This is a genomic window from Mucilaginibacter sp. NFX135 (genome assembly GCF_048565145.1).
Taxonomy (GTDB): domain Bacteria; phylum Bacteroidota; class Bacteroidia; order Sphingobacteriales; family Sphingobacteriaceae; genus Mucilaginibacter.
Map to the genome: position 1 here is coordinate 3,227,808 of NZ_CP183412.1, position 461,373 is coordinate 3,689,180.

The window sequence follows — 461,373 nt, forward strand, 5'->3', positions numbered from 1 at the left end:
TGGTACATTGGCACTGATGGATGCAGGTGTAAAAATTAAAGAGCCAGTATCAGGCATCGCGATGGGATTAATTACCAACGAAATGGGTACTAAATATGCTATTCTTTCTGATATTTTGGGTGATGAAGATCACTTAGGTGATATGGATTTTAAAGTAACTGGTACTAAAAACGGTATCGTTGCTGTACAAATGGACTTAAAGATCAACGGCTTGTCATACGAAGTGTTAACCAACGCTTTGAACCAGGCTAAAGATGGTCGTTTACATATCCTTGGCGAAATGGCTAAAACCATTACTCAGCCACGTGAGGATTACAAACCACACGCTCCGCGTATTGTTACCATCAAGATCGACAAAGAATTTATTGGCGCGGTTATCGGGCCCGGTGGTAAAATTATCCAGGAAATGCAGCGCGAAACAGGTGCTACCATTTCTATCGAAGAAAAAGATAACCAAGGTATTGTTCAGGTATTTGCCGATAACAAGGCTTCTATCGATGCAGCTTTAACCCGTATCCGTAACATCGCTTCTAAACCAGAAGTTGGTGAAATATACGAAGGTAAAGTAAAATCAATTATGCCGTTTGGCGCATTTGTTGAAATTATGCCTGGTAAAGATGGTTTATTGCACATTTCTGAAATTGATCACCGTCGTATTGAAACGATGGATGGCATATTCCAGATTGGTGACGAGGTAAGGGTTAAATTGCTTGACGTAGATAAGCAAGGAAAATTAAAACTTTCAAGAAAAGTTTTATTGCCAAAACCAGAAGCCCCAAAGGCTAATTAATTATTGAATTTAGCATGCAAAACCCTCGTAAAGAGGGTTTTGTTATTTAGCCTGTTTTGTTGACGTTTTTTTGAAAAAAAATTAAAACAAAACAGGCTTATTTGAACTTTAGTAAAGTTGAGAGATAGTTGATAAAACCATACAGTCCGATCCTGCTTGATAAAAAACATGACTTCTTCTGCTAATGATCCTTTAGATTTTCTAAATAACAATCCGCATGGGATACAGTCGGGCGCGCAAACCGACCTTGTGCAATTGTTGTTATATGAGATCATTAGAGTAAAAGATCTCATTGTATATTACGACTCCATTCCCAACGGAGGCGGCCAATTGGGCTCATCTATCCTCAACGAACTGGTATCCGAGGCCTACAGCTCCCTGGTAAACTACGATACTGTGCTCATGAAAAAATACTACGACTTATTGCTTAATTGCGATTAAGCCTTCCCAGTCACCTGAAGAGCGAGTTTTTGAATAACCTTTAATTTTCTTGTCCTATATTATTTGTCATTTCTCTCCGCGCGTCATTGCGAGCGAAGCATGGCAATCCCCAATTAGTAGGGGCGCTCTGTAAGTAGGGGGTTGCCATGCTTCGCTGCGCAATGACGAATTAGTATACGATATATCATAAATCGTAAAACTTTACATAAATTTTATAACTCTCCCTTTTGAGCGCCGGGGGGATTATTATATTTGCATATGAACCATCTGATAGCACCATCAATTTTAGCTGCCGATTTTGCCAACTTGCAACGCGATCTGGAAATGATCAATAAAAGCGATGCGGATTGGGTGCATGTTGATATTATGGACGGTATGTTTGTACCTAATATATCATTTGGTTTCCCGGTGGTTAGCGCCACCAAAAAATACGCCACCAAGCCGCTTGATGTTCATCTGATGATCGTGGAGCCCGATCGGTATTTAAAAGCTTTTAAAGATGCCGGTGCCGATGGTATGACCGTACATTACGAGGTTTGTCCGCATTTGCATCGTACCATACAGGCCATTAAAGAGCTGGGATGCAGGGCAGGAGTGGCCCTTAATCCGCATACCCCAGTTACATTGCTACAAGACATTATTGCCGATCTTGACCTGGTGCTGATCATGTCTGTAAACCCCGGTTTTGGCGGGCAAAAGTTTATTGACAATACTTATAAAAAGCTGCATGACCTTAAAGAGCTGAGCCGCGACAAAAATCCGAACCTGTTTATTGAGGTTGATGGCGGCGTTGATCAGCATAATATCCAAAAATTGGTTGATGCCGGCGCCAATGTGTTGGTTGCAGGCAGTTCTGTATTTTCGTCGGCCAGTCCCCTGGCTGCTATATCTCATTTAAAATACCCCGAAAAGTTATTACAATCGTAATAAATTCTACGAACTCCGTAGGATAAATTGCAAATTTGCAATCAAAGGGCCTTTTGTTGATTAATTGTATATTTTTTCAAAAAATGTAAATAATCTCTATATATTTTGTCAAATTAATTAACTTCGGCCCAACTAAATACGAAGTTCCTAATCGTGTATTCAGAACCTACAATTTGTTAACTATATGAAACATAATTTTGGTGCCGGACCAGGCATTTTACCTCAGGAAGTTTTAAAACAAGCTGCCGAGGCGGTAATTGATTTAAATGGTATAGGATTGTCATTATTGGAGATCTCACACCGTTCAAAAGAATTTGAAGCAGTTTTAGATGAAGCTGTAAGTTTGGTGAAAGAATTATTCAGCGTTCCTGAGGGTTATTCGGTTCTGTTTTTACAGGGCGGCGCCAGTACACAGTTTGCTTTGGCTCCTTATAACCTGTTGCCGTCAACCGGTAAAGCTGCATACCTGGAGACTGGTGTGTGGGCAAATAAGGCTATAAAAGAAGCTAAATATTTTGGAGAGGTTGAAATTGTAGCTACTTCAAAAGAGAGCAACTTTACGTATATCCCTAAGGATTATACCATCCCCGCTGATGCTGCTTATTTCCACATCACCTCCAACAATACCATCTACGGTACGCAATTACAGGAGTTCCCTAAATCGCCAATCCCGTTGGTTTGTGATATGTCGTCAGATATTTTCAGCCGCAAAGTTAACATTGCCGATTTTGGCCTAATCTACGCTGGTGCTCAGAAAAACATGGGTCCTGCAGGCGTAACCCTGGTGATCGTAAAAGATGACATTTTAGGCAAAGTTGATCGCAAGATCCCGGCTATGTTTAACTACCAAACGCAAATTGAAGGTGGCTCAATGTACAATACGCCCCCATGTTTTGCTATCTACGTATCTATGTTAACACTTAGATGGTTAAAAGCCAAAGGTGGTGTCGCTGCAATTGAGCAGGAAAACATTACCAAAGCACGTGTATTGTATGATGCAATCGATGCTAACCCATTATTTAAGGCAGTAGCTGCTCCGGAAGATCGTTCAAACATGAACGTATGCTTTGTAATGGAAAACCCTGAGCTGGAAAAACCTTTCCTTAAACTATGCGACGAAAGAGGCATAGTAGGTATAAAAGGTCACCGCAGCGTAGGTGGTTTCCGTGCATCGATCTATAACGCATTACCTTTAAGCAGCATTTTGGTGCTGGTTGATGTAATGAACGAGTTTGCAGAAAGTAATAAATAATTTAGTGAATAGTGAGTTGAGAATGGTGAGTAGTTTACTGCTATTTAACCATTCACCACTCACTACTCACCACTCACACAAAAGACATGATCAAAATATTAGCTAACGATGGTATAGATCCAATTGGAAAGAAACTTTTGGAAGATGCCGGATTTTTTGTTGATACCAACAATATACCTCAGGATGAATTACCCCAAAAATTAAAAGAATATGATGCCATCACCGTGCGCAGCGCAACCAAAGTTCGCAAGGCTTTAATTGACGCTGTACCTAATTTAAAAGTAATAGGTCGCGGTGGTGTTGGTATGGATAATATCGACGTAGAATACGCCCGGGAGAAAGGTTTAAGCGTTTATAACACACCTGCCTCTTCTTCATTATCTGTTGCTGAACTGGTATTTGCCAGTTTATTTGGCGCTGTACGTTTTTTGCATGACAGCAACCGCAAAATGCCGGTTGAAGGTGCTGCAAAATTCAACGATCTGAAAAAAGCTTATGCCAAAGGTATCGAGCTGCGTGGTAAAACATTAGGTATTGTAGGTTTTGGCCGTATCGGCAGAGAGGTAGCAAAAATTGCTATCGGCGTTGGTATGGATGTTTTAGCTTATGATCTTTTTGAATTTAACCCTGAGCTTGACATTGTTTTAGGTGGCGGTACTACTGTGAAAGTAGCCGTTAAAAAAGCAACGCTTGATGAAGTGATTAAAACAGCCGACTTTATTACACTGCATACACCATTCATCGACAAAGCCCTTTTAGGCGCCGAAGAATTGGCTCAAACCAAAAAAGGTGTAGGCCTGGTAAACATTTCACGCGGCGGCTTAATTGACGAACTGGCCCTGATCGACGCTTTAAACAGCGGACAAGTTTCATTTGCGGCTCTTGACGTATTTGATAACGAACCAACTCCTCGCGAAGAAATATTAAAACATCCTAAAATTTCCCTTACCCCGCATATTGGCGCCGCCACTAACGAGGCCCAGGAACGTATAGGTGTTGAACTGGCCAATCTGATCATTGACCATTTCAAAAAATAAAAAGTAGATACGAGGTTTACAATTAACACAAATAGCCGGGATCTGTAAATGATCCTGGCTATTTTGTTTTATAAGGTATGATTTTAGCTTTCTGAAGCAGCATATGTGGATAAGCCACATTTTGTCAAATGAAAGGGCGAATCATTATTAATAATGAAACTTGGCTTATAGTTGATAGGTTACATCCTTCTCTGGAATAGTAACCGTATAGCCACTCTGCTTTAGGTCGTTAGCCAGTAACTGCATGCTCTCGGTTTCGCCATGTACCAGAAAAACGCTTTTGAGTTTTGATTTGTCCTGCTGCTTTACGTTCTCCATCAGGTCGTTATGATCGCCATGGGCACTTAGTACGTCGGTCTGTTTAATGGTGGCATAAACGGCCAGTTCGTGATCTTTAATGTGTACAATGGAGTCGCCTCGTAATAAACGGTGACCTAAAGTACCTTTGGCACAATAGCCTATAAAGAGAATGGTACAGTAGTAATTCTGGATATTATAAAAAAGATGATCCTGGATACGGCCACCCTCCAGCATTCCTGCCGAAGAAATAATGATGCAAGGCTCGTAATAATTGGAGATCTGGCGGCTATCCTTTAAATTCTCTACATACGTAAGGTTTTCGAATTCAAATTCATCGCCTTTGTCCTTGTAAAAATCCTGGGCATCCTGGTTTACCAGGCTATGGTATTTCCTGAAAATGCCGGTGGCTATAGTAGCCATTGGGCTATCTACAAACACTTTAACTGGAGGGAGAAGTCCTTCACTGAAGATTTTATTGAGCGAGTAAACCAGTGATTGCGTGCGACCGATACTAAACGCTGGTATAATTAACCGCCCTTGTTCTTTGACACAAGCCTTATCAATAACCTCTATCAGGGTTTGCTCCACAGACTTACCTTTGGTATGATAGCGACCGCCATAAGTGGATTCAGTAACCAGGTAATCAACAGGAGGTAATTCCTGCGGATCATTTAATACCGGGTAGTTTTTGCGGCCGATGTCACCGGTAAAAGCGATAGATTTTTCTTCACCATTTTCGATGACACGCAACACCGCTGATGCAGCACCCAGTAGGTGCCCAACCGATATAAAAGTAAGCTCAATATTGCCGTTGATGCGGAAAGGCCGGTTAAAACCTATAGTAACAAAGCGGTCGACGGTATCCATTACATGCTTTTGGAGGTAAAGTGGTTGAGGACCTCCACCGCTATTAAACTTACCTTTACCGCGCTTCCTGTTGCCTTTATTGGCCTTATTCATGAAGATACTAACTGAGTCAAGCAGTAAAAGCTCGGTCAGGTCGGCAGTAGGTGGGGTACATAGGATCTGTCCGTTAAAACCCATTCTGATGAGTGTTGGCAAATTGCCGGAGTGATCAATATGCGCGTGCGTTAATATCACTACATCGATCTCCTCCGGGCGAAACGGAAAGTTCTCGTTATCCTGTATGCTGCGGTCTTTCTCGTAATCTAACCCGCAATCCACTAAAATCTTATATCGGTCAACTTCCAGCAAATGCATGCTGCCTGTTACCTGCCGGGCTGCCCCGTGTATGGTTAATTTCATTTTATGTTATACGTTGTACGTATGACGTTGTACATTTTTGTGTGTAATATAATAATTGAAAAGGCTATTTAAAAAGTCTAACGTGTTATGTAAAACGTCTAACCTTTACCATACCAAATAAGTGGTCTGTTAGCCGTTCTGTGCATCAAACTGCAACTGATTTAAATAGCGGTATAGGCCCTGTTCATTGCTAATCAATTCCAGGTGATTACCACATTCAATGATCTCGCCTTTTTCCAGTACAATGATCTTATCGGCTTCGCGAATAGTTGACAGGCGGTGTGCTATAATGATGGATGTTCTGTCTTTCATCAATTCTTCCAAAGCCTCCTGTACCAGCCGTTCCGACTCGGAGTCCAATGATGAAGTAGCTTCATCCAGGATCAATACTGAAGGGTTTTTAAGTAATGCGCGGGCTATAGCTATACGCTGGCGCTGACCACCAGATAGTTTAACACCACGTTCGCCTACAATGGTTTCATAACCATCAGGAAAGGAAGTAATGAACTGGTGCGCGTTGGCGCGTTTGGCAGCTTGTATGATGTCTTCTTTTGATGCGCTGAGTCGACCATAGGCTATGTTCTCGGATATGGTTCCGCCAAAAAGCATCACATCCTGGGGTACAATGGCTACCTGGTTGCGGATATCCGTAATGGAAAAATCAGAGGTGGGTTTACCATCAAACAGAATGTTGCCACTTTGAGGATGATAAAATTGCAGGATGAGTGATGCCATGGTTGATTTACCAGAACCACTTGGCCCAACAATAGCCACTTTTTGGCCAGCTGCCGCATCAAACGAAATACCCTTTAAAACGGTGAGTTCTGAACGGGAAGGGTAGGCGAATACTACATTTTCAAAAGCCAGATTACCTTTGATTTTTTGATCTACCTGGTTGTTGTTTTCAACCATATGGATGTCTTCGCCTTGTTCGGCCAGTATTTCCAAAACACGTTCACTTGCGCCAACGGCTTTTTGAAGATTAGCATACAAATCGGGAAAAGTACCCATGGCGGCGCCAACAAATATGGAATACATGATGAAAGTAGTCAGATCGCCAACCAGTATCTCGTGATTACTCACCAGTACCGAGCCGTACCATATAACACCCACAAAGGTGCCGAACAGACAAAACACAATGAACGATGCGAATATTCCACGAAATTTGGCGCCTTTTACAGCTATATTCACTACCATACGCAAAATTTTGTCATAGCGGGTAGCTTCGTAGGCTTCGTTCACAAAAGCTTTAACATTGGCAATACCCTGCAGGGTTTCTTCAACAATGGTATTTGATTCGGCCAGCCTGTCCTGCGCCTGACGTGATAGTTTGCGGATATATCTCCCGAAAAATACAGCGAAGCCCACCAGGAAGGGGAGGATTGCCAGCAAAGCCAGGGTTAGTTTTATAGATACTACGGCCAGCAAAATAACACTGCCCACCATGATCACCAATTGCCTGATGATCTCGGCAAAGGTGGTGGTCAACGTATCCTGGATCTGTGACAGATCGGCCGATATGCGGCTGTTTAACTCACCAACACGGCGGTTGGCAAAAAAGTTCATAGGTAGAGTGATCAGCTTAAAATAAGTATCGCGACGGATATCGGCCAGTGATTTTTCGGCCACCTGTACAAACCAAACCACCCGGAAAAAGGAAACAAAAGCCTGGCCAAATAATAACATGAAGCCGGCAAGAGCTATAGCATTAAGGCTGTGCGGTAAATAGCTGTTAGGATATTTGCCTTGCGCGGCATCTATCAAAGCACCTAATATTTTAGGAAAAGCAAGTCCTACAAGGCTGGATACAAACAAAAATACCAATCCGGCTATAAATTTACCCCGGTAAGGTTTGATGTAATTAAGCAGCTTACGGATGTTTTGTATACTCTGTCTGTTAATTTTTGCCTTGGGTAATTCTGCTTCTGCTTTAGCGCCACTATTCAGTCGTCCTCTTGCCATGTATATATTTAAATTCTAAACTCTAAATTCTAAATCCAAAGTGAAGCACCTGGATCTAAGTTCGCAAAATTACACCTTAACTTTACTTTTTCTGCTTATCAGAAATAAAATTGACGCAAACATGAAAACAATGATCAAAATATAGATGTATTGCATGGTATGGACCTTTTGAACACTGGTCTTTAACGCGGCATTTTGCTGCCTTAACTTGCTGATCAGATTGACATAGTTTTGATTGATAGCTTCGGCCTCTTTAGAGTGGCTTTGGATCTGCCTTTGCTGAAAGGCGCGGTATTCCAGCAGGATCTTAAGTTCCTTGTAAATGTTATCATCAGTTTTAACAATATCCATCAAAATATCGTTCGACCGGCGGATATCACCTTTGGTTTGAAATCCAAATATCCCTGTATGCTCATTGAGGCTTTGGCTATACTGGCCAAAACGTACTTTGCGCATATCCAGCATACTGTTTATTTTTTTTCGCTGTAGCTGATAAGCGATGGAATCGGCACTTACCTGCGCATTTGTTTGCGCTTGTAGGTTTGCAGCCATGAAAAAGATGAAACAAAATAATATAGTTGTCTTCATAGCATTATTGAAATTCAATAATCACCTTATCATTTAAATTTAAACCCAATAAACCACTGGCGTTGCCTTTATTAATAGCTATCTCCAGATGGTCGCTTATACCAAAAAGACATAGTTTTTCGCCAACGGGCACTTCATTATAATGCCAGCTCAGGTGGTTGATAGTTTCGTTCCGTTTAAAGTTCAACACGAATTTGCGCCCTTGCTGTACGCTATTGAAAAATTCCTTGGTAATGTTGGTTATCACATTTTGAAACGAATCGATATAGATAACCACACCTTTGATCAGGTTTTTTTCGATAACAGGTTGCAGGTTCATTTTATTTTCAATGTCCTGCACCGGAATACCTATCTCATTAAGCTTACCGCCTTTGGCCAGGTGGCACGCCGCTTTTACAAAAATATCCGCCAATGGGAAATGTAAAAATTTAAGATCCTGCATAATGTTTATCTCCACGATCTCCTCTGGTGTTTCTTTAAACATCAGCGAAAAAATACCGTTATCGGCACCAACAAAATAATGATTTTTATATCTTACAGCCAGAAATTTGGTGTGATCGTTATAAACTGTATCAATGCCAATGAGGTGTACGGTACCATCGGGGAAGTAGTAAAAACTGTTTTTTAGGATGAAGGCCGCCTGCTGTACATCAAAGGCGGCAACGTTATTGGTAATATCAACAATATTCACTGTAGGCAACAATTTGTAGATACTGCCTTTCAATGCAGCCTGGTAAATATCTTTATCGCCCAAATCAGTAGTTAATGTTATTATTGCCATTAATTTTATAATATTTATTGCTAATCTTGTAGTAGCATTTGAAGCTACAAATATTCAATTTTTAATTCATAAAAATCCGTAACTAAAAATCAAATTAGTATTGAACGAGCTAAAGCTATCTATTGAAAATGTAAATCCGGCAGTATTGTGGGGGCCAAATAATGATCATTTTGAGATCATTAAGAAACAATATCCTAAGCTTAAAATAGTTGCACGTGGCAGCGAAGTTAAAATTCTGGGTGATGATCACGAACTGAATATCTTTCAGGAAAAATTCGATCATCTGCTACAACATGTAGAGAAGTTCGAAAACCTGAATATTACCGACCTGGAACGTATCCTCGGTTCAAAAAATACAAACGCACCATCTGCTGATCCATCGGCTGATAAATTTGCCAGCGGCGAAGTGATTGTTTTTGGGCCAAACGGTGTAATGGTGAAGGCGCGCACAGCCAATCAGCGTAAAATGGTCGACTGTATTAATAAAAGCGATATACTTTTTGCCATAGGACCTGCAGGTACCGGTAAAACCTATACAGCAGTAGCTTTGGCGGTAAGGGCGCTTAAAAACAAGGAGATCAAAAGGATAATCTTAACCAGACCGGCGGTGGAAGCAGGAGAGAACCTCGGCTTTTTACCCGGCGACCTGAAAGAAAAGATAGATCCATACCTGCGACCTTTGTATGACGCGCTTGATGATATGATCCCTGCAGAGAAACTGAAGTTTTACCTGGAGAACCGTACTATTGAGATAGCACCATTAGCATTTATGCGTGGCCGTACATTGGATAATTGTTTTGTGATATTGGATGAGGCACAAAACGCCACCGACATGCAGCTCAAAATGTTTTTAACCCGCATGGGGCCATCGGCTAAGTTTATTGTAACCGGCGACGTTACCCAGATAGATTTACCAAAAAAACAGCAGTCGGGTTTACATACCGCCCTGCGCATATTAACAGATATAAAAGGAATTGAAATTGTTTACCTGAGCGGTGAAGACGTGGTGAGGCATAAACTGGTACGTAAAATACTGGAAGCTTACGGGGATATACAATAGGGAAAGTTCATGGTTCATGGTTGATGGTTCATAGTATTTTTGCAAATCATCCATGAACTATGAGCCATCAACCATGAACTAAAAAGAATGAACGCAATAAAAGAAACTCATTTTAACTTACCTGGCCAAACAAACTATTATAAAGGCAAGGTACGTGATGTTTATACTATCGATAATAAATACCTGGCCATGGTAGTTACCGACCGCATCTCGGCTTTTGATGTGGTATTACCAGAGCCTATTCCATACAAAGGACAAGTACTTAATCAAATAGCAGCCCGCTTTTTAGAAGCTACCGCTGATATTGTACCAAACTGGGTAATATCTGTGCCTGATCCGAGTGTTACCATTGGTCGTATCTGTGAACCTTTTAAGGTCGAGATGGTGATCCGCGGTTATTTGGCCGGTCATGCCTGGCGGGAATACAGTGCCGGTAAAAGACAAGTTTGCGGTGAAAGCTTACCCGAAGGTTTAAAGGAGAACGACATACTGCCCGAACCCATCATAACACCAACCACAAAAGCATCTGTTGGACATGATGAAGATATATCCAAAACCGAAATATTGAAACAAAATATAGTATCGGCAGATGATTATGCTAAACTGGAAGCCTATACCAAAGCGTTGTATAAACGCGGAACAGAAATAGCAGCCAAACAAGGCTTGATCCTGGTTGATACCAAATATGAATTTGGTAAGGTTGGAGATCAGATTTATCTGATTGACGAAATACATACGCCCGATTCATCGAGATATTTTTATAAAGAAGGTTATGAAGAGCGTCAGCAAAAAGGTGAGCCACAGAAACAGCTTTCGAAAGAGTTTGTTAGAAAATGGCTGATTGAGAACGGTTTCCAGGGGAAAGATGGTCAGGTAGTACCCGTTATGACCCCGGAAATTGTACAATCCATTTCTGAGCGTTATATAGAGTTATACGAGCAGATTATCGGTGAGCCTTTTGTAAAACCAGATAATGAAAGCGTGCTTAACCGGGTTGAAACCGGCATAAAAGCAGCCTTAACAAATTTGTAGTTTTTAATTACCCGTAAAATTATCATATCTTAGCTTTCTAATTATTAATAAGAATGAAATTTACTGTCGATAAGCACGAGAAATATATCTTAGTGAAACTTAATGAGTCAAAATTAAACTCATTGGTTACGCCTCAATTAAAGTCTGAGTTGATATTGATCAATACTGAAGGTCAGCGAAATATAATTCTTGATCTTTCACAGGTAAAATTTGCAGATTCTTCTGGTTTAAGCAGTCTACTGGTAGGTCACCGTTTATGTAAAAATGCTACCGGATTATTTATCCTGGCAGGCTTAAATGATGCGGTAGCCCGTTTGGTAACTATATCACAATTGGATAATGTACTGAACATTGTACCCACAGCCGAAGAAGGTATCGATCTTATTTTTATGGAAGAGATTGAAAAAGAGCTGAAAAAAGAAGCAAGATAAGCCTTATGATTGTTTACCCTATATGAAATTTGAGGTAACAATATTGGGGAGCAGCTCCGCGACACCCATTTTTAACAGAAATCCTACATCACAGGCGCTCAATATCAATGAGCGCCTATATTTAATTGATTGCGGCGAGGGTACCCAGCAGCAAATGCTGCGGTTTGATATTAAAGCCAGCCGTATAGATCATATTTTTATCAGTCATCTTCATGGCGATCATTATCTGGGACTAATAGGCTTATTATCGTCTATGCATCTTAACGGACGCAAAAAAGCGCTTTATCTTTTTGGCCCGGCTCCTTTGAAGGAAATTATTGATCTGCAGTTCAAATATTCGGAAACAACGCTGCAGTTTCCGTTAGAATTTACAGCCATTGACGCTCAAAAACCAGAAGTGATTATTAATAACAGTGATGTCATTGTAGAGACTATTCCGCTTGATCACCGTATTGCCTGTACTGGTTTCTTATTTAAAGAAAAGAAGCGTTTACGCAAGCTGATAAAGGAAAAACTGGAGGATCTGAATGTGCCTGTAGAGTACTATACAGCTTTAAAAAGGGGAAATGATTATATTTCGGCAAGTGGCGAGGTGTATAAGAATGATACTTTAACTATCGATTCTCAAACCCCGAAATCATATGCCTATTGTTCAGATACGTTGTATAACGAGCAGTATTTTGACCAGATCAGTAACGCTACGCTGCTTTATCACGAAGCCACATTTTTAAATGATATGCTTGACAGGGCAAATGACACACATCACACCACTGCATTGCAAGCCGGGAAGATTGCCTTAAAAATCAATGCCAAAAAACTGTTGATCGGTCATTTTTCTGCCCGATATAAAACCTTAAACGAGTTGCTCGATGAAGCCAGAAGTGTTTTTCCAGATACGGAATTAGCTATTGAGGGAAAAACATTCGCTATAGAATAGAATCAAGAGATTAGAGTCAAGAATCGAGACTGGCTATAACAAAAAAAGCAAACCAACATCGTTTGCTTTTTTTGTTGGAATGGTTTACACTGTAAACCCACTTTTCTGTGTTTTTTTATTTAAAATATTGATCGTCAAGTATATGAATAAATGTAAGCCATGAAAAGTGTAAACCATGTAAACCCACTTTTAGGTGAGTATTCGCAGTCTTGATTCTTGACTCTAATCTCTTGATTCTAAAAATCAGTCTTTTTTACCGCCAAAAACCGAGAAGCTTACATAGCGTTTTGGATGTGCTTTCAGATCAATAAACAGGTTATTGAGGTTATTGGATGCATCAGTAAGGTTTTTGTACATCTTATCGTCATTCATCAATAAGCCTAATGATCCCTGACCGTTGTTAATCTTGGCAATGGTTGCCTGCAGATCAGCCATGGCTTTATTGGCATTGTCTAAAGTTTGTTTAATGTTTGAGGCTGCTATATCATTGCTAACTTTTTCAAAGTTGGCAGTCACACCGTTCAAATGAGCGGTACTGGTTTTTAAACTGCCTGATACTACCTCGGCATTGGTCAAAATACCGTTGATATGTCCTGATTGAGAAGCTACCAGGTTATCGATCTTTTTAGTAGTACCCTCCAGGGTTTGCAATGAGTTAGCAATACTTACAAAGCTGCGATCCACATTTTTTTGAAAGTTCGGATTCAATATTTTATTGATAGCCGCCAATGAGGAATCCATTTTTGTTATTAGCATCTCGGCCTTTTTCTGGATCGGTTGCAAGCTTTCGGCCAGGCTTCCCTGTATGTCGGCTTTTAGCGTATCTTTATCTTCAGCAGCAACTTTACTGTTGCCCAACTCAAAAACAATGGCCTTACTGCCTAAAAGATCGGTACTTGATAATTTTGCCAGTGTATTATTAGGGATAACATAATCCGGATCGATCTTAAACTCTACGATGGTGTGGCCATCAGGCTGCAATTTCATGCTTGAAACGCGCCCTATCTGAAACCCGTTAACCAATACCGGTTTTGCTAAGGCAAGACCTTCCACACTTCTGTAAACCGCATAATATTTATTGGAGCCCGAAAAAACATCATTGCCGCGCAAAAAACTATATCCTAATATCAATATAGTAATGGCGATGGCTGTAAGGGCACCTATTTTTGTTTCGTTTGAGATTTTCATTAAGTAGTGGTTTTCAGGTTAAATTTCTTCTGTTTTGAATCGTTGATTATTTTGTTTTAATATAACAGGTAAAGCTAAGCTATATTACTTTGAAACCTGCTCAACCTCGTTTTTAAAATTTGTTAAAGCCCTTACAATAGAATTGACGATCGCGTTTTGCCCATCCTCCGAATTTAAATACGCCTCATCATCAGGGTTATTAATATATCCTGTTTCTACTAAAACAGATGGCATAGAACTATGACATAATACATAAATACTCTGGTCTCTTATGCCTTCACTTGGCCTGCCGTCTGTTTCAACAAACTCTTTATTAAGTAACGTTGCCAGATTTATACTTTGCTGCCTGAATTTTCTTTTATACTCGTTTGTTAAAATAATAGTTATTGGATCGTTAGGGTCTAAGGCTCCTCCATCAAGTTCAGATTCACCTTCAACCTGGTTCCTTTTGATCTCATTTTCTGCCTCTCTTGTGCGCTTTAATGCATAAACCAGTAACAGCACACCTTTACCTGAACGATCTGGGACCAAACTTGTTTTATAAACCGGTTTATGATGTTTGGTGCCTACTCTTCTGCTTACGCGTCTATCCGATAAAGAATTACAGTGTATCGAAATAAAAACATCTCCTTTATTCTCGTTGGCTATTTCAGCACGTCTTTCAAAAGAAACATCATCTTCAGTGCTGCGCGTGAGTACGGCTTTTACGCCTGCCATATCTTTTTCTACAGCTTTTTGCAATTTTAACGCAATTGCAAGCGTTACATTCCTTTCAGTAGAATATTCGCCTGATGCGCCATGTGAAAAGTGACCTACATTACTGGATGGTTTGCCTCCGTGACCGGCATCAACAATAATAGTTTTGATCTTGAAACCTGTGTTATTTATAACCGTATCTTTTTTTATGAAACCATAAGATGTGACCGGAAAATATGAAAGGAGTGCCAGCAATACCGATAAACTATAAATCAATCTTTTCAATGCCCTATTTTTCATTATTTTTGAACGCTGTTAACTTTATCTGCAAAAATACTATTCATAATCAATTTTGAAATCCACAACCTTCTTTTTTCTGCTTGCGATTATTTTAACGGTGAGTGTATTTTCTGCCGAAAGCAAAAATACATATAAAGGCTATAGCAGCAAACCTGTTAGAGATACTATTATTAAATTGGATACTATTAAGGACAAGAAACTGCTTAAAGGCAAAAAAAACACGCGTAACCCACCGCCCAAAAATACCCCTGCTACAAAAACTGATACTACACAAAAGAAGGGTGATATCGAATCCGAAATAAAAGCTGTTGCCGAAGACTCTACCCATGTAGACAATGAACATGATATTTTATATTTATATGGTCGTGCCCGCGTTACTTATGAAGATTTCGAACTTGATGCCGACTATATTCGCGTTGATCGGAAAAATCACGTGATGTTCGCCCGTGGGAGCATTGATCCGCGTACACATCGTTATATAGGCAGGCCAATATCGAAACAAAAGAGTGAGAAACCGGTATCTTCTGATTCGCTGCTGTTTAATTATGAAACCAAGAAGGGAAAACTATATAACCCGGCATCAGAACAGGAGGGGAATTTTATATCTGGTGGGCAGGCAAAAAAACTCAATGAAACCGAAGTTGCCTATCGCAATGTCATATTCAGTACTTGTGATCTCCCATACCCGGAAACCCATTTTGGTGTTGTGATAACCCGTGGTATTGGCGAAAAAAACAGGATCATATCCGGCCCTGCATATCTGGAGATAGAGGGGATACCTTTACCGCTGGCAATACCATTTGGCTTTTTTCCGAAACCCAACCAACGAACATCCGGTGTTATACTACCCACTTTTGGTGAAGATCAACAACTTGGATTTAAACTCTCCAATTTTGGATATTATTTAGGGTTTAACGACTATATAGATCTGACGACCACTGCTACTGTATACTCCAAAGGCTCATATGAATTAAATAGCGTTATGCGTTATTTAAAACGATATAAATATACCGGTAACCTGGCACTAAGCTTTGGATCGCACAATTATGGCCTGCCGGGTGATCCATCTACAAAAGACGTTCACATTGACTGGACACATTCCCAGGATCCGAACGCTAATCCCGGATCTACTTTTAGCGCATCGGTAAATGCCGGTACATCAGGGTTTTTCAGAAATACAAGGGGAACAGTCAACGTAAATACTATAGCTACAAGTAGTTTACGTTCGAGTATATCCTATGGCAAAACATGGGCGGGTACACCATTTAATTTAAGTGTGGGTTTGTCTCATAGCCAGCAGATAGACACAAAAACCATTACTATAGAATTACCAACGGTGGCCTTTGGTATGTCGTCTATAAACCCGTTTGATTCAAAGGATAGAGTTGGCGAGCAAAAATGGTATCAGAAAATTACCGTAAGCTACAACATGACAGCCACCAATAAAGTAAACAATATTCCGGAGGCTGAACTTTTTAAAAGCGAGACCCTTTCAAAGCGGCTGCAAAATGGTTTCCAGCATCAAATACCGGTGAGTTTGGGTCTTAACGTGCTGAAATACTTTCAGTTTAACAGCAGCATTAACTATACCGAGCGTTGGTATTTCCAAAGTATAACCAAAAGATTTGAACGCGGGAGTATCAGTAATTCCGATCAGTTGATCACGGACACTATCCCTGGTTTTAAGCGTGCCGGTGAATACAGTGTAAGTACAGGCCTATCTACCAAATTGTATGGGCAGATCAACTTTAAGCATGGTAATTTAAAGGCTATCCGGCATGTGATGACACCATCCATAAGCTTTGGTTACCGCCCGGATTTTTCTGATCCAAGTTTTGGATATTATAAAACTGCGGTAAGCAATGCTACCATACCGTATCCTTACTCATCACAAAAATATTCTATTTTTGACGGGGCGGTTTACGGGGGGCCTTCACCAGGCAAGCAAGCCGGGCTTAATTTTAGCTTAGATAATACCATTGAAGCCAAGGTAAAAGCGAAGAGTACGGATACATCCGGTACCGATCGAAAGATAACCATTTTGCAGGGTCTTTCGTTTTCAACCTTTTACAACTTTGCTGCCGATACCATGAAGCTTTCGCCGATTACGTTTTCGGGGCATACCGCTATTTTTAATCAAAAATTAAGTATTAGCTTTCAGGGCAGTTTTAATCCGTATGTGACGGTAGTTCGTGACTCTATTCAAAATAATAATATTGTAAGATATAGCCAGCCTATAAACCGCTATACCTGGCAAGATGGTAAGTTTCCGCAATTATCAAATGTAGGCATATCTATGAGTGGCAGTTTAAATTCAACAAAGGCGGCTGCACGCGGTACCCCAGGTGCGGTAAACGGCCTGGCTAACCTTACACCAACCCAATCCCAGCGTTTGGCCCTGGTGAACAGCGATCCAAATGCTTATGTCGATTTTAACGTGCCATGGAACATTAACTTTAATTACAGCTACAGTTATACCAACTCGTTAAACACGGTTAGTACGAGTAATACGGTACAGATAAGCGGGGATGTGAATGTTTCGCCTAAGTGGAAGGTGCAATATTCAACTAACTATGACATTAAAGCGGGGAAACTGGGAAGCGCCACGTCGTTTTCTATTTATCGCGACCTGCACTGCTGGGATCTTTCCATTCAATGGATTCCTTTTGGTTATTTGAAATCATATAATGTTACCCTGAAGGTAAAATCGACTATATTGCAGGATCTGAAACTGAGTAAGCGAAATGATTATACCAATAGTGGAACTTTTTATTAATTGAAATGCTGGCAGAAATTATAACTATAGGCGACGAAATACTTATAGGCCAAATTGTTGATACCAATTCAGCCTGGATGGCTACCGAATTAAATCAAATTGGTGTACGGGTAAAGCAAATATCTTCGGTATCTGATGATCGGGAACATATTTTGAAAGCTTTGACTGAGGCTGCTAACCGTGTGGATATTGTTTTTATCACCGGAGGCCTTGGGCCAACCAAGGATGATATTACCAAAAAAACATTAGCAGAATATTTTAATGTTGAACTGGTTGAAGATACCGATACGCTTGAACATGTAAAGGGGATTTTTGCCCGTTTTAATCGTCCTTTGCTTGAGGTTAATCGTTTACAGGCTTCTGTACCTGCTAATTGTAAAGTGATCTTTAATCAAAACGGTACAGCGCCAGGTATGTGGTTTTATGAAAATAACGTCACCTATATATCTATGCCGGGAGTGCCTTTCGAGATGATGTATATGATGACCGAACAGGTGCTGCCTCAAATTAAAGAGCAATTTAAGCTGCCTGTTATTATTCATAAAACCATTTTGACCGTTGGCGAAGGTGAGTCTTTTTTGGCGGAACGCATAGCTGATATCGAAGACGATCTTCCTGCACATATCAAATTGGCTTATTTGCCCAAATTGGGAATGGTACGTTTACGTTTAAGCGCGTTTGGTGAACATGAAGCGGATTTGCAGGAGCAAGTTGATCAATTTGCCAAAAGAATAATTGAAAGGATAGGAGCAGTTTTTGTAATAGATGAAGATATAGCCCTTGAAAAAGCTATACTGGATAAAATGGAGGCACAGGGTTTTACTTTATCTGTAGCCGAAAGTTGCACTGGCGGTTATCTGTCTCATTTATTTACCCAGCATCCAGGTTCTTCAACAGTGTTTTTAGGTGGCGGAGTAACTTATGCTTATGAATTAAAGGAGAGTGTTTTGGGGGTAAAACACCAAACACTACTGGATTTTGGAGCTGTAAGTGAACAAACTGTAAAAGAAATGGTGGAGGGCGCTTTGAAAAATTTTAAATCGGATTTTGCCATAGCTATAACCGGTATTGCCGGCCCTGATGGAGGTACTGAAACTAAACCTGTTGGTATTGTGTGGATTGCAGTTGCTAACAAGCAAAAAATGTTAATAAAGAAATACACATTCGGTAATAAACGTCGTCAAAACATTGAAAGGAGCGCGGTAGCTGCATTATCAATGTTGAATACTTTACTCACATAAATTGTAAAGTACTGATCGAAATTCCTAATTTTGGGAGAGAAACTATAATTTTAGAATGGCCAAATACCAACTATTATTGCCAAAAATGGGTGAGAGTGTTGCAGAAGCAACTATAATTAAATGGACAAAAAATCCAGGAGATCATATAGACGCAGATGAAGCAGTAATGGAGATAGCAACAGATAAAGTTGATTCTGATGTTCCATCTCCCGTGGCTGGTAAACTTGTAGAACAGCTTTACAAAGAGAACGATGTTGTTCAGGTAGGATCGGTTATCGCTATTATTGAAACCGGTGAACCTGATTCAAACGAAGCCGAAACACCAGCAGCTGTACAACCTGTAGAAGAACAAAAAGCAGCGGAAGAACCGGCTCATATACTAACACCAGATCCTGTTGCAGAAACAGTGCAAAATGAAGAGTCATCTATTTCGCCTGAATCCATAGCAATACCAGGCCTGGATCAACTGGAGAAAAAGAATATTTCTGCTGATGCCCCTGCATTTAAAAGTGAAGGACGTTTTTACTCACCATTAGTACGAAACATAGCCAGTCAGGAGGGAATCAGTACCGACGAACTGGATAAGATACCTGGAAGTGGTTCCGATGGACGCTTGACTAAAGATGATCTTTTAAGCTATCTTCAACATAAACAGAAGCCAGCTGCTGCTCAAAAAACAGAAGAGCCGATACAGCACCAAGCTCCGGTATCATTTAATGCTCCTGTCACTGCTTCTACAGGTACTTATACATCTCCTCCGGTTGTAGCTCCAATTGCTGAACCAGCTAAAGCGGAAGAAGCGCCGCCAAAGCCCGCTGCTTCAGTATCCGGTGCTGATGAAGTTATTGAAATGGACAGAATGCGTCGTTTAATAGCCGATCATATGGTGATGAGCAAGCAAACCTCGCCACACGTTACTTCATTTGTAGAGGCGGATGTGACCAACCTGGTATTATGGCGCGAGAAGGTGAAGAGCAGCTTTGAAAAACGCGAAGGCGAGAAAATAACCTTCACACCGATATTTATCGAGGCCGTTGTAAAAGCTATCAAAGATTTTCCGATGATCAATATTACTGTAAACGGTACCCAGATCATTAAAAAAGCAGCTATTAACATTAGCATGGCTACCGCTTTACCCAGCGGTAACCTGATAGTTCCTGTGATTAAAAAAGCCGATGAATTAAATTTATTGGGAATTACGAAAGCGGTAAACGATCTGGCCAACAGGGCCCGTATTGGCAAGTTGCAACCCGATGATGTAAAGGATGGTACATTTACCATTACTAACGTTGGTTCATTTGGTAATGTAATGGGTACGCCTATTATTAATCAGCCGCAGGTAGCTATCCTCGCTGTCGGTGCTATCCGGAAAAAACCTGCGGTAATTGAAACAAAAGAGGGTGATATGATCGCTATACGTCACATGATGTTCCTGTCATTGTCGTATGATCACCGCGTGGTTGATGGCGCTTTAGGCGGATCATTTGTGCGCCGCGTTGCCGATTACCTGGAACAGTGGGATCCAAACAGAGCAATATAATTTAACTCATACATTATAACAAAGAAGCCGGGCAGTACCCGGCTTCTTTGTTTTGGTTAAGATTCGATTTATTCAGCGTATATATTTACTTTATCAATTCAAAACCCCAGTCTTTTCCTTTGTCAACGGCGGGCACCCCTTTAGCCATCCAAACGGGCATTGGTGCGCCTTTTAAAAAGTGGTCAAAAAACTGTTGCTCACGTATGGTAATATCCTTGCGATTTTGTCTTAGCACCAGGTTATGTGCTTCGCCATTGTATTGCAAAAGCCAAACCGGTTTACCCAGGCGGCGCAAAGCGGTAAACATTTCTATACCCTGGTACCATGGCACAGCGCCATCGGCATCATTGCTCATGATCATTACCGGTGTTTGTACTTTAGGCAGCTGAAATAAAGGTGAGTTTTCTATATACAGCTCTGGTTTTTCCCATAAAGTCGCGCCAATACGGCTTTGTGTTTTTTCATATTGAAACTGCCTGTTTAAACCCGATTCCCAGCGGATACCACCATAAGCCGATGTCATGTTGGCTACTGGTGCACCCGCCCAGGCGGCAGCATACATATTGGTTTGTGTTATCAGATAAGCCACCTGGTAACCTCCCCAGCTTTGTCCCTGAATGCCGATGTGGGCTGCATCAACCCATGAGTTCTTTTTAAGCGATTCTACACCCGAATTGATATATTCAACCGAAGAGGCACCCGGATGCCCGGTTTGATAGCTGATGTCTGGTGCAAAAACCAAATAGCCATTGCTTACAAAAAATGATATAGGCAAACGGGAAGGAGTGGGAGCCGGAGCGATGTAATTAAAAAGCCCTTCGGATAGTTTTTCATAAAAGTACACGATCATCGGATATTTTTTAGCCGGGTCAAAATCTTCTGGTTTATACAAAATACCTTCTGAATGATAGCCTTTAGGGGTTGTCCATTTTACCAGCGAGGCTGTTCCCCAGTTGTATTCGGCTTGCTGAGGATTGATATCGCTTAGTTTAGTCTCTTTCTTCAGATCAGTTGATACATACAGATCGGGAGGCAACTCATAGCTACCTTTAGTATAAATGTAGGTGTTGGCATTTTTAGCTTTTAACAGATCACCATAGCTCATTGGTATCATATTTACTTTTTCCGGAACTGAACTGCTCTCCGGATACTTGGTGTAATACCCCCATTGCTTATTTACCTCATTTTGTACTTGTAACCACATTTGCTGTTTTAGCGGAATAAACTTCTGTTCCGGATCAGTAATATCATAACGGATGATAAATTTGTTCTTGCGGCCTATGTCATTGGTAAAGTTGGTAACAGCACCTGTGGCCGGATCGATCTTCCAGATATCATAGCGGTCGTATATTAAAACTGCCTTGTCGCCTTGTAGCCAGCCTGCAAGTCCATAATCAGGGGCAAAATCCGGAACATCATTCAGCTCGTCGCCCATTTTAGTTCCGATAGTAGCTGTAAGATTGCTTTTTTGACCATTGGCAATAGTATAGCAGAACCAGTTTTGCTGTTCCATATCAAACCAGATCACATATTTACCGTCGGGGGATATGCGGTACCTTGCCCTCGAGCTCGCGTTGATAAGGCGCTTATTACCACTTTTGGTATCGATAAGAATTGCCTGTTGTTTGGTGCCGCCCTGCCATTGTGCTTGTATACGGACTCCTGTATCAGTTACTCCTAAAACGTAACGGGCATCTTTATTTTCAGCAACTAATACTTCCTGTATAGCCTTACTGCCCAATTGTAATGGTTTCGGTTCAATTTCATTCGGTTTTATAACGGCCAGGTAACTACGTTTTAATTCCGTTTGCAGGTTTTTTAGCTGCTGTGGCTGCAGATAATCATCTTTGTAATTCCAGATATCCAGTTTGGCTACCTCAAAATCAACAATGGTGGTATCGGCAGGTTTGGGGATAGGAGCGGTTCCAAAAAATAGGTTGCCGCCACTTTTGCTGAAATAAACTTTACCATCACCGCTTACTGCCCAACGCTCCGGAATACCTTTTGATCCGGCTTCTGCTATAATCACCGCGCTGTCGCGGCTATTGGTATAATAATAAAGTTTAAAAGGCTTAACCAGCGCTTTTTCAGGGTTCTTCTCTGCTGTGAAAGCCAGTTGTTTACCGTCATCGTCGATGGTGATATTGCGGTAATTGCCGCGACCGGTACTGATAGTCTTGACAATGTTTTTATCAATATCATAAACGTACATGCCCGGTTTGACGTCTTTTTGCTTTGTTGGAGCTGTCACGGCAAACGCTAATAACTTTCCGTTTTTACTCAACTGATAATCGGTAGCGTATTTGAATGTGCGGGTTGTGTTTGTACCTAATCTGCTTACAGTTAAGTTGGAACCCTCATGTGTTGTGGGAGCTATGGTTGCGCTTACAGCTTTTTTTGAAGTATCATTAGGTAGTGTTTTTTTTATGGTATCAGCAGCGGCCAGGTAGGCTACAACAGGTGCATTCGCTGAGAGTTTGAACGACCGGATAGCGGGCACTTTTGTAACGGATTGTGAGCCGAGCGTAATGATGCCCAGCGTATCTTTGGGGAAATCGGCCTGTTTTTTCTTTTTAATTTTGGCTTCACGAATGGCTTTATAAAAAGGCCTGATCAGGAACGTAACAAATTTGGAGTCGTTACTGAAACTGGCAGTATCAGCACGGGGGATCCTTACTTTAGTAGTATTAGTGGCATTGGTAATCACCAGCTCAGCATCTCCTTGCTGTGGTTTTACTACATAAAATATCCATTTACCATTATTGCTGATGTGTTGATTGCTGATACTTTGCCATCCGTCAAAAACGGTATTGTCTAAAGGTTTTTTGGCTGTTTTTTGAGCGGATACATTAAGAAAAATGAAAATCGAAAATAGCAGGAGTAGGGTTTTGTGCATAAGTAACTTAAGTAAGAGTTAAATATGCTAAAAACAGGGCATTTATAAAAATTAAGCCACAGGAAAGTTACAATAAAGCTGAAAGCTCAAAGCGTAAAGCGATAGACAATTGTCCCCTCCGGGCCACTTTCAGGAGTTCCGGTGAGTGATAAGGCCAATATCTCAGCGTTCCATGCGAGAGACCTGAGGGAACTGTGAAAAATTAGATCATCGCCTTATTCAAGGCTTTAATGGCTTCCTTAAAATCTTCACGGGCTATCAGAAACTGGATGTTAACCTTGCGTAGGGCGAAACCGCAGCTTTTGATATTGATACCTTTTTGAGCCAGCGCTGTTGCTGATTTAGCCAGCAAACCGGGTTGATCCATATTGGAGCCTATAAGACAAACCATCGCCATTTTTTCTACGGTTACTTTCTCATAATCGTTTTCAAGCTCTTGAATCAGCTTTTTATTAAAATCCTTATCCCATATCACAATCGAGATACTATTGGCGCTGGTGGCCTTAAAAGTATAGCTCACGCCGAATTTATAGAACAACTGCATGATATGGAAATCAGTGCCTACGTTACCTACCATGGATGGATCGTAAATGTCGATCATCATCACACGTTCTGTGCCTGTAATCACCTCAACCCGTTTTTTGTCGCAGATGTATTCGCGGGTTATCAATGTACCCGGGTGCTCCGGCTGAAAGGTGTTTTTGATACGCAGATCGATATCATGTATCTCCAATGGTTTTGATGCCTTGGGATGGATAGCTTCCATGCCTACATCCGCCAGCTGATCGGCCACATCATAATTGGTATTACCTACCGGGAAGCAGTTTTCGACACCAACCAATTCCGGATCGGCTGTGCACAAATGATATTCTTTATGGATGATGGCTTCCTCTGGTTTAACGGCTACCGCTATTTTACTAAAAGTAACCTCTGAGTAACCCCGGTCAAATTCCCGCATGATACCTTCAGTACCTTTGGTATAGCCGGTTACAATAGTTATAGTGTTCTCAAAATCAATATGCTGCAGATCTTTCTTAATGCGTTGATCGATGGTGAAGGAGCGATGGTCATGAAAGCCGCTCAGGTCAACAAACGTAGCATTGATACCCATGTTTTGCAGGATATTGGTAAAGTTAAAAGCTGAATGGCTTTCGCCGATAGATGCCAGGATCTCGCGGGCGGCCAGCAAAACATCGTCTTTATTTACATAACCCGAAGCCAGGATATTAGCTATGTTTTCCAGATAGGTTTGTGCATCCTTAAGGCGTTGCTCAATAAATTTATCGGCCTCGGCGATATTCAGTCCCAGGCTCTCATAGCTTTTATTAATCTGTTTCAGTTTTACGATAAGCGCTTTAAGTGGCTTGTGAAAATCTTTATAAGTAGCCAATTTGTGATAAACACCCGGCGCACCGGTTTTTTTGTTTTCGAGCAGGAGATTGGTTACCCCCGAAAAGGCTGATACAACAAATATGCGGTTATACAATTGCTGTCCGGGACGTTCAAATAGGATGATGTTTTTGATCACATCATTTAAGGCGGTCATAGAAGTGCCGCCGATTTTTTCGACTGTTAACATTTTTAAAAATAAACACTTTTAGCGCACGAGTGCCAAAACTGTACCATCCATAAAATAATGGCTTTTTAGTTTGATATGGCGCGTTTAAGAAATTGGCTTTTAGGTTATTATATTTATGTAAGCTATTTAAGCAGGTATATCAATATGATATACCTGTTATCAAAATAAAATATGTTTTATGAGTGCTATTCATCCTTCTTGTAAAGATCGCCAGCTTTTTCGGCTGAGAGTTTAATACCCTTGATCATGGCCGAACTGAAGCCATTATGCTCCATTTCATTTAAACCAGCAATGGTACATCCGCTTGGAGAGGTTACTTTATCAATTTCCTGCTCGGGGTGGGAAGCCAATTGCAGCAGCAGATCGGCAGCGCCTTTGGCGGTCTGAGCTGCCATTTTTAAGGCGTCATGAGCATGGAAACCTATCTCGGTACCGCCTTGCGAGGCCGCACGGATAGAGCGCAGGAAGAACGCTATACCACAGGCGCAGAGTGCGGTTGCTGATGTCATGAGCTCTTCATTGATCTGGATACTCATGCCCACCGTATCAAAAAGGGATTTTACCAGGTTTATATTTTTATTGGTGCCGTTATCCGTAGCAATGCAGGTCATAGAATGGCCAATAGCGATAGCCGTATTAGGCATTGCCCTGATTACCTGTACATTCAGATCAAGCTGCTGGCGGATATCGTTACAAGTAACTCCGGATATTACAGAGATGATCAACTGCTTTTCGGCTTTTATAACGGGCCTTATTTCATCCAGCAGTTTATTGAGCTGTTGAGGTAATACCGCTAAAACAATAATATCGGCTTTTTTAACGGCCTTGGAATTATTATCGGTAGTGTGGTACCCTAATTGGGTGTACTCTGCCAGGGCCGATACATTCCGGCGTGTGAGGGAAATTTGCTGGGGCTTGCAAATATTTGCTTTTACCAACCCTTTGGCTAATGACAGCCCGATGTTACCAGAGCCTAAAATGGCTAAATGCTGTGATGAATTCATGCGCTTTTACTTAAACGTGTTCCAAATGGTTTATTTTCTTTTAATTGTCCCAGGTCGTCTGATTTGCCTATGATCACTGCCTTTACGCCACATGCAATGGCGGTAAAAGCATTATCAAGCTTAGGCAACATGCCGCTATGTATAATGCGCTGGATCTTTAGTTCTTCATAACGTACCGGGTCGATCTCTCTGATCAGTGAGTCCTCATCGTTAATATCCTGAAGCACACCCTTTTTCTCAAAGCAATAAATAAGCGTGGTTTCATACAATGATGATAATGACACGGCCAATGCCGAGGCAATAGTATCCGCATTAGTATTTAATAATTGTCCCTCACCATCATGCGTCAATGCGCAAAAAACCGGGGTGAAGCCCGCCTGCATCAAACGACTTATATTTTCTGGGTTGATGGAGTTTTCATCAATATCGCCAACAAAGCCATAATCAATAGTTTTTACCGGGCGTTTTTTAGCCCGGATAAAATTGCCATCGGCCCCGGTAAGGCCAATAGCGTTATTACCAAAACGCTGTAATTGCGCCACTATGTTTTTATTGATGAGGCCACCATATACCATGGTTACCACTCTTAGTGTTTCAATATCGGTAATGCGCCTGCCATCAACCATCTTTGCTTCGATGCCTAATTCTTCGGCAATTTGAGTGGCAACCTTACCACCGCCGTGTACTAATATTTTAAAACCATTCAGTCCTTCAAAATCTTTTAGAAAATGATACAGGTTTTCCGAGTTATCAATTACGTTTCCTCCGATTTTTATGATATACAAGCGTTTATTTTCTTGTAACTGTGTAGAATTTGCTGAATCCGTATCAGTTTTACCCATTATTAATAGTAATATAGCCGTCTTGATGTTAATTTCCTATTAAATTAAACAGGAATCTGCTAAAAATATGAATTTATAGTGTATTTTATTCAAAAAATGTTAAAAAATGATTAAAGTATTATCTGCGCAACTTTACAATTTGATTATGAAATAATTAGTAATATTGAAATTTTAAGGCATTAAACTTGTAGCAAAGTTTTCCTATGGATCAAAAAAAAGGTACAAAACCCCGTGTAGTTATAATAGGTGGAGGATTTGGCGGACTGGAATTAGCCAAAAACCTTAAAAAGGCACCCGTAGATGTGCTTTTATTAGACAAACATAATTATCACACTTTTCAGCCTTTGCTGTATCAGGTGGCAGCTGGTGGTATTGCTGCCGACTCGATTGGCTTCCCTATCCGGAGAATATTTACCAAACAGGACAATTTTAGGTTTGCCCTGGCCGAAGTGGAGCGCGTAAATCCGGAAAATAATACACTCACTACTAACATAGGTACTATCTATTTTGATTACCTGATCATAGCAACAGGATCAAACACTAACTTTTTTGGAAATAAGGAAATAGAGCACTTTGCTATGCCTATGAAAAACATCCCAGAGGCATTAAATCTGCGCAGCCTGATCTTACAAAATCTGGAAATGTCGTTAATTGCCAAAGATCCTGAGGAGAAGGCAGCTTTAATGACTTTTGTGGTGGTAGGGGGCGGCCCAACCGGTGTGGAACTTTCAGGCGCTTTGGCCGAAATGCGCCAGTTGATACTCATGAAAGATTATCACGGCCTGCGTAAACACAATATGAAAGTTTACCTGGTGGAGGGTAAACCCGAATTGCTTGCCGCGTTTTCGCCCGGTGCATCTGCAAAAGCCAAAAAGTTTCTGCTGGATATGGATGTAACCATATTTAATAGCGTGCATGTACAAAGTTATAATGGCACAGAACTTAAAATAGATGATGGTACTATCATACTAACCCGTAACGTTTTGTGGGCGGCAGGTGTAAAAGGAGAAGTACCCGGCGGAATGCCAGAGACTTCTATCACCAAAGGCAACCGTATTCAAACGGATGGCATTGGCCGGGTAAATGGCTATGCCAATATTTTTGCGATTGGCGATGTATCAGCAGTAATTACCGCCGATACACCAAATGGACATCCGGGGGTGGCGCAGGTGGCCATACAGCAAGGAAGACATCTGGCAAAAAATCTGGTTCGTATAATTAATGGTGAAGATACAATTCCGTTTAAGTATAACGATAAAGGATCATTGGCTACCATCGGCAGAAACAAGGCCGTTGCGGATATTGGCCGGATTCATCTGCAGGGATTTATTGCCTGGGTTATATGGGGAGCGGTTCACATTATGTCACTGGCAGGTTTTACCAATAAAGGAACTATATTTTTTAGCTGGGCCATATCCTACTTTACTAAAAATAGTGATAACCGCTTGATCATCCGTTATTTTGATATTAAAACCAGGGCGATAGATCCGGAGCCAAAGTAAGATTGGTTATCAGGACAGAGTTACTGTTTGGATTTGATGAGCTTCATGTATTCAGCTATCTCATTCTCAGTGGTATTTGTACTTTTACTTAAAGTATTGATGATGCTTTCCTTTTCTTGTTCGCTACGGTTTTGACTTAACTTCTTTTTAGCTTGCAGACTATCCACTACAATTTCAAATCCCACGATCCCTTTCATCATTTTTTGCTTGTAATCATCGGGTAGATTATTCCATTGCTGCAGGTAATTCGCTTCGTAGTTGTTGATAGTACGAGCAAGCAGATCGGCAGTTTCGTTGAGCAAAGTCACTTTGCCATAGGTATGTACTGCCAGATAGTTCCAGGTGGGTACATTGGTTTCCTTTTCGTAGTTAACGGGAGATATGTAGGCATGAGGTTCTGTAAATATCACCAGTGCGTTTTTGCCTTCTATTTCTGTAGCCTGTGGATTGGCTTTAGCAAAATGCGACGATAAGACCAGCTTATCATCGCGTTGTTCTATTATAAATGGTAAGTGAGTAGCAACCGGTATATCACCAACAGACGTAACTATAGTGGCAAAACTGTAGCGATGCATAAAGCTGATAGCTTCGTGCTCGTTTTCGAATTTGTTGAATGAGGGGATGTACATCTGAATTAACGTATCTTACAAACTTTCCAGCATCTGCTTCAGTACCGCCTGGGCAGCCCAAACCCGGTTGCCTGCCTCATGAACTACTACCGAGTTTGGCCCGTCCAGTATCTCATCTGAGAGCTCCAGATTGCGGCGTACAGGTAAGCAATGCATTACCTTGGCATCGTTAGTAAGTTTTAGCTTTTCATTGGTCAGCATCCATTCCTCATTCTTACCAAGGATATTACCGTAAGGCTCATAGGCCGACCAGTTTTTTACATAGATAAAATCAGCACCGGTTAATGCTTCGTCCTGATCATAAGTAATATTTGCGCCCTGAGTAAAATCGGCACAAAGCTCATAGCCTTTAGGTTGGGCAATGGTAAAATCAACATCGGCCTTACACATCCATTCCGCGAAGGAATTTGGTACAGCCTGCGGCAACGGTTTGATATGCGGAGCCCAGGTTAATACTACCTTTGGCCGAGCTGTTGTTTTTAATTCTTCAATAGTGATCAGGTCGGCCAGGCTCTGTAATGGGTGGCGCGTCGCTGATTCCAGACTTACAACCGGTACTTTACAAAACTGAACGAACTTATTGAAAATCATTTCACTATAATCTTCTTCGCGGTTTCTTAGCCCCGGGAACGAACGTACGCCAATGATGTCTGCATACTGTCCCATAACACCCGCGGCTTCGCGGATATGCTCTACAGTGCTGCCGTCCATGATCACGCCGTCACGAAGCTCTAAAGCCCATCCTTCTTTATCAATATTAAGCACCATCACATTCATTCCCAGGTTAAGGGCTGCTTTTTGGGTGCTCATACGGGTGCGCAGACTTGGGTTTAAAAATATCAATGCCAGGGTTTTATTTTTACCCAAATCCTGGTTAGCATACGGATCTTGTTTAAGCGTCAATGCTTCCTTTACAAGAGCATTGATATCGGCAACATCGTTTACAGAAGAGAATAGTTTCATGGACTTTACTTAATATAATTTAATATAAAGTCTCCCCTTTAGGGGGAGATTATTACATGAGGGCTTCGCCGTTTAGAGGGCGCTCAATTATTGGTTTAAAACATTTACAAAAGCCTCTAAAAATCTGTCGGCATGTGCTTTGGTCAAATTTAAAGCAGGTAGCAACCTTACCACGTTTGGTTTGGCTTCACCAGTAAAAATACGGTGTTTAAATAAAAGATCTTTACGCACGTTTGACAGCTCCTCTGGTAGTTCAATACCAATCATCAGACCCCGACCGCGTACTTCTTTAACCTGTTCAAGCTTATTAAGCTCCTTGATCAGGTATTCGCCAATGGTTGCCGCGTTTTGCATCAGGTTGTCCTGCTCCATCACTTCCAATACAGCTAACCCAGCGGCACAGGCCAAATGGTTGCCACCGAAAGTAGTACCCAGCATGCCATAAGCAGGTTGTATTTTTGGTGAGATAATAATGCCACCAACCGGGAAACCATTACCCATGCCTTTAGCCATGCTATAAATATCAGCATTAACACCGGCAAAATCCTGTGAGAAGAATTTGCCGGTACGTCCATAACCGCATTGAACAGAATCGGCTATAAAAACGGCATTATGCTGGTTGCACAAGGAACGGATCTTTTGCAAAAAGCCCTCAGGAGCCACCTGTATGCCACCAACACCCTGTATGCCTTCAATAATTACAGAGGATATTTCGTTTTCATGATCCGCAAAGGCTTGTTCTAACGCAGTTTCATCCGCCCATGGTAAAAATATTACGTTATCGGTTTCATTGATAGGTGCTACGATCTTAGGATTGTCGGTAACAGCGACGGCTAAAGAGGTACGACCGTGAAATGCTTTTGTAAAAGCGATCACCCTTTTTTTGCCGTTATAGAATGAGGCCAGCTTTAAAGCATTCTCGTTGGCTTCGGCACCTGAATTACACATAAACAGCTGGTAATCATCCTTACCAGATACTTTACCTAATTTGGTTGCCAGTTCTTTTTGAATAGGGATTTCGATAGAGTTAGAATAAAAACCCAGTTGATGAAGTTGATCTTCTAATCGTTTTACATAATGCGGATGGGTGTGACCGATAGATATTACGGCATGACCACCATACATATCCAGGTACTCGTTTTCGTGATTGTCATAAACCAGGCTGCCCTGGCCTCTTACTATATTTATTGGGTTAACAGGATATACGTCGAATAAATTCATATTATTTAAGCTAAAAGCAGAAGGCTGAAAGCAAAAGCTTTTTACTTCCGTAGTGTTTTAATAAGGCCGATCAGCATCGCCTTTACTTCGTTAATTATTGTATTTGTTTGCTGATACAATTGTTCGTCAATATATGATAGATCCCGGCACATTAAGCAGCAATATTCTAATTCATGTGCTGAACCCAATGCCTGGTCTAAGAAGCGTGCAAAATCAGCTTCTGTATTTCTCCCGCATCCTTCCACAATATTAAGTGGAATGGAATATGAGGCCCGCTTAGTTTGACTCATCAAATCATATTGTTCAATTTTGGGGAATTTAGGAAGTAGTGTTAAGTAGATGAACATATTAAGTTCATGTGCCTTTTTCCATACTTCATATTTTTTATAATCCTCATATTTTATTTTAGTGGCAACAGCTTTTAGCTTTAAGCTTTCTGCTTTCAGCTTAAAAGGCCGTCGCCTTAAGTCGTAGCCCTGCGCGCTCATCTAAGCCAAATAACAAATTCATGTTTTGTACTGCCTGGCCAGAGGCGCCTTTAAGTAAATTATCCAGTATGCTAATAATTAATAGTTTACCCTCGTGTTTACTCACTTGAATAAAGCACTTGTTGGTATTTACAATCTGTTTCAGATCGATATTTTTATTGGTTACATGGGTAAAAGGATGACCTTCATAGTAGCTTTTATACAACTCCAACGCTTTTTCCTCGCTCAGATCACTGTCTGTATAAATAGAAGCTATGATACCACGTGTAAAATCGCCGCGATAGGGTATAAAGTTGATGGCTTTATTGAAATCGCCTTGTAATTGTTTTAATGACTGACCTATTTCATTTAAGTGCTGGTGATTAAATGCCTTGTAAACAGATAGGTTATCATTTCGCCAGGTAAAGTGAGAAGTAGGAGCCAAACTCTGTCCCGCACCCGTTGAACCGGTTGTTGCCGCCACATGTACCTCGTTGTTTAATATGCCTTTTGAAGCCAGGGGTAATAAGCCCAATTGCAAACAGGTAGCAAAACAGCCCGGGTTGGCAATATTATCAGCTGTTTTTATGGCTTCGCGATTTAATTCCGGTAATCCGTATACAAAGTTTTTGTTTTTGAATTTTGAACTTTGCGTTAAACGGAAATCCTGGCTCAGGTCAATTATCTTAATATGGTCAGGTATAACTGTCGATTCCAGGAATTTCTTAGCATCGCCATGACCAACACACAAAAAAAGCACATCGATGGCAAATGACAATTCACCAGTAAAACGAAGATTGGTATCACCAAAAAGATCGGTATGAACTTCGTAAACGTAATTACCCGTATTACTATTGCTGTTTACAAAAGCTATCTCCACATTGGGGTGATTGATCAATATACGCAGCATTTCACCGCCAGTATATCCCGCACCACCTATAATTCCCGCGCGTACTTTATTTGATGTTGATCCTGTCATGATTGGTTGATGGATAAGAATATAAAATAAATTCCAGATCGCTCCGGTCGTTATTACTGATAAAGTGCTTTTGACCAGGTAGAATCTCTATTCCTTGTTCTGGCTTTAACTCGCTCACATTGCCGTCGATCGTGAAAGTGGCCCTGCCTTTTAAAATAAAGAACACCTGTGTGGCTTTTTCGTGGTAATGTAACTGCTCGGCGGTATCCGGCGGCATTAACTCCTGCTTAACAGACAATGCCTCGGTATCAATAAAAGTCCAGCCGTGGCAGTCATCGCCCCAATTATAATGCTTTAAACATTCGCCTTTTGAAAAAGCTGTATTAATCATTCTGTGATTGATTATTAACCTTATGATAGATCATGACCTGGTTGCCAAATATTTTAGAGAATCCCTTAACATCCTCACCCGACCATGAATTGTTCATTTCGCCATAGCTGCCAAATTTGTTCGACATCAGATCATGTTCCGACTCGATGCCTATCACCTGGAAACGATATGGGTGCAGTTGCACAAATACCTTGCCGCTTACGTTTTGCTGGGTATCGGTTAGAAAAGCCTCCATGTTACGCATGATAGGGTCGTGAAACTGTCCTTCGTGCAGCCAGTTACCATAGAAGGCCGACAATTGGTCTTTCCAGGTCAGCTGCCATTTGGTCAACACGTGTTTTTCTAAAGTATGGTGAGCCTTGATGATTACCATTGGCGCGGCGGCTTCAAAACCAACACGACCTTTAATGCCGATGATGGTATCGCCTACGTGAATATCCCTGCCAATGCCATAGGGCTGGGCAATAGCCTGTAAAGCCTGTATCGCTTTTGTTGGATGGTCAAATTTTTCGTTATCGATCCCCACCAATTCGCCTTTTTCAAAAACAAGCTCCAGATTTTTTACTTCCGATTCGGTAACTTGGGTAGGCCATGCCTCTTCGGGTAAACCTAAGTTAGAAGTAAGGGTTTCTTTACCACCTACCGATGTTCCCCAGATACCTTTGTTGATGGAATACTTCGCTTTTTCAAAGTTCATATCAACACCATGTTTTTTCAGGTACTCGATCTCTTCCTCACGGCTTAGTTTTAAGTCGCGGATAGGAGTGATGATCTGAACTTCGGGTACCAGGATATTAAAGATCATATCAAAACGTACCTGGTCGTTACCGGCGCCGGTACTACCATGTGCTACAAATTCGGCGCCTATTTCTTTGGCATAGTTAGCAATGGCAGTAGCCTGGCTTACCCGCTCTGCACTTACCGAAAGAGGGTAGGTGTTATTTTTTAAAACATTACCATAAATCAAAAAGCGAACGCAGGTATTGTAAAAGTTTTTGGTTTCGTCAACCACGTGGTGCGAAGTAACGCCCATTTTGTAGGCACGCTCTTCAACCCCTTTTAACTCTTCGTCGCTGAAGCCACCGGTATTTACAATAACCGAGTGAACTTCATAACCAAGATCCTGTGTTAAATAAATACAGCAAAATGAAGTATCTAAACCTCCGCTGTACGCTAATACTACTTTTTTCTTCATATCTTTTTTTGAGCTTAAAGCTAAAAGCGGATGGCTTAAAGCTTTTTCTTTTCAATTTATGTGTACTTGTTTTTTAAACTTATTTTTCGCCTTTTACCTAATCATTATCATGATGGATCCTTTTTTTGATGGCATTTTCTATACGCTCGAGCAGGGTAGCTTTGTGGGTGATCCTCTTCATCTTTTCCTCGTCCTGCTTTTGTTTTTCGGCAGGATCAAACAGCATAGCGGTGCACATGCAGTTTTTGCGCTCCTTACTCATCAAAATATCATAGTTAACGCAGCTTTTGCAGCCTGCCCAAAAGTTCTCGTCCTGGGTAAGCTCAGAGTAGGTAACCGGTTCGTATCCCAACTCAGAATTGATCTTCATTACAGCCAGACCTGTTGTTAAGCCGAATATTTTAGCCTCAGGATATTTAGTTCTGGAAAGCTGGAAAATACGGTGTTTAATAGCTTTTGCCAGGCCCGCTTTACGGAATTGTGGATTAACAATAAGGCCTGAGTTAGCCACAAAATCGCCATGGCTCCAGGTTTCAATATAGCAGAAACCAGCCCAGGTGCCGTCTTTATGCAGCGCTATAACAGCCTTGCCTTCCAGCATTTTATTGGCTACGTATTCTGGTGAGCGTTGTGCTATGCCAGTGCCCCTTGCTTTGGCCGATTCAGCCATTTCAACACATATTTGAGGTGCATAGTCTACGTGTTGAGCGGTAGCAACCTGAATATCAAAATCTTGTATGGTCATTAAAATAGATATTACCGTTAAATTAATTGGCTTTTAAGGCCTTAATAATTAGATGGTTTTAAAAGAATAAGTTTAAAAACTTTCTTCTTTCGAGGGGTTTTGTTACAGGAAATCAATTCAAACCCTTGGCATATAGGGCCTTCGTCGGGGAGGGCAGCATAAAAAAACAGTTGAAACCAAAGCAGCGGCAGCTGGAGCAAATGTTGCTCTTATTGCGGGCTTATTTAAGCTTTGTAGATTCATTTTTTGTGGGTATTACTGTGTTTTTAATTTGGGTGCAAATTATTGCATAAATTTTTACTTATGCAAGAAAAAAATGATTTAATAACGATAAGATTATATTCCGTTTTTTGAAAGATATAAAATACTGATGATCAGATAACATAACTTCGGGCTTTTTAAACCTCAAATTTTAACACTTTTTAACAAAAAACAGGGTAAAAATGAATTGCTTTTGCTCTGTTTAACTAAAGTTTAATGCCATTTTAACACTTTTTAACAAATTTTTGATGGGTTTTGAATGGTTTAAAAAGTATTGACCACCTAACATTTAGATGAACATACTAATCGGTTGGTTTTTGGAGATTGGGTTACTTTAACTAAACAGCCCGATCTCTGTTTTATTGGAGAACCGGGCCGTTATGATATAAGTATATTTGATTTTTTTGAGGTTTCAAAGTTTGGTTTCCCGGTCGTGCAGATGGGAAGGCTTTGATGATCGGCAGTTTATTTTTTCTCTTCAAATTTATCCAGAACAAATCTCAGCTTCCTGTCTGGATCTTGTACGCTTTCGGCAAGCAGGGTAACTTTGCCACCTTTGCCTTCAATAGTGAGCACATAATCTTTCTCACCGCCACCTTCCTCATCACTGATGGTGGTATTAATCACCGATTTTCCTTCCTTAAAGGGCGTTTTCCAATCGCAGGTGTTTGATTTGATGGTTCCTTTCAGGGTTTGTTTGCCGTTCTCGATATTAACCGAAATGTTTTTATCGATGATCTCGATAACCGTTTGCTCATCGACAGCCCGATCCAGGTTGTTACTACCATCCAGATGTTCGGTTTTTGAAGTTACCAGGCTTAATTTTTTGTCGCATTGTGCCAGACAGGCGGCGCTGCCGGCTAATAGCAACAGCAGGGCGATAATGGTTGATTTCATAGTTTTTGCTTTATTTAATTTGAAACTTAAATAAAGATAGGTGTTTTAAATAGTAATATGCAATGCATAGTACTATTTAATAAAATAAAAAACACTAACTATCTGATAATGAATAGATAATTTATTCAGTGCGTGTTTATTTAACTGAGAAGACGCTGATTATCGCTTACTTACAATATCATTAATGATCATGTCGGCGTGGATACGCGAGTTTTCGATAAACCAGAGGTGAGTATCTAATCCGCCGCAAACTACACCGGCAAGGTACAGGCCTGGCAGGTTGGTCTGCATGGTGTCGGGGTTGTATTGGGGAATGAATTTATCTTCCGACAGTATAATGCCCAGTTTCCTAAGGAAATCAAAATTGGGTTTATAGCCCGTCATAGCCATTACGTAATCATTGGGGATGGTTACCACTCCATCTGGTGTAAGGATATCAACCTCATATTGACGGATAGCCTGCAGGTTAGAATTGAAATACGCCTTGATGCTGCCTTCTTTAATACGGTTGATGATATCGGGCCGTACCCAGTATTTTACCCGGTTACTTACTTCGCTGCCGCGGATCACCAGGGTAACTTCGGCACCTTTACGATAGGTTTCCAACGCTACATCGATAGCCGAGTTGCTGGAACCTACCACTACTACCTTTTGCAGGGTATAAAAATGCGGGTCCTGGTAATAGTGTTTTACCTTGGGCAGATCTTCGCCCGGAATATCCAGGTTAACCGCGATATCATAAAAGCCGGTGGAAAGGATCACCCTTTTAGCCTTATAGGTGGCTTTGCTGGTAGTTATAGCATATGCTCCGTTTTGTGGGCTAACGTTAGTAACTTCCTCAAACAGGTTAATAGGTAAGTGATTGGAAAGCGCTACACGGCGGTAATACTCCAAAGCATCGGCACGGGTTGGTTTATTGTGTACGGTTACAAAAGGCACGCCGCCGATCTCCAGCTTTTCTGAAGTAGAAAAGAAGGTCATGGTGGATGGATAATTATACAGCGAATTAACCAGGCAGCCTTTTTCAATAATAACAAAACTTAAACCGGCTTTTTGAGCGGCCAAACCGCAAGCCAAACCAATGGGACCGCCACCTATAATGAGTATATCGAGCATGTTGCGAAGATAGGCAGTTTAGGGTTTTGCAGGAAGTAATATCGAATAATGAATTTTGAATGACGGATGATGAAGTGAATCATTTACGTTAGTTTTATATAACGCTTTATCAAATCCGTTGGAATGGTGCGGTGATAACACTACAAGTGTTCGGGAGATTAAAGGGTAAATAGGCCTATTGCATTTTATTGTCGATATGCTCCGTTAGGAGCTACCTGTTTGTAGAAATACAAGACAAAATATCTTTTTGCTCCGTAGGTGCAACCCTAAATGAGCAGGTAAATTGTATAAGGGTAGCCTCTACGAGGCATAAAAGAGGGCGATGCGGTGCTATAAACAGGTAGCTCCTAACGGAGCAAGCTTGTTTCAGATACTTTATAATATAAAATGTAATGTCGCAATTTACTCTTCCGAACACTTGTAGTGATAACACCGACCATAAGCTAATAAACAAATATAAATGCCAAACCAAGCAAATATTAATTACAGAGGCAAGGGCTTTTGGATATCAGAGTCTTTTATTGAAGTATTAAGCCAATACATCTGTGAAACATTCGAGAATATAGGTGTCAATCGTTTGTCTCAAAATCTACAGAAGTTGTATGGACAATGTGATGCCAATCGATCAGGAGCGTACGCAAACATGGTAGATATATTTTTAGATAGTTTAGTTGACAACGAGGCTGACAAATATATATTTATTGATGTTTTATGGCAAACAAAATCATTGCTTGCATCCAAAGGCTCTGAACTTAGTATTCCAACGCTGAATGAATTTGAAAGGAATAAAATAGATGACTCTTTTATTAATAAGTGGGGTTTCCCCATTAAAATAAGCAGTCTAACTACGACTATCGATATTATTATTCAAATGTTAAATGGTATATGGGATTCTGATAATTATAGCGTTTATTACTCTGGGTTTCCAAATCCAATTGGGAGGCCAGAGATATGAAACTACTTACTGGAGCACACGTGTCGTGTTGTCGTCGGCGTTATAACCGCAGCGCTACTGGCAAAGAATCTTATACAATTGATATATCCCTCGTAAAAGATCTCTCCTCGTACCTCGTTCGAGGTGACAGTTTTGTGGTTAAATATCTTTTGTCATGCTGAACCCTTGAAGCATCTGTTGTACATCAGGCATATTGAAGAAGATCCTTCGCTACGCTCAGGATGACAAAGGTTATCGAGGTTGATTTTATACAGATGTGAATTTCGTTATCCGATATTCAGCCTATGGTCGGTGTTATCACCGAACCATAATTTATGTTAGTTTTATATGACGCTTTTATCAAATTTGGTATGGTACGGTGATAACACCGCCCACAGGCTGAATCTTATACGACTGGTATATTTCTCACAGAAGATCTCTCCTCGTGCCTTGTTCGAGATGACAGTTTTCATTTAGCTAAATGCCTCTTGTCATGCTGAGCGGTTGAAGCATCTGTTCCATGGCTCTGATTCATGTTTAGTGAAAACCTGAGAACATCATTGATATAAAAACTTCTGATATTTGTATTGGCTTTTGCTAAAGTTATCCGCAAGCTCTTTAAAACGATTGTTTTTCTTTTCGCTACCAAACATGCAAAATACACTTTTAACTTCTTTATTTTCCAATACAGGTAATAAATTTTCTGGCTCTTGGTTCTGCGCCATTACATATATAAATTCAGTTAATGATGGGGCAGTCTTCAAAGCATTCAATTTTTTTAACCCTTTCAGATTTTCAAGATAAATCCGTCTTAGTTTATGTGCTTTATCCAAATTGGGAAATTCTTTTACGTTTGGTAGCGACTGCATAAATAGGTTTTGCAAAGATGTAAGATCAGAAATAAATGAAATATCTGATAATTCTCTTACTTGCCATAGTTCCAGATATTTTAAATTGGGAAGCAGCTTTAAGGCATCAAAATCTTTAATTCCTCCTAACTTTACATCTACCGACCATAGCTGTTCTAATGAGCTCAGGTAGTTAATATTGGCTGTTGATATAGACCGCAATGTTATTTTTTGCAATCTACTCAAGCTGCTGATCGATTCTATACCTTTTGATTGTGCTTCGAGGTAAAGCTCCTCAAGTTGAACAAACCGTGCAATTGCATCGATACTGGGTTTCTTAGACCGGGTTTGATGTAGGTAAAGCTGTTTAAGGTTAGGATTAATTTCGTTTAGAAAATCGAAGTTGTTTAATTCAAATATACCTACGCCTAAGGTTTCAAGGTTCTTAAGCTCGGTTACAGCTTCAATACCTTTGGCATTTCCCAGGCAATCTGCCAAAAATTTTCTTAAAGAAGGTAATCTTTTGAGGAAGCTTAAATCGCATTCGCCCGTATAATGAGCATAAACTCTTAAAGCAATATCTGGCCGTTTGGAAAAGACAAACTCTTCTAATGTATCGATCTCTTGTTCAGCAAGGGGTGAAGAGAACTGGATCACGGAAGTATCAGAAGCGCTAATCAATGGTATTAGATCATCTTTTTTAAAGCCTTTTGAAACTTCGTATCGTCCGGCCATCTTATCAACGGTATGTATGGGCATATTTTAAAATAAGTGATTGTTTAGGTTATAGTCATTTGATAAGCAAATATACTATATAACAGTTACGGAGTAAAGCGTTTGTTCTATGACGGATATATTGAAGAAGATCCTTCGTCCCTCAGGATGACAAGTGGTTTAGTTGTGGTTGATGCCGAAGTAAATTTCGTTATTTAGCCTGTGGTTGGTGTTATCACCGTACCATTTATTTAACTAAATCGACATATCCCTCGTAAAAGATCTCTCCTCGTGCCTCGTTCGAGATGACAGGGTTAATATAGTTAGTGAGGATTGATGGCTTAATGCCAGTAATTATTTAGCCTGTGGTCGGTGTTATCACCGTACCACTTATTTAACTAAATCGACATATCCTGCGTAAAAGATCTCTCCTCGTACCTCGTTCGAGATGACAGTTTTGTGTTTGGCTAAATATCTTTTGTCATGCGGAACGGTTGAAGCATCAGTTGTACATCAGGCATATTGAAGAAGATCCTTCGCTGCGCTCAGGATGACAGCCGGTTTAATTTTGGTAGATGTGGATGCCGAAGTAAATTTCGTTATTCGATATTGGTCATCCGGTGTTCTATATTCGTCAATCGACGGTGTGCAGGTGGCTCAACCAAAAATAAAGGCATAAAAAAGGGTAAGCTACTTTTATCGCGCCGCTCAACTCTCTACCCTTGCTGTGTTCCCACCCTGGGGGAGTTCAAGAGGAGCTGGCCGTAAAAGACTTACCCCGGCGCAAATATAGAAAAAGGTTTGTTTATGGTTAATAAATTGTTAAAAAAGATAATTGATTATCGTTTAGGTAATTAGCTATCATTGTGGTATCAATTGGTATAAATGCGGATTAAGCAGCCAGTGGGTTTTTGCTAAAAGGGATCGTTTTATGCACTTTATAGTGGTCGTTTTTGTTATCGACTTCCTTTTCCAGTATGGTTAGGCAATCAGCCAAAAAGGTATCCCGGTATTCCATTTCCTGAAAATAAGGCCATAATTTATTAAACGAGGCTACCGGTATATTCCGGGCAATGGTGAGGTGCGGCGTAATTCTCCGGGTTTTCATTCTTAAGGCGCCTTTAACCTGGTTAAACCAGTCTTCGGTGGTTTTATCCAGATCTACCCGGGCATATATCGTTCTGAAATTGGGGCCGTGCTTAAAAAAATCGAACCCATTGATCCGGAGTTTATGCTGTGGTATGGTTCTGACCTTAAAGCCTACCATTTCATAAAAAGGCGTAAGCAACAGCGGTTTTAGTGTAAGCTGATGCACCTCATCCCTGAATGATTCGATAGTAATATGCGCCTTTGCATACATCCCCGGAAATTTTCCAATGCGTTTTACGCATTCCTGTTTAAACGAGCCAACCTTTTTATCCACGTGCTCCGGCGCGGAAATAACGGTAAGATAATCTTTGTTGTTCATGACGTTGGTTTAAAATATGGCCTTACCCTGCCTCTCAGCCTCATCCGGCTTTCAGCCACCTTCTCCAAAGGAGAAGGAAAGCGATATTGGTTAGTTTGGAGAGGGTTCTAAAAATATGATTTAAAGTCCTCTCTTTTGGAGAGGATTAGGTGAAGCTGTCTGTTTAAAATAGGTTGATCTGGTCCTGAATATAATTATCGGCTGCTGCCTGTTTGTGAAGGATAGCCTCCGCGGTATTGGCCATCGCTTTTTTGTTCTTGAATTCAAAAATCTTAAAATGCTGCCATTGCGGCTCGTACGCAAATGTTTCGCGTTTTAGCATAATGAGTTCATTTACCCAAAATGGTTCCACCAGCTTTTTATGTCGAAAATTTGGCCACAAGCGTTCAAAATCAGGTCCGGCAACATCACGGGTAACGGTTATATGCGGAACGATGGTTTTGCGGATTTTGAGTACTCTTTTGATCTGTGTAAACCATTCGTCTACAGCGGGGGTAATCCTGATATGAGCGTAAATGGTCATCCGGTTATGCAGATGCTGAAAAAATTTAAACCCATCTACATGTAATAAAACTGGCGGCAGTTCATTCAGGCTTTTCTCTATCCGGTTCAAATTGGTTTCGGCCATAAAAGGTTTCTGTCGCTCCAGGTGATGGACAGAAATGTGCGCCGGTGAATTTATACTTTTATAATTGCCAATTAATTTAGCCGAGGCTTTTTTGTACCGGGCAATTTCCTGCTTAATGGCTTCAGGAGGCGAAAGCAGGAATAAATAGTCTTCATACATGTACATGGCTGCTGGTTTTGATGAAACAAAAATGCTAATATTTTTAGTAAAATACTAAATTTATTTTCATATTTGTGCATGGATGTTAAGCGGCATATTGTGCATATCGACCTTGATTCCTTTTTTGTATCGGTTGAGCGCAAGTTTGACCCCAGCCTGATAGGTAAGGCGGTGATCATTGGCGGCTCGGTTGACAGGGGAGTAGTATCATCATGCAGCTATGAGGCGCGTGCCTACGGTGTACACTCGGCTATGCCCACCCGACAGGCAGTTAAGCTTTGTCCGCATGCTATTGTGCTTCATGGCAGCCATGGCCGCTATTCAGAGGCCTCGCGCGAGGTTACCCAGATCATCCACGACTCGGTGCCACTTTATCAAAAAACATCTGTTGATGAGTTTTATATAGATTTAACGGGTATGGAGCGTTTTCATGATTGTTACCAGATAGCCTCCAACCTGCGTCAGAAAGTGATTCGCGAAACCGGACTGCCTATTTCCTTTGGTATGGCATCGGGCAAAACGGTAGCCAAAATGGCTACCAACCAGGCCAAACCAAATGGACAGCTATATATTAAACATGGCGAGGAACTGGCTTTTTTAGCGCCATTGTCTATTAGTAAAATACCAGGTTTGGGAGAGAGTACCTGCCAGAAAATGTATCAATATGGCATTGAAAGGATCGGCGATCTGCAAAAAACCAACGTTCGTTTTCTGGAGGCCATTTTTGGTAAGGCCGGTAAATATTTATGGGAAAAGGCCCATGGTATCGACCCCAGCGAAGTGGTTCCGCATAGTGATCGTAAATCGATATCAACAGAGCATACTTTTTTCAGCAACGTGAATGACCCACGTACATTGGAAAATATATTGGTATCCATGACCGAAGAGTTATCGGGTAAACTACGCCGGGAGAATAAACTTTCGTCCTGCATGGCCATCAAGATCCGGTATGCCAATTTTGAAACCCATACCCAGCAACAGAAAATACCGCTTACCGCGGCCGAGCATATCCTGATCCCCGGGGTTAAAAACCTACTCAAAAAAGCGTGGAACCAGCACCGGCCTATCAGACTGATAGGTGTAAGGCTGAGCGACCTTTGTACCGGCAGTTATCAGATCAATTTATTTGAGGATAATGAAGAACAGATCAGGCTTTACCAGGCCATGGACAAGATCAATTTTAAATTTGGCGATAAAACCGTTTGCCGCGCCGCCGGTATGGAAATAGGCACACGCAATTTTAACCCGTTTATGAGGGGGTGAGGATTTTGGGAGCAAGGAGCAAAGATTTTTGGGAGTAAGGATTTTAAGAGCAAAGATTTGGGAATAAAGAACAAGGATTTTAGGAACCATGACAATGTGTGTAGAAGATGATAATTTTCTTCAAAAAACAATCCTTACTCCTTGCTCCAAAAATCCTTACTCCCAAAAAACTATTCTCCGTTTGTGATCCTTAGTTCTCTTTCGGCCATAAAGGCGAAGGAATCGCGGTAGTCAACGGGTAGTTTGTCGCCTTTGAATTTGAAATGGTATGGTGTTCCGGTGCCAATACCTTTTATGGTTAGTTGATTATTACCCAAGTACTCGAACCAGCGGGTGGGCTGATCTGTAGGTGCTTTTTGAGCATGTACCTCCACAACTGATTGGCTTTTAGCGGCTTTTTCTTCCATAAGCCAGGCCTGTCTTTTTTTTCCGCAGCAATTCATGTTATTCTTCTTTTTTATCAGTTAATTTAAATAGCAGGCAGGCCGCTCCCGAGAGTGCCAGCCAAGTGATAATTCCCTGTAGCCATTGGTTACACAAAAGAGCGGCAAAAGGGATGGCAACCCACATGCTGAGGCAATAAAAGCAATCGAGCAGGTTTCCGAAGAAACCCTGCCCGAAAAGCTTTCTGAATTTGATCACGATATCAAATGGCCCATCTTCCTGTGAAAATAAATGCGAGATGCGCCAAATGGCCAGCGTGCAAATTATAAAACCGGTGATGTTAACACTCATCATGGATTAAGACGCTCCATCATAATTTGTGAATAGGCATTGTACGGGCCCGAATTACCGGTGTTATACCCATTGGTAACGCGCTGACTGGCAGTTAAACCAAAGGAATAAATGGTAAAGTATTCACCCGTTTTAATCCAGCCATCGCCAACAGGTCGTGGTTGTACTTGTGCGCTCACCAGGCCAGGATTGCTGTAATCGTCCTGTGTGCCTTTGTAACCAGGGCAAGCGTCATGAACATTTGACGGATTTGATCCTCCCGGAAACGTGTGCGATCCGGTAATAGTAAAATCGCCCTCAATGTTGGCATTCAGATCAAGCGCTGTTTCAGGGCATCTGGTCATGTTTAAGCTGTAAGTATCCACAAAACCATAAGGATCATTGGCTTCAAATGAAAATACCATAGGCGTTTTCAACTGTGCATCGGTTAAGCGGTACAATCCGCAGCCACCGCTTACAATAGCAGGATCGTTCAATACGGCGCCGGTCATCTGGAACTGAAGTCCACGGTTATGGATATACAGCGCGATGAGGTCGGTGGCGTTGCTTACATGAGTGCCCGCGGCATCATAGCCATCTACCCGTACATAAAATGTACCTGGGGTGGTTATGCCTGCTATCACATCATAAAGCGCGGTGTTCAGCTGCATATATCTGTCGAAGTTGGAAAATTCCCAATCAATGCCATCTACAAATATTTGCCGTTGAATATTCATATAAGCCGGAACCAGACCATTTAAGGTGCCGCCTGCAGCCGGATAAAAAGGCCCCACATCGTCGCCGATATAATTGGGCAGATTGCGTTTAGAGAATTTAGGGTGTTTATAATTCTGACTTACATAAGTCCATCCCGAAGTTCCTGCCCGGTTAACACGGATAGTGTACCACCTGATCTTGTTATCAACAGCGCTTTTGGTAGCATCATACATGCAGCCGCGCATATCGATAGTGCCGTTCCATGCCGCGCATTCTACATGAAAACCGGCAAGCGAACTGTTAACCGATATTACCCCGTTTGATTCCAGGTAATTAGAATCGCCGTAACGACGTAATGAGGCGGCTGACGTTGAAGCTAAGGTGTTCTGGTTGCCGCCAATGAAAACATTGCCCAGGCTGCCGATGAGATTACCATTAAAGCAGGCTGATGAAACGTGTACGGTAGATTCTGGCAAGCACAGGTCAATTCTTCTGAGGTTTTGAATATTATAGTAAGGTGCGCTTTCAAACAGCACCTGGTAAGGCGAATAACCTGTTACTTTTACGATAACATCCGGATACAACACGGTGTTGATATCTTCGCCAGGTGCAACATCCTGAGTATCTTCCAAACCAGGGAAGGTCATATCAAAACTAAAACGGAAAATATAATTCCCGTTCATATCGGTAATGGTATCGCCAAGCAAACGCCTGTCTCCGGTTCCGGTATACGCACCGCCGAGCAATTCGGAACCGGTACGGTCGTACTCCTCAAAGGTGAGGGTTAAATTAGAACCAGGCCCGCTTAAGCAATACCGGTACAAGCCACCGATATTTTTAGCCAGTGAAATGTTTTCTGCCGACTGTGCCAATATTTGTTTCGAAGCTACAGCAGGGGTAGAAGAGACCAATTGGAAATTACTTGCAGCAAATGCAGAAACTGTTTCGTCTGCCGCTTTCAGATTCCTTTTTGTTTCCACAGGTGCACTGCGTGTGTATTGCAATGCTGTGTTGGGCTGTGTGGCCTCGTTGGTGAGGTCAAAAACTATAGGCTTAAAGTATGGCGCCGGATCGGGCGGGTTAACAGGGCCTGGTATGCGCTCAGGATAATACTTATTGATATAATCCTTGAGCAGCGGGTTCTTTAATGCCTGTAATAAACCTGGATAAGTATCGATCACATAAGGGAACCTGCGGCAGGGATTAAAAATGCACGAGCCGCTGTAAAGCGTTACGTTGCCGTAAATAATAAAATCGTTAATATTTACCGGTGATGAACAGGTGAGCACCAGATCGTTAAAATCGGTATCTCCGCCGGCATCGTTTGATTGTATATCAAACACATAATTGCTTCCCACCTGGTGCGGAAAGGTGAGTTTGGTTTCTGATGCCTGAAACCCTGTACCCGGATCATTTTGAATGGCAATTGACCATTGATTCCCGGTTACAAAAACAGATGTTCCGGGTGTGCCCGGATGACTGCCGTTGGCTGATGTAGCTCCCTGTACCACAAAACGCTGCGGAAAAGAAGCATTTTTTGATTTTACGGTAACTGTCCAGTTACCTTGCATTGCAATTATCATAGCTATAGGTTTTAATTGAGCTTACTCTTGGTTCGGATTTTCGGCTTACTCCACTGCTTATTACTAATTGGTACTGAAGCGACAGGGATGCTGTTAGGGCAGGCATTCGCTCACAGGTGTATTATTATAAAATATTAATACCCTTAGGCTGATGTAAAATTAGATACGCGATACATGAATCAGTTTAGTATTTACACGTGATGTGGTGAGTAGTTTTACCCGAATTGGAGTTCGGAATCAACGTTGAATAACGGGATATCCCGGCGTTTTTTACCATTGGTCAAAGGGCAAACACCATTGGTCAAACTGATTTCATTAGGTTAGATAAGGAGTGTTCTTTTGAATAAAAAAGAAAACATGATGGAAACCACACAACGTCAAACTTATCTGGATTGGTTAAGGATATTGTCCATTGCAGGGGTATTATTTTTTCATTCGGCCATGCCTTTTGTTGCCGAGGATGACTGGCATATCAAAAACGCCGAAACCAGCAACCTCCTGATGGAGTCGAATCATTTTTTACACCTCTTCCGGATGCCGCTGCTCTTTTTTATATCCGGTACGGTAAGCTTTTATATGATGCAGCGGCGTTCTACTTTAAGCTTCATCGGTTTACGTTTTCGCCGCTTGTTTATTCCGCTGTTGGTAGGCATGTTCATTATCGTTCCGCCGCAGATCTATATGGAGCGGTTGGCGCATGGTTACAAAGGCAGTTTTTTAGATTGGTATCCGAGTGTATTTAATTTTGTACCATATCCAAAGGGTAGTTTCAGTTGGCACCACTTGTGGTTTATTGCTTACCTGTTTATTTACGATCTGGTGTTTGCTCCTGTATTTGCCTGGATGATATCACCAAAAAATGATTTATTTAAACAAAAGCTTGCTGTTTTAGCTCAGGGGAAATGGATCTATTTGCTGATGCTGCCCGGTATTGTTTGGTATGCACTGCTATCCGTAAAATTCCCTGAAACTAATGACCTGATACACGATGACTGCTATTTTGTTTACTGGCTGTTTTTTGTTTTAGCAGGTTTTATATGTATTGCCCAGCCTCAATTAATGGATAGCCTGGAACGGAACCGGCGTTTTGCACTAACCATTGGTTTTCTGAGTTTGATGATGTGGGAGATAATGAGATGGAATAAAATAGAACCCGATCATGCTGCATGGCCGTTCCACGACAACATATTTAATATCCTATTTGTTGCCCTGCGGCCAACCATCGCCTGGGGATGGGTGTTGGCGCTGGTAGGCTATGGCAAACATTATCTGAACCGGAAACACGTTGCGCTAAACTATCTGAACCAGACAGTGTACCCATTTTATATACTGCATCAAACGGCGATTGTTTTGGTGGTGTATTATATTGTACAGGTGCAAAATGAAAGCATCCTGTCCAAATATATTTATACCGTTGGTATAACTTTTTTTGTAACGGTACTGATTTATCATTTACTGGTGCGTCCTTACGCTTTAACCCGGTTCCTGTTCGGTATGAAACCTAAGGATAAACCCAAACCTGTGATAGAGGCCCCTACAGAAGAAATAAGCCCCGTTGTAACACTTTCTGCCTGAAATTTATAACTTAACCTTATGAAATTTTTCCGGAGATATATTTTCCCCGCATTATATGGTCTGCTGATATATTTTACGATCAGAGTGCTGAATGATATTGTGATTGACATAGAGTTCTGGAAACGTTCCTGGGCTCTGAACACGCTGGAGATAAGCCTGAGTATATTAGTAGGGTATCTGGGCATCGCTCTTTTTAAATGGCTGTTTCGTTATTTTGATAAAAAAGGAACTGTTAAGTTAAGCTATAAAGGCCTGGTGAGGGAACTGTTCATTTTTGTAATAGCCAATCTGGTACTGATAAACCTGATATTTACTCCTATGGCTGCTTTTACTGATGACGGTCTTTCATGGGCAGATGCGGTAGATATTAATCTGATACCTACACTATATGCCATTATTTATTATGGAATAACACGTACTAACACCTGGTTAAAAGCCTATGTAAATAATAAGATGCAACTGGAAAAACTAACCAATGATCACCTGGAAACCGAACTGAAGTTTTTGAAAGCACAATACCATCCGCATTTTTTGTTCAACGCGCTTAATACCATTTATTTTCAGATGGATGAAGACGTGGCTGGTGCTAAAAAAAGTACCGAGCTGCTTTCGAGCTTGTTGCGTTACCAGCTTTATGATCAGCAGCAACAAGTATCCATAAAGCAGGAACTTGAATATCTTCAAGACTATATCCAGCTTCAAAAGATAAGGGCCAGCCAGAAAATGCGTTTAAAGGTGGTTTTTGACGAAAATCTTGCCGATCAGCAGGTATATCCTTTACTTTTGCTTCCGCTGGTTGAAAACGCCTTTAAGTATATTGGCGGTGATTATAGAATTGATATTTCGGCCAATATCAATGAAAAAGGAATGTTATTTAAAGTATATAATGATGTGCCGGCAACCATGAAGATAGCGGATAATTACAGCGGTATAGGACACGAAAACTTAAAAAGACGTTTAGAATTGCTTTATCCGGGTAAACACCGCCTGATAGCTGGTGGCGAAGCCGGTAGCTATGTTGCACAATTAGAATTAGAATTTTAGAACATGAGCCAGATAAGCTGTATTATTACCGATGATGAGCCCTTTGCCCGGAAAGGATTAGAGGGATACGTAAAAAAGGCGGGCTTTTTTGATTTAAAAGCCCAATGCGAGGATGCCATGGAGTTGAGTGCCGTTTTAGCCCGGCAGCCGGTTGATCTTTTGTTTTTGGATATACAAATGCCGCACCTAAGCGGCGTTGACTTTATCAAGTCCTTACCCGATCCCCCGAAGGTGATCTTCACTACGGCTTTTAAAGAGTATGCTACGGATGGATTTGATCTGGATGTGCTGGACTATTTACTCAAACCAATACCATTTGAACGGTTTATGAAAGCGGCTTTCAAGGCCAAAGATTATTTCGAACTGCGTAACAATAATCTCAAAGAAGCGGATTACCTGTTTGTGAAAAGCGAAGGCAAATTAGAGAAAGTGGTATTTAGTGACGTATTGTACATCAAAGGAATGGAAAATTATGTGGAAATACATTTCCCGGGCCGAAGGATCATTACCCATAGTACATTAAAAGCCTTATTGGAGAAACTACCTAAATATGGTTTTTTACAAACCCATAAATCGTTTATTGTGGCTACTCAAAAAATTACGGCTATTGAGGGTAATATGCTCCACATCAATCATCACCAGGTGCCTATAAGCAGGCAGTTAAGGGAGCAGGTGATGTTTTCGCTGGTCAATCAAAGATAAGGCTATAGTTCTTTCTTCATGAGCAGGTCGGTTTGCTTGTCGCTTCCTAACATAAAAGGGTGACTGCCAAATACTTTAAAGCCGTGTTTTTCATAAAAGCTTAAGGCTTTTTGATTATGTTCCCAAACACCCAGCCAAACGTATTGCAGGTCCTTATCCTTTGCCATTTGAAAGGCGAAGTTCAATAATTCATGACCTATCTTTTTGCCATGATATTCGGCCAAAACATAAATGCGCTCTACTTCAAGGGCCTTGCCGTCCTGTAGCTCGGTTTGGGCGGCATCGAGGTTTATTTTCATATATCCGGTAATATGCCCGTTAAGCATCGCAAAATAAAAGTGCGAACCGGGATTGAGCAATTCGGCCTGTATCCGTGGCAGGGTAAAAGCATTTGCAGCATAAGCCTCCATGTTTTCGGGCGTGTTCAGATGGGCAAAGAAATCAAAAAAAGTTTTTCTGCCGAAGGCTAACAGTGTCTCAGCATCAGCTATGGTGGCTTTTTGTATAATAATATTTTGGTCCGTCATCAAATTAATAAGAGCTTAATCAAATTGTTCCTTTAGCCTCACCAGCCGATCGATCATCAGGTTAAGCTTCTCTTCCTCATTTTTAAACATACGCGGTTTTAAATAAAAAGTGGTAAATAAAAACCAGATAATTATGGAACCGTAAGTGATGAGTTTAAAAAGGAGGGAGGAGGTTGATAATACTTCGGCAAAGTAGAGTGCGAGGCCGGCGCTGATGAGTAGTATGTAGATATAGTAGAACCAGCCGATGATTTTTGTTCTTGTTTTTTGGTAGGCCTTCAGGCTGTCAAGGTACTCCGAGGGATTTTGAGTTGCATCGCGCTTACTCAAAATATGGTAGTGTCTTACTACAAGCGACAGGTACATGAGCATAGTGACCAGCACTATCAGAATACCCACGGTAGTAATCCACGATTTAAAGGCCAGGAAAAAGGTGACAATAAATGCAAACGCTGCTATAGCCACCATGGCCACAATGGTCCAGTATAACTTGGTAGTTATGCTTCGGATCCCCTTCTTTACCTGTTTCAGCACATCATCCACTGAAAGTTGATCTGGTTTTGGCTGTCCCTGCCAAACCGACATCAGATGATCAAAGTCTTTCATACTGGTTAAATAATTCTGTTAATTTTTGTTTTATACGATAAATCTTCACTCTCAGGTTTCCTTCTGATATGCCCGAAATATCAGCTATTTCGGGGTACGGTACTTCATCAAGCACCATAGTTATTATAATTCTTTCCGACTCCTCCAGCTTTGAAATACACTTGTACAGCAAAGCTACCTGCTCGTTTTTATCCGATAGTTCTTCTCTTTTAGTTTCGGCTATCTGAGGGGTTAGCTCATCTTTAGCCTGTCTTTTTTCTGATCGTAAATAGGTTAAACAAGTGTTTACAGCAATGCGGTATATCCAGGTTGAAATCATGGCCTGGTTGCGAAACTTCTCTAAATTTTGCCAAACTTTTAAAAAAGTTTCCTGTAGCAGGTCGTTCGCGGCATCATCGTCGCCGGTGTAACCATAACATAAATGGAATATCTTTTTAGAATTAGCTTCATATATTTGCTTGAATGCTGCTTCTTTGTTGGCCACGCGTTAATAGATTTTATTGTTAGATTAATGTAAAGGCTATATGTTACAACTGATAATCATTCTTTTTAAACCAAACCAGCTTTTTTTCGGCATCATCAAGCAGGGTATTATAACTCTCCAGGTAATCAAACTGCAGGTCCTCATGCAGCTTTCCTATCAATCCGCGTATCTTTTCAACCTGCCGGGTTAATATCAGCCTGATGGGTTTGTAAGTGGTACGTCTGTCGGCATATTCCAGGTAGTTAACACAAAAATTCAGCAACAATTCAATCTCCACTTCTTTTGAGCCTGCAAATTTAGTGTATTTGCTCAGCAACCTTAAAATTTTACGCATGCCTTTTGCTGCATGGTAGCTCAGAGCCGATAACTGACTGAACATAAAACCGGCTTCGCCCTTTACTTTTTCAACAAAAGCAGCTTCGTCATAGGCCTCAAATAATAAGTAAGCCAGCAACTCCTTATTCTCCTTTTTATAGCGTGCCAGTCGGAGTAATAACTCCGATAACTGCTCATGCGACAAGTGTTGAGTTTCTTTTTTTATATGCTGTAAACCGTATGTGGTAATACTCATAATCGTTTGGTATCAAGTTAGTTTATTTTAGTATCAAGTAGCTGGTATCAAGTATCAAGACTTTGATTATAAGGACGTAAAACTAAGACGGCGATCAGCCTTTATTAGATCTTGATACTTGATACTGGCTACTTGATACCAACCGAACTGCTTTTAAAATTATTAATTTTTGTAGTTTAGCGCCCTGCAATAAGTTTTATGCCAAAAAATAACCTGACACTTTACATCTTTATCGCCCTTGTATTGGGTGTAATAACCGGCTACATTTACAATGTAAGCGTAATTAATGCCATCAACGTAAAAATTAATACAGCCGATGCTAATATTAAAACCATTAACACCAAATTGGTTTTATTAAACGATACTACTGCTGCCGGGCACATCGCGCTACAGGCACAAAAAGTACAACAATTAAAGATCAGTAAAGATAACAATTCCATCCGCGAGGATAAACTGGAAGGCTTTTCCATTTTAAGCGAAATATTTCTAAGGCTCATCAAGATGATTGTGGCGCCTCTGGTTTTTACCACATTGGTAGTAGGAGTGGCCAAAGTAGGCGATATCAAAGCGGTGGGACGCATTGGAGGCAAAACCATGTTATGGTTTATCAGCGCTACGCTGGTTTCCTTGTTATTAGGTATGTTGTTAGTTAACCTGTTTCAACCAGGTAAAGCCATGCACCTGCCATTGCCGGATAGTCATTTAAGTACGGGTATCAAGAAAACGACCTTGTCGTTTATTGAATTTGTAGGCCACGTTTTCCCCAGAAGTATTTTTGAGGCCATGGCCAATAATGAGATCTTACAGATAGTAGTGTTTGCCATGTTTTTTGGTGTAGCGACAGCTGCCATTGGCGAGCAGGGAAAAATCGTGATCAAAGCCATGGATGCCATAGCTCATGTGATATTAAAAATTACAGGCTATGTAATGAAAGTAGCCCCATTGGCTGTTTTTGGAGCTATCACAGCGGTGATAGCCAAGCAGGGTCTGGGCGTATTATCAACCTATGGGATTTTTATAAGCGAGTTTTATTTTTCGTTGTTCATGCTTTGGCTGATCATTATTATGGTTGGCTTCATCGTATTAAAAAAGCCTGTGTTTAAATTAATAGGCCGCATAAAAGATGCTATGCTGATAGCTTTCAGTACATCAACCAGTGAGGCTGCTTATCCTAAAGTATTGCTGGAACTGGAGAACTTTGGCTGCAGTAATAAAATTGTAAGTTTTGTATTGCCTTTGGGTTACTCGTTCAATCTGGATGGCTCCATGATGTATATGACTTTTGCTTCCCTGTTTCTGGCACAATCATACGATATTCATCTATCTTTTGGTCACCAGTTATCTATGCTGCTCGTGCTCATGTTAACCAGCAAAGGCGTAGCCGGGGTTCCAAGAGCATCATTAGTAGTTATTGCCGCCACACTATCCATGTTCAATATTCCCGAAGCTGGTTTGTTTTTACTGATAGGTATCGACCCATTATTAGACATGGGCCGGTCGGCGACCAACGTTTTGGGCAATGCCATGGCGGCCGCGGTAGTAAGTAAATGGGAAGGGGAATTAGATAATTAATTATTGAATTACTGAATTATCGAATTATTGATTTAAAAAAGGAATTATTGATTTTTAAAAGTATCGCATGGCAAATAACGAAAGGATTGAATTTGCGGAGGCATTTAAAAGTCGCACCAAAAAATTCGTGGTAGACAATATTAATTTTTTTAAAACATTACCTAAAACTGAAGAAGCTAAGATCATTGGACGACAATTATTACGATCTTCGTCCTCTGTTGGCGCTAATTACCGGGCTGCGTGTAGAGCTAGATCACAAGCTGAATTTCATTCAAAGCTTTCCATCGTAGTTGAAGAAGCAGATGAGTCAGTTTTTTGGATGGAAGTATTAATAGAGGCCAAAATAGTTACACAAGCCGACTTGGCGGTTTTAATAGATGAAGCAAATCAAATTCTTAAAATTGCATCTGCATCAAGAAAAACAGTATCAAAGTAAAGATTCCAAACAATTCAATAACTCAATAATTCAGTAATTCAATAATTAAATTCATGTCTGATCGTTCCAAGAAAATATTTTTCGCGCTTACTATTATAGTGCCGTTTTTGGCCTACTGCTTTTATTATTATGGCATGATGATCAAAAACGCGCCGTATCGTTTCTCTGATTTTGAATCGATGTCGATTCAGTTCGGTCCTGTAGATAGCCTGATCAATAAATATGACTCCAAAACAGGCGATTATCAATATGTAAATAAGCAAGACTCTTTAGTGAAAATGCACTTGCGTTTAACCAACGATGACTTGCTTTATTTGCATCATAAGGCTGCCGACCTGGGTTTCTGGGATTTCCCGGTAAAAGAACTGGCTGATAGCACAAAGGGCAAAAACAAGTCGATACGCTATATTATCGAGTTTAAATACAAGAAAAAAAGCAAGCGTGTAGTGTACGATAGCGGCTTCGAAGGCGACATCCGGTTGATTGATGCCAACAAAACACTGATCAAAGAAATTCAGCAAAGTTTATATACCGCTGAGGAAAGATTAAAGAAATGATGATGAAATATCTTTTAGCCTTCTTACTCTCATTTACATACGTGTGTGGCTTTGCTCAGCAAATAAGTTATGAGGAGTGGAAAAAGGAATCAAAGGATAATATAAGGCTACTCCCTGAGTACGGGCATGTGCCTAAAATAGCAGGGCAAATCGAAGCCGATCAGCGGTTAATTGACACCGAACTTAAACAAAATGGCACACATCGGAAAGCTTCTGATCAACTGATTAAACTTGGTTTTTCCTATTTATACCAGGGGGATATCAAAACAGCTATGTATCGTTTTAATCAGGCTTATTTACTTGATCCTAAAAATGAAAATATCTATTGGGGATTTGGCGCTGTTTATAGTTCTTTTAATGACAGCAAGGCCGCTATCGCACAATATGATAAAGGTTTGGCTATGAATCCCAAAAGTTCGGTGATTTTAACAGATAAAGCCACTATCTACTTTGTAGACTCTCAAAAGGATGGGAGTCAGGAAAAGCTGAATACGGCAATTAAACTTTTAACAACATCATACGGTATTGATGCTGCTAATATGAATACGACTTATAAGCTCTCCGTTTGTTACTTTTTGCGAAAGGATTGTACAAATGCCTGGAGGTTTTATAACGAATGTATGAAGCAGGGTGGCCAGCCAATTGTTAAAGAATATACGGAAGCATTAAAAAAACAATGTAATAAGTAAATAAGGTGTTGTTTATTTAATAATCAATCCCTATATTTGCACCTCGAATTTTAAAACAATAATTAACAAACATGTACGCAATAGTAAGTATAGCCGGACAGCAATTCAAAGTTGCAAAAGACCAGCAGATCTTTGTACACAGATTACAAGGCGATGAGGGCGCTAGTATTGAATTTGACAGTGTATTGTTAGCAGAAAACGAAGGTAAATTCAAATTAGGTTCTGATTTGAAAGGCGCTAAAGTATCGGCTAAGATCGTGTCTCATTTAAAAGGTGATAAAGTAATTATCTTCAAAAAGAAAAGAAGAAAAGGTTACAAAAAGAAAAACGGTCACCGTCAGCAATTTACCAAGATCGAGATCACTGGTATTACATTATAATTAAAGTTTAAACCTGGGGTTGTTTATCGATTCCATAAAAATATTAAGAAATGGCACACAAAAAAGGGGCCGGTAGTTCCAGAAACGGCCGTGAGTCGCATAGCAAACGTTTAGGTATCAAAATATTCGGTGGTCAGCCAGCAATTGCAGGTAACATCATCGTACGTCAGCGTGGTACCAAACACAATCCTGGCGTTAACGTAGGTATTGGTAAAGATCATACTTTATTTGCATTAGCTGATGGACACGTAGTGTTCAGAAAAAAAGCCGATAACCGTTCATACGTTTCTGTAGTTCCGGTTGAAGCAGCACCTGTAGCTGAAGTTGCAGCCCCTGCACCAAAAGCAAAAGCGGAAAAGAAAGCAGTTGAAGCACCAGTAGCTGAAGTTGAAGCTACTGAAGCAGCTCCAAAAGCAAAAAAAGCAGCGGCTCCAAAAGCAAAGAAAGCTGATACAGAAGCAACTGAAGAAGCGGCAGCTGAGTAATTAGCTAAGCTAAACAGATACAAAAAAGCCCTGATCAACTTGATCAGGGCTTTTTTTATGCTATCGCGAGATAACCCGCATTGTTTCATTGCCCGTTAGTCTGCTGAGATTATTGACTTCAGGGTTTTTTGATCGGGAACTTACACAGACTTGACACCGGTGCTGGTTAAAACTTTTATTTTTATCACTAAACATCTTTAAATGAAGAATAAAAAGGGATTCGAAATCCCTGCTGTACCGGCTGTATTATTATCTATTATAAGTGTGCAGGGTGGGGCGGCAATTGCCAAGGGTATCTTCCCGGTGTTGGGTGCTGCTTCCACTTCAGCATTAAGGATTGTTTTTTCTGCTATCATCCTGGTTGTTTTTAATCGACCCAATTTAAAAAGCCTGTCCAATGCGCAATGGAAAGCTGTAGCCTGGTATGGTTTAACGTTAGGAGCGATGAATATCATTTTTTACATGGCTATAGCCCGTATACCGCTTGCGTTAGGTGTTGCCCTGGAGTTCATAGGGCCGCTGGCACTCGCCTTGACCGGCTCTAAACGAGGCATAGACTTTTTATGGGTGACCCTGGCAGCGGCAGGGATAGCCCTGATAGCGCCATGGAGTAATAATGGGTTGGATGTTATTGGTGTTCTTCTGGCCTTACTTGCCGGTGCATTGTGGGCAGGCTACATTGTCCTGGGCGGACGCATCTCCAAAATACTGGATGGTGGTAAAGCCGTGAGCATTGGTATGGTCTTCGCTTCTGCGGTAGTATTACCGGTAGCTATAGGGAATGGATTATTAAGCCATTTCAGGCCCGGCATGTTGCTGTCTGGCTTTCTGTTAGCCTTACTTTCGAGTGCAATACCTTTTACGCTGGAGATGAGTGCTTTGCGGAGGATTCCTGCAAAAACATTCAGTATCTTAATGAGCCTTGAACCCGCTGTTGCAGCGTTTTCAGGTCTTATTTTTCTTCACGAATACCTTTCTTTAAATGAATGGATAGCAGTAGCACTGATCATTATAGCAAGTGCGGGCGCAACTATGAATATGAAAAACCCTGTACCGGAATCCTGATATAAAAAGCCCCGATCAATTTGATCCGGGCCTTTTGAGATGAATTTCCTGTGATCCTGAACTTGTTTCAGGATCACATAGAACAAGTTAACCCGATTGCTGTTCACCTTATTGATGGGGTGCCGAAATAAATTCGGTATGACTCAAAGTGGTGATCAAATTAAATTAAAACTCCCTTACCAATAAGCTATCGGCAAACTGGCGCAGGTATTGGCGACGCTCTTCAGGCAGGTTAATGTTATCCAGGGCCTTAAATGCCTTGTCGGCATAAGTGTGCATGGCTTCTTCGGCGTATTTTCTTATCTGTAGCTCATTGTAGATACCAGTAACGGCGGTTACTTTCTCTGGCACATCAAACAGTTGCATGGTGAGCCAGTTGTTCAGCTCCTGAGCCCGGTGATCTTTGGCCAGTTCAAGAGCTTTGATAAGCAGGTACGTTTTTTTATTGGAGATAATATCGCCGCCCACCTGTTTCCCAAATTTATCGGGATCACCATACACATCCAGTATATCATCCTGCAGTTGGAATGCAATACCCAGATTCACTCCAAAATCATATAGTAATTGTGCATCTGCCAGTTTTGCACCCCCTATAATGGCACCTATTTTAAGTGTGCCACCTAATAATACAGCGGTTTTAAGGCGTATCATATTCAGGTATTCATCAATAATCACATTGCCGCGCTGTTCAAAGCTCATATCAATCTGCTGGCCCTCGCATACACCGGTGGCGGTTTCATTAAAAACATCCATTACCTGGCGTAAAATAGCATCAGGAACCCGCATTATCAGCTTGTTCGACTCCACCATCATGGCATCCCCTGAAAGTATGGCTACATTGGCATTCCATTTTTCATGTACTGTTACCTGGCCGCGGCGTAGAGGAGCGTTATCCATGATGTCATCATGCATCAGCGTGAAGTTATGGAAAACCTCTATAGCAAGCGCCGGTTGTACTGCACTCTCCACATCGCCATCAAAAAGATCGCAGGCCATGAGTAAAAGTGCTGGTCTGAGGCGTTTACCGCCAAGAGCCAGTATATAACTTATAGGTTCATATAAGTCGGCAGGTTGCTGGGGGAAGGCGAGTTTATCAATAGCCTCGCTTATCAACACCTGCAGATCTGTAAGTTGCTTCATTCTTTATTTGGTTCACAGGTTCATTAGTTCATTAGCCAACTGTATTTTATAGTGGATAGATATTGAACAAACCACCAATGAACCAGTTAACTAACGAACGGATGAACTAATCTTGTACTAATGAAAAGTCAATTTGTTTTTTGGTAAGGTCAACATTCTTCACCCTGATCTGTACCTCATCTCCCAGTTGGTAGATCTTCTTTTTACGCTGACCGATAATGGCGTAGTTTTTCTCATCCAGCGTATAAAAATCATCAGATATATCGCGTAAGCGGATCATACCCTCGCACTTATTCTCGATGATCTCTACATACATACCCCATTCCGTAACACCCGATATGATACCGGTAAACATATTGCCAACCTGATCTTTCAAATATTCTGCCTGTTTGTATTTTATGGAGGCGCGTTCCGCATCGGCAGCTTTTTTCTCCATTTGCGAACTGTGGGAACATAGCTTTTCATAATGCTCGGCATTGGCCGATTGACCGCCGTGCAAATAATGAAACAAAAGCCGGTGCACCATCACGTCAGGGTAGCGGCGGATAGGCGAGGTGAAATGCGTATAATGATCAAAGGCCAGTCCGTAATGACTGCTGGTTTTGGTGGTATAAATAGCCTTAGCCATTGACCTGATGGCCAATTGGGTAAGCACGTTTTGCTCTTTTTTGCCCTCCACATCTTCCATCAGGAAGTTAAGTGATTTAGCCGTTTCCTTATCTGATTTGGTATTTACCTTGTAACCAAAACGCGCGGCAAACTGCGCAAAATTAGCCAAGGCATCGGGTTTAGGTGAGTCGTGTGCACGGTATACAAAAGTATATTTATGCTTGCCTTTACCCAGTTTGCTTACATATTCGGCTACTTTGCGGTTAGCCAGGAGCATAAAATCTTCGATAAGTTTATGGGCATCTTTACGTTCCTTTACATAAACGCCGGTTGGTTTGCCATGCTCATCCAGCTTAAATTTAATTTCGGTAGCTTCAAAACTGATAGCCCCATTCTTGAATTTGCGCTCACGTAATTTGTAAGCCAATGCGTTGAGTTTTAAAATCTCCTCTACAAAGTCGCCCGCTTTGTTTTCTATTACTTCCTGTACTTCCTCATAGGTGAAACGCCTGTCTGAATAAATGATAGTTTTACCATACCATTCATTAATGATATAGGCATTTTCGTCCAGCTCAAATACAGCCGAAAAGCATAGTTTTTCTTCTTTGGGCCGTAACGAGCATAGCCCGTTTGATAAACGTTCGGGCAGCATGGGTATTACCCGGTCGACCAGGTAAACTGAGGTTGCACGTTCCAGCGCTTCTTTATCTAAGGCAGAATCAGGGGCTATGTAATGGGATACGTCAGCAATGTGAACGCCTACTTCATAATTGCCATTATCCAATTTTTTGAATGACAAAGCATCATCAAAATCCTTGGCATCAAAAGGGTCGATGGTGAATGTAGTGATATTTCTAAAGTCGCGTCGTTTGGATATTTCATGTTCTGAGATAACATCCGAGATCGCTTCTGCTTCATGTTCCACTTCGGCAGGAAAAGAAAGAGGGAAACCATACTCAGCCAATATGGCATTCATTTCCGTATCATTTTCGCCCTGAGCACCCAGCACATGTTTGATGCGGCCTATAGGGTTTTTAGCGTCGGTTGGCCAGTCGGTAATTTCAGCAACCGCTTTTATTCCATTCTTAGCTCCGTTCAGTTCGCTGATGGGGATAAAGATGTCATGCATCATTTTACGATCATCAGGAATAAAAAACGCGAAGCGCTCCGATAGCTTTACGATACCGGTAAACTCCATTTTAGCCCGTTGGATGATCTCAATTACCTCACCCTCTTTACGTTTACCTTTGCTTTTGGCATATACGTATACCTTAACACGGTCGCCATTTAAGGCGTTGCGCAGTTTACGGGGAGCGATGAAAATATCGCTTTCAAATTCATCATCAGTAACAATAAAAGCAGAGCCATCATTGGTAAGATCAACTTTACCTTCAACAAATGTTTTTAACTCCAGCAATTGAAATTTGCCGGGCGAAAGCTCTTTTAATACCGATTTTTTGGCTTCGTCTTTTAATATATCAAATATGATCTCGCGTGCTTCCGGATCACGAACGTTTAGTTTAGCAGAAACTTGTTTATAGTTTAACGGTGTATTACCGTTTTGTTCAAATATGTCAAGCACCATTTGGGTGAGCACCTGAACTATAGAAGAGTTATTTTTCTTTTTAGACATACATAAGTATTTGGTCAAAGATACGGAATTTGGACATTAGGAGATGGGGGGGAAATAAGGATTTAGGGAACAAGGAGCAAGGATCTTTTTCTTTGTTCTTCCTGTCCTTGTTCTTTACTCTAAAAATCTTTACTCAAAAAAATCACCCTTGCGGAATGGATGCTATCAACCGTTTGGTATAATCCTGTTGTGGACGGTAATATATATCGTCTGGGTAACCGGTTTCAACGATCTCGCCTTTGTTCATCACCACCATTCGATCAGATATATGTTTGATAACGGCCAGATCATGCGAAATAAAAATGTAGGTAAGCTTAAATTCTTCCTGAAGCTCACGGATCAGGTTAAGCACCTGTGCCTGTACAGATACATCCAGCGCGGATACCGATTCATCGCAGATAATAAATTTGGGTTGCAGGGCCAGCGCACGGGCTATAACGATACGCTGCCTTTGGCCACCTGAAAACTCATGTGGATAGCGGTTAAAATGTTCGGGCAAGAGATTTACTCGTTGCAGTAACTCCAGCACTCTTTGTTTACGTTTAGTGTCGTTACTATAAAACCGGTGCACTTGTAAAGGTTCCATTAAGGACTGCCCAACGGTTAACCGTGGATTTAAGGAGGAGTAAGGATCCTGAAAAATAATCTGGATATCTCTGCGGATCTCGCGTAAGGCATCTCTTTTTAAACTGCTGAGATCCGTCCCTTCAAAACTTACTGTACCATGAGTAGGCTCAATAAGGCGCAAAATAGTTCGGCCAAGGGTGGTTTTACCACAACCGGATTCACCAACCAGCCCAAGTGTTTCGCCTGGATACACCTCCAGGCTCACATTATTTACCGCCTTTACCACCTGACCAGATGGCCCCAGTAACCCCGGATTGATAGGGAACCAGGTAGAAAGTTTATCAATTTTTAATAAAGGTTGCTGCTGATAGAGTGTTTTTTTACGATCAGCAACCTCTGTTTCGGCATAACTGTATTTTGCGCGGATGCTTTCGATAGTTGTCGATTGGGTATCCGGGGAACCATCAGCATCAAAAAAATCGGCGATGACCGGCAATTTTTTCAAATGCTGATCGGGTGATGGCCTGCAAGCCAGCAAACCCTTGGTATAAGCATGTTGGGGATTGTTAAACAGATCGTTTACGTTAGCTTCTTCCACAATTTGCCCTTTGTACATCACCAAAACCCGATCGGCAATTTCTCTAATCACACCCAGATCATGCGATATAAATATGAGGCTGCGGCAGCGTGTACTTTTAAGATTCAGCAACAGGTCGATAATGGCTTTTTGAACTGTCACATCAAGTGCCGTTGTTGGCTCATCAGCTATCAGTATTTCGGGGTTGCAGGAAAGGGCCATGGCTATCATTACCCTTTGCTTTTGTCCGCCGGATATTTGATGCGGATAGCTGTCAAATATGGCTTCAGGTCGCGGAAGTTGCACTTCATTAAACAGTTCGATGGTTTTCTGTTTAGCTTCTGCATTACTCAACCCCAGGTGTAGTTTTATAGCTTCGGTAAGCTGAAAGCCGCAGGTAAGCACCGGGTTAAGCGAGGTCATGGGTTCCTGGAAGATCATGGCCATACGATTACCCCTGATGTGGCGCATATCAGCTTCTGGTAAGTCAAACAACCGGGTATCGTTTAGTAATACTTCACCGTTAACTACAGTTTGATCGGTATTCAGCAAACGCATCAGTGCCAGCGATGTTACCGATTTTCCCGACCCGGACTCGCCCACAATACCAATAGTTTCACCTTTTTTTAGGCTGAATGAGATGTTTTTTACTGCTTTGAATAAGCCATTGGCTGTTTTAAAACTAACAGAAAGATCGTTTACCTGCAGCATTTATTGACCTATTATGGTAATCAATTCATCTTTTATCAATTCTTCACCACGATAACGCCTCAATAATTGCGCTGTAGCTACTACATCTTTCTGGCAATAAGTACATATGCGGTCAAGCTGGTTCAGGTTCCAATAAACATCGCCAACCATACTGCCATCAATGTCGTCTTTTGGAGTGGGGATATCAAAAATAGCGGTAAGCAGGTTGAGTGAAGTATAGTTTTTATAATCGCCAAATTTCCAAAGCTCCATAGTATCAATATGAACAACTTCCCATGGTTTCTTACCGGCTATTTGTAACTGGGGTGGAAACGGCAGACCATTGATCAGCAATCTGCGGCAGATGTAAGGAAAATCAAATTCTTTACCGTTATGAGCACATAAAACCAGGTTTGGTGATTGACCGAACAATAGCGCTGAAAATTCAGTGAGCAGGTCTTTTTCAGTATGACCGGCAAATGATTTTATTCTTAAGCCGGTATCTTTACCACCGGTAAATATGCCTACTGATATACAAATGATCTTACCAAACTCAGCCCAGATACCCGCACTTTTATAAAAGCTCTCGGCGCTTTCATCTTTGCGTAGGTTTTGACTCTTCAGTTCCCAGAGCTTCTGCAGATGTTCGGGTACCTGATCATGTGAACTGTACTGGGGTACGGTTTCAATATCAATTACCATTAAGTTATGCAGATCGTACAGTTCAAGCATTGCTATTAAAATTGATCTGCCAATATAATAAATGTTTAGGTTTTGATTGGTTTAGCGTTTTAAGTTATAAGATGAGCATTGATTCTTTTGATACTATACGTATTGTATTTAAAGGGGCTAACACACTTATCAGCTTATTTAAGCGGGTATGCTTACTGCTAAAGCACATCATTTACTTAATATCTCAAAACCTATGTTGATGGTATTACCGTTTCCATCAACCAGGGTAAGGATGTGTTTGCCGGGTGGGGGATTCAGTGACATTTGGTGAAAATCCTGTGTTTCGCCAACATACTGGTCATCAAGGTGCCAGAATATTTTCATACCGGGAACGCGATGGGCTGCATTACAGATCATCCGGCCCCTGCTGCCGTCAGCCTCGAGGGGTACATATATTTTAGCGTCATCTTTGGGATAGATAACCTCCATGGCATTACCATTTTCTGCCTGAGCGCACCCAGGTCTGAATGGTGGTAATACATGATATTGATAATCTCTGGCTTTATAGTAGTATTCCATAGAAGGGGGCAGCACAAACCATTTCCTGTTTACTATATTATCCGGCGATTCGCAGTTACCATTCACCTGGTATCGGCCATCAGCAGATAGATGTATGAGTTTGTGATAAGGGCAAACCGGTGCTTTAAGTCCTGCTTTAGGTACCAGCATATCATCGGTATTATCACAATACTGACCAGCCCGGTAACCGCTTTGATGGCATACCTTTATTTTTACCATTTCGCTGGTTGGCATTTCAAACCAATCGCGCGATACGGGTAACAATCTGAAAATCTCGAACAGGGCAGGGGCAGCTGTATTGATACCCGTTAATCCAGGCCGGCCTTCGCCATCTGTATTACCTACCCATACACCAACTACATACCGGGGAGTGATGCCTATTGCCCATCCATCGCGAAAGCCAAAGCTGGTACCGGTTTTCCATGCTACACGCTGGGTAGAGCTGAATTGTTGCCACAGCATTTCTTCGCCAGGCCGCATCACTTCTTCCATTGCCTGAAAAGTATAATATATAGACGCCGCATCCAACAAACCGTTTTTTTCCAAATTGGGTTTTATAACTTTCTCAGGCAGACTATAAACAGGGCTGTGGTAATCAGCTGGATTATATTGACCATGGTATCTGTTGTAATGGTTGAGCACACGGGCCATATCCGCATAAGCCCCGCTCAATTCCCACAGGGTATTTTCACCACCGCCCAGTATCAGCGACAAGCCATAATGATCGGCCGGTTTGGTTAAGGTAGTAATACCTGATTTTTGCAAAAAATCATAAAAACGTTCGTATTTAAATTGCTGCAGCATTTTTACAGCAGGAACATTTAACGACCGGGATAACGCGCGCGATGCCGGTACAGCGCCATCATATCCCAGGTCAAAATTTTCCGGGTGATAACCCGCTATCAGTGTAGGTACATCAGGTAGCAGGCTATTGGGTAATATTAAGCCACTGTGTAGCATCGAGGCATATAACAGGGGTTTCAGTGTGCTGCCGGGGCTGCGCGGGGCGTCAATTACATCTACGTCACTTTCCATCTGTGGATCTTCGCGGTGTGCTATATTACCGGCATAAGCCAGTGTGGCTCCTGTTTCTACATCTAAAACAATTGCTGCTATGTTGTTAATATCATTGGCTTTTAGAAGCTGATGGTGCTGTTCCAGAATATCATTAACCTGCTGTTGCAACGCCGAATTTATACTCGTTTGTAACCGTGTATCACCATCGGGATGATGTTGATGGTCGTTTTTAAAACGTTGAAGCAGGTGCGGAGCTTGTTGCGGTAAGGGCACCGGGCGATCAGGCACGGGTTCAAGTTCTGCCAAAGCTTTGGTAGTGCTATCAATAATGCCTTCCTTATAGAGACGCTGAAGTAGTAAATTTCGCTTCCTGAGCAATATAAGCCTGTTTCTGCCGGGATGCACCAATGATGGGGAGTTTGGCAGAACGGCCATCGCTGCCATTTCTCCCCATGATAATTTATCAGGTCCCCGCCCATAGTATCGCCATGAGGCGGCATCCAAGCCTATTACATTGGTACCAAATGGAGCATTGCTGGTATATAGCGCCAATACTTCATTTTTACTTTGGGTAAGCTCCAATCGCAAGGCCATAAATATTTCTAAAAGTTTATTCCAGATATTACGCTTATGCCGGGTTGCCAGTCTGATAACCTGCATGGTTATGGTGCTGCCGCCACTGGTAACTTTTTTTGATAAGATATTTTGTTTTAAAGCTCGTCCAAAGGCTAAAGGGTCAAATCCAGGGTGATGTTCAAAGCGTTTATCTTCAAAAGCTATAATACATTGCTTAAATTTATAGGGCACGCTGTCGTTATAGGGAAAGCGCCATTGACCATCGCCGGCAATAGACGCAGCTAATAATTGCCCGTTACTATCATCAATAACATACGATGTAGGACTTTTAAATAGTGGATCTGGCAAACAAAACCAAAACAACAGGGTTAAAACAGTCAGAAATATGAGTATTAATATTACTTTTGGTTTTTTTAAGTAAATTTTGACTCGTTTTAGTACGGCTTGCATTAAAAATATTTTCAATAAAGATATAATAAGCTTATACCGAAGTATAAATATATAACAAAGCAAAGTTTGATCACAAAAACAATAATGACCATACAAAAACTATCAATTATCATCCCCGCTTATAACGAAGGTAACACGATACATTTGATTTTGGATAAAATTAAAGAGGTAAACCTTGTAAATGATATTCAGAAAGAGATCATTATTGTGAATGATTGTTCAAAGGATAATACCGAGCTGGCCATAGCTACCTATCAGCAAACAAATCCCGACCTTGATATACAATACTTTAAGCATGAAGTAAACAAAGGTAAAGGAGCCGCATTGCATACAGGGATCTCAAAAGCAACGGGCGATTATCTCATTATTCAGGATGCTGACCTTGAATATGATCCGGCGGAGTATAATGATTTGTTAAAACCTGTAGTTTCTGGTTTTGCTGATGTGGTTTATGGTTCGAGGTTTATGGGCAGTAACCCGCACCGGATATTATTCTTTTGGCATACAATTGGGAACAGATGGCTTACGTTTGCTTCTAACATGTTTTCCAACTTAAACCTTACTGATATGGAAACCTGTTATAAGTTGTTTAACACGCAAATGATACAAGGTATTCCGCTTACCGAAAAACGTTTTGGTTTTGAGCCGGAGGTAACCATCAAAATTTCCCGTATTCCCAAGATCCGGATCTATGAAGTGGGTATATCTTATTATGGTCGTACCTATGAGGAAGGTAAAAAGATAGGCTGGAAAGATGGAGTAAGGGCTATTTTTTGTATATTAAAATACGGATTGTTTAAAGCCCGGTAAATAGTTTTCAAAGTTAACATCCCAATACATCGTATGCCCGGCTGTTATTTCGGTGGCCAGGCTGGCCAGATTATTTTCGTCGGTTTTAAAGCTGTTCATTTTCCAATTGCCGCATGAGGCCAGTATGCCCCCATCCAATTCATGATCACCATTTAAGCTCGGGATGTGTTTCAGGTTGTTGTCTAAACCAATGGCGGTTGCTTTGGTTAAGGCTTCCTTACGTGTCCAGAGTAAAAAAAAGCTGTTAATTGAGCCCTGGTGGGCTATATAATTAATCTCATCTTTACTAAAATAATCAGCAAGGATCTCTTTATAACTAAAAGAAGAATCTATCTCTTCCGTATCAATACCAACCTCTGTGTTTGATATGGCAATTAAAACCCAATCACCGGCATGAGATACATTATACTTTAAATCTTGTTGATGTATATAAGGTTTCTTGTTAGCGCTGACAATGAATTTAATGGTGGTGGCTGGTTGATTGGTATATTTACTTAGCAAGCAGCGCAATGCACCACGACTCACTACAAACCGGAGCTTGTCTTTTTTTTGTACATAACGATTGGCCCTTATTATTTCATCCGGTAACAATACTTTAAAAAAATCATCGATAAATGCCAGGTTTGAACTGATCCTGATGCGCCAGACATCAACCTGGCCATCCCTTAATTTATAATCACAATCCGCTCCGTTTTGCCAATTAATGTCATCGTCGTATTTGATATGAACTTTAATTAAACACATAACTACAGTTGTTTAGGTTCGGCTTTGTTTAGGCAGTTTTGTAATATGCTTGCAAATATTTTATCATTAGGCGCTTTAAAAATGGTATTATGTCCACCTGGTATTTTATGTATGTTAACTCCTTTTAAGGCATACGGCTTCCAACCAAGGTATTCAAAATCATCCAAATAAAAAGTACGATCCTCCGCTCTGAATAATTCAATTGAAATATTCCGGGCCTCTAATTTATAATGTTTTTCGGCAAGTATGTTCATTTCATCTATTTAGAAAAAAAAAAAAAAAAAAAAAAAAAAAAAAAAAAAAAAAAAAAAAAAAAAAAAAAAAAAAAAAAAAAAAAAAAAAAAAAAAAAAAAAAAAAAAAAAAAAAAAAAAAAAAAAAAATTTTTTTTTTTTTTTTTTTTTTTTTTTTTTTTTTTTTTTTTTTTTTTTTTTTTTTTTTTTTTTTTTTTTTTTTTTTTTTTTTTTTTTTTTTTTTTTTTTTTTTTTTTTTTTTTTTTTTTTTTTTTTTTTTTTTTTTTTTTTTTTTAAAAAAAAAAAAAAAAAAAAAAAAAAAAAAAAAAAAAAAAAAAAAAAAAAAAAAAAAAAAAAAAAAAAAAAAAAAAAAAAAAAAAAAAAAAAAAAAAAAAAAAAAAAAAAAAAAAAAAAAAAAAAAAAAAAAAAAAAAAAAAAAAAAAAAAAAAAAAAAAAAAAAAAAAAAAAAAAAAAAAAAAAAATTTTTTTTTTTTTTTTTTTTTTTTTTTTTTTTTTTTTTTTTTTTTTTTTTTTTTTTTTTTTTTTTTTTTTTTTTTTTTTTTTTTTCTTCTTCTTCTTCTTCTTCTTCTTCTTCTTCTTCTTCTTCTTCTTCTTCTTCTTCTTCTTCTTCTTCTTCTTCTTCTTCTTCTTCTTCTTCTTCTTCTTCTTCTTCTTCTTCTTCTTCTTCTTCTTAATTTTTTTTTTTTTTTTTTTTTTTTTTTTTTTTTTTTTTTTTTTTTTTTTTTTTTTTTTTTTTTTTTTTTTTTCAGACCCGGCCTTGTAATTGTCTTCAATAACTACATAAGCCACCAGCTTATCGATCCCATTTTTATCGGGCTGGGCCAAAACTATGGCTTCTTTGATGTTATATTGATTAACCAGGTGATATTCAATCTCACCCGTCTCGATGCGATAACCCCGTATTTTTATCTGCGAATCAATCCGGCCAAGGCATTCTATTTCTCCATTTTCAAGGAATTTACCCAGATCACCGGTTCGGTACATTTTACTGCCAGCGATTTTGGAAAAAGGATCGGCAATGAACTTTTCGGCGGTTAACGCTGGTTGATTTAAATAACCTTTGGCCACACCATCTCCACTAATGTATATTTCGCCGGCCGTTCCGGCGGGTAATGGATTCAGATACTTATCTAAAATATAAATGGCTGTATTATCAATAGGCCGGCCAATGGTGATAATGCCGTCATCAGCCTTAATTTGTTTTACGGTTGACCATATAGTGGTTTCGGTAGGTCCATAAACGTTCCATAAGCTTTCTGCCCTTGCGGTTATTTTTTCAGCCAGTTCTTTCGGCAATGCCTCGCCACCGCAAATAACTTTAAATGGGGTTGAACTATCCCAGCCGCCTTCGAGCATAATACGCCAGGTATATGGCGTAGCTTGCATGATGGTAATACCTTCTTTCCTGATCATATTCAGTAAAGTCCGTCCGTCTTTGGCTTCTGCGCTATCGGCAATGATCACCTGTGCACCGCTGATGAGTGGTAAAAATAACTCCAGACCCGAAATATCAAAGCTTACCGTGGTTACTGCCAGTAGTTTATCTGCAGCAGTAATGCCTGGTGCTTTTTGCATGCTACACAAAAAATTAACCAGGTTATGATGGGCAATCTGTACGCCCTTGGGTAACCCTGTTGAGCCGGAGGTATATAATATATAAACCAGGTCTTCACCATTTACTTCCACATCGACATCGCTTACCGGGTATTGATGAAGCAAAGGCCATATATTATCAACCAGTAGTTCTTTTGCGGATGATTGGTATCGTTCTTTATAATCTTTAGAGGTAATAAGCAACACAGCATCAGAGTCGGTCAGCATGTGGTTAATGCGGTTTAAAGGAAACTGCGGATCTACCGGAACGTATACGGCGCCGATTTTCATGATACCCAGCATAACCACAACCAATTGTGCCGAACGATCAAGCACAAATGCTACTTTATCTCCTTTTTTAACTCCTTCATTGATCAGTAATGCCGCCAGTTGGTTGGCCCTTTCATTCAACTGTTTATAGGTAAGCGACTGCTCTGCGAACTTTATAGCTATTTGATCAACAGATTCTTGTGAACGTTGGCTAATCAAATCGTGAAGGCCTTTATCTTTTGGATAAACAGCAAACGTATTATTCCAGCTATTTAACTGGTTAATGAGTTTCTGCGAATTTTTAAAAGGAATATCGGCAATGAGTATATCGGGATTGTTTACCAGTTGCTCTAGTAAAAATTCAAAATCATCCATCATATTAGCGATGGTTGATGATTTGAATAACTGCGTATTATATGACCACTCTAAGGTAAGCGATTCATCCCGCCCGGAAATATTGACAAATAGCTCGAAGCTTTCGTATTCTCGCGGATTGCTTATCAAATGATGCTGTAAGCCATCAAAGTTTACATCATCATCGAGCCCCATGTCAATGTTAAACATTGCCGGTACCAGGGGTATCCGGGAAGCATCACGCGCAATATTCAAGTTTTTGAGCAGGCTGCCAAATGTATATTGCTGATGCTCATAGGCATCTAAAATAGCTGACGTACGTTGTTTTAAATAACTTTTAAATGAAAGTTCACCTTTCGGGAAGCTTCTTAACGCAAGCAGATTAACACAATGACCAACTAAACCATAATTGCCGGTAGCCGACTGCCCTGCGGCAGGCAAACCTAAAATGATCTCATCCTGTCCGGTTAAACGTTGCAGAAAAATTTCAAATGCTGCCAACAAGGTGGTTACAAAGCTGCTGCCATGATTTTTAGCCAGTTTTTTGAGCGATGAGGCTAATTCACTATTTAGGCTAAAATCATCCCGGTGACTTTTATAGGTACGTAGAGTAGGGCGTGGCAGATCGGTAGGGATATTTAGTATATGACTGCTGTCTTTAAATTGATTCAGCCAATAAGCTTCAGTGCTTCTATATTCAGGAGTTTGCTCAAATGCTAATTGATCTGCCGAGTAGTTACTAAAAAGAGGTGCCGGCGGTAATTGCGGATATTCATTGTTGATAAAGGCATTATAAAGTTTACCAAGATCCTGCATCAGGATACCTATAGACCATCCGTCACAAATGATGTGATGGGCGATGAAGGTTAAAAGATATTTGTCGCTGGTTAACTTGATCAGTGTTGTTTTAAACAGTGGGCCGGTTACCAGATTAAATGGCGTTAATGCGTTTTGCTGATTTTGATCCTCAATAAAAAGCTGTTGTTTTTGGGCTGACCAGTCAGATACATCCTGGTAATCAATCTCAAAGGGTAACTCCTTATAAATGCAGATGTATTTACCATCAGCGCTAAAGCAAGAGCGGAGCGCTTCATGCCGGTTGATGAGTTCCTGAAGCGCCTGGAGCATGGCATCCCGATTAAGTGTACCTGAAAATAATAACGAAAACGATTCATTATAAGCACAGTTAGCCGCATCGCCACCAATAAGGCATGATGTCCAGATCTCCAGCTGTGATTCCGTTGAATGGGCTAAACTCAGTAACTTAGGCCCGGCAAAGGGATCAAATTCAACGGGAATAGTATCGTATGTATAGATATTGTCCAAATCAGTTGTTGCTAACTTTTACCTGTAAATACTTTCCCGGATTTTCTTCGTCATTGATAAACCAGCCCGGATTTCCATCTTTATCCCGACCAAGTTTTGCACCTGGAACAGGAGAGGTTGTTGGCAATCCATTTTGTGCAATACTGGTTTGCTGAAGTTTTTCTGAGGGCATAAACCCTGCTTTTATCAATTCTACAACGCTTTCGCCAAATTTATTGATGATCTGATCTACCTCTTCATCAGTATGGGCCGTAGTTAAAAAACAAGGGAAAAGATCCCAGATATGGATGCCTTTTAATCTCATCAGGGTAAATAACAACTCACCATAAGCCAGTTCATATTTGAATTTTATTTTCCACAACGAACCAAAATAAGGTACATATAATGGAATGGCATACTGCTCGCAAATGGCATTTAAAGCATCGGCCAATCGTTTGGTACGAGTATTAAGACCCTCTTGAAGTGCCGGACCTTGTTCCTTCATGTGCAATAATGAAGCCCTGCCTGCTGCCAATGCCAAAGGGTGGCGAACGAATGTACCAGCAAAGTAAGTAACACCAGCTTCTGGGGTAGAGTCATCCCCATATTGCCAGTTTCCGCCATCTAAAGCATCCATATACTTGCTGATACCCGCTATTGCGCCGATGGGCATGCCGCCACCAATTACTTTTCCGTAAGTACCCAGATCGGCCTTGATTCCAAACAAAGCCTGTGCACCACCCGGATGCATCCGGAAACCGGTTATCGCTTCGTCAAATATTAAAACAGTTTCTGATTGATGCGTTATCTCCCGTACTTTTTTTAAGAAAGCAATGGGCTGAAATTCCGGTCTCCGGCTTTGGACAGGTTCTACCAGTACCGCTGCCAATTCGTGTGCCCGTTCGGCTATTATTTTTAAAGATTCTTCTGTGCCATAATCCAGTATCAGCATATTTTGTACTACTTCGGGCATAATGCCTGGTGCAGCCGGCACTGTTTTTAGTTTTTTGGTTCCACGGACAATCACTTCATCGTTAATACCATGATAAGACCCGCTAAAAGCTACAATTAGCGACCGCCCAGTAACGGTACGGGCTATACGCATAGCACCCAGAACAGCCTCGGAACCCGTATTACAAAGTGCTGCACGGTCAAAATTGGTAAATTCAGTGATCAGTTTGCAAACTTCGCCGGCAAGTTCATGCTGCGGACCTATTTCATAGCCTTTTTCAACCTGTTCCAGAACCGCTTTCTTCAGGTAATCTGTTTGATAACCTAAAAAGTTTGACCCAAAGCCATTCAAAGCGTCGATGTATTCATTACCATCAATGTCCCATACATGGCTGCCTTTGGAGCGATTAACCACCAAAGGGTATACAATTTCTTTAGTTAAAGGCCTGAAACCACTAACAACTCTCGGGTCGGCCATATATGTGCGGTCTTTTTGTGTTTGCGCTTTGCTGGCTTTGGTTTTAGCATTGTACTGTATAGTTAGATCTCTTAAAAATGCCGTTTGTTTATCATCCAATCCCAGCGTTTGCTTTTCAATGCGGGCGGTGGCACCAAAAGGTTTTTTTAGCTCTATCTGTTCTTCCGGTGTAAGCTCGTACGTCACCTGCTGCGGTTTTGCAGGAGTTATGGCAGGTGTATTATGGTTTTGAATAGCCGTCGATGGCTGAATACTACCACCATTTTGTATCAGTGCCAGCTGATTAGTAAGTAACTGTAATTGCTGTGATATTAAACCGATGATCAGATCATTACTTCCTGTGCCGTTATTTACGGGCAAAGGAGTAAATGTTTGTTGTTGCGATGCTGCTACGGGCGCAACAACTTCTGATTGTAATACCTCAGCAGGCAGGTTTGCATCAAGGTAAGATGCCAACAGGTTTAAACTATTATACTCTTCAAATAACTTTCTGAAAGTGATTGGTATATTAAATGTCTTTTTAAGGTTCGTAGCAATCTGCGTCAGCGAAAGAGAATCGAATCCAAGTTCAATAAAACTCAAACCCGTATTGGCCGTATCAATTTCGATGCCTGCCGCATCTTCAAATATTTCTTTTAGTTGATGAATTAAAATATCTTTTCTCATCGGTGTAGTTTGCGTGATAGTGTTTTCTGTTTGTTGTACTAAGACATTGGCTGCTGTTTCAACCTTATTGATAGCGATAGCCGGTTCGAGCCAATATTGTTTATGGTCAAACGCGTACGTTGGCAAGTCGATCTTTTTTCTATTCTGGCCTTGATAAATTGCATCCCAGTTGAGTTCTAATCCGTTTAACCAAAGCTGTCCCTGAGCCTTAAGCAGGGAATACTCTTCACTTAGGGTCTCCGTTTTTTCAAATCCGGCTATGGCAGTGACATTCCTGCCGGCAGTATGCTGGCGCGTTAATGCAGCCAATATATTTCCCGGCCCAACTTCCAGGAAAAGTCTGTTTTCATCCTCCAGCAAGGTATCCAAGCCGTCGGCAAAGCGAACAGTTTTACGTAGATGTTGTGCCCAATAATTGGGGTCGGTGGCTTCTGCAGCGCTCATCCAATAACCGGTTACAGTTGATACTATGGGTTTTACAGGAGCGTTTAATTTTATTGATCTTACTACTGCTTCAAACGGGGCAATAACTTCATCCATCATAGATGAATGGAAGGCATGGCTGGTTACCAGCAAGCGGCTTGGAATACCTTTTACAGATAAATTATCGGCAAATTTATTGATCAGTTTATCCGGGCCTGCTGCCACGCATAATTTACGGCTGTTAATGGCAGCTATGGATAAGCCTTCGGGCAACAGTTCGTTAAGTTGATCAACTGTTAATCTTACAGATAACATGCTGCCTTTCAACACGTCATTTACTAACCTCGCCCTTTCAGATATCATGGTCAAAGCATCCTTAAGGCTAAAGATCCCTGCTAAATGCGCCGCTACAAATTCACCAATACTATGGCCAATTAAAACCTCGGGTTGTATACCCCAGCTCATCCATAATTTGGCCATGGCATATTCCAGGATAAATATGGCTGGCTGGGCGTTTAGTGTTTGTTTTATTTTTTCGAGCGATTGACTACCAGGCGTTTCAGGATACATAACCTGTAACAGGTTTTCATGTATCGTTCCTTGTAGCAAGGTTATGCATTCATTAACCGCGTTAGCAAAAACAGGCTCGTTCTGATAAAGATCCATACCCATTTCAGCATACTGCGAGCCTTGTCCCGGAAACATAAACACAATGCCACTTATCCCTGCTTTTAGGTTTTTGTAAGCCGAAGGATCAACTTGCAGCGTGTCCAGTTTAGCCAGTAATTCATCATTATCAGCCACGACCATAAACCTGCGGAAATTAAACCCGGCTCTTGTGGTTTGCAGTGTATAGGCAACATCGTTCAAATCGATATTTGCCTGCTGTGAAATATACTTGCTTATCCTTTGAGCATAATTATTAAGACTATTCTCCGTTTTTGCCGACCAACAGAATAGTTTCCATGGTTTTTCTTTGCCTTTAGGTGCTGTCCTGGATTCGAATTCTTCTATGACCACATGAACATTGGTTCCGCCTACCCCGAATGAACTTACACCTGCGCGCCTGATGGCGTTACTATTCCAGGGTTTTAGCTTCGCATTTACATAGAAAGGGGTATCTTCAATATCAATATTAGGGTTAATGTGCTGATAAAACAGGGAAGGAGGGATTTGCTTATTACGAAGAGATAATACCGTTTTAATAAGACCGGCTACACCAGAAGCCGCGGTAAGATGCCCCATATTGCTTTTTACGGAACCAATAGCGCAAAATTGCTTTTTATCCTGTTCGCCAAAAGCAAGATTTAAACCTTGCATTTCAATGGGATCACCCAGGGGAGTGGCAGTTCCGTGAGCTTCGATATAACCGATGGAAGAAGCTTCAACTCCAGCATCATCAATAGCTGTGGCAATAGCCCCAGCTTGTCCTTGTGCGCTTGGGCCACTGAAACTACTTTTTACAGCGCCATCATTATTAACGCCAACGCCTTTTATAACACCATAGATAGTATCACCGTCATGCAGCGCATCTTCGAGATTTTTTAAAAGAACAACACCTGCGCCATCACTGAAAACCGTACCAGTTGCTGATGAGTCAAACGGACGGCAATGACCATCGCTGCTCATGATCGATCCTTCTTCATAAAGATGCCCGCTTTTTATAGGCGATGTGATGGATGCCGCACCGGCAATAGCTACATCACATTGTCCGTCACGTATACTGTTTACCGCTTGTACCACTGCTAATAAGGATGTAGAACAAGCTGCGTAGACCGCTACTGCCGGACCTTGTAAGTTTAACTGATATGCGGTACGAGTGGCTATATAATCTTTTTCGTTCAGCAACCTTACCTGGAAACGCCCGGTCTTTTCTACTATGTCGGGATTGGTTAAAACATTATTATCATAATAGGTATTATACCCGCATCCTGCAAAAACGCCAATCGTTCCAATGTATCTTTCCGGTAGATGCCCGGTTTTTTCCAACACTTCCCAGGCTATCTCTAAAAATACGCGATGTTGGGGATCCATCAACTCAGCCGACCGGGGATTGAAACCAAAAAATTCGGCGTCAAATTTGTCAGCTCCATCAATAATGCCACGGGCTTTTACATAGGCAGGGTTGGTTTTTACAGCAGATGGAATATGTTTATCTATTTCATCAACACTAAAAAAACTGGTTGTTTCGCGACCTTCGGCTAATAACTCCCAAAATTCATCAATCGTATTAGCCCCAGGAAACCTGCCAGCCATACCTATGATCGCTACATCCCGGTTGGTATTGTTATCCTTATCTTTCTTACGTATTGAAAGAGGTTTTGTCTTATTTGTACCATTTAGTAAATCCGCTAAACCAGCCACAGTGGGGTATTGGTAAAGCTTGGTTACAGCAATGGCGTAATTATACTGTTGTTTTAATTCTGCAATTGTTTTTAAGGCCAGTAAGGAATTACCGCCAAGCTCAAAAAAATTATCATCTGCACCAATTCTGTCCAGTTGCAATAAGCTTGTCCAAACAGAAGTAATATTTCTCTCGATTGCCGTAGCTGGTGATCTGTACAATGTGGAAAGCTCCGGTCTTTGCAGGTTAGCTTTTGGCAATGCCTTCCGATCTACTTTACCACTGGTGGTTTTGGGTAACTCATTTAGCCAAACATAAGCCGAAGGAAGCATAAAATCCGGTAGATGCTTCTCCAAATGCTGGCGCACTTTATTTGTACTTTGCAACTCATCAGAAGCCACCAGATAAGCCAGAAGGCGTTTTTGCCCTGCGGTATCTTCACCAGCTATAACTACCGCCTGTCTGATGTTTTCAAGCTGGTTTAGCAATACTTCTATCTCGCCTAATTCTACGCGGTTTCCCCTGATCTTTACCTGGGTGTCTTTTCTTCCTAAGTATTCAATAGTGCCATCTGGTAAATAGCGGGCAAGATCCCCGGTACGGTAAATACGGGTTATTTTGTCTGTCGATTTTTGCCAGCTGATGAACTTTTCGGTTGTTAGTTCAGGGTTATTTAAATAGCCTTCCGCCAAACTGATACCGGCAACGCAAAGTTCGCCGGTTTCCCCGTCAGGTAGCCTGGTAAAATTTTCATCAAGTATAAGGATGTCTGTATGGTTGATAGGGGTTCCAATGGTTGGCAAAAATGGCCATAGCGAAGCATCACCATTTAACTTTAGTTGTGTTACCACATGAGTCTCTGTAGGGCCATATTGATTATATAATATACAGCCTGGCAGAGCCTTAAAAAAGTTGATGATCTGAGGGGTTATTTTCAATTGTTCGCCAGCAGTCATGATCTCTTGCAAACAAGCCGGGATAAGATTATTGGCAATAGCGGCTTCTGTTAAATACTGAAGAACTACAAAAGGTAAAAAGATCCGGTTTACAGAATGTGTTTCAATATACTGTAGTAATTGAACCGGATCTATCCTCAGGTCGTCATTTACAAGTACCAGCGTACCGCCGGTGGTTAATGTGGCGAAGATCTCCTGAAAGGATACATCGAAAGTAAGCGGAGCAAATTGCAGGGTACGTGAATCTGACGCGGATGTAGAATTATCTTTTTGCCACAGTAAAAGATTTACCAAAGCTGCGTGTCCCATTAACACGCCTTTTGGTTTGCCTGTCGACCCGGAAGTATACAACACATAAGCTCCGGCAGGATTTGCTATAGGCGGTGATGAATCAACTTCAGGGTAAGTTTTATCGCTTAACAGTATACTAATGGATAGTTCTTCAAAGAAACGTTCCTGGTTTTTGGTAACTATACAGGTATCGATGCCAGAGTCTGCTATGATTTGCTCAAGTCTGTCTTTTGGATAATCGGGATCAAGAGGTAAATATGCTTTACCGGCTTTAAGTATAGCCAATACACTAATTATCGTTTCAATACAACGATGAGTGCTTACACCAATTATTGCAGAAGCTGAGGTTTGAGCTAAAATTACAGACGCAAGATTATTTGATACCTGATTTAAACGGGCATAGGTAATACTTTCGCCATTATAAACAACAGCGGTGGCATCAGGTGTTTTATTTAGCTGACGCTCAAATAACTCGTTAACCAGAAGTGTATGATCTGTATCCTCTGATGCGTTGCCGTTGTAATTATTCATGAGTTGACAAGGATAGCTATCTGCGCTGATCAAACCATTTACATATTGGATTTTAAAGTTAGTTGCAGGAACTTTAAACCAGTTCAGGATAGCGATTTTATGCTTTTATATATTTAATATTTTAATTGTATCTAAACATCAACTATTGTTTACGTTGAGCCTTTTCCCAAACCGCACTTTGTTTGCTGGTAAAATACCTGATAATACCGGCCAAAACCGCATAATTCATCACACAAAAATAATATGGTATAAATAATACTTTTATTCGCAGTTGTTTCTTTTCCATGATAAAGCCTAACAGGGCAAGTACATAAAACAATATTTGAGCCAATAAAAGTATTTGGTACCCGGTTGCCCCTGGTTTAAGGGCCAATAGGGTATTGAGTACAAATGACAATATCAATAAAAAAGGGGTTATAGTCCATCGTAAAACACGGTGACTGATGTATTGAAATGAAAGTATAGGGTAAAGAAAAGGGTTAAACAGGCTTTTTAAACGCAAAATAGATTGTATTCCTCCGGCAGCTATTCTAATCTTTCTTTTTAACTCTTCAGTTACATTTTCTGATGCCGTTTCGGTGGCATAAGCCTCAGGCTCATATATAATCCGGTATCCTTTTTGGGCTATCAGCATAGAAATCATAAAATCATCTAAGACCGTATCAGCCGGAACCGGTTGATACAGTGACCGCCTTACACTAAACAATTCGCCGGCTGCTCCAACAACAGAATAAAGTTCAGAATCCCATTTTTTTAATGCTGATTCATACTTCCAATAAAAGCCTTCGCCTGCAGCGCTGGCGTCAGCATTTTCATCAAAGTGTACACGTTTTTCCCCGGCTACCGCCCCAACTGTGGCATTACTGTAATGCCTGCATATTTTTATTAAGGCATCTTTATTTAAAAAAGTATTAGCATCGGTAAACACAACGGCATCGGTATGTACAAATTCCATTGCGCGATGGATGGCTGCTATTTTACCGGCCCGCTGTGGTTGATGCAATAATTGGATCCGTGGATATTGGGCTATGATGTTTGGCGTATCGTCCGACGAACCATCTGTTATAAAAAGCAGGTTTAGTTTTCCTGCCGGGTAACTTAATAAAAGGGTATTGGCTATTTTATCTTTTATAAACCCCTCCTCATTATAAGCAGCAACTACTAATGTACATGTAGGCAGGTTGTCTAAATCTTCGACTACCGTTTTAATACCCTTAAATATCCGTTTAACACGAATTATAAAATATAAAAGGAACCCATACCCGGCAAAGGTGTAAAATACGATAAGGAGGCTTAGGGATAATATAACTTTCATTTAATGGTATTAATAGGATAACCTAAATCGGTACTGTTTTTTGAATGGGTAAAATTCCACCAAACAGCTTTAAAAAGTACAGGAATAAAGTGACTGTCACCAGCTTTGAGATAAGCTATTAAATTGCGGGGTACTACAAGAAGTGAAAAGTAAATATAAAAGATCAGCGTTTTGAAAAAAGGTGCGTTCCGGCGTATAAAAAGTATGCGGTTACGGTTCATGAAATACTCCTTCAGTTTACTTTTCTTGCCTACAGAAACTGATTCTTTATGGTAGATTACTGCATCGGTACAAACCCAGGCTTTGTATCCAGCCTTGATGATATGCTCACTCCAGTCCACTTCTTCGTAGTATAAAAAATAGTTCTCGCTCATTAGCCCGGCTTTATTCACGGCTTCTTTCCGGATCATCATAGCAGCGCCATGACAATAGGCAGTTGGGCCACTAATGTGATCGTATTGACCCAGATCTTTTTGTTTTAATCCAATGCAACTATTACGACAGGTATAATAATTCATTGGCGTATAACCGGCATATTGTATCAGCTGCTTATCGCTGTAATATTTGATCATGGGCGATATCATACCCACTTCAGTGTTTGCATCCATGGCTTGCACCAATTTTTCTACCAACCCGGAAGTAAATTCAGTATCGTTGTTGACTAAAAAAAGATAATCACCTGTTGCTTCTTTAATGCCCAGATTATTTCCCCCTGCAAAACCCAGGTTAATTTCTGAACGTATAAAAATTACGTGAGGATATTTTAAAGACCACTCTGGTAAGGGATTTGCTATACTTGCATTGTCGACTACAATAATTTCGATGTTTTTGTAGCTGTTCAACTTTTCTATTGATTCAAGCAAATCTTCAGTTACAGTCGGCTGATTAAAATTTACAGTAACAATAGAAATTTTTTTCATGTATAATGATTAATACCGACTGTGATACGTTTACGAATTAATATTATCAAAAGTTAAGCCATAGCTACATGAAGCGTATAACCAGGAACTTGTCGGGAATTAGTGAGTACGTTATAACATAAGGTTGTATTGATACAGAAGTATTTATAGTGTTGTTTCTTAATCAGAAAAGATTATCTAAAAATTAAAATTGTAATATAAAATAGCTATGGATGATGGAACGAAGCAGGTTTCATTGAGTAAAAATCGCCCCAAATTACACTTCCCCAATTTAAACGGGATAAGAGCTTTGGCCGCCCTTATGGTAGTTATAGCGCATATTGAATTACACAAGGCTAATTTCAACATACCTCGTATTCCGCATTTTAACGTGCTTAATTTAGGAAAGATCGGAGTAACCGTTTTCTTTTCATTAAGTGGGTTCTTAATAACCTATTTATTACTGGAAGAAAAGAAAAACTTTAAGGCAGTTAACTTTAAAGCATTCTACATGCGAAGGCTTTTGAGGATATGGCCCTTATATTTCCTGGTAGTTTTGTTTGGCTTTTTCATTTATCCGGGTGGATCAAATAAAGCATTATGGCTCTCTATATTATTTTTACCTAATCTTGCTTTTTGTTTGAACTTGTTGCCTGCTATTATGGATCCTATATGGTCAATAGGTACGGAAGAGCAGTTTTATATTTTTCATCCACACTTTTTCAGGATTAAAAAGCTGAAGCATGTTCTTTATGCCTTGTTATTTTTTATTGTCCTTATTATAACCATTCAATTAGTATTTGGAAAGTTGGCTGGTGAAAATCGGGTTTACCAAATCCTGCATTTGGTTTTGTACTACGCCCGGTATGATAATATGATGATAGGGGCAGTCATCGCGGTTATTTACTACAATAGCAAACACCCCGAATTTGATTTTAAATTTCAGGTCTTATTTGATGTCATCTTTAAAAAATGGTTCCAGGTTTTATTGCTGGTGGCCTACGTTATTTATCTGGGCTTGTATATTAATTATGATATCCCTCATGGTGATGTTTTGATAGCTTTTATGTCATCGTTGCTTATTGTAAACCTTTGCGAAGCCAAAACAAGTATCTATTCCTTAAATCACCGATACCTGGATTACATTGGCCAAATTTCATACGGCATATATCTGCTGCACAAGTTTGTGTTGTTCCTGGTTTTGTATCTGGTTAAAAAGTATTTACCTTCCGGAGGTATGGTTGTCGAAAATATAATGATCTATTTAGCAACTATAGGGGGGACTATTGCTTTGGCCTCAGCCTCTTATTATTGGTACGAAAAGCCATTCTTAAAGATCAAAAAACGATTTCAAAAAATTACCCAGTAATAATTAATATCACCGGGTAACAGATTAGTTAATAGTATAGTTAATTTTTAATTTTTTGATACTTGATCAATGCAATTTTGTAATACTACGGCAAATTCCTTGTCGTTTGGCGGAGCAAATATGGTATTATGTTCACCGGGTATTTCATGTACATGAACGCCTTTTTGTGCAAATGGCCGCCATCCCAGGAAATTAAAATCAGCCATATAAAAAGTTCGTTTTTTGGCTCTGAATAACTCAATGGCTATAGGCAATGGTGTTAAAACATAATTCCGCAAAGCTTTCTCACTGGCTTCGTCTATCTCGTTATCATAAGCGAAAAAGCCTTCCTTTTTTTCGTCTTTAACGGGAGCTATTTTCCAGAAAAGCTTAATGAACTTTCGTTTAATGATCAGGCTTTTATACTCAATGGTACGTTTAGGGTCTTCTGCAAGTAACACCAGGCTATAGCCTATCTGCTTTAACACTAACGTAGCTTTATTAAATACTTTTTTCAATAAAGGGTCATTAACCGTTGACAGATCAGCATAAGTATCAAACATGGCCAGCATTTTTACTTCTTTACCGGTAGCCATGAGTTGTTTTGCCATTTCATAGGCTATAATGCCACCTAAGGAGTAACCCGCAAGTGCATATGGGCCATCAGGGTTTTTGGCCACAATCTCCGCAATGTAATTAGCGGCTATGTCTTCCATCACATCCAATGGCTCATCAATACCGTTAAGTCCTTTGGCTTGAAGGCCATAAACCGGTTGCTCAGCATCCATATTCATGGCGAGCGCATTAAATAACAACACATTTAAACCGGCGCCATGTACAATATACAGCGGCATTTTTGTACCATTGGGCTTTATCGGCACCAATGACTCCCAGGTGATTGATGTAGCATCAAGCTCCAATCTGGCGGCCAGTTTTTCTACTGTGGAATGTTCAAATAACGTGGCAAGCGGCAGACGTTTACCTGTTTCCTGTTCCAGGCGAGCCATGATCTTAACGGCTACCAGCGAACGGCCACCCAGTTCAAAGAAATTATCGAAAATGCTAATGGTTTCCAATCCCATTAGTTCTGTCCAGATATCAGCTACCAGTTTTTCGTTACTGGTGCGTGGCGCAACTATTTCGCCGCTGCGTTGTATATTACTATAATTGGGTTTTGGTAAAGCCTTACGGTCTATCTTCCCATTGGGAGTGATCGGTATGGTTTCCATGATCACAAAATCATCCGGTACCATATATTCGGGTAATACTTCCAGCAAACCCCGTTGCCAGGTGTCAAATTGCGCACGCAGATCATTGTCGCTTTTTTGATCGTTGATGATGACATAACCTACTAACCGGGGATTGCCGGGGGTATCTTCACGGGCGATAACCACGGCCTGTTTTACATTGTCTTGTTTTAAAAGGTTTTGTTCGATCTCTTCCAGTTCAATCCGGTAACCGCGTACTTTTACCTGGTGATCAATGCGACCGAGACAAAAGATCTCTCCATCTTCGCGTATCTTCCCCAAATCGCCGGTACGGTACATTTTGCTGCCTGGAATACCAGAGAAAATATCATCAACAAAACGCTCATCTGTAAGTTCCGGACGATTTAAATAACCCTTTGCAACACCATCGCCACCAATATATATTTCGCCAATGCTGCCGTCTGTAAAGTTATTCAGCTTCTCATCAAGGATATAAACCTGAGTATTGTCGATAGGCCTACCAATCGAAATATCTTCATCATTAATGATGTGCTTTACAGTTGACCATACCGTAGTTTCGGTTGGGCCATACATATTCCAAAGTTCAGAACAGCGGGCAAGGAGTTTGTTGATCAGATCTTTTGGGAGCGCTTCGCCTCCGCAGAGTATCCTGAGCGGGAACTTAGTTTCCCAGCCGGCCTCCAGCATTACCCGCCATGTATAAGGGGTGGCCTGCATTACGGTTATCTGATGATCAGCAACCAGGTCTATCAATGCACGGCCATCTTTTGCGGTAATGGCATCTGTGATAATGAGCCTGGCACCCGTTAATAATGGCAGAAACATTTCGAGCCCAGCGATATCAAATGAGATAGTTGTAACGGCAAGCAAATTATCGCCGGCTTTTAGTCCGGGTTCTTTCTGCATGCTGAGTAGAAAGTTTACCAGGTTATGATGTTTGATCTGTACACCTTTAGGTTTACCGGTTGATCCTGATGTAAACAATACATAAGCGAGGTCATTACCGGTAATTATTGTTTCAGGCTCATCTGCACTGTAGCCATCGAACTTACTGATGGCATCTTCAATCAAAACTTCCTGGGCTCGTGAAACAAAATGTCCTTTAAATTTTTTAGAGGTGAGCAGTATTTTAGCTGATGAATCATCCATCATAAACTCAACCCGGTCTTTTGGATATTCAGGATCAAGCGGTACATAAGCTGCGCCGGTTTTAAGAATAGCCAGCAAGGCGATTATCATTTCGGGCGAGCGATCAATGGATAAACCAATAATATCGCCGGTTTGTATATTGAAGGTAAGTAAATGCGCGGCCAGTTTATTTGCGGCTTCGTTTACCTGTTTAAAAGTAAGCGAACGATTTTCAAACACCACGGCAACATGATCAGGTATTTGCGCCGCCCGATCAGCAATAAGATGGTGCAGCGCTTTATCTTTCGGATAAGGGGCCTGGGTATTGTTTATTGTATTTATAGCGTCTGGGTTTACTGAAGCGGCCATCGTGAGACATTTAATTATTTACCCGGTTAATTCAACTTCAAATATTATATACGTAATTAAGCGGCAGTATGATCGTGAGGTGTATGTATAAATTTTTTATTGGCACCTTTTAATTTAAATAACAACAATAGCATAGTAAAAAATATCATCGGTAGTTTTAAAGCTGCTTTGAATAATTGCTTGTTAAAGTATTCTCCCGGTATAGCAACAACAATACCAATATAGCAGCAGCATGTTGCGATAAGCCATAGGTACCAGTGAGGACCTATGCCCGGAAGCAGAAAAGAAATCAGCAGCATGAAAGGCATCAGTCCCAACATTAGTACCCGTGGCAATATGGACATCTGATATATTTCATTGAAGTAATCAAAATTTCCGTGTAAAAACAGCTCACCAAAGCCGCTGCTGCCATATTTACGCAGCAGATTAAACTGGGCCGATAACCACCTTTTGCGTTGCTTTTTAAATACTTCTGGATTACTCACCTTTTCATCATAAACCAAGGCTTTTTCGGCATAAGCTACGCGTATTTTTTGCCGGGTGAGTATTAATCCCATCTCCTTATCAAAACCGCCCACGGCATCTATTTTACTCATGGTTTCCTTAAATAGCTTGTATTCCAATGCCATTCCGGAACCAATTATAGCTGCTGAGAGTTTAAATACCCATTGTGCCTTTCTGAAAATATGATTGTTAACCTCTTCGCTGATGCCATCAAGCACAGCTACCTGAGTGTTGGTGTTTTTGGCTACGCGGTGTCCTTGTATCACCCGTTCGCCGGTTTGCAGCCAGTTATTCATCTGGTGCAGATAATCAGGTGCAGCTACATTGTCGATATCAAAAACTATAGCAGCGTCAAAACCTTCGGCTGTATTTTCAATGGCCTTGTTAAGAGCCTTAGACTTAGTACTATTCTCAAAAAAAACCTCTAATACCTGTAAAGGCATTTGCTTTAATTTTGTGATGGTTTCGGGTTGTAATGAATCGGCAATGATACAAACATGAAACAGATCTTTAGGATAATCAATAGTTAAGGCGCTTGCGGCAGAGTTTAATAAAATCGCATCTTCTTTATATGCACAGATATAAATTACAAACCTGCTTAACGAAGAAGCAACTGGTGGCTGCTTAATGGGTATTAATTTCCCCGCAACTGAGAAAATAAATAGATAAATGCAGTATACACCCAGGTATATAAAAAGCACATCCATCATTATTGTTGCTATCAGTTTTACAATATCCATGTGTATTGACTCATGAGGAGTTATATATAAGTTTAACTATTTAGATACTCTATCTAAATTTAATGCCAATAGGTTTTTGATCTCAGAAATCCGGTGCTCCCAGGTGTTTTCTGCAGCTACGGCAAGTCTTTTTCGCTGCAGATCAGGTTTATCATTCAGCGCTGCGTTCATAGCGGTAGAAAACTCAGCAGCATTGCTGCAATAGGCCACAGTATCTCCTGTAAATTCACGCAAATCAGTATTAAAGTCAGTTGATACAACCGGTCGCCCGGATCCAAGATACTCGAATAGTTTTAGCGGGAATATAGCATTGCTAACCTCATCTTTTTTAAAGGGAATAATTGCAACATCAAAACCTTTTAAAACTGCTGGCATCTCCTCATAAGGTACAGCTCCTTTTAAGGATATATTAGATGTCTTGAAAGCGGCGTTGTCTAAGTAGTCGGTATCGACAGGGCCCACAAAAACAAAATTCTTATCCGGGTTTTGGTGTAATACTTCAGTGAGCAGATCATAATCAATGCGCCGCTCTATATTTCCAAAATAGCCTATCACCGGTTTTTTGATGTTCGATAGGATATCAGCTACGGGTAGTAGTGGATCAAGCGCTTTTTGGCTGTGTGATATATTTGCAGCGTTGGGAATAAAAAAGGAGTTATCATTTAGCTTCTTTTTGCTATCCCTTAATTGTTTGCTGGTGCAAATTACCAGATCTACACTTTTTACTACCATATCTTCAGATATCAGTCCATGCCTGATCTGATATTCTTCAACCAAAGGATCAACACAGTGATAAACAGTTAACACTGGTTTTATCAATTGATGAAAAGTGGGGTAGGTGTAGTTGTAAGAATTGATGTAGATATAATCCTTAATATTAAGATGTTTGATTACCTTTCTGAGCCTTTTGGCTACAATGCCTTCATTGAATTTGACCGCCGCACGGTAAAACGCTCCTTCTGGCAGCATATTAATTGAGGGTACCGGCGGCGAAATAATGATCTTAAGGTTCGGGATGTCGGTTTGAATATAACTATTGGTCGATGAAAAAAAATGTGGCTTACGTATCTTGTATTCTTGGGTATCTCTAAACTTAATATAATCCTTCCAGGTAAAAGGCCGATCTACATAATACACATAGTTGTCTTTTGCCAGGTGTTTGGCCATGGTATAATTAGTCGACTCCAGGCGTCCGTCAAACCGCATTTGCGAAAATATAATGATATGCCTGTTCTTTAATTCCATATCAATTCTGTTTCGGTTCCTTTTTTAGTAGCCTTTGATATAATAATCCCAATAATTCCATGAGCTCGATATAACCGAGTTTAAATATATCCCCGATCTTAAATTCCAAATGTTTTTTAAGTGCCCAGTAACCAAATATCGCGCCTGAAAAAAACGTGAATATAGAAGCAATAGCAACCCCATAAAGATTATGGAAAATGAATATACCTGCAAAATCCCCAGCTATATTTACGGCAAGCATAATAAACACTTTGATCATGTTTAACTGTGGCTTGCCGATGATATCGAGCGTAATCCCGAAAAATCTGTCGATAGGCAATAGCATCACAAAACACATGAAAATGCGAAAGATATTGCCGGCGTCTGAATGCTGGTATTTACCACCAAACAGCAAGCCTATGATGAGATCGGCAGCTATAAACGAAACTATTGCAATAGGTATCAGCGCTATTGTAAGCATACCTGCATACTTTTTCATGATATAAGATACATATCTTTTATCCTCACGGTGAACTGCTGTTGACATTACAGGTAAAGCCGTAGCAATAAAAGCCCTGAGCGGTATCTCAAATATCTCCATAAGCCGCTGAGGGATGTAATAAACGGCCAGCAGCTCAGATGGAAACATCATTTTAATGATGAAGGTATCCGAACTGCGCAACAGGTATGAACTGATGGATGTGCCAACGCTGAATTTGCCAAAATGGGCCAGTTCCCTGATGGCTGCCCAGCTTTTGCTACTGATGGTTTTTACCTTTGACCAACCTATAATCATGGTGATCACACTGCTCACTATATTGTTGATAAGATAACTATATAGGGCGTTTTGAAAGCTGGCTTTCTGGAAAATGATCAATAATAATATACATATAAAAAATCCACCCTGGTTTAAGAGTTGCAAGATGAACAGTTTGTCAAAACGTTCTTCGGCCTGTAATATCCACATGGCTATAGCAGCCGGTAGCGTACAAAAAAATATGGCACTAAACCATTTGATGATCATAAACATATTCGGGTTATTACCGAAGTAGAAAAAGTACATCAGCAGGTTACCAACACCAAATACCAGCACGATCATAAAACCCAGGTACCATGCCGAGCCTGCAATGTTAGCTGCCCGCGTTTTATCAGTACCCGCGTAAAACTTGATGAGGGATGTTTGCATAAACCCGGTACGAAAGGTATCAGCCAGGGTAAATACGATCAGGAAAAAGATATAATCGCCAAAATCAGGTTTAGAAAGATAACGAGCCATCAGCGAAAGTATGGCCATACCCAATACCGGCATAATAGCATTACTGGCTAAAGAAAGCGTGTGTTTATTGATCACTTTTTTAAGAAGGTCCATGCATCATTTGTTACGCTTTTTCCCAGCTATTGGTTGTGAAATTATATTGCTTGATCACTCTTGCCGGGTTGCCAACTGCTACACTGTATTCGGGTATATTTTTAGTAACCACACTGCCGGCGCCAATTATGGCATGTTTACCAATGGTAACACCAGCTGTTACCACGCAATTGGCGCCTATCCAAACATTGTCGGCAATGGTGATCTGTTTGGTGGTTACTTTTTGCAGGCGTGGGGGAGTGGTTATATCCTCGTAACCATGGTTAAGGCCAGAAAGTACAATGTTTTGAGCGAGCATCACGTAGTTGCCCAGGCTCACCGGGCCTATTAATACATTACTGATGCCAATACCGCAATTATTACCAATAATAACATCCCCAACTCCATTATTAATAGTAGCAAAATCTTCAATAATGCTGTTGTTGCCCAAAGAAAAATTGTTGAAAGGAAATATATCCATTCGGGCTTTAAACCTAACGACCGATCTTTTGCCTCGCTTATGAAAAAACGGATTAACAAACCAGCGAACCCATAACCTGGGTTTAGCTTCGCCACTGCGCACAATCAACCAATGTACAAAGCGTTTTAAACCCGGGTTTGACTTTATTGTTGATACTAACTCCATTTCTGTATTTTATGTTCATTCAGAACCGGTTGGGCGATGGCTGCTGCCTGTTCCTCAGTATCCAAACGCATACATGCTACAATGATGGCTATAGCCAAATAAAACAAGACATTACTTGGATATTGTACCAATGCCTGCTGCGGGAAATTACCTATATTGAAGGCAAAAATGACCAGTATCATGCCCATACAGTAGTTTTTAAGTTCTGGATTTTTGATCCTGTAATAGTAATTAATACCATTATAAAGAGCGATGAATATTAATGTGCAAAAAAGGATCAACCCGATCCAGCCCATCTCAACCGCTACACGCACGTAGCCACTATCCGGAGGGAATTTTGATAATTCAGAATTTGGTGAGAACCGGCGCCCCCAAACACCAACAGAACCAAGTCCACCACCAATAGGGTGTGATAAAATATATGGTTTTATCCGTTTTTGATTTTCTGCCCGAACATTGTATGATGCATCTTCGGTTGGGTTAAATGCTGTCTGGAAGCGTTTGAGCAATGGGTTTGAAGTAGGCATTACTATTAAAAAGCCAAGCATTAAACCTGCTGTAACAGCAAATAACATCACCTTCTTATTGAAATTTAGTACGGCGAGCATCAGGAGTGATGCTGGTACAAGCACATAAGCGGCCCTGGTGCCCGAATAAAGCATCACAAAAAGAAAAAATGCGGCCATAAAGCCCAGTACTATTTTTTTACGTAAACTATGGTTACCCATAATTAAAGCGATGCAAAGCAAAGCGGCAACAACCATGTTATATGAAAAAGTAACTGGATCTGCGAAAATACCGAATTTACGCATATGCCCGTTGATAAAAAGCAGGCTCACCCGTAAAGGATCCGCGTACAAATATTTTTTTTCGAATCCAAAAAAACCAAAGTTTTCCTGTTGAAATGCTGATATCGCAGCAATACAGGAAAAAGCAAGCCATAGTTTCAGCAAAAACTTTATAAAATCAACAGATCTGATGTGATAAACAAATACAAAGTACATCATCATGATGAAACCAACAGTACGTACAGTATATACCCAGGCAAGCCTTGATGTAGCCCAGGGGTTTATTACCTCAATAAAATTATATGCCAGCCAGATGAGAATAATATAACTAATAGGATTCTTAAAGCGCGACCAATCATGCTCTTTCTTTTGTTTGATGAAAAATCCAAGGATCAACAAATACGTTATTGCATCCAGCAGTATGCCTATAGGAGCTGTTTCCGGAACTATCTCTGAAACATAATTTATAAAAAATGAGACGAAAATAAGGATCGCTATTCCGAATTTAGGATAGGCTACAATGCCATATAATATGGGAATGCCAACAAGTAGTATTAAAACTATGCCGCCGCCAATTATCCCGAATTTATAAACTATACCACTAAAAATTAATGAAATCAACAACAAAAATAATATCACCACTTTATTGGATAGCTTTTGCGTTAACACGCTTTTCCAAAGTGATAGCTTTATTTCGTTATTATTAATGTTATTCAGCATGTGCTGTTGTGCCTGTTTTAAAAAAATAAAATTTTAATAACCCAAACAAACGAACCAATAAATGCAACTATGATTGCGGCTTTACGTGATTTCTTTTGAATAGAACTTAAATTTTCAAATGGGTCAAGTTCCTTTTTCCTGGCTTCCAACCTCATGATTAATACAGTTTTAATTAATATAAATCTTTACCGGGACGATCCAACCCTATGATGCCGATTCTTTTTTCTGATTAAAATCGGTTTTGTTAAGTATCCAACCGGCAAATTTGGTATTAAGACCGCGTAAGTAGGCTATATCTGGTTTTTGTGTGTTGGCGATACTTTTACCCGATTCAAAAACGGCAATGATCTTATTGGCAAATAATAACCACTCCTTTGATTTATTTAAAGACGTTAGCGGAGCTGTATCAATAATAACCATATCATACTTTGTTTTGAGATCATCAAAACGGTTTTTTAAGAATGCTTCGTCGCCAATTTCAAATAAGGTTACATCCCCGCCATGATTTCCGAGCACAGTTGCGGTACTGCTGTTTACTACCTGGGTATTAATTGGGCTGTTTTTAAAATAATCTTCCAGATAAACACTGGGCATAGCTGTTTTACTAATAGTAGGATTATCAAAATTGCCATCAATTAATAATACCTTTTTGTTGATCATGGAGTAAGAGTAGGCCAAACTGATGGCCAGTAATGTTTTACCTTCTGAGGCATCTAAACTGGTTATGGCAATAATTTTATCCCCTTGTAGTTCCTGATCTATCTCGAATCGCACAGATCTGATCAACTCCTTGAATTGCTTCATTTTATCCCGGTGCTCTACGTCCCAAAGTTTTTTCAGGTCAAGGTTTTCCCCTTTGATCTGGTTCAGATAGCCCAGTAAGGGTAATTGTGTTTTATTAACCAGATCCGATGGGTCCTGAATGCTTCTATCCAGATAAAACAGTACAAATAACACAAACAGACAGGCAAATACACTTAATATAACACTCAGCGCAATAAGCAGAATTTTTTTTGATGGCTGAGCCACATCAGGCGTAGCAACTTCAACTTGCCTTAAGTTTATGGAGAAATTTGATTTCAGATTGGTTTCGTTATATCGGTTTAAAACATCCAGATACTCTTTACCGGCAATGTCGATATCAAAATCATAGGTTTTTACGGTAGCATCAAACGGTACAAGGCGAGAGAATTTGCCATTCAGGCTGCCAAGCTCCTTGTCAATTGATTTTACGCTGTATTTGGCCAGGTCCCTTGATATTTCGAGTGTTAGTTTTTGATGGATCAGGTCGTCTTTAGCCACTAACGGATTGGTTACGTATTTATCTGATGATTGATTTATTTGCGTCGTAAGAACATTTTGAACGGAATCTATCGTGTTTTTATAACGTGGGTTAAATCCGCTACGAACATATCTATCCTCCAAAATGTGAAGCTGATCTTGGGTTGTAGTAATGGCCTGGTTATATTTACTTACTGAGGCCTCCACATATTTTCTGTCGCCTGGTTCAAATTTACTGTTGATGGCGTTAATGGCTCCATCATAAGAAACGATGTCTTTTTCGGCTTGTAACTTTTTATCGTTATAAACCATGATCTGGCCAAAAATGGCTTTTGATTGTTCATCAAGACTCAATACACCGTTTTGTATTTTGTATTTCTGAAGCTCTTCGGTTTTTTTACTTAAAGCGTTCTTTTTTTCTTCGAGTAACTTGGATAAGAAATTCACTGCATTGGTTTCATTCTGCCTTACATTTTGGGTGTAATAAGCTATGAACTGGTTACATAAAGTATTAACTATAAATGCCGATAATTGCGGATTTTCCGAATCAAAACTTACCGAAATAAAATCGCTATCCTCATCACGTGCTATGGTAAGCTCTTTCATGATGGAACGCTCATCATATTTCATGGATATAAGGATGTCATTCAGCTTATCCTCCTCTTTGTCATAAAGTGATAAAGGTTCCATGCTTTGGAACTTGTTTTTAAATACCAGTAAAGCTCTATCGCGCTCATAAGGATGTAATGCCAATAGTTCCTTACTGTATTTACGAAACGGGGCAGAGTTACTCAGATCGTGGATCATAAGCTGATAGGAAACCTGATTGATCAGTTTCTTGAGCTTCATGATGGCTATCAGGTTACTAAATTCCCTAAAAACCTGCTGCTCCTGGGCATTTACATTATCATCTTTGTCCAACAAGTGCCTGGAAGCATCAACAATACCGGTAGCTATCTGAGCATGGGATATATAATTGTTAGGTAGATTTTTAACAAGAAAAAATGAACCAATTACCGTTACCAGCGGAATGATGATGAGGGTATTTCTATATTTACGTAGAAGTTTTAAAAACTTAGCTATCTCCATTATTATTTAATCTCTTCTAATTTAGTACCCAATAACTCTTCCAGATTGGTTTTTGCTGTAAATGTTGCCAATTCAGCTTGTACTTTAAATGAGTTTTGATTGTAAAGACTGTTTAGCTGTTCGTTATAGATCTGAAAAGTAGTTTCGCCTTTCTGAAAAGCGTATTTTAATTGTTTAACAGCACCTTCGGCATCAAGTACAGCATTTGATCGCAATCTGAGTTCGGCCTGGGCTTCCAGATAGGCGAAATAAAAGCGTTTTACCTGGGCCTCAAGGCTTAGTAAATATTCACTTTGCTGATATTCTGCTACTTTATACGTTTCTCTTGCTGCATTGGTTGTAGCCGGATTTTTTAGCAGTTGACCAATGTTCAGGGATACAGCTAATTGATAGCCCTTAAAAATAGTTGGAGTAGAAAGGTTAATAGAATTTTGAGGACTGTAGATATAAGAAGCAGTTAAACCATCGAGCCAGGCAAATTTGGTTGCATTGTAATTACTTTTGGCCGCGTTGACCTGGCTTTGCCTTAATTTAACTTCCGGATAATTTTTCTTTGCTGTAGCTATCAGTTTTTCGAGATACGGATAGGAGATATCTTTAATAAAAGACTCTTGCGCATAGGTGTTATTTGTAAAAACGATAAAAATTAATAGAAGAGAAAACTTTATAATATTCTTACTCATTAGCTTTATACTTTTTCTTTTTGAAACAGTGCAGGTATAGTTCCTATAATAATTCTTAAATCTAACCAAATAGAATATTTTTGGGCATAAAAATTATCTAATTTTTTTCGTTCACGCTCAGACATGTCTTCTTTTCCTCTTTTGCTGATCTGCCAAAGGCCAGTTAAACCGGCTGGGCCTAAGAAACGCATTGACCATTCGTTTGAAGTTAACATCTCTGCCTCGTAAACCGGTAATGGGCGGTTGCCGACTACAGACATGTCGCCAACAAGGATGTTAAACAACTGCGGTAATTCATCAAGACTTGAATTGCGTAAAAATTGCCCCAGTTTAGTAATGCGCGGATCGTTTTTGATTTTTACAAACGCGACTTTATCGGTTCCTGTTTCAGATGCATATTGGTTGCTTTCTGTTGATAATTTGGCCAGTAATTGGTCGGCATCGGTGCGCATTGATCTGAATTTATAAAAATCGAATACCTTATAACCAGTACCAACACGTTTGCTTTTATAAAATACCGGACCCTTTGAGTCTAATTTAATCAATATAGCGATGAGCAGGAATACCGGAGATAGCACAAATAACATGCTGCAGGATATAGCCAAATCAATTAAGCGTTTACCCAATGGCATTTTATAAGTAGTATCAACCTCTTTAGAAAGCTCAAGCAATCTTGGTTTGATCAATTTAAAAGTAACCAGGAAGTTAAGGCGCTCGCGCAGGTTATCAATAAGGAAGGGTACACTGTAAAAATCATGTACCTTTAACTGCATAGCTTTTTGTTTAAGGCTTTTATCATCAACTGATGATAAAAGAACGATGATCGATCCATGTAATAAAAAGCTTTTTTTGATCTCATCAATCATCTTAAAGCATTCTCCGTTAGCATCAACTTCCATTAAAATAATATCCGGAACAGTTAAAATGGATTGATTGCCCAGATATTCTTCCAATTGGGCAATAGAGTCATTATAAACTATTTTGAAATTATCATTAAGACCCGCATAAACCAACTCTTTTAATGCCAGGCCCGCGTAAGCAATCTTGACATGGGAACCAGAATTTTCGTTCCAATCAGATGTTTGTTGATTCATAAACTTGTAAAAGTTGGTTAATGGCAGTTTTTAATTCGGTGGGCTTAAATGGCTTGTGAATACAAGCATCAACCTTAAAAGGCATTTTGCTTACCTGTTCATCAAGATCGTGAGCTGCTGAAAGCAATATTACAGGCAAATCACGATAAAAACCGCTGATCTTAACATTTTTTACAAATGACTGGCCATCAAAATAGGGCATTTGAAGATCGGAAATAATTAACTCAGGCATGTTGCCATCCTCAAGCCAGCCAAAGGCATCAATCCCGTTATTTTTAACAACTATATCGTAATCCTTCGAAAGGATAAAGTTGAGTAACTTTAAGATACTTAAATCGTCATCAACAATAAGTAGGGTTTTTTTCATTCCTGAAGATTTATAAAACCTGGTTAATTAAGTTGTATTATGTCTTAATTGAAAAATGATCAGTGCAATAAATTTTTACAAACTTCTTTGGAAAAAGATTATTTATTAAGATCAATAGAAACAGGTGAGTCTACATTAAAATGGTATCCAAGGTTTGTTTTTATTGATTTGGTGCAAATTCAAACACTAATTTTCAATTTGGAATACCTATTCAATTACTATACCGAAAGTACACGAAAAAGGCCCGCCACAATTGCAGGGGGCGTTTTATTTAATAACACACTCATATTACACCCTTCGGAGACTATATGCGCATGAATCTATTTTCTTAATACGGCTGTTTGTTTTACCCGAAAGTGGATAATTGAGGAAATTATTCCCTGTTAGGGAATAATTTTACTATGAGTTGATGTGGCATGTAAGCAATAATTACGCTTTTGTATTAAAAGGAAATAAAGCGACGCTGCCTTAAGGCTTTTCGATGATGGATAAAATATTACCGAAAGGATCATTAAACCAGGCTATAGTTGGGCCGCGATCATCACCCCGAAGTATTCCTTTTTCATCGGTTTTAAAATTCTCATCATCGTAAATGATAAATTGCACACCCAATTTTGTTAGCTCAGCAACCGTTTCTTCAACGTTATTAACGGTGAAATTAAGTATAGTGAAGGTAGCAGGCTGATGATTTGGCTTAGGATAGATCATGATGATGTTCTCTTCGTTTAATTGAAGATTCAACAGGTTGGGCATTTCTTTATCATCATAAATATTCAGACCTAATGTTTTGCCATAAAACTCTTTTGCCCTGGGTAAATCGCTTACGGAAAAACTACTAAATGTGGTGTTGTACTTTAACATGATCATTTGCTTTTATTAATTAATAATTAAACTAATTGATTTTTGTTTTCAATTCCTGATATTAACCAGGTAGTACTTCTGCGAAACATCCATTGACCTGTAAAAAACTGATCAGCGTGCCCGATTTTATGATATCTTCATTACACTGGATACGCAATATTTTATCGCAATCATCCAGGTCAAAGTTGGCGTTGTATTGTTTGAATGTTTTGTGTATCTGATTTAGCAGCTTATTGGCATATCTGCGGGTATTTACATCGGTTTTAAAAACTTCAACATTCATACTGCATTTTTTAATAGGTTATTGCCTGTTTAAAAGGAGCCCTGCTTTAATAATACAAGGCTCCGGGAATATCTGTATGGAATACTTATTTTGCATTGAACAACGGTGTATAGCTTTTACGGTTTGCATAGGCCAGGAACAAAACTCCTAAAAGTAATACGATAACGGTTGGCAGTTCAGATGGCCCTAAAAAAGCGTGAAAAAATACAATGTTTATCATTATGGGGAATATAATAACCGTAGCAAGTGCAACAAATCTGCCGGTAATAAAGGCAATAGCACATAGCAGTTCAGTTATTTTTATAAGTGGTAACAAATAATGGGAAGCGGTGACACCATCCATAAATGTTTTAATTCCTCCTTTTAACTCCTGGGGCGGTACAAGGTTAAAAAGCACCACCACTGACGAGAATAAGAACATTAGCCCCACTAATGTCCGTACAATAATTACAGCTATTTTCATGATATCTGATTGATTTAAGAATGTTTATGATATATTATTATTGTTGATCATCGGCAGAGTCAGCCATCCATTGAACACCGAACTGGTCGGTTACCATACCAAAGTAACTACCGCCCCATGGAGCTTTATCAAAGGGATGAACTACTTTGCCGCCATTAGCAGCAAGTGCATAAAATAGTGCCCTCGTTTCTTCGATACCACCTCCGTTAATGGTAAGGTGACAGTTATTACCGCGCTCAAAACCTTCTCCCATTTTGCCTGTGGCGTCTGTGGCCATGAGTACATTCCCTTTTCCAACTTCGCCAATGGGCAAGGATATGTGCATTAGTTTATCTAAATCTTCTTTAGGGGTACGATCGGCTTCCGGGCTATCCTTGAAACGGATCAGCATGAAAAAGTCGCCGCCAAACACTGATCTATAGAAATTAAATGCCTCTTCGGTATTGCCCGCAAAATTCAGATAAGGGTTGATGGTATTCATAGAGTCGGCCATCCACTGAATGCCAAACTGATCTACCAATTGGCCAAAGTAGCCACCCCATGGCGCTTTATCAAAAGGATAAACAACTTTGCCCCCAACTGCCAGTGCATTAAATAATTTTCCAGTTTCCTCGGGAGTTTCGCCATTCATGCAAATATAAAAGCTATTACTTTGAACTAAGTCCTCAGCCATTTGACCTAAAACATCAGTACCCATTAACATATTTCCTTTGCCCATAGGTAGTGCTATATGCATTATTTTGTCCTTGTCAGCATCAGGTGTACGTTCGGCTTCAAAAGTGTCTTTGTAGCGCATTAAAGCCAAAAATTCTCCGCCAAAAACCGACCGGTAAAAGTTGAACGCCTCTTCGGTATTACCGGCAAAATTTAAATAGGGGTTAATTGTTATCATCTTCTGTTTGATTTAAGTGTTTGTTGACCTGATATTTTTTCAGAATTATTTACAGATCAAATTTACCTTCATCAAACAGGATGCGAGAGGGGGGAATACGACAATTAAGGGGTAGATTATGACATAATGTTAATTCCTGGCGATAAAGCGGTACAGATAAGGGGCTTTATGCGCGCCGCCTGTCCATTTTTTGGCTATCCGTTCCAATATTCCCAGGCCAAGCATTTTACGTTGAAAGGCAGCACGGATCAGTTTTTTATTTAAAATAGTTTCATAAAGACGCTGCAAATCGCCCATGGTGAAGTTTTCTGACAAGAGATTGAAGCCAATGAGTTTATGATCAAGGTTAGCTTGCAGCGTTTGTAAAGCTTTGTCGATGATTTGCCGATGATCCTGCATCAGTGAGGGAAGATCGTCTAAACCAAACCAATCACAACTATCGGATATACTATCCGGAGTAGGGATAACCTTTGTAAAATCAACAAGGGCGTAATAACCAATGGACACAAAACGCTTTAATAGCCAGTGATCATCCGGAGGTATAAAGTCCCTTGCTTCCATAATTGTTTTAAGCGATGTAGCATCATACCTGCTTTTATCGCCAAATACATAAAACTGTTCAAGAAAGATATTAGTAAGCCCTGTACGACTAAACAAAACACGCCGGGCTGCTGCATTAACATCTTCGTCAATATGTATAAAACCGCCAGGAAGTGCATATAGCCCTGTATTTTTATAGCTAAGGATCAGGACCTTAAGTTTGTCATCATGGAAGCCAAAAATAACTGTATCAATAGCAAGGCCTGGTAAAAAGCCTTCGCCTGTTACATTCGTTTCCTGTTTTATAAACTCGTTATCCATTTATTATGGTAAAAATTAAGTGGCAATTAACAAAAAAATTGATGGTTAATTAAATTTAATTTATTATTGTAACAAAATGATACAATAATATAAAGCTATTCATTTTAAGCCAATTAGCAATTATAACCGATATGAAGAAAACATTATTAGCAGTATGGCTGCTTACACAAATTGTTACCATAAAAGTGTTTGCCCAAACAAGCAACCAGGTAACCACACAGAATGGGATAGTAGAGGGTACAAAGGAGGCCGGATCCCCGATTTTAATATTTAAGGGTATTCCTTATGCACAGCCACCTGTGGGTGACCTGCGATGGAAAGAACCACAACCAGTTCAAAACTGGCAGGGGGTATTAAAGGCCGACCACTTTGGTCATAACCCCATGCAAAAGCCCATATTTGGTGATATGAATTTCCGTTCGACCGGTATGAGCGAAGATTGTTTGTACTTGAATGTTTGGACACCCGCTAAAACCGGTAAGGAAAAGCTGCCTGTATTGGTCTATTTTTATGGTGGAGGATTAGCGGCTGGTGATGGATCTGAACCACGCTATGATGGGGAAAGTATGGCTAAGAAAGGTATTGTAGCACTCACCGTAAATTACAGGTTGGGCATATTCGGTTTTTTTGCACACTCAGAGCTAACCAAAGAATCACCCAATCATTCATCAGGAAATTATGGGTATCTTGATCAACATGCTGCTTTGCTGTGGGTTCAAAAAAATATCGCAGCATTTGGCGGCGATCCTAAACGGGTTACCATTGCCGGCGAATCAGCAGGTTCAATTTCTGTGTCGGTTCAAATGGCTTCACCCTTATCAAAAGATTTGATAGCAGGAGCTATTGGCGAAAGCGGGGCGGGTATTAAACCAACACTTTATCCGATTCCACTGGCCGAGGGTGAGAAAAAAGGAGCAGATTTAGCAGTACGACTGAAAGCTAATTCTTTAGCTGAACTGAGAGCCTTGCCTGCAAAACAATTACTTGATTCTGTTTTTTCAGCCGGAGCATCGGCAACATCAGCTACTATTGACGGCTACTTGTTGCCAAAATCATTATCCGAAATTTTTGAAGCGGGCGAACAGGCACATGTACCTCTGTTGGTGGGATGGAACTCTGCGGAAGTACCTTATCAATTTCTGCTCAGGGGTGATGCACCTACTCTTGAAAACTATAGCAAAGTATTAAAACAACTTTACGGCGACCGTGCAGAAGAGGCCTTGAAGTTATATCCCGCATCATCAAATGATGAGGTGATCAAATCAGCAACCGCTTTGTCCAGTGATCGTTTTATAGTTTATAGTACCTGGAAATGGGCCGATCTGCAGGTGAAAACAGGCGGTAAACCAGTTTATCGTTATGAATTTTCCCGCATACGGCCGGCCATGACCGCGCAAATGGGCAATGCCACACCCGGCCTTGCCGATGGTGTAGTAAAGGGCGATGCCTCCAAAGCAGCGGCTCCTAAGCCTGTAGCTGTAGGCGCCCCGCATGCTTCTGAAATTGAATACGCGATGGGCAACCTGGCCAGTAATAAGGTTTACGCCTGGACACCAGAGGATTACAAAGTATCCGCCACTATGGAAAACTATTTTGCGAATTTTATAAAAACGGGTAACCCGAATGGGAACGGTCAGCCTAAATGGGAAGCGATTAAGGATAATGATCATGTGAAATTTATGAATATTGACGTTACAAGTCAACTTAAAACGGAAGTGAACCGGGCTCGTTACCTGTTTCTTGATAAAGAATACATGAAATAACTATTGATTAACTAATGCTGATAGATCCCGGTTACCAATTGGTGCCGGGATTTTATTTTTTGTACCCATTCTTTTTGAATAAGTTAGTGCCCGATATGAACACCTTTGCCGATAGGATAATTGCTTTTAACCAGCAGCTTGAGTTTACAGGAGCATTGCCTCCAGGTATCAGCATTATGAACCCCTTTAAAGAAAGCGGACCTGCCATGGAGGTTTCCACCCGGTTTTACCGTAAGTATTATAGTGATGCCCATCCCCGGCATTTAATATTGGGCATTAATCCGGGCAGATTTGGTTCGGGTATGACCGGCGTATCATTCACTGATCCCAAAAGAATGATTGCTCAATGTCAGATCCCTTTTCCCGGGCCAATGACACATGAACCATCATCAGAGTATGTTTATGACATGATCAATGCTTTTGGCGGCATACCGGAGTTTTATCAGCAATTCTATATTCATTCTGTTTGTCCGCTGGGTTTTACCATTACAGGCAGCAATAGGAAGGAAACGAATTACAACTATTATGACACGCCAGTACTACAAAAGGTGGCGTATCCCTTTATTATCGAAAATATACAGAAACAAATAGATATTGGTTTTGAAACAGATGTTTGTTTTTGCTTTGGAGCCGGGAAGAATGAGGCTTTTTTAAGAAAGCTAAATGATGAGAAACAGTTTTTTAAACAGATCATCGCGTTGGAACACCCCAGGTACATTATGCAATACAAGTCAAGATCAAAACAAGATTATATTGATAAATATATCCGGGAGTTTAATAAAGTTCTTTTGTAAACTGGTCGCATATCACTTGGTGGTGATATCCCGAGTATGATCATCAAATTCTTTCCCGGTAGCGTGGTAATTGCGGATGAAATCTGCTAACTGTTTCAATTCAAAGTCAGTAAGCTCGGTACCACCGGAGTACTGGTAGCTGTTATCCGCCCCATCCAGGGTTATGGCGCCGAGATAGCCCTTATCAAAAGTCTTGGCACTATCAGTATCCCGATATAATTTATAAGTACCAGAACTTGTGGTTTCTGATTGAGCCTTCTGTGCATTTACCGGGTCAATGGCAATGTTAACAGGAGTGCCATCTTGCTTGTTTATTCCGATTGTAACGCCGCTGGTAATCATGATATGTTATAGACAAAAGGTATTTGGAATTGTTTTGGAAAATTTCCTTTTAAGATATGAGGTATCTTATACTATTGTTAACCATGTAAACCCATTTTTTATAACAAAATGCTCAGCATGCTGAGGGATTAGATCCGTTGACTTACATTGTAAATGAGGTTTAATATCCTGAACTGTTCAGGATATTAAACCTCATCATATATATTACTTAGCTACAGTAAAATCAAGACTTGCCTTTTCATCAGCAGAGTTACTGCCCAGCACTAATTTGTATTTGCCGGGATATATTTTCCATTGATGAGAGGCCATATCCCATTTTTGCAGATCCTGAACAGGTATTTTTAGTGTAACCGATCCTTCACTATCTTTTGCCAGACTGATCCGTTTAAAGCTTTTTAACTCTTTAATTGGCATCCTGTTTAATTTAGGGTATTCAACATAGGCCTGAACAACCTCATCACCATTCATTTTACCGATATTTTTTACATTAACTGTTATGGATAGCGTATCTGCTTTTTTGTAGGAGTTTTTTAGTTTGCTATCCAAGGTATAAGCAAATGATGTATAGCTTAAGCCAAATCCGAACGGATACTGAACCGGGCCGTCATAATACCTATAGGTACGACCCTTCATATTGTAATCCTGATAAGCAGGCAGATTACTCATGTCTTTATAAAAAGTAAGTGGTAAGTGACCAGAAGGGGACACATCGCCAAATATAATATCGGCAAGCGCATTACCTCCTTGTTCTCCAGGGTACCAGGCAAATATAACCGCATCGACATAAGGCTCAATAGCCGAAACATCAATGTCGCTACCTGCGGTGATCACAGCAATAATTGGCTTGGTTTTAACACCTTTTCTTAACGCTTTTATAAATGCGATCTCGCTGGCAGGCAAGCTCAGGTCTTTTTTGTCGCCGCCGCTGTTTGATAAAAACGCGTCGCCGGCCTCGCCTTCTAATACCGGCGAAAGGCCAATAACCGCAATGGTAACATCGGCATTGCCCGCAGCCCAGGTACCACCGAAATGAGTAGTATCTTTATAATCACACCCCAGATCATACTCAACCCGTGTCGATTTACTAACTGCAGCGGTAATACCTTCTACAAAGTTGATCACTTTGCTGCTCGTTCCGTGATAATTGGCTACCATAGCATCAAGAGATGCAGCGTTAGGACCTACCACCATAATACTGGATACATTGGCTTTGCTCAATGGTAAAATATTCTTATCGTTTTTTAGTAATACCATACTTTGCTGCGCTACTTTACGGGCAAGAGCTATATGCTGCGTATTATGAATACTATCTACACCATAACCATGATAAGGATTGAGCGAAGGATCGTCATAAAAACCCAATTTAAATTCAGTGCGTAAAATAGGGCCCAATGCAACATCCACATCTTTCTCGGTTAACAGTTTTTGTTGGATAGCTTTCAACCCATCGTTCTGCAATATAGAAGAACAATCCAAATTGACACCAGCTTTTAATGCTGCGGCTGCAACTTCAACTGCTGTTGGCAAAGTTTTATGGGTAAGGTAAACATCATCGAGCGCGCCGCAATCGGTAACTACATGCCCTTTAAAGCCCCATTCTTTACGTAAAATGTCAGTAAGCAATACTTTATTGATAGAATTGGGTACACCGTTTACCCGGTTATAAGCACTCATTACCGATTCTACTCCAGCACCTACCAGCTCGTGAAAAGCATATAAATAAGTTTCGCGCAGGTCCTTTTCATCCACTTTTGCGTCAAAACGATCACGGTCGGCCTCAGGGCCGCTATGAACGGCGAAGTGCTTGGCGGTAGCGGAGGTCTTTAGGTAGCGTGGATCATCTCCCTGCAATCCCTTAACAAACGCCGAACCCATACGACCGGTTAAAAATGGATCCTCTCCATAAGTTTCCTGCCCCCGGCCCCAGCGTGGATCACGGAAGATGTTGATATTGGGCGTCCAGAATGTTAGTCCCATGTATTGTAAGTGCCTGTCTTGAGCTATAGCCAGGTTATATTTAGCCCTTGCCTCTGTTGATATAACTGTTGATACCTGCTTTAAAAGATCATCATTAAATGTTGCGGACATACCTATGGCCTGCGGAAATATGGTAGCTTCACCAGCGCGGGCTACACCGTGCAAGGCTTCATTCCACCAGTTATAGGCTGGTATACCCAAACGGGGTACTGCCTGGCTGCGATAGCCCAGAAGTGAGATTTTCTCTTCTAATGTAAGTTTGGATAAAAGATCTTTTACTCTTATTTCAATCGATTGCGAATTGTCCTTATAAAGTAGTTTTTGCTGTGCCTGAGTTGTAATGGTAATAAGCAGCATAGCCATCATAGCGACAGACGGTCTGATAATTTTTTTTATGGTTGTAGCCATTTTTTTGTAATTACTTTTTGAGTTTAATATTAATGTTGATTCCATATGTGTGAGTGGGGGGTAAGCTCGCGCCTTCAATACCCGCATATTTGATATCCGGCGAAAAGCCCGATTCCGGGTCGATATTGTCTGAATGTTTCATAATAGTCCAGAGATTACGACCCACTAAAGATACGGTTATGCCATCAAACGGCGAACTTCTTAATACTCCTTTTGAAAAAGTATATCCAAGAGTAACTTGTCGCAGTTTAATAAAACTACCATCCAGCACATTTAATGCTGATATGTTCTGCGCCAGTGCCTGGTAGTAATTTTCGGCAGGCACCGCTATTGTGTTTTTAGCCCCGGTTAACGTTACGCCATCGCCAACAACACCTCCTTCACGACCAACAAGCGTTAATTTGTTCAGCCCCCGGTAAATACTATTGTAGTTAGTGGCTGATAGGATTTTGTTCCCGTAACGGTAATCAATCAGAAAGGAAAGGTTCAGGTTTTTATAAGTAAAATTATTGTTAAGGCCACCATAAATTTTAGGTACAGCGCTCCCCAAAGGTACCCGGGAGCCAGCCAGAGGCAATCCATTAGCATCAAATATAATCTGTCCGTTTCCGTTACGTAAATAGTCATTGGCCATAATTTGCGGCCCGGGTAAACCTTTAACTAAGGCTGTTGTGGCATTCAATGGCCGGTAAGTTCCAAAACTGATATTTGCTGATTGGGGAGTACCATCGGTTTGAAGGATCTTATTTTGTACATAAGTAAAATTAAAGGAAGGGTTCCAAACAAAATTAATTGTTTTAAAAGGAGTTCCATTTAATTCAATCTCAATACCGTTATTTTGGGTAGATCCTGTACCAATAAACCTTGTGGTAAAGCCCGACGATATATCCAGATCACCCTTAATTATTTCATTTCTTGTTTTTCGATGAAAAAAAGCAGCATCAAAACCTAAGCGGCCATTCAAAAATTTAAGATCGATACCAACTTCAGTTTCGGTTAAGGTATAAGGTTTTAAAAACAAATTAGGAAGCGTATTAGAAAAACCAGCTGCAGGTACACCATTAACAGAATTATTGATGGTATAATATTGGGATGTAATGTAAGTGTCGGAAGGCTCTCCGCTGGTTTGAGCGTAAGAAACACGAAGTTTACCAAAATCAAGTGTTGGTATATGTGTTAATTCGGAAAACATCAGACTGGCTGATACAGATGGCGTAAATATACCGCGATAACCTGCAGGCAGGGTAGAGTAAACGTCATACCTGCCTGTATTATTAATGGTAAGGTATTTTTTGATTGAAAAGTCTGCTGTATAGTATGCAGAATGGGTTTCGCTGCTTTTGTAACTATAGCTGCTGTTTTTAACGCTTAAATTTTCATAACTATAAAAATATGGTATGATGAACGGGCCTCCAAAAAGTTTAGTATACTCATAACTGTTTTTACGTATACTGGCACCTCCGGATATATCAAAATTAAGCAGATTTTTAATAATATCGTGTTTTGCACCAATAAGTATATCTGTGTTTAACTCAGATCGTTGTGTTTGGGATTGTTCATCAAGCGCCCCAGATCCGCCGGATATATAGGCAGTACCGGTAGGAGTAACCGTTAATCTTTTATCATATAAAACATCATCTCCCAATCTTGCCTGGGCATATAACCAATTATTAAAATTGTATTTTACCACAATAGCGGCAATAAGTCGCTGACGGCTCACATTGTTAACGAATCTATTGATAACGAAATATGGATTTGTGATGTATTGATCGTTACCCCAACGTAATTCAGAACCATCTGCATTTGTGCCCGGAGATAGCGCAGCCTGATTTTCATTAGCTGCCAGATATTCTATATTATTTGGATTCATTGGCCCGTCGCTTAAATTTGGTTTAAGGTCAGATGACTCCAAAATATAATTGGCTACTAAATTTAAACTTAGCTTTTGCGATATATTTTGGTTAGCAGTAAGATTTACTGTTTTACGTGATAAATCACTGCTGTGAACAATAGCATTGTTGCTAAGATTTGAAAGGGAAAGCCTGAAGCCACCGGTTTCTCCGCCGCTGCTAAATGCTACCGTATTGGTATTGGAGTAACCGGTACGATAAAATTTATTTATATTATCATTTACAGCCGAGTAGGGGTAATATTTGCCATCGAACTGAATGGTAGGTTTACCGTCCAGCTTTTCGCCCCAGCCCAGGTTGCCTGTTGATATGGCACTGTTAATATTTTGCGGTCTTTGGCCTTGCTCACCCTGGCCGTAAACGGTTTGGAAATTAAGCGTATTAACAGCCTTTTCAATTTGATAATTACTATTAACTTCAACGCCGAAGCCTGCGTTTTTTTTATTGCCTTTGGTAACTATCAAAATAACGCCGTTAGCTGCCCTCGCTCCATATAGCGCTGATGCTGATTGCCCTTTTAACACGGTTAAACTTTCCACATCGTCAGGGTTAATATTACTTATACCGTCGCCAAAATCAGCACCACCCCATTCATTCGCACTACCTCTTTGTGTATTATCAATTGGGATGCCATTGATGATGAAAAGGGGGGATGCGGCGCCAAAACTGGTTACCCCCCTTAATAATATACGTGCTGATGAGCCCGGCCCGCCGTTGATACCACTGATACTTAAACCGGCAATCCGTCCTTCAAGAGAGTAGGCTATGTTGGTTTCTTTAGCTTTATCAAGCAGGTCTCCACTAATGGTGTTTACAGAATATCCCAGTTTTCTTTCATCTTTTTTTATGCCAAGCGCTGTAACAACTACCTCGTTAAGTATATTGCTAACAGATAATTGTACAATACAGGGGGTAGTTCCTGCTACTTTTGTCTCCTTGGTTTGATAGCCTATATAACTCACTCTCAGTATGGAGTTCTCTGGCGCTTCTAATGAAAAAGAACCGTCGGCACCAGTGGGTGTGCCTGCAGTTGAGCCTTTTACCATTACGGTGGCGCCTGCCAGGGGTTCCCCTTTTTCATTAGTAACCAGGCCACTGATCTTTATTACATTGATGATCTCCGTGGTGGGAGCTATAACAACGAGGTGATTGGCAAGCTCGGTATATGCAAAGCCGGAGTTTAGTAATATCTTGTCTAATACTTTTATAACTTCTTCATCATTTACATCAATAGTTACCTTTTTCATTACAGGCACTTTGCGTTCGCTATAAACAAAGTGATAACTGCTCTGATGTTCAATGATTGATAATACCTTCCTGAAATCGGCTGATTGCAGATTAATGGTTACACGTGTTTGGGCATAAGAGCTTAGAAATAGAAAATTAAAGAATATTATTAAAGTACAAGTTAATTTCATTTATCAATAAGGACATTATAGTCAATATTTGCCTTTACACCGTCGTTGTGTTTTAAATTTACATAAATTTTAATAAGGAATAGATAGGTCTGCCAGACCCCTTACAGGTGAGGGTAATTATATAAAAAAAATGTAACAATTGTCCGCTTTTCAGAAATTTGTTACATCATTGGCAAGCTCTTAAATATTAAGTAAACTTTAATATCATAGGCAATCTAATAAATATAAATGGTTGAGTTTTTAATCTTATAATTAAAATTTTCGGTCATGCGTAGCGCGTTGAGGGCCTGGTTTACAGTTTCCTTTTCAAATACTCCACTAAACCGGTATTGCTTTAAAGCATCATTTTTAAATTTAATGTCTACTCCATACCATCTTTCCATGCGATATGCCAGATTAGTGAAATTTTCATCCCTGAAAACGAATTTATTTTGTGTCCATGAAGTTTCAATGATCGTGCTGTCGTCCTGTGGCAATCGGGTAAAGGTAGTAAGTACGTACTGCATACCGGAATTTGTTTCGGCAGATTTAAGTTTAGCCGTATTTCGATGCACAGTTTTGAATAAACCATTTTTTACAATCAGCTTTTCACTTGGTTTCAATATGATACGATCAGAAGGCCTGTCATCAAGTGTAACTTCTATAGTTCCCCTAATGAGTGTAGTCTCACTTTGAGGATCATTGGGATATGATTTTACATTAAAAGCTGTACCCAATACCTTAATATTCATTTTCTCCGTATGAATAATGAATGGATGTTCGTGATCTTTATGCACATCAAAAAAGGCCTCGCCGCTTAAGTAAACTTCACGGGTTTTACCAGTGAATATTGCTGGATATTTAAGTGTGCTTTGCGAGTTTAAGGTAATTCGTGTACCATCTGTAAGTACAATAGTTGATTTTTCACGTTTTACCGTGTTTTTGTTTTGCCATGCATTTGGAGCAGTGGTAAGTGGGTTAATCCTTTTACTAACAAATCTGGAATAAAAAAGCCAGGAACAACCTGCCAGCAAAATAATAGCTGCGGCTGCACGCCAAATATACAGGTAAAAGTTTTTTGAGGCCAAAATAGCAGGTGAATTTGTTTCCTGACTCTTGATCTTTGTTATTATTTTTTGAAATGCCAGAGCATTATCTGCAAATTCGGTATCGTTACTATTCCAATAAATATTAAGGAACTCAAAATCACGGCGATTTATTTCGTCGGAGTTTAAGCAATGTTGAAGCTCTTCGCTTTCTTCAGAGCTGATTTCATTGGTTAATTTTTTACTAACCAGCTCTATAAATCTATCATTGCCCATTTTTGATATTTCGTGCTTTTATAGGTGGACAACTATTTTTGATAAAATACCTACAAGTTTATAAAAAATAGTTGCAAAATACCAATAGTCACACTTAATGCCTTGAATATATTGTTGGTACGCACTTCTGGGTTGTTCAACTTATTGTAATTACTCAGAACGATACTTAATTTTTTAACAGCCCTAAAAAGCTGTGTTTGTACGGTACGTGGGGATATATTTAAAATTTCGGCAACTTCTTTATATTTCATTCCATCCTCTTTGATCAGCCGGAACACGATACGGCATTGCTGAGGGAGTGCGGTAATGGCCTTATCCATTCTGAAGATCAATTCCTTATTCTCAATTTCTCTTTGGGGATTGTATGTGTTTACAAAATTAACAGAATTGGTTTCTTCGATCTGTACCAGGTGGATACTGGAATATTTTTTAATGTGATTTAAGGATTGGTTTTTTACAGCGACAAACAGGTAGGTTTCAGGGTTTAATATTTCGGTTAAGGTTTTTCGGTTTAACCAGCATTTAACAAACACATCGGATACGATCTCTTCTGCTATTTCCCGCTGATTAACATACAGGATACAAAATTTAGTAAGTGAATTATTTAATAAATGAAATAAAAGCTCAAAGGCTTTTTCGTCATCATTGTTACAAATGAGTTTCCACAAGTTCAGTGTATCAACCTTTTTGTCTTTCAAAACCCCGGATTTTAATTAATTACTTAAATTTAAATCTTAATATCAGTCTAACAATAATAAAACATTAATTGCTAAAAAGGAAATTTTATTGGCAAAGTTTCAATATTTATTAAAAAAATTTAAAAAGTGTAAGCAATACACCTATTATTGTTGTCAGTTATATTAAACTCCATTTAACATGAAAAAAATCTTTACGTTTCTTGTTTTAAGCTTTTTTAGCGCATCCCTAATGGCGCAAAAACACAATGTTTCCAAACAGTATGTCGCTCCCGGAGATCCATTGGTTGAACAAAAATTAGCCGAATGGCAGGATCTCAAATTCGGGCTTTTTATGCATTGGGGAACCTACAGTCAGTGGGGCGTGGTTGAAAGTTGGAGCATTTGCCCCGAAGATGAGGGTTGGACGCAGCGTCGCGGCCCGTACGGAGCTACATATAATGGTTATAAAACAGCCTATGAAAACCTGCAAACCACATTTAATCCGGTAAAGTTTAATCCTGAGAAATGGGTGCAGGCGGCAAAAGACGCCGGTATGAAGTATGTGATATTTACAACAAAGCACCATGATGGTTTTTGCATGTTTGATACCAAAGAAACTGATTATAAGATTACCAGTACAAAAACACCGTTTTCAACTAATCAAAGAAGCAACGTAACTAAGGAGATATTCAATGCCTTTCGTAAAGAAAACTTTATGATAGGTGCTTATTTTTCAAAGCCTGATTGGCATACGGAGAACTATTGGTGGCCATACTTTCCGCCAAAGGATCGCAATGTGAACTATGATCCTAAAAAGCATCCGGAGCGCTGGCAGAAATTTAAGGATTTTACTTATAACCAGATCAGTGAATTGATGACAGGCTATGGAAAAGTAGACATTCTGTGGCTCGATGGAGGATGGGTTCGTCCTAAAAGCAGTATTGATACCTCTGTTGAGTGGCAGCGGGGTATTCAATATGACCAAGATATTGATATGCCAAAAATTGCTGCTATGGGTAGACAAAAACAGCCAGGCCTGATCGTTGTTGACCGTACAGTATCCGGTCAATATGAAAACTATACAACCCCAGAGCAGGAGGTACCCGAAGTCCCGCTTGATCATCCCTGGGAAAGCTGCATTACTATGGGTAATTCCTGGAGTTATGTACCAGGCGACCATTATAAATCAGTACAGCAAATTGTACAGCTGCTGGTTAAGATAGTTTCGCGTGGTGGTAACTTACTGATGAACATAGGCCCCGGCCCTGATGGTGATTGGGATCCTGTAGCTTATGAACGTTTAAAAGGTATAAGCGCCTGGATCAAGATTAATGGCGAGGGTATCTATAACTCCAAATCAGTTGCACCATATTCAACGGGTAATATTTTCTATACTAAGGCAAAAAATGATAAAGCAATATACGCTTTTATGTTATCTGATCAGGATAAAGTAACGCTGCCTGCAACTGTTTCGATCAAAGCCGCTAAGCCGAGGAAAGTAACCTTGTTAGGAAGCAAACAGAACTTAAAATGGAAACAACAAAATGACGAAGTAGTGATCAGTATCCCTGCCAGTTTACAACAAAACAGCAGTTTAAATGAGGCGGCCTGTTTTAAATTGGTATATTAAATAAAGGATAAAAAACCACATCAAATTACCAAACAAGTATAATTCTGCGTTAATCGCAGTGCTTAATTTTGAAACCATCACCCCACCTAAATAATGGAAAAAAATTGTCCGGCTATTAAATCTGTATCTTTTAAATTCCCAAGAATAACATTGTTCATATTCTATGTTATTTTTCAAAACATTACAGTAAATGCACAAAGTAAGTATGAACTAAATGAAGATTGGAAATGCGCCCCGATAAGTAATGTAAAGGAAGCAGGAGCAGATATTTCACGTACTACCTTTAATATAAGCACATGGATGCCTGCTGTTGTCCCGGGCACGGTATTAACCAGTTTGATAGCTTCCCATAAAATGCCCGATCCATTTTATGGTATGAACAATGAACAGATCCCTGACATTTACAAAACCGGTCGCGATTACTATACTTATTGGTTTGTGAAGGACTTTAAAGAAACGAAACCCACAGGTAGTAATCAGGCTTATCTAAATTTCAGAGGTGTTAATTACAGTTGTGATGTATTTTTAAATGGTCATAAATTAAATGGCAAACCGCATACAGGTATGTTTTTACGCCAGTCGTATAACATTACCAATTGGATGGCTAAAGATGGTAATAACAGGATCGCTGTTATTGTTTACCCTCCCGATGTAGTGGGTAACCCCAATGGAGGCCAGGGTGGTGACGGAACTATCGCCCGTAATGTTGGAATACAATATACCGCAGGTTGGGATTGGATACAGCCTATTAAGGATCGTAATACCGGCATCTGGGATAAGGTGATAATAGAAAAAACAGGCGCAGTACGCATAAAAGACCCACACATTGTAACCCTGGTGCCGGGTGTAAGGCAAACAGAGGGCCCGCAGCAACCGGCTATTATTCAGGTATCTGCAGATTTGCAAAACGCAAGTAATGTGTCTGTTAGCGGCGAACTAAAATATACTTTGGATGGCAATATTGTGTCGAAAAAAGTTACAATCAAAGCCAATTCGACACAAACGGTACAATTAAATGATTACTCCTTAAAAAATCCAAAACTCTGGTGGCCTAACGGATATGGCGCACAGCATCTTTATCCAATGAAGCTGCAGTTTGTAACCGAAGCCAGCAAAGTATCTGACCAGGATGATATAAAAGTAGGGGTAAGACAGATCACTACAGAGTGGAACGCGCGTACGGAGAGCAGACAAATCAATATCAATGGGCAGAAAATATTTATTAAAGGTGGTAACTGGATAGTATCTGATGAAATGTTACGTTTTTCGGATGCTCGTTATGATGCCGAAGTGCGTTTCCATCGCGATATGAACCTTAACCTCATTAGGGTTTGGGGGGGCGCCTTGATTGAACGTCCTGAATTTTATGAAGCCTGTGACCGGTACGGTATGCTGGTTTTTCAGGATATGTGGGGATCGGGGGATTGTAACGGCCGCTGGACCGATCCAATGAAGCTGGATGATCAATGGACTCGCAGAAAATACCCTGATGATCACGGCTTGTATCTTAAATCAATTGAAGATCAGGTTAAGTTAGTACGTAATTATCCTTCATTAGCCCTTTGGTGCGGCGGTAATGAGATAACTCCACCAGAGGATATGCTGATAGCTTTGCGTGATAGCATTATGCCCAAATTAGATAATACCCGTTGGTTTATTCCTTATTCCAATTCCGAGGAAATGTCACGTAATGCACTGGGTGGCAATGGCGATGGGCCATACGGAATTCAGCCTCTTTCAACTTTTTGGGCGCACAAAACCTATCCATTTAACTCAGAGGTCGGTTCAGTAGGAGTAAGTGATTATGAATCACTCAAAAGATTTATCCCGGCTAAAAACATGGTATTGCCCGAGTATGATGAAGCAACAGGTAAAACCAAAACCGATTCTGTTTGGGATTATCATAAATATATTGGCTATGATGGTTTTATTGATAAATATGGCAAAGCAAAAGATGTAGAAGACTTTGCCACAAAAGCGCAATTGGTTAATTATGATCAGTATCGTGGCCTGATGGAAGGTTTCAGCTCACACATGTGGGAGTGGTACACCGGTACCATAATCTGGAAAACACAAAATCCGTGGACAGCCATGCGCGGCCAGATGTATGATTATTACCTGGACCCTAATGCTTGTCTGTATGGCTTACACAGTGGCAGCGAACCTCTGCATATTATGTATGATCCTACAGATGGCATGGTGATGGTAGCAAACAATACTTTTAAAAGCCATACAAATATGATGCTGGTAGCCAAAGCTTACGATATGGATGGAAAAGAAAAAATGCTTACCCAGGTTTTTTCTGATGTTACACCAACCACGGTTAAGCGTTATTTATCGTTAAAAGGGGAAATGAGTAAGTTAGCCAAAGATAAAGGCGCCTTCCTTTGTCTGCAGTTATTGGACAAAGATAAAAAGACCCTCAGCGAAAATATTTATTGGATACCTGACGGGAATGGAAACTACTCCGGGTTACAGAACATGCCAAAAGGAAACTTAAATACTTCGGCTAAATATCTAAGTACGGATAGGGTAGAAGTAACCTTAACCAATACAGGTAATGGCCCCCTGGCATTTTTTAACAGGCTATCATTAACAGATGCTGATACTAAACAAAGGGTATTGCCCGCTTTTTACAGCGATAATTATATCACCGTTTTACCAGGTCAGGAGAAAAAAGTGATCATTGATTATAAAAACTCCGGTAAAAAGAATCTTACAGTAACAGTGGGTGGGTGGAACGTAACTGAACGAACTATATCTATCGACAAATAACAAACAGAAAAAATGAAAACTATCTCAAAATGTTTGTCGGCAGCGGCGTTAATACTTGCTTGTATTAGTACTGTGAGCGCACAGGAAACAGCATCCCGGTTCCCCTTGATACCCTATCCAACGCAATTGGTAGCTGGAAAGGGCACTTTTAGTATCAACAATAAAACAAGCATCACAACCGCTAAAGAATTTACCGGCGAAGCCAACCAACTCAATCAGTTATTGCTAAAAGGTTTAGGCAAAAAACTAGCGAAGGGCAATAAAGCCAATGTCATTAATTTGGTATACGATGTTTCATTAACAACGCCCGAAGCTTATAAATTGACCATTAGCAAACAGCAGGTTGTTATTGCGGCCAAGGAGCCGGCCGGTATATTTCATGGGATTGAAACTATCCGTCAATTGTTGCCTGTTTCTATCGAAAAAGGTAAAGCAAGTAAGACTTTACTATTACCAGTTGTAACTATTCAGGATCAACCGGCTTATGCCTGGCGTGGCATGCATCTGGATGTTTCCCGGCATTTTTTTTCGGTTACTTATCTGAAAAAGTTTATCGACAGGATGGCGCTTTACAAAATGAACAAGCTTCACCTGCATTTGACTGATGATCAGGGTTGGCGTATCGAGATTAAAAAATATCCGAAGTTAACCGAAGAGGGAGCCTGGCGCACTTTTAACAACCAGGACTCAGCTTGCATGAAAAAGGCTAAGGACAATCCAGATTTTGTGATCGATAAAGAACATATCGTTCAGCGCAATGGCAAAACTATGTACGGTGGTTTTTATACCCAGCAGGAAATGAAGGGAGTGGTAGCTTATGCCGCGGCCCGCCATATCGACATCATACCCGAAATTGACATGCCCGGTCACATGATGGCTGCTATTAACTCTTATCCTTTTTTAACCTGTAACGGTGAAAATTCGTGGGGTAAGCTGTTTACCAAACCTATTTGCCCGGGATTGGAGTCTACCTATGAATTTGCTCAAAATGTGTTCAGCGAGATCATGGATATTTTTCCATCCCAATACATCCATATTGGTGGCGACGAAGTTGATCGCACGGATTGGGGTAAATCGGCAGATTGTAAAGCCTTAATGGAACGTGAGGGGATTAAAGATCTGCCTGCTCTGCAAAGCTATTTTATCAATCGCATGGAGAAATTCTTTAACTCTAAAGGTCGTAAGTTGATCGGTTGGGACGAGATCATCGAGGGTGGTATCAGTCCTACGGCAATTGTGATGTATTGGCGCACATGGGTGCCCGATGCTCCAGTGAAAGCGGTTAAAAATGGCAACACGGTGATCATGACCCCTGGAGAGCCTTTATATTTTGACAATCAGCCTGATCAATATTCCATCGATAAGGTATATCATTTTAATCCTATTCCTAAAGTTCTGAATGCTGAGGAAGCTAAATCTATCATCGGCGCACAAGCCAATATCTGGACAGAAATGATACCTTCCGAAAAAAGGGCTGATTATATGTACATGCCCCGCCTTACCGCTCTTGCAGAAATGCTGTGGACAAATCGGCCTGATAAATATGATTCTTACCTAAAACGTTTGGTAAAACAGTATAGCCGAATGGATGCCATGAACATTAACTATCGCTTACCAGACCTCCCCGGACTATTAAACAATTACGTGTTTACCGATGAGGGGAGTTTAAGCATCAGTAAGCCATTGTCTTCTTTGATTATCCGTTATACAACTGATGGTTCTTTACCCGATACAAAATCAAGGGAATTGCCATCAGCATTAAGTATAACTAATAACGAATTGGTTCGGGTTGCGGCCTTTACTTCAAATGGTACACGTGGCGATGTTTATAATTTAAACTACACCAAACAATATATGCTTGGACCGGTAAAAGTAAGGAGCACAAAACCAGGCTTAGATTGCAAATATTACAAAGCCTACTTCAAACAAACCACCCCGATGAAAAAAGCCAGCGTTGATAGCACTTTTACAACTACGGCCATTGAGGTACCTTCAACTGTAAAAGCCCCATCATTTGGCATCGCCTATAAGGGCTACATAGATGTGCCTGCCGATGGTATTTATAGCTTCTATTTAACTGCCGATGATGGCGCCGTATTAAAAATTGGCCCTGCAACAGTGGTTGATAATGATGGTAACCATTCTGCACAGGAACGGAGCGGGCAGACAGCCTTAAAAATGGGTTTACACCCATTCGCGCTTGATTTTATTGAAGGTGGTGGTGGTTTTACCCTTAAACTCCAATATAGTATAAATGGTTCGGCCCGGCAGGATATTCCTGCCGAATGGTTTAAAAATTAAATATCTGCAATGAAAAAGATTATTCTGTTCGTATTACTATTTGTCGTTAGCGTTCGTAGCTTTAGTCAGGCTCCTCCTAAACCCTTTGGACCTTTGCCAACTCAGGGGCAACTCAACTGGCAGGAAATGGGGATGTATTGTATCATTCACTATGGCCTGGATACTTATACTAACAAAGAGTGGGGCTATGGTGACGAGGATCCTAAATTGCTTAATCCATCACAGTTTAGTGCCATGCAGATAGTTGCCGCAGCCAAAGCCGGCGGATTTAAAGGTGTTGTGGTAGTGGCAAAACACCATGATGGTTTTTGCCTTTGGCCAACCAAAACAACAGAACACAACATATCCAAAAGTCCATACAAGAATGGCAAAGGCGATATACTACAGGAATACCGGGAAGCCTGTGATAAATTGGGTATGAAACTGGGCGTTTACTGCTCTCCCTGGGACAGGAACAACCCCAACTACGGTACACCAGAATATTTAAAAATATACCAGAACCAATTACGGGAACTGTACACGCATTATGGCCCGTTGTTCATCTCCTGGCATGACGGGGCTAACGGCGGCGACGGCTACTATGGCGGCAAACGTGAAATTCGTAAAATTGACCGCTCCACTTACTACGACTGGAAAAATACCTGGGGTATTACCCGCAAGTTACAGCCCAATGCTGTGATATTTGGCGATGTTGGCCCGGATATACGTTGGGTAGGTAATGAAGAAGGCCATGCCGGTGAAACCTGCTGGGCTACTTATACCCCACATGCCCCGGATGAAGGTAAAGAACCAGGCAACGGATATGTTAAAGACTATGAAGGTACAGAAGGCACCCGCGATGGTAAATACTGGATGCCGGCTGAGTGTGATGTATCATTAAGACCAGGATGGTTTTATCACAAAACACAGGATGATGGAGTGAAATCTCCCTATACCTTACTTGATCTGTATTACAAAAGTGTTGGCCGCGGTGCAGCGCTTGACTTGGGCTTATCGCCAGATCAGCGGGGGATTGTTAATGAAATAGATGTAAAATCGCTTACAGAGTTTGGTCAGTTACTAAAGCAAACCTTTGCAACAAATCTGGCAAAAGGAGCAACGCTTACGGCCAGTAATGTACGTGGTAGAAATAAGATTAAATACGGTCCGCAGTTTTTGTTGGATAATGATCGCTATAGCTATTGGGCGACAGATGACAAAGTAACAACACCTCAACTAACTATTGATCTGCATACTCCTAAAATATTTAACGTGATCAGGCTGCGTGAAAACATCAAATTAGGACAGCGCATTGATTCGCTTGCTGTCGACGCCTTTGCCAATGGCAAATGGAAGCAAATAGCTTCGGCAACCAGCATAGGGGGGAACCGGCTTATCCGATTAACGCAAAATATAACAGCAACAAAGTTAAGGTTGCGTATCACGGGTTCACAAGCATCCATAGCTTTAAGTGATTTTGGTATTTATAAAGAACCGGTTCATTTAAGCGCTCCAAAGATCAGCCGTAATAAAAGCGGTGAAATAAGCATTACAACCGAAGCGCCCGTAAACTCTATTCACTATACTTTAAATGGGCAGGAGCCAACTTTAAAGTCTCCATTATATAAGGGACCTTTTAGTATAACTGATGATGCAGTGGTAAAAGCACGCGGTTTTGAAGGAAAAGATCAGCAAAGTGAATCTGCTTTTGTTTCATTAGGCTATGCTAAAACCGACTGGAAAGTCATAGACGCAAGCGCCTCAAGTAATGACAACCAGACAGAAAATGCTATTGACGAAAACAGCCATTCTCTTTACAGTACTTTAAAGCAGGAAAGCGCATCATTCCCTCAGCAGATAAGTGTTGATCTGGGTAGCATTAAAGAAATAAAGGCTTTTGGTTATTTGCCACGCCAGGATAAACAATTTGATGGAATAGTAGACAGCTATGTATTCTATATCAGCAATGATGGCAAGGAATGGCAAAAAGTAGCTTCGGGCGAATTTTCTAACATTAAAGCAAGCCTGATTGAGCAGCCGGTTATTTTAAAACAACCGGTTAAAGCCCGATATTTTAAATTTGAAGCAGCGCACGTAATTGCAGGAAATGGTATTACAGTTGCCGAATTAAGCGTTTATTAATAAACTATTAAGCATTGGGTTTATGTTTGTATCAATTATAAACCTCAATACTATTTCTATATAAAATTATTCGATGAAAAAACAGATCTGTTTGGCCGGGTTGCTGGCATTGTTTAGTTCAAATTCATTTAGTCAGGCGCACAAAACCGCTGTAGTAAATAAACCAGGTAATTTAACCCAATATGTCGATCCTTACATTGGTACGGGATTCCACGGACACGTTTTTGTTGGAGCCAGTGTGCCTTTTGGTGCTGTACAGTTAGGGCCAACCAATATATCCGAGGGCTGGGACTGGTGCTCAGGCTATCATATATCAGATTCAACTATTATCGGTTTTCAGCACACACACTTGAGCGGTACCGGTATAGGCGATTTGGGCGATATTTCCTTTATGCCAACTACAGGCCCCGTCAAAGTAACCAAAGGCAGTGTAAAAGATCTGCAGAGCGGTTACACCTCGTTGTTTAGTCATCAGGATGAGGTGGTAAAACCTGGTTATTATAAAGTTAAGCTAAAACGATATGGCATAGGCGTGGAGCTTACCGCAAGCACACGCGTTGGCATGCATAAATATACTTTTCCCGCTGCAAAAGATGCTCACATAGTGATCGACCTGAAAGAGGGTATTGGCTGGGACAAATCAGTGGAAACCTATATTAAACAAGTTGATAAAAACACCATTGTTGGCTATCGATTTTCAAAAGGCTGGGCTGTTGATCAGCGTATTTATTTTACCGCGGTATTCTCTAAACCCATCAGCAAATTCGAGGTTTATGACAATACAACACTTGCTTCAGGATCCGAGCTGAAAAGCGAGAAGGCTAAAGGTGTAATTAGTTTTGCCACGACCAAAGGAGAGGTTGTTTATGCAAAAGTAGGTGTATCGCCGGTAAGCACAGAAAATGCGATGCTGAACATCAAAGCCGAGATACCAGGTTGGGATTTTAATAAGGTAGTGGTCGATGCAGATAAAGCCTGGAATAACCAACTACAAAAGATTACCATTAAAGCCGATTCATTGTCTCAGCTGAAAAAGTTCTATACTGCTTTTTATCATACCATGATAGCCCCTTCCATATTTAATGATGTGAACGGCGAATACTGGGGAACGGATAAAAAAGTGCATAAAAACCAGGGATTCAATAATGTAACTACATTCTCTTTATGGGATACTTATAGGGCCAATAACCCACTGTCTACCATTATTCATCCTGAGCATACTAATGATATGATCAACTCTATGCTGGCAATTTATCAGCAGCAGGGTAGTTTACCGGTATGGCACTTAATGGCCAATGAAACCAATTGTATGGTGGGATATAGCGCAGTACCGGTTGTGGCAGATGCCCTTTTGAAAGGGTATAAAGGTTTTGATGCTAACCTGGCTTATGAGGCCATGAAAACCACTGCTATGCAGGATGCCCGTGGTATTAAATTTGTAAAGAGCCTGGGTTATATCCCTGCGGACAGTACTGCCGAGTCGGTTTCTATGGGTATGGAATATGCTATTGACGATTGGTGTATTGCGCAGGTTGCCAAAAAGTTGGGGAAACAGGCCGATTACGATTACTTCAGCAAGCGTGGTCAGTATTATAAAAATTATTATGACCCTAAGGCTGGATTTATGCGAGGCCGTTTATCAGAGAATTCATGGCGCACACCGTACAGCCCATTTATATCTATACATGAGCATGGTGATTTTACAGAGGGTAACGGCTGGCAATACACTTTCCTGGTACCACAGGATGTAGAAGGCCTGATCAGTTTGTTAGGTGGCGAGGCTAAGTTCAACACCAAACTCGACTCGCTATTTATCGCAAAGGGCGATATGGGTAAATTTAAATCGCCGGATGTGTCTGGTCTGATCGGTCAGTATGCCCATGGTAATGAACCAAGCCACCCGATGAGTTATTTTTATGATTACTCTGGTCAGCCCTGGAAAACTGCCGAAAAAGTGAGGTACATTCTGGATGATTTTTATACCGATAAACCAGATGGTATTATTGGTAACGAGGATGTGGGCCAGATGTCGGCATGGTATGTATTATCTGCCCTTGGTTTTTATTCAGCCAATCCGGCAAACGGACTGTATGTTTTCGGTAGTCCGGTTATCAATGAGGCCACATTGAAATTACAAGGTAACAAAACGTTCCATATCGTGGTGAAAAACAACGGTCCGCAAAACAAGTATATCAATGCTATGCTGTTAAATGGCAAGGTTTACAACAAAACCTATTTTGCGCACAAGGATATCATGAACGGTGGTGAACTGGTAATTACCATGGGCAACAAACCAGGAACGGTTTGGGGTGTAGGTGATGCAAACAAAGCGGTGTCGGTGCTGAAATAGCAGTCCATTTAGAATTTAAAAAATGTCATTGCGAGAAGGAACGACGAAGCAATCTCGTCGTATGTATAAACGCGAGGAGATTGCCACGCTATCGCTCGCAATGACATATCTTAAATTATACTATTTCTTTGGTTGGTGCAACTGATTATAAAAAATACTCAAACCATACTTAGCCGATTTCCATTTCTGATCAAGATCCGCAGGGGCAGGGCCGGGGCTTTGTGCAAAGTTACCTGTGATGATGTCGAGATCTCCGTCTCCATCAACATCCGCGGTTTCGAGTGTTAACGTTTTTATAGGTACTTCGCGCTTTTGCGTGTATGATTTAAAGCTGAATTTATTCTGATCGATATTCTCCAGGTACACAAATGACTCATCAATCAGTTTGCCAAACTCGGGAAAGAATGCTGTGGCAGCAAAATCAATATCGCCGTCTTTGTCAAAATCCTCAGCCAATACTTTGGTAACGCCATATATCGGATAAAAGAATTTTTCCTGAAATACACCATTTCCCTGATTAATGTTAAGCCGAATGCCGTGGTAAGCTTTAAGAATATTGGAGTAATCGGCATTGTCGCCATGTACGGTTACAATATCAGTGAGACCGTCGTGATTATAATCAACCAAAACCATATCTGTTGTGCCATAGTTTGGTGGAAATCGTAAAATTCGTTTAGCCTTAAATTTTAATTTGTCTTTTTGATAAAAGATCCACACACTTTCATCTCCCTGTGAAAACATAGCTACAATATCCTTTTTGCCATCGCCATCCATGTCCTTGATATAGCATTTAATAGCTCCGGCCAGGGGCATTAATATATCTTCTGTATATTTTCCTGATCTGTTTTTTTTGAACAATGAAAGGGAGCCGGTTTTATTACCAAAATTGCAAACTACGATCTCCGGCACGCCATCATTGTCCAGATCTTCAATTTCGGCATGAACCGGGCGATGTAAAGCTGCTATTAAGGCTGAGCTACTATCCTTCAATTGCGAATAAGATCCTGTACTGAGCTCCGTTGGATATAATTTGCCTATCTCAGTAAAATAAGTATCTCCCTTATAAAAGTTAAAATCAACTACCGGACTGTTGCTATTGGTAGTCCGGGTTACACCTTTGCCATATTGCCAATTATACACCTTTTTATAAAAATCACTTATCCATAAGGTATTGGTTTGAGTATTATATTCCAATCCCGTAATTAATGATGGTACCTTTTCGGATATTGGTATATCCTGACGTTCGAATTGTTTTAAAGGACTGTTGCGTGTTAACCTTTTTTCATCCAATGATACGCTATCAGGAGCGATGCTGAGTATGTAATTTACAATCTTACCATACTCTTCATTGGTCAGGGTGGGTTCATCGGGAATGATATGGTTCTTTTTTACAATCTCTCGTTCTTCATCGCTTAATCCCCGTAAGGGATCGTAATTAGGGTAGATGATACCCATGCGGCTGGCCATAGTAGGCAATACATGGTTTTGCCAGATCTCTTTTGTTAAACTGGCCGGATCGGGCTCCATGTGGCAGGTGGTACAATACCGGGTGAAAAGCAGTTTGCCGTCATCGTTTTTTAGCGGCACCGTTTTGATGGTAAATGAATTAAGGCAAATAAGAGCGGTCAAAACAAAAAAACCGCTTAAAATAAATGTTCTTATATTCATGTGATTAGTTTTGCCTGCTGATCTTAGCTGTCTTTAACTTTTCAATCACTTTGGCCGCTACCAACCTACCCTGTTTGTTACCAAAAACTATGGCGTCTTTAAAATGTATCCCTCCGTAAAAACGGGATATGGAGGCTTCTTCCGCTGCTTCATAAAAAGATTTAAAACTGCGTGGCCCAACACCATACGGAATTTCGGAATCATCAGTATAAGCAAATTTATCACCCAACAGATACGTTAAAACCCCAGCCGATGCGTTGGAAAGCACTGCGTGACCACTTGGATACTCCGGAAATGGAGGGGTTTGCAAATATGGTGTCCAGGTAATATCAATATACTTGTTGATATAGGTTTCCGGGCGGATCCCATTACTTCTGTATTTCTCATCCCAGCAACTGATAAAAGCATCCATTAACGTTATGGCCTCAAGTGTATATACCGTAACCGATCTGTCAAAACTTAAATTTGATTTTTTACACACAATACCTGCTATATTCATCCAGTGCCCTCCAGGACTAATTTTTTTAAATCCGATCATCATATGACCGGATGTAGTTACGGCAAATGGGTTACAATCCCAAAAATTGGCGATAGCAACCTGCTCCATCGGTGGGTTTTTAGAAATCTTGTAAACATCATAAGCCTGTTTGTAAAATTCACTTGTACTATCAGTACTGAAAGGTGTTGGTCGTACCGGTACAAACTCGTTAGAGGAGTCGATAAGCATAGGCCTGATGATCTTCCAGTTGGGCTCAACGGCTTCCATGTAGGTTGGAGGGGTGGGATACCAGTTTTTGCCACCTTTTATCGGGGTATATCTTAGCTTACCGCTTAATTTGTTGTAATTGTCGCCTTTGGCGTATTTGAGCACTTTAGCAGTCATTTCAGTTGCTGCCGCTATCGACTGTTTGATGATATCATCATCTATCTTATTAACTTTTAGTGAGGCAATGTATTTGTCCTCATCATCCTGCAGCATAAAACCCGAGGGGAGCATTTGTTTACCAGTTTCGAGTATACAGTATATAGCTGCTATCTGATAATTGTACTTGCCTTTTTCAATGCTGATCTGATTATCATCCTTATAGCTTTTTACAAGATCAGCAAGCGGAACAATCTCTTTGTTGTTTAATGCGGTTAAATTGTAGGCTCCCAGCATAGCATAAGTATAATAACGGGATGCCGCAGGTGGATTTACTACATCATGTATCATTACTGCCGATAGGGCCTTGATGGTTTTATCCAATTGCAAATAATCGGGTAATGGCTTTTTGTTTTTTTGCGCATAGCCTGGTAGGGTGTTGCACAGGATGAGTAAAACAAGGGATATATTCCTGATCATTAGTTTTCTTTATAAAATTGTAATGGTTGGCCGGATACACCTATCAATATATATTTTGAGCCATTTATTTTTGTTTCTACCGTCGATTTTACATCTCCTGTAACTGATAATCCTGAGGATAACTGGCTTTGGTACTTAAAATCACCTTTACCATCGCCGGTTAGTAGGCATCCATAGTTAGCATCAAAATTGCCCAGTTTTAAACGGTTGTCAGAATGATTACCCAGCAACAGGAGATCAACTTTACCATCGTGGTTAAAGTCCGCAGTAATTATTTGAGTTATCATCGAAAACTGTGTCTCGATTGGTAAAGGGACTTTTACAAATTTGCCATTCGTGCTCAGAAAGCAGCTAGTTTGCATATCGTTAGCAGTAAGTTTTGCAGCCTTTGCAAGTTCATCCTGGCTGAAAATATCCTTCATGGTAGCATCACAATAGGCTTTGTAGGAGCTAAACTTTTTGCGCATGGGATATATCTGCTCGTTCAACTCATCGCGGCTCACAAATGGATAACTTATCCCCTGAATATAAAAGTTAAAGAAAGGGTCGATAGAACCGTTACCATCGAAGTCGGCATAGTACATTTCGGCTGGTTCGGTGGTTGTGGTATGTATTTGTGTATTTGTGCCCAGGTTACCGGCAATAATATCGGGTTTACCGTCACCGTTGATATCTGCTATGGCTATGGTGTTCCAGAAGCCATTTTCCTGCTGATCAAAGTATTTGGCGGTTTCATCTACGAAACCATTGGCGGTATTAGTATAAATTAGGATGGGCATAAACTCGCCGCAAATGATCAGGTCTTTACGGCCGTCGCCATTTAAATCGACCCATTGAGCGTCTTTTACCATGCCGCAGGCTGCAAATGGTACATCGGTAATCGTAAAGTGGCCATCGCCGGCATTGGTTAATAAATAGCTTTTGGGGGTTACCGGGTATTGACCGGGGATGATATTGGCGCCCACAAACAGATCCACCTTACCATCATTGTTATAATCACATGCCCGGACGCACGATTTGCTGCCGGCATTAAGTTGAGGCAAGGAAGTGGTGGAAAGTACAAAATTACCTTTGCCATCATTAAAATACAGTTTATCCTGCAAATCGGGAGTATTAGGCTCTAATAAAGAGTAACCGCCTTTAGCTACATACAGATCAAGAAAACCGTCGCCATTGGCATCAAAAAATACAGCAGCGGAGGTGTTTTCATGGTTTAAATCTGATACTTCGGTAACCATAAAAGTCCCGCCGGGTTTTTGTATATAAATTTTACCTGGTGTATTCTGATCGCCACCGATAAACAGATCTTCCAACCCATCTTTATTTACGTCAGCCTTAGCTATAACCGGGCCTGTTTTAGAGCTCATAAAAAGCATCAATAGCTGACGTTTAAAATCGTTTATGGTGGTTTCGGTATGTTTATAATCAATAATTGGTTTGGTAAGACTTAAAAGGGTTTTGCCTTTTTTATCTGCTGGTTTATAAGCAGCTAAACCAGCTTTATAGGTGATATTTAAACGTTGGTTGACTTTTATATCCGTTAAGAGCTGCGTAGTTTGATCGGGCCATATTACCCGGACAGAATCAACCTTAGTTTGGTCGCCCAGACCGAAGTTTAATACGGTTGACACACATGATAAGTAACCCCTGTTGGGATTAACCTCCTGGTATTGGGTTTGTTTGTTGTTGTAAACATAAACCTTGGCGCCTATAGCATTTACATTAGGCCCGTTTTGTTTCAGCTTAACAGCCACATAATTCTTTTTGGAAGTTTCCATGGTCATGTTCTGATAGATGGAAGCTTCGCTGTTGATGTTGTTGGTGATCAAGTCAAGATCACCGTCATTATCCAGATCGGCATAAACGGAACCGCTTGATATGCCTGATTTGGTAATACCCCAGTCCTGCTTTTTTTCGGTAAAAGTGAGGTCATGATTGTTTTGGAAAATATAGTTTGACAGGGTAGTGGAGGGCATAGCTTTAACCAGGTCCATTAATAAATAAGGTTCCCGGTCCATAGCCTTTTTAAGCTTATAATCGCCCCAATACCGCAAAAAATCCTTGTTGGTATAATCCCTGAAATAGCCGTTAGATATAAAAATATCTTTATACCCATCGTTGTCAAAATCGGCTATGAGTGGGCACCAACTCCAGTCGGTATTGGATATACCGGCCAACTGACCGATCTCGCTGAAAGTGCCGTCGCCATTATTTAACTGCAGCATGTTGCGCATATATTGATTATACAGATCCTGTTGCAACATCAATTCAAACGATTCATAATTTTCCTGCAGCTGCAAAAGCTTTTGGCGCCGGTTATCAGGGGGTAACATATCCAGAGTCATGATGTCGGGGAAACCATCGTTATTTATATCTGCAATATCCACGCCCATGGAAAACTGGGAAAGATGCCTTAACGCTTGTTTGCTTTTATCGGTAAAAGTACCGTCCCCGTTATTGATGTACATATAATCGGGCTCATTGTAGTCGTTGGTTACATAAATATCCTGTAACCCATCCTTATTGATATCGGACACAGCTACACCCAGGCCAAAAGTAAGTGGGTTTTGTATGATACCGGCTTTTTTTGAAACATCGACAAAGTGGCTTCCCTGATTTTCAAAAAGTCTGTTGCTGGCCAATTCGTCGGTTTCTTTTTTATTTTGAGCAAACTCCAGGTTACTTATCTTTTTCACATTGTGGTTAAGCAGGAACATATCAAGCTTTCCATCGTTATTATAATCAAAAAATACCGCCTGGGTACTGTATCCGGGATCGTCCAAGCCATATTCTTTGGCCTGTTCAACAAATTTATTATTGCCTTTATTGATGAATAATTGATTTCGGCGTTTGCTGTTATCACCAAGGCCCGAGTAACATACATAAATATCCAGCAGACCATCACCGTTCACATCGGCCATGGTAACGCCGGTTTTCCAGTCTCCTGCCCGGCCGCCCAATCCGGTGCCGGCATCTTTGGTAATATCTTTAAATTTTAAATTGCCGAGGTTAAGATAAAGCTTATTAGCGCCAAGGTTACTGGTGAAAAAGAGATCTTCAAGACCATCGTTATTGATGTCTCCAACAGCTATACCGCCGCCATTATATAAATACTCGTAGGATAAAACATTTAAATGCTCGTCCTCAACCAGGTCGTTTCTGAAAGTAACACTGGTTTGTTCGGAAGGTAATAACTTAAATAACGTTTGCTGGGCGAACGAGTTACTACCGATAAGGCATAGTGCTGCGCTAATTGTAATTAAAGGCCTGACGCTTTTTTTAAGAGCGGATAAATTAAAGACAGACATCATATTTATTAAAATAAGATCAGTTAGGCAGACTGCATTTCTAAAAATAACATTTATAAAGCGTATTAAACAAACAAGGAGACAATTAATGTCTCCCTGTTTGTTTTGAGAAAAGTGGGTTTATTTATCCCACCATACTTTAGCTGTGAAGGTATCGCCACCAGTAAGCCTGGCAACAGCGGCTGCATAATTAGCAGCGTTTGTTGATGGTAAGCCCAGCGGATAAGGAATTCTTCTTGGAATTGTTGATACGGCAAACTGGTTTGGATAGGTTACCGGAGTTAATACTGGGTATCCGGATCTTCTCCAGTTAGCCCAGGTTTCATTAAAGTTAAATGTTGCTGATGTTTCAACAAAGTACTCCATATTGATCTGCTGCAACGCGGTAGCTGGAACCAACGGATGAGCAGCAACATAGGTGGTTATGCTGGTAGCAGGAACTGATGTTGTACCAAACTGACCCAACGTTTGCATATCTGCGGTAAGCGCGTTTGCATAATGCGTAGCCGCGGTACCGGTATTCCAGCCTCTTGTAGCTGCTTCAGCAAATAAAAGTTCGCTTTCACCGTAAGTCATCAGGAAATTATAACGGTTACGATCGTCATAAACTGCAAACTGAGGGCGGGAGTATTTACCAACTGGAGCGGCGGCGTCATTGGTAACCGAAGGGTCGGCAGGGCTTGTGCCAGGATAACCGGGCGCGTGTGAGATATCAGTAGAACCACCTTTAAGGTCATAACCATTTGGCATGCCTACCTGCAGGCTTGCTGTGTTAATACCGGCTACCTGATTTTCATTGGCTTTTTTTCCGGTACCGGTTGATATTTCGGCTATGGCGCTAATGCGTGGATCATTAGTTAATTTCATGTAATCGATCAAGGTTTTTGACCACCTTACTTCTCTGAAATCATCGGTTACCAATAACGCGGCGGCATCGCTGTTCCCATTATTATTGCTATTGTCAGCTTTTACTTTGGCATTATCATCTATAGAAGCCATTGCACCTCCGGCGTATGCTTTCTCGGCATATTTCTGGGCGGTTACCGCATCAACCTTGGTTAAACGCATGGCGGCCCTCAGCATTAATGAATAACCTAATTTTTTCCATTTGGAAATATCACCTGCATAAAAAAGATCGGCTGGGATTTTATCTTTCGATGCATCCAAGGCAGCAGTTGCTGTCTCCAGCTGACTAAGCATAGAGGTATAAATACTTTGTTGAGTATCAAAAACAGGTGTAAATACACCGGCTTTTGCTTGCCCTTCCTGTGAAAAAGGGATGTCGCCATAAGCATCAGTAATACGCTGCAATATCAACATTCTCAAAATAGTGCCGCAGTTATCCAGGTTAGTGTAACTTGCATTGCCCTTGATCATGATCTTCATTTCATCAACTAAAGTAGAAGCTCCATAGCTGGTGTTCCAGGTCCTTGCATAATAATCGCGTCCACTGCCGGCGTAAATATATTTATCGCCATTGCCATAGTAATCATAAGTAGAAGCCAGTGATTGCGACCACATGCTTTGATACAGTAACTGGTCATACCCGCTATTTGAAAATTTAATTTGCGCTTGTGACATCAAATAAGGGGCAGTAGCTAAAGTAGGTTCCACTTTAGTGGGGTCTGTATTTACCTGATCAAAGTTTTTAGTACAACCCGCTACAAAGGTGGCACCTACGAGCAGGCAACTATATATAAGTCGTTTTTTCATCTTTGTTATTTTTTAAATTTAAAGTTAACATTTAACCCATATGTTCTGACAGCAGGTACACTTGTGCCTTCAATACCCGCGTAATTTATACCGGGAGCAAAGTTTGATTCAGGATCAATGTTGTCTGTATGTTTCATGATTGTCCAAAGGTTTCTGGCTACCAGTGAAACAGTGATAGAGTTGAATGGCGTAGTGCCTAACACATTTTTAGGGATGCTATATCCAAATGTAACCTGACGCAGTTTAATAAAGCTACCATCTAAAACATTGAGCGCAGAAACGTTACGCGCCAAAGTTTGATAGTAAGTTTCGGCAGGTACGCTAACGGTATTTTTTGCACCGCTTTCGGTTACACCCACACCAATTACACCAGTTTCACGACCATCAAGAGTCATTTTGTTTAAACCACGGAAAATACTGTAGTAATTAGTTCCCGATAACACTTTGTTACCAAAGCGGTAATCAACCAGGAAACCCAGGTTAAAGTTCTTGTAGCTAAAATCGTTATTTAAACCACCATAAAATTTAGGTGTTACACTACCCATAGGTATACGATCTGTGATTTCAGCATTACCTGTGGCATCAAATATGATATTACCGCTGGCATCACGTTTATAGTCGTTAGCCATAATTTGCGGTCCTGGCAAACCCTTAACAAAAGCAGTGGTTGCATTTAACGGGCGGTAAGTACCTAAAGTTAATGTTCTGCCTTGGTCATCAGTTTCCAAGATCTTGTTTTTGATATAAGTAAAGTTAAAAGAAGATGTCCAGCTAAAGTTTGTTGTTTTTACAGGTGTACCATGTAACTCAACCTCAATACCTTTATTACCTACAGATCCGGTTGGAACATAGGAGTTGGTATAGCCAGTTGATTGATCAAGAGTGATTTTTATTATCTCATGGTTGGTTTTTCTGTCAAAATAAGCCAGATCCAATCCTAAACGGTCGTTTAGGAACTTTAGCTCAGTACCAATTTCAAACTCATTTAAAGTATATGGTTTCAAGTCGAGGTTGGCAAGCTGGTTTCCAATAGTAACGGCATTAACACCATTAATGGGATTGCCAACGCGATAGTAAACTTTGTTTGCATAGGGTGGTGCACTACCACTTGTTTTTGCATATGAAACACGAAGTTTTCCAAAGTCAAGGCCATTAATGTGGGTAAGATCAGAGAAGATAAAACTTGCTGACACCGATGGGGTGAATATTCCCGGTCCTACAGATTTTGCTATACTGCTATAATAATCGTAACGTCCGGTTGTGCTTAAAACCAAAAAGCTTTTTATGGCAAAATCAGCTGTATAATACGCGGAGTTAACCTGTTGCCTTTTTGGATCGTCGTCTGGGGTATCAGAATCTGATCCAATAGTTCCCGCCGGTTTTACCTGGCCGTTTGACAGATCATAAAAATAAGGGAAAATAAGATTATTGGCATTTATATAAGTACCATCATAATTGTTTTTACGGATATTGCCACCCACAGACATGTCCAGATTCAGCCAATCTTTGATTAGGTCGTGCTTAACGCCCAGCAATACATCCGCATTAAATTCAGTTGTTTGCGTTGCCTGTGTTTTCAGATTACCGTTACTGCTCAGATATGCCGTTCCGGTAGGTTCTATATTCAGGCGTGAGTCGTGAATATTGTCATAACCTACACGACCTTGTACATATGCCCAAGGTGTTAAGCTGTATTTGGCAGATATTGATGATATTAATCGCTCTCTTTTTGTATTTGATGCAAAGTTATAAGCTGCAAAATAAGGATTAGTTACGTACACATCATTGGTAAATGATTGTTCGGCTCCGCCTGGTTTTGTACCTGGTGCTAAAATACTTTGAGCCTCATTCGGCGCTAAAAATTGTACGTTGTTAGGGTTACCCGGACCATCACTTAAACCAGAGCGGTTTTTTTCATTGTCTAAAATGTAATTGGCAACCAAGTTAATATCCAGGTTTTTCATTACAGTTTGGGAACCGTTAAAGTTAAAGGTTTTCCTGTCCAATCCGCTATTTGGGGTAATCGCATGATTATTCATGTCTGACATTGACAAGCGGAAAGCACCGGTTTCATTCCCACCTGTTAAAGAAACAGTATTGGTGAATGTGTTACCCGTTTTGTAAAACTTAGTATAATCGTCACTGGTTTTTGAATAGGCATAGCTTTTACCATCAAACTGAATTACTTGTGAGCCATCCAGTTTTGCACCCCAAGCCAGGTTACCTGAACTTAGCGCATCGGCGGCATTGTTCGGTTTAACACCATTTTCGCCCTGGCCATATACGGTTTGGAAATCGGTATTATCATAAACCCTATCCATTTGGTAATTGGCATTGTATTCTACACCGAAACCCGAATTCTTTTTACCTGATTTGGTCGTGATCAAAATAACACCGCCTGTAGCACGGGTACCGTATAATGCAGATGCTGATTGGCCCTTCAATACCGTCATAGTTTCGATATCATCCGGGTTGATGTTGGCAATACCATCACCATAATCCGCACCGCCCCATTCGCCCGATTGGCCTCTTTGGGTATTGTCCATAGGTACGCCATTGATAACGAATAATGGCCCTTGCGTTGTACTGGTACTGGTTACACCCCGTAATAATATACGTGCCGATGAACCTGCGCCGCCATTAGTACCACTGATACTTAAACCAGCTACACGGCCCTCTAATGAATAGGCTACGTTTGACTCTTTTGCTTTATCAAGCAAATCGCCTTTAACGGTTGTAAGCGCGTATCCAAGTTTTTTCTGCTCCTTTTTTATACCCAAAGCCGTTACTACAACCTCGTTAAGATTGGTATTAGCCGCCAACGTAATAGATAATGAAGTTCTGTTACCTACTGTTATTTCCTGAGTGGTAAAGCCAATGTAGCTAACTACCAATACGGTTTTGCTATCGCCTTCAATACTAAAATTACCATTCACATCGGTTTGCGTACCTGTGGTTGTACCCTTTATCCTGATGCTCACGCCAATAAGGGGGGCGCCTTTGTCGTCAACTACTTTACCGCTGATCTTTGCGATATTGGTTTTGATATTAAAGTTTAAGCTATTGGTTAATTTAGGGCTTGCATGTACTGCTGTTTGCGTGTTTATGAGAACTATACCGGCAAGGGCTAATTTACATAAGGGCAAAGATTTGGATATCCATGGCCTATGTACACCCGTTGGGTGTTTGAAAAATTTCATATTTTACTGAATTTAAAGGGAGTTAATACTAAAGTGCTTTATGGCACCTGCATTTATAATCATTCAAAAATCATTCTGTGGAGCAGCAATTTCCCGCCGGGTAATTGTGCTTTGGGTAGGGTTAGTAAGCATTTTTTACATAGGCCTAATCTTTTCGGGTTTTAATAATCAATGTTGGTGTTAAATTTACACTTAATAGTTCCTGAATAGGGTCAGGTACATCAAGTAGTTTAGAGAGGGACAATTAAATTTTAACTATTGCCTACAAACCCATGAAAAATATTTTGTTTTTTTAATTAGCCAGTATTATAAATCTTAGAAAGATATAATGACAGATTTTATTGTCAAAATGACAAATAAAAGGGAGACCCCCGTTTTAGCTATATCCAGCTATTGTTTTTAATAGCTGCCTTTGCCTGATATGATCATCGATGCCAATGCCTCATCCCGGTTATATATATCCTTACGAAAGTTAAGTTTGTTGTTACGATCGGTAAAAGCTGTGAAATAAGCTATAAACACCGGCGTTTTATGTTTAAGGGTTATTTGCTGTTCCTTACCCAAGTGCATAGCTTTATTGATACGCTGAACAGTCCAGGTGGTGTCGTATTTTAATAAAAAAGAAGCCAGCTTCGCTGGTTCACCAACACGGATGCAGCCATGACTGAACGCTCTTGACGATTCCCCAAATAATGATTTTGATGGTGTGTCATGTAAATAAATGCTGTAGCTGTTGGGAAAAAGGAACTTAACCAACCCAAGAGAGTTTGCAGGTCCGGGCTTTTGTTTGATCACCGGTAAACCATTCTCTTTCCCGGTAATGATCATGTTGTGCTCATTAACATAATTGCGATTCTTTTTCATCTCTGGCAACACCTCGTTACGGATAATGCTTTCGGGTAAATTCCAGTACGGACTAAAAACAACGTACTGCATTTGGCCATAAAATATCACCGTTTGATGTACTTTTTGCCCCACAACTACATTGCAACTCCATAACAAACTATCGGCATGATAAACGTGGAGTTTAAACTCTGGTATGTTTACGGCCAGGTAATCGGTATTAAGGCTTACGGGCAGCCACCGACAACGCTCCATATTAACCATAATCTGCCGCATCCTGGTTTTCAGCGAGACGTTTAGCTCTGCTATCGTACCAGCACCGGCTATACCATCGGCAGTAAGGCCATGCCTCAGTTGAAATTGTTTAAAGGCATCTTTCAATTCATCGTCGTAAACATTGCTTGTGGTGTCTCCTTTAAAATCTTCCAGTTTGTAAAGTCGCTTTTTGATTTGGGATATTACCAGGGTAGAGTCTCCGGGTTTTAACTTTTTACCAGGAATAATAGGCTGCCATTTATCAATTGTATCCAGGTGACGATATTTAGCCAGGTAGTTTTTTAAAAGATCATACTGGCGATAAACAGGTTCAGATAAAATACTTCCAGATTTGCCGGTTTTTTTCAGCAAACTATCCAGGTAATCATTGTATGATACTTTTTTACGTGGCAGGTACCAGTTAACAGCACGGGTTACCGAATCGCTCATGCCTTGAAAAGCCAATTTTGAAAAAACAAAATACTGCGCGGTGAGCATCAGTTCGGTGGTGATATTTGTTTTGGCTTTAGCTTGATTAGTTTTTGGATGTGCATCAAATACCAGCGAATCCAACGACTTTGGATAGGGGATGGCTTTGTATATACCTTCGTTTTGTAAATTGTTTAGCCTGTCGACCAGGTTACCCGCTTGTTCTATTAAGGTATTATTTACGTACCAGGCATAAGCAAACTTACGCTTGCTGTAAAACAGGTTAATATCTTTGGCATACGGATCAAAAGCAGGGTGTTTTTTTAAGAAGATACTTATTTGTGTGCTGTCAAAAACGGCCTTGGTTTGATCGCTGAAACTACCGGGAATGGTTTTATTCCATTCTTTTACGATCTTCTTTTTTACAGAATCTGCCTTTGATACCCGGTTTTTTGGATTTTGCCTGCAACTAAACAGAACAGAAATACCAGTGATTACCAATAGAATATATTGTTTTATATGCCTGTTTAGCATTGTTTTACTTTTTGACTGAAAGATAGAAAACAAAAGAGAAAAAAATAATTTATAAAATATATACTAATTATATAGACATTGTAGTATATTTGAACTTCAGAACATTCAAAATCATGTCGGGCAGTAAATTTACCTTTAATACACACTCCTCTTTGCATCGTATCGATAGCAAAACTGTCATGTGTTGCTGTTGTTGAAGCGCGCATTTTTGCCTGCCTCCACTTATTCTATTCTCCTATTTTACTGATCTCATTATTTAACATACATTTTATGAACGCTTATCTGGTAAATCAATTAAACAAGCCCGCAATCCTCCGGCTATTGGTTGATTACCCCGTAGTTTACGGGTTGTGCAGTTGTTGATGCCGAGCTATCGCCGCGCAATCAAATACAATTCGTTTAATCTTTCATTCTGTTTAAAATGTTAACTACAAATAATAATACCAAATATCCATTTTTTGATCTTTCAGAGATCGTTGCTGATGCCGATCTTCCTTTTAAACCATACAAGCCTCTGAAACCGGTTAAAGCCGGTAACTATGTGCCGGATCTTAAATTATACAGTACCTACAGTAGGTGGCAGCAGTTTTTCAATGGCGCCGAAGTACATGGCCCTGTTTCATTAAGACATCTTTTAAACAAGCCCTTAGTGATCGCTTTTTATTCCCATCACTGGCGCGATCAGGGTTTTACATTGTTAAAGCAACTTAACCATATTCATAACGAAATAAAGGCCAGTGGCGGAAACCTGTTGATCATAAGCGATGAACGTACCGAAGATCTGGAAAAGAAAGCCTGGGAACATAGCTTTACCCTTAATTTTTATTACGATGAGGAAAAAGAACTGGCACAGGCTTTCAGAATATTTTCAGATGAAGACCCGGCTTGGAACAGATTTTCGGGGATAGATGTAAATGCGCCGCTTTTGGCCACTTATATTGTCGACTCCTCAAAACAAGTTATTTATAGTCATATCGATTTTGACTTCCTGGGTACATTCTCGGCAGATGATATTATTGCTTCGGTTTATGAATCAGCATTGATCAATCACAGCAGAAAATCTGCCTGATCATATTAAATAGTAAAAGCTATGTCAAACGTGATTGATCCATTGCAAAAAATCAAGTCAAAAGTTCATCAGCAGGTACTTTCGGCTAACCAGGAATATGTAAAGCACTTTGGCAACAAAGGTGAGTTAACCATACCACCGGCTCGTCAGTTTGCCATTTTAACCTGTATGGACGCCCGGCTTGATCCGGCTCAGTATGCGGTTTTAGCCGAAGGTGACGCGCATGTAATTCGTAATGCAGGTGGCAGGGCCAGTGATGATGCCATTCGTTCATTAGTAATATCGCACAAGCTTTTAGGTACCAAAGAATGGTTTGTCATTCATCATACCGATTGTGGTATGGCTTTGTTTACCGATGATATTATCCGCGATCTGCTGGCCAAAAGCCTGAAAACTGCCACTGTTGATGAACACGGCTGGCGCAATACCGAAGAAAGCGGCGGATCAAATGAAGCGCGGCATATTGCCTTCCTGACCTTTAAAAGCCTGGAGGCAAGTGTTATAGAAGATGTTCAGCGCATCAGATATCATCCCCTGGTGGCAGGGAACATACCTATATATGGCTATATTTATGATGTACGTTCCGGCAAACTGATCGAGGTACCAGAGCCAACCCATGCCGGTGAGGTTTTAAATTGACCACTAAATACGACCAGATTTTTAAATTCATTGGGGTATCAACCTGTTTATTTAAATATCTTAGTATGTTTTTAAACATCTGCCGTATACATGAAGCTTGAAAAACGCGACTATGATGCCGTAATTGTTGGCTCTGGGCCTAATGGTTTGGCAGCTGCTATATTATTACAACAAAACGGCTTGTCGGTATTATTGCTTGAAGGCAAAAAGGAAATAGGGGGAGGTCTTCGTTCTGCCGAACTTACTTTGCCCGGTTACCTGCATGATATCTGCTCGGCTATCCATCCAATGGCAGCAGCTTCACCGTTTTTTGAAACATTGCCACTGGAACAATACGGACTTGAATATATTTATCCCGAAATAGCGGCCGCGCATCCATTTGATGATGGTACGGCCGCTATATTGACCAAATCAATTGAACAAACCGCAAGCTTATTAGGCGATGATGAGCAAGCTTATCTCAAGCTCATCAATCCTGTTGTAAAAAACTGGCCGCTCATCGCTTCGGATGCTTTAGGTCCGCTGCATTTTCCCAAACATCCTTTAGCCATGGCCCAATTTGGTCTCGATGGTTTAACATCTGCAATTTTTCTGGAGAAACGGTTTAAAACACAAGCCGCAAAGGGCCTATTTGCCGGCATGGCTGCGCATGCTATACAACCTTTAAGTAATTTAGCTACTTCGGCCATTGGGTTGGTGCTGATGGCGCAGGGACATTTAAAAGGCTGGCCTGTACCCAAAGGGGGATCAAAGCAAATAGCGAATGCCTTAACTTCGTATTTTATTTCGATAGGAGGTAAAATAGAAACTGACCGCTATATTGAATCATTAAGTCAACTTCCATCTGCTCATGCGGTATTGTTTGATATTACGCCGAGGCAACTCTTGAAAATAGCCGGGAATCAGTTTTCGTCCCTATACAAGTGGCAGTTGGAACGCTACCGCTATGGAATGGGCGTATTTAAGATAGATTGGGCCCTGGATGCTCCGATACCTTTTAAAGCGGAACCGGTTAAACAGGCGGGTACTGTACACATTGGTAATACCTTTGAAGAAATAGCCGATGGCGAACAACGGATCTGGAAAGGTGAGCATCCTGAAAAACCTTTTGTATTACTGGCGCAGCAAAGCCAATTTGATGCTTCGCGTGCGCCTGTGGGTAAACATACTGCCTGGGCTTATTGTCATGTGCCCAACGGTTCTGCAAAAGATATGACTGCTATTATTGAGCAACAGGTTGAGCGTTTCGCCCCAGGTTTTAGGGATACCATATTGGCCAAACATACTTTCAATACTGCAGAGATGGAGGAATATAACCCCAATTATATTGGTGGAGATATCAACGGTGGAGTTATAGATATCGGGCAACTGTTTACAAGGCCCGCGTTGCGTTGGTCGCCTTATAAAACATCAGCTAAAGGGCTTTACATATGCTCATCATCTACACCTCCGGGCGGCGGGGTACATGGCATGTGCGGTTATCATGCCGCTAAAAAAGCGCTGAGTGATATTTGGGGGATAAAATTAAAGGCTGTTTGATAATCATCAAACAGCCTTTAATTTTATGTCATTGCGAGCGATAGCGTGGCAATCGCATGCTATACAGAGTTAACTTGCATAGTTCGCGATTGCTTCGTCGTTCCTTCTCACAATGACATATTTTGTAGGATTTTAATTCAATTCCAAAGTCACTATTGATTTGGCAGGTAGTGTAACCACCAGTTTGTCACCATCTTTTTTAGCACCGGTAAAATTGCTCAGATGTATTTTGTTAGGATCAGCAAAGGTGTTGATATTGGTTACATTGGCCGAAGTTAAGATCTGGCCGCTTACTGCCGACCATTTGATATCCTGAAGACCGGTTGTAATGGTTATAGCGTGATGAATATCCAGGTTAACCAGCGAAATATGTACTTTGCCGGCAGCATCCTGTGATGCTGACGCATTTACAGCCGTTATCTTTTTGCCGTCTACCTCGTAATCAGGCACATCTAATTTTATAGGCAGGTATTTTGCATCCTGGTGAACTTTATACATATCAAATACATGATAGGTAGGGGTAAGCACTATTTTTTCTTTGTCGGTTAAAATAAGCGATTGTAAAACGTTAATGGTTTGTGCCAACGCGGCCATCTTAACACGATCGCTGTGGTTATTGAAAATATTTAGCGTAGTGCCTGCTATCAGCGCATCGCGAAGGCTGTTTTGCTGAAACAGAAAACCAGGATTTGTGCCGGGTTCAGCATCCGTCCAAACACCCCATTCGTCAACTATTAAAGCCACCTTTTTCTCAGGATCGTATTTATCCATAATGGCCGAATGTTTGGTTACCAGCTCTTCCATTTTAATACAATTAACCATCGTGTTGAAGTACTCACTTTCGCTGAATGATGTTGCGGAACCTTTTTTACCCCAGTTGCCTGTTGGAATAGTATAATAATGAAGAGACAGGCCGTACATCATGTGTTGCGGGATGTTTTTCATACATACTTCTGTCCACCTGTAATCATCGGCATTAGGACCGCTGGCAATTTTTTTAAGTCTCGCACCCGGATAATCCTTTGCAAAAGAAGCATAACGCTTAAACTGATCAACATAAAACTCAGGAGTCATGTTTCCGCCGCAACCCCAGCTCTCGTTACCAACGCCCCAAAAAGTAACCTTATAGGGTTCCGGATGGCCATTTTTCGCCCTTTCTTTTACTACAGTGCTGGTACTATTGGAGTTTAAGTATTCTATCCATTTTGACATTTCTTCAACCGTACCGCTGCCCACATTGCCTGCTACATAAGGTTCGCATTTTAATAAACTGCAAAGCTCCAGAAATTCATGCGTGCCAAAGCTGTTGTCTTCGGTTGTGCCACCCCAGTTGGTATTCACCATACGTGGGCGTTGCGCCGTTGGGCCTATACCATCGCGCCAGTGGTATTCGTCGGCAAAGCAACCACCCGGCCAGCGCAGGTTTGGGATCTTTATTTTTTTCAAAGCTTCAACCACATCAAGTCTGATACGATCCTGTTTTTTTACCGGGAGATCTTTATCCACCCAAAAACCGCCGTATATCCCATGACCAAGGTGCTCTGCAAATTGTCCGTAGATGTTTTTATCAATGGTGGTTTTTGAATTGGTACTAATTGTAAGGGTGCCGGTTTGGCCAAAAGAAGTAGCCGAACCAAGGCAAAGTAACCAGGTAAATAAATGGGTAAGTGTTTTCTTTTTCATTGAATGGAGGTTTTGATATTGGAATTGTAAAGAAAAGAAAAAATATTAATAAGTGTTAAAACAACAACAATTAATTTAATAAAAATTATATTCGGTTAATTGGTTTTATTTTGTGTTGACAGGAGACTATATACCTGTTAGACCACGGGGAAAGGGTTAATCAAGATTTATATAATTGTAAAGGACAATAAATCCAATTAAAATCAATAATGACACGATTAATGCCAATTTTGGATGGCCTCTTTTGTTTATCAATTTATAGGATAATCTACAAAAGAATATAGGTGCGCCGATAACCAAGAACCAAAGGACTGTTGTGAAAATTATATACTGCCACATTATTTTTTGGGCTTTTGCTTTACCTCTTTCTTAGGCTTCTTTTCAGTAGCTGCCTTACTAACGCTCGCTTTAATTATTGAGTGAAATATGTTAGATGCTTCTTTGGGTTCTTCTTATCCTCTGCCATAATGCGAATTTACAGAATTAAAATAGTTTCTCGTGGACTAAATAAAATGCGTGGATTTGGTACTGGGGCATAGGCTTATTAGCGTTATAAGCCTTTTTGCTTTCTTCAATCACTGTCTTTTGCACTAGCATGCCTATTCTTTCTGCATCCGCTAACTCTCTAAAGTTAGCGGCATTGGTGTGTTTAAATACCAGTTCGCCTTTTTTGTTAAATATCAACGTAGTGGGAATGGTTCCATCCATGATGTTTTCTGGTATGTTGCCTGCTAACGTGTAAACAGGCAATATATACTGATGCTTTTTCATAAACGCTTTGGCTTTTGTATAGTTATTGTCAACATCTGCCAGTATAAAAACCGCATTGGGATAGTTTTTATATCGCTTATAAAAAGCGTTAAGATTGGGCATTTCCGCTATACAGGGCGGGCACCAGGTAGCCCATAAATTTACAAATATCACTTTACCCTTTAAACTATTTGTATTTAAAACATTTCCGCTGCTATCTATGAAAGCAATATTAACAGGATCAGCCAAAGGCCCTTTTCGATACCTGAACGTGGATCTCGGGTTTAAAAAAGCCAATACCTATCAAACCTCTTATTAGTAAACTTTTAGCTGTTGGATTAACCAGCATAACAACGATAATAGCCGCCGATAGCAGATAGATAATATTGCCAAATGTTATTTTTTTCTTCTTTACCATATCCAATCCAACAGTAAATCAGTGCGGAAGTTTATCCCGGAGCAACCCATAAACCCAGGTACCTGTAATAGCGCTGAGTAAGGTAACTATAATTACCGCGAAACCGCTGCCGATCTGGGCGAACAGCGGGCCCGGGCATGCACCGGTTATGGCCCAGCCCAGGCCAAATATCAAGCCACCATAAACATTACCCCAATGGAATTTCTTAACCGGGATAACAATCGCTTCACCAGATATAGTTTTTACCTGGAAACGCCTGATGAGCAAAACAGAGATAAGGCCTATTACAATGGCGCTGCCGATGATGCCATACATATGGAGTGATTGTAACCGGAACATTTCCTGTATCCTGAACCAGGACACCACTTCTGATTTAACCAGTACAATGCCAAAAAGCATTCCGATGATGAGATATTTAATGTTACGCGTCATTTATAAGCTGATAAGGTAAGGTAAAATAAACCAGGTCATGGCAAAACCACCCGCCATAAAACAGCAAGTAGCTACAACAGATGGCCATTGTAAAGTTGATATGCCCATGATGGCGTGACCAGACGTACAGCCGCCCGCATACCGGGTGCCAAAGCCCACCATAAAACCTCCGATAACTATAAAGATAAATCCTCTTAAAGTTAACAGCTGACTAAGGCTGAATACATCATGTGGCAATAGACCACTAAAGTCGGTAATGCCTTGCTGTTTGAGCAGGGTAGTGGTGTGCGGGTTAATTTGAACCGGGTGATTGCCCGATAAATATTGTGTGGCTATAAAACCACCCAGCATAATGCCGGCAACAAAAAACAGGTTCCAGCTTTCCTTTTTCCAGTCGTATTTAAAAAAGGAAATATTTGCCGGCAAACAAGCCGCGCAGATATGCCTTAATGATGATGATATACCAAATGCTTTATTGCCTGCTAATAAAAGAGCAGGAACCACAAGGCCGATCAAAGGGCCAGCCACATACCAGGGCCAGGGTTGTTTTAAAATATCCATATTGATACCTGATAACTATATTATGGTAAAGATATTTATTGTGTGAGCAATACACTACTGCCTAATGATTTATTCATTTTTTATTTGTTTTTATCAACCGTATCAATATATTTACAATTCATTATATCCTATTAATTGTCTCTTTCTGGTGAAAAGGTTTGTAGCCATATTATTACTGAATGTGCATCTGTTCAATCTGGGCGGATATAATTTGGTATTTAAGTACTTAATTCACCAATCAGAAATTCAAATAGTTAAACAGATCTACGAAAATAAGGTAGATGCCACCAAGCTTGTCGAAATAAAACTTCCTGTTCATTTACCAAATATCCATGACTGGAACGATTATGTAGTTGACCATGGTCAGCTGCAATTAAAGGGGGTTTACTATAATTATTTAAGATACAAGGTAACCCGCGATACCATGTCGTTCATTTGTATAGCCAATAGTGTGAAAACCCGCCTGGTAACCGCCAATTTAATTATAGCTAAAGAATTTTGCGATGTACCTCTGAGTAAAAAGGGGCACGAAGCGCCGATTAAAAAAGTAAGTTTCGGTAACGAGTATAGTTGCCAAATGATGCATTACCGGTTTTTAACGTTTTCAACTACGCTTAAAACCACTATGAACCCTATATTCTACCATTTGAGTTCACCCTTCATTGAATCCCCAGGCAAGCCTCCAAACTTCACTTGCTGATCACAACCCTTAAATGATGCTGTGTAATGACTTTGCATGCTTTATTTTAAAGCTGCAAGCGTATTTAATTACTTCCTAAACTAATGTTTGGGTCGTATTTGGAATATACCTCAGTCACTTGTAAGCACAATTTATGGATTGATTGTCTTTTGTATTGCTGATTGGTTATAAAAACCGGTTATCAATAACCATTCGCCGGGTTATGGCCCGGTGACAGATTGATTTATTAGCCTCACCCTAATTAATTATATATGATAGAAAATTTATCAAAACTTTTCTGCAGATGCTGTTTAATTATAGCCTTTTGCCTTGTTTTATTGCCCTTTGCCAGGGCGCAAACCGATGCTGACGCCTTGATGATCCCCAAGAATTATTTTTGCGCCGCCGGTGTATATACCCATAGCAGTTGGGATCATTACTGGGAAGGCACATTTAAGCGCGACAATCTTAATCTGGGTACAGTAAGTACCAATGTGTACAGCCTGGGTGGCAATTATGGTTTATCAAACCGTATCAATTTATTATTTATGGTTCCCTATGTTACCACCAATGCTACCGCGGGTACATTAAGGGGCGAACATAATTTTCAGGACCTTACAGCATCTATCAAATGGATGGCCATAAAAGAAGAAATTGGCAAGGGTTTATTCAGCCTTCACGGTATTTTATCCGGATCGATACCGTTAAGTAATTATGAAGCTGATTATTTACCCTTATCTATCGGACTTCATAGTAAAAATGTGGCTTTGCGTGCTTTAGTGAACTACCAGACGGGCCGGTTTTTTGTTGCCGGGGCTGGTCAGTATATCCGTCGGAGCAATATTAAGATTGACAGAAACTCTTATTATACTACCGAGCTGCATTATACCAACGAGGTGGAAATGCCTAATATGACCAACTTCCTGGTAAGTTCGGGCTATAGAAGTTTAAAGTTCAATGCCGAAGCCGTATTAACCAAAGTAACTACGCTTGGCGGTTTTGATATCCGTAAAAACGATATGCCTTTCCCAAGTAACAAAATGAACTCAACACTGGCTGGGGTTATATTAAAATACAGCCTTCAATCCATTAGTGGACTGGAATTTACCGCCGGAGGGAATTACGTTTTAAGTGGCCGTAACGTAGGGCAAACCCGTACATTTTACGGCGGAGTATATTACGTTTTCAGTACCATAAAACAGAAATAGGAAGGTAAATATTTAATGACGATCAACATGAAAAAAACATTACGCTATATAGTCCCGATCCTGTTTTCAGGTTTTGCTTTTTTAAGCTCCTGTAAAAAAGATATTACCGATCGTACTTCATTGTACCCTGCATTAGCACCGGCCAATATCGACTTGAATGCTGATACATGGAAACCGGTACTCGTTACTGATTTTAGCGCATTGAGTGTAGCTGCTCCTGATGCATTAACTTCACCGGCATACGTTGCTGATATTAACGAGATCAAAGCGCTGCAACGCAGTTTGACCGATGATCAAAAAGCGAGCATCAAATACTGGAGCGCGGGTTCGGTTTTGAGATGGAACGAAATTTTACGCGAACTGGTAGCAAAACACAACGTGGCTCCCTATCAAAACCCAGATGGTACTTATCCGGCTCCCAATTCAGCTAATCCTTTTAATTATCCGGAATTCCCATTCTCCAACCCGCCATATGCAGCAAGGGCTTATGCTTACGTTAGCGCAAGTCAGTATGATGCGTTAATAGCCGCCTGGCATTTTAAAAATGTGTACAAGCGTACAGCGCCATATAAAAACGATACGGGAATAAAACCACTGGTGCCTACATCCGATCTGCCCTCGTATCCAAGCGAAGATGCTGTTGTAGCAGGTACTACTGTAGAGATGATGAAATTGTTATTCCCCACAGAGATCGCCTATATACAGCAAAAAGCTGACGAAGAAAAACTATACCGTATTATGGCAGGGGCAAACACCCGCGGCGAACTTAATGCCGGCGAGGCATTGGGCAAACAGGTAGCCGCCATATTTGCTAACAGGGCACGTAATGATCGTGCCGGCAAGGCTATCGGTACACCAGCTATCTGGAAAGGTTATGAAACCGCGGCCACCGCCAAAGGCGAACAATTCTGGATAAGCCTGGAAACACCAAAAAGGCCTCCTATGTTGCCGCTGTTTTCAAAGGTACTGCCGTTTTTGTTTGATACGCTTACAGTAGTTGCATTAAGACCGGCGCCTCCTTACTTAACCAACTCGCCGGAGTTTAAGAAAGAGACTGAAGAGGTACTGGCCTTCAGTAAAGACCATTCCCGCGATCATGAAACACAGGTGGCTTTTTGGGCCGATGGTATTGGTACATATACTCCCCCCGGCCATTGGGATGCCATTGCCGCAGATGAGTTTGTAAAGCAAAACTATAGCGAAATACGCTGGGCTCGCAATTTTGCATTACTGAACATGGCCGAAATGGATGCCGCCATTGTTTGCTGGGATACTAAATATTTTTATTTTAACCAGCGCCCGTCGCAGGCTAATCCGGATATTAAAACGCTGACAGGGGTGCCTAATTTCCCCGCGTATACCTCGGGTCACTCCAATTTTAGCGCGGCAGCGGCAGCAGTATTAACCTATTTGCTGCCAGATAGGGGTACCAAATTTACCGATCTGGCACATGATGCCGCCATGTCGCGGTTGTATGGGGCTATACATTACCGCAGCGATTGTGAGATCGGTTTGCAAACCGGTGCCAAAGTTGGTCAGTATGCGGTGCTGAGAGGAAAAACAGATGGAGCAGATAAATAGAGTATTGGGAACAAGGATTTTCAGATCAAAGAGCAAGGATTTTGTTTTTATTAACTGCCTTAAAATCCTTGCTCCTTGCTCCAAAAATCTATAATCATAAAAAAGAATGTTACGTTTAACCACCGATCAAAAAATTTATTTCACGTTAAGACTGGCCTGTGCTATGTGTTTTATAGGGCATGGCGCATTTGGCATTATCACCAAGCAAATATGGTGTAACTATTTCGCGGTGATGGGGATTGGGCATAATGAAGCCTATCGCTTAATGCCGGTTGTGGGTTCCATTGATATTTTGATGGGGATATCCATATTGGTTTACCCCACACGTGCAGTGGCGGGTTGGCTGGTGATATGGGGGATTATTACTGCCTCTTTCCGACCCTTATCAGGCGAACCTTTTGCTGAGTTTATTGAACGTGCAGGTAATTTTGGCGCCCCGCTGGTATTGTTGATGTTGCAAGGTGGTATAAGGATACCCTTAAAGCAATGGTTTGCCCGCATGAATGATCGGGTAGTAATTGAGCCAACCATGTTAAAATCAGTGATAGGCAGCTTAAGGGTAATAGCATTTTTATTACTATTAGGCCACGGCTGGTTAAACCTGATACAAAAAACCGGATTACTGAAACAGTATCAATCCCTGGGTTTTCATGAGCCGGCTAAAACCGCGTTGATCGCGGGGGCTTTTGAAATATTTGCAGCTCTATCTATACTCATTCGTCCGTTTAAAAATTTATTGCTCGTATTTATTATCTGGAAAATAACAAGCGAACTGTTTTATCCTCATTACGAAATTTTTGAATGGATAGAGCGGGGAGGCAGCTATGGTGTGCTGCTGGCTTTATGGTTCGCGCTAAAAAAAGCACCGTCGGGTTTTACTGTGTTCCCCTGGAAAAACACCAAAGATTTGAGATTTAGTTGATTAATAAAAAATCCTGTATGAGAGCAGGTGAAAGCCAGGTATGAGAGCCTGGCTTTCTTAAACAGATTATCATAACCCAATTTAACTTATAAATACATGAAACTAACGTTACGCTTACTTTTCTCTATCGCTTTTTACATGCTTTTTACTAATACACAAGCAAACGCGCAAGGCTGCGTAGCCATCCGCAGCACGGGTGGTTTGTGCACTATGGATGAACATCCCGACAGTACCAACACCAACAGCAGCTGGCTGCTGAACAGCAATAACCGCTATTTCCGTTCATACAAGCACTTTGTTGGCACTCAGGAGCAAAAACAACGTATTGCCCAGCACACCAATGTAATCAACCATTCCTATACCCAGGATATTACCCTTACCCGCATTTTCAATAACCGCTGGTCGTTTGCGGTTGATCTGCCCATATTGGATAACAGCCGGTCGTCATTATATGAGCACGGTGGTAAAGAGCGCTTGAGCACCCATTCATTTGGTTTGGGCGATATCCGCTTAACGGCTTATGCCTGGCTGCTTAATCCGGCCAAAGCCCGTAAAGGAAATATCCAGGTTGGCCTGGGCCTTAAACTACCCACCGGCAACTACAATTACCAGGATTATTTTTACCACACTGCTGCTAATGACGCCAAAACGCTGGGCCCTGTCGATCAATCAATACAACTGGGTGATGGCGGCACAGGCATCACTACGGAGATTAACGCTTATTATAATTTTACCCATCAGTTTGGTTTGTATGGTGGCTTTTATTACCTCATTAGTCCGCGCGAGCAAAATGGAGTCTCATCGGCCCGCGGCGGTACGCCAAGCGCCAAGGCAGTGGCTAACGGAAGCGACATCATGAGCGTACCGGATCAGTTAATGATCAGGGGAGGTGCCAGCTATGGCGTTGGTAAGTTTGATTTTTCGGGCGGTGTGCGTTACGAATGTTTGCCGGTAAAAGACCTGGTAGGCGGCAGCAACGGTTTCAGAAGGCCGGGTTACATCATCTCTGCTGAGCCGGGTGTTACTTATCGCCTCAAAGCATTATCTATATACGCCTTTGTTCCAGTGGCCCTGAAACGTGATCGTACACAAAGTGTGCCGGATAAGATCAGTACGCAGCTAACAGGAACCTATACCCAAGGCGATGCCGCCTTCGCCGATTATGCTATTAACATTGGCGTTACCTTTAAATTTAAATAGAATACCATATAGTTGATTAATTCGGAGCCGGGAGTGAGATCCCCGGCTTTTTTGTTGCTAATTATTGCCTAAACTTTATAATTTTACCGGTATGAACACTCCCGAAGAAAACTTCGCGGCGCTGGGTTTAAACCTGCCGCCCGCACCAAAACCGCTTGGCGTTTATAAGCCTTGTTTAGTTGATGGCAAATATCTCTACCTGTCGGGCCACGGCACTGTGCAGGATGATGGTACCCTGATCATTGGCCGTATAGGTGATACCATTTCGCAGGAAGACGGCAAACTGGCAGCCCGCCAGGTTGGTTTAGCCATGCTGGCTACCATTAAGGCCAATATCGGTAGTCTTGATAAGGTAAAAAGAGTGATCAAGGTATTGGGTATGGTAAATTGTACCTCCGATTTTGAGAAACACCCATTTATCATCAACGGCGCCAGTGAGCTTTTTGCCAAAGTATGGGGCGAAGAAAACGGCATAGGTGTACGCAGCGCCGTAGGTATGGGCTCCTTACCTGATAATATCCCAGTTGAAATAGAGGCATTGTTTGAATTATTTTAGTGAATAGAGAATGGTGAATAGTGAGTTGAAACCACAATAAAAGTCAGGCATGGTAATTAATCAATAATCCTTAAATCCAGGGAATCAAGGTTCAGACAAAAGCTAAAAACTCATCATTCACTATTCACCACTCACAACTAATCATTCACCACTCATGACTCAGAACTGGTACATCATTGACGATATAGAGAAGCTGGATACGCCTGCTTTGGTGGTTTATCCGGATAGGGTAAAGGCTAATATCGAGCTGCTTAAAACCATGATCGATGATGTGGCCCTGTTGCGCCCGCATGTAAAAACGTACAAGAATAAAGAGGTTACCCTATTACTGATGGATGCGGGTATCCGGAAATTCAAGTGCGCTACTATTGCCGAAGCGGAACTGCTGGCCATATGCAAAGCGCCTGATGTACTGCTGGCCTATCAACCGGTTGGCCCGAAGCTTTATCGCTTTATAAAGCTTATACACGCCTACCCGGCAACTAAATTCTCCTGCCTGGTTGATAATACTGCCGCGGCGAATGAAATATCCGAGGTTGCTCAAAAATACAAGCTGTGTGTTGATGTTTATCTCGATATTAATGTAGGCATGAACCGCACCGGTATAAAAGCCGGTTTTGAGGCTCTGCAGTTATATATGGATTGTGCCGTATTACGGGGATTGAACCCGGTAGGTTTGCATGCTTATGACGGTCATATTCATGATGCCGATCTGGCTACGCGTACCGAACGCTGCAATGCCAGTTTTGAGCCGGTTTTAAAGCTACAGCAGGATATAACAAACCGCGGCTATGCTGGGCCTGTAATTGTTGCCGGCGGATCGCCTACTTTTCCCATACATGCTAAAAGAGGGGTGGTGGAATGTAGCCCCGGTACTTTTGTTTATTGGGACAAAGGCTATCAGCTGGGTATGGCCGAACAAGGTTTTTTACCCGCCGCTCTGGTAATATCGAGAGTAATATCCCTGCCCGGCGCTACTAAGTTGTGTCTGGATGTGGGCCATAAATCCGTATCTGCCGAAAATGAACTAAGCAAACGCATCTACTTTTTAAATGCGCCCGAACTGGTTCCTGTAGGCCAGAGCGAAGAGCATTTGGTGGTAGAGGCCGGCGAGGGGCATGCTTACCAGATAGGCGATGTATTATACGGTATCCCACACCATATATGCCCAACCGTAGCTTTATATGAGCGCGCTTATACTATTGAAAATAATGCACTTAAAGACGAATGGCTCAATGCCGCCCGCGACAGAAAAATAACGATCTGATATGTTTATAATTGATGCCCATTTAGACTTGAGCATGAACGCGCTCGAGTGGAACCGAGACCTTACCCGTCCGCTGGCCGAAGTTAACCAACGTGAACAAGGTCTCACCGATAAGCCCGACCGTGCTAAAGCTGTTGTTACTTTACCCGAGCTGCGTAAAGGCAATATCGGCTTAGTGGTTGCTACGCAGATAGGACGTTATGTTGCCCCCGATAACCCCTTACCAGGCTGGCATTCACCCGAGCAGGCCTGGGCACAAACACAAGGGCAGGTAGCCTGGTACAAAGCGATGGAAGATGCCGGCGAGATGGTGCAGGTAAATGATCTGCCATCGCTGGAGAAACACCTGCAGCTTTGGAACGATAGTCAATCCACAGAAAATAAGCCCGTAGGTTACATATTGAGCCTGGAAGGCGCCGATTCCATCGTTACTGTTCAACACCTGGAACGTGCTTATAATTATGGCCTCCGTGCTGTAGGCCCAGCCCATTACGGACCTGGTCGTTATGCGCAGGGCACCGATGCAACGGGCTACATGGGATCTAAAGGGCATGAGTTACTCAAAGAAATGGAGCGCCTTAACATCATCCTGGATGCTACGCATTTGTGCGATGATAGTTTTTGGGAAGCTCTTGACCATTTTAACGGTCATGTTTGGGCAAGCCATAATAACTGTCGTGCATTGGTGAACCATAACCGCCAGTATAGCGACGAAATGATCAAAGCGCTGATCGATCGTGGAGCGGTGATTGGTGCCGCGTTGGATGCCTGGATGATGGTACCCAACTGGGTGAGGGGACAATCAACCCCAAAAGGTATGAATTGTAACCTGGAAGTAATGGTTGATCATATCGATCACATTTGCCAGATTGCCGGCAATGCCCTTCATATAGGTATGGGATCTGACCTCGACGGCGCTTTTGGTCGCGAACAATGCCCTTACGACCTGGAAACCATTGCCGATTTGCAAAAAGTACCCGCTTTGCTCAAAAAACGAGGCTATACCGATGTTGATATTGATAATATGATGCACGGCAATTGGTTGAGGTTTTTAAGAAATGTGTGGGCGTAAAAATCTCAAAGATGGTTCCCTCCCCACGGGAGGGGTGCGGTTGTCTGTGTTGTGGTAGGGAGGGGTTTCTTGAACTGTTGCCTTACTTATAGCAGAGTCGACTTACCCCAACATCGCTCCGCTTGTTGGCCCTCTCTTCGCCTACGGCGGAAAGAGGGCGGTGAAATACTATTTTTTACCTTCTCATCGAGATAAAAGAAAAAGCCCCTCTTTCCGGCGAAGCCGAAGAGAGGGTGCCCGAGCGAAGCAACGGGCGGGTGAGTCTAATCATCGCCCTGATAATAGCATGCGGGCTTTTCTTCATTCCCATGTAAAACAAACCATCCAATTATATTATCTTTCCTTAAATAAGCCTAATTTGCAAACACTTGCTTTAAAAAGGCATGGTCATCTATCATGAATGCAGAACAATCGAGGTTAAAAGATACCAGTTGGAAAAAATGGGGCCCTTATGTAAGTGATCGTCAATGGGGTACTGTACGTGAAGATTATAGTGCCAATGGCGATGCCTGGAGTTTTATTACGCATGATATGGCCCGCAGCAAAGCCTATCGCTGGGGCGAAGAGGGTATAGCCGGCATATGCGACAGGCAGCAGAACCTCTGTTTTGCCATAGCCCTTTGGAACAAAAAAGACCCCATCATTAAGGAACGCTATTTTGGGCTCAGTAACCCGGAAGGAAACCATGGTGAAGATGTAAAAGAGATCTATTATTACCTGGATAGCACACCCACGCATTCGTACATGAAAGCGCTGTACAAATATCCGCAACAGGCTTTTCCGTATGAATGGCTTGTGGCCGAAAACAAACGCCGTACCCGTAAAGATCCGGAGTTTGAACTCATCGACACCGGGGTGTTTGACAACGACGCTTATTTTGATGTGTTTACCGAATATGCCAAAAACGCGCAGGAAGATATCCTGATCAAAATAACCATTCACAACCGCGGCGATCAGGACGCGTCTTTAAATGTAATGCCCACTTTATGGTTCCGCAATACCTGGAGCTGGGGTTATAATGATTATAAACCCTATTTAGCAGCCAACGGAACAGGCAGAATAGAAGTATCGCACAAAGACCTTGACAAGCTTTGGTTGCATACCGAAGGTTCACCTGAACTGTTATTTTGCGATAACGAGACAAATAGTGACCGGCTTTATAATTACGATAACGGCATCAAATATCATAAGGACGGTATCAATGATCATATCATACACGGTGACGATACCGTTAATCCCCATAATATCGGGACTAAGGCAGCGGTTAATTATGATATTACAGTAGCTGCAAAACAGAGCGTTACTATACGGCTCCGTTTATCGCCCGATGCCAATTATAGTTTTGAAGATTTTGACCAGATATTTACTACCCGAATTACGGAGGCCGATCAGTTTTATAACGATATATACAGCAACAAAGCCGATACCGATCGCAGTTTGATACAACGGCAGGCTTTTGCCGGTATGATGTGGAACAAACAATTTTACTATTGCGATATACGCCACTGGCTCCGTGGCGATCCTGCACAACCAGCGCCGCCCTCTCAACGCAAAGATGCCCGTAACAGCAAATGGATGCATCTGAATACCCGCGATGTGATATCCATGCCGGATAAATGGGAATATCCCTGGTTTGCTGCATGGGATCTGGCGTTCCACTGCCTGGCGCTGGCCCGTATTGACATGGCCTTTGCCAAAAATCAGCTCATATTGCTTACCCGCGATTGGTATATGCACCCTAACGGACAGCTACCGGCCTATGAGTGGGATTTTGGCGATGGTAACCCGCCGGTACATGCTATGGTGGCCTGGAGCATTTACAAAACCGATAAGGAAGCCAATAATGGCAAAGGGGATACCTATTTCCTGGAGCGGATATTTCATAAGCTGATGCTCAATTTTACCTGGTGGGTAAACCGTAAGGACGCATCGGGCAATAATGTATTTGAAGGCGGCTTTTTGGGTTTGGATAATATCGGTGTTTTTGACCGTAACATGCACCTGCCCAGTGGTCAGCACCTGGAACAGGCCGATGGCACCAGCTGGATGGCCATGTACTCGCTTAACTTACTCCGTATAGCTACAGAACTGGCCGTGGATGATAATGCTTATGCCGATATCGCCTCTAAGTTTTTTGAGCACTTTATTTATATAGTAGGTGCCATGTCAAACCTTGGCGAAAACAATGAAGGGCTTTGGGATGATGAGGATGGCTTTTTCTATGATCAGATCAGTTTCCCGGATGATGGTTCCATCAAAATGAAAGTGCGCAGTATAGTAGGGCTTATCCCCCTGTTTGCTACCGAAGTATTGAACGAAAGCGATATTACCGACAGCCCTATATTTCGCGACAGGATGAAATGGTTTGCCGAGAACCGGCCCGACCTGGCGTCGCTGGTTTCGCGCTGGAATGAGAAAAGCGCCAATGGCAAACACCTCATCAGCTTGTTGCGTGGTTTCCGGATGAAATCCATCCTGAAATACATGCTCGATGAAAAGGAGTTCCTGAGCGATTATGGAATCCGCTCACTTTCTAAATATCATCTGGATAAGCCATTTCATGTAGCTGTAAATGGTGTTGATTTTGGTATTGGATATACGCCTGCCGAAAGCGACAGCGGTTTGTTTGGCGGCAACAGCAATTGGCGTGGCCCTATCTGGATACCCATCAACTATCTGATCATTGATAGCTTGCACCGTTTTTATGAATATTATGGCGATGATTTTAAAGTAGAATGCCCTACAGGCTCAGGTAATTATATGAGTCTTAAAGAGGTGGCCAATGAGCTTTACCGCCGGGTATCTAAACTGTTTTTACGCGATGAGAACGGTAACCGCCCGGTATTTGGCCAGTACCACAAAATGCAAACCGATCCGAACTTTAAAGATTACATCCTTTTTTACGAATATTTTGACGGTGACAACGGTCGCGGAGCAGGTGCATCTCATCAAACCGGCTGGACGGGGTTGATAGCTAATTGCCTGTATATGTAATGATGCATATCGTTAAGCCGACAAGTTTTTTGTATATTTATTTCAATAGCAGCCCGGTCTCTTTTTAATAGAGAACCGAGCTGTTTAGTTAAAAGAAAACAAGATCAAAAACTGACCGGTTGGTATATCGTTGATTGCTAAATCAAATACTTTTTAAACCTTTCAAAACCCAGCAAAAATTTGTTAAAAAGTGTTAAAATGGCCTTAAAGTTTAGTTAAATAGGCCAAAAGTGATACGTTTTTGCTCTGGTTCGGGCTGAAAATTGTTAAAATTTAAGGTTTAAAAAGTTTTTGATCATGGTTTTTTGCCACGAAAATTTGCAATAGCCGGTGAAAAATGATCGCCAAATAATTTATTGTGTAATAAAGACACAATAAAGTTTAATTTCGACATAAAAATTATTTAGTTTTACTGTACCACTTACAAAAACTAAAAATTATCAGCATGAATTACAACAGGAGAAAGTTTATCCAAAGCGCTGGGGCACTGGCTCTTGGCACCATGGCGCTATCCAGCAAAGCAGGTACATTGTTCAACAATGTAAAAGGCCAACACGCTATTGGTTTACAATTATTTACATTCTTTGGTGTTATTGACGAAGATGTAAAAGGGACCCTCACCAAAATAGCCGGTTTAGGCTATAAAGAGCTGGAATCGGCCTTCAGCAAAAAAGGCGGTTACTATGGCATGAGTCCAAAAGAGTTCAAAGCTATGGTGAATGACTTGGGCATGGCCTGGACATCACACCACGTACTTGGAGCGCCATTCAAAATGCCACCAGGGGCTAAAATGCCTGTAGGGGCAGATGGCAAACCTCTGGTGATACCTCCCATGAAAAACCTGCGCGACGATATGCAGCAATTGGTTGATGATGCTGCCGAAGGAGGGATCAAATACCTCGTTTGCGCCAATTCGCCCACCGGTACGATGGAGGAAATCAAATCAACTATAGAAGTGCTGAACAAAACAGGGGAGGCCGCCAAAAAAGTAGGGATACAATTTGCGTATCATAACCACGATATGGAATTTCATCCGGTTGATGGTAAAGTTCCGTATGATCTGTTACTTAGTGAAACCGACGCCCAAAATGTAAAAATGGAACTCGACCTGGCCTGGGCTATAAAAGGCGGCAAAAATCCAGTTGAAATGTTTAAACAACATCCCGGTCGTTTCCCGCTATGGCACGTTAAGGATCTGGATGCGAAGCGTGAAATTATATTACCTGTAGGCAGCGGAACAATTGATTTTAAACCCATTTTCGCAGCGGCAGCCTCAGCAGGCATGAAACATTTCTTTGTAGAGCATGATATGCCTAAAGACCCGTTGGCCAGCATAACCAACAGTATTGGTTATCTGAAAAATACGCTGAAGGTGTGATGTTTCATTAGTTCAGTTGTTCTTAAATTTGGTATTAGCATTTCTCTTTTAAGCTGTTACTAATGAATCAATGAGCAAGTGAACTAATGAGCTACTTAACAATTCCATAATATACTGTCATTTTGATTTAACAGCGGCTTTAAGTATCTTAAAGCCGCATTAAACAAAAAATATGGCAACACCCCCGGCAGAACAGTTAAAGCGAGTATTAAAACCTGTTCACTTGTGGGCGATAGCTGTCGGGCTGGTTATTTCCGGTGAGTATTTTGGCTGGAATTTGGGTTGGGCAGTATCGGGAACTATAGGTTTTTTGATAGCTACCCTGGTGGTTACCGTAATGTATATCACCTTCATTTTTAGCTATACAGAGCTTACCACTTCTATTCCGCATGCAGGTGGCGCTTTTGCCTATGCTTATAGGGCTATAGGCCCCATAGGCGGATTGATTGCCGGTTATGCAACCCTGATTGATTTTTTACTGGCATCACCGGCTATAGCTATTTCGTTGGGGAGTTACCTGCATTTTTTATACCCGGCTATACCTATTATGCAGTCGGCTATGCTATTTAATGTGGCATTCATCATACTGAATATATCGGGTGTAAAGGAATCTGCCACATTTTCGGTATTCATTACCATACTGGCCGTAGCCGAGCTATTGCTGTATATGGGTATTGTATCGCCCCACTTTAAAATGGAGAATTATCTGAGTAACCCTATGCCTTTTGGTTGGGCTGGTGTATTTGCCGCATTGCCCTTCGCGGTTTGGTTTTACCTGGCCATTGAAGGTGTGGCCATGGTTGCCGAAGAGGTTAAAGAGCCCAAAAAGAATATCCCAAGAGGTTATATATCAGCGTTGGCTACATTAGTAGCATTAGCCCTGGGCGTTATGATATTAACCGGGGGAGTAACTGACTGGCGCAAACTCAGCAACCTGGATTATCCGCTACCAGAGGCTATTGGTATTGTTTTAGGCAAAGCAAGTGGCCTTACTAAAATATTTGCCAGTATTGGTTTGTTCGGACTTATTGCATCATTACACGGTACTATACTGGCTTCTTCCAGGCAAGTATTTGCTATGGCACGTAGCGGCTATCTGCCACGGAGACTTGCTGGAATCAATCACAGGTTTAAAACACCGCATTGGGCGCTTATTGCCGGTGGGGTAGTGAGCTTTATAGCCATTTATTGCGGCACTACAGGTCAGATCATCGTACTATCGGTACTTGGTGCCATTGTAATGTATTTGATGAGTATGGTGAGCCTGTTTATCCTGCGTAAAAAAGAACCGCGATTAGAAAGGCCTTTTGCTTCGCCCTTTTACCCGATATTCCCGGCTACGGCCCTTATTATATCAACGATATGCCTGTTCGCTATTATCTGGTTTAATTTGGAGGTGAGCGGTATATTCTTTGCCGGTTTGGGTGTGGTGATTGCGGTTTTTATAGGGATGGGAAAGCATAAAATAGCGTTGACCGACGAAATGATGATGGCGCCTGAATTTACAGAAGTGAGATAGAGATACTAATGAACAATTGAACCAATGAGCGCTTACAAGCACACCATACGTCATAAAGTATATAAGTTTCCTGACCTGAAAACTTTGCTGGGTAAGGCCTCTCCGTACAGATCTGGCGATGAGTTGGCTGGTGTGACTGCCGAAAGTTATGAAGAGCGTGTGGCAGCCCAGATAACCCTGGCTGATGTACCTTTAAAAACTTTCCTGAACGAGGCCGTGATACCTTATGAGCAGGATGAAATAACCAGGTTGATTATTGATAGTCATGATACCACAAGCTTTAGCCCGATAAGCCATTTAACCGTCGGCGAGCTGCGTGATTGGCTATTGAGTGATGAAACAGATACGGTTACCTTAACTCGTATAGCGGCAGGTATTACCCCCGAAATGGCAGCAGCGGTGTCCAAATTAATGAGTAATCAGGATTTAATTGCAACAGGTAAAAAATGTGAGGTGATCACTCGTTTTCGGAATACTATCGGTTTAAAAGGGCATTTCAGTACCCGATTGCAACCTAATCATCCAACCGATGATCCAAAAGGGGTGGCAGCCAGTATTATTGATGGTTTATTACATTGCAGCGGTGATGCCTGTATCGGTATCAACCCGGCTACGGATAGTCCCGCGGCGGTAAATAATCTGTTAAACCTAATGGATAACATTCGTTATCAGTTTGATATACCCACACAAACCTGTGTGTTGAGCCATATTACAACCACTTTGCAACTGATTAATAAAGGCGCTCCCGTTGATCTCTGTTTCCAATCCATAGCAGGGACGGAGCAAGCTAATACCAGTTTTGGCGTTAACCTGAGTTTACTTGAAGAGGCATATCAGGCCACTTTATCTTTAAACCGGGGAACCATAGGTCATAACGTAATGTATTTTGAAACCGGGCAGGGTAGCGCTTTATCCGCCAATGCCAATTTCGGGGTAGATCAGCAAACATGCGAGGTACGGGCCTATGCAGTTGCCCGTAAGTTTAAACCATTGCTGGTGAATACCGTAGTTGGCTTTATCGGACCAGAATATTTATATGATGGCAAGCAAATTATTAGGGCAGCTTTAGAAGATCATTTTTGCGGAAAGCTGCTTGGTTTACCTATGGGTGTAGATGTTTGCTATACTAACCATACCCAGGCAGATCAGGACGATATGGACAACCTGCTTACATTATTAGGCGTAGCAAACTGTAATTTTATTATGGGGATCCCCGGAGCCGATGATATTATGCTTAATTATCAGTCCACATCATTCCATGATGCGCTTTACTTACGCAAGGTACTTAGCATGAAACCCGCACCAGAGTTTGAAAAATGGCTCATCAAACAAGGAATAGCTGATGGCAAAGGAAATATGCTGCCCCTGAGTCAATCACATGGATTATTGGATGCTATGATCAAGTAAGATGAAAAGGAACATCCCTCAGGAGATACTATCTTTAAAGGCGCTGCAGGAGTTTACTCCGGCACGGATAGCTATCGGACGGGTAGGTACCAGCATCCCTTTAAAACAATCACTGGCATTTAAGTTGGCCCATGCTCACGCTCGCGATGCGGTATATTCTGAATTGGATATCAGTAATTTAACGGATTTACTTAAATTAAGAGGGTTAGCTGTTTTGCATTTGCAAAGCAGGGTTGGTTACCGCGAACAGTACCTGCAAAGGCCGGATTTGGGGCGTAGGTTAAGTGAAGAATCTATTGATCTGCTGCAGGGATATCATACCGAAACAGATATTGCGATTATTATAGTTGATGGTTTATCAGCAACTGCGGTCAATAAAAATTCTCTGGGGTTATTAGATGTACTTATTCCGCAATTAACTGCAGCGGGATTTAAACTGGCGCCCATTAGCCTGGTTGAACAAGGACGTGTAGCTATTGGTGATGACATTGGGCACGGATTAAACGCAAGGTTATCACTGATACTTATAGGTGAACGGCCAGGGTTAAGCTCGGCAGATAGCCTCGGCGTTTATCTTACCTACGGCCCAAAACCTGGTCTTACGGACGAAGCCCGTAATTGCGTATCCAACATCAGGCCTGGCGGTTTATCCTACACTAAAGCGGCCAAAAAAATATTTTATCTTATTTCTGAAGCTTTTAAGCGAAAATCATCTGGTGTAATGCTTAAAGATAACGCTGGATTACTGGAAAGCTGAGGAATCAAAAGCTAAGGCTTAAAGCCCAAAGCTTTTGATTATATGGTATATTCAACTTGCTCTCTTTATATACTTAACACAGTGTGTTAAGCTTTCCGCTTTTAGCTTATTTTACTCGCTTTTCGATAGTTCCGTTAAAAGAAATCGGATCACGGTTACTGCTGGTTACCTGTAGCGATGCATAACCATCGGCAGAAATATCAAGTCTTAAGGTTTGCACATCGCGCCAGTCACTGATGTTTTTGTCCTTGCCGGTTGGTTTTATAATAACGCTCCAACCACCTTTTTTACCGGCTTTTGATGTATAGGTAAAGTGGGTGTTGGTAAACTTAATACCGCCTTCGGTGGGGTTATATGGAGCGGTATAAGCTCTGCCAAAATAGGGCAAAAACGCGGCGATGGTATCCTTGGATACCGTCAGGTCATAATCGGAGGTTAACGACCGGCCTGCACCCCTCATAGGCGTCACGTAATTGGCTTTAAATACATAGTTTTGTGCCTCGACCATATTTTTTATAGCCAGAGCACGGGCAGCTTTTCTGTCTTTAGAAGTGCTTTGTGCATTAGCTGCATTGATACCTATAAAAGCCAGCAAAAGCAATGCTGCTATATTCTTTAACAATTTCATAATTAAGTGTTTATTGGTTAGACAATAAAGTGATACTCTGGTTTAATTACTACTAAAGTTAAACATTATTTAAAAGAAAAACCACCCGTTTTTGGTGGATGGCTTAATACAAATTTAATGAGTTGATTTACTTTTTACTAAATTAACTTACTTCTCGTATTGCCAAAATCTGCCTTTTCCTTCGGCTATCCATTCCATAGATTGTTCTATCCTTTTTTGCCTTGTAGCTTCTGTTTTCGCATCGGTTATCCAAACTAAGTAGTCTTTACGAAATGAGGCGGATTTACTTTCAAAAATTTCTTTTGCTAAAGGATTAGCCGTGAGCTTTTCACTAAAATAATCAGGTACTTCAATTACTTTTGGCTTTTCAGATACAGGCTTTGCTTTTTTTACCCCATTTTCATTTAAAGCCATAGCTTCTTTGATATAAGCTATTAATGTTTCCTTCGCCGGCAGGTCAGATAAAGATTTTAGTTTGTCCATATATCCCATCTTTTGTCCCGCTTTTACGCTCTCTATTATCTTTGTATCACTCATTAGTTCCGCTTTGTAAAGGCTAAATGAGCAATGATTTTTATAGCCCGCAAGGATACACATCATATCACCTTTGTAATCAAAATGCGGGTTGCCCCATTTAATGATTTCTTCAACTTTCGGGCATGTTTCATGAATTATTTGACGCAAATACTCCATGATCGGCTTTGCGAAATCTGCAGATTTTTCGATGTACTCATCAAATTGAGGGTTGAATTTTGACATTTAAGCGTGTTTTTATAGGCTGATTTATAACTATTTACAACAAATCTAAAATAATTTAAGTAAAAAGCCACCCGTTCTATATACGAGTGGCTTGGTTTTAATCGAATAATTTTTAATATTTTAACTTATTGATATACAGAATATTATATTAAATTAACGCTGCGGTTAACAAATTCTGTAAGTTCAGCACCGGTCAATAAGCCTTGAGAAAGCAGGGCCAGATCAAATGCCTGTTTTGATAATTGAGCCTGGGTATCTTCGTTTTCTTCCTGTAATATACGGTTGATCAGTTTATGGTTTCCATTCACAATTACCTTGTAGTTATCGGGCATATTGCCATAAAAACTCATACCACCTCCCATAGCTGCCATATCTTTCATGCGGCGCATAAATTCGTCCATAGTAACAGTTACAGGCAGCTCATTTGGGTTAAGGCTCTCAATTTGAACGTTGTATGCCGGTTTGTTGATGGCTTTGTTAAAGATGTCTTTTACTTTAGTTGCCTGTTCTTCGGTCAAAACGGTTTCCGGGGCATCATCTTTTTTGATCAGTTTATCAGCCACATCAGCGTCAACGCGCTTCAGTGATGTTTTCTCCAGCTTTTGCTCCAACTGACTGATAAAGTGATTATCAATAGGAGAGTTCATCACCAGTACATCGTAACCCTTTTTACCAGCAGATTGGATAAAGGCATCCTGTTTTGCCGGATCATTGGTGTAAATGTAAACCAATTGACCATCCTTGTCAGTTTGAACAGCTTCAACTTTGTCTTTATATTCAGGCAGGGTGAAGTTTTCGTTTTTGGTATTGGTAACCAAAACAAAGTCTTTAGCTTTATCATAAAACTTGTCTTCGCTTACCATACCGTATTTTACGAACAAACCAATGTCTGTCCACTTTTCTTCGTAAGCTTTACGATCGGTTTTAAATAGTTCTGACAATTTATCAGCTACTTTCTTGGTGATGTAGCTATTGATCTTTTTAACATTACTATCGGCCTGTAAAAAGCTGCGGGATACGTTAAGCGGAATGTCTGGTGAATCGATAACACCATGCAGCAACATCAGGAACTCAGGTACAATATCTTTTACCTCATCGGTAATAAATACCTGGCGGCTGAATAATTTGATCTTATTTTTTTGGATCTCAAAGTCGTTTTTCAGCTTAGGAAAGTACAATACACCAGTCAGGTTGAACGGATAATCTACATTCAGATGGATCCAGAACAACGGGTCTTCGCTGAAAGGGTAAAGTGTTTTGTAGAAGTTAAGATAGTCTTCGTCTTTTAATTCTGATGGTGCTTTTGTCCAGATGGGGTTGGTATCATTGATGATGTTATCATGCTGAACATCAATGTATTTTGGTTTGCCTTCTTCGTCAACACCATCTTCTTCACGGTCGGTTTTTGTACCAAATTTAATGGGTACAGGTAAAAACTTACAGTATTTGTCAAGGATTTCCTGAAGCTTGTGTTCATTCAAAAACTCTTCAGATTCACTGTTGATATACAGCGTGATCTCGGTACCACGTTCTTCCAGCACACCTTCGCCAATTTCAAATTCGGTACTGCCATCACAAACCCAGTAAGCAGGTTCGGCGCCGTCCTGGTATGAAAGTGTCTGAATTTCAACCTTATCAGCTACCATAAAGGCCGAATAGAAGCCTAAACCAAAACGACCAATGATCTCATTGGCATCTTTAGCTTCTTTGAATTTCTCCATAAACTCGGTAGCGCCGGAGAAAGCGATCTGGTTGATATATTTCTTGATCTCTTCGGCGGTCATACCCAGGCCGTTATCAGAAATGGTGATAGTTTTTTTGTCGGCATCAAATGCCACTTCAACGCGAAGGTCGCCCAGTTCGCCATTGTACTGGCCAAGGGAAGCCAGGCGTTTGATCTTTTGGGTAGCATCTACCGCGTTTGATACCAGTTCGCGCAGAAATATCTCATTATCAGAGTAAAGGAATTTCTTAATGATCGGAAAAATGTTCTCGGTGTGAATCGAAATGCTGCCTTTTTCTTGCATAATATTTTGTATGATTGATTTAATATGATTTTCGGTCTGTAACCATCAATGCCTGTTCCAAAGGGTAGGATGTTGTCAAATTGGCAGTAAAGTTTTTTGAAATGGGTTTTGGATAACCGTTGAAATTTTAAATCGGAGGACTTTTTAAACCTGAAATTTAACACTTTTCAGTATTAAAACAGGGTAAAAACGCCTCAAAAACCGTCAAAAACCAACTTAAAACCATCGATTTTAACACTTTTTAACAAATTTTTGAATGGTTTTGAAAAGTTTAAAAAGTATTAAGATATTATTGCCAAATAACTAATACCAACCGATCGGTTTTTGTCCTTATTTGATACGAATTTCCAGGGCATCACCAAACGCCTTTAAATGCTTATATGGTAAATGGTTTTTAAGAATGTTTCCACCAGCTTATTTAAATCTTTAAGCGTTTCCTGATGAATGATCAGGCCTTCTGTGTTTATTTTAGAGCGGATGAAGGGAATAAGTAGCGTCGCACCATCTATAACGTGACTGTTTAACGCACCCAATGTAAGCAGGAGAGAGGCATGGGCGTGTTCGCCGCCTAAGGAGGCGGTGATAAGCGCTACCGGTTTTTCGACCAATGAACTGCTGGATACCAGCCAATCCAGCATATTTTTGAGCTGACCGGGTACACCAAAGGCATATTCAGGTGTGCAAATGATTAGGCCATCAACAGTCGCTAAAAGCTCACGTAATCTAATTACAGTCTCCGGAGGAGTATCGTTATCTAAACCCGGATCAAAGGGCGGTATCAGCGCCAGTTCATCGTATATGGTATAATTAATATCAACAGGAATTTGCGTAGCCAGATATTTCAGGATTTGGTGGTTAGATGAACCGGAGCGCAGGCTGCCTGAAATGGCGAGGATATTTTTAAGCTTGTGATCTTCTATCATTTAATAATTGCGTTTTATCTTTCCTAAAGCTTGAATAATTTCTCTGATCAGACCCTTGTATCCGCCGATCTCCATACTGCTGAATTTTATTTTATCACCGTTTGTGAGCTGTATGGTTGTCTTTTTACCTGTATATATGCCCGTTGTCCTAAAATTCTGTGATATCTCAACCGGATCATCAGATTGACGTATGGATGTGATTCGGATAAGCGGAATGCTTTTATGGAGAAATAAAAGTGGCTTGCGGATAATCAGTTCGCTATTGGTTAAGATGATAATTTTGATGTTTAGCAACATCCATAAACTGGTTATTGCAAAAAATAAAAATACACTTACTATAACAAATAACATGATATTTTTAGTTTTCTGATCACCGTTAGATAACCATTTCGCGCTTAACAAATAGCAAGTGATTGAACTAAAAAACACAAGCCCGATCACGCCGATATAAATGACGGCGTATCCCGGCTTGGATTTGAAGATGTAATCTGAATGATTAGTTTGATCCATAAAACAAAAGTTCCCCCTTCAGGGGGTTAGGGGGATCTACGGTATAAACTGCAAAATAAACGACGATCCCTTGCCCTCGGTTGATTGTACCTGTATATTGCCCTTATGTAGCAGCATGATCTGCTTGCACAGGCTAAGGCCTATACCGCTGCCCGTTTTGCGGGTACTGAAGAAAGGAATAAAGATCTTGTCGAGCAATTCGGGCGGCATACCTAAACCATTATCTGTTACTTTTACCAGGGTTTTGCTGTTGTTTTGTAACTCGCCGGATAATATCAGGCGTGGCTCTTCGCGGTCTTTTACGGCTTCAATGGCGTTCACTAACAGGTTGATCATCACCTGTTCAATCAGGTTAATATCAGCCTGTATGGCCAGGGTCGGATCCCGTAATATAATTTCCAGTTCGATATGTTTTTTCTCCAGTGTTGGACGCATCAGGCTGGCCAGGTTCTCGAACAGATCGCGCACCAGGATCTTATTCAGATCGAGCTTGGTGATCTTGTTGAGGCTGCGGTAGCTTTCGGTGAATTTAAGTAAACCCTCACTTCGTCTTTTGATGGTATCGATACCTAATTCCAGGTCCTCCAGTTCGCTGCTTTGAATGGCTTCGGTAATTTCAGGGCTTTGCAGCCGGTTTTTCAGGGTGTCGGCCAATGATGATATAGGCGCCACCGAGTTCATGATTTCGTGTGTCATTACGTTAAGCAATTTTGACCATGCCTTTGACTCGGTTTCGTCCAGGGCTTCGCTCACGTTCTGAAAAGCTATCAGCTTGTATAATATATCATCGCTACGCATAACACTGGCTGTAATGAGCATTTTTACCAGTTGTTGGTTGCGGGTAATGGTAATGATCTTACTATCACCGGGTTTTACGATGGTTAATTCATGGTACAGCGCCGGATCACGTTTTTCGAGCGAATGAACGGTTTTGAGATAGGGGATACCAATGAGATTTTTAAAGGCCTCGTTGATCCAGCTAATGTTACCGGTTTCTTCCTCAAACGACAGGATACCGGTATCAACCAGTTCCAGTATTTTTTGCAGGTAATGGTATTGTGTTTCGCGCTCCCGGCTGATAAGCTTAAAGGTAGTATTGATATCGTTAAAACCTTTGCGTAGCGGTTTAAGCTCATTCGGCGCGCGGCGAACGTCAAAATGCCGCGAAAAGTCACGATAATGAATCGATTCTACAAACTGATTTACCTCGTCCTGTGCTTTTTTCTGGAAGCGGATCATCTCAATAACCGCGTATATGATAAGCGGAATAAAAATAACCAGGTAAAGCGGCTTGCCGTTAACAATAACAAAGGCGGCGGCAACCAGGGCCAGGAACATCAGGAACACGCGCAGCAACAGCCGCCATTCATATCGGTTAAATATCATATTTGCTTAATCTGCGGTATAAAGCTGTGCGGGTTAATCCCAATTCTTTAGCAGCCCGTGTTATATTGCCATTGTGTTTTTCAATAACCCGTAGTATGGCGTTCTTTTCCAAAGTACTGAGCTGGATGTTATCATCATCGGCAACGGCTTCCGGTGCTGTTTCCAGGATCGAAAAGATAAGATCGTCTGGACGCAGAATGCTTTCGTCGGCCATGATCACCGCTCTTTCAATAGTATATTGCAACTCGCGCACGTTGCCTGGGTAATTGTATGCTTTTAATTTTTGTAAAGCCGCGGCATCAAAATCAACCGAAGGCTTAAGGTATTTGCCTGCGTAAAGTTTAGCAAAGTGCCGGGCCAGTATGGTAATATCTTCATTGCGCCGGCGTAACGGAGGCATATTGATCTCGACGGTATTGATACGGTAAATCAAATCTTTACGAAAACGGTTTTCATTAGCCAGTTCATGCATAGGCACGTTGGTAGCACAAATAAGCCTGATATCGATATCAACAGGTTTATTGGTACCCAAGCGGGTTACCTGGCGATTTTGGAGCACAGTAAGTAGTTTAGCTTGTTGCTGCAAGGTAATATTACCAATTTCATCCAGGAAAAGGGTACCGCCCTGAGCATCTTCAAACCTGCCGGTACGATCTTCCCGGGCATCGGTAAAAGCGCCTTTTTTATGACCAAAGAGCTCGCTTTCAAACAAGGTATCGGTAAGGGCGCCAACATCCACTTTTATAAAGGGTTTATCGGCACGCAGGGAGCGTTCATGTATAGCTTTAGCCATCAGGTCTTTACCAGTACCGTTTTCGCCCAGAAGCAGGATATTAGCATCGGTAGGAGCAATTTTATTCACTTTGTAAAAAATATCCTGCATCACCTCAGATTCGCCCAGGATAGAAGTATCGCCAGCAGTGCTTTTCACCGCGGTTTTGGTTGTTTTTACACCTTCTTTTTTATCTAAAAGCTCCTTTATGGTTGTAATTAGCTTTTCGTTATGCCATGGTTTAACAATAAAATCATTCGCGCCTTCTTTTAAGGAGCGTACCGCCAGGTCAATATCGCCATAGGCGGTTATCATGATCACGCATACATTGGGTTTCCAGTCCTTTACCTTACGTAACCAGTACAAGCCCTCATTGCCGGTATTAATAGCGCTGTTAAAGTTCATATCCAGCAACACCAGGTCAACCTCATTGCGTTGCAGCAGCCAGTTCAAATTTTCCGGGTTCTTTTCGGTAATCACTTCATGGGCTTCTGTTTTCAATAAAAGCTTAACAGCGGTCAGCACATCCGGGTCATCGTCAACAATTAAAATAGTAGCTTTTTTTAATATCATGTTTTTATATGGTTCATTAGTTCATTGGCTCATTAGTTCATTGGGCCCTGTACTTGTATCGACAAATATAACAGAGTATTGCTACCAATGAACTAATGAACCGGTGAACTATTGAACTAAATTGCTTAAATTTCATACCAGTTATTATAATGCAAGTATTAAACTGTAAATCAATAATGAAGGAGAATGCCAAAATCTGGCCATTGTATCATAACCGGACACTTGCTGTAACAGAAGCGTACGCTTTAATTGATTATTTTCTATTTAATATACTGAAATACAGTAATTTAATTTGTGGCATATCTTTTTGTTATGACTTATCAAAATATAATAAACTACAGTGGACAGAAAAATTGAAAAGAAGACCTGGAACAATAAACGGATACTAACAATTGCGGGCATAACGGGCATTATTTTATTAGTTGGCAGCAGTATTTATTTTACATCTGGTAAAAGTAAGCTGGATGTTGATACCGAACGAATAACCATCAGTACTATTACCAAAGGCCCTTTCCAGGAATTTATACCTGTTAATGGCGTGGTAATGCCTTTGACTACTATATATCTTGACGCATCTGAAGGCGGGGTAGTTGAACAAAAATATGTTGAAGATGGCGCTAATCTTAAAAAAGGCGATCCGATTTTAAAACTATCCAACACTGATCTGGAACTGAGCCTGGCCAACCAGGAAACCGCTGTATACGCTGAACAAACCCAAATGCAGATATCACATAACAACGCGCAGCAAAATACCATCACTAAATTAAATACCATGGCCGATGTGGAGAACGCTTATAAAGAAGCTGAAAGGGTATACAAACTGGATAAACATCTTTATGAGCAAAAAGCCATCGGTTTACAGCAATATCAATCTGATAAAAACATGTACGACTATCAGGTTAACCGCTATAGGTTAGCCAAGCAGATATTATCGCAGGATACCACGCTGGTTAAGCAACAGGCATCGCAATCACAGGAGCAATATGCACACATGAAAACCACACTTGAATTGATGCGTAAAAAAGTAGCAAGCCTTACTTTAAGGGCACCCGTTGACGGGCAGCTAACCTCTATGGATGCAGAAGTTGGACAAAATAAAAAACAAGGTGAGCATCTGGGGCAGATAGATGTGCAATCGGGATTTAAGGCAAGGGTTGATATTGATGAGCATTACCTTTCACGCGTATATACCGGCTTAAAAGGTGATTTTCAGTTTGCCGATAAAACTTATAATCTGGTAATTAAAAAAGTTTTTACTACGATAACTGCCGGCAGGTTTCAGGTTGATATGCAGTTTGTTGGTGCGGTGCCAAAAGGTATCAGGAAAGGACAAACGCTACAGGTACGACTGGCTTTAAGCGATGAGACTACTGCCGTATTACTGCCAAAGGGAGGCTTTTATCAACAAACCGGCGGTAACTGGATATTTAAAGTAAGTGAAGACGGTACAAAGGCCTATAAGGTAGATATACACCTTGACAGACAAAGCCCGGATTATTTTGTGGTAACCGATGGCCTGAAACCAGGTGATAAGGTAATTACCTCGAGCTATGAAACTTACGGCGATATACAGGAGCTGGTATTGAAAAAATAGAACCCCTCCCGGCCTCCCCTGAAGGGGAGGTGTAAAAGAGCAGTATTGATAAATAAAGTATTGGTTTGCTGCAACGAAAAGGGATGATAAAGCATCAATGTATTATAAAAGATATTTAAACTAATTAACTTAACGAAACATAAAAAAATAAATCTCTCCGCCGCGTGGTGAAGAGGATTCAGGAGGCACCAATGATAAAAATTACTAATCTTGAGAAATTCTACCGTACTGAAGAGGTAGAAACCATAGCTTTAAATAAGCTATCGATTGAAATTGCTACCGGCGAATTTGTGGCCATCATGGGCCCGTCTGGTTGCGGTAAATCAACATTGCTTAATATTTTAGGGATGCTGGATGATCCGGATGCAGGCAGTTATGTTTTCAACGATATTGAGGTAGCTCATTTTACCGAACGTAAACGTGCCGACCTGCGCAAACACAACATTGGTTTTGTATTCCAAAGCTTTAACCTGATAGATGAGCTTACCGTATTTGAAAACGTGGAGCTGCCATTGATATACACCGGTGTAGCATCGGCCGAAAGGGTAAAAAGGGTAGAAGAGGTGCTGGACAAAATGCAGATCATGCATCGCCGTAACCACTATCCGCAACAGTTATCAGGTGGTCAGCAGCAACGTGTGGCCATTGCCCGCGCGGTTGTTAATAAACCTAAACTGATACTGGCGGATGAGCCTACCGGTAACCTGGATAGCAGCAACGGTAACGATGTAATGGAACTGTTAACTGATTTGAACGAACAGGGAACTACCATTATCATGGTAACCCACTCTGAACATGATGCCCGCTATAGCCACCGTATCATCCGCTTGCTGGATGGCCAGAGCGTTATGGAAAATATTATGGTTTAAACCACCAGCTTCTCCAAAAAGAAAATAGTTTATATAAGTTAGTAAGTGCCTCGCTATCCTCTCCTCACCAGGAGGGGTTAGCTTGAGTTTTTGCTTGTTGCTATCGGGATAATCAATGTCCCTTTAAATTTAAAGAAACGTGGGATAAATAGCCGGTTTAAAAGGAGAGGAAGTGGAGTTTTATTAATTGTTAAATATTAACACTTACGTAAATGATCAGGAATTATATAAAAACAGCTTTCCGCGGCCTTCAAAAAAGCAAAGGCTTTACCACTATCAATATCCTGGGACTGGCTTTAGGACTGGCAACCTGCCTGCTCATTATATTATATGTAGCTGATGAATTAAGTTACGACCGTTATAATACCAAAGCCGACAGGATATACCGGGTAAATGAAGATCTTAAACTGGGCGATAACAGCGTACAATATGCCGTATGTATGCCACCGCTGGCCAAAACCCTGAAGGCAGAGTATCCTTATGTTGAAAATGCTGTCCGCTTAAAAAATGCCGGCAGCTGGCACGTTAAAAAAGGCAATTCCAGTATCCTGGAGAACAGATTGGCTTACGCCGATCCTTCATTGTTTGATGTTTTTACATTACCTATGATCAATGGGAGCCCGGCATCAGCCCTGGCAGAACCCAATAGCATTGTCATTACCGAGACTATAGCTAAAAAATATTTCAGCAGCACTAATGTAGTTGGCAAAACCCTGGTATTAAATGATAATACACCATTTAAAGTTACCGGCGTAATTCGTGATGTACCCAGACAATCACATTTCAATTTTGATTTCTTCTTGTCTATGTCTACCTGGGCCGATAGCCGTTCCAATGAATGGTTACGCAGCGATTATAATACCTATGTTTTATTAAAGGACCCCTCAGATGCCCAAAAACTGGAGGCCAGCTTTCCTGCATTATTAAAGAAATTCAGCGGCGCCCAAATGCAGGCACAGTTAAATATGAGTATTGATGCCTTTGAAAAAAGCGGCAGCTTTTTCAGAATGAACCTGATCCCCTTAACAGACATCCACTTAAAATCGAGCCTGAGCGGCGAGCTGGGCCCTAACGGTACTACACAGTACATCTATATATTTTCGGCAATAGCTATTTTTATTCTTTTAATAGCCTGTGTAAACTTCATGAATCTTTCTACGGCGCGTTCGTCAAACCGGGCACGTGAGGTTGGGGTACGTAAAGTTTTAGGCTCCGATCGCAAACAACTGATCGCCCAGTTTTTAACCGAATCGGTTTTAGTTACGTTTGTGGCTACCTTACTGGCATTTACCGCGGCCCTGTTTCTATTGCCGTTGTTCAACCAGCTATCCGGTAAAGAATTGGTCATTAACAGCCAATCGTTGGTATGGATAATCCCCTCGTTATTGTTCATATCCTTATTTGTTGGAGCAATTGCAGGTTCTTATCCGGCGTTTTACCTGTCGGCATTTCAACCGGTTGATGTTTTGAAAGGCAAATTAGCCGCAGGCTTTAAAGGCAGCAAGTTGAGGAGTTTCCTGGTAGTTTTTCAATTTTCGATCTCCATTTTCCTGATCATTGGTACACTGGTAATATATAATCAGTTAAAGTACATCCAAACAAAAAATTTAGGCTACAACCGTAACCAGGTGCTTATTGTTCAAAATGTTTTTGAGCTTAACAGGCAAGCCAAAACATTTAAACAAGAGGTAAAAGAAATCCCGGGGGTTATTAATGCCACCATGACGGGTTTCCTGCCCACCTCTAACTGGAAAAATACTTCGATCTACTATAAAGATGCCACGCTTGATCAGAAAAAATCATTATTCCCGCAAAGCTGGGACATTGACGAGGATTATATAAAAACGCTTGATATGAAAATGGTGGCCGGGCGTAACTTCTCCAAAGATATGCCCACAGACTCTACCGGCATTATACTTAATGAATCGGCCGCTAAATTCCTGGGTTTTAATGATACCAATAAAATTCTGTACCGAAGCCAGGGCGGCAAAAACACACTGGATAATGTAAAGCAATATCACGTGGTAGGGATAGTAAAAGATTTTAATTTTAATTCTCTGCGCGAAAGTATAAGTCCGGTGGTGATGACGCTGGGCGAAAATACAGGAGCCCTTAGTATTAAGGTGGAAACCAAAAACCTGCCAGCATTACTATCTCAGATAAAAGACAGATGGAAGGAACTATCGCCTAATGTACAGATCAATTACTCATTTATGGATCAGGAATTTGATGCCTCATACCGTACAGAACAGCGCACAGGACAGATTTTTATAGTATTTACTTCCCTGGCCATTATAATTGCCTGTTTGGGTTTATTTGGTTTGGCCGCCTATGCTGCAGAACAACGCACCAAAGAAATTGGCATAAGGAAGGTGTTAGGTGCCAGTGTATCGGCCATTGCTGGTATGCTGTCTAAAGATTTTATTAAACTGGTGTTCATTTCTATTTTAATAGCCACGCCTTTTGCCTGGTACTTTATGAATAAATGGTTTCTGCAGGGTTTTGCCTACCGGGTAAATATCCAGTGGTGGGTACTGGTTTTGGCTGGTGTGGCAGCGTTATTTATAGCGGTTATTACCGTAAGTTTTCAATCTATCAAAGCTGCAATGGCCAATCCTGTTGACAGCTTAAAGAACGAATAAGGGAATGGTAAATGGTAAATAAAGATGCCAGATAATTTAGAGTTTAAAAATTAGTATTTAGAATTTTAACCATTATGATCAAAAACTTTATAAAAATAGCCTGGCGAAATTTGGTGCGTCACAAATCGTTTTCGTTTATCAATATAGCCGGATTGGCTATTGGTATGGCAAGTGCCGCACTCATTTTGTTCTGGATTCAGAATGAGCTGAGTTACGACCAGTTTCATGCTAATAAATCGCGTTTATACCTGGCTTATAACCGGGCGGTTTTTGATGGTAAGCTTTGGTGCTGGCCAACAACACCCAAAGTAATGGCTAAAACTTTAAAGCAGGATTATCCGGGAGTAGAGGATGTAGCCAGAACCACATCGGCCAATTTTTTGTTTACCGTTAGCGACAAACACCTGAATGTTCCTGGTTATTTTACAGATCCTGCTTTCCTGACTATGTTCAGCTTTCCCTTGATCAAAGGAAATGCTAAAACAGCGCTCAATACGGTGAGTTCAATTGTGATCACCGAACAACTTTCCAAAAAACTATTTGGCAACGACGATGCAATAGGTAAAGTTGTACGGATCGATAGCGTTGATAATTTTACGGTTACCGGAGTTTTGAAGGCATTGCCCAATAATACCCGGTTCGACTTTGAGTATCTGATACCCTGGAGCTACCTGATAAAAACAGAGCACGAGGATGAGAAAAACTGGGGAAATAATTCTGTGCAAACATGGGTGCTGGCTAAACCCAATGTATCTGAAGCTGCCTTAAATAAACAGGTGTTAAATATAACCAGATCACATTCCGACCAAAAAGACGATGATGTATTTATGCACCCGGCCAGCAAATGGCGGCTTTACTCGGAGTTCGAAAACGGTAAAGTAGTGGGTGGTCGAATTAGTACCGTAAAATTGTTTGGGGTGATAGCCATGTTCATCTTACTCATTGCATGCATTAACTTTATGAATCTGAGCACGGCGCGAAGCGAACGGCGTGCCAGGGAGGTGGGCATACGCAAGGTGGTTGGCGCTCAGAAAGGCTCGCTCATTGGTCAGTTTCTGGGTGAATCCATATTACTGGCCCTTATTGCCGGTATCTTAGCCCTTATTATAGTGCAAATTAGCCTCTCAGGGTTTAATCAATTGACAGATAAACAATTGTATATACCATTCAGTAGCATTAGCTTTTGGTTTATATGTCTGTTGTTTGTATTGTTAACCGGCGTTATAGCGGGTAGTTATCCTGCTTTTTATTTATCGTCATTTAAACCTGTAAGCGTATTAAAAGGCACGTTTAAGGCTGCCAATGCTTTAGTTACCCCACGTAAATTATTGGTGGTTATACAGTTTACCTTTGCCATTGTACTCATCATTTGTACCATTATTGTACGTAACCAGATGCAATATGCACAAGACCGTGAGCTGGGTTACAAAAAGGATAACCTGGTTTATACCATGATGATGGGCAGCATTGAAAAGAACTATAAGATGATCAGGAGTGAGCTGATCAGCAGCGGTGCGGCAACTTCGGTAACCAAAACCAGCTCACCCATTACCCAGCGATGGAGCGATAGCTGGGGCTTTGATTGGAAAGGGAAGGATCAGAGTAAAAAAATTGACTTTATCGTTTACAATACTGACGGGGATTTTATAAAAACAATAGGGTTGAAAGTTGTAGCCGGTCGGGATATCGATGTGGCCACTTATCCAACTGACTCAACGGCTATGTTACTAAACGAGGCCTCTGCCAAAGTTATGGGTTTTAAAAACCCAATAGGGCAGATCGTAAAAACTGGCGATAGCCATACCTGGCATATTATAGGAGTGGTCAAAGATTTTATTATTGAATCGCCCTATGAGCCTGTTCGGCCAATGCTTGTACAAGGGCCAAAATCATGGTTCAACGTAGTACATTATAAATTAAATCCTGCAAATACAACTGCGGAGAATCTGAAACGGGCCGAAGGGGTATTTAAAAAATATAATTCGGAATATCCTTTTGAATATCATTTTGCTGATGAAGAGTACGCCCGTAAGTTTAATGATGAAAAACGGACAAGCACACTGGCAAGTTTATTTGCCGGCTTAACCATATTTATTTCCTGCCTGGGTTTATTTGGCTTGGCGGCTTATATGGCTCAAAACCGTCAAAAGGAAATTAGTGTACGCAAAGTTTTAGGCGCGTCGGTATCAAACCTTACTACTTTATTATCCAAAGACTTTTTGATGCTCGTACTCATCTCATTCCTGATAGCCTCGCCAATAGCCTGGTACGGTATGCATGTTTGGTTACAAAACTATACCTATCGCATCAATATTCAGGTTTGGGTATTTATAGCAGCGGGGTTATTAACTATGATCATTGCTTTGGCTACAGTTAGTTTTCAATCAATAAAGGCCGCGCTCACCAACCCGATCAAAAGTTTAAGAAGTGAATAATGGTGAATGGTGAATGGTGAATGGTGAATGGTGAATGGTGAATGGTGAATGGTGAATGGTGAATGGTGAATGGTGAATGGTGAATGGTGAATGGTGAATAAAAGTGCCATGCAATTTAGAGTTTAGAAATTAGTATTTAGAATTTAAACCATTATGATCAAGAACTTTATAAAAATAGCCTGGCGGAACCTTATCGCCAATAAGCTATTCACTTCCCTTAATATTGTGGGACTGGCAATCGGTATATGCGTTTGTATTACACTATTTGCCTGCATTTCCTACGAACTAAGTTTTGACCGCATGTACAAAAACTCTAAGAATATTTATAGAGTGAATATGCAAACGACTGCTCAATATAACTACAAAGTTTGGGCAGGGATACCTAATTCCGTCGGTCCGGCCATTATTCAAAGCATTCCCCAGGTTAGAAGCATGACCCGCCTTATCAAACATGATTTTGGCGCATCAGTATCACTGAAAACAGGAGATAAAAATTTTGCCGAAAAAGGCTTATATCTGGCTGATTCGACGGTCTTTAACCTTTTCGATATGAAGTTTGTTGAAGGTAGTGCACAAAATGCTTTTTCCCAGCCAAAATCCATTGTGCTTTCACAATCAGCCAAACAAAGGTTATATGGAGCTGAGCCGGCCTTCGGAAAAATAATTTATGTAAATAATCGTGATACGCTGCATGTTTCTGGTGTTTACGCCGATTTACCGGCTAACAGTACCATCGATTGTGATATGATCTATAATATTATGGATTCATGGATGGGGAAGAATGTATACTGGAGCAACGCCAGTTACGAAACCTATTGCCTGCTGCAGCCCGGTGCAAATGTCACCAAGGTACAAGTATCTGCTACCGGGCTTATTGATAAGAATGTAGCCAAGGATAATAAATATTTTACCAATTTTATATTCCAGCCCCTGGCTGATATTCATCTTTATTCGGCTGATATACGTGAAGGTTACTCTGGCAGAATAGGTAGCATCAGTACCGTAAAAGCGTTGATGTTCTTATCGCTGCTGGTATTGATAATTGCTTGTATCAACTATATGAACCTGGCTACTGCACGCTCGCAAAAACGCGCTAAGGGGATAGGTGTTAATAAAGTTTTAGGAGCCGATAAAAGTAATTTGTTGATGCTGTTTTATACTGAAACTGCTCTGCTTTCGCTTATTGCCATTATTATAGGCTATTTGCTTGCTTTTATTGTAAAACCAATATTTCAAAATATTACCGGTATTAAGCTGAGTACATCAGCATTTTTAGAGCCAGTGATTTTGTTAGGTCTAATCTCGACCTGGATTTTTGTAACACTGGTTGCCGGCAGTTATCCCGCATTTTCTCTGTCGCGTATTTCACCGCTGGTGTTAATGAATAAACTGAAGTTGAAAGACTCTTTTGCCAATCTCATCCGCAGGGGGTTGGTGATATTTCAGTTTGCATCATCTATTATTCTAATTACCTCGGTTATTGCTATACTTCAGCAGATCCGATACGTCAGAAATCGGGACCTTGGTTATAATCCTAATGGTGTTGTCGCGGTTAATATAAAATCAGCGCAGAATAAGCAGCAGATGACAGCATTCATGAATGGGTTGCGAAGCATGGCTGCTGTTGAAAGTTTTTCGGCAGTGCAATCTATTCCTGGCGATGTAGAGAGTGGTAGAAGTGTTCGAAAACTGGCCTCCGACAAAGAGGGCATGCCTGTAAAAACCTGCCATACCGATGGTTCGATTGTGAAAACCATGCAGTTAAAACTGATTGCGGGCAATTCACTCCCGCAAAGGCTGGCCGACGGGGATAGCACTTGTTATGTATTGATCAATGAAACTGTTATGAGATATCTCGGCTTCAAATCGCCTCAGGACGCTGTTGGTAAACAGATCGGCACAGAGATGCTGGGCAAATCTATAGTTAGCGGTGTAGTGAAGGATTTCAATTATCAATCGCTTAAGACCGAGATAGGAGGCTATATATATTATGAAATGAATAAAGCCCCGGAATCATTATCAACGCTTCTTATCAGGTATAATACTAAAGACCTGCCGCGTTTTATGCAGCAGTTACAGATTAGTTTTAAAACTGATATGCCTAACTCAAGCTTTGATTACGAATTTCTGGACAGCCATATTCAAAGTTTGTACGCTTCTGAACAACACACGGCCCAAACAGCCACTGTGTTTTCATTCCTGGCCATATTGGTAGCATGCCTTGGGTTATTTGGATTAGCAGCCTTTATCGCAGAGCAACGGACAAAAGAGATCGGTATCCGCAAGGTGCTTGGGGCAAGCGTATCTGGAATTACCAGGTTATTAACCAAAGATTTTTTAAGGCCTGTATTAATATCATTTTTAATAGCCTCGCCTATAGCCTGGTATCTGATGAACAAATGGTTACAGGATTTTGCCTATCGCATCAATATCCAATGGTGGGTTTTTGTATTGGCCGGTGTTACCGCCGTTGGATTTGCACTGCTAACCATTAGTTCACATGCCATAAAAACGGCCCTGGCAAACCCGGTTAAAAGTTTAAAGAACGAGTAAGATCATTAAATCATTATGTTATGCTTAAGAACTACATCAAAATAGCCTGGCGGAACCTTTATAAGAATAAGATGTTTTCGCTTATCCATGTCCTTGGGTTAACTATGGGCATCACCGTATGCCTGATGATATTTCTATATATTGCCAATGAATTTAGTGTAGATAGCTTCCATAAACAGGAAAAAAACATCTACCGGGTAATGCGGGGGTATGATATTGCCAAACCGCGGGTGCCATATTTGTCCGGGCCCTACGGACCGGCTTTATTGAATGATTATCCCCAGGATATCAGAATGGCTGTACGTGTAAGACCACAAAATAACCTGGTTTCATTTGGCGAAAAAGCATTTAATGAACAGAAAGTATATGCTACAGACGCCGGCTTTTTTAAACTATTCTCCTTCCAGCTTTTAAAAGGCGACGCAGCTACTGCTTTGGAAAATCCAAACAGTGTAGTGCTTAACGAAACCACCGCCAAAAAATATTTTGGTAGTATTGAAAGTGCCATGGGCAAGGTGATCAGGGTAGATAAAGCGTTGCAATTGAAAGTTACCGGCATAGCTAAGGACGTACCATCAAACTCGCACCTTGATTTTGATATTGTATTGCCTATTGCCAATTATGTCAAGGATGATGGTTTTAATACCTGGATTAACAACGGTTTGTTTGTTTATATCTTGCTGAATCCCAATAGTTCAAAAACTGCACTCGAAAGCCGCTTTCCGCAGTTTATGGATAAATATATGGGGAAGGACATGCAGCGTTTTGGTAACAAATTCGATTTAAAACTTACTTCTTTAAAAGACGTTTATTTTGAACCAACTTCGGCATTTGACAGTGTAAAACATGGTGATAAAACAGTGGTTTTCATTTTTATATCCATTGCCGTACTCATTATGCTTATTGCCTGTATCAATTTCATGAACCTGGCTACCATACGGGCAGTTGAGCGATCAAAAGAAGTGGGTATGCGAAAAGTAATGGGCGCTTTACGCAATCATTTAATTATCCAATTTATTGGCGAGTCATTTTTGCTGGCAATAATTTCCTGTGCCTTTTCAGTTTGTATCTTATTAATGCTGATGCCCTGGTATAACCAGTTATTGGGTTACAAGTTGTCAATAGCCTGGAACGAGTCGCCTATTTACCTGTTCCTGATAGGGGTAATATTGGTTGTTGGCTTTTTAGCAGGCAGCTATCCGGCATTTTTCCTTTCGGCATTTTCGCCTATCCAGGCATTAAAAGGCAAATTGAAATTGGGAAAAGGAGGTACAATGCTCAGGCAATCGTTGGTTGTATTGCAGTTTAGTATTTCCGTTTTACTGATCATCGGTACCATTGTTATCATGAACCAGATGCGCTATATCAAAAGCAAATCACTGGGCTATGATAAAGAACAAACGGTAATTGTAAATATTGATAATGGTGATATTTACCAGCACCGGCGCCAATTTAAAGATGAACTTCAAAACTCCGGCCTTATAGCATCGGTATCCCTGATGTCGGGACAGCCTGGCGGATTTTTCGACACCCATACTTTTACGGCTGAAGGTCAGCATGATGTATTCAGATCAAGAACAGAATTTGCCGATTTTGAATATGTAAAAACGCTGGGTTTAAAGATCATAGCAGGCAGGGATTTTTCTGCACAATTTGCTACCGATACCACCAATGCCGTACTGCTTAACCGCACAGCCGCCAAAGAGCTGGGATACACGCCGCAGCAGGCTTTGGGTAAATGGATAAAAAACAATGGGCGCGATGATAAACCGCGTACCATAGTGGGTGTGGTAGAGGATTTTAACTTCTTGTCGCTTAAAGAAAATATGGATGCGTTGGTGATCTCGCCGAGTGAAGACCGCAGGGTAGTGGCGATCAAATTAAAACCAGGTAATATACCCGGGGCGCTGGCATTTATCAAAGAAACCTACGCTAAAGCAGCGCCCGTTTATCCCTTTGAGTACAAATTTCTTGATCAGCAGTTTAATACCACCTACAGAAATGACATCAGGCAGCAAACCATGTTGAGTATATTCTCGGGGCTGGCCATATTTATTGCCTGTCTGGGTTTATTTGGTTTGGCCTCATTTACGGCGGCCAAACGTACCAAAGAAATAGGTGTGCGCAAGGTGCTTGGATCATCCGTAACCAATATTTTGCTGCTGTTGTCAAAAGACATGTTGAAGCCTGTTTTATTGGCCACCATTATTGCCATGCCAATTGGATACTACTGTATGAATAAATGGCTGCAGAATTTTGCTTACCGTACCACATTGCACTGGTGGATATTTGGTTTAGCCGCGATTTTAACCTTTTTGATCGCCCTGTTTACAATCAGCTTTAAATCTTTAAAAGCCGCGTTGACAAACCCGGTAAAAAGTTTAAGAAGCGAATAGGGGTATATTGTGTTTGAGTTGTATACCTGATAATTATTCACAGGTATATATTTTTGCTGGTATGCAACCAAAAAACAATAAAGGCATCTTATACATAAACCTAACATCATGAACAAATATTTATTATTCCTATTAGTTGCCTGCCAGGGCTATACTGTTTTAGCGCAGGATAACAAAACCCCCTACATGACAAAGTCGCTGTCTGGTTCTTCCGTAAAATCAGTGTTTGTCAGAACATCAGGCGGTAGTATCGCTGTTAGCGGCGGTGGTGAAAATCCGCGTATTGAAGTCTATATCAACGGTAATAACGGAAATGGGAATATCTCCAATGATGAAATAAAAAAGCGTTTAGCGGATTATGTATTGGAGGTTACCGCAGATAATGGCGAGGTACATGCCGTTGCAAAACCAAAAACCAAAGGCTTTTTTAATTGGAACAGCTCTTTGAATATATCATTCAAGGTTTTTGTTCCCAAACAGGTAACTACAGATCTGGGTACCAGTGGCGGGAGTATTCATCTTGATAATTTAACCGGCAAACAGACCTTTCAAACCAGTGGCGGGAGCCTGCATATGGACAGACTGACCGGCGTTATTCACGGCAGAACATCAGGCGGGAGTATCCACGTAAGTAATTCAGGTCAGGATATTGATCTGGCCACCAGCGGTGGCAGTATCAAGGCTGCTAATTGCATTGGACACATCAGGTTAGAAACATCAGGCGGTTCATTGCAATTGGAAGGGCTTCAGGGTAATATCGACGCTACAACAAGCGGTGGCAGCATTCGTGGTAACAGCATTAATGGGGAGCTGATAACCAGTACAAGCGGGGGGAGTATTAACCTTACCCAATTATCATGTGCCCTTGAAGCATCCACCAGTGCGGGTAGTTTTCACGCGCAGTTTAACAGTGTAGGCAAATATGTTAAAATAGATGTAAGCTCCGGACATATTGATCTGGATCTGCCATCAAAGCAAGGTGTTGATCTGGATCTCCGGGGTAACAAGGTAGAAACCAATTTTGCCGGAAATTTTGAAGGGACTAAAGAGAAAGAAAAAGTACAGGGTAAATTGAATGGTGGTGGCCCATTGGTACAGGTACGGGGGAATGGCAGAGTTAATCTGATGGTTAACTAATTAGTTATTAACCGTATAAAATCGCCTGCCAGAGTATTAATCTGACAGGCGATTTGTTTTTTTACTGTATCATAACCGGACACCCACTGTTACGCCTGCGAACAGTTAAGATATTGATTTTTATGTAATTAATTGTTTATTAATGCTTTATATAATTGGTACATGTTTTACGCTTCACCTGTCGGCAAGTAATTGGGCGGGGAATACCAGTTTTAAAATTTAATATTTACAGTTATGTTAAAGAATTATTTACGCAGCACTATACGCAATATCACAAGACATAAATTTATCTCGTTCATTAATATTTTTGGTTTAACTATCGGCTTAACCTGCTGCATGCTTATCCTTGTTTATATTGTAAATGAACAGAGTTATGACACCTTTAATACCAATGCCGATAATGTATATCGTGTAACCAGGAGCTTTAACACAGTAGATGGTACCCAAACTCTTTTTTTGGGATCGATAGCTCCTCCGTTTGGCCCCTTACTAAAAAATGAATTTCCGGATATTAAGAAAATAACACGGTTGCGAGGAAACGGTATTGTGTCCATGCGTTATAAAGACAAGTTAATTAACGAACCTGGATCATACTTTGCCGATGAGAATTTTGTCGACATTTTTACAGTAAAAACCATCCAGGGTGACCCAAAGACTGCTCTTTCTGATCCATTTACGGTGATGATGACCGAAGATATGGCCCGTAAGTATTTTGGTAATGAGGATCCGATGAATAAGGAGATCAGGCTGGGTAATCAATTTAATTTTAAGGTAACCGGTATTTACAAACCATTTCCGGCCAATTCGCATCTTCATCCCGAAATGCTCTTGTCCTTTATTACGTTAAAGGATAGCACACTTTATGGCGATAAACAATTACATACCAATTGGGGCAATAATGATTTTTATACCTATATGCTTTTGCCGGCCCATTATAATGTGAAGCATATGGAATCATTGTTTCCGGGTTTTTTAGATAAATACGTTCATTTCCCGGGGCAACCGGGCAATTTTCAGGAGTCAAAAAACAGCAAGCTCCATATTCAAAAATTATTGGATATACACCTGCACTCACACCTGGATGCCGAAATCGAGACTAATGGTGATATTAAACGGGTTTATATATTTTCGGCCATAGCATTATTTATTCTGCTGATAGCTTGTATCAATTACATGAACTTATCAACCGCGCGGTCGGCCTTAAGAGCACGTGAAATAGGTATCCGTAAAGTGATAGGCGCTCAACGCAAAGAGATAATTACCCAGTTTTTAAGCGAATCGGTACTCATTACCTGTTTTTCGCTGATACTGGCTCTGATACTTACCTGGCTGCTGATTCCGCCTATAAATGGTTTGTCAAATCTGGGTTTGAGCATTAAAAGTTTGTATGATCCTAAGCTATTGTTATGCATATTAATACTTCCGTTTTTTGTGGGCATTCTCAGCGGAATTTATCCTGCATTATTTATGTCATCATTTAAACCGGTTAAGGTTTTAAAGGGGATATTAAAAGTGGGTTCTGGTGGCGTTTCATTCCGTAAAGTTTTGGTGGTAGTGCAATTCTCTGTATCTATTGTGTTAATAGTTGCCACTACTATTGTATTTCAGCAGTTAAGGTATATACAACAAAAGTCACTTGGTTTTGATAAGGAACACATTATTACAATGAGTAATCCGTTTTCCGACAGCCAATTTGAGGCATTTAAAAACGAGGTACAGAAAAACGCTTATGTTAAAGAAATAGGTCGTTCCTCACGAATTCCATCCGGGAGATTACTGGACGATCAGGGAATATCGGTTTTTGAGGGAGCTAAGTCGCAACCAGTTAAAGCGGATGTTAAATATGTAAATACAGACTATGGTTTTATCCCCACTTTTGGCATGAAAATGGCCGCCGGGCGTAATTTTGCGCGCAACTTTGGTACCGACAGTAATAATTACGTAGTCAACGCTGCAGCCGTAAAAGCATTAGGTTGGAAAACCCCTGAAAATGCAATAGGAAAAGACTTGGCTTATGGTGGCGTAAAAGGCAAAGTGATTGGTGTAGTAAATGATTTTCACTTTGAGTCGCTACATCAAAACATTATCCCTTTGTTATTCCGTATGCCAGGTAAAGGTAATTATGGCAGATTATCGATTAAAATTGCCGGTAATAATATTAATTCTTCTATAAATGTTATCCAGCAAGCCTGGCAAAAATTACAACCTGAAACTCCATTTGAATATACCTTTTTAGATGAGCGTTTTCAAAAGCTATATGATAGCGAACAACAACAAGGCAGTTTGTTCACCATATTTTCTTTCATTGCCATATTTATAGCATGTTTGGGATTATTCGGTTTATCTGCGTTTACTATTAGTCAGCGGGTTAAAGAGATCGGGGTACGTAAGGTTCTTGGAGCAAGTATTCCGCAGATCGTAACCGAGTTATCTAAAGACTTTTTAAGGCTGGTGATTATCGCATCGGTAATCGCTTTACCGGTAGCCTGGTATGCGATGAGTAAATGGCTGCTTGATTTCGCGTTCCGTATCAGTATACAATGGTGGGTATTTGTAATGGCAGGTGTTGTTGCTTTGGTTATCGCTTTTGTAACTATCAGCTTTCAATCTATCAAAGCAGCCATGGCCAACCCGGTAAAGAGTTTACGCAGCGAATAAGAAGAGAAGCTAAAGGCAAAAAGCTTAAAGCCTTAGGCCGTTTAGAAGTTAGAACTTAGATTTTAGAATTTATATCATCATGATCAAAAATTATTTCAAGATCGCTTTGCGCAATTTCAGCAAACACAAATTGTTTACGCTGATCAATATCATTGGATTATCCATCGGGATAAGCTCCGCATTGGTTATTTATTTGATCGTACATTTTGATTTCACCTTTAATCAATCTTTTCCGAACGGCGACAGGATATACCGGATCGTTTCCAATTACACATTCTCCGGTGAGGAGGCTCATAACAGGGGTGTTACCGGTGCCTTGCCAGAAGCCATGAAATCCGTGAGTGGGGTAGCTATTTCAGCACCCTTTTTTACCCTCGATCAGCCAAATGTGTTCATTCCTGCAAAATCGGGTATCCCGGTTAAATTCAAGATCCAGGACAATATAGTTCTTGCTGATAGTCATTATTTTAACCTGCTTAATTATGAGTGGAAGGCCGGCTCTGCCAAGACCGCATTAAACGAGCCTAACCAGGTTGTATTAACTACAGACCAGGCTAAAAAATACTTTCCCGCGCTTTCTTATAATCAGATGCTGGGACGTACGGTTACTTATGATACTTTAACCACAACTGTTACTGGTATTGTGGAACCATTAAAAGGCAATACCGATTTTACTTTTCATGATTTTATATCCCGTGCTTCTATAAATTCGAATAAGGCCCTTATTGATGACATAAGGCCGGAAAACTGGGGAGGGACAACATCCGCCTCTCAACTTTTTATCAAACTATCGCCCAACATTACTGTAGCTCACATCGAGAAACAATTAAATGAATTATTAAAGAAAAATAATCCACCTAAACCATCAGATAAGGGTAATACCCGAAATTTCACACTACAGCCATTAAGTGATTTGCACTTTAACGGCATTTATGGAACTTTTGACACGGGTACAAGTCGTAGCGCTAACAAAACAACCTTGTATGGTTTACTGGTGATTGCTTTATTTCTACTATTATTGGGTTGCATTAACTTTGTTAATTTAACCACAGCCCAGGCTACACAAAGAGCTAAAGAAATAGGTATCCGCAAAACAATGGGCAGTAGTCGGGTGCAACTCATTATCCAGTTTTTAAGCGAAACATTTTTAATAACCTTAATTGCCGTAATTGTTTCTGTAGCTATGGCTCCTGTTATATTAAAGCTGTTTGCTGATTTTATTCCAGCGGGTATTAAGGTGGACATATCAGGGCATCCCGATCTGCTAATTTTTCTGTTCCTGTTAACAATAGTGGTAAGCGTTTTATCCGGGTTTTACCCCGCTGTTTTATTATCATCATATAAACCCGCATTGGTGCTTAAAAACCAAACCTCCGCTAATAGCAATAAAACACGTAACGCTGTATTGCGCAAATCATTAACAGTTTTACAGTTTGTGATAGCCCAATTCTTCATAATGGCGACAGTGCTGGTTAGTAAACAAATATATTACGCGCTGCATAAGGATCTGGGTTTTAAAAAAGATGCTATTATAGTGATCAACTCCCCCTGGAAAAACCGCACCGCCAGTCGTAACCAGGTTTTTATGAACAAGCTAAAAGCCATCCCTCAGATTGAGATGATAGCAGTAGGTAGGGATGCCCCATCTTCCAGCTCAAGTCATTCAACAGAAGCTACTTATAAAGATGGAAAAAAGGATATCAAAATAAACCTGGAGGAAAAATATGGCGATGAAAATTACATTAATGTATATAAGATCAAACTACTTGCCGGCCGTAATCTACGATTGGCAGATACCTCCAGAGGTTTTTTAATTAACACTACATGCGCCAAGATATTTGGATTTAAACACCCTAATGATGCAGTTGGTAAAGTAGTAGATAATTTTAATGGCGATACCAAAATGGAAATTATAGGGGTGGTTGCAGACTTTCATAACGAGTCCCTGCATTCACCGATTATACCTTTAGCTATTTTAACAAGTAAAGAACGTAATAATAATGGCACATTTCATATCGCGTTAAAGCCACAATCAACAGGTGGTAATGATTGGAAAAAGGCCATCTCGGCAATGGAATCGGCATGGAAAGAAATTTATCCTGACGACGATTTTGAATATCATTTCTTTGATGAAAATATTGCTAAATTTTATGACGCGGAGCAACATACGTCTACATTGCTTACCTGGGCTACCGGTTTGTCGGTATTCATCAGCTGTCTGGGGCTGCTTGGTTTAGCCATGTATACAACTAATTTACGCACCAAGGAAATCGGCGTAAGGAAAGTGCTTGGTGCATCTGTTACCCAAATAGTGACTTTGCTATCAACCGAATTGGTATTACTTATTGTGCTGGCTTTTGCTTTGGTTACGCCTCTGGCCTGGTACGCGATGCATAAATGGATGCAGGGTTTTGCCGACCGCACAACCATTAGCTGGTGGATATTTATTTTGAGCGGCGCTGGTATGTTGCTGGCTGCTTTATGTACCCTGAGCTTCCAAACGGTTAAGGCAGCAATAGCCAATCCGGTTAAAAGTTTACGCAGCGAATAAGGAAGCAGTAATAAGTAATTTTTTGAATTGGTACAAAGACAGCACTACCTGAACAGATTGTAATTTACATAAATATCACTGTATCATAACCGTACATACATTGTACACTTACGGACACCCTACTTTGAAATTAATATGCAATTAATTGATATTCAGGTATTTGGTATTTTGGTATGTGTTTTAATCATTTAACACAGATTCAACTGCGAAAAATGCTGAAAAACTACTTTAAAATAGCCTGGAGAAACATAATTCGTCATAAAGGATATTCGGCCATTAATATAGCCGGGTTAACCTTAGGTGTTTCTGCCTGTTTGCTGATATTCATCATCATCCGCTATGAGATGAGCTTCGATACGAGCCAGCCTAATTTTAAAAACATTTACCATATAGTACTTAAACATACTCACGAGGATGGCTTTAGTTATACTCCGGGATTGCCCGCCCCAGCTACAGATGCTTTACGGGTTGATTTTCCACAAGCAAAGATCGCCGCATTAAACTCCAGTTATGGCAGTCAGATCACGGTACCTGCTATAAGCGCCGGTAAAAATACAGGAGATAAAAAATTCACAGAAAGCATGGGAGTTGTATTTATCGAACCTCAGTTTTTTGATATTTTTAGTTTTAAATGGCTTGCAGGGGCTCCCTCTGTTTTAACCGAACCTAACGCGGTAGTTATCAGCAAAAGCACTGCTGTAAAATATTTTGGCGACTGGACTAATATCATTGGTAAAACCCTGAAAATGGATAACCTGATTGATCTTAAAGTAGCTGGCGTTACTGAGGATCAACCGGAAAATACAGATTTCCCATTTAAAATAATGGTGTCATATATCACCTGGAAACAGCACCCCAAAGAATACTATTACGAAAATGACTGGGGCGCAATTAGTAGTAATCACCAGGTATTCATGTTAATTCCTAATACCTCTGTTAATAATATAGACAACCAACTTATATCTTTTACCAAAAAACATTATGCAACGGGTACCAAGCGGAAACTTATTTTCGCGCAACCATTAGCCCTGCTCCATTTTGACACCCGCTTTGGCAATACTTTAGGTGATCATGTCATGAGTATGGCCACCTTACGCACGTTATCATTTATTGCCATACTGATAATCGTAATGGCTTCTATTAATTTTATAAATCTGTCTACCGCTCAATCGGTTGGAAGATCAAAAGAAGTTGGTATCCGCAAGGTATTAGGCAGTACCCGTAAACAATTGATCATACAAATTATAGGCGAAACCACTTTAATTGTTATCGGTTCGGTGTTATTAGCGCTCATCGTGGCAAAACTGGCTATGCCTTATTTAAAACACATTGCCAGCGTACCTGAAAGTACAGGGCTGTTTACTGTTGATAACATCGCATTTTCGATAATAGTAATGTTTGCTGTGATCCTGCTGTCTGGTATATACCCGGCTTTGATTGTATCTGGTTTTAAACCTGTGTTAGCTTTAAAAAACAAGATCACAGCTGCTTCCATTGGTGGTATACCTTTGCGCAGAGCCTTGGTGGTGGCACAATTTGCTATATCGCAGTTGCTCATTATCGGTACCATTGTGGCGGTAAGCCAGATGGACTTCGTAAATAAGGCCGATCTTGGTTTTAATAAAAACGCGGTATTGGTGATACCCGGATACACAGATAGCCTGAGCCTGCGTAAAATGGATTCTTTTAAACAGCGATTATTGCAAAACGCGCAGGTGGAGTCGGTAAGTTTCTCATCGGATGCTCCATCATCTGAAAACAATTCAGCCACCAACTTTTATTTTAATCATTCCACTAAAGATCCGGGTTTTAGTACTTTTCTAAAATTTGGCGATGCCGATTATTTCAAAACCTATCAATTGCATTTTGCAGCAGGCAGGGGATATGATGTAGGTGATACCGCCAGGCAGGTGGTTGTTAATGAAACCTTTATTCATAAATTGGGTATTCAAAATGCCCAGGATGCCATAGGTAAAACTGTTCGGTTGGGTACAGGACCTATATTACCTATTAGTGGTGTAGTTAAAGATTTTAAAACTAATTCTCTTCGCGAAAACGTAAAACCAATTGTTATATCGGCCCAGAAAGCTTATGAATCGCAGGTGGCTATTAAGATCAAAACCAATGACTTGAGCAAAACGGTTGCACAGCTTCAAAAAATGTGGGAAACTACATATCCGGAATACGCCTATAACGGATATTTCCTGGATCAGAATATCGCCGCGTTTTATCAGCAAGAAAACCAGATGGCCCTGGTTTATAAAATATTTGCCGGTATAGCCATTTTTATATCATGCCTGGGCTTATACGGTCTTGTGTCATTTATGGCTGTTCAACGTACCAAAGAAGTCGGCATCCGTAAGGTATTGGGAGCATCGGTAAGCAGTATCATTTATTTATTTTCCAAAGAATTTATGGTGCTGATAGCCATTTCATTTGTTATAGCAATGCCAACGGCCTGGTACCTGATGACGGGTTGGCTACAAAATTTTGCCTACCGGATATCATTAAGCCTTTGGGTATTCATCCTGGCTATTGTTTCCTCGGTGCTGATAGCCTGGATAACCGTAGGCTACAAAGCTTTAAAGGCGGCACTGGTAAACCCGGTTAAAAGTTTAAGAAACGAGTAACATAAAACTATTGCCATGATAGGTAGCTATTTTAAAACCACGTTCCGTAGTCTGATTAAAAACCGGGCTTATAGCTTTTTAAATATTGCAGGTTTAGCCACGGGCATAGCCTGTGCTTCGCTCATATTTTTATGGGTTCAGGACGAATTAACGTTTAACCATAATTTCGAAAAGCGAAATAACCTGTATACCATTTATGAGAACCAAACTTATGATGGCAAAATGTCCACTTTTATTGCAACACCAGGCCCAATGGCTAAAGCTTTGAAAATGGAAATTCCTGAAATAAAGGCTGTTGCCCGGACGGCCGGATCAGACCAGCTTTTGTTTTCACTGGGCGAAAAAGCTATTACCGAAGATGGTAGCTATGCCGACCCTGAAATATTCTCTATGTTGAAATTACCATTTATACATGGTGATATTTCAAACGTGTTTAAGGAGTTACATTCTGTTGTTATTAATGCTACTATGGCTAAAAAGTTTTTTGGTACCGTAGATGTTGTAGGCAAAACGCTGAAAATAAATAATGAACAGGAATATACCGTGACCGGTGTTTTTCATGACTTGCCAAAAAATTCAACCTTTCAATTTCAATGGCTGGCTCCAATAGCCAATATCGATCATAAATTTCCCTGGATGCAGGAGTGGGGCGCTAACTGGGCAATTACCTATGTTGAATTGATGCCGTCTGCAAGCCTTACGGGAGTTAATAAAAAATTACAGCATTACTTAACCAGTAAAAACAGTGGTACTAAAACGCAATGCTTTCTCTTCGGTATGAACGATTGGAACCTGCACAATAATTTCACTAACGGAAAAATGGATGGCGGGCGTATTGAATATGTGCGTCTATTCTCCATCATCGGTTTTATTATTTTAATTATAGCCTGCATTAATTTCATGAACCTTTCAACCGCCCGTTCAGAGAAACGGGCAAAAGAGGTAGGCGTACGTAAAGTAATGGGAGCCGGTAAAGGAAAGTTGATAGCTCAATTCATCGGCGAAGCCATTGTAATGTCTTTTATTGCGGTTTTCATAGCCATTGGGTTGATATATATAGCATTACCTTCATTTAATAATCTGGTTCAAAAAGAACTATCTATTGATGTTTTTGAACCAGTTCATCTTATTTATTTATTGTTGATCGGCATCGTTACGGGCCTGCTGGCTGGTAGTTATCCGGCATTTTATCTTTCTTCATTCAATCCCGTTGCTGTACTCAAAAATATAAAACTACCAGCCGGAGCCGGCTTTATCAGACAAAGCCTGGTGATCATTCAGTTTTCGATTTCCATTATACTCATTATCGGTACTATTATTATTTACCAGCAAATACAGCACGTAAAAAACAGAGACCTAGGTTACAATAAGAGTAATTTGATCTATGTGACTACCCAGGGTAAACTAACCGATCATTTTGAAAGTGTTTATCAGCAACTTAAACAAAGCGGCGTAGTTGAGAATGCTTCATTAAGTGATTTTCCAGTATTACAAGTATGGAAAAACACAGATAATTATTCGTGGGATGGCAAAGCGCCCACGCAAAACCCATTGATATCATTTGAAGATGTAAGTGCGCAATTTGTTCAAACCATGGGTATGAAACTGGTATCTGGCAGAGACTTTTATATCAATTCGTCTTTGGACAGCAATAGCGTAATTATCAATGAGGCGATGGCGAAGCAAATGGGAAAACAAGGCCGTATAGGCGGGATACTCAGAGATGGGGGTAAAAAAGAATTTGAAATAGCTGGTATAGTTAAGGATTTTCTTTACAATGATATGTATGCCGTAAGCACACCACTTGTGCTATATAACAAACTTAGGGGAACCAATGTATTAAGCATCCGTATCAAAAACAACGCGAACTTATCGGAAGCATTGGCGAAAATCGGGACGATCATCAAGGCCAATACCCCCGGTTACCCTTTTGAATACAAATTTATGGATGATGATTTTAATCAGCTTTTTAAGACAGAAGCATTAACCGGAAAACTGGCCGGCGTGTTTGCATCTCTGGCTATTATTATATCATGTCTGGGTTTATTTGGTTTGGCAGCGTATACTGCCGAGCGAAGGATCAAAGAAATTGGGATCAGGAAAGTGCTTGGCGCTTCTGTTGCTGGTTTAACAGGTTTGTTGTCGAAGGATTTTTTAAAACTGGTGGGTATTTCTTGTCTGATTGCTTTCCCGGTAGCCTGGTGGGCTTTATCTAAATGGTTACAAAATTACCAGTATAGAATAACGGTGAACTGGATGGTATTTGCCGCTGCAGGCATACTGGCTATGTTAATAGCATTGGCTACGGTTAGCTTTCAGGCTATTAAAGCAGCTTTATCAAATCCGGTGAATAGCTTGAGGAACGAATAAACAGATTTTGAATTAAGGTTTAGGATTTAGAAATTTTAAAAATTATGATCAGGAACTATCTGAAAATTGCCTGGCGAAACATCGTCAACAATAAAATTTATAGCGCTATTAACATATTAGGATTGGCAGCAGGTATGGCTGTAGCCCTGATTATTGGGTTATGGGTAGGGAATGAATACTCGTATGATAAGTTTTTGCCTAATTATAAGCAGTTATACCAGGTTCAGTTAAACTTCACTACACAACATGATGGTGAGCATACTCAAGCAGCCATGGCCATTCCTTTGGCTGATGTACTGCGGAAAGATATACCCGGAATAAAGTATGTGGCCGAAACAGATTGGGTGGGCTGGCAATGGCACTCGCTATTGGTTGGCGATAAAAAATTATACCTGAACGGAGGGGCAGCTGCGCCTGACTTTTTAAAGATATTTCAATATCCTTTTGTTAAAGGAAATGCTAATAACGCTTTAACCGATCCTTATTCTATTGTTTTAAATGAATCGACCGCCAAAGCATTATTCGGCGATGCCGATCCGATCAACAGATTTATCCGTATTGATAATCAACAGAATTTAAAAGTAACCGGGGTAATAAAGGACATCCCTAAAAATGCTACCAAGCAATTCACTTTCCTGACGCCCTTTAGTTTTAAGGAGCAAACAGAAACCTGGATGAAAAATGCACGTACCACGTGGACAAATAATTCATTCAATGCTTTCGTAGAATTACAACCTGGGGTAACAGCTGAACAAATTGCGCCTAAGATTAAGAATCTGGTATATGAGCATAGCCCGCAAATGAGGCCAGCAAAACCTGAAGTAATATTACACCCGTTAAAAGATTGGCATTTGTACGCTGATTTTAAAAATGGTAAAGCTGTTGGTGGTTTTATTGATTACGTCAGGATGTTCAGTATCATTGGTATACTGGTATTACTTATTGCCTGTATCAATTTCATGAACCTTTCTACCGCCCGCTCTGAACGAAGAGCACGTGAGGTTGGGGTACGAAAAGCTATAGGCTCTCAGCGTAAGGATCTGATCATCCAATTTTTAGCCGAATCTGTACTGATCACTTTTATTGCCTTTTTATTTTCGATACTATTTGTACAATTGGCTTTGCCGTACTTTAATTCATTGGTTAACAGCGCTATCCATATACCGTATACCGATCCAATATTTTGGAGTGTCATGATATTTTACGTGCTGCTGACTGGCTTACTGGCCGGAAGCAGACCGGCGTTTTATTTGTCATCATTTAACCCGGTGAGGGTTTTAAAAGGTTCGATTAAGGAAGGTAAGACGGCGTCACTGCCTCGTAAAATATTGGTTGTAACGCAGTTTAGCTGTTCTATTGCATTGATCATCAGTACGATCATCGTATACCAGCAGATACAACACGCCAAGGACAGGCCAACGGGCTATAATGCTGCCAGGTTAATGATGACTGATATGAGCGGCGACCTCAATACAAAATATGATGCCTTAAAAAACGATATGCTGGCCAGCGGATATGTAGAAAGCGTTGCGGCAGCCTCAAGTCCGGTTACCAACATATATAGTCACATGTCGCTGGATAAATGGCCGGGCAAAAGCGCAAGCGACGAAGCGGTGAATATTGCAGCTGTTTTTGTGTCTGATGATTATTTTAAGACCCTGGGAATGACACTTAAGGAAGGCAGGGATTTTACCCACAGTTGGACGGCCGACTCTACCAGTGTTATACTCAATGAAGCCGCGGTAAAAAGAATAGGCTTGAAAAACCCCATAAACCAGTTGGTCACCTGGAATGGTAACACCGTGCCTGTGCGTGTAATTGGGGTGGTAAATGATGCTTTGATGGAATCGCCTTTTACACCGGTTCAGCCGGCTATTTTTAGTCACGGACATGTAGCCAATAATATCATGTACCGTTTGTCGCCCAATGCAGATACGAAAGAGGCTATTAAACAGCTCACTAAAATATTTGATTCCTATAATCCGGCTTATCCGTATATATACCAGTTTGTCGACGAAGAATACAATCATAAATTCAACCTGGAAATACTGGTAGGTAAACTATCTGGAATATTTGCAGGCCTGGCTATTTTAATATCATGCCTTGGTTTGTTTGGATTGGCTGCTTACGTGGCAGAACAACGAACAAAGGAAATCGGTATCCGCAAAGTATTGGGCGCATCAGTGGGACAGGTGTGGTTGTTGCTATCAAAAGACTTTATTTTATTGGTAGGTATAAGCTGTATTATAGCTTCGCCGGTAGCCTTTTACTTTTTACAAAACTGGTTGCAAAAGTATGATTACCGTATAACAATTGGCCCTGGCGTATTCTTATTATCAGCAGCCGCAGCCATTATAATCACCTTAGCCACTATTAGTTTCCAGGCCATAAAAGCGGCGTTGACCAACCCCGTAAAAAGCTTGCGCAGTGAATAAGCATTTGTCCAATTAAGATTTAGAAATTAGAATTTATATCATCATGATCAAAAACTATATTAAAATAGCCTGGCGTAATTTAAAACGCAACAAGGCTTACGCGTTTATCAGTGTTGTTGGGTTAGCCCTCGGGATCACCTGTGGCATTTTAATTTTCACCCTGATCACTTACCATCTGAGCTTTGATAATTTTCATAAAAACTCAGACAGGATTTATCGTTTATATACAGAATGGCATGATGATGGCATCGGCAGATCGCAGGGGGTACCGCAGCCTTTGGGGAAAACCTTTCGTAATGATTTTACATTGGCAGAAAAAACAGCCCGTGTGATCAGCTTTAATGATAACCTGATCACTATAACACAGGGCAATCAGGTCAAAAAATTTAACGAAGAGGATGGAGTAGCCTTTACCGAGCCGGAATATTTTGGTATTTTAAATTTCCCGCTACTAAAAGGGAATATAAAAACGATCCTTGTGAAGCCCGGAGAGGCTATTGTGACCGAAAAAACCGCCCGAAAGTATTTTGGTGATGCAGATCCGATAGGAAAAGTTATTCGTCTGGATAATAAAGTTAATTTCACCATTACCGGCGTTTTGAAAGATTTGCCTAACAACACCGATCGTAAGCAGCAGGTATATGTTTCTTATGGCAACATGGATGAATATACAGACAAAAGACGCGAGGATAATTGGGGCGGTGTTTTTAGTGGAAGCGAAGTAGTTACCTTACTAAAGCCATCTACTACAATGGCCAGAGCTAATAACGCTATGGCAGATATTGTAAAAAAGCACTATAAAGGTCGCGACTTACAGGTATGGAAATTTAAATTACAGCCGATTTCAGACATTCATTTCAATGCCGATCTGGATGGCTATGCCGACAAAAAATACCTGTGGGCTTTATTCTTTATTGGTTTGTTCCTGATCATTACTGCTTGCGTGAACTTTGTTAATCTGGCCACAGCTCAAGCCTTAAACCGAGCCAAAGAGATTGGCGTACGAAAGGTTTTAGGCAGCCTCCCACGTCAGTTATTCTGGCAGTTTATTGCCGAAACTGCTTTAATTACCCTTGTAGCGGTTATTGTGGCTATAGGTTTATCATTTGTGGCACTTCCTGTGATCAATAGTTTATTCCATTCACAAATGGCCTTTAATCTTTCTCAGCTTGCGGTGTTTATTGTGTTAATCAGTATCCTGGTTGTATTTTTATCAGGATCGTATCCGGGCTTGGTATTAGCACGCTTTCAGCCCATATTGGCGCTTAAAAGCAAACTTTCACAAAAGCATGTGGGTGGATTTTCGTTACGCCGTATATTGGTAGTTACCCAATTCTCTATTTCTCAGGTGTTGATTATAGGCGCAATAATTATTGTATCGCAATTACATTATTCGCAAAACACTGATCTTGGGTTTAATAAAGATGCTGTTGTATTGCTACCGGTTCCTCAGAACGATAAGGTTAAACTGAGTACCATGCGTAATCGCGTTAATGAAGTGCAAGGCGTCGAAAAATCATCCTATTGCTACAAGGCGCCGGCAGCACAATCCAATAATAGTACCGATGTTCGTTTCAATCAAAGGGCCGAGGATGAGCACTGGGGTATCAATACAAAACCAGGTGACGAGAACTTCCTTGCTACCTTTGGAGTGAAGCTGGTAGCCGGGCGTAACTTTTTTCCGGCCGACACTACACGTGAATTTTTGGTGAATGAAACCTTTGTAAAAAAACTTAATCTTAAACCTCAGGATGTAATAGGTAAAATGCTGTCGGTAAATGGAAGGTCAACTACCGCGCCTATTGTGGGTGTTGTAAAAGATTTTTACAACTATTCATTCCATACCGAAATATCGCCGATCTGTATCATGCCTGATTACCGGTCCTATTCCACTCTGGCTGTTAAAATTAATATGCGTAATGCCAAAACAACATTACCAGCCCTTGAAAAAATATGGAACGAAACTTTTCCCGAAGAACTATACTCATACCAATTCCTTGATGATAGCGTCGGAAAGTTTTATGAGATGGATAATATACAACTAAAATTAGTTGAAGGATTTGCGGGTATTGCTATCCTTATTGGTTGCCTGGGTTTATATGGTCTGGTATCGTTTATGGCTGTTCGCAAAACCAAAGAAATTGGGGTACGTAAGGTATTAGGTGCCAATACTATAAATATATTATGGCTGTTTGGTAAGGAGTTTACTTACTTGTTACTTATTGCCTTTATAGTTGCAGCACCGCTGGCCTGGTGGGCAATGCACAATTATTTGCAGGATTTTAAATACCGTATCAGTATTGGCCCCGGTATTTTCCTGGTCTCTATCCTGTCAACATTCATTATTGCCTCTATTACGGTAGGCTATCGTTCAATAACCGCGGCTTCGGCTAATCCGGTAAAGAGCTTACGAACCGAATAAAATCGGGTAAAAGGTGAAAACTTAAAGGTAAAAGGCTTTGATAAAGAATAATTAGAGTTTAGAATTTCTCTTTAGTGTTTAGAATTTCAACTATTATGATCAAAAACTATTTTAAAATAGCCTGGAGAAATTTGGTAAACAACAGGGTTTACAGCGCCATTAATATTTTAGGGCTTGCCGGAGGAATGGCTGTGGCGTTGCTTATTGCCCTTTGGGTAAATAACGAGTATTCATATGACAAATTCTTGCCTAATTATGGACAGCTGTATCAGGTTTGGCGCAATTTTAACAGCAATGGCGAAACACTCACCTTTAGCAGTACATCCTTAAAATTGGCTGATGCACTTCGAAACAATTATCCTGAAATAGAATACGCTGCCGAAACAGATGGTAATGGCTCACATGGCTTAATGGTGGGTGAAAAAAAGTTTTACCTGAATGGTTCGCAGGTAGGGGGCGATTTTTTAAAAATGTTTCAATACCCCATGTTGCGGGGAAATATGAAAGATGCGCTAAAAGATCCATATTCTATTGTGTTGACAAAAGCCACCGCGATAGCTTTATTTGGTTCTGTAGATGTTATAAACAAAACAGTTAAGATTGATAATAAGGATAATTTAAAAGTGACCGGTGTGCTGCAGGATCTGCCGGGTAATTCTTCTCTCCAATTCAAGTACCTCATACCCTTCGCTTACATGGAGGCAGCCCAACCTTATGTAAAACAGGCGCGTAACGGAAGTTTCGGCGATAACGCTTTTCTGATATACGTAAAGCTTAAATCGGGAGTTGCATATAGCCAGTTAGCACCAAAGATAAAAAACATGGAAAAAGGGGAAAATAATATCAACGCCAAAAACTCCGAAGTTATTTTACAGCCCATGCATGATTGGCATTTGTTCAATGGATGGAAAAATGGAGTAGCCAGCGGTGGCTTTATTGAGTATGTGCGCCTTTTTAGTATAATCGGAATTTTGGTTCTAATGATCGCCTGCATTAACTTTATTAACCTCACAACCGCACGGTCTGAAAAACGGGCGCGGGAAGTAGGTATCCGTAAAGCTATCGGCTCTCAGCGTAAACATTTGATTTTTCAGTTTTTAACAGAATCAACCATCATTACATTTATAGCATTCTTCTTTTCGATACTGTTTGTACAAATTGCGTTAGCACCTTTTAACGCACTTACAGGCACAACCATTAGCATACCCTTTCAGCGTGTTTCTTTTTGGTTAATAACAATTGCCTGTGTGTTACTTACTGCTCTTATTGCAGGCAGCAGACCCGCATTTTATTTGTCGTCATTTAACCCAGTTAAAGTACTGAAAGGGACTATACAAGTAGGGCGCTCCGCTTCATTTTCAAGAAAGATGCTGGTAGTTATGCAATTTAGCTGTTCAATTGCATTGATCATCGGTACCATTGTAATTTACCGACAGATCCAGTATGCACGAAACCGGCCTTCTGGTTATAATATTAATCGTTTGGTAACTACCAATTCAAATAGTGATCTGGGTAAAAACTATCAGGCATTGAAAGACGAATTATTACAAAGTGGAGCTGTTCAAAATATAACTCAGGCTTCAAGTCCGGCTACCGATATTTATCTGCACAATGATATTGACAACTGGCCCGGTAAATTAGCGGGTGAAACAGTAGAAATGGGGGTGGTTTTTATCACAAGTGATTATTTTAAAACCTTGGGTATGGATATGAAGCAAGGCAGGGAGTACACTGGCATTGCTGCAGATACTTTAAATTTGATGTTTAATGAAGCAGCTATTAAACGCTTAAGATTAAAAGACCCCATCAGTCAGATTATACAGTATAACGGAAATAAGATGAAGATCATCGGTGTAACGAAAGATGCTTTAATGACTTCACCATTCGCCAAGGCAGATCCAACGATGTTTGTTTACAGCACTTATCCGCAGGATAATATTATTTATCGCCTTGCACCAAACGTAAACCCGCATAATGCTATTGAAAAGATCAATCAGATTTTTACTAAATACAATCCTGCTTACCCATTTACCTACCACTTTGTTGATGATGATTATAACCGCAAGTTCAGTCAGGAGCTGCTTATTGGTAAATTATCAGGCATATTTGCCGGCTTAGCTATTTTTATATCGTGCCTGGGCTTATTTGGCCTCGCTGCTTATATAGCAGAACAACGTACCAAAGAAATAGGCGTACGTAAAGTATTAGGCGCTACGGTGAGCCAACTGTGGTTTTTGCTGTCCAAAGATTTTGTATTGCTGGTTATTATCAGTTGCGTTATCGCATCACCACTGGCTTTATACTTTTTGCAGAACTGGCTGCAGAAATATGATTACCGTATAAGTATAGGACCAGGAGTTTTTCTTATTTCGGCTGTGGCAGCAATAGCCATTACACTTTTAACCATCAGCTTCCAGGCTATCAAAGCGGCGATAGCCAATCCCGTAAAAAGTTTAAGAAGCGAATAAAGCATAAAGCCGGAAACTTAGGGCAAAGGCTTTTAGCTTATGCTTTAAGTTTCCGGCTTTTTTATTGTATCATAACCGTACGCTCCGTGTTACATAAGCGAACAGTATTCATGGAGCTTATCAGATATAAAGTATTGATTTATAGATAATTGATATTTTGGTATGTTATTGATACTTGATTGGCAGAATTGAATTGATATTTTTAAACAAAAACAAATACGTACCAATCAAAAATAAATACTTAAAATGCTATCACTCCAACATATTTCGAAATACTACCAGGTAAGCGGACTTAAAAATTTTGTACTTAATGATCTTAGCCTTGAAATTGATGAAGGCGAGTTTGTATCTATCATGGGGCCGTCGGGCTCGGGTAAATCATCGTTACTTAACATTATAGGTATGCTTGATGAACCGTCAGAAGGATATCATTACTTTGCAGGTCATGCGGTGCATCAATTGAAAGAAAAACAGCGCTCCGCATTGTACAAACAGTATGTTGGCTTTGTTTTTCAGGCTTATCATTTAATTGATGAACTCACCGTTTATGAAAACATCGAAACACCATTAATTTATCAGGATTTCAAAGGCGCTGAGCGTAAAGCCATGGTGGCTGATATATTAGACCGTTTTAATATTGTAGGTAAAAAAGATCTTTTCCCTGCGCAATTATCCGGCGGGCAGCAGCAATTAGTGGGTATAGCCCGTGCACTGATTGCCAAACCAAAATTGTTATTAGCCGACGAGCCTACCGGCAACCTCAATTCCAAACAAGGGGAGGAGATCATGGAATTATTCCGTAAGCTTAACAAGGAAGATGGGGTTACTATTATCCAGGTAACGCATTCTGAGAAAAATGCTGAATATGGTTCGCGTATCATTAATCTTTTAGATGGTAAAATCGAATCCTCAAAACAACTCTGATCATATACTAATGCGATATTTTAAATTTATATTTTTTGGTTTAATAGTCTTATCGGCTATTAACGCACAAGCTCAAACAGATACACTAACTACTATAAGGCAATGTATAGATGTTGCTATCAGAAATAATCTGGATGTAAGGAAAAGTGAGTTGGATATGCAGCGCCTGGGAGTAAATTATAAGCAGGCCAAAGATAATTTGCTGCCATCATTAAACGGCCAGGTAGATCATAGCCTTAACAGCGGTCGTAGTATCAACCCGTTTACCAATAGTTATGTAACTCAATCATATACTTCTGGTAATTATAGCTTAAATGCCGGTTTAACCCTGTTTAGTGGTTTGCAGAACCTGAATGCCATTAAGCAAACCTCATTGGCTTATCAGGCCGGTAAAATGGATTTTCAACAGGCAAAAGACCTGGTAACTATTAATGTGATAACCGCTTATCTTTTAGTTTTAGATAATACCGAACTTTTAGCCCAGGCTTACAATCAGCTTGATGTATCCAAAAAGCAGGTTGAAAGGTTAGAAATATTAGAAAAGGATGGCGCTAATAAACTGCCTTCTGATTTGTATGATTTGAAAGGTCAGTACGGCGATAATGAACTTAATGTGGTGACCACCAAAAATAACCTGGAAGCATCTAAATTAAGTTTGGTGCAGATATTGAATATCCCCTATAATAGAAACATTAAATTGGAACCCATAAGTGTAGCCGATGTTGCTGCACAAAGCGGAGAAAATGCCGACCAGATCTTCGATACAGCGCTAAAACAGTTGGCTTATGTAAAAGCAGCTGAATTAAGACGCCAAAGTGCCGAAAAAGGTGTAAAAGTTGCCAAAGGCGCCTTATCGCCTTCAATCTCATTATTTGGAGGGGTAATTACAAATTATTCAAGCGCTGCGCAGAATTCGACAGTTAGTGATTCATCTATTGTGCCGACCAAGCAGTTTGTAAATACGCCTACTGGCAAAAGCACAGTTTATACAACAGAGTATACTAATACTTTCAAGAATATAGGTTATTATGACCAGTTTAAAAATAACTATAGCACCCAGTTTGGAGTTACTTTAAAATTGCCGATTTTAAACTATTTCCAAAATCGGAATAAGGTAAAACTGGCTAAAATTGATCTGCAGGAATCAAAATATGTAGAAGAAAACACCAAAAACGTTTTGCGGCAGAATGTAGAACAAGCATATGTGAACATGACGCTGGCATACAACCGGTATAAAGTTTTGGTAGAGCAGGTTAAAGCTTATAAAGAATCGTTCAGAACAGCAGAGATCCGTTTCAATGCGGGCGTACTTACCTCAGTTGATTTTGTGGTAGCCAAAAATAATTTTGATAAGGCCAACATCAATCTTATTAATGCCCGGTACGATTGTTATATCTATAATAAGGTACTTGATTACTACATGGGGCGACTGACCTGGTAAATAGAGTTATACTGATTCTGTAAAAAATTTATACTTTTATTCCCAGATTTTAATTCCTGATATCCGGCGTATAATGTTTTATATAAAATTATAAAACATTATACGCCGGATATTGCTAATTATAAAACTGTTAGTTTAAAGCAACTTTAACATATTTACATCAATCACCTTAAAAACAACGCTAAACATGAAAAAAACAATTATCTTAACTTTAAGCATCTGCTTATTCACTATTGGTATTGCTTCTGCCCAAATAATACCCAACTTTTCTTTTGGTTTAAAAGGTGGTTTAAATTATACCGCTTTCCCATCAAACGGGGTATTTAATAACAGCAATCGTGCCGGTTACCTTGCGGGTGTTTGGGCAAGGGTAGGAGGCCTGGGCTTTAACTTTCAACCCGAGCTTTATGTTACGGGCAAAAATATCAAAGTAAAGGATGATCAAAATAATGAAAATACAGCTAAGTTCACCAGTATTGATGTGCCATTATTGTTAGGTGGAAAAATTGGTGCATTTGGTTTAGGTGGTCGTTTTTATGGTGGCCCCGTGGTTTCGTTTGCCGTTAACAAGGATCAAAGCATTGACGACGCTGCCAATAAAGCAACCCATTTAGATTATAAAAGTGCTAATTATGGCTTCCAAATAGGCGCTGGTGTTGATATCAGTAGTTTTTCAGTTGATTTACGTTATGAAGGAGGACTGAATAAAATTGCTTATGGCAATGATAATTCGCATACCCGTGTAAATGTTTTTAGTCTTGCATTGGCTTATAAGCTATTTTCACTATAAAGAAAATCGATCTTAAAGTAAAAAGACCCGCCATTCAGCGGGTCTTTTTATTGTGTAAATTCAATAAGCTTTTTTAAATAATCGTCCTGCTTATTTTACCACATCAACCCATTGTCCTTTGATCAGGCTGTTGATGGAGTTGTTATACATGGCTTCGCAATAAACTGCCGGCAAATAGTAATGACCGGCGTAAGCGGCATTCAGCATTACATAGTAGGTAACTTCTTTACCTTCCACTAAACTAAAGTAAGTATTCACCCGGTCGTCCCGAACATCCCTGTAGTCGGATGGAGATGATTTAAATACCTCATCATTGTTCAGCATCCGGCTGTTCAGTATTTCCCAGCCCGACGGGAATATTTGTGTTAGGGCCAGATTATCATACCGGCCACGCCTGCCCGGATTTTTGATATTTACCTGGGCTACAAAATCGGTACCTTGCTTTAATGTTGTTGGATCAACGGGTTTGCCACTCATAGTAAAGTAACCAACTCTCATTTCCATCACTTGTGGATCAATAAAGGTTTTTACATCAAGACCGGATGATGGCTGACCTTTTTGTATCAGTCTTATATATAGCTTGTTGGTGCCGTTGTTTTTAACCATCACTTTCCCGCCATTTGCAGCCAAACCAGCCTGCCACATATAAGAGGTCGAATTGATATTCCCTTTTGAAACACCGCCATCATAGCTAAAAGTAAGCTTGCTGGCAGACTTGTTTTGCCCGCAATATTGCGCTATGGAAATAAGGGAGTAAGCCGTGGTTTGGGTGCTATACCAGTCGTCCTGTGATAATCTTGCGGCTACAGTACGCAATAAGCCCGCTGCTTTTTGCTGCTGCCCGAGTAGTGTAAGTGTTTCCAGGATCATGGCTTCATCGCGCAGATCAGAGCCATAAGTACCATACATGGTGTAATATGGCTTTATAGTAGTAGGTAAGTTGGTTACCATTTTTAAGCCAGCCTCTGGTTGCCCGGCAAGTTTATAAGCTGCTGCCAGACGCCATTTAGCCTCTATGCTGATGTATTTAAACTCCCTGAGCCGGTTCATAGCTCCTAATTCAGGTGCACCGGCTAAGGCCAGCAGATACAGGCGATAGGCCTGGTTCAGATCATCACCATAAAATTTATGCGGATCCGGCGCCCAGGTTTGCGCTTTTTGTTTTTGATATTTTTTCCATTGTTCCATAAAACCAATAGGCAAACTGTAACCTTTGGCCTGGGCTGCCAGCATAAAATGTCCGGCATAATTGGTTCCCCATTCATCCGCATCTCCGTAACCAGGCCAGTAACTCAAGCCGCCGCCCTGTACCTGGAAGCCGTTGAGCCTGTTGATAGTTGCTTTGATATTTCGTTCGGCCTCGGCCTTTTGAATAGGTGAAAGGTCGAGCAGTTGCCCCAGATACAATTGCGGGAATGCCGAAGATGTGGTTTGTTCTACACAGCCATGTGGATAGGCTATCAGATAATCGAGCCGTTTGCTTAGGTTTAATGGCGGTATAGAGGCTATTTCGAGCGTATTTTTATTGGTGCCACTGATGCCTACAGCCTGATATGCTGTATTCCAGATCTCGCCGGGTTTCAGTTCTTTTTCCAGCACGCGGGTTACCGGCGGATTAGGATTGCGTACATTTAGCTCTACATCATAAGCAGCAGTTTCTGAACCACTTTTGGCTATGATCTTCACGTTACCTACACCTACAAAATCCTTAACATCCAAATCAAATGTAACCAGTTGATCGCCTGTTTTAGCAAAAGTTATGGTTTTTGAATTATTACCCGTCAGGTTACTGAACGCGTTTGATTGTACCGATACAGTAACCGTTTTAATATTAGGTTCCATAGCGAATACGGTAACCGGTAATTGCACTTTTTCTGTAGGGCCAAGCACACGTGGTAATGTGGCTAATATCATCAATGGCTTTTTAACGGCGACGGCTTTATCAGCAAAACCATAGCTGCCATCGTGCCCGGCAATTACCATAGCCTTAACAGAACCTACATATTGAGGCAGTTTAAAGGGCGTAGTTTGTTTTTCGCCTTTGTCCAGGTGAAATGGCCCCAGGAATTTTACAACGGGTTTAAAACGGTTTACAGACACGTTTTTGTTGGTGCCCAGATTGCCATCGCCACCTATGCTTAAAATACGTTCCAGACCGCCGCCAAAAGCACCTATCACATAATCAAACAGATCCCAGGTTTTTACACCCAGCGCCTCCCGGGCATAAAAAGCCTCATGCGGGTTTGGTGTTTTATAATTGGTGATATCCAGCAAGCCTTCGTCAACTATGGCAATGGTATAGGTCATTTCCTTGCCTGATGCTTCGGATACGGTAATGGCCGACTGTGTTTCGGGACGTATCTTATCAGGCATGCTGATCACCGGTTTCAGGATGGTCTCCGGATTATCAACCTGTAAGGGAATAGCACCATACATACGGATAGGTAGGTCGTTAACCGTTTGCGAATGTCTTTGCAACAGGGTAACGTTCACAAATACATTAGGGGTCATGGTTTCATCAACCGTAAAGCGGTATTGGGTTTGACCTTTTTTAGTGTCTATCCAGGTAGTTCTTAAAACTTTGCTGCCGTTTTCGAAACTGATCAGCGCCCTGCCATCAGCAGCGGTTGGTATAGTTAGTGTGGCCTGTTCGCCTACTTTATAGCTGGGTTTATCAGAGGTGAACGATAGCATCGCCGCTTCGGTAGGGTTGGTTTGCTGTAACCTTTCCGACCAGTTTGGCCAATCCACATAAATGAATTTCCCGGTGGAGTGTCCTGTTTGCTCATCCTTTACCTTAATCAGGTAGCGACCCCAATCGGCTTTAGGCACACGTAATGTCCATTTACCGTGCCCGTTAATAACCTGCACGGTAGCGGCCTTAATAAGCTTATTATATTTATCCTGCGTAAAATTGCTTGTTTCATTGCCGGTTTGATCCCACCACCAACGCCATTGTACTTTGTACAGTTCCAGCTGAACGGTACGGGTACCAGTCAGTGCGTTACCATGTACATCTACATCGGCTATATCAACCTGGTGATCCTTATCCGTAACCAACATGCCCGAAAGCTCGCTGCCTTGGGGTGTTTTAATGCCCACATAGCCCGGATACACGTTATAAGGCAGCGTAGTTTGCTGAATGCTGAAATTACCACCCGGCTCAAAAACCTTAACCAGGAAATTAGCTCTTAGCTGCCCCGGGGCCTGTTTTTCTACATTGATATTGGCATCTACATCCGCAACGCCATCTGCGCTTAACTTACCGTCAAATACAGTTTGGATTTGTGTATTAAAGGCCAGTGTTGGGTCGTCAAAAACATAATCCTCATATTTTTTGAAGCTTGTGGTCTGGGGTGTTAAAAAGGCGTCGACCTTAGCTTTCAGATTTTGCGCGGCCCCGCCAAATAACCATTGTGCGCTCAGTTTTCCATTGGCATTGTTGCCTTTGGTTAGCTCGGCAGCCCCACCAAATGAAAGACTTAGCTTCATTCGGTTTGGCATAATGGTTTCTACCTTGATCTTCTTTTCAAACAAAGCCCCGCCAACTTTTACCTTAGCTGTCCAGTTACCAGTAGGCGATGAGGTTTCTGTAGCGGTATGGAAACTATAAAAGCCATCCAACGCTGTTGTTTTAGTGATACGCCTGTATAATTTACCGTTAGGGTCATATAACTCAAATTGAACCGGATGATCTGGCGGCAATGTTTTTAGTTTATCTTCCAATATAAAAGATACATATATGGAATCGCCCGGACGCCAAACTCCGCGGTCTCCATAGATAAAGCCTTTAAGCCCGCTCTGTACTTCTTCGCCGCCTACATTAAAGCGGGCGAGGGGCAGGGAACTACCGTCGTCCAGCTTTAAGTAACCCCGCTGAGCGCCTTTTTTGGCCACCAGCAAATATGGTTTACGCTTGAGATCAAACTTTGCAATACCATCTCCGCCGGATGTAGTTTTGTAGATTACCTGTTTCTGATAATCCAATAATTCCAGATCTACACCACTCATGGGTTGTGCGCTTAAAATATCAGTTACCGCCACCAGCATGCTATTGTTAGTGCCCCGTTTGGCAATAAGGCCAATATTTGAAGCTATGATATTGCGTGTAGCCCAACGCTCTTTGGTGAAGTAGGATGGGGTACAGGCATTGTTTCTGTCCTGCCAGCTATAACCGTCAGGGTAAAAATTATCATACCGTGACCAAAAGTCATCGTCTTCATCATTTACCTTACTGTTATCATTATAATATTCCCCTTCATTATATACATCATCATCGCCATTACTGCTTTTTACACCTGCTCCGGCAATACTGCAGTTATACAGCGAATATTCTTTTCTGAAACCGATCACTACACGATAAATAGCTCCCGGCTCAGTGCGGATCATTTGATCCAGATCGAGCATAAAGCGGTTCTTTTTATTCAGATTCAGGCCTTTATCATTATCAAGCCTGATGGTTTTTTGAACCACCGGTTTACCTACCTGACGTAGTTCCTGAGCGCCATCAAAGCCATTGCTCTGGAAATATTGGGGTACGTTGCTTTCATAAATTTTAATAATGCTTACATCAACGGCATTCAAGTTCACCGCTTCAAAAGGCATCATTAATTTACCGGAATCGGGGAGGATAACGCCTTTACCCGGTATGGTCACAGCCGGCAGCCGGTTTTCAAAAAACACGCTGGCGGTATACGTTTTTGTGATTTTTTTGTGCGATATATTTTCAACACCTTCATTTACAACGATGCTGTAATTGCCCTCAAGATTTTCAGGAGAATATAACTTTACTGTGCTTCCGTCAATGGTATAAGCAGGGTCGGTAATGTTGTTGATGCTTATAAGGCCGTTCAATTCCTGCCCAACCAGTATATTATCAGAAAATTGCACCAATACATATTGGTCATTATCCTGCACGGCCCGTATATTCAATACTCTAAAATCGCCTATAGCGGGTACATCAAAGTGTTGGTTGCCTTTTTTGTCAACATTCAGGCTGCTGCCATCCCAGTTAATAGTGACTGGTGTAACCTTGTTCGATTGTCTTTTTAATCCGGTTATTTTAAAATGATGTGCTTTAGTACCTGTACTATGCTCCCAGCTTATTTTTACTGGAAAATCGTAATTAACGGTTAATAGTTTTTCAACCAGGGCTGGGTCTTCTGTATCGGCGGTTTGGATAATACCGTCCAGCTTCATTTCGTCAATAGATGTATTTGTGGCGGTTGTTAAGCCATTAAAGCTTACGTTAAAGTCGGGCTTTACTACCTGGAAGCCGAACTTAAAATGATCAAATTTATGCGGTACTTCGATTAATTTACCCAGGTCAAAATCAACCGTATAACTTTTTTCTGGCTCAAGTTTTCCTGCTGGTTTAAATTCAATAGTCCGGGAATCCACCCAATAAGCTTTACCTTTTACTGAGGGAGAAAGATCGAAGAGATCATCACTCAGCTGTTCGTTTTGCTGATGAGTAACCTGTACCTGCCCGGCTAAGCGTATTCTGATTGTGCTTTCTTTTGAGATAACCCCAGTAGTATATGATTCGATATACTTGCTAAATGCTGGATCGACTGCCGCTTTTTTACGGCCATTGGCAATAATGTATACAACTAATAAGATGAGTGCAAGTGACGCGCCTATAGTAATGATACTTTTGCGTCTGCGGAATCTGGTATATCCGTTCTCCATGGAATAGGTTTATTTATAGTCATGTAAATTATAAAATTTATGAGAATAAATAATTAAACGGAAAACTTATTTTACGGGGGCTTATAATATCATAACACCGGGTTTATTTAACACCGGCAGTTTGATAAAATTCATTTCAACAATACTTTCAGGTAAAAAAATGAATTTTTTATCGTAAATATTCTTGCCAATATAGTAGCTGAGCCAGTATTCGTTATTAAGGCCGAATGTTTGCTCATCAATAGGTTCAATAAGCTTAAACGCCTGTCCGGGAACTTGAGGGAACATGTGGCGCAGCGTTGATGTTTTTACCTGTACGCCGTCTTTTTCGCCATAACCTTTTGAGGTGACCAGCACATTCTCGATGGGCTCTTTCTTGAGGTTGATGAGATACACATACCATATTTTGCTCTCGATATTCTCACTTTCCAATGCAACCGCTACTGCAATATCCTGTACGTTATTTTCGGGGAGGTCTTTTATCATGTTTTATTAGTTGATTGTGTGAGTGGTTGATTAGGTTAGTAGTTAAATAAATGATAGAACAACTATTCACTTAATCAACCTAATCAACCATTCAAAAAAATCATTTCTTTTTTGCTGCCGCTTTTTTCTTTGCCGGTACTTTAGCTGCCGGTTTTGCTGAGGCCGCTTTACCAAACCGGCCTTTTTTAGCATCCTTTGGCATAGCATCGGCCAGAGCTTTGCATTCTTCATAAGTAAGCGTTAACGGATCCTTATCCTTAGGGATCTTTACATTCAACTTACCGAATTCAATATAAGGGCCCCAGCGACCATTGAGTACTTTAACTTCGGGATCTTCGTCAAAAGATTTAATTAGTTTCTCAGCGTCTTTTTTGCGCTTGGCATTGATCAGTTCGATTGCCTGCTCTTCGGTAACATCCAGCGGATCAATTTCTTTCGGCAAAGAAACAAACGCGCTATTATGACTGATATAAGGTCCGAAGCGGCCAATAGCTACCTTCATTACTTTGCCTTCGTACTCACCCACAACCTTGGGTAACTTAAACAGTTCCAGTGCTTCATCAAGACTGATAGTTTCTATACTCTGGCCATTTCTTAAGCTCGCGTAAAGTGGCTTTTCTTCGTTTTCATCAGTTGCACTGTCACCTATCTGCACAAAAGGGCCATAGCGGCCAATACGTACCGATACTTTTTTGCCGTTTTCCGGATGTACACCTAATTCGCGCTCACCAGTAGCTTTATCAGCAGTTTCTATAGTGCTTTGAACTTCTTTATGGAAAGGATTATAAAAATCATGGAGCATAGCTGTCCATTCTTTTAAGCCTTGTGCTATTTCGTCAAATTGCTTTTCAACGCTTGCTGTAAAGTTAAAATCAACAATATCATTAAAATACTGTACCAGGAAATCGTTAACTACCGAACCAATATCCGTAGGGAATAGTTTACCCCGTTCAGCGCCGGTATTTTCGGTTTTATTTTCCTTAACGATAGCATCGCCTTTTAAAGTCAATACCCTGAAATTGCGTACTTTCCCTTCGCGCTCTTCCTTAACTACATAACCACGGTTTTGGATGGTTGAGATGGTAGGAGCATAAGTTGATGGCCGACCGATGCCTAATTCTTCCAGTTTCTTAACCAAACTGGCCTCCGTATAACGCGCCGGTGGACGGGAAAAGCGTTCCGTAGCCGACATTTCCTGTAAAGCCAGACGCTGCCCTCTTGTTAAAGGAGGCAGCATGGTGTTTTCGCCATCCTGTTGGATATCCTCTTCATCATCATCGGCAGATTCCAGATACACCTTCAGGAAACCATCAAACTTCATTACTTCCCCATTGGCTGTCAGTTCTTCCGGGCGAGTGGAAATACTGATCTTAGCGGTTGTTTTTTCAAACTGTGCTTCACTCATCTGTGAAGCGATAGCGCGTTTCCAGATGAGCTCATACAGACGCTTTTCTGATGAATCTCCATCAATTGTATGGTTATTAAAATAAGTTGGTCTTATTGCCTCATGCGCTTCCTGGGCACTGGCATTTTTGGTTTTATATTTACGGTGCTGGTGGTATTTTTCGCCGTAAGCCGATATGATCTCTTGTTGAGCGGCATTTAAGGCGGTTTCTGACAAGTTAACCGAGTCGGTACGCATATAGGTAATGTTACCCGATTCGTAGAGCTTTTGAGCAACCTGCATAGTACGGGCTACAGAGTAACCCAGCTTTCTGCTGGCCTCCTGTTGTAGCGTAGATGTTGTAAATGGCGCTGCAGGGGAACGTTTTGCAGGTTTTGTCTCTAACGAGCGGATATCAAAATCGGCCCCAATACAATCGGTGAGGAATTTCTCAGCATCTTCCTGTTTGCTAAAACGTTCGGAAAGTTCTGCTTTGAACGCTTCTTTACCTTTACCAAATATGGCTACTATTTTAAAAGCAGCTTCTGATTTAAATTTATTGATCTCCCTTTCGCGATCAACGATGAGCCTTACGGCTACTGATTGTACACGACCGGCAGATAAAGATGGTTTTACTTTTTTCCACAAAACAGGAGAGAGCTCGAAACCGACTAATCTGTCCAATACCCGGCGTGCCTGCTGGGCATTAACCAGGTTATAGTCAATTTTACGTGGAGTATCAATTGCCTTTAATATAGCTGGTTTGGTTATTTCGTGAAAAACAATACGCTTGGTGGTGGCATCTTTTAAACCCAGTGTTTCAAATAAATGCCAGGATATGGCTTCTCCCTCACGGTCCTCGTCCGATGCGAGCCAAACCATTTCGGCTTCTTTAGCTAATTTCTTTAATTCACTGACAACTTGCTTTTTATCGGCTGGTACTTCATATTTCTGGGTAAAGTTATTAGCTATATCAATTGCGTCTTCAGATTTTATCAAATCACGGATATGGCCGTAACTTGATTTAACCGTAAAGTCTTTCCCAAGATATCCTTCGATGGTTTTGGCTTTCGCCGGAGATTCAACTATGAGTAGGTTTTTGGCCATTTAAGCAGTTATTTTTTTGCAAATAAAACATAAAGAAAGTGAAACGCAAATTTGTTTTCGGAAAAGCATGGAAGCTTTTACGGCTGAGCGGATAAATAGTTGGAATGCAGGATTATTATTAAAGCGAGGTTTTACAACGTTTTGATAATGAAAATTGCAGGGCCAGCAGTTCAGCGTCAGTAAGCAGTAGGGGATGCCTACATCAGAAAACCACCACCCAGAAGGTCATTCCCTTCATAAAATACAGCCGACTGGCCCGGTGCGATACCCGAAACGTTGTGATGAAAATCAACTTTCATATGTTCGCCCATTTGTACAATGCTGCTTTGTGTACCGGCATCCTTGTAGCGAATTTTGGTAATGGCTTCTAAAGGCTCGTTAATATTGGCATATTTAACCAGGTTAAGGTTTTTAACCCATGCCTGTTTGCGTTCCAATTCATCAGCGGTACCTAAAACAACCGTATTTGTTTGCGGATCTATAGCCGTAACAAACATAGGATGGCCCAATGCTACACCTAAACCCTTACGTTGGCCTATGGTATAAAATGGATATCCCTGATGCTTGCCCACTACGGTGCCGTTGGTAAGCGTAAAGTTACCCGGACCTATACGATCATCAAGATCTTCAACTTTGTGTCTTAAAAAGGCCCTATAGTCATTGTCAGGTACAAAGCAAATCTCATAGCTTTCGCTTTTGCCGGCAAGTTCCATCTGGCCCATATCCATAGCCATTTGCCTGATCTCGGGTTTTGAGAAACTACCTAAAGGGAATTTTGTACGGGCAAGATTTTGTTGGGATACACCCCACAATACGTACGATTGATCTTTGTTTTCGTCTTTTCCCTTTGATATTACGTAACGCCCGTTATCCTGCAAGCGGATGTTAGCGTAATGTCCAGTGGCAATAAATTCGCAATCGAGTTTATCGGCACGTTTTAAAAGGGCATCCCATTTAATGTGGGTGTTGCAAAGCACACATGGGTTAGGGGTGCGGCCTGCAAGGTACTCATCCACAAAATTGTCGATCACGAAATCGCCAAATTCACTTCTGATATCTAATATATAATGAGGGAAACCATAACCCACCGCTAAAGCACGGGCGTCATTGATACTATCCAGACTGCAGCAGCCGGTTTCTTTTGAACTACCGCCAGATGAGGCATAGTCCCAGGTTTTCATAGTAAGCCCGATAACCTCATAGCCCTGCTCATGCAGCATCACCGCTGCTACCGAACTATCAACTCCACCACTCATTGCCACTAATATCCTGCCATGCTTACTCATAATTTTGCAAAGATACCTTTTTGGTTTTGATGTTAATACTTTATTAGTCAGCCGAGGGTAAAATGGAAGAATGAAAAAAGAAACAGTAATTAACCAATGGTTAATTACTGTTAATAATCAAACTGTTAATTAAATTATATAAAGAGTTACTTTGTCAGATATTATGATGCCGGTTAACGAAAAAAAACATTATTAAAAAATATTTACAGCTAAATTATTGCTTAATATTCTTATATGTTTTAAAAACAAAAAAAGCCGAATCGAAAAACTACCTAAAAAATGCATTTTAATTAATCATAAAGCATAAAATTTAACACTTTATTGCTGTTTAATCTCTACATAAATTTTAACAGGGCACTCATTTTTTTGCGATTATTTTAATGAATAAATGTACAGATGACCATTGTAAAAAGTATGTAAGTTTTTTGTTAAAAAAAATGCAAAAGTGTATTACACTCTTGTAACATCACGTTTACATTTTAAATTTGCTATACCCTAATTAATTTAAAATGATAAGCCAGTTAACATTAGAGCAAAAACTGCAAGGAGTGATTTTAGTGATTATTTGTTTTGTTGCCATAGCAAATTACCTGATTAAATAATTGCCCGGACCGAACAGTGAGGAAATTTAAGGTGCTCTTTCGAGCACCTTTTTTTGCAACAAAGTATAGGTATAGGTTTATAATTATGGGTTGCGGGTTTGACCATCGCCTTTAACCAACCACTTATAACTGGTTAGTTCTTCAAGCCCCATAGGGCCACGGGCGTGGAGTTTTTGTGTGCTGATACCAATTTCGGCACCAAGACCAAATTGGGCGCCGTCGGTAAATGCGGTTGAAACATTGGCATAAACCGCGGCAGCATCTACATCATTTAAAAATGTAGCAATATGCTCGGCATCTTCACTGATAATGGCTTCGCTATGTTTTGAACCGTTTACTGCAATATGTTTAAGCGCCTTGTCAAAATCATTTACCGTTTTAATAGCCATTTTCATCGACAGGAACTCTGTACCGAAATGCTCAGGTTGTGCTTTATGCAACAAATCATCGGGGTATTTACCTTTTAATTCGGTGTAAGCTGCTTCATCGGCAAATAGCTCTACCTGTTTTTGTTTTAATAAATGGGTAAGCCTTGGAAGATCATTAATGCGTGACGAATGGATAATTAAACAGTCGAGCGCGTTACATACGCTTACCCGACGCGTTTTGGCATTGGCTATAATTTGCGCGCCTTTTTCCAGGTCGCCAGATTCATCAAAATAAGTGTGAACGATACCAGCGCCGGTTTCAATTACAGGGACTTTACTGTTGTCCCGGACAAAATTGATCAACGACTGGCTCCCTCTTGGTATCAGCACATCCACAAAGCCAACGGCATTTAACAAAGCGGCGGTGGCTTCACGATCAGCGGGTAATAAGGTCACAATATCGGTATCCAGTTGGTGCTTGCGTAATACTTTATGAATAACCGAGATAATGGCCCGGTTAGAGAAATCGGCATCGCTGCCGCCCTTTAAAATGCTGATATTACCGGTTTTAAAACAAAGGGCAAATACATCAAACGTTACATTGGGCCGGGCCTCATAAATAACCCCTACAACCCCCAGGGGAACCCTGACCTTTGTAATAGACAAGCCATTGGGCATATTAGTTTGTGAAAGCTGTTTACCCAGCGGACTATCTAAAAGGGCAACATTCACTATATCACCGGCTATGGCTTCAATGCGGGCGGCGGTAAGTTTCAATCGGTCGTATTTGGGATCGGAGCTATCCATCCGGTCAAGATCTTTTTGATTCTCGGCCAGCAGATAACCGGTTTGTGCAATGGTTTCGGCAGCTACATCCTGTAATACCTGGTTAATAATGGCAGGGGCAAGGGTGGGCTTTCTGCCTGCAATAAGTGCGTTTTTAAAATAGTTATCGTATCCCATTGCTATTAACCCTGTAAATAAAGATAATCATAATGCACCAGTGGCTTTTGGTTTTTCTGTCCAACACGTTCTCTGGCTTTATCTGCCCCATATTCGGCTATGCCTAAGCCCACCTGCTTGTTTTTTTCGTCAACCAGCTTAATGATATCACCCTTTTTAAAGTCGCTTACTACTTTAACAATACCCACCGGCAATAAACTGGTGGCTTTGCTGGATACTAAGGCAGTCCTGGCACCTTCGTTAACCTGCACAACACCTGTAGCCGATTTTTCAGAATGGGCAATCCATTTCTTTTTGCCAGATGCTTTTTTAGTGGGGATAAAACGGGTATGTATCACCTTGTTTTCCAGCACATCAGTTAATATATTTTCACGGGTGCCGTTGGCTATATGTACGGCTATTCCCAGTTGCGCCGTTTTTTGCGACATGGTTGATTTAGTGATCATGCCACCACGGCCAAATTGCGACCGGCCCGAGGTAACAAACTCGGCGAAATCAACCACAGAGCCATTAACTTCTTCAATTACAGCCGATCCAGGTGCGTTGGGGTTGCCATTATATATACCATCAACATTGGTTAGTACGATAAGGGCCTGGGCATTCAGCATAGCGGCAATAAGGCCGGCAAGCTCATCATTATCCGTAAACATGAGTTCTGTTACCGATACCACATCATTTTCATTCACAACGGGTATCACCTGGTGCTGTAATAACAATTCCAGGCAGTTTTTCATGTTCAGGTAGTGCATCCTGTCCCTGAAATCTTCTTTGGTGACCAGTACCTGCGAGCAAAGGATATCAAAACGCTCAAAAAGACTGGAGTAGGTATTGATCAGCTTTACCTGGCCTATGGAGGCCAATAGCTGCCTTGCGGCGATAGCATCATATTTTTCGGAAATGGTGATCAAACTCCGACCAGAAGCTACCGCTCCTGATGATACCAGGATCACCTCCTTGCCTTGTTTTTTGATCGCCGCTATCTGCTCAACCAGGTGTTCTATCCGTTGCAGGTTGGGTAAGCCATTTTCCTGGGTAAAAACGTTAGAGCCTATTTTGATAATGATGCGCTGATAGTTGAAGGCCATTTCCTATTGATGGTATTTTGAGTCAAAAATAGTTATTTTTTATTGATATTGATATGTTTTAGCCTTAAATTGAACCATTTTTAATTAGAAAATAGAGTTTTTTACCTAAAAATAGTCATTTAGCGTCTTGTAATTATAATTTACAATGGTTTATAACTCTATATTGATATTTTCTTATTTATTTATATTAATTATGATTCAAAATCTATTCAAAACATTCTTTTATTGCCACATCTTAATTCATCCATGGTTTGTTGAAATGATGAAATGGGAGAGGAGTAATAGATATTTTAAAGCATTAGAGATTTTTAATCACATCCCTGGAAGGCTATTCATTCAAAAACTTTTTAAACCTTAAATTTTAACACTTTTTAGCTAAAAACAAGATAAAAAGACTCAAATAAATATTCGTTTTAATAAGTTTTAACCTCATTTTAACACTTTTTAACAAATTTTTGAAGGATTTTGAAAGGTTTAAAAAGTATTAATTATCGGTTGTCAAATAATTCATACAAACGGTCGTACGTAAATTGTGAGCCCCAATAAAGTGTCGCTAAAAATTAAAATCAAAAATAATTTGTAAAACCTAATTTTTTTCTATTTTTGTCGACTAATTCTATAGGCAATGTATCTTTATTTTAAAATTAGCTTAATACCCCTTATAAATATGCAGTGCTCTACTGCATGTTGTTGATGCTTTTGACCGCTATTGTTAAGTCGAAAGTACTAAGTCGTAGGTCATAAGTTCGAAATGGTTTGTTCCTTTCTGACTTAGAACTTAAGACTTTCGACTGAAGACCCCAAGACCCTACATCTATCAAAACATTAATCAAACCAAGTTCAAGTTCCACCACCAACCTTACTACATGAAAATTTTTACAAATTCAATAAAACTCATTGTACTTTTTCTTTTGCTTGCGCCAGCCGTTAGTTTTGCACAATTAAATGGTTCCTATATTTTAAGCGGACAAGTAGGCGACGATCATGGCAAACCTTTAATAGGCACCACGGTTAGTATTAAAGGTACTACCAATAAAACGGCTACAGACAGTACCGGTAAATTTTCCTTAACCACCAGCGCTAAATTACCTTATACACTGGTTTTTACAGCAGTAGGTTTTCAGCCTCAGGAGTTTTATATTAAAAACGCTAACAGCGCTTTAAATATCCAGCTTACTTCCCAATCATTACTGATCAATGAGGTAGTGGTTACCGCATCGCGTAAGGAGGAAAAGCTCATGCGCTCGCCTGTAGCTATCGAGAAACTGAGTATCAACGCGCTGAAACAATCGCCAGGTCCCAGTTTTTATGACGCCCTGGAGAACGTGAAAGGTGTACAGATGACTACCACCAGTATCACCCTTAAAGTGCCTAATACCCGTGGTTTTAACAGCCCGAATAACTTCAGGTTTATGCAACTGGTTGATGGGGTTGATATGCAATCGGCCACTTTAGGCGTACCGCTGGGTAATGCCATTGGCCCAACCGAACTGGATATCGCCAGCATCGAGATCACGCCCGGAGCAGCAGCGGCCTTATATGGCACCAATGCCATCAATGGTTTATCCAACCTTTTTACCAAAGATCCATTCAAATACCAGGGCCTGAGTTTTTACCACCGCCAGGCTGTAAACCACGTAGGTAACGATGCTTTGGGCGCAAGCTCATTAACCGAGGATGCTTTAAGATTCGCCAAAGCTTTCAATGATAAATTCGCTTTTAAGGTAAACTTTAGTTATTTACAAGGTACCGACTGGCAATCAAACACTCGGAAAGATCAAAACCCGGGCAACCTGAAGACGGCCAACCCCGCTTACCCCGAACTCACCGGTACCAGCAATGCGGCTTACGATGGCTGGAATAAATATGGTGATGACGCGCTTGCCGGTAGTAATACGGTTGTAATTAAAGGTATTAGTGTTGATGGTGTAGCCCGCCCCAACCTTAACGTGGCCCGTACCGGTTATAATGAGGTCGACCTGGTTGATCCACATGTAACTAACTTAAAACTGGATGGTACACTGGCCTACAAAATAACGCCAAACACTATATTGTCATACACTTACCGTTATGGCCGCATGGATGGTGTTTTTCAACGGGGTAATAAAATTTCACTCGATGGCGCTACTGTGCAAAACCATAAAGTGGAGTTAAAAGGAAAAGAGTTCCTGGTTCGCGCTTATGAGTCGATAGAAAATACGGGCAATTCATTTAACGTAAAACCTTTGGCCGATAACCTCGACCTGAACCACGCCAGCAATTCGGCCTGGGCTACGCTGTATGGTAACGCGCTTAAATCATTCAATGGTGGTAAACTGACTTCGGCTAACCTGGCTGCGGCAGAGCAATTTGCCAGGGCGGCTGCTGATAAGGGCAGGGTAGAACCTGGTACACAAGCCTTTAATGATCTGGGTAAAACCATCATTGGCATCAATAACTGGGATATCAAATCGAGCCTGATCCCAAATGCGCCGGCCACCGGTGGTGCCGCGCTGGTACAAAAAAGCCGTATGTATAATGCCGAGGCCCAGTGGGACCTGAGCAATCGTGTAAAAGTGGTTGATTTGTTGGTTGGTGGTGATGTGCGCGTATATTCTATTATTCCAGATGGCAACAACTTTGTTGATTTTAGTCGCCCAATTGCCGATCGTAACACACCTTTGGCCGATGGTTCATTTGGTAAAAACGTGATCTACAAAAAGTATGGCGCCTTTACACAGGTAACCAAAACCTTTTTCGACGAAAAGCTGAAATTATTCGGATCTATCCGTTGGGATTATAACCCTTATTTTGATCCGAAGTTTACGCCGCGTTTAGCCGCTGTTTATACCGTGAATGAGAACCATAATTTCAGGTTCACGTTCCAAAATGGTTACCGTTTTCCATCATTGTTCGAAGCCTTGTCTTACGTGAACAACGGTCGTGTGAAACGTGTAGGCAGCTTGCCATTTATAAACGACGGATTGGGTTATTTAGGTAACAGCTATACCCAAACATCGGTAACCAACTTTAATGCGGCTGTAAACGCCTCGCCGGGCGGCAGTACAGATGCCAATGCCTTAGCCAATAAAAACCTGCTGAAAGTGGCCGACCTGCCACCGGCACGCCCTGAACAGATCACTTCATATGAGGTGGGTTACAAGGGTATTGTTGCGGATAACAAAGTATTTATCGACATAGATGCCTATACCAACCGCTATGACGGCTTTTTGGGCCAGGTACAAGTGTTTGTACCAAATGGCGCCACAGTAGGCTCAGACGCCGCCGTATTATCCATGCTGGATATTAACCGCGACCCAACTACTGCAACCTCAACCAATGCGGCCAGCCAGGGTCAAAGCAGGTACCGCGTGTATACCAATGCCAAAAACATCTATCATAATTATGGTTCATCAGCTGGTATCACCTATAACTTTTATAAAAGATATACCATATCAGGCAACGTAAGCTTTAATAAGCTGAAAGCTCAAACGGCCTCTGATATTTTTGTAACCGGCTTTAACACACCGGAATGGTCGGGCAACGTATCATTCGGTAACCGCGAAGTAGTTAAAAACTTTGGATTCAATGTGGTATACAAATGGCAGGAATCATTCCTGTGGGAGAGCCCGCTGGTTACCGGAACGGTTCCCGCTATTGGCACAGTTGACGCGCAGGTTACTTACCGTGTACCCGTTTACTACGCTACCTTTAAACTGGGCGCAACCGATATTTTTAACAAACGATATATTCAGTATGCCGGCGGCCCAACCATTGGCGGTTTGTACTATGTATCGGTTACACTTGATGGCTTGCTGAGTGGACAGCAACCTAAATAAGCAATTTTTTTAATACGTTTTATATAGTTTTTAAGGCGGATGGACAGCAATGTTCATCCGTTTTTTTGTGGGAAATTGGTTCGTGGTTATTTACAGCTGCGCAAGTTCAAGTGTCTTCACTTGAACTTATTACTAGTGAGCGTCGACGCTCACCAATTGGGTATTTAAGCGTGGACGCTTAAATAGGCGGGTTTTGCGACCACTACTGATATAGCGAACTCAGATATCGCAAATCATATTACATACAGCGACAAAGTTTATACAAATGCCCAAATAAATTCGATAACCAAAGAACAAAATGGCATCGGTTCTGATTTTTTTTGGGGAGAAGTTCTTGGATCGCCGCTTTACTTTCACAGCAACAATACCGTCGAAGTGGGGGATGGAGGTACAATACTACCAACACAAGACTTTAAAGAATTATTACAAGAGTGGCTTGTCTTTATTAGTCAATAATAATAGCTACGAGATTGCTTCGTCGTTCCTCGCAATGACATAGTGGGGAAAATAGGGGGCAGCCCAAAACAAAAAAGCCAGATGATCAAACGACCAACCGGCTTTTATATTGTTAAAAAGTGTCTTATTAATGTTGTTTTACCTCATGCAAGCCGCATTCTTTTTTGGATTGATCTTCCCACCACCAGCGACCGGCTCGGAAATCCTCGCCTTCGGCAACGGCACGTGTGCAGGGCATACAGCCAATGCTGGGGAAGCCTTTATCGTGCAGGGAATTATAAGGGATGTTGTATTGTTTGATATAGGCTTTTACATCGTCAAGCGTCCAGCTGAAAATGGGATGGAACTTAGCGAGTTGATTTTGCTCATCCCATTCCACGTTTTCCATGTCATGACGATTGGCCGACTGATCGGCACGGATGCCGGTGATCCATAATTTATTGCCTTTTAGCGCGCGTTTTAATGGTTCTATTTTACGGATGCCGCAGCACTCTTTGCGGTTCTCTACCGATTCATAAAAGCTGTTAGGTCCTTTTTTATTCACCATTTCTTCCAACAGGTCGCGGTCGGGGTAATAGGCGTGGATAGGTTGTTTATACCTGTCCATGGTGCTGCTCCATACGGAATAGGTTTCACGAAAAAGCCTGCCGGTTTCTAAAGTAAAAACCTTAATAGGCAAGTTATTGGCAAATATCATGTGACTGATGGCCTGATCTTCCCAGCCAAAGCTGGTGGAGAATACAATTTCGCCGGGAAACAGCTCTGCCAATTCGCGCAGGGCTTCAACGGGATTGAGGCCGGCTATTACTTTTTGTATATGTTTAACTACTTCACTCATGTTACAAAACTTTTGTAATAAAGGCAACTATCGATTTGATACTTACCAGTATAACGATTATACCTACCGAAACCATAATGGTTTTTGTTGATATTTTATTAGAGATGCGAGCGGCGATAGGCGATGCCAGCGCGCTGCCCAATATTAAACCGGCTACAGCAGGCCAATGATCGCTGGTTACCAGGGTAATAAAAGTAATGGAACCGGCTATAGCTACAAAAAAACGTGCTAATTTTACAGTCCCCAATGAAAATATAGGGCTACGACCACCGGCTATCAAAGTTGACAATACAATCGATCCCCAACCGCCGCCACCAACCGCGTCGATAAATCCGCCGCCTAAGCCTAACAACGAAATACGTTTAACTTTATCGGTGGTTTTTTTGCGTTTTATGTTAAAAGCTTTTGACAGGATAACCCAGCCAAGTATCAATGTATATAAAGAGACAACAGGCTTTGTATACATACTATAATGCTCCAGCGAGGATAATAATGTGGCACCGGTAATAGCTCCGATGATGCCAGGTATTACCAATAATTTAAAAAGCTTCCAATTAATGTTACCCATGCGAAAATGCATCCAACCAGCAATACCGCAACTCAATATCTCTGACAGGTGCACACCCATACTGGCCGATGCCGGAGGAATCCCCATCGACAGTGAGAAACTGGTAGAAGTAACACCATATGACATACCTATGGCTCCGTCAACCAGCGCAAACAGGAAGCCTGCACCTAAGAAATAATAAAATTGAGGTGGTACAGCCTCTACAAATAACTTAAACTGTGGCTCCTTATAATATAAAGCAGAGATAACAACGGCTAAAGAGACGATGATGGTTGACCAGATGAGCCAGATAAAATTCTTGTTGACGGTTATCTTCGGCTCAACCAATACCGAGGTTACTTTATTTAAGGTTTTAACCTTGTCGGCAAAATCACCGGTGAGGGTGTTGCGCAGCTCGCTCATTTGCTGCAGGGTGGTATCCAGTTCGTCGGGGATACTTTCGTTCAGTACTTCTTTTAAGCGCTTGGCTATGGTTGGCGATTTACCGTTAGTAGATATCGCCAGTTTCAGGTCGCCTTTTTGAACGATGGATGCCAGGTAAAAATCGCAAAGATCGGGTTTGTCAGCTACATTGATCAGCAATTTGCGATCGTGCGCGGCCTGGCGGATGTATTTGTTCAGGTCGCTGTCGTTAGTAGCTGCAATTACTACTTCGGCACCGTTCAGGTCGTCGTCGGCAAAAGACTTTTGAACAATGGTGACACCTTCATACTGCGATGCCAGTTCGTGTACCTCCGGTAAAAACTCCCGGGATATCACGGTTACTTTTGCCAACGGACTATTGTTTAAAATAGCGCCCAGCTTTTCCAAACCCACATTGCCTCCGCCTACCAGTACGGTATGCAGGTCGTTCAGCTTTAAAAATACGGGAAACAATTGATTGCCCCCGGTATCCTGGTTCTGAACCTTAGCTATGCTGCTATCCTTTGGCAATAATGTCATGGTTTATTATAGTTTGAAAGAGCCTCAGCCTCACCTAAATCCTCTCCAAAGGAGAGGACTTTATTATCTACGTACTTTCCAAACCCTCTCCTTTGGAGAGGGCGGGGTGAGGCCAAATTAATTTGAACGACTTTCATTATTGTACCAAAGCCTCTCTTTTTGCTTTACTTTTTCCCAGGAACTCAGTAGCCTGTGCTAAGTAAGCGGTAGCAAATTCTTCTGAAGGTTCATGCTGATTGATCTGTAATACCAGGTCGTTAAAGCTGCCTTCTATATCAAATTCACCTTTCTCTACATAGTTGGCATCAAACTCGCGGATAACCGCGGCCTGGGTGCTGGTATTCACACTCTTATCAAGCAATAATGCTTTTGCAGAGCTTAACAGCGTGTTGTAGGAATGATAGATAGCATCAGACCAAGCACCAGCCTGGAACGATTGATTGGCCCAGCCCAGTTTCTCTTCCGACTCATACAACAACGTAGCTACCAGATCGATGATCACACCGGCACATTCGCCAACGCCAATAGCGGTAACAAAGGTTTCCTGGTGGCCCCAGTCAACAAACTCATCATCTGTCAAAGTAGTGAGATCGGCAAGAGGTTTCAGCAGGCGATAAAAATAATCTTTGCCTTGTCTGTCGTAATAGTCGTTGTAAAGTTCACCCTCTGTCGAAAGTGTTTTATAATCATCAAGCAGGGTTCTTAAAACATCTGTAGCCCTTTTTGAAGGCACTTTGATCACCCTGTCGGCGGCGCGGCCAATGCCATCACCAACGGTGCCACCACCCAGCATTACCTGCACAGATGGCAATACTTTTGTACCTGCTTTCAATGAGCTGCCATGAAAACCAATATGTGCCAGGCCATGCTGACCGCAGGAGTTCATACAGCCGCTTATTTTTATCTTGATATCGCGGTTATAAATAAAGTCTTCGTATTCGTTGTAGATCAGGTCTTCCAGCACACGCGCCATGGTCATGCTGTTAGAGATACCCAGGTTGCAGGTATCCGTACCAGGGCAGGTGGTTACATCGGCCACACTGTCGAAACCCGGAGCGGCGAGTTCAAGCTTAGCCAAGCCTTCATAAAGAGCTGGCAATGCTTCTTTGCGGGCAAATTTCAGCAATAAACCCTGATTTTGGGTAATGCGGATCTCATCGGCAACTAATGGCTGCAAAAGTTTAACCAGTTCGCGGGCAGTATCTGTTGATATGTCGCCGACAGGCACTTTAATATATACACCAAAAAATCCTTCCTGCTTTTGCTCAAATACATTGGTAGCCAGCCATTGTTCATAACGGAAAGGGTTACTAATACTTACTTCGGCAAAAGCGGTTTCTTCCGGAAAAGTAGGTTGTGGAAGCGCGTCGCGATCAATTTTATAGCTTTTTACTTTGATGGCTGTTCTTTCGATCTCGGCCAAACGTAAAACTTCTTCCAACCCGATTTTCTGGATCAGGTATTTTAAGCGGGCCTTGTTACGGTTATTGCGTTCGCCATAACGGTCGAACACCCGGATAATAGCCTCGATATAAGGGATCAGCTGATCTTCTGGTAAAAATTCTTCTACAATATTAGCCAACAGGGGCTGAGCGCCTAAACCGCCGCCTAAAAGCACTTTAAAACCACGCTCACCGTCGCTTTTCAGCTTGGGTATAACGCCGATATCATGGATATAAGAAAAAGCGGTATCCGCATCACTTGAAGAGAAAGAGATCTTGAACTTACGACCCATTTCCTGGCATACTGGATTACGCAAAAAATACTCAAATGTAGCATGCGCATAAGGTGAAACGTCAAACGGCTCCTGCGGATCGATGCCAGAAGTGGGGGAGGCAGTAACGTTTCGTACGGTGTTTCCACAAGCTTCACGCAGGGTAATATCATCCTGGGCCAGTTTGGCCCAAAGCTCAGGGGTACGGTCAAGACTTACATAATGGATCTGGATATCCTGACGGGTGGTGAGATGCAGGTTACGACTTCCGTACTCATCAGATATATCGGCAATACGCAATAGCTGCTTAAAAGTAACTTTACCAAATGGCAGTTTGATACGTACCATTTGCACACCCGGCTGCCTTTGACCGTAAATACCACGGGCCAGGCGCAAGCTCCTGAACTTTTCGTCGTGAATTTTACCTTCACGAAAAGCCCTGATCTTTTTTTCAAGATCAATAATATCTTTCTCAACTATCGGGTTCTCCAGTTCCGTTCTGAAGCTCTGCATATCTTATCGTTTAATCAATTATAAAAATCAGATGTGCGGATGTGCAAATTCCAGATGTGCAGATGAGAATATACTTGGAGTTGGTTCCCTTATAGATAATAATCTGCACATCTGGAATTTGCACATCCGCGCATTTTAGTATCCCCAAATATATACATACTATAGGGAAATGGTAGAATTTAATTGAAAAAAGTTCCCTTTTTACAGTTTGGTGAGATTTTTTAAGTATGGATGAGTGTCTGCTCGCGGGAGATGATATCAGCTATGCTGGTCTCGCTTAATATTTTTAACGTGGCATCGCGCACATCAACAAATACATCGCGGATGCCGCAGGTAGTTTCCTGGTGACATTCATCGCATTTGTGATAAAAGTTAAGACTGGCACAGGGTACCATGGCTATGGGGCCGTCAGTAATACGCATGATACTTACCAAAAATATCTCTTTAGGGTCGCGGTTGAGGCTGTAGCCACCTCCTGCACCTTTTTTGCTGTACAGGAAACCGGCGTTGCGCAAGTCGAGCAGTATTTGTTCCAGGAATTTTTTGGGAATACGTTCGGCCTCGGCGATCTTTGAAATCTGCATCGGTGGTTGATCCATGTTTTTACCCAGGATCACTAATGCCTTAATTGCGTATTTAGTTTTTTTAGATAGCATTTTTTAAAATAAAACTAACAAAGGTACACAATTATAAATAAAAATATCCAGTAATACTATAGGATACTTGTATGGAGTATAGAATCAAGAAATAAGAGTCAGGAATCAGGACAAGGGGGAAATTAATCCATCGCCATTATTCGTCTTGTCTCTTGGTTCTTGACTCCATTTTTCAGAGTGTCCCAAACTCTTATCCGGGTTCACCTGATCACGCACCAGTTGCTTTAATTCCTTAATCTCCGGGAAACGTCCTCGTTCTTTTCTGTCGAACAATACCGTACCATCAACGCTGATGGTATATTTGCCATTTGTTTCGCTGGGGTGCAGGGTTACACCATAAATATCATCGGTAAAAGTAGTAAGCAGTTCCTGGGCCATGTAAGCGGCCCGCATCATCCAGTTACATTTGGGGCAGTACTCAATGGTGATAGTTGGTTTCATGTTGTTTTTTGTTCAGATGGTTGTATCAGGTCCCATAAATTACCGTAAAGATCTTCAAATACGGCGACTGTTCCATAATCTTGGGTAACAGGCGGTCGTACAAAACTGATACCTTTGGCAGTCATCGCCTCATGATCGCACCAAAAATCATCGGTATATAAAAACAGGAATACCCGTTTACCCGATTGATTGCCAATAGCCTGTTCTTGTTCATCATTGGCAGCTTTTGCCAGCAAAATGGCACATTGGGCATCCTGACCAGGCGCTATTAAAACCCATCTTTTTGTTTCGCTTAAAACGGTATCCTCTATCAATACAAAACCAAGCTTTTGCGTATAAAAAGCTATGGCCTCATCATAATCAGCCACCACTAAAGCGATATGGGCAATATGCCTCTTCATTTTTGACGTACTATAAATCTTTCTTCGGTGTGGGTGCTTAGTACATTTAAAGTATCGCCAACAGTAATAATACCTGTACCCTCATGAACCAAATTTTGCCCGAACAATATCTTATTGTTCATCAAACGGTACCTGGCCAGTGTTTTTAAAGGCTCTTTGGCTTTTATAGCTGTTTGCTGATCGATAGTAGTGAGCACGCAGCGTGCGCAAAGCTTTGCACCATAAAAATCAATACCAGCTATTTGTATATGGTTCATCAGGTCCTCATCAAAAGCATCACCGCCTGTAAATACAATGTTGGGTCTGAACCGGTTCATAGGTAACGATTCGGCCATGCGGTTGTTCAAATCATCAAGCGAAGCCTGTCCTATTAATAAAAAAGGGTAGGCATCGGCAAAAGAAGTGATTATTCCCTCACGGGCGTACCGCTGATCTACCTCACGGCGGGTATCTTCGGGCATGTGCACCAGTCTGCATTTTATTCCCAATGCGGCACTAAACCAATTATCCAATTCAGGGTCTACAAACACGCCGGCACAGGTATCGTCCCAGATAACTACTTCCTGTTTACCTGGATCGTACTGTTCAAATGGTATAAAAACCGATCCGCTCAGGTGATGTGTGACTAACAGGCCATCGCTTTCAATCTGTACCTTTAATAAAGCCATTTGCGGATATTCCCGCTGGGTAAGGAAACGGTTTTGTTCGTCAACCAGCATCCAGCGCCTGTCATATTTTAAACCGCGATCGGTAACCTGAGCAGAAGATAGTGATATGCCTCCTAAGGATTTGATGGGATAAATGTATAGTTCACTTATAGTAAGCATTGGCAGAGGAGTAAGAATTGTAAAAATAAGAAAACCGCCGTTGTTTTATAGATTGAACCCATCGGAATATAAAATATATGTGATCGGTATGATAAGAGCGGAGCATTTATTTAAATGCCATTGTAACCATATAATTACAATCGATTGTTTTTTATTACCTACTTCATTGCTTTGTTTCGTTTTAATTGATATTATTGTTTATCCAATTGCAAACAAACCTTTAATATTACTGAAATCATGCCATTAAACAATGTAAACGGCAAGGCTAAAGCCGGTAATACCTATGATGCCATCGTTATTGGCTCGGGTATAAGCGGCGGCTGGGCAGCTAAGGAATTAACCGAAAAAGGCCTGAAAACGATTATGCTGGAACGCGGTCGCAATTTTGAGCACATCAAGGATTATAAAAGCGCCAGCAACGATCCCTGGGATATGCCGCATCGGGGCAACCCCACACAGGCCGAACGCAAGGTTAGACCAGTGATATCACGCAACTGGGGTGCCTACGAGCCCATCATGGATTATTGGACAAATGAGCAGGATGCTCCTTATACTGAGGTAAAACCCTTTAATTGGTGGCGGTCATACCAGCTTGGTGGCCGCTCTATTTTATGGGGCAGGCAAAGTTACCGCTGGAGCGATCATGATTTTGAAGCTAATGCCAAAGATGGCTGGGCAATTGACTGGCCTATCCGCTATAAAGACCTGGCACCCTGGTATGATCATGTAGAGAAGTTTGCCGGCATAAGCGGCTCCTTAGAAGGTCTGGAGCAATTGCCCGATGGTCAATACCTGCCGCCAATGGACATGAACTGGGTAGAAAAGGATGTAGCCGCCCGCCTTAAAAAGAATTATAATGGTAACAGGCACATGATCATTGGTCGTGTGGCTAATCTTACGGCGGCAATCCCCGGCCGTACCAAATGCCAGTTCCGCAATCGCTGCTGGGAAGGATGCCCTTTCGGCGGATACTTCAGCACCCAATCGTCGACCTTACCGGCGGCCTTGGCTACCGGCAACTTAACGGTTAGGCCATATTCAATAGTTACCAAAATATTGTACGATAAGGACACCAAAAAGGCCACGGGCGTTGAGGTGCTTGATGCCGAAACCAACCAAACCTATGAATATTACGCCAAGATCGTGTTCCTGAACGCATCGGCTTTAAATAGCGCCTGGGTGCTGATGAACTCGGCTACGGATGTTTGGCCGGATGGATTGGGCAGCAGCAGCGGCGAGTTAGGGCATAACATTATGGATCATCATTACAATCTGGGTGCCTCCGGACATGTAGAAGGTTTTGAGGATAAATATTATTATGGCCGTCGGGCTAATGGCATATATGTGGTTAGGTTTGCCAATTTATTTGGTGATAAACGTGATTACCTGCGTGGTTTTGGTTACCAGGGCGCGGCAAGCCGTACTGGCTGGAGCCGGGAGATAGCCGAACTGAATATCGGCGCACAGTATAAGGATGCAATAACCGAACCTGGCGATTGGCAGATAGGTATAGGTGGGTTTGGCGAATTACTGCCTTATCACGATAACAAGATCACCCTGGATAAAAACCGTAAAGATAAATGGGGTTTACCTGTTCTGGCTATGGATGCCATTATCAGGGATAATGAGCATAAAATGCGGATTGATATTGTAAAAGAAGCCAAAGAAATGCTCGAAAGCGCCGGCGTTAAAAACGTAAAAACGCATGACAGAGGCCATAATGTAGGCGATGGTATCCACGAGATGGGTACAGCCCGTATGGGGCTTGATCCTAAAACGTCTGTCTTAAACGCGCATAACCAGGTGTGGGATGCCAAAAACGTATTCTGTACAGATGGAGCGGCTATGACCTCATCAGCTTGTCAGAACCCTTCATTAACTTATATGGCATTAACAGCCCGTGCGGCAGATTTTGCTGTCGGAGAATTGAAGAAAGGAAATATTTAATGGGATTTATAATTTAAGAGGATTTATAGATAAGGGGAGTAAAGAGCAAGGATAAACAATCAAAGATTTACACGTCATCCCGATTTATTTCGGGATTCCACAACTAATCATACGGAGCTGACTTGTTTATAGGGCCATGACACTAACAATACAACTATGAAAAAATTAATCATCATTTGCCTTTTAATTGGCTCGGTGCTTACACAGGGTTGGGCAAAACCCAAGGTGCTCATCTTTTGCAAAACAGCCGGATTTCATCATAACTCCATAGCAGTCGGCGTTCCGGCCATCATGAAACTGGGGCAGGAGAACAATTTTGATGTAGATAGCACCACCGATGCCCAAAAGTTTACCACTGCTAATTTAAAACAATACGCTGCAGTCATATTTTTAAGCACTACCGGTAATGTATTGGATGATTCTCAACAAGCTGCCTTTGAACAATATATTAAAGCCGGTGGCGGATTTGTAGGTGTGCATGCTGCTACAGATACCGAGTACGACTGGGCCTGGTATGGCAAACTGGTAGGCGCTTATTTTAAAAGCCACCCCAAACAGCAGGAAGCTACGCTTAATGTGGTTGACCGTAATTTTATAGCCACCAAACATCTGCCCGAAACCTGGAAACGCTGGGACGAGTGGTATAACTATAAATGGATAGCCGACGATTTGCATGTACTGATCAAAATAGATGAAAAAAGCTATACCGGCGGCGAAAATGGCGACAATCACCCGATGGCCTGGTACCATAGCTTTGATGGCGGCAGGGCATTTTATACCGAACTGGGCCACACCGATGAATCATACGCCGATCCTTTGTATTTGAAACACCTTTTGGGTGGGATACAATATGCGATAGGGAGGAAATAGTCGTCTGAACCGGAATTTATAGAATGTACGAATTAACAGAATGAATGTAAATTCGATAAATTATTTAATTCCATAAATTCTGATTCAGACAATTTATGCATGCGCTATGGCATGCTTTAATGCCGCGTTGTGTTTATACCGGAATACAAACGGGAAGATAACGGCTATAACCAGTGCATAAGCGGCAAAAGTAAGCCAGATGCCATGCCAGTCTTTACTGTGATCGGCATGGGTAAAGAACTTATCAATAATGTAACCGCTCCCTATACTTCCAAAAAAGGCGCCGAATCCATTCACCATCATCATGAAAAGTCCTTGAGCGCTGGCCCTTATTTCTGGTGTTGCCTGTGTTTCAACAAATAAAGAACCAGAAATATTAAAGAAATCAAAGGCCATTCCGTATACAATGCAGGAGCCAATGATCATCCAAAGACCATTTGCAGGATCGCCGAAGGCAAACAAGCCAAATCGCAGCACCCAAGCCAGCATGCTGAATAGCATAACATATTTAATACCGAATCTGCGCAGAAAGAAAGGGATAGCCAGGATGAACAATGTCTCCGATATCTGGGATATCGACATGATAATGGCCGGGTACTTTACCGCTATGGTATCCTTATAAGCTGGCACAGTAGCAAAATCATGAATGTAAGTATCGCCGTAGGCATTAGTAAGCTGTAAAGCAGCGCCTAATAAAAGCGAGAAAGCAAAAAATATAGCAAACTTAGGTACTTTGAATAAGGTAAAGGCTTTTAGGCCCAACTGATCTACAAAAGATTTATTGGTTATCTTGCTTAAAAGAGGAGGTGCCTTAGGAAGTGTAAATGCGTATATGCCTAATATAAGTGACATTGCCGAAGCAATATAAAATTGATTGGCCGAGGTTTCGTTATGCGTGAGACTTACTGTCCACAGGGCGGCAATAAAGCCGATAGTCCCCCATATACGGATTGGAGGGTAATCTTTTACAATATCCTTGTCACTGTTTTTTAAAGCCGAATAAGCCACGGTGATAGATAATGACAGGGTTGGCATGTAAAACACCATATTCAGCAGCATCACCCAGAAAAAAGTAAAAGGATTAGTTACAAGTGGAAGTGAGAATAAAGTAACCGCCCCTAAAATATGCATCAGGCCATAAAGTTTTTCGGCATTTACAAAGCGGTCGGCTATAATACCGGTTAAGGCAGGCATGAAGATAGCCGATATGCCCATGGTTGAAAAAATGGCGCCGAAGTGCTCGCCCGACCAGTGTTTATTTTGAAACCAGTATACCCCGATAGTAAGCAGCCATGAACCCCATATAAAAAACTGCATAAAATTCATCACTATTAAGCGAAACTTAATATTCATACGGTGCCTGGTTTAAATAATAATAGTTTGTATTAAATCAAAAACGGAAAATAATAAATTGATTTCGGATTTATTGATTTGTAAGGGAATTTAAATGAAAAATCGAATATTTTAACTCTGCATGGATACTTCCGAAATCTGAATTATAAACAATTCCGAAATCGAACATCCGAAATCAAAAATCTCTATGATGCTTTACGCTTATTTAATTCATCGCGTATTTTCGCGGCCTTTTCGTACGACTCTTCTGCAAGCGCTTCCTGCAATTTTGTTTTAAGCTCATCGATACTTAATGAGGCAAATCCGCTGCCTACGCTCGATGCTACAGATTTTTCTTCCTGGGTTTCGTTAATGTTTTCGAGATAAACAAAGTCATTGCCTTCGATAACGATACCAGCGGTGGAGAGGATAAACTCGTAGGTAAAAATAGGGCAGTCGAACCTTACAGCTACCGCGATGGCGTCAGAGGTACGTGCATCGATTTCCACCGATCGTTTACCGTCGCTGCAAATCAATTTGGAATAGAATATGCCATCGACCAGATTATAAATAATGATCTCTTGAACCTCTATCTGGTAAGCCTGAGCAAAGCTCTTGAACAAGTCATGCGTAAGCGGGCGGCTTGGGGTCATTTTCTCTATCTCGATAGCTATGGCCTGTGCTTCAAAGCTGCCGATAATGATAGGGAGCCGTCGTCGGCCGCTTACCTCGCCTAAAACTAAAGCATAAGCGCCTGATTGTGTCTGACTATATGATAACCCTACTATATCCAGCTTAATTTTTTTCATGTTATTACCCATCGCACCTAATAATTTATGCTGAAGCCTTATATTCTTTAACGGCCGCTATTAATTGAGGCACAACTTCAAACGCGTCGCCAACAATGCCATAATCAGCCACTTTAAAAAAAGGAGCCTCCGGATCTTTGTTGATCACCACAATAACTTTTGAAGAACTGATACCTGCCAGGTGTTGAATAGCACCTGAAATTCCTATCGCAATATACAAATTTGGACTGACAGCTATCCCGGTTTGGCCAACGTGTTCGCTGTGCGGGCGCCATCCGGCGTCTGATACCGGTTTCGAGCACGCTGTGGCTGCTCCAAGCAGTTCTGCCAGTTCCTCTACCATACCCCAGTTTTCGGGCCCTTTGAGGCCACGGCCTGCAGAAACAACAATTTCCGCATCGGGCAGGGATATTTTATCGGTTGAACGAACGATCTCTTTGATCATCGCTTTAAAATCAGACTCTTTGATTTCGGCAGTGAAATCTTCTACCTGGGCAATGCCGCCTGTTTCTACAACCTTATAGGAGTTGGGTACCAGGGCAATAACCTTGTTGGCAGATGTTAATTCCACAATGGCAAATGCTTTACCAGAGAAAGCTGTTTTTTTGATGGTGAATTTACCTCCATTCTGCTCTGGCAGCGCTACTGCGCCATCGGCAACGCCAGCCTGCAGCTTTACACCTAACCTTGGGGCTAAACCACGACCAGAAAAGGTATTGGATAGTACTACGATATCAGCGCCTTGTTTTTTCGCAGCTTCAGCAATAATAGAGGCATAAGCCTGGTTCACAAAATTCTTGAGCTTATCGCCTGACACGTTCAGCACTTTTTCGGCCCCGTATTTACCTAACGCGGCTAATTCATCTTTGCTGACATCGCCAATGGAGATAGCCACAAGATTGGTTTTATTTTGATCGGCAATGGCACGGGCGTAGGTAACAGCTTCAAAAATTGACTTTTTGAATTTACCGCCGGCATTTTCCGCATATATTAAAACTGACATATGATGTGTTTCTTGGAATAGATTTAAATGAATTAAATAACGCGCGCTTCGGTATGCAAAAGCTCAACCAGTTTAGCAGTATCATCAGCAGGTACCAATTTCACTTGTCCACGAGGGGCAGGGGTTTCATAACTCAATACTTCTGAATATATTTTTACCTCAACCGGTTCAATAACCGTCAGCGGCTTGGTACGAGCTGACATGATACCACGCATATTTGGTATTTTAGGCTCCGCAACACCTTCTGCAGTACCGGCCACAAAAGGGTAGGGAATGGTCAGGATTTCTTTGCCGCCTTCAATCTCACGCTCAACAGTAGCCTCTTTATCGGCAGCATCCAGTTTTTTGATGATCGATACCGAGGGCAGATCAAGCAGTTCGCCCAGCATACCTGCAACTTTTGATCCATTGTAGTCAATAGATTCGCGGCCGGTTAAAATAAGGTCGAACGGATTAGCTTTCACATACTCCGCAATCTGGTAAGCTACATACCAGGCGTCATGAGGTTTAGCGTTTATACGCACCGCGTCTGTAGCGCCAATAGCCAGCGCTTTGCGGATGGTAGCCTCTGTATTTACTTCACCAACGTTGATAACCGTTACCGTCCCTTTACCGCCATCGGTTAACTCAATAGCACGTGAAAGCGCTATCTCGTCATAAGGGTTTAGTATAAATTGAACACCATTTGTATTAAATTGGGTGTTATTATCAGTAAAGGTTATTTTTGTGGTGGTATCAGGAACATTACTTACACATACCAGGATATTCATATCAATAGGTTTTTGCAAATTTAATTAAAAAAGATAGAGTTTAAAATGGAGTTGAGCAGATTGGATAAGCTATTAGAATTTATAAAGAACGAACCCGAGGACGAGTTTTTAAAATACGCCCTCGCCACAGAATATCTACGTCTGAATCAGGTAGATAAGGCATTAACTTATTATGAAGACCTGGTGACAAATCATCCTGGTTATGTGGGCACTTATTATCATTTAGGTAAATTATATGAAGCCCTTAACCGTAAACCCGACGCCATAACCACCTACGAAAACGGCATGACCATAGCCAAACAGAAGCGCGATAACCACGCATTTTCAGAACTACAGGCTGTTTACCGGCAGGCCAAGGGTATAGAAGAAGATGATGACGATTATTAAGTAGTTCATAGATCATAGTTTATAGTTCATGGTTTTAGCATAATATCATTTACTTATCACTATGAACAATGAACCATCAACTATGAACTAATTTTAATGAAAAACCGGCACCTTCTATTTCTTCGTGATGTATTGATCTATACTTTTACCGCTTTTGGGGGGCCGCAGGCGCACATAGCTGTTTTATTACGGGAATTTGTTGAAAAGCGACACTATATAACCGAAGATGAGCTGATAGAGCTTAATGCCTTGTCGCAGGTATTGCCCGGGCCGTCTTCCACCCAAACCCTGGTGGGTATAGCCTGGAAGGTTGGGGGGCTGAGGCTGGCTCTAATCACTTTTCTAATCTGGATATTACCTTCGGCCGCTATCATGGCAATGGCGGCCATAAGCTATAAAATGTTTGCCAATCGTGCCCAATTCGCGCACATCATTACTTATATACAACCCATGGCTGTTGGTATTGTGGCCTATGCTACTTACAGCTTTGCGCACAGATTCCTTAAAACACGGGTAAGTACCATGCTGGCCATAGCATCGTTCATAGCAACACTCATTTTACAAAATGCCTATGCTTTTCCATTATTGGTTTTGTTGGGTGGTATCATATCATCGGCGATGGAAACGCAGCCGCAGGAAAACGAATTGCGTGTTAAACTATACTCCAATGTAAACCCGAATAAAGTAGCTTATTTTATCGGTATCCTGTTATTCTTTGCTGCCCTGGGTGCTATCATTAATCAAACTTCACCATTTAGTTTACCTATCCGTTTATTTGAGAACTTTTACCGTAACGGTATCCTGATATTTGGCGGCGGACAGGTGATGGTACCGCTGATGTACACAGAATTTGTAGAAGTAAAACATTATCTCAGTAATTCAGAATTTCTTTCTGGTTATGCCCTGCAACAGGCGCTCCCAGGGCCAACATTTTCCTTTACCTCGTTTTTGGGAGGTATCACTTTAGGAAATAAAGGATACGGCATTGGCGGACAAATCATTGGCAGCATAATAGCCGTTATAGGGGTAAATACACCAGGGTTGATACTCATCCTGTTTATAGTGCCATTTTGGGAAGATCTCAAGAAAATAGCGCGTATCAAGAACTCGTTAAGTGGTATCAGTGCCGTGGCGGTGGGTTTTATGGCTACGGCCTTTATTTTACTGGTACGGCCATTTGGGGGTAACTGGATAGCCTACGGGCTTATGGCAGGCACCTTTTTGCTACTGCACTTCACCAAAATAAAAACCCCGGTAATTATCATCATCGGAGTACTGCTGGGAATATTTTTCTGATGTGCAGATGTGCGGATTTCAGATGTGCAGATGAGGAAATTAAAGCGATCCACTATTAACAACAAAGCCCGGTTTCAACGAAACCGGGCTTTGTTGTTTTATCATCTGCACATCTGAAACCCGCACATCTGCATATCTAAAACGGTGGTTCATCATCAATATCATCCATGCGTGACGGGCGGATAATAAAGTTACTTTGCTTTTCAAAATCCTGTGATGGCGCCAAGCCTGAGAATGCGCTGCCAGCAGCAGGAGGGAAGCCGTCCATACTCTCTTCGAGGTTGGCGAATTTTACATATTTACCAACAAACTTCAATCGTACAGTACCGGTTTCACCGTTACGGTGTTTGGCTATAATAACTTCACCCACGTTATTGGTTGGATTACCGTCTTCATCTTCTGTTAAACCATAATATTCAGGACGGTAAAGGAAAAGTACCATATCCGCATCCTGCTCAATAGAGCCTGACTCACGTAAATCCGAAAGCATTGGTCTTTTTGAGTTACCCGGCCTGGTTTCAACAGCACGACTTAATTGCGATAACGCGATCACCGGCACGTTAAGTTCCTTTGCTACAGATTTTAAAGCTCTTGATATGCTACCAATTTCCTGCTCACGGTTACCGCCACCTCCCTTACCTTCGGCTTTACCATGCATTAATTGTAAGTAGTCAATAATGATCAATTGGATATCATGCTGCGATTTTAAACGACGGCATTTGGCCCTGAACTCAAATATATTCAATGCCGGGGTGTCATCAATGATCAGGGTGGCTTGTTCAAGCCTGCCAATTTTAGAGTGGATCTGCTGCCATTCCCATTCTTCTAAAGTTCCCTTACGGATCTTTTCCTGTTCAATTTCGGTTTCGCCGGATATTAAACGGTTAACCAATTGAACAGAGGACATCTCCAATGAGAATACAACTACAGGTTTATCAAAATCAACCGCCGCGTTACGGGCACAACTCAGTACAAAGGCCGTTTTACCCATAGCCGGGCGGGCAGCTATAATAACCAGATCGGATTTTTGCCAGCCCGAGGTCATCCGGTCAAGCGCTGTAAAGCCCGATGCCACACCGGTAAGGCCGTCTTTTTTATCCTTTAAGGCTTCAATATCTTTTAAGGCCTCATGCACCAGATCGTCCATTTTACGGGCATCACGGCGCAAGTTACTTTGTGCAATTTCAAACAGGTTCTTTTCTGCTCTATCCAGCAGGTCCAGTACGTCAGAAGTATCTTCGTATGCACTTTGAATAACATCTGTAGATATACGGATGAGTTCACGCTGAATAAATTTTTGAATGATGATACGGGCATGGAATTCAATATTAGCTGCAGATGCCACACGGCTGGTCAATTCCGTAATATAATAAGCTCCACCTATCATTTCCAATTCCCCTTGCCTGCGTAGTTCGGCAGTAACGGTCAAAATATCAACCGGGGATGATTTTTCAAACAACTGTTTTATAGCCGAAAATATTTTCTGATGATTGTCGCGGTAAAAAACTTCGGGGTTTAAAACATCAATAACCGATGAAAGGGCGTCTTTTTCGAGCATTAACGCCCCTAAAACAGCTTCTTCCAGATCGGTAGCCTGGGGCGGAAGTTTCCCCAATCCGCTGTACGGTGTCGGGGTAGTGATGCGGCTCCGGCGGTCGTTGGTATTCGGCTTGTTCTGCAGGTTATCGTTCTCAAAATTCATAAGGCGACAAAAATATACAAAAAATGCTTTTTTGGAGCTACATTTCAATCAACATAGTGTATCGAGATTTTAAAACAATCATATCCAGCGTTATAATTTAAAGCTTTTTAGTAAACACACACATGTTGATAACTTGCTAATAAAATATCATCCATGCTGATTTTCAAACATTTAAACCTATGTTAATAAAGTTTTATAATGTTAACTATTATTGACCTGTATTTTGAAAAAACCGAAAAGGGTTATCAGTTCAATAAGTGCTTAATCAATTAATATAGCTACTTTTGCAGAAAAACAGATCAGTACAAATGGCATTTAATTCAAGACCTCAGCGGGAAAGCAACCAAATGGTTTTTGGTATCAGGGCGATCATGGAGGCCATCACTTCGGGTAAGGAAATTGAAGCGTTATACATTCAGAGAGGAGCAGGCGGAGGCCTGTCGCACGAGCTAAAATCCTTACTTACAGAATATAACATCACCGCCCAGCAGGTACCGGTTGAAAAGCTTAACCGCCTTACAGCCAAGAATCACCAGGGTGCGGTTGCCTTTATTTCGCCGATAACCTATCAGAAGATCGAAAATATAATTCCTGAGGTGTTTGAAAAAGGCGAGGTGCCGCTGGTATTGGTTTTAGATTCCATTACCGATGTACGCAATATGGGCGCTATTGCCCGCACTGCCGAATGTGCCGGGGTACATGCTATTGTTATCCCTGCTAAAGGTTCTGCGCAAATAAACCCCGATGCTATTAAAACATCAGCGGGAGCTCTGTATAAGATCCCCGTTTGCCGTCATGATAATTTTATGCAAACGGTGAGATTTTTGCAGGAATCTGGCCTACAACTGGTTTGTTGTACCGAAAAAACCAAAGAAGATATTTATGCTCCGGACTATACTGCTCCGACAGCCATTATTATGGGATCGGAAGAGGACGGTATCCGCAACGAGATTATCCGCATAGCAGATCACCTGGCCAAGATACCGATGTTTGGTGAGATCGAATCCCTGAATGTATCCGTATCAACCGGAGTGATATTGTATGAGGCGATAAGACAACGCGTTGCGGTTAAATAGTTGATTAAGTGAGTGGTTGATCGAGTTAAATCTGATATGTTTAACCACTCACCTAATTTAACTCAATCAACCACTCACCAACCTAAATAAACTTAGTACCAAACTTGGCTTTCACATCAGCCACCACCTGTTTTACATTCTGTTCCTGATCGCGCGGACAGATCAGCAGTGTGTTGTTGGATTCTACTACGATAAAATTATGCAACCCTTGCAGTATCACCAGCTTTTCGCCCGGTACATTCACCATACAGTTGGATGAATCATACATGATCACCTTTTCTGAGGGGATCACCACGTTGCCTACATAATCCTTCTCGGCCAGGTCATAGATCGACGCCCAGGTACCCAGGTCGCTCCAGCCAAAGGCCGATGGCAGTACATACACATTGTCGGCCTTTTCCATGATCCCGTAATCGATCGAGATGTTGATACATTGCTGGTAAGCTTTATGTACATAGTTCTTTTCCTCTTCGGTATTATACACCGGCCGGGCTTCTGCAAAGATCTCATGCATCTCGGGCAGGTGACGCCCGAAAGCTTTCACAATAGCCTTGGCCGACCAAACAAAGATGCCCGCGTTCCATAAGAAGTCGCCACTCTGGATAAAGGTTTTGGCTATCTCCAGCGTAGGTTTCTCGGTAAATGTTTTTACTTTATGAAAATCCTGGTTAATGGCCTGGTCGGTATACTGGATATAACCATAACCCGTATCCGGGCGCGATGGTTTGATACCCAGGGTGATCAGACTGTCGGTTGAAACTGCCGCCTGCAGTGATTTTTCAATAGCTGTCACAAAGGCGTCCTCGTCCAGGATCTGCTGATCTGAGGGGGCCACTACGATAACCGCTTCCGGGTTCAGGCTTTCGATCTTAAAACAGCCGTAAGCTACACAGGGTGCTGTATTGCGCATCACCGGCTCGGTCAGGATCTGGCCATCGGCCATATCCGGCAGCTGCTGTTTTACCAGTTTGGTGTAGTTCTCATTGGTCACTACATAAATGTTTTCTTTGGGGCATACTTTCAGAAAACGTTCGTACGTGTTTTGGATCAGCGTTTTGCCTGTGCCCAGGATATCTATAAATTGTTTGGGATGCGATGACCGGCTTATGGGCCAAAAACGGCTTCCGATGCCGCCTGCCATGATGATCGCATAATTGTTTTTATTCATATGGTAAAAAGAGTTTTTATTTGGCGTAGCCAGCGCAAAAGTGTACAATAATCTGTTAAATATGTGTTAAATAAAACTAAATAATTGGATAGCTAATTTGCCCGCAATTTAAATGCGCCAAATGAACAAATTGTTTTTCATTTAATAATCATATTTGTATAAAATTAAAAAGTAAATCCATCGTTTATTCATTAAATTTTGTTACTTTAAACTTTTAAAAACAATTCAAGATCACGTTAAACAATGATAGAAACTAAGAAGTCGCTATTTGATAATCTCCAGAATTTTTTCGGATTCGACAACTTTAAGGGGGAGCAGGAAGCGATTATAACTAACATACTGGCAGGTAATGATACCTTTGTGATCATGCCTACCGGTGGTGGTAAATCCATGTGTTACCAGTTGCCGGCATTAATGAGCGACGGCACTGCCATAGTAATTTCACCACTGATAGCCCTGATGAAAAACCAGGTAGATCAGCTTAGGGCTTTCGGAGGATCAGACAGTATAGCCCACTTTTTAAACTCATCACTCACCAAATCAGATATAGGCCGCGTTAAGGAAGATGTACTGGCCGGAAAAACCAAACTTTTATACGTTGCTCCCGAATCACTGACCAAACAAGAAAATATCGATTTCTTAAAACTCAATCATGTATCATTTGTAGCGGTTGACGAGGCTCACTGTATATCGGAGTGGGGACATGATTTCAGACCTGAATATCGTAAAATACGCCAGGTGATCAGCAATATCGGTGAAAATATTCCTATTATCGCCTTAACCGCTACGGCTACACCAAAAGTTCAGCAGGACATACAGAAAAACCTGCAAATGAACAATGCTACGGTATACAAATCATCATTTAACCGTTCAAACCTGTTTTATGAGGTTCGTGCCAAACGCAATGTGATCAAAGAGATCGTAAAGTTTGTAAAGCAGAACCAGGGTAAATCCGGCATTATTTATTGCCTTAGCCGCAAAAAGGTAGAGGAAGTTGCAGAAGCGCTTAACCTGAATGGTGTTAGGGCTCTACCATACCACGCCGGCCTTGATCCAAAAGTACGTGCTGATACTCAGGACAAGTTTCTGATGGAAGATGTAGAAGTAATTGTAGCTACCATTGCCTTTGGTATGGGTATCGATAAACCGGATGTTCGCTATGTGATACACCATGATGTGCCAAAAAGCATGGAGGGCTATTACCAGGAAACCGGCAGGGCCGGGCGCGATGGCGGTGAAGGTGTTTGTGTTGCCTTTTATTCTGAAAAAGACATTGATAAACTTCAGAAATTCATGAAGGACAAACCCGTTTCTGAACGGGAGATCGGTACACAGATATTAAAAGAAGTTATTGACTACTGCGAATCGTCGGTATGTCGCCGTAAACAGCTGCTGCATTATTTTGGCGAAAACTTTAATGAAGCAGGCTGCAATAACATGTGCGATAACTGCTGCGGTCATAAAGAACACTTTGACGGTGAAGAACACCTGCACAAAGCGCTAAGCCTGATCAGGCACATCGGCGAAAAATTCGACGACCAGCATATCATTAGTATCCTGATGGGAGCGGAGAATGCGCAGATCAAGAATTATGAACATGATGCGCTTGACTATTATGGATCGGGCAAGGAACAGGGCGAAAACCTGTGGAACTCTTTACTGCGACAAGCATTACTGAATAACTATCTTTCAAAAGATATTGATCAGTATGGCTTACTCCGGTTAACCAAAACCGGCAATAGCTTTATTGATAACCCCCACAGCATTCGTTTTGTTCTGAACAAGCAGATGGAAGCTACCGATGATGATGATGATGCAGACGGGCCTAAACAAGGCGGAGGCGCATTGGATACCCAGTTGCTGCAAATGCTTAAAGAGTTGCGTAAAAAACTGGCCAAACAAAAAGGGCTGCCTCCATTTGTAATATTTCAGGATCCATCATTGGAAGAAATGTGTACACATTACCCAATCACGACTGATGAGTTAAAACAGATCTCGGGAGTAGGAGCAGGCAAGGCTTTAAAATTTGGTAAGCCTTTTACCGATCTGATACAAAAATATGTAGAAGACAATGATATCGACCGTCCGGTTGATATGGTGATCAAAAGCGCGGCCAATAAATCGGCGCTTAAGGTTTTTATTATCCAGAATATTGATCGTCATTTAAACCTGGATGACATTGCAGCCTCCAAAGGGCTTACCTACGAAGAGATCTTGAAAGAGGTTGAGACAATAGTGAACTCGGGTACTAAACTTAACCTGAACTACTATATTGACGAGGTGATAGACGAAGATAAGCAGGAAGAAGTATTTGATTATTTCCGCACCGCCGAAGTTGACTCTATCGATGATGCTTTAGCCGAACTTGGAAACGATGATTATACTCGTGAAGAGGTACAATTAATGCGGATCAAGTTCATATCAGAAATGGGTAATTAAAAATGCTCAACATAAAAAAAGCTTTTAGTAAGTTGCTAAAAGCTTTTTTTATGCCCAATTACTATCCTTTCATTTAGAAATAATTTTAAACTCGGTACGCCGGTTTTTTGCCCTGTTCTCATCGGTATCATTGGGCGCTATCGGTTGTGTTTTACCGTAGCCTTTGTAAACCAGGCGTGCAGCAGCCACACCATTGGTAATTAAATATTGATATACAGATTTAGCGCGGTTTTCAGACAATGTCTGGTTGATCTGATCGGGCCCCACATCATCTGTATGGCCCGATATTTCGATATGTACAGCAGGGTTCACCGTTAAAAACTCGATCAGTTTCATCAGCTCCGCTTTTGATTCTGATTCCAGATCGAACTTATTGGTATCGAAGAAAATATTCTTCAGGATTACTTTACTGCCCACATCAATAGGCGATAGTGATACAGAAATATTAAACGGATTTTTGGTTTTATAGCCCACCAGCGAAAAATTTTCCGAATAAAACATATAACCACTTTTGGAGATATTGAGACCATAGTTTTTACCTGAAGTTATAGTTGCCAGAAAACTGCCTTCATCATCACTGCTGTAATCCTGGTAAACCGGTTGGTTACTTTGCAGATCGATGATCTCTATGGCTGCTTCCAACGGGTGGTTACTTTTAGCATCATGTACATTGCCTTTTACATAAGTTACTACATGCGGCCTTACACTTACAGGCAATTCAAAGGTATAAATATCATAACCACCATAACCGTTGAGATTATCAGATGCAAAAAAAGCGATGTTGCCATTGGCTGTTAAAGTTAAGCCGTTTTCGTCGCCGTTAGAGTTGATGGGGTATCCCAGGTTTTCGGGTTTTTGCCATTTACCGTCTTTCCCCAAACGACTTACAAAAAGATCTTTATTACCCAAACCAGGCCACCCGTTGGAGCTAAAATAAAGCGTGCTATCATCGGCATGGATAAAAGGAGATTGTTCATTATAAGCTGTATTGATATTGGGCCCAAGATTTTCTGCCGGCCCCCAACCTTTATTATCTAAAGTTGATTTCCATATATCATAGCCACCATAACCTCCGGCCCGGTTACTTACAAAATAAAGTGTACGTCCATCAGCGCTTATGGATGGCTGCGATTCCCATCCGGCAGTATTTACCGGCGGACTTAAATCAACCGGCTTGCCCCAATCATCACCTTTTTTTTGAGCAATGTAAATATCACACCGCCCCAAGCCATCCGGGCGATTGCAGCCTGTAAAAAATAAATATTTACCATCCTGAGAAATGGATTGTGCCCCTTCGTTGTATTGGGATGTATTGATCTGGTCACTCAAATAAGTAGCTGTTTGCCACTTCCCGTTTATATAGGCGCTTTTATAAAAGTCTTCGTTGTTATTGATCTTTCGGGTAAATATCAATAAGCTTTCATCGGCCGTGGCAACGGGCAGATACTCGTCATTGGCGGTATTGATCTCGGGGCCCATATTCACAGGCTTATATGCTACCGGGTGCTGCATGGCCTGGATGCTGAATTTAGCATCGGCTATGAGCTTTTGCGCGTATAGCTTATTAACGGGGGTGATATCAGGATACGTTAAATATTTTTCCAGATGCTGTTGAGCCTGAGGATATTTGGCTTCTGTAATTTCGGCCTCGCCAACTTTGAGATAGACTGAGCGGTTAAGACCCGGGTTAAGGGCTATAACCTTTAAATATTCCTCAATGGCTGGTTTATATAGATGCCTTAACCGAAATACATCAGCAAGCTGAGCGTGAGCTTCTATAAAATTCGGATCTTCTTTAATCGCTTTTTGAAGACTGGCAATAGCCTCATCATATAAATGATTATCAAGATTTTGGTTGGCCTCGGCAAAATACTTTATGGCTTCCTTTTTGGTGGTAGTGTATTGGTTTTGCTGGGCCAAGGCAATAACAGGAAGAAAAATTGATAAAATCAGAATGATTACAATCTTCATCTGTTTTGATACGATAAATATTATCGTAAGTTACAAATATTAAGGAATATTCAAATACTTATGCGTTTGCAATGATATTTCCCATTGCGGATTATTCATCACATAATCAACTATAAGCGGAGTCATTTCCTTTGATTTTGACCATTCGGGCTGCAAATACAACTTACAATCGGGCGATACCATTTTGGCATGATATTCAGCCCAATCAAAATCTGATTTATTAAATACGATCACCTTTAATTCATGAGCATTTTCGGCCACATGCGGCATAGGCGCTTTGAATTTTTTGGGTGAAAGACAGATCCAATCCCAATCGCCAGAAAGGGGATAAGCTCCAGACGTTTCTATAAAAGTTTTGATGCCTTTTTCGTGCAGCTGGTGGGTCAGATAATCTAAATTGTAGATCAATGGTTCCCCGCCGGTAACAACAACAGCTTTGGATGGATGAACGGATGCGTTGCTAACTATCTGATCAGTTGCCGTAAGCGGGTGTAGTTCGGCATCCCAGCTTTCTTTAACATCGCACCAATGGCAACCCACATCGCAACCGCCAAGGCGTATAAAATAAGCCGCTTTACCTGTATTGTATCCTTCGCCCTGTATCGTATAAAATTCTTCCATTAAAGGAAGCAGCGTGCCGTCGTCTGGAATCTGATGTGCCATATTTTTTGCAAAGTTACCTATTAAAGCTGAAAGCGTAAAGGCGAATGGTAAACACAAGGTAAAACGTTTACGCAATTTGTTCTTTTTAATCCGATTAATAATATTTATTATTACTTCAATTTTAATAACCAGTGCCGAATTAATACTGGGTTAACTTAACTGATATGAAAACCTTGTAAACCTAAAACTATACGCCGATGAAAAAATTCTACCTGCCCCTAATTTTTCTGGCCATTTTATGTTTGAGCTCATGTGTTGATATTGAAGAACAATATGATTTTAAAGCCGATGGCAGCTGCAATGTTGTTTATGGTTTTGATATGAGTAAAGCTGTATCAGTATTGGTAAACCTGATGTCCGATTCGGTAAAAGAAACACCTCAGTTTAGCCTGGTTAAGGATACAACGCTGAATTTTTACAGCGCGATGCCGGATAGTACCCAGCAAAAAATGAGCATCGAAGAAAGTAATATGGCTAAAACCAGTGATCTTTCCATCAATATGAACTTAAAAAAAAGTATCATGAAGGTAAATATCACGCATGTGGCTAAAAACGCTGTCGATTTACAATATTATCTTCAAAACCTTTCAAAAATAGCCCTCAATAGCCGGATCAACGCATTCACCAGCGCCGATAAAGCCAGTAAAAGCTTTGACGCCCGTCAAATGGTGGCCGGCCAGGATTATTACTCGTACGATATTACTCCACATAGGTTTTACCGCATAATTGATAAAGCTAAATTCAACGCCTTTTTAAAGAAAACCCAGGCAACCTTTATGATGGCCAAAGCCATGCTGATAGATATGCCTTATAAAGTGATCCTCAAGTTTGCCAAACCTGTTAAAAAATTAAATAACCCCAATGCCATACTTTCTGCCGACAGGCGCAGCGTAACACTGGTTACCAATATGGATGAGGTGATCAAAAATCCATCAGTAATGAATTTAAAGATCGATTTTTAAGATCAATCATTACTTTTGGAAGTCAAATCACGTACTTCATGAAGTGGTATAAAATACCGGAGATCCAAAATATCAATGAACCATTTATTACCAAGATAAAAGCTGGAGGCAAGAGTATCTGCCTCGTCGGTTTTGAAGATCGGATCTATGCACTTTCTGCCATTTGTCCGCATGCCGGGGCCGACCTGAGCGAAGGTTTATGTGTGAAGGGTAAAATCGTATGCCCGTATCACCGGTATACCTACAATTTGGAAACAGGAAAGGGAGGAGAGGGACAGAACGATTTTGTAGCCACTTATCTTGTTGAACTCAGAGAAGATGGGATTTATGTAGGTATAAAGTCTTTTTGGGAGAGGTTAAGTGGAAGGTAATGCCTCTCAAACTTTTCATAAAACACGATTGATCTTTATCTTTAGCTATGCATTATTCCCTGTTACAACTTCTCATCTTACTTTTTGCGGCTTTTATGCTGATTATGCTGGCAAAAAAGTTAAACATTGCTTATCCTATATTTTTGGTTTTAGCTGGCTTGGTTATCAGTTATATACCCAGGATTCCCATTATAACCATTGACCCCGATCTGATATTTCTGATATTTTTACCGCCTTTACTTTATGAAGCGGCCTGGTATACCTCATGGAACGATTTTTGGAAATGGAAGCGCCCGATAAGCCTGCTGGCATTTGGATTGGTTATCTTTACTTCAACCATCATTGCCTTTCTGGCTACAGCTATTATACCTGGCTTTACGCTGCCTATGGGCTTTTTACTGGGGGGCATCATATCGCCACCTGATGCTGTTGCCGCCACTTCAGTTTTAAAAAATATTAAGATCCCCAAAAGGATAACCACCATATTGGAGGGCGAGAGTCTGGTTAATGATGCCTCCAGCTTAATTGTTCTACGCTTTGCTTTGGCAGCCGTACTTACCGGCCACTTCTCTCTTCATCAGGCCGTTACAGATTTCTTTGTGGTTACTTTCATGGGTATTGTAATTGGCCTGGCTGTAGCGCATGTGATGTATGTTATTCATCGTTTTTTGCCTACTACGGCTGGTATAGATGCTGCACTTACGTTATTATCTCCGTATTTTATGTACCTGGCGGCCGAACAGTTTCATTATTCGGGTATCATGGCTGTGGTAAGCGGTGGGTTGTTCCTTTCATATCGGTCGCACGAAATATTTACCGATGGACAAAGCCGGATGCAAACCGTTAATGTTTGGTCAACCCTGGTTATTATCCTCAACGGATTGGTTTTTATACTCATTGGTTTAGAACTGCCAACCATTATGAAAGGTTTGGATGGTTATTCACTGGCCGAGGCCTGGCGATATGGCTTGATCATCAGCGTAGTGGTTATTTTGATCAGGCTGGTCTGGATCTATCCCGGAACGTACGTACCCCGCTGGTTGTTTAAAAGTATCCGCACAACAGAGCCTGACCCGGGCTGGAAAAACCCCTTTATTGTTGGTTGGGCCGGGATGCGCGGTGTGGTATCGCTGGCAGCCGCACTTTCTTTGCCATTGTTAACCAGTGCAGGGCATGCTTTCCCGCATCGTAACCTCATTATTTTTATCACCTTCGTGGTAATATTGATCACACTGGTATTTCAGGGATTTACATTGCCGATACTGATTAAGTGGATGAATATAAAAGATGCAGACCCGATGGTACCCGAAGACCAGCAGGAAATGACCATCAAGATCAGATTAACAGAAGTAGCTTTAAAAAGGCTCGATGAACATTATTTTGACGAAACTGAGCACAATTATCTGCTGCAGCTATTAAAAACCGAGCTTCAAAATAATGTGGAACACGCCACAGCACGTCTGGATTCACTCGCACACGGAGATACCCACAAAACACAAAGAGATATCTATCGAAAAGTACTGAAAGACATCTATCAGCACCAGCGTAAAGAACTGTACCTGATACGGAAAGAGAAAAAGTTCAGTGATGAAGCCATCCGCAGACAAGCTATGCAGGTTGATTTGGCCGAAATGAAGATATTTAGTAAGTAAGGAAAGTGTTGATTAAGTAAGTAGTTGATTGCATTAAGTTAGAGCCCATTTAGCTCAATCAACTACTCACTTAATCAACCAATCTATTGATAAACCTCTTTATTAGCCGAAGCCAGGGTATTTTTGAGTAAACCGATAATGGTCATCAAACCCACGCCGCCCGGTACCGGGGTTATCCATGACGATTTTGGGGCTACGTTTTCAAAGTCAACATCGCCATATAGTTTGTACCCGGATTTGGTTAGGGCAGAGGTTTCGCGGTTCATACCCACATCAACTACTACTACACCTTCTTTTACCATATCGGCAGTGATGAAATTCTTTTTACCAATAGCTACGATCAGGATATCGGCCTGTAGGGTAATGCTTTTAATATCAGGGGTACGGCTGTGGCATATAGTAACCGTGCAGTTACCTGGCGTAGTATTACGGGCCATTAAAATGCTCATTGGCGAGCCTACAATATTGCTGCGACCAACAACCACACAATGTTTACCTACAGTATCGATACCATATTCTTTCAACATCAGGGTGATACCATAAGGGGTAGCCGGTATAAATGAAGGTAAATTACGCTGCATACGGCCCAGGTTTACCGGGTGAAATCCATCCACATCTTTCCGATGATCAATGCGTTCGGTTACTTTTTCCGGATCGATATGTTTGGGTAGGGGAAGTTGCACAATGATCCCGTCAATATCGGCATCGGCATTTAATTCCTCTACTTTCTTTAGCAGTTCTTCTTCAGTAACATCATCCTCATAGCGTACCAAAGTCGACTTAAAACCAACTTTTTCGCAGTTTTTCATTTTGCTGGCTACATAAGTTTCGCTGCCACCATCATGACCAACCAAAACAGCTACCAAGTGCGGCTGCCTGCCGGTTCGCTGTAATATTTTAGCCGCTTCTTCAGCTATTTCAACCTTGAGTTTTTCTGATACGTATTTTCCGTCGAGTAATTGCATTGTAATATAGATGTGAGATATGAGATATGAGATACGAGATACTGACAGCTTTTGTCTCAAATCTCATATCTAACGTCTGATATCTAAATTAATCCAGTTTCAAAACCGCCATAAATGCCGATTGTGGTATCTCTACGTTACCAACCTGGCGCATGCGTTTTTTACCTTGTTTTTGTTTCTCCAATAGTTTACGCTTACGGGAAATATCACCACCGTAACATTTAGCGGTAACATCCTTACGCAAAGCCTTCACTGTTTCGCGAGCTATAATCTTGGCACCGATTGATGCCTGTATGATGATCTCGAATTGCTGACGCGGTAAAAGTTCTTTTAATTTTTCGCAGATCCGCTTACCAAAATCGTAAGAGTTACCTCTGAATATCAGGGATGATAAGGCATCAACAGGCTCTGCGTTTAAGCGTATATCTAAACGAACTAAGTCCGACTGGCGATAACCTATCTGGTGATAATCAAATGAAGCGTAACCTTTTGAAATAGTTTTCAACTTATCATAAAAGTCAAAAACGATCTCGCCCATCGGCATTTCAAATATAAGCTCAACACGGTCTGACGTTAAGTACGACTGGTTAACGATGCTACCCCGTTTTTGAATACAAAGCGACATTACCGGGCCTACAAATTCTGATTTGGTAATGATAGTTGCTTTAATATACGGCTCTTCCACGTGATCAATTTTACTTGGATCCGGAAGATCAGATGGATTGTTTACTACAATCTCATCGCCTTTTGTAGTGTATGCAAGGTATGATACGTTGGGAACGGTGGTGATCACCGTCATGTTAAACTCACGCTCCAAACGTTCCTGGATGATCTCCATGTGCAGCATACCCAGGAAACCGCAACGGAAACCAAAGCCTAAAGCCGCCGATGACTCAGGTTCAAAAACCAGTGACGCATCATTAAGCTGTAGTTTAGCCATCGATTCGCGCAGTTCTTCGTAATCTTCGGTATCAACCGGGTAAATACCGGCAAATACCATTGGTTTTACTTCCTCAAAACCTTGAATACCGCTTTCGCAGGGACGGTTAATAGTTGTAATGGTATCACCAACCTTTACCTCACGCGATTCTTTTATACCTGATATAATATAGCCAACATCGCCGGTTTTAATCACATCTTTTGGTTGTTGTTTTAGTTTTAGGGTACCAACCTCTTCTGCAATATATTGTTTTTCTGTAGCGAAAAACTTTACTTTATCGCCTTTACGGATCTCCCCGTTAACCACTTTAAAGTAAGCAACAATGCCACGAAACGAGTTGTAAACCGAATCAAATATCAACGCCTGTAAAGGTGCTTCAGGGTCACCAACCGGGGCCGGTACACGCTCAACAATGGCACGTAATATATCATGAACACCCATACCGGTTTTACCAGATGCGGCCAATATTTCTTCACGCTTGCAACCTATCAGTTCCACGATCTGATCTTTCACCTCTTCAGGCATGGCGCCTGGAAGATCCATTTTGTTCAGAACCGGGATGATCTCCAGGTCGTTTTCTAATGCCAGGTATAAATTGGATATGGTTTGTGCCTGTATACCTTGTGCCGCGTCAACTATAAGTAATGCTCCTTCACATGCTGCTATAGAGCGGGAAACCTCGTACGAGAAATCTACGTGGCCAGGGGTATCTATCAGGTTCAGGGTGTACTTCTGGCCATCGAGCACATAATCCATTTGTATGGCATGGCTTTTTATGGTGATACCCCGTTCGCGTTCCAGATCCATATCGTCAAGCAACTGTGCCTGCGATTCGCGTTGGGTAATAGTGTTGGTGTATTCCAATAACCTATCGGCAAGTGTGCTTTTGCCGTGGTCAATATGTGCTATGATACAAAAATTACGAATATGCTCCATTGAACCGCAAAAATAGCTTTTTAGGATGAGATTTTGATATACTGTTTTAATTAGCTGCTTCTACAAAGATCGGGGTTTCTGAAACATTTACTGTTACCTTACCTGCCGAAGTGGAAACCTGCGTTTTTACAGCCTGATCCGAACCCGCTTTTAACGTATAAATATTGGCTTTAAAGGTTAATAAGCCTAAGTTTAGCGTGTATTTCGCAGTGCGGCCTTTTTGGTCGGGGATCACTAAAACATACATTACCTTGCTGCCGGATACGTATTTATCAACTATGGGATTGGCGTTAATGGTACTTTGATAGGCATAAGTCCCCATTAGTGTGTTGGTCTGTAGTATATAGTCAGCCGCAGGCCTGCGCTTGGCATCTATAGCTAAACCAGAAGTAGCGTACTGAACATCCACATCAGGGGTATCATCAAGCAATTGGTAATAGAACGTTCTTTTGATGCCATGCCTGATATATAGAAGGGAGGTTCTTAGTATCCAGTCGGCCTGGGTTAAAAGAACCGACTTATCACCAATGGCTATAGCTTTCTGATAACTACCCTGGTTAATATCATAACCCGTTTCTGTTACCCAAACATCAGGTTTTTGAGGGAGGGAGTTGGCATACTGCACAAATGAATCGGCAATTTGGCCAGCCATAGAGAGTTCGGGCGCTACACCTGTAGTTGCCCTGGCATGGGTAAGTATATTGCCATCATTATTATAAAAATGGAAGTTGATCACATCAAAGCACAGGTTGATAGTGCCATCAGCTTTGTAACCACGGTTTTTCCGGCACCACTCTACCATTCGTTTTACCCAGCTTACATCGCAGGTAGCCAAACCGCCCATCACTACTTGCATGGTAGGATCAGCGGTTTTTATACCGGCATTATTACCTAATCTGCCTTTGTCACCATCATAAAATGCCGACATGTTTGCGGCGTACTCTTCTGGTGTTTGCTGTGTGGCTGCGCTTTTCCACCATTTATCGCGTTCATTATCACATTCGATATATTTAATAAGGCGAAGACCGATCTTAACCTCGTTTGGCGGATCATTAGTCCATCGCGGGCGACTATCTACTTTTACTAATGCCTTATTTACATTACCGTTATAACCATACCTTGCGGCAAATTGAAAAGCAGTGCGCGCCTGGTCGGCGTAGGTTGCCGGGTCGCTTTTATTAAGGCCATAGGGTGCCGGTACATTTTCATTATCCTGTAAACTAGCAGGATAGGTGCTTTCCAGCCATGTAGGGCAATTTTTCAGATCGGCCAACACAAAAATGCCATCTTGTTTACAGCGGGTATATATCAGGTCATAGTCCCAACTACCATTGTTAGTGGGGTTATAGGTATAATTGCCTTTGGTGTTTTCCAGCTTATTCCAGTTCATATAATGCCTTACCGAGCTAAAGGACTTAATAACGGCCATATTAGCCTCATAAATATGGCTTTTCAAATTGGGATTGATAGGATCCTGCAAAAAGTTCCATTCATAGGCATTAATGCCAAACATATTCTTTAAAGCTACACTATGCGGAATAAGCGAACCATCGGTTGTTGTATCTTTTGAAACAACTGTGCCGTCAGGAGTTTGCGAGCCGTCGTTTGTGGGTTTAAGCTTTTCTGTCCGGCAGTTATTAAAGAATAATACAGTGAGGGATAAAATAACGGTAAATTTACAGGACACGAGCATTTTTGCTGTTTTTGCGGATGGTACGTTCATATGGAGCCGCCACAAAGATAATTTTTTTACAACAGCCTGTCGGCATGAGTTGCCTGTAATATTTCCACTAAACAAACAGCCCGGTTTTTCTTTTTGATCAGAAAACCAGGCTGCTGTATATACAAAAATTTTCAAAGAGATCCTAAGCCTCAACGAAGTTTAACATAGGTTTCGATGATCTCGTGATCAATTTTTAAACTGTCAATTTTTTCAATGCCTTTTTGGATCAAGGTATCGTGTTTAAATTCAACGGTAAATTTAAAATCACCGCCTTCCCAATCGCGGGCATTGCAATAGGCCAGGTGCTCTGCATAGTTATTGCCTTGTAAGGTGTAGGTACCGCTGCCTGCGCTGAAAACAGGTTTGTCTATTTTTCCCTTTTTCAAGTCGTGGGTAAAAAAGGCAAAATCGGAGCCATTGAATATCTTAACCATTTCCTGATCTTTTGGAGGAGTGGTTACCACAGTATCGCCCTTGGTAATGCTTTTGCTCGATATTAAATGCCAGGTTCCACTAAGAGGTTGTGGTGCAGATTTTTCTGTTTCAGCTGGCTTCTGTGTACAACCAACAATGGCGAAAATGCAAAATGATAGTAAAAGTGTGTTTCTCATAACGTGATTGGGTTTGTTACAATTGTAAAAAATTTAACCCAATAAAAAAAGTGATTGAGCCTTAAGTTCAACCACTTTTTAAAATATTTGTATACGTTTACTATTCGCCTCGTTTCAGACCAAATTTTTCTATTTTACTATACAGGTGACTACGCTGTATATCAATATCATCGGCTGTTTTTGATACGTTCCAGTTATTCTTTTCCAGTTTGAATTTGATGTATTCCCGCTCGGCAAAATCCTTGTATTCCTGGAAGTTATTAAATTGATCAAAATCAGTCTGCGCCATACCATTACCATCACCACCCGCTACAGCAGGTGCCGAAGGATTGGCAAATGCTTTAACATCACTATCAGTAATGGTTTTGTCGCTCAGGATAATGAGGCGCTCCACCATGTTTCTGAGCTCGCGGATATTACCTGTCCATGGTAAGGCTTTCAGAGCATCCAGGGCCGCATCAGATATTTTCTTAACGGGCATGCCATATTCGTTACAGATCTCGTCCAGAAAGCTTTGGGTAAGCAGGGGGATATCGTCTTTGCGTTCAACCAATGGAGGCACATGTATCAATATCACACTCAGGCGGTGGTAAAGGTCCATCCTGAAATTACCGGCTTCTATTTCTTTCAGCAGGTCTTTGTTGGTTGCGGCAACTACACGCACATCAACGTCTATTTCTTTTTCGCCGCCTACACGAGTGATCTTATTTTCCTGTAAGGCCCGTAAAACCTTAGCTTGCGCCGATTGGCTCATATCGCCGATCTCATCCAGGAAAAGTGTACCGCCGCTTGCCGATTCAAATTTACCAATGCGCTGTTTTATGGCCGATGTAAAAGATCCTTTTTCGTGACCAAAAAGTTCACTCTCAATTAATTCAGATGGGATAGCTGCGCAGTTAACTTCAATTATAGGTGCGGCAGAGCGGTTTGATTTTTCATGCAGCCACCTGGCCACTAATTCTTTACCACTACCATTTGCCCCGGTGATTAAAACACGGGCATCGGTAGGGGCTACACGATCAATAGTTTCCTTTATTTTAACAATAGCCTGGGAGTTACCTAAAATTTCGCGAACTTTTGAAACCTTGCGCTTTAAAACTTTGGCCTCAACAACCAAACTTCCACGGTCAAGTGCGTTGCGTACGGTAATCAGCAGGCGGTTAAGATCAGGTGGTTTTGATATAAAATCAAACGCGCCTTTTTTGCTGGCTTCAATAGCTGTTTCAACTGTGCCATGGCCAGATATCATGATAAAAGGCAGATCGGGTTTTATGGCCAAACCTTCGGTAAGTACTTCCATGCCATCCATGCGGTTCATTTTTATATCGCACAGTACTAGGTCGTAGTCGTTTTTTTCAATCAGCTGCAATCCGTCAACCCCATTGTCAACGTCTTCCACATCATAGTCTTCATATTCCAATATTTCACGTAATGTATTACGGATCGCCCGTTCATCATCAATGATTAAAATTTTAGCCATATTTTTTATTTAATATAATCAGGTAGTCTTTTTAAGTCTTTAGTCTTTAGTCTTTAGTCCCAAGTCTGAAGGTTATTTTGAAATACTTCCAATTGATGTCTTCAAACTTTAAAACTCAAGACTTAGGGCTTCATTTTAGCGTGCTAATATATAAGATTTTGTATAGAAAAATAAACACTTGAGCTTGTAACAAAAATAACCCCTTCCTGTTTGCAGGAAAGGGTTATATAATTCAGCAGCAAATCTGTAAGCCGGGTTCTGTTCCCGATAAATCGGGATTCTATCATTTATCTGGCCCTGCCATTGCTGACAGGTTTAAACAACCTACCCATCCCGGAGTGATCCGCCAGTTGGCGAATTGCGGAAGCGAGCAACTCCACTTCCGGGACCTATTTGGTTTTTCAACTCCTGAGGTTTACCATCATTTCCGGTCACCCGGAAACGTCGTGAGCTCTTACCTCACGGTTTCACCCTTACCCCGATAAATCGTGGCGGTTTGTTTTCTGTTGCACTTGCTGTCGCCGGCTGCCGGCGCCTTCCCGTTAGGAAGCAGGATGCTCTGTGTTGCCCGGACTTTCCTCCGCTGTACAAGACAGCAGCGATAGAACGTTTTGCAGGTGCAAAGGTAGGGATTTTTTGTGGAAGGGTAGCCCCCTCTAAATCTCCCCCAAAGGGGGAGACTTCAAAACATGGTTTAAAGCTCTCTCCTTTGGAGAGGGTTGGGTGAGGTTTTTTTGTAATCATTGATTAAACAAACTAAACAATAATTAAATTTTGTTTTTTTTATTATTTTTGATGTATACCAAACCTTTTACACCTATGAAAAAGAATATCTATCGAATTTTACCCTTATTATTTTGTATTGGCTTAGCCTCCTGTGCTACTTATCAGCGGAGCGATCTGTTTTTTGGAAGGGATATTCCCGATGGCGGACAAGTTAGCGAACAACAATGGAAAGCTTTTAGCGACAGTGTGATCAGTCATTTTTTCCCGGAAGGATATACCGAATGGAACGCCGACGGGCGCTGGAAGGATACCAAAACAAAAGTAACTATAACCGAACCTACCAAAGTGGCTACCTTTTTTGGAAAACCCAGCAAACAGCGCAACGCGGCGCTGGATAGCATAGCTCAGCTATATATCCGCCGGTTCAGGCAGCAAAGTGTACTGAGATCAGACAGTAAAACCAATGTGCAATTTATTAGTAAGACACAGTAATAACTATTGCAGTCGCTCGGCTCCAGCCGAGTGACCGTTATAACCCGGCCTCCGGCCGCTGTAGAAAGCAAGATTTATATTTGAATCGCAGGCCAGAGGCCTGGCAATAGTCGTCACTCGGCTGGAGCCCACAGGTGTTGGGAAGAGTTACCAGAAAGGGGTATGATGGCCGTTCGGAGGCGGTTTGTCAGGGTCTCCACCATAAAGTCTTACAATAAACTTCATGAGTTCGGCCTCCATTTCCAGGGCAAACTGTTGTTTGGCAGACTTGCTGCTTTTGATCTGATTTAACTTTTGATAAGTTATGATCAACAGCGATAATATCATCCTGACATATAATACAGACTTGATACCATTGATACTTCTGGATAGTAAATGAGAAAAGTTAAGTTCCTGTTTAATGAACTTGAAAAACACGTCGATATCCCACCGTTTTTTATACAGTCCAGCAATCTCATGAGCTTGAAGATCAAAGATATTACTCAGGAAAGCAAGGGTTGTATTATCAGGTTTGACCGCCTCGATATAGCGATAAGCATTCTTTGTCTTTTTGCCGTTCCTGTTATATAAGTAAACCTTACGGTCTGCTATCAATTGTAATCCGTTGGCTTGTGGATTGGCTTCGGGTAAGCTGTTTTCTTCGATAACTACACTTCTCGGGTTAGGATTGACCCGGGTAATGAAACTGATACCCTGGTCGAAAAGCTGGTCATAAGCATCCCTTGACTGTAAGCCGGCATCGACAACAACAATACATTTATCCGATATAGGACAGTTCAGAATAGCCTGTTTCAAAGCCACGTTTTCGCTGTTAAACGTAGCTTCGTGATGAAAGGACACATATTCAGGTAGTTCTGAAAAACCGACGGTGAATTTGAGCTGCTTTACATGTTCCTGACTGCCTCCTGAACGGAATCCGATCTTGATCAGCTTAGAAGAAAGCGATATCAGGGTTGAATCAAAACGCAATAATTGATGTCGCTTATTACCTTTTGGAGGTAATTGTGCTGAAAAACGTTCGAGACAATCCGTGTATAAAGCTTCGAAAAAGCTCGCATCTGCGCGGCTTAGGCGTTCACTTATAGAACTATAGTGTATCTTTTGCGTTGTCGGTTTGTCAGATAGATGGCTGAATGCATAAGAGTTAAAAATATTCTCCATTACTCTCAGACTGTTCTGTTTTACCTCGAACTGACTGTAAAGCAATAATTTAAAAAGTAAAGAAGCCGGCAGCTTCTTTACTTTGTGGTCGGTTTTATGATGGTCAACCAAAAAAGAAAGACGTTCCTCCGGAATCAACTTCAACAAGTCGGGTACTCGCATATACCCCTAAAGTTAAGGTTATCCATTCGTCTTCCCAACACCTGTGGGCTGGAGCCGAGCGACTGCGGAACAACAATCATAAAATGGGTTTGTCATTTCGAACGAACAAGCGTTGGAATTGAGCGTGGGGGTGAGGAGAAATCTTTTGCGTCCGACTTATCGCGCGAAAAAGATTTCTCCCGATGGTCGAGAGATAGTTTCTCCTCGTACCTCGTTCGAAATGACAGTCTTTTTATTTATTTACACTCTTTCAGATCGGCCTGAACCTGTTGCAGATTAATCAACTCCTGCTTATTGCCAAATGAGTTGGTAACGTAGGTTAATACTTTGGCAACCTCAATAGGCGACAGATCCGCTGCGGCAGGCATTTCACCTTCAAACTCCCGACCGGCTATGGTTATTTTTCCTTTTAATCCGTTTTTAAGATAACAGGCCAGTGACAACCGGTTCTGTTTCAAAAAAACAGAATCGGTAAGCGGCGGAATCAGCGACTGAAGGCCTTCGCCTTTTTCACCATGACAATTTTGGCAGTGGGCCAGGTATAAGACACTACCCCCAGAATAGTAACGGTTAAATTCCACCTGTTCTTCGCTCTGGCACGAGGCCACCACAGCTACGATAAATAATAAAACTATACCTATAACAAATGCTAATTTCATTTAACTGCAACCTGGTCGGGTTCGGTTTTTAAGGTTTTAATATCGGCAATGAGTTTGGTTACCTGCGCCGGATCAGTGCCATCATAGGTGCCACGGAGCCTTTTTTGCTTATCGACTAAGATAAAGTAACCGTCATGTATGTATTCTCCCTGCGGATTTTTTTCCTGTACCGATACCAGGTAGTTTTTGGCTATCTGGTAAGTTTCTTCTTTAGTACCATGTAAAAGCCACCAGGTATTGCCGCTGATGCCCAGTTTGTCGGCATATTTTTTTAATACCGGAACGGTATCATATTTAGGGTCGATGGTATGAGATATGATCCTGAAGTTATCATCAGCCTTAAATTCTTTATATACATTAAGCATATTACGGTGCATTACCGGGCAAATGGAAGGGCAGGTGGTGAAAAAGAAATCGGCCACATATATTTTTCCATCTAAGCTTTTATTGCTTATGGTATCGGCGTACTGGTTTACAAATTTGAATGCCGGTATAGTGGAGTAAACCGTATCGGTAACCTGCTTGCCATCAACCGTTTTGGTAACCGGTTCCCGATTGCCCAAAATAGGCAGGGTTGCTGTAGTATTGTTGCCCCCTTGCTTACAGGCGCTATAAAATGCGATTATAATAAATGCACAGACGATATTTTTCATTTTTTAGGGGTTGTATTGAGGTATTTATTAGAAATGGTAACTGCTTTGTTGATCTGCGAATCAATAACCGCTATTTTCTTTTTCTGATCGGTTAAATAATCGATGATCTCCTGGTGCGATTTACCTTTATTTTCCGCATCAAATTTATGCATCCAATCGCTCATGGCGTCATCGGCATTGTCAACTATTTTTAAATAGGCTTTGGCCGAATCTATGTTTACGGTAGTTGGTGCATTTTTGATGATGCTATCCAGGATCATTTTATTTTTCATCAACTGCTCGTCACTGGCCATTACCTTATCATGAACAGCAATAACACTGTCCAAAAGCAATTTTTCCTGCTTTTTACTATCTCCACAGCCCAACAGAACAATAGCTGTTAAAATGGCTAAACTAATTTTTTTCATAGGTCTCTTTCTCAATAGAAGTATGTACTGGCAAATATGGCAAATAAACAGGTTAAATGTCGCTTCTTAGTAATCTTAAATAGTAGCTATAGTCAGTAATTGGTAAACTTTCTGCACCAGCTAATTTTAATTGCTGACCGATCTGCGCCCTGGTGTGCGTACCATGATTAATTACATGGGTTAATATATCAGCCAGAGCGTCTTGTAAATGGTCGCCTCTGAAATTCTGATATTTAATTATTTTATCAAAATCAGCGTCAGTTAGTTCATTTAAATAGCTCATCCATAGACCATGACCTTCGGGAACCAGCTGCACACACTCTTCAATGGTATAATCAAACCAAGGACTTGTGAACCTGTTTGGCAAGCCATGACAGCGGTCGTACCAAACCCGCTCGGCTGTTAACAGATGCGCAAACAGCTGTAACGGTTTAAGAGGCACATTAGCGTTTATTATAGCTTTCAGGAGCAGATCATTGGCAAAACGGTTATAGTTGAACAGTTTGGTCAGGTGTGTTTTCATGGGGTAAAATATATAGACGAAACAAGTATCAGGGTTAAATTGCAAAACTCAAAATCAGGACCTTGTCTGTTTTTTTTCTGTTTAGGCTATAACATAAAGCATAAAAAACTAATTCATTAAAATAAGTGCTTGTATCACAATAAATTACTAACTTTAAATAAAACATACCTGTTCGTTTAAACCGTAACACATGGCGGTTTAATAATATGATAATATAACTGTTACAATTAGGTTATACCTGCATCTTACCTTTAGGTTATATATTAAAAAGCATAGTTATGAAATTCATCGCGGTTTTTTCAAGATTGATCAGCAGTGTTCGTGAATGGATGATTCTTAGAAGTATGAGATCATCTTTCATACACTAAATTGTCCGTTAAGTTTTTCTTTCATAAATATAATCGCAATTTTGGGCTTTGCGTAGCTCAATTGAATGGAACTAACTGATCTGGATACACCACTCCGCCAACAACTCTTTGGCCCCGATTTTATTTGGGGCGTTTCAACTGCCGCATTTCAGATAGAAGGCTCACCTGATGCCGATGGCAAAGGTGAATCGGTATGGGATGTTTTTACAGCCAAAAAAGGCAAAATACTCAATGCAGCTCATGCCCGCATTGCCTGCGATTTTTATAACCGATACGAGGAAGATATCGACCTCATCAAACAACTCCACATTCCCAATTTCCGGTTTTCCATATCCTGGTCGCGCCTTTTACCAAATGGTATAGGCAAGGTAAACCAGGCAGGTATTGATTACTATAACCGGGTTATAAACTATTGCATTGAAAAAGGTGTGGAACCCTGGGTTACCGTTTATCACTGGGATTTGCCCCATGTGCTGGAACAAAAAGGAGGATGGACAAACCGGGATGTAATTAGCTGGTTCAGCGAATTTGTTACCCTATGCGCCCAAAGCTTCGGCGACCGTGTAAAACACTGGATGGTAATGAACGAACCTGTTGTTTTTACGGGTGCGGGTTATTTTTTTGGAATCCATGCCCCCGGCAGGAGCGGCATCCGGAACTTTATCCCGGCCATACACCATGTGGTGCTCAGCATAACCGCCGGTGCTAAAATATTGCGAAAATTATTACCTGAAGCACAGATAGGCACTACGTTTTCCTGCTCACAAATTACGCCTGCTACCGATAAACCCCGTGATGTTGCCGCAGCTGTAAGGGCCGATGCCCTGATAAACCGCTTGTTTATTGAACCTATTTTAGGCTTGGGCTATCCGGTAAAAGAGTTACCCGTCCTCAAGACCATGCAAAAATATATGCTGCCTGGCGATGAAGACAATATGCGTTTTGATTTTGATTTTATAGGGATCCAGAACTATACCCGCGAGATTGTTAAATATTCCTTTTTTACCCCTTATATCAACGCCAAAATGGTAAAGGCGGAGGATAGAAAGGTTGACGAGCTGACGGCCATGCGCTGGGAGGTTTATCCGCCCTCTATCTATCATATGATCAAAAAGTTTGACGCTTATCCGGGTATAAAAAGCATTATTATTACCGAAAATGGTGCTGCTTTTCCGGATGTGGTGGAGGAGGGTAAAGTAAATGATCCACAGCGACTGCGTTATCTGCAAAACTATATACGCCAGGTTTTAAAGGCAAAAAATGAAGGCTGCAAAGTAAATGGCTATTTTGTTTGGACGCTCACTGACAACTTTGAGTGGGCCGAGGGCTACCATCCACGTTTTGGGCTCATTTATGTTGACCATACCACACAACAGCGTATAGTTAAGGAATCAGGAAAATGGTATGCTAAATTTTTATCGGAAAAGTTGTCTGAATCAGAATTTTCAGAATTTAAGGATTTTCAGAATTAATCAGTTAGGATTCTGGTAATTCAATAATTCTGAAAATTCTGATTCAGACAATCTGCATATTTATTTAAAAGCGTCTTCCCCGGTGATATCCATACCGGTTATCAACAGATGAATATCATGTGTACCCTCATAGGTGATCACTGATTCCAGGTTCATCATATGCCTCATGATTGAATATTCGCCGGTTATACCCATACCGCCCAGTATCTGACGAGCCTCACGGGCAATGTTTATGGCGGTTTCTACGCTGTTGCGCTTGGCCATAGATATTTGAGCGGCGGTTGCCCGGTTCTCATTTTTAAGTACGCCCAAACGCCAAACTAATAATTGGGCCTTGGTGATCTCGGTGATCATTTCGGCCAGTTTTTTTTGTTGTAGCTGGAATCCAGCTATAGGGCGGCCAAATTGAACACGTTCTTTGGAGTAGCGCAATGCTGTATCATAACAATCCATGGCTGCACCCAGCGCTCCCCAGGCAATACCATAACGCGCCTGGTTAAGGCAACCCAATGGCCCCTTTAAGCCGGCGACATTAGGCAATAGGTTTTCCTTAGGAATTTTTACATGGTCAAAAACCAGTTCGCCGGTGGCCGATGCTCTTAACGACCATTTATTATGTGTAGTAGGGGTAGTAAAACCTTCCATGCCACGTTCAACGATCAATCCGCGGATCTTACCGCTCTTATCTTTGGCCCAAACAACAGCAATATCTGCAAACGGAGCATTGGAAATCCACATTTTGGCGCCATTTAAAACATAGTGGTCGCCGGCATCTTTTATATTAGTGGTCATGCCGCCCGGGTTTGATCCATGATCTGGCTCGGTAAGACCAAAGCAGCCGATCATTTCCCCGGATGCTAATTTGGGCAGATATTTTTTGCGTTGTTCCTCAGAACCATAGGCGTAAATAGGATACATCACCAATGATCCCTGAACAGATGAGGTAGACCGGATACCCGAATCACCACGCTCAATTTCCTGCATAATAATGCCATAAGCCATATAATCCAGGCCGGCTCCGCCATATTCAACAGGTATAGTTGGGCCAAAGGCGCCTATCTCGGCAAGGCCTTTTATCAGCTGACTGGGAAACTCGGCCTTTTGAGCATAATCCTCAATAATTGGGCTTAATTCTCTTTTCACCCAGTCGCGCACGGATGAACGAATGAGCTTATGTTCTTCGGTTAGCAGTTCATCTAATTGATAATAATCAGGCGATTCATACAGATCTGTTTTAGCCATAATGTTATAGTTGGTGGGCAAATATAGATGATTTAGGATGGAGTTGAGGAAGCCTAAATAGCTGTTTTTGAATACCAGGAGCCACTTTATTTCAAAAACTATGTTTAGATTGTTTAAACCTGCTTTTTGCAAATTATATTTTTTTAAAAAAAATCTCGGGTAGGTCATTTCTGTTAAATTTTAAAGATTCAGGGACATAAACGGGCCTGCTAAATCAAAAAATCAATTACTTTTGGAGTATGATAAACATAGCCTTGCAGGGTGCAGAGTTTTTTGCGTATCACGGATTTTATCCGGAGGAACAAAAAATAGGGTGCCGTTTTCTGGTAGACATAGCGGTAGGTTTCGAGCCGGCAGCAGACTTAAAAGACGGTTTGCATAACACGGTGGACTATGAAAAAATATATATCATAGCCTGCGAAGAAATGAAGATTCCCAGCAAACTGATAGAAACGGTTGGTCAGGCCATTACCAATCGTATTCAAAGCAAGTATCCGTTTGTAAAAACTATTGAAGTAACTGTAAAAAAATTAAATCCCCCATTAACAGGACGTGTAGCCCAATCAAGCGTTACTATTAATTATCCACCAACAACATGAATTATAATATTATAACACCACCTGTAATTGAAGCCATTACGGCCATTGTTGGTGCCGACGCGGTTATTGTGCAGCATGACGATCTTGAAAAGTACAGTCACGATGAAACCGAGGACCTGGTTTATTACCCCGAAGTTGTTGCCAAACCCCAAACTCCTGAAGAAGTTGCCGCCTTATTAAAACTATGCAATAAGCACCGCATCCCGGTTACACCACGTGGCGCTGGTACGGGGTTAAGCGGAGGGGCTTTACCCGTTAAAGGTGGTTTGCTGATAGCTATGGAGCGCTTTAATAAGGTATTGGAGATTGATGAGCAAAATCTGCAGGCAACAGTAGAGCCAGGCGTGATCACCGAGGAATTTATGAACCAGGCTGCTGCCAAAGGCTTGCTTTACCCGGTTGACCCGGCCAGCAAAGGCAGTTGCTTTATTGGGGGCAATGTGTCGCATGGATCCGGCGGTCCACGGGTAGTTAAGTACGGCACCATACGCGAGTATGTATTGAATTTACAGGTAGTTCTGGCTTCGGGCGAGATCATCTGGACGGGCGCAAACACGCTTAAATATGCAGCGGGTTATAATTTAACCCAACTGGTGATAGGCTCAGAAGGTACTTTGGGTATCGTTACCAAAATTGTAGTTAAACTGATCCCGTTACCAACAATCGATGCTTTGATGCTGGCTTCATTTCCAACCAACGAAGCAGCCTGTGCTGCGGTATCAGCCATATTCAGGGCAGGAATTGTACCGTCGGCCCTGGAGTTTATGGAGCGCAGGGGAGTGGAGTGGGTAAAAGAACATGACGATATTGCATTTGATCTGAAAGATGATGTTCAGGCCTTTTTACTGATTGAGGTTGACGGCAACAACCAGGATGTGATATTTGCCGATTGTGAAAAGATCAATGCCGTTTTAGAGAACTACAATTGCAGCGATGTGCTGTTTGCCGATTCATCAGCACAAAAAGAAGAAATTTGGCGTTTGCGCCGTACCATGGCGGTATCAGTAAAATCAAACTCAATTTATAAAGAGGAAGATACGGTGGTGCCCCGCGCTGCACTGCCACAACTTATCAAAGGCATCAAAGAAGTGGGCGCCAAATATGGCTTTGAATCAGTTTGTTATGGTCACGCCGGTGATGGTAACCTGCATGTAAATATCATCAAAGCAAAAATGAGCGATAGCGACTGGAATAACAAACTCAAATTCGGCATCCGTGAAATTTTTGAACTCACCGTATCATTAGGCGGTACACTATCCGGCGAACACGGTATAGGCCTGGTTCAAAAAGAATTTATGCCGATAAAATACTCCGATGTTCATTTTACCCTGTGGAAAGGCATCAAAAAAGTATTTGACCCTAATGGGATCTTAAACCCGGGGAAAATATTTTAACGGATGTGCAGATTACAGATGTGCGGATGTGCAAATGAAAATATTGCTAAATATCTGAATTTTTCTTCATCTGCACATCCGCACATTTAAAATCTGCACATTTATCAATTCGTATTCAAAATCAACCTTGGCTCATCATACTCGATCATATTGCGGCGCTCATTGGCTGGTATAGCTACCGATTTATTGGCGCTGTAATCATAGCTAATGCAAATCGTTTTGCCCGTGGTTACAATTTCTTCACCTTGTTCGGTTATCTTAACCAGCACATGCATTACATCAAAGCTGCTGTTGCCAATGCGTACGGTGCGTACGTAACAAGCTATCTGGTCATTAATGGTAATGGGTTTTAGATAATTGATCTCTGACCGGCCCAGAATAATACCAGCATGGTTCCAATCCCAGTTGATGATCTCTTTCCAGTAATTGCTTCTGGCTATTTCAAAATAGGTCAGGTACACGGCATTGTTTACATGTCCGAAGGCATCTATATCTGAAAAACGGATGGGGATGGCCGTTTTGTACTTGTAATCTGTTAGTTTTTCGCTCATTTAGGTCATTTTGTCTGTACAAAATCAATTTAAAGTGACAAAATGTCGCTTATTTATTGATTTTATCGCTTGGTACAACACTTGATTAATAGCTTACGAAGTTAACAAAAACAAAAACTTAAAGGAGATATTAAAAATGACACTTGTAAAATTCAACAACGGATTAAAAAATAACGCGGTAAACCCATTTTTCAATGATGTATTAGATTCTTTATTGAACGACTCATACATCGGTAATAAATTAGTTGCCCGTGTACCTGCAGTAAACATTGCCGAAACTGAAAACGAATTTCAGATTGAATTGGCTGCACCTGGTTTAAAGAAAGAAGATTTTAAGATCAATTTGGATAAGAATGTATTAACCGTTTCGTCCGAAAAGAAAAGCGAAAGCGTAGAAGAAGGTAAAAAATTCAGCAAACGCGAATACAGCTACAACTCTTTCAGCCGGTCATTCACTTTACCAGAAAGCGCTGATCATTCAAAAATTGAAGCCGATTACACTGATGGCGTATTGAAGCTTACTATAACCAAAAAAGAAGAAGCTAAATTTCAATCAAGAGAAATAGCTATCAAATAATTAAAGATTGTTTTCATAGAGTAGTTAGTTTGGTTTTTTAGAGAGGTCGCTCTGTTTGGAGCGGCCTTTTTTGTGAGATTAATCGAATATTATGAGTGATCTTTTATCAAATAAATCCAGTCATTTATTCATTTTACGCATTTTTAGAAGTTTGATAATTGCTCATTTTTTCATTTGGTGTGAATAATTACATTGTTTGTAACCATTGCTGTTTTTCAACGATAGATAAATAATTGTCTGTAAATCAGTATTTAGAAAATGTTTATAAGTTAATTTCAAATGTTAATAAAGTGTTAATAAAAAATAAATAAAAATCTTGCAGAATTACCAATATGTCCCGATATTGAAATCATCAAGAACGACGTACATTGACAGCCTTTCAGGATTACAGAAATTGAATCGGGTGAACCTTCGGGGGAACTAAAGATCAAGGAAGTGCCTGAGTCACATGAAAAAATGATAAAACGAAAGTCTTTGAAAAAAGATTGTGATTAAAAGAGGTATTGGGGAAATGCAGGAACTTCACGGAGAACCGCAACTGAACCAATGACATTGAAGGAGTCGACAGTTCGAGAGAACGACGGACGAGATCATGTCGGTGATGATACACAAAACTTGATGCTACTGGGATGCTACGGCAGAACAGTGGTTGGGAAACGGGAGCTCAATTCGAAAGAAAAGACTCCCGTTTTCGTATTTTGGGATCCATCCAGCTTACTTACTTTCGCAACAGCAGCTCACAATAACTAATATCAGACTTATTACATTGGCCAGGGTCCTGATGTTGTGCAGAAAATTCCAGGGTTCCTCAAACATGGTCCGGTATGCCGAGAGGTCCTTAGCTGATGCGGTTTCTGCATTGAGCCGGGCTAAAGCATCATTTAAAGGAACATTTCCAAACATGGTTACGCCAAATACACCAATAACGTAAACCAGAGCTGCGCTGACCAGCAGTATAAAGCGCGTATTATTCATCCCCGGAGTATAATTTAAGTATGCGCTTAGTGGTAGCAACAATAGCGTCCCCATAAAACTGGCAAAAAACAGCGGGTTTAATATTTGCACATTGATAGAGTTCATGGCGGCAATGTATTCGCTGTCGGTCAGTTTACCCAATCCTAAATTTACAGAGCAGGTATAGCCATAAAACAAGCCAGCAATTAAGGCGGTGGCCGTAGCGGTGATTATTAAAATAAGAGTTGTCATATTCATCTTGATCATGGTTTACTTTCTTAATGTTTTAATGTATTCAATTACTGAGCTTATCTGGCTGATTGATAGTTTTTTGCCCCAATTGGGCATAATGCCACGACCATTATTAATGGTGTTGAACAGTTCATTATTATCTAATTTACTGATTTGTAAATTCTTGGCGCCCCAGCGGCCTCTCGTGCCATCGTTCCCGTGGCAGGTAGCGCATTTCTTTTCGAACAGGGCCTTACCGGTCAAAGGCGGGTTTTGAGCGTAAGCTGCATAATGATAAACCAGGATTGCAATGGTTATAAGAGGAATAAGCCATCGCCGTATTTTGCTATTGTTAAAAATTGATGATGTCATGGCGTTTTATTTTTTTGATAAAATTGCTACGATATCAAAAAATAAAATAGAACAAAACCGACAGGGAGATAAAATCTAAATCCTAAGTTCTAAAATCTAAATCCGAAATATTAAGCTCTAAATCTTAACATTAAATTCTAAATCAAAATAAATCCGAAATCGAACATCCGAATTTTAAAATCCAAGATCATCTTTGTGCTTGAAACTAAAAACAGATTCCTTAAATTAGTCGGATATGAATAAAGATGGTAAGAACGGGACTATTGGAAGTAATAAAATATTTGTTTTAGATACCTCAGTGATCCTTTACGATCACAACGCATTTCAGAATTTCCAGGAACATGACGTGGCCATACCCATACAGGTGCTGGAAGAACTGGACAATAAAAAAAATGGTAACGACACCCGCAATTTTGAAGCCCGCAGTTTTATCCGCCTTATGGATGATCTGTCGCGCAATAGCCTGGTAAATGAATGGATCCCATTAAACGGCAAAAGTAAAGGCAGCTTCAAAGTAGCGATGGACGTTAAAACCACCGCGGTTGATGCTGAGGAAGTATTTGGCTCCGACAAAACAGATCACCGCATCCTGAACGCGGCCTTAGGTTTACAGGAAGAGAACCCTGAAAAAAAAGTGGTGCTGGTATCAAAAGATATATGCCTGCGACTTAAAGCCAAAGCACTTAACCTGCATGCGGAGGATTATGAAACCGGCAAGATCAAAAATCTGGATGAATTATATACCGGCCAAACGGATGTAAATAAGGTAACCGAAAAGCTGATCAACCAGCTCAACAAGCACGAAAACCTTCCCGCTGAAAGCTTGCATATCACATCATACACCAATAATCACTTCTACATATTAAAAGGTAAAAACAGCGATGTGCCTGGTTTTTATAATACCCAAACCCGCCAGCTCGAAAAAGTTATTGAACAACCGGTATTTAACATATTACCCAAAAATATTGAGCAGGCTTTTGCTATTCATGCCTTATTACATCCCGATATTAAATTGGTAACCATACAGGGCAACGCTGGCACAGGTAAAACCTTGCTGGCCCTGGCCAGCGCGTTGGAGCAGAGAAAATATTATCGTCAAATTTTTGTTACGCGCCCTATTGTACCTTTAAGTAATAAGGATATCGGTTTTTTACCTGGTGATATCAAATCTAAAATTGATCCATATATGGCACCGATATGGGATAACCTGAAGTTTATTAAAGACCAGTTTATGGACGATGAAAAAATGCAGGCCAAAATTGATGAATTGGTAACTAATGATAAAATATCGATAGCCCCGCTTGCCTTTATCCGAGGTCGTACGCTGAGCAAGATATTTTTTATTGTAGACGAGGCCCAGAATTTGACTCCGCATGAGGTAAAAACCATTATATCGCGTGCCGGCGAAAACAGCAAATTTGTTTTTACCGGAGATATTTACCAGATAGATACACCATATCTTGATGCAGAAAGCAACGGTTTATCCTACCTGATAGACAAAGCCAAGGGACACCCGTTATATGCACACATCACCCTGCAAAAAGGAGAGCGGAGCGAACTGGCCAATTTGGCAAATGAATTGTTGTGAGATTAGTATCAAGTAGTTAGTATCAAGTATCACGACAGCTACATTTGATTCACGAGATATTTAAAAATCTTGATACTTAATACTAACTACTTGATACTAAAAACAGTTATATGAAAATATCAAAATACCTGCACTCGTGTCTCGTTTTTGAGCTTGATGGTTATAAGATTTTATTTGATCCCGGTGATATTTCTTTTATCGAAGGGCTGGTAAACCCGGAAATGTTTGCCGATGTTGATATTGTAGTGATCAGCCATATTCATCCCGATCACTTTGTAATAGATATATTACAAAAAATTATTGCTGTCAGCGGCGCGCAGGTGGTAACCAATAGGCAGGTTGGTGAGCAGTTAGATAACGCTGGAATACAATATTCGCTTCTGGAAGATGGCATCCAGCATTTCGGCCCGTTCAAATTAGAGGCTTTTCCGGTACAGCACGCACTGATCATGGATAACCCTTTACCTCAAATGACGGGCTTCGTGATCAACGATAGGGTGCTGCACCCGGTCGACTCCATGGAAGATAAATTATTGAAATTCAAAGGAATAGAGTTATTGATTATGATAACCATGGCCCCCTTTGCCAGCGAAGTAATGATATCCGCCTTTGCCGACAAGCTGCATCCCCGCCAGATATTACCCGTTCATGATGGCTATGCCAAAACGTTCTTCATTCAGAAAAGATATGGTGCTTACGTGAAACATTTTGACAAACTGGGCATAAAGTTTCATGAAGTATACCAAATAGGCGATAGTATCAGCATCTGATTTGGGGTTTAGGATGTTCGATTTTGAAATCATGAGACATTAGCTACAATTTAATTATCTTATTATCAGATAATTACTATAAATTCAAAGTGCTAAAATTGGGGTATAAAAAAAGCCCCTACCTTTTACGGTAGAGGCCCTATGGAACCAACCTCCTGCTAAGCTGGCCCACATTAACCTTATCACACTGCTAAGGTGAAGATTAATAATGAAGAAAACATGAACTTCTGTTTTATGCTTGGTGTAAATTTTACATCTTAGCAAAAAACAAGATCGCTCACATGCAAAAGCCCGATAGTCTGATATTCGACATGGACGGAACCCTTTGGGATGCCGTTGATACCTACGCCAATTCCTGGAATCTCGTATTCGAAAAAATGAGTATACAACGTGTCATCGGTCGTAATGATCTGATGCAGCTGATGGGCATGGAGGGTAAAATGCTAACCAAAGTACTCATGCCCGATTTTGATGACGACAGGGCACAGGGTATTTATATGGATGTAAATGAAACACGCCGGCAGATACTCCCCACCAGCGGCGGCGTCATGTACGATGGGGTAACTGAGGGCATCAAACAATTGGCAACTAAATACAAACTCTTTATACTCAGTAATTGTGCCATAGGCATCATCCCTTTATTTATTAGTTGGGCTAAAATTGAAGATGATATTATCGACTCCATAGCTTATGGACAAAACAATATGCCAAAACATCATAACATGCAACTGCTGATTGACAAGCACCAGCTAAAGCATCCGGTTTACATTGGTGATACCAATGGTGACGCTGAGCAGACACGTATGGCAGGGATACCGTTTATATTTGTGACCTATGGTTTTGGCAAAACAAACGATTATGCCTTGAAGTTTGATGATTTCGGATCATTAACAAAATATTATATGAGTTTGTAAGTTTTTAAAACGTTAGCCAAATTTTATCTACCCCTAAAATATGCCCCAATGGTAAAACGTGCACTCTACCTGCTGTTATTTTTGCTGACCTCAGCCTCATCATTCGCCCAAAAAGTACAGATTGATGCTGAACGCTGGATAACAAAGGACTTGGGGCATCTATACTTCGCCGACAAAAAAGTATATTATAATTTTGTGGGAAACGCTGGTATTAAAGACCATTATGCCATTGTGAATGATACGCTGATCTTATCTGATATCTTTAGGAGCAGTGCCGATAATTTTAAGCAACAGCACCGGGACGATTTTAAATTTCTGATAAGACATGCCGATTACAATCGTATATATTTAAAAGCCGTTGAACCTAATGCGATCAAATTGGCAGGTACTATTACTTATGAGTTCCTGAACTTCAAAAACAGCTACGATAAAAACATCAAATTCTCCAAGCTCTATTTTTTATCATCCACCTGCTTTGGTGACTGCCCACAGCTGGGTATCGAGATATGGCCCAATGGTGATTATCATCTAAAAGCAGGCGAACACGCTGCACCATTCAAAGGCGATTATACCGGAAAATTAAGTCAAAATCAGCTGGATACACTAAACTATTGGTTAAAGCATAGCGAACTAAAAAAAATGAACGATTGGCAGCAAGGCAACCAGGTGGTTGATGCGCCAAATTATTATTTTGCTATTGATTTTGTTGACAATAAAAAGAAACTGAGCATCAACACCAACGAGCCCCCGTTAAATATTATCGACCTGATCAATTTCATGCTGTCGTCTTACAAAAATGTAAAACTTACTCCCGTGGGTAATAATTGATGAGAATCAAGAGATAAGAGTCAGGAGTCAAGACAAGAAACTGCTTTTCTTATATTTAACAATAGTATTATCCTACTATGTTGTTTTTCCTGATTCTTAACTCTTGATTCCTGACTCTTAGTTTTATTTTGTAGTTTAGATAAAAATATATCTATATGAAAGGCCGCACCAAAGCAATTATTTTAATCGTAATATTAGTATTGATCGCCGGGTTTTCTTACCAGCGTTATTTCTTTGTTTTTGGCGAAGGCGCAAAGGCTGGCACCATGAACTACTTTGTAAAAAAAGGATACCTGTTTAAAACCTACGAAGGCCGGCTAATACAAAGCGGTATAAAAACACCACAGGGAGGCGGTAATATCTCCTCAAATGAATTTATGTTTTCTGTTACCGACGAAAAAGTTGCCCAAAAATTAAGCAGCAGCGCCGGTTCCTATCTGGAATTACACTATAAAGAATATCTGCATGCCTTACCATGGCGCGGCGTAAGCGTATTTGTTGTAGACAGCATTATTTCGGAAAAACCGGTTATTAGTCAATAATCCATCGGATTAGTTCTCTTAATTGTATCAGTGCAAAATATTATGCACTGACCTCTGCATCGCGTAAGGCTTTAATGGTATCATGGGCAACCCTTAAACTTTCCAGCTGCTTTTTAAGAATAAATACAACCTGCTGATCTTCCCATATCAACTCTTTATCGTCCAGTGCTGCCCTGTAGGCTTTTTTGGCAACATCCTCAGCGCGTTCACAATCAGCCAAAATGCTTTGTCGGTCTTTACTTCCGAAAGCAGCTTTAACATCTATCCAGGTATTATTCAATTTTCCAGACAAGGTAGTACCATCGGTAGGGTCACCACCCAACACGTGGATGTACTCTTTTAGTTCCGAAACATTGCTTTTGCTTTGATCAATATATTCCTTAAAAAGCAAATTCAAGCCCGTTTCTTTGGTGTTTTCATTAGCTTTTGTATAACCTGCTATACGGTCGTTATTTATTTTAATCAGATCGTTAAGTGCCGATATCTGGTGTTGTATATGTTGTAAAGCTCCCATGATTATATTTTTATAACTAATAAACATAACAAATGAGTTAATGTTTTTTAATTAAAATAAATCAACCCTAAGCCTTTAGTAGCATAATTCTATTTATTATTGAAGTTTGGAATGTACTTTTCCAATACCCCACAAAACCAATGTTATCAATTTCTGTTAAAGATGCTATTATAAATTACCGGGGTTTAAAACAATTTAAGCCCGATAAGCATTTATTAACCATTTAGCATGAAAATAACCTTCAGTCCCCGGATTGACATGATCAGGGGATTGAAAAAAACACTTGTTACAATGACTAAATCTCATAAAAAACAACAACAAACCGATATAAAATCGCTGCCTAAAACACCTACAGGCATCAACGGACTTGATGAAATAACCGGTGGCGGATTACCTCAGGGCCGGCCCACACTTATTTGCGGGGAAGCCGGTTGCGGTAAAACCCTCATGTCACTTGAGTTTATAGTTCGTGGGGCGCTCATGTTTAATGAACCGGGTGTTTTTATGGCTTTTGAAGAAAAAACCGACGAATTAGCGCTGAACGTAGCTTCGCTTGGTTTTGATCTTTATGAATTACAGGATAAGAAAAAAGTAAAATTAGATCATGTACACATTGACCGGAGTGAGATAGAAGAGACCGGTGAATACGATCTGGAAGGATTGTTTATCAGATTAGGTCATGCCATTGATAGCATTGGAGCCAAAAGAGTAGTGCTCGATACCATCGAAAACCTGTTTTCGGGTTTAAGCAATCAAACTATTTTACGGGCAGAATTGCGCAGGCTTTTCGCATTTCTTAAAAATAAAGGCGTAACAGCCATTATAACCGGCGAAAAAGGAGATGGTGGCGCTTTAACACGACAAGGATTAGAGGAGTATGTATCAGATTGTGTGATCCTGCTTGACCACCGGGTTATCAACCAGATCTCAACCCGCCGCCTCCGTGTTGTAAAATACAGGGGTTCACAGCATGGCACCAACGAGTACCCGTTTTTAATTGACGAGGATGGCATTTCTGTATTGCCTGTAACTTCATTAGTGCTAGAAAAAGCGGTTTCTTCCAAAAGAGTATCCTCTGGCATCCCTGCGTTGGATTATATGCTTGGCGGGCAGGGTTTTTTTCATGGAAGCAGTATATTAGTTTCGGGAACTGCCGGAACCGGCAAAACCAGTATCGGGGCTTATTTTGCGGCCGAAACTTGCAAACAGAAAAAGAAATGTCTCTATTTTGCCTTTGAAGAATCGCCTAACCAGATCATCCGCAACATGAAATCGATTAATATCGATCTGCAGCCTTACGTTAATAGCGGGCTATTACGATTTCACGCTTCGCGCCCCACCTTGTATGGGCTGGAAATGCACCTGGTAGCTATTTATAAGCTAATTAAGCAATTTAAACCAGCTACGGTAATATTAGATCCAATAACCAACCTAATTACCGTAGGCTCTGTAAGTGAAGTAAAATCGATGCTGGTACGATTGATAGACTTTTTACAGAACGAGCAGATCACGGTGATGTTCACCGCATTATCGCTCAATACCGTGGTAAATGAACAAACCGACGAGGGCGTATCATCATTGGTTGATACCTGGATGCTGGTACGCGATATTGAACACAACGGCGAGCGTAACCGTGGTTTATACATCATGAAATCGCGCGGGATGAAGCATTCAAACCAGGTACGTGAATTTATTATAACCGATAAAGGGCTGGATTTAGTGGATGTTTATCTGGGCCCCGAAGGCGTTTTAACAGGATCGGCCCGGGAAGCGCAACAGCTTAAAGAAAGAACCGGAGTAGCGCTACGCGATTTTGCCGTATTACGAAAAGACAAAGAGATTAACCGTAAACGTAAAGTACTGGAAGCTAAGATCTCCAATTTACAGGCTGAGTTTGAATCTGTAGAGGAGGAACTGAACAGAATATATTACGAAGACGAGCTAAAACAACAAATAATAGATAAAAACCGGGATGAGATAACGAAAATGAGAAGGGGGATAAAAGAGGAAAGTCCTACAAAGAAGAAATAATGGAAACAGAAGAAATAAATTATGAGTTAAGATTATATGTTGCTGGCAAAACAGCAAAATCCGCCACCGCGTTATCTAATCTTAAAAAATATTGCGAAGAACATTTAAAGGGGCAGTACACTATTGAAGTAATTGACCTTTTAGTAAAACCACAATTGGCCGAAGGCGACCAGATATTTGCCATCCCTACGTTGGTGCGCAAGGTTCCGGAGCCTATCCGTAAAATAATCGGAGATCTGTCAAATGAAGAAAAAGTATTGGTAGGCTTAGATATACGCCCACGTTAAACCATAAAAAATGGCCAAAAAGGATCAGTCATCTTTATCTGAAGATAATTATTTAAATGAGCAGGAACAACAGGTGTACCATTTACGCCTGTTTATAACAGGGGCATCGCCCAATTCATCGCGGGCTATTACCAATCTCAAGGATATTTGCGAAACCCATTTAAAAGGTAATTATAACCTGGAGATAATAGATGTTTATCAGCAGCCATTAATTGTTGAGCGGGAGCAGATCATCGCTTTACCTATGCTCATCAAAAAAACACCAGGTGTGGAGCGGCGGCTTATTGGAGATATGTCAAACACGGTTAAAGTATTAAAAGGTCTTGGTTTACAAACAGAAAATTAATGGAACCGGTTAAATATACATATGAAGAGTTACTGCAGCAGAATGAAGAACTTCGGATACAGCTGGAGGAAGCTAATGATACCATTGACGCTATTCGTACCGGCCAGATTGACGCGCTTATTGTAAACGGAGTCGATGGGCATCAGTTATACACTCTAAAAACAGCCGATCAAACTTACCGTGTTTTTATTGAAAAGATGAACGAAGGAGCGGTCACGCTCAACCGCGAAGGCACTATCCTTTACAGTAATTCACGGTTTGCAGCCATGATGAACCTACCTCTTGAAAAGGTAATTGGGCTAAATTTTACCTCTTTTATTCCGGAGATATCAGTCGAAAAATTTAACGATCTGATGCAAAAAGGTTGGGTGGAAGATTGTAAGGGTGAAATATTATTGGCCGATAAACAAGGAAAGTTAACACCTTGTTTGCTTTCCTGTACTACACTTGATCTGGATGAAGGCATTGCCTTAAGTTTGATCCTGACCGATCTTACCAGTCAAAAAGAAACGGAATGGGAACTAAAAATAAAAAACGAACAGCTGTTGGCGGCCCAAAATGCTGCCGAAAAACTCAATAATGAGTTGGAAGATACCGTTAAGGCGCGCACTAATGATCTGCTGATAAGCCGTGAGCATTTTAAACTGCTGGCAAACAATATCCCTCAAATGACCTGGACAAACCTGCCTGCCGGCGAGGTGGATTTTTATAACCAGCAATGGTACAACTACACCGGGACCCGTTACGGTGAAACTGTTGGCTGGGGTTGGCAGCATGTGGTTCACCCCGATGATCTGCCAAATACCCTGGATAAGTATATTGAAGCGTTAAAAACCGGTCATATATTTGAGGTGGAGAACCGTTACAAACGCTGGGATAATACCTATCGCTGGCACTTGAACCGGGCGGTTCCTTTGAGGGATGATAAGGGCGCCATCATTTTTTGGGTAGGTACGGCTACCGATATTGAAGACCAGAAAAGAGAGATGGATAGAAAGGACGAATTTATTGGCATTGCCAGCCATGAACTCCGCACGCCGCTAACCAGTTTAAAAGGTTATCTGCAACTCATTACTTCGTATAAAAGGGAAGAGATACCGCCTGTAGTAAAGCAGTACATCGAAAAAGCAAGCGTGGCTATTAACAAATTGCAACGCCTCATTAATGATCTGCTTGATGTAAGTAAAATACAGGCCGGAAGACTTGAATATGCCCTGGATAAGATCAGTTTATCTGACCTGATGGTACAGGTTACCGAGAATTCAAAACACATTTATCCTTTGTATGAATTTGATAGTCAGCTACAGCCTGGCATCCGCGTAATGGGTAATGCCGAGCGATTGGAGCAGGTTTTGATGAATTTCATAAATAATGCCGTAAAATATTCATTGGCTGATAAGAGGATCATTCTAAAAACCATTGTTAAGGATAATTTGGTACGCGTATCGGTAACCGATTTTGGTATAGGTTTATCAGCAGAGCAGATAGGCCGTATATTTGAGCGTTTTTACAGGGTTGAAGATAAACGGCATATCACCGGTGGTTTGGGTATGGGACTTTATATCAGTGACGAGATCATTAACAACCACCATGGCAAAATAGGGGTAGAGAGTGAATTAGGTAAAGGGGCCACCTTCTACTTTGAACTACCTCTGATTGTTTGACAAACTATTTTAAACGAAAATTGCAGGTAAGCCAAATACTTCTGATATTGGGCTGACAGGCGATGATTTAATCATCGCATTTTCTTTAAATAAACCTTGAAATTATGCCCACTACTGATAATGGGAATGTGTCTTTTACAAAAAGCCCGAATGGTATTGCGACTATTAGTTTTTATCATCCTGCACAAAATTCATTGCCAACTGGTCTTTTAAATGATCTTACCGAATATATAATAAAAGCGGGGAATGATCCGGAGGTACGGGTGATCATTTTAAAAAGCGGCGGCGACCGTACTTTTTGTGCTGGTGCCAGTTTTGATGAGCTGCTGCAAATAAGAGATAAAGAAACCGGAGCCTTGTTCTTTTCGGGCTTTGCCAAAGTTATCAATGCCTGCCGTAAATCGTCTAAGATAATTGTTGCCCGTGTTCAGGGAAAAGCGGTTGGAGGTGGAGTAGGCCTTGCTGCCGCCGCCGATTATTGCCTGGCTTCGGGCTTTGCATCTATTAAATTAAGTGAACTGGCCATTGGCATCGGGCCCTTTGTTATATCGCCAGCCGTGACCCGCAAAGTTGGCTTGCCCGCTTTTTCGCAGTTAACTATCCGGGCATCCGATTTTCAAACTGCTCAATGGGCCCAGGATCATGGCCTGTATAATGAAGTATATGAAGATATCGCTTCGCTTGATTCTGCAATAGTTGAGCTTACCGAAAAATTAGCATCCTATCACCCTGACGCGCTCATTGGGCTAAAACAGATATTATGGGAGGGTACAGATGATTGGGATGAATTATTAACCCAGCGTGCAGCCATTAGTGGCCAACTGGTACTCTCTGACTTTACCCAGCAAGCATTGCAACGCTTTTTGAGCGGCAACAGGTAGTATATAAAATACAAAGAGCCCGAATTAATAATTCGGGCTCTTTGTATTTTACCAGCACCTGTAATGACGATGCACCCTGTAATAAACAGGGCGGGCATAGTAACGGCCCGGATAATAATATGGGCGGTCATAGTAAACCCTGCGTGCATAACCGTAATATACGGGGCGGTCATAATAACCATACGCCGGATAATTAGCGGCAACAACCACTCGCGAACGTGGATAATGACCAAATGAAGCACCTATAGATATACTTTGAGCTTTTACAAGCTGAACCGAAAATAGCAATGCAAAAACTATGACCGAAAATTTGATAACTTTCATAAATCAAAAATTAAGTTAACACTGTAGTTATTTTATATTTATAGACTATAAATATCACTTGGGGTTTATTTTATTTTATTTATTTTTAAGGCATGTATTACTTTTTATTTACGCTGCTATTTTTGGCTATTGTTTTGGGGTTTTCATTGATAAGCTCTTACTATGGTAAATTACGTGCCGAAGAAAAAAAGCTTGATAAAATAAAAAGCAAATGGGGTAAACCTGTAAATACCAGGCGTAATTTCGATTTGATTAAAACCTACTTAAATGCCGATAAGGGCTGGGACAGGTTACCAGATGTTACCGCTGAAGACATTGATCTGAAAAGTGTTTTTAATTATATAGACAGAACGAGTTCAAAACCCGGCAAACAATACTTGTATAAAAAGCTGCATTTTCCGGAAACAAATCGTGAAAAGCTACTGGAGCTTGATGCTAAGGTTGAAGCCATTAACAAGGATAGGCCTAACAGGGAATTGATTGAGCTGCAATTATCAAAACTCAACAATACCTACGCCTATTATATTGCCGATCTGTTTTTAAAAACACATGAATCGATGTTTGTGCCGATCATGAACTTTTATATCAGGTTTGTGCCTTTGGTAATCGTGGCACTCGTTGTATCGCTGGTTGTTTACCCAAATCCCATTAGTATTTTATTGTTATTGTTTTTTGTAGGTTATAATGTGGTTTTACATTACGCTAACAAGAAAAAAATAAGCGCCTATACCAACTCGCTACCCCAATTGCTTATTATGCACAACGTAGCGGTATGGCTGGTAAAACATTCGGGCCTGGAGGATAATGAGGCCGTTAAAAATAGTTTAAAAAATCTGTTAGGACTAAAACGTTCCTTAAGCATCATCAATTTAGAAAGTAAACTGATCAATGGGGCTGGGGATTTGAGTTATGCTGTTTTTCAACTCATTAAAACATTATTTTTATTAGAGCCCCGAATTTATGCCAGCTCTATAAAACACATTGAAAAATACAGGGAAGATATTGAACTGGTTTATCAATATATAGCTGAAATTGATATGCTGGTAGCCATCCAATCAGTAAGGGAGGGTTTACCTTATTATAGTAAGCCCCAGTTTATCGCTACCGACGCCCAAATGAATATTACCGACCTTTATCATCCACTGATTGATAAATGCGTTACCAATTCATTATATACCCGTGCAGATAAAGGTGCCTTGATAACCGGTTCAAACATGTCGGGCAAAACAACTTTTATTAAAGCCATCGCCGTTAACACGCTGCTGGCTCAAACCCTGTTTACCAGCTGCACCAGGGAATATAAAGCACCTTTTTTAAAGATACAAACCAGTATTAAAACCAGCGATAGTATTGAGGAGCAAAAAAGCTATTTCCAGGCGCAGGCGCAGTCCATACTAACTATTATGAGCCGAAGCAACGAGGTGGAACAGGTAAAAAGTTTGGTTATTATTGATGAAATATTCAGGGGCACTAATACCATCGAGCGTATTGCTGCTGCAAAATCGGTATTATCTTATATCACGGCCAACCAAAACTTTGTCTTTGTATCAACCCACGATCTTGAATTGGCCGAATTACTCGATGAGGATTTTGCCATCTATTCTTTTGAAGATTCCAAATCAGGAGCCGTCCTGGTGTTTGATTACAAGCTGAAAGAAGGTCTGCTTAAAAGCCGCAATGGTATTGCCATATTAGAGTCCATGGGCTATCCGGATTCTGTAATTGAAGACGCAAATATCGTAAGCGAACGAATGATGCTGAAATATATGGAGTAAGCTTGTGTACTTTAGTTTCGTACCTACGGCACGAATTCCCATATTAATAATCGTTGTTCTACCGACATTTTGCTCCTATCGGAGCATTTTCGTCAAGGCGATTCATCCGAATGGATAAATAAAGAAAATTTTAATCCGTCAACTTTTCGATGGCAGGAAGGTTACGGCGCCTTCTCATATTCACGCTCACACATAAAAGATGTTGCAAAATATATAGAAAACCAAGAAGAGCATCATCGAAAGAAATCTTTCCTGGAAGAATTCAAATTATTCCTTGAACACTTTGAGATAGATTATAATGAACAATATATCTTTACGCCTTTACAATAGAGGTTTGTTTCCGTTTATTCACCCTCATACAATCTTAATTTATTTCTCAGGCTTTGCATATCATCCTGCATTTTTTCCATACGGTGCAATAAATGACTAATGGCTTCTATACCCGCCACATTAATATCCAGTTGATAAAGATTGATCAGTTTCTCCAGCTTCCGAAGTTCTTCTCCAGGTATATAAGTGGTTTCATTAATTAGGGTAACTTTTACTAAATCAGCCTCATATAACGATTCTATAAAGGTGTACTCCACGTTATGATACAAACAAAAATCATTTACTGATATTAAATCTCGTGTTTTCATTATCTTTAAACTTATATCATGATTTTGAAAGTTCTTCAAATAATTGCTTCTGCTGCTCGGTAAGGTTAACCGGTATCTGGATATCATAAGTAAGGTACAAATCCCCAAACTCATTTTCTTTTTTATAAACCGGCATACCTTTACCTTTTAGTTTTACTTTGGTACCGTTTTGAGTTTCGGGCTTTACTTTTACTTTAACCTTGCCAGTCAACGTTTCTGCGGTAATTTCGCCGCCAAGTACCGCTGTGTAAAGGTCAAGTTTTACAGTGGCGTATAAATTGCGTCCGTCACGTTTAAAGCGGGCATCATCAAGTATCAAAAACTTGATATAAAGGTCTCCGGCCGGGCCATTATTTACACCAGGCCCGCCATGACCGGCTATTTTAATGGTCTGCCCATTTTCGATACCGGCAGGTATGGTAATACGTATGTTTTTACCATTAACAGTCAATGTCCGTTTATGGGTTTCTGCAATATCCTGAAGCGTTAATTGTAACTCCGCATTAAAATCTTTCCCGCGGTATTTGGTTTGCCTGCTGCCGCCACCACCAAACATGGATTTAAAGAAATCAGAAAAATCGCCACCACCAAAGCTTTCATCATCAGTAAAGCCACCGAAACTACCACCGCCATAACCACCTTGCCGGTTTTGCTGTTGCCTGGCTTGTTGTTCATAAGCTTCGCCATGCTGCCAGTTCTCACCATACTTATCATATTTTTTACGTTTTTCAGGATCGCTCAGCACTTCATTGGCCTCATTAAGTTCCTGGAATTTTTTGTGCGCTTCCGCGTCATTCGGATTAAGATCGGGATGGTATTTACGGGCCAGCTTGCGATAGGCATTTTTAATATCCTTATCGGTAGCGGTTTTAGTGAGACCCAGTGTTTTATAGTAATCAATAAAAGCCATATCAAGCGTAGAATGTGGTATATGTTATTAACCCTTAAATATACGGCTTAGTTTTAGATGCTACATTTTTTGCCTGCTATTCTGACTGTAACCTGATCAAAACAAAACGAACACACTTACTATGTTCATGGTAATTTTTATACTTTTACTCTCGACCTACTAAAGGCCCTAACTATCATGGACAACAAAGTATTTAACCAATTTGCAGACATCGAGACCAGGGAAATGACACCCGGTTATTTCTCTAAAATCATTCATACTCCCGGCAATACCATCAACTTTTTGGAGGTAAAAGCCGGAGCGGTATCACCAATGCACCAGCATATCAATCATCAATGCGCTTTTGTTGTCGAGGGACAATTTGAGCTAACAGTTGATGGTGTATCGCAAATACTGGATACTGGTACCTATGCCATTATTCCTCCAAATGTAATACATGGCGGCAGGGCTATTACCGATTGTAAACTGATTGATATATTTGACCCCGTACGCGAAGATTTTAAATTTTAGTAACACGCCCATTAAATTTATGCCCATTATTACCAAAGCCACACTTGCCGACGTTCCGGAATTAAACATATTAGTTAACAGCGCCTATCGCGGAGAAGAGTCAAAAAAAGGCTGGACATCGGAAGCCGATATGTTAGATGGCCTTAGGATCGATGAAACTATGCTGAAAGAATATTTCGGCAATGAGGTCATCACCATATTGAAACATACCGACAATAACGATCAGATCACTGGCTGTGTTTACCTGGAAGTTAAAGGGCCAAAACTATACCTGGGTATGTTCAGCGTGTCACCCGTGCTACAGGGCAAAGGAGTGGGGCGGGCCCTGTTGGAAGCTGCTGAGGGATTGGCCAAACAGTTTAACTGTCACACCATCACCATGACCGTAATCAGCACCCGTGCAGAACTCATTAACTGGTATGAGCGCAGGGGGTATGCATTTACAGGTGAGATACAACCCTTTCATGACCATGGTCGTTTTGGGAGTCCTAAACAGTTGATAGAGCTCATTGTAATGGAAAAAGCAGTGGTTTAGTTACGCTGTTCATCAGCTCCTGGAAAAGATCATAATATTGTCCCACATGCAGGCCATCAACCAGGGCATGATGTACGTGTAGAGAAACAGGCATGCTCTTTTTGCCGTTTTCTTCTGTCATTTTTCCGAATGATATCTTCGGGCAGCTATCCGGAAACGAAAAGCTGCGGGCATGTGATAAGCTGGTAAAATTGATCCAGGGCATGGCTGAGTAATGTACAATATCATCATCGAGCTTTGGCGCGAAAAGGGTAGTGGTACTTTGCACCCGTTCAATCTCTTTTTTGGAGCCTGCTATAAATGTATCCAGGGAAGGGTGAAAATCGATGTAGCCAAAACCAAAAGTACCATTGGCACGACCGATAGTTGGCCCGGCGTTTATACGATCATAAATATACACCTCATCTTCATAAATACGGCATTTGAATGGTTCCAGCTCATTAATAGCCGTTAACGATTTGTGCAGATAATACAGGAAAAATGATATGCCGTTATCTTTAGCATAAGCGTATGCCCGGGTACAGTCGATGTTGACCACAACACCATAAAAAGGTTCTTCAAAGTTTTTGAAAAAGTTAAAATGCTCTTTGCGTGCCCAGGTATCAATATTTAATTTATGCTTCATGCCAATATATACGGCAGAATTTCCCGAAGTGTATCAGCCTGTTTAAAGTTTTCGTGGGTTAAGTTAGTTTCTACATGTTCATGCGCCCAGGTGGTATGGAAAGGTACATGAATGGCATGACCACCAATATTAAGCACCGGCATCACATCAGATTTCAAGGAATTACCCACCATCATAAATTCCGCGGGCTTTATATCCAGGTGTTTGATGAGCTTGATATAATCATCATCCTGCTTATCAGACATGATCTCGATATGGTGAAAATAATGCGACAATCCCGATTTTTTGAGCTTGCGTTCCTGGTCAAGCAGGTCGCCTTTGGTGGCTACTACGAGCCGGTAATTTTTTTTTAAGGTTGCCAGCACATCTTCTACACCCTCCAATAGTTCAATGGGTTCATTAAGCATTTCCTTGCCGTACTGCATGATGAGCTCAATAGCATCAAGCCCGATCTTTTTGTCGGATATTTTTAGCGCGGCCTCTATCATACTCAGAATATAACCCTTTATACCATAGCCATATAAGGCCAGATTGGCTATCTCAATCTTAAAAAGTTCGCTTGATATGGTATGCTGGGGTAAGAAGTTCTCCAGTAAACTGCAAAATTTCTCCTCGGTTTTTAAAAAATAGGGCTCGTTTACCCAAAGGGTGTCATCGGCGTCAAAAGCTATAACCTTTAGTTTCATGTGCTTTTATTAACAAGACTGCAATAATAATCATACGGCTTTTATTTCCTGCCGATTTATGGTAACCTTTTTTTGAAAATAATGTTTCCACAGATGCAACCTAATTTTAAAAACGACGTCCTATACAACACATTGTCAAAACTATATTCGATTAAAATGGAAGAAGTACTGCCACCCTTAAAAGAATTTATTGTTGATTATTGCAACCGCTATAAGCTGAATCATGTTGATCCGGGCAGCCTGAACCTGGATACCAGCATTGATCTGGACCTGGATATTTTCGATATCGAGATAGATCTTTTCCTGGCCGATTTCGCCGATCAGTTTAAGGTTGACCAATCCAAATTTACGTGGTACAAATATGGATATCCCAAAGGCTCAACCCGGGTACGGATGATTAAGCTGATGTTTGGCTATAACAGCACCTGGGCCAAACAACTGGCGCAATACTGCTACAAACCTAAATTTATGGTACGTAACCTGCAGGATGCCGTGAAAACAGGAAGACTAGTGTAAAATTTCGGAATTCGGATTTTCGATTTCGGATTTTAAGATCATGGCATTAATAATGAGAATCCCTTAATCCTATAGATCAGGGTTCAGAAAAAAATCAGCGGTATCAACGAAATCAAAAAAATCAACGGTCACAGATCCGTAACCCCGGTATGACGGCGCTTTACAAAATTGCGGATATCCAGTACGATACCGGCAAAAAAATAAAATATCAGCGGGAAACCTACAGCCAAGAATGAAGAGTAAATAAAAAACAAACGGATCTTTGAGATAGAAACGTTAAACTTTTCGCCAAGATAGGTGCATACACCAAAGGAGTATCGTTCAAAAAACGTAAGGATTCTCTGTATCATGTCAGGCAAGTTTTAATATTTTATTACCAACGCCACATTGCAGGCATTTCTTATAATTACAATAATTATTTTTTAACTCCAGCAGCGCCTGCGACTCAAAAGCATTGTTAATTTTCAGCCCTAAGTTAATAAAATCTTCGGTAATATTATTTTGTTCGGCCGGTAAATTTTCCAACAACTTTAAACTCCTGCTAATATAATACTGCTGCTGATGCTGTTTTCCGTAGCTGAACAAAAATAAAGCCAAAGTGTTTATCAATAAAATATCAATAGAAGCCGCACCCAAAGTTTTTGATACCGGTTTTGATTGTGCGTCAAAACGATAATGATCTTCCCAGTAATCATTCACCTTAATATCGGTAAACAAAGCTCTTAAAGCTTTGATATCTTTTATCTCCAGGATCTTAGAAAACAGGTGGTTCGATTGCACGATCAGCGCCGCAAACTGTGCCAGCCTAATCGTCGGAAAGTTTTGTGGCCGCAGTCGCATGAACTTCCATAAATGGTTTTCGATAGGTTGCAGATTATACTTTTTTCGCAGAAAATCATACTCCTTTTTTAATTTCAATGGGTACTCGTCTTTAAGCTCTGCTTCCAGGAACCCGGCCTGCCCAAATATCAGGGCCTCTATTTGCATTGGGTTGTTTTTATGCTTAGCCAGCGTGAGTTGCGGTAATGATTTGGCCAGCAATTCAAAAGGCAGGGCGTTGGTTTTAAAACCAAAGTTGGCAGCCAGGAACTGGTAAAAAGTTTCTTCCCAATCGTTATGGTTTAAATTCAGGGAATTCATTACCGCTATGGATCGTTTCTCCAGTCTTTCTACCAGCACACGGGTAAGCCAGTTACTCATGATGAGCCCGTCAATACCGGCAATGCTTTTTTCGCAGGGAATGATCCGTTGCTCGCCGAAGATCATTTGATGATAGCGGTTGTACAATTCATCAGGTACGCGATTTTGGAGTTGCAGGGTGGGTACTTTACGACCGTTGGCTAAAATAAGTGGCACATCATTGCGGTAAACTACATGCAGTATCACGTTATCATAGGCATTGTCGGTAGTATGACCATGCTTTTGCCAGTCGGACGAGGAAAGATGCACCTCCACATTTCCAGCCCAAACCGTTTCACCTATCCGCACACGGGCGTTATGAAAATCGGGGCCCGAATCAGTATTGGCCATGCCGGCCGAAAGGATCTCCAGTTCCTCGCCGTCATCCGTTTTCAGATCGGTGCGATCAAACAGCCTGAATTTCCATACATAGTGCAAAAAGTCTTCGGTAAAAAGCATCAAACAAGGTAGGAATTTTTGACCGTTGATTTATTTTGATTTGTATGATTTAGCTGATTTTTGACAGGAAGGATAAAATTATCTCTTACATTTATCTTTACATCACCCATGCCGCATTATGACTGAATTAACCAAATCCATACCCAAAACCACAACCGGCCGCATTAAATCCATCATTGGCGGCTCATTAGGTAACCTGGTAGAATGGTACGACTGGTATGTGTATACCGCTTTCTCACTATATTTTTCCGACGCGTTTTTCCCTTCTGATAATCAAACCGTACAGCTTTTAAATACCGCAGGCATTTTTGCCATCGGCTTTTTGATGCGGCCCATAGGCGGCTGGCTCATGGGTACTTTTGCCGACAGGTATGGCCGTAAAAAAGCGCTAACCACTTCGGTATTATTAATGAGTGTAGGCTCGTTGATCATCACTATAACGCCAGGTTTTCGCTCTATTGGCGTAGCTGCTCCCTTGTTGCTGGTGCTTGCCCGCATTATACAGGGCATAAGTGTGGGCGGCGAATACGGTACCAGCGCTACTTACCTGAGCGAAATGGCGGGCAAAAAACACCGGGGATTTTATTCCAGCTTTCAATATGTAACATTGATCATGGGGCAGCTGATGGCATTAGGTGTGTTGGTTTTACTGCAACGTGTTTTTTTTAGCGAACAACAACTGCACGACTGGGGCTGGCGCATTCCATTTGGTATCGGCGCATTTCTGGCCGTAATCACCATGTATCTAAGGCGTAGCTTGCAGGAATCATCCTCATTTACCAATGAAAGCAGTAAGTCAAAGTCGGCTCAGGGTACTCTAAAAGCTTTGGCTAAACATCCTAAAGCGGTATTTACGGTAATTGGTTTAACGGCAGGGGGCACACTCGCTTTTTATACGTTTACTACCTATATGCAAAAGTTCCTGGTGAATACATCGGGGTTCAGCAAAAGCAGCGCTACCATGGTATCAACCCTTACGCTGGCCGTGTTTATGTTACTGCAGCCCGTGTTTGGCCTGCTGTCTGACAAGATCGGCCGTAAGCCCTTGCTCATCGGTTTTGGTGTATTAGGCACGCTCTGTACCTTACCCATCATGACGCTTTTGAGCGAAACCAAAGATGTTTGGGTGGCTTTCGCGCTAATATTAGCAGCCCTGATCATCGTTAGCGGTTATACTTCCATCAATGCCGTAGTAAAGGCTGAGCTGTTCCCGGCCAACGTACGCGCCCTGGGAGTAGGCTTTCCCTATGCCATTGCCGTATCCATATTTGGCGGCTCGGCCGAGTATATTGCGTTGCTATTTAAAAACGAGCACCACCAGCAATGGTTTTACTGGTATGTTACCGTATGCATCGCGCTATCGCTCATTTTATATGCCACCATGAATGATACGCGTAAACACTCTAAAATGGAAGATGAATAATTTAGTATCAAGTAGTTAGTATCAAGTATCAAGATTTTGAAAATCATATTTAACAAAAAAAGGCGTCTTGATACTTGATACTAACTACTTGATACTGGCCAAAAAGTATTAATTTTGCCCGCTTACCATCATAGGATTGCCTACATATATGGCCGATAACAATAATCTATTTCAACAGGCAGTATCTTTACTGCAACAACTGATATCCATACAATCGTTTAGTAAAGAAGAGGATCGCACTGCCGATCTGATCAACGAGTTTCTACAGCAACGCGGTGTGCAAACGCATCGCAAAATGAATAACATCTGGGCCTGGAACAAGCATTTTGATGCCGGCAAGCCTACTATTTTGCTCAACTCACATCACGATACCGTAAAACCCAACTCTGGCTATACCCGCGATCCATACGACGCTAAAATTGAAGACGGTAAGCTTTACGGCCTGGGCAGTAATGATGCCGGTGGTTGCCTGGTATCGCTGATAGCCGTGTTTCTTTATTTTCATGATCAGGAAAATTTAAAGTACAACTTTTGCCTGGCCACCACGGCCGAAGAAGAAATTTCGGGTGTAAACGGTTTGGAACTCATTATTCCCGAATTAGGCAAACTGGATTTCGGCATAGTAGGCGAGCCCACTTTGATGCAGCTGGCCATTGCCGAACGCGGTTTAATGGTGCTGGATTGCGTAGCCCACGGTCGCGCAGGTCATGCCGCCCGAGAAGAGGGTGATAATGCCATTTATAAAGCTTTAACGGATATTGAGTGGTTCCGCAGTTTTACTTTCCCAAAAGAGTCTGAAGTATTTGGGCCGATAAAAATGTCGGTTACTATCATCAACGCTGGTTCGCAGCATAATGTAGTACCTGCCAGCTGTACCTTTACGGTTGATGTAAGGGTGACTGATGCATATCGCAATGAGGAAGTATTGGAAATCATCCGTCAGCACGTTAGCTGCGATGTTAACCCGCGTTCTATTCGTTTAAAACCATCGTCTATACCAAAAGAACACGCGATTGTGCAGGCTGGTATCGCTTTAGGTCGTACCACTTATGGTTCACCAACCACGTCAGATCAGTCGCTCCTGGATATCCCATCCATCAAAGTAGGTCCCGGCGATTCGGCACGTTCACATACTGCAGACGAATTTGTTTATGTTGACGAGATCAGGGAAGGTATCGATCTGTATATTAAAATGCTGGAAAGTATTAATTAATTGATGTGCGGATGATTTATCCTGTGGCAAAATGAATTTTGTCATTCTGAGCGATAGCGAAGAATCTTCTTCAAGATGCGATAACCAAGTGCTTTTCTGAAGCAGAAGATCCTTCGCTATCGCTCAGAATGACAACCTTATTTGATTAATTTTTATCTTCCGAACACTTATGCGGTTATCACCGCACCACTCACAGATGAACTTGATGGCATATTATATAAAGTATACCCAATAGAGGTACGGTGATAACACCGGCCACAGGTTGAAAAACAAAAAGACTTATTCCCAAATCTTCTTTAAACTTTCCCAAAAAGCGAATATTTTACTATTAACTTTCTGTTGAGTTTCGTTGAAATGATTTTCATTTAAATCAACCGATTGTATGTTCTTAATTTCGTCTTCCTCTTGAATCCTTTTCTCGATATTTTTTCTAATATCATTAAGCCTGTGGTCGGTGTTATCACCGCACCACTCACAGATGAACTTGATAGCATATAATATAAAGCATAAGTAATAGTGGTATGGTGATAACACCGACCACAGGCTGAATGTCTCCATTTATTATTTGAAAATATCCCATTTCATTTTGTAAATTCCCTAAAAAAATTACATGGGTAATTACCTTGAGGATATTAAAGACGTTGTTCTGAGTATTACTCCAATAGCAACCTTATTTATTACTATTCGCACTATTAATAAGTGGAAAACGGAATTTCAAGCAAAAGCGTATTTTGATTGTTCCTATAGATTTTTAAAAACAGTTTATAGCCTTCGTGATACTTTTTCAGCTATGCGGGCAAATTTTATTGTGCCGAGTGAACTTCTACCGAAAACTGATTCTAAAAATTATAATAAAGAAAATGAATGCTTTATTTTAGAAAACCGATCAATTCCTTTTAAAGAAGCGCTAAACAATTTTTATAGCATAATGCCAGAAGTAGAAACATTATTTACAAAAGAAACAAGAAAAATATGCGATGAAATTAACTTTGTAGTATTTCAATATAAAAGGTATGTAAATGAATATCTTCAACTAATTGACAATACTAATAATTTTGAACATCTTGGAACAGTTAGGAAAAATATCTTTTCTGATCCCAATGATGATAAATTAAAAACAGATTTAGATGCGGCAATCAGTAAAATAGAAAATGTTGTATCAAAATATTTGAAATTAAACAATTAAGAGTTTTCACTATATTTTAAATTTTCATTTTGAAATCCGCTACAAACCGGGATTAATTAAAGTCTCAAATAAATCTATAATTGCTACATTTGTACTATAAGATTTACAATTAATCTGTATAAAAAAAGTGGTGAGTATTTTGGTGAGTAAGAAATAAAACCCACCTAATATTGAATATCAAGACGATTTTAGAGGCAAATAAATCCTAAAGCTCACCCACAAATCCCGCCAATGCTATAGCAACACCCAGCAACACCGCGATCATTTTGCGCAGGTTAAAGCGATGGTCGGTGCTTGATTCAAACAAGATGGTCGTAGAGATATGCAAAAATATACCGATAACCACACCCATAATGCGATTAAAATAGTGCTGTAAATTGCCAATATCCCCATTGCTAAGGGCGGTACTGAAAAAATAACCCGCAGGCGCCATCACTGCAAACAAGGCCACAAAAAGTATCGTATTCTGTTTGCTCTGTTTATTGGTTAACAAAACCGTAGCCAGCGCAAAGGCGGCTGGTATATGATGCAGCGCGATACCATAAACCAACTGATCCTGGTTGCCCTGAGCCAGCGGCATTCCTTCCAGAAAAGCATGCAAGCAAAGACTGATCATGATCCCTACCGGAAAAATAGCCAGGTCATGTTTAGGTTTATGCATATGACCATGCTCAATGCCATCGGAGAATTGCTCCAGTATGATTTGAAACAGGAAACCGGCGAGTATAAAAACACCCACCCAATTATCATTACCATGGTAAGCATCGGGTATTAAATGCAGTACCGTAATACCAAACAGGTAAGCCCCGCTGAAAGATAACACCAGTTTAAGGGTTTTATGGTTATCGCCCTTAAAGAAAAATACAGAGGTGCCGCCAAAGAAGGCACAAAAGAATAGTAAACAAATTTTCCAGACAGCCATTAAAAAGCAGGTTGTAATTTTTTAAACAGTAAAGCGAATAAGCCACCCACCAATGCACCATAAATGGCGCCGCAAGCAACATCAACCGGAAAGTGTACGCCCACATACACCTGGGCAAAACTGATAATACCAGCCCATAGTATAGCCCAAAGCCAGATCCAGCGCCATTTTCTGAAAAATACCAGGCTCAGAAAAATAGCCATTGCAAAATGATCGGTAGCATGGGTAGAAGGGAAGCTGTAACCCGTTCCGCAGGGTACCCGACTGATGTCGGTTTGCGAAACTATAGGATCGCGGCAGGGGCGCAGGCGTTTTACATTATACTTGATGATACTGGCGCTGGTAAAATCGGCAAAGCCGGCTGTGATAGCCAGCAATACGATGATGATAGCGCCCGTTTTTTTATAACGATAAATACAAAAGCCAATAATAAACAGGTAAAGCGGGATCCAGAATTTAGGATTGCGCAGCAAAGGCATGATCCAGTCAAAAAACGGATTCGACAGATCGTGATTTATAAAATAGAATAAATGCCGGTCGAGTTGTAATAGATGTTCAGGCATTGCCGTTTGTATGTAATGGATAAAAGCCGCGCTGATATGAAGCCGCGATTAGTTGGCAAAGTTATCAATTACTTTAAAACAACATTGATGCGGTACGGTTAATGCTGGTAAATAAATGGATAATTTACAATCAAAGTACATAATGTAGCTTTGTTGCATTTACAACAACAATTAAAAAGCCGTTTATCACAAACGTTTGCGTGAAAAAAGTGGCTTATAAATCAAGTTCAGCCTGTAAATTGTACCTGTTTATACACCGCTTATCAGTTAAATATTTATACTTTTGCCTCTCAAAACCAAATAATTTTGACACTCATAAAATCTATTTCAGGGATCCGCGGCACCATAGGCGGTGCTGTTGGCGACGGTTTAACACCATTGGATATTGTTAAATTCACATCGGCTTATGGTGCATGGGCCGTAAAAAAATCGGGCATCAAAAAAATTGTTGTCGGTCGCGATGCGCGCCTGTCGGGCACTATGGTCAATAACCTGGTTATCGGTACGCTGCAAGGTTTGGGTATCGATGTGATCGATCTGGGCTTGTCCACAACACCTACTGTAGAAGTTGCCGTTACCGGCGAGCAGGCAGCGGGAGGCATTATTCTTACTGCAAGCCATAACCCTAAACAATGGAACGCCCTTAAACTATTAAATGCCAAAGGCGAGTTTATAAGTGATGCCGATGGTAAAGAGGTACTGGAAATAGCCGAGAACAGCGATTTTAATTATGCCGATGTGAACGATTTGGGTAAAGTTACCCAGGACGACAGCTGGATGCAAAAACATATCGACCTGATACTGGCATTACCACTGGTTGATGTGGCGGCTATTAAAAAAGCACAGTTTAATGTAGTGATCGACTGTGTAAACTCTACTGGTGGCATCTATGTACCGGCGCTGCTTAAAGCTCTGGGTGTAGACACCGTTCACGAATTATATTGCGAACCTGATGGTAATTTTCCGCATAACCCTGAGCCATTGCCCGAAAACCTGATAGCATTATCCAAGGAAGTAACCGCTAAAAGAGCGCATTTAGGCATAGCTGTTGATCCGGATGTTGATCGTCTTTGTTTTGTTTGCGAAGATGGCAATATGTTTGGCGAAGAATATACCCTGGTATCCGTAGCCGATTATATATTGCAAAACAATAAAGGTAATACCGTATCCAACCTGTCATCAACACGTGCCCTGCGCGATGTGACCGAAAAAGAAGGCGGAGAATACCATGCTGCCGCGGTAGGTGAGGTGAATGTGGTTAACAAAATGAAAGAAGTAAATGCTGTTATAGGCGGCGAAGGTAATGGCGGGGTAATTTATCCCGAACTGCATTACGGTCGCGACGCTTTAGTAGGTATCGCTTTGTTTTTAACCCATTTGGCTAAGTATGGTAAATCTATTTCTCAGCTTCGTATGTCATATCCCGGTTATTTTATTTCCAAAAACAAAATAACCCTGACACCTGAAATGGATATAGATGCCCTTTTAACTAAGGTAGAGCAGAAATATAGCAAACAGCCGCACAGCACCATTGATGGCCTGAAGATAGAATTTGACAAAGAATGGGTACATTTGCGCCGGTCAAATACCGAACCCATCATCAGGATATACTCTGAAGGTAATTCGGAAACGGTAGCAAACGGCCTGGCAAACAAAATAATTGCCGATATAAAAGAAATATTAAATTAAGTAGTGAGTGGTGAGTTGGGAGCGGTGAGTAGTTTTTGGAAGAATCCTCTACTTTTTCAATCACTAATTCAATAATTACGAAATTGAAGTAAGGGTTTTTGAACAAGGATTAAAAACTTTTTCAAAAATCACTAATTCACTAATTCAATAAATCAATAATTGTAAGAGAGATGCGTGTATACTTTGATAACGCGGCCACCACACCGCTTGATCCGGAGGTTTTAAAAGAAATGTACAAAGTGATGGAGAACCATTATGGTAACCCTTCATCTATCCATGCCCACGGTCGCGAAGCACGCACACTGATCGAGCGGGCACGCAAAACCATAGCCGGTTTACTGCACACTTCACCTGCCGAGATCTTTTTTACCTCAAGCGGTACGGAGGCCGATAATACAGCCATTCGATGCGGTATTGTTGATCATAACATTACCCACGCTATTACCAGTCATATAGAGCACCATGCGGTGCTGCATACGCTGGAGGCGATGGAAAAATCGGGCATTATTAAGCTGAGCTTTGTTGACGTAGATAGCAAGGGCAATGTTGATTATGATCACCTGGAAACGTTATTGAAAAATAATGAGCGCAGCTTTGTATCAATCATGCATGCCAATAACGAAATTGGCACCCTGTCTGATATGATCCGTATCGGCGATCTTTGTGAGACTTACAACGCCATTTATCATTGCGATACCGTACAAACCATGGGTCATTACCAGCACGACCTGAGTAAGTTAAAAGCGCATTTTTTGGTATGTGCAGGGCATAAACTGCATGGGCCAAAGGGAGTTGGTTTCTTACACGTAAATCATCGTATTAAAATAAAACCCTTTATTTATGGTGGTGCTCAGGAACGTAATATGCGCGGCGGCACCGAGAATATCTATGGGATAGTAGGCCTGGCTAAGGCGCTTGAATTGGCTTATGCCGAAATGGAGCAGCACCGCAACCACATACAGGACCTTAAAACCTATATGATGGGTAAACTGACAGACCAGATCCCCGGCATTAGCTTTAATGGCGAAACAGATCCGGAGAAAAGTTTATACACCGTATTGAACGTAGCTTTCCCGGAAATGGAAATGGGGGATATGCTGTTGTTTAACCTGGATATAGCAGGTATTTCGGCATCTGGCGGCAGTGCTTGCAGCTCAGGTACCGACATTGGCTCGCATGTGCTTACCGCTATTGGAGCAAGTTCATCAAAACCATCGGTAAGATTCTCGTTCTCCAAATACAGCACCAAGGAAGAAGTTGATTACGTTGTGTCAAAAGTTCGTGAGCTTTGCCCGGTGAACGCTTAATTTTCTGAAACTATATTAAAAGATCTCCCAGAAATTTTAGTACATTTATATAACTCGCAGCCCGGTTATCTTTTTAAGGTAACCGGGCTGTTTAGTTAAGGGAAAAACAAGGCAAAAACTAACCGCTTGGCATGTAGTTATTTGATAATCTATAATTAATACTTTTTAAAGTTTTGAAAATTGTGCAAAACCATGTTGAAACTTGTTAAAAAGTGTTAAAATGGATGTTTTTTAAATGATTTTGAATGATTTTTGCCTCTTTTTTCAGCCGAAAAGTGTTAAAATTAGGGGCTTAAAAAGTTTTAGGAAGCAGGAAATTTCCGATGCTGACAATTTCTTTAACAGAAATAAATTATCCTATTTGGATAATATAAAAAACAATATCCCTTCCCGATTGGTTTATCAATTAACTATTAAATTGAAAAACCTATGATACTGAATAATGAAGAAGCCTGGGATTCCCAGGATAATAATCGTAATGATTTCGACAATAATACCAACTCTTTCGCCGGCCAGAATGAGGACGACTTTAACAGTAATGAACTTGATAATGACGAATTGAAAGAGGACGAAGGCAATTACAGCGACGAGCTAGAGCCTACTTTTGATCAGGAAGACCTAAACGACGAGGACGAGGAATATGACGTTCCTGAGGAAGTGCCAGAGGAAGACGACGGCAATGAGATACCGGAAGAGGGTGAAACAAATAATGAAGGTTCGGGATATCAACGCCAGCAGGAGGTTGATCAGCCAACCCGTGGAGCCGATACCTCATATAGCGAGAATATAGATGTAAATCCGCCTAACAAAAAAGAATTCCCATCTGAAGGGCCCGCTAAAATGGACTTCGAGAGCCGCCCGCAGGGTCGCACTACCGACCGGATGCTGGGTCATGAGCCAGGTACAGAAGGGATATAATGGTCTCTCTTAGATATACTGAAAACGTTATAATGGAGGATAAGAAGATGAATAATTATGAAAATCCCGGCGAAAATCAGCAAAATAACAATAAGGAAGCAAGGGAAAGTACCCGGAATATAGACACCAGTACTACTCAAAGCAAAAACAATCTTGAAAAACAAGGCCCTGATAAAAAGAACCTTAATGTTTTGAATGAAGATGGTAGCCTTGCTGATCTTCCTGATCAAGAAGTTGAAGGTCGTGGCGCTTTAGATGGTACTATAGGAAAGTAACTGACAACGGCTATCGATAACAAGAAAGGCCATTCAAAATGAATGACCTTTCTTGTTGTTTAGCTGAACAATATTTTAGTTAGCCATCATTTTGATAAATGATGCCAGTTTTTCTTTCATTTCCCGGCGATCGACAATAAAGTCAAGGAAACCGTGTTCCTGTACAAACTCGGCGGTTTGGAATCCTTTCGGCAGATCTTTTTTAATGGTTTCTTTAATAACCCTCGGGCCGGCAAAACCTATCAATGCACCAGGTTCGGCAATGTTGATATCGCCCAGCATAGCATATGATGCGGTAACACCACCTGTAGTTGGATCAGTGAGTAAAGAAATATAAGGAATTTTAGCCTGCGACAGTAAGGCCAGCTTAGCCGATGTTTTAGCCATCTGCATTAATGAAAAGGCTGCTTCCATCATTCTTGCACCACCTGATTTTGATATCATCAGGAACGGAACCTTGTTAGCGATACAGTAATCAATGGAGCGGGCTATTTTTTCGCCAACTACCGATCCCATGGAACCACCGATGAAGTTAAAATCCATACAAGCAATAACTAGGTCTTGTCCGTCAATTTTACCTGCTCCTGCGCGTATGGCGTCTTTTAACCCTGTTTTCTTTTGGGTTTCTGTTAGACGGTCGGTGTATTTTTTAGTATCCTCAAAATGCAGCGGGTCGCCCGAAGTTAAATCCGGGAATAACTCTGTAAATTCGTTATTATCAAACAATACTGCAAAATATTCTTTTGAACCTATACGCAGGTGGTAGCCACAGTAGTGGCAAACGTATTGATTTTCAACTTGCTCAGAATAATGCAAGGGCTTCTTACAATTAGGGCATTTATTCCAGATCCCATCGGGAGCTTCTTTCTTTTCCTCAGTAGTTGTAATTATCCCTTTCAACTCTCGTTTAAACCATGCCATATCTATGTCGAGCTCTTTCAATTGACTACAAAGAAACGAAAAAATATTTTAGATATGAGATATAAGATTGGAGATATGAGACCAATTTATTCATTTTATACTCAAGTGTCTTATTTACACTAAAATCAAAAATATAGATTTGAGACACGAGATTTGAGATATGAGATAAGTTTTAGACTCCATTAAATGCTAAAACTCCAAAAAGAATTAAAAATCTTAAATCTAATATCTCAAATCTCACATCTAAATGATAACTTCGAGGCCCAAATAAAAGCTCATGGATTTAAAAAATTATAAAGGTGTTCTGCACGGTGATCAGGTGCAGGAACTATTTGAGGTTGCTAAAAAGCATCAGTTTGCTTTACCTGCGGTAAACGTTATTGGCACCAACACCATTAACGCGGTTATGGAAACCGCCAAACAGGTAAACTCTCCGGTAATTATTCAACTATCAAATGGCGGTGCACAATTTTACGCCGGTAAATCATTAGATAATTCAAAACTTCAGGCCTGTATTTTAGGCGCTGTATCAGCTGCAAAGCATGTGCATTTATTGGCCGAACATTATGGCGTGGCCGTAATTTTACATACAGACCACGCTGCTATGAAGTTTTTACCATGGATTGATGGCTTGTTGGATCATGGCGAAAAATTCTTTGCCGAAACCGGTAAACCACTTTTCTCATCACACATGCTTGATCTTTCTGAAGAGCCTATCGAAGAAAATATTGAGATCTCTGCAAAATACCTGGCCCGTATGGCTAAATTAGGTATGACCCTTGAAATTGAGTTGGGCGTAACCGGTGGCGAAGAAGATGGTGTTGACAACTCCGATGTTGACAGCTCACGTTTATATACCCAACCAGAAGATGTTGCTTACTCTTACGAACACCTCTTAAAAGTGAGCCCTCGTTTTACCGTAGCTGCTGCTTTTGGTAACGTGCATGGCGTTTACAAACCAGGTAATGTTAAATTACAACCGGTTATTTTACACAACTCACAAGAGTATGTGAAAAAAACTTTTGGTTTAACTGCCGAAAAGCCTATCAACTTTGTATTCCACGGTGGTTCTGGTTCAAGCCAGGAAGAGATCCGCGAAGCTATCTCTTACGGAGCTATTAAAATGAATATCGATACCGATATGCAATGGGCATACTGGGAAGGTATTAAAGATTACTACAAATCAAAAGAAGCTTACCTGCAGCACCAAATAGGTAACCCAGAAGGTGAAGACTCTCCAAACAAAAAATATTACGACCCGCGCGTATGGTTACGCAAAGGCGAAGAAACTTTTGTAAAACGTTTAGCCGCTGCTTTTGAAGACCTTAATTGCGTTGATGTAAACAGCAAACTATAATATTCATCAAAAACTAACAAAGCGCTGTTACATTTGTTGTAATGGCGTTTTGTTTTTACAAGCGTTTTCCAAACCTGATAATTTACCTGTATGGCAGAGATCGCTAAAAAAAAGAAGAATTTATTTGAACGTTTTGCCAACTGGGCAACCATTGCCACAGGTAGTTCCGGGGCCTTTTTAACTGCTGTAAGCATTATTGTTGTATGGGGTATCACGGGGCCTATATTTCATTACTCTGATACCTGGCAGCTTATTATCAATACAGGTACTACCATTGTTACTTTTTTAATGGTTTTCCTGATCCAAAAATCGCAAAACAAGGATTCAAAGGCAGTACACTTAAAATTAAATGAATTGCTGGCCTCTCATCAGGGTGCCAGCAACCGGATGGTGGATATTGAGGAGATGAACGAACAAGAGCTTGACCAACTGCATAAATTTTATGTACAGTTATCGATACTTGCCGAGCAGGAAGATGATCTCACCTGCACCCACTCTATTGATGCTGCAGAAGAGAATCATAACGCGAAACTAACTATACTTAAAACCAAACCGCATTATAATGCCCATAAACTCAAGCTTAGAGGTAAGAAAAGTAACTGAGCAAACCGACCTCGATAAAGTTTTTGCCGTAAGACGCGAAGTTTTTGTAGTTGAACAAAACTGCCCTCCTGAATTAGAATGGGAGTTTGAAGATGAATCGACCCATTTTTTGGCTACTATTGATGGCGAACCCGCAGGTGCCTGTCGCTGGCGAAAAACAGACAAAGGTTATAAACTGGAACGTTTTGCCGTATTAAAAAAATTCCGTGGTCATGGAATAGGGCAGGCTCTGATTCAAACCGTTCTGGATGATCTGCCTGCCGGAGCTACTTATGTTTACATGCACGCGCAAACACAGGCCGTATCCTTGTATGAGCGATTTAATTTTGAAAAAACAGGTCCTGAGTTTGAGGAGGCCGGTATCTGGCATTATAAAATGATCAGGAAATAAAAGGAGGGAACCATGCAACCAATTTGCACATGGTTTCGTCTTGCTTTTAATTAACATCATTTTAAACTGCTTTATGATCAATCATTGCCTGCCGCTATCCAAAATATTTAAATTATTGTTTATCTGTTTTATTTGTTTTGCCGCTTTTAATAGTTTGGCGCAGGACAAAACAAAAACAATAGGCAATAAATTACGATCGGGAACCACCAATAACTCATTCAATGTTGTACAGGGTGCACAGGTAGGTATCAGGATGAATGCAGGTCATAAACCAGTTGAATTGCTTAAGTTGAACTTTCATGTTGATAACCTGGGCAAGGATACTATCCCGTTTAAAGTAAATGTATATGCCATGGGCGATAAATTACCGGAAGGCAATAACCTGGTTAAAGAAGAAATAAAGGGGGTAATCATAAGAGAAAAGGCCCCTAATGAGCCATTAATGAATAACCAACTGATCACTGTTGATCTGGCACCGTACAAGGTGGAGGTAAAAGGCGATATAGTGGTTGCCGTAGAATTTTTAAAAACACAACCCCGTAAAGAACTCGGTTTTTCATGCGGAGTGCTCAATGGTGGCACTTATTATAAAAAAAACATGGATGCTATTTGGAAAAAGATACCCGTTGTTGGGGCTGATTTTAATGTGCTGGTAAAGAAGCTGAAATAGGACATTTCAATTCTTACAATTTTGTCATTCTGAGCGCAGCGAAGAATCTATTATGCACCATACATGTACGTGAATAGATCCTTCGCTGCACTCAGGATGACAAACAAAGGCATAATTAACTATACAACTCCTGCTCTTCGGTATAATACGTTTTCCTTGTACCTTCCTTCACAATTATCTTTTCGCCTTTGGGGCTATGAGTCTTTTTTGAATTGTGGATATGCATAAAGTCCCTTACTTCGCCGTTGATAATATCCGGGTTGGCTTTCAGGATAGCCTTTTCGGCATCAGTAAGTACGGTATGGATGGATTTAACAAGTTCCTTTATCTTATGCTCCGGAATCTTATTGCTGATGGACATTGGCGATATGCCTGCATGCCACAAGATCTCATCTGCATAAGCATTGCCTATACCGCGAATGATCTTTTGATCGAGCAATATGGTTTTGATATTGGTTTTGGTTTTTTGCAGACGGGTGGTTAAATAGTCAACACCGGCGTCTTTTGATAAGGCATCGGGCACTTCCTTTTCTTCAGGGTTTAAGGTGGGGGTAGCAATCCCTTGAAAGTCTGTCAGCACTAAACCTGTACCATCAGTAAAGTGCAATTCAATGATGGGGTATTTATTTTCGTTTTTACCTTCAAACAAAAATAGCTTACCATGTAGCATCAAATGCAAACCCAGGATATCACCCTTTGAAAATTTAAGGTGAAGCTCCTTGCCCTCCCGGTACACCTTAACCAGTTTCTGACCTTCGAGCGTTTGCTTGAGCTCCTGATGGCCCACATTTAATTTTTTAGCGTTGATAACGGCAATATGTTTAACCGTTTTTCCGGCTAATTTTTTATCCAGGTTGTGACTAAATGCTTGCAGATCGGGTAATTCAGGCATGATTAAAGGTACTTTATGTAAAAACCAAATATACCGGGATAAGTTTTAATTTAAGCGCTCGCACGACCATAACCAACTGTATCCCGGTATAATTGCGGCGATACATCGGCATTGGTCTTAAAAAATCTGCTGAAATAGTATTCGTCATCATAGCCTAATTCGTAGGCAATTTCCTTTATCGGTTTATTAGTTAAATACAATTCGCGTTTCGCTTCAATAATAATGCGTTCGGCAATCAGGTTACTGATTGTTTTATTAAAATGGGTTTTAGTGATACGAGCCAGGGCCTTCGCCGAAATATTCAACATATCGGCATAGTGGCTGGCACTGTGTTTGGTTTTAAAATGCGTTTCAATGGCATCCTTCAGATCCTGCAGTATATAGGGCCCTTTGAAGTCCTTATCTGGCTGGTGTAAAATAGCCTGTTGCTCTGTTTTTAAACGGGATGCTGTTATCAGGAATATTTTAAGATAGGAGATCAGTATCTCATACTGTGCCAGGGCTTTATTGAGCATTTCGGCTTTCATTTGTTCCAATAGTAAATTTAAGAGCGATTCGTTTACAGCATCAACCATTACATAAGGGGGCCGGTATATATTATCAAATAGGATACCACTGCATGATACTTCTTTATGATGTTTAAGAATACAAAAAAAATCAGGGTGAAACTGAATGGCTACGCCCTTTATCGGCTCTTTCGCTGATAACATGAACGGCTGATAAAGCGAAAAAGCCAACATTCGGCCAGCTTCAAAGCTGTATTCAGAAAAATCTGATTTCAATATTCCCGATCCTTCTTTGATCCAAATGAGCGAGAAATAGTTATGGCGTTGTAAATGATCAAAATGGCTGTTATCATCAAACCAAAATAACTTAAAGGCGAGGTTCCCCTTTGGCTCGTCTGTCAATGTAAACGTATTTTGAGTACCGGTCATTTGTTATTTGTAGCATTAGCTAATTGTGCCTTTAAATCAGCGGTTTCTTTTCTTAACTTATTTATATATTCATGTTGTGCGGCAAATTCTTCCTGAATTTCTTCCAAAGTATATCTCGGCGTTATATGTTGCGGACAGTTCCAGTCGTATGCTTTTACTTTAAACAGTATTATTCTTTCAGCTTTAAATTTATAATCTTTGAGATTAAGTTTGTCATATAGATATAAGTTATCTTCAATTGGAAGTACACTGGCTTCGGCAAATATTTTCAACCTTGTCCTGGCCGCCTGGTCAAGAAGGAATAGCGCTACTTTATTATTGGTAGCTAAATTACCTGTTGAAATATATTGCTTGTTACCGCCAAAATCAATAAAGCCAAGTGTTTCCTGATCAATTACTTTCAAAAAGCCTTTTGGCCCACCACGAAACTGAACGTAAGGATAGCCATTTTCACTTATGGTCGACATATAAAAATTATCCTGCCGGGCGATAAATTCCTCTTCGCTTTCCGTTAATCCATCAGTGTAACGATGTTCTTCCATCCGGCCATAACTCGCACGGCTACCATAACGCTCCTGAAAATCTTTTACGGCATTGGTAAAAGCCATTTTTGGATAATTCATAACAATAGTTTTAGTAAAGTTAAATAATACAGCAAAAGCCAAAGCATTTGCTGTTGACTTTTACTGTTAGCTAAATATGATCATTAAGCTTCAATATCCTGTAGTGGTTTTGCGACCGGGAAATCAATTACGGTATCAGCGGTATTGTTAAAATAGTTGGTTAATATATTCAATGCAACGTGGCCAACAATTTCGCCAATTTCACCTTCTGACAGACCGGCAGCTCTTACAGTTTCAACGTCACTGTCATTAACCAGGCCATTTTTAGTAATTAATACATTAGCGAATTTGAGAACCGCATCTATTTTTGCATCAGCTGAATTTGCATGACGGGCTTTAATAATGCTGCTGGTATCAATATGAACCAGTTTTTCGCTGATATAAGAGTGTGCTGATAAACAATAATTACAAGTGTTTTTTTCGGCTATTGACAGCGCTAATAATTCGCCGGTTTTTGCACCCAATAAGCCATGGGATAAGGTATTGTTCAGATCAAGGTAACCTTGCAACAATGCTGGGGAACTACCCATTGTGCGCATCATGTTAGGCACTACGCCTAATTTGCTTTGTATAGCATTAAATAATTCTTTTGTTTTGCCTGTTGCTTCGTCAGGATTTATTGCTTTTAAACGTGCCATTGTCATGTCTTTTTGGTTTGTCGTTATTGACAATACAAAATTGCATACAAGAGCTTTGCTGTAACATGGATGAATTTCGTTAGTACATGGACAATTTTCCCGGGAATATACCTTTACCTATGGAAAAAGGAATTTCCTGTAACTGGATATGGCTTTTTCCACAGCTTTTTCCTGTGCTTTATTTAATGGGCCAAACAGATTTAAATTGATATCAACAGATTTAGCTTTGAGCGTTCGTTTCCAGGTACCCACCACCTGATTGTCAACCACTATCGCCGGATCAAAAATTACGTGTCGTGCCTGTTTAAGATATTTTGGATTTACCAAAGCGTCACGATTTTTATAAGCGATGGCAAACTCATCAAATGCCGGCAATAAATAGGCTTTTGTTTTTGGCGATGGCATTTCCTTCGTATTATTCGGCATCCAATACCGGCGGCCATCAATCACCTCACTAATCAGTTGCAACTTAACATACTCAAGCCCTATACCCGCATCGGTCACCGTTAAACCACACCAGTTTGCAAAATCGTGCAGGGTAGCAGGTCCCCGGCTGTTGAAATAACCGAGGGTCAGTTTGGTTAGTGCCTCTTCCCGGGTTAAGGCTGGCATCAGCGGTGCCCGGTCATCAAGTAAGGCATAAGTAAATTGTTTGCCAACTCTTCCGCCGTTGCATATTACCTGGTCTAACTCGGCTCTCATTAATAATATCGTAAACCTGAGTTCGTCGGTAGCAATCCCTGCTTGCTCAAACACATTCACCAACTCTGGTCGTGTAAGTTGCTTATTTCCGGCCAAAGCTTTCTCCAACACTGCATTACTTTTGGCAAAAATGTGGTCAGTGAGTTCAAATTTTTTGCTCATAGCTGCATTAATAGCGTTAATGCGGGGTGCAGTGAGAGCCAGTATCCACCTGATATCCTGCGGCGAAACAAAATGCCAGGTGGGCCGCAGCAAATGGGTACGCAATATTTTGCCATCTGTTATAGCTTGTTCTATTACCTCTTCGCTGGTGTTAGCCATCCGTAAAGCTACAGCCCATTTAGCTCCGGCGTAATCTTGAGCCTGCATAGCTACCATGTGTTTAACAACATCTTCAGGATTACTAAATTGAGGGTTATAAATATGTTGATTATAAACCCGTTGAGCAGCCAGATAATTATCCTTCATAATGATTCTTTGATCTATAAAGTTAAAATTAATGTTCAGGAATGACAGCAGTTTGTCAGTAGCAAAAGATATCATAATTTTGTTAAATTGGGTTTACATGACAACCATAAAACAAGTATTCATGACATTAAATAAGGGTTTATAAAGTATTCAATATTGGGCGTAGGAGTAACAATTGGATTTTTAATTACATTTAAAAAAAGCTATGGAATAAAACATATTACTTTCTCCATGGTAGTATTTGTAACAAAATCATAGTTAAAAGCCTGCTAAACATTATGTTTACTTTGACTTAATTATGGGTTAATATAAAGGGGGTTATTTCACATCATGAAAAGAGAGCTTTACCTTATTCTGCTTTTATTGACATTAAGCCTTGCCGGCAAGGCACAAAATGATCATTCTATAAACCCTACCGGGAATTTCATAACTGCAGCTCCGCAACCATTCCTGTTTTCTGTTAATACGTTAACCGGCAACTCTCCATATTGGAGTTTAAATTATTCCGGAAGTTATGGCGAACGTACCCTAACACCATTTGGTTATGACGGCGTTGATCAACAATTAGCTGTTAAAGGCTACCTGGGTAACAGGTTTACATTATATGCCAATGCCGCTGTTGGATTTGCACGCGATGGCGGCACAACCAGCGCGCAACAAGCAGAATTAATGCATGATTTTATTGGCGGCAAACAGCCATTTGGCCCACGCATAGGGCTTAGCTTAGGTGGTAGTCGCGACTGGACAAATGTTAAGTCAATATTCAGCCGGGTTACTGCTTCGTTTGATGCTGCATCATGGCGATTTGCGGGGAACTTCCGCTTTGAAAAAGCTTTTGATAAATCACGGGACGGAATTGATCTGGTAACCAGTTTCGGTTTCCATCACCGTATTACAGGCAACTTTTTTGGTGGTGTAGAAGCTGTAGGTGAGGATCTGGAAGGTTTTTGGGAAGCAGATGAGGCAGAAGGAGGGGCCAAGTTATTAGTCGGACCTTCCATTAACTACGTTCCTTCTGGTTCAAGATTTGGCTTCTCTGTTTGTGGTGGCCCTATTATTTATGCTACGCATAGTAATGTTATACCATCTGAAGCGGTGAGGGATTTGTCAACATTATCACAAAACGGATATACGATAAGGGCTCAAATATCATTTAACTTGCATTAATACTTACTTAAACTACTATGTTTAGTTCAATTAAAAAAATAAGCTTTGTTACAGCATTAAGCGTATTCGTCGGCGCATCTGTAATTGCACAGATACCCGGGAAAGTTAAAGGCACAGGGCAGGTATTACTTCCCAATGGCTGGAAATTAAGTCCGGCCGGGCGGTCTTTAACATTGGGTGATCTGCCTTTAAATATGCAGCTAAGCACATCCGGCAAATTGCTTGCAGTAACCAATAATGGCCAGAGTACACAATCTTTGCAGCTCATAGATCCTAAAACCGAAAAATTGCTGGACGAACGGGTATTGGGTAAATCATGGTACGGCTTAGCCTTTAGCCGCGACGAAAAACATCTGTACGCGTCGGGGGGTAATGATAACTGGATATTGGATTTTCACCTAAAGGATAATAAATTAAACCAGGCGGATACCATAAAGCTGGGTACGCCATGGCCTAAAGGTAAAATATGCCCTACAGGTATCGCCGTAAATAAGAACAACACCAAATTATACACAGTAACTAAGGAAGACAGCACACTTTATATAATTGATCCGCAGGCAAAACAGATCCTTAATAAAGTGCAGTTACCGGCAATAGCTTACAGCTGTGTATTATCTCCTGATGAAACAAAACTATATGTTTCGCTTTGGGGTGGCCGGGCTGTTACTGTGGTGAATACCACAACTCAAACCATTGAAAACAGAATAACTACCGGCGACCATCCTAATGAATTGCTTTTGAATAAAAAAGGCAACTACCTGTTTGTAGCTAACGCTAATGATAATACGGTTTCTATCATCAATACCATTAGTAATAAGGCAATTGAAACTGTTGCCACTACATTATATCCAACAAAACTTACAGGTTCAACCACCAATGGACTGGCCTTGAGTGTTAATGAAAAAACACTATACATTGCTAATGCCGATAATAATTGCCTGGCTGTTTTTGATGTATCAAAGCCAGGTTATAGTAAAAGCCAGGGTTTTATCCCCGTGGGCTGGTATCCTACCAATGTAAAAACATTGGGCAATAAAATATTGGTAACTAACGGAAAGGGGCTAAGTTCTATGGCCAATCCACAAGGCCCTCAACCCATTTCAAAAGCAGATAATAGTGGATACCAAACAGGAAGTACGGCCAACAACCGGTTACAATATATCGCGGGTTTATTTAAAGGCTCGCTATCTTTTATTGATGCGCCGAAACCAGAGCAGTTGAAACAATACACTCACCAGGTTTATGCCAACACACCATTTACAAACAAAAGAACCATAACTGCAGATGGTGAGGCCGGAAATCCCATCCCACGTAAACTGGGCGAAAAATCACCCATTAAACATATCTTTTATATCATTAAGGAAAACCGCACTTATGACCAGGTTTTAGGAGATATGCCAGGCGGCAATGGGGATACCTCTTTAACCTTATTTGGGAAACATGTAACGCCTAACCATCATGCTTTAGCCAGTGAGTTTGTATTGCTTGACAATTTTTATGTTGATGCTGAAGTAAGTGCTGATGGGCATAACTGGAGCATGGCAGCGTACGCTACTGATGTAATTGAAAAGACCTGGCCAACCAGCTACGGCAGTCGTGGTGGCAGCACCAGCTTTGAAGGAGGTCGGCCGGCAACTTATCCACGCGACGGCTTTATATGGGATTATTGTAAACGGGCCGGTATTACTTATCGTAGTTACGGTGAATTTAGTGATGATGGCAAGGCAAATATTAAAACATTGCAAGGGCATATTTGTCCGCAATCACCTGGCTTTAATCTGGATATAAAAGACCAGGTTAGGGTTGATGCATGGCAACACGATTTTGATTCACTGCTTACTATTAACGCAGTACCGCAGTTTAATACCATTCGTATTTCAAATGACCATACCAGCGGACAAAAGAAAGGTAAGATATCACCGGTTGCTGCAGTTGCGGATAATGACCTGGCTATAGGCCGTTTTATTGAACATCTGTCTAAAAGCCCAATCTGGAAAGAATCTGTTGTATTTATACTGGAAGATGACGCTCAAAACGGTCCAGATCATATCGACGCCCACAGGTCACCGGCATTCGTAGTGGGCCCTTATGTAAAACGTAACGCTGTTGTACATACCATGTATTCAACTTCGGGCTTTTTGAGAACCATGGAGCTTATATTGGGCTTGCCGCCAATGAGCCAATATGATGCCGGAGCAATGCCTTTATATGAATGTTTTACCAGTAAGGCTGATGTAACACCTTATCAATTAAAACCGGCAGAGGTTGATCTGGAAAGACGGAATATTGCCAACAACGAAAGCAGCAGACGTTCTGAATCCTTCAACTTTGCTAAAGAAGATGCAGTACCAGATCTTGATCTGAACGAGGTAGTTTGGAAATCGGTAAAAGGCGAACATTCCACAATGCCGGCACCTAAAAGAAGTGCTTTTGTATTATTAGAGCAGAAAAAGAAAGACGATGATGATTGATTTAACCAATTGACATTAGCCACTATTTATTAAGCATCAACATTTCTTTTTATGAATTTCAAGAAATACTTATTCCTATTATTAAGTTTTACCGTTTTTTACGCTTATGGGCAGTCGGCAAATCAGAGCTATAAACTAATAGGCGATAATTTTATACAAACCAAGAACTACTACCTGCTTACTTTATTTCAAAATAATGCGGCTGTAAAACAACTATTGGCGAACGATCCTGAATTGGCCAAACTGACACAAGCCAGGTTAGATAATATTAAATCGTCACTTACTACTTGCAAAGATCCATTGTGCTTAACTCAAAGCCTAAAATTTAGCCCGGATGAGATCAAAGCGGTTAGCGACAGGCTTACAATTTTGTATAAAACAGATAATGCTTTAGGCAATTTGGTAAAACAGCATTTAATACCTTCGGGCACTTATCAGCAATTTAACAGCTTGTCGCCCGTTGAAATTTTGATTAGCGCATGGGAACAGGATGCTAAAGCAATTAACTATGCCATTGAAGTTTATGCCGAAGGTCGCAAACCAAACTATCCTGCTATTGATACCATCAGCTTCAACGTAAAAGCTCGAGGATATCTGAACCTGGTGTATGATGCCTCAGCGACCATATGGGATGAGAGCAAAAAGGAAAAACTATTTTTTGTCCCTTCCATGAATTACGCACTGCATTGCCTCGAAATAAACGAAAGAGACGATGCCGCCAATGACGAGCCAATGAACCTGGGGATCAATAAAAACGCTTATAACCGGATAAAAACTATCAATTGGGCCAAATATAAATACACCATGATCCTAATACCAGGAGCTGGCCCAGACGTTGCTGGAGTAGCTTTAAGCGCCGAAGGGATGCTGCGCTGCCGGGTTGCCGCATTAAGATACTTTGAAGGATTAGCACCTTTTATCATGACATCGGGCGGTAAAGTGCATCCTTATAAAACAAAATACATTGAAGCAGATGAAATGAAAAAATACATGGTAGAAAAACTGCATGTACCAGAAAATGTCATATTTGTTGATCCGCATGCAAGGCACACAACTACCAATATGCGTAATTGCGCGCGCATCATATTCCGTTACGGAATGCCATTCAACAAGCCATGTATCACTTCAACAGATAAATCACAAAGTTATTTTATAGCTAACATGGCTGCGCGCTGTGAAAAAGAGCTGGGCTATGTGCCGTATAAGCTGGGTAAACGCCTGTCAGATACCGAACAGGAATTTTATCCAACTATTGAATCACTGCGGATTGATAATGATGAACCTCTTGATCCATAACAGATAGGTTTATCAGACTCACTATTTCCAAACATATAAAAAGATGATCATGAAGAAATTACTTTTTGCTTCTACGGCTATGCTATGTTTAGGGCTATTCGCTTTTTTAAATAAAACGGTTGACATGGCTGTTACCCGTACTTTGACTATCGATTCGTTAGGTGCCTGCCAGGGTATTTCTTATCAAAATGGGAGAATATTTTTATACGGCGACCGTGAGGTTGGGATGATACGGGAATTTAAATTGATAGGGGACAGTCTTACCTACATTAACAAAGAATATAAACTGACGACAAACGGGCAGGATGTGATCAATCATCCCACAGGCATTGCCTATAATGGAAGCGGGCCAACTTTTATGGGCAACTCCATCCGCTTAAATAAAGAAGGTACAAAATGGAAAGCTGTAATTTATTGTATTGATTGGAAAGGCTTACTGAAAACCGGCACCCTTGATGGTAACCTGACCAATACAATTGATGACGATGCCTGTATTCAAGGTACAAGACCCGAATATGTAAAATACAACAATAAGTGGTACGTAGCCACTGCCGATTATGGCAATAACGGTAACGAAGTTAGGTTGTATGATCCGCAAGCTCTCAAATCAGCTTCTAAAACAAGCGAAAAGGGTGTATTGTACAAAAAATTCACCTGCACGGCATGGGTTCAAAATTTACATTGGATAGCCTCAAAAAATATACTTGTCCTTATTCAAAATCAAAAAGAGGGCAGGATGTGGCGCTTTACTTATATAGATCTTAAAAAATCAATTGAAAGCGGTACACAACAAGTGATCAGGGAAATAAATATTGATGAAAAACAAGATGAATTGGAAGGTTTTTCATTTTTAGGAGATACCGGTAAAGGCATAGCAGCATCCTCTTCCCGAAAAAACAATGTAACCTTTACAAATACATCCTGGTAGTTTCTTTTATCTATCTATCTTGATTTTCGGATAGCAGTAAACTTTGTATAGTTAATATAAACTTAACCTAAGGGCATCATTGACTTAAGGTTGTAGCGTTAAATTTGGCTTTCTCTTACCATATTTTCAATTTTATTATTATTTTGTTATGAAATAATAAATATTATTACTTAGTAAATCGATTTATTAATAATATTTAAAAAATTGCCTATGTAAAAATGTTCTATAAAAAATGAAACCGGCTAAGATGAACCGGAGAATGCTCTCATATTCTACCGGTCTGGAATTAATTGTCAAATAACTGGAAAAGCGGTTCCAATGCTTTCAGGAGTTACTATTAACAATCAATATTTAAATATATGTATAAAAAGATTACACGCGATCTTTTAAAAAGAAATCTTATAAAGATAAACGCTATTATAATGATAGTGTTTGCATTTTTACAACCCGTACATGCAAACTACATCAAAGCAAGAATATTGCGTAACAGGATCATTGAAACACCTGTAAAAATATCAGGTACTGTAGTTGACGAAAATGGCTTACCCTTGCCTGGGGTAAGCGTTTATGAAAAAAAATCACATAAAGGAACGTCTACCGACATCAATGGTAGATTTACCATTACCGCAGAACCAGGCGAGACGCTGATCTTTACCTTTGTTGGTTACACCAACCAAGAAATGGTTATTGGTAGTAAAACCGAAATAAATGTTAAGTTACAACCATCTGCCAATATTTTGAACGAGGTTGTTGCTGTAGGTTATCAAACCGTGCGCAAAAGCGATTTTACAGGCGCGGTTGCTAACGTTAGATCTGAGGAACTGAATTTAACCGCTCCGACCGTAGGACAAGCCTTGGTTGGTAAAGTAGCCGGCGTACAGGTATCGCAAATTACAGGTGCTCCTTACGGAACCACCAAAATTGCAGTACGTGGCGTGGGCTCGATCAATGCCAGTTCTGATCCGTTATATGTAATTGATGGCTATGCGGCTGGTAATGACCTGTTCATTAACCCTTATGATATTGAATCTGTAAGTATATTGAAAGATGCGGCATCTGCGGCTATTTATGGTTCAAGAGCGGCGGGTGGTGTAGTATTGATCACTACCAAGCATGGTTCAAAAACCGATAGTAAAGGTAAGTTTGAGTATGACTCTCAGGTTGGAATTAGTCAAATGGCTAAAAAAGTTAACCTGTTAAATTCAGATCAGTTTGCCCAATTAGTAATTGATGGTCGTAATAACTCTTATCATGATTTATGGATAACTACCGGCCATACATGGAATGATGCTATGTATTCAGACGACAACGCCACACGTATAGCCAATGTAGGTAACGCTGGTTCTGTAAGTGTTCCACCATATCTTTATAATTTCCAGACCCAGTCACTTATCCATCAAACGGTTAATACCGACTGGCAGGATGAATTATATCGTAATGCTGTAACACAAACCCACAACCTGTCGTTCACTGGTAGCTCCAATGGGACCCGTTACTATTTCAGCACAGGGTACCAGGATCAGCCGGGTATTATGTTGGGTACAGGGCAAAAAAAAATAAACCTGCGCGCCAATGTGGATGGGCAAATAGGTAAAAGGCTTCAGGTTGGCGCTAATATATCCTTTACCCAAAACACCAACCAGGAAACACAGGATGGCAGATGGGATCATAGTCCGGCCTTCGGTGCACTGATCTATATGCCATTTTTCCCAGCTTACAATGCCGATGGTAGCATAGCGACAAACGTAGCTGCAGCACAATCAACAGCTTATGCTTATCAGTCCATTGAAAATCCAATTGCTACAGCTACGCTGATTAAAATAAGCCGTGTTGGAGACCGTGCAACCTATAACGCGCATGCCAACTATACCATTTTAGATGGTTTGACATTCAACGCCAACTTAGGCATGCAAACCTATGCCGAAAACTACAATTATTATCTCCCAACCAATATCAGTAACGGCGCTAATCCACCTTACTCGTCTCAATCAATTCAGGCCGCAAAAGCAGTAAGGCAAACCATTGATTACCGGGATCAATTAGGCGAGTTTACCCTAAATTATACTAAGCAATTAGGTAAAAATCACTTTGATGGACTGGTTGGGTATACTGCTCAAAAGACAGTAAATAATGTACTTACCGTGCAAGGTACAGGTTTTCAGAATGATAATATACCTAATATAACCGGTGCCGCACCAAACCAAATAACACTGATAACACCTAATAGTACTGCAATTGAAGGCGTACAACCAACCGGCGATGATACCTACACACTGTTATCATATCTTGCAAGGGTAAATTACAACTACGATAGCAAGTATTTCTTATCTGCTTCATTCCGTACAGATGGATCTTCACGCTTTGGTGTGAGTAACCGTTATGCATCTTTCCCCTCCGTATCTGCTGGCTGGAATTTATCGGATGAACCATTCTACCATAGTTGGCTCGGTGAACAGTCTACCGTTAAATTGCGGGCAAGCTGGGGGTTAAGTGGTAACAACAACGTAGGTAATTATAACCTGCAACGTGTATATAATTCACCATCAAACGTAGTATTTGGCACAGGTGCCTTATCTCCTTCACTTGTTGCCGATAATATCAAAGACCCAAATTTGGGTTGGGAAACAACTTCGCAGTATAACTTTGGCGCCGACCTTGGTTTACTTAAGGGGCGACTTTTTCTGATTGCCAATTATTATTTAAGTCATTCCTACAACTTGTTGTTTAAAGCGCCAATATCTGCAATCTCGGGCAGTCCAACTATCCTTACTAATATAGACGGCGCAAGAGTAGGTAACAAAGGATTTGATTTCCAGATAGATGGAAAAGTGATAGCTCATAAAGATTTCACCTTAAACTTAAGTGGCAATATTTCCATCAATCGCAATAAGGTATCAGGCTTAAGCGCTAACAATACGATCATCAGCGCAGGCGCCGAGCGTTCTTATCTGACCAGCATTACACAATCCGGACAGCCTATAGGTATGTTTTATGGTTATAAAGTGGGTGGTATGGTTACGCAGGCAGATCTTGCTAATATTGCCGCTGATAAAGCCAACTATAATCCGGCAACGCAATCTTATCCGGCGGGTTATAAAATTAAGGGGCCACCAATCTCTACCTTTTCAACCACGCCATTACAAGCAGGCGATCTTTATTTTAAAGATGTTAATGGCGATGGTGTAGTGAATAGCAAGGATGCCGGTATTATTGGTAGTCCATATCCAAAGTTCACTTATGGTTTTGCGATCAATGCAACATACAAAGGTTTCTTTTTTAGTTCGGCATTTGCCGGCTCATACGGCAACCAGGTACTTGATGGGCAGGATTATTACCTGTACAATATGGAAGGTTCAGGTAACCAGTATGAAGACGTTGCAAATCGCTACCGTAATGCCGCAGATCCAGGCGATGGTACTGTTTACAGAGCATCTCGCGGCAGCACCCAAAGTAATAGTACCAGGTTATCAACTTTTTATTTACAGAGTGGCTCTTTTCTGAGAAACACCAATACAACAATCGGTTATACCATTAAATCCGATTACATAACACGTAATTTGGGATTAAGCGGACTTAAAATATATGGTGCTGTTAATAACGGTTTTACCATTACCAAATACAAAGGATATAATCCTGAGGTTAACTATAATTACACTTTTAGTGGTTCACAAGGTGCAAACCTTTCGCCGGGTATTGATTATGGTGTTTATCCTTTGGTGCGTTCGTATAACCTGGGTGTTAAAGCCACTTTTTAATTACAATAATTCTTAAGCAAATGAAGAATATAAATTTCAAGTTATTATGCCTTGTGGCTGTACTAGCCCTTGGCTCATGCAAGAAAGATTTTTTGCAGCAAACCAATCCTGATGCCAATACTATAGCTAACTCCTTCAAAACAGAAAATGACGTATTATTGGCTGTTAACGGATGCTATGCACTGTTAAGAAGCGGTAACACGGTAGGTGAGGGCAGTGACCTTTGGACAGATCAACGTTCTGATGACACTGGTACCAACGATAACCAATCAAATGCCGGCGAGCCTTTCGGGTTCAATAATTTCTCATTAACACCTACTAATAGTTACTTGTACACGCATTGGTTGGCCATGTATAATATTATTTCAAATTGCAACATACTCTTATCCAATATGGATAAAGTAACCTTTGCGAAGCCCGAAACCAAACAGCGGTACAAAGCCGAGGCTGAATTTATACGTGCTTATATTTATTTTAACCTTGTGCGGAAATGGGGCGATATTCCATTGGTTACTAAACAACTAATTATCAAGGAAGAAGTTGCTGCTAATACTTTCCGTACGCCTCAGGCCGCGGTATACACGCAAATATTAACCGACTTAAAAGATGCCTTGAGCAGCCCCCTGCCAAATACACAGGCCACCGGCACTATTGGCCGGATATCATTGGCGGCGGTAAATACCTTATTGGGACAGGTATACTTAACAATGGCTACAACTCAGGACCCTGCCAACAAAACGGCTAATTTAAATAATGCCTTAACTAACCTTACAGCAGCATATAACGCCAAAACCTTTGCTAATTTAAAGGACATTCCGTATACTGATGTATTTGATGTAACTAAAAAATCCACCTGCCCTGAATTGATCTGGCAGATTGTAAACATACAAGGTGATCCTGTTTATAGTTCAAGTATAGCTGCTAACAATCAGGCTAAAGGCGAAACTATTAACTCTCTTAAATCATCAAGCGGAGTGGGCAACAATGTAACTCATGACCTGGTAAATGATTACGAAAGCAGTGATCTGAGAGGAGCTTTCTCAATTAAATACGCAAGTGACCCTACGGTTAAGGACTGGTTTGTGACTAAATTCAGGGATGTAACTCCAGCGATAGCTAAAACCGGCTATGGTGGGAATGATTGGATCCTGATGCGTTATGCAGATGTGATCCTGATGCTCGCCGAAGTGAATATGTACCTGGGTAATAATGCCGTAGCAATCCAATACCTTGATATGGTACGCGCCAGGGCCGGTATGCCAACCTATGAGGTTTCTTCTCAGGATCCAACTTACAGTTCAAAATATTCAACACTTAAATTGGCTATATTACATGAAAGGCGTGTTGAACTTGCTTTTGAACATCACCGTTTATTTGATCTATTACGTACCTTCACTACCGATGAATTAGTTGCATATTTTCACAGTAAAAAACAGGCAGACTTCGGTTCTGCTCTTTTATCAAACTTTACAACTAAAGACAGGTATTATCCTATACCATTTAATGAAACAAAATTAGATCCGGTGAAAATGTATCAAAATCCGGGATATTAGTAGTGTACATCTCTTTATAACAAAAAAGGAGGACCTAAGGTTCTCCTTTTTTGTTATAAGTAATTTTGAATTCCATAAATGGAATATTTTTGCGTATTGTTTAAAATATCAGGTAACCTTTTCTTTTTTGAAAAAAGGGAAATCTATATCTAATTCGATAACTAATATTAATAACCCCGGATTCATATGAATCCGGGGTTATTAATATTAGTTAACTATCTCATCTTCAGAAACAAAAATCTGCAAAAACAACATAAAGTCGCGTAAAAATACGCGAGCATTTAAAGTATTTTTCGTAAAAGTACGCGTATTAATTAATAATTAAGCCCTTAGTTTTACATCATAATAATTCTCCCTGAAATTATTAGCCACTGTTTTATACATCCCTTTTATAAAGCAGAATTTTCAACCGGTATAAACTTTATAACACAATGATAGATCAGGTTTTAACATTCTTGAACACGCGATTGGATCAATACCTGCGATTAAAGTTGGATCCATCCAACAGTAACTCCTTTATACAGGTAGCCAATATTGCCTGGAATGATAGTGAGACCTCCGGTTCTAATGGAACGAACAGTCCCGCAAATGCATTCATAACCTTAGTAAACATTGAAGAGGACAGGATCAGCAAATCACCTGAAAACTATGTTAGGCAGGGGAGTGAAACAACCTATAAAAATCCTAAAATATACCTCAACCTCTATGTACTGTTTGCAGTTAACCTGTCATCTTATACAGAGTCGTTAAAACGGCTTTCTTTTATCATCCAGTTTTTCCAGTATCAAAATGTATTTACACCACTTAGTTCACCCGATTTACCTGCAGGGGTTGAAAAACTGATCCTTGATCTCAATACACTGTCGTTCCAGGATATGAACAATTTATGGGGTATTCTGGGTTCAAAGTACCTGCCATCTGTCATGTACAAAATGCGCATGATCAGTATAAGCGAAGAATTTACTCAGGGAAGTGCCCCGTTATTGCATGAAATTATTATTAACGATAAAACGCTGCAAACGTTATGATAGATATCAATTTTGGAAGTCTGTTCACGATTGAACTATTGCATAGTTACTATAAAGATCAACTATGTCCAGACTTTAGCATTTCCCCCTCAAACCAAACGGCAAGAACTTTAGGTGGCCATCAAATAATTGCACGACAGTATTTTAACCAATTAATTACCGAGGTAAATAGTACTGGCAAAGTAAGCCCCCCAAAACCATTTACGGCAATTGAAACAGGTGCACAATTCACTTTTTTTATGCAGCTTAATAATCCTGTATTTTTCAACTATACCAATTTATCATCAGCCGCACCTAATAAAATTTACTATTTCACTAATAGAAATAATAACATCAGTAACGGGAAAACTTTTCTGTCGGGCAAAATAGCGGCATATAGCGCAGCCAATACTTATGCTCCGGGTGATCTGGCTTCAAATGATACAGGTACAATATACCGGGCTATTGGCAGTAGTAAACCCGGAAACATCTTCAATCTCACAAATGCCAACCATTGGGTGGCGGTGGATAAAAACCAGTACTTGTCTGAAACAGATGCTTTACAATGGATGCCGTCTATATCAGTATATCAGCTGGGTTCTCCACAACCATCGGTCAACATATCGGTATTGGGTTATAATAGCATTACAACTACTTACACCCAATCCGTATTTTCAAAAACAATAGCTTTTGCAAACCCGGCATCCTTGTTTACACTTGATTTGAGTTTTTTACAACCCGGTAAATACTCGTTAACGGTTAACGGAACTCAGCAATGGATCTATATTAACGATGAACTTAACGATAGTAAAACCTTTGCGGTAATAGATATTTTCCACGATACGGCACCAGTTTCGTGCAGTTTGCTTGATGGAAGTGGAGCTCTTCTTAGCCCAGCCCCTCATTACTGTATTTATTTTTTAAACCGCGCTACCATTTGGAAATATATTCTGGCCAGTAAGCAATCTGGAAATATTAATGATACAGCTAATTTATATCACTTCGCTAATCCGGCAAGTATAATTACCTCACTTACACCTATTCCATTAAGCAACAAAGCGTTGAATTTAAAACTAACATTAAATAACCATGATTATTCTCCAATTGCTTGTGCAGATCCTCAGAGGCTCGTCACAATTACAAAGGGTACCGATACTTACCCATGTTCAGAGATCTTTTTAAACTTTTAAAAACCGATAAATATGTCACAAATAAACGAAAGCACAATTAAAACTCCAGGGGTTTATGTGAATGAAATTCCATCCTTTCCGCCATCAATTGCCCAGGTGGCCACCGCGGTTCCGGTATTCATCGGATATTCGCAGGATGCAACAAGAAATGGGAAGAGTGTAGTTAACCAGGCCGTACGTATTTCCTCACTTGTTCAGTATGTGCAGTATTTTGGAGCCGATTTTCCGAATCTCACCGCTAATGTGGCACTTAAGCCCGACAATAGCGTAGATACGGTGAATATATCGCCAAGATACCAGTTGTATAACGCTGTAAGAATGTTTTACAGTAATGGCGGTGTTAACTGCTACATCATTTCTGTAGGCAAATACAAAAATGATGGTTCCGTTCTGATCACCGATTTTATTGACGCTGGGAAGATCAGAGCGTTTGAAGTTTTACGTAAAGAGGATGAACCAACGCTGATAGTTATTCCTGATGCCATTTTATTTGGCGCCAGTGACTTTAATAACCTAGCCACAACATCGTTAAAAACATGTGCCGATCTGCAGGACAGGTTTACGATACTGGATGTACTTAATGGCGACAAGGAAAGGACTTACGATAATTCGGATGTTATAACCGTTTTCAGAAATGGAATAGGTTCGGCCAACCTTAATTACGGCGCTGCTTATTATCCATGGCTTCGTTCAAGTTTGTCATACTCTTTTTCTTACCGAAATATTCAACTGCAAAAACCTGCCGGCACCAACGTGCCTACAAAAAATATTATAACTAATAATGTTTTTGTTACACAAATTGACAGGGCCGTAACCGATCTGAATACGCATATCAACACTTTTGTCAATACACCGGCCTTTGGTGCCCCTTTCAATGTGGCTCCATACACCGGGGCAATAACAGATGCTTATGGCGTAATACCCGCAACCAGTGACAAGCCGGAAATGATACTGCGACTATCTTACATTAAGGATATCATATTAGGTTTTGTGGCTTTAAACAGTACGTTAACTGATGCTGACCCAAGTCACATTTACGGTGGCCGTACAACCAAGGATATCCACACCACTTACACCAGGGCTGGAGCTACCGCAGCAGATATTTCACCGATGGATCAGCTGATTCGTGAATTGCTTCTTTTGGATGAAAGTTTTCCAGGTGGCGCTGTCGGTGCCGCGATCCCGGCTAACTTCTCAACAACACCGTTATTTCCAAATGCCGCAACCGTAGTAGCAGACCCAACCATATATGGCACACCCGCACCTGTCGATGCCGCTGCTGCAGTAAAATACATCCGGTCAAGGGTTAATAACCTGTATTCAGCAGTTGTAAATTCTGTGATGGCATTCATCAATGAAGTGAACCTACGTTTGCAAAATCTGGAAATTCAATTGAATGACTCCAGTTCAATATACAATAATATTACTGTAGCCATTAAAAATCAAGGCATTGTAGTACCACCAAGCGGAGCCCTGGCCGGTATTTATGCATCAGTTGACGGTACAAGAGGCGTTTGGAAAGCTCCGGCCAATGTAAGTGTCAATACTATAGTAGAACCATTAGTAAATATCGATGATAATACACAGGAAGACTTGAACATTGATACGGATTCAGGTAAATCAGTTAACGCGGTCCGCGCTTTTACAGGCAAAGGTATCCTGGTTTGGGGAGCCCGTACACTTGATGGCAACAGTAACGATTTCAGATACATATCTGTACGCCGCTTTTATATCATGGTTGAAGAATCAGTTAAAAAAGCAGCTATGCAATTTGTATTTGAACCCAATGATGGCAACACCTGGGTACGTGTACGCGCCATGATCGAAAACTATCTTACTAATCTGTGGCGTCTGGGCGCTTTGGCCGGGCCAAAACCAGAACAAGCATTTTATGTAAAAGTAGGCCTGGGTCAAACCATGACTTTTGATGATATCCTTAACGGAAAAATGATCATTGAAATAGGCATGGCTCCAGTACGCCCAGCTGAGTTTATCATCTTGCGTTTCTCACAAATCCAGCAGCAAGCTTAACAGTAGAGTTTATTAAAAATTAATTATCAATCAATCTAAAACTTAAATATTATGGCTAATTACCCACTTCCGAAATTCCATTTTAGTGTTGACTGGGGCGGCACACGCATCGGCTTCACTGACGTAAGCGGACTTGATATAACAAACGATATAATTGAATACCGCGACGGCGCAAGTCCTGAGTATCATAAAATAAAGATGCCAGGGCAACGAAAATTCAGTAACATCACCCTTAAACGTGGTGTGTTTAAATCAGACAATGAGTTTTATAACTGGCACAACTCTATCAACATGAATACAGTTGAGCGCCGCGACATAACCATCAGTCTACTTGACGAAACATTAGCACCTGTAGTGGTATGGAAAGTTAAAAACGCCTGGCCAACCAAAGTTACCTCTACTGATTTAAAGGCCGATGGTAATGAGGTTGCCATCGAAACACTTGAACTGGCACACGAAGGCTTAACCATGCAAAACGAATAACCATGTTTGATTATCCTTTTACAGGCTTCCATTTCCTGGTAGTATTTGAAATATTTCCGCAGGTGCCAAATGATTTCCGCTTTCAGGATGTTACCGGCTTAACTGTTGATGTGGGTCTGGATACTTACAAAGAGGGTGGCGAGAACCGTTTTGTTCACCGGTTACCCGGGCGTAATACGTATTCTGATCTCGTTTTAAAACGGGGGATGACACTGGTATCAGGAGTAACAGCCTGGTGTCTTGATTCGATAGAGAATTTCAATTATCAGCCTACTAATATGTTGATATCTCTTTTAAACGCAGATCATTTACCGGTATCGTCATGGTACATAGCTAATGCTATACCGATCAAATATAGTCTTTCGTCATTTAACGCGGAAACAAACTCGATAGTTATTGAATCAATGACCCTTCGCTATGAGTACTACAAAACGCTAAATCTATCAGCAGCAGTTGGTGCGGCAGTAGGTGCCGTGGCTGATCTGTTTGGTGGAGCCAGTGCAAGTGCGAGTATTTCCGTTGGATAATCAACATGTTTTAATAAACAGCTTAATAATAAACCAATGCCGGTAGAGATACGAGAATTGCAAATTACCACAACCATAACCGAGGGTGGCAGTACGAGCGGTAATACATCGTCAACAGCACCCGCTACTGTTACAGGTAGTGAAGATATTATTGCCAAATGTGTTGAACAAGTATTGGAAATTTTAAAGGAAAAAACTGACCGATGAGCCTGGGTGAATTAAAAAAAATGAAACTGGTTGCCTATACGGATATCAGTTTTAGCACAAAAGCCGATGGGCTGGACTATGATGTATTGATCAATCCAGAATCATATGCGCTTACTTATGGAACTGAGGTAAATCAAAAAAGCGCCCAGGGCTCAAGTGAAAGTATTACTTCTTTTAGTAAAAGATCTGCGCAATCCCTCACCTTCAAATTCTTGTTTGATGGTACCGGTGTGATAAAAAGGGGAGGTGGCGGATTGTTATCAGGTTTAGCTGTACCGGGATTGCCGGCAGATAAACCTGATGTAGTTCAGGATTTTGAAAAGTTTAAAAGTGTGGTTTACGACTACGATGGTACAACCCATCAACCACGTTATGTTCAGTTACAATGGGGGCCACTGCTTTACAATTGCCAGATGACCCGCATGACGTTGACTTTTAAACTGTTCAACCCCGACGGCACACCTTTGCGGGCAGAAGCGGATTGTACTTTCCAGGGCGTTATTGATGAAACCAAACTGGCGGCCATTGAAAACCGCCAATCGCCTGACCTAACACATATCCGAACGGTAATTAAGGGTGATACGCTCCCCTTAATGTGCTACAAGGAGTATGGGGATAGTAAATATTACTACCAGGTAGCACAATACAACGGCCTAACCGATTTTAAAAAATTAACCGCAGGAACTAAAATTATTTTTCCACCAATTGCAAAATAAACCATGTCACTAAGCCAAACATTACCAGGAACACAAAATACAGATCTGGTTACCTTCACTATCAAGGTAAACGGGACAGTGTTGGGTGCATCCTATCAGGTGGCTTCCATGAATTTTAGTAAAGAAATAAATCGTATCCCGATAGCTAAGCTGTTGATATATGATGGCAATGCTTCGGCACAGGATTTTGCAATAAGTAACGAACCAACATTAGTTCCTGGTGCTGAAATTGAAATAGCTGCCGGTTATCATGCAGACGAAACAACGCTTTTTAATGGCATTATTTTAAAACATAGTTTAAAAATAAGAGGGAACGGCTCTCCTATGTTAATACTTGACTGTCGCGACAAGGCTGTTAAAATGACCGTGGCCCGCAAGAATAAATATTTTTATGATACTAAAGACAGCGACGCCATTACGGAGATCATCGGTAACTACGGCTTAGATACCGACATAGAAGACACCAGCACTACGCTAAAAGCCCTTGTTCAGTATGACTGTACCGACTGGGACTTTATGGTATCGCGTATGGAAGCTAACGGAAAGCTTTGTACGGTTGATAACGGCAAAATAACCGTAAAGAAACCTGATTTCAGTTCGGCAACAGTACTCGACGCTTTATTTGGGGCAACCATACTGGAGTTTGATGCTGATCTGGATGCACGTAACCAATATCAAAGCCTCACAGCCAAAACATGGGACTATACTACTCAGGAAATAACCACCGCAAGCGCCACTGAACCCGGATTTGAAGAAAATGGAAATATTTCAGGTAGCGATCTGGGAGCAGTTTTGGGTGTATCAGAATATGACCTGTATTCCGGCGAAGATCTGACAACTGATGAATTGCAGAGTTTGGCCGATGGGCGACTCCAAAAAGCACGTATGTCACGCTGCAGAGGTAGAGTTCGTTTTCGTGGCTATGGCGGTCAGTTAAACCCAGGCGACCTGATCAATATAGGTGGTGTAGGTGACCGCTTTAACGGAAAAGTATTTGTGTCAGGTGTGCGCCATGAAATAGTAAATGGCAGTTGGACAACCGACGTGCAATTTGGTTTATCTAACGAGTTGTTTACACGCCAACCTGATGTAAATTCTGCACCGGCTGTAGACATGTTGCCGGCCATACAAGGCTTGCAGATAGGGATAGTAACCGATCTGGAAAATGATCCTGATACACAGGACCGGATCCGCGTAAGGCTACCCATTATTGATCCTGCCGAAGATGGTGTATGGACACGGATAGCTTGCCTTGATGCCGGTGATAACCGGGGTACTTTCTTCCGTCCGGAAATTGGAGATGAGGTAGTGGTTGGTTTTTTAAATAACGATCCCAGGCACCCGGTAGTATTAGGTATGCTGAACAGTAGTACTAAACCCGCTCCATTGAAAGCCGCAAATAAAAATGATGAAAAGGGTTATACCTCCCGTAGTGGGATAAAAATGATCTTTAATGATGATGAAAAATCATTAAAAATTGAAACACCAGCGGGTAAAAAGGTAACCATCAGCGAAAAAGAAGGCTACATCCAATTGGAGGATGAGAATAACAATAAAGTAACTATGGATTCATCAGCTATAAGTCTTCAAAGCGGTGCAGATATCAAGATAAAGGCAACCGGCGATCTATCCATTGAAGCTACCAATGTTTCTATAAAACCATCTTCCAGCTTTGAGATGAGCGCCGGTGGAGCTTCAATAAAAGCCGATAGCGGTAGTGCCGCCGTGTCAGCCCCATCTGTAAAAGTGGAAGGTTCAGGCACTGCCACTATTAAAGGTGGTGTAGTAATGATTAATTAGTTCACTGTTCATTTGCTCATTAGCCTTGTTTGGTTACCGATCCATTTTATAAATATTGATCATAAACCTAATGCACGAATGAATCAGTGAACTGATGAACAATAAACAAACAAAATATGCCACTCGCAGCAAGAATTACGGATATGCACGTTTGCCCCATGTTTACCGGACCGGTTCCACATGTAGGTGGGCCGATATTACCACCGGGAAGCCCTACAGTATTAATAGGTGGGCTACCAGCGGCATGTGTAGGGGATATGTGCACTTGTGCGGGTCCACCGGATGTAATAGCAATGGGTTCTGCAACAGTATTAATAGGAGGTAAACCAGCAGCCCGCATGGGCGATCCAACGGCTCATGGTGGTTCAATTATAATAGGATGTCCAACAGTAATTATAGGAGGTTAACATGGCAGATTCATTTTTAGGAACAGGATGGAGTTTTCCACCAACATTTGATACTACCGCAAACTCGGTGATCATGACCAGCGATGAGGCCGACATACAAGTTAGTCTGCAGATATTACTGGCAACACGCAAGGGCGAAAGGGTAATGGTACCTGATTATGGCTGTAATCTGGACGAGATGCTCTTTGAGCCCATGACCACCACCTTTAAAACCTATATCCGCGAAATGATCAAAACGGCTATACTTTATTATGAGCCGCGGATTGATCTGAGTTCGATACAGGTTGATGACAGCCGCGAAACAGAAGGAGTGATCCTGATCATCCTTAATTATACTGTCCGCACCACAAATTCAAGGTTCAATTTTGTATATCCTTACTATAAAAACGAAGGAACAGAAATACACTAATGGCAAATAATTGTTTTGATACCAAACTCTTATCCTATAACGGCACCAGCCAGGCGCAGCGTGCGTTGGATGCCTTATTGACTAAATGTGCGCTTGTTGATGAGCGGACAGATGCAGATCTTATCCTGCTTACCAAAAAATACAGCGCCTGGTTAAACTATTACGATAATACCAATACCATCAATGGCGACTGGCAACAACTCATGGGTAAAGATATTGCCGTAGTAATTGCAGCAATTGCCGAATGGAGAATAAATGATTATGCATCATTCATCAAATATTTAAATAACACTATTGTCAATGCACCTACTGATGCCGATGCAAAAAATAACTTTAAAATTCTTTTTGACTTTGTTTTTTCGATAACTGCTGCGCTTGATGACGCGTATAAGCATTTGGCAGACGATCTGAGCTATAAAACTTTTTTATCTGTTTCTATCGTTTCAAAAATAGCGGCACCATTAAGCATACTGTTTCAATATTATAAGGCATTTGTAGCTGGTTCTCTTATTGATCCTGCTTCAGCTTATACAGATGCTGTAACCCCTGTTGATGATATTATTTATTCGCAAAATTTCACTTTTGATCCTCTGGAGAATGTCTTTGTTGTTTCTTCACAGAAACGATTGGAAAGTATTTTTACGGTTGATCCACCAGTTACCGCATTTTCCATCACCTTAACAGGCACCGTACATGAAGATATTGACCATATCCTTACACATAATTTATTTACCGGGGCGTTACAATCATTTATTTCGGGCATTGTTAATATAGTAAGTCGCACGCCGGCTTACCTATCCGAAGCAATGGATAATTACCCAACGCATGCTCCTCATTATGCTCTTTATCTGGCATTCATAAAACTATTTGGCTTTGCCCAGCAACATCTGAATCAGTATACTAAAAAGCATCTTGACTTTTACTATAAACAGGTTTTACAATTAAGCAATAATGTGGCCGAAGCCGATTTTGTACACCTGGTTTTTGAGCTGCAAAAAAATATAGATCAGCACTTATTACCTAAAGGTACTTCATTTAAAGCTGGGAAGGACGCTAATAATAAAGATCTGTTCTATTCTCTAACAGACGATCTTGTTGTTCAAACAGCCAGTATTCAGGCACTAAAATCTATCTATTTAAACAAAGATAACACGCCGGTAACCCTGTATGCTTCATCCATAGCAAATTCACAAGATGGACAAGGAGGCAAATTACTAAGTGCAGATAACTCCTGGTTTCCGTTTGGTAACCCCAGGAATATTCAACAAGCCTCCATTGGCTTTGCTGTAGCATCAAACGTATTGTATTTAAATGAAGGAAAACGAACTTTAACATTAACCTTTATATGTGATAGTTTAGCTGGTATTGCAACTGCTGACCTTTCTGGAATATTCAATATACAGTTAACAGGCAAAAAGAGCTGGTATACAGCATCTGTCTATACAGCCTCGGTAATTAATAATACTACATTCACACTAACAGTAGTTTTGGAGGGTGATGCACCTGCTATAGTTTCCTATTCCTCAAAAATACATGGCGGAAACTTTGATGTTTCGCTTCCGATGGTTCAGGTGTCGCTTAACAGCTATACATCCTATCAAAAAATTAAAATCCCCCGGATAAATGCAGTGACTATATCGGTAGTTGTTGATGCCATAAAAAACTTAATACTGCAAAACGATGATGGCAAAGTAAATCCTGCAAAACCATTTAAGCCATTTGGCGATTTTCCTGAAAACGGAGCCTCATTTATCATTGGCAGCAAGGAGATATTTCAAAAACAATTAACCAAATTAACTATAGATTTTGACTGGCAGGAGGCGCCGTTATCTAAAACAACAGTAAATATATCCTCTTTGGCTAAGGGTAATTGGTTGACCGTTGCAAGTGGAACGAGTTTATATGCATCCAGTATTGTTATCACAGATCTGCAACAAAGAATACTAAGCCCGCGAATATTTAATGATCTCAACGCACGTAACACTTTAACTACTGATATTACTTCTGTAGTAAATAAAGGTTTAGCATTTGAAGCTAATAACGCTCTTTCTATGAATATGAGCAGCTTGACACAAAATGATCAGCCTTTTAATGTTAAAAATATAATTAACAGCGGCTTGTCTCTTGACCGGAATAATACCGTCAAAAGTGACGTTCCTAACATGATCATAGCTGCTCCAATTGAACGCCTGGGCGCAACAGGACCAAAAGAGATCGACATTACCGGCTTAGAACGCGTAGTGCAATCACCCGAAGATTTCACACCCAATGAGGATTACAGTATAACCTCTGTTGATGGTTATTTAAAACTGGAAATGATTGGTGATGATTATAGTCTGAATACCTTTCAAAAAAACATACCCCATCCGTCAGTTAAAGTAGTTTATGATACTACAGACACAAATAAAATTGTTGGCTATAGTGTTGATACAAGTGCGGTTCCGGTACCTAACCATCCGGTTTTAAAATCAATTAATGTAAAATATACCGCAGAAGATAGTGTTGTTTTCAGTAAGGTAGATTTTACTAACCGTAGCAATTTCTTTTATCATCTTGAGCCCTTTGGGTTCCGTGAAATGCATCCGGCTATCACAACAGACACACTTACGTTACTACCTGTTTTTAACGTTGAAGACGGGATACCTACAAACGACGGTGGTGAATTATGGATAGGTTTAAATAATGCCAAAGCCGACGAAACATTCTCTATCCTGTTCCAGGTATCTGATGGCAGTGCTAATCCATTAAAAAACATGACCCAGATTAACTGGTATTATCTGAGTAACAACAACTGGTTGCCATTTAACAAACAATCAGTTACAGATCAAACCAATAATTTAACCAGTTCAGGTTTGGTAATATTTAATATCCCTGCGGGTGCTACTCTTGTCAATAGCCGTGCCGACAGCGGACTGATCTGGATAAAAGCAGGGGTGCAGCATGATGCAGATGCGATCTGTAACTTAATTTCTGTTAACGTAAATTCAGCAAAAGCTCAGTTTGTTCAGGATACTACCAATAACATAGTATTTACTAAGATATTACCTCCCAATATCATTAGTAAGCCTGCAATAGCCGATGCCGGGTTAAAGAAAACACAACAACCCTATACCTCATTTGGAGGCCGCGTACAGGAAACAGATGATCAGTTTTATCAAAGGGTAAGTGAACGCCTGCGTCATAAAAACAGGGCTATTACCACCTGGGATTATGAGCGTTTGATATTACAGTATTTTCCACAGATTTTTAAGGTAAAATGTATTGATCATACCGGGTTTTTGCTTGACGAAAACACTAATCAACAAAAATACAGTGAAATGCTGGCTGGGCATGTAACCATTATAACCATCCCCGATCTTATGCACTTAAACAATGCTAATCCGCTACGGCCATATACCAGCATAGGTTTATTAACCGAAATAGAGAAATACATTAAAACATTAACATCACCATTTGTAAAACTACACCTCAGCAATCCATCATTTGAAGAGGTGCAGTTTGAATTTAGTGTTACGTTTCGAGACGGTATTGATCCCGTTTATTTCTCCAATCAATTAAACAATGAAATTGAACAATTTTTAACTCCATGGGCCTTTGGCAATCCACAGGCCATTCAATTTGGTAACAGTATTGAAAAATCTGTGGTGCTCAATTTTATTGAAGAAAGACCTTATGTAGACTTCGTTACCTGTTTTAAAATGAACCACATTATACTTCGCGAAGGTCGGGTAGTCATACAGGCGTTATATGATATAGATGAAGCGATAGCAAGCACCTCCAGATCCATTTTGGTATCATACTATAATGAAGAAACCAAAGTAAAACATTTAATTAATTCACCAGCTAATTGTGATTGTAATGGATAAGCAAAAAGTAATCAGCAAAGATCCCGATTTAACCACCGATCAAAATTACGCTTTTCTCAGAGAGGCCGGCTTGAGTTATATTGAAAAGCTTAGCGGTAAAATCTGGACAGATTATAATGAGCATGACCCTGGTATCACGATTTTAGAGGCCCTTTGTTATGCTATAACCGAATTGGGTTACAGAACGGGGATGCCGATGGAAGATCTGCTCACCGGGGCAGATGGTCAAATAGCGTCTTCACAAACTTTATATACCGCCAAGAACGTACTAACTCAATCGCCGCTTACGGTTAATGATTACCGCAAACTATTGATAGATATTGTAGGGGTACATAATGCCTGGTTTTTGTATGACAACTACTATGTCAATAACGATCAAAACGTTCCGGCAGGTGAAATAGCCCTTTATGCTGATTGTAAGGCCGATTCATTATCGTACCAGGAAACACCTCATCCGGTTTACTTATCAGGTTTATATAAAGTATTATTGGACCTTGACTCTGATCAGCAGTTTGGCGATATGAACAATGGGGAGTTACAGATTTTAAATCCCGCAAGTGGCAAATTTAAAGGAGGTGACGTTGGGCTTACCATCGTTTTCCCTATATGGGATGATCCAGGCGTTGCCTCATTATTAACCATTGATCCGGCAACTGTTTCTGGCACTACTGCCAGTTTTACAACCGGTAGTAGTATTATTATTCAAATTGATTTTAATTACACCATTGAAAGTTCAAACTTTTCAGCAGTAATCGCAGGTATAGTTGATATTGATCTGAAACCTTCGGGCCAGCCTGTACAAATGGGTGATATCCAAGCCTTTTTTAGTGCTGATTATACTGCGCAGGTACTTAATCTTTACCTGTTAAAAATTCAACAGGCAAAACGTATCGTTCAATCGGCCATCCGAACCTTAAATGAAAACAGAAATCTATGTGAAGATTTTGTTAGTGTCACCACCATAAAAGATGAAGAAATAGCCATTTGCTGTGACATAGAAGTTTCGCCATCGGCAGATATGGAGCAGATACAGGCCCAGGTATTTTATGCTATTGAGGAATACCTTAATCCTTCGGTGAACTTTTACCTGTTAAGTGAATTGCAGGACAAAGGCTATACTACCGATGCCATATTTGAAGGCCCCGTACTACAGCATGGATTTATTGATACTACTGAACTGGAGCAAACCCAGTTGCGTGAGGAAATATATGCATCAGATATCATCAGCCTGATCATGGATATTGACGGCGTATTGGGTGCCCGAAATTTTATGATGACCAAATATGGAGCCGACGACAAACCTGTTACTGGTTTAAGGAGCCAAAACTGGTGCATGCCTATTACAACAGGTTGTAAACCGGTCTTTTCTGAAACAAAATCAAAACTCCTTTTCTATAAAAACCAATTCCCTTATTTACCATCTTTGACAGAGGTGCGCGATACGCTCAAATGGTTGCGTGCAGTAAAAGCCCGGAATAAACTTTCAGGTCACACCGATGACCTGGCTGTTCCTTCCGGCAACTATTACCCCTTGAATAATTATACTTCTGTTGAATATCTTTTACCACAAACCTATGGTATTGGCTCGGCAGGGCTTTCAACAAATGTAAGTGATGAACGAAAAGGACAAGCTAAACAGTTACAAGCCTATCTGTTACTATTTGATCAATTACTGGCTGATTTCTTTTCACAACTAAACGGCGCGAAAAAATTGTTTTCTACTGAGAATATCGTGCAGACTTATTACGCACAGTTCCTGGGGGATATAAAAAATATTAGGCCGGTATATAAACAAGATGGAGCAGCCCATACGATTGAACAACGGGTAATGCAAAACCAGAATTCAACCACTGTACCGGCAAACGATTGGCAGAACTTGTATGAATCAAATGAGGTTTTCACCGACCGTCGCAGCCGTTTCCTTGATCACCTGATGAGTCGTTTTGGTGAATCATTTAATGATTATGTTTTACTGAATTATTCACTTGATTATGCAACTCAAAAAGAATCTAATTTAACACCTGCGGATATCATCGATAGCAAGATCTCTTTTTTAAAGGACTATCCGGTTATAGGTTATCGAAGAGGCAGGGCGTTTAATTATTTTCCACAAAACTACTTTCCGCCCCAACCAGATTTTTCTATTGATACCACTAAATTATGGGATACGGATAATATATCAGGTTTAGAAAAAAAACTGTGCCACTTAGGCGGTATCAAAAAAAATTATCGCAGGTTTTTGTACTGTATTGGTAACGTTGCTATTATCACTACTAATGATACACCAGCTAAATACCAGTTTTTATTTAGTAATCAAAACGGAGGAATCTTAACATCAGTAGCAATTTATGATACCCAGGAGGAATTGAATAATGCCTTACCTGCATTTATGGATCTTGTTTTAACTGATGAACACTATGATATTAAACAAACCGGTAGCAATTGGAATATTTACGTAACAGACAATGAAGATCACAACCTTGCTATAAGTAATGATTTTACATCCCTGGTAAATGCAAATGCGGCATTGGCTCTGTTTGTAACGGAGTTTAATAAGGAGTGTGATGCCGACGGGCTTCATCTGATTGAGCATTTACTTTTGAGACCACGGAGTGACCAATTTAAAAAATTCGCACCTGTATGCCTGGATCAGAATTGTGATTTCTGCGGTGAGCAAGACCCTTATTCCTTCAAAATGTCGGTCGTGTTGCCGTACTGGCCGCTGCACTTCCGAAATTTAGCCTTTCGAAACTACTTTGAAAATATCATACGGCAAGAAACACCCGCACATACCATGGTAAAAATCTGCTGGATAAATGACCAGTCGATTTATGATTTCGAAATTGCTTATAAAGCGTGGATAACAGCTTTAGCCGATTATTCATCTGATAATACCAAAATAGATGACCTGCAACAAGCCAATGATACGTTAACACAACTGCTGTTTAATTTACATAGTGAATACCCGGTAGCCACATTGCACGATTGTGCTGAAAGTAAGGATACCAACCCGGTAATGCTGGGCAAAACCATTTTAGGATCTTTAAAAAATTGATATATGGCAAATCCAATAGAATACATCGTGTTTGAACCAGATCAGGTACTTACTAACGATCACCTCAATGAAACTTTTAACTACCTTGATCAGCAAAACCGCTGGACACGCAACAAACTGATAGGTATTGGTATTGTTTGCGGACTGGATATAGTGCTCAATCCGGGTGTTATTGAAATTAACAAGGGTTGCGGAGTTACTTCGCAGGGGTATTTAATTACCCAGGATAGCTACCAGTATACCTATTATATGCCGTATACGCCTGTTGAGGTTCCTGATGACCTGCCTTTTGTTTATGACAAGCAAGGAGGCCTGCCTTTTTATAAACCTTTCTGTACTGGTAAAACTGTCTGGTTATTACTTACAGATGATCAGTTTAATGCATTGGAAAGCGCACAACAACTCAATGCAAAAACCCTTTCATCAGCAGCGGCTACCTTTTTAAGTGACTATGTGGTTGCTTTGTTTTTGGAAGCTAAAGAAACAGATCTCAAAAACTGCGACACTCAGGATTGCAATAACAAAGGCGAAAAAATGGTTTTACAGATAAGGCCTTTACTTGTTGCAAAAAATGATCTGTACAGTAATAACGCTAACAAAGTAAGCAATATTGATAGGATAGGTAATATAAATAAAATATCCCCCATATCATCAAGGTTAAATATTCCGTCTAAAGCCTTTCAACTGAGCTTAAACTCCAAAGTACAGCTAAAAAGATTTAACGTACCTTTTACAGATCTTGAAACTGCGGATGACATACTGAATGCTTTTGTTAGTTTGGTTGATGATATTACATTAAGTCAGCTAACCGATGCTTATAATTCCTGCTATCAGCAATACGGGTCAGTTTTAAACATTACGTCAAACCCTTTTTCTGATATGTTGGCCGTACTGAAAAATTATCTTGACCAGTTATTAAAACAAAACCCGTTGGCTATTGAATACTTTTATGATTTCATTGATGATCTGATCAAGGCCTATGAAGAGTTTTCTGCTAAAGTATCCCATATCATCACTACCTGCTGCCCGGATGAAAATTTATTTCCATTGCATCTGGTTTTAGGTGATGCATCACTGGCAACAAATGACTATGTAAAAGATAGCTATCGTAACTACTTTATTTATTCACCTTTATTTTCAAAAATGGGTGTTGAATCGGCCGAGGTACTCTTGCTATTTAGCCGGATGGTATTGATGATTAAAGATTTTACCATTCCAGACACTACTCAGTCAGATAAATTTACGGTCAAGATCACCCCAAGTCAATATATGCATTTCCCGCTTTCCGAACGTGCTATCCCGTACTATTACACGGTAAATGAAAGCGGCGCCGAATTATATAAATCATGGAACTATGCCAAAACCAACAGCGGGAAAGCTACATTAAATCTGGGTTATAATTCGGGTTTATATAACACAAGTACCGAAGTAGCACAACCGCTTTTATATGATATTGAAAAGTATAACTTTTTCAGGGTTGAGGGCCATGTCGGTCAAAACTATCAGGATGTTTTATCCAATATCCTTATTCAGCGTTTAACCTATAATCTGCCATTTGATGTGGTAGCCATTGCAGATCAGCAGTTTGATTTTTCAAATGTGACTTTGCCCGATGCTGAAATTCGGGATCTGGAAACTGATTACAACCTGATAACAACTGAAGCTACAAGTAAGATATTGACACCATTTGCTTTTGTTGCAAATTTACCCTATGTCGCTAAAGCTACCACGGGAACTAATATACCCGGTAAACTAACAGATAACCCAATTAAAAGGTTCTCAGAGGTTAAAACAAACGCTATTCGGGGTATTGAACCGATACGATCAGCAAGTACCCCTTATATTTACCCCAAAGGCACTTTTATACGTAACAATTGCGCGGTACTACCCAACACAATAGCAAGCGCTTACCTAAATGCATTAAGTGATACCGGAGTATTTACCAATCCAATAATCAATTATCAACCGGGTAGTGTAGACGAGCTTTATTTCTATTTTTTCTATTTTATTGATGCTATTGAAACGGTGATGGTGTATTTAATGAATGCCCCATCCGTTATTGACGTCGACGTAAGGGGTCAGTATGATACTTTTAATAATTATCTTGATTCCATAAACAAAGTTATTGCCACCCTAAAAGGTCCGGTGGCAAGAACTCAGGTATCCCGGGATGCCTCTATGATATCATTAGTTGAAGGTTATGGAGTAGATCTTTTAATTGAAGATTTTGAAACGATATTAAATGCTGCTCTTGACGAACTATTAGATTCATTAAGTAATGAAGTAAACCAGAGATATTCCCGCTACGCCGATAAACATACATTTTTAAATTACTATAAAAACCACCCCGGACTTGAACATAAAGCAGGTGTACCCAAGGGCGGCACATTGGTATTAGTTTATAAAAATTATATCGCCAATTTTAATAAAAACATTATTGCCCCGCTTTCTAAGGCTGGTGATGCGGCATCAATGAAAGCCCGGTCGGCAAGTATGGAAGCTAATCCAACCGAAGGGCAACAGGTTTCTGCATCCCCGGATCTTGATGAAAACACCTTAAATCTTGTCAAGAAAATGGTGGCCGACAGTAAAGGGGTATCTGATACTGAAAAGCTGAGGTTGATCGATATCCTGGCAGGCAGGGGAGTGACTGAGAATGAGCCAAGCTATGATATTAACAATAAAATTATTATAGCTGACTTCTATGTTCCTTATATAGGTTCACCAATAGAACGCAGTTCGGCAGAAATTACACCTCCACCGCCTCCGGCACCGGTTATTTCGATGAGTAATACTACTTTCTGTGATAATGATACCAATCCTGCACAAATTGCAGTATCAATACCCGGTGGTACTTTTAACGCGGTACCCGGTCTTGATAGCGTCAAACAAACCTTTACGCCGGCAATCGCCAAAGCCGGAACATACCGGTTAATTTATACAGTAAATAATGTAAGTTCTGCACCGTTTAATATTACAGTTCTTTCTGTACCGGGCAGTAGTGTTTTCAGCTTTATAAACGATTGGTCTGGTAGTGGTGTTAAAACTGCTGCCGTAGTTGCCAGGACAGGTATTGTATCTGCAACATTTACTCCTGCTATCAGAGACAGCAGATTTACCTATGATTGGGAAGTCTTTGGAGATAATATATCGAAGGGAGCGATGACTACCGATGGGGTTATTCGAATATCAGGTGATAGTAGTGTAGTAAATGTCAAAGCATCAACTGTTACTGTTTCGTTAACCATATCAAACGGGACCTGTCATTCATCAACTACATCAATGCAATTAGAGATTACCCCAGCTGGCTTCAGTGCTGCTATTTCAGACGGGCCGCCGGCTTCCCTTAAAAAACCTGGGGCAATAGAAAAACTTTTTACCAAGAGGAAGAAAGATCAATAAGTAATAAATCATGGCATCGCATATTGTTCATAGGCAGCAAGTAACTTTAAATCTTCCCAAACGGGAAGAGGCTCTCGTTTTTCAAAATCGAGTAAGTGACTTGCTGCGTAATGAACTATCCGCCAGTATGGAGGCCATATTTGATGAACTATTTCCAACTACTGATATTATACGCATCGATTCATTGCATCTTGATTTAGGTAAAATTGAAGCACACAATTTTGAACAAGAATTTAAAACACACTTTATCAAAGAGCTCAGGAAGATCTTACCCTCGAAAAAAAATGAATTGGCGGATAAGGAACAAGCATTAAGTCCAAAACAATCATCAATAAAGGCTTTCATTTATTTTCTGGAGAATGGCTATTTACCCTGGTATAGTCCTGTTAAAAACATGACTGACTGGGGTAACGAGATCATAACAGCTTTTTCAGATTCGGAGAAAAAAGCCTCTCATTTCTTTAACTGGTTCTGCGATAATTATGTTGATAATCCGGTCATACTGCAAAGATTGATCTTGCAGTTTAGTAATACTTTCCTTGAAAAATTATTTTCAATTATCGCTCCCGGAATTAATGAATCCTGGAGCCTTATTTACAGCGACCTGGAGATCTTTATAACTCATTGCGTAAAGAAGGATTTACCTGTTCGTGAGCAAATATGGATGTGTGTCTTTCACGCTCTACTAAGTCCTGAATTTTTAGAAAACAATAAAGCATCATCAAATACAAAGAACAGTAAACGGATAATAAAGACATTAAATCTTTTAGTAGATCGCTTCAACATATCAAGCCAGGAGGTAACAATAGTACTGGAGAATAAATTAAAAAGGTTACTCCAAACGGATGTCGTAAAGAATGCACTTCAGGATCTTAAATCGTTTTTAAAATCAAAGGAAAGCTTTAGGAATGATACAGAAGATAAGACGGTAATAGATAGGCGTAAAGAAACCGAAGTAAATAATGATTACGAAAATATTGAAGAGATAAGGAAAAGTAAGCAAACAGATGCCAATAGAGCAAATCAGGCTAAAAATTCAGATGCTACAGGTAGTAATAAAGATAAAAAGACAAACGAGACCAAAACCGATGATGCTACGAATGATCTCAATAATATCGATATACAAAAAAGCCCTTACGACGTAAAACAAAAGGATATAAGGGCCGAAAAAATCCAAGAAGAACAGAAAAATAATAAAGTACACCATTCTAACGATCTGGTCGAAGCACGATTAAAACAGCAAACAAAAATCGAAGAAAAGCAGGAAAATCAGAAAATCGGTCATCCTGATAATCAAGATGAAATATCGTTAAGGCAACAAGAAAAGATTGAGACTGAGGAAGAAAGATCTGAGAAAAACAAGCAGGGAGATAATACAAAACGGCTTTTACCTCAGAACAAAAGGTATACAGGTATTAAAGAATCCGAAACGTTATACATAAAGAGCAGTGGAATAGTAATCCTTCATTATTTTTTATCACCTTATTTCGATGATCTGGGCTTGCTAACCGATGGAAAATTTAAAGACGATACGGCTCATCAGCGGGCGGTATTATTGCTTTATTACCTGGCAACAGGGGAGAGTGAAGTTGCTGAATTTGACCTAACACTTTCTAAAATTCTATGTGGCTATCCTATTTCGGAAACGCTGCCTTCGGCCATTATTTTAACGAGAAAAGAAAAAACAGAATCAAAAAGATTACTGGAGGCTATTATAAATCACTGGTCGCCATTAAAAAACACATCAATTAAAGGCTTGAGAAACGGTTTTTTTGAACGGGATGGAAAGCTAACCAAAAAAGAAAACGGATGGCTATTAACAGTTGAACAAAGAACAATTGATGTATTGTTAGGAAAGTTACCCTGGGGGTATTCAACCATACGCCTGTTGTGGATGCAGGAAATATTAAATGTGGATTGGTATTAAAACAAAGTTATGTTAGCGACTAAACAATCACAATCTGAAAATACGACAAAGGCAAAAAATAATGCCCCCTTTTTTCCTGGGCATTTGGTACAGCCTAAATTACAGGTAAATGAGCCTGGTGACCGATATGAACAGGAAGCAGACGCTATGGCCGATCAGGTTATGCGGATGAGTAATAATTCACGAAAATTACCACCGGGCATTTGGAGGAAGCCCTCATCCCTGGGTAATTACCGGAAATCACCTGATTGCAATAGTGGGAAACATGAAGCAATGCAGCAATTATTGGATTACCCGGATCCTTATGCTTGTTTGGCAAGGCTTTTTTAAATAAATGATATATAAGTGTGATGAGTAAAGAAAACGAAAGTAAAGTTCAATATCCCGTCGAAATTAATTCCTTTAAAAAAAGGGATGATAAGTCCTCGTTTTTTCAACCTAAGCTTTCAGTAAATCAGCCAAACGATGTTTACGAGCAGGAAGCTGATGCAATGGCCAACCAGGTGATGCGTATGGTCGATCCGGCTCAAAATGAAACCTCTTTTTTTAAACCAGCCGAAAACATACAGCGTAAATGTGGGCATTGCGACGAGGAACAAAACGTGCATCGCAAAGAACGTTCGGGTTCAGAAGCACAGGGAGGCAATGATCTGAATAATTATATAGGATCATTAGGTTCATCGGGGCAGGCTCTGCCTGATAGCAGCCGAAGCTTTTTTGAGCCCCGTTTCGGTCATTATTTTTCAAATGTGCGTATCCATACTGATTCAATCGCAGCAAAATCTGCAGACTCAATCAACGCCTTAGCTTATACTACGGGCAACAATATTGTATTTAACAGCGGCCAGTATTCGCCCGAGAGCGATAACGGCAAAAAATTAATGGCGCATGAACTCACTCATGTGCTGCAGCAAACACAAAATGGTCAACAGATTCAAAGAAAACCACTTACTAAGCCACAGCTTATTGCAAAAATAAAAACCTATGGCATCACTGCCGTACTGGATGATACCTCCACTTTTTCTGATGTAGAGCTTGATCTGGTTGATCAAGCGCTCGCTGGTTTGCCGGTAGGTGATAAAGCTGCTATTAAAGGAGCTAAAATTTTGAGGGTCAATACCCTCGGGGGTACAACAGCTGGCATGTATAGTAATAGTCAGGGGTTTAATGATACAAGTGTAACTGATGAGCAAAAAATAGAGCTAAGCGATCTGGCATTTGGTACAAACACAGCCGATGAATCTATTCGTCTTATTACCCATGAAGTTGGACACGCCGTTGCTGCAATGCCTCATCGTGTAGCGATGAGCAGCCTGGATACAGAGGGTTTAAAATTCAACAAGCTGAACACTAAAGCAAATGATGCGGTTACTGTATTTAATACAGCAAATGACGCCACCAATGCGGCTATTGTGGAGCTAAATGAAGCTGTTGATAAATTTAATAGTATAAAGGATAGTCCTGATAAAGCCGCGGTTAAGGCCGCTAAAGATGATTTCACAGCAAAAAAGACAAAAGTAGATAGGTTAAAAGCTGTAAGTGATGCAAAAGAGGCAGACTTTAATACTAAAAAAAGCGCAGCGGAAGTACAAAAAACTGTTGTAGAAACAAAACAAGCCGCTGCAGATGCCAAGCTTGCCAATGTAGATGATCTTAAAAAAGATGCCGCGGCCAAACTAACGGTTATGGAAACAGCATTCAATGCTGCTGGCCCTGTAATTAGTAAAGATGATACAGATAGCGCAGCTTACAGAACATCATTAACAAACTGCGAAAACGCTATTAAAAAATTCTATGATGATAATGCTGTTTTGGATGTAGAAACAAAAATTGCGGATAGTGCAAAGGCCGTTGCCGATGCTGCTATAAAGGATAGGAATACCAAACGCGACGATCTTAATAAAGCGAACCCCAAGAATACGGTTGTTAGTGTAACGGCAGCACTTGAGGCAGCACAAAATAGTTTTTATAATGCCGCTTTAGTAATGGCCTTTAATAAAAGTATGGGTTTATCTGTTAAAGCATTTTATGATCTGGTGGTAAAAAACAACATATCACCGGCTCTTACCCCATATGCTGCAAAGAACTGGCCAGCTAAACCAGAAGAATTTTATGCCGAGGCATATTCATTTTTCGTTAAAAAACCGACAGATTTAGAAACACACTCAAAGGTTTTATTTGACTGGTTCAAAGCAGGGAGCTATAAATAATAATTTAACAGTGAATTCGCATAAACATATCAACCCGGTCAGTAAGCCAGAAAAATCTATGGCTTCAAAATCCCTATTTTTTCAGCCAAAGCTCACGGTAAATCAACCCAATGATATTTATGAGCAGGAAGCTGATACGATGGCCGAACTGGTGATGAGCAAAAATGATCAATCCGATAATACGCTTTTTTTTAAACCGGCACCCAGGCAGGTTATTCAACCAAAATGTTCGGCGTGCGAGGCAAAAGAAGAACCTCATATGGAAGAGGAGGAGGCAAAAGAAGAAACCACTCCTGAGCCAATGCAACCAATTGCCGATTTACCCATCCAGAGAAAATGTGCTCATTGTGATGAGGAAGAAGAAAATAAAAAGATCGACAGAAAAAAAATTTCAGATAATTCGCCGGTTGTTACCGCTAATGTTGAACAAACAATACAGTCATCGGGCCAACAGCTGGATGGACAAACACGGGGATTTATGGAAAATCGCTTTGGTCATGATTTTGGTGATGTACAGATCCATAATGATTCACAAGCTCATCAGTCGTCAAAAGATATTAACGCCCTGGCATATACTCATCAGAATCATATTGCATTTGCGGCCGGGCAATATCAGCCGGATACCGATACAGGGAAACGCTTATTAGCACATGAACTTACCCATGTATTACAGCAGGATAAAAATATAAGCCGCAAAATTATACAAAGAGACCCGGGCCCATCAGATGGAAAAAGTAAAATAACCCTTTTAGAAACTAAAGGAAACATATCTGAGGATGTTAAAATATTGAAAGGATTGGAACCGGGACTTAGCAGAACGCTCATTATACAGGGCAACATATTAATGCTATATAAGATCGACGGCGCCACACCTATACAGTTAAAGTCTTTTCATATTAGTAATGATACCGTTCTGCCGCCATTTTATAATAAACGGGTTAACGGGCTGTTTTATGCAGGCGCACATGACAATGTAGCCAACAAGGATGGTTTTATAGGCAAAAAAGATAACCTGTCTGCCGAAGAGCAAAAAAAATTGGAAGATCTGGACAACGCGTACACTATTTCAAATTGGTTTGATTCTGATACTGATTATGATAATTTCAAAAAATCGGTAAGTGACGGTGAGGTAATTGGCCTTATTGTAATGCCTTACGGAGGAGCGTCTTCAAGTAAAGGAGCCAAAGGCGGAGATGATCAGGAGGAAATTCCACCTAAACCAAAATGGGCGAATGCTTTTGAAAAAAGCATGGCCGACATTATTGCATCAACACGCAATGCCGAACCCACATCAGAAGATATTCCGGCTTCATTTAACTTCTACTATTCAAAAAGTAAATCAAAATGGCGTGGGTATGCCGCTCAAAAAGATGCCGCCGATAAAGCTATTAATAAGGTTTATACTGATGTTAACGAAAGTGATAAACCCGCAGATTTATTAACCAATATCCGTGAGCTTATCCGTATCGAAAAATTAAAAAGTGTACTTGATGTAAAGCCCTCAAAAGATGCAACTGCTTTATCCGCTTCAATGCAATGGGCATATGAATTAAAGTTAAAGATCGAAAAGTTAATGGCAGATGAGCGTAAGATGTATAATAATCTTTACGATCTGCCAGACAAAATATCCCTTGCAACCAATGAAGGGGATGAAGCCAATATTTATTTGCGCATTGATGTATTTGTTACTTCCTTAAACGAAAAAGGTGCCGATGAGGCGCACATGAAATCTGGAGTATTGCCTGATCCTTTGCGCAAAGAAATGAAGGCAGAAGATGTGTTGAAGGTGATCAAAGTTGCCACAAAGGTATTGAGGGGTGGTGATATAAAAATGGAAGGCCGCGAAACCAAAAGCTTTGATCACGTAAAAAAAGCATATCCATCAAACATCATTGCTAAGGATGTAAGACCCGATGCAAAAACAGTTACCGGAGCACATCACTCATTTAAAATGAATGTGCAGCTTGAAAAATTGGAAGGCACCGATACGCTTAACCTGATGACATTAAATATGCGTACGGTTTATTACTACTGGGATATTTACCGGGTAGATGATCAATTGTCTGCTGAAGAAAAAGCCGATCTGTCATCAAGCTGGAAAGAAAGACGTGAAAGCCTGGTGGCACATTTCAGAGAGTCAGGCCAGCTTAAAACCAAGCCGCTTGTTAATACAGAAAAGCTGGAGTTGTATAACCGGCAAATGGATGAAATGGGCCTGCCAGATGAAAAGGTTAATGTAGATGCCGACCTTTCCAGACAGAAGATCGAGGAATTAAAATCAGCAGACATCTTTTACGGATCAAGATTAAATATTACACCAGATGCCGATTTTACTTTTCCTAAAGATGAAGGCGAATATATCATTTACTGCCGCGCACAAGTGGAGCCTACCGATGATAAGGTTATCATCCGTCCAAGTGAGGCTTTCTTCCCGATAAAAGTAGAGAATGGTAATGCCTTGGCCAAGGAATCTGTTAATAAACCTTTTAATGAAATTGAAGACGTTAAAAAACAGCTTGCCGAAGCCACTGCGGATGAAGATAAAAAACGACTGGAAACTAAGCTAAAAAGTTTAACCGACAGGCAGGCGATGTCGCTGGCCGACAGGCTAACGGCAGATGTGGCCAGTAAAGAAAACAGTATCCGTTTAGCTAAAAAGCTGAAGGAAATATCTATTAACAACAAGGGTACCGGTAAACCAATTTCCCTGGCAATCGCGGCAGATAAGGCTGATGCCGCGGGGATGGCTGACATATGGGTTCTACTATCAATGAATGATCCGGCAAAATCCCTGGAAGACAAAATAGATGAACTGATAGCCAGTATGGCATCACAGGAAAAGGGCCTGAATGATGTACAAAAGAACCTGCAATCCTTCAGCGGCGATTATGATCATTCAAAGCCTACATACACACCAGTTATAAGTCTTATTTCGCAGGAAACCGGTCAGGAGTATCAATTGATAACCATGATTGGTGAAGCCAAGGACAGTACTGATGCGGAAACCAAAGTAGTTCTCATTGATGTAACTACCCATAAAACGCAAAGAAAATACACCGGTAGCAGCACCAACGCCGATAAAACCGTTGCCCTTCAGGAAGCAATACAGGATGCCTTTACTGAATTTGGCAAAGAATGCGAATATGGTAAGGGTTCTGTGCAATATCGGATACCGGTTATTAATGCAGAAGGAAGTGTAAATAGCAAACCGGGTATAAAAAAGACCATATTAGGCATATTAGAGGCTGTAGCCGCAGTAGCAGGTATTGCCGCGCTGGTGGTGGGGACCGTGGCAACCGGTGGCGCACTTGCCATAGCGCTGGGTGTTGGGAGCGCCGTTGTTGGGGCCAGTGTTGCCGGTTATCATATATATGACCGTTATGAGAATCATAAACTGGAGCCTGATGTGGAGTTGGCTATGGATATCCTGAATATCCTTGGGCCACTGCTGGTAGCTGTAAATACTGCTGTTAAAGGAGCTAAACTGGCATCATTCGCCTTAAAAACAGCCGAAGGTTTTTCTGCAGCCAACACGTTCTTAAAGATCGAAAAGGGTATTGCATTAGTTCAAAAAGCAGAGTTAGCGACCAACTTTTTTGCTATAAACTATAAAACGGTAAAAGACTTAAATGAAATAGAAAACTCTAATTTATCGCCGGAGCAAAAAGATGCCCTTGAAAAACAAGTGATGGTTAACGCGGTTTTTGCAAACGTAATGATTGCAGTAGCGGTACGTAACGAAGTAAAAGCAAAAGCTTCGCCAAGTGAACAAGCGTTAAATGAGGCCATTGGTAATGCTGCCAATGAGCAAAAATACAAGCTGTTAATGGAGCGAGCCGGCCTAATTGATGCCGAGGGTAAGTGGACCGTTCCTGAATTAAATGAAGCTGCCGCTAAAAGCCCAGCGGTTGATCCTAATGATCCTGCGCAAAAAGAAAGCACGGGTACAGCAGCACCTCCTGTAACAACTGATAAATCCTCATCTTCGGGAAGTGGGTCAAGCGAAAATAAAATGTTGGAAGCTGAAATATTTAAAAATATCACGCCGGAAACTAAAGAAATGTTAACCCGAAAGCCCGCTTTGGCCAGGGCATTGTTAGAAAACCCATTGGCAGCAAAGGCTTTAAAACTATGTAATTCGCCTTGTTTCCCTGAATTTGCAACGGGCGCTCAAATAGCAGAAATTGAAGCTATATTAAATTCTGCCGGGCTGCGTACAAAAGGAGAGGTGGATCTTGGAGCTTTGAAAGAATTTCTGCATGAAGCTAAAACACCGGGTGATCTGAATGAAAAGATCGACATTCTGCGCGATGCGGGTAATACACTATCCCGTGATCTGGATATGGGTAAATCGCCATTTGAGATAGACCGGCTCAATACTACCGAGAAAATGAGGAGCACACCAGGGGAAGTATCAGGAGGAGAGAAGCTACCGGTTGTTACGGAGGAAAACGTGGGCAAATGGTATGGTGAGCCCGACCCAAAAAATCCGAACCAAGTGAGTGAGGGTAATATTATGCAGCTGCCTAAACAGGTGGTTGATAAACTAAAAGCTCAATTTAAAGGTAAATTAGTATCATTCAGAACATTGAGGGAAGCTTTCTGGACAGAAATGTTCAATGACCCTGTTATCAATAAATTCTTTAAAGACCGTGGTGCTACCCGGAGTTTGACCGAAATGCAAAACGGCCGCGCCCCATTTGCATTGAAAGATGGCCGAACCGGCGGTGGCGCTAATGCCAAACTTCAGCTTAATCATACACAAGCCTTAGAGCATTTGGGTGAGAATTCTGATGAGGTAGTAAATTTCGACAACCTGGAAATAGTATCGCCTAAATTCCATGAGGATATGAAACAATAAAATTATTTACAGTTAACGGGTAAAAATACTCATGATCAATAACATACAAAATTACATTCAGTCATTTACAGATTGCTGTCAGGCTATAATCCGCAAGGAGAGTAGTGATGACTCAACTTTATTGGATTTAGGCGTTTTGATCAGCAATGAGTTTAAAAAACATGCTGTTGTGCTTCCGGCTACTGAATGTGTCCTGTTCCTGATAGCTTATATCCCTCATATTCACCCCAATTTTTATGACGAGATCATTAAAGAGGCCTTGCCGCAGGGTGGGGATTTCCCGGAATTTGGTGGTGTTAGGGGAAGCAACCACCGGGGGCTTTTGCCTACGGGCGAAACTGCTCAGTTTATATTAGCAGACAATGATGTAGAAAAACGAATTGCCATTCAATATCTGCTTATTGATGGTATATTGGCCAAACAAGGGATACTATCCATAGAAGCTGTAAAAGAAGGCGAACCTTTAATGAGCGGACGCCTGGTACTCAATCAGGAATGGATAGACCTTTTGCTAACAGGGCATGAAACCACACCAAAATTCAGTCCTGATTTCCCAGCCAAAAATATCACTACAGCCATGACCTGGGATGATCTGGTACTGAACAATTATACGCAAAACCAACTTAATGAGATCCTGATATGGGTAAAACATAATGATACCCTGATGCAGGATGAAGTACTGAAACGGAAAATAAAACCAGGTTACCGGGCTTTGTTTCATGGCCCGTCTGGTACAGGTAAAACATTAACAGCAACTTTATTAGGCAAGCATTTTAATAAGGATGTGTATCGCATCGACCTGTCGCAGGTAGTGAGTAAATATATCGGCGAAACAGAAAAAAACCTGGAAAAGGTGTTTCAGAAAGCCGAAAACAAAAACTGGATACTGTTTTTTGACGAAGCTGACGCCTTATTTGGTAAACGTACTAATGTACAAAACTCGCACGACAGATATGCCAACCAGGAAGTGAGTTATTTATTGCAACGCATAGAAGACTTTCCGGGTTTGCTCATACTGGCATCTAACTTAAAAAGTAATATGGACGACGCCTTTTTAAGACGTTTTCATACGATTATACATTTTTCTATACCCAATGCCCAGGAGCGGTTAAAATTATGGGAGAAAGCATTCCCGGCATCATGCGGGCCGGAACCATCCATACAATTACAGGATCTTGCCAATAAGTATGAACTCACTGGTGCAGCCATACTCAACATCATCCATTACGCCGCACTGCAGTCTATTTCCAAAAATGATCAGCATATACGTAATGTCGACCTGATAGAAGCGGTAAGAAAAGAGTATCGCAAAGAAGAACGTACCATGAGTTAACTAAACTACATAACCGGAGGAAAAAAACATGGCCTTAGCACAATTTCATATTTACACACCCCAGGATTTTCAGCAATATCTGGTAAATACTATTTTTTCCAGAAGTATCAAAATGATACAGAACCATCATACCTGGGAGCCTAATTATAGCTCACTAAACCCAAGTCAGGGCGAAATGTACTGGCTGGAGTCTATGAGGAGTTATCATATCCATAATAATGGCTGGAGCGACATCGCTCAAAATCTAACCACTTTTCCTTCCGGCAATATTGGCTTATGCAGACCGATAAATATTACACCGGCAGGCATTTTTGGAGCAAATTCCGCAGCGATCTGCATTGAAAACTTAGGTAATTTTGATGCAGGGCACGACCAGATGACACTGCCGCATAAGGATACTATTGTGTTTTTAAACGCTATACTTTGTATGAAGTTTAATCTGAAACCGGTAAAGGAGCAGGTGGTTTACCACCATTGGTTTGACCGCACAGGTAAAAGATTTCCGGAAAGTGTGGTTAATAACAACCAGGTAGGCAATCAACAGAAAACCTGTCCGGGTACTGCTTTTTTCGGCACCAATACCATTACATCAGCCGAAGCCAACTTCTTCCCCCTGATTGATAACAAAATAAAACAGCTCAGTAGTGCTGATATACCTCAAATTACTTCTTTGATCGTAAACACAAGTGCATTAAACGTGCGCTCGGGGCCGGGCACATCATTCCCGGTGCTCCGCACCATTACACAAGGCACACAGGTATCAGTTTATACCACTACCAGTCAATGGAGTAAAATAAGTAATACGGCGGATGAGTGGGTATTCAGCAGCTACTTGTCTTAAATAGTTTTTAACCATAAATATAAAAAGATCATGTTATCATTTTTTAAAGCAAAAACCTGGAGCGGTGCCGGTTGGTTACTGACTCTTTGCATGTTACTTGTTTTTATAGCGATGATTTATACCGGGCTTCATCTTTGTTATAAAGGCACCGATCATAAAAAATTGGATAATACCCAGTTATTAAATATTGATAATGTGCTTGCAGTATATGCAGATCCTGATTCGGCTCAGTTGGCATCAAAAGACCCCGCTGTTAAAAAAATGGTATTGGCAAAGCGCGAAGAACGTGATCAGGCACTGTTTAACTTTTTACGAAACGAATATGACGGCCGCATAGATGAATATCGTCTCAAGCGTATGGATGACTTATTGATCAATCTGAATAATAAAGATACCAAAGCATATCTTAATAGCTTGGAGATCATTGTAAATGATTTTTTCTGGTTTGTTGGGACAGGCACTTATGCCGAGGTTTTGTTTTGGGCCCTTATAGGCGTTCTGGTGAGTTTAATTTATTATGTGAGCATCGCTAACCGGCAAGCACTAAAAGTAGCAGGAGACGCCGATACAGGACCATTTGACCCTGCAGAAATATCCGGACAGGTATCAAAAATGTTTTATGCCCCTGTATGTGCCCTTGTTTTGGTACTTGGATACAATTTGCTGAGTGGGAGCAATACCAAAATGACAGATATTACCATAGGCAAAGGGCTTTTATTATTTTCATTCATTTCGGGGTTCTTTTCTGGCCGGGTTATGAAGTTTATTGACGGATTAAAAGATTTGGTATTACCCTTAAGCGCAACAAACAGCACAACAGCAGATAGTGATAAAACCAATACGAAAACAGCGGATATAACTATAAGCCTGCAATTAGCCCAGGCTATGTTGTCGGCACCGGAGGCCGCTGATATTATCGATGGAGGATTTAATTCGGCAATTGTTACCCTAAAACCCGAAACCGGCGATATCATTACCCTGGACAAACCAGCTGACGATCAAAGTTCAGAATTTACAGCAACGCAGATGCCTTTTGGCAAATATACCCTCCATGCAACTATGGCTTTTAAAAATAATGATACCATTATTAACCTGGCCGCAGATAAGGATATTGAAATAAATGACGCCAATAAAGCATTTCAATTAGATCTGGATAAAGCAGCAGAAGCCGGTTAAAAATAATTTTCCGGATGCTTTTTCAGATCTGATTTGCGGGGATCTGTATAATTCGACCATTAAAATGTCTGGTTCACCTGTGCAATTGTCTACTTAAGGGTTGCTTATGCATATAAATGCGTATTTATTAAGCAACTTTACTGTATAATCATTGAACCATGAATGCCCAGCCTTCCAATTTATTTAAAAGAAAAACGATCATCATAGCAGCTATTTTACTGATTGGTTTTGTATCTATACAATTCATCCGCCCGCAGATTACGAATTCACCGGCAAAAGCGGAGATTGAAGCTCCGGCCGAGGTAAAAAGTATACTGATGCGGGCATGTTATGACTGCCACTCCAACGAAACTAACCTTCGCTGGTATGATCAGGTTTCACCTGTTTACTGGAAAGTGGCCAACCACGTAAATAGCGGCCGTAAACATTTAAATTTTTCTAACTGGAAAAACCTGGCATCGGCCGATCAAAAAGCCATGCTTTGGGAAGCCGTGAACCAGATAGCTGCCGGCGCTATGCCTATAAAGGATTATGAACTGGTACATTCATCGGCCACTGTTTCTAAAAGCGATCTGGAGGTATTGAAAAAGTATGTTTCATCCATGTCACCCAAGCAAATACCGGACGATACCGCCAAAATAAACGCGGTCAATAAACAATATACGCATTGGCAAAAGGCAACAACCCCTTCAGCTAAACTCCCCGCAACCCTAAACGGTATTACTTATATTCCCGATTATAAAAACTGGGAAACCATCAGCAGTACCGAACGTTTTGATAACGGTACCATGCGGGTGATATTTGGCAATCCAATAGCCATTAAAGCCATTCGAGAGCACCACATTAATCCATGGCCTAACGGAACAACGTTTGCCAAAGTAGCCTGGGACCAAGTGACCGACAAAGATGGCAATGTGCGTACAGGTGCATTTAAGCAGGTGGAGTATATGATCAAGGATGATAAAAAGTACGCCTCCACAGCAGGTTGGGGCTGGGCCCGCTTTAAAACCGATAAGCTTGTGCCATACGGCAAAACAGCTATGTTTACCAACGAGTGTGTGAGCTGCCATAAGCCATTAAGCAACACCGATTTTGTTTTTACCTCACCAATTGAACACTAATAGATCAGAAAATCCATCATGAAAATTACCTATATATTATTCACGGCCTCTGTTTTGATACTATCGGCCTGTAACAATCGCAAACCAGTTGAGGAACTTTTGAATAAAAAAGCCGCTATACCTGCTTCGTTTAACTTTAGTAAAGCCGGTTTAAAAGTAATTTCTTCGTCTATCAATAAAAAGGAGCAAACCATGTCTACGCTTTATGGTAACGACCTGGCTTTAAAAACTGCTGTTTCGGGTTCAACCAACTATCCTGCAGGCGAAAACCTTACGCTGGTTACCTGGAAACAACAGAATGATGATCGCTGGTTTGGCGCCAAGATTCCGGGGGATCTTTTATCTGTTGAAGTGATTAAAACTATCAATTCAAATACCAAAGGCATAATAGCTAATTATCAACGATTTATAGGGAAAGAATTAATTGCAGACACCGATACAACACACCAGCAGGAGCGTATGAGTTATATCTTCTCTCAGAAACCTTCTGTAATGCCCTGATTCCGTTTAGATACTATGTGGCGTATTCCCGTTGATATTTATTGCGGTAATCAATAGGCGAGAGGCCAGTAATGCGTTTAAATGTGGTACGGAAGGCCTTGGTATCGGTATAACCTACATTATACATCACTTCGTTCACATTTTCGCGCGAAGTTTCCAGGCTTACTTTTGCTGCCTCGATCTTTACACGCTGTATATATTCAGCTACGGTATTGGCTGTTGCTTTTTTAAACCGGCGTTCCAGGTTTCTGCGGCCCAGAGCAAACATGGAGGCCAGTTGCTCTACGGTGATCTTTTCCTGGTAATTCTTTTCAATAAATTCCTGCGCTTTTTTGATCGGATCATCGGTGTGATCTTTTTGCCCCTGGAAGATAATGAATGAGGATTGGCTATTCCGCTCCATTTCAATAGCAAACACCTTGGCGCTTAAAATAGCGATATCACGACCGGCATATTTTTCGATCAGGTATAAGATCAGGTTCAAATAAGAGAAGGCACCGCCGCTGGAGTAAATACCTTGTTCATCGGTAATGATCTTTTCGGTAACCAGGTTAACATCCGGAAACATCCGTCTGAACTCATTAGCAAACATCCAGTGAGTTGCGCATTTTTTGCCGGCCAATAAACCAGTTGAGGCCAGTAAAAAAGCTCCCATACACAAGCTGGCAATCTCAGCACCATTATTATATTGCTGGGTTAACCAGGGTAAAAATTCCTTATTATTTTCTACTTCCTCGCTGATATTACCATCAATAGCCGGGATAATGATCAGGTTAGTTTTTTGCACTTCCCCAATTACCTTATGGGCATTAACGGTAAATAAGCCACCGCTAACGGGAGTTTCCATGGCAAGGCCAACCAGCTCAACCTTAAAAATCGGATCTTTTCCAGCGGCCATAAAAAATTGGTTCACCTGGGTAAGCAATTGACGCGACCCTTCAAGGCTTCCGAGTATGGCCCGTTTAGGCACCAGTATCGATATATGTTTCATACAGTAAAAGGTTTATAATGTAGTTTAATACTTCTCCAAATTGACGTATACGCAACTCATGGAGTATTGCAATATAACGTTAATTTTTTTCAGATGTAATAAGCAAAAATCACCTATCTGTTTCTAAATGTTAGCAGATCAATATATAGTAACCCTTTAACTAAAATACATAACAATCTAATATACTGTTTATTTTAAAAACAAACCAAACAAACAGGTCAACTTGAATATTTAAAATAAACTGCATAATTTCCCGGTCAGGAAGCCTTGATCAATTCATCAATAGCAATCAAAATATCCTCTTCTGTAGTTCGCCAGTTAACAAGCGCGGCCCGCAAACAGGGTGTTCCTTTATAAGCTGTTGGCGAGATGAACAACTTACCGGATGCTTTCAGTTTTTCCAGTACTGAGGCCAATTTGCTGCTCTTGTTCTCTTCGCCCTCAATTGTAAAACAAACTACATTTAATCTTGTAGGTGCGGTTAGCTTAAATATGGTTTTTTGTTCCAGCAGTTGCGCAAACTGATTAGCCAGAGTGATATTATTTTCCACTATCCACCTAAATCCGTTGCGGCCGTAGGCTTGCAGTGCAAACCAGGCAGGCAATGCCCTTAAACGCCTCGAATTCTCCGGTCCAAAGTTCAGGAAACTAAAGTCGGTTGCAGGATCGCCAAGGTAAGGTGCATTACTGTTTTGAAACGTTTGTAGTTGTAAAGCAGCGTGTTTTTCATGAACCAGATATATGGCGCTGTCATACGGTATATTGAGCCATTTGTGACAGTCTATCGTAATACTATCGGCAAATTGCCAGCCGTCTAACAGGTGGCTATATTTTTCGGAACAGGCCGCAAAAGCGCCAAAGGCAGCGTCGATATGCCAGTAAAAAGGATATCGTTTTTGCAAGTCGGCTATGGCTTGCATATCGTCAAAATCAACGGTATTAAGCGTACCGCCGCTGCTGATCACTATAACCGGGAAATCTTTATTCTCCCTTAGCTTAGTTGCAAGATCGGCTGTATCCATAGCCTCCCGGTTGCCTTGCACGGTTTTTATAGTAATGATATTGCTGCTACCCAAGCCCAGCATTGCCAATGACTTTATGGCTGATGAGTGCGGGGTGGCTGTCAATATTTTAATCTCTGTTTTAATACCTTCCCGGGCAATATCAATGCCTTTTTGTTTGCCTGCCCATTGCCGCGCTACAGCCAGACAGGTAAAGTTTGACATGGTAGCGCCAGTTACAAAGCCGCCTTTAAAGTAAGATGGTAAACCAAATAACTGGATAAGCCAGCTAATAGTTTGAATCTCAATATTGGCAGATACATCTCCCGCACCATTGATTCCCTGCGGGTTTTGATCAAATACGGCGCTTAACCAATCACCGGCTATAGCGGCAGGGGTGGTTCCGCCGGTTACAAATCCCCAGTAACGCGGACCAGATGATGCTACTATTTTATCCTGATGTTGCTCATAAAAAGCCTTTAGGGTATCCTCCAAGCCAATTCCGTTTTCAGGGAGGTTGATGGGAATAGTTACCTGGACATTGTTAATGCTTACAGGCTTCTCATTTATTTCGGTAAGATAGGCAGCGGCTTTATCTTTAGTTAAGGATAATAGATAGTCCAGATTATCCAGGTCGTTTTGTAATGTGTTGTGCATAGGTTTATCAATTCGATATGGCAAATAAATGCATATTTAAACGGGATAAAACGTCGGTCATAAAATTTGACACAGACTGTACAAAAACTTTTTAAACCTTAAATTTTAACACTTTTCTGATCAAAAACAAGACAAAACCAGCTCAAAATCAATCTAAAAACCTTCATTTTAACACTTTTTAACAAATTTTAACGCGATTTTGATACGTTTTAAAAACTTTAAAAAGTATTGATTTATTGATTGTCAAATAACTACAAACTAAACAGTTGTTTTTTGGGCTATATTTTCCTTTAACAAAACAGCCCGGTTTTTCCTTTTTGATGGAAAAACCGGGCCGGTGTATTTACAAATATAAGCAATATCTAACAGAATATCTAAAGGCTAACAGCATCGATCCAGTAATTTGGTAATCTACTTTTCGTCACCTAATTGAACTTTCTGAATACTTATGCCTCAAAATTCCCGTTCAATCAAAGTTCGGGCATAATAACTATGCCCTGATTTAATAGGAATATTCGCTTTATTTCGCCACGGATCATACTCAGCTGAGCTTGAAATCACGAATATTTTTTATGTTTACAAAAAAACAAAACTTAGCTATGAAAGCTTTAAAAACACCCTTATTTACTTTAATCTTTGCGTTAGGCGCCATCACCGTAATTTCATGTAAATCAAAAAAACTGGTTCAAAAACCTGTACCGGTTGAAAACGAACAAACCTACGCGCCAAAACCACAACCGGCTCCGGCACCAAAACCTGCACCAAAAGAAACACCTCCGCCACCACCGGCAAAACCAAACTATAACTTTAGCAATATCCAGTTTGAATTTAACTCAGCTGTGTTAAGAACTTCATCGTACCAAACGCTTGATCAGGCCGCTGCAGAGATGAAGAAAGACCCAACCGTAAAGTTTGTACTAAACGGAAACGCTTCTGCAGAAGGTACTCCTGAGCATAATATGGAGCTATCTATTGAAAGGGCCAATTCGGTAAAATTATACCTGGTAAACAGTGGTATTAATGGCGATAACCTAACCGTAAAAGGTTATGGCGAAACCAAACCAATTGCGGATAACAGCACAGAAGACGGCAGGATCCTGAACCGTCGTGTGGAGATCAAGCTTAACAACTAATCTTCTTCAACCCGATATCAAAAGCCCGATAATAACAATTACCGGGCTTTTTTGCTTTTCGTGGGGCAACCATTAGCCTTTTTAGCCCGTAATGAGAGGGGAGCAAGGACTTATAGAGCAAGGAATAAGGAACTATTGGAGTAAGGATAAAAGGAACAAAGAGTAAGGACAATGGAAACTTTACTGTATTTGTTTTAAATCCTGGCTTCTTCAATCTTTGTTCTTTGCTCCACAAGTCCTTACTCCATAAATCCTAAAATGAAGCATATTATAAAAGGCATTTTAACGCTGCTGAATGGGCAGGAGAAAAAGCAATTGGGCAAACTCATCCTGCTCGATCTGTTGATCAGCGCGCTTGATATCGCTTTCCTGGGGATGTTGTTGCTGGTGATCGGCATTTATACTTCCACTAAAACCATATCCGGATTTGCTTTTTTACCCACAGGATGGTTTAATAAAGACTCCATGCTGCTCATCAGTGTGTTCCTGGTTCTTTTTTGCTTTAAAAACTGGGTAGGCTACCTCATCATGCGTTTTCAGCATCATTTTTTTTATGGCGTAGCTTCACGCTTGTCAAAAAAGAATATTATCCATTACCTTAAAAGCGATTACCTGAACTTTGTTAATGTCGATTCTTCTATCCATATCCGGCAGATCAGTCAGCAGCCAATTGAATTTAGTCATTACATCCTCACCAACGTTCAGCAGGTTATTTCGCAGGGAATCCTTATTTTGTTTACGGTTTGTGCTATACTCATCTATCAACCTGTATTGTTTTTATTGTTGCTGCTGTTGCTGTTACCCCCGGTAATTATATTAGCCTGGTTTATCCGGAGACGGTCAAAACAGATCAGGATAAACACCAAACAAGCCAGCGAAAAAACCATTCAGCACTTACAGGAATCATTGGCTGGCTTTGTGGAGAGCAATATTTATGATAAAACCGACTTTTTCACTAATCGTTACCACAGCTATCAGCAGCAGCTGAATGATAACCTTGCCGGACAACAGACCTTGCAGGCTTTGCCATCGCGCCTGGTGGAGGTATTCGCGGTACTGGGCTTTTTTATATTGGTGCTCATCAACAAATCTCGGACAGATAAGCCGGTAATCGATCTGCTCACCATAGGTGTATTTATGGCAGCCGCCTATAAGATCATTCCCGGTATCATCAAAATACTAAACAGCACCGGGCAAATAAAAACGTATGAGTTTACGCTGAATGATTTGACCTCACCCCAGCCCTCTCCAAAGGAGAGGGGGCCTGAAGGGTTGCTTTGTGAAGTCCTCTCCTTTGGAGAGGATTTAGGTGAGGCTTCCTTTGGAGAGGGTCGAGGTGAAGTTACCTCCATCAAATTCAACGATATCAGTTTCCAATATAAAGATCATCAGATCTTAAAAAACTTCAGTTTTAATATCAACAAGGGCGATCTGGCGGGAATATCGGCCGTATCCGGCAGGGGTAAAACAACGCTCATCAACCTGTTGTTAGGGTTTCTGGTGCCGGATACCGGCGATATCCTCATCAATGACCAAACAACAGATGTTATCGCCTTAAAACAGTACTGGAGCAGCATAGCTTATGTAAAACAACAGGGCTATTTTATTCATGATACTATCCTCAAAAACATTACGCTGAGCGATAAAGAAAGCGATCCGGAAAAGTTGGCCAAAGCCATCGCAATATGTGGACTTAGCCCATTATTGAATGGCAATACCGAAGGATTGTACCGGACGATCAGGGAAAACGGCAAAAACCTCAGCGGCGGTCAACGCCAGCGAATATTACTGGCCCGGGCCCTTTACCATGATTTTGATGTATTGATATTAGATGAGCCATTCGGCGAAATAGATCAAGGAGCCGAGGAAGCTATTTTGATACAACTGCAACAATTAGCGGCTTCGGGCAAGATCATCTTCTTTATAACCCATAACACCGCGAGCCTGAGCTATTGCAACAAATTGATAACGCTGGAATGACCAAACAAAAAACCATAGTGATACTGAGTCCCGGTTTCCCGGCTGATGAAAACGATACTACCTGCATACCGTCTATGCAGATCTTTGTAAAGGGGTTAAAACAAAACAAACCCGGACTGCATGTGGTGGTAGTCAGTTTTCAATATCCTTTTAAAGCTTCCCGGTATAACTGGCATGGAGTGGAGGTGATTGCACTGGCGGGAAAAGGCAAAGGACAATTGTTCCGGCTAATTACCTGGCGACGTGTTTGGCAAACTTTGAAGCAATTGCATAGCCAATATGAACTGATGGGCCTGTTGAGCTTTTGGATGGGAGAGGCTGCCTATATGGGAAAACGCTTTGCCAAAAAGCATAACTTACCGCATTATACCTGGCTACTTGGCCAGGATGCTAAAGCAGGTAATCACTATGTAAAACAGGTAAAACCACAGGCCAGCGAACTAATAGCCATATCTGATTTTTTGGCCAGGGAATTCAGCATCAATTATCATATACATCCCGAATATACCATCCCAACAGGTATAGATATTACACGCTTTGGAGAGCAGTCCATCAACCGGGAGATTGATATCATTGGAGTGGGTTCGCTTATCCCGTTGAAGCAGTACAATCTGTTTATCCAGGTAGTTAAAAGCCTGACAACGCAATTTCCGAAATTAAAAGCGGTGATCTGTGGTAAAGGTCCCGAAATGGAGAACCTTCAAAAACAGATCAACAAGTTAAAACTGGGAGATCATATCGAGCTTAAAGGCGAACTATCGCACCCCGAAGTTTTGGCACTGATGCAACGCTCCAAAATACTGTTGCACACCTCAGCTTACGAGGGCTACAGTACGGTTTTAAGTGAGGGTTTGTATGCAGGTTGCCATGTGGTAAGCCTGGTAAAAGGCATGGATTCGCGCCCGCCACAGCATCATGTACCCAGTAATGTTGAAAACATGCCCGGGATAATTAAAGACTTATTGCAAGATGCTAATCTGCTGCATGAGCCGGTATTGGCCTATCCTGTAGAAGCCATTGCCACCCGGGTTGCAGCTTTATTTGGGTGTTGAATAAAAATCATTTATTCAAAACGAATGTGATTTCTCCGCGTTCGAAAATGGCATGGCTTATTATTGAATATCAAATAGATACACCCATTACCCGCTTACAAATATCCATCAGATCATCGGCAATGTTCTTAAAAGTGAGGTTTTGCTGAAAGTAACTCAACACATCTTCTGAAAGCTTTTTTTGATCTGAATTATTAACGGTATAAAGCAATCTTGCCAACGCGTTTGCATCGCCCGGCGGATATAGAAAACCACAGCTCCCGTTTCCGGTAATTTTTTGATAGGGTGGAATATTGGTAACCAGCGGAATACAACCGCAGGCCATAGCTTCCAGCAGGGCATAACCACTGCCTTCTTTATGGCTGCCCGAGACATAGAAATCAGCCGCGCTGTACCAGTAGGATAATTCGTGGTTATCAACCCGCCCCACCATTACCACCGCGTTTGCCAGCAGCTTACTGGAAGCAAACAAAGCCATTACCTCATTGATCATGTCCTCGCTTTGATAGATCATATATAATTTGGCCGATGGTTTTATCTTCAGATACTGCATAAAGCCCAATAAAACAGCGATAGGATCCTTATTAGGGTTTAACCTGCCGACCCATAAAATATTGGTTTCACCGGTCATTTGGGTACGTGTCTTACCTATTTGCTTGTCCTGTTGTTTAAAATGGGTAGACGCCTCTAACAATTCAAATACAGGGGCATCCTGCCCAATGATGTTTCTCTTTTTCCAGATCCCGGCATTACCTGCCGCGGTAAAAATAAAAGCATCGGCAAAACTATAGGCTATTTTTTGCAGCCATCCTTTGATCCCAGCAAAGGGCAACCCGCCGTGATGCTGGATCATAATTTTGAACCCAGCACCACAGAATAATCGCAGGAAAATGACTTGCAGGGGAAATATAAATCCCTGCACCAATACAATGTCAGGCTTTAGTTTTTTGATGTATTGATGCGTTTTTAACGTGACTGACCAAAAACGATTATGGCCTTTAAAAAAGTGATAGGGCACACCATCCATAACAACATGATCTTCAAAAGCGGCGTGTTTAATAAAGCAAAAATCGATCTTATTGATCAAGTACGGCGCAAAGGCCAGGGCAGGGGAATGGTTCTCCTTAACCTGGGCGGCATGGGTATAGTTGCGATGCGCGTAATAAGTAAGATCAACCAGCTTTATCACCTTTTAAAATATTTGATGATCTATAAATTCAAACGGGAAAGTAAATTCGGGCAGATAGGCATGAATCTGTTCTATCAGCTCTCCCAGGTTACCTTCTACGTATTTATAAGTTTTTTCTACCCTGATCAAACTAAAATCGCGTTCCCTTAACGATGGTGCCAACTGCGGTAATAATTCCTGATCAAACAGGCGGATATTGCCCTTATGCATCACCAGGAGTAAATCAGGATGACTAAGGTCATAAAAAGAATCAAGCCCGCTTATTTCATTTTTTTGGCGTGCTATCACCAGGTCAGCATCCTTTCCTTCGCTGATGCAGCCCGTGTTTATTTGCCATACTTTTGCCGCGTCGCTGTTTAGGGACCTGTATAGCTCCCCATCGGTGAGCACACCTATTTTACGGGCCATGGCTATATGATCCCAGATGTTCCAGTTGCTGGTCAGGGTTGAATCGGTGCCAAATATAATGATGGTATGTTGTTTTAACTGGTGAACAGAGGCTGTTTTATTCAACAAATAATAGTTTGACTCTGGGCACCATACAATCCCTTTAAAATTAGCGGCCTGTCTGCCGGTCATGGCCACCGCATGGATCCCAATTAAGGGTCGACTCCATTTATTCCAGCGGATAAGGCTGTCGATTTCTGCCGAAGCGGTCTCATCTGTGCCTTCGCCGGTATGGATCACTACAGGCAAATGTCGTTTCAGGGGATTATTTAATTTAAGTTTCCACAGTTTTTCAAACCCAACGGAGTGCAGATCATGTGTTTCTTCAAAAACGCTGATCAACTCGTTATCAAGGGTTAACCGCTCGCCATGATTAACAACGGTGGTGACCCCACAGAGCAGGTTTTTATACACACCCCAGCGAATACGCAGTTGAACGGGCACCCGCAATATGTGGTTTATTTCTGGTTTATAATGTTGATGAATATACGCCCCCCATTCGGTATAATTTTTATAGATGCGGTTACCCAATTGGGGAAAAAGATTAAAATCCAGATGGTCATGTGAATTGATCAATCCCGGAAATATCAGGACGTTATCAAAACGGAGCTGTAAACCACCAGCATTCCCGGCAATCGGCCCAGGGCTCACCTCGTCAATTTTGCCCTTGCTGATCATGACGTTTATTGTTTGCCCGCTATCGGCCGGTCGCGCACCCTGGAGTATCATTATCCCTTTTTTAAATGAATGCCGTAGATCACCGGGAAACTTTTATATTTTTCATATACATGCAGGGCATTTTGTTTAGCGTAAAAAGGCTTCATGCTTTCATCTATTTTGATCTCTTCCTGTATAAGTAATCGGAAATTATTCCGGAGCAAAGCATCTTTTATGGTATAAATGGGGTGTACATAGTTCTGAACGGCCATTACCGAGTTATTATGCTTGAACGTCCGTTTACCCCCTGATGCCAGTATATGCGGATGAAAATCGGTAATAATGAGCTCGCCGCCACTTTTTAATAAACGGCTCCAGGCCTGCATAGCTTCGTCAATATCTTCAATATGAGCCACGGTAAGGGTGGATATGATCACATCGTAGGTTTCATCCGGAATCACGGAGAACAAATTATTGGTGATCATGTGAGTATGGGCCTGCGGATATTTTTCGTTGAGTTTTTTGAGCATTCCGCCGGATACGTCAAAACCGGTTAATGTGCCGGGCTCTTTGCCGAATAGCAGGGGCCAGTGCCGGCCGGTACCACAACCAATATCGGCTACTTGTTTCCCGTTGATATCAACGTTACTAATGAGCTGTTCAAACAGTTTACCATCCAGGTGCAGCATGAGGTTATCGGGTTGGCTGTCATAGCTCCCGGCCCAGATATCATAGGCATCCACCGCATTTTTTTCGGTTACGGCCGATAATGACCTCTTTTTTTGCAAGTAGTTTTTTATGGTTGCCAGCATAGTAATGATCTTTTATAACAATACGGTACAAAACAGCCGGAGGTTGCCTGCATTTTTTTATTGCTTGCCCCAGGCAACCACTACCCAATGCCAAGCGTAATGTATTAAGAACGGTTTATAATTTTTATGATTTAGGGTTGTGTAAACGATGGGGGTAAAACCCTATCGTTTATTATAAAATTGAACAACCGGTTTTAAGCATTTATAAGTCAAGAATAAATCTGTATGGCAAAAATTAATAAGGTAATACTGTTTAACCCCAGAAGCGCTGTAGCCAAATACCGTATACCCAATTCAATTTTAAATATCGCGGCCTCAATAGAAGGAAAATATGAATGGGCCATTGTTGACGGCAATTGTGAGGCCAACCCCATGGAGAAAATAGAAAGCTATTTACGAACCGGCGAATATGGTTACCTTGGTTTCACGGTAATGCCTGGCCCGCAGTTAAAACAAGCCATTGAAATAGCCAGAGCCATCAAAATAAAATATCCATATACCACCATGATCTGGGGAGGATATTTCCCTTCTAACCAACCAAAAGTAGTATTGGATTCCAAATATGTTGATTTTATTATCAACGGCCCCGGTGATAATGCTTTTCCGCTGCTGATAGATGCATTAGAGAACAGTAAACCATACGAGTTTATCAAAAACCTCATCTACAAGGCCGATGGTAAGATAACCAAAACCATCAAAGAGGACCTGCTTGATCAGGACTCGCTGCCGCCATTACCTTATGATAAGCTGAACAATTTTTATCCCATTGGTAAATTCCTGGGTAAAACCTACCTGGGCGAACATACGCTGGCTTATCATTCCAGCATTGGCTGCCCTTTTACCTGTTCTTTTTGCGCGGTGGTACCTATTTATGAAGCCCGCTGGAAAGCGAAATCGGCACAAACGGTTTATAAGGATGTAAAATACATTAAGGATAAATGGGGAGCCGATGCTATTGAATTTCACGACAATAATTTTTTTGTATCTGAAAAACGTGCGGTCGATTTTTCCAGGCTCATTTTACCTGAGCGCATGACCTGGTGGGGCATGGCCCGTATCGATACCATGGATAAGTTTAAGGATTCGTCGCTGGAGATCATTCGCGAATCGGGCTGCAAATGTATTTTTTTTGGCGCAGAAAGTGGTAACAACGATATCCTGGAACAGATGGATAAAGGCGGCACTCAAACAGGCGAGCAGATCATCCGTTTTGCGGAACGGTTAAAGAAATTTGACATCATCCCCGAATATTCTTTTGTATTGGGCACACCGGCGGCAACACCGGAGCAGGTACAGAAACAGATAGATTTTGAGATCAATTTTATAAAGCAGGTAAAGGCGGTTAACCCTAAAACCGAGATTGTTATTTACACCTATACACCAGTGCCTACAGAAGGTTCTGAACTGTACAAGCAGGTTTTGGAGCAGGGCTTTGCCTATCCTCAAATGCTGGAAGACTGGATAAGCCCGGCCTGGGAAAGTTTTGACCTGCGCAAAAATCCGCTTACACCATGGATAAAACCGGAAATGATTGATAAGATCCGAAATTTCGAAACTGTACTAAACGGCGTTTATCCCACAGTTACAGATATCAGGATGAATGACCTGAAGAGGAGATCGATCAAACTGATATCAAGCCTGCGTTATAAAGCTAACTTATATAAATACCCGTACGAGATAAAGCTATTACAAAGGGTTTGGAAATACCGTCAACCGGAGATCCAGGGATTTTAATTGTTAAACTTTAATTATGTCAGGCCAGTCATTATATCATACTTTTAAGCGTTACCGCACATTGCAAACGCACAGGATATCAGCATTACCCATTGTGATATTAATGCCTCACAGCGCCTGTAATTGCCGTTGTGTGATGTGTGACATCTGGAAGGATAATAAAAACCTGAAGCAATTAACTGAGGCGGATATCAGCGGTTTGCTGGCCTCCCTTAAAGATCTGGGTACCAAACAAGTGCTCATGTCAGGCGGCGAAGCTTTATTGAATACCAATTTTTTTGCATTGTGCCGCATCCTTAAAAATGCAGGTATAAAAGTAACGTTATTGACTACAGGCTTATCTATTAAAACCAATGCAGAACAACTATTAACCTGGGTTGATGATCTCATTGTATCCTTAGATGGTGATGAGCCACTGCATGATGCTATCCGCAACATACCAAATGCCTTCCGTAAACTTAAGGAAGGAGTGGAGCATATTAAAAAACTAAACCCGGCCTATCGCATCACCGGGCGTACGGTGATACACAGGCTCAACTACCGAAACTGGCCGGCTATTATTGCCGAATCAAAAAAAATGGGGCTTAACCAGGTGAGTTTTTTGCCAGCTGATGTTAGCAGTCATGCTTTTAACCGTCAGCAGGCCTGGGAAGAGCCCCGGCAGGACGAAATACGGATAGCAGAGCGCGAACTGCCCGAATTAAATGAGGTGATCAATTACCTGATGACCGAATATGCCGCTGAATTTGATAATGGTTTTATTGCTGAAAGCCGCGAGAAGATCAGGGATATCTATCATTATTACGCCGCTTTTTACGGCCTTAACGCCTTTCCCTATAAAAAATGCAACGCCCCCTGGGTATCCACAGTAGTAGAAGCCGACGGCACCGTAAGGCCCTGCTTTTTTATGGAAACAATGGGTAACATCCGGGATACCCCGCTGAAACAGATTTTAAACAGCGACGAAGCCATCGCTTTTCGCAAGGCATTGGATACCTCGGGGCATCCAACCTGTGTAAAATGCGTTTGCTCGCTTAACCTGTCGCCATTAACCAGTGTCGCTTAACCTATGGAACAGTTAAATCATATACTTTTTACGCATTCCTATTTTTTGCGCTTCGATCCCAAACAATGGGCGCAGGGACAGCCGTATCCACCATTGGGTACTATGTATGCCGCCTCGCTGATGAGGCAGAATAATTATAGCGTATCTCTTTTTGATACCATGTTTAGTCATACGCCCCTGGAGATCACAGATCTGCTGGATAAAACCCGTCCCGGTTTTTTTGTGATTTATGATGATGGTTTTAATTATCTCACCAAAATGTGCCTCACCAACATGCGCGAGGCCGCTTTTGCCATGTGTAAACTGGCCAAAGAGCGTGGCTGCACCGTAATTGTTGCCAGTTCCGATTCAACCGATCGTTTTAAAGAATACCTGGCCGAAGGCGCCGACTTTGTGATCATCGGCGAAGCGGAACATACCTTACTGGAACTGGTTACTGCCATAAAAAATGGCGGTGATTTTTGGGATATACAGGGGCTTGCTTATCTTAAAGCCGGAGTACCAGTTAAAACGCTTGGTCGCCCGGTGCTTAAAGACCTCGATAGTTTGCCTTTACCAGCCTGGGATTTGGTTAACATAGCTCCATACCGCGAATGCTGGTTGCAGCACAAGGGGTATTTTTCGCTTAATGTGGGTACCACCCGCGGCTGCCCCTTTAAATGTAATTGGTGCGCCAAACCTATTTATGGCAACCGCTACAACTCGCGCAGTCCCCAAAATGTGATCACGGAATTGAAACTGATGAAGGAGATGTTTAACATGGATCACATCTGGTTTTGTGATGATATCTTTGGATTGAAACCCGGGTGGGTAGTTGAATTTGCCAGACTGGTAAAACAGGAGGGCCTGCAATTTAAATACAAGCTTCAATCACGGGCCGATCTGTTACTGGAAGATGAGACCATAGCCGCTTTAGCAGCATCCGGCTGTGATAACGTTTGGATAGGCGCAGAGAGTGGTTCGCAAAAGATTCTGGATGCTATGGATAAGGGCACTACCATACAACAGATATACACCGCCACGCAAATGATGAAAAAGCATGGCATAAAACCATCCTTTTTTATCCAATTCGGCTATCCGGGCGAAACCAAGGAGGATATCAGGCGAACCATCCGCATGATCAATAATCTGTTACCTCATGAAATTGGCATCTCGGTTTCGTACCCGCTGCCCGGCACCTTGTTTTATGAAAAGGTAAAGGCCGATCTGCAGCAAAAAACCAACTGGACCGACTCCGACGAGATGGCGCTGATGTTTAGCAATACCTTTAAACCGGCATACTACAAACAGTTGCATAAATATGTACATCAGAACTATCACGCACACCTGGCTAAACATAGCCTGGTAGAGCTGTTGAGCAATCCCTTTAAACCGAGTGTAAAGCGCATCCGCAAAGCGGCATCAGTTTTATACCATGCACCTGCAATGCTGATTGAGCGTTTTAAATTAAGTCAATTGGAAAAGGCATCATGACAAGCGGGGTCAGTATAATGAGCAATAACGAAACCGATGCCTCGACGGCTTTTAGCCGCCAGTCGGGCATTTTTGATGAGATCTATTCCTCCAATACCATTGTTAACTATAAACGGGCAAGGGTGAGGCAGCATGTTTTGCAATACCTGTCACCCAACAGCAGTATACTGGAGCTTAACAGCGGCACCGGCGAAGACGCGTTATTCTTTGCCAAAAATGGTCACCAGGTACACGCCACAGATATATCAACCGGAATGCAGCAGGTATTGCGCCAAAAAACAGAAGCCTATCGCGACAAAATCAGTCAGGAAATCTGTTCTTTTACCCAACTGGAGGAATTGCAAAACCAGGGACCATTTGACCATATATTCTCCAATTTTGGCGGCCTCAATTGTACCGGCGAACTGGACAAGGTTCTTTTGTCTTTTGATCAACTTTTAAAACCCGGCGGCAAGGTAACACTCGTGGTTATTCCCGGTTTTTGCCTTTGGGAAACCCTGCTGGTTTTTAAAGGGAAATTTAAAACGGCTTTCCGCAGATTTTTTAGCAGCAAGGGGCGTATCGCACATATTGAGGGTACTTATTTCAAATGCTGGTATTATAATTCATCGTTCATTATCAATACTTTACATAACTCATATAAAGTATTGGGTATGGAGGGACTCTGCACCATTGTACCGCCATCATACATCGAAGGTTTTGCCGAAAAACACCCCAAAGCTTATCAATTTCTGAAAGCCCAAGAGGATAAATTAAAAAGCCAATGGCCCTGGAAATACATGGGCGACTATTTTATTATTTCGTTGGAGAAGAAATAGCAAATACTCAAGAGGGTGTCATTTCTGCTTGCGCTCGTTTGCAACGAGTGCTTAATATGGTTAAGCGATTGCATCGCTTCTAAAAGTATTTCCTGTTGGATCCGTGAATTTCGCGTTATAAACGCTAACCCAGGTTAAGCGCTCGTTGCAAACGAGCGCAAGTTGAATTTTTTTCTTTTGGGCTTAATATACCTCTTTCACTTGCGCTCGTTTGCAACGAGTGCTTAATATGGTTAAGCGATTGCATCGCTTCTAAAAAATATTCTTTATTTTAGTTGAAACCTTATCCCCATGTCGCACCAATACCGTGTAAGAAACCCAGAAGAGGTTTATTTCGTCACTTTCACCATTGTTGATTGGGTTGATATCTTCACCAGACCTGCGTACAAGCAACTTATAATTGAATCACTAAATTACTGTCAACAGCATAAAGGATTGGAGGTTTATGGTTATTGTTTGATGACAAATCATTTGCACTTGCTTATTTCTGCCAAGCATCTCGCTACATTGCCAGACATTATTCGCGATTTTAAAAAACACACCAGCAAGGAAATAATTAAGCTCATACAGAACGAGCCGGAAAGTCGTCAGGATTGGATACTTTATCGCTTTCAATATCATGCAAAATACAGTAACCGTGTTCGGAACTACAAAGTATGGCAAGATGGCTATCATGGAATAGCATGTGATAATACAAATATGCTTTCGCAGAAGTTGGATTATATTCATAATAATCCTGTAAAGACTGGTATTGTCACCATTCCAGAACATTATCTATATAGTTCGGCTGCAAATTATGCGGGTGAAGATGGATTAATGGAAGTGATATTGTTAGACTTGGTTTCGCGTTATAAACGCTAACCCACGTTAAGCACTCGTTGAAAACGAGCGCAAGTGGACAGGAGCTCATCAAGTATTTATAGTAAAGTATTGTATATTATACAGCAAAGGATAATATTGATTATCTTTAGTATATACAACTGAGACTATGAAAAGGAAATCTGCAAATCGGGGGATGATATGTTTTTTGATCATTGCCTTGATATACACAGGCTGCAAACCTGCACCGGTAATTAAACACAATGGCGAAAAGGACCTGATATCTTTTAAATCCGTTGAGGGCGTCAGTTATACCGAGATCAGCCGCCGACAAAAAAATGGCCTCTCCTTTACTGAAGATGGTTTTCAATTAGAACCTCAGTGGAAGCTGAAATTTGTTTCTGACGACTCTGTTAGTATTTACAGTTTTGATAAAAAAGCCTTTTTGAACTTTCCACTCACCCGTGGTTATGATTCTGTTTTTAATACGGCCAGAACATGGTTAAAATTAAGAAAGATGAGTAAGGATAGCCTGGTGTTCGAGGTCCTGAAATCACAGGCCGATTCAATAGATACAAGGGGAGCAGAAGTGTATATGACCTTTTACGCTAATAATTATATTCAAAACGTATTACATAGTGATATTGCAACAGTCCGACAATCAAGTCGTAAAGATAGTCTGTTTATCAGTTCGTTAGTAAGCCGGGCCAATAGCGATTACAAAAAGGCTTTTGCTGCGCGGCAACCCGTAGTTTTAGTAAGTAAAAGCCCATCAGTAAAAGTAAACAAATGGAAAGCAGAGGGGGATATCTTGAATAATTTTGACACTTCCGATGATTATTTTAATCCAAGTTATAGCATTACGGTCAACAAAGCAGATGCAAATTTTTCCTACTCATTTAGCGTATACGTTGATGACAAGGGACAAATGTATTATGGAAAACCATTGGTTGCCTTTACTGAACAAGGGTACGAGGATGACTATATACATCATTCTAAGGCTGTAATGGACAAGTATCTCATATCCAACCTACAGGCAACGCCAGGTAAAACTTTAAATATGACGCATACAAGCCTTATTAATATTCATGTAGAAGGCAAGAAAAGTTAGCCCGGTTAAAATTAAATTCACTTGCACTTGTTGCAAATTAGAAACGAGCGCAAGCAGGCCTTTTCATGACCATTATTTATTAATTCGCTACACTATGCTGATTTTCTACCAGTAATTGCGCTATTCGTGCTTCGTAGCGACTGATAAGGTTGATCTGGAAATTCTTTGGATCGGGTTTAGCATAATGTTTACCGGTTGCCATGGCCAGCAATACGCCATGATCATTTAAGCGCTTTTCCCGGGTTTTTTGATCCCAGCGACTGGCCGTGATCCTCATGAGTTTATTATCCAGCAACTCGCCCAGGCGGTTGTTCAGTAACCATTCGATAGCGCTTTTAAACGGCAGCCGGCTTAAAGGTTTGGCTGTTGATACCCGCATAATGTGGTTCGGCAGATAATCGCGCGTCCAGGCGTTGGCGGTAAAGAAATCGGCAAAGGTGGTATCGCCTTGTATCGGGATCAGGGTAACCACTTCAGTGGCTGTGTAGATATTCTTTTCGGCAATTTCCAGTTGCTGCTCATCTATATAATAATTCATACAGAAGTAATGCTCCCGGTTAACCAAAAAGGTCAGTTTCTTTAAAAAGTGCATCAGCGTGCGGGCCACCCACATACGGTTGGGAGTGGTAACAATGAACAGATCGATATCTGATTCGGCATCGGCATAATTTTTTGATAACGAGCCCGAAATAGCAATACCACGTACATAAGGAAAACGGATAAGGATATTACCGACCTTGCGGGCCGTTTTAATCATCTCGGCCGCCCTGCGGTTTCCGTCGTTCCTTCTTTTGATCAGGTATGGGTCGTTCTTTAGCGTATAGAATCTGTCGAAACGGTAAATGAGTCTACAACCCACCAGGCAGGTCATGGCCTGATCGAATGTTACCTGATCACATTTAACGGGCAGAAACAAACCTATTTCTTCGCGCGTAAGCGGGTAATTGAACACATCGAAATAGGCCAGTGTTGCTAATATGTTTTTTTTGATCTCTGCCACAGTGCTGTATATTTAGTAGTTATACTATTATGACGTAGCAGCCAATACGTTGGTTGCCAGTGGTATTAAATATTCATCAGTTTTTTGCTGCTCTTTGATAATTGTTTCATTATCAGGAGCCGAGAACAGGAAAAAAGAAAAGAAAAAGCTGTAAAACATCACACCTTTATCTACATCGAGTATGTTTTCACTTACAGATACCACAGCTATGATCAACATAAAACTGATGAACAGCACATCTTTTCTTTTGAAGGCTATTTTAAATCCATAAACCAGGGTTAGTATATAAATGGCTAATCCCCATACACCTGATTTCAATACAAAACTGATATACTGATTATGCGAGTTTAGACCTTTGAGATAGGAGCTGTACATTTTAGCATTATAAAAATCGTCTTTCAATAAGCTCACCTCCGAACCCGAGCCATACCCCAATAATGGTTTATCTTTTATCCGCGCGGCAGCAACCCGCCAGCGTTCAAAACGTGAATCGGAGTTCCGTGGAATGGTTTTATCTGTTGAAATGTCGTCTTTCAGAAGGGTTACGTAGCGATCCCTGAAGGTTGATATGCTTAAAATACCCGCGATTGCGGTTACTGTGATTAATAGGCCGGTGAGTGTATAGCGCCGGCGTTGCCTGCCCTTTAACAAAAACCAGGGTAGCACCACATTTACAGCCACAAACAGGATAAACAGTATCGATTTGGAACTCAGCTGCACCATGCCGCATATCAGGATAAGGCAACTGATGCTATACACGTTTCTTAACGACCTTGATGTTACTCTCCTGATTAAAACCGACAGGAGATAAACCAATGCTATAACCAACTGAAATGAAAAAAAGGTGGCATGGATCTTTAACGGGCCGGCAAAATTATGGTTAGTAAAACCTTCGCCAAAAATTGCCCTTAATGGCATATGATAAAACCTGACAGTGACCAGAACAACCGCGAACAGGTAAAAAACCGTCAACGCGCAAACCAGCGAAAAGCCCATTAATAAGCTTTCCCGGTACTTTTTCAAATCAAGCCCATTGAGCAGGAACACAACCGGGAATAGTAAAAGAGGGATCCTTAGCGTCCATTCATTAAAAGCAGCCTTTGGGTTGATGGTATAAATGGTGGCGATGATGGTAATAAATAAAACGGAAGGCAGTATCAGCAGCTTAAAAGTACGTAATGATTTTAGCTTGCTTTTATCCAGATGAATGAGCGTGTGCAGCGTAAAACTAATGAGGATGATATGGCTGTAAAACATATCAAAGGGTAGGCTTGCCATGAGCAAGAGCACATGGTAATAGCTTATCCTATTTACAGCGGTATCATTAATGAGCAATAATTGCTTCATGATTGGCGTGTTTATAGCTTTCAACAATAAATTCCTCATACTGATCAATCACCCGTTCCCAGTTAAACTGATCCTGGATCTTATGCAGGTTATTCATCACCATGCTTTTTTCTGTGTCTTGGCGCTGTACGTTTTCCACCAGTTCCTGTACTTCGCCGGCATTGGAGAAATAAAAAGCATCGGTATTCAGCACCGATTTATTAAAGGGATTGTTATGCGCGGCTATCAAGGCTTCGCTGGCCATAGCTTCCAGCAAAGATGGATTGGTGCCGCCTACGCTATGCCCGTGAAAATACAGGTAAGAGTTATTTTGCAGCGACCTCACTTTGGGATTATCAAAAATAGATCCTTTAAATTCTATACGCTCATCGTTATTAAACTTGTTGGTGATGTACTTGCCAAAGCGGTTGCCGGTATCGCCCAAAACTTTGAATTTTCTGGAAGAGTTGCTTTTATTAAACCCATCCAAAATAGTTTCAATATTGTTCTCGGGCTCCATACGTGCCATCAGCAGAAAATAATCTTCTTTTAAGGCTTCGTTAAAGTCGTACTGTTCACGTTCAAGATCTGAGTAAACATCGGCACCATAAGGAATGTATTCGCTGTTGATATTATATTTATCAGCCAGGTATGATTTGATCACCCTGGAGTCGGCTACATAATAATGACTGTATTTTACAGCCAGCTTTTCGGCATATTTTAAAAACTGCTGTACCGGTTTAGAGTACTTGGAACGTTTCCACTCCATACCATCCATATTGGTGATGATGGTACTATTTTTTGGATAAAGTTTGCCCCAAACCGAGCTGCTGGTATAGCCCATAATGAGTACCACATCAAACTTGTTTTTGCGGGCATCCAACAGGCAATTCATATCATAAACAAATTGCCCGGCGGTACCTATCAGGTATTCCGGGTCGTAGCAGTGTTTTATCTCTACGCCGTTCCAGCTATCCTGGGTATACGGATGGTTGTGCGAATTATAAACGGTTACCGAATGACCGCGTTTTACCAAACCGGCTGATACATATTCAGATATATGCTCAAACCCACCGTAATAATTGGGGATGCCCCGGGTTCCTAATATGGCTATACGTAATTTCATGGCTATAATACTGATTGATATGCTTTTAATGTTTGTGAAGCCGCCTGTTTCCAGGTGTATTGTTTTAATATGCGATGTCTTAAGGTTTCGTTATAAGGCGTAGTACTGGCTTTTTCAACAGCGGCCAGGATACTTTCAGGTGATGAGGGGTCGCAATAAAAGGCATCGTCGGCAAAATACTCACGTACATCACCCTTATCACTGGTTACGATATTGCAGCCCATCAGTGCAGCCTCGATCGAGCTTAGGCCGGTGGTTTCAAACCAACTGGGCAGGATATGCACTTTTGCCCTGCGATAATATTTCACCAGTTCCTGTTGAGGGATGTGGTCGATAAAGCCCACATTTTCTGCGGCTATCTCCCGGCATTCCTGGTAATAGGCCAGCTGGTTAGGTGCGTGTGTACCAATCAATAGCAAGCGGTAGGGGGTATTATTCAACGCGCGTATCAGGTTCAGCTGATTTTTGATGCCTTCTATCCGGGCGGCACAGATTACCAGTTTCTCGTCTTTTTTAATTTCCGGATCATATTGAAACATATTCTGATCGGCACCGTTAGGTACCACCAGGTGTTTTACCTTGCGTTCGTACGATTGGATCACCCGCCGATATTCTGACTCTGAATTGGGCAGTATCATGGCGGCGCGGCTCAATATATTCTTGATGCTCTTACGCTGGCCAAGCCAGGTATAAGATAAACTTGCCAAACTATCGCGCCCCAGCAGGTAACGGGCTATGGATTTAATATACTCGATGGTATCGGTCGACAGGTAACGAAGCAGTCTGCCCATGCCTTTGCGGTGGTATTTATCATACTCACCGTAATTGCACAAAATGGTGGATACCACGTAAGGTTTACCAGCTTTTTGGCTATGATACAATATATCAGCCGGGCGGGTAAGATTAAAAAAATGCAGCAGATCGTAATGACCATAGGATATACTTTCGTTAGCCAATCTGATATCGGCAGTGATGCCCATTTCTGTGAGGTGCCGTGCCGTTTGTACCGCCTGAATCGTGTCGCCGCCGGGTACGGTGTATATGGTAGACCGGGTTATAAATGCTACTTTGATCATTGTGCCTGCCTCCCGGTGCTCATTTTATACAGCCACATCACCAGTTTTTCTGGCAGGTAGCTAACTGTGTATAATAAATAATTATCCAATCGTAAGGGTGATATGCTGATAGCCTTGGCTACATGCCCACGTGCTTTTTGCGGATGGTAATTGTTGACTAATAGTTTTTTGGCACATAAGGCATAATAGGAGCCATGTTTAACCCGGCGCAATTGCTGCTTTTCGCCCATTGCGGTTAGTTGAGCACCTTCATCTGCTGTGACGACCCTGCTTTTGAGCGTGTTATATTTTATTTTGAGGAATTTTCGCGGACGCCACTTTTCGTCGATGGTGATAGATTCTGGATTTAACCTCAGTTTTATCAGTGGTTGCGAAAAATTATAGGCCTTTTGATCTTTAAGGATGTTTACCCATAAAAAATGATCCTCATAGGTATAAGCATATTCGTTGTAGCCGCCCGCTTTTACGATCACCTCTTTTTTATAGCATACGGTGGAGTGTATAAACGGACAAACAAAAGATGCCAGTTGCTGAATATCTTCATTATTGACAGCCGGCGGGGTGGAGGTAAAAAGATAAGTACCCTCCATATCCATATAGTCGGCCGCGGAGCCTATAATGCTGTAATCGGGATTATTTATCATAAAATCATATTGTAGCTGTAAGCGCCTGGGATGGCAAACATCATCAGCATCAAACCGGGCGATATAAGGCGCACGGGCGTATTTCAACCCGGTATTCAGGGCCAGCGACACGCCTTTGTTGTCCTGGTGTATCATCACTATGCGGGGGTCGGTAAATGAGTTGATCACATCGGCTGTATCATCTGTTGATCCATCATTAATAATCAGCAGCTCAAAATCGGTAAACGATTGCCCCAAAACCGACCCGATAGCATCCGCGATGTATTTACCCGCATTATAGGCGGGCATTAAAACCGTTATTTTGGGTGTATCAAAATTCATTGTTGAATAGGTTTAACGATTTGATTTTCTTTGATATTGAGCAGTAGCAGCAGCTCAAAAAAAACCATGACCGATAGTTGCTCAAACCAGTAATCGGTAAACAGCACTGCCAGCATTAAAAACAGTATGGGTATGCCGTAGGTGAGCTTTTTATAATGTTTGGCAAAAAAGCCTATGTAATAGATTATAAACAGGATAAGACCAAGCAGACCATATTCTGCCAACAATTGATCATAAACCGAGAATGGGCTATTGATTAGGGAATGATAACCAGATCGTTTGCTAAAGAAATTTAGGTACAAATCGAGATGATTGACCAGGAAATCATGATTGATATAAATATCACTGGAAGGATAGCCCCCCGCAAAAGCAAATCCTGCCGCCCGGTAAGCGATCTTTGACGAAAAATTACCCATGCCGGCTCCGGTTAAAGTCTTACTCAAATGCCCGCGAAAAAGAGCCGTGGTTTGCAAAAGTCCCATGGCCTTTCCGGGTAAAGGAGCGATATAATTATTATTCCCGGATATAGGCAGGGCGGCCTTGTGCTCCCTTATAAAATCCAGTAGTTGTAATTGTTCAACCGGTGTTTCCTTTTTGCTTTGGTAATAATCGCTATTAATATCATCCTCTTTAATCGCTATACGCCCGCCTTCGGCCAGGTAAACGTTTTTTGCATACCTGGGGCGTTTGCTCGCCCGTATCGAATCCAATATTTTGCCGACGCTGTCCAGGTATAAAGTAGCTATCTTTTCTTTACACTCTTCGGGCGTCAGCGTGTTGTCGGGGCGGTCTGTAATGCGCAGGTTTGCCTGTATGTTTTTGTGTTTGGTGTCGGTATTTACAGGTATATGTTTCTTAAATAGATGAACCAGCGTTAGCGTGGCGTATTTATTATTCTGCGGCGATATTTTCGCCATAAAAACAATCAAAAAAACAAGACAAACAACAACAAGGCTTTTTTGGTAACGGTTGGTTTTAAAAGCAAACAGCAACAGTAATATGGGTAATAAAGCCAGGTTAATGAAATTACTGCCGGTAAGCAGCAACGAAGCCATACAAACTAAAAGCATTACCGCGTTTTTCCTGATCAAAAAGTAAACTACACCAAAGGCGTTCAAAGTGGCATTGGTGATGGAAGTATCAAAGGTTATACCTTTAATGTAATCGCCGGTATTGATAAAGTATTTCTGATATTGCCCCTGGTAAGTATAGGGGTTGATAGCATGCGTTTTTAGGACGATAATTACCAGCGTTAATATTGATATTAAGGTATTGATAATAAAGAAGGCGGTTATTGTTTGATGTACTATCTGGGTTGGGGTATTATCTACAGCCAGTTTAACCTGGTGTATGGCCAATATGCACAGCAGCCAAAAGCTAATTCCTGTAACTAACAGGATATTATAATGACTATCTGCATAGCCTTTATAAATGAGCCAATCAACTAAAGCAATAACGATGATCAGCGGATAAAAAAGCGGCAGGCGGGAGCCTTTAAATCTAAATCCGAACTTAAAATTGCATGGCCAAAGGCTAAACAAAATAATAATCGGAATTTTTATGGCCAGCTTTACGTTTAAAAACAACAGCAAAAAGGCGAGTAATCTCCAATCCACCTTATCCTTTATTCTATGCTTATAAAAAGCCACTGCTCTGGTCAACATGCTCCGGTTTCTTTATAATCATTACGACCTGAAAATGGGATTGGTTGCCTGAGTTTATTTTAAAAAAGAACCAGGGGATTAGTATCAAGTATCAAGACTTTTTGTAGGAATGCGCCAGTTCAAGCGTCCACGCTTGAACTAACTTCCGATGAGCGTCCACGCTCAATTTCGTCATCTGCATAAACGTCAACGGAATATTTACCCATACAAATGCAGGAATCGTGAGCGCGGACGCTCACCAGTTTTGCATTCAAGCGTGGACTCTTGAATGGGCGTTGCTTTTTTTTAAATCGTGATACTCGATACTAACTACTTGATACGCTCACCTAACAGTATTTTGCTGAGATCTTTATAATCGGCGGGTTTGATTTGGCGGGTAATTATTATGATCAAAAAGTAAAAAACTATTGAAGCGGGTATAGCCATCCAGAAGTTTTGGAAAAGCAATTTGGCTGCTGCACCACTAACAATCGCACAGGCAGTGCACTTTAGTAAAACAAGCAAGGTTCCGTTCAATTCGCTTATTTTATTTTTCGAATTAAATAAAACAGCCTGTATAACACATGCTGCCAAAAAAGCAATGGCCGCACCTTCGTTTTTAAAAAAAGGGATCAACAACAGATCGCCGGCAACATTTATGGCAAACGTTACCAGGAAAACTTGCAGGATCATTTTGAGCCGGTTTTGTACAAAATATATCGTCCAGAAAAAGTTCATGACATATATAAAGGGAAGGCATAACGACAGGATGAAAATGGTATAGCTATTTACAACGCCATACTTCCCCCCGGTAACGTAATCAATCAAAGGGTTCCAGCACATGTTTAATAGTAAACCGGTAAACGCGGCAATAACCATCTCCGCCCTGATAATCAGTTGGAGATAGCTTCTGTTATAGCTTTCATTTTTAAACAAACGGGTAAATCTGGGTATCAATAAAGGGGCGATGGCCAGCAGGGGCAGGGTAGATATTTCGAATACTTTATAGGCAAAGCTATATTCGGCCAGTTTTACTGCCGATACCATGAAACCGATAAACAGCCAGTCAAACCGGGCCAGCGCCGAGGTGATCAGTACAACACCTATTTGTGGTAACGATTGTATGAGCAACAAACCGTATTCCGTTTTATTCCATCGCGGTGCAATGGAAATGTGGATGTATTTTTTGAACAGATAAACAGAACATAACAATTCCAATGTATCACCCGCTATAAATACCCACATGATATGATCAATGCTGAGCAAATGCGTTGCCGCCAGCACAACCAAGGCACTGCCCCGCACTATGTTTGATACTATCAGCATATAAGCCTGCAGCTTAAATCGCTCCATCCCGCCGGATACCTGTTTCAGTGGGGTAGAGAAAAAGATCATGAGCTTGCCTGCTCCTACAAATAAAATAAGCCGGTAAAGCAGGGCGTCGCCGGCGAAAACCATTTTGCCTAATACCAGGATCGCATAAAACAGAATCCCCGTAAAAACTACATGGAATATATAGATGGATAATACGCTGCGGGCATCATCACCATGAGCTACTTTTTTAACTACTGTTTGATCAATACCAAAAGAAAGAATGTTGAATGAGGTAAATACTACCGTAAGCGCAAGATTGATAAGACCAAAGCTATCTTTACTTAGATTTACCGAGAGTACATAAAACATTAGCACACCAAACAATTGATTGATCACCAATTGCAGTGTATTGGCCGACAGATTTTGGATCAGCCTTTTTTTCATGGGCGGCGCCCTGCTTTATTTGGTATGAGCACTGGCTTTAAATTCATACGCCATAAGGGGTACTTCATATAAGTTTTTCTTTTGTACAGGATTATGTCTGGCTTTATCCAGGTAATAATATTTTAACCAGGTATTTTTAAAGGCCATGCGGGCTATGTTCCAACCTTCTTTGCCATCCAAAAAACCAAATAAAAATACATAAGCTTTTACAAAATGAAACAAAGGAGCAAGGTATAATTTCACCAGACTCGCTTTTTTACCGCTTTGCAGATATTTTAAAGCGCTCAACTGGGCGTAATGCACAATCTTGGCCTCATGTTCCTGCACATTTTTAACCGAATAGTGATGCAAGTGTCCACTCAATTTTTCAACACGCATATTTTGTGGCATCATCAAGGTTTCATGCACTGGTGTTTCAGACCATTTAACACGGGTACGGTTAAATAACCGGATATGATGATCGCGGCCCCAGTTGCCAAAGTTGATGGGTTTGTTGCCGTAATAAGCTTTGAAAGGTATATCGTAAACAGTATTGCAATCGTCCAATTTGAGCTGCTTGATGGATGTAAGCAGGGCCGAATCCGGAATTTCGTCGGCATCGATACTTAATATCCAGTTGTACCGGGCAAGTTCAATGCCTTTATTTTTGTTTGCTCCGTAGCCATCCCAGCTTTTCTGATAAACCCGGCATCCGTTTTCTATCGAAATGTCTATAGTATGGTCGGTGCTATCGTTATCAACCACAACAATATCATCGGTTAACTGCCTCAGCATCGTGATGCTACGGCCTATCATTTCGGCTTCGTTTTTGGTAATGATCACAACTGAAACAGGTACCATGGCAGATAATTAAAATTTATCAAGATTTTTACACCATACCCCAAGGATACACCTGTAGGCTCTGATATGGAGATCTATTAATATATCGTTGCTTTGCAGCAAAGGGTTGCCTGGCAGATAAAGAATTGTCTTTTTATTTTAATATTTTATGATTTAAATCCTGATTAACAGCTAAATAATTTTCAGATCCCGAATTTTATTTACATTTATAGAGTGATTAGTCAATTTATATATGGATAAGCCAGCATCAATTCTTTCAACAGCCTTAAAACTGTTTGTACAATATGGTTTTCACGGAACACCTACCAGCAAAATAGCCGTAGAGGCCGGTGTTTCAAACGGTACGCTTTTTCATTATTTTAAAACCAAGGACGAGTTGGTAGTGGCCCTGTACAACCAAACAAAAGAGGAGCTGAACACGTACCTGTTTGAAAAGATCAACCAGGGCGAAATCTTTAAAGACAAGTTCAGGAATATGTTTGTGTACGCATTAAAATGGGCAGTTGCACATCCGGAAGAGTTCTTTTTTCTTCAACAGTTCCATTTTTCGCCGCATCTGGCCCTGGTTCCTGCCGAGGATATAGCCAAACATTCCCGCCAACATACGCAACTTTTAGAGGGTGCTGTGCAGGTGGGTATATTTAAAAATTTGCCTACCGAACTGATCGCTACGCTTGCCTGGAGCCAGATTAACGGGATGTATGAGTTCCTGATGAAATGTGACCTGTGTGCAGACAAACAAGAACAGATCATTAATGAAGCGTTTGACCTTACCTGGTTAATGTTAGTTAACCCAGCATAATATGAAAACAAAAATAAGAGTCATTATAACAGGAGCCACCGGAATGGTAGGCGAGGGGGTGATGCATGAATGTTTACAGCACCCCGATGTTGAAGCTGTTTTGGTGATCAATAGGAAAAGCGTGGGCATTGCACACCCAAAACTTAAAGAGATCATCCACGGTAACTTTTTTGATCTTTCGGCCATTGAAAGCGAATTATCGAGTTATAACGCCTGTTATTTTTGCTTAGGGGTATCCTCAGTAGGAATGAAAGCTGAAGAATACTTCCGGTTAACCTACACGCTAACCATGCATGTGGCCAGAACACTGAGCAGACTCAACCCTAACATGATCTTTTGTTATATCTCCGGAGCCGGAACCGACAGTAATGAAAAGAGTAAAGGCTGGGCAGCTGTAAAAGGAAAAACGGAGAACGATTTAATGCAACTACCTTTTAAACGGGTATTTGCTTTTCGTCCGGGTTTCATCAAACCAATAAAAGGTTTATCAAATACGCATAGTTTTTATAAATATATCAACTGGTTGTTTCCTATTGGCAGGGCACTGTACCCAGGTGGCTTTGTCACTTTGCGGGAGTTAGCCCATGCTATGATCAACATTACCAAAGATGGTTATAACAAGCAGATTATAGAAGGAAAAGACATTATTTTACTGGCTAAAAACGAGTGAAAAATTTAACAATTTAAAAGGTCTGTAATAAAAGAGTCCCGCTATTTTAAAAATAGCGGGGCTCTTTTATTTTTTTATCCTCTTTTATTTAGGTTTGAACGGATTGATATTCCAGCTTACACCAACGGCTACACCTGTCGATCTGAGGTCAACTCTCCCAACACCAATACCGGTAACTGGTAGCTTCATGTAAGGTTGTATAATGGTACTGAATTTGGAGTTGATCCGGCGCTCATAAGTAGCGTTTAAATTCAGTACGCCTAACCAATGCTGGTTACGGCCAGCAACCTGGATATCATATGATGGCTTCATGCCATCGGCAAATTCAAAATGATAATTTTCGCGCAGCATAATGTAGGATGATAAGCCACTGCCTATAGCAAACTTGTTTCTCCCCTTGGCATAGAATTGATAGTTCAGATTCAATGGTATATCCAGAACCTTGCAATTGGCTGTTACATAATCCGGAAGATTTGCAGCTGGTACACCTTGCCAATTGGCAGAATTATACTGACTGCCACTAGCCTGGTAAGGCTTAACCGCATACGAGGCGCCGGTTGTTATACTGAATTTTTTAGACAGATGTATACCCAACTGCAAGCCAAAGTTTGTACCTACCTGGTTACGGCTGAATGAATTTACCGCGTTCAGATCCGGCGCGGCCAGTATAGCCAGGGTAAAGCGCGACCCTGTTCTTAATATTGGTTTAAGGGATGGCTTGTCTTTTTTAGTCTGTTGCACAGGAACGGTTACCTTACCAGCAGTATCCGGTTGGTTGGCATTAGTTGGATTGACAGCCAGATCATTTTGTTTTTGATCCTTGGTTGAAGCAATTTTTGTTGGATCAATTACCTTGTTTTGATCATTTACCGAGCTAACCTTATTCTGGTCAGAACTATCTTTTGTGGTTTTATTACCTGGCACATTCGAATTTACTGTATTTACCGGGTTTTGATCTACCGGTACATTATTCTGCTGATTATGCTTACCCGGATTAACACCCAAAGCAGATCCTGTTTCGTTCTTGCCACCATTCGCATTATTTTTAACCAGATTTTCATTATCCGGGTTAACATTCTTAACCGAGTCTTTTGCAACAGGCAGATTATTTGGGCCATTATCTTTTTGGACAGGTATCTGCGTATCTGTTTTGATCTTTGGTTTAACAGCCAGTTCATCTTTCGGTTTTTCTGCTTTATCATTCCTGTTAAAGAAGAATAAGCCTGCTGCCAATAGTAAAATAGCCGCTATCGCCGCTGAGTAATAAACTATCCTCCCGATAACCGCCTTTTTGCCGGGCTTATTATCCAGCAGGCGTTCCATAGAAGCCCAATCCTCCTCACGAAAAGCAATATGATCCTCAGAGCCGGATAACCCGTCTTTGAATAGCTGATCTAATTTATTTTCGTTTTTCCCTTTCATCGCATTATTAATTCAATCAAGTGTGATATTCCAACGCTGATCGCACCTATGGCAATAATCTTGTGCCGGATATCCTCAGAACCACTGTCCGGCAAACGGCCGGAGTTGAGTACCATAATTTTTAGTTTTTCTCTCGCTTTAAATAAGTTTGATTTTGATGTACCCGTGCTGATACCTAACTGGTTTGCTATTTCTTCGTGCGAGAATCCTTCAATAGCAAACAAGTTAAATACGGTACGGTAAGCATTTGGCAACTGCTGTATCATGCTCAGCAGATCATCATAATTCAATTTCTGATCGGGTAACTCATCATGACCTATATCTTCAGCAGCATCCAGATCATCATTAAGCGACAGTTTCAGGTTACTCCTGTAATAATCAACCGAAGTATTCATCATAATACGGCCAACCCAGGCAATGAACGGACGTCCCGTATCATATTTATGCAAATTAGTGAATACTTTTAAAAAACCCTGATTCATGATCTCCGCAGCTTCATAGCGGTTACCGGCATATCGCAAACATATGCTCATAGCAAAGCCATAAAATGCCTTGTAAAGCATTTTCTGATCCTTTCGGCTTTGCTGCAAACAGCCCGCAATAAGTTGTTGTAGTTCCGCTTCTCCCATATAAGGGGTTCAAATGGGGTTAAATTGTACTATTCTTTATCGTTTTTTTCAGTTACCACGTAGCCGGATAATAAAAGGTTGCCTGTACAATTAATTTTTTTAAAAAAATATATGATCAGTTAAAACCACTAAACCCGGGTAGAAGAATCAGGGAGTAAAGATACTAAAACTCAGTATAACGATTTGCTCCATTATTTTAAATGCCATACCTGATCAAAATGAACTAACCGTTAATAAAAATCATAGCAACGCCGTGAACCCTCAAATTTACGGTAAGTATCGGAGCGGGACGGGAGTGTTGTTTCATAACCGATACTTCCCTCTGATGAACCACTGGTATTACTATAATTTAAACCCCCAAAAGGAGCATCATGGCTAACCCCCAAACGCAGCTTTTCGCCGCCATCATGGTGAACGAATATGTCGAATATCAGCGAGAGCACCACAGCGCTGGGCCCTGCCGATCCCCCGGTGCGGTACCACAAACCCGCGTTGATACTTCTCCTTTTAAATTGCATCCCGGCATTGATTGATTGTGCACTGGCCTGTTTGTATAAAATAACCGATGGGATCAGAAATGATTTCTCATCCTCGTCAAGGTTGGCATAAGGGTTCAGGTCAAGCCGGTAACTCGCGTGGGCTGTAATCCGCATGGGCAGTTTGGCCGGGATACCCGTAAACGATTCATTGGGACGGTTAATATGTTGTAAGGCACCGCCAATATTAAAATCACTGATGACCAGGTTAATGCCAGCGCCTGCATCAAAATAATAACGGTTATCAAAAAGCGGTGGTTCCGCGGCAGTCGGGGTACCCGGCACATAACCAAATTGCGGATCGATCTGATCGCTGAATACCAGTTTACCGTAATTAACAGAACGATTGGTAATGCCCGCCTGTAAACCAAATGATAATACAAAATCTTCGGAACCTACACTGTAGGAATAAACACCCGCTATGTTATTTTTAACAAGTCCGGCGGCCCCTTCGCTGCCACGGGTAAACAATAAGCCCACGCCGCCGCCAAACCGGGGAATATTATAATCAACCGAAGCGGTGATATAATTAAAGCCTCCCGGCACCGATGTATACTGGTTTCGGTAAATAAGGTTCATCCGCAGATCGCCGGGGAACTGACCGTTCAATGCAGGATTAAGGTAAACCGGCGAATTAAAAAATTGCGAATACATATGATCCTGGGCAAAAGTGGCTATGCCGGTCAGCAGGGCTGCAAAAAACAAAATACCTTTTTTTAATGAGTTGCGCATCTGCTATCGTATTAAATTGATGGTACCTGTTCGTTTGGGTAAGGAGTTGTTATAGCTCATCCCTTTCCATTCTGTTCCGTTGATAAATGTTGCTGAGGCCTGCCATATATAAACACCCTGTTGTACCGGCGCCCCCCTGAAGGTGCCATCCCAGCCATCACCATTTACAGGAGTACCTTTGAAATCATCCAATTTATCGGTTTCCCACATTAGCTGCCCGTAATTATTGTATACCTGCAAATGCCATTTTTTAATGCCGGAGCCTTTGGCAATAAATTTTTGAAGTTCTGTTGAACCGCTGGTTGGCATAAAAGCGTTTGGCAGATAAAGCTGACCGGGAATACCAGTAATATGAACTTTGTGCGAGATCACGCTGTCGCAGCTACCCCGGTAAGTGGTTAAGGTTACTTTATAGGTGCCAGTGTCAATATAACTATGCGCAGGGTTTTGATTGTTGGAGGTTTGCCCATCGCCAAAATCCCAATGCCACTGCGTAGGGCCGTTGGTGGTTTGATCAACAAAAGTAAACCGGTAATTAGGGATACTGATAACCGTATCTGGTTTTACCCCGAATGCCGTGAACGGCGGAGGGTTAACCGTGATATAACTGTTTTTAACCAGCGTTGCTGTACATCCGGTTACCGGGTTGGTGGCCACCAGCGTAACCGTAAAGGGCGTGTTACTAAACTGGTAGGTGTGCGGAGCCGGGTTTTGCTCAAACGTGTGCGGACTGCCATCGCCAAAATCCCAGTCGTACTGGTACGAGCTTGCGCTGGAATTACCGTCCGGCGCTTGCGTGTTGTTCGTGAAATTTACCACCAGCATCTTACAACCCGTAGTAACATCGGCAGAGAAAGCCAGTAAGGGCAGCGGGTTTACGGTAACGGTTACTTTATCCGATTCGATAGACGAACAACCATTTGCCGCCGTTATAGAAACATTGTAAACACCTGCCTGGTTAAACGTATAATTAAGCGTGCTGCCTAAACCGCCCGCAGTTATATGAGTAACATTACCATCCGGGGCATATATATTATAGGTAAATATATCGCCCCCTGTTGAGGCATTCACAAAGCTGGTTGGGAAAGGAGCACAGCCCGTATTATTATTATCTGTCACAAACGTTTTTGCAACAAAATCGGGTGGCGATACCGAGATAGGCCATTCTATACTTTTTGTAGTATTACCGCAAAGATCTTCGGCTACCATATACAATTTGTACAATTTGGCCAATGTAGAAACTACATGGAAAACAGCCGGACTTTTATCTGTAAGCGTTATCGATGGCAGAACATCCTGCTGTGTGGCCGGATCATATAAGTGATAGGTATAGCTTTTATTATTACCCGGCGAGGCATTTTGGACTGTCACATCAAACGGCGAACAGCCACTAAGCGGACCTGGAAGAATAAGCGCGACAGGCGCCGCCGGGTGCACAGTAATTGTAGCAGACTTGATGGGTATATTACCACAGGAGCTAACCAATTGCAAAGTCACCGTATAAGTTTTGTCTTTACCATCAGTGCCGGGTTCAAAAGTATGTGATGGATTAACTGCTGATGAAGTGGGTGTGTTATCGCCAAAATTCCATACAAAACTGCTGTTGAGCGGCACCGAGGTATTAGTGAATTGAACGGTTAACTCTCCGCAGCCCTCGGTTACACTGGGCGTAAAATCGGCCGTAATGTTTGTAGGCAAAACATGAACGGTTAAAGTAAAAGGATTCCCGTTACAGTTGCCGCCGGTAGCCTGTATAATATAAGTAACTATCGCAAGATTTGATGGATCGCTGTTGGTAAGCACATCATTGATAACAGAACCGCTTCCGTTGGTATAACCTGTAACCGATGGCGATGTTTTAGTAGGATCCACCGTCCAGCTATAAGCGCTGCCGGGTGTTGAGGTGATGTGATAATTAAGGGCCGTGCCCGAACACTGGTTATTAACTTCGGGAGCGCTGGTAATAACCGTTTGCGGTTGAATTGTAACCGTGACCGTGCTTACCACCTTATCACATGGTGGGGCTAACGACGTTGTACCGGTTAACGAGAAGATTACTTTACCCGCAGCAATATCGGCAGCGGATGGGGTATAGGTAGTAACCAATGCATTAGCGTTGCTAAAAGTTCCCGTGCCACCTTTCCATACCTGACCGGTTATTGTGCCGCTGGGTACTGTACCTGTAAGACTGATATCCGACCCGGCGCAAACAGAAGCAGGGCCACTTGCGTTGATGGTTGGTGATACCTGGAAGGTAAGGTGCTGAGTAGCTGTAGCTGGTTGCCCGCAATTGTTTTTTACCGCTACACTAACCGTATAAGTTGCCGCGTCATGAAATAATATCTGCGGATATTGGGAATTGGCTGTTGTGCCACCCGTAAATTCAAACGCGCCGCCAATTATTGTCCAGGTATAAGAATCAGGTTTAAGTTCGCCTATGCCACCTAAAACAGTGTGGGTAATACCGGCATCAGTATTGAATTTAAGGGTTTGGTTAATACCACATACCGATGCATCTGCCGATAACTGGGCTGTTGGCGTATCATCAACCGTTATGGTTTGTTCGGTACCCAAAACCGGACCGCAGCTTTTGGTATTGATGATGAGGTTAACATGGTAAACACCCGCCTTAGAAAAAACCATGTGAGGTTGTTGGCTATTAGCATTGGTATTATCTGCATAATTAAGGCTTCCGGCTGGCGCATCTGTTACCCATTGATATACATTGGTATTGTTGCAATTGGCATCAATAACCGAAGTATTATCGGGTATTAAAGTTAAAGGGCTGCAGCCTGCTTTCACAGGGAAATTAAATATTGGTTTTGGCGGATTTTGGATACAGATGAGATTTTCCACATCCGCGGCACCACAAACGCCTGCTGTATTTTGCAGAACTAACCTTACGTTGTGTATACCTGTTGTGGTAAAAGTGTAAACAAAAGGTTGGGTAGCGCCGTAATTTTGCACTTTCAGTACACCGTTAACGTACCATGAGTATTTGGCATCGGTGTTAATACAACTTGCAGACGTGTTGGTGGTGCTGGTTGATTGACCCGGATAGGAGGTATTAGCAAAGGTAATAGGCGTGTTTATACACCCCACATCAACAGGCGAAATTTTATTTACCGGGGGAGTAAGTACCTGTGCATATTGGGTTGCGGGGGTACCAATTTCACCGCAGTAAGTACTGGTAAGTTGCAGATCGACCCCAAAAACATTCTTGATATTATTAAAAACATTGCCGCACGATGATACAGTGTAAGTATGCACCAGTTTACCGCCTTGTGCTATGATCTCACAAAGCGTATATGTACTGGTTGATCCATCGCCCCAGGTTACCTTATAAATATGGCCGGGATAGTTATTTTGCAAACCGGTTTCGGGGGAGGTGATATCGGCATTAAAAGTCAGGTCGCCTTTACCTGCCGATAAGCATACGGAGGTAATACCGGTAGCACCCAAACCACGATTGGCTACGTTATTCATGAGTAAATAGGATTTTGTACCTACAATGCCACCATTTACCGCTTTAACCGTTACCGTGTAGTTGGCCACCTGGGCATCAAAAACAGCATTGGGCGAAACATTAACGGTGCCGCCTTCGGCCGCTTGTGCCAGGTCATTAAAAAAGGTGGCTGTAACCGATGCTCCAGATGCGGATTGATTTAAAAAAGTATACTTTGTAGTGACATTGGGTTTGCCGTTACATGTTCCGAATACTTCGGGGTATTGCGGATTGATGATCTGGGAACTTACCGCGGCAACAACCCCAGTCGAATTGTTAATAGTAAAAGCCGATGAGGCGCCGCTGGTAATAACGGGCGTTGTGGATACCACCCGTAATTTATACCCGGTTCCGGATGGCGTTCCGGCAGGGATAATACCATTTACAAACGTGGCATAAAAACCGGTGATACTGCCTATTTTTTGCTGCGCGCCAAAATTGCCGTTAGCATCCGACAGATAAAGGTCAAATTCATTAGTCACAGCAAAACAACCGGAACCATTGTTAAGCTTTATTGGAATACTGATACTTGAGCCCGAACCATACGGTCCCGCATCAACATTACCAACATTGATGGTTTGCGCCCGTGCAAATAGTGCAGATAGTAGGAAAATGACTAAAAAAAATGTTTTTTTAGCGTATTTTATCTTCATTAAAAATTGGTTTCATGATGATCAAATGCTTCTTAACTCACCCGCCGATAAGGTGAATTTGGGGGTAAAACAGTTGTTAACCATTAAAGCGATCATGAGTAGGTTATCACATGAAGGCGAATTAGTACTCTTATACGGAATATTTTTCCTGCTGGTTACAAAAAAAGAGAAGAATATACGAGGAAATTAACTTGTTGGAAAGTATCGTAAATCGCTAAAGATAACTTTGTTAACCAAAAAACAAGTAAGCCACCAGGATAGCGGCAATGATGCCTGCAAAATCAGCTATTAAGCCTGCCGGGATAGCATAACGTGATTTTTTAATACCCACCGAGCCAAAGTATAAAGCTACGATATAAAAAGTGGTATCTGCCGAACCATTGAATATACAACCCAGGCGACCGGCAAAGCTATCCACACCAAAGGTTTGCATGGTATTGATCATCATGGCTTTTGAACCAGATCCACTCAGGGGTTTCATGTAAGCTACGGGCATAGCATCCACAAAACGGGTATTGAAGTTAAATTGGGTACATACCCAGCGCAAACCGTCGTTCATATAATCCAGCGCGCCGCAGCTGCGAAAAACGCTGATGCCTACCAGCATGGCTACTAAATAAGGTATTATTTTCACCGAAGTTTCAAACCCGGCTTTAGCACCATCAATAAAGGCATCAAACACATTGACCTTTTTAATCAGGCCCCCCAAAATAAACAAGACAGGCACAGTATACAGTAAAAAGTTACTACCTACATTTGATACCGCGCTGATTTGCCCCTTGGTGAGGTAATGAGTAAAGCACCAGATTAGCAGGGTTATAAAGGCGGTTAAACCGCCCAGCCAGGCAATGATCACCCTGTCAAACAAGTTTATTTTCTGCTTAATGGCCACGGCCAGCAAGCCTACTACAGTAGCTACATAGGTGGCAATAATACAGGGAATAAATACATCGGTAGGGTTAGCAGCGTTTAATATGGCCCGCTGCGCTATGATGGTAACCGGTATAAGCTGTAAACCAGAAGTATGCAGCACCAGGAACATGATCTGCGCGTTTGAGGCCGATTCTTTATCGGGATTAAGCTCCTGCAAGCTCCCCATGGCTTTTAAACCCAACGGGGTAGCAGCATTATCAAGCCCTAATAAGTTGGCCGAAAAATTCATGAGCATTTGCCCGGTAGCAGGATGGTCATGGGGAACTTCCGGAAAAAGCCTCTTGAAAAAAGGCCCTACAATACGCGAAAGAAAATTAATGGCACCCGCTTTTTCGCCAATATTCAATATACCCAGCCAAAATGCCATATTGCCAATCAGCGGCAAAGCTATATCCATTACCGACGATTTGGATGAACTGAATATACCATCAACCAATAACTTAAATGCTTCTGTATCGCCCAAAAAGACGAGCTTGATAAAGGCTACTACAAAAGCGATCAAGAAAAAGGCTACCCAGATATAGTTAAGAACCATTAGTAATGTTTAAGGCTTTGAAGTTAATGGTTTTGTTATTTAATATGAAATAACAATCTTTAAATACTATTTGATTAAAGCAAAATGAACCACGTTGTACAAGAATTAACCGATATTATTAATGAATTTCAGGAAATCCGGTCGCGGGCAATTGATTGGGAAACTAAACCGGCACCCGACAAATGGTCAAAGAAAGAAATTCTGGGTCATTTGATCGATAGCGCGCATATCAACCTACAGCGGTTTATACGCTGCACTTATGAAGAAAACTTCAGGCTCACCTATGAACAGGATGCCTGGGTTGCGGCACAGCGTTACCAGGATGCTGATATCAATGATCTCATCGACCTTTGGGCCTTGCTGAACAAACAGATCATCAGCGTATTAAAAAATTATCCTTTGGATAGGGTAGATGCCCGTTGCGACAACAGCAAACTGGAACCTAACCTACAAACAGTAGCTTGGTTAGCTAACGATTACGTGGAGCATTCAAAGCACCACCTGCGGCAGATTGGGTTATGGCCGGATATTTAGAAATTCTGGTAAGTTTTTCGTATCTTTATATTCATAAAGCAGCCCGGTTTTTCTCATCAAAAAGGAAAATCGGGCTCTTTTATTAAGGAGAAAAAAGAAAAATTGACCGTTTACCATTTAGCTATTTGACTATCAATACTTTACTACTTTTTAAAGTTTTAAAAACTCATCAAAACCGCGTTAAAATTTGTTAAAAAGTGTTAAAATCGGTGTTTTTCGAGTGATTTTTGATCAATTTTCAACTGTTTTTGAGCAGAAAAGTGTTAAAATTAGAGGTTTAAAAAGTTTTCCACCGTACTAAACGTTAAAAACAGTACCTAAACCATATCGTATCATGGCCGGATATTCAGGAACACCGCTCGCCAAAAAACTGGGCATCAAATCTGGCTTCAGGATCAAACTGATCAATGCACCCAACCATTATATGGACTTGTTTACCGATCTGCCCCCGGAGTTGTACTTTGATGATACAGCAGACATACCAAAAGATTTTATCCACTTTTTTACCCAGAACAAGGATGAGCTATTAATCAGGCTGCCACTATTAAAAGGGCAAATTAAACAGGATGGCATGATATGGGTTTCCTGGCCAAAAAAAGCCTCCAAAGTAATAACCGACGTAACGGAGGACTTGGTTAGGGATACTGCCCTTAAAAACGGATTGGTTGATATAAAAGTTTGCGCGGTAGATGAAACATGGTCGGGCTTAAAATTAGTAATACCAGTAAAAGACAGGAAACTATCAGTTTAAGATCATTTTTATTAAAAAAACACAAAGCATCCCGGTATACTTTACGAAGCGCTTGTAAATACCTAACTTAGCCTTACAATATATTCAATATGCCTAACAGAATAGAACTTAAACGTGTACATGGAGATTTCGGGTTTGAAGCGGTTGACGCCAACGGTCACACTGTAAAAATGGACAGCAGTCCCGAAAGTGGCGGCGATAATTTTGGTGTTCGCCCAATGCAGATACTTTTAATGGGTCTTGCTGGCTGCTCGGCCATCGACGTGATCAGTATCCTGAAAAAACAACGCCAGGATGTAACCGATTATAAAATGGTGGTTAACGGTGAGCGCGAAGCAGGTAAGGAACCTTCATTATGGGAAGATATTGAAATTGAATTTCATTTATACGGTGATATTGACGAAGATAAAGCCGCCCGCGCGGTTGAGCTGTCGTTAACCAAATATTGCTCGGTAGCCGCTACATTAGGTAAGGCCGGCGCTGATATTAAATCAAAAGTTTTTGTACACCCCGCTGTATTATAGTTCATAGTCCGTGGTTCATGGTTCATGGACATATTTTATCAACATGGAGCTGCTATGAACTATGAACCATCAACTATGAACCCTATCCCTATACAAACGATACACCTTTTTCCGGTTCTGGATCAATTGCTTATTGAATTGCTCAGGTCCCTGTCGCCTGATGACTGGAACAAACCTACCGTAGCTAAATTATGGACGGTTAAGGATATCGCAGCTCATCTTTTGCATGGCAACGTGCGCACTATATCCTCCAAACAATCGTTTACCGGGGATACGCCGCCGGTGATCAACAGCTATCAGGACCTGGTTAATTTCCTTAATGAGGAGAATATGGTTTGGGTAAAAGCCATGAAACAGGTAAGCCCCGATCTGCTGATACAACTGCTTGAAACAACAGGCCAACAGTTTGCCGATGAATTAGTCTCTTTAGATCCTTATGCCAGCGCCAGGTTTTCCGTTGCCTGGGCAGGAGAGGAGCAATCAGCCAATTGGTTTCATATAGCCAGGGAGTACACCGAAAAGTGGCATCATCAGCAACAGATACGTGATGCCGTAAACAAACCAGGTATCATGCACCGGGAGCTCTTTTATCCCTGCTTAGCCACTTTTATGTATGCTATGCCACATAGCTATCGCAATGTGCAGGCTCCGGAAACTACCTTAATTGAAATAATTATCCAAAGTGAGATTGGTGGTAACTGGTACCTTCAAAAAGGTACTGAAGGTTGGAATTTTGTTGCTGAAAGTGATAAACCTGCAGATTGCAAAGTAAGCATCAACCCCGATATAGCTTGGAAGCTTTTCACCAGAGCTATCACACCTGAAACAGGTATACAAAATTCCATATTGGAGGGTGATACCAAATTGGGACAAAAAATATTTAATACCCTCGCGGTAATGGCCTGATCTTATGTATTTATTATTTATTATAATAGCATATTATATTCCCTCATAAAGGGCAGGAAATAATAAACAAAAATCCTTGCAAAATTTAAATTTCATCCAAATTTCATCTTCTGGGTTTTCGTTTTTTATTAAAAATATACTTATAGTTAATTATTGTATAGGTTAATATATACAAAAATAAGGTTTTTAATACATACTGTACTGTTTTTAACTCATTAATTATTTAATCCCAAAAATCTGTAGGTTGCCATTGTTACCCGTTAAAACACGGGTTTCTTTCTTATCCGATCAGATTGCTTAAAACAGGTTCTATCAGCTATTTATACCTGAATTTTAACGCTAAAATTTGAAAACATAGCTGGATTTTATCCTGAACATGCGTTGTAGAAAAAAACCACTGGCATTAATGTTGCCTAAGGGGGGTATGGTTTATTGAACAGTAAACCACTAATTAAACACAACGATATGAAATCAAATTTAAAAAAAACCACATTGCTGCTAACAGGACTTATGGTAGGTGGTAAACTATTTGCCCAATCCCCTGACTCAACAGCGTCAGGCTACGATTATGTAAAACCTTTCTCAGGCGGCGATAAGCTGCGCACGTGGTCTGTAGGTGTACATGGAGGTATGTTAACCCCGTTTACCATTTTTGGTACCAATGGCAGACAAGACTTTAAGAACCCGACTGAACAGTTAGGCTATGGTGCTTACATTAAAAATCAAATCCTACCATCATTAGGCATACAAGCCGATTTCCTGCGCGGTAAAGTGAAGGGTAATAATAGCGCCCAGGTAGATGCATCTGGTAATTCTATTTTCAGTTCATATACTACCGATATTAACTGGTCTGCTGCATTAAGCGCCAACATTACATTGGCAAACATTAACTGGCGCCATGACAAACCGTTTATTCAGCCTTATTTAACAGTAGGTGGTGGATACATGAGTTATAAGCAAAAAATAACCGCTGCAGGTGGCCAGGAAACTAATTTCAGAGCTGACGGAAAATCAACCAAAGAAGTTTTTATTCCGGTTGGATTGGGTTTGAAATTTGACATTGCTCCGGGTGTAAACCTTGATTTGGGTTACCAGGTTAACTTTGTACAATCTGACAATTTTGATGCTAATAACTACGGATCAACTAACGACAGGTTCTCTTATGCGCACATCGGTTTGGAATTTGCTTTAGGCAGTCGCAAAAAGCCACAAATGGCAACACACAATCCTGTATCATCTATGCGTAAAGAATACTTATGGGAAAATCAACAAACCAAGACCGCACTACAAAAAGAAATTGATGCGGAAAGAGCTAAAAACGACCAGTTAAGAAATGATTTGAACACTACTAATGCTAACCTTGCCAAATTAACAACTGATAGTGATGGCGATGGTGTTCTGGATATTAATGATAAATGTCCAAACACACCTTCTGGTACCAAAGTAGATGGTTCTGGCTGTCCATTAGCTAAGCCGGTTATTATGGTAACTGAGGAAGACAAGAAAGTTGTTAAAGACGCGATCAAAAACCTGGAGTTTGATTTGGGTAAATCAACTATCCGCGCTCACTCATTACCAAGTTTAGATAGGGTTGCCAACTTATTGATCGACAAAAACTTTAGCTTAAAATTAGCAGGCCATACCGATAACACCGGTTCTAAAGATCTGAACATGAGGTTATCAAAAGATCGTGCAGAGTCAATCAAATCTTACTTAGTAAGCAAAGGTGCCAATGCATCACGTATTGAAGCTACAGGTTATGGTCAAACACAACCAATTGCATCTAACAAAACAGCTGCAGGCCGTCAGGCAAACCGCAGGGTTGAGTTCACACTATATTAATAGTTGGATTTCAGTTTAGATACAATCTATAAAAAACAGGAAAGCCGCTCATTTGAGCGGCTTTCCTGTTTTAATTTTATCATTATTCTCCTTCAAAAAAGTCAATCAAGCCGCCAAAATAGCTATTGTTCCAGCCATCAACCATATCATCAAAATCGTTATCTGGAATATTGGTGTGCCTCAGTTCCACAGACGATCCTTTTTTATCCGGATGTAGTTTAATAGTTACAATGGAATTATCGGATTCACCTTCAAAATACCATTGCTGTACTATTCTTTTATTTAGCTCAAACTCCAGGTTTTTGCCGGTAATGCTACCATCCCACATGGAAAACTCAGAACCGGGTTCGGTCGACATTTCAGCCGTTTCCCCGGTCCATAATTCCATAGTAATAGGATTGGTGAGGGCCATATAGATCTCCTCGGGCGTGGCTGGTATACTGTAATATTTTTTAAAATCTTTCACCTGCGCAATTTAGCAGAATTAATTTTAGCTTTTAAATTAAACATTAACCGGGCCTACAGGTAATACCGTCCTGTCGTAAATCTCATTCAACACATTGGCGATACCGGTATATATAGCAGATGCGCCGCAAATAATACCCTCGTACCCGGCCAGATGTTTTATGCTGATGTTGCCTGTAGCATCGCCAGCTACCAGCAAAAAGAACAATATAGTTAAGGATGCAAATACAAACTGTAATGCACGATTAAGTTTCAACGTTCCAAAAAACAACAGTAAAGTAAATACACCCCATACACTTAAATAAGCACACATAGCGCCCTCTGAAGGTGCAGCGCCCCAGCCCAGCTTTGGCATCACAATTAAACCTACTAACGACAGCCAGAAGAAACCATAAGATGTAAAAGCGGTTAAGCCGAAGGTATTATTCTTTTTGGCTTCAATAACACCGGCTATTACCTGGGCCAGTCCGCCGTAAAATATGCCCATGGCCAATATCATGGTGTTCATTTCAAAAAAACCAGCATTGTGAATATTCAACAATACAGTGGTCATGCCGAAGGCACAAAGTCCAAGAGGAGCAGGATTGGCGATGCCATCTTTAACTGCTACAGGTGTTGTAGGGATCATAATAGGTTAGATTTTTTATAGGTTCGCCGCAATCTAACTGATTTATAAATATTAAGCAAATTTTTACAACTCAAGGAGTACTTTTACGTTAAGTATTTACTATGCAGAAATTAGTATTGATACGCCATGGCGAAAGCGCCTGGAATCTGGAAAACCGCTTTACCGGCTGGGAAGACGTTGATCTTTCAGAAAATGGTTATGAGCAGGCCAAAAACGCTGGTCGCATTCTCAAAAAGAACGATTACAATTTTGATGTAGGTTTTACATCGTACCTTAAACGATCTATCAAAACCCTGCATTTTATTTTGGAGGAGTTGGATCACCTCTGGATACCGGTTGAAAAATCATGGCGCTTAAATGAACGTTTTTATGGGGCGTTGCAGGGCATGAATAAAGATGAAGCCATTGCACAATACGGGGCTGAACAGGTGCATAAATGGCGACGCGACCCTAATGAGCACCCGCCGGCTATCACCAAAGATGATCCACGTTATCCCGGCCATGATCTGCGGTATAAGGGCTTGACCGACCGCGAGCTGCCGTTGACTGAAAACCTAAGCGAAACCATGGATCGTGTTTTACCTTTCTGGAATGAGCGTATTGTGAAAGCTATGCGCCGTAACCAAAAGGTGGTGATTGTTGCTCACGGAAATAGTCTTCGTGCTTTAGTAAAATATATTGATCATTTGAGCGATGAAGAAGTAAGTGAGCTCGAAATACCCACCGCTACACCCTGGGTATACGAACTTGATGAGGGATTAAACCAGATAAGGCATTATTATCTGGATTAATCAGCAAACACAACGGTTTCATTTTTATATGTGTGGTATTTGTTTATATTCGTTGCATTATAAATCTTATCTCCACTCAAAAAATGAAAAAGTCTGATGTTTATGAAATTACCATAAAAATTCTTGGTATTTATCTTTTGGTGGCGGATATCTCCAAACTACCTGGCTTACTTACTTTTTTAAGTGCGCACGGTGGTAATATGAATGCAGCGCAAGGGGCAGAGCAGATCAACGATTTATGGATAAACAGTTTGCAATTTGCCTTATTATTCATCCTGGCTATTTTTCTTATAGCTAAAACAAAGTTTATTACCCGCTTGGTTACCAATTCGGCAGATTACCAGGAAAATGCAAAATTGTTTGCAGACAGGAAGGTGATCTATGAAATGGCGCTCCTGATCATTGGTGGCTTGCTGATAGTTAATACCCTGCCCGATCTGATCTACAGAATATATAACCTGACCAATGTTGCTGATCAGCAAAGTGTAATATCTTCCTGCTCAAGATTATTCATAGGTATTATTACGGTAGCTTTTGGTAAACGCATAGCGGCTTACTTTGCCAAGGTTTAAATAAAAAGGCCCCGTTTCCAGAGCCTCTTATATCATTCTACAAATAAAGTTTATACAGCCTCAGCTGCTAATTCTTTTTCTGATGCTAAACTCACCCCGGTAAGTTGATCAGCAAAAGCGATAAAGGCTTTGCTCTCAGAGATCAAATCCTGATTATCAATCAGATTTTGAAGATTGACTTTCCCAATAACAAACTTATAGCTGCCCGAGTAATAGCGCTCTTGTATGTGTTTGAAGTTTAAGGCTTCAACCAGGCTTTCATCATCATATCTCAGGTAAATATTCAGTTCAATATTATTGGTAAAGTTAAGGTCGGTTTTTTCCTTAGCTTTTTTATACTCATACTGATAGTTATAACGCAAAGCCGCGATGTCAGATAACACAGCCGATCCGGTAGGATGGCCACCTGCGCCTTTACCAAAAAAGAATTGCTGATCGGCAAATGCCGCTTGCACAGTTACGCCGTTATATTCATACTCCACATTGTATAAAAACTCCGTTTCGTTCACAAACTTAGGCAGCACAAATAACGCTACATTACGTTCATCCAGTTCTTTAGCTACAGGAACCAGTTTTATTTTCAGATTTTTTTCGCGGGCGTATTGTAAGTCTTGCGCGCCCAGGTTTTGTATACCGAAGTTAAATACTTCATCAGGCTGTACAATTACACCATAGGCATGAGCAGCAGCTATCACCAGTTTATATTTGGCATCAAAACCACCCACATCACTGGTCGGGTCGGTTTCTGCAAAGCCAAGATCCTGAGCTTGTTTCAGGGCGCTATCATAATCCAACCCTTCAATAAAGCCTTTTGAAAGGATGTAATTTGAGGAACCGTTAAAAATACCGCTGATAGAATGCAGCAATTCATTATCATAATACTCTTCCAGGTTACGGATGATAGGGATACTGCCGCAAACTGCGCCCTCATATAATAAAGATGTACCGTATTTATGCTGTAGTTCAATTAATTCCTCCAGATGAAGGGCGATCATTTTTTTACTGGCTGAAACCACGTTTTTACCAGATTTTAGCGCTCTTGATACAATTTCAAAAGCCGCTTCGGTATCATTGATCAGTTCAACTATAGTGTTAATCTCCGGGTTGTTCAACAGTTCATCCCGGTCGGTAGTAAATAAATGTGCCGGCAGGGAACGTTCTTTATGCGGATCCTTGATAGCAAATTTTACAATTTCAATGTTTAAATTTTTGGTTTTAACGATATCATAAAGCCCTTGTCCAACAACTCCAAATCCAAATAATCCGATATTTAACTTTTTACTCATTACGCTGTACGTTGTAGTTCTATAATTTTTCCTTTTACATCCGTTTTAAAAAACGATGTGATGATATTTGTTAATGCTTCTGTTTCAATTAAAAACCCATCATGACCATAAAATGAATCGAGCTCGGCAAAGGCCGATTTTGGGATATGATTAAATAAATACTTCTGTTCTTCGATCGGGAACAACACATCCGAATGAATACCGATCACCAAAGTACGTGCTTTGATCAAACTCAAGGCCTTTTCAACCCCATTACGGCCACGCCCCACATTATGTGAATCCATGGTTTTGGTTAAGTACCAGTAACTGTAGGCATTAAACCGGTTCACCAGTTTCTGTCCCTGGTAGCTTTGATAGGTCGATGCGCGATAATCATCTACTTTATCATCACTTTCTTCCTGCTGGGTTATGGAATAAGTTTTATATCCGCGATAGGAGAGCAGGGCGATACTTCTCGCCGCTTTAAGCCCTTTTTGGCCACCATCTGGTGTATTGGCATAAAAAGTACGGTCGGTAGTAATAGCGAGGCGCTGAGACTCATTAAACGCGATACCCCAGGGTGAATGACGGGCGTTGGTAGCAATAAGGATCAGGTTTTTGATCCGCTCAGGTTCTATAATAGCCCACTCTACCGCTTGTTGGCCACCAAGTGAACCACCTATAAGGATATGAATATTGTCAATCTGTAAATGATCTGCCAATAACTGATGTGCTTTTACAATATCCCTGATGGTAAACTGCGGAAATGCCTGAAAATAAGGTTGCCCGCTTACCGGATTGATGCTCAAAGGATTACTTGTACCATAAGGTGAACCTAAAATATTAGCGCACACAATAAAATGTTCTTCGGGGTTAAAAAGGAACCCGGTACCTACCAGGCCTTTCCACCAGTCAAACACATCGGCATTGGCTGTAAGTGCATGACAGATCCAGATCACATTGTCCTTCGCTTTATTTAACCTGCCATAAGTATGAAAACCAATTTCCAGATCCTGTATCTGCTGACCCGATTCAAATTCAAATGTTTCTGTGTACTTAAATATTTCTGTATTCATTATTTTATTATTCGAGTTTTAAGCTTGAGTTTTGAGTTACCGATTTCAACTCACCACTCACTATTATACTAACTCTGCAGCAAGCTGCTTTACTTTGGCAAATGCCTGTTCAAAATCGGCTTTGATATCATCAATGTGTTCGATGCCTACCGATACTCTTAATGATGTTGGCGTAACCCCAGCTGATAACTGTTCTTCGTCAGAAAGTTGCTGATGCGTTGTGGCCGATGGTTGAATGATTAGCGTTTTGGCATCACCCAGGTTAGCCAGATGGCTTACCAGTTGTAAACTGTCGATAAAATGACTTGCTTGTTGTTTATCACCTTTGATTTCAAATGACAACACCGCTCCAAAACCGTTTTTTAAATATTTTTTTGCCAGCGCATGATATGGTGATGACTGTAGTCCCGGATAGCTCACCTTCGCTACTTGCGGATGCTGCTCCAGCCACTTGGCCAATTCCAGCGCGTTATCTACATGGCGTTGTACACGCAACGACAAGGTTTCCAAGCCTTGAATGTTCAGCCATGAATTAAATGGCGATTGTGAAGGGCCAAAGTCACGTAAACCTTCAACACGGGCGCGTATAATAAACTGAATGTTACCAAACGGGCCATTGATACCAAATACATCAGCAAATACCAAACCGTGATAGCCTTCAGATGGTTCTGTAAACTGAGGGAATTTTCCGTTACCCCAGTTATAATTACCACCGTCAACAATAACACCACCAATACTTGTACCATGACCGCCTATCCATTTGGTAGTTGATTGCACCACAATATGAGCTCCGTGCTCCAGCGGTCGAAAAAGATATCCGGCTGCGCCAAATGTATTATCAACAATAAGCGGCAGGTCGTACTTTTTGGCTAAAGCGGCTACCTTTTCAAAGTCAGCTATCGCATATCCAGGATTACCGATGGTTTCCAGGTAAATAGCTTTGGTTTTATTATCAATTAAAGCCTCAAGGTTTTCAGCTGTATCATCTTTTGCAAAACGTACGTCGATGCCCAAACGCTTAAAAGCTACTTTGAATTGATTGTAAGTACCACCGTAAAGAAAAGGTGAGGTAACAAAATTATCACCGGCTTGTAGTATATTATTTAAGGCTAAAAACTGGGCCGCCTGGCCCGATGCTGTAGCCAAAGCCGCAACACCACCTTCTAAAGCCGCCACACGTTTTTCAAACACATCTGTAGTAGGATTCATTAAACGGGTGTAGATATTCCCAAACTCTTTCAGTGCGAAAAGATTGGCCCCATGCTCCGCATTTTTAAATACGTATGATGTGGTTTGGTAAAGCGGCACAGCACGTGAACCAGTGGTCGGGTCGGCTTCCTGACCTGCATGTAATTGTAGGGTTTCGAATTTTAAATTGTTGGCAGACATAGTTGTAAGATTGAAATGTGTTTAATTAATTTTTTGACGATTTGATGGATTTTTAACCTGCCGGTAAATAATCTTTACCAGCTGTTGCAACACGTGTGTTTTTCGGGATCGGAAAAAGAGGGCGTGTTAAGTCGATCAGCAGCAGCAACACATACAAATACCGCTAATATTTAAGCAAATAGGTTGTATGTTACCGTTTGAGGTATTAAAAATGTTGTACTGATTAAACTTAATTAAACTTTTCATGGTTATAAATTTATATTCCCCGGGGTTATTTTCCGGGACAGGAATTGGCACCTTCTCCAATTTTGGAGGGTTGCCAGCGGGTCATTGAGCCTGATCTCTCGCCGCTTCTTTATAAATCAAAACCCGAACTATCGCGGAGAATTGACCAATGGTATTGCTACCAAATATTGTTGCAAATATAGGGTGATATATATTGAAATTCCAAATTAAATTTTAAAAGAGAGTAATTTTAACTTAAGTCGTATTTCACCATGTCGGGATATGAAGTATATTTGTCTATTATAAAAGTGAAATACTAAACCTTATGCCCAATTATTGTTCATTCAGACGCCTAATTGCTATACTTGCTATTTCGTCATTAATTCTTCAGTCGAACTCCTATGCGCAATTAACTGATTCTACATCTAAAAAATTAAGAATTAATGGTTTTTGCTTATGCCAAACTGCATTATCCGACTTAAAAAAAATTGATAATAACTTACAGGAAGTCTCGGTTGAAGAAATGGATCTCCCTCCAAACTGTTATGGTCAGGATTCCCGCTTTATAGCAGGAAAGGGCTATGCTATAGCAGGACAATCAGGAATGATATTTCAAAAAGATCAAGCATCTGATTTTATTAGCAAAATCAGGCTAACCAAACAATTTGCAGGAAAGCTTCCTGATGGAACTTTTATTGATCTGAGTAAATTTCTATTAAAGGATTTAATAAAATTATATCCAAACTTAAAAGATACATGGGGTTCAAGAGGATGTTCAACATATTGGAATTTTTCAAATGGAGCTGTATCTTTTTATCTAAAAATCGATTCTACTAAAAAGCCTCAATTTCCGATAGATGAGGCTTACTATATGGATAAGCCCATAGTTGCCGTAGATATAACATTATCTTGCTACGGGGTAGAAAAAGAAGATGCTAACTCACATGCCATAGAAATGCCGGAAATAAATAATGATCCTGTATTTTTTATCGATAGTGTAAAGGTAAATAAAGCAGACCTCATGCGTTATAATCCGAATGACATTGCAACGGTTACTGTATATAAAGACACTAATGCGATCAAAAAAACAGGGGTTGAGGCGAAATACGGATTAATATATATCGAGACAAAGAAATTCGATATTGCTCGTTATCAAAGATATTTCAGCTCAAAATCATTCGAATACGCCAAACTTATTTCTGCCGCAAAGGACTCTCAAATCCAATACATACTAAATAAAAGACCACTTGATACAAACTACGAGGGCGATCTGGCAGCGGTTAATGATAAAATATTCAAAGGAGTAAGAATCATCAATAAACAACAGCTATTAAGTGAATTTGGAATAACCGGCAAATCTTATGGTGTAATTATCAGCTCTGACATTCCATCAAATTTGTATAAAGGAAAAGATAAATTTTAACCAAGTGCCTGTTTTAAATCCGCAATCAGATCATCAATATGCTCCAATCCAACAGACACCCTTAATAGATTACGTGGTGTTTTGGTATCTGGCCCCTCAACAGTTGCGCGGTGTTCTATCAAGCTTTCAACACCTCCCAGACTGGTGGCACGGGTAAATAAGTTGAGTTTGTTGATGATGTTATGCGTATCGTTTTCATCACCCTTAACTATAAAGGATAACATACCTCCAAAAGCCAGCATTTGTTCTTTAGCTATAGCATGCTGCGGATGCGAGGGCAAGCCTGGGTATAGTACACGTTCAACCTTAGGATGTTGTTCTAAAAACTCAGCCAAAAGCTGCGCGTTTTGTACATGACCTTTAACGCGATAAGGTAACGTTTTAATACTGCGGGCCAGGTAATAGCAATCAGTTGGGGAGGGGATAGCACCACCCATTTCCTGTACCTGGCGTATTTCTTGCCACCATTCGCTTTTTTCGACGGTAATTAAAGCGCCGCCCATCAGGTCGCTATGACCACCAAAATATTTGGTTGCCGAGTGCATTACCAGATCGGCGCCCAAAGCAAGCGGTTGCTGACATATCGGGGTAGCGAAAGTATTATCACATACCACTTTAATCCCCCTGGCTTTCGCAATCGCAACAATCTTTTTAATATCGGTGATCTTCAACAACGGATTCGATGGAGTTTCTAACCATATCAGCCCGGTTTCGGGCTTAATATGCTTTTGCAACACCTCAACATCGTTTACATCAATAAAATCAAAAGTTAAAATACCAGCAAACAGATTTTTAAGCTGATTGCGCAAACCATGATACATATCATCAGGTGCTATAATATGCGTCCCCGCAGGCAACGATTGAAATACCGACATACCCGCCGCGTTTCCCGATGAAAATGAGGCAGCGTCAACGCCGTTCTCTAATTTAGCTAATACATTCTCCAAAGATGCCCTGTTAGGGTTTGATGAGCGGCTGTAGATATGCCCGCCAGGGAAATCACCATCGATACCGCGTTCAAAAGTGGTAGACAATATAATAGGTTGTATCACGGCTTTTGATGATTCGTCCTTTTTATTCCCGGCGTGTATAGCTATAGTTTCTATTTTCATTTGGCCAAATTAAATAAGATTATTTTTATAAAATGTAGCGGAGGAAATATTTTTTGCGTAATAGTTTAAAAACCTGTATCATGAAAGCGCTATACTTATCCGTTATCATTATTTTAATTTCAATAACTGGCTGCAAAAAAGATAATATCGCCAATGAAAATGAGTTTAACAAAAGCTATAATGCCTGGTTGAGCTTCAAGAAAGGCTCTAATAATTCCTACGTTTATACTACAAACTTTGGATCATGGACCGGTTATGGTTCAGAGACCAAAATTGGGGTAATTAACGGCAAAATTGTTTCACGGGATTTTACCGCTGTTCGGTTACGAAGGGATGGCACCAATAAGCAGGATACCGTTTCGCAATGGCATGAAGACGCCGATCACATCAATACCCATCCTAACGATGCTGGTGAATCGCTTACTTTAGATGGTGTTTATCAAAAGGCCAAAACGGTTTGGCTTAAAGCCGATAAGAAAAATAACGATATTTATTTCGAAACAAAAAACAATGGCATGATATCCAGTTGTGGTTTTGTTAAGAAAGGATGTCAGGACGATTGTTTTAATGGTATAACTATTGACTTAATTAGCCCTGTGCAATTTTAGTGTCATTTACTTCTGTCAACTTTGCAATGAATTATCTCATAAAGCATAATTTTATGCTTTTTAGTACATTTGCGCAAAGTTTTTTCCATGGAAGCTGAAGGTAATTTACAGTTATTATTACAAAATCCGGATCTATCCGCTGATTTAAAGCACATTGCCGAAAAAGTTCTGAACAACGAACGCATCACCTTTGATGAAGGTGTGATACTATACGAGCAGGGCGACCTGGGTTATCTGGGCGTTTTGGCCAACTACATCCGCGAAAAACGGCATGGGCATAAAACTTATTTCAACCGTAATTTTCATATCGAGCCAACTAATTTGTGTGTCTACGACTGCAAATTTTGCTCCTATTCACGCCTGCTGAAACAAAAATCAGAAGGCTGGGAGTACACCATGGACGAGATGTTTAACATGGTAACCAAATATGATGGCGAACCGGTAACTGAAGTACATATAGTAGGTGGTGTTTTGCCACAATATGATGTACCTTTTTACCAGGAGCTTTTTAGCCGCATCCGTGCGCATCGTCCGGAACTACATATCAAAGCGTTAACACCGGTTGAATATCACTACATATTTAAAAAAGCCAAAATTGACTATGCTACCGGTATGCGCCTGATGCAGGAAGCGGGTTTACAGTCGATACCTGGCGGTGGTGCCGAGATCTTCCATCCGGAAGTACGCGACCTGATATCTAAAGATAAATGTACCGGCGATCAGTGGCTGGCTATACACGAAGAATGGCATAAACTGGGTGGCCGCTCCAACGCCACCATGTTATATGGACATATCGAAAAATTTTGGCACAGGGTTGATCATATGGAACGCTTACGCCAACTGCAAGACAAAACAGGAGGCTTCCAAACGTTTATTCCGCTAAAATTCCGTAACCAGGATAACCAGATGTCGCATGTACCGGAGACAACCGTGGTAGAAGATTTGCGTAATTATGCGGTAGCCCGTATTTATTTGGATAATTTTGATCATATTAAAGCTTACTGGGCTATGATCAGTCGTACCACGGCGCAATTGTCATTGAACTTTGGGGTTGATGATATTGATGGTACATTGGATGATACCACCAAAATATATTCTATGGCTGGCGCCGAAGAACAGCACCCGGGCATGAGTACAAAGCAACTGGTGGAACTAATAAAAAATGTAGGCCGGCAGCCAATTGAGCGCGATACTTTATATAATGTAGTAACCGACTTTACTAATTTTGAATTCCCGGAAACTGAGCCAAAACCTCAGTATTATAAGTTACCCGTAATTAACTAAAAAGCTTAAAGCGGAAGGCTCAAAGCCTAAAGCTATAAACTCAGCACAAATCAAGCAAAGAAAGCCTTAAGCTTTGGGGCTTTCTGCTTAAAAAATGAATGATACAAAAAACCTTATATATAGTTCGCCACGGCCAAACAGAATTGAACAGGTTAGGGGTTGTACAAGGGCGGGGAATGGATACCGATTTAAATGATGAAGGGCGTAAGCAGGCTTCGCAATTTTATGATGCTTATAAAAGCATCCCTTTTGATAAAATATACATATCAGCGTTAAAACGTACCCAGCAAAGCATACAGCCTTTTATTGATCTGGGTATTCCGTATCAAAAATTATCTGGCTTGGATGAACTGGCCTGGGGAATACATGAGGGGCAACCTGCTACTGCCCAAAACAAAGCCGCCTTTTTACAGATCATGCGCGACTGGCTTGATGGCCGGTTAGATAGTAAATTTGAAGGTGGTGAAAGCCCGAACGAGGTAGAGATCCGCGAACGTGAAGCACTTGATGTGATCATGAGCCATCCCCAAGAAAAAACCGTACTGATATGTATGCACGGCCGGGCCATGCGCCTATTGCTTTGTATCCTGAGCGGAAAACCCCTTACTGAAATGGATACTTTTCCGCACCAGAACCTGGTTTTATACAAGGTAATATATGACGGCGAAAAATTTGAGATCGTCGATTTTAATAACTCCGAACATTTAAAACAATCCTGAAAGAGAGCATTTCTGTGAATAAAATAAGAATATCAGCTGTAAGCTACACTAACACCAAACCCTTTATATACGGCATCCAACACAGTGGAATATTAGATAAAATTGAATTGAGCCTGGATATGCCGTCAGATTGTGCTCAAAAACTAATTGACGATGTGGTCGACATCGGCCTCATTCCCGTAGCAGCTACACTAAATTTACCGCATTGGGAAATCGTATCTGAATATTGCATTGGAGCAGTAGGCGCTGTAAATTCGGTATTTATTTTTAGCAATTGCGATGTAAAAGATATCAAATATCTACAGCTCGACCCACAATCGCGTTCATCGAACAACCTGGCACGAGTTTTACTAAAAAACTACTGGAATATAAGTCCGGAATTGATCAAAGACGCTACTGATTACAGCGAATCTCAGGAAATCAACACAGCCTTTGTGCAAATTGGCGATCGCACTTTTGGCAAAAAAGAGAAGTATAAATATGCATATGACCTCGCCGAGGAATGGCAAAACTTCACCGGTTTACCATTTATGTTTGCAGGTTGGATAGCTAACAAACACATTCCTCAGGATTTTATGGACGAATTTAACGCTGCCCTGAAATATGGCCTCGAACATAGACAGGAGCTTTTCAAAGAATTACCGATGCGGGATGATTTTGATATACAGGATTACCTGATGCACAAAATTGACTTCGATCTTACCGATGAGAAAAAGAAAGCGCTTTATATGTTTTTAGATTATATAAAGGCATTGTAAGGGCTTACTGACTTGCTTTTTATTCAAAGAGACGCGTAATTGCGTCTCTTTTTGTTTACACATTTTTAATATTGTAAAACCTTCCGGGTTAAAATACATTGATTATATTAAAACAATTAAATCTGTGAATCAATGAATCCATCATTAAAAGGACAAGCAGCCCTGGTTACCGGTGCTGATAGCGGTATTGGTAAAGGTGTAGCCCTGGCATTGGCTGGAGCCGGCGCAAAGCTGGTTATCAACTATGCTCACAATCACGATGCTGCCGAGGCTACCGTTGCTGAAATAAAGACTGCTGGCGGCGAAGCATTTGCGGTACAGGCCGATGTAAGCCATGAAGACCAGGTAAAAGCAATGTTTGCCCAGATGTACGCGCAATACGGTACCGTTGATATATTGGTGAACAATGCCGGCTTACAAAAGGATTCCAGGTTTGTAGATATGACCCTGGATGACTGGAACACCGTGATCAGTATTAACCTCACCGGTCAGTTTTTATGCTCACGCGAAGCGGCAAGGGAATTTATACGCAGGGGAGTAGTTGAAGAGCGGAGTCGGGCCGCCGGCAAGATCATTTGTATGAGTAGTGTACATGAAGTTATTCCCTGGGCAGGTCATGTTAATTATGCTGCAAGTAAAGGAGGCATCAGCATGTTTATGAAAAGCATAGCCCAGGAATTGGCACCGCATAAAATAAGGGTTGTAGGTATTGGACCCGGAGCTATCCAAACGCCTATTAATAAAGCCGCCTGGGATACACCCGATGCATTAGATAAACTACTCACACTCATACCTTATAACCGGATTGGCAAACCCGATGATATCGGTAAACTGGCAACCTGGCTGGCATCAGACGAGGCCGATTATATAACCGGCACTACTATTTTTATGGATGGTGGCATGACTTTGTATCCAGGTTTCGCCGATAATGGTTAAATTGAGGTTGAAAAAATGTGAAAAATCGGTTTAGCTAATCCTAAACCGATTTTTTTATGCTTTTTTAAATTTACATATTGTAAATTATACACTAAGTACATTGTCAAAATTTAAATTTTTTATCATAAAAGTCATATAATTATAAAATATTCATAAAAGTTAAATTTTATTTGTGACATTGATAATCTTAGCATACTTTTGTTATGGATTTAAAATTTAAACGAACATGAAAAAGATATTTATAACTACCGCAATTGCCGCTTTATTAAGTGTTAATGTATTTGCTGCCGATGGCGCTAAAAAAGTAACAGATGGTGGAACAAACGTTTCTTACGTTGCTTTACATGGTTTTACAGTTGATTTTGCTGATGCAAAAGACGTAAACTGGACAGTAACCAAAAATTGCCAAAAAGCTACCTTCACTATTGATGGTGTTAAAAAAACTGCCTTCTACAATCTTAATGGTGAGTTTTTAGGCGTAACTCAAAGAGTTGACGCTAAAGCTATCCCGGCAAAAACTTTAAAACAAATTGCTAAAGATTACAAAGGTTACGAAATAGGTGAGGTGATCGTTTACCAGGCTAATACCGACCTGAACGACAACATCGACCCAACTTCATACTTTGTTGACCTTAAAAACGATGCTCATGAAGTATTGGTAAGGATCACTCAACAAGCTAACCTTGAGTTTTTTCAACAAGTAAAATAATTTAAAAAGGTTTTCATAAAAAGCCATCCTGATGTTCCAGGATGGCTTTTTTTATGTCACAAGCTTGTTATTTTGCCATCCATTGTAACTATTAAGCAAACAAATCGGGGCTTTCTGTCTTTATTAATAAGTATAATTTATTAATATAATTCGCAGATATGCCCAAGACCATCATTGTATCTAACCGGTTACCTATCAAAATTTCAAAAGCAGATGACGACTATATTTTATCGCCCAGTGAAGGAGGTTTAGCAACCGGTTTAGGTTCAATATATAAGCAAGACGATAACGTGTGGATAGGCTGGCCCGGTATTGAGATCACCGAGCAGCCGGATAAAGATCACGTTTCTCATCAATTAAAAGAACTAAGCTTAATACCCGTTTTTCTTGACCAGGAGGAGATCAACCAATATTATGAAGGATTTTCGAACGAAGTATTGTGGCCTGTTTTTCATTATTACGCTTCTACCTACGCCAATTACAAACAATCAAACTGGGACTATTATCAGGCTGTAAATCAAAAATTTAGAGACATTATTTTAAGTATTGCCGAACCCGGTGATATCATATGGATACATGATTACCAGCTGTTACTTTTACCCGCCTTGGTAAGGAGCGAATTGCCTGATGTTTCTATCGGCTTTTTCCTGCACATTCCATTTCCATCGCACGAGATGTTCCGGTTGATCCCCTGGAGATCCGAATTGTTGGAGGGCATGCTGGGTGCCGATCTGATCGGCTTTCATACCTTTGATGATGTACGACATTTTTTAGGCGCCACCTCCCGTATTTTGCCTGTAAATACTTCATCAAACATCATTACCATGGATGAACGCTCCATTGTGGTTGAATCATTTCCAATGGGAATAGATGAGCAAAAGTATGCCACTTTACCGCTACAGGATGATGTCAAAGAACAGATCGAACTGATAAAAAATAATTTTAAAAACACCAAGCTTATCCTTTCAATTGATCGTCTGGATTATAGCAAAGGCATATTACAGCGTCTGCAGGCTTTTGAACTGATGCTGGAGCTTTGCCCGGAGTGTATTGAAAAAATAACGTTATACATGATCGTTGTGCCTTCAAGGGATACCGTTCCGCAATATGCTCATCTACGTGAAGAAATAGACAAAAGGGTAGGCAATATCAATTCTATATACCGCACCATGGATTGGACGCCCATCCATTATTATTACCGGTCGTTCCCCATTGAAACACTATCTGCTTTATATCATACTGCCGACGTTTGCCTGGTAACCCCCATGCGCGATGGCATGAACCTGGTTAGCAAGGAATATGTCGCCAGTCGAACCAACAACGACGGTGTATTGATATTAAGTGAGATGGCAGGCTCATCTAAAGAATTAATTGATGCCATAATTGTCAATCCTAATAATACCGGCGAGGTATGCAGGGCTATATTAGAAGCCCTTAACATGCCGCTGCAAGAGCAGCAAAAGCGCATGATACCCATGCGGCAGTTGGTTTCTAAATTTAATATTTCCCATTGGGTCAAAATTTTCTTTGATCGCTTAAAGGAAGTTAAGCTCATGCAACGCTCTATGCAGGCCCGGCATGTAAGTTTCGCTACCGAGCAATCCATCATTAACCGATACATTAAAACCAAAAAGAGGATCATCTTTTTGGATTATGATGGCACCCTGGTAAACTTCAAATCCAATATAGAACAGGCCAGTCCGGACGAAGAATTATACAGCATCATTAATAAACTATCCGAAGATCCGGCCAACCAGGTAGTACTGATCAGCGGCCGTAAGCATGAAAACCTGGACGAATGGTTTAAACATACTGATATATACCTGATTGCCGAGCATGGTTCCTGGTTTAAAAGACCAGAGACCCAATGGCATAAAATATCAGGCCTGAGCGATCAGTGGAAGCATGATATTTATCCGATCCTGGAAACCTATGTAGACCGCACTCCGGGTTCCTTTATCGAAGAAAAAACATATTCACTGGTTTGGCACTACCGCAAGGCACAAAATGGCTTAGGAGAGCTTAGAGCAAGCGAACTGATGAACAACCTGAAATACCTGGCCAGCGATAAAGGCTTACAACTGCTGGCAGGGGATAAGGTACTGGAAGTAAAGAACATGGATATTAACAAAGGTAAAGCAGCTTTAACACTCACCGAGGGTAAAGACTATGATTTTATTATTGCCTTTGGCGACGATTATACCGACGAAGATATATTTAAAGCCCTGCCAGAAACAGCTATTACCATCAAAGTAGGCAGCAATTTATCCGCAGCCAAGTTTTATCTCCGCAACCCCACAGAAGTGCGTAAACTGCTTACCAGCTTTACTCAGCATACTACGGTTGAAGTTAATTAGTGAGTGGTGAATAGTGAGTAGTGAGTTTTTGTATGAATCAGAACCGGCAGAATTTGATTAAATTGCTTATCATTTTTCCAAACTCACCACTCACCACTCACCACTCACCACTCACCACTCACCAATTCACTAATTATAGAAATATCGGTCTATCCAGCTTTATAGCAATACGATAAGCGGCATTCATTAAGCCCACATGGCTATACGCCTGCGGAAAGTTACCCCATTGACTGCCATCCTGTTCGTCAACATCCTCGCTGAATAACAGCAGGTGATTGGAGTATTGCAGCAGATTGGCAAACTCACGTTGCGCATCATCCAGCCTGCCAACACTGGCCAATGCTTCTACATACCAAAAGGCGCATATCAGGAAAGTGGTTTTGGGCTTGCCAAAGTCGTCAGTATATAAATACCTGTAAAATAAACCATTAGGTGTCCTTAACTCTTTCTCTAATGCAAGTAAATGATCTTTTGCCTTTTGGGATTCGGGATCAAGATAATTCATCATGATCAGCTGCAGCGTACTGGCATCCAGGTTAGAACTGCCGGCCGAATTGGTATAAACTTTTCTGACTGGGTCATAACAGCTCTCGATATGTGCGGCAGCGCGTTCTTTCAATTCAATGGCTTTATCGATGAGCTCTTTGTTGTCAATAGTACGCGCCATTTTTTCAGCTGCAGAAGCTCCGGCCCATTGAAACAGGTTACTGTAACAGTGGATGTTAGCCATATTCCTGAACTCCCAGATCCCGGCATCCTTTTCATCAATGGTACGGTCTATTTTATTGAGTAGGGATTCAATCCAACGTACCGAATCCTTACGTTCCGAAAAAACAAAACGGTGATCGGTATACAGTGGGAGCAGGGATATCATTACCTGCCCGTAAATATCGTTCTGTATATGCTCATAAGCCTGGTTACCAATACGCACGGGCTGGTTACCCATGTAACCTTCCAGATCGGTCAAAATCTCTTCAACCAGCTTTCTTTTACCGGTTATACCATACAGAGGCTGGTAACGATCGTCTTCAGAAAAAGAGATATCTGTAACGTAACTAAAATATTTCTCCATTTCCTCAAAGTGCCCGATGTGATTCAGTGCCGTGATCACATAGTAGGTATCACGCAGCCAGCAATATCGGTAATCCCAATTACGGCCGCTCCCCGGCGATTCAGGCAAACTGGTGGTGCTTGCTGCAATAATGGCACCCGTATCCTCAAACTGGTGTATCTTTAAAGCCAAACCCGAGCGGATCACAAAAGGTTGATAATACGTAGCAATAGAGGAGTGCTTGATCCAGGTGCGCCAGTATTGCACAGTTTCGGCCAAAAAGCGGTCGGCTGTGGATATTAATGCGGCTTCCAATGGTTCCCCATAAGTTAGGGCCAGGTATTTGGTTTCATTGAGTACAAAAGCCTGTTCATCAAATACATAACTGATAGGAATATTGGTTGTGAGCCGGATATTTTCTTCACCGCCCAGGTATTGAATGTGGTTACTTCCACGGTTAACGGTTAATTTTACCGCACCATATTCAGATACCGGTTCACATTTCACTATAACCCGTGGTGAGCCTTCAATAGCCTCTATTTTCCTGATCAGCATTAAGGGTTTGTAATACCGTTGATGCTGGTAAAATCTCGGTGCAAAGTCGGTTATCCGGTATTTGCCGCCACTTTTGGGGCTTATCTCGGTGATAAGCACATTGGTATTTTCCAGATAGTGCTGTACCGAAGTAAACTCTCCCTCCGGGCGAATGGAAAACTCGCCGCCTTTGCCTTTATCCAGTAGGCCGCCAAAAATAAAGGTGCTGTCAAATTTGGGCCAGCATAGCCAATCCACGTTGGTATTTTTATTGATGTGGGCCAAAAAGGCACAATTTCCAATTATTCCGGTTTCATAGGTATGTCTGCTCATTCAATTTTGTGCTTAGTTCATAGGTTGAACAATATTTGCCGCGGAATGTTGAGGTAAAATTTCAGAGCCCAAATTCAGTCCGATTAGTAATTGATTTTAGATCTCAGGCATTATTATAAAATTCAAACAACGAAGTAGGGGCAGAGGACTTTTTAAACCTCTATTTTAACACTTTTCTGCTCAAAAATGGAGCAAAAACAAATCAAAAGCTGCGGAGAATTGATTCAAAACCATCGATTTTAACACTTTTTAACAAATTTTTGATGAGTTTTGAAAACTTTAAAAAGTATTAAATATTTGACAGCTAAATAACTACATACAAAACAATTGATTTTTAGTCCGTTTGTCTCTTTAACCAGACGGCCCTGCTTACGTTTTTCAAAGTAAGCAGGGCCGTTGTTTGTTATATATAAATATACAAAATATTTATGGGCTTTGCAATTGTCGGGTGCATTTTTAGCTTATCTAACGATGTGAACCGCAACACATTATTTCTGACCTTCGTTACCCTTAAAATCTTTTAATGGTTTTTCCATCAACAATACACATCATCGTCAGCGCCAAACCAAATATTTCCTTTATCATCTTGGAGCTTTTCAACATCCTTTATTGGGTATGGCATAAATTACGTTGCCTGAAACAGATAAATTGAAGCCATAATTTTCTATAGCAGGAAGTAACAGTTTTTCCCATGTTTTGCCCATGTCTGATGACCGGAATATACCATCTGCGCGACCACATATTAAATACTTACCCATTTGTTTGATGGATAAAATATCCAATGAAGATTGAAGTACGCCTGCTTTTTTCATTAACAAACTACTCCAGGAAGGCTGAAGTTCTTCGCCTATGGCATTCCAGGTTTTTCCGCTATCCAGTGAAATGTGTATGCTGTTTGTTTGGGTTATTGTGTTGTAGACTATAGCAGCAAACCCTCCATCTATACGTTCCACAGCGATGCCAGCCCCCCCTTCACTAATCACACGATCCCAGTTTTCGCCATCATCGGTCGATCTTAATATTCCATCTTTGCTGGTAGTCAGGAGTACACCGTTTGACTCTGCCAATGTCATTCTACCGCCTCCAACATGCACTTGTTTCCAGGTTTTCCCACTGTTAGCGGATCTAAAAAGCATGTTGTTGGAGCCAATGAAAACTGTGCCTCCGGCAGTTTCAAAAACGGTGCGTACTTCCCGCTCTTTATAATTCTTGTACATCCAATCAACCATTCTGTCTATGCGTACGGCTTGCTCTTGAAAATTCGTATATATGGGCGACCAATTATTCGTTCCATTTATTTTTTGCAAAAATTGTCCCCTGAAATTATATGCAAGTATCCTATTCTTGCCAGGGGCAATGTTACGTTGATTACCAGGGAAAACTTCTTTTGTCCAAAAAGGAGTTGCGGAATTTGGTTCACTGTGATAAACCCCATTCCCAGCACGTAAATATAGCCCACGGTCATTTGCAAATAAGCCATCTCTCCACACACCTTCTCTCTGCAAATTTTCAGGCAGTCCTTCGCTAATGTTCTGCCATGTTTCTCCGCCATCAGCAGACCTGAAAACGATGGTTGCAGGCGCTGATTTAGTCCTTTCTGTTGTTTTCTCCCCCGCTTTCTTTTCTTTTAGTACAAAAGAATTTAGTAGAAATAATACCAGGAGGATAGCCGGAACAGATACAAATAATCTTTTCATTTTTTTATTTTTCATATCCTTTTAATTTGATTCAGCGAAACTACTTTGATATTTTTTGGCTTGAAGAACTTGAATTGTAAATAAAAATGTAAACTTTGTAAATAAAATATTGACACTATGCATCTTAGCCGAAATCTCCTCTCCGGGAAACGCAAGTACCTGTATGGATTGATATTAATCTCGTTTGTCTCTGTAATCTGCGTGGCTTTCAGTATGACCGGCAATGACGACTTTGATATCGCCAGGAGGGAGGTTTTGCTCCGCAGGATCGGGCATGAACTACTCTTACAGTCGGGCGACAGTACATCAAGGGTTCTTCCTGTAAAAAAGATCGCAGAAAATGAATATCAGATCAGGTTTGAGAATGATCTTACTTTTCAACCAGAATTCCTGGTGAATACTACCCAGCGCGTGCTAACCAAAGACCCGCTCGCAGGTGATTATGTTGTAAACGTTCTGAACTGTGGCAACTCCAGTGTAGCCTATGGGTATGCTATATCCCAAAATAAAAAAGATGATATTGTACCATGCAAAGGAAGAAAGCAACCCAAAGCATGTTACATAATCAACATTAAATTTAAACCGACGGGGATAAATATCGCAAAGAATGGATATCTTCTGGGTAGCCTCCCATTTTTAGCATTTGTTGGTTTTATTTTTTTGAGAGCTGTTAAGCCGCGAAGATCTTTACCAGAGGATGATCATAATACGAGCATGTTCACTTTGGGCTCGGTGTTGTTTGACGCGAAGAACCGGAAACTGATCATACATGACGAGACAATAGACCTGACCGGAACTGAAACGCGTGTACTACGCATTTTCGCGTTGTCTCCGAACCAGACTATAGAGAGGGGCAGGCTTCAAAAAGAGATATGGGAAGACGAAGGCGTTATTGTAGGGCGTAGTCTGGATATGTTCATATCAAAACTCAGAAAAAAACTGGAACTTGATCCTAATATCAACATTGTTGTTATACGCGGCAAAGGATATAAGCTTGAAGTCGGCTCTTAAGAACAGTACGGGTGCCGAGGGTGAGTCGCCCATACCGGAAATATCCTATTTCCAACCTGTAAATCGACACATTTCATCATTCTGTAATTTTTAACAGGATGTTATTTTACATTTTGATTTATCAATTAATGTATAGTAACTTAGTAGTCATTTATTATATATTATAAACAACACAGTCATGAGTTTACGATTAGGCGATAAAGCCCCAAATTTTCAGGCAAAAACATCAGCAGGTGATATTGATTTTTACGAATATCTTGGCGACAGCTGGGGTGTGCTTTTTTCGCACCCAGGCGATTATACCCCGGTTTGTACCACCGAGTTGGGTAAAACAGCCGCTTTAAAAGATGAGTTTGCCAAACGCAATGTAAAAGTACTGGCACTGAGTGTTGATTCGGTTGAATCGCACCATGGCTGGATAGGTGATATCAACGAAACACAAGGGGTAGAGGTAAACTTCCCGATCATTGCAGACGAGGATCGTAAAATTTCTGAAGCATATGACATGATCCATCCAAATGCTTCTGTTAATGCTACGGTAAGGTCATTATTCATCATTGGTCCGGATAAGGCGGTTAAGCTCATTATTACTTACCCGGCATCAACAGGTCGTAATTTTCAGGAGATATTAAGGGTGATCGACTCGCTGCAGTTAACCGCCAATTATGGCGTGGCCACACCTGCCGATTGGAAGGATGGAGAGGATGTAGTAGTTGTACCCGCTATAAAAACAGAAGATATCCCGGCCAAATTTCCAAAGGGTTATAAAGCTATAAAACCCTATTTAAGGATAACCCCACAACCAAATAAATAATTTTATTTGGTTTATTAATAATTTTATATATTTGGGAAAGATGGGTTTATCTATTCCTTCTGATTATTAAAACCATTTTATTTTCAGTTTGGCATTAGTTATTAATCTTATATACGAATTTTTTTTTAATACGATAATTATAATTATGAAAACTGGAAAAGTAAAATGGTTTAACACACAAAAAGGTTATGGCTTCATCGTTACCGAGGATGGTAAAGATCTTTTTGTCCACTTTAAAGATGTACAAGGCGGCGTAAACGCTATTAAAGATAATGACGATGTAACTTACGAAGTGGAAGAAGGCAGAAAAGGCTTGCAAGCTGTAAACGTAAAAAAAGCATAGTTAACCAAACACGCAAACAAAAAGCCCCTGCATACACGAGGGCACTGAAAAAGTAATACAATAATAAAGATCACTAAAGGCGATCAAGAGAAAGGCAACTTTTACTTGGTCGCTTTTTTTGTTTTGATTATTTTGCGGAGGTAATTCATTGAGGCTGATATGGGCCAATTTTGGTGCTGGAGGATGGCTAATCATCTCTGTTCAAGGGTTTTAAGCTATCAGTTTGATGATCCTTTTCAGATTGACTGTGAAGATAGCCAATGCACCCTGCATCTGCATATTTTCAATGCCATAGGCTATCGCCCGGTCGTAACCATGAACGTTTTTTAGCTCACTGTTCTTGGCTTCGATCTTATATCTGTGTTTGATGCCCGCTTTATATTCTTCCGTTTCCTGGAAAGCCATTTGCCCAAGGTGTGTGTCTGATTTGATACTGACCGAATAAGTCTTCGTTTTTGCCCCGGGTTTATAACAGTTTTCTCTCAATGGGCAGACTTTGCATTTTTCAACATCAAAGTAATAGGTATGTACTTGATTCGTACCGGTGTGTTTTTTGCCTCCGCGCGATTTCCTAATGGATAGGTGCCCTGCCGGGCAGACGAACATATCAGCATCTTTGTTGAAATCGAACTTGTCTTCTTCTTTTCTGCCCCCCTGAGTGATGGATGGGTTTAGTTTAGCCACCATCTTGATATCTTGTTCGCCTGTCATTTCAAGATTTTCTTTTCCCGAATAAGCCGAATCGCCGATGATCGTTTCTACTTCAATGCCATTTTGCTGGCTGATCTTCAAAAGTTTGGAAAGTTCCGGGCCGTCTCCCTTTTCACCAGATGTGACCACCGCAGCGGTAATAATGCGTTCTTCGGTCATCGCCAAATGGGTCTTGTAACCAAAGAAAGAGCTATCAGCCGATTTGTGGCCTGTTTTGGCATCCTTGTCTTTGGATAACGTATAGTGCTCCTGCGTATCTGCCACCGTCTCCTTCAACAGGTTCAGCTTTTCTTTTACCGCAGGTATCTGGCTTAACGGCCCATCGGCTTCAATATACTTTTCCAATGCACTACAATAGGCCAGTTCTTTTTCCAATTCGCCCGTGGTGTTCTTTTCCGGCATACCGGCCTTCATATCTTCATCTATGGCATACACCGCTTTGCGGAGCAGCTTTGAACGCTCCCGTAATACCTCCAATGCTGAATAGGGATTTGACCTTGACAGGGAATGCGTGGCATCGACGATAATGGACTTGGAACGGATGATCCCTTTTTCAATGGCTATTGCGACTGTTTTATTGATGAGCAGGTTTAACAGATCATTATCCTTTAGTCGCAGCTTTCTAAACTTGGTCAATGAACTGGGATCGATAACCCCTTCCTCGGGCGACATATCCAGGAAATATTTGAAGGACATATCATACTGCGAACGTTCCACCACATCAACATCTGAAACGGTGTAGACCGTTTTCAATAGCAGATATTTGAACATCCGTACAGGACTTTCTGCTGTCCTGCCATTATTAATGCAATACTTACTAACCAGTTCATCATAGATAAAGGTAAAATCGACCAGGTCATTGATCTTCCGCAAAAGATTGTCTTTCGGAACGATCAGATCGTATAACCCTGAATATGCACTGAACTGGATCTGCTGTTGTTGAATAAGCATCTTGGTATCTTTCTTTCGACACTTTAAGATACAAAAAATGGGGCAGAAAAACTAAATTTTCTACCCCTATAGCCTAAATGGACTTTTTCAGTGCCCTCGCATACACAGGGGCTTTTTTATGTTTAAATTTTTGATTTTGTATAATTCTGCTACTTTAGCCGTTCAAATGCCTATAAAAAACTTATGACAACTACTACAGCTACCTCTGCCAAGGCTACCCGGAATATGATATTTCTGGTTCTTGTTGCTTCGCTTGGCTATTTCGTTGATATTTATGACCTGGTTATCTTTTCGATCGTGAGGATCGAAAGTTTACATGGGATTGGTATTGCTGAAGCTAATATACGGGAGCAGGGCGTGTACATCATCAATATGCAAATGTTTGGCTTGCTCCTGGGTGGTATTATCTGGGGAGTTATTGGTGATAAATTTGGGCGGATAAAAGTATTATTCGGGTCCATACTGTTATACTCTATTGCCAATTTTGCTAATGGACTGGTACATGATATCAATACCTATGCTATTGTCCGTTTAATAGCAGGCATCGGTCTGGCCGGCGAATTGGGTGCAGGTATTACCCTGGTAACCGAAACATTAAGTAAAGAAAAACGTGGTTATGGAACCATGATAGTTGCAGTAATTGGCCTTTTTGGGGCCGTTGCAGCAGCCTTTGCCGCCAAATTTGGCTGGCGCAACGCCTATTTTGTTGGCGGTGGCTTAGGTATTGTATTGCTGTTATTACGATTAGGTACTTTTGAATCGGGCATGTACAAAAACGTAGCCGATAGCAAGATATCCAAAGGAAATTTATTGATGCTGTTTAACGATGGTAAACGGTTCAGAAAATATTTGTATTGCATTTTGATCGGCGCGCCACTTTGGTATGTAGTGGGTATATTGATAACCCAGGCCAAAGAGTTTGGAGTAGCATTGGGTTCAAAAGAGGTATTAACCGCAGGCTCTGGCATTTTATACAGCTACGTGGGCATAGCCGTTGGCGATTTGTTTGCCGGCTTGCTGGCTCAAATTACCAAATCCAGAAAGCTAACAATGGCTGTGTTTCTTTTACTGTCATTAGTGAGTGTTACCGCATATCTGAGTAGTAAAGGAATTACATCTTCACAATTTGTTTGGCTAAGCTTTTTTATGGGATGCACCGTTGGCTATTGGGCAACATTTGTTACCATAGCGGCCGAGCAGTTTGGCACCAATATACGGTCTACAGTTACTACAACCGTTCCCAACTTTGTGCGGGGTTCGCTAATTCCGATCAACTGGGCTTTTGATGCCTTTGTAAAACATAAAGGTATGATCACCAGTGGTTATATTATGATGGGCATATTAACCGCAATTGCCTTATTTGCATTAAGCCAGCTCAAAGAAACATTTGGTAAAGACCTGGATTATGTGGAGATAAGTTAATTATTGAATTAGTGATTTAGTGAATTAGTGATTTGTAACACACAAAAGAGACAGCTTATTAATTCAGCCAATAGTTTATTAATTTTACCGTTATTGCAATTCAATAAATCACTAATTAGCCACCTGCGTTGTCTGAAGTTTCTGACTTCGGACTACTATGCCTGTAGTTTGCAACTACAGATATAATTCAACTATCCAAATATCATGTAGTCTGAAGACTACCAACATAATCGTTCGAAGTCAGAGACTTCGAACAGAGCGAGTTATTTCAATTCAATAATTCACTAAATCACTAATTCAATAATTAATCATAACCAATAGTTTATTAATTTTACCATTATTGCAATTCAATAATTCACTAAATCACTAATTCACTAATTAACCATCCGTGATCAGTAAAGAACAAATAGCCAGCGATTACCAGCAAATACAGGACGAGATATGTGCAGCACTGGAACTAACCGACGGCAAAGCCAGGTTTGAGGAAGAAGTATGGGAACGTGATGGTGGGGGTGGCGGTCGTACCCGCATTATTCAAAACGGTAATATATTTGAAAAGGGCGGTGTAAATTTTTCAGCCGTTCACGGGCAGCTGCCCGAAAACATGAAAAAGGCCCTGCAGGTAGAGTCTGAAGACTTTTTTGCTACCGGCGTATCCATTGTGATCCACCCGAACCATCCTTTAGTGCCTATCATCCACATGAATATCCGGTATTTTGAAATGCCATCGCCCGAGGGCAGCGATCAGCAGCCTAAAAGGTGGTTTGGCGGCGGCATCGACCTTACACCCCATTATATTATCGATGCCGACGCTCAATATTTTCACAGCCATATCAAAGCGGTATGCGATGCCTATTATCATGATTTTTATCACCGGTTTAAGCTTTGGGCCGATGATTATTTCTACATCAAACACCGTAACGAAACCCGGGGAATAGGCGGCATATTTTATGATCGCTTAACCGCCAATGAGGAACTATCCTGGGATAGCATCTTTGAGTTTTCAAAAGCCTTGGGACGGTCGTTCATACCCATCTATACCGAACTGGTAGAACGTAACCGCCATAACGCGTTTACTGAAGAACAGCAGCTTTGGCAATACCAGCGCCGCAGCCGCTATACCGAGTTTAACCTGGTATATGATGCGGGCACCAAATTTGGCCTGGAAACCAATGGCCGTATCGAATCTATACTCATGAGTTTGCCGCCAACAGCCAAATGGCTCTATAACTATCAGCCAGTGGTGGGCAGCGAAGAGGAAAGAACCCTGTCTTTACTCAAAAAAGGTATTAACTGGGCGTAGAAATTAGTATCAAGCCGAATGGTGAGTTGTGAATAGACAGTTGTGAATTCAAATAGCAGCACTAATATTAACACACACACCATTCACCGCTCACTACTCACCATTCGGCTTGATACTGTAAAAACAATAATCATGAAAAAAACGATCTTCCCTTTGTTATTAATAGTCTTTTTATGTGCGTTTACTACTGGTAAAAGTCCCTTAAGGGGCGTATGGGAGTATAGAGGCGGTTTGATCAACGGCAAACATGACAGTGTATCAACCAGCTATAAACTGCAGCGTACTTATGATGATCAGCACTATCAGGCCAAAGTAATTGAAAAAGGACAGAAGACTTTTATTTACGAAAAAGGCGATTATAAACTGCAAGCAGATACCTGTTTTGAAACCCAAACCTATTGTGATCAACCGTCAAAATTATTGGGTAAAACCGTAAGATACATTTATACGCTGAGTAATGATACACTTAAATTACTGGCCACATTACCCAATGGTAATAAGATAGAGGATCATTGGGTAAAAGTCCATTAATACTGATTCATTAGTTCATTGGTGAATAGTTTATCAAGGACTATCAGAAAAACCTAATGAACAAATTATCCGACGCAAACAAATGAACCAATGACACTAATGAACCAGTGAACCAATAGAATTTATGATTAAAAATTGGATAAAAGGCCGTGTCCTGAAATATATTAGCGGTTTTAAGGACCTGGATGGCTGGCTCACAGAGCGGGAGGCTATGGGCTTATTTCTTTTAGCTTTTAAAGCACCGCGTAACGCAACCATAGTTGAAATAGGCAGCTGGCAGGGCAAAAGCACCTATTGTTTATCCAAGGGGCTCCGGTCAGGAAAGGTTTATGCGATTGATCCTTTTAATGCTGATGGCGGATTGGATAAGGATAGCGAAAAAATATATGCTGAAAAAAAAGGCACGGATGACCTTTATGCTAAGTTCGTCAGTAACATGACCAAACTTAAAGTACTGTCAAAAATTGTTGCCAAAAGGGGATATTCGTACCAATTTCCTGATGAATTTAACAAAATAGATGTGCTTTTTATTGACGGGGATCATTCAATAGCAGGTTGCAAGCTTGATTTTGAGTTGTTTTCACCCAAAGTCGTTGTCGGCGGCTATATCGCTTTCCATGATTATGATAAATCACGCAATGAATTGGGGCCTACTTATGTCATACAAAATATGGTGCTGAATTCTTCGGCCTATGTATATTACCGGCAATATGATTCTTTGTGGGTGGCTAAAAAGATTGGGTAAAGGTTCATTAGTTCATTGGCTCAATAGTTCATTGGTCTTATCTATTTATCAAGTAATGAACCATTAAACTAATGAACAATTGAACCAAAAAAATGGCACAATAATCAACTATTTTCTTAACTTCGCAGGTCGCTTAAAAAACACTTTTAACGCGCAATTATAGAGAAGATTCCACAAATTAATAAAAATGGCCGAAGGAACAGAAAACGACAATTCAAGCAAGGAAGACAGAATAATTTCGATAAATATTGACGAGGAAATGCGATCTGCTTACATTGATTATTCAATGTCGGTGATCGTTTCCAGGGCATTACCCGATGTCCGCGACGGATTAAAACCTGTACACAGACGTGTTTTATACGGCATGTTTGATATGGGCTTAAATAACAACAAGCCTTATAAAAAATCAGCGCGTATTGTGGGTGACGTCATGGGTAAATACCACCCGCATGGTGATAAATCTGTTTATGATACCATGGTACGTATGGCCCAGGAATGGAACCTGCGTTACCTGCTGGTTGACGGGCAGGGTAATTATGGCTCCATGGATGGTGACGAACCCGCGGCAATGCGTTATACAGAAGCCCGTTTGAAAAAACTGGCCGAAGAGATGGTAGCCGATATTAACAAGGATACTATCGATTTTCAGCCAAACTTTGACGAGTCGGAGCAGGAGCCAACCGTATTACCATGTAAATTCCCTAACCTGTTGGTTAACGGTGCATCTGGTATTGCGGTAGGTATGGCTACCAATATGGCGCCACATAACCTGTCTGAAGTAATTGATGCGACTATCGCATTGATCGATAACCGTCAGATAGAGATCGCCGAACTGATGAAGTTTGTAAAAGGCCCCGATTTCCCTACAGGTGGTATCATCTATGGTTTTGAAGGTCCCCGCGAAGCGCTGGAAACAGGTCGTGGCAGGGTAGTGATCAGGGCCCGTGCTGAGATTGAAACACATGGCAGCGACCGCGAACGAATCATCGTGACCGAAGTACCTTACCAGGTTAACAAGGCCCTCATGATTGAACGTACTGCCGACCTGGTGAACGATAAAAAGCTGGAAGGCATATCCGCCATCCGCGACGAATCAAGCCGCGAAGGTATCCGTATAGTTTATGAAATTAAACGGGAAGCCAATGCAGCCATTGTATTGAACAATCTGTTCAAATATACCGCGCTGCAAACATCGTTCAGTGTAAACAACATCGCGCTGGTTAATGGCCGCCCAATGATGCTAAACCTGAGGGATTTGATCCACCATTTTGTGGAACACAGACACGAGGTTGTTGTACGCCGTACCAAGTTTGAGCTTTCCGAAGCAGAAAAACGTGCCCATATATTAGAAGGTTTATTGATCGCGCTTGATCACCTGGACGAAGTAATTCGCCTGATACGTGCATCACAAACACCTGATGAAGCCCGCGAAGGTTTGATAAGCCAGTTTGGTTTAACCGATATACAGGCCCGTGCTATACTGGATATGACGCTTCGCCGGTTAACCGGACTTGAGCGTGATAAGATCAAAGATGAATATGCGGAGTTAATGAAGCTGATCGAGTATTTAAATTCCATTTTAAATGACGAAGGCTTGCGGATGCAGATCATTAAGGACGAACTGATAGAAATAAAAGATAAATACGGCGATGAACGCAGAACAGAAATAGTTCACTCATCTGCTGAAATGCAAACCGAAGACTTTATTGAGGATGAAGATGTGGTAATTACCATATCGCGTGAAGGCTACATCAAACGTACGCCTTTAACCGAGTATCGTCGTCAGGGCAGGGGTGGTAAAGGATCTATCGGCAGCAACAGCCGTGATGCCGATTTTATTGAGCACCTGTTGGTGGCATCGAACCACAACTATATGTTGTTCTTTACCGAATCGGGTCAATGTTATTGGCTCAGGGTATTTGAAATTCCGGAAGGCACACGTACCTCAAAAGGACGCGCTATTCAGAATATCATCAATATCCCTAAGGAAGACAACATTAAGGCTTATATTAAACTCATCAGCCTTAAAGACCAGAACTACCTGGAGAATAACTTCATTATCATGTGTACCAAAAAAGGTACCATCAAAAAAACCTCACTGGAGGCTTACTCACGTCCGCGTGCCAATGGTATCAACGCCATCAACATCAACGAAGGCGATTCGTTACTGGAAGCAACCTTAACCACAGGCAGCAGCGAAATTGTGATGGCACTAAAATCGGGTAGGGCTATCCGCTTTAATGAGTCGACTGTCAGACCGATGGGACGTACTGCAACCGGTGTTCGTGGTATATCATTAGATAGTGACAATGATGAAGTTGTGGGAATGATCAGTATTGACGATGCCGAAACAACCGTTCTTGTGGTATCTGAAAAAGGCTATGGTAAACGTACCGATATTGATGACTACAGGGTAACCAACCGCGGTGGTAAAGGTGTAAAAACTTTAAACATTACCGAAAAAACCGGAAACCTTGTGGCCATAAAAGGTGTTACAGATAAAGAAGACCTGATGATCATCAACAAATCGGGCATTATTATACGTATTGCGGTTAGCGAGCTGAGAACCATGGGCCGTGCCACACAGGGCGTTAGGTTAATTACTTTAAAGGGTAATGACGAGATAGCTTCTGTAGCTAAAATTGAGCATGACGAGGATGAAGAAGCGGAACTGGATGAAAATGCCGTGAATGATGCCGGTGATGGTGATGAAGCAGCTAATGACAGCGACGAATCAGCAACAGAAACTACTGAATAAATAATATGGGTTACCGTAAAATTATCCTGGCGGTTATAATATCATCAATGACTACAACCTTTGCCTTTGCTCAAAGCGAAGCGCTAAAGGTTGTGGTTAATAATCTGGCTTATTACAAGCAGAAAAATGATCTGAAATACCTGGCAGCGGCCAAAAAATCGGCAGATAGCCTCATTATTACCAAATCTGACACGGCCGATCTGGAGAAAAATACCTATCGGGCCCTGGTTAATTCGAGCATTTTGTACATCGATTCGCTCAACAAACTCGGCCAGCCTGAGAAATTATTACCCGAAACCTCGGCTTTGGTTGACAGACTATCGGCGAATAAAAAGGTATATAAATTTCAGTCGGAAATTGATTACAGCAAACGTTGCCTGGCTAATGTTTACATCCGCAAGGGCTTTGAGTTTACCAATAATTCAGATTTCACCAAAGCAAGGGAAGCCTTTGACAATGCGCGCAAATACGCCCCGAACTTTAAACAGATCAATGATTATATAGCCTACTCTAATAATAAAGCCGGTAATTTAGTAGATGCAGCCAAATACTACAGCAGGTTATTAGCCGTTGATAGCGGAAGGGCCGAATATATTGAAACCGCTTCCAGTATTTATAAATCATTAGGCGATACGGCCAAAGCTTTAGAGATACTGCAAAAAGGGAGGAAGGTATTGCCCAACGACCGCTTTTTACTCCTCGACGAAGCCAACATTTACAACAACCAGAAAAATTATAAGGCCCTGGAGCCATTAATAGGCCCATTACTTGATATTAATGCAAATAACGCCGATATTGCATTTGTAGCGGCAAATTGTTATGACCATTTAAACAAATTTGATAAAGCGGAATCACTTTACCTTCGTACTATTGAATTAAACAGTTCTGCTTATGAGCCCGCTTTTAATTTAGGTTTGCTTTATTTAAAACGAAGCGCCAATACAAAGGAGGGAAGCGAGGATCAGGACGTTGGCCGTGCTGTACAATGGCTTGAGAAAGCTAACGAAATATCCCCTAATAATGTACAGGGCTTAAAAGCGCTGCAACTGGTTTATGCTAAAACCGGCAATAAAGATCAATTAGACAAAATAAACAGTAAACTAAAACAGTTAACAAACTAAATAAACTATGAAAATCAAACTTTTGATGGCGGGCCTGTTAGGCTTAGTTTCAGCAACAACGTTTGCACAAAAAGGTGAATTAAGCACTGCTAAAAGTGAATATGACAACTACGAAGGATTAAGAGGATCAAAAGCTACCTTAGCCGTTGCTACTAAAAGCCTTGGAACCGCCAAAACCTCCATTGACAAAGCGGCTGCCAATGAAAAAACAGCTGCCTTGCCACAAACCTTTGCTTTAAAAGGAGCTATTTATGCAGCTTTGGCTGTTCAGGATACGGTTGCGGCTACCTCATTGCCTTTGTTTACAACTGCCGATGAGTCATTAAAAAAAGCTAAAGAACTGGATACCAAAGGCGAGAACAAACAAATAATTGATAACGCTTATTTAAACCTGGCTCAATACCAGTTAACCAAAGGTGTTGCCGAATATTCAGCTCAAAAATATGATCAGGCTTATCGTTCATTTGATTACTATCGTACCGTTTTGCCTGAGGATACCAACGCTATTTACTACACAGGCTTAGCTGCGGCTAATGCCAAAAACTATCCGGCGGCTATATCCAATTATAACAAGCTGGTTACCACCAAATACTCCAAAAACGCGGGCGTTTATATGGATCTGTCATCACTTTATTTAGCTAATAAAGATACCACCAACGCGCTTAAATCAGTTAGCGAAGGAATAACCAAATATCCTACAAATAGCGATCTGCGTAAAAGAGAGATAGAAATAAGCCTGCAAACAGGAAAAGAAAAAGAAGTAATTCAAAAAATACAAGCTGCCTTAGCTGCCGATCCAAAAAATAAAACATTGTATTATTATGCAGGTTTAACTTACTCACAAGCCGCAGAATCAATCATCAAGGAACAAGCTAAAGCAAAAGACCCTGCAGCCAAAGCCACGTTACAACAGCAAAAAGTTGACAATTACACTAAGGCGGCCGATATGTACAAAAAAGCGCTGGAAATAGATCCAAACTATTTTGAGGCTAACCTTAACTTAGGCTATGTGGTCCTTAACCCGGCTATTGATGCTTACAATGCAGCAAATAAATTGCCTGCCAACAAACAAAAAGAATATGACGCTGCAATAGCCAAAGCTAACGCGCAATTTGATCTGGCAAAACCTTATCTGGTAAAAGCAGTTGATTTGAATCCAAAATCTATTGATGCGTTAACAAACCTCAGAACTTATTACTTAGGTAAAAAAGACAATGTTAATGCAGAAGCAACCAAGAAGAAAATTGATGCGTTAAACGGTCAATAAGAGATACAACAAAAGAGGGGCTTTTTAATAAAGCCTCTCTTTTTAATTCTATTACTTAACATAATGTTAATTATGTGAAAAATATGTAAAAAGGTTTTAACTGGTAAAGCTCTTTGTCTTGATTATTCAGATTACAAAGATTACCTTGGTAGACATCATTTAAAATAACCTTGTCATGAAATACTTAGTTTTTGCATTACTGATTTTCAGCGCAATGTCCGTTCGTGCTCAAATTGTATTTGCATCACCTGACCGGAACGATTTTAAATCTATTACTTTTATAGTGAATCGTGAAGATATCAATAACCCACAATTGATCTTGAATGATTTAAAGCATGCTCCTGTAACTCTTGTTGTCAAAAGAGATACAACAGTTTCTAATATTCGCTTAATTAAAGTTTTTAATCCGGTAGCAAATGAATTGTGTTTTTTGAGTTTTCCGCTTAATCTGTCTATGCTAACGCTTTATGATAGTAAATTTAAGATTGTGGCTAATTTAAATAATGATAGTTATTCCTGGCATATTGCGAATGAAACTTCTCGGACTAAAAGTGCTCCACCAATATCACCTGAACAACTTGTAAAGCTTTTTATGTTGTTGTTGTGAAATTAAATTCCCTTAGTAATAAGTTGATCCCCGTTTTCAAACGAAGTGCCAACTATAATTTCAATAACCTTGTCGTCTGCATAAAAATTCGAGACTACTTCTATTGAGATTCCTTTTAGTGATGCTGTATACTGGTCAGGTCCCATTATTTTAAAAGAGTTCTGTTCGAGAACTTCTTGTAATTGATATGAGAATTTTTTAAGATTGCTGGTAGTTGAGATTAAAATTAAAGTAGGTACTAAGCTTACTATACCGATTATAACTCCAATGAAAATGGTTGTAGTATTGAATATTTTAAAAGCGACCACTTGTGATGATTTAGAATACTAATATAATATTATCCGTAACTATTTATTAGATAAACAATTAAGATTATCGCTTTTTTGTGGCAGTGTTGAGCCTTCCTACATTAATCCTCCTGTTTATTATCGGCTAAACAACTTCCAATGTCCTTCGGAGATGACTTCTATGCTACCGTCGGTCACTTTAATGGCGGTCTGGATCGTCAATTGCATATGATGGTACTGGTATTGTAGCTGCCAACTTTTCCAGGTTGGCCAGGGAATTCTCCGGAAACAACTCATAATCCAAATGCGGATGCAGTGCAAAGTTTAAAGTGTTTTTACAAAAGAAAAACCAAACATCTGGTTTTGATAAGTGGGCACAATCACGGTACCGGTATTTTTATCTCCTTTACCGCCCGAAAACTGCTTTTTAATATAAGGATAAACCAAATAGGCAATCTTTGTTGAAAGTATGCCTACCCCTGCCCCTGCCACTACATCACTAAACCAGTGAGCATTATTGTAAACTCTCAATATTCCGGTTGACGCTGCGATAGAGTATCCCGCAATGCCATACCAGGGTGAAATATCGCCATATTCCTGGTTTAAAAATTCGGCAGCAGCAAATGCGTTACCGGTATGCCCTGACGGAAAAGAATATTTATCAGCATCGCTCGGACGTGTACGCTTACTTAAATTTTTTACTGTAAAGGTTGTGCCTGCAAAAATACCTTCAGACAAAACGTAAAGCGCCGTACGGTCGGCAAAGTTATGCTTGCCATGTACGCCGGCCAGGTTTAAACCATACACAATTGCTGCCGGAGCATACTGAAGATAATTATCGGCATGGGTTTTAAAACCAGGATGATCTTTCTGCATATCATTATATACATTGTAATCAATTTGCCGGATACCTTTAACGTGAAAAGAAAGTATGCCCCAGGTAACAAATGCTGCCGGTGGAATATAAGTTACAATGGAATGGTTTGCTTCTTCAACCGTTTTGTCCTTGTGGGTGATTTTTAAAGAATCAGTAATTTCTGATTGTTGTGCAGAAGTGATAACTGGAAGAATTATTAGCAGAAAAAAAATATATTTTTTAAAAAACATGACTACATTAAGCTAAAATAAGGCAACTATGAAGCCAATATTAAGCAATAATTCTGAATTTATTCTGTATCATTTAAACAAGACATTTGACCAGATCCAATGATGGTTTAAAATAAAGTCGGTTAAATCCAAAATGTATACAAATTACTCATGTACTTTTACCAAAAAAAGAAGTGAAAATACTCATCATTGAAGACGAAAAAGGGTTACGTGAAAGTATTGAAGCATACTTTCAGGAAGCTGGTGACATCTGTGAAACAGCAGACAGTTACCAGGCTGCTATGGTGAAAATCAATCTTTACAGTTACGACTGTATTTTGCTGGATATTACTTTACCGGGCGGAAGTGGTATCGATATACTTAAAACGCTCAAAGCAAGTAATAATAAGGATGGGATTTTGATTATATCGGCCAAAAACTCACTTGATGACAGGTTGCAAGGGCTGGATCTTGGCGCGGATGATTACCTGGTTAAGCCCTTTCATTTATCTGAACTTAAAGCCAGGGTTTCTGCCATTACCAGGCGTAAAATGTATAATGGCAATAATATACTGCAATTTAATGAGATCAGTATTGATCTGTCGGCTAAAACTGTTACCGTTTTAGACACCCCCCTAAAATTAACCCGTAAAGAACTCGCGTTGTTAATTTACTTTATAGCTAATAAAGGCAAAGTAGTCTCCAAAAATGCAATCGCGGAGCATCTTTGGGGAGATGGTATAGATTTGGCCGACAATTTTGATTTTATTTACTCCCATATTAAAAATATTCGCAAAAAGCTGGTAGAAGCCGGGGCCAATGATTATATACAGGCTGCATATGGCATGGGTTATAAGTTTAATGATAAATGAAACTTTTAGATAAATATAACCGTGTAAATTTAATTGCCGCTATTATTATCATGCTGATAACCGGTGGGATCTACTACCTGGCCATCAGTTCAATTCTTATTAATGAAAAAGATAAATCGCTGGAAGTTGAGGAACAGGAAATTTTTGATTATGTAAAACTGAACCATAACCTGCCCCAGGTATTTGAATCACCAGACCAGCAGATCAGCTTTAAACAAGTTCCTAAAAACTCGGTCACCCGTAAGTTTATTAATACAACTTATTACAAAAATGCTAACGAACCAGAATCAGGAAGAGGCTTGATTAGTTTTGTTGATATGGGGCATACCTACTATAAAATTTTGATAGTAGAGTCGAAAGTTGAAACCGAAGACCTTATACAGATCATATTTGGTATTACCATAGGCGTTATACTGCTCCTGCTTTTGGCGCTCGTTATTACTAACCGGCTTATTCTTAACCGGCTATGGCAGCCTTTTTATAATATACTTGACGAACTTAAGCTATTTCATATATCCGATACCCGGAATATCCCGCAACTGGATAATTCCATAGATGAGTTTAATGAATTACATCAGGAGGTTTCGGCAATGGCTACACGGGTAAAGCATGAGTATCAAAACCTTAAAAATTTTACAGAAAACGCGTCGCATGAGCTCCTCACTCCTATAGCTATTATCACCTCTAAACTGGACACGCTGATACAAAGTGAAAACCTGAGCGAGGGACAAGGTAAATTATTAACTGACCTTTATGGTGCAGTTAACCGATTAAACCGTTTAAATCAATCTATGCTGTTACTGGTAAAGGTAGAGAACAGATTATTGAAAGATGAGAACCTGATAGATCTGAAAGCCTTAACCGAAGAAATGATCTTTCAATTTGAAGAAATATTTCAGAGTAAAAATCTTCACGTTTCCTATAATCTCGACGAAAAGCAGGTTTATGCTAACCGGCATCTGATGGAAATTTTACTGAGCAATTTAATGAGTAATGCGATCAGGCATAATTACAATGGTGGGGAGATTAAAATAAACCTAAACGCTGAAAGCTTAATTATAGAAAACACAGGTGATGAACTACCTTTAAGAGACGATCAGATCTTTACACGTTTTCATAAATCATCTTATTCTGAAGGTAGTGGTCTTGGGCTCACGATATCCAAACAGATCTGCGAGAATTTTAATTTTTCCCTTCTTTACAGCTTTCAGAAACCTTACCATAAATTCAGCATAGGCTATTAGCAATTCACCTCGGTTTAAATGTGATGTAGGTCACGCAGATTCTTGAAGTTTTCTGCCGTCCTTTGATATGTAATTCAGTAAACATATTAAAAATGAAGACCACAGATAACATCCTCCACATGCCTTTGCTCGGGTTTGGTACCCTGATCCCTGATAAGGCTTTGACTATAAGTGCTACCAGAGACGCGCTGGAAGCCGGATTTCGACACTTCGATGCTGCAGAACGCTATCGAAACGAAAGTGAGGTTGGCGAAGCGCTGCAAGCCGGGCTCGCTGCCGGTGGAATTGCCCGCGAAGACATCTTTGTTACCACGAAGTTGTGGAATACCAATCATCGTCCAGAACGTGTTGAACCGGCATTCGAAGCGAGTTTAAAAAGGCTCAAACTCAACTACCTGGACCTGTATCTCATTCATACACCGTATGCGTTCCAACCGGGTGATGACCAGGATCCGCGGGATCAAAACGGTAATGTTATTTACGATAAGGGGGTGACTTTACTTGACACCTGGAGAGCCATGGAGCAACTTGTGGATGCTGGTAAATGCCGGGCTATAGGACTGTCCGACATTACTTTGAAGGACCTGGTGCCTCTCTACAAAGCGGCGAGAATCAAGCCAGCCGTGGTTCAAGTCGAATCACACCCGTATTTACCGGAAACTGAGCTTTTGGATTTCTGTAAAGAGAACGGCATTGTATTTTTAGCTTTTGCACCTTTGGGTCATGGAATAAGACCGGGGCTGCTCGAAGATCCTGTTATTGTGGACATTGCCGAACGAATTGGAAAAACACCGGCGCAGGTGCTGTTGGCCTGGGCCATCCAGCGGGGCACGGCTTTGCTTACTACACCTAAAACCGCAGACCGGGCCAGGGAGAATTTTGACATCTCTCCCCTGCCGCAAGACGCGTTTGATGATATCAACCGTATTGAGACCAGGCAGAGACTCAATCAAGTAGTGAGCACCGGTGTTCCCGGTTTCATCCCACAACGTGATTCGAACGAAAAAGCTAAACGTTAAAAAGCAAGTATCATGAAAGACGAACAAATACGTGAAGCCCTGAATGCGCACTGGCGCGCATCGGCAATTGGCGATGTGAACGCAGAACATGATATTTACGATGACGATGCCATCTGTGATTATCCGCAATCGGGCGAAAGAATCCTCGGAAGAATTAACTTACAAGCCCTGCGGAGCCATCACCCAGGCAAACCGTCTGGCTTTAAGATAAAGCGGATTCTTGGGCAAGGCAGCCTCTGGATCACAGAATATACCATCATTTACCAGGGGCAATCGGCTTACACGGTGAGTATTATGGAGTTCCGGAACGGTAAAGTGATACATGAAACACAGTATTTCGCAGAGGCCTTTGAAGCGCCTGCCTGGCGAAGCCAATGGGTGCAGCAGGTCTCGTAAAATTTTATGGTAGTTTGTATGAAAACCCCTGTTCGGCAACGTACGTCAACTGTAACATTTCCGAACAACCGACCTTTTTTAAATATTACAAATAATTAATAATCAATGCATTAAAATAAGGGCACGTAATTGGTATACTTAAAGCATTATCGACACATTTAAAACCGGCCGCGCCATGCTCAAAACATATTTTAAACTTGCTTACAGGAATATCATTAAGGATAAAGCCTATTCCATTTTGAATATAACAGGTTTAGCCATAGGCCTGGCATCAAGTATCCTGATCCTTCTTTGGGTACAGAATGAATTAAGTTACGATAAATTCCATAAAAATGCAGGCCAGATCTATCGTATCAACAACGATTTTGGTGATTCAAAAACAGCGGCCAGCTCTGCAGGCATGCCCGCTGGGTTAAAAGCGGAAATGCCGGTTATTAAAAATACCGTTCGTTTACAACCCGCGTATCCTTCTGTTTTACTTGAAACAGGTAACAAAAAGTTCCAGGAAGAACGTGCATTTTATGCCGATCCAAGTTTTATGGATGTATTTTCCTTTCCCCTGGTAAAGGGCGACCGCGCCACAGCGTTAAATCAGGTAGATGGCGTTTTAATAACACAGGAAATGGCTGCAAAATACTTCGGAAAGGAAGATCCTATTGGCAAAACAATACGAAAAGACAATAAAGAAAATGTGGTGGTAACGGGTGTTTTGGCCAATATCCCGGCTAACTCCGATCTGCAATTCGACTTTATTCTTCCAATGGCCTCCTTAGCCAAAACGAATGATGATTTAAAAAATAGTGTATGGACAAATTTTAATTTTTATGACTATGTTCTGTTAGATAAAAAATTCGATCCTTCCGCTCCCAATTTATTAAAACTGGAGAAACAAATTGACCAGATATCTTTAAAACATACCCCAGGGATAGAGGTTAAAGCCTCTTTTAAATTGGAACCTTTAACTAAAATTCACCTCGCGCCCGAAAGATTGGGAGATTCAACGGGTCATGGGAACGCGCAATATGTAAGCATCTTTTTTATCATCGCTGTTTTAATATTGATAGTAGCCTGCATCAATTTCATGAACCTGGCTACAGCGCGCTCAGCCCGCAGGGCCAAAGAAATTGGCTTACGCAAAGTGGCAGGCGCTATACGCGGACAACTGATCTTCCAGTTTTTAAGCGAATCGGTATTTATTTCTTTTCTATCATTAATGCTCGCGCTCGGCATTGTTATTTTATTCCTGCCGGTATTTAATGAACTGGCCAACAGAAAACTCGCTATCGATGTATCGGATGTGAAGCTCTGGTTAAGCCTTTTTGGTATTGCCATGTTAACCGGGCTTATCTCTGGCAGCTATCCTGCCCTGTTCCTTTCGGGCTTTAACCCGGTTAAAGTACTCAAGGGAAATGTAAAATCAATGGGCGGCAATTTACTGTTCCGCAATGCTTTGGTTGTAACTCAGTTCATGGTTTCTATTGTATTGCTGGTAGGCACCGTAGTTATTTACAACCAGCTTAAATTTATCAGGGAACGAAACCCCGGCTTTGAAAAGGCCAATCTCTTATATATACCCGTGACCGGGGACATTTGGACAAAGAAGCAAGCCTTAAAAAACGAATTAAATGCAAACCCGCTTACCAGCGATTTTTCTATTATTACCGATCTGCCCACCAATCTTGGGGGCTGGACAATGAGTGTTGACTGGGCTGGCAAAGATCCGCGCGCTCAAACAATTTTCCCGGTAATAGGTGTGGATGAGAATTTTATCCATACATTCAGGATCAAGATGATAGCAGGCCGCAGTTTTTCAAGCGCCTTTAAAACTGATTCAAATAGCTACTTAGTTAACGAAAAAATGCTGAGCATTATGGGTTTAAAGCCTGATGCCGCAATAGGTAAATCATTAACGCTTTGGGGGAACAAGGGTACTATTATTGGCGTGGTAAAAGACTTTAATTTTAAACCGGTTCAGCAAGCTATAGAACCATTGGTGATGCCTTTCAATAAAAATGGTAGTTTTATAGTGGTACGGACATTACCCGGCAAAACCAACGCTACTATACAGGCTCTATCAACCATAAGCCAGAAGCTCAACCCGGCTTACCCCTTCAAATTTGATTTTCTTGACCAGGATTTGGCTAATCTTTATAAGGGAGAACAACAGATGGGCAAAATCTTTAACCTTTTTGCCACGCTTGGCATTTTTATCTCCTGCCTGGGTTTATATGGCTTATCTGCCTTTATGGCCGAGCAGCGTACCAAAGAAATTGGTGTGCGCAAAGTGCTGGGCGCATCGGTGTCAAGTCTTGTTTACTTATTAGCCTCCGGAATTACTCGGCTCATCCTGATAGCTATTGTTATAGCCATACCGCTTTCCTGGTACGCCGTGAACACCTGGCTTGCCGGCTTTGCCTATCATATTCATGTAGGCTGGCTGATATTCGTAATAGCATCAGTATCGGCGCTGGGCATTGCCTGGCTTACGGTTAGCTATGAATCCATAAAAGCAGCTGTTGTTAACCCTATAAAGAGTTTAAGGACGGAGTGATCATAAAGAAATGAGAAAGGGCTAAGGCCTACATCAATGAATACCTGGAGGCGAGCCCAATCGGGATACCAGTCTAAAGCCAGCTCCCGAAATGTGGTCTTTGGCAGAAGTCCGAATAATAAAGGGGAGCAGCTCTACATCAATAAAGCTCTCCCCTCCTCTATCAAAACACCTTGTTATTTGACTAACAAGTTCTTCTTAAAACTTCAGCAATACTTTACCAAAAGGTCTGTCTTCTATTAAATAACGCTGTGCTTCGGCCACATCGGCCACATCAAATACTTTGGCTACGATGGGTTTTATTTTCTCACCGGCCAGCAATGGCAGCAATTGATCCCATACTTGCTTCTGCTCTTCGGCGTTAAACCATCCGGAAAGACTTTGCCCCCGCATTTGTAAACCCTTCCATACAAAATCAGTTACGTTGGCTGTAACTTGTGTACCAGCTGAGTAGCCAATGGTAACCAATATGCCATTGCGGGCCAGGGAATGAAGTGCCTCCCCGGTTAAATTGCCGCCGATACTGTCAATCACCAGGTCAACCCCTTTTCCTTCTGTTATTCTTAATACTCCTTCGCTGATGGTTTCCTTGGAGAGATCAATAACATTTTCAATACCTGCAGCCCTGGCAGCTTCAGCTTTTTGGGTTGAGCCTGCTGTGGTGATCACCAAAGGCGAGCCATAAGCTAATGCCAATTGGATAGAAGCATTACCAACAGCGCCACCCGCTCCTAATGCCAATACACTTTTGCTGTTGGTAAAATCGCCTTTATTTAAGCTGGCCTGCGCCGAGAAAAATGCTACAGGGAATGCGGTAGCTTCCTCGTCAGATACATTATCCGGCGTTTTAAGTACTTCTTGCGGGTATAAGGCCAGGTACTCTTGCCAGGTTCCGTCGTTGTTGATACCCCTGATAGAACCATCGGGTGAAAAGGGCGAAATTATAACTCTTGCTCCTTCTGGAAATTCGCTGTCACCTTTTACAATCACGCCGGCAGCTTCATTTCCCAAAATCATGGGTAGCTTTTTAGCCTGTGGTATTAACCCTTTCCTAATGGTATTATCAACCGGGTTCACCGCGGCTACATTTATTTTAACCAATAACTGTCCTTCTTTTAATTCCGGGATATCCAGGTTAACTATTTTCAGGGTTTCATATGCTCCGTATTCTTTAAATTGAATTGCTTTCATGTTAGTTTTATTTTTTATAGATCAACAGGTAACCGTTAAGACAAAAATATACCGATTGGTATTGTTTTTTATAATCGCATTGTCACAGTTTAAAATTTCATTTTGTCAGCACCATTCCATCTTTTGTTTGTAATGATATATGCTGACAAAACATTGGGTATTTTTAAACATCAATTTAACTATATAAAAACATGGATCTTCAACTGAAAAATAAAGTGGCCTTGGTAACCGGCTCAACTGCAGGCATTGGTTATGCCATAGCTAAATCATTAGCCGCCGAAGGCGCAAAGGTATATGTAAATGGTCGCACCGAGGAGCGTGTTAAAGCCGCTGTAGACCAGATTAAAAAAGACACCGGTAACAATGATATTTACGGACTGACCGGCGATATGGCCAACAAGGGCGATATCGATCAAATCATTAGCAAATTACCCGAAGTTGATATCCTGATCAACAACGTAGCTATTTTTGAGCCTAAAGCATTTAAAGATATTACCGATGAAGACTGGCTCAAATTTTACGAAGTGAACGTATTGAGCGGCGTTCGGTTTTCGAGGGCTTATTTTGACAAGATGCTGCAAAAAAACTGGGGACGTATTATTTTCATCTCCAGTGAATCGGCCATACAGATTCCCGAAGAAATGATCCATTATGGCATGACCAAAACAGCCCAGGTAGCCATAGCGCGAGGTTTGGCCGAGCTGACCAAAGGCAGCCATGTAACCGTAAATTCTATTTTACCAGGCCCTACCCGATCTGAAGGCGCTGGGGCTTTTCTTGACGCGCTTGCTGCAGAGAAAAAACTAACTGCCAAAGAAGTGGAAACTGAATTTTTTAAAACTATGCGGAGCACATCACTCATTCAACGATTTACATCAACTGATGAAATAGCCAACCTGATTACTTATATAGCAAGTCCGCTGTCATCAGCAACTAACGGAGCCTTGTTAAGGGCCGATGGTGGTGTTATTAAAAGCGCCTTTTAAAAAGACACGGCCTCCGGATGAATAATTCACCTGGAGGCCGATTTTCAACTTAAATTAATGAACAGGTTTTGTTGTGGTATCCTTTTTTGTGGTATCAGTTTTAGCCGTATCAGTTGTTGAGGCCGGTGTTGCCATTTTTGAGGTATCGGTACTGGTGCTATCTGATCCACTGGTTGTTTTTGAAGAACTGCAGCCCGCTGCTATTGCACCTATCAATGTGGCAACAAGCGCTATACTTAAAATCTGTTTTTTCATAGTTGTCTGTATTTGAATGAATTGTCAATTTCACTTTGATTATACTATTAACCATACAGCAACGATATTGTTTAAGTTAAAAATTTATCTGGCAACCAAAAGGCTAAGCGCCTGCCTGATTTTTACATAACAAATGCTTTAATTTCTTATAAATTTCAGATATTTAAGGGCTATGGTAGTATCTGAACGAATGTTAAAGTGGGCGATGCGTTTCTACCCTCCCCTTTTATTTCAGCGTATCTGGGTGGTTAAATTTGATAAAGGCTTTAAAGGTGTTCAGGTAAAGATTATCAAGAGCATTCTGAATAAAAATTATAACAACGCCATTTTCGGTGGCACCATTTTTTCGGCCGCCGATCCGTTTTACCCGGTATTGTTTCACCAGCTGCTTATTCAAAAGGGGTATAAATTAAAGGTATGGTCAAAATCATCAACTATACATTACCTGAAACCAGGCTCGTCAGATCTTTATTTTACGATCACCTTAACCGATGCGGAGATCGAACATGCAGAAATGCTGTTAAACACCGAGGGTAAATACATGGTGCATCATCCCATTGATATTTATAATAAAGATGGTGAAATGTGCGTATCTGTAACGATAGAGGTGTATTTACGCAATTTAAATTTTACAAGTACTAATTCATAATTCTATCCTAATGACTACATATATGAACGATGAGGTCTTTATTAAAAAGGGCTTCCAGATATCTACCGATAAAAGCTTACTTAACGTTGATGTGATCTATAATTACCTGAACGACGACTCCTATTGGGCACAAGGCATCCGTCGCGATGTATTGGAAAAGGGTATTGCCAATTCTATGTGCTTTGGCGTTTATCAGCAAGACGTTCAGGCTGGGTTTGCACGCGTAGTTACCGACAATGCTACCTTTGCTTACCTGTGCGATGTATTTATTTTGCCTGACTTCCGTCAAAAAGGGCTATCCAAATGGCTGGTGCAAACCATTGTTAAACACCCCGATCTGCAAGGACTGAGAAGATGGTCATTAGCCACCGCCGATGCGCATGGCCTGTACAGCCAGTTTGGATTTACAGAAATAACCCGTCCGGAAAGATGGATGGAAATATTTACCCCCTATATTAAACCTCAGTAATCAGTTTAACAGACAGGATAACAACGCTAACATGAACCATATCAAAAAATTGATATTTGAGGGTGAAGGTGTAACACTCGACTTTAAAAAAACAATAACCAGCTGCGAAAAAATTGCCCGTACCATGGTAGCATTTGCCAACAATAAAGGCGGCAAACTATTAATAGGCGTTGCCGATGACGGAACTATTAAAGGTGTAAAATCTGAAGACGAAGAACGTTATATGATCACCAAAGCCGCTCATATGTTTGCACGCCCGGCTTTGGAGCCCATATTTGATGAAGTTTACGTAGACGATAAACTGGTATTGGTTGTGGATACCCCCGCAAGCGATCTGAAACCACACTATGCCCTGGCCGAAGACGGCAAATGGTGGGCCTATGTAAGGGTAAAGGACAAAAGCGTACTGGCCAGTAAAATTGTACTGGAAGTGCTTAAACGGTCATCAAGCGATGAAGGCGTATTGATTGAATACTCCGAAAATGAAAAATCGCTGTTACAATACCTCGAACTCAATACCCGCATCACTATTAAAGAGTGTGCCGAACTGTTAAAGATAGGCCGACGACGGGCGCAACGCATCCTGGTCGACTTAATATTATCAGGACTTATCCGCATTAATACCACCGAAAAAGAAGAGTTTTATACTGTAAGCTCATAAGCTCAAAGCGAAAAGCTAAAGGCAGAAAGCTCTAAGAGCTTCAAACTATTACCGGCGATTGACCCGGAGGGTGAAATATTTATATTAAGTTTGCTAATGATCAGCAATGCAGCTTTTGGCTTTCAGCCTTAAGCTTTCTGCTCTCCTGTACCTAAAGTAAATGAAAAGCGTTTTCCTGAAATACAAACCTTATTATGGCGAAAGCCTTAAACTGGCTATCCCTGTAGTGATATCACAGCTGGGACATACACTGGTTCAAATGTCCGATTCTATTATTGTGGGCCATTTTGCAGGTACGGTTTCTTTGGCCGCTGTGTCGTTGGTGAACAGTCTTTTCATGACCCCGCTGGTTATCGGTATGGGGATCTCTTATGGCTTAACACCACTCATCGCGCAAAATAACGGTCGCGGAAATTTCAAAGAATGCGGCCTGCTGCTTTCCAACAGTTTATTTTTAAATATGCTGAGCGGCATCCTGTTGTTTGCCGGTATTTACTTTGGTACCATGCTGCTTATCGGTCATCTGGATCAATCACCGCAGGTAGTAGCCGAGGCCAAACCTTACTTGCTATTGCTTAGTTTGTCACTCATCCCACTGCTGGTATTCAATACCTTTAAGCAATTTGCCGAAGGGCTGGGTTTTACGAAGCAAGCCATGCTTATCTCTATATGGGGTAATTTGCTCAACATTTGCCTTGGGGTAATTTTTGTAAAAGGCTTATTTGGCGTTCACCCTATGGGGATCAAGGGTGTTGGTTACAGCACCTTGATAGACCGTTGTGTAATGGCTATCGTAATGGCTATATACGTTTTACGGTCGCCTATATTTAAGCAGTACTTGAAAAGTTTTGCTATTAAAAATATCGATCGCTTACGGGGTATCCAGATCATGAAGATAGGTGCGCCGGTGGCCTTGCAGTATACGTTTGAAGTGAGCGCTTTCGGCGGTGCCGCTATTTTGGTAGGTGTTATAGGGCTCGATCAGCAGGCCGCGCACCAGGTTGCTATCAGCCTGGCGGCTATGACCTACATGATGGCCAGTGGTATATCAGCCGGGGCGGCCATTAAATCGGGTAACTATTTTGGCGCCGGGCATCATCAAAACCTCCGGTTATCGGCCATCTCAAACTATCACATTGTGCTGGCCTTTATGTCGGTCACCGCCCTCATATTTACCTTTGGCAGGCATCTGTTACCCTGGATAATCACTTCCGATCAGGCTGTTATTGATATTGCAGCACAACTACTTATCATCGCAGCGTTCTTTCAATTATTTGATGGCGCGCAAGTGGTAGGGCTCGGCATACTTCGCGGTATGGGCGATGTAAACATCCCGACCATATTTACTTTTCTGGCCTACTGGGTAGTCGGTTTACCGGTGGGCTATTTATTGGGGATCAGGCTTAACCTGGGGGTTAATGGCGTGTGGTATGGTTTAACTTTAGGATTGGCGACAGCCTCGGTATTGCTGTTTATCCGTTTTAACATCATCAGTAAAAAGCATCGCCGGGACAATACGATCCCGATATTGGCGAGAGATTAAATGAAGTAATAGCTGCCGCGAGTTTCCAACTCGTGGTATACATGGCTTCAGCTTTCAGCTGAACTAAAGCTGGAGCTTAATCATGCAACCCGCGAAATACGCTAATCACGCGGGAGCTGTTTGAATTTCAGAAATACAGATCAGCTGCTATTCCGTCCCCTCGGGGTCTCCTGAAAGGGACCCTGAGGCTGCTTACAAGCCTGTAAATACATGACAGGATTATTCTAAAACCTGTAACTTATTTTAGGACAAGACAGACATGTTCAAACCTCAGGGTCCTCTGCGAGAGACCCTGAGGGGACAAAAAGTAATAGCTGCCGCGAGTTTCCAACACGCGGTGTACACAGCTTCAGCTTTCAGTTGAACTAAAGCTGGAAGCTTTAATCATGCAACCCACGAGATACGCTACGCTAATCACGCGGGAGCTTCGCTTGAAATTCAGAAATACAGATCAGCTGCTATTTTGAAGGTATTGCAATGCGCTTCCACAATATCTTTGATCTGGGGCGAATAACCACCGCCCATGCTTACCTGCACCGGCAGATTATTGGCAATACACTGTCCAAACACAAATTTATCGCGGTCTTTGCAGGCTTCTTTGCTCAGGGCCAGCTTACCCAGTTTGTCGGTTGCCAGGATATCCACACCCGACAGGTAAAATATAAAATCGGGCTTTTGATGCTGGATCAAGCCGGGTAGCGTATTGTACAAAATATCCAAATATTCATCATCCTCAATCCCATCTCCCAGCGGGATATCCAAATTAGATGTTTCCTTACGATACGGAAAATTATTGGCGCCATGCATCGAGAAAGTAAATACCCGGGGTTCCTTTTCAAAAATCTGGGCGGTGCCGTTTCCCTGATGTACATCTAAATCAATAATTAAGATAGATTTAGCTAAATTATTATTTAATAGCCAATTAGCTGCAATAGCCTGATCGTTTAACAGGCAAAAACCCTCGCCCCAATTACTGCCTGCATGATGTGTGCCACCGGCCACATTAAAAGCGATGCGATCATCAAAAGCAAACCTGCATCCATCAATAGTCCCCTTAGCTATCCTGATCTCACGCTCCACTAAACGGGCCGATAAGGGAAAACCGATACGACGCTGCTCCTTTAACGGCAGGGTCAAATCGCGCAGTTGGCGCCAGTAGTTTTCATCATGAGTTTGCAGGATAATATCCTCGGTCAGCTCATCCGGCGAGAACAGGTTATTCCGGCTGATCAAACCCTCATGCAATAATTGCGCCGGAATCAGCTCGTACTTCAGCATCGGGAAACGATGACCTTCGGGCAACGGATGCGCGTATATCGGGTCGTAAGCTATTTTGAACATGGCTTGTTTAGTAAAGTATAAAACAGAGGAAACTTTTTTCACAACCCGTCATTGCAAGCGCAGCGTGGCAATCCCAGATGAGCAGAGCCGCTCTGTATTTTATTTAGGGATTGCTACGCTCGTGACGCGTGAGAACTATCCCTCTTTCAGGCAAAGCAGAACTTAGGTGAGGCTAAATATCTCCCCCACATGCTTCTGAATATTCTCACAGATATTATCCAGCGGCAGGTCGTTCGCATCATAGCCAAAAGGGTCTTCAATCTCTTCGGCCAATAGCTCAATACTGGCAAAAACAAACAGTACAAAAGCGATCACGGGTACAATAAAATACTTGAGATCAAAGGCCCAGGTAAAGGGCAGGGTCATGATATAGGTGAAGATGAACTTCTTGATAAACACGTTATAAGAAAAAGGAATAGGTGTTTTTTTAATGCGCTCACAACCACCACAAATATCTGTAAATGAAGTTATTTCTGCCGTAATGCTAAACAATTGCTCCGGGTTAATCACACCACTTTTATTGATCTTATACACGTTTTCGATGATAGCGGAGGCCACCTGGTTAGGTACATGTTTTTGCGGATCGATAGTAATAAACCCGGATTCCTCGGGTACGTACTTATCCCTTAAATGATCCCGGAGTGAGCGGGCATAAAGCGGTATGGTATAGTTAAAAAACGCGGCGTCATCTTCGCCAACAAGGTGTTTCAGTTTAATGGCCAGGTTGCGGCTATTGTTGGTGAGGCTCCCCCAGATCTTGCGCCCTTCCCACCAGCGGTCATACGCCGAATTGATGCGAAAGGCCAGCAATAATGAAAATACAAAGCCAATGGTTTGATGAATGTAGCTTACCTTCCGGAGCAGACTGGTATCGGGTAAATGCCAGAAATCTATCAAAAAGTAGGTCACCACACCCGCATACGCTCCTACCGCCAGCATTAGCGGAAATAATTCCCGCATGGTATCGGCCTTATTGATCTTGAAAATAAAAGAGAACCACTCTTTGGGATTATAGTAAACCATGTTTTGTTATTTTTTTAATATCGTCAACCTGTCATTTCGAACGAGGAACAAGGAGAAATCTTCTGCGATTATCCATGCGAACTTTACAGGGCGTAAAAGATTTCTCCTCACCCTCTTTCACTACCCATCACCGTTCGTTCGAAATGACATTTTTTATTTTTATTATTTTATCGCGGCGGCCATTTGCTGTATAGCCTGGTAAACATCCTGAAAACTATTGTAAAGCGGCACCGGGCTCAGCCTGATCACATCGGGTTCGCGCCAGTCGCCTATTACGCCGTTATCTGCCAGGTATTGGAATACAGCCTTAGCATTCCGCTTGCAAACTACTGATAGCTGGCAACCCCGTTGCTGCGGATTGACCGGAGTAATGATCTTAAATAGATCTTCGCCCTGCGCCTTATTCAACTCATTTATCAAAAACTCCATATAGCCCGTTAAAGCCACGCTTTTCTCTCGAAGAGCATCAATACCGCCCGCATCATCAAAAACAGCCATAGAAGCCTTAAATAAAGCCAAAAGCAAGATAGGACTTGTACTAACCTGCCAGCCGTCGGCGCCTTTGGCCGCATCAAAACCCGGCGCCATCAAAAAACGCTTATCTTCCCGGTAACCCCACCAGCCTACAAAGCGGTCCAATTCCCGGTTATCAAAATGCTTTTCGTGCACGAAAACACCACTGATACCACCCGGACCTGAGTTCATGTATTTATACGAACACCAGCAGGCAAAATCAGCGCCCCAGTCGTGCAATTTTAATGGAACGTTACCAGCAGCATGTGCCAGATCAAAACCAGCGTAGGCGCCAGCTTTATGAGCCGCAGCAGCGATAGACTCCATATCAAACAGCTGACCGGTATAATAATTAATACCGGCAAACATTACCAGCGCCAGTTCATCAGCATGCTCATTGATGGTTTGAATAATATCTTCGGTGCGCAAAGTAAGCTCTCCCTTACGCGGAAAGATCTCGACAATAGCCTCCTTTGGATCAAAACCATGAAACCTGACTTGACTTTCCATCGCGTATTGATCTGAGGGAAAAGCCCCTCCTTCCATGATAATTTTAAATCGTTTATGATTTGGCTTATAGAAACTTACCATCAGTAAATGAAGATTTACTGTAAGTGAGTTCATCACTGTTACTTCATTTTCCTGCGCGCCAACAATGCGGGCTATGGATGGCAAAAGCTGTTTGTGATAGCTAAGCCAGGGATCATCACCCTGGAACCAACCCTCTACCGCGAGGTTCTGCCAGGCGCTCAACTGGTCGGTTATATATTTCCCTGCCGAAGTAGGTTGCAGACCTAAAGAATTGCCGCATAAATAAACCGCATCGGCACCCTGATGCTGCGGAATTAGAAAACGGCTCCTTAAATTTTTTAGTGGATCAAGCTCATCCTGCTCCAAGGCAAATGCTAAACTGTTCTGATAGTTCATCGGCCAAAGATAATTAATTAGTGAGTGGGGAGTAGTGAATGGTGAATTTTTGCGAATGATAGTTCTATTGCAATCGCTCAGCTTCTGCCAAGCGATTACGATTTTTTCATTACCTTGTAACTCCAAAATTTCACTCACCACTCACCACTCACCACTCACCACTCACCACTCACCACTCACCACTCACCACTCACCACTCACCACTCACCACTCACCACTCACTACTCACTTATTTGGCTTACTCACATAAATATCGCCTTTAACATAAAAGCGATATGGCAGTAAGGCGTCTTCACCAGCATAGGCAACCCCTATTCGTGGGCCAACAGTTATTTGCTCGTCGGTAAAATTTAGTCCCCGGTCTTCCAGCCAAAGTGTATCGCTTTGCAAACTGATGGCATTGATATTTCGGGATATGCCCAGGGCCTTGGCAACGGAACCCGGTCCGGCCGTAATGGTTGGTTTAAGCGTCATCATATTACGCCTTACCTGCATCGCCTCAATTCCCTCAGTCGGATGCACTGCTCTGATCAGAATAGCCTGGGCATGCCCTTCTGTTGAGGTCACGATATTAAACATTTCGTGGATGCCATAACACAGGTACACGTAAGCAATACCACCCTGCATAAACATGGTTTTGGTACGTGGGGTTATGCGGTTGCCATAAGAGTGCGCCGCCTTATCAATAGCGCCATTATAGGCTTCTGTTTCAACAATATAACCACCGGTAGTTACACCATCAATACAGGTAAACAAATACTTTCCTAATAAACTTTTACTGATAGCTACCACATCGGTACCCAAATAAAACGTTTCGGGTAACTTCATTTTTTCAAAATATTTTTTAATAGTTTATTGATCTCCTTCGCTTTATCAAATATCATGATGTGGGTCCCGCCTTTAACTATTGTAGCATCAGGAATACGCTTAAAAGAGAACACCAGATCCTTGTCGCCGATGATATGAAAAAGGTTTGGCGGGATGATATTGTTTTTCCAGTGCAGTACCGCTCTCATGGCCCATTTTACAAACCTGGGCGATGAGTTTTTCAGCATATCACTAAACAACCAGGCATCTTCGGCACTCATATGTCCGAATAAAGGCTTGATCATGAAACCCAGGGAGGTGAACCATTTTCCGGGGATCATCTTATAAACAGGCAAGGCGCGAAAGAAGCTAAAATACCAGGGAGCTTCACTGCTGGTTTTAACACTTGATATCAGGATTACTTTTTTTACAGGGATCTGTTTAGCTATTTCTACAACAATCATCCCACCTAAAGAATTGCCGACAATAATAGAGTTTGACAGTATATTATATTGATGAATAAGCTTTTGTGCATAGGCACTTAAAGTATCAGTCTGATAGGGTTCTATCCAGTCGACAGGGATTACCTCATGATCATGCAGGTCGATATTGTTATATACCCGGGTATCAGCACCCAGGCCAGCTATCAGATAGATCCTGCTCATGCAAAGTTCAGCAGCTTTACAATTTGCTCCAGGTACTGTGCGTCGGTTTCATCGAACTGATCCAGCAATTCGCTGTCTACATCCAAAACAGCAACCACTTCTCCATTATGAAATACAGGCACTACAATTTCCGATTGAGAAAGTGAGCTACAGGCGATATGTCCGGGAAAAGCTTCCACATCGGGCACTACCAACGTTTTGGCCTGCTGCCATGCCGCGCCGCAAACACCTTTGCCCAAACCTATGCGGGTACAAGCTACAGGCCCCTGGAACGGACCTAAAACCAGCTCATTATTTTTAACCAGGTAAAATCCTACCCAAAACCATTTAAACTGCTCCTTTAAAGCCGCGGCCACATTGGCCAGATTAGCCACCAAGTCGGGCTCGCCAAAAAGCAAGGCCTCTATCTGCGGAATAAGCGTGGTGTATTGTTCGGTTTTGTCGGTTGATGTGGTGATGTTTAAATCCTCTGCCATGATACAAAAATAACAATGTGTGGCAGAAAGTGCATCAAGCTGGTATCATATTTAGGCAGGATTGGATAAAGGCGTGATCTGCATGGCATTGACTCACCCCGCCTAAGCTTCGCTGGGCGACCCTCTCTCCCGCTTTGCGGCAAAGAGGGTGGAGAATACTTTTTAAACTTTTCAAAACACACTAAAACCACGTTAGAATTTGTTAAAAAGTGTTAAAACCGGTAGTTATGAATGAATTCCGACCCATTTTTATTCTGTTTTTGATCAGAAAAGTGTTAAAATTTAAGGTTTAAAAAGTTTTTTGGCCTGGGTTTTACAATTAATGTTTTATTTCGCAAAACATGATCGTTAGCCTTACCATTGTTCGATACCGGAAACTTTTTGTCCCTTTTGCATTACTGGCCATGGCCATACACCGCCTGCCTATGTGGCTGCAAAAAGGCTGCTGTTTTTATAAGCTGCTGGGTTCGGGCCATAACGGTACTTTTGATCTTCAGCCCGACTGGCAACAATGGGGACTATTAGCTTGCTGGGACAGCCGGGAAGATTTTGACAAATTTCAGGCCAGCTCCTTTGTTTACAACTGGTGGAAGATATTAGGCCATGAAGGCTGGACAGTGCTCTGTGAGCCTTTGCAAAGCCATGGTAAATGGGATGGCAAGGAACCTTTTGGTAACCCGGAAGTAAAAGACCATACCGGCCCAATAGCTGTGCTTACCCGAGCCACGATCAGGATAAGCAGGTCGAAAAACTTTTGGTCGCATGTGGATGAGGTAGCCAATCTGATGGCCAATGCGCCGGGTTATATTACGTCATTTGGTATAGGCGAGGCACCGGTTTACCGGCAGGCCACCTTTTCGGTTTGGCAAAGCCTGGATGATGTAAAAGCTTTTGCTTACAAAAGCCGTGAACATGCCGAAGTGATCAAACTAACCCGGAGCGAGAACTGGTACAGCGAAGAACTTTTTGCCCGGTTTAAAATACTGGAAAGTTTCGGAGCACTCCATGGAAAAGATCCTTTGGGAGATTTTGGAGCAAAGAACAAGGACTTTAGGAATAAGGATCTTGAGAACAAGGACTTAGGGATGAAGGACTAAATAGCGAATATATTTTATCCAAAAATCCTTGCTCCTTATTCCAATGATCTTTGCTCATTATAATTCATTAATTCAATAAATCACTAATTCACTAATTAAATACCATGAGGATTATCGCCGAACTACCGCACCATGATTTTAAAATATCCATCCTGAACATGAACCAAAAGTTTATTGTGAAGATAGAGCAGGGAGCTCTGGAGCAGAGTTTCAAGATTCCCGAAATGGATCTGACCGATGGGGTGAACAGCGTTTTTGAATTGCTTGATGAAGAGTTTTTAAAAACGGTGGGTGCCCGCTTCACAGAAATGCGAAAAGATTTCAAAGAGTCTTATTACCGATATAACTACTAATCAAATAACACATAAGAACCTAAATTACAGATACTTAATTTAAAATTAGTTTAAATACAGAATTTTATTCTTCAAAATAGACCAATTCAGGGCAAAAACAACTCATTATTTCTATCTAATTGGATAATTACTTTATATTTTATAAATAAGTAACTGTTGTATAATTAGTTATATATATTAAAAAAATTATATTTTGTGAGCTATTTTGCCAAATAAATGAGAAGTTATGCCAAAATAAGGTCGCAATACCAAAATCCGGTGTGTTTTTGATCTGTTGGAGAAACACAGGAATCATCGGCATTTTGAGGTGCTTTGTATTCCTTAAAAATCTTCACTCCTGTTTTGTAAGGTATAGGATCTTTAAAAATAGGACCTTTAAAAGTGAAGGTATGGAACTCGCCGTTCTCGCCGCAAACATCTACATCATCAGGTAGTGTATCTATCAGTTCCCGACTGATCTCCTTCCCTACTATACGTTCCAGGCGTTCCTGGGTACAGGCGATCACAGTGCCAAAACCAAGAGTTAAAAATTCATTGATCAATTCACTGGTGTTGCGTTTCCATAAAGGGTATATTCCCTCTATCCCTACCTCGCTCAGGCGGGCGTCGCGGTAAGCTTTCAGGTCCTCCAAAAATATATCACCAAAAATGGCATGGGTGATACCTTCGTTCTTAAAATGCGTCAGATGCTTGTGCATTACCTCATCATACTCCTGCATACCCGGCATTTCGGGAAGCCTGATCTGATATAGTGAAATGCCAATACTTTCGGCTTGTTTGATCAGGAGCTCTGTACGCACGCCATGCATAGATATCCTGTCGGCCGCATCATTGATGGTGGTAACCAGGTATTTGATCTCCAGATCGGGATTTTGCAGGCAATGGTATAGTGCTAAGGCGCTGTCCTTGCCCCCACTCCAATTAAATATGCATTTTTTCATTAATTAGCGAGTTAGTGATTTATTGAATTAGTGATTTTAAAAAAGACCCGCGAGTTTAAACTATTCTTCAAATTTTACAGTTCACACCAGCAATGTCATTAAAGGTTTACTACTTAGTAGGAGTAAAAGCTTTGTAGCAAACAAAGAATAAGTATTTCGCATGCCGTAGGTATGCAACCCTGTGCAGTACCTACGGCACTGATATTAAAATTGATCCTCTTCTATAAAGCTTTAACCCCGGTGGGGGTTTGCAAAACTCCTTAATTACTGTTTTTTCAGAAGCTGATCAACCAAAGCAGGTACACCAACAGTGGCCTTCTCCTGTATTTTTATCAGCTGACCGCGGACATTAACATCCGGTATCTTAGGGTCAATGATATATCTTGGGATCTCTGGTCTAACATAACTGATCAGTCCGGCCGCGGGGTATACCGCCAAAGATGAACCTACAAGCATAAAAATGTCAGCATCGGCACAAATACGCGCCGCAGGACCTATCATAGGTACATCTTCACCAAACCAAACTACATGTGCTCTCAAGGGCGAACCTAATTCGCATACTTCATCCATCCCGATCTCCCAGCCATTAATGGGATAGGTAAGCTCAGGATCGATACTTGACTGTGAGCGGGTAATTATACCATGCAGGTGCATTACATTACTTGAACCGGCCCGTTCGTGCAGATCATCGATATTTTGGGTAATGATGGTGACCTGATATTTCTCTTCGAGCTGCGCCAGGGCATAATGAGCAGCATTGGGTTTGGCTTCCAGTACCGATTTGCGGCGCTCGTTATAAAACTGCTGTACCATAGCCGGGTTACGCTGCCAGGCCTCAGGCGTTGCCACGTCTTCTATATTGTAACCCTCCCACAGCCCGTCGCTGTCTCTAAAGGTCTTTAAACCGCTCTCAGCGCTGATGCCTGCCCCTGTCAATACCACCAGTTTCTTCATAGGTATCTAAAATTATATATCCATAAAAAAAGCGACCTACCCTGGTGGCAAATCGCTTTTCTGTATTAGTTATTTAGCTTAAAGTGCCAGTTGTTTTTTTGTGCGTAAAAAAGTGTACTTGGTTTTAGCCAGTTCAAAGCCTCCAAATAAAATAAAGCCAAATACTAAATTACCAAGTACCATGTTCTTTTCAAACGGAATAGCGTTAACCAGTGATGTACAATAACCGGCTAAAGTGTGCGGATATAATGTACCTGGTAAATCAGTCAGCAGCCAATGGATCAATATCGAAGCTATCGAAGCTAAAATTACGTTCAATACATTTACTTTTTTGATCAGGCTACCCACCAGGATCATTAAAATAAAAGCTAAATAAGTCCACTGTGCACCACTATACCATAAAGTTAATTTATTAAAGTACAAGTAATTTAAGATAATATCTGTACCAAATAAGGCAAGCATTACAGTAACGTAGCTTTTCCATTTGTCAGCAAAATAAACACCACCAAATATGGCGATAGCCCCTACCGGATTAAAATTACTCAGTTCCTTATATTTAAAAGCCAGCAGTCTGAAAGCGGCTGCGACAACAATCATCAGTATCAATACGATATTGCGGGTTGTATTATCTTTTGAGTTCATGATTCAAATTTATGCCGTAAAAATAGTTAATATTCTGTATAAATATAAATACTTACTTGTTAACAAACGCAACTTTACCCGGACTAATACCTGTGGTTATGGAATATTCCTTTTTGCCGTTTTTATCAAAGGCGTATAAAGTACCGTTAGACGAATAATCTTTAGCATCTGTAACAAATACTTCGCCTGTAAGGGAATCCGTAGCAATTGCGAAAGGGCTGGTGATCACGGTACCATCCGTAATAAAATTAGCCTGCGCAGTTGATTGCGTTTTAGCATTATATACGGCAATTTTATTATCAGCAGTAACATAATACACAAAATCGCCAAGTACAGCCATAGGGATATTATAACCCAAACTTAAATTAGTTTGCGAAATAGATACGTCTGTTTTGTTATCAATAATTGTCATTCCCGGAGGCGCAACAATCGTTGGTGGCGTACCGCTGTAATCAGTGATACCTAATGAAAGCACATAAACGTGTCCGTAGTCATCGGCAGCAATACTTACCGGGTTTGGCAAAACCGTTATTTTTTTGATCTCTGTTAAGGTATTCAGATCTATCACGGATACCGTTTTATCCGGATTACCAAAGCTTAAGCCGCCACTATTTGCCACATAAAGTTTACCATTACTTACCACCAACTGTTCGGGGTTGCGGCCAACCGTAATGTATTTGCTGATGGTTAGTGTTGCCGTGTCCATTACAGCAACCGTACCATCATAAGAAGTGATGAAAGCATTGTTTTTATAGAAGGCTACACTCCTGGGCTGACGTCCGTTGTTTGGAGCAGGTAAACTGGCATTAACCATGCTAATTTGCTTAATAAGCTTACTGGTTTTGGCATTTACAATATCAACTACGTTAGAGTAGTTAACAACGATGTACATTTTTGAACCGTATATTTCTATATCGTTACCCGTATCGCCTAATGGGCTTCCATTAACACTGCTGTAAATATCTGGCACCAATTGCTTTGTGGTGTAATCATAATAAGTTAAAGTACTGTTGTTTGCCTGAAAGATTCCCTGATTTAATACGTATAACCCGGCCCTGCTTGCCGTTGGCGTATCAGATTTTGGATTGATCTTATCTTTATGACATGCCGATAGGAATACAGCAAGTGCAATGGTCATTAAAAAGGGACTGAGTTTAATTTGTTTCATAATGATGAATTAAATAGTTATTTGAAGGGAAAATCGGAATGAGCGCCCCGGCATGGGGTAGCTTTGTACAACAAAATAGTTTTTATTAAAAAGATTGTTAGCCTCAAAAGAGCTTACCAACGGTTTACCTTTTATTAAAAAACGATAAACAACTGAGGCATCACTTGTTGAATAGCCTGGGATATAATCAGATGAAAGATTATCATTGGTATAATATCTTGATGCAGAAATTATCTGGTTATAATATACTCCAAAATGATTGTGATCGATGCCGGCATTGAGCGAAACCGTATTTTTAGGTGTATATGGTAACTGGTTAAGATATATTGATGATGTTGGATCTGTAACATTTAAAGCCTGCTGATAAGAGTAATTAACACTTAATGAGCCCTTCCATTCTTTTGCGAGTTTAGCCTGTGTTTTTAAACCAACGTCAAGACCTTTGATATCAACCGTGCCCAAATTTTGTATAGAGCCATTATAAGCGTCTTTAGGTATAAACACGATCTTATTGGTTACATGATTGTAATAGGCATCTGCGGTAAGGGTTATATAGCTTAAAAAGCCATTCAAAGCTTTACCGTACGTTGCGCCCGCGTCAAACTGTTTGGTAAATTCAGGCTTTAAGTTTGGATTCCCGACCCCACCATAGTACAGGTCATTAAAGGTTGGGTTACGAAATATAGATTTATAATAAACCCGCAACTGAAAATTAGGGCTCTGAAAAGGCCGCAAAGTAGCCATTAGCGTAGGCGAATAAATATTTCGTTTAGGTGCCGGGCGACCGTTTTTCACTGTTTCGGAGATATTACTATTCAATAAACTTCCCTGCAAGCTCAATTTCCCCAAGGTGATGTTAGAGGCTAATACATTTAGAAAAGTAAGCCTTGTGGGATACGAAAAACTTGGAAGATCGGCATTGATGTTATTAACCGCGAAATCCAAAGCATAAGAAATCTCCCAGTTAGATGTAAGATGATAAGCCAGCGCAGCAGATTGGTAAAACTCCCGTTGTCTGAAGTGCTGATCCAATTTTCCTGCTTCATTTAAAAAATCAGGATCAAGATAGTGGAGCTGGCCTTGAGATACTTTAGTATTTAACAATAAATGAAAGCCATCGCTCCAAATATGCTCATAACCAGCCTGTGTAAAAAAATCACGGTTCCAGAGCCGGCTTCTTGAAATTGATGCATTATAGAGGATCACCGCACCTGGAAGTCCGCGGTCGGAATTATAATAATTAATATGCAAATTGAATTTATTACTATCGCTTTTGGCCCAATACAAAGCTCCGTCTACTTGCTGAGCGCTAATATCTCCATTGTTACGTGTACGCACGGAATCGCCGCCGCCCCCCACGGCATTATATTTATAACGTCCGTTAGCATTTTCAAGATAACCGTTCATAATAAACGACCAACGCTCATTGATTCGTTGCTGCCACTGTAAATACGGATTTACCAAGCCGAAAGAACCTGTTTTTATACCAGCAGTAAACTGATACGTTTTATTTGCACTTAAAGAAGGTTGTACAGTTTTTATCGCAAGGATGCTTGCGGAAGCAAATGAACGCGCCGGCATACAAATAGTAGTTGGCTGACCATTGTATAATATAATTTGCTGCACATTGTTCAAATTTAGCTTACTCAGGTCAATCTGGCCATTTTCAGCATCGTTGATCTGGATCCCATCGTATAAAACTGCTGTATGATTGGCGCTCAACCCTCGTACAGAAACTGTTTTTAAACCGCCGATGCCACCATAATCTTTCAAAATAACACCACTAAAGTTCCGGATGGCATCGGCAATATTAAATGCGCTGTAACGCACAAAATCATTTGCTGATATCTGCTGAGATGGTGTAATGGTTTGTATTTGAGGTATGATAAAACTGTTTACATTCACCTCTTTCAGTTTTTTGGAAGTATCAGCCTGGGCTAATACCCTATTAGGTAAAGCCAATAAAAAACCAGTCAGTACAACTAATAAAAGTTGAAAGCTAATTTTCAAATCACATGTATTTCTTGGCATTTTTCCTTCGCAACAACTATGCAATAGGGCGACACAAAGTTTGAACAGAAACCACGACAAAGGGATTTCACATTCAAGCTTCAATCCCCGAAAGCTATGAATAATATAAGTGCCTGGGCAGGTATTCTGACTTACTCCCCAAGTTGCCCTGCCTTCCCGCCCCTTTTTCATTTCAAGGACAGTGACAATTAGAATGGGCAATGGTTAAAGAGCTTACAGCTGCGGGACAGTTACGGATTCATCACCGTATTCCCTTTTAATTCTTTTATTAAGAAACCTAAAGCGCAACAAAAGTAGGATAAGTATTAACAACTACAAAGTAACAATCTGTATATTTATAATAATGAAATTGTACGCTACGCTTCTGTTATTCATAATCACTGTTACACCTTGCCTTGCCCAGCAACCTGATACCATTTTTTTAAAAGGGCTTTTACAGGGTCACCCGGAGCTATTTAGTGGAATACTGAACCATCCTACCCAAAATGAGGTGCAAATATTGTATACACAGATCGATCGGGATAAAAACAACATACCCCATTTTAAATCATATAGTTACCGCCTGAATGCTCAACATTATTTTTATCCTGCAAGCACAGTTAAACTGCCAACTGCCATTTTCGCGCTCGAAAAACTGCATGAACTGCACATTAAAGGATTAACCCCAAGATCAGTCATTATCACCGACAGCGCCTTTACCAAACAAACCAGGGTAAAAATCGATACTTCATCAGCAAATGGATTGCCCAGCATAGAGAATTATATCAAAAAAATATTACTGGTGAGTGATAATGACGCTTTCAATCGCCTATATGAATTTGTTGGCCGCGAAGAGATCAATCGTAAATTAAAAAAATACCAATTGTATCATACCCGTATTGTAGGCCGCCTTTCTGTAGGCGATGCCGGAGAAAACACCCGGCACACTAACCCTATCACTTTTTACAACGGAAACAAAGTAGTTTATCATAAAAATGCGCTATATGATAGCTTGAATTACCCCATGCACCTGGATAATATGATTATGGGTAAGGCCTATCTCGATAGTAGTGACCGCCTGGTTAATAAGCCTTTTAACCTAAGTGAAAAAAATGTATACTCCATTGCCGACCAGCAACAGGTTTTAAAAAGATTACTTTTCCCACTGACATTTCCAGCAGATCAGCGGTACAACCTTACTTTTGCTGATTACGCTTTTATATACCGTTACATGAGTACATTCCCTACCGAAAATACAAAACCAACCTACAATCGGCCAGAATATTTCCCGGCATACTGCAAGTTTTTATATTATGGTGGCGACAGTACCGCTGTAATTGAGCCTAACATCAGGATATTTAATAAAGTAGGTGACAGCTATGGGTATGATATTGATAACGCCTACATTGTTGATTTTAAAAATAATGTAGAGTTTTTACTCACCGCGGTGGTACAATCAAATGAGGATGGGGTTTACAACGATAATAAATATGAATACACTACGGTTTGCCTGCCATTTTTAAAAAACCTGGGTCGTGTTATATATCAGTATGAATTGAAAAGGCCCAAAAAGTATCAACCTGATTTAACTCAATTTAAATTTAATTACGCTCCGGTAAAATAACTTCATTTAAAAAAAACTTAGCTTAGGGTATACTGTTTAAATTCTACAATCATTTAAACAATACTATGGCAACTACAATTGTAAAATATACCGATAATTTCCCTGTGCTTTATGGAGATGACCGTGTAAACCTGAAATGGCCTGAAAGATACACATCTATCATCGGCGGTGTAAAATTGGGTTTATCTGGCTTTAAAAATCTATTCTCCAGTCCGTTAAGCAGTATTGTTAAATTGGGAGCTGGTGGTTATTTGCTAAGTCGTGGAATTACCGGTCATTGCGAATTGTATAAACGCATAGGCAAGCTTTCAACCAACCCGGTTAATATTAATATCAGGTCGTCATTTACAGTTGATAAACCCAGGCACAAGGTATACGACTTTTGGCGTAAGCTGGATAATTTACCCCTGTTCATGAAACACCTTGAAAGTGTAGAAACAATAGACTCCACCTACTCCTATTGGGTTTTAAAACTGCCAGCCGGTGTGGCAACGGTAAGCTGGCATGCCGAAATTGTAAAGGATGAACCCAATGAGATGATCGGCTGGAGCTCTCTGCCTGATTCGATGATCAATAACGCGGGCAAAGTACGTTTTCAGGATACACCGGATGGTACTGGTACTATTGTCGACATCGTGATCAGCTATCAGCCACCTGCCGGAGGTTTGGGAACAGGTGTTGCTAAATTACTAAATCCGGTATTTAAAAAGATGGTTGATAAAGATGTACAAAACTTTAAACAGTACATGGATATTGATAACGATAGTGAAGAATTCACGCCAACGGTGATCATTCTTTAATTGCCAACAAAACAAAAGAGGCCGCAAATTGCGGCCTCTTTTGTTTTGTAAAATACTAAAAATTAGTATTTTATATTATTTTACTGCATCAATTACGGCTTTGAAAGCATCAGGATGATTCATCGCTAAATCAGCTAATACTTTACGGTTTAAACCGATTTCTTTTGCTGCTAATCTACCTATTAATTGAGAGTAAGAAATTCCGTGCTGACGGGCACCTGCGTTAATACGCTGTATCCATAAAGCTCTGAACTCTCTTTTTTTGGTTTTACGGTCACGATAAGCGTACTGTAAACCTTTTTCAACTGTGTTTTTTGCAACGGTATAAACCTTGCTACGTGAACCCCAATAACCTTTGGCGAGGTTCATGATCCTTTTCCTGCGTCTTCTCGACGCTACTGCGTTAACTGAACGTGGCATCTTGTTTGATTTTGGTAGTGAGTGCCTGCTTTTACAACAGAACTTAAAACTCTAATACCTGGTTAAAAAATTTGTGAATTACTTTCCGATACAAAGCATACGTTTTACGTTACCCATGTCAGCATCAGACACTAAGCTGGTGTGACCAAGGGCACGCTTACGTTTTGTCGACATCTTGGTTAAGATGTGGCTTTTGTATGCATTTTTTCTTGCGATTTTACCGGTTCCAGTAAGCTTAAAACGCTTTTTTGCACTGGAATTGGTTTTCATTTTTGGCATAACTCTATTTATTTGTTTTTAGATATTAACGTTTCTCAACGTTTTCCTTTTGTTGCTTCCGTGCATTTTAACTTTACACATCAGCTGTTTTACTTATTTCTTTACTGCTTTAGGAGCCAGGGTTAAAAACATCCTTTTTCCTTCGAGCTTTGGTAATTGTTCTACTTTACCATTATCTTCCAACGCCTGTGCAAAACGTAATAACAAGATTTCACCCTGCTCTTTATACACAATGGCACGACCTTTAAAGTGTACGTAGGCTCTCACCTTTTCGCCGGCTTCCAAAAACTTCATGGCATGCTTTAATTTAAACTCAAAGTCATGATCATCGGTATTCGGTCCGAAACGGATCTCTTTAATAACCGTTTGCTTGGCATTGTTTTTTATCTCTTTCAGCTTTTTCTTTTGTTCGTAAATAAACTTGTTATAGTCCGTTACTTTACAAACTGGTGGAACCGCGTTTGGAGATATTTCAACCAGGTCAAGCTCCTGCTCCTGGGCAATTGCCAGCGCGTCTCTTAAAGAGTAAACTCCCTGCTCAACATTGTCGCCTACAAGACGAACTTCCTGAGCCCTGATGAATTGATTAATGTTGTGTTCAGCTTCTTTTTTCTTAAAAGGAAGCCTTGGTCCTCTATTGAAGGGTTTGTTTAATGCCAAGTTATACTTTTATTTCTTTAGTTATTTGTTCTTTAAAATCTTCTATGCTCATACTTCCCAAATCACCCTGACCGTGTTTCCGTACAGAAACCAGACCTTCGGCAGCTTCTTTTTCACCCACAATCAACATATAAGGGATCTTTTTGACTTCAGCATCACGTATCTTACGCCCTATTTTCTCGTCTCTAAAATCAATCAGCCCGCAAATATCGGAATCTTTTAACACATCAGAAAGTTTTTTTGCATATTCCTCAAATTTTTCTGATATGGGCAAAATAATAAACTGCTCTGGTGATAGCCAAAGAGGGAAATTACCCGCACAATGCTCTATCAGTACCGCTATAAAACGCTCCAATGAACCAAATGGCGCCCTGTGGATCATTACCGGGCGGTGTTTTTGATTATCGCTGCCTGTATACTCCAATTCAAAGCGTTCTGGAAGGTTATAATCAACCTGTATGGTACCCAATTGCCATTTGCGACCGAGGGCGTCTTTTACCATAAAATCAAGCTTAGGGCCATAAAAAGCCGCTTCGCCTAATTCTTGAACGGTGATCAAACCTTTTTCATCAGCAGCTTCAATGATAGCCGACTCAGCCAAAGCCCAATTTTCATCAGTACCAATGTATTTACCCTTATTTTCCGGGTCGCGTAGTGACACCTGGGCAGTATAGTTCTCAAAACCAAGGGCTTTGAATACGTATAACACCAGGTCGATCACTTTTTTAAATTCCTCCTTCACCTGATCCGGGCGGCAAAACAAGTGTGCATCATCCTGTGTAAAGCCACGTACACGGGTTAAGCCATGCAGCTCGCCGCTTTGCTCGTAGCGGTAAACAGTACCAAACTCCGCCAAACGTACCGGCAAATCCTTGTATGAGCGTGGTTTGCTTTTGTATATTTCACAGTGGTGCGGGCAGTTCATTGGCTTTAAAAAGAACTCTTCTCCTTCCTGCGGTGTTTTTATCGGCTGAAATGAATCGGCACCATATTTTTCGTAATGGCCTGACGTTACATACAGATTTTTATGCCCGATGTGTGGTGTAATTACCTGCTCATACCCCGCCCTAACCTGCGCTTTTTGCAAAAAGTTAGTCAGGCGCTCACGTAAAGCAGTACCTTTTGGTAACCATAATGGCAGGCCCATACCCACTTTTTCAGAAAAAGTGAACAGTTCCAGTTCTTTACCCAGCTTGCGGTGATCGCGCTTTTTGGCTTCTTCGATCATGTGCAGGTAATCGGTTAACTCGCTGGCTTTAGGGAATGTAACCGCGTAAATGCGTGTAAGCTGTTTACGTGTTTCATCACCGCGCCAGTAGGCACCAGCAACGCTCATCAGTTTAACAGCCTTAATAAAGCCTGTATTAGGAATATGCGGGCCGCGGCACAAGTCTGTAAAGTTGCCTTGTGTATAAAAAGTGATGGAACCATCGGCCAGATCCTTGATCAGGTCAAGCTTGTATTCGTCACCCTTTTCGGTAAAATATTCAATCGCATCGGCTTTGCTAACCGGTTTGCGAATATATTCTTCTTTGGTTTTGGCCAGTTCAATGATCTTATCTTCAATCTGTTTAAACTCGTCTGAAGAAAATTCACGGTCGCCAAAGTCAACGTCATAATAGAAACCGGTTTCAATGGCGGGACCGATACCGAATTTGGTACCCGGATACAGCGCTTCCAGGGCTTCGGCCATTAAGTGGGCCGACGAATGCCAGAAGGTTGATTTACCCGAAGCATCGTTCCAGGTTAATAATTTAACGTGCGCGTCCTGTTCAATGGGGCGGCTGGCATCCCAAACCTGTCCATCAACTTCGGCGGCTAATACGTTACGTGCTAATCCTTCGGAGATCGACTGAGCGATCTGCATGGAAGTAATTCCTTTGTCATACTGACGAACCGATCCGTCAGGGAGTGTAATACTAATCATCTACAACTATGATTTAAATTTTTATAAAATTACGTTTGCCGATCACCTACAAAGTGATCTTATTTTTGTGGCGCTAAATTAATATTTTATTTTGATTTAGATTTTCAAAATCCCCTCACCCCTTTCAAAAACTTTTTAAACCTTAAATTTTAACACTTTTCGAGGCAAAAACAGGGTAAAAACGCTTGAAATTTGATTCAAAACCATCAATTTTAACACTTTTTAACAAATTTCAGCACGATTTTGAGGCGTTTTGAAAAGTTTAAAAAGTATTAAACAACTAATTGTCAAATAACTACATACCAAACGATCGGTTTTTGGCCTTAATTTGACCTTAACTAAACAGCCCGCTACTCTGATAAAAAGAGCAGCGGGCCGTTGTTAACATAAAGATACGAAATCCGGAGCAGGCCGGCAAATTTCAGGCCCCTACACTACTTACAATTACCACATCAAAAAAGTAAAATGTCATTGAAGTAAACACGCTTGAATGGCAAATAAACGATAATGGAAATATTTTCATTATTTTACTTTGAATTACAAAGTACTTTATATTATATTTGTACTACTATTTAAAATCGAGCATAATGATCACCAAAAACAAACGACTCCTTGGTATAGTACTTACAGCTGTACTTTTATTGATGATACCATTGATAGCCATGCAATTTACAAACGAAGTGAAATGGTCATTTCCTGACTTTATTGTGGCCGCGGTATTACTGTTCGGCACGGGATTGACGTGCGAGCTTGTGATAAGGAAGGTAAAAAAGACAGAGTACCGGATAGCTGCCTGCGCAATGGTTCTGACAACACTCGTCCTTGTTTGGCTGGAACTTGCTGTTGGCATCTTCGGTACACCATTCGCCGGAAACTGAACAAGGAGTATCCATCCACTCGTTCAGCGGCCTTTCGCTTGAACTTATAACGGTTATAAGCGTACAGGTGCTGTATCAAAAAAGCAATCGTGGAGGCCTACCTAAAACATCATTCAAGCGTAGACCTATGAATGGGCAAAGAATGAATTTCTTCTACAGCTGCGCACGCGTTGCCCGGCAACAAGTCACAAGACTCAGTGACTGTCCAAATATTTTCACTTATTTTGTGTTGGCTTATCCTATGACCAATAACCGATCAAAAAAATGGAGAATTCCCATATGTATGATGACCTTAAAAAAAGTATTAAGCTCCATTTTAGCTTTTTAAAAGAGTTTGGATTTCCTGATTTTGAAGAACATCAACTGGCTCATGAATACCACTTTGAATCTGGTAATGAATCGGTTAGAATATATATTAGCTTCGAAGCTATTTTTTCGACACCGATTTGGGCAAAAATAAACGGATATGATATTGACGAGCTGGAGCCTCAAAATGCGATTGTTAAACAATATAACCACCGGATCATAAAAACACATGATGAACTGTTAGGCCTGTTTTTAAAAACAGGAAAAGATGGATATCAGCAAAAATCAACTGAATATCCTATTAATGATCAGGAGGTTAATAACAGCTATCTATTTGAATTAAGCGAAATCATAAAAAGACATCCCTCCGTACTTTATGGCGATATGGAATTGATCAAGTCTAATATCGAAATACGAAAAAAAGAACAGGAGCAACGGGCCGCGGCCATCAGGATCGAAAAGCAAATTTACACGCTTGAGTATTGCTTTCATTGCGATGGCCTGGATGGAAAATATGATTCTGATGAAGAGTTTGCAACACTGTACGAATTAAAGCAATATCTGGCCCAAAGAGATCATATTAAAGTATACCGCATATTGGACTGGAATATGAATCTGGTAAGCTAATAAATCCGCCCCGTTAACCTTTGAATGGGCCTGTTATATTTTATTATCTGGTCTTGAGATATTGCACCTTGATAATGTTGAGATGATGCAGCTCGTGTCCGGCAATGTGATAAGCAAGCGCCCGTACCGTAGCATCATTGGCAGTGCCGGTGCCATGCCCCATCCTGTCGAAAGCATTATCGGGCAAACCATTGAATAGGGTAATAGTTGCCCGCCTTACCGCCTCATACTCTTCAAAAATATTATCAAGCGACCGGCTATCGGCTTCCGAATAAACAGCATAGGCATCCTGGTCAAAACCGATGAGGTTGTTTTTTTCGTTACGGGCGAAGCGCAGGGCACGATAAGCAAAAATGCGTTCGTCGTCAATTATATGTACCAATGTTTCTTTTATACTCCATTTACCAGGGGCATAGCGATGATATAAGACATCTTCCGGCAGTGAATAGATTAACTGCCTCACTATATCAAAATTATCCCGCAGGTGCTTAATATCAACCCATCGGTAGGCAGTAATTTCATGTACATGATGGCGTACGGCGGGTATTCTCCGGGTTGGGGTGGCAGTATTATTCTCATTAGATGTTTATTTATGTTTCCTCAAGCTTTGAAGAGCACACTCTGCATCATTGCGAGGCACGAAGACAACCGACCGGAGGGAGCTCATTAATACCAATAAAAACAAACACAACATTAATAATCTCTACTCAGGCAGATCAGTTATGCAATTCTATTTGCTTTGTACAGTATAGAGATTGCTTCGTGCCTCGATTGACGTGATTTTTATATAGCTCTCTCCCAGTTCCCAAATCAAAAATCAAACATTCCCCCAACCCAGTGTCAGTACATCGGCCAGGTGCATGGTTTTAATGGGCAAACTGTTTTTATCGATATAGCTTTGCAGGTGTAACAGGCAGGAGGCATCGGTCGAGATAATGTACTCTGCTCCTGCAGCCAATGCATTATCTACTTTCTGTTGGGCCATGGCGGTGGAGATGCCATCAAATTTAACGGCGAAAGTACCGCCAAAACCGCAGCAGGTTTCGTTATCCTTCAGGTCAAGCAGTTCAAGACCTAATACTTTGGAGAGCAGTTGACGGGGTTCGTCCTTGATCTTGCATTCACGCAAGCCGGCGCAGCTGTCGTGGTAAACGGCTTTACCATCGAGCTCGGCGCCGAAATAGTCGAACTGAAGGATGTTCACCAGGAAGTCCGAAAGTTCATAGATATTACCTTGTACGGCCCTGCATTTATTATGTACAGCGGTATTGGTAAACAGATCATTATAATAGTTTTTAACCATGCCTGTACAAGATGCCGATGGCGTAACGATCACACTGTCATCCGAAAAATCATTCAGAAATTTGCTGCCCACTGCTTTGGCTTCGTCCCAAAAACCGGCGTTAAAGGCAGGTTGCCCGCAACAGGTTTGATTGGGATTAAAACTCACGTTACATCCGGCCTTTTCCAATACCTTTACGGTATTAAAAGCGGTATCCGGGAATAACTGATCAATAAAACAGGGTACAAATAACTCAATCTTCATCTCTTACACCAAATTACACGGCGCTAAGCTCCGCATTTTGCTTAATCTTTTTAGCCTCACCTAAACGGCGAAGCCCCTCATGTAATAATCCTCTCCAAAGGAGAGTACTTCAACTCACCTCTTTTTAAACCCTCTCCTTTGGAGAGGGCAGGGTGAGGCTCTTAATCTTTTTTTCTGCCGCTAACAAAGAAAACAATAATATTAAACCTATTATAAAAAAGATGGCCAATACCAGTACTGAATTACGCGGACTGCCCGTCAGTTCTTCAAAAAAACCAAAGCTGAACACCCCGCCTACTATCGCCAACTTTTCGGTAACGTCATAAAAACTGAAGAACGATGCAGTATCGGTAATGTTTTCGGGCAGATATTTTGAATAGGTGGAGCGCGACATGGACTGGATCCCTCCCATCACTAAACCCACTACCGCTGCTACCACATAAAACTCTGTTGCTGTTTTTGTTAAATAAGCAGCGGCGCATACCCCTATCCAGATGATCACCACGGCAATAAGCACCCTTACGTTGCCGAACCTGCCCGATAAGCGGGACATTAACGTTGCTCCACCAATAGCTACCAGTTGAATAATTAAAATAGTGGTGATCAATGCCGAAGTAGGCATGTGCAGCTCTTTAGCAGCAAAGCCCGTTGCTACCAGCATAATGGTTTGTACTCCCATGGAGTAAAAGAAAAACGCCGGCAGATATCTTTTGAGCAAAGGCATGGTTTTTACCTTTTGCCAAACTTTGCCCAATTCTATAAAGCCCCCTTTAATAATATTATGATCGTGACTAACCGCGTTAGGGCTCCCTTTGGGTAATACAATGAACGGAATAAGGGCGAACCCCATCCACCAGAGGCCTACCAGCAAAAATGATAAACGGGCCGGGAATGTTTCATCAACAATGCCAAACAACTCTGGTTTCATCACAAACACAAAACAAATGAGCTGCAGCAATACGCTGCCGATATAGCCATAGGTAAAACCTTTGGCGCTTACCTTGTCCTGCATATCAACCGTAGCAATTTCGGGCAGATAGGAGTTATAAAACACAAAGCCACCGCTGTAGCCAATAGCAGCCAGCGCGAAGGCTATAATGCCCAGTTCGATATGATTGGCGTCGAAAAAATACAACACACCGCAGGCTAAGGCTCCTATGGCAGTAAAAAACTGCATGAAAATCTTTTTATTCCCCTTATAATCGGCAATAGACGACAATATGGGCAACAATAAAACAATGATCAGGTAAGCAGCCGACAAGGCATAATCAGAAAGCGCCGTGTTAACAAAGCTTTTGCCGAAGAAGGTTACTCTGCCCCCATTGGCCTTGGTAATAGCCACATAATAAGCCGGAAAAATAGTGGAGGTGATGACCAGGTTATAGGCAGAATTGGCCCAGTCAAAAAAGGCCCAGGCCCTGATGGTTTTTTTATTGTTTTTGGTTTCCATTAAACAATAAAAGTATACAAATTTTAGTATTTGCAAAACGGAGATATTTTAAGCCGGGCTTAATTACATGTTAACTTATTTATTTGCGAAAACAAGATGATAATCAAGCGGTTTTAGTAAAAAAAAATACAGCTTTATGAAAAAAGCCGCCTGGCTGTTATCGCTCAGCCTCCTTATTATTTATAACCTTGCCGCCCAAACGCATACGCTTAACGGTGTATACGGGGGTATACAATTTTCTGTAAGTCCACTTGTTGGCGGCGGTATGACCAGGAACGATATTGTGATACTGTTCAGACCTGATGGCACGTTTAATAGCGAAATGGATAAGCCCGACTGGAAAACAAGGGTAAGCGGCCGATACCAGGTAAGCGGATCAAAAGTAACAGTGAATTATACCCGTGGCCATGACCAGTTTAGCATAGAAAAAAATGGCAATCTGAAAGGAAGCGGCTATATATTATTTAAGCTCAGCGGACTTACTATTTCTCCCGGATACTATGAAATGAAACGCGCGACAAGTTTCGGCGGAATGGGCACCGGCATGGTTGCTGTTGGCTCAACCAGCAATAGTGGTTTAATTTTTGATGGAAAAGGACATTTTAGCAATTCCAGATCGGCCGCGACCATTGTTTCGGGCGATAATGTAGGTGGTGGAAGCACAAAGAACAGCAGCGGCAGCGGTGATTATAAACTTGATCATGGCACGCTTACGCTTACCTACAACGATGGAAAAACTGAAGTGCATAATTTTTTTTGTGAAACGGGCGATAAAAAGCCTATGGCAGCCATTGACGGAGGAATATATTTTATGAAGAACGATAACGCCGGAGCTGCCAAAACTACCAATACGATGAGTCAACCCGGTAAAACAAGTACTACAACAACTGCTGCTACTGATGTAACAGGCAATACTGACGCAAAATCGCTGCTTTTAAAAGCGAACAGCATACATGGCGGTAGTGAGCTCGACATGATCAAAACCCTGCAGTATTCGGCCATAATTATGGGGATAAAAGCGGTATCATACCTTGATATACCTAACAACAAGATACGGATAGAGCTTTGGGAAAACGGCAAAATGGTTTCTGTTGAGCAGGAAGAAAACGGCGACGGATGGCAATGGCTCAACGGGCGAAAAGCAACTATGCCTGCCGCGCGGATAGCGGAAATGAGAAGTACTTTTTATTCGGGCCTGCTTGGCTTGCGTAAGCCAGCCATCAACCAGATGCAGGTACTGAATATGCAAAAGCTTAAGAACAATACCTACTCGGTTTTATGCAAATTGGATGGTAACGATTACATTTTTGCCATCAACGATCAAAACCAACTGGTAGCCGAGGCTAATAAAACATTCGGCCGAACATCTGTATCAGCTTTGTCAGATCTGCGCCAGGTGCAGGGTATCATGATCCCTTTTCATGAGGTAGTAACATCGGGAATAAAAAAACTCGTTATCCAGTATGATAGCTTCGAAATTAACCCGGTGTTTAATGCCGATACATGGGGAGTACCTGCTGGGGATAGGTAGGAAATTTAGACCAGAATCAAAAAGCATCATTGCGAGTACGAAGCAATCTTTATATTGTACAGAGCAAACATGTATAGTTGACCTGCCTGTGTAGAGATTGCTTCGTACCTCGCAATGACGCGTATATTTTTATTAGGCCCCTCTTTCGGAGAGGATTTGGGTTTATTTACCGCTCCATTTTTGTTGTAAAAGCTTCATAAAATATCCCCCAACCACACTGCGTGCCTGAAAGCCTACCTGTTTACCGTTGGTAGTTTCGTACCAGTCACTCATGGGTACACGGATTGGTGTTTCGGTTGCGTATTTATATACCGGATTGGCCAGCGCCTCAAAATCGGCCCTGTTTTTAGCCAAAGTAGCCGTCCAGATGATCCAGTCGCTCTTGGTATAGGTTTTGCGACTATCCAGCGGCAATCCGTATTGATTTTGTTTAGTTAGATAGAATTTCACCTCACGGTCATAAACCGATTGCGGGAACAGGTTTAGGCCAAGGATCTTGTCCCAAACAATATTATATTTCTGGCTCCAGGTTTCTTTTTTATCAAATACCAGGGAGTAATGATCGCCGGCATCGGCCATTTTCATCCATTTGCTTACCATATCTTTAGCCATGGCCCTATATTTTGTGGCTACATCTTTTTGACCAAGCAACTCAGCCAGACGGGCATAACTACCTATACCTACAATAGCTTTGGCCGATAAATTGGCGTTGCGTGCCAGGTGACCGGCAAAATCATCGGTACATAACTGATTAGCAGGATCCAAGCCTTCCTTAGCTAAGTAGTTTGTCCAGGTGGTTAATATTTTCCAGTGTTTTTTGGCATAAGCAGGGTTATTGCCATTAGCCTTTACTACAGCTAAAGTTAATGCCAGCATATTACCAGACTCTTCTACAGGCATACCCTCGCCATAAGTTTGCCCATTGGCTAAAGGATAAGTACCCAGATCATGTGCAGCAAAATCATGCGCGAATTTACCGCTTTCGCTAAAATAGAAGATCCCATTCATCATACCTTCCATCAGCTTAGAATTGTAAAGCAAAAATAACGGCGCCGAGGGATAAGTAATATCAACAGTATTGATAGAACCATTACTGAAATTCTCTTTGGACAGGAACAAGATCTCACCCTGCGGGCTTTTTACCAATACATGAGCCGCAATACTTTGCCGGTAAGCCAACACACACAATTTAGCATAATTGGCACCACCAGCATTCTGAGCATCTTTATACATGGAGGTATTAAATGTGGCGCATTTTTGCAGTACTGCAGGATACTCCGCGGCCGCTTTTGCCAATACTTGCTCTATAGTTTTGGTTTGGGCGTTTTGCCACCATGGCTTTAAATTGGTATGGAAATATTGTACGGGGGTGATATCATCATAACCCAACTCTATGAATTTACTCACAGCTGTTTTACCCACTTTACCAAAAGGTATCACGGTATTTAAAACCAGGTTGCTTCCCTCCTTTGCGGTTGATTTGCTGTCGCCGCTAAAAAATGAATCGACAGATTGCTTACTTGTGCTCACGTATTGCTGTGCGTTGGCTGATTTTGGTGCCGCTACATACATGTATCCCCAATCGATACGCAGGTCATCACCTTTCTTTTGCAGTATAGGCTGTTCTATAGTGCCCGCTTTTAAAATAGATAACGTACTTGATGAGTATTGCTGTGTGGTTACCGGTTGCTGTGGTGTATTACGCGCTATATCTGCCGATGCACCCAAGTAAATCTTTACATCATGTGATGCACCATCGTTTGATTTTACTTTATAGCTGATGTAGGATACCGGACGTGATAAAAGATTCAGGTCACTCATCAATAATGGCGAAGTGAAAGTTAATTGCAGGTCGGCTTTGCCGCATTTAAAGTTATAAATGGTTTGGGTAGCATTCAAGATTACGCTGGTTTGTTTTGCCAGTTCAAGAGCGGCATGCCCTTTTGGTTTTAGTTCATCGGCCAAACCTGCATCCAGCCAGGCGCCTCCGCCGGTGTTGGTACAATGCAATGCCAGCACATTCTCACCTTTTTTCAGAGAGTTTACAGCGGCATCACTCAATGTAAAATATTGCAGATCACCGTTGGCGCCACCCTGCTCGCTCACTTTTTTCCCGTTAATATAAACCTCTGCTTCATCGTCATGGTGTAACCTTAGCCAAAGTTTATTAAAGTTAAGGTCATTCAGTGTAAAAGTCCTACGCACCCATATATCCCGACCTGTCCATAAGGTTTTGGCCGCCTGTTTATCATTGCTGAGGGGGGCTGTCCCTGTTTTCCAACTGCTATCGTTAAAATTGGCAGATGCCCAGTCTTTGGAAGGTTCCGTCTCTGTGTATTTACAAGTATAGGGCTTTTCATCAGCCGCGGCCAATACCGTTTTGTATTCCAGCGATTCTTTACCCATAAAACGGTAAACGGTACCGTCGACTTTAATGAGACCCAGAAGTGATTGGTCTTTGCCGGTCCAGTGGTGGGTTGTAGATTCATTCAAATTATCAGTGAACGACCAGATACTGAAATAAGGATTGTGTGTAATAAGCGGATAAGCCGGCGCTTTGGTGGCCTGTGCCCTGGCCAAAAAGCCTGCTAACATAAGGCAAGCAAATAATGGGAACCTTTTCATGTTTTTATAAATGGTTTATACAATATAGAATTATAGCGCCGTAAATATTTGCATTTTCCGACTTAAAACAGATACAACGCCACAAAAAGCGTTAAATTGACGACTAATTGAGACGATATGTAGAAGATGTGCGGATGTGCGGATGTGCGGATGTGCGGATGTGCAAATGTGCAAATGAAAGTAATTGATTGATGATTTGATCTCCTAATCTGCACATCTGAAATCTGCACATTTGCACATCTGACCTTATTTGCACATCCAATCTCACTTAAATACTTCAAAACTATACTGCGCTACACTCCAGAACTCATCAAGGGCTATGATACGGGGTTTAAAAAAGGATATCAGGGCTGGCCAGTCGTTACGGTTAAAGATACTTGCAGATGGCAGCGTTTTGATGATTCGGCTTATCAGCTTATTACTTTCGTCGCGGGTATGGAGTTCCCATTCCCACTCTTCGTTAAGGCTGCTATCCAGTACTGTTTTCAACTCCTTGAACTGCTCAAACATCAGTTCCTGCATGCCGGCATCGGGATGTGATATTTCGATAGCGATATAAGCATGGCGGTTATCGGTTTGCATTTTAAAGTTCAGGTGTTTAATGCCCGTTTTATAATTGATCCAGTTAATCCGTAAACCGTCCGCCGATAGCTGCGGTGCTATATATTGCCCAAAGGCGGTCCAAAAAGCCTGTCTTATCTGCGATGCCTCGTCTTTTGAATACAATGTATTATTGATTTTACTAAAGCGGTAAAATTAACAAAAAATTGGCTGCAGCGTTAAAGAACAGGTCGGATATAGTGATACAACCGGGTAAGAATAAAGATTATGATTTTAATAATATCGGGGTGATGGTTCATGCTATAAAGGAAATTTACCTTGGCTAAGAAATAGGCTTATATGCTAAAATAAATCAAAAAAGCAACCTGTTTGAGGTTGTTTTTTTGATTTAGAGGGATAGATTTAAAACCTGTCCCAAAATGCGGGTGGTTCAATACCCAGGCTACGCAGAAAAACATATCCCTGAGCCCTATGATGAATCTCGTTGTCTACAACATACTGCATGGTATTGATGTTTTTATTTTCATAAGCGCCAAAAGCTGCTTCCACTTCCTGGAAACGCTCCGGTGAAATTTGCGGCCAGTATTCGTTCAATTCCAGGGTGATCTGATCCCAGCGTTGTAGGATCGAGGCTTTAGTTTCTACGGCTACATTTTCTGTGGCATGATTAAGCGTTTCAGCGGATCTCCATGTTCCGGTAACTAAACCTTCAACACCATATTGCGACAGGTCCATAATTTCAACTGCCATTACACCGAATGAGCGCATCCCTCCTACTGAATAACCAAATAATTTATCTTCAGGAAAAGCCTCGATAACCTTCCTGGTCAGACTGCGGTGCCCTTGCCAGTTATTTAAAAAAGTTTCTGGTGAAATAAACTGGGTAGCTGAACTTACTTCCGGTTGAATTGCATTTGTTTCCATGGTTTCTTTTGTTTTGATTTTGTATTACAAAGAAACCATGGGGTAATGACAACCTTATGTCAGCAGACAAAAGGAATTTTTAAAATAAATATCTCTTTGAATTATCTATTTTTTTATAAGTTTACCGCAACTTTAGGGGTGTCCTTCAATGGACTGAGATAATACCCTTTGAACCTGATGCAGTTAGTACTGCCGAAGGGAAAAGTGACGATAATCCTGTGGGTTATTTTTTCTTTCCTCCATGAAACGGGGCCATTCCTAAAGTTGAAATTTTAGAAACAGAATGGAAATCACCGTAAATCAACAAAGTTACCAGGTTACCGATGTGTGCAATGTGCAGCAAATGCTCGCTATTGTATTTGATGCGATGCCAAATGGTATTGCCGTAGCCATCAATCAGGCCATTATTCCACGTGCCAACTGGGCCGATTATCAGATCGGTCCCCAGGATCAAATCGTCATCATCAAAGCAACACAGGGAGGGTAAAAGCAGATGTGCAAATATGCAGATGTGCGGGTGTGCAGATGAAACGATCATTGAATACTCCCAGCGATAAAAATCACTAATTCACTAAATCAATAATTCAATAATTATTCACGGATGAAGCAAGAAAAAATTCCAACCGGTAAGGTATTAACTACCGAGCCCTTTCCGGCCTCCAGAAAGGTTTTTGTAAAAGGACAGCTGCATGATATCCAGGTAGCCATGCGCGAGATCAGCCTAAGCGATACCAAACTGCATGGCCGTTTTGGCGAAACAGAGCCCAACGCCCCGGTTACCGTCTATGATACCAGCGGTCCGTATACCGATATTAACGCGACCATCGATGTGAAAAAAGGTCTCCCCCGTTTGCGTGAGCAATGGATCATGAACCGGGCTGATGTAGAACAACTGGAAGGCATATCCTCTCAATACGGGCAACAGCGTTTAAATGACAACAGCCTGGATGAACTGCGTTTTGCGCACGTAAGCAAACCTTTACGCGCAAAACCCGGCATGAACGTATCGCAAATGCACTATGCCAGAAAAGGTATTATCACCCCCGAAATGGAGTATATCGCCATTCGCGAAAACCAGCGTATTGATCTGCTAAAGGAACAATTGAACGGGCAATATGAGGTAATGAGTCATCAGCATCAGGGTCATAGCTTTGGGGCAAATACCCCAAAAGGATATATAACACCCGAATTTGTGCGCTCAGAAGTTGCTGCTGGTCGCGCTGTGATCCCTTCCAATATTAATCACCCGGAAATTGAGCCGATGATCATTGGTCGCAACTTTTTGGTGAAGATCAATGCCAACATCGGCAACTCGGCCGTTACTTCCAGCATCGAAGAAGAAGTAGAAAAAGCAGTATGGGCTTGCCGCTGGGGTGCAGATACTATTATGGATCTATCTACCGGGAAAAACATCCATGAAACGCGCGAGTGGATCATCCGTAATTCGCCCGTGCCCATTGGTACAGTACCAATTTACCAGGCATTGGAAAAAGTGAACGGAAAAGCGGAAGATCTGACCTGGGAACTATTCCGGGATACCCTGATAGAACAGGCAGAACAAGGCGTAGACTACTTTACCATTCATGCAGGCGTACTGTTGCGCTACGTGCCACTCACCG

372 protein-coding genes, 2 other RNA genes, 2 pseudogenes and 3 riboswitches (2 of these 379 running past the window's edge) are annotated in these 461,373 nt (G+C 41.1%); of the genes and pseudogenes, 192 read left to right on the top strand and 184 right to left on the bottom strand.

What is annotated here, in order from left to right:
* The 5 genes from pnp to ACNURT_RS13665 form a co-directional block, all read left to right on the top strand.
* On the top strand, positions 1–790 hold the final stretch of the coding sequence (gene pnp / locus ACNURT_RS13645; RefSeq protein WP_370995711.1) for a polyribonucleotide nucleotidyltransferase. 1,343 nt of this gene lie to the left of the window's left edge; only the last 790 of its 2,133 coding nucleotides appear in the window; the start codon falls outside the window, past its left edge; the stop codon is at positions 788–790.
* A 168-nt stretch (positions 791–958) separates the two neighbouring features.
* Positions 959–1,231: a hypothetical protein gene (locus ACNURT_RS13650; RefSeq protein ID WP_370995710.1), complete on the top strand. Its 273-nt coding sequence runs from the start codon at positions 959–961 to the stop codon at positions 1,229–1,231.
* Positions 1,232–1,489: 258 nt separating this feature from the next.
* Positions 1,490–2,158, top strand: a complete 669-nt coding sequence (gene rpe / locus ACNURT_RS13655; protein ID WP_419698142.1) for a ribulose-phosphate 3-epimerase — start codon at positions 1,490–1,492, stop codon at positions 2,156–2,158.
* Between the two features lie 184 nt (positions 2,159–2,342).
* Positions 2,343–3,410 (top strand): 3-phosphoserine/phosphohydroxythreonine transaminase, encoded by a 1,068-nt coding sequence (gene serC / locus ACNURT_RS13660; protein ID WP_419698143.1) that lies wholly within the window; start codon positions 2,343–2,345, stop codon positions 3,408–3,410.
* Between the two features lie 86 nt (positions 3,411–3,496).
* On the top strand, positions 3,497–4,447 hold the full coding sequence (locus ACNURT_RS13665) for a D-2-hydroxyacid dehydrogenase (protein WP_419698144.1): 951 nt from the start codon (positions 3,497–3,499) through the stop codon (positions 4,445–4,447).
* A 165-nt stretch (positions 4,448–4,612) separates the two neighbouring features.
* Here the strand turns inward: ACNURT_RS13665 and ACNURT_RS13670 are convergent, their stop codons facing one another.
* The 4 genes from ACNURT_RS13670 to ACNURT_RS13685 all read right to left on the bottom strand — a co-directional run bounded on the left by ACNURT_RS13670 (position 4,613) and on the right by ACNURT_RS13685 (position 9,344).
* A complete protein-coding gene (locus ACNURT_RS13670) occupies positions 4,613–6,013 on the bottom strand; it encodes an MBL fold metallo-hydrolase (RefSeq protein WP_419698145.1) in 1,401 nt (466 codons plus the stop codon).
* 129 nt (positions 6,014–6,142) lie between these two features.
* Entirely contained in the window at positions 6,143–7,975 is a 1,833-nt protein-coding gene (locus ACNURT_RS13675; protein WP_419698146.1) for an ABC transporter ATP-binding protein, read from the bottom strand.
* Between the two features lie 69 nt (positions 7,976–8,044).
* The gene (locus tag ACNURT_RS13680; protein ID WP_419698147.1) at positions 8,045–8,527 is read right to left on the bottom strand and encodes a hypothetical protein; all 483 of its coding nucleotides are present in this window, start codon (positions 8,525–8,527) and stop codon (positions 8,045–8,047) included.
* 40 nt (positions 8,528–8,567) lie between these two features.
* The gene (locus ACNURT_RS13685; protein ID WP_090468029.1) at positions 8,568–9,344 is read right to left on the bottom strand and encodes an SAM hydrolase/SAM-dependent halogenase family protein; all 777 of its coding nucleotides are present in this window, start codon (positions 9,342–9,344) and stop codon (positions 8,568–8,570) included.
* Positions 9,345–9,444: 100 nt separating this feature from the next.
* On the opposite strand from ACNURT_RS13685, the gene ACNURT_RS13690 reads away from it, so the two are divergent.
* From ACNURT_RS13690 to ACNURT_RS13705, 4 genes are all read left to right on the top strand, one after another.
* Positions 9,445–10,404, top strand: coding sequence for a PhoH family protein (locus ACNURT_RS13690; protein ID WP_166086964.1), 960 nt, complete (start codon positions 9,445–9,447; stop codon positions 10,402–10,404).
* 87 nt (positions 10,405–10,491) lie between these two features.
* The gene (locus ACNURT_RS13695) at positions 10,492–11,436 is read left to right on the top strand and encodes a phosphoribosylaminoimidazolesuccinocarboxamide synthase (RefSeq protein ID WP_419698148.1); all 945 of its coding nucleotides are present in this window, start codon (positions 10,492–10,494) and stop codon (positions 11,434–11,436) included.
* A gap of 53 nt (positions 11,437–11,489) precedes the next feature.
* A complete protein-coding gene (locus tag ACNURT_RS13700; RefSeq protein WP_076378832.1) occupies positions 11,490–11,867 on the top strand; it encodes an STAS domain-containing protein in 378 nt (125 codons plus the stop codon).
* A 22-nt stretch (positions 11,868–11,889) separates the two neighbouring features.
* A complete protein-coding gene (locus ACNURT_RS13705) occupies positions 11,890–12,804 on the top strand; it encodes a ribonuclease Z (RefSeq protein ID WP_419698149.1) in 915 nt (304 codons plus the stop codon).
* 243 nt (positions 12,805–13,047) lie between these two features.
* Here the strand turns inward: ACNURT_RS13705 and ACNURT_RS13710 are convergent, their stop codons facing one another.
* Together ACNURT_RS13710 and ACNURT_RS13715 are read right to left on the bottom strand one after the other, a co-directional pair.
* The gene (locus ACNURT_RS13710; RefSeq protein WP_419698150.1) at positions 13,048–13,992 is read right to left on the bottom strand and encodes an MlaD family protein; all 945 of its coding nucleotides are present in this window, start codon (positions 13,990–13,992) and stop codon (positions 13,048–13,050) included.
* An 84-nt stretch (positions 13,993–14,076) separates the two neighbouring features.
* Complete coding sequence (locus ACNURT_RS13715; protein WP_370995699.1) at positions 14,077–14,988, bottom strand: N-acetylmuramoyl-L-alanine amidase family protein; 912 nt, start codon at positions 14,986–14,988, stop codon at positions 14,077–14,079.
* A gap of 52 nt (positions 14,989–15,040) precedes the next feature.
* Between ACNURT_RS13715 and ACNURT_RS13720 the strand changes: the two genes are divergently transcribed.
* Genes ACNURT_RS13720 through ACNURT_RS13730 form a run of 3 tightly spaced genes read left to right on the top strand, consistent with a single transcriptional unit; the run spans position 15,041 to position 20,545 of the window.
* Positions 15,041–17,764: a putative LPS assembly protein LptD gene (locus ACNURT_RS13720; protein ID WP_419698151.1), complete on the top strand. Its 2,724-nt coding sequence runs from the start codon at positions 15,041–15,043 to the stop codon at positions 17,762–17,764.
* Positions 17,765–17,769: 5 nt separating this feature from the next.
* Positions 17,770–19,005: a competence/damage-inducible protein A gene (locus tag ACNURT_RS13725; protein ID WP_419698152.1), complete on the top strand. Its 1,236-nt coding sequence runs from the start codon at positions 17,770–17,772 to the stop codon at positions 19,003–19,005.
* 55 nt (positions 19,006–19,060) lie between these two features.
* Positions 19,061–20,545 (top strand): dihydrolipoamide acetyltransferase family protein, encoded by a 1,485-nt coding sequence (locus ACNURT_RS13730; protein ID WP_419698153.1) that lies wholly within the window; start codon positions 19,061–19,063, stop codon positions 20,543–20,545.
* Between the two features lie 85 nt (positions 20,546–20,630).
* Here ACNURT_RS13730 and ACNURT_RS13735 read toward each other — a convergent pair whose 3' ends face one another.
* The 4 genes from ACNURT_RS13735 to argB form a co-directional block, all read right to left on the bottom strand.
* Entirely contained in the window at positions 20,631–23,441 is a 2,811-nt protein-coding gene (locus ACNURT_RS13735) for a prolyl oligopeptidase family serine peptidase (RefSeq protein WP_419698154.1), read from the bottom strand.
* Positions 23,442–23,643: 202 nt separating this feature from the next.
* A complete protein-coding gene (locus tag ACNURT_RS13740) occupies positions 23,644–25,020 on the bottom strand; it encodes an aspartate kinase (protein WP_419698155.1) in 1,377 nt (458 codons plus the stop codon).
* 185 nt (positions 25,021–25,205) lie between these two features.
* Positions 25,206–26,024, bottom strand: a complete 819-nt coding sequence (gene proC / locus ACNURT_RS13745; protein WP_370995693.1) for a pyrroline-5-carboxylate reductase — start codon at positions 26,022–26,024, stop codon at positions 25,206–25,208.
* A complete protein-coding gene (gene argB, locus ACNURT_RS13750) occupies positions 26,021–26,866 on the bottom strand; it encodes an acetylglutamate kinase (protein WP_419698156.1) in 846 nt (281 codons plus the stop codon). Before argB ends, proC begins: the two co-directional genes overlap by 4 nt.
* 203 nt (positions 26,867–27,069) lie before the next feature.
* Between argB and ACNURT_RS13755 the strand changes: the two genes are divergently transcribed.
* Positions 27,070–28,368, top strand: a complete 1,299-nt coding sequence (locus tag ACNURT_RS13755) for an NAD(P)/FAD-dependent oxidoreductase (RefSeq protein WP_419698157.1) — start codon at positions 27,070–27,072, stop codon at positions 28,366–28,368.
* A 20-nt stretch (positions 28,369–28,388) separates the two neighbouring features.
* Here the strand turns inward: ACNURT_RS13755 and ACNURT_RS13760 are convergent, their stop codons facing one another.
* The 10 genes from ACNURT_RS13760 to ACNURT_RS13805 form a co-directional block, all read right to left on the bottom strand.
* On the bottom strand, positions 28,389–28,997 hold the full coding sequence (locus ACNURT_RS13760; RefSeq protein WP_419698158.1) for an FMN-binding negative transcriptional regulator: 609 nt from the start codon (positions 28,995–28,997) through the stop codon (positions 28,389–28,391).
* Positions 28,998–29,012: 15 nt separating this feature from the next.
* The gene (locus tag ACNURT_RS13765; protein ID WP_419698159.1) at positions 29,013–29,960 is read right to left on the bottom strand and encodes an N-acetylornithine carbamoyltransferase; all 948 of its coding nucleotides are present in this window, start codon (positions 29,958–29,960) and stop codon (positions 29,013–29,015) included.
* Positions 29,961–30,047: 87 nt separating this feature from the next.
* Positions 30,048–31,181 (bottom strand): aspartate aminotransferase family protein, encoded by a 1,134-nt coding sequence (locus ACNURT_RS13770; protein ID WP_419698160.1) that lies wholly within the window; start codon positions 31,179–31,181, stop codon positions 30,048–30,050.
* Positions 31,182–31,222: 41 nt separating this feature from the next.
* Positions 31,223–31,669: a four helix bundle protein gene (locus ACNURT_RS13775; protein WP_419698161.1), complete on the bottom strand. Its 447-nt coding sequence runs from the start codon at positions 31,667–31,669 to the stop codon at positions 31,223–31,225.
* Entirely contained in the window at positions 31,629–32,627 is a 999-nt protein-coding gene (gene argC / locus ACNURT_RS13780) for an N-acetyl-gamma-glutamyl-phosphate reductase (protein ID WP_419698162.1), read from the bottom strand. Before argC ends, ACNURT_RS13775 begins: the two co-directional genes overlap by 41 nt.
* On the bottom strand, positions 32,605–32,958 hold the full coding sequence (locus ACNURT_RS13785) for a cupin domain-containing protein (RefSeq protein WP_370995685.1): 354 nt from the start codon (positions 32,956–32,958) through the stop codon (positions 32,605–32,607). The genes argC and ACNURT_RS13785 overlap by 23 nt, the downstream gene beginning before the upstream one ends.
* Positions 32,951–34,153: an argininosuccinate synthase gene (gene argG / locus ACNURT_RS13790; RefSeq protein WP_370995684.1), complete on the bottom strand. Its 1,203-nt coding sequence runs from the start codon at positions 34,151–34,153 to the stop codon at positions 32,951–32,953. The genes ACNURT_RS13785 and argG overlap by 8 nt, the downstream gene beginning before the upstream one ends.
* A gap of 97 nt (positions 34,154–34,250) precedes the next feature.
* On the bottom strand, positions 34,251–34,898 hold the full coding sequence (locus tag ACNURT_RS13795) for a GNAT family N-acetyltransferase (RefSeq protein ID WP_172333664.1): 648 nt from the start codon (positions 34,896–34,898) through the stop codon (positions 34,251–34,253).
* A gap of 726 nt (positions 34,899–35,624) precedes the next feature.
* Positions 35,625–36,056 carry a hypothetical protein gene (locus ACNURT_RS13800; RefSeq protein ID WP_419698163.1) on the bottom strand — a complete coding sequence of 144 codons (432 nt, stop codon included), beginning with the start codon at positions 36,054–36,056 and terminating at the stop codon, positions 35,625–35,627.
* A 159-nt stretch (positions 36,057–36,215) separates the two neighbouring features.
* Positions 36,216–37,172: a YpdA family putative bacillithiol disulfide reductase gene (locus ACNURT_RS13805; protein WP_419698164.1), complete on the bottom strand. Its 957-nt coding sequence runs from the start codon at positions 37,170–37,172 to the stop codon at positions 36,216–36,218.
* 460 nt (positions 37,173–37,632) lie between these two features.
* On the opposite strand from ACNURT_RS13805, the gene ACNURT_RS13810 reads away from it, so the two are divergent.
* Entirely contained in the window at positions 37,633–38,127 is a 495-nt protein-coding gene (locus ACNURT_RS13810) for a hypothetical protein (protein WP_419698165.1), read from the top strand.
* Positions 38,128–38,663: 536 nt separating this feature from the next.
* Here the strand turns inward: ACNURT_RS13810 and ACNURT_RS13815 are convergent.
* From ACNURT_RS13815 to ACNURT_RS13830, 4 genes are all read right to left on the bottom strand, one after another.
* Positions 38,664–39,713: a hypothetical protein gene (locus ACNURT_RS13815; protein WP_419698166.1), complete on the bottom strand. Its 1,050-nt coding sequence runs from the start codon at positions 39,711–39,713 to the stop codon at positions 38,664–38,666.
* A gap of 635 nt (positions 39,714–40,348) precedes the next feature.
* Positions 40,349–40,447: signal recognition particle sRNA small type (gene ffs / locus ACNURT_RS13820), an RNA gene on the bottom strand.
* Positions 40,448–40,560: 113 nt separating this feature from the next.
* Positions 40,561–41,136: a 2'-5' RNA ligase family protein gene (locus ACNURT_RS13825; protein WP_419698167.1), complete on the bottom strand. Its 576-nt coding sequence runs from the start codon at positions 41,134–41,136 to the stop codon at positions 40,561–40,563.
* Positions 41,137–41,299: 163 nt separating this feature from the next.
* Positions 41,300–41,929: a 2'-5' RNA ligase family protein gene (locus tag ACNURT_RS13830; protein WP_419698168.1), complete on the bottom strand. Its 630-nt coding sequence runs from the start codon at positions 41,927–41,929 to the stop codon at positions 41,300–41,302.
* Positions 41,930–42,001: 72 nt separating this feature from the next.
* Between ACNURT_RS13830 and dinB the strand changes: the two genes are divergently transcribed.
* Positions 42,002–43,186: a DNA polymerase IV gene (gene dinB, locus ACNURT_RS13835; protein WP_419698169.1), complete on the top strand. Its 1,185-nt coding sequence runs from the start codon at positions 42,002–42,004 to the stop codon at positions 43,184–43,186.
* 170 nt (positions 43,187–43,356) lie between these two features.
* Here dinB and ACNURT_RS13840 read toward each other — a convergent pair whose 3' ends face one another.
* The 3 genes from ACNURT_RS13840 to ACNURT_RS13850 are packed head-to-tail and all read right to left on the bottom strand — an operon-like array spanning position 43,357 to position 46,200.
* On the bottom strand, positions 43,357–43,629 hold the full coding sequence (locus ACNURT_RS13840) for a hypothetical protein (RefSeq protein WP_419698170.1): 273 nt from the start codon (positions 43,627–43,629) through the stop codon (positions 43,357–43,359).
* A gap of 1 nt (position 43,630) precedes the next feature.
* Positions 43,631–43,924 (bottom strand): DUF1360 domain-containing protein, encoded by a 294-nt coding sequence (locus tag ACNURT_RS13845; protein ID WP_419698171.1) that lies wholly within the window; start codon positions 43,922–43,924, stop codon positions 43,631–43,633.
* A complete protein-coding gene (locus ACNURT_RS13850) occupies positions 43,921–46,200 on the bottom strand; it encodes a hypothetical protein (protein WP_419698172.1) in 2,280 nt (759 codons plus the stop codon). The genes ACNURT_RS13845 and ACNURT_RS13850 overlap by 4 nt, the downstream gene beginning before the upstream one ends.
* A 357-nt stretch (positions 46,201–46,557) precedes the next feature.
* On the opposite strand from ACNURT_RS13850, the gene ACNURT_RS13855 reads away from it, so the two are divergent.
* The 3 genes from ACNURT_RS13855 to ACNURT_RS13865 are packed head-to-tail and all read left to right on the top strand — an operon-like array spanning position 46,558 to position 49,521.
* On the top strand, positions 46,558–47,775 hold the full coding sequence (locus ACNURT_RS13855) for an acyltransferase family protein (RefSeq protein ID WP_419698173.1): 1,218 nt from the start codon (positions 46,558–46,560) through the stop codon (positions 47,773–47,775).
* Positions 47,776–47,793: 18 nt separating this feature from the next.
* Entirely contained in the window at positions 47,794–48,819 is a 1,026-nt protein-coding gene (locus tag ACNURT_RS13860) for a sensor histidine kinase (protein ID WP_419698174.1), read from the top strand.
* 3 nt (positions 48,820–48,822) lie between these two features.
* Positions 48,823–49,521, top strand: a complete 699-nt coding sequence (locus ACNURT_RS13865; RefSeq protein WP_419698175.1) for a LytR/AlgR family response regulator transcription factor — start codon at positions 48,823–48,825, stop codon at positions 49,519–49,521.
* Positions 49,522–49,523: 2 nt separating this feature from the next.
* Here ACNURT_RS13865 and ACNURT_RS13870 read toward each other — a convergent pair whose 3' ends face one another.
* From ACNURT_RS13870 to ACNURT_RS13885, 4 genes are read right to left on the bottom strand one after another with little or no spacing between them, the layout of a single operon-like run.
* Entirely contained in the window at positions 49,524–50,048 is a 525-nt protein-coding gene (locus ACNURT_RS13870) for a GNAT family N-acetyltransferase (protein WP_419698176.1), read from the bottom strand.
* Positions 50,049–50,063: 15 nt separating this feature from the next.
* Entirely contained in the window at positions 50,064–50,654 is a 591-nt protein-coding gene (locus ACNURT_RS13875; RefSeq protein WP_076373348.1) for a hypothetical protein, read from the bottom strand.
* Positions 50,641–51,138, bottom strand: coding sequence for an RNA polymerase sigma factor (locus ACNURT_RS13880; RefSeq protein WP_166086900.1), 498 nt, complete (start codon positions 51,136–51,138; stop codon positions 50,641–50,643). The genes ACNURT_RS13875 and ACNURT_RS13880 overlap by 14 nt, the downstream gene beginning before the upstream one ends.
* A 43-nt stretch (positions 51,139–51,181) precedes the next feature.
* Entirely contained in the window at positions 51,182–51,709 is a 528-nt protein-coding gene (locus tag ACNURT_RS13885; protein ID WP_419698177.1) for a hypothetical protein, read from the bottom strand.
* A 198-nt stretch (positions 51,710–51,907) separates the two neighbouring features.
* On the opposite strand from ACNURT_RS13885, the gene ACNURT_RS13890 reads away from it, so the two are divergent.
* From ACNURT_RS13890 to ACNURT_RS13920, 7 genes are all read left to right on the top strand, one after another.
* Positions 51,908–53,281: a dicarboxylate/amino acid:cation symporter gene (locus ACNURT_RS13890; protein ID WP_419698178.1), complete on the top strand. Its 1,374-nt coding sequence runs from the start codon at positions 51,908–51,910 to the stop codon at positions 53,279–53,281.
* 67 nt (positions 53,282–53,348) lie between these two features.
* Positions 53,349–53,717 carry a four helix bundle protein gene (locus ACNURT_RS13895; RefSeq protein WP_419698179.1) on the top strand — a complete coding sequence of 123 codons (369 nt, stop codon included), beginning with the start codon at positions 53,349–53,351 and terminating at the stop codon, positions 53,715–53,717.
* A gap of 53 nt (positions 53,718–53,770) precedes the next feature.
* Positions 53,771–54,274 carry a hypothetical protein gene (locus ACNURT_RS13900; RefSeq protein WP_419698180.1) on the top strand — a complete coding sequence of 168 codons (504 nt, stop codon included), beginning with the start codon at positions 53,771–53,773 and terminating at the stop codon, positions 54,272–54,274.
* Entirely contained in the window at positions 54,271–54,963 is a 693-nt protein-coding gene (locus ACNURT_RS13905; RefSeq protein ID WP_419698181.1) for a tetratricopeptide repeat protein, read from the top strand. The genes ACNURT_RS13900 and ACNURT_RS13905 overlap by 4 nt, the downstream gene beginning before the upstream one ends.
* A gap of 71 nt (positions 54,964–55,034) precedes the next feature.
* The gene (gene rplU / locus ACNURT_RS13910; RefSeq protein ID WP_090467954.1) at positions 55,035–55,343 is read left to right on the top strand and encodes a 50S ribosomal protein L21; all 309 of its coding nucleotides are present in this window, start codon (positions 55,035–55,037) and stop codon (positions 55,341–55,343) included.
* Positions 55,344–55,393: 50 nt separating this feature from the next.
* Positions 55,394–55,828, top strand: a complete 435-nt coding sequence (gene rpmA / locus ACNURT_RS13915; RefSeq protein ID WP_419698182.1) for a 50S ribosomal protein L27 — start codon at positions 55,394–55,396, stop codon at positions 55,826–55,828.
* A 201-nt stretch (positions 55,829–56,029) separates the two neighbouring features.
* Positions 56,030–56,893: an EamA family transporter gene (locus ACNURT_RS13920; protein WP_419698183.1), complete on the top strand. Its 864-nt coding sequence runs from the start codon at positions 56,030–56,032 to the stop codon at positions 56,891–56,893.
* A 165-nt stretch (positions 56,894–57,058) separates the two neighbouring features.
* Here ACNURT_RS13920 and ACNURT_RS13925 read toward each other — a convergent pair whose 3' ends face one another.
* From ACNURT_RS13925 to pbpC, 5 genes are all read right to left on the bottom strand, one after another.
* Complete coding sequence (locus ACNURT_RS13925; protein WP_419698184.1) at positions 57,059–58,033, bottom strand: polyprenyl synthetase family protein; 975 nt, start codon at positions 58,031–58,033, stop codon at positions 57,059–57,061.
* A gap of 106 nt (positions 58,034–58,139) precedes the next feature.
* Positions 58,140–60,275, bottom strand: a complete 2,136-nt coding sequence (gene rnr / locus ACNURT_RS13930; RefSeq protein WP_370995661.1) for a ribonuclease R — start codon at positions 60,273–60,275, stop codon at positions 58,140–58,142.
* A 142-nt stretch (positions 60,276–60,417) separates the two neighbouring features.
* Positions 60,418–62,130 (bottom strand): ABC transporter ATP-binding protein, encoded by a 1,713-nt coding sequence (locus ACNURT_RS13935; protein WP_419698185.1) that lies wholly within the window; start codon positions 62,128–62,130, stop codon positions 60,418–60,420.
* Complete coding sequence (locus ACNURT_RS13940) at positions 62,131–62,841, bottom strand: 3'-5' exonuclease (RefSeq protein WP_370995659.1); 711 nt, start codon at positions 62,839–62,841, stop codon at positions 62,131–62,133. It abuts the gene before it with no gap.
* A gap of 168 nt (positions 62,842–63,009) precedes the next feature.
* Positions 63,010–65,301 carry a penicillin-binding protein 1C gene (gene pbpC / locus ACNURT_RS13945; RefSeq protein WP_419698186.1) on the bottom strand — a complete coding sequence of 764 codons (2,292 nt, stop codon included), beginning with the start codon at positions 65,299–65,301 and terminating at the stop codon, positions 63,010–63,012.
* Positions 65,302–65,487: 186 nt separating this feature from the next.
* Between pbpC and ACNURT_RS13950 the strand changes: the two genes are divergently transcribed.
* Positions 65,488–66,213: a glycosyltransferase family 2 protein gene (locus tag ACNURT_RS13950; protein ID WP_419698187.1), complete on the top strand. Its 726-nt coding sequence runs from the start codon at positions 65,488–65,490 to the stop codon at positions 66,211–66,213.
* Here the strand turns inward: ACNURT_RS13950 and ACNURT_RS13955 are convergent.
* From ACNURT_RS13955 to ACNURT_RS13985, 7 genes and pseudogenes are all read right to left on the bottom strand, one after another.
* Positions 66,184–66,957: a 4'-phosphopantetheinyl transferase family protein gene (locus ACNURT_RS13955; RefSeq protein ID WP_419698188.1), complete on the bottom strand. Its 774-nt coding sequence runs from the start codon at positions 66,955–66,957 to the stop codon at positions 66,184–66,186. The genes ACNURT_RS13950 and ACNURT_RS13955 overlap by 30 nt on opposite strands.
* A 2-nt stretch (positions 66,958–66,959) precedes the next feature.
* Positions 66,960–67,211, bottom strand: a complete 252-nt coding sequence (locus ACNURT_RS13960) for a hypothetical protein (protein ID WP_419698189.1) — start codon at positions 67,209–67,211, stop codon at positions 66,960–66,962.
* Between the two features lie 9 nt (positions 67,212–67,220).
* A pseudogene (locus ACNURT_RS13965) lies at positions 67,221–67,403 on the bottom strand (hypothetical protein); the annotation flags it as partial.
* 643 nt (positions 67,404–68,046) lie between these two features.
* Positions 68,047–70,752 (bottom strand): annotated as a pseudogene (locus tag ACNURT_RS13970) (non-ribosomal peptide synthetase); the annotation flags it as partial.
* A gap of 1 nt (position 70,753) precedes the next feature.
* The gene (locus ACNURT_RS13975; protein ID WP_419698190.1) at positions 70,754–77,371 is read right to left on the bottom strand and encodes an amino acid adenylation domain-containing protein; all 6,618 of its coding nucleotides are present in this window, start codon (positions 77,369–77,371) and stop codon (positions 70,754–70,756) included.
* Positions 77,372–77,513: 142 nt separating this feature from the next.
* Positions 77,514–78,686 (bottom strand): glycosyltransferase family 2 protein, encoded by a 1,173-nt coding sequence (locus ACNURT_RS13980; protein WP_419698191.1) that lies wholly within the window; start codon positions 78,684–78,686, stop codon positions 77,514–77,516.
* Positions 78,683–79,606 carry a glycosyltransferase family 2 protein gene (locus ACNURT_RS13985; protein ID WP_419698192.1) on the bottom strand — a complete coding sequence of 308 codons (924 nt, stop codon included), beginning with the start codon at positions 79,604–79,606 and terminating at the stop codon, positions 78,683–78,685. Before ACNURT_RS13985 ends, ACNURT_RS13980 begins: the two co-directional genes overlap by 4 nt.
* Positions 79,607–79,814: 208 nt before the next feature.
* On the opposite strand from ACNURT_RS13985, the gene ACNURT_RS13990 reads away from it, so the two are divergent.
* Positions 79,815–80,954, top strand: a complete 1,140-nt coding sequence (locus ACNURT_RS13990) for an acyltransferase family protein (RefSeq protein ID WP_419698193.1) — start codon at positions 79,815–79,817, stop codon at positions 80,952–80,954.
* A gap of 47 nt (positions 80,955–81,001) precedes the next feature.
* Here ACNURT_RS13990 and ACNURT_RS13995 read toward each other — a convergent pair whose 3' ends face one another.
* From ACNURT_RS13995 to ACNURT_RS14065, 15 genes are all read right to left on the bottom strand, one after another.
* Complete coding sequence (locus ACNURT_RS13995; protein WP_419698194.1) at positions 81,002–83,659, bottom strand: non-ribosomal peptide synthetase; 2,658 nt, start codon at positions 83,657–83,659, stop codon at positions 81,002–81,004.
* A gap of 56 nt (positions 83,660–83,715) precedes the next feature.
* Positions 83,716–84,903, bottom strand: coding sequence for a glycosyltransferase (locus tag ACNURT_RS14000; RefSeq protein ID WP_419698195.1), 1,188 nt, complete (start codon positions 84,901–84,903; stop codon positions 83,716–83,718).
* A 36-nt stretch (positions 84,904–84,939) separates the two neighbouring features.
* The gene (locus tag ACNURT_RS14005) at positions 84,940–86,148 is read right to left on the bottom strand and encodes a glycosyltransferase (protein WP_419698196.1); all 1,209 of its coding nucleotides are present in this window, start codon (positions 86,146–86,148) and stop codon (positions 84,940–84,942) included.
* 1 nt (position 86,149) lies between these two features.
* Positions 86,150–87,496: an oligosaccharide flippase family protein gene (locus tag ACNURT_RS14010; RefSeq protein WP_419698197.1), complete on the bottom strand. Its 1,347-nt coding sequence runs from the start codon at positions 87,494–87,496 to the stop codon at positions 86,150–86,152.
* 10 nt (positions 87,497–87,506) lie between these two features.
* The gene (locus tag ACNURT_RS14015; protein WP_419698198.1) at positions 87,507–88,121 is read right to left on the bottom strand and encodes an acyltransferase; all 615 of its coding nucleotides are present in this window, start codon (positions 88,119–88,121) and stop codon (positions 87,507–87,509) included.
* Positions 88,112–89,629: an O-antigen ligase family protein gene (locus ACNURT_RS14020; protein ID WP_419698199.1), complete on the bottom strand. Its 1,518-nt coding sequence runs from the start codon at positions 89,627–89,629 to the stop codon at positions 88,112–88,114. The genes ACNURT_RS14015 and ACNURT_RS14020 overlap by 10 nt, the downstream gene beginning before the upstream one ends.
* 204 nt (positions 89,630–89,833) lie before the next feature.
* Positions 89,834–91,999, bottom strand: coding sequence for an exopolysaccharide transport family protein (locus tag ACNURT_RS14025; RefSeq protein ID WP_419698200.1), 2,166 nt, complete (start codon positions 91,997–91,999; stop codon positions 89,834–89,836).
* Between the two features lie 2 nt (positions 92,000–92,001).
* The gene (locus ACNURT_RS14030) at positions 92,002–92,682 is read right to left on the bottom strand and encodes a TolC family protein (protein WP_419698201.1); all 681 of its coding nucleotides are present in this window, start codon (positions 92,680–92,682) and stop codon (positions 92,002–92,004) included.
* A 5-nt stretch (positions 92,683–92,687) separates the two neighbouring features.
* Positions 92,688–93,776: a sugar transferase gene (locus tag ACNURT_RS14035; protein ID WP_370995638.1), complete on the bottom strand. Its 1,089-nt coding sequence runs from the start codon at positions 93,774–93,776 to the stop codon at positions 92,688–92,690.
* Positions 93,757–94,143: a response regulator gene (locus ACNURT_RS14040; RefSeq protein WP_419698202.1), complete on the bottom strand. Its 387-nt coding sequence runs from the start codon at positions 94,141–94,143 to the stop codon at positions 93,757–93,759. Before ACNURT_RS14040 ends, ACNURT_RS14035 begins: the two co-directional genes overlap by 20 nt.
* A gap of 468 nt (positions 94,144–94,611) precedes the next feature.
* A complete protein-coding gene (locus ACNURT_RS14045) occupies positions 94,612–95,004 on the bottom strand; it encodes a VOC family protein (RefSeq protein WP_419698203.1) in 393 nt (130 codons plus the stop codon).
* Positions 95,005–95,065: 61 nt separating this feature from the next.
* Positions 95,066–95,287: a hypothetical protein gene (locus ACNURT_RS14050; RefSeq protein ID WP_419698204.1), complete on the bottom strand. Its 222-nt coding sequence runs from the start codon at positions 95,285–95,287 to the stop codon at positions 95,066–95,068.
* A gap of 85 nt (positions 95,288–95,372) precedes the next feature.
* Positions 95,373–95,750: a DoxX family protein gene (locus tag ACNURT_RS14055; protein ID WP_370995634.1), complete on the bottom strand. Its 378-nt coding sequence runs from the start codon at positions 95,748–95,750 to the stop codon at positions 95,373–95,375.
* Between the two features lie 37 nt (positions 95,751–95,787).
* Positions 95,788–96,642, bottom strand: a complete 855-nt coding sequence (locus tag ACNURT_RS14060) for a VOC family protein (RefSeq protein WP_419698205.1) — start codon at positions 96,640–96,642, stop codon at positions 95,788–95,790.
* Between the two features lie 129 nt (positions 96,643–96,771).
* The gene (locus tag ACNURT_RS14065) at positions 96,772–97,503 is read right to left on the bottom strand and encodes an NUDIX hydrolase (RefSeq protein ID WP_419698206.1); all 732 of its coding nucleotides are present in this window, start codon (positions 97,501–97,503) and stop codon (positions 96,772–96,774) included.
* A gap of 131 nt (positions 97,504–97,634) precedes the next feature.
* Here ACNURT_RS14065 and ACNURT_RS14070 point away from each other — a divergent pair, with 131 nt between their 5' ends.
* The gene (locus ACNURT_RS14070; protein WP_419698207.1) at positions 97,635–99,266 is read left to right on the top strand and encodes a carboxylesterase/lipase family protein; all 1,632 of its coding nucleotides are present in this window, start codon (positions 97,635–97,637) and stop codon (positions 99,264–99,266) included.
* Positions 99,267–99,280: 14 nt separating this feature from the next.
* Entirely contained in the window at positions 99,281–100,060 is a 780-nt protein-coding gene (locus ACNURT_RS14075; RefSeq protein WP_419698208.1) for a uracil-DNA glycosylase family protein, read from the top strand.
* 12 nt (positions 100,061–100,072) lie between these two features.
* On the opposite strand, the gene ACNURT_RS14080 is transcribed toward ACNURT_RS14075, so the two are convergent.
* From ACNURT_RS14080 to ACNURT_RS14100, 5 genes are all read right to left on the bottom strand, one after another.
* Positions 100,073–100,402: a hypothetical protein gene (locus tag ACNURT_RS14080; RefSeq protein ID WP_419698209.1), complete on the bottom strand. Its 330-nt coding sequence runs from the start codon at positions 100,400–100,402 to the stop codon at positions 100,073–100,075.
* A 204-nt stretch (positions 100,403–100,606) separates the two neighbouring features.
* Entirely contained in the window at positions 100,607–102,787 is a 2,181-nt protein-coding gene (locus ACNURT_RS14085) for a glycoside hydrolase family 3 N-terminal domain-containing protein (RefSeq protein ID WP_419698210.1), read from the bottom strand.
* A 10-nt stretch (positions 102,788–102,797) separates the two neighbouring features.
* On the bottom strand, positions 102,798–106,115 hold the full coding sequence (locus ACNURT_RS14090) for a SusC/RagA family TonB-linked outer membrane protein (protein ID WP_419698211.1): 3,318 nt from the start codon (positions 106,113–106,115) through the stop codon (positions 102,798–102,800).
* Positions 106,116–106,330: 215 nt separating this feature from the next.
* Positions 106,331–107,416, bottom strand: coding sequence for a FecR family protein (locus tag ACNURT_RS14095; protein ID WP_419698212.1), 1,086 nt, complete (start codon positions 107,414–107,416; stop codon positions 106,331–106,333).
* 50 nt (positions 107,417–107,466) lie between these two features.
* Complete coding sequence (locus tag ACNURT_RS14100) at positions 107,467–108,114, bottom strand: RNA polymerase sigma-70 factor (RefSeq protein WP_419698213.1); 648 nt, start codon at positions 108,112–108,114, stop codon at positions 107,467–107,469.
* A 178-nt stretch (positions 108,115–108,292) separates the two neighbouring features.
* Here ACNURT_RS14100 and ACNURT_RS14105 point away from each other — a divergent pair, with 178 nt between their 5' ends.
* From ACNURT_RS14105 to ACNURT_RS14125, 5 genes are all read left to right on the top strand, one after another.
* Positions 108,293–109,723, top strand: coding sequence for an alpha-L-fucosidase (locus tag ACNURT_RS14105; RefSeq protein WP_419698214.1), 1,431 nt, complete (start codon positions 108,293–108,295; stop codon positions 109,721–109,723).
* Between the two features lie 93 nt (positions 109,724–109,816).
* Positions 109,817–112,498 (top strand): glycoside hydrolase family 2 protein, encoded by a 2,682-nt coding sequence (locus ACNURT_RS14110; RefSeq protein ID WP_419698215.1) that lies wholly within the window; start codon positions 109,817–109,819, stop codon positions 112,496–112,498.
* A gap of 12 nt (positions 112,499–112,510) precedes the next feature.
* Entirely contained in the window at positions 112,511–114,799 is a 2,289-nt protein-coding gene (locus ACNURT_RS14115) for a family 20 glycosylhydrolase (RefSeq protein ID WP_419698216.1), read from the top strand.
* A 9-nt stretch (positions 114,800–114,808) separates the two neighbouring features.
* Positions 114,809–116,920: an alpha-L-fucosidase gene (locus ACNURT_RS14120; protein ID WP_419698217.1), complete on the top strand. Its 2,112-nt coding sequence runs from the start codon at positions 114,809–114,811 to the stop codon at positions 116,918–116,920.
* Positions 116,921–116,993: 73 nt separating this feature from the next.
* Complete coding sequence (locus tag ACNURT_RS14125) at positions 116,994–119,270, top strand: GH92 family glycosyl hydrolase (protein ID WP_419698218.1); 2,277 nt, start codon at positions 116,994–116,996, stop codon at positions 119,268–119,270.
* A gap of 120 nt (positions 119,271–119,390) precedes the next feature.
* Here ACNURT_RS14125 and ACNURT_RS14130 read toward each other — a convergent pair whose 3' ends face one another.
* From ACNURT_RS14130 to ACNURT_RS14155, 6 genes are all read right to left on the bottom strand, one after another.
* Positions 119,391–120,938 (bottom strand): FG-GAP-like repeat-containing protein, encoded by a 1,548-nt coding sequence (locus ACNURT_RS14130; RefSeq protein WP_419698219.1) that lies wholly within the window; start codon positions 120,936–120,938, stop codon positions 119,391–119,393.
* A 4-nt stretch (positions 120,939–120,942) separates the two neighbouring features.
* Positions 120,943–122,280: a vanadium-dependent haloperoxidase gene (locus tag ACNURT_RS14135; RefSeq protein ID WP_419698220.1), complete on the bottom strand. Its 1,338-nt coding sequence runs from the start codon at positions 122,278–122,280 to the stop codon at positions 120,943–120,945.
* The gene (locus ACNURT_RS14140) at positions 122,280–125,591 is read right to left on the bottom strand and encodes a VCBS repeat-containing protein (protein ID WP_419698221.1); all 3,312 of its coding nucleotides are present in this window, start codon (positions 125,589–125,591) and stop codon (positions 122,280–122,282) included. The genes ACNURT_RS14135 and ACNURT_RS14140 overlap by 1 nt, the downstream gene beginning before the upstream one ends.
* A gap of 117 nt (positions 125,592–125,708) precedes the next feature.
* Positions 125,709–127,301: a SusD/RagB family nutrient-binding outer membrane lipoprotein gene (locus ACNURT_RS14145; protein WP_419698222.1), complete on the bottom strand. Its 1,593-nt coding sequence runs from the start codon at positions 127,299–127,301 to the stop codon at positions 125,709–125,711.
* A 5-nt stretch (positions 127,302–127,306) separates the two neighbouring features.
* A complete protein-coding gene (locus tag ACNURT_RS14150) occupies positions 127,307–130,501 on the bottom strand; it encodes a SusC/RagA family TonB-linked outer membrane protein (protein ID WP_419698223.1) in 3,195 nt (1,064 codons plus the stop codon).
* A gap of 399 nt (positions 130,502–130,900) precedes the next feature.
* Complete coding sequence (locus ACNURT_RS14155; protein WP_419698224.1) at positions 130,901–132,562, bottom strand: L,D-transpeptidase family protein; 1,662 nt, start codon at positions 132,560–132,562, stop codon at positions 130,901–130,903.
* A gap of 421 nt (positions 132,563–132,983) precedes the next feature.
* On the opposite strand from ACNURT_RS14155, the gene ACNURT_RS14160 reads away from it, so the two are divergent.
* From ACNURT_RS14160 to ACNURT_RS14170, 3 genes are all read left to right on the top strand, one after another.
* Positions 132,984–133,631, top strand: coding sequence for a redoxin domain-containing protein (locus ACNURT_RS14160; RefSeq protein ID WP_419698225.1), 648 nt, complete (start codon positions 132,984–132,986; stop codon positions 133,629–133,631).
* A gap of 21 nt (positions 133,632–133,652) precedes the next feature.
* Positions 133,653–134,270, top strand: a complete 618-nt coding sequence (locus ACNURT_RS14165; protein ID WP_419698226.1) for a beta-class carbonic anhydrase — start codon at positions 133,653–133,655, stop codon at positions 134,268–134,270.
* Positions 134,271–134,360: 90 nt separating this feature from the next.
* Complete coding sequence (locus ACNURT_RS14170; protein WP_419698227.1) at positions 134,361–135,809, top strand: phytoene desaturase family protein; 1,449 nt, start codon at positions 134,361–134,363, stop codon at positions 135,807–135,809.
* Positions 135,810–135,941: 132 nt separating this feature from the next.
* Here ACNURT_RS14170 and ACNURT_RS14175 read toward each other — a convergent pair whose 3' ends face one another.
* The 5 genes from ACNURT_RS14175 to ACNURT_RS14195 all read right to left on the bottom strand — a co-directional run bounded on the left by ACNURT_RS14175 (position 135,942) and on the right by ACNURT_RS14195 (position 139,653).
* On the bottom strand, positions 135,942–137,492 hold the full coding sequence (locus ACNURT_RS14175; protein ID WP_419698228.1) for an alpha-N-arabinofuranosidase: 1,551 nt from the start codon (positions 137,490–137,492) through the stop codon (positions 135,942–135,944).
* 483 nt (positions 137,493–137,975) lie between these two features.
* Complete coding sequence (locus ACNURT_RS14180) at positions 137,976–138,491, bottom strand: TlpA family protein disulfide reductase (RefSeq protein ID WP_419698229.1); 516 nt, start codon at positions 138,489–138,491, stop codon at positions 137,976–137,978.
* A complete protein-coding gene (locus tag ACNURT_RS14185) occupies positions 138,484–138,660 on the bottom strand; it encodes a hypothetical protein (protein WP_419698230.1) in 177 nt (58 codons plus the stop codon). Before ACNURT_RS14185 ends, ACNURT_RS14180 begins: the two co-directional genes overlap by 8 nt.
* An 18-nt stretch (positions 138,661–138,678) precedes the next feature.
* Positions 138,679–139,092 carry a DUF6691 family protein gene (locus ACNURT_RS14190; protein WP_419698231.1) on the bottom strand — a complete coding sequence of 138 codons (414 nt, stop codon included), beginning with the start codon at positions 139,090–139,092 and terminating at the stop codon, positions 138,679–138,681.
* Positions 139,093–139,653, bottom strand: coding sequence for a YeeE/YedE family protein (locus ACNURT_RS14195; protein WP_419698232.1), 561 nt, complete (start codon positions 139,651–139,653; stop codon positions 139,093–139,095).
* Positions 139,654–139,801: 148 nt separating this feature from the next.
* On the opposite strand from ACNURT_RS14195, the gene ACNURT_RS14200 reads away from it, so the two are divergent.
* The 13 genes from ACNURT_RS14200 to eutC all read left to right on the top strand — a co-directional run bounded on the left by ACNURT_RS14200 (position 139,802) and on the right by eutC (position 156,193).
* Entirely contained in the window at positions 139,802–140,353 is a 552-nt protein-coding gene (locus tag ACNURT_RS14200) for a hypothetical protein (protein ID WP_419698233.1), read from the top strand.
* Between the two features lie 251 nt (positions 140,354–140,604).
* A complete protein-coding gene (locus tag ACNURT_RS14205) occupies positions 140,605–141,540 on the top strand; it encodes a hypothetical protein (protein ID WP_419698234.1) in 936 nt (311 codons plus the stop codon).
* A gap of 27 nt (positions 141,541–141,567) precedes the next feature.
* Positions 141,568–143,121, top strand: coding sequence for a phosphatase PAP2 family protein (locus tag ACNURT_RS14210; RefSeq protein WP_419698235.1), 1,554 nt, complete (start codon positions 141,568–141,570; stop codon positions 143,119–143,121).
* Positions 143,122–143,227: 106 nt separating this feature from the next.
* Positions 143,228–144,043, top strand: a complete 816-nt coding sequence (locus tag ACNURT_RS14215; RefSeq protein WP_419698236.1) for a hypothetical protein — start codon at positions 143,228–143,230, stop codon at positions 144,041–144,043.
* A 96-nt stretch (positions 144,044–144,139) separates the two neighbouring features.
* Positions 144,140–145,243 carry a hypothetical protein gene (locus ACNURT_RS14220; RefSeq protein WP_370995602.1) on the top strand — a complete coding sequence of 368 codons (1,104 nt, stop codon included), beginning with the start codon at positions 144,140–144,142 and terminating at the stop codon, positions 145,241–145,243.
* 91 nt (positions 145,244–145,334) lie between these two features.
* On the top strand, positions 145,335–145,799 hold the full coding sequence (locus tag ACNURT_RS14225; RefSeq protein WP_370995601.1) for a RidA family protein: 465 nt from the start codon (positions 145,335–145,337) through the stop codon (positions 145,797–145,799).
* Positions 145,800–145,953: 154 nt separating this feature from the next.
* The gene (locus tag ACNURT_RS14230) at positions 145,954–147,066 is read left to right on the top strand and encodes a D-TA family PLP-dependent enzyme (protein ID WP_419698237.1); all 1,113 of its coding nucleotides are present in this window, start codon (positions 145,954–145,956) and stop codon (positions 147,064–147,066) included.
* Between the two features lies 1 nt (position 147,067).
* Positions 147,068–148,138, top strand: a complete 1,071-nt coding sequence (locus ACNURT_RS14235; protein ID WP_419698238.1) for a dipeptidase — start codon at positions 147,068–147,070, stop codon at positions 148,136–148,138.
* A 396-nt stretch (positions 148,139–148,534) separates the two neighbouring features.
* Entirely contained in the window at positions 148,535–151,132 is a 2,598-nt protein-coding gene (locus ACNURT_RS14240) for an MGH1-like glycoside hydrolase domain-containing protein (protein ID WP_419698239.1), read from the top strand.
* 445 nt (positions 151,133–151,577) lie between these two features.
* Positions 151,578–152,510, top strand: coding sequence for a sugar phosphate isomerase/epimerase family protein (locus tag ACNURT_RS14245; RefSeq protein ID WP_419698240.1), 933 nt, complete (start codon positions 151,578–151,580; stop codon positions 152,508–152,510).
* A 172-nt stretch (positions 152,511–152,682) separates the two neighbouring features.
* Positions 152,683–154,029 (top strand): ethanolamine permease, encoded by a 1,347-nt coding sequence (gene eat, locus ACNURT_RS14250; RefSeq protein WP_419698241.1) that lies wholly within the window; start codon positions 152,683–152,685, stop codon positions 154,027–154,029.
* 24 nt (positions 154,030–154,053) lie between these two features.
* Complete coding sequence (locus tag ACNURT_RS14255; RefSeq protein WP_419698242.1) at positions 154,054–155,436, top strand: ethanolamine ammonia-lyase subunit EutB; 1,383 nt, start codon at positions 154,054–154,056, stop codon at positions 155,434–155,436.
* A gap of 1 nt (position 155,437) precedes the next feature.
* Positions 155,438–156,193, top strand: coding sequence for an ethanolamine ammonia-lyase subunit EutC (eutC, locus tag ACNURT_RS14260; protein WP_419698243.1), 756 nt, complete (start codon positions 155,438–155,440; stop codon positions 156,191–156,193).
* Positions 156,194–156,299: 106 nt separating this feature from the next.
* Here the strand turns inward: eutC and ACNURT_RS14265 are convergent, their stop codons facing one another.
* The 7 genes from ACNURT_RS14265 to ACNURT_RS14295 all read right to left on the bottom strand — a co-directional run bounded on the left by ACNURT_RS14265 (position 156,300) and on the right by ACNURT_RS14295 (position 163,771).
* On the bottom strand, positions 156,300–156,821 hold the full coding sequence (locus ACNURT_RS14265; RefSeq protein ID WP_419698244.1) for a DUF4251 domain-containing protein: 522 nt from the start codon (positions 156,819–156,821) through the stop codon (positions 156,300–156,302).
* A gap of 147 nt (positions 156,822–156,968) precedes the next feature.
* Positions 156,969–157,580 (bottom strand): YdeI/OmpD-associated family protein, encoded by a 612-nt coding sequence (locus ACNURT_RS14270; protein WP_419698245.1) that lies wholly within the window; start codon positions 157,578–157,580, stop codon positions 156,969–156,971.
* Positions 157,581–157,723: 143 nt separating this feature from the next.
* The gene (gene htpG / locus ACNURT_RS14275; protein ID WP_419698246.1) at positions 157,724–159,607 is read right to left on the bottom strand and encodes a molecular chaperone HtpG; all 1,884 of its coding nucleotides are present in this window, start codon (positions 159,605–159,607) and stop codon (positions 157,724–157,726) included.
* Between the two features lie 368 nt (positions 159,608–159,975).
* The gene (locus ACNURT_RS14280) at positions 159,976–160,530 is read right to left on the bottom strand and encodes an NADPH-dependent FMN reductase (protein ID WP_419698247.1); all 555 of its coding nucleotides are present in this window, start codon (positions 160,528–160,530) and stop codon (positions 159,976–159,978) included.
* On the bottom strand, positions 160,531–160,881 hold the full coding sequence (locus ACNURT_RS14285; protein WP_370995589.1) for a hypothetical protein: 351 nt from the start codon (positions 160,879–160,881) through the stop codon (positions 160,531–160,533). It abuts the gene before it with no gap.
* A gap of 195 nt (positions 160,882–161,076) precedes the next feature.
* Entirely contained in the window at positions 161,077–162,426 is a 1,350-nt protein-coding gene (locus ACNURT_RS14290; protein ID WP_419698248.1) for a sensor histidine kinase, read from the bottom strand.
* A complete protein-coding gene (locus tag ACNURT_RS14295; protein WP_419698249.1) occupies positions 162,416–163,771 on the bottom strand; it encodes a sigma-54-dependent transcriptional regulator in 1,356 nt (451 codons plus the stop codon). The genes ACNURT_RS14290 and ACNURT_RS14295 overlap by 11 nt, the downstream gene beginning before the upstream one ends.
* A 340-nt stretch (positions 163,772–164,111) precedes the next feature.
* On the opposite strand from ACNURT_RS14295, the gene ACNURT_RS14300 reads away from it, so the two are divergent.
* The 17 genes from ACNURT_RS14300 (at position 164,112) to ACNURT_RS14380 (ending at position 198,086) form a co-directional block, all read left to right on the top strand.
* Positions 164,112–165,365 carry an efflux RND transporter periplasmic adaptor subunit gene (locus ACNURT_RS14300; protein WP_370995586.1) on the top strand — a complete coding sequence of 418 codons (1,254 nt, stop codon included), beginning with the start codon at positions 164,112–164,114 and terminating at the stop codon, positions 165,363–165,365.
* 191 nt (positions 165,366–165,556) lie between these two features.
* A complete protein-coding gene (locus tag ACNURT_RS14305) occupies positions 165,557–166,234 on the top strand; it encodes an ABC transporter ATP-binding protein (RefSeq protein WP_076373372.1) in 678 nt (225 codons plus the stop codon).
* A gap of 212 nt (positions 166,235–166,446) precedes the next feature.
* The gene (locus tag ACNURT_RS14310; protein ID WP_419698250.1) at positions 166,447–168,876 is read left to right on the top strand and encodes an ABC transporter permease; all 2,430 of its coding nucleotides are present in this window, start codon (positions 166,447–166,449) and stop codon (positions 168,874–168,876) included.
* Positions 168,877–168,950: 74 nt separating this feature from the next.
* Positions 168,951–171,311, top strand: coding sequence for an ABC transporter permease (locus ACNURT_RS14315; RefSeq protein ID WP_419698251.1), 2,361 nt, complete (start codon positions 168,951–168,953; stop codon positions 171,309–171,311).
* Positions 171,312–171,464: 153 nt separating this feature from the next.
* Positions 171,465–173,864: an FtsX-like permease family protein gene (locus tag ACNURT_RS14320; protein WP_419698252.1), complete on the top strand. Its 2,400-nt coding sequence runs from the start codon at positions 171,465–171,467 to the stop codon at positions 173,862–173,864.
* A 20-nt stretch (positions 173,865–173,884) separates the two neighbouring features.
* The gene (locus ACNURT_RS14325; protein ID WP_419698253.1) at positions 173,885–176,260 is read left to right on the top strand and encodes an ABC transporter permease; all 2,376 of its coding nucleotides are present in this window, start codon (positions 173,885–173,887) and stop codon (positions 176,258–176,260) included.
* Positions 176,261–176,368: 108 nt separating this feature from the next.
* Positions 176,369–177,397 carry a DUF4097 family beta strand repeat-containing protein gene (locus ACNURT_RS14330; protein WP_419698254.1) on the top strand — a complete coding sequence of 343 codons (1,029 nt, stop codon included), beginning with the start codon at positions 176,369–176,371 and terminating at the stop codon, positions 177,395–177,397.
* Between the two features lie 234 nt (positions 177,398–177,631).
* A complete protein-coding gene (locus ACNURT_RS14335) occupies positions 177,632–180,055 on the top strand; it encodes an FtsX-like permease family protein (protein WP_419698255.1) in 2,424 nt (807 codons plus the stop codon).
* A gap of 79 nt (positions 180,056–180,134) precedes the next feature.
* Positions 180,135–182,606: an ABC transporter permease gene (locus tag ACNURT_RS14340; protein ID WP_419698256.1), complete on the top strand. Its 2,472-nt coding sequence runs from the start codon at positions 180,135–180,137 to the stop codon at positions 182,604–182,606.
* Positions 182,607–182,818: 212 nt separating this feature from the next.
* Entirely contained in the window at positions 182,819–185,236 is a 2,418-nt protein-coding gene (locus tag ACNURT_RS14345; protein WP_419698257.1) for an ABC transporter permease, read from the top strand.
* Positions 185,237–185,251: 15 nt separating this feature from the next.
* Positions 185,252–187,606: an ABC transporter permease gene (locus ACNURT_RS14350; protein WP_419698258.1), complete on the top strand. Its 2,355-nt coding sequence runs from the start codon at positions 185,252–185,254 to the stop codon at positions 187,604–187,606.
* A 44-nt stretch (positions 187,607–187,650) separates the two neighbouring features.
* Complete coding sequence (locus tag ACNURT_RS14355) at positions 187,651–190,041, top strand: ABC transporter permease (protein ID WP_419698259.1); 2,391 nt, start codon at positions 187,651–187,653, stop codon at positions 190,039–190,041.
* A 43-nt stretch (positions 190,042–190,084) separates the two neighbouring features.
* The gene (locus tag ACNURT_RS14360) at positions 190,085–192,463 is read left to right on the top strand and encodes an ABC transporter permease (protein WP_419698260.1); all 2,379 of its coding nucleotides are present in this window, start codon (positions 190,085–190,087) and stop codon (positions 192,461–192,463) included.
* 95 nt (positions 192,464–192,558) lie between these two features.
* Complete coding sequence (locus tag ACNURT_RS14365) at positions 192,559–194,931, top strand: ABC transporter permease (RefSeq protein WP_419698261.1); 2,373 nt, start codon at positions 192,559–192,561, stop codon at positions 194,929–194,931.
* A gap of 246 nt (positions 194,932–195,177) precedes the next feature.
* Positions 195,178–195,855 carry an ABC transporter ATP-binding protein gene (locus ACNURT_RS14370; RefSeq protein WP_166086706.1) on the top strand — a complete coding sequence of 226 codons (678 nt, stop codon included), beginning with the start codon at positions 195,178–195,180 and terminating at the stop codon, positions 195,853–195,855.
* A gap of 10 nt (positions 195,856–195,865) precedes the next feature.
* Positions 195,866–197,296 (top strand): TolC family protein, encoded by a 1,431-nt coding sequence (locus ACNURT_RS14375; protein WP_370995573.1) that lies wholly within the window; start codon positions 195,866–195,868, stop codon positions 197,294–197,296.
* Between the two features lie 187 nt (positions 197,297–197,483).
* Positions 197,484–198,086 (top strand): porin family protein, encoded by a 603-nt coding sequence (locus tag ACNURT_RS14380; RefSeq protein WP_419698262.1) that lies wholly within the window; start codon positions 197,484–197,486, stop codon positions 198,084–198,086.
* A gap of 90 nt (positions 198,087–198,176) precedes the next feature.
* On the opposite strand, the gene ACNURT_RS14385 is transcribed toward ACNURT_RS14380, so the two are convergent.
* From ACNURT_RS14385 to proB, 6 genes are all read right to left on the bottom strand, one after another.
* Positions 198,177–203,777 carry an alpha-2-macroglobulin family protein gene (locus ACNURT_RS14385; RefSeq protein WP_419698263.1) on the bottom strand — a complete coding sequence of 1,867 codons (5,601 nt, stop codon included), beginning with the start codon at positions 203,775–203,777 and terminating at the stop codon, positions 198,177–198,179.
* 81 nt (positions 203,778–203,858) lie between these two features.
* Positions 203,859–204,263: a hypothetical protein gene (locus ACNURT_RS14390; protein ID WP_419698264.1), complete on the bottom strand. Its 405-nt coding sequence runs from the start codon at positions 204,261–204,263 to the stop codon at positions 203,859–203,861.
* Positions 204,264–204,363: 100 nt separating this feature from the next.
* Positions 204,364–206,754, bottom strand: a complete 2,391-nt coding sequence (topA, locus tag ACNURT_RS14395) for a type I DNA topoisomerase (protein WP_419698265.1) — start codon at positions 206,752–206,754, stop codon at positions 204,364–204,366.
* A 197-nt stretch (positions 206,755–206,951) separates the two neighbouring features.
* Positions 206,952–208,040 (bottom strand): tRNA 2-thiouridine(34) synthase MnmA, encoded by a 1,089-nt coding sequence (mnmA, locus tag ACNURT_RS14400; RefSeq protein WP_419698266.1) that lies wholly within the window; start codon positions 208,038–208,040, stop codon positions 206,952–206,954.
* A 685-nt stretch (positions 208,041–208,725) separates the two neighbouring features.
* Entirely contained in the window at positions 208,726–209,973 is a 1,248-nt protein-coding gene (locus ACNURT_RS14405; protein ID WP_419698267.1) for a glutamate-5-semialdehyde dehydrogenase, read from the bottom strand.
* Positions 209,974–209,978: 5 nt separating this feature from the next.
* Positions 209,979–211,058, bottom strand: a complete 1,080-nt coding sequence (proB, locus tag ACNURT_RS14410; RefSeq protein WP_419698268.1) for a glutamate 5-kinase — start codon at positions 211,056–211,058, stop codon at positions 209,979–209,981.
* 866 nt (positions 211,059–211,924) lie between these two features.
* Between proB and ACNURT_RS14415 the strand changes: the two genes are divergently transcribed.
* Positions 211,925–214,876: a TonB-dependent receptor gene (locus tag ACNURT_RS14415; RefSeq protein WP_419698269.1), complete on the top strand. Its 2,952-nt coding sequence runs from the start codon at positions 211,925–211,927 to the stop codon at positions 214,874–214,876.
* 583 nt (positions 214,877–215,459) lie between these two features.
* On the opposite strand, the gene ACNURT_RS14420 is transcribed toward ACNURT_RS14415, so the two are convergent.
* From ACNURT_RS14420 to ACNURT_RS14450, 7 genes are all read right to left on the bottom strand, one after another.
* Positions 215,460–216,170, bottom strand: a complete 711-nt coding sequence (locus tag ACNURT_RS14420) for a phosphoadenylyl-sulfate reductase (protein WP_419698270.1) — start codon at positions 216,168–216,170, stop codon at positions 215,460–215,462.
* 1 nt (position 216,171) lies between these two features.
* Positions 216,172–217,680 (bottom strand): TSUP family transporter, encoded by a 1,509-nt coding sequence (locus ACNURT_RS14425; protein ID WP_419698271.1) that lies wholly within the window; start codon positions 217,678–217,680, stop codon positions 216,172–216,174.
* Between the two features lie 136 nt (positions 217,681–217,816).
* Positions 217,817–219,907, bottom strand: coding sequence for a nitrite reductase (locus ACNURT_RS14430; protein WP_419698272.1), 2,091 nt, complete (start codon positions 219,905–219,907; stop codon positions 217,817–217,819).
* 221 nt (positions 219,908–220,128) lie between these two features.
* The gene (locus ACNURT_RS14435) at positions 220,129–220,563 is read right to left on the bottom strand and encodes an RrF2 family transcriptional regulator (RefSeq protein WP_172333542.1); all 435 of its coding nucleotides are present in this window, start codon (positions 220,561–220,563) and stop codon (positions 220,129–220,131) included.
* A gap of 105 nt (positions 220,564–220,668) precedes the next feature.
* The gene (locus ACNURT_RS14440; RefSeq protein ID WP_419698273.1) at positions 220,669–221,004 is read right to left on the bottom strand and encodes a SelT/SelW/SelH family protein; all 336 of its coding nucleotides are present in this window, start codon (positions 221,002–221,004) and stop codon (positions 220,669–220,671) included.
* Positions 221,001–221,405 carry a VOC family protein gene (locus tag ACNURT_RS14445; protein ID WP_419698274.1) on the bottom strand — a complete coding sequence of 135 codons (405 nt, stop codon included), beginning with the start codon at positions 221,403–221,405 and terminating at the stop codon, positions 221,001–221,003. Before ACNURT_RS14445 ends, ACNURT_RS14440 begins: the two co-directional genes overlap by 4 nt.
* Complete coding sequence (locus tag ACNURT_RS14450) at positions 221,402–222,232, bottom strand: MOSC domain-containing protein (protein ID WP_419698275.1); 831 nt, start codon at positions 222,230–222,232, stop codon at positions 221,402–221,404. The genes ACNURT_RS14445 and ACNURT_RS14450 overlap by 4 nt, the downstream gene beginning before the upstream one ends.
* Before the next feature lie 237 nt (positions 222,233–222,469).
* Here ACNURT_RS14450 and ACNURT_RS14455 point away from each other — a divergent pair, with 237 nt between their 5' ends.
* Positions 222,470–224,179 carry a GMC oxidoreductase gene (locus tag ACNURT_RS14455; protein WP_419698276.1) on the top strand — a complete coding sequence of 570 codons (1,710 nt, stop codon included), beginning with the start codon at positions 222,470–222,472 and terminating at the stop codon, positions 224,177–224,179.
* Positions 224,180–224,335: 156 nt separating this feature from the next.
* Entirely contained in the window at positions 224,336–225,049 is a 714-nt protein-coding gene (locus ACNURT_RS14460; RefSeq protein ID WP_419698277.1) for a ThuA domain-containing protein, read from the top strand.
* A gap of 93 nt (positions 225,050–225,142) precedes the next feature.
* Here ACNURT_RS14460 and ACNURT_RS14465 read toward each other — a convergent pair whose 3' ends face one another.
* The 4 genes from ACNURT_RS14465 to ACNURT_RS14480 all read right to left on the bottom strand — a co-directional run bounded on the left by ACNURT_RS14465 (position 225,143) and on the right by ACNURT_RS14480 (position 228,963).
* Complete coding sequence (locus ACNURT_RS14465) at positions 225,143–226,402, bottom strand: nucleoside permease (protein ID WP_370995556.1); 1,260 nt, start codon at positions 226,400–226,402, stop codon at positions 225,143–225,145.
* A 185-nt stretch (positions 226,403–226,587) separates the two neighbouring features.
* Entirely contained in the window at positions 226,588–227,190 is a 603-nt protein-coding gene (locus ACNURT_RS14470) for a bifunctional nuclease family protein (RefSeq protein WP_370995555.1), read from the bottom strand.
* Between the two features lie 25 nt (positions 227,191–227,215).
* The gene (locus ACNURT_RS14475; protein WP_419698278.1) at positions 227,216–228,193 is read right to left on the bottom strand and encodes an electron transfer flavoprotein subunit alpha/FixB family protein; all 978 of its coding nucleotides are present in this window, start codon (positions 228,191–228,193) and stop codon (positions 227,216–227,218) included.
* Between the two features lie 32 nt (positions 228,194–228,225).
* Complete coding sequence (locus ACNURT_RS14480) at positions 228,226–228,963, bottom strand: electron transfer flavoprotein subunit beta/FixA family protein (RefSeq protein WP_419702130.1); 738 nt, start codon at positions 228,961–228,963, stop codon at positions 228,226–228,228.
* A gap of 60 nt (positions 228,964–229,023) precedes the next feature.
* Here ACNURT_RS14480 and ACNURT_RS14485 point away from each other — a divergent pair, with 60 nt between their 5' ends.
* Positions 229,024–229,350, top strand: a complete 327-nt coding sequence (locus ACNURT_RS14485) for a tetratricopeptide repeat protein (protein ID WP_419698279.1) — start codon at positions 229,024–229,026, stop codon at positions 229,348–229,350.
* Between the two features lie 96 nt (positions 229,351–229,446).
* Complete coding sequence (gene chrA / locus ACNURT_RS14490; RefSeq protein WP_419698280.1) at positions 229,447–230,646, top strand: chromate efflux transporter; 1,200 nt, start codon at positions 229,447–229,449, stop codon at positions 230,644–230,646.
* 136 nt (positions 230,647–230,782) lie between these two features.
* On the opposite strand, the gene dnaB is transcribed toward chrA, so the two are convergent.
* On the bottom strand, positions 230,783–232,348 hold the full coding sequence (gene dnaB / locus ACNURT_RS14495; protein ID WP_370995551.1) for a replicative DNA helicase: 1,566 nt from the start codon (positions 232,346–232,348) through the stop codon (positions 230,783–230,785).
* A 308-nt stretch (positions 232,349–232,656) separates the two neighbouring features.
* Here dnaB and rlmB point away from each other — a divergent pair, with 308 nt between their 5' ends.
* Positions 232,657–233,424, top strand: coding sequence for a 23S rRNA (guanosine(2251)-2'-O)-methyltransferase RlmB (gene rlmB, locus ACNURT_RS14500; RefSeq protein ID WP_419698281.1), 768 nt, complete (start codon positions 232,657–232,659; stop codon positions 233,422–233,424).
* An 82-nt stretch (positions 233,425–233,506) separates the two neighbouring features.
* On the opposite strand, the gene ACNURT_RS14505 is transcribed toward rlmB, so the two are convergent.
* Positions 233,507–234,592, bottom strand: coding sequence for a mannose-1-phosphate guanylyltransferase (locus ACNURT_RS14505; RefSeq protein WP_419698282.1), 1,086 nt, complete (start codon positions 234,590–234,592; stop codon positions 233,507–233,509).
* A gap of 246 nt (positions 234,593–234,838) precedes the next feature.
* Between ACNURT_RS14505 and recQ the strand changes: the two genes are divergently transcribed.
* Positions 234,839–237,031, top strand: coding sequence for a DNA helicase RecQ (recQ, locus tag ACNURT_RS14510; RefSeq protein WP_419702131.1), 2,193 nt, complete (start codon positions 234,839–234,841; stop codon positions 237,029–237,031).
* Between the two features lie 69 nt (positions 237,032–237,100).
* Here the strand turns inward: recQ and ACNURT_RS14515 are convergent, their stop codons facing one another.
* Together ACNURT_RS14515 and ACNURT_RS14520 are read right to left on the bottom strand one after the other, a co-directional pair.
* A complete protein-coding gene (locus ACNURT_RS14515) occupies positions 237,101–239,002 on the bottom strand; it encodes an OmpA family protein (protein WP_419698283.1) in 1,902 nt (633 codons plus the stop codon).
* Between the two features lie 39 nt (positions 239,003–239,041).
* Positions 239,042–239,665, bottom strand: a complete 624-nt coding sequence (locus ACNURT_RS14520; RefSeq protein ID WP_419698284.1) for a 7-carboxy-7-deazaguanine synthase QueE — start codon at positions 239,663–239,665, stop codon at positions 239,042–239,044.
* A 197-nt stretch (positions 239,666–239,862) separates the two neighbouring features.
* Between ACNURT_RS14520 and ACNURT_RS14525 the strand changes: the two genes are divergently transcribed.
* From ACNURT_RS14525 to ACNURT_RS14535, 3 genes are read left to right on the top strand one after another with little or no spacing between them, the layout of a single operon-like run.
* Complete coding sequence (locus tag ACNURT_RS14525; protein ID WP_419698285.1) at positions 239,863–240,627, top strand: hypothetical protein; 765 nt, start codon at positions 239,863–239,865, stop codon at positions 240,625–240,627.
* A gap of 38 nt (positions 240,628–240,665) precedes the next feature.
* Positions 240,666–240,998, top strand: a complete 333-nt coding sequence (locus tag ACNURT_RS14530) for a Rieske (2Fe-2S) protein (RefSeq protein WP_419698286.1) — start codon at positions 240,666–240,668, stop codon at positions 240,996–240,998.
* 47 nt (positions 240,999–241,045) lie between these two features.
* Entirely contained in the window at positions 241,046–242,650 is a 1,605-nt protein-coding gene (locus tag ACNURT_RS14535; RefSeq protein WP_419698287.1) for a Na+/H+ antiporter, read from the top strand.
* A gap of 83 nt (positions 242,651–242,733) precedes the next feature.
* Here ACNURT_RS14535 and ACNURT_RS14540 read toward each other — a convergent pair whose 3' ends face one another.
* The 6 genes from ACNURT_RS14540 to rnpB all read right to left on the bottom strand — a co-directional run bounded on the left by ACNURT_RS14540 (position 242,734) and on the right by rnpB (position 249,923).
* Positions 242,734–243,615 carry a bifunctional 5,10-methylenetetrahydrofolate dehydrogenase/5,10-methenyltetrahydrofolate cyclohydrolase gene (locus tag ACNURT_RS14540; RefSeq protein ID WP_419698288.1) on the bottom strand — a complete coding sequence of 294 codons (882 nt, stop codon included), beginning with the start codon at positions 243,613–243,615 and terminating at the stop codon, positions 242,734–242,736.
* 88 nt (positions 243,616–243,703) lie between these two features.
* Positions 243,704–245,491: a translation elongation factor 4 gene (lepA, locus tag ACNURT_RS14545; protein ID WP_370999413.1), complete on the bottom strand. Its 1,788-nt coding sequence runs from the start codon at positions 245,489–245,491 to the stop codon at positions 243,704–243,706.
* 46 nt (positions 245,492–245,537) lie between these two features.
* Entirely contained in the window at positions 245,538–247,349 is a 1,812-nt protein-coding gene (locus ACNURT_RS14550) for a hypothetical protein (protein WP_419698289.1), read from the bottom strand.
* Between the two features lie 14 nt (positions 247,350–247,363).
* A complete protein-coding gene (locus ACNURT_RS14555; RefSeq protein WP_419698290.1) occupies positions 247,364–247,825 on the bottom strand; it encodes a hypothetical protein in 462 nt (153 codons plus the stop codon).
* Positions 247,826–247,925: 100 nt separating this feature from the next.
* A complete protein-coding gene (locus tag ACNURT_RS14560) occupies positions 247,926–249,305 on the bottom strand; it encodes a sigma-54-dependent transcriptional regulator (RefSeq protein WP_419698291.1) in 1,380 nt (459 codons plus the stop codon).
* A 231-nt stretch (positions 249,306–249,536) separates the two neighbouring features.
* An RNA gene (rnpB, locus tag ACNURT_RS14565) (RNase P RNA component class A) lies at positions 249,537–249,923 on the bottom strand.
* A 201-nt stretch (positions 249,924–250,124) separates the two neighbouring features.
* On the opposite strand from rnpB, the gene ACNURT_RS14570 reads away from it, so the two are divergent.
* Positions 250,125–250,523, top strand: coding sequence for a DUF3574 domain-containing protein (locus ACNURT_RS14570; protein WP_419698292.1), 399 nt, complete (start codon positions 250,125–250,127; stop codon positions 250,521–250,523).
* Positions 250,524–250,670: 147 nt separating this feature from the next.
* On the opposite strand, the gene ACNURT_RS14575 is transcribed toward ACNURT_RS14570, so the two are convergent.
* From ACNURT_RS14575 to ACNURT_RS14595, 5 genes are all read right to left on the bottom strand, one after another.
* Positions 250,671–251,846 carry an IS4 family transposase gene (locus tag ACNURT_RS14575; protein ID WP_419698293.1) on the bottom strand — a complete coding sequence of 392 codons (1,176 nt, stop codon included), beginning with the start codon at positions 251,844–251,846 and terminating at the stop codon, positions 250,671–250,673.
* 236 nt (positions 251,847–252,082) lie between these two features.
* The gene (locus tag ACNURT_RS14580) at positions 252,083–252,505 is read right to left on the bottom strand and encodes a c-type cytochrome (protein WP_419698294.1); all 423 of its coding nucleotides are present in this window, start codon (positions 252,503–252,505) and stop codon (positions 252,083–252,085) included.
* Positions 252,502–253,158, bottom strand: a complete 657-nt coding sequence (locus tag ACNURT_RS14585; protein WP_419698295.1) for an SCO family protein — start codon at positions 253,156–253,158, stop codon at positions 252,502–252,504. The genes ACNURT_RS14580 and ACNURT_RS14585 overlap by 4 nt, the downstream gene beginning before the upstream one ends.
* The gene (locus ACNURT_RS14590; RefSeq protein WP_419698296.1) at positions 253,155–253,565 is read right to left on the bottom strand and encodes a hypothetical protein; all 411 of its coding nucleotides are present in this window, start codon (positions 253,563–253,565) and stop codon (positions 253,155–253,157) included. The genes ACNURT_RS14585 and ACNURT_RS14590 overlap by 4 nt, the downstream gene beginning before the upstream one ends.
* A gap of 52 nt (positions 253,566–253,617) precedes the next feature.
* Positions 253,618–254,088 carry a DinB family protein gene (locus ACNURT_RS14595; protein WP_419698297.1) on the bottom strand — a complete coding sequence of 157 codons (471 nt, stop codon included), beginning with the start codon at positions 254,086–254,088 and terminating at the stop codon, positions 253,618–253,620.
* A 433-nt stretch (positions 254,089–254,521) separates the two neighbouring features.
* On the opposite strand from ACNURT_RS14595, the gene ACNURT_RS14600 reads away from it, so the two are divergent.
* Complete coding sequence (locus tag ACNURT_RS14600; protein WP_419698298.1) at positions 254,522–255,928, top strand: GH1 family beta-glucosidase; 1,407 nt, start codon at positions 254,522–254,524, stop codon at positions 255,926–255,928.
* Between the two features lie 60 nt (positions 255,929–255,988).
* Here the strand turns inward: ACNURT_RS14600 and ACNURT_RS14605 are convergent, their stop codons facing one another.
* Positions 255,989–257,170, bottom strand: a complete 1,182-nt coding sequence (locus ACNURT_RS14605; RefSeq protein WP_419698299.1) for an acyl-CoA dehydrogenase family protein — start codon at positions 257,168–257,170, stop codon at positions 255,989–255,991.
* Positions 257,171–257,409: 239 nt separating this feature from the next.
* Between ACNURT_RS14605 and folB the strand changes: the two genes are divergently transcribed.
* Both folB and ACNURT_RS14615 read left to right on the top strand, forming a co-directional pair.
* Entirely contained in the window at positions 257,410–257,769 is a 360-nt protein-coding gene (gene folB / locus ACNURT_RS14610; protein WP_370996378.1) for a dihydroneopterin aldolase, read from the top strand.
* The gene (locus ACNURT_RS14615; protein WP_419698300.1) at positions 257,766–259,163 is read left to right on the top strand and encodes an FAD-binding oxidoreductase; all 1,398 of its coding nucleotides are present in this window, start codon (positions 257,766–257,768) and stop codon (positions 259,161–259,163) included. Before folB ends, ACNURT_RS14615 begins: the two co-directional genes overlap by 4 nt.
* A gap of 104 nt (positions 259,164–259,267) precedes the next feature.
* Here the strand turns inward: ACNURT_RS14615 and ACNURT_RS14620 are convergent, their stop codons facing one another.
* Positions 259,268–259,714 carry an acyl-CoA thioesterase gene (locus ACNURT_RS14620; RefSeq protein WP_166086605.1) on the bottom strand — a complete coding sequence of 149 codons (447 nt, stop codon included), beginning with the start codon at positions 259,712–259,714 and terminating at the stop codon, positions 259,268–259,270.
* Positions 259,715–259,850: 136 nt separating this feature from the next.
* Here ACNURT_RS14620 and ACNURT_RS14625 point away from each other — a divergent pair, with 136 nt between their 5' ends.
* Positions 259,851–260,291 (top strand): Hsp20/alpha crystallin family protein, encoded by a 441-nt coding sequence (locus ACNURT_RS14625; RefSeq protein WP_419698301.1) that lies wholly within the window; start codon positions 259,851–259,853, stop codon positions 260,289–260,291.
* Between the two features lie 714 nt (positions 260,292–261,005).
* Here ACNURT_RS14625 and ACNURT_RS14630 read toward each other — a convergent pair.
* Together ACNURT_RS14630 and ACNURT_RS14635 are read right to left on the bottom strand one after the other, a co-directional pair.
* Entirely contained in the window at positions 261,006–261,503 is a 498-nt protein-coding gene (locus tag ACNURT_RS14630) for a DUF1772 domain-containing protein (protein WP_419698302.1), read from the bottom strand.
* A 12-nt stretch (positions 261,504–261,515) separates the two neighbouring features.
* Positions 261,516–261,848, bottom strand: a complete 333-nt coding sequence (locus ACNURT_RS14635; RefSeq protein WP_419698303.1) for a c-type cytochrome — start codon at positions 261,846–261,848, stop codon at positions 261,516–261,518.
* A 235-nt stretch (positions 261,849–262,083) separates the two neighbouring features.
* On the opposite strand from ACNURT_RS14635, the gene ACNURT_RS14640 reads away from it, so the two are divergent.
* From ACNURT_RS14640 to ACNURT_RS14660, 5 genes are all read left to right on the top strand, one after another.
* Positions 262,084–263,436 carry a PhoH family protein gene (locus ACNURT_RS14640; protein WP_370996383.1) on the top strand — a complete coding sequence of 451 codons (1,353 nt, stop codon included), beginning with the start codon at positions 262,084–262,086 and terminating at the stop codon, positions 263,434–263,436.
* A gap of 110 nt (positions 263,437–263,546) precedes the next feature.
* Positions 263,547–264,206, top strand: a complete 660-nt coding sequence (locus tag ACNURT_RS14645; RefSeq protein WP_419698304.1) for an MBL fold metallo-hydrolase — start codon at positions 263,547–263,549, stop codon at positions 264,204–264,206.
* A 281-nt stretch (positions 264,207–264,487) separates the two neighbouring features.
* Positions 264,488–265,120 carry an HAD family hydrolase gene (locus ACNURT_RS14650; protein WP_419698305.1) on the top strand — a complete coding sequence of 211 codons (633 nt, stop codon included), beginning with the start codon at positions 264,488–264,490 and terminating at the stop codon, positions 265,118–265,120.
* 48 nt (positions 265,121–265,168) lie between these two features.
* Positions 265,169–265,948 (top strand): DUF6438 domain-containing protein, encoded by a 780-nt coding sequence (locus ACNURT_RS14655; protein WP_419698306.1) that lies wholly within the window; start codon positions 265,169–265,171, stop codon positions 265,946–265,948.
* A gap of 155 nt (positions 265,949–266,103) precedes the next feature.
* Positions 266,104–266,490: a hypothetical protein gene (locus ACNURT_RS14660; RefSeq protein ID WP_419698307.1), complete on the top strand. Its 387-nt coding sequence runs from the start codon at positions 266,104–266,106 to the stop codon at positions 266,488–266,490.
* A 40-nt stretch (positions 266,491–266,530) separates the two neighbouring features.
* On the opposite strand, the gene ACNURT_RS14665 is transcribed toward ACNURT_RS14660, so the two are convergent.
* The gene (locus tag ACNURT_RS14665; protein ID WP_419698308.1) at positions 266,531–267,004 is read right to left on the bottom strand and encodes a ferritin-like domain-containing protein; all 474 of its coding nucleotides are present in this window, start codon (positions 267,002–267,004) and stop codon (positions 266,531–266,533) included.
* Positions 267,005–267,295: 291 nt separating this feature from the next.
* Between ACNURT_RS14665 and kaiC the strand changes: the two genes are divergently transcribed.
* The 5 genes from kaiC (at position 267,296) to ACNURT_RS14690 (ending at position 272,213) form a co-directional block, all read left to right on the top strand.
* Positions 267,296–269,035 carry a circadian clock protein KaiC gene (gene kaiC / locus ACNURT_RS14670; protein WP_419698309.1) on the top strand — a complete coding sequence of 580 codons (1,740 nt, stop codon included), beginning with the start codon at positions 267,296–267,298 and terminating at the stop codon, positions 269,033–269,035.
* Positions 269,035–269,322, top strand: coding sequence for a circadian clock KaiB family protein (locus ACNURT_RS14675; protein ID WP_370996390.1), 288 nt, complete (start codon positions 269,035–269,037; stop codon positions 269,320–269,322). The genes kaiC and ACNURT_RS14675 overlap by 1 nt, the downstream gene beginning before the upstream one ends.
* Positions 269,323–269,332: 10 nt before the next feature.
* Positions 269,333–269,668, top strand: a complete 336-nt coding sequence (locus ACNURT_RS14680) for a circadian clock KaiB family protein (RefSeq protein ID WP_370996391.1) — start codon at positions 269,333–269,335, stop codon at positions 269,666–269,668.
* Positions 269,668–271,332, top strand: coding sequence for a PAS domain-containing sensor histidine kinase (locus ACNURT_RS14685; RefSeq protein ID WP_419698310.1), 1,665 nt, complete (start codon positions 269,668–269,670; stop codon positions 271,330–271,332). Before ACNURT_RS14680 ends, ACNURT_RS14685 begins: the two co-directional genes overlap by 1 nt.
* A 104-nt stretch (positions 271,333–271,436) precedes the next feature.
* Positions 271,437–272,213 carry an enoyl-CoA hydratase/isomerase family protein gene (locus ACNURT_RS14690; protein WP_419698311.1) on the top strand — a complete coding sequence of 259 codons (777 nt, stop codon included), beginning with the start codon at positions 271,437–271,439 and terminating at the stop codon, positions 272,211–272,213.
* A gap of 48 nt (positions 272,214–272,261) precedes the next feature.
* Here ACNURT_RS14690 and ACNURT_RS14695 read toward each other — a convergent pair whose 3' ends face one another.
* Complete coding sequence (locus ACNURT_RS14695) at positions 272,262–272,537, bottom strand: hypothetical protein (protein ID WP_419698312.1); 276 nt, start codon at positions 272,535–272,537, stop codon at positions 272,262–272,264.
* A 92-nt stretch (positions 272,538–272,629) separates the two neighbouring features.
* Here ACNURT_RS14695 and ACNURT_RS14700 point away from each other — a divergent pair, with 92 nt between their 5' ends.
* The gene (locus ACNURT_RS14700) at positions 272,630–274,312 is read left to right on the top strand and encodes a MutS-related protein (protein ID WP_419698313.1); all 1,683 of its coding nucleotides are present in this window, start codon (positions 272,630–272,632) and stop codon (positions 274,310–274,312) included.
* 69 nt (positions 274,313–274,381) lie between these two features.
* Complete coding sequence (locus tag ACNURT_RS14705) at positions 274,382–274,642, top strand: transposase (protein ID WP_419698314.1); 261 nt, start codon at positions 274,382–274,384, stop codon at positions 274,640–274,642.
* Between the two features lie 14 nt (positions 274,643–274,656).
* Here ACNURT_RS14705 and ACNURT_RS14710 read toward each other — a convergent pair whose 3' ends face one another.
* Positions 274,657–274,950, bottom strand: a complete 294-nt coding sequence (locus tag ACNURT_RS14710; RefSeq protein WP_370996397.1) for a chaperone modulator CbpM — start codon at positions 274,948–274,950, stop codon at positions 274,657–274,659.
* Positions 274,951–274,966: 16 nt separating this feature from the next.
* Positions 274,967–275,860, bottom strand: coding sequence for a DnaJ C-terminal domain-containing protein (locus ACNURT_RS14715; RefSeq protein WP_419698315.1), 894 nt, complete (start codon positions 275,858–275,860; stop codon positions 274,967–274,969).
* Positions 275,861–276,037: 177 nt separating this feature from the next.
* On the opposite strand from ACNURT_RS14715, the gene ACNURT_RS14720 reads away from it, so the two are divergent.
* Positions 276,038–276,370, top strand: coding sequence for a cupin domain-containing protein (locus tag ACNURT_RS14720; RefSeq protein ID WP_419698316.1), 333 nt, complete (start codon positions 276,038–276,040; stop codon positions 276,368–276,370).
* Positions 276,371–276,389: 19 nt separating this feature from the next.
* Positions 276,390–276,905 (top strand): GNAT family N-acetyltransferase, encoded by a 516-nt coding sequence (locus ACNURT_RS14725; protein WP_419698317.1) that lies wholly within the window; start codon positions 276,390–276,392, stop codon positions 276,903–276,905.
* Here the strand turns inward: ACNURT_RS14725 and ACNURT_RS14730 are convergent.
* A complete protein-coding gene (locus tag ACNURT_RS14730) occupies positions 276,877–277,530 on the bottom strand; it encodes a CatA-like O-acetyltransferase (protein WP_419698318.1) in 654 nt (217 codons plus the stop codon). The two genes, ACNURT_RS14725 and ACNURT_RS14730, sit on opposite strands and share 29 nt — an antisense overlap.
* On the bottom strand, positions 277,527–278,216 hold the full coding sequence (locus ACNURT_RS14735; protein WP_419698319.1) for an HAD family hydrolase: 690 nt from the start codon (positions 278,214–278,216) through the stop codon (positions 277,527–277,529). Before ACNURT_RS14735 ends, ACNURT_RS14730 begins: the two co-directional genes overlap by 4 nt.
* Positions 278,217–278,372: 156 nt before the next feature.
* Here ACNURT_RS14735 and ACNURT_RS14740 point away from each other — a divergent pair, with 156 nt between their 5' ends.
* Complete coding sequence (locus tag ACNURT_RS14740; RefSeq protein ID WP_419698320.1) at positions 278,373–278,732, top strand: DUF1493 family protein; 360 nt, start codon at positions 278,373–278,375, stop codon at positions 278,730–278,732.
* A 128-nt stretch (positions 278,733–278,860) separates the two neighbouring features.
* Here the strand turns inward: ACNURT_RS14740 and ACNURT_RS14745 are convergent, their stop codons facing one another.
* Together ACNURT_RS14745 and ACNURT_RS14750 are read right to left on the bottom strand one after the other, a co-directional pair.
* Positions 278,861–279,082: a PspC domain-containing protein gene (locus tag ACNURT_RS14745; RefSeq protein WP_076373079.1), complete on the bottom strand. Its 222-nt coding sequence runs from the start codon at positions 279,080–279,082 to the stop codon at positions 278,861–278,863.
* Between the two features lies 1 nt (position 279,083).
* Positions 279,084–280,370 carry a DUF2851 family protein gene (locus tag ACNURT_RS14750; RefSeq protein ID WP_419698321.1) on the bottom strand — a complete coding sequence of 429 codons (1,287 nt, stop codon included), beginning with the start codon at positions 280,368–280,370 and terminating at the stop codon, positions 279,084–279,086.
* A 118-nt stretch (positions 280,371–280,488) separates the two neighbouring features.
* On the opposite strand from ACNURT_RS14750, the gene ACNURT_RS14755 reads away from it, so the two are divergent.
* The 3 genes from ACNURT_RS14755 to ACNURT_RS14765 all read left to right on the top strand — a co-directional run bounded on the left by ACNURT_RS14755 (position 280,489) and on the right by ACNURT_RS14765 (position 284,192).
* Positions 280,489–281,793 carry an MFS transporter gene (locus ACNURT_RS14755; protein WP_419698322.1) on the top strand — a complete coding sequence of 435 codons (1,305 nt, stop codon included), beginning with the start codon at positions 280,489–280,491 and terminating at the stop codon, positions 281,791–281,793.
* Positions 281,794–281,941: 148 nt separating this feature from the next.
* Positions 281,942–283,006, top strand: a complete 1,065-nt coding sequence (locus ACNURT_RS14760) for a M20 family metallo-hydrolase (protein WP_419698323.1) — start codon at positions 281,942–281,944, stop codon at positions 283,004–283,006.
* A 610-nt stretch (positions 283,007–283,616) separates the two neighbouring features.
* Positions 283,617–284,192: a hypothetical protein gene (locus ACNURT_RS14765; RefSeq protein WP_419698324.1), complete on the top strand. Its 576-nt coding sequence runs from the start codon at positions 283,617–283,619 to the stop codon at positions 284,190–284,192.
* 205 nt (positions 284,193–284,397) lie between these two features.
* Here ACNURT_RS14765 and ACNURT_RS14770 read toward each other — a convergent pair whose 3' ends face one another.
* Both ACNURT_RS14770 and ACNURT_RS14775 read right to left on the bottom strand, forming a co-directional pair.
* Positions 284,398–285,114: a ZIP family metal transporter gene (locus ACNURT_RS14770; RefSeq protein ID WP_419698325.1), complete on the bottom strand. Its 717-nt coding sequence runs from the start codon at positions 285,112–285,114 to the stop codon at positions 284,398–284,400.
* A complete protein-coding gene (locus ACNURT_RS14775) occupies positions 285,114–285,677 on the bottom strand; it encodes a phosphatase PAP2 family protein (protein WP_419698326.1) in 564 nt (187 codons plus the stop codon). Before ACNURT_RS14775 ends, ACNURT_RS14770 begins: the two co-directional genes overlap by 1 nt.
* A gap of 306 nt (positions 285,678–285,983) precedes the next feature.
* Between ACNURT_RS14775 and glmM the strand changes: the two genes are divergently transcribed.
* The 4 genes from glmM (at position 285,984) to ACNURT_RS14795 (ending at position 289,866) form a co-directional block, all read left to right on the top strand.
* Positions 285,984–287,366 (top strand): phosphoglucosamine mutase, encoded by a 1,383-nt coding sequence (gene glmM, locus ACNURT_RS14780; protein ID WP_419698327.1) that lies wholly within the window; start codon positions 285,984–285,986, stop codon positions 287,364–287,366.
* Positions 287,367–287,536: 170 nt separating this feature from the next.
* Positions 287,537–288,673 (top strand): cysteine desulfurase family protein, encoded by a 1,137-nt coding sequence (locus ACNURT_RS14785; protein ID WP_419698328.1) that lies wholly within the window; start codon positions 287,537–287,539, stop codon positions 288,671–288,673.
* 429 nt (positions 288,674–289,102) lie between these two features.
* Complete coding sequence (locus ACNURT_RS14790; protein WP_419698329.1) at positions 289,103–289,591, top strand: hypothetical protein; 489 nt, start codon at positions 289,103–289,105, stop codon at positions 289,589–289,591.
* A 47-nt stretch (positions 289,592–289,638) separates the two neighbouring features.
* Positions 289,639–289,866 (top strand): hypothetical protein, encoded by a 228-nt coding sequence (locus ACNURT_RS14795; protein WP_419698330.1) that lies wholly within the window; start codon positions 289,639–289,641, stop codon positions 289,864–289,866.
* A gap of 75 nt (positions 289,867–289,941) precedes the next feature.
* Here ACNURT_RS14795 and accD read toward each other — a convergent pair whose 3' ends face one another.
* Positions 289,942–290,787 (bottom strand): acetyl-CoA carboxylase, carboxyltransferase subunit beta, encoded by an 846-nt coding sequence (gene accD, locus ACNURT_RS14800; RefSeq protein ID WP_370996413.1) that lies wholly within the window; start codon positions 290,785–290,787, stop codon positions 289,942–289,944.
* A 277-nt stretch (positions 290,788–291,064) separates the two neighbouring features.
* Here accD and fbaA point away from each other — a divergent pair, with 277 nt between their 5' ends.
* The 4 genes from fbaA to ACNURT_RS14820 all read left to right on the top strand — a co-directional run bounded on the left by fbaA (position 291,065) and on the right by ACNURT_RS14820 (position 293,808).
* The gene (fbaA, locus tag ACNURT_RS14805) at positions 291,065–292,144 is read left to right on the top strand and encodes a class II fructose-bisphosphate aldolase (RefSeq protein ID WP_370996414.1); all 1,080 of its coding nucleotides are present in this window, start codon (positions 291,065–291,067) and stop codon (positions 292,142–292,144) included.
* A 90-nt stretch (positions 292,145–292,234) separates the two neighbouring features.
* Positions 292,235–292,747, top strand: coding sequence for a low affinity iron permease family protein (locus tag ACNURT_RS14810; RefSeq protein WP_419698331.1), 513 nt, complete (start codon positions 292,235–292,237; stop codon positions 292,745–292,747).
* Positions 292,707–293,138 (top strand): GNAT family N-acetyltransferase, encoded by a 432-nt coding sequence (locus ACNURT_RS14815; protein WP_419698332.1) that lies wholly within the window; start codon positions 292,707–292,709, stop codon positions 293,136–293,138. Before ACNURT_RS14810 ends, ACNURT_RS14815 begins: the two co-directional genes overlap by 41 nt.
* Positions 293,139–293,211: 73 nt before the next feature.
* A complete protein-coding gene (locus tag ACNURT_RS14820; protein ID WP_419698333.1) occupies positions 293,212–293,808 on the top strand; it encodes a hypothetical protein in 597 nt (198 codons plus the stop codon).
* A 115-nt stretch (positions 293,809–293,923) separates the two neighbouring features.
* Here the strand turns inward: ACNURT_RS14820 and ACNURT_RS14825 are convergent, their stop codons facing one another.
* The 5 genes from ACNURT_RS14825 to ACNURT_RS14845 all read right to left on the bottom strand — a co-directional run bounded on the left by ACNURT_RS14825 (position 293,924) and on the right by ACNURT_RS14845 (position 298,141).
* Positions 293,924–294,700, bottom strand: a complete 777-nt coding sequence (locus ACNURT_RS14825) for a DNA-formamidopyrimidine glycosylase family protein (protein ID WP_419698334.1) — start codon at positions 294,698–294,700, stop codon at positions 293,924–293,926.
* A 50-nt stretch (positions 294,701–294,750) separates the two neighbouring features.
* Positions 294,751–295,635: a helix-turn-helix domain-containing protein gene (locus tag ACNURT_RS14830; protein WP_419698335.1), complete on the bottom strand. Its 885-nt coding sequence runs from the start codon at positions 295,633–295,635 to the stop codon at positions 294,751–294,753.
* On the bottom strand, positions 295,632–296,258 hold the full coding sequence (locus tag ACNURT_RS14835; RefSeq protein ID WP_419698336.1) for a pyridoxamine 5'-phosphate oxidase family protein: 627 nt from the start codon (positions 296,256–296,258) through the stop codon (positions 295,632–295,634). Before ACNURT_RS14835 ends, ACNURT_RS14830 begins: the two co-directional genes overlap by 4 nt.
* Positions 296,259–296,341: 83 nt before the next feature.
* On the bottom strand, positions 296,342–296,896 hold the full coding sequence (locus ACNURT_RS14840) for a carboxymuconolactone decarboxylase family protein (RefSeq protein ID WP_419698337.1): 555 nt from the start codon (positions 296,894–296,896) through the stop codon (positions 296,342–296,344).
* 117 nt (positions 296,897–297,013) lie between these two features.
* On the bottom strand, positions 297,014–298,141 hold the full coding sequence (locus tag ACNURT_RS14845) for a winged helix DNA-binding domain-containing protein (protein WP_419698338.1): 1,128 nt from the start codon (positions 298,139–298,141) through the stop codon (positions 297,014–297,016).
* A 255-nt stretch (positions 298,142–298,396) separates the two neighbouring features.
* On the opposite strand from ACNURT_RS14845, the gene ACNURT_RS14850 reads away from it, so the two are divergent.
* From ACNURT_RS14850 to ACNURT_RS14985, 28 genes are all read left to right on the top strand, one after another.
* On the top strand, positions 298,397–299,233 hold the full coding sequence (locus ACNURT_RS14850; protein WP_419698339.1) for a hypothetical protein: 837 nt from the start codon (positions 298,397–298,399) through the stop codon (positions 299,231–299,233).
* A 17-nt stretch (positions 299,234–299,250) separates the two neighbouring features.
* Entirely contained in the window at positions 299,251–301,704 is a 2,454-nt protein-coding gene (locus ACNURT_RS14855; protein WP_419698340.1) for an alkaline phosphatase family protein, read from the top strand.
* A 51-nt stretch (positions 301,705–301,755) separates the two neighbouring features.
* Entirely contained in the window at positions 301,756–303,000 is a 1,245-nt protein-coding gene (locus tag ACNURT_RS14860) for a YdcF family protein (RefSeq protein ID WP_419698341.1), read from the top strand.
* Between the two features lie 49 nt (positions 303,001–303,049).
* On the top strand, positions 303,050–303,928 hold the full coding sequence (locus ACNURT_RS14865; protein WP_419698342.1) for a hypothetical protein: 879 nt from the start codon (positions 303,050–303,052) through the stop codon (positions 303,926–303,928).
* Between the two features lie 422 nt (positions 303,929–304,350).
* Positions 304,351–307,683 (top strand): SusC/RagA family TonB-linked outer membrane protein, encoded by a 3,333-nt coding sequence (locus ACNURT_RS14870; protein WP_419698343.1) that lies wholly within the window; start codon positions 304,351–304,353, stop codon positions 307,681–307,683.
* Positions 307,684–307,703: 20 nt separating this feature from the next.
* Complete coding sequence (locus tag ACNURT_RS14875) at positions 307,704–309,236, top strand: RagB/SusD family nutrient uptake outer membrane protein (RefSeq protein WP_419698344.1); 1,533 nt, start codon at positions 307,704–307,706, stop codon at positions 309,234–309,236.
* A 431-nt stretch (positions 309,237–309,667) separates the two neighbouring features.
* Positions 309,668–310,264 carry a DUF4255 domain-containing protein gene (locus ACNURT_RS14880; RefSeq protein ID WP_419698345.1) on the top strand — a complete coding sequence of 199 codons (597 nt, stop codon included), beginning with the start codon at positions 309,668–309,670 and terminating at the stop codon, positions 310,262–310,264.
* On the top strand, positions 310,261–311,433 hold the full coding sequence (locus ACNURT_RS14885) for a hypothetical protein (RefSeq protein WP_419698346.1): 1,173 nt from the start codon (positions 310,261–310,263) through the stop codon (positions 311,431–311,433). The genes ACNURT_RS14880 and ACNURT_RS14885 overlap by 4 nt, the downstream gene beginning before the upstream one ends.
* A gap of 12 nt (positions 311,434–311,445) precedes the next feature.
* On the top strand, positions 311,446–313,464 hold the full coding sequence (locus tag ACNURT_RS14890) for a phage tail sheath C-terminal domain-containing protein (RefSeq protein ID WP_419698347.1): 2,019 nt from the start codon (positions 311,446–311,448) through the stop codon (positions 313,462–313,464).
* Positions 313,465–313,515: 51 nt separating this feature from the next.
* Entirely contained in the window at positions 313,516–313,947 is a 432-nt protein-coding gene (locus ACNURT_RS14895) for a phage tail protein (RefSeq protein ID WP_076373029.1), read from the top strand.
* 2 nt (positions 313,948–313,949) lie between these two features.
* Positions 313,950–314,474, top strand: a complete 525-nt coding sequence (locus ACNURT_RS14900) for a phage tail protein (protein WP_090470883.1) — start codon at positions 313,950–313,952, stop codon at positions 314,472–314,474.
* 36 nt (positions 314,475–314,510) lie between these two features.
* The gene (locus ACNURT_RS14905) at positions 314,511–314,681 is read left to right on the top strand and encodes a DUF5908 family protein (RefSeq protein ID WP_419698348.1); all 171 of its coding nucleotides are present in this window, start codon (positions 314,511–314,513) and stop codon (positions 314,679–314,681) included.
* A 20-nt stretch (positions 314,682–314,701) separates the two neighbouring features.
* The gene (locus tag ACNURT_RS14910; RefSeq protein WP_419698349.1) at positions 314,702–315,397 is read left to right on the top strand and encodes a CIS tube protein; all 696 of its coding nucleotides are present in this window, start codon (positions 314,702–314,704) and stop codon (positions 315,395–315,397) included.
* A gap of 3 nt (positions 315,398–315,400) precedes the next feature.
* Positions 315,401–317,197: a type VI secretion system tip protein VgrG gene (gene vgrG, locus ACNURT_RS14915; RefSeq protein ID WP_419698350.1), complete on the top strand. Its 1,797-nt coding sequence runs from the start codon at positions 315,401–315,403 to the stop codon at positions 317,195–317,197.
* A gap of 116 nt (positions 317,198–317,313) precedes the next feature.
* Complete coding sequence (locus ACNURT_RS14920; protein ID WP_419698351.1) at positions 317,314–317,604, top strand: PAAR domain-containing protein; 291 nt, start codon at positions 317,314–317,316, stop codon at positions 317,602–317,604.
* 1 nt (position 317,605) lies between these two features.
* Positions 317,606–318,013: a GPW/gp25 family protein gene (locus ACNURT_RS14925; protein ID WP_419698352.1), complete on the top strand. Its 408-nt coding sequence runs from the start codon at positions 317,606–317,608 to the stop codon at positions 318,011–318,013.
* On the top strand, positions 318,013–321,879 hold the full coding sequence (locus ACNURT_RS14930) for a hypothetical protein (RefSeq protein ID WP_419698353.1): 3,867 nt from the start codon (positions 318,013–318,015) through the stop codon (positions 321,877–321,879). The genes ACNURT_RS14925 and ACNURT_RS14930 overlap by 1 nt, the downstream gene beginning before the upstream one ends.
* A complete protein-coding gene (locus tag ACNURT_RS14935; protein ID WP_419698354.1) occupies positions 321,872–324,934 on the top strand; it encodes a hypothetical protein in 3,063 nt (1,020 codons plus the stop codon). The genes ACNURT_RS14930 and ACNURT_RS14935 overlap by 8 nt, the downstream gene beginning before the upstream one ends.
* A 3-nt stretch (positions 324,935–324,937) precedes the next feature.
* Positions 324,938–328,336 carry a hypothetical protein gene (locus ACNURT_RS14940; protein WP_419698355.1) on the top strand — a complete coding sequence of 1,133 codons (3,399 nt, stop codon included), beginning with the start codon at positions 324,938–324,940 and terminating at the stop codon, positions 328,334–328,336.
* A 10-nt stretch (positions 328,337–328,346) separates the two neighbouring features.
* Positions 328,347–330,263: a contractile injection system tape measure protein gene (locus ACNURT_RS14945; protein ID WP_419698356.1), complete on the top strand. Its 1,917-nt coding sequence runs from the start codon at positions 328,347–328,349 to the stop codon at positions 330,261–330,263.
* 9 nt (positions 330,264–330,272) lie between these two features.
* Entirely contained in the window at positions 330,273–330,593 is a 321-nt protein-coding gene (locus ACNURT_RS14950) for a hypothetical protein (RefSeq protein WP_419698357.1), read from the top strand.
* Positions 330,594–330,613: 20 nt separating this feature from the next.
* The gene (locus ACNURT_RS14955) at positions 330,614–332,473 is read left to right on the top strand and encodes an eCIS core domain-containing protein (protein WP_419698358.1); all 1,860 of its coding nucleotides are present in this window, start codon (positions 330,614–330,616) and stop codon (positions 332,471–332,473) included.
* A gap of 58 nt (positions 332,474–332,531) precedes the next feature.
* Positions 332,532–337,334: a DUF4157 domain-containing protein gene (locus ACNURT_RS14960; protein ID WP_419698359.1), complete on the top strand. Its 4,803-nt coding sequence runs from the start codon at positions 332,532–332,534 to the stop codon at positions 337,332–337,334.
* 31 nt (positions 337,335–337,365) lie between these two features.
* Positions 337,366–338,667 (top strand): ATP-binding protein, encoded by a 1,302-nt coding sequence (locus ACNURT_RS14965; protein ID WP_419698360.1) that lies wholly within the window; start codon positions 337,366–337,368, stop codon positions 338,665–338,667.
* A 28-nt stretch (positions 338,668–338,695) separates the two neighbouring features.
* Positions 338,696–339,508 carry an SH3 domain-containing protein gene (locus ACNURT_RS14970; protein ID WP_419698361.1) on the top strand — a complete coding sequence of 271 codons (813 nt, stop codon included), beginning with the start codon at positions 338,696–338,698 and terminating at the stop codon, positions 339,506–339,508.
* A gap of 30 nt (positions 339,509–339,538) precedes the next feature.
* Positions 339,539–340,684 carry a hypothetical protein gene (locus tag ACNURT_RS14975; RefSeq protein WP_419698362.1) on the top strand — a complete coding sequence of 382 codons (1,146 nt, stop codon included), beginning with the start codon at positions 339,539–339,541 and terminating at the stop codon, positions 340,682–340,684.
* 158 nt (positions 340,685–340,842) lie between these two features.
* Positions 340,843–341,805: a heme-binding domain-containing protein gene (locus ACNURT_RS14980; protein ID WP_419698363.1), complete on the top strand. Its 963-nt coding sequence runs from the start codon at positions 340,843–340,845 to the stop codon at positions 341,803–341,805.
* Positions 341,806–341,823: 18 nt separating this feature from the next.
* Positions 341,824–342,306, top strand: coding sequence for a hypothetical protein (locus ACNURT_RS14985; RefSeq protein ID WP_419698364.1), 483 nt, complete (start codon positions 341,824–341,826; stop codon positions 342,304–342,306).
* A 13-nt stretch (positions 342,307–342,319) separates the two neighbouring features.
* Here ACNURT_RS14985 and ACNURT_RS14990 read toward each other — a convergent pair whose 3' ends face one another.
* Entirely contained in the window at positions 342,320–343,297 is a 978-nt protein-coding gene (locus ACNURT_RS14990; protein ID WP_419698365.1) for a GlxA family transcriptional regulator, read from the bottom strand.
* A 257-nt stretch (positions 343,298–343,554) separates the two neighbouring features.
* Positions 343,555–344,955: a pyridoxal phosphate-dependent decarboxylase family protein gene (locus ACNURT_RS14995; RefSeq protein ID WP_419698366.1), complete on the bottom strand. Its 1,401-nt coding sequence runs from the start codon at positions 344,953–344,955 to the stop codon at positions 343,555–343,557.
* Positions 344,956–345,554: 599 nt separating this feature from the next.
* Here ACNURT_RS14995 and ACNURT_RS15000 point away from each other — a divergent pair.
* The 3 genes from ACNURT_RS15000 (at position 345,555) to ACNURT_RS15010 (ending at position 349,120) form a co-directional block, all read left to right on the top strand.
* A complete protein-coding gene (locus ACNURT_RS15000) occupies positions 345,555–346,088 on the top strand; it encodes an OmpA family protein (RefSeq protein ID WP_419698367.1) in 534 nt (177 codons plus the stop codon).
* Positions 346,089–346,346: 258 nt separating this feature from the next.
* Positions 346,347–348,068: an ATP-binding cassette domain-containing protein gene (locus ACNURT_RS15005; RefSeq protein WP_419698368.1), complete on the top strand. Its 1,722-nt coding sequence runs from the start codon at positions 346,347–346,349 to the stop codon at positions 348,066–348,068.
* Positions 348,065–349,120 (top strand): glycosyltransferase family 1 protein, encoded by a 1,056-nt coding sequence (locus ACNURT_RS15010; protein ID WP_419698369.1) that lies wholly within the window; start codon positions 348,065–348,067, stop codon positions 349,118–349,120. The genes ACNURT_RS15005 and ACNURT_RS15010 overlap by 4 nt, the downstream gene beginning before the upstream one ends.
* Positions 349,121–349,190: 70 nt before the next feature.
* Here ACNURT_RS15010 and ACNURT_RS15015 read toward each other — a convergent pair whose 3' ends face one another.
* From ACNURT_RS15015 to ACNURT_RS15025, 3 genes are read right to left on the bottom strand one after another with little or no spacing between them, the layout of a single operon-like run.
* Entirely contained in the window at positions 349,191–350,309 is a 1,119-nt protein-coding gene (locus ACNURT_RS15015; RefSeq protein ID WP_419698370.1) for a glycosyltransferase family 4 protein, read from the bottom strand.
* Between the two features lie 3 nt (positions 350,310–350,312).
* On the bottom strand, positions 350,313–351,485 hold the full coding sequence (locus tag ACNURT_RS15020) for an amidohydrolase family protein (protein WP_419698371.1): 1,173 nt from the start codon (positions 351,483–351,485) through the stop codon (positions 350,313–350,315).
* The gene (locus ACNURT_RS15025; protein ID WP_419698372.1) at positions 351,485–352,225 is read right to left on the bottom strand and encodes a class I SAM-dependent methyltransferase; all 741 of its coding nucleotides are present in this window, start codon (positions 352,223–352,225) and stop codon (positions 351,485–351,487) included. Before ACNURT_RS15025 ends, ACNURT_RS15020 begins: the two co-directional genes overlap by 1 nt.
* Before the next feature lie 225 nt (positions 352,226–352,450).
* Between ACNURT_RS15025 and ACNURT_RS15030 the strand changes: the two genes are divergently transcribed.
* The 6 genes from ACNURT_RS15030 (at position 352,451) to ACNURT_RS15055 (ending at position 359,246) form a co-directional block, all read left to right on the top strand.
* Positions 352,451–353,959 (top strand): B12-binding domain-containing radical SAM protein, encoded by a 1,509-nt coding sequence (locus ACNURT_RS15030; protein WP_419698373.1) that lies wholly within the window; start codon positions 352,451–352,453, stop codon positions 353,957–353,959.
* A gap of 16 nt (positions 353,960–353,975) precedes the next feature.
* Positions 353,976–355,025 (top strand): radical SAM protein, encoded by a 1,050-nt coding sequence (locus tag ACNURT_RS15035; RefSeq protein ID WP_419698374.1) that lies wholly within the window; start codon positions 353,976–353,978, stop codon positions 355,023–355,025.
* A gap of 3 nt (positions 355,026–355,028) precedes the next feature.
* On the top strand, positions 355,029–356,498 hold the full coding sequence (locus ACNURT_RS15040; RefSeq protein ID WP_419698375.1) for a B12-binding domain-containing radical SAM protein: 1,470 nt from the start codon (positions 355,029–355,031) through the stop codon (positions 356,496–356,498).
* 17 nt (positions 356,499–356,515) lie between these two features.
* Positions 356,516–357,316, top strand: coding sequence for a class I SAM-dependent methyltransferase (locus ACNURT_RS15045; RefSeq protein ID WP_419698376.1), 801 nt, complete (start codon positions 356,516–356,518; stop codon positions 357,314–357,316).
* A gap of 291 nt (positions 357,317–357,607) precedes the next feature.
* Positions 357,608–358,177: an REP-associated tyrosine transposase gene (locus ACNURT_RS15050; RefSeq protein WP_419698377.1), complete on the top strand. Its 570-nt coding sequence runs from the start codon at positions 357,608–357,610 to the stop codon at positions 358,175–358,177.
* Positions 358,178–358,304: 127 nt separating this feature from the next.
* A complete protein-coding gene (locus ACNURT_RS15055) occupies positions 358,305–359,246 on the top strand; it encodes a hypothetical protein (protein ID WP_419698378.1) in 942 nt (313 codons plus the stop codon).
* 79 nt (positions 359,247–359,325) lie between these two features.
* On the opposite strand, the gene ACNURT_RS15060 is transcribed toward ACNURT_RS15055, so the two are convergent.
* From ACNURT_RS15060 to ACNURT_RS15095, 8 genes are all read right to left on the bottom strand, one after another.
* Positions 359,326–360,246 carry a hypothetical protein gene (locus ACNURT_RS15060; RefSeq protein WP_419698379.1) on the bottom strand — a complete coding sequence of 307 codons (921 nt, stop codon included), beginning with the start codon at positions 360,244–360,246 and terminating at the stop codon, positions 359,326–359,328.
* A gap of 27 nt (positions 360,247–360,273) precedes the next feature.
* Complete coding sequence (locus ACNURT_RS15065; RefSeq protein WP_419698380.1) at positions 360,274–361,593, bottom strand: O-antigen ligase family protein; 1,320 nt, start codon at positions 361,591–361,593, stop codon at positions 360,274–360,276.
* Positions 361,571–362,698 (bottom strand): DUF1972 domain-containing protein, encoded by a 1,128-nt coding sequence (locus ACNURT_RS15070; protein ID WP_370996468.1) that lies wholly within the window; start codon positions 362,696–362,698, stop codon positions 361,571–361,573. The genes ACNURT_RS15065 and ACNURT_RS15070 overlap by 23 nt, the downstream gene beginning before the upstream one ends.
* A 2-nt stretch (positions 362,699–362,700) precedes the next feature.
* Positions 362,701–363,774 carry a glycosyltransferase family 4 protein gene (locus ACNURT_RS15075; protein WP_419698381.1) on the bottom strand — a complete coding sequence of 358 codons (1,074 nt, stop codon included), beginning with the start codon at positions 363,772–363,774 and terminating at the stop codon, positions 362,701–362,703.
* On the bottom strand, positions 363,771–364,739 hold the full coding sequence (locus ACNURT_RS15080; RefSeq protein WP_419698382.1) for a glycosyltransferase family 2 protein: 969 nt from the start codon (positions 364,737–364,739) through the stop codon (positions 363,771–363,773). Before ACNURT_RS15080 ends, ACNURT_RS15075 begins: the two co-directional genes overlap by 4 nt.
* The gene (locus ACNURT_RS15085; RefSeq protein WP_419698383.1) at positions 364,736–366,403 is read right to left on the bottom strand and encodes a hypothetical protein; all 1,668 of its coding nucleotides are present in this window, start codon (positions 366,401–366,403) and stop codon (positions 364,736–364,738) included. The genes ACNURT_RS15080 and ACNURT_RS15085 overlap by 4 nt, the downstream gene beginning before the upstream one ends.
* A gap of 309 nt (positions 366,404–366,712) precedes the next feature.
* Positions 366,713–368,140, bottom strand: coding sequence for an oligosaccharide flippase family protein (locus ACNURT_RS15090; RefSeq protein ID WP_419698384.1), 1,428 nt, complete (start codon positions 368,138–368,140; stop codon positions 366,713–366,715).
* Between the two features lie 15 nt (positions 368,141–368,155).
* Positions 368,156–368,980, bottom strand: coding sequence for a glycosyltransferase family 2 protein (locus ACNURT_RS15095; protein WP_419698385.1), 825 nt, complete (start codon positions 368,978–368,980; stop codon positions 368,156–368,158).
* Between the two features lie 232 nt (positions 368,981–369,212).
* Here ACNURT_RS15095 and ACNURT_RS15100 point away from each other — a divergent pair, with 232 nt between their 5' ends.
* Both ACNURT_RS15100 and ACNURT_RS15105 read left to right on the top strand, forming a co-directional pair.
* Positions 369,213–369,782 carry a TetR/AcrR family transcriptional regulator gene (locus tag ACNURT_RS15100; protein WP_419698386.1) on the top strand — a complete coding sequence of 190 codons (570 nt, stop codon included), beginning with the start codon at positions 369,213–369,215 and terminating at the stop codon, positions 369,780–369,782.
* A gap of 1 nt (position 369,783) precedes the next feature.
* Positions 369,784–370,452 carry an NAD-dependent epimerase/dehydratase family protein gene (locus ACNURT_RS15105; RefSeq protein WP_419698387.1) on the top strand — a complete coding sequence of 223 codons (669 nt, stop codon included), beginning with the start codon at positions 369,784–369,786 and terminating at the stop codon, positions 370,450–370,452.
* A gap of 84 nt (positions 370,453–370,536) precedes the next feature.
* On the opposite strand, the gene ACNURT_RS15110 is transcribed toward ACNURT_RS15105, so the two are convergent.
* From ACNURT_RS15110 to ACNURT_RS15130, 5 genes are all read right to left on the bottom strand, one after another.
* Complete coding sequence (locus ACNURT_RS15110) at positions 370,537–371,874, bottom strand: hypothetical protein (RefSeq protein WP_419698388.1); 1,338 nt, start codon at positions 371,872–371,874, stop codon at positions 370,537–370,539.
* The gene (locus ACNURT_RS15115; RefSeq protein WP_419698389.1) at positions 371,871–372,503 is read right to left on the bottom strand and encodes an RNA polymerase sigma factor; all 633 of its coding nucleotides are present in this window, start codon (positions 372,501–372,503) and stop codon (positions 371,871–371,873) included. Before ACNURT_RS15115 ends, ACNURT_RS15110 begins: the two co-directional genes overlap by 4 nt.
* Positions 372,504–372,733: 230 nt before the next feature.
* Positions 372,734–373,771: a PorP/SprF family type IX secretion system membrane protein gene (locus ACNURT_RS15120; RefSeq protein WP_370996478.1), complete on the bottom strand. Its 1,038-nt coding sequence runs from the start codon at positions 373,769–373,771 to the stop codon at positions 372,734–372,736.
* 3 nt (positions 373,772–373,774) lie between these two features.
* Complete coding sequence (locus ACNURT_RS15125; RefSeq protein ID WP_419698390.1) at positions 373,775–377,929, bottom strand: PKD domain-containing protein; 4,155 nt, start codon at positions 377,927–377,929, stop codon at positions 373,775–373,777.
* A 229-nt stretch (positions 377,930–378,158) separates the two neighbouring features.
* Positions 378,159–379,397, bottom strand: coding sequence for a nucleoside recognition domain-containing protein (locus ACNURT_RS15130; RefSeq protein WP_419698391.1), 1,239 nt, complete (start codon positions 379,395–379,397; stop codon positions 378,159–378,161).
* A gap of 84 nt (positions 379,398–379,481) precedes the next feature.
* Between ACNURT_RS15130 and ACNURT_RS15135 the strand changes: the two genes are divergently transcribed.
* From ACNURT_RS15135 to ACNURT_RS15155, 5 genes are all read left to right on the top strand, one after another.
* Positions 379,482–379,931: a DinB family protein gene (locus ACNURT_RS15135; protein ID WP_419698392.1), complete on the top strand. Its 450-nt coding sequence runs from the start codon at positions 379,482–379,484 to the stop codon at positions 379,929–379,931.
* 334 nt (positions 379,932–380,265) lie between these two features.
* Positions 380,266–380,682: a DUF3052 family protein gene (locus ACNURT_RS15140; RefSeq protein ID WP_419698393.1), complete on the top strand. Its 417-nt coding sequence runs from the start codon at positions 380,266–380,268 to the stop codon at positions 380,680–380,682.
* An 89-nt stretch (positions 380,683–380,771) separates the two neighbouring features.
* On the top strand, positions 380,772–381,206 hold the full coding sequence (locus tag ACNURT_RS15145) for an OsmC family protein (RefSeq protein WP_419698394.1): 435 nt from the start codon (positions 380,772–380,774) through the stop codon (positions 381,204–381,206).
* A 75-nt stretch (positions 381,207–381,281) separates the two neighbouring features.
* The gene (locus ACNURT_RS15150) at positions 381,282–382,112 is read left to right on the top strand and encodes a maleylpyruvate isomerase family mycothiol-dependent enzyme (RefSeq protein WP_419698395.1); all 831 of its coding nucleotides are present in this window, start codon (positions 381,282–381,284) and stop codon (positions 382,110–382,112) included.
* 465 nt (positions 382,113–382,577) lie between these two features.
* Complete coding sequence (locus ACNURT_RS15155) at positions 382,578–383,954, top strand: OmpA family protein (protein WP_419698396.1); 1,377 nt, start codon at positions 382,578–382,580, stop codon at positions 383,952–383,954.
* 82 nt (positions 383,955–384,036) lie between these two features.
* On the opposite strand, the gene ACNURT_RS15160 is transcribed toward ACNURT_RS15155, so the two are convergent.
* Together ACNURT_RS15160 and ACNURT_RS15165 are read right to left on the bottom strand one after the other, a co-directional pair.
* Positions 384,037–384,420, bottom strand: a complete 384-nt coding sequence (locus tag ACNURT_RS15160; RefSeq protein WP_419698397.1) for an SRPBCC domain-containing protein — start codon at positions 384,418–384,420, stop codon at positions 384,037–384,039.
* Between the two features lie 36 nt (positions 384,421–384,456).
* A complete protein-coding gene (locus tag ACNURT_RS15165; RefSeq protein WP_419698398.1) occupies positions 384,457–385,047 on the bottom strand; it encodes an acetate uptake transporter in 591 nt (196 codons plus the stop codon).
* 101 nt (positions 385,048–385,148) lie between these two features.
* Between ACNURT_RS15165 and gpmA the strand changes: the two genes are divergently transcribed.
* Positions 385,149–385,838: a 2,3-diphosphoglycerate-dependent phosphoglycerate mutase gene (gpmA, locus tag ACNURT_RS15170; RefSeq protein ID WP_419698399.1), complete on the top strand. Its 690-nt coding sequence runs from the start codon at positions 385,149–385,151 to the stop codon at positions 385,836–385,838.
* 83 nt (positions 385,839–385,921) lie between these two features.
* A complete protein-coding gene (locus ACNURT_RS15175; protein WP_419698400.1) occupies positions 385,922–386,410 on the top strand; it encodes a hypothetical protein in 489 nt (162 codons plus the stop codon).
* A gap of 50 nt (positions 386,411–386,460) precedes the next feature.
* Here ACNURT_RS15175 and ACNURT_RS15180 read toward each other — a convergent pair whose 3' ends face one another.
* The 3 genes from ACNURT_RS15180 to ACNURT_RS15190 all read right to left on the bottom strand — a co-directional run bounded on the left by ACNURT_RS15180 (position 386,461) and on the right by ACNURT_RS15190 (position 390,140).
* Positions 386,461–387,696 (bottom strand): homoserine dehydrogenase, encoded by a 1,236-nt coding sequence (locus ACNURT_RS15180; RefSeq protein WP_419698401.1) that lies wholly within the window; start codon positions 387,694–387,696, stop codon positions 386,461–386,463.
* Positions 387,696–388,751 carry a homoserine O-acetyltransferase family protein gene (locus ACNURT_RS15185; RefSeq protein ID WP_419698402.1) on the bottom strand — a complete coding sequence of 352 codons (1,056 nt, stop codon included), beginning with the start codon at positions 388,749–388,751 and terminating at the stop codon, positions 387,696–387,698. Before ACNURT_RS15185 ends, ACNURT_RS15180 begins: the two co-directional genes overlap by 1 nt.
* 63 nt (positions 388,752–388,814) lie before the next feature.
* Complete coding sequence (locus ACNURT_RS15190; RefSeq protein ID WP_419698403.1) at positions 388,815–390,140, bottom strand: O-acetylhomoserine aminocarboxypropyltransferase/cysteine synthase family protein; 1,326 nt, start codon at positions 390,138–390,140, stop codon at positions 388,815–388,817.
* A gap of 253 nt (positions 390,141–390,393) precedes the next feature.
* Positions 390,394–390,504: riboswitch (SAM riboswitch) on the bottom strand.
* A gap of 186 nt (positions 390,505–390,690) precedes the next feature.
* Here ACNURT_RS15190 and ACNURT_RS15195 point away from each other — a divergent pair.
* On the top strand, positions 390,691–391,788 hold the full coding sequence (locus ACNURT_RS15195; RefSeq protein WP_419698404.1) for a hypothetical protein: 1,098 nt from the start codon (positions 390,691–390,693) through the stop codon (positions 391,786–391,788).
* On the opposite strand, the gene ACNURT_RS15200 is transcribed toward ACNURT_RS15195, so the two are convergent.
* Positions 391,785–392,900 (bottom strand): trans-sulfuration enzyme family protein, encoded by a 1,116-nt coding sequence (locus ACNURT_RS15200; RefSeq protein ID WP_419698405.1) that lies wholly within the window; start codon positions 392,898–392,900, stop codon positions 391,785–391,787. The genes ACNURT_RS15195 and ACNURT_RS15200 overlap by 4 nt on opposite strands.
* Positions 392,901–392,980: 80 nt before the next feature.
* Here ACNURT_RS15200 and ACNURT_RS15205 point away from each other — a divergent pair, with 80 nt between their 5' ends.
* The 7 genes from ACNURT_RS15205 to ACNURT_RS15235 all read left to right on the top strand — a co-directional run bounded on the left by ACNURT_RS15205 (position 392,981) and on the right by ACNURT_RS15235 (position 400,271).
* A complete protein-coding gene (locus ACNURT_RS15205; protein WP_419698406.1) occupies positions 392,981–393,508 on the top strand; it encodes a hypothetical protein in 528 nt (175 codons plus the stop codon).
* 87 nt (positions 393,509–393,595) lie between these two features.
* Positions 393,596–394,792 (top strand): aminofutalosine synthase MqnE, encoded by a 1,197-nt coding sequence (mqnE, locus tag ACNURT_RS15210; protein ID WP_419698407.1) that lies wholly within the window; start codon positions 393,596–393,598, stop codon positions 394,790–394,792.
* A gap of 98 nt (positions 394,793–394,890) precedes the next feature.
* Entirely contained in the window at positions 394,891–395,511 is a 621-nt protein-coding gene (locus tag ACNURT_RS15215; protein WP_419698408.1) for a histidine phosphatase family protein, read from the top strand.
* Between the two features lie 14 nt (positions 395,512–395,525).
* Complete coding sequence (locus ACNURT_RS15220) at positions 395,526–396,269, top strand: menaquinone biosynthetic enzyme MqnA/MqnD family protein (protein ID WP_419698409.1); 744 nt, start codon at positions 395,526–395,528, stop codon at positions 396,267–396,269.
* Between the two features lie 132 nt (positions 396,270–396,401).
* A complete protein-coding gene (locus ACNURT_RS15225; protein ID WP_419698410.1) occupies positions 396,402–397,205 on the top strand; it encodes an SDR family oxidoreductase in 804 nt (267 codons plus the stop codon).
* Between the two features lie 226 nt (positions 397,206–397,431).
* On the top strand, positions 397,432–397,914 hold the full coding sequence (locus tag ACNURT_RS15230) for a hypothetical protein (protein ID WP_370996503.1): 483 nt from the start codon (positions 397,432–397,434) through the stop codon (positions 397,912–397,914).
* 158 nt (positions 397,915–398,072) lie between these two features.
* Positions 398,073–400,271 (top strand): bifunctional alpha,alpha-trehalose-phosphate synthase (UDP-forming)/trehalose-phosphatase, encoded by a 2,199-nt coding sequence (locus ACNURT_RS15235; protein WP_419698411.1) that lies wholly within the window; start codon positions 398,073–398,075, stop codon positions 400,269–400,271.
* A gap of 133 nt (positions 400,272–400,404) precedes the next feature.
* Here ACNURT_RS15235 and ACNURT_RS15240 read toward each other — a convergent pair whose 3' ends face one another.
* Both ACNURT_RS15240 and ACNURT_RS15245 read right to left on the bottom strand, forming a co-directional pair.
* The gene (locus ACNURT_RS15240) at positions 400,405–402,189 is read right to left on the bottom strand and encodes a glycoside hydrolase family 15 protein (RefSeq protein ID WP_419698412.1); all 1,785 of its coding nucleotides are present in this window, start codon (positions 402,187–402,189) and stop codon (positions 400,405–400,407) included.
* A gap of 596 nt (positions 402,190–402,785) precedes the next feature.
* Positions 402,786–403,901 carry a WD40/YVTN/BNR-like repeat-containing protein gene (locus ACNURT_RS15245; RefSeq protein WP_419698413.1) on the bottom strand — a complete coding sequence of 372 codons (1,116 nt, stop codon included), beginning with the start codon at positions 403,899–403,901 and terminating at the stop codon, positions 402,786–402,788.
* A 102-nt stretch (positions 403,902–404,003) separates the two neighbouring features.
* Here ACNURT_RS15245 and ACNURT_RS15250 point away from each other — a divergent pair, with 102 nt between their 5' ends.
* The 3 genes from ACNURT_RS15250 (at position 404,004) to ACNURT_RS15260 (ending at position 406,054) form a co-directional block, all read left to right on the top strand.
* A complete protein-coding gene (locus ACNURT_RS15250; protein ID WP_419698414.1) occupies positions 404,004–404,897 on the top strand; it encodes a winged helix-turn-helix domain-containing protein in 894 nt (297 codons plus the stop codon).
* A gap of 178 nt (positions 404,898–405,075) precedes the next feature.
* Positions 405,076–405,711: a peroxiredoxin gene (locus ACNURT_RS15255; RefSeq protein ID WP_076372900.1), complete on the top strand. Its 636-nt coding sequence runs from the start codon at positions 405,076–405,078 to the stop codon at positions 405,709–405,711.
* Between the two features lie 145 nt (positions 405,712–405,856).
* On the top strand, positions 405,857–406,054 hold the full coding sequence (locus ACNURT_RS15260; protein WP_076372898.1) for a cold-shock protein: 198 nt from the start codon (positions 405,857–405,859) through the stop codon (positions 406,052–406,054).
* A gap of 210 nt (positions 406,055–406,264) precedes the next feature.
* Here ACNURT_RS15260 and ACNURT_RS15265 read toward each other — a convergent pair whose 3' ends face one another.
* The gene (locus ACNURT_RS15265; RefSeq protein ID WP_419698415.1) at positions 406,265–407,716 is read right to left on the bottom strand and encodes an IS1182 family transposase; all 1,452 of its coding nucleotides are present in this window, start codon (positions 407,714–407,716) and stop codon (positions 406,265–406,267) included.
* Between the two features lie 183 nt (positions 407,717–407,899).
* Here ACNURT_RS15265 and ACNURT_RS15270 point away from each other — a divergent pair, with 183 nt between their 5' ends.
* From ACNURT_RS15270 to ACNURT_RS15305, 8 genes are all read left to right on the top strand, one after another.
* Positions 407,900–409,138 carry an MFS transporter gene (locus tag ACNURT_RS15270; RefSeq protein ID WP_419698416.1) on the top strand — a complete coding sequence of 413 codons (1,239 nt, stop codon included), beginning with the start codon at positions 407,900–407,902 and terminating at the stop codon, positions 409,136–409,138.
* Between the two features lie 388 nt (positions 409,139–409,526).
* Positions 409,527–410,441, top strand: coding sequence for an oxygen-dependent coproporphyrinogen oxidase (hemF, locus tag ACNURT_RS15275; protein ID WP_419698417.1), 915 nt, complete (start codon positions 409,527–409,529; stop codon positions 410,439–410,441).
* Positions 410,442–410,573: 132 nt separating this feature from the next.
* Positions 410,574–410,972, top strand: coding sequence for a hypothetical protein (locus ACNURT_RS15280; RefSeq protein WP_419698418.1), 399 nt, complete (start codon positions 410,574–410,576; stop codon positions 410,970–410,972).
* 124 nt (positions 410,973–411,096) lie between these two features.
* Entirely contained in the window at positions 411,097–411,717 is a 621-nt protein-coding gene (locus tag ACNURT_RS15285) for a class I SAM-dependent methyltransferase (RefSeq protein ID WP_419698419.1), read from the top strand.
* Positions 411,718–411,904: 187 nt separating this feature from the next.
* Positions 411,905–414,475 (top strand): DNA gyrase subunit A, encoded by a 2,571-nt coding sequence (gyrA, locus tag ACNURT_RS15290; RefSeq protein ID WP_419698420.1) that lies wholly within the window; start codon positions 411,905–411,907, stop codon positions 414,473–414,475.
* Between the two features lie 5 nt (positions 414,476–414,480).
* Positions 414,481–415,596, top strand: a complete 1,116-nt coding sequence (locus tag ACNURT_RS15295) for a tetratricopeptide repeat protein (RefSeq protein ID WP_419698421.1) — start codon at positions 414,481–414,483, stop codon at positions 415,594–415,596.
* Between the two features lie 7 nt (positions 415,597–415,603).
* The gene (locus ACNURT_RS15300) at positions 415,604–416,863 is read left to right on the top strand and encodes a tetratricopeptide repeat protein (protein WP_419698422.1); all 1,260 of its coding nucleotides are present in this window, start codon (positions 415,604–415,606) and stop codon (positions 416,861–416,863) included.
* A gap of 175 nt (positions 416,864–417,038) precedes the next feature.
* Complete coding sequence (locus ACNURT_RS15305) at positions 417,039–417,470, top strand: hypothetical protein (RefSeq protein WP_419698423.1); 432 nt, start codon at positions 417,039–417,041, stop codon at positions 417,468–417,470.
* 611 nt (positions 417,471–418,081) lie between these two features.
* On the opposite strand, the gene ACNURT_RS15310 is transcribed toward ACNURT_RS15305, so the two are convergent.
* On the bottom strand, positions 418,082–418,864 hold the full coding sequence (locus ACNURT_RS15310; RefSeq protein ID WP_370996519.1) for a phosphatase PAP2 family protein: 783 nt from the start codon (positions 418,862–418,864) through the stop codon (positions 418,082–418,084).
* Between the two features lie 173 nt (positions 418,865–419,037).
* On the opposite strand from ACNURT_RS15310, the gene ACNURT_RS15315 reads away from it, so the two are divergent.
* The 5 genes from ACNURT_RS15315 (at position 419,038) to ACNURT_RS15335 (ending at position 424,925) form a co-directional block, all read left to right on the top strand.
* Positions 419,038–419,715, top strand: coding sequence for a response regulator transcription factor (locus ACNURT_RS15315; protein ID WP_419698424.1), 678 nt, complete (start codon positions 419,038–419,040; stop codon positions 419,713–419,715).
* On the top strand, positions 419,712–420,959 hold the full coding sequence (locus ACNURT_RS15320; RefSeq protein ID WP_419698425.1) for a sensor histidine kinase: 1,248 nt from the start codon (positions 419,712–419,714) through the stop codon (positions 420,957–420,959). Before ACNURT_RS15315 ends, ACNURT_RS15320 begins: the two co-directional genes overlap by 4 nt.
* A 92-nt stretch (positions 420,960–421,051) precedes the next feature.
* Positions 421,052–421,978, top strand: coding sequence for an aldo/keto reductase (locus ACNURT_RS15325; RefSeq protein WP_419698426.1), 927 nt, complete (start codon positions 421,052–421,054; stop codon positions 421,976–421,978).
* 12 nt (positions 421,979–421,990) lie between these two features.
* Positions 421,991–422,374 (top strand): hypothetical protein, encoded by a 384-nt coding sequence (locus ACNURT_RS15330; protein WP_419698427.1) that lies wholly within the window; start codon positions 421,991–421,993, stop codon positions 422,372–422,374.
* 175 nt (positions 422,375–422,549) lie between these two features.
* On the top strand, positions 422,550–424,925 hold the full coding sequence (locus tag ACNURT_RS15335) for an ABC transporter permease (protein ID WP_419698428.1): 2,376 nt from the start codon (positions 422,550–422,552) through the stop codon (positions 424,923–424,925).
* A 198-nt stretch (positions 424,926–425,123) separates the two neighbouring features.
* On the opposite strand, the gene ACNURT_RS15340 is transcribed toward ACNURT_RS15335, so the two are convergent.
* Positions 425,124–426,116 (bottom strand): quinone oxidoreductase family protein, encoded by a 993-nt coding sequence (locus tag ACNURT_RS15340; protein ID WP_419698429.1) that lies wholly within the window; start codon positions 426,114–426,116, stop codon positions 425,124–425,126.
* Between the two features lie 191 nt (positions 426,117–426,307).
* On the opposite strand from ACNURT_RS15340, the gene ACNURT_RS15345 reads away from it, so the two are divergent.
* Positions 426,308–427,102 (top strand): SDR family NAD(P)-dependent oxidoreductase, encoded by a 795-nt coding sequence (locus ACNURT_RS15345; protein WP_419698430.1) that lies wholly within the window; start codon positions 426,308–426,310, stop codon positions 427,100–427,102.
* 54 nt (positions 427,103–427,156) lie between these two features.
* On the opposite strand, the gene ACNURT_RS15350 is transcribed toward ACNURT_RS15345, so the two are convergent.
* Complete coding sequence (locus ACNURT_RS15350; RefSeq protein WP_370996527.1) at positions 427,157–427,357, bottom strand: hypothetical protein; 201 nt, start codon at positions 427,355–427,357, stop codon at positions 427,157–427,159.
* 190 nt (positions 427,358–427,547) lie between these two features.
* On the opposite strand from ACNURT_RS15350, the gene ACNURT_RS15355 reads away from it, so the two are divergent.
* The 4 genes from ACNURT_RS15355 (at position 427,548) to ACNURT_RS15370 (ending at position 430,679) form a co-directional block, all read left to right on the top strand.
* Positions 427,548–428,006: a PaaI family thioesterase gene (locus ACNURT_RS15355; RefSeq protein ID WP_419698431.1), complete on the top strand. Its 459-nt coding sequence runs from the start codon at positions 427,548–427,550 to the stop codon at positions 428,004–428,006.
* A 10-nt stretch (positions 428,007–428,016) separates the two neighbouring features.
* Entirely contained in the window at positions 428,017–428,475 is a 459-nt protein-coding gene (locus ACNURT_RS15360; protein WP_419698432.1) for a GNAT family N-acetyltransferase, read from the top strand.
* 31 nt (positions 428,476–428,506) lie between these two features.
* Positions 428,507–429,136 (top strand): RNA-binding domain-containing protein, encoded by a 630-nt coding sequence (locus ACNURT_RS15365; protein ID WP_419698433.1) that lies wholly within the window; start codon positions 428,507–428,509, stop codon positions 429,134–429,136.
* 160 nt (positions 429,137–429,296) lie between these two features.
* A complete protein-coding gene (locus ACNURT_RS15370) occupies positions 429,297–430,679 on the top strand; it encodes an MATE family efflux transporter (protein ID WP_419698434.1) in 1,383 nt (460 codons plus the stop codon).
* Positions 430,680–431,117: 438 nt separating this feature from the next.
* On the opposite strand, the gene ACNURT_RS15375 is transcribed toward ACNURT_RS15370, so the two are convergent.
* The 6 genes from ACNURT_RS15375 to ACNURT_RS15400 form a co-directional block, all read right to left on the bottom strand.
* Positions 431,118–432,020: a histone deacetylase gene (locus ACNURT_RS15375; RefSeq protein WP_419698435.1), complete on the bottom strand. Its 903-nt coding sequence runs from the start codon at positions 432,018–432,020 to the stop codon at positions 431,118–431,120.
* 162 nt (positions 432,021–432,182) lie between these two features.
* Positions 432,183–433,043, bottom strand: a complete 861-nt coding sequence (locus tag ACNURT_RS15380; RefSeq protein WP_419698436.1) for a bestrophin family protein — start codon at positions 433,041–433,043, stop codon at positions 432,183–432,185.
* Positions 433,044–433,205: 162 nt separating this feature from the next.
* Positions 433,206–434,483: a kynureninase gene (gene kynU, locus ACNURT_RS15385; protein WP_419698437.1), complete on the bottom strand. Its 1,278-nt coding sequence runs from the start codon at positions 434,481–434,483 to the stop codon at positions 433,206–433,208.
* 225 nt (positions 434,484–434,708) lie between these two features.
* A complete protein-coding gene (locus ACNURT_RS15390; RefSeq protein WP_419698438.1) occupies positions 434,709–435,311 on the bottom strand; it encodes a DNA-3-methyladenine glycosylase in 603 nt (200 codons plus the stop codon).
* Positions 435,308–435,955 (bottom strand): alpha/beta fold hydrolase, encoded by a 648-nt coding sequence (locus ACNURT_RS15395; RefSeq protein ID WP_419698439.1) that lies wholly within the window; start codon positions 435,953–435,955, stop codon positions 435,308–435,310. Before ACNURT_RS15395 ends, ACNURT_RS15390 begins: the two co-directional genes overlap by 4 nt.
* Positions 435,952–436,431 carry a GAF domain-containing protein gene (locus ACNURT_RS15400; protein ID WP_419698440.1) on the bottom strand — a complete coding sequence of 160 codons (480 nt, stop codon included), beginning with the start codon at positions 436,429–436,431 and terminating at the stop codon, positions 435,952–435,954. The genes ACNURT_RS15395 and ACNURT_RS15400 overlap by 4 nt, the downstream gene beginning before the upstream one ends.
* A 341-nt stretch (positions 436,432–436,772) precedes the next feature.
* Between ACNURT_RS15400 and ACNURT_RS15405 the strand changes: the two genes are divergently transcribed.
* A complete protein-coding gene (locus ACNURT_RS15405) occupies positions 436,773–437,528 on the top strand; it encodes a DUF3291 domain-containing protein (protein ID WP_419698441.1) in 756 nt (251 codons plus the stop codon).
* Between the two features lie 104 nt (positions 437,529–437,632).
* Positions 437,633–437,881 (top strand): hypothetical protein, encoded by a 249-nt coding sequence (locus ACNURT_RS15410; RefSeq protein ID WP_419698442.1) that lies wholly within the window; start codon positions 437,633–437,635, stop codon positions 437,879–437,881.
* Positions 437,882–438,105: 224 nt separating this feature from the next.
* Here the strand turns inward: ACNURT_RS15410 and ACNURT_RS15415 are convergent, their stop codons facing one another.
* The 5 genes from ACNURT_RS15415 to ACNURT_RS15435 all read right to left on the bottom strand — a co-directional run bounded on the left by ACNURT_RS15415 (position 438,106) and on the right by ACNURT_RS15435 (position 443,596).
* Entirely contained in the window at positions 438,106–438,822 is a 717-nt protein-coding gene (locus ACNURT_RS15415) for a diphthine--ammonia ligase (RefSeq protein ID WP_419698443.1), read from the bottom strand.
* Between the two features lie 264 nt (positions 438,823–439,086).
* Positions 439,087–439,776 (bottom strand): SIR2 family NAD-dependent protein deacylase, encoded by a 690-nt coding sequence (locus ACNURT_RS15420; RefSeq protein ID WP_419698444.1) that lies wholly within the window; start codon positions 439,774–439,776, stop codon positions 439,087–439,089.
* Positions 439,777–439,854: 78 nt separating this feature from the next.
* The gene (locus ACNURT_RS15425; protein WP_419698445.1) at positions 439,855–440,418 is read right to left on the bottom strand and encodes a DUF6580 family putative transport protein; all 564 of its coding nucleotides are present in this window, start codon (positions 440,416–440,418) and stop codon (positions 439,855–439,857) included.
* Positions 440,419–440,470: 52 nt separating this feature from the next.
* Positions 440,471–441,586 (bottom strand): DUF5074 domain-containing protein, encoded by a 1,116-nt coding sequence (locus tag ACNURT_RS15430; RefSeq protein WP_419698446.1) that lies wholly within the window; start codon positions 441,584–441,586, stop codon positions 440,471–440,473.
* 9 nt (positions 441,587–441,595) lie between these two features.
* The gene (locus ACNURT_RS15435) at positions 441,596–443,596 is read right to left on the bottom strand and encodes a TonB-dependent receptor plug domain-containing protein (RefSeq protein WP_419698447.1); all 2,001 of its coding nucleotides are present in this window, start codon (positions 443,594–443,596) and stop codon (positions 441,596–441,598) included.
* 119 nt (positions 443,597–443,715) lie between these two features.
* A riboswitch (cobalamin riboswitch) is annotated at positions 443,716–443,913 on the bottom strand.
* 47 nt (positions 443,914–443,960) lie between these two features.
* Here ACNURT_RS15435 and ACNURT_RS15440 point away from each other — a divergent pair.
* A complete protein-coding gene (locus tag ACNURT_RS15440; protein WP_419698448.1) occupies positions 443,961–445,220 on the top strand; it encodes a serine hydrolase in 1,260 nt (419 codons plus the stop codon).
* A gap of 65 nt (positions 445,221–445,285) precedes the next feature.
* Positions 445,286–446,020 (top strand): SRPBCC family protein, encoded by a 735-nt coding sequence (locus tag ACNURT_RS15445; RefSeq protein ID WP_419698449.1) that lies wholly within the window; start codon positions 445,286–445,288, stop codon positions 446,018–446,020.
* Positions 446,021–446,095: 75 nt separating this feature from the next.
* Here the strand turns inward: ACNURT_RS15445 and rplT are convergent, their stop codons facing one another.
* The 4 genes from rplT to thrS form a co-directional block, all read right to left on the bottom strand.
* A complete protein-coding gene (gene rplT / locus ACNURT_RS15450) occupies positions 446,096–446,440 on the bottom strand; it encodes a 50S ribosomal protein L20 (RefSeq protein ID WP_419698450.1) in 345 nt (114 codons plus the stop codon).
* Positions 446,441–446,518: 78 nt separating this feature from the next.
* Positions 446,519–446,719 carry a 50S ribosomal protein L35 gene (gene rpmI, locus ACNURT_RS15455; protein WP_022829872.1) on the bottom strand — a complete coding sequence of 67 codons (201 nt, stop codon included), beginning with the start codon at positions 446,717–446,719 and terminating at the stop codon, positions 446,519–446,521.
* Between the two features lie 93 nt (positions 446,720–446,812).
* The gene (gene infC / locus ACNURT_RS15460) at positions 446,813–447,379 is read right to left on the bottom strand and encodes a translation initiation factor IF-3 (RefSeq protein ID WP_090470682.1); all 567 of its coding nucleotides are present in this window, start codon (positions 447,377–447,379) and stop codon (positions 446,813–446,815) included.
* A 1-nt stretch (position 447,380) separates the two neighbouring features.
* Positions 447,381–449,306 carry a threonine--tRNA ligase gene (thrS, locus tag ACNURT_RS15465; protein ID WP_419698451.1) on the bottom strand — a complete coding sequence of 642 codons (1,926 nt, stop codon included), beginning with the start codon at positions 449,304–449,306 and terminating at the stop codon, positions 447,381–447,383.
* A 587-nt stretch (positions 449,307–449,893) separates the two neighbouring features.
* Between thrS and ACNURT_RS15470 the strand changes: the two genes are divergently transcribed.
* On the top strand, positions 449,894–450,184 hold the full coding sequence (locus tag ACNURT_RS15470; RefSeq protein ID WP_419698452.1) for a hypothetical protein: 291 nt from the start codon (positions 449,894–449,896) through the stop codon (positions 450,182–450,184).
* A gap of 264 nt (positions 450,185–450,448) precedes the next feature.
* Positions 450,449–451,117 (top strand): hypothetical protein, encoded by a 669-nt coding sequence (locus ACNURT_RS15475; protein ID WP_370996549.1) that lies wholly within the window; start codon positions 450,449–450,451, stop codon positions 451,115–451,117.
* Positions 451,118–451,160: 43 nt separating this feature from the next.
* Here ACNURT_RS15475 and ACNURT_RS15480 read toward each other — a convergent pair whose 3' ends face one another.
* The 3 genes from ACNURT_RS15480 to ACNURT_RS15490 form a co-directional block, all read right to left on the bottom strand.
* Positions 451,161–451,580 (bottom strand): DinB family protein, encoded by a 420-nt coding sequence (locus ACNURT_RS15480; protein WP_419698453.1) that lies wholly within the window; start codon positions 451,578–451,580, stop codon positions 451,161–451,163.
* 354 nt (positions 451,581–451,934) lie between these two features.
* Positions 451,935–452,663, bottom strand: coding sequence for a (Fe-S)-binding protein (locus tag ACNURT_RS15485; RefSeq protein ID WP_419698454.1), 729 nt, complete (start codon positions 452,661–452,663; stop codon positions 451,935–451,937).
* A gap of 124 nt (positions 452,664–452,787) precedes the next feature.
* A complete protein-coding gene (locus tag ACNURT_RS15490) occupies positions 452,788–454,113 on the bottom strand; it encodes an MFS transporter (RefSeq protein ID WP_419698455.1) in 1,326 nt (441 codons plus the stop codon).
* Between the two features lie 136 nt (positions 454,114–454,249).
* Here ACNURT_RS15490 and ACNURT_RS15495 point away from each other — a divergent pair, with 136 nt between their 5' ends.
* Positions 454,250–455,644 (top strand): hypothetical protein, encoded by a 1,395-nt coding sequence (locus ACNURT_RS15495; RefSeq protein WP_419698456.1) that lies wholly within the window; start codon positions 454,250–454,252, stop codon positions 455,642–455,644.
* A 162-nt stretch (positions 455,645–455,806) separates the two neighbouring features.
* Here the strand turns inward: ACNURT_RS15495 and ACNURT_RS15500 are convergent, their stop codons facing one another.
* From ACNURT_RS15500 to ACNURT_RS15510, 3 genes are all read right to left on the bottom strand, one after another.
* Positions 455,807–458,269, bottom strand: coding sequence for a glutaminase domain-containing protein (locus ACNURT_RS15500; RefSeq protein ID WP_419698457.1), 2,463 nt, complete (start codon positions 458,267–458,269; stop codon positions 455,807–455,809).
* A 264-nt stretch (positions 458,270–458,533) separates the two neighbouring features.
* Positions 458,534–458,995 carry a DUF4268 domain-containing protein gene (locus ACNURT_RS15505; protein WP_419698458.1) on the bottom strand — a complete coding sequence of 154 codons (462 nt, stop codon included), beginning with the start codon at positions 458,993–458,995 and terminating at the stop codon, positions 458,534–458,536.
* Positions 458,996–459,232: 237 nt separating this feature from the next.
* Positions 459,233–459,754 (bottom strand): DinB family protein, encoded by a 522-nt coding sequence (locus tag ACNURT_RS15510; RefSeq protein WP_370999225.1) that lies wholly within the window; start codon positions 459,752–459,754, stop codon positions 459,233–459,235.
* A 124-nt stretch (positions 459,755–459,878) separates the two neighbouring features.
* Positions 459,879–459,972: riboswitch (TPP riboswitch) on the top strand.
* A 65-nt stretch (positions 459,973–460,037) separates the two neighbouring features.
* Between ACNURT_RS15510 and thiS the strand changes: the two genes are divergently transcribed.
* Positions 460,038–460,241, top strand: coding sequence for a sulfur carrier protein ThiS (thiS, locus tag ACNURT_RS15515; RefSeq protein WP_419698459.1), 204 nt, complete (start codon positions 460,038–460,040; stop codon positions 460,239–460,241).
* Between the two features lie 114 nt (positions 460,242–460,355).
* Positions 460,356–461,373, top strand: partial view of a phosphomethylpyrimidine synthase ThiC gene (gene thiC, locus ACNURT_RS15520; protein ID WP_419698460.1) — the 5' portion only. 866 nt of this gene lie beyond the right edge of the window; 1,018 of the gene's 1,884 nt are visible here — the first part of the coding sequence; the start codon lies at positions 460,356–460,358; its stop codon lies beyond the right edge, outside the window.

What these genes read in the sequence shown, in the direction of transcription:
- ACNURT_RS14080 (WP_419698209.1), bottom strand. Translation starts at nt 100,402, where the DNA reads ATGATTACCAGCGGCGTTACAATCGGAATAAACAAGCAAGATGGCACT.
- ACNURT_RS14725 (WP_419698317.1), top strand. Translation starts at nt 276,390, where the DNA reads ATGCCCATTATTACCAAAGCCACACTTGCCGACGTTCCGGAATTAAAC.
- ACNURT_RS15000 (WP_419698367.1), top strand. Translation starts at nt 345,555, where the DNA reads ATGAAAGCTTTAAAAACACCCTTATTTACTTTAATCTTTGCGTTAGGC.
- ACNURT_RS15425 (WP_419698445.1), bottom strand. Translation starts at nt 440,418, where the DNA reads ATGAACTCAAAAGATAATACAACCCGCAATATCGTATTGATACTGATG.
- ACNURT_RS14835 (WP_419698336.1), bottom strand. Translation starts at nt 296,258, where the DNA reads ATGAATTATCCAAAAATGGCTTTTACCAATGCCGTAAAAGATTTTCAG.
- rpe (WP_419698142.1), top strand. Translation starts at nt 1,490, where the DNA reads ATGAACCATCTGATAGCACCATCAATTTTAGCTGCCGATTTTGCCAAC.
- ACNURT_RS15255 (WP_076372900.1), top strand. Translation starts at nt 405,076, where the DNA reads ATGAGTTTACGATTAGGCGATAAAGCCCCAAATTTTCAGGCAAAAACA.
- eat (WP_419698241.1), top strand. Translation starts at nt 152,683, where the DNA reads ATGGCAACACCCCCGGCAGAACAGTTAAAGCGAGTATTAAAACCTGTT.
- ACNURT_RS14335 (WP_419698255.1), top strand. Translation starts at nt 177,632, where the DNA reads ATGTTAAAGAATTATTTACGCAGCACTATACGCAATATCACAAGACAT.
- ACNURT_RS15195 (WP_419698404.1), top strand. Translation starts at nt 390,691, where the DNA reads ATGCCCAATTATTGTTCATTCAGACGCCTAATTGCTATACTTGCTATT.
- rpmA (WP_419698182.1), top strand. Translation starts at nt 55,394, where the DNA reads ATGGCACACAAAAAAGGGGCCGGTAGTTCCAGAAACGGCCGTGAGTCG.
- ACNURT_RS14290 (WP_419698248.1), bottom strand. Translation starts at nt 162,426, where the DNA reads ATGATATTTAACCGATATGAATGGCGGCTGTTGCTGCGCGTGTTCCTG.
- ACNURT_RS13665 (WP_419698144.1), top strand. Translation starts at nt 3,497, where the DNA reads ATGATCAAAATATTAGCTAACGATGGTATAGATCCAATTGGAAAGAAA.
- ACNURT_RS14255 (WP_419698242.1), top strand. Translation starts at nt 154,054, where the DNA reads ATGAGCGCTTACAAGCACACCATACGTCATAAAGTATATAAGTTTCCT.
- ACNURT_RS14585 (WP_419698295.1), bottom strand. Translation starts at nt 253,158, where the DNA reads ATGAAAAATATCGTCTGTGCATTTATTATAATCGCATTTTATAGCGCC.
- ACNURT_RS15430 (WP_419698446.1), bottom strand. Translation starts at nt 441,586, where the DNA reads ATGAAACAAATTAAACTCAGTCCCTTTTTAATGACCATTGCACTTGCT.
- ACNURT_RS13805 (WP_419698164.1), bottom strand. Translation starts at nt 37,172, where the DNA reads ATGCTCGATATACTCATTATAGGTGGCGGTCCCATTGGTTTGGCTTGC.
- ACNURT_RS14225 (WP_370995601.1), top strand. Translation starts at nt 145,335, where the DNA reads ATGAACACTCCCGAAGAAAACTTCGCGGCGCTGGGTTTAAACCTGCCG.
- ACNURT_RS13845 (WP_419698171.1), bottom strand. Translation starts at nt 43,924, where the DNA reads ATGATGAGTGTTAACATCACCGGTTTTATAATTTGCACGCTGGCCATT.
- ACNURT_RS15205 (WP_419698406.1), top strand. Translation starts at nt 392,981, where the DNA reads ATGAAAGCGCTATACTTATCCGTTATCATTATTTTAATTTCAATAACT.
- ACNURT_RS14860 (WP_419698341.1), top strand. Translation starts at nt 301,756, where the DNA reads ATGAATTTCAAGAAATACTTATTCCTATTATTAAGTTTTACCGTTTTT.
- ACNURT_RS14815 (WP_419698332.1), top strand. Translation starts at nt 292,707, where the DNA reads ATGCCCATAAACTCAAGCTTAGAGGTAAGAAAAGTAACTGAGCAAACC.
- ACNURT_RS14615 (WP_419698300.1), top strand. Translation starts at nt 257,766, where the DNA reads ATGAATTATAATATTATAACACCACCTGTAATTGAAGCCATTACGGCC.
- ACNURT_RS14520 (WP_419698284.1), bottom strand. Translation starts at nt 239,665, where the DNA reads ATGGCACATCAGATTCCAGACGACGGCACGCTGCTTCCTTTAATGGAA.
- ACNURT_RS14955 (WP_419698358.1), top strand. Translation starts at nt 330,614, where the DNA reads ATGAGTAAAGAAAACGAAAGTAAAGTTCAATATCCCGTCGAAATTAAT.
- ACNURT_RS14035 (WP_370995638.1), bottom strand. Translation starts at nt 93,776, where the DNA reads ATGAATCAACAAACATCTGATTGGAACGAAAATTCTGGTTCCCATGTC.
- proC (WP_370995693.1), bottom strand. Translation starts at nt 26,024, where the DNA reads ATGAATTCATCACAGCATTTAGCCATTTTAGGCTCTGGTAACATCGGG.
- ACNURT_RS14895 (WP_076373029.1), top strand. Translation starts at nt 313,516, where the DNA reads ATGGCTAATTACCCACTTCCGAAATTCCATTTTAGTGTTGACTGGGGC.
- ACNURT_RS15320 (WP_419698425.1), top strand. Translation starts at nt 419,712, where the DNA reads ATGAAACTTTTAGATAAATATAACCGTGTAAATTTAATTGCCGCTATT.
- ACNURT_RS13955 (WP_419698188.1), bottom strand. Translation starts at nt 66,957, where the DNA reads ATGTGTTTAATTAAAGTTCATATCAAATACGACGATGACATTAATTGG.
- ACNURT_RS14175 (WP_419698228.1), bottom strand. Translation starts at nt 137,492, where the DNA reads ATGAAAAAGAAAACACTTACCCATTTATTTACCTGGTTACTTTGCCTT.
- ACNURT_RS14880 (WP_419698345.1), top strand. Translation starts at nt 309,668, where the DNA reads ATGATAGATCAGGTTTTAACATTCTTGAACACGCGATTGGATCAATAC.
- ACNURT_RS14045 (WP_419698203.1), bottom strand. Translation starts at nt 95,004, where the DNA reads ATGTTAAAGTACAACACCACATTTAGTAGTTTTTCCGTAAGCGATTTA.
- ACNURT_RS14925 (WP_419698352.1), top strand. Translation starts at nt 317,606, where the DNA reads ATGGCAGATTCATTTTTAGGAACAGGATGGAGTTTTCCACCAACATTT.
- ACNURT_RS13755 (WP_419698157.1), top strand. Translation starts at nt 27,070, where the DNA reads ATGGATCAAAAAAAAGGTACAAAACCCCGTGTAGTTATAATAGGTGGA.
- ACNURT_RS14425 (WP_419698271.1), bottom strand. Translation starts at nt 217,680, where the DNA reads ATGACATTATTGCCAAAGGATAGCAGCATAGCTAAGGTTCAGAACCAG.
- ACNURT_RS14900 (WP_090470883.1), top strand. Translation starts at nt 313,950, where the DNA reads ATGTTTGATTATCCTTTTACAGGCTTCCATTTCCTGGTAGTATTTGAA.
- ACNURT_RS14075 (WP_419698208.1), top strand. Translation starts at nt 99,281, where the DNA reads ATGCTGATAGATCCCGGTTACCAATTGGTGCCGGGATTTTATTTTTTG.
- ACNURT_RS13895 (WP_419698179.1), top strand. Translation starts at nt 53,349, where the DNA reads ATGGCAAATAACGAAAGGATTGAATTTGCGGAGGCATTTAAAAGTCGC.
- ACNURT_RS14760 (WP_419698323.1), top strand. Translation starts at nt 281,942, where the DNA reads ATGGCCGATAACAATAATCTATTTCAACAGGCAGTATCTTTACTGCAA.
- ACNURT_RS14790 (WP_419698329.1), top strand. Translation starts at nt 289,103, where the DNA reads ATGATACTGAATAATGAAGAAGCCTGGGATTCCCAGGATAATAATCGT.
- ACNURT_RS14650 (WP_419698305.1), top strand. Translation starts at nt 264,488, where the DNA reads ATGCAAAAGCCCGATAGTCTGATATTCGACATGGACGGAACCCTTTGG.
- ACNURT_RS14385 (WP_419698263.1), bottom strand. Translation starts at nt 203,777, where the DNA reads ATGGAGAACGGATATACCAGATTCCGCAGACGCAAAAGTATCATTACT.
- ACNURT_RS14135 (WP_419698220.1), bottom strand. Translation starts at nt 122,280, where the DNA reads ATGATCAGGAATATATCCCTTGTTTTACTCATCCTGTGCAACACCCTA.
- ACNURT_RS13980 (WP_419698191.1), bottom strand. Translation starts at nt 78,686, where the DNA reads ATGAAAGTTATATTATCCCTAAGCCTCCTTATCGTATTTTACACCTTT.
- ACNURT_RS14750 (WP_419698321.1), bottom strand. Translation starts at nt 280,370, where the DNA reads ATGCTTTTTACCGAAGACTTTTTGCACTATGTATGGAAATTCAGGCTG.
- ACNURT_RS15400 (WP_419698440.1), bottom strand. Translation starts at nt 436,431, where the DNA reads ATGGCAGAGGATTTAAACATCACCACATCAACCGACAAAACCGAACAA.
- ACNURT_RS14655 (WP_419698306.1), top strand. Translation starts at nt 265,169, where the DNA reads ATGGTAAAACGTGCACTCTACCTGCTGTTATTTTTGCTGACCTCAGCC.
- ACNURT_RS15260 (WP_076372898.1), top strand. Translation starts at nt 405,857, where the DNA reads ATGAAAACTGGAAAAGTAAAATGGTTTAACACACAAAAAGGTTATGGC.
- ACNURT_RS14340 (WP_419698256.1), top strand. Translation starts at nt 180,135, where the DNA reads ATGATCAAAAATTATTTCAAGATCGCTTTGCGCAATTTCAGCAAACAC.
- ACNURT_RS14675 (WP_370996390.1), top strand. Translation starts at nt 269,035, where the DNA reads ATGGAAACAGAAGAAATAAATTATGAGTTAAGATTATATGTTGCTGGC.
- htpG (WP_419698246.1), bottom strand. Translation starts at nt 159,607, where the DNA reads ATGCAAGAAAAAGGCAGCATTTCGATTCACACCGAGAACATTTTTCCG.
- fbaA (WP_370996414.1), top strand. Translation starts at nt 291,065, where the DNA reads ATGGATTTAAAAAATTATAAAGGTGTTCTGCACGGTGATCAGGTGCAG.
- dinB (WP_419698169.1), top strand. Translation starts at nt 42,002, where the DNA reads ATGGATGTTAAGCGGCATATTGTGCATATCGACCTTGATTCCTTTTTT.
- ACNURT_RS14890 (WP_419698347.1), top strand. Translation starts at nt 311,446, where the DNA reads ATGTCACAAATAAACGAAAGCACAATTAAAACTCCAGGGGTTTATGTG.
- ACNURT_RS14715 (WP_419698315.1), bottom strand. Translation starts at nt 275,860, where the DNA reads ATGGCTTTTATTGATTACTATAAAACACTGGGTCTCACTAAAACCGCT.
- ACNURT_RS14195 (WP_419698232.1), bottom strand. Translation starts at nt 139,653, where the DNA reads ATGGATATTTTAAAACAACCCTGGCCCTGGTATGTGGCTGGCCCTTTG.
- ACNURT_RS15490 (WP_419698455.1), bottom strand. Translation starts at nt 454,113, where the DNA reads ATGGAAACCAAAAACAATAAAAAAACCATCAGGGCCTGGGCCTTTTTT.
- ACNURT_RS14145 (WP_419698222.1), bottom strand. Translation starts at nt 127,301, where the DNA reads ATGAAAAAACGACTTATATATAGTTGCCTGCTCGTAGGTGCCACCTTT.
- ACNURT_RS15080 (WP_419698382.1), bottom strand. Translation starts at nt 364,739, where the DNA reads ATGAATTTTGATACACCCAAAATAACGGTTTTAATGCCCGCCTATAAT.
- ACNURT_RS15070 (WP_370996468.1), bottom strand. Translation starts at nt 362,698, where the DNA reads ATGAAATTACGTATAGCCATATTAGGAACCCGGGGCATCCCCAATTAT.
- ACNURT_RS13700 (WP_076378832.1), top strand. Translation starts at nt 11,490, where the DNA reads ATGAAATTTACTGTCGATAAGCACGAGAAATATATCTTAGTGAAACTT.
- ACNURT_RS15110 (WP_419698388.1), bottom strand. Translation starts at nt 371,874, where the DNA reads ATGAAAGGGAAAAACGAAAATAAATTAGATCAGCTATTCAAAGACGGG.
- ACNURT_RS14185 (WP_419698230.1), bottom strand. Translation starts at nt 138,660, where the DNA reads ATGGTAAAGAAGAAAAAAATAACATTTGGCAATATTATCTATCTGCTA.
- mqnE (WP_419698407.1), top strand. Translation starts at nt 393,596, where the DNA reads ATGGAAGCTGAAGGTAATTTACAGTTATTATTACAAAATCCGGATCTA.
- ACNURT_RS14365 (WP_419698261.1), top strand. Translation starts at nt 192,559, where the DNA reads ATGATCAAAAACTATTTTAAAATAGCCTGGAGAAATTTGGTAAACAAC.
- ACNURT_RS14970 (WP_419698361.1), top strand. Translation starts at nt 338,696, where the DNA reads ATGGCCTTAGCACAATTTCATATTTACACACCCCAGGATTTTCAGCAA.
- ACNURT_RS14020 (WP_419698199.1), bottom strand. Translation starts at nt 89,629, where the DNA reads ATGCTGAATAACATTAATAATAACGAAATAAAGCTATCACTTTGGAAA.
- ACNURT_RS14095 (WP_419698212.1), bottom strand. Translation starts at nt 107,416, where the DNA reads ATGGGCAATGATAGATTTATAGAGCTGGTTAGTAAAAAATTAACCAAT.
- ACNURT_RS14320 (WP_419698252.1), top strand. Translation starts at nt 171,465, where the DNA reads ATGATCAAGAACTTTATAAAAATAGCCTGGCGGAACCTTATCGCCAAT.
- ACNURT_RS14475 (WP_419698278.1), bottom strand. Translation starts at nt 228,193, where the DNA reads ATGTCAGTTTTAATATATGCGGAAAATGCCGGCGGTAAATTCAAAAAG.
- ACNURT_RS13890 (WP_419698178.1), top strand. Translation starts at nt 51,908, where the DNA reads ATGCCAAAAAATAACCTGACACTTTACATCTTTATCGCCCTTGTATTG.
- ACNURT_RS14825 (WP_419698334.1), bottom strand. Translation starts at nt 294,700, where the DNA reads ATGCCTGAATTACCCGATCTGCAAGCATTTAGTCACAACCTGGATAAA.
- ACNURT_RS13695 (WP_419698148.1), top strand. Translation starts at nt 10,492, where the DNA reads ATGAACGCAATAAAAGAAACTCATTTTAACTTACCTGGCCAAACAAAC.
- ACNURT_RS14630 (WP_419698302.1), bottom strand. Translation starts at nt 261,503, where the DNA reads ATGAATATGACAACTCTTATTTTAATAATCACCGCTACGGCCACCGCC.
- ACNURT_RS14415 (WP_419698269.1), top strand. Translation starts at nt 211,925, where the DNA reads ATGAAAATTTTTACAAATTCAATAAAACTCATTGTACTTTTTCTTTTG.
- ACNURT_RS14680 (WP_370996391.1), top strand. Translation starts at nt 269,333, where the DNA reads ATGGCCAAAAAGGATCAGTCATCTTTATCTGAAGATAATTATTTAAAT.
- ACNURT_RS15410 (WP_419698442.1), top strand. Translation starts at nt 437,633, where the DNA reads ATGAGGATTATCGCCGAACTACCGCACCATGATTTTAAAATATCCATC.
- ACNURT_RS13825 (WP_419698167.1), bottom strand. Translation starts at nt 41,136, where the DNA reads ATGAACAACAAAGATTATCTTACCGTTATTTCCGCGCCGGAGCACGTG.
- ACNURT_RS14030 (WP_419698201.1), bottom strand. Translation starts at nt 92,682, where the DNA reads ATGAGTAAGAATATTATAAAGTTTTCTCTTCTATTAATTTTTATCGTT.
- ACNURT_RS13810 (WP_419698165.1), top strand. Translation starts at nt 37,633, where the DNA reads ATGCCAAACCAAGCAAATATTAATTACAGAGGCAAGGGCTTTTGGATA.
- ACNURT_RS14085 (WP_419698210.1), bottom strand. Translation starts at nt 102,787, where the DNA reads ATGGCTACAACCATAAAAAAAATTATCAGACCGTCTGTCGCTATGATG.
- ACNURT_RS14150 (WP_419698223.1), bottom strand. Translation starts at nt 130,501, where the DNA reads ATGAAATTTTTCAAACACCCAACGGGTGTACATAGGCCATGGATATCC.
- ACNURT_RS15240 (WP_419698412.1), bottom strand. Translation starts at nt 402,189, where the DNA reads ATGAGCAGACATACCTATGAAACCGGAATAATTGGAAATTGTGCCTTT.
- ACNURT_RS15475 (WP_370996549.1), top strand. Translation starts at nt 450,449, where the DNA reads ATGGAGAATTCCCATATGTATGATGACCTTAAAAAAAGTATTAAGCTC.
- ACNURT_RS14210 (WP_419698235.1), top strand. Translation starts at nt 141,568, where the DNA reads ATGAAAAAAACATTACGCTATATAGTCCCGATCCTGTTTTCAGGTTTT.
- ACNURT_RS13850 (WP_419698172.1), bottom strand. Translation starts at nt 46,200, where the DNA reads ATGATAATTGCAATGCAAGGTAACTGGACAGTTACCGTAAAATCAAAA.
- ACNURT_RS14205 (WP_419698234.1), top strand. Translation starts at nt 140,605, where the DNA reads ATGATAGAAAATTTATCAAAACTTTTCTGCAGATGCTGTTTAATTATA.
- ACNURT_RS14870 (WP_419698343.1), top strand. Translation starts at nt 304,351, where the DNA reads ATGATAGTGTTTGCATTTTTACAACCCGTACATGCAAACTACATCAAA.
- ACNURT_RS13740 (WP_419698155.1), bottom strand. Translation starts at nt 25,020, where the DNA reads ATGTTAACAGTCGAAAAAATCGGCGGCACTTCTATGACCGCCTTAAAT.
- ACNURT_RS15040 (WP_419698375.1), top strand. Translation starts at nt 355,029, where the DNA reads ATGGAACAGTTAAATCATATACTTTTTACGCATTCCTATTTTTTGCGC.
- thrS (WP_419698451.1), bottom strand. Translation starts at nt 449,306, where the DNA reads ATGATTAGTATTACACTCCCTGACGGATCGGTTCGTCAGTATGACAAA.
- ACNURT_RS13855 (WP_419698173.1), top strand. Translation starts at nt 46,558, where the DNA reads ATGATGGAAACCACACAACGTCAAACTTATCTGGATTGGTTAAGGATA.
- ACNURT_RS15285 (WP_419698419.1), top strand. Translation starts at nt 411,097, where the DNA reads ATGATTAAAAATTGGATAAAAGGCCGTGTCCTGAAATATATTAGCGGT.
- ACNURT_RS14810 (WP_419698331.1), top strand. Translation starts at nt 292,235, where the DNA reads ATGGCAGAGATCGCTAAAAAAAAGAAGAATTTATTTGAACGTTTTGCC.
- ACNURT_RS14910 (WP_419698349.1), top strand. Translation starts at nt 314,702, where the DNA reads ATGAAACTGGTTGCCTATACGGATATCAGTTTTAGCACAAAAGCCGAT.
- ACNURT_RS14555 (WP_419698290.1), bottom strand. Translation starts at nt 247,825, where the DNA reads ATGAGAAACACACTTTTACTATCATTTTGCATTTTCGCCATTGTTGGT.
- ACNURT_RS14060 (WP_419698205.1), bottom strand. Translation starts at nt 96,642, where the DNA reads ATGATAACAATTAACCCCTATTTAAATTTTGCCGGTAATACCGAAGAG.
- ACNURT_RS14000 (WP_419698195.1), bottom strand. Translation starts at nt 84,903, where the DNA reads ATGGATATTGTAAAACTGATAGCAACAATAATGATGGATGTGCTTTTT.
- ACNURT_RS13975 (WP_419698190.1), bottom strand. Translation starts at nt 77,371, where the DNA reads ATGAATAATTACAACGGCAACGCATCAGAGGATACAGATCATACACTT.
- ACNURT_RS15125 (WP_419698390.1), bottom strand. Translation starts at nt 377,929, where the DNA reads ATGAAGATAAAATACGCTAAAAAAACATTTTTTTTAGTCATTTTCCTA.
- ACNURT_RS14470 (WP_370995555.1), bottom strand. Translation starts at nt 227,190, where the DNA reads ATGAAAAAAATTAAGCTGGATATAGTAGGGTTATCATATAGTCAGACA.
- ACNURT_RS14770 (WP_419698325.1), bottom strand. Translation starts at nt 285,114, where the DNA reads ATGGCTGTCTGGAAAATTTGTTTACTATTCTTTTGTGCCTTCTTTGGC.
- ACNURT_RS14280 (WP_419698247.1), bottom strand. Translation starts at nt 160,530, where the DNA reads ATGATAGAAGATCACAAGCTTAAAAATATCCTCGCCATTTCAGGCAGC.
- ACNURT_RS15120 (WP_370996478.1), bottom strand. Translation starts at nt 373,771, where the DNA reads ATGCGCAACTCATTAAAAAAAGGTATTTTGTTTTTTGCAGCCCTGCTG.
- topA (WP_419698265.1), bottom strand. Translation starts at nt 206,754, where the DNA reads ATGGCCAAAAACCTACTCATAGTTGAATCTCCGGCGAAAGCCAAAACC.
- ACNURT_RS15440 (WP_419698448.1), top strand. Translation starts at nt 443,961, where the DNA reads ATGAAATTGTACGCTACGCTTCTGTTATTCATAATCACTGTTACACCT.
- ACNURT_RS14130 (WP_419698219.1), bottom strand. Translation starts at nt 120,938, where the DNA reads ATGAATATAAGAACATTTATTTTAAGCGGTTTTTTTGTTTTGACCGCT.
- ACNURT_RS14460 (WP_419698277.1), top strand. Translation starts at nt 224,336, where the DNA reads ATGAAAAAATTAATCATCATTTGCCTTTTAATTGGCTCGGTGCTTACA.
- ACNURT_RS15235 (WP_419698411.1), top strand. Translation starts at nt 398,073, where the DNA reads ATGCCCAAGACCATCATTGTATCTAACCGGTTACCTATCAAAATTTCA.
- ACNURT_RS15295 (WP_419698421.1), top strand. Translation starts at nt 414,481, where the DNA reads ATGGGTTACCGTAAAATTATCCTGGCGGTTATAATATCATCAATGACT.
- ACNURT_RS14355 (WP_419698259.1), top strand. Translation starts at nt 187,651, where the DNA reads ATGATCAGGAACTATCTGAAAATTGCCTGGCGAAACATCGTCAACAAT.
- ACNURT_RS14375 (WP_370995573.1), top strand. Translation starts at nt 195,866, where the DNA reads ATGCGATATTTTAAATTTATATTTTTTGGTTTAATAGTCTTATCGGCT.
- ACNURT_RS14945 (WP_419698356.1), top strand. Translation starts at nt 328,347, where the DNA reads ATGGCATCGCATATTGTTCATAGGCAGCAAGTAACTTTAAATCTTCCC.
- ACNURT_RS15155 (WP_419698396.1), top strand. Translation starts at nt 382,578, where the DNA reads ATGAAATCAAATTTAAAAAAAACCACATTGCTGCTAACAGGACTTATG.
- ACNURT_RS14690 (WP_419698311.1), top strand. Translation starts at nt 271,437, where the DNA reads ATGCCCACTACTGATAATGGGAATGTGTCTTTTACAAAAAGCCCGAAT.
- ACNURT_RS14980 (WP_419698363.1), top strand. Translation starts at nt 340,843, where the DNA reads ATGAATGCCCAGCCTTCCAATTTATTTAAAAGAAAAACGATCATCATA.
- ACNURT_RS15330 (WP_419698427.1), top strand. Translation starts at nt 421,991, where the DNA reads ATGAAAGACGAACAAATACGTGAAGCCCTGAATGCGCACTGGCGCGCA.
- ACNURT_RS14685 (WP_419698310.1), top strand. Translation starts at nt 269,668, where the DNA reads ATGGAACCGGTTAAATATACATATGAAGAGTTACTGCAGCAGAATGAA.
- ACNURT_RS14845 (WP_419698338.1), bottom strand. Translation starts at nt 298,141, where the DNA reads ATGATATCTTTTGCTACTGACAAACTGCTGTCATTCCTGAACATTAAT.
- ACNURT_RS14430 (WP_419698272.1), bottom strand. Translation starts at nt 219,907, where the DNA reads ATGCAGAGCTTCAGAACGGAACTGGAGAACCCGATAGTTGAGAAAGAT.
- ACNURT_RS14530 (WP_419698286.1), top strand. Translation starts at nt 240,666, where the DNA reads ATGAAGTGGTATAAAATACCGGAGATCCAAAATATCAATGAACCATTT.
- ACNURT_RS14730 (WP_419698318.1), bottom strand. Translation starts at nt 277,530, where the DNA reads ATGAAGCATAAATTAAATATTGATACCTGGGCACGCAAAGAGCATTTT.
- ACNURT_RS15175 (WP_419698400.1), top strand. Translation starts at nt 385,922, where the DNA reads ATGAAAAAGTCTGATGTTTATGAAATTACCATAAAAATTCTTGGTATT.
- ACNURT_RS14635 (WP_419698303.1), bottom strand. Translation starts at nt 261,848, where the DNA reads ATGACATCATCAATTTTTAACAATAGCAAAATACGGCGATGGCTTATT.
- ACNURT_RS14040 (WP_419698202.1), bottom strand. Translation starts at nt 94,143, where the DNA reads ATGAAAAAAACCCTACTTATTGTTGATGACGATTTAAGTATCTTAAAG.
- ACNURT_RS13830 (WP_419698168.1), bottom strand. Translation starts at nt 41,929, where the DNA reads ATGTACATGTATGAAGACTATTTATTCCTGCTTTCGCCTCCTGAAGCC.
- ACNURT_RS14745 (WP_076373079.1), bottom strand. Translation starts at nt 279,082, where the DNA reads ATGATACAGAGAATCCTTACGTTTTTTGAACGATACTCCTTTGGTGTA.
- ACNURT_RS14120 (WP_419698217.1), top strand. Translation starts at nt 114,809, where the DNA reads ATGAAAAAGATTATTCTGTTCGTATTACTATTTGTCGTTAGCGTTCGT.
- ACNURT_RS14795 (WP_419698330.1), top strand. Translation starts at nt 289,639, where the DNA reads ATGAATAATTATGAAAATCCCGGCGAAAATCAGCAAAATAACAATAAG.
- kaiC (WP_419698309.1), top strand. Translation starts at nt 267,296, where the DNA reads ATGACTAAATCTCATAAAAAACAACAACAAACCGATATAAAATCGCTG.
- ACNURT_RS14990 (WP_419698365.1), bottom strand. Translation starts at nt 343,297, where the DNA reads ATGAAACATATATCGATACTGGTGCCTAAACGGGCCATACTCGGAAGC.
- ACNURT_RS14455 (WP_419698276.1), top strand. Translation starts at nt 222,470, where the DNA reads ATGCCATTAAACAATGTAAACGGCAAGGCTAAAGCCGGTAATACCTAT.
- argG (WP_370995684.1), bottom strand. Translation starts at nt 34,153, where the DNA reads ATGAAGAAAAAAGTAGTATTAGCGTACAGCGGAGGTTTAGATACTTCA.
- ACNURT_RS15005 (WP_419698368.1), top strand. Translation starts at nt 346,347, where the DNA reads ATGAAGCATATTATAAAAGGCATTTTAACGCTGCTGAATGGGCAGGAG.
- ACNURT_RS14105 (WP_419698214.1), top strand. Translation starts at nt 108,293, where the DNA reads ATGAAAAAAATCTTTACGTTTCTTGTTTTAAGCTTTTTTAGCGCATCC.
- ACNURT_RS14330 (WP_419698254.1), top strand. Translation starts at nt 176,369, where the DNA reads ATGAACAAATATTTATTATTCCTATTAGTTGCCTGCCAGGGCTATACT.
- ACNURT_RS15280 (WP_419698418.1), top strand. Translation starts at nt 410,574, where the DNA reads ATGAAAAAAACGATCTTCCCTTTGTTATTAATAGTCTTTTTATGTGCG.
- ACNURT_RS14240 (WP_419698239.1), top strand. Translation starts at nt 148,535, where the DNA reads ATGAATGCAGAACAATCGAGGTTAAAAGATACCAGTTGGAAAAAATGG.
- ACNURT_RS15375 (WP_419698435.1), bottom strand. Translation starts at nt 432,020, where the DNA reads ATGTTCAAAATAGCTTACGACCCGATATACGCGCATCCGTTGCCCGAA.
- ACNURT_RS14985 (WP_419698364.1), top strand. Translation starts at nt 341,824, where the DNA reads ATGAAAATTACCTATATATTATTCACGGCCTCTGTTTTGATACTATCG.
- ACNURT_RS14435 (WP_172333542.1), bottom strand. Translation starts at nt 220,563, where the DNA reads ATGCTATCTAAAAAAACTAAATACGCAATTAAGGCATTAGTGATCCTG.
- ACNURT_RS14380 (WP_419698262.1), top strand. Translation starts at nt 197,484, where the DNA reads ATGAAAAAAACAATTATCTTAACTTTAAGCATCTGCTTATTCACTATT.
- ACNURT_RS14235 (WP_419698238.1), top strand. Translation starts at nt 147,068, where the DNA reads ATGTTTATAATTGATGCCCATTTAGACTTGAGCATGAACGCGCTCGAG.
- ACNURT_RS14600 (WP_419698298.1), top strand. Translation starts at nt 254,522, where the DNA reads ATGGAACTAACTGATCTGGATACACCACTCCGCCAACAACTCTTTGGC.
- dnaB (WP_370995551.1), bottom strand. Translation starts at nt 232,348, where the DNA reads ATGAATTTTGAGAACGATAACCTGCAGAACAAGCCGAATACCAACGAC.
- ACNURT_RS15445 (WP_419698449.1), top strand. Translation starts at nt 445,286, where the DNA reads ATGGCAACTACAATTGTAAAATATACCGATAATTTCCCTGTGCTTTAT.
- ACNURT_RS14840 (WP_419698337.1), bottom strand. Translation starts at nt 296,896, where the DNA reads ATGGCACGTTTAAAAGCAATAAATCCTGACGAAGCAACAGGCAAAACA.
- ACNURT_RS14420 (WP_419698270.1), bottom strand. Translation starts at nt 216,170, where the DNA reads ATGAGTGAAGTAGTTAAACATATACAAAAAGTAATAGCCGGCCTCAAT.
- ACNURT_RS15130 (WP_419698391.1), bottom strand. Translation starts at nt 379,397, where the DNA reads ATGGTTCTTAACTATATCTGGGTAGCCTTTTTCTTGATCGCTTTTGTA.
- ACNURT_RS14695 (WP_419698312.1), bottom strand. Translation starts at nt 272,537, where the DNA reads ATGAAAGTTATCAAATTTTCGGTCATAGTTTTTGCATTGCTATTTTCG.
- ACNURT_RS15305 (WP_419698423.1), top strand. Translation starts at nt 417,039, where the DNA reads ATGAAATACTTAGTTTTTGCATTACTGATTTTCAGCGCAATGTCCGTT.
- ACNURT_RS13760 (WP_419698158.1), bottom strand. Translation starts at nt 28,997, where the DNA reads ATGTACATCCCCTCATTCAACAAATTCGAAAACGAGCACGAAGCTATC.
- ACNURT_RS14975 (WP_419698362.1), top strand. Translation starts at nt 339,539, where the DNA reads ATGTTATCATTTTTTAAAGCAAAAACCTGGAGCGGTGCCGGTTGGTTA.
- ACNURT_RS14165 (WP_419698226.1), top strand. Translation starts at nt 133,653, where the DNA reads ATGTCAAACGTGATTGATCCATTGCAAAAAATCAAGTCAAAAGTTCAT.
- ACNURT_RS14440 (WP_419698273.1), bottom strand. Translation starts at nt 221,004, where the DNA reads ATGAAACCAACTATCACCATTGAGTACTGCCCCAAATGTAACTGGATG.
- ACNURT_RS14965 (WP_419698360.1), top strand. Translation starts at nt 337,366, where the DNA reads ATGATCAATAACATACAAAATTACATTCAGTCATTTACAGATTGCTGT.
- ACNURT_RS14160 (WP_419698225.1), top strand. Translation starts at nt 132,984, where the DNA reads ATGTTAACTACAAATAATAATACCAAATATCCATTTTTTGATCTTTCA.
- ACNURT_RS15055 (WP_419698378.1), top strand. Translation starts at nt 358,305, where the DNA reads ATGAAAAGGAAATCTGCAAATCGGGGGATGATATGTTTTTTGATCATT.
- ACNURT_RS15415 (WP_419698443.1), bottom strand. Translation starts at nt 438,822, where the DNA reads ATGAAAAAATGCATATTTAATTGGAGTGGGGGCAAGGACAGCGCCTTA.
- ACNURT_RS15185 (WP_419698402.1), bottom strand. Translation starts at nt 388,751, where the DNA reads ATGAATACAGAAATATTTAAGTACACAGAAACATTTGAATTTGAATCG.
- ACNURT_RS13865 (WP_419698175.1), top strand. Translation starts at nt 48,823, where the DNA reads ATGAGCCAGATAAGCTGTATTATTACCGATGATGAGCCCTTTGCCCGG.
- ACNURT_RS15500 (WP_419698457.1), bottom strand. Translation starts at nt 458,269, where the DNA reads ATGAAAAGGTTCCCATTATTTGCTTGCCTTATGTTAGCAGGCTTTTTG.
- ACNURT_RS14115 (WP_419698216.1), top strand. Translation starts at nt 112,511, where the DNA reads ATGAAAACTATCTCAAAATGTTTGTCGGCAGCGGCGTTAATACTTGCT.
- ACNURT_RS13715 (WP_370995699.1), bottom strand. Translation starts at nt 14,988, where the DNA reads ATGAAAAATAGGGCATTGAAAAGATTGATTTATAGTTTATCGGTATTG.
- lepA (WP_370999413.1), bottom strand. Translation starts at nt 245,491, where the DNA reads ATGGAGCATATTCGTAATTTTTGTATCATAGCACATATTGACCACGGC.
- ACNURT_RS13940 (WP_370995659.1), bottom strand. Translation starts at nt 62,841, where the DNA reads ATGCTTGAACTGTACGATCTGCATAACTTAATGGTAATTGATATTGAA.
- ACNURT_RS13795 (WP_172333664.1), bottom strand. Translation starts at nt 34,898, where the DNA reads ATGACCATACAAGATTTTGATATTCAGGTTGCTACCGCTCAACACGTA.
- ACNURT_RS14010 (WP_419698197.1), bottom strand. Translation starts at nt 87,496, where the DNA reads ATGGACCTTCTTAAAAAAGTGATCAATAAACACACGCTTTCTTTAGCC.
- ACNURT_RS14305 (WP_076373372.1), top strand. Translation starts at nt 165,557, where the DNA reads ATGATAAAAATTACTAATCTTGAGAAATTCTACCGTACTGAAGAGGTA.
- ACNURT_RS13765 (WP_419698159.1), bottom strand. Translation starts at nt 29,960, where the DNA reads ATGAAACTATTCTCTTCTGTAAACGATGTTGCCGATATCAATGCTCTT.
- ACNURT_RS15115 (WP_419698389.1), bottom strand. Translation starts at nt 372,503, where the DNA reads ATGGGAGAAGCGGAACTACAACAACTTATTGCGGGCTGTTTGCAGCAA.
- gpmA (WP_419698399.1), top strand. Translation starts at nt 385,149, where the DNA reads ATGCAGAAATTAGTATTGATACGCCATGGCGAAAGCGCCTGGAATCTG.
- ACNURT_RS15510 (WP_370999225.1), bottom strand. Translation starts at nt 459,754, where the DNA reads ATGGAAACAAATGCAATTCAACCGGAAGTAAGTTCAGCTACCCAGTTT.
- ACNURT_RS14590 (WP_419698296.1), bottom strand. Translation starts at nt 253,565, where the DNA reads ATGAAAAAAATTAGTTTAGCCATTTTAACAGCTATTGTTCTGTTGGGC.
- ACNURT_RS15405 (WP_419698441.1), top strand. Translation starts at nt 436,773, where the DNA reads ATGATCGTTAGCCTTACCATTGTTCGATACCGGAAACTTTTTGTCCCT.
- ACNURT_RS14940 (WP_419698355.1), top strand. Translation starts at nt 324,938, where the DNA reads ATGGCAAATCCAATAGAATACATCGTGTTTGAACCAGATCAGGTACTT.
- ACNURT_RS14125 (WP_419698218.1), top strand. Translation starts at nt 116,994, where the DNA reads ATGAAAAAACAGATCTGTTTGGCCGGGTTGCTGGCATTGTTTAGTTCA.
- folB (WP_370996378.1), top strand. Translation starts at nt 257,410, where the DNA reads ATGATAAACATAGCCTTGCAGGGTGCAGAGTTTTTTGCGTATCACGGA.
- ACNURT_RS15390 (WP_419698438.1), bottom strand. Translation starts at nt 435,311, where the DNA reads ATGAAGTTACCCGAAACGTTTTATTTGGGTACCGATGTGGTAGCTATC.
- ACNURT_RS13935 (WP_419698185.1), bottom strand. Translation starts at nt 62,130, where the DNA reads ATGCTGCAGGTAAACGATCTTTCTGTTAGTTTTAAAACAGCCAATGGC.
- ACNURT_RS13725 (WP_419698152.1), top strand. Translation starts at nt 17,770, where the DNA reads ATGCTGGCAGAAATTATAACTATAGGCGACGAAATACTTATAGGCCAA.
- ACNURT_RS15380 (WP_419698436.1), bottom strand. Translation starts at nt 433,043, where the DNA reads ATGGTTTACTATAATCCCAAAGAGTGGTTCTCTTTTATTTTCAAGATC.
- ACNURT_RS13870 (WP_419698176.1), bottom strand. Translation starts at nt 50,048, where the DNA reads ATGACGGACCAAAATATTATTATACAAAAAGCCACCATAGCTGATGCT.
- ACNURT_RS15265 (WP_419698415.1), bottom strand. Translation starts at nt 407,716, where the DNA reads ATGCTTATTCAACAACAGCAGATCCAGTTCAGTGCATATTCAGGGTTA.
- ACNURT_RS13675 (WP_419698146.1), bottom strand. Translation starts at nt 7,975, where the DNA reads ATGGCAAGAGGACGACTGAATAGTGGCGCTAAAGCAGAAGCAGAATTA.
- ACNURT_RS14625 (WP_419698301.1), top strand. Translation starts at nt 259,851, where the DNA reads ATGACACTTGTAAAATTCAACAACGGATTAAAAAATAACGCGGTAAAC.
- ACNURT_RS14735 (WP_419698319.1), bottom strand. Translation starts at nt 278,216, where the DNA reads ATGAAACTAAAGGTTATAGCTTTTGACGCCGATGACACCCTTTGGGTA.
- ACNURT_RS14190 (WP_419698231.1), bottom strand. Translation starts at nt 139,092, where the DNA reads ATGACGCGTAACATTAAATATCTCATCATCGGAATGCTTTTTGGCATT.
- ACNURT_RS15335 (WP_419698428.1), top strand. Translation starts at nt 422,550, where the DNA reads ATGCTCAAAACATATTTTAAACTTGCTTACAGGAATATCATTAAGGAT.
- ACNURT_RS14270 (WP_419698245.1), bottom strand. Translation starts at nt 157,580, where the DNA reads ATGTCAAAATTCAACCCTCAATTTGATGAGTACATCGAAAAATCTGCA.
- ACNURT_RS15050 (WP_419698377.1), top strand. Translation starts at nt 357,608, where the DNA reads ATGTCGCACCAATACCGTGTAAGAAACCCAGAAGAGGTTTATTTCGTC.
- ACNURT_RS15270 (WP_419698416.1), top strand. Translation starts at nt 407,900, where the DNA reads ATGACAACTACTACAGCTACCTCTGCCAAGGCTACCCGGAATATGATA.
- argC (WP_419698162.1), bottom strand. Translation starts at nt 32,627, where the DNA reads ATGACAGGATCAACATCAAATAAAGTACGCGCGGGAATTATAGGTGGT.
- ACNURT_RS15350 (WP_370996527.1), bottom strand. Translation starts at nt 427,357, where the DNA reads ATGAAAAAACAGATTTTAAGTATAGCGCTTGTTGCCACATTGATAGGT.
- ACNURT_RS15420 (WP_419698444.1), bottom strand. Translation starts at nt 439,776, where the DNA reads ATGAAGAAACTGGTGGTATTGACAGGGGCAGGCATCAGCGCTGAGAGC.
- ACNURT_RS15065 (WP_419698380.1), bottom strand. Translation starts at nt 361,593, where the DNA reads ATGAAGCAATTATTGCTCATTAATGATACCGCTGTAAATAGGATAAGC.
- ACNURT_RS13735 (WP_419698154.1), bottom strand. Translation starts at nt 23,441, where the DNA reads ATGCACAAAACCCTACTCCTGCTATTTTCGATTTTCATTTTTCTTAAT.
- ACNURT_RS14450 (WP_419698275.1), bottom strand. Translation starts at nt 222,232, where the DNA reads ATGCTTACTATAAGTGAACTATACATTTATCCCATCAAATCCTTAGGA.
- ACNURT_RS15085 (WP_419698383.1), bottom strand. Translation starts at nt 366,403, where the DNA reads ATGTTGACCAGAGCAGTGGCTTTTTATAAGCATAGAATAAAGGATAAG.
- thiS (WP_419698459.1), top strand. Translation starts at nt 460,038, where the DNA reads ATGGAAATCACCGTAAATCAACAAAGTTACCAGGTTACCGATGTGTGC.
- ACNURT_RS14465 (WP_370995556.1), bottom strand. Translation starts at nt 226,402, where the DNA reads ATGAATATTAAGTTTCGCTTAATAGTGATGAATTTTATGCAGTTTTTT.
- ACNURT_RS13900 (WP_419698180.1), top strand. Translation starts at nt 53,771, where the DNA reads ATGTCTGATCGTTCCAAGAAAATATTTTTCGCGCTTACTATTATAGTG.
- ACNURT_RS14110 (WP_419698215.1), top strand. Translation starts at nt 109,817, where the DNA reads ATGGAAAAAAATTGTCCGGCTATTAAATCTGTATCTTTTAAATTCCCA.
- ACNURT_RS14265 (WP_419698244.1), bottom strand. Translation starts at nt 156,821, where the DNA reads ATGAAATTGTTAAAGAATATAGCAGCATTGCTTTTGCTGGCTTTTATA.
- ACNURT_RS14285 (WP_370995589.1), bottom strand. Translation starts at nt 160,881, where the DNA reads ATGTTATTTGTTATAGTAAGTGTATTTTTATTTTTTGCAATAACCAGT.
- ACNURT_RS15100 (WP_419698386.1), top strand. Translation starts at nt 369,213, where the DNA reads ATGGATAAGCCAGCATCAATTCTTTCAACAGCCTTAAAACTGTTTGTA.
- ACNURT_RS14755 (WP_419698322.1), top strand. Translation starts at nt 280,489, where the DNA reads ATGACTGAATTAACCAAATCCATACCCAAAACCACAACCGGCCGCATT.
- ACNURT_RS14935 (WP_419698354.1), top strand. Translation starts at nt 321,872, where the DNA reads ATGGATAAGCAAAAAGTAATCAGCAAAGATCCCGATTTAACCACCGAT.
- ACNURT_RS14605 (WP_419698299.1), bottom strand. Translation starts at nt 257,170, where the DNA reads ATGGCTAAAACAGATCTGTATGAATCGCCTGATTATTATCAATTAGAT.
- ACNURT_RS14575 (WP_419698293.1), bottom strand. Translation starts at nt 251,846, where the DNA reads ATGCGAGTACCCGACTTGTTGAAGTTGATTCCGGAGGAACGTCTTTCT.
- ACNURT_RS13990 (WP_419698193.1), top strand. Translation starts at nt 79,815, where the DNA reads ATGGATGATGGAACGAAGCAGGTTTCATTGAGTAAAAATCGCCCCAAA.
- ACNURT_RS14850 (WP_419698339.1), top strand. Translation starts at nt 298,397, where the DNA reads ATGAAAAGAGAGCTTTACCTTATTCTGCTTTTATTGACATTAAGCCTT.
- ACNURT_RS15470 (WP_419698452.1), top strand. Translation starts at nt 449,894, where the DNA reads ATGATCACCAAAAACAAACGACTCCTTGGTATAGTACTTACAGCTGTA.
- vgrG (WP_419698350.1), top strand. Translation starts at nt 315,401, where the DNA reads ATGTCACTAAGCCAAACATTACCAGGAACACAAAATACAGATCTGGTT.
- ACNURT_RS13925 (WP_419698184.1), bottom strand. Translation starts at nt 58,033, where the DNA reads ATGAAGCAACTTACAGATCTGCAGGTGTTGATAAGCGAGGCTATTGAT.
- ACNURT_RS15020 (WP_419698371.1), bottom strand. Translation starts at nt 351,485, where the DNA reads ATGATACTCCAGGGTGCGCGACCGGCCGATAGCGGGCAAACAATAAAC.
- ACNURT_RS15230 (WP_370996503.1), top strand. Translation starts at nt 397,432, where the DNA reads ATGAAAAAGATATTTATAACTACCGCAATTGCCGCTTTATTAAGTGTT.
- mnmA (WP_419698266.1), bottom strand. Translation starts at nt 208,040, where the DNA reads ATGAGTAAGCATGGCAGGATATTAGTGGCAATGAGTGGTGGAGTTGAT.
- ACNURT_RS13950 (WP_419698187.1), top strand. Translation starts at nt 65,488, where the DNA reads ATGACCATACAAAAACTATCAATTATCATCCCCGCTTATAACGAAGGT.
- ACNURT_RS14885 (WP_419698346.1), top strand. Translation starts at nt 310,261, where the DNA reads ATGATAGATATCAATTTTGGAAGTCTGTTCACGATTGAACTATTGCAT.
- proB (WP_419698268.1), bottom strand. Translation starts at nt 211,058, where the DNA reads ATGGCCTTCAACTATCAGCGCATCATTATCAAAATAGGCTCTAACGTT.
- ACNURT_RS15215 (WP_419698408.1), top strand. Translation starts at nt 394,891, where the DNA reads ATGATACAAAAAACCTTATATATAGTTCGCCACGGCCAAACAGAATTG.
- rpmI (WP_022829872.1), bottom strand. Translation starts at nt 446,719, where the DNA reads ATGCCAAAAATGAAAACCAATTCCAGTGCAAAAAAGCGTTTTAAGCTT.
- ACNURT_RS14445 (WP_419698274.1), bottom strand. Translation starts at nt 221,405, where the DNA reads ATGAAGAGGCATATTGCCCATATCGCTTTAGTGGTGGCTGATTATGAT.
- ACNURT_RS15035 (WP_419698374.1), top strand. Translation starts at nt 353,976, where the DNA reads ATGTCAGGCCAGTCATTATATCATACTTTTAAGCGTTACCGCACATTG.
- ACNURT_RS14820 (WP_419698333.1), top strand. Translation starts at nt 293,212, where the DNA reads ATGATCAATCATTGCCTGCCGCTATCCAAAATATTTAAATTATTGTTT.
- kynU (WP_419698437.1), bottom strand. Translation starts at nt 434,483, where the DNA reads ATGAACTATCAGAACAGTTTAGCATTTGCCTTGGAGCAGGATGAGCTT.
- ACNURT_RS13680 (WP_419698147.1), bottom strand. Translation starts at nt 8,527, where the DNA reads ATGGCTGCAAACCTACAAGCGCAAACAAATGCGCAGGTAAGTGCCGAT.
- ACNURT_RS14155 (WP_419698224.1), bottom strand. Translation starts at nt 132,562, where the DNA reads ATGCTAAACAGGCATATAAAACAATATATTCTATTGGTAATCACTGGT.
- ACNURT_RS14050 (WP_419698204.1), bottom strand. Translation starts at nt 95,287, where the DNA reads ATGAATGTTGAAGTTTTTAAAACCGATGTAAATACCCGCAGATATGCC.
- ACNURT_RS15395 (WP_419698439.1), bottom strand. Translation starts at nt 435,955, where the DNA reads ATGAGCAGGATCTATCTGATAGCTGGCCTGGGTGCTGATACCCGGGTA.
- ACNURT_RS14960 (WP_419698359.1), top strand. Translation starts at nt 332,532, where the DNA reads ATGGCTTCAAAATCCCTATTTTTTCAGCCAAAGCTCACGGTAAATCAA.
- ACNURT_RS14875 (WP_419698344.1), top strand. Translation starts at nt 307,704, where the DNA reads ATGAAGAATATAAATTTCAAGTTATTATGCCTTGTGGCTGTACTAGCC.
- ACNURT_RS14390 (WP_419698264.1), bottom strand. Translation starts at nt 204,263, where the DNA reads ATGATAAAAGACCTCCCCGAAAATAACGTACAGGATATTGCAGTAGCG.
- ACNURT_RS14025 (WP_419698200.1), bottom strand. Translation starts at nt 91,999, where the DNA reads ATGGAGATAGCTAAGTTTTTAAAACTTCTACGTAAATATAGAAATACC.
- ACNURT_RS14540 (WP_419698288.1), bottom strand. Translation starts at nt 243,615, where the DNA reads ATGCAATTACTCGACGGAAAATACGTATCAGAAAAACTCAAGGTTGAA.
- ACNURT_RS15025 (WP_419698372.1), bottom strand. Translation starts at nt 352,225, where the DNA reads ATGCTGGCAACCATAAAAAACTACTTGCAAAAAAAGAGGTCATTATCG.
- ACNURT_RS15250 (WP_419698414.1), top strand. Translation starts at nt 404,004, where the DNA reads ATGCATCTTAGCCGAAATCTCCTCTCCGGGAAACGCAAGTACCTGTAT.
- ACNURT_RS14865 (WP_419698342.1), top strand. Translation starts at nt 303,050, where the DNA reads ATGAAGAAATTACTTTTTGCTTCTACGGCTATGCTATGTTTAGGGCTA.
- ACNURT_RS14950 (WP_419698357.1), top strand. Translation starts at nt 330,273, where the DNA reads ATGTTAGCGACTAAACAATCACAATCTGAAAATACGACAAAGGCAAAA.
- ACNURT_RS14855 (WP_419698340.1), top strand. Translation starts at nt 299,251, where the DNA reads ATGTTTAGTTCAATTAAAAAAATAAGCTTTGTTACAGCATTAAGCGTA.
- ACNURT_RS15200 (WP_419698405.1), bottom strand. Translation starts at nt 392,900, where the DNA reads ATGAAAATAGAAACTATAGCTATACACGCCGGGAATAAAAAGGACGAA.
- ACNURT_RS13730 (WP_419698153.1), top strand. Translation starts at nt 19,061, where the DNA reads ATGGCCAAATACCAACTATTATTGCCAAAAATGGGTGAGAGTGTTGCA.
- ACNURT_RS15245 (WP_419698413.1), bottom strand. Translation starts at nt 403,901, where the DNA reads ATGAAAAATAAAAAAATGAAAAGATTATTTGTATCTGTTCCGGCTATC.
- ACNURT_RS14220 (WP_370995602.1), top strand. Translation starts at nt 144,140, where the DNA reads ATGAAACTAACGTTACGCTTACTTTTCTCTATCGCTTTTTACATGCTT.
- ACNURT_RS15190 (WP_419698403.1), bottom strand. Translation starts at nt 390,140, where the DNA reads ATGTCTGCCAACAATTTAAAATTCGAAACCCTACAATTACATGCAGGT.
- rlmB (WP_419698281.1), top strand. Translation starts at nt 232,657, where the DNA reads ATGGCATTTAATTCAAGACCTCAGCGGGAAAGCAACCAAATGGTTTTT.
- ACNURT_RS14215 (WP_419698236.1), top strand. Translation starts at nt 143,228, where the DNA reads ATGTTACGTTTAACCACCGATCAAAAAATTTATTTCACGTTAAGACTG.
- ACNURT_RS14700 (WP_419698313.1), top strand. Translation starts at nt 272,630, where the DNA reads ATGTATTACTTTTTATTTACGCTGCTATTTTTGGCTATTGTTTTGGGG.
- ACNURT_RS14995 (WP_419698366.1), bottom strand. Translation starts at nt 344,955, where the DNA reads ATGCACAACACATTACAAAACGACCTGGATAATCTGGACTATCTATTA.
- ACNURT_RS13815 (WP_419698166.1), bottom strand. Translation starts at nt 39,713, where the DNA reads ATGCCCATACATACCGTTGATAAGATGGCCGGACGATACGAAGTTTCA.
- ACNURT_RS14360 (WP_419698260.1), top strand. Translation starts at nt 190,085, where the DNA reads ATGATCAAAAACTATATTAAAATAGCCTGGCGTAATTTAAAACGCAAC.
- ACNURT_RS13710 (WP_419698150.1), bottom strand. Translation starts at nt 13,992, where the DNA reads ATGAAAATCTCAAACGAAACAAAAATAGGTGCCCTTACAGCCATCGCC.
- ACNURT_RS15095 (WP_419698385.1), bottom strand. Translation starts at nt 368,980, where the DNA reads ATGGTACCTGTTTCAGTTGTGATCATTACCAAAAACGAAGCCGAAATG.
- ACNURT_RS14370 (WP_166086706.1), top strand. Translation starts at nt 195,178, where the DNA reads ATGCTATCACTCCAACATATTTCGAAATACTACCAGGTAAGCGGACTT.
- ACNURT_RS15010 (WP_419698369.1), top strand. Translation starts at nt 348,065, where the DNA reads ATGACCAAACAAAAAACCATAGTGATACTGAGTCCCGGTTTCCCGGCT.
- ACNURT_RS15090 (WP_419698384.1), bottom strand. Translation starts at nt 368,140, where the DNA reads ATGAAAAAAAGGCTGATCCAAAATCTGTCGGCCAATACACTGCAATTG.
- ACNURT_RS14930 (WP_419698353.1), top strand. Translation starts at nt 318,013, where the DNA reads ATGGCAAATAATTGTTTTGATACCAAACTCTTATCCTATAACGGCACC.
- ACNURT_RS13785 (WP_370995685.1), bottom strand. Translation starts at nt 32,958, where the DNA reads ATGATTAATACAGCTTTTTCAAAAGGCGAATGTTTAAAGCATTATAAT.
- ACNURT_RS15030 (WP_419698373.1), top strand. Translation starts at nt 352,451, where the DNA reads ATGGCAAAAATTAATAAGGTAATACTGTTTAACCCCAGAAGCGCTGTA.
- ACNURT_RS15150 (WP_419698395.1), top strand. Translation starts at nt 381,282, where the DNA reads ATGAACCCTATCCCTATACAAACGATACACCTTTTTCCGGTTCTGGAT.
- ACNURT_RS15495 (WP_419698456.1), top strand. Translation starts at nt 454,250, where the DNA reads ATGAAAAAAGCCGCCTGGCTGTTATCGCTCAGCCTCCTTATTATTTAT.
- ACNURT_RS14775 (WP_419698326.1), bottom strand. Translation starts at nt 285,677, where the DNA reads ATGCCTGAACATCTATTACAACTCGACCGGCATTTATTCTATTTTATA.
- ACNURT_RS13840 (WP_419698170.1), bottom strand. Translation starts at nt 43,629, where the DNA reads ATGAATTGCTGCGGAAAAAAAAGACAGGCCTGGCTTATGGAAGAAAAA.
- ACNURT_RS15045 (WP_419698376.1), top strand. Translation starts at nt 356,516, where the DNA reads ATGAGCAATAACGAAACCGATGCCTCGACGGCTTTTAGCCGCCAGTCG.
- ACNURT_RS14560 (WP_419698291.1), bottom strand. Translation starts at nt 249,305, where the DNA reads ATGGCTAAAATTTTAATCATTGATGATGAACGGGCGATCCGTAATACA.
- ACNURT_RS15135 (WP_419698392.1), top strand. Translation starts at nt 379,482, where the DNA reads ATGAACCACGTTGTACAAGAATTAACCGATATTATTAATGAATTTCAG.
- ACNURT_RS14315 (WP_419698251.1), top strand. Translation starts at nt 168,951, where the DNA reads ATGATCAAAAACTTTATAAAAATAGCCTGGCGAAATTTGGTGCGTCAC.
- ACNURT_RS15355 (WP_419698431.1), top strand. Translation starts at nt 427,548, where the DNA reads ATGTTAAAGTGGGCGATGCGTTTCTACCCTCCCCTTTTATTTCAGCGT.
- rplT (WP_419698450.1), bottom strand. Translation starts at nt 446,440, where the DNA reads ATGCCACGTTCAGTTAACGCAGTAGCGTCGAGAAGACGCAGGAAAAGG.
- ACNURT_RS14005 (WP_419698196.1), bottom strand. Translation starts at nt 86,148, where the DNA reads ATGGAATTAAAGAACAGGCATATCATTATATTTTCGCAAATGCGGTTT.
- ACNURT_RS15485 (WP_419698454.1), bottom strand. Translation starts at nt 452,663, where the DNA reads ATGAAGATTGAGTTATTTGTACCCTGTTTTATTGATCAGTTATTCCCG.
- ACNURT_RS14480 (WP_419702130.1), bottom strand. Translation starts at nt 228,963, where the DNA reads ATGAATATCCTGGTATGTGTAAGTAATGTTCCTGATACCACCACAAAA.
- ACNURT_RS15180 (WP_419698401.1), bottom strand. Translation starts at nt 387,696, where the DNA reads ATGAGTAAAAAGTTAAATATCGGATTATTTGGATTTGGAGTTGTTGGA.
- argB (WP_419698156.1), bottom strand. Translation starts at nt 26,866, where the DNA reads ATGGGTAAAACTGATACGGATTCAGCAAATTCTACACAGTTACAAGAA.
- ACNURT_RS13985 (WP_419698192.1), bottom strand. Translation starts at nt 79,606, where the DNA reads ATGAAAAAAATTTCTATTGTTACTGTAAATTTTAATCAGCCGACTGTA.
- ACNURT_RS13875 (WP_076373348.1), bottom strand. Translation starts at nt 50,654, where the DNA reads ATGAAAGACTTTGATCATCTGATGTCGGTTTGGCAGGGACAGCCAAAA.
- ACNURT_RS14570 (WP_419698292.1), top strand. Translation starts at nt 250,125, where the DNA reads ATGAAAAAGAATATCTATCGAATTTTACCCTTATTATTTTGTATTGGC.
- ACNURT_RS14620 (WP_166086605.1), bottom strand. Translation starts at nt 259,714, where the DNA reads ATGAGCGAAAAACTAACAGATTACAAGTACAAAACGGCCATCCCCATC.
- ACNURT_RS14515 (WP_419698283.1), bottom strand. Translation starts at nt 239,002, where the DNA reads ATGAAGATTGTAATCATTCTGATTTTATCAATTTTTCTTCCTGTTATT.
- ACNURT_RS13775 (WP_419698161.1), bottom strand. Translation starts at nt 31,669, where the DNA reads ATGAGCGCGCAGGGCTACGACTTAAGGCGACGGCCTTTTAAGCTGAAA.
- ACNURT_RS13770 (WP_419698160.1), bottom strand. Translation starts at nt 31,181, where the DNA reads ATGAATTTATTCGACGTATATCCTGTTAACCCAATAAATATAGTAAGA.
- ACNURT_RS14830 (WP_419698335.1), bottom strand. Translation starts at nt 295,635, where the DNA reads ATGACCGGTACTCAAAATACGTTTACATTGACAGACGAGCCAAAGGGG.
- ACNURT_RS14640 (WP_370996383.1), top strand. Translation starts at nt 262,084, where the DNA reads ATGAATAAAGATGGTAAGAACGGGACTATTGGAAGTAATAAAATATTT.
- ACNURT_RS15370 (WP_419698434.1), top strand. Translation starts at nt 429,297, where the DNA reads ATGAAAAGCGTTTTCCTGAAATACAAACCTTATTATGGCGAAAGCCTT.
- rnr (WP_370995661.1), bottom strand. Translation starts at nt 60,275, where the DNA reads ATGTCTAAAAAGAAAAATAACTCTTCTATAGTTCAGGTGCTCACCCAA.
- ACNURT_RS14350 (WP_419698258.1), top strand. Translation starts at nt 185,252, where the DNA reads ATGATAGGTAGCTATTTTAAAACCACGTTCCGTAGTCTGATTAAAAAC.
- ACNURT_RS14710 (WP_370996397.1), bottom strand. Translation starts at nt 274,950, where the DNA reads ATGAAAACACGAGATTTAATATCAGTAAATGATTTTTGTTTGTATCAT.
- ACNURT_RS15105 (WP_419698387.1), top strand. Translation starts at nt 369,784, where the DNA reads ATGAAAACAAAAATAAGAGTCATTATAACAGGAGCCACCGGAATGGTA.
- serC (WP_419698143.1), top strand. Translation starts at nt 2,343, where the DNA reads ATGAAACATAATTTTGGTGCCGGACCAGGCATTTTACCTCAGGAAGTT.
- ACNURT_RS13650 (WP_370995710.1), top strand. Translation starts at nt 959, where the DNA reads ATGACTTCTTCTGCTAATGATCCTTTAGATTTTCTAAATAACAATCCG.
- gyrA (WP_419698420.1), top strand. Translation starts at nt 411,905, where the DNA reads ATGGCCGAAGGAACAGAAAACGACAATTCAAGCAAGGAAGACAGAATA.
- ACNURT_RS13885 (WP_419698177.1), bottom strand. Translation starts at nt 51,709, where the DNA reads ATGAGTATTACCACATACGGTTTACAGCATATAAAAAAAGAAACTCAA.
- accD (WP_370996413.1), bottom strand. Translation starts at nt 290,787, where the DNA reads ATGGCATGGTTTAAACGAGAGTTGAAAGGGATAATTACAACTACTGAG.
- ACNURT_RS14765 (WP_419698324.1), top strand. Translation starts at nt 283,617, where the DNA reads ATGGGTAATTACCTTGAGGATATTAAAGACGTTGTTCTGAGTATTACT.
- ACNURT_RS14720 (WP_419698316.1), top strand. Translation starts at nt 276,038, where the DNA reads ATGGACAACAAAGTATTTAACCAATTTGCAGACATCGAGACCAGGGAA.
- ACNURT_RS15165 (WP_419698398.1), bottom strand. Translation starts at nt 385,047, where the DNA reads ATGATCCCTACAACACCTGTAGCAGTTAAAGATGGCATCGCCAATCCT.
- ACNURT_RS14595 (WP_419698297.1), bottom strand. Translation starts at nt 254,088, where the DNA reads ATGAAAACACACCTGACCAAACTGTTCAACTATAACCGTTTTGCCAAT.
- ACNURT_RS14090 (WP_419698211.1), bottom strand. Translation starts at nt 106,115, where the DNA reads ATGAAATTAACTTGTACTTTAATAATATTCTTTAATTTTCTATTTCTA.
- ACNURT_RS13705 (WP_419698149.1), top strand. Translation starts at nt 11,890, where the DNA reads ATGAAATTTGAGGTAACAATATTGGGGAGCAGCTCCGCGACACCCATT.
- ACNURT_RS14070 (WP_419698207.1), top strand. Translation starts at nt 97,635, where the DNA reads ATGAAGAAAACATTATTAGCAGTATGGCTGCTTACACAAATTGTTACC.
- ACNURT_RS13800 (WP_419698163.1), bottom strand. Translation starts at nt 36,056, where the DNA reads ATGAAATCAACCATTATCGCCCTGCTGTTGCTATTAGCCGGCAGCGCC.
- ACNURT_RS13960 (WP_419698189.1), bottom strand. Translation starts at nt 67,211, where the DNA reads ATGAACATACTTGCCGAAAAACATTATAAATTAGAGGCCCGGAATATT.
- chrA (WP_419698280.1), top strand. Translation starts at nt 229,447, where the DNA reads ATGAAAAACCGGCACCTTCTATTTCTTCGTGATGTATTGATCTATACT.
- ACNURT_RS14920 (WP_419698351.1), top strand. Translation starts at nt 317,314, where the DNA reads ATGCCACTCGCAGCAAGAATTACGGATATGCACGTTTGCCCCATGTTT.
- ACNURT_RS14230 (WP_419698237.1), top strand. Translation starts at nt 145,954, where the DNA reads ATGACTCAGAACTGGTACATCATTGACGATATAGAGAAGCTGGATACG.
- ACNURT_RS14665 (WP_419698308.1), bottom strand. Translation starts at nt 267,004, where the DNA reads ATGGGAGCTTTACAACATATACAACACCAGATATCGGCACTTAACGAT.
- ACNURT_RS15345 (WP_419698430.1), top strand. Translation starts at nt 426,308, where the DNA reads ATGGATCTTCAACTGAAAAATAAAGTGGCCTTGGTAACCGGCTCAACT.
- ACNURT_RS13920 (WP_419698183.1), top strand. Translation starts at nt 56,030, where the DNA reads ATGAAGAATAAAAAGGGATTCGAAATCCCTGCTGTACCGGCTGTATTA.
- ACNURT_RS14310 (WP_419698250.1), top strand. Translation starts at nt 166,447, where the DNA reads ATGATCAGGAATTATATAAAAACAGCTTTCCGCGGCCTTCAAAAAAGC.
- ACNURT_RS13905 (WP_419698181.1), top strand. Translation starts at nt 54,271, where the DNA reads ATGATGATGAAATATCTTTTAGCCTTCTTACTCTCATTTACATACGTG.
- ACNURT_RS15300 (WP_419698422.1), top strand. Translation starts at nt 415,604, where the DNA reads ATGAAAATCAAACTTTTGATGGCGGGCCTGTTAGGCTTAGTTTCAGCA.
- ACNURT_RS14325 (WP_419698253.1), top strand. Translation starts at nt 173,885, where the DNA reads ATGCTTAAGAACTACATCAAAATAGCCTGGCGGAACCTTTATAAGAAT.
- ACNURT_RS14785 (WP_419698328.1), top strand. Translation starts at nt 287,537, where the DNA reads ATGCGTGTATACTTTGATAACGCGGCCACCACACCGCTTGATCCGGAG.
- ACNURT_RS14580 (WP_419698294.1), bottom strand. Translation starts at nt 252,505, where the DNA reads ATGAAATTAGCATTTGTTATAGGTATAGTTTTATTATTTATCGTAGCT.
- ACNURT_RS15310 (WP_370996519.1), bottom strand. Translation starts at nt 418,864, where the DNA reads ATGTTTTTTAAAAAATATATTTTTTTTCTGCTAATAATTCTTCCAGTT.
- ACNURT_RS14905 (WP_419698348.1), top strand. Translation starts at nt 314,511, where the DNA reads ATGCCGGTAGAGATACGAGAATTGCAAATTACCACAACCATAACCGAG.
- ACNURT_RS14140 (WP_419698221.1), bottom strand. Translation starts at nt 125,591, where the DNA reads ATGATGTCTGTCTTTAATTTATCCGCTCTTAAAAAAAGCGTCAGGCCT.
- ACNURT_RS14645 (WP_419698304.1), top strand. Translation starts at nt 263,547, where the DNA reads ATGAAAATATCAAAATACCTGCACTCGTGTCTCGTTTTTGAGCTTGAT.
- ACNURT_RS14170 (WP_419698227.1), top strand. Translation starts at nt 134,361, where the DNA reads ATGAAGCTTGAAAAACGCGACTATGATGCCGTAATTGTTGGCTCTGGG.
- ACNURT_RS14535 (WP_419698287.1), top strand. Translation starts at nt 241,046, where the DNA reads ATGCATTATTCCCTGTTACAACTTCTCATCTTACTTTTTGCGGCTTTT.
- ACNURT_RS15365 (WP_419698433.1), top strand. Translation starts at nt 428,507, where the DNA reads ATGAACCATATCAAAAAATTGATATTTGAGGGTGAAGGTGTAACACTC.
- ACNURT_RS15225 (WP_419698410.1), top strand. Translation starts at nt 396,402, where the DNA reads ATGAATCCATCATTAAAAGGACAAGCAGCCCTGGTTACCGGTGCTGAT.
- ACNURT_RS14660 (WP_419698307.1), top strand. Translation starts at nt 266,104, where the DNA reads ATGAAAGGCCGCACCAAAGCAATTATTTTAATCGTAATATTAGTATTG.
- ACNURT_RS14245 (WP_419698240.1), top strand. Translation starts at nt 151,578, where the DNA reads ATGAATTACAACAGGAGAAAGTTTATCCAAAGCGCTGGGGCACTGGCT.
- ACNURT_RS13685 (WP_090468029.1), bottom strand. Translation starts at nt 9,344, where the DNA reads ATGGCAATAATAACATTAACTACTGATTTGGGCGATAAAGATATTTAC.
- ACNURT_RS15145 (WP_419698394.1), top strand. Translation starts at nt 380,772, where the DNA reads ATGCCTAACAGAATAGAACTTAAACGTGTACATGGAGATTTCGGGTTT.
- ACNURT_RS15075 (WP_419698381.1), bottom strand. Translation starts at nt 363,774, where the DNA reads ATGATCAAAGTAGCATTTATAACCCGGTCTACCATATACACCGTACCC.
- ACNURT_RS14295 (WP_419698249.1), bottom strand. Translation starts at nt 163,771, where the DNA reads ATGATATTAAAAAAAGCTACTATTTTAATTGTTGACGATGACCCGGAT.
- ACNURT_RS14055 (WP_370995634.1), bottom strand. Translation starts at nt 95,750, where the DNA reads ATGAAAATAGCTGTAATTATTGTACGGACATTAGTGGGGCTAATGTTC.
- ACNURT_RS13670 (WP_419698145.1), bottom strand. Translation starts at nt 6,013, where the DNA reads ATGAAATTAACCATACACGGGGCAGCCCGGCAGGTAACAGGCAGCATG.
- ACNURT_RS15325 (WP_419698426.1), top strand. Translation starts at nt 421,052, where the DNA reads ATGAAGACCACAGATAACATCCTCCACATGCCTTTGCTCGGGTTTGGT.
- ACNURT_RS15140 (WP_419698393.1), top strand. Translation starts at nt 380,266, where the DNA reads ATGGCCGGATATTCAGGAACACCGCTCGCCAAAAAACTGGGCATCAAA.
- ACNURT_RS13860 (WP_419698174.1), top strand. Translation starts at nt 47,794, where the DNA reads ATGAAATTTTTCCGGAGATATATTTTCCCCGCATTATATGGTCTGCTG.
- ACNURT_RS13995 (WP_419698194.1), bottom strand. Translation starts at nt 83,659, where the DNA reads ATGGCCGCTTCAGTAAACCCAGACGCTATAAATACAATAAACAATACC.
- rplU (WP_090467954.1), top strand. Translation starts at nt 55,035, where the DNA reads ATGTACGCAATAGTAAGTATAGCCGGACAGCAATTCAAAGTTGCAAAA.
- ACNURT_RS14740 (WP_419698320.1), top strand. Translation starts at nt 278,373, where the DNA reads ATGGAAGAAGTACTGCCACCCTTAAAAGAATTTATTGTTGATTATTGC.
- ACNURT_RS14345 (WP_419698257.1), top strand. Translation starts at nt 182,819, where the DNA reads ATGCTGAAAAACTACTTTAAAATAGCCTGGAGAAACATAATTCGTCAT.
- ACNURT_RS14525 (WP_419698285.1), top strand. Translation starts at nt 239,863, where the DNA reads ATGAAAAAATTCTACCTGCCCCTAATTTTTCTGGCCATTTTATGTTTG.
- ACNURT_RS14405 (WP_419698267.1), bottom strand. Translation starts at nt 209,973, where the DNA reads ATGGGATACGATAACTATTTTAAAAACGCACTTATTGCAGGCAGAAAG.
- eutC (WP_419698243.1), top strand. Translation starts at nt 155,438, where the DNA reads ATGAAAAGGAACATCCCTCAGGAGATACTATCTTTAAAGGCGCTGCAG.
- ACNURT_RS15360 (WP_419698432.1), top strand. Translation starts at nt 428,017, where the DNA reads ATGACTACATATATGAACGATGAGGTCTTTATTAAAAAGGGCTTCCAG.
- ACNURT_RS14065 (WP_419698206.1), bottom strand. Translation starts at nt 97,503, where the DNA reads ATGGATAACGAGTTTATAAAACAGGAAACGAATGTAACAGGCGAAGGC.
- ACNURT_RS15340 (WP_419698429.1), bottom strand. Translation starts at nt 426,116, where the DNA reads ATGAAAGCAATTCAATTTAAAGAATACGGAGCATATGAAACCCTGAAA.
- ACNURT_RS14505 (WP_419698282.1), bottom strand. Translation starts at nt 234,592, where the DNA reads ATGAATAAAAACAATTATGCGATCATCATGGCAGGCGGCATCGGAAGC.
- ACNURT_RS14015 (WP_419698198.1), bottom strand. Translation starts at nt 88,121, where the DNA reads ATGGAGTTAGTATCAACAATAAAGTCAAACCCGGGTTTAAAACGCTTT.